The organism is Hoeflea sp. EC-HK425, assembly GCF_902498795.1.
Classification (GTDB): domain Bacteria; phylum Pseudomonadota; class Alphaproteobacteria; order Rhizobiales; family Rhizobiaceae; genus Hoeflea; species Hoeflea alexandrii.
The window spans coordinates 2,985,434-3,439,299 of the sequence record NZ_LR701572.1 but is presented as its reverse complement, the minus strand read 5'-3'; the positions used below and the strand labels follow the sequence as shown (position 1 = coordinate 3,439,299).

Here is a 453,866-nt window from a genome sequence, read left to right as displayed (position 1 = left end):
GGACATTACCGTAACGCAGTCCGTAGAGTTGGGTCAGGCCGCAGGGTTCAAACCGCGACGGGACAAGAATCACATCGCCGCCGGCCTGCATGAGATGCGACAGCGGTTCGTTGTAGCCAATGACGAGCCCTATGTCGCCTGGATGCCGTTCTGCCGCTGCCTGTAAGGCGGTTTCCAGAGCCTTGTCGCCGGATCCAAGCACCGCCAACCTGCCGCCCATTGCGACGATGTCGTCGGCGAGTTCGGTGAGCACGTCGATGCCCTTTTGCCAGGTCAGCCGGCTGACAACGGTGAAGACCGGTTTGTTGGTATCCCCGAACCCGAAATAGTCGGCGAGAGCCTTTCGGTTGGCCTGGCGCTTCTTCGGTTTGGCGAGGCTGTAGTTTGCCGCGATCATCGTATCCGTCGCGGGGTCCCAGACCTCGGCATCAATACCGTTGACGATGCCGTGCAAATTATCGGCGCGGGCGTTGATAAGGCCATCCAGCCCCATGCCGAATTCCGGCGTGCGGATTTCCTGGGCATAGGTCGGGCTGACCGTGGTGATGGCGGTGGCCATCTGCAGGCCGCCTTTGAGGAAACTGACATCGCCGTAATACTCGACCCCATCCATCGAAAACACCGATTGCGGCAGATCGAGCTCGGGGAAAATATCCGGTCCAAACTGTCCCTGAAACGCAATGTTGTGAATGGTCATCACCGTCGGGGTATGTGCTGCCTTGCCCTGTCTCATGTAGACAGGGGTGAGGCCTGCCTGCCAGTCATGCGCATGAACGATGTCGGGCGTCCAGTCCGCCAGTGCGCCCTCGGCGATGTTGGCGGCCGCGCGGCAGAGTGCGGCAAAGCGCAGCCAGTTGTCGGGATGATCGGCATTGGCGGCGTCGGTGTAGGGACCACCTTCTCGGTCAAACAGATCGGGCGCGTCCAGAACGAGATACTCCACGCCGTCAATCGTGCTTGTAAGTATGGTTGCGCTCACACCCAGGAGATCCTCGAAGCGGACCAGCGCCACCGGATCGCGAAGTTTGCCCATGACCTGCTGATAGCCCGGAAGCAGAACCTGCATGTCGACACCATGGGCCGACAGGGCCGCGGGCAGGGCACCTGCGACATCGGCCAGACCGCCGGTCTTGATCAGTGGGTAGACTTCAGAGGCGACAGAAAGAACCTTCATTCGTAGATCAACCCCGCCTGATCGAGCATGTCCTGGGTGATCAGGCAGATGCCTGACGCGGTTCGCCGGAACCGGCTTGCATCGAGTTCGGGGTCTTCACCAACCACCAGTCCGGCCGGAATCTTGACGCCCCGGTCGATCACCACCTTGGACAGGTTGGCGTGACGGCCGATCACGCATTCGGGCAGCACGACGGCCTCGTTCAGCCTGGAATAGGACCGGCACAGAACGCCCGAGAACAGCAGCGATCGATGCAGTTCGGAACCCGAGATGATGCAGTCTCCCGATACCAGCGAGGACAAGGCCATGCCGCGCCGGCCCTCTTCATTGTGGACGAACTTTGCCGGCGGCCTGATCTCGGCATAGGTCCAGATCGGCCATGAGCGGTCGTAAAGGTCGAGTTCTGGCAAGATGTCGGTGAGATCGATATTGGCCTGCCAATAGGCGTCTACCGTTCCCACATCGCGCCAATAGGCTTCCTTCTCGGGCGTCTCGCGAACGCAGGAGTCCGCAAACCGGTGCGCCACGGCTTTGCCGTTTTCGACGATATAGGGGATGATGTCCTTGCCGAAATCACGGCTTGAACCGGGAGCCTCCGCGTCGCGTCGCAACTCGTCCATCAGGAAGTCCGTGTTGAAGACGTAGATCCCCATTGACGCCAGGGCCATGTCGGGCTTGTCCGGCATGGCTGGAGGGTCAGCGGGCTTTTCAACGAAGTCTATGATCTCGTCCTTGTCGTTGATGTGCATGACACCGAAACCTGTGGCTTCCATGCGCGGCACCTCAAGGCAGCCGACGGTGACATCGGCGCCTGAATTGACGTGCTGCTGCAACATCAACTCGTAGTCCATCTTGTAGATGTGATCACCGGCCAGAATGACCATGAACTCGGGACCGTAGTCCTCGATGATATCGATGTTCTGGAACACCGCATCGGCGGTGCCGGCGTACCATTGGGTCTCCGAAACACGCTGGCTGGCCGGCAGAATGTCAAAACTCTCGTTTCGTTCCGGTCTCAGAAAGTTCCAACCGCGCTGCAGGTGCCGGATCAGCGAATGGGCCTTGTACTGGGTGGCAACGCCGATGCGCCTGATCCCCGAATTCAAGGCATTGGAGAGGGCAAAGTCGATGATGCGTGTCTTGCCGCCAAAATAGACTGCAGGCTTGGCACGGCGATCGGTGAGTTCCATCAGGCGGCTGCCGCGACCACCGGCCAGGACATAGGCCATCGCATCACGTGCCAGCGGCTGAACCCGTTTCTGCTCCATAGTAACCTCCCCTTTTGATCCCGGCCCGGTTCAGCCGGGCTTGAACATGATTGTCGCCAGCGGCGGCAGTGTCAGCTCGGCAATGTGACGGCCACCCTCAAGCCGTGTCATGACCTCACCAAGGTTGCCCTTCCCGGAGCCTCCGTAAATGGTGGAGTCCGAATTGAAAATCTCAAGCCAGACGCCATCCTGCGGCAATGGTATCTGATAACCGGTCAGCACATTGGGCGTGAAATTCGATATGATGACGACCGGTTTCTCGCCGGGTGAACGCCGGATCCAGGCGAAGACCGAATTTGCATGGTCGTCGGCGATGAGCCACTCGAACCCTTCCGGCTCGCAATCACGCGCATGCAAGGCAGGTGTCTTTGCATAGAGCCGGTTGAGGTCACGCACCAGGTCCTGCATGCCGTGATGGCGCGGATCATCGAGATGGTCCCAGTCAAGAGACCGCGCCTCGCTCCATTCGCCGCGCTGGGCGAATTCCTGGCCCATGAACAACAGCTTCTTGCCAGGATAACCCCACATGAAGCCGTAATAGGCTCTCAGTGAAGCAAATTTCTGCCACTCGTCACCGGCCATCTTGTTGAGCATCGAGCCCTTGCCGTGCACCACCTCATCGTGGGAAATCGGCAGAACGAAATTTTCCGAGAACGCGTAAAGCAGGCCGAAGGTCATGTCGCCATGGTGGTGTTTGCGGTAGATCGGATCGCGCTGCATGTAGGACAGGGTGTCATGCATGAACCCCATGTTCCACTTGAAGCCGAAGCCGAGTCCGCCCTCGTGCACCGGGGCGGAGACCCTTGGCCAGGACGTGGATTCCTCGGCAATGGTGACGATACCGGGATGGCTGCCATAGACAGCCTTGTTCATGCTCTTGAGGAACTCGACCGCGTCGAGGTTTTCCCGTCCGCCATCCTTGTTGGGAATCCACTCGCCTTCCTTGCGCGAGTAATCGAGGTAGAGCATCGAGGCGACGGCATCCACCCGGAGGCCGTCGACGTGGTAGGTTTCGGCCCAGAACAACGCGTTGTTGACGAGGAACGAGGACACTTCCCGGCGGCCGAAATTGTAGATCGCCGTGTTCCAGTCGGGGTGAAAACCCTGGCGCGGATCGGCGTGTTCATACAATGCGGTCCCGTCAAAACGGGAAAGCCCGTGTTCGTCGGTCGGAAAATGCGCAGGCACCCAGTCGAGGATGACGCCGAGACCGACCTGGTGAGCGCCGTCGACAAAGCGGGCAAAACCTTCGGGTTCGCCGAATCTTGCCGAGGGGGCGTAGAGCCCCGTGGTCTGGTAGCCCCAGGAGGGGTCATAGGGGTGTTCGGAAACCGGCAGGAACTCGATGTGGGTGAAGCCCATTTCGACGCAGTAGGGGATCAGTTCGTCGGCCAATTGGTCCCATGACAGGAACGAGCCGTCGGGTTGTCTGCGCCAGGAACCCGGATGCACCTCGTAGACTGAAATCGGCTGGCGGCGCGCGTCGACCTGGGCCCAGTGGGCGCGGTGGGCGCTGTCGCCCCAGTCATGGTCGAGACTGGACGCCACGATCGAGGCTGTCGCCGGTCTGAGTTCGGCTCGGCGGGCATAGGGATCGGCCTTGAGCGGCAGTCTTTCGCCGTTCGGACCTATGATCTCATATTTGTAGGCGGCACCGGGCTTCAAGCCGGGGGCAAAAGTTTCCCACACCCCGACATCCGCCCTCAGGCGCATGACATGACGTCGGCCATCCCAGTCATTGAAATCGCCGACGACCGAAACTCTGCGCGCATTGGGCGCCCAGACAGCAAAATGCACGCCGTTCGTGCCTTCGTGGCTGATGGGATGGGCCCCCATCTTGTCGAACAGGCGCAGATGCGAGCCTTCGGCGATGAAGTAGTCATCCATCGGGCCCAGCACGGGCCCGTAGGAATAGGGGTCGTCGACTTCCCAGGCGCCGGTCGAACTGGTTGCGGCATAGCGCAAGGGCTGGCGCATCGTGATTGAGAGGCGGCCCTCGAACAGGCCGCTGACTGCGCCTGGCTGGAGCTGGCCGACATGTGCTCCATCAAGCGTCAGTGCCTGAACATCCTTGGCGCCGGGGATGAAGGCGCGGGCGAGAAATCCCTCAGGGATTTCCTGGACGCCGAGAATGGAAAAAGGGTTTCCATGCGTTCCGGAAGCGATTGCTTCTGCTTCTTCCGCCGACAGGTGAGGCACCTTGTGATCGGCGTCTGGCACGGTTCCCTTTTGGGTCATGGGCCGGCTTTCCAAATTTCCTTTGCATACTGGCGGATGGTGCGGTCCGAAGAGAACCATCCCACACGCGCGGTATTGAGGATAGTACGGCGATACCAGGCCTCCTCGTCAACCCACAAACTGTCGACCTGGCGCTGCGCCTGGGCATAGGCGTCAAAATCGGCAGCGACCATGAACCAGTCATGATCGTACAGTCCGGCAATCAGATCGCCATAGCGGTTGCGGTCATCGGGGCTGAAGACACCCGAGGCGATGGCGGTGAGCGCCTGTGACAGTTCCGGCGAGCTTTCAATGATGCCTCGTGGGTCGTGGCCGGTTGCGCGGCGCTCGGCGACTTCGGCCGCGGTGAGGCCAAAGATGATGATGTTGTCGTCACCAACACATTCCTTGATCTCGACATTTGCGCCATCAAGCGTGCCAATTGTCAGCGCGCCGTTGAGCGCAAACTTCATGTTGCCGGTTCCCGACGCTTCCATGCCGGCGGTTGATATCTGCTCGGAGAGGTCAGCGGCCGGCACCATGATTTCAGCCAGCGAGACGTTGTAATTGGGAATAAACGCGATCTTCAGCAGGCCACGCACAGATGGATCATTGTTGATGACCCGGGCAATATCATTGGCCAGCTTGATGATCAGCTTGGCGTTGTGATAACTCGGTGCCGCCTTGCCGGCGAAGAATTTCACCCTTGGCGTCCAGTCGAGTTCGGGGTGCGAACGTATCTGGTCGTACAGCGCCACTGCCTCGATGATATTGAGCAATTGCCGCTTGTATTCGTGAATCCGCTTGATCTGGATGTCGAACAGGGCCGAGGGATCAACCCTGATGCCCATGCGGCGGGCCACCAGATTTGACAGCTTGATCTTGTTTTCGCGTTTGACGGCGGCGAACCGGGTTCGGAATTCGGTATCGTCGGCAAATTTGCCGAGAGCCGACAACGCCTCCGCGTCATCCATGAAGTCGTCGCCGATCGCTTCCCGGATCAATTTGAACAGCTCTGGATTGCATTGCATCAACCAGCGGCGCGGGGTGATGCCATTGGTCTTGTTGTTGATCCGATCCGGGTAGAGGCCGTGCAGGTCGGAAAACACGGTCTGCTTCATCAGGTCGGTGTGGAGCGCCGAGACACCGTTGATCGAGTGGGAGCCGATGAAGGCAAGATTGCCCATGCGGACGCGGCGCTCGCCACCTTCGTCGATCAGCGAAACCGAACGGATCTGGCCCTCGTCATAGCCACGTTCCTTGCGGGCCTGGCGCAGGACCTTGGCGTTGATCGCATAGACCAACTGCATGTGGCGCGGCAGAAGCCGCTCGAACAATGGCACCGGCCAGCTTTCCAGCGCTTCAGGCAGAAGCGTGTGGTTGGTGTAGCTGAAGGTCTTGCGGGTGATGTCCCAGGCCGGATCGAACTCCATGCGATGCACGTCGATCAACAGCCGCATCAGCTCTGCCACCGACACCGCAGGGTGGGTGTCGTTGAGCTGGATAGCCACCTTGTCGGGCAAGGTGCGCAGATCGCCATACTGCTGCAGATGACGGCGCAGGATGTCCTGCAGCGAGGCGGAGGAGAAGAAGTACTCCTGGCGCAGGCGCAGTTCCTGGCCGGCAGGAGTCTGGTCGGCGGGATAGAGCACGCGGGCAAGAGCCTCCGCCTTGTTGCTTTCGCGAAGCGCGCCGATGTGGTCGCCGGCATTGAAGGCATCAAGCAGGATCGGGTCGATCGGCTGGGCAGTCCAGAGCCGGAGCGTGTTGACCCGTTTGGCGCGCCATCCGACCACGGGCGTGTCATAGGCCACGGCAATCATCCGCTCCTGCGGCTTCCAGATACAGCGCTGGGTTTCGTCCGAACCGTTGCCGATGGTGTCTACCGATCCGCCAAAGCCGATTTCGTAGGCGCTTTCGCGGCGGGGGAACTCCCAGGGGTTTCCATGACTGAGCCAGGTTTCAGGCAGTTCAACCTGCCAGCCGTCGCTCATCTGCTGCTTGAACAGGCCGTGGACGTAACGGATGCCGTATCCATAGGCAGGAATATCGACTGTCGCCATCGATTCCATGAAGCAGGCCGCAAGGCGGCCAAGCCCGCCATTGCCCAGCGCCGCGTCCGGCTCCAGCGCCGCAACCGCATCGAAATCGACGCCGAGCGATTGCAGGGCCTCGCGAACCTCGTCGAGCATCTCGAGATTGGACACGGCATCGCGTGTCAGCCGTCCGATCAGGAATTCGAGCGACAGGTAGTAGACCCGCTTGGAGCCGTCCTCGTAAGTCTTGCGGGTGGATGCCATCCAGCGATCGATGACACGGTCGCGGATCACCAGAATGGTGGCGGTCATCCAGTCATGCGGCTTGGCGACCTTGGCGTCCTTGCCTATCGAATAGGTCAGACGTTCGATGATGTCGGCAGCGAGTGTGGCGGAGTCACCGGAACGCGGTGCGGGAGCAGGAAGATCGGCAATGGCGGATTTGGATATCATCGGATGTCCCATTCAGCTTGGGCGTTGGACGCCGCATGATTCCTCCCAGTGGAGGGCATCATGAGGGTACTTGGCGCTCCAAGCAATGAATGATTTCGGCGTGAATATCCAGAATTTAAATCCATTAGATCGTCGATTTGCAGGAGATAACCCTCGTTCAGGCCCGGACAATCAATCCTTTCGGAGCCCTGCCAGCCCTCAATCGTGACGGGGCAACACCAGGTCTTCCGACAGTGGCAGCCGTTCCTGTCTCAATCGACGGTCAAGTGACCCGAGGCTATGCGCTTTTGCAGATGACGATCGACTGCCGCGCGGTCGGCGCAAAAATGCAGACGGCCGTCGCACCTGTCGCGAAGCGCCGCGAGGTCAGCGAACATAGGCGATGTTGCCAGTCCTACCGACTCAAGGAGGGACACGCCGAGATAGCCGATGTCGAGGCTGGCGAACTCGAATGGCTTCATGTCGACCTCCGCGCCCATCGGATGGATGGTGAAATAGGTCCGATAGGCCGATGATGTCAGCTTGTCGACGGCGAAGTCCGGATAGAGATGATTGACCAGCTCACGCGTTGCAAAGGACTGGTGGTCACCGAACTCCAGAACGATGGAAGGGTGATTGGCGCTTTCCGCTTTGGCCTGGGCCAGATACCAATCGAAATCTCTCTGGGATTGCGCTACTCTGCGGACATATTCATCAAGTTCTGAATTGCCGCTTTGTGCGAAAGCGTCTTGGTCGCTATCCGCCAGATGATTGCCATAGGGCGAATGGGCGAACATGGTTTGAACCTGCAGAAACAGGGGTCTGCCATCTGTTCTGCGATGGTCTTCGATGAAGGTGCGGGCGGCTTCGAAGTAAAACCGGTCGGGATGGGCATATTCACTGGCGCCGATGCGATCGTAGTCAAGGACTTCGTCGAAACCGATTGATTCGAGAAACGGTCCCTCGTTGACGAACCCGTGATCCATGGGCATCAGCACCGCGGTTCGATAGCCGCAGCGGGACAGTTCTGTCGCCAGTGACTGCTGAACCTTGCCCTCCATGGCCGTGGTCAGGTAAGGCGCCCGCCAACCGAAATCGAGGCTGGAAAGGCCGGTCATCAGCGAGAAATTGGAGATCCAGGTGCCGCCGCCGAAGGTTTCGACACGAAGCTCGCGTCGCTTGCCGTCCGCGGATCTGAACCGCCCTCCGAATTGCTCTGCGAGGCCATGCTGATTGAACTGGCCGAGATCGGTCTGGCTTTCACTGAGCACGATGAAGATGTCCGGCCTCGATCCTGCCGTATCGCACGGACCGGCGGCGGCGAAAGGTTTGACATCGGGCATGCCAGCGAAGCGGTCGGCAAAGCCTCTGCCGATTGCCGCATCCCGCAGATCGAGAAATGATACGAAGAACGCAGAGGCATTGAAGCCGCCGAGATAATGAAAATATCGGGGCTCATCGGCCTTGAGTGGGTAGCTGACCGGAATCAGCAAAAAGGTTGCGGCCACCAGCGCGCTTCGCTTGATGGCGGAGAGTTCGCGCTTTCCATCCCAGGCGAAAACGAGGGAGAGCGCGATTGCACAGCAGATCAGCAGGACTGCGACCGGAGCGATGTAGATAGCGAAACCGTCAATCAGAAAGGCGAAGGCCTTGGTGTCCGTTCCGGTAAACACGAAATCGTAGACATGGAGATCAAATCCCTTTGTCCTGTATTTCATTACGGAAATGACGGAGATCAGCGCCGTCGCCGCGAGCGCTGCATAAAGCGAGAAGTAGAGGCGGCAGCTGACCAGGAACAGCACCGCAGCAATGCCGAGGACCGAAAGCATGACGAACGGCATGTGTTCCACCGCCCGTTCGAGCGCGTAGAGAAACGTGGCGCAAAGCAGAATGGCTGCGACGGCAGTCAGCGGGTGCAGGACAAATGCCTGCAGCCGTTGTAACAGCCTGTCGCTGATTATCCGCGCCATGTAGTCTTCTCCGGTCAATACTCCCGGAGAGAAAGCGCATTCATTCCCCCAATAGGCAAATGCAATGATCGGTTAACCTTAACGGGGTGGCCTCGGTTTCGGCAGCTGTCGCTTCGCTTAAGCCGCCCGCCGTATCAGAAGCCCGCACCTGGCGCGATGCTTGCGATGTTTTTAAGCGAGGCTGTGAGGTTTTGCTTTCCGCCCTTGTAGCCGAAGACGTAGTTGGCAGTGCCTGAGAGCGAGAACAGCGGAAGCCTGCTAGCGCATACCTCGCCACTCGGATGGGCCCACATACTTCTGACCGGCGAATACAGGTGGCCCAAAACGTGATCAGGCGGTCTTAACGTAGGATCCTGCCCCCTCCGGCATCAGACCCCTCAAGGCGTTCGGCGCCGGTGTCAACGAATGGCAGGCCTGCCAGTGGCTGACCGAGCGTGGCGATTTCGACCTGTTCCTGCTTGCCGGCCGTTACACGCTCCTGGAGCAGCAGGCGCTTGAAACATTCCTGCCGCTGGCTTCCGAGCTGGGCATCGGCATCATCATCGGCGGCCCCTACAATTCGGGAATTCTGGCAACCGGCCCGAAGCCGGGGGCCTTCTACAATTACGATGCTGCGCCGCAGCCGATTCTGGATCGTGTTGCCCGCATCGAGGCCGTCTGCAAGCACCATACCACGCGTATGGTCGATGCGGCGTTCCAGTTTCCGTTGCGCCATCCGGCCGTCGTCTCGGTGATTCCGGGCGGGCAGGGGGTGGCTGAAATGGAGGCCAACGCGGTTGCCGCCGGCGCGGAAATACCGCCCGCGCTCTGGGCCGATCTGAAGACCGAAGGGCTGATGCGCGAGGACGCCCCGGTCAATGCCTGAGAAGATTGGCCGCCATACCTTGTGTATGGCGGACTATCCGTTGGTGAACATCTCCGGCCGTTCCGCGACCAGCGGTTCGAGCAGCAGGATCAATTGGCGCAGGTGATGCCGGGTTGCCTGGCGGGCGGCTTCCGGATCCCGCGCTTCGAGTGCTGCGACGATGGCCTTGTGCTCGGCGAGCGTGGCCTGCATCCGACCCGGCATCGGCAGGTTGAGATGACGCGCCCGGTTGACGTGGATCCAGGCGGTTTCCGCGAGCGATGCCAGCCGCCGGTAACCGGTGAACGACAGGATCAGCTCGTGCAGCTCTGCGTCCATTTGGTGGAAGCCTGCCGTGTCGCCATCCTGCATCAGCACTTCCTGAATCCGCAGATTGCGCTTGAGCAGGACCAGTTGCTCCTCGGTGATCGTGGTGGCAACCCGCTCGACGGCGGCGAGTTCCAGCGCCTCGCGCAGGAATGCGCCCTCGCGGATTTCCGCCATTGAAAACCGCGTCACATAGGTTCCCGCCTGCGGCACGATATCGGCCAGGCCTTCGCTGGCGAGCCGCGCCATGGCTTCGGTCACCGGCGAGCGCGAAACGCCGAGCTCTTTGCAGATCTGAGATTTCTGCATCAGCTCGCCCGGGCGGAAGGCCAGCGACAGGATTGCCTGCTTGAGCGACATGTAGACTTTCTGGGAGAGCGAGCCGGGAAAATCATTCAGGGGCTGAAGCGCGGGCAGGAATTTTTTCGCGTCTCGCAGTGGACTATCCTCGCTGACTGGCATACTAACATGTTAGATAGAGTTATCCTCCTGTCAAGCCACGATCCGGTCCGAGATCCGGTTCCGATCCGGCTTTGCAACCACGAAGCGCTCTGACCGATGACAAGAGATCTCCCCCAGACAATCCGTCTCAACGCAGACGACAATGTAATCATTGCCCTCAAGGATCTGGCCGGGGGCGCGATCGTGCCCGGGCTCGATGTCCCGCTCGCCGAAGCGGTGGCGCGCGGACACAAGATTGCGGTACGACCGATTGCCGAAGGCGAGAAGGTGCTCCGCTATGGCCAGACCATCGGCATCGCGACCCGTGCAATTGCGCCCGGCGAACATGTCCATGTCCACAATCTCGGCATGGGCGGCCACGCCGAGGCGCAGGAATTCTCGACCGAGGTCCGGCCGCTTGCCGCGCCTTCGGAAAAGCGTCACTTCATGGGCTATCACCGGGCGGATGGCTCTGTCGGCACCCGCAACTATCTCGGTATTCTCACTTCGGTGAACTGCTCTGGCTCTGTCGCCCGCTTCATCGCCGAGGCGGTGGAGAAGCAGGGCTGGCTCGACGAATTTGAAAATGTCGATGGCGTCGTGCCGATCGTGCATGGCACTGGCTGCGGCATGTCGGGCAATGACGAGGGCTACGACACCCTGTTCCGCACCCTGCAGGGCTATGCCCGCAATCCGAACTTCGCCGGCATCCTGCTGCTGGGCCTCGGCTGCGAGGTTATGCAGGTGCCTGATCTGGTTGGCCGGGGCAGGATGCGCAAGGACGGCAATTTCCGCTACATGACCATCCAGCAGTCCGGCGGCACCCGCAAGACCATCGAGCGCGGCGTCGCTGAGCTCAGGGAAATGGCAGCCGAGGCCAACAAGATTGCGCGCGCGCCGGCAGGGCTCGAACATCTGGTGATCGGCATGCAGTGCGGCGGCTCCGACGGCTATTCCGGCATCACCGCCAATCCGGCGCTCGGTGCGGCGTCGGATCTGCTGGTCGCCCATGGCGGCACCACCATCCTGTCGGAGACCTCGGAAATCTACGGCGCCGAGCACCTGTTGACCCGCCGCGCGGTCACCCCCGAGGTCGGCGCCAAGATCGTCGAGCGCATTCACTGGTGGGAGGATTACGCCGCGCGCAATGGCGGCGAGATGGACAACAATCCCTCGCCCGGCAACAAGAAGGGCGGCCTGACCACCATCCTTGAAAAATCGCTCGGCGCCGTGGCCAAGGGCGGCACCGCGCCGCTGACCCAGGTCTACAAGTTCGCCGAGCCGATCACCGAGCGCGGCTTCGTGTTTATGGACTCACCCGGTTACGATCCCTGTTCGGTTACCGGGCAGATCGCCTCCGGCGCCAACCTGATCGCGTTCACCACCGGCCGCGGATCGGTGTCGGGCTACAAGCCGACGCCCTGCATCAAGCTTGCCACCAATTCGGAAATGTATGGCCGCATGTCCGAGGACATGGATGTGAATTGCGGTGACATCATCACCGATGCCGTCAGCCTCGAGGACAAGGGCCGCGAGATTTTCGAGCTGTTCCTGCGTGTGGCTTCCGGCGAGGAAACCAGGAGCGAGCAACTGGGCTTTGGCGGCGCCGAGTTCGTGCCCTGGCAAATGGGCGCGGTGATGTGATCCTCGCCACGTCGCGCGCGATCTGATGCGAAACGCCGGATGGGCTTGGTCCATCCGGTAAAAAATCCCCTCAGTTCTTGTCCACAAATCATCCGATTGACTCTCGCCTCGAGTCCGGTGTTTATTAGAACATAACAGGAACAAATTGGATCAAGCATGAGTCTCTCGAGGCTGCAGACCGCGACCGATATCTTGAAGGCGCGCACCCGCGCCTATGAGGCCCAGGCGTATCAGGCGCACCGGGGGATGGCGCTTGGCGATAGAAGCGAGGCTCAACCATTGCCGCTCGGCGCGAGCGCTGTCGATCACTGTCTCGATGGCGGACTGGCCTGCGGCGGACTGCATGAGGTGCGCAGCCCGCTGGCGCGGGACATCGGTGCTGCCACCGGATTTGCGCTCGGCCTCGCCGCCCGTGCCATTCACACCGATAGGATGGGGCGCAGCGGCGTTGTCTGGGTCACGGATCCGGCCACCCGTGTCGATGGCGGCGGGCTTTTCCCCGCGGGCCTCGCCCAGTACGGGCTCGACCCGTCATCGATGACGATTGTCGAGCCGGGCGATCTGCAGGGCGCCATGTGGGCGGCCGACGAGGCGGCGGGATGCAACGGGCTGGCGGCGGTGATCTTCCAGATCAAGGGCAATCCGGCGCGCTTCGACATCACCGCCACGCGGCGGTTGATGCTGCGCGCTCGGCAAAGCGGTGTGCTGGCGCTGACTTTGCGCCAGAGTGGCGAGGAGGAGGCCAGTGCTGCGGCAACGCGCTGGCGGGTGAACACGAAACCATCGGGGGCGGACGACATTCTTGAACGTGGCGTGGGGGCAATGCGGCTGTTGCTCACGCTGGAACGCAACCGCGCCGGACGGACCGGCCAATGGCTTTTAGCCTGGAACCCCAGAGACAGAAGTTTCCACCATGCCGCACCCCATCCAGCCTCACGCACCAAGCCGTCAGCGCATCCTCTCGATCGCCTTCCCGCATCTGCCGACCGACCGGGTGCACCGGGCCAGATGGGGCAAGTCCTGGATCGCCGGCAGGATTTTGGACGCGCATCCTGAAACGCCGCCTGTCGTCGTCACCGATACGGTCAAGAACGCCATCCGCATCGTGGCGCTCGATCAGCGCGCCCGCGCCCGCGGCATCAGGCCGAACCAGACGCTCAGCGACGCCCGCGCCTTGGTGCCCGATCTCGATTGCCATCCTGCCGACGACGAGGCAAGCCGGGCGCTGCTCGTGAAGATCGCCGGCTGGTGCGAGCGCTATACGCCGCTTGTTGCGCTGGATACCGCCCCGGAGGTGGCGCGAGATCACGGCCTGTTCATGGACATCACCGGCTGCGCCCATTTGCTTGGCGGCGAGGCGGCGCTGATCGCCGACCTGGAGGCAAGGCTGCGCGCGCAGGGCTTTCACGTCCGGCTCTGCCTCGCCGATACCCCGGGCGCCGCCTGGGCGATGGCGCGCTACGGCCAGGAGCGGATTCTTGCCGAGGGAGCCCATGCTGAGTCGGTCATGCCCTTGACGCTCAGCGGTCTGCGCCTGCCGGTGGAAATGGTTGCCTCGCTCGGCCGGGTCGGGCTCAAGACCATCGGCTGCATCGCCGGTCTGCCGCGCGCGCCGCTGGCCGCCCGCTTCGGCGCACGGCTGATGCAGCGGCTCGATCAGGCATTGGGTCGCGAGGCCGAGGCGATCTCGCCGATCATGCCGGTGGCGGAGCTTTCCACTGAACGCCGCTTCGCCGAGCCTGTCACTCATGAGGACGAGATCAGCCATGTGATCGCGGCCCTCGCCGAAGGCATCATCGAACCGCTGGAGCGCCGCGGCCTCGGCCTGCGCAGCTGCCGGCTCAAGCTGTTCCGGGTCGACGGCCATGTGAGCCAACTCGATGTGCAGACCGCAAGGCCGCTGCGTGATGCCCGCATGATCGCCCGCCTCTTCGCCGAACGCATCGCCGGCCTGCATGATGATCTCGACGCCGGCTTCGGTTTCGACCTGATCCGGCTCGATGTGGTCCATGCCGATCCGTTCGAAGGCGGGCAAACGGAGATGATGGCGCATCACGCCGCCGGGGAGGGCCATGATGCCCTGGTCGACCGGTTGGGCGCGCGGCTGGGGCTGGATCGGGTCCAGCGCTTCGTGCTCGCCGATACCCATATTCCCGAGCGCAGTTTCGGCCGCCAGCCGGTGGCTCATCTTGGAGCTCCCGGTCCTGGTGCCCGGAGACAATCCACGGGCAATGCCGCGCTGGCTCTTTCACCCGATCCGGAAGCTCCCTGCGAGATCATCACCCGGCCGCTGATCCTGTTCGACCGGCCGGAACTGATGCAGACCATCGCCGAGGTGCCCGATGGTCCGCCGCTCAGGTTTCGCTGGCGCAATGTCTCCTACGAGGTCGCCCGCTCCGAGGGGCCCGAGCGCATCGCCTGCGAATGGTGGCGCGACGGACGCGGTGCCCGCACCCGCGACTATTTCCGCGTCGAGGACCGGCAGGGCTACCGCTTCTGGATGTTCCGTCACGGGCTTTACGGCCGCGAAACCAGCGAGCCCGCCTGGTACATGCACGGGCTGTTTGCATGAATGAGATCTCTCCACCACATGTGGGCTCGCCCCGCATCGGGCCGGCCTATGTCGAACTGGCCACTGCGAGCAATTTCTCCTTCCTGCGCGGCGCGTCGCATGCCGAGGAACTGGTGGTGCAAGCGTCCCGGCTCGGCCTCGGCGGCATTGCGATAACCGACCGCAATTCATTGGCCGGCGTCGTTCGCGGCCACATGGCGGCGAAGGAGGCCGGGCTTGCCTTTGCCACCGGCTGCCGGCTGGTGTTCATGGATAGCACTCCCGATATCCTGGTCTGGCCCCAGGACCGCGCGGCCTATGCGCATCTCTGCGAACTGCTGACCACGGGAAAACGCCGCGCGCCGAAGGGCGAATGCCATCTGACGCTCGACGATCTGCTCACCCATGGCCAGGGCCTGCTGATGGCCGTCGTCGCACCTGCCGCAGCCGCCCGGACGGGTCTCGCCTCAGTGCTGGAGCCATTGCGCGAAGCCTTTCCCGATCATCTGCATCTGGCAGTGTCGCGTGCCCATGGCAGCGCTGACCAGCGCCATATGGCAAGCCTTGCCCGGCTGGCGCGTGAGCATGATTTGCCATTGGTGGCGATCGGCGACGTGCTCTACCACGCGCCCGAACGCCGGCCGCTGCAGGATGTGCTGACCTGCATCCGCGAGGGCAGGACGCTGGCGACCATCGGCACAAGGCTTGAGATCAATGCCGAGCGTCATCTCAAATCGCATGCCGAGATGCTGCATCTGTTCAGGGGCTACGAGGCGGCGGTGGCGCAAGCCGCCACGCTGTTCGGGCGGATACGATTCTCGCTCGATGAGTTGCGCTATCAGTATCCCGATGCGCCGATGTTCGCCGAACTCGGGCCAGAGCCTCTGTCTGCGCAAGCGGCGCTGGAACAGCTCACCGCCATCGGCCTGAAGAAGCGCTATCCCGGCGGCGCGCCGGAAAAGGTGCTCAAGGCCATTGCCCATGAGACGCAGCTGATCAGGAAGCTCGATTACGCCCCCTATTTCCTCACTGTCTATGACATCGTCCGCTTCGCCCGCTCACAAGACATCCTCTGCCAGGGCCGCGGTTCGGCCGCCAATTCCGCCGTCTGCTATTGCCTCGAGATCACCGAGGTCGATCCCGGCAAGGTCGATCTCCTGTTCGAGCGCTTCATCTCCGAGGAGCGCAACGAGCCGCCCGACATCGACGTCGATTTCGAGCACGAGCGGCGCGAGGAGGTGATCCAGTACATATACGCGAAGTATGGGCGCGACAGGGCAGGGCTCGCCGCCACCGTCATCACCTACCGCGCCCGCTCGGCGATCCGCGAGGTCGGCAAGGTGTTCGGGCTTTCCGACGATGCGATTTCTGCCATATCCGGCACCAAGTGGGGCGGCTGGTCGCGCGAGGTCGACGCCGAGGACGCCCGCCGGGCAGGTCTCGATCCGGCCGACAAGCACCTGGCGCAGATGCTCGATCTTGCCTCTCAGATCGTTGGCTTTCCGCGTCATCTGTCGCAGCATGTCGGCGGTTTCGTGATTACCCGCGACAAGCTGTCCTCGCTGATCCCGATCGAGAACGCGGCGATGGAGGACCGAACCATCGTCGAGTGGGACAAGGACGATCTCGAAAGTCTCGGCATGCTCAAGATCGACGTGCTGGCGCTCGGCATGCTGACCTGCATCCGCAAGGCCTTCGCGTTGCTGGAAACGCATTACGGCCGCGCCGAAACGCTCGCCTCGCTGCCCGATGGCGATAAACCCACCTATGACATGATCTGCCGGGCCGACACCATCGGCGTGTTCCAGATCGAAAGCCGGGCGCAGATGTCGATGCTGCCGCGCCTCAAGCCGCGCTGCTATTATGATCTGGTCATCGAGGTGGCGATCGTCCGGCCCGGCCCGATCCAGGGCGACATGGTCCATCCCTACCTGCGCCGCCGTCAGGGCAAGGAGCAGGTTTCCTTTCCGAAGGAGGAATTGCGCAATGTGCTCGGCAAGACGCTGGGCGTGCCGCTGTTCCAGGAGCAGGCGATGAACATCGCCATCGTCGCCGGCGGCTTCTCGCCCGGCGAGGCCGACAAGCTGCGCCGCGCCATGGCCACCTTCCGCCGGGTCGGCACCATCGGTTCGTTCCAGCAGAAGATGGTTGAAGGCATGGTCAGGAACGGTTACGAGCGCGATTTCGCCGAACACTGCTTCCGCCAGATCGAGGGCTTTGGCGAATATGGCTTCCCCGAAAGCCATGCAGCGAGCTTCGCGCTGCTGGTCTATGTCTCCTGCTGGCTCAAGTGCCATTACCCGGACGTCTTCTGCGCCGCCATCCTCAACTCCCAGCCGATGGGGTTTTATGCCCCGGCCCAGCTTGTCCGCGACGCCCGCGAGCACGGCGTCGAGATCCGAGCCGTTGACATCAACTGCTCGGACTGGAACGCGACACTGGAGCCCGATCCGGCGCCGCCGCCGTTCTCACCCCGGCATCGCGAGATGAAAGACGTGATGAAGCACGCCCACGCGGTGCGGCTGGGACTGCAACACGTCAAGGGGTTCGGGCAAGCCGAGGCCCTGCAGCTCATGCAGAACCGCGGCCGTGGCTACGACAGTGTCCGCGATCTGTGGATGCGCTCCGGCCTGCCGCGCCGTTCGATCGAACAGCTGGCCGAGGCCGATTGCTTCCGCTCGATCGGGCTCGATCGCCGTGATGCGCTGTGGGCGGTCAAGGCGCTCGACCCGCTCTCGAGTGCCGAGCGGCTGCCGCTGTTCGCCCTTGCCGACAGCCATGATCTGCAGAAGGAACCCGATGTCCACCTGCCGCCGATGCCATTGGGCGAGCAGGTGATCAATGACTACCAGGCGCTGTCGTTTTCCTTGAAGGCGCACCCGATGTCCTTCCTGCGCGAGCGGCTGGCGGGCAAGGGCTGCCGGCCCAACTCCGATCTGCAGGACATCCGTTCAGGCAGGCAGGTCAAGGTTGCAGGCCTCGTGCTGGTCAGGCAGCGTCCGGGCTCGGCCAAGGGGGTGGTGTTCGAGACCATCGAGGACGAGACCGGTGTCGCCAACATCATCGTCTGGCCCAAGGTGTTCGAGAAGTTCCGCGCCATCGTGCTCGGCAGCCGCTGCGTCGGTGTGCGGGGCAGGCTGCAGAACGAGGACGGGGTTATCCATGTCGTGGCCGAGTATCTCGAGGACCTGACCCCGATGATGGCGCAGATTTCTGACATGGCAGCCGAGATGGGCGGGCTCGCCAATGCCGACGAGGTGCGTCGCCCGATCGAGGACATGCGCCCGCGCACCAAGCCCGCCGCCCGCATCATCAGGCTGATCCGCGAGGCACCGGAACTGCGCCGGGACTATGAGGAACTGGCGACAGCCAGAAATGCAGGCCGTGCTCTGCCTAAAGGCAGGAACTTCCACTAATGCGAAGGCCAGGCAGGGCGGGCAGCGCTAGCGGAAATGGCTATGTCGCCGGATCGGGCGTTGGCGGCCCCAGCGTTCCGCGTTCGACAATTGCCGTCGGGATCTCGATCCGCCGTTCCACCGGTTGCTTGCTGATCAGCTTGATCAGCATCTCGGCTGCGGCCTCGCCCATGCGGTTGTGCGGCACCCGCACGGTGGTCAGTTTCGGATCGACCACCCCGGCCAGATCGATGTCGTCGAACCCGGTGATCGATACGTCCTCGGGCACCCGCAGGCCGAGTTCGCGCGCCTTTTGCATGGCGCCCACCGCAAGCACGTCATTGCCGCACAGAACCGCCGTCGGACGTGGCGCAAGCGCCATCAGGTCCCCGAAGGCCCTTGCGCCCTCGTCAAACGTGTAGGCCGCCTCGATCACCGGCAGCTCATCCGCAGGAATGCCGGCGCGTTCCGCAGCGGCCCGCACGCCTTCCATCCTGTCGGCGGCGCGGTCGTTCATCTCGGTGATGCCGGCAATCATGGCGAGCCGGCGATGCCCCCTTGCCAGGACTTTCTCGGTCAGTCCGGCCGCGGCGGCGCGATTGTCGAAGCCGACGAAATAGCCGTCCTCACCGCCAAGGTTCCAGGCGCCGAGAAACGGAATGCCGCGGCGGCGCAGGAATTCGACGCTCGCCTCGGGCCGCGCAGAGCCGATCAGCAAAAGGCCGTCAACGCCGCGGCTTGCCATCACTTCCATCTGTTCGCGTTCGCGCGCCGGCGAATAGCCCGAGCTCGCCACCAGCAGCGTCTTGCCGAAACGCGACAGGGCCTCCTGGAACGACTGCAATCCCCGCGCAAAAATGGCGTTGTCCATGGTCGGAATGATCGCGCCAACCGTGTTGGTCCGGCGGGAGGCCAGCGCCCGCCCGCCAAAATCCGGCGTGTAGCCGAGCGTCTCGATCGCCTGCATCACCCGCTCCCGTGTCGTAGCGATCACCCGGTCCGGCGCGTTAAGGCAACGTGAAACCGTCGCCGTCGACACTCCTGCCGCGCGCGCCACGTCATCCAGCGTTGGTTTTGCGAATTCGTTCATTGCCCCTCTTTGTTTCACTATACCCGCAAATTTCAAGATGCACGATGTAAGCGCTTGCATGATTTGATGTAAGCGCTTACACTCGATTTTGTTGGAACCTTGGGAGGGGTCATGACGCAAGCTCGAAAATCCGCATTCTGGATCGCAGCCCTGTTTATGGCGCTGTTCACTGCTGATGTTCTTGCCGGTGCATTTTTTCGCGCGGCCTTCATGTCCGATGTAGCCGAAGCACTGGTGCTTGCAATCTCCTGCTGTTTCTTTGTCGTCGGTATTCTCAGTCTTGAGGGACAGCGAAGCGACGACAAATCCATGACAATTCAAAGGGAGGAGGAAACCCGATGACTGACAAGAAAATCCAGGATGAAGTGGCTTCGATCGAGAGGCGCAATTTTCTTAAGCTGACTGGCGCAGGCGCATTTACCGTTGCCATGGTGGCCGGCGCTGCGGGCACATTGTGGTCGGATCAGGCCGTGGCGCAGACAGCCAAGGAAGAGAGTGAGCGCGAGGCTGCGGCCGAGCACGTCATGACCATTGCCACTGCCTATATTCTCGGCGCGTCACGCAGCTATCCGATCATGCAGCTTGACCTGAAGGAAAACATCCAGAACGCCACAAACGGCAAGGTCTACGTCCGGCTTGCACCTGGCGGCCAGCTGGGGGCCGGTGGTGCTCTTGTACAGAAGGTTCAGGGTGGTACCATTCAGGCGGCGCAGCATTCGCTGTCCAACTTCGCGCCTTTCGCGCCCGCTGCCGACCTGATCAATCTTCCCTATTTCTGCGGCGCCAACCAGAAATTCGTCAATCTGGTCAACTCCGACACTTGGAAGTCGGAAGTCCATCCGAAGATCGAGGCGGCCGGTTTCAAGCCTCTGTTCTACATCGTGATCGACCCACGTGTTGTCGCAGTCCGCAAGGGCGGCAACGTGGTCATGTCGCCGGCTGATATGGCAGGCGTCAAGTTCCGCGTTCCCGGCTCGGCGATGTTGCAGCAATACTACCGTATGGTGGGCGCGAACCCGACACCGGTGGCATGGGGCGAAACCCCGTCTGCCATCAAGCAGGGTGTTGCCGATGCACTCGATCCGTCAGTCGGAGCGCTCTTTGTCTTTGGCTTCAAGGACATTCTGAGCCATGTGACCTTTACCCAGGCCGTCCCTGACAGCCAGGTCTTCTCGATGAACCTGGAATGGTTCAACGGCCTGCCTGCTGACGTGCAGGAAGGCATCGAGTTCGCCGGCGAGATCACCGCACAGCAGAACCTCGCCAAGGTTCCCGCAGCCCGCAACTACGCCATGTCCGAGTTGCGCAAGTCCGGTGTCGAATTCCATTCGCTGACCGATGATCAGCTCGCGGAATGGGAAGACGTTGGCGGCTACCAGAAGTCCGATTGGGACTCCTTCAAGGTGGAGTTGGCCGGATCGATGGATGTCTTCAACAAGCTTGATGAAGCCGCAAGCACGATGGGCCGTTACTACGTCCACGACGCGTAATGCCTGATCCAGGCCGGCGCCTCACCGGGCGCCGGCCCCACTTAAAAGTCTTTCATGTCAGCTTGCACCACGGGGAGTGTTTCCTGCGGTCGCGCAGGAGGGGATAGACGTGCCGGGATTTCTCAAAGCATTGGACAGGAATGCGGAACGGTGGGCCCTGCTGGTCTTCTACGTTCTGCTTGTGGTGACGATGGCCGTTGAAGTTCTGCGGCGCGAAGCCTTTTCCTACTCGTCAATCTGGGGAGAGGAGGTGGTCCGCTATTCCTTCATCTATCTCGCCTGGATCGGGGCGGCCTCCGCGGTGCGCGAGCGCGCGCATATCCGCATTGATGTCATCATGCATTACCTCGGCCCGCGCATGAAAGCGCTGCTCTACATGTTGGGCGACCTGGTCATGTTTTCGGTGGCCCTGGTTGCGCTCTACTGGTCTTTTGAAACTGTCACGGTGTCCTGGAAATTCGGGTCCGTCAGCCACGGCCTGCGCGTGTCCATGGTCTGGTTCCTGATGGCGGTGCCGATTGGTTTCACACTTCTCATCGCGCGGCTGATCCAGTCCTTCATCCACGATTTCAATTCGCTTCGAACCGGCCGGCCGGTGTTCGAAGGCAACCAGCTCTTTGATTGAGGATCAGCCATGTTGTGGAATCAGCAATTAAACACGGTTGTCCTGGGTTGGGATTTCTATGCGCCGGTGATCCTGTTTGTCGTCCTGTGCGCGCTTGCCATCCCTGTCTGGGCGGCAATAGGCTCGGCCGCGATCATGATGTTGATCATGTCCGGTGCGCTGCCGCTCTCTCTGGTCGGCGAATCCCTGTTTGACGGGATTGATCACTTCGCGCTCACCGCGATCCCGCTCTTTATCCTGACCGGCGACGTGCTTGTTCGCACCGGTCTAAGCCGCAAGTTTCTCGATGTGGCCGAGGCGCTGACGTGCTGGACCAAGGGCGGATTTGGCTCCGCCACGGTTCTGGTCTGCGGCATGTTTGCAGCCATCTCGGGCTCCGATGCCGCCGGTGCGGCTGCGGTGGGCCGGATGACCATCGGCCGCCTGGTGGAAAGCGGCTATCCGCGGCCCTATGCCTGTGCCTTGGTTGCAGCAGGTGCCTGTACCGGCATCCTGATCCCGCCATCGATCGCCTACATCATCATCGGTCTGGTGCTTGGCATCTCCGCTTCCACGCTGTTCCTGGCGGCGCTCATTCCCGGGATCTGTATCCTGATCTCGATCCTGATCACCAACATCGTCGTCAACCGGATCTACAAGTACGAAGGCGGCGAACCGATGACGTTCGCCGAGTGGTTCAGCAATCTGCGCACGACACTGAAGTCTGGCTGGTACGCGTTCCTGGTGCCCGGAATCATCTTCTACGGCATCTTCTCCGGGCGTTTGACACCCACCGAGGCTGGCGCCACCGCCGTCATCGTCACCATCATCATGGGCTTCTTCCTCAAGACGCTGAAACTGTCGGACTTTCCCGCCATGCTGCTCGGATCCGCCAAGGTGGTCGGCGTGATCCTGCCGATCATCGCCTTCTCGCTGCCGCTGGCCCAGGCGCTTGCGATCATGGGCGTGCCGCAAGGCTTCGTCGCTGCGGTGACCTCTATCAGCGAGGATCCCTACATTCTCATCCTGCTGATGATCTTCATCCTGATCGCTGCCGGCTGCGTCATGGAAACGACCCCCAACATTGTGATCCTGGCGCCCATTCTAAAACCGCTGGCCGACAACATCGGCATGAACGAGATCCAGTTCTGCATCATGATGATCACATCGCTCGGCGTTGGCTTCATCACACCACCGCTCGGTCTCAACCTGTTTGTCGTGTCTGGCATCACCGGTGAGTCGATTCTGAAAATAGCCTGGCAGGCAATCCCGTTTGTATTCTTCATGCTGCTCGTCGTGCTGATCATTGCCTATGTCCCTGCACTCTCAACAACCCTGCTGCCGGAAATCTACCAGTAGTCCGAAATCATCAATAAGGAGGACCGGAGACATGTCCCGTACCTATCTCAAGAAAGCCGTCAAAACCTCCACCTCCGATTCCGAGTCGGTCCGCGACACGGTCCAGTCGATTCTCGACGAGATCGAAGCTGGTGGCGAGGCGGCGGCACGCAGCTATGCCGAGAAGTTCGACCGCTACACCGGCAACATCAAGGTCACCCGCGAGGAGATCGAGGCGGCTGCAGCAAGCCTGCCACAGAAGCTCAAGGACGATATCCGCTTCGCCCACGACAATGTGCGCAAGTTCGCCGAGGCCCAGAAGAAGACCCTCACCGACATCGAGGTCGAAATCGTGCCGGGCCTGACGGCGGGGCAGAAGACCATCCCGATCGAGGCCGCCGGCTGCTACGTGCCCGGTGGCCGCTACAGCCATGTGGCGTCCGCTATCATGACGGTGACCACGGCCAAGGTGGCCGGCTGCAAGCACATCACGGTCTGTTCGCCGCCGCGCCCGGATGTCGGGGTTCATCCGGCAATCCTCTACACCGCCGACATCTGCGGTGCCGACACGATCCTCGCCATGGGCGGTGTCCAGGGTGTGGCCTCGATGGCCTTCGGGCTGTTTGACGTGCCGCCATCGGGTATTCTCGTCGGACCGGGCAACCAGTTCGTCGCCGAAGCCAAGCGCATCCTGTTTGGCCGTGTCGGCATTGACATGTTTGCCGGTCCCACCGACAGCCTGATCCTGGCCGATAAGGACGCCGATCCGGAAATCGTCGCCGCCGATCTCGTCGGTCAGGCAGAGCATGGCTACAACTCTCCGGTCTGGCTGGTCACGGATGATCGCGCGCTGGCCGAGGCGGTTATGGCGCTCGTCCCCAAGCACATCGCCACCTTGCCCGAGGTCAACCGCGACAACGCCGAGGCCGCCTGGCGCGATTTCGCCGAGGTCATTCTGTGCGACAGCCGCGAGGAAATGGCCGCAACTTCCGACGACTACGCACCGGAACATCTCACTGTGCAGGCCGCCGATACCGATTGGTGGCTGGGTCGGCTGGGCTGCTACGGCTCGCTGTTCCTGGGCGAGGAAACCACGGTAGCCTTCGGCGACAAGGCGTCAGGCACCAACCACGTGCTGCCCACCTCGGGTGCTGCGCGCTATACCGGCGGGCTGTCGGTTCACAAGTTCATGAAGATCGTCACCTGGCAGCGTGCCACCCGTGAAGGCTCGAAGTCCATCGCCGAGGCGACGGCCCGGATCTCGCGATTGGAAGGCATGGAAGGTCATGCCCGCACCGCCGACATCAGGCTGCGGAAGTATTTCCCCGGCGAGAACTTCGATCTCTCGGGAACCGGCCAGGATATCTGACATGAGCAGTGAGGCTTTGTTCGGCCTGAAGGGCCGGGTCGCGCTCGTCACCGGTGCAAGCTCGGGGCTTGGCCGGGCTGCGGCGACTTTTCTCGCCCTGGCGGGTGTCCGCGTCGTTGGTCTCGCCCGGCGTGCGGAGTCTCTCGAGCAATGGCGTGCGGAGACGGATGGTCAAACCGCAAGCCTTGCCGCTGACCTGGCTGCAGGCGCCGACATCGCCGCGATTGCGGCCAGGGCCTCCGAGCCCTTCGGTCCGCCGGATATCGTGGTCAATGCCGCAGGGCTCAATCTGCGCCAGCCGGCTGATCAGGTCACGCCCGAAGGCTGGGAGCGGACCATCGCGCTCAATCTCACGGTGCCGTTCTTTCTTGCCCAGGCGCTTGTTCCGGGCATGCGGCGCAAACGCTGGGGCCGGATCATCAATTTCGCCTCGCTGCAATCGCGCCGCGCCTTCACCAACGGCATTGCCTATGGCGCCTCCAAGGGCGGGGTCGAGCAGATGACCCGCGCCATGGCGGAGGCCTGGTCCCGCGACGGCATCAATGCCAACGCGCTTGCACCCGGGTTTTTTCCCACCGAACTGACCGGGCCCGTGTTTGCCGACCCGTCAGTCTCGGCCATGCATGCGGGATCGACCTGCATCGGCCGAAATGGCGAGATGGCAGACATCGAAGGTCCGCTGCTGTTCCTTGCCTCCGAGGCTTCTGTCTATGTAACCGGCCAGGTCCTCTTCGTTGACGGGGGATACACCGCCAGATGAAAGCGCTTGTCTACACAGCACCCGAAAGCCTGGTTTGGCGCGATGAACCCGCCCCCTCTTTGCCGTCCGGCGAGTGCCTTGTCCGGGTCGAGGCGGTGGGTATCTGCGGCTCTGACATGCATGCCTATCTCGGCCATGACGAGCGTCGCCCTGCACCCTTGATCCTTGGCCACGAGGCTTCGGGCATCGTCGTTGATGGCCCCGGTGCCGGGCGGCGGGTTACGGTCAACCCCCTTGCCACCTGCGGCAAGTGCCGGGCCTGCAAGACCGGGCGCAACAACCTCTGTGCAAAGCGACAGATCCTGTCCATGGCGCCGCGTCAGGGCGCTTTTGCCGAGTACATCGCCATCCCGGCGGAAAATCTTGTCGACATGCCCGATCATGTGTCTTTCGAAAAGGCATGTCTCGCCGAACCGCTGGCCTGTGGCTGGCACGCCGTGCGGCTGGGAGCGCGCGCTGGTGATGTTCCCCTGCAGGCAGCGCGGTGCCTGGTCATCGGTGGTGGCGCAATCGGTCTCGGTGCGGCTCTGGCGCTCAGGGCAATTGGTGCGGCAGACATCACCATCAGTGAAGCCAACCAGCGCCGCTTGCCGGCGTTGAAGTCTGCCGGAGATTTCATTGTTGCCACACCCGATGAGATCACGGCCGAGGACCCGGGAGGCTATGACCTTGTGATTGACGGTGTCGGGTTTGCGGCAACCAGGGCGGCGGCCAGCCGCGCCGCCCGGCCGGGCGGCGTCATTGTCCACATTGGGCTGGGCGACGCGTCTTCGGGCCTCGATATCCGGCGGCTGACCCTGCAGGAGATCACCTTCATCGGCGCCTACACCTACAGCCCCCAGGATTTCCGCGATACCGCCGCGGCGATCTTCGATGGCCGCCTCGGCAGTCTGGACTGGGCCGAGCAGCGGCCTCTTGCAGACGGGGCCAGGGCCTTCGCCGATATTCTTGCGGGACGGGCGGCCGCGCCCAAGATTGTCCTGAGGCCGTGAGCGCGGGATGGGGCCGGGCTCCATCCTCCGGTTTTGCGTGAGCCATGAAGTTGCCCCGGAATTGCAGGGCGGTTCGAGTTGCCCGCTGACGGACCGCTGCGGATTGGATCGAAGCGGACAGCCTGGTGTCATGTCCGTGCTGCATGTCATGCCGGGTATTGATTTTTCGAAGTGTTGATCTGCAAAGTTGGATAGATGACCTCCATGTTGAATTTTCCCCTGCGGGCGAAAACCCGGTTTCCGGGCCTGCTTCTTGCTCTCACGATAGCTGCGGCGGCGAAGTTTCTGTCCGAGCATTACGTTGCGCCGGTGATGCTGTTCGCTTTGCTCATTGGCATGGCCTTCAACTTCATGGCCGATCAGGAGCGCACGTCAGAAGGCGTGGTCTTTGCCTCCAAGACCCTGCTCAGGCTTGGCATCGTGCTGCTCGGCGCCCGCATCACGCTTGGCGACATCGCTGGCATCGGAACTTCCGGGCTGGTAACCGTGGCAAGCCTGATGGCGCTGACGATCGGCTTCGGTTTCATCTGCGCCAAGCTGTTCTCGCGCGGTTGGCGCTTTGCCATCCTGACCGGTGGCTCGGTCGCCATCTGCGGTGCTTCCGCGGCGCTGGCGCTGGCAGCGGTGATCCCTGCCAATGACAAGACTGAACGCAATGTGCTGTTCACGGTCGTGGCCGTGACCACGCTGTCCACCATTGCCATGATCATCTACCCGGTGCTGTTCGGCCTTGCCGGCTTGAGCGATCAGCAAAGCGGGTTTCTGATCGGGGCGACCGTCCATGACGTGGCTCAGGTGGTCGGTGCTGGCTACTCGATTTCGACTGAGGCCGGCGACACCGCAACCATCGTCAAGCTGCTGCGCGTCACACTTCTGCCGGTGGTTCTGATCATTGTCGCACTGGCGACCGCCCGCCGCGAATCAGGCTTCTCCCAGGTGCGGCTGCCGCTGTTCGTGGTCGGCTTCGGTGTGGTCACAATCGCCAACAGTGTCGGCCTGATCCCTGCTGCTGTTGCGGTACTGCTTGTCGATGCATCTTCTTGGTTTCTGGTCATCGCGATCTCGGCGCTCGGGGTACGCACGAACATGAAGGCCATGATGGACCTGGGCTGGCGTCACGTTGCCGTCATCGTGCTGGAGACGGTGTTCCTGCTTGGCCTGGCCTGGACTGCAGTATCCTTCGGACTTGCCGCCAGCTGACGTAGTTTGGAACTGCGTCGGGCGTATATATATAATAGAAACAATAAGATACATTGCTCTCGAGATTTTCCGGCAGGATTTTTCGTGTTTCCCGCGTGTTCCCGTCGGGGCTGATGGTGACCAGCGGCCTCCGGCTGCCAGCGGCGCGCTTGACAGTCTCTCCGGCCTGTGACCTCAATGGAGCATCCGCAGGGTGACAAGGCAAAATGCTGGCCCCCGCAAGGATTTGTTCGGGAACACGTTTAGCTGGGAGTTTTGCCGTGAAACACGTTCAGAAATTTATGGCTGTGGCGCTGATGTGCACGGCTGCTGCCTTCGCTCCAGTCACTGCGCAGGCTGAAACACCGCCTGATACACTGATCCAGGCCTGGGCGATCGACGACGTCATTTCGCTCGATCCGGCCGAGGTCTTCGAGTTCACCGCCTCCGAGGTTCTCGGCAACTCCTATCAGGGATTGATCGGCTACAACGTCAAGGATGTCTCCGAGATCTTCGGCGTCGTTGCCGAGAAATGGGAGGTCTCCGACGACGGCAAGACCTTCACCTTCACCATCCGCCCCGGCATGAAATTCGCGTCGGGCAATCCGATCACCGCCGAAGATGCGGTCTACTCGCTGCAGCGCGCCATCAAGCTCGACAAGTCGCCGGCCTTCATCCTGACCCAGTTCGGCTTTTCCGCCGACAATGTCGACGCCATGATTCGCAAGACCGGCGACATGACCTTCGAATTCGAGATGGACAAGCCCTATGCGCCGACACTGGTACTTTACTGCCTGACGGCAACCGTGGGCTTCATCGTTGACAGCGAACTGGTCAAGAGCAACGAGGTCGATGGCGATTTCGGCTACGACTGGCTCAAGACCAACTACGCCGGCTCCGGTGCCTTCACCATCCGTGATTGGCGCGCCAACGAAGCCATTGTGCTTGAACGCAACGATAACTATTCCGGCGACGCTGCCCCGATGGCCCGGGCCATCTATCGCCATATTCCCGAAACCGCCACCCAGCGCCTGTTGCTCGAGCAGGGTGATATCGATATCGCCCGCAATGTCGGCGCCGAGGAAATCACCGCCCTCTCTGAAAATCCGGATATTGTCGTAGAAAGCGGCGTCAAGGGATCGATCTACTACCTCGGTCTCAACCAGAAAAACGAGAACCTTGCCAAGCCGCAGGTTCGTCAGGCGATGAAATATCTGGTCGACTACGCCACGATTTCCGACACCATCATGAAGGGCAAGGTTATCCCGCACCAGGCCTTCCTGCCGCGCGGCTTTTTGGGCGCTCTTGAGGAGACACCGTTCTCGCTCAATGTCGAAAAGGCCAAGGAACTGCTTGCCGAAGCAGGTTTGCCGGACGGCTTCACCGTCACCATGGACACCCGCAACACGCCTGAAATCACCGCGATGGGGCAGGCAATCCAGCAGACGATGGCGATGGCCGGCATCAAGATGGAGCTGATCCCGGGCGATGGCCAGCAAACGCTGACCAAGTACCGCGCCCGCAACCACGACATCTATATCGGCCGCTGGGGCCCGGATTACCAGGATCCGCACACCAATGCCGATACCTTTGCCCGCAATCCCGACAATTCCGATGACGCCGCCTCCAAGCCGCTGGCCTGGCGCAATGCCTGGGACATCCCGGAAATGACGCTCAAGGCCGATGCCGCGATCCTCGAGGGAGACGCCAAGAAGCGGGCGCAGATGTACATCGATCTCCAGACCGAGCATCAGCAGACCTCGCCGTTTGTCATCATGTTCCAGGAGATCGAGGTTCTCGCCCGCCGCAAGAACGTCGAGGGCTTTGTCGTCGGCCCATCCTTCAACGACAACTCGTTCAAGGCCGTGACCAAGTAAGTGTCTGCGACGTCAGCTCCTGCGGAAGGGCGCTCACGCGCCCTTCCGGCTTTCCTCGGCAAGGCCATCCGGCTGCTTGCCACCATTGCGGTTACCATTTTCGGGCTGCTTGTCGTCACCTTCCTCATCGGCCGGGTGGTGCCGGTTGACCCGGTGCTTGCCGTGGTCGGTGACCGCGCCTCGCAATCGACCTACGACAAGGCCTTTGTCGAACTTGGCCTTGATCGACCGCTCTACGTGCAATTCGGCCTCTATGTCGAAAAGGCTGTCACCGGCGATTTTGGTGAAAGCCTGCTGACCAAGAAGCCGATCATCAACGACATTGCCCGGGCTTTCCCGGCAACGCTTGAACTGGCGACGGTGGCGATCCTGATCGGCACGCTGTTTGGCATCCCGGTCGGCGTCTGGGCCGCGGTCAGGCAGGGCAGGCTCGTCGACCAGGTGGTGCGCATCGTCGGCCTGATGGGCTATTCCGCGCCGATCTTCTGGCTCGGCCTGCTTGGCCTTCTGGTTTTCTACGCCAAATGGGGCATCGTCGCAGGTCCCGGCCGCATCGACATTTCCTACGAGTATGCCTTCACGCCGACCACCGGGCTGTTTCTGATCGATACCGCGATGCAGGGCCAATGGGGTGCGTTCCGCAACGTCGTCTCGCACATCGCACTTCCCGCCTCGCTGCTAGGATACTTCTCGATGGCCTATATCGCCCGAATGACCCGCAGTTTCATGCTCAACGAACTGGCGCAGGAATACATTGTCACTGCGCGGGTCAAGGGCGTCGCCGAATGGCGCATCATCTGGGTGCATGCGCTCAGGAATGCTGCGGTACCGCTGGTCACCGTTGTCACCCTGTCCTATGCCAGCCTGCTTGAAGGCTCGGTGCTGACCGAGACCGTCTTCGCCTGGCCGGGACTTGGCCAGTACCTGACAAATTCGCTGCAGAACGCCGACATGAATGCCGTGCTCGGCGGAACCTTGCTGATCGGCATCATCTTCGTCGGCCTCAACCTGCTTTCGGATTTCCTCTACACCGTTCTCGACCCCCGGGTCAGGAGGCGCGCATGAGCATCGATGCCTCCCGCCGGAGCCTGAGCGAATGGCTGCAGAGCGAGCAGCCGGCCTCACGCCGCCAGGCGCGCCTTGGCCAGGCCTGGCGCACCTGGCTCCTGTTCACCGGCAACCGGCTCGGCATGATCGGCCTGGCCATCGTCGTCCTGCTGGTCCTGGTCGCCATTTTTGCCAATGTGATTGCGCCGTATGATCCTGTGCTCGGCGGCGACCTGCGCACAGAGCGGCTGCTGCCGCCGTCGCTTGATCATCTGATGGGCACCGACGATCTTGCCCGAGATATCTTCAGCCGTGTGATCCACGGCGCGCGGCTGACCTTGATGGTGGTGGCGCTGGTTGCCATCATCGCCACGCCGATCGGCCTGCTGGTCGGCACCGTCTCGGGTTATTTCGGCGGCTGGGTCGACACCGTGCTGATGCGGATAACCGACATCTTCCTGGCCTTCCCGCGGCTCATCCTGGCGCTGGCCTTTGTCGCGGCCCTGGGCCCCGGCATCGAGAACGCCATCATCGCCATCGCCATTACCTCCTGGCCCCCTTATGCACGGCTGGCGCGCGCCGAAACGCTGACCATTCGCAATGCCGAGCACATCGACGCCATCCGCCTGCAGGGCGCGTCCTCCGGGCGCATCATCTGGGGCCACGTAGTGCCGCTGTGCCTGTCCTCGGTCATCATCCGCGTCACGCTCGACATGGCCGGCATCATCCTCACTGCCGCGGGCTTGGGCTTCCTGGGTCTCGGTGCGCAGCCGCCCCAACCCGAATGGGGCGCGATGATTGCCGGCGGGCGCCGCTTCATCATCGATTACTGGTGGGTCGCGACCATGCCCGGCATCGCCATCTTCACCGTCTCGCTCGGCTTCAATCTGCTCGGCGACGGCCTGCGCGACGTGCTTGACCCGAAGGCCGAGAAATGAGCTCGCTGCTGTCCGTCGAGAACCTGCGCATCGCCTTCCCCTCGCGACAGGGACCGGTCGAGGTGGTGCGCGGTGTCAGTTTCAGCCTGGGGCGTGAGCGGCTTGGTATTGTCGGCGAGAGTGGATCGGGCAAGTCACAAACTGGCCGCGCCCTGTTGGGCCTGACCCCTGTTTCGGGAACAGCGACCGCGGACCGGCTGGAATTTGATGGCATCGATCTGCGCCACGCGAGCACCAGGCAATGGCGCAAGCTGCGCGGCGCGCGCATGTCGATGGTCATGCAGGATCCTAAATTCTCATTGAACCCGGTGATGACCATCGGCCGGCAGCTGATGGAGGCGGTCAAGCTGCATGGCGGCAAGTCCGAGGCGCACGACAAGTCGATCGCCATGCTGGAAGCCGTGCAGATCCGCGATCCCGAGCGGGTGATGGCGGCCTATCCGCATGAACTCTCCGGCGGCATGGGCCAGCGCGCCATGATTGCCATGATGCTGGTCACCGAACCGGATCTGCTGATTGCCGACGAGCCGACATCGGCGCTTGATGTGACGGTGCAGATCGAGGTGCTGCGTATTCTTGACCGGCTGGTCAGCGAGCGTGGCATGGGGTTGATCTTCATCAGCCATGACCTCAGGCTGGTGTCCACCTTCTGCGACAGGGTGCTGGTCATGTATGCCGGCCGGGTGGTCGAGGAGCTCGACGCCCGGCGGATGAGCGAAGCCGCCCATCCCTACACCAGGGGGCTGCTCAACTGCCTGCCGACCATCACCGGCGACAGCCGCCCGCTGCCCGTTCTGGCGCGTGACGCTGCCTGGCTCGAGTAGGAAATCCGGATGACTTTCATCGATATCGAGGACCTCGAAGTCACCTTTGAAGGCAGCGGTCGGCAGGTGCGTGCGCTCAAGGGCGTGTCGCTTGCCGTTGAGGAGGAGGAGAGTTTCGGCATCGTCGGCGAGAGCGGGTCCGGCAAGTCCACCGTGCTGCGCGCGCTGTGCGGTCTGGCGCCGGTAACCGGCGGCCGGATCAGCATTGCCGGTGATCCGGTGCAGATGCCGCGTGACCAGGCCTTCTACCGCCGCGTCCAGATGGTGTTCCAGGATCCCTACGCCTCGCTGCATCCCCGCCACACCGTCGACCGGGTCTTGTCCGAACCACTCGCCATCCATGGTTTCGATCACGCCGAAGACCGGGTTGAACAGGCGCTCGAGGATGTCGGCCTCGGAACTGGCTTCCGCTTCCGCTATCCGCACCAGCTTTCCGGCGGCCAGCGCCAGCGAGTCGCCATTGCCCGCGCCCTGATCCTCGAGCCGAAGGTGATCCTGCTCGACGAGCCGACATCGGCGCTCGATGCCTCGATCCAGGCCGAGGTGCTCAACCTGCTTGACCGGCTGCGGGCCGAGCGCGGCCTGACCTATGTGCTGGTCAGTCACGACCTGGCCGTCGTCTCGCATATGTGTGACCGCCTGATGGTGATGCAGGGCGGCGAGGTGGTCGAAGAGTTGACCCGCGAGGCGCTGCAGGCCCATGCTACGGCGAAGGACTACACCCGCAACCTGCTGACGGCGAGCGAGGGCTTCACCCGCGATCCCGCCCTTCGGCGCTGATGGAGCCAGCCATGGCGACACTGCCATTTTTCGACGGCCACAATGATTTCCTGCTGCGCCTGCTGCGCGAACCGGAGCGTCGCGAGACGCTGTGGCTAGAGCGGGGGCTGGAAGGCCATCTCGACCTGCCGCGCATGCGAGAGGCGGGCTTCGCGGGTGGTTTTTTCGCCATCTACATCCCGTCACCGGAAGAGGACGGCGCTCCCGACTATCAGGCGATGATGGACGCGCCGCCCTATGATCTGCCCTTGCCCGAATTGATGACGGCGGCCGAGACCCAGGCGACCGGCCTGGCAATGGCCGGCCACCTGATGTGGATGGAGCGGGCTTCCGCAGGCGCGCTGAAGATCTGCCGCAGCTCCGCCGATCTGCGCGCCTGCATAAAAACCGGAACCATCGCCGCGATCATGCACATGGAAGGTGCGGAAGCCATCGGGCCTGATCTGGATGCGCTCTACGCCTTCCACGCCATGGGCCTGCGCTCGCTCGGCCCGGTTTGGAGCCGCCCAACCGTCTTCGGCCACGGTGTCCCGTTCCGCTTTCCCGGCGACCCCGACACCGGCCCGGGCCTGACCGAAGCCGGCAAGGACCTGGTCAGGGCCTGCAACGAGCTCAGGATCATGATCGACCTGTCGCACCTCAACGAGAAGGGCTTTGACGATGTCGCCAGCCTGTCGGATGCGCCGCTGGTCGCTACCCATTCCAACGCCCACGCGGTCACGCCCTCGACCCGCAACCTGACCGACCGGCAACTGGCCATGATCCGCGAGAGCGGAGGCATGGTCGGCCTCAACTACGCCACCGTGTTCCTGCGCGACGACGGCCGCAAGTCAACCGATTGCGGCTGGGACCCGGTGATGCGCCACCTCGATCATCTCGTCGAAAAGCTCGGCGAAGACCATGTCGGCTTCGGTTCCGATTTCGACGGCGCCGAACTCCCCGACGTCATCGGCGACGTCACCGGCGTTCAGGCGCTGATCGATCAGATGCGCGAACGCCAATATGGCGAGGCGCTGATCGAAAAGATCGCCCGGAAGAACTGGGTATCGCTGCTGGAGCGGACCTGGGGAGGCTGAGCCGACCGCCGTGCCGCCACTCCCTTCTCCCCTCGTGGGAGAAGGTGGATGCGACGGTTCCGTGAACCGGCGCAGACGGATGAAGGGGCTTGTCAACTTTGATGAGGCGCTGGATGAGCAAGGATATCGAACGGCTGCGTGGTTTCGCACGTGATATGCGCCGAGCTCCGACCGAGGCGGAACAGCGGTTATGGGGCGTTCTGCGCAACCGTCGGCTCGACAAGCTGAAGTTCCGTCGCCAGGTGCCGATAGGTGGCTTTATTGCCGATTTCGTCTGCATGGAAGCGAAGCTGATTGTCGAGCTGGATGGCAGTCAGCACGTAGACAGCCCACGGGACAAGGCCCGCGATTCAAATCTTGAAGAGCGTGGCTTCCGTGTTCTGCGGCTGTGGAATGACGATGTGATCAGCGATCTGGAAAGCGCTTGCGCGACGATCCTGGCCTTTGCGCGGGACCCGTCGCTTAAGCAGGACTGGCGATAGGCCACTGAGAATACCCCTCATCCGTCTCCGGTCGTTCACGGAACGCCCGGATCCACCTTCTCCCACGAGGGGAGAAGGAAGAGGTGTCTACCGCCGGCCGCCGCAAATTCCTCCCCTCTCCCGTGGTGGAGAAGGCGTCAGCAACGCTGACGGATGAGGGGGCTCACATATTCCGCTTCAGCCCCGAAATCCGCGCCAGCACGGCATTTGCCGCATCGAGCACATTCGAGCCGGGCCCAAAAATCTCGGCCACGCCCTTTTCGCGCAGGAAGGCGTAGTCCTGTTCGGGGATGACGCCGCCGACGACGACCTGGATGTCGGCGCGGCCCTTGTCCTTCAGCCGGGTGATGAGTTCGGGCACCAGCGATTTGTGGCCAGCGGCGAGCGACGAGACTCCGACCACGTCGACGTTGAGTGCAATCGCCTTGTCGGTGACTTCGGCCGGCGTTTCGAACATGTCGGTGAGATCCACCTTGAAGCCCATGTCGGCAAACGCCGTGGCGATCACCTTGGCGCCGCGGTCGTGGCCGTCCTGGCCCATCTTGGCCACCAGCACATGCGGCGCGCGGCCCTTGTCAGTGGTGTAGTCAGCGATGCGGTCCCGGATTGCCTGGTATTCCGGATCATCGTGATAGACGTCCTCGTAGACTCCGCCGATAACCTTCGTAATGGCATGGTGGCGGCCGCCGAAGCCGCGCTCCATGGCGTCGGAGATTTCGCCCAGCGAGGCCCGCGCCCGCGCTGCCTCGACGGCGGCGGCAAGCAAATTGCCCTTGCCGGATTTCGCCACCTGTTCGAGCTCTGCGATCGCGGCTTCGTGCGCCTTGGGATCGCGGCTGTCGCGCATTTTCTTCAGCCGGGCCACCTGGCCGGCGCGCACCTTGTCGGTGTCGATGTCGAGAATGTCGACCTGCGGCTCGTCGTTGAGCCGGAACCGGTTGACCCCGACGATGACGTCCTCGCCGCGGTCGATCCGCGCCTGACGCCTTGCAGCCGCCTCCTCGATCCGCATCTTCGGCAGGCCCTGTTCCACCGCCTTGGTCATGCCGCCCAGCGCCTCGACCTCGGCGATCAGCTCCCAGGCCTTCTCGGCCAGATCGGCGGTCAGCTTTTCGACATAGTAGGAGCCGCCGAGCGGATCGACCACATTGGTGATGCCGGTCTCATGCGCCAGGATCAGCTGGGTGTTGCGGGCGATGCGGGCGGAGAATTCCGTCGGCAGCGCGATCGCCTCGTCGAACGAATTGGTGTGCAGCGACTGGGTGCCGCCGAGCACCGCCGCCATGGCCTCGAACGCCGTGCGGACCACGTTGTTGTACGGGTCCTGTTCGGTCAGCGACACGCCCGATGTCTGGCAATGGGTCCTGAGCATCTTCGAGCGTTCGGATTTGGCGCCGAAATCGGTCATGATCTTCGACCACATGGCCCGCGCCGCGCGCAGTTTCGCCGCTTCCATGAACACGTTCATGCCGATGCAGAAGAAGAACGACAGCCGGCCGGCGAAGGCGTCGACATCGAGCCCCTTGGCTTGTGCTGCGCGGACATATTCCATGCCGTCGGCCAGCGTGTAGGCCAGTTCCTGCGCCAGCGTCGCCCCGGCCTCCTGCATGTGATAGCCGGAGATCGAGATCGAGTTGAACTTCGGCATATCGGCCGCGGTGAACTCGATGATGTCGGCAACGATCCGCATCGAGGGCTCTGGCGGATAGATGTAGGTGTTGCGGACCATGAACTCCTTGAGGATGTCGTTCTGCACCGTCCCAGTCAGCGCCTTGCGCTCGACGCCCTGTTCCTCACCAGCGACGATGAACATCGCCAAGACCGGGATGATAGCGCCGTTCATGGTCATCGACACGCTCATCTCGCCCAGCGGAATGCCGTCGAACAGGATCTTCATGTCCTCGACCGAATCGATCGCCACGCCGGCCTTGCCGACATCGCCGGTCACCCGCGGGTGGTCGGAATCATAGCCCCGGTGGGTGGCAAGGTCGAAGGCAACGGACAGGCCCTTCTGGCCCGCCGCCAGGTTCTTGCGGTAGAACGCGTTGGAATCCTCCGCCGTCGAGAAGCCGGCATATTGCCGGATCGTCCAGGGCTGTCCCGCATACATGGTCGAGCGCACCCCGCGGGTGAACGGCGCGAAGCCCGGCAGTTCGGAGGCGGCGGATTCGGGCAGGTCATCCGCGGTGTAGAGCGGCTTCAGCGTAATGCCTTCCGGCGTTTCGGTGTTCAGGCTCTCGATCGGCTTGCCCTTGAGATCCTTGGTGGCAAGCTCGAGCCAGTCGCGCGTGGTCTTGCTCATTTCGCGAACTCCATGATGATCTCGTCGACGGCGAGGCTGTCGCCGGCCTTCACCGGGATGCGTGAGACCACGCCCTTGCGCTCGGCCTTGAGCACATTCTCCATCTTCATGGCCTCGACCACCGCCAGCGTCTGGCCTTCCTGCACCTCGTCGCCCTCGTTGACGGCAATCGAGACGATCAGGCCGGGCATCGGGCAGAGCAGCAGGCTCGACGTATCGGGCGCCACCTTCTCCTTCATCAGCCGGGCCAGTTCGGCGATGCGGGGGCTGAACACCTGCACCCGCACATCGACGCCAAGCTGCCGCAGCCGCCATCCGGCGTCGGCGGGCTCGACCTTGATGGCATTGGTCACCCCATCGATATCGAATACTGCCAGCTTTGCGCCTGGCGTCCAGTCTGTCGTCACCGACAGCGGCTCGCGTCCCGGCAGCCGCACCAGGTAGACATCGTCGGTGTCGTCGATATGGCCGGTGATCTCCTGGCCTGCGATCCGAACCACCTTGTCCTCATGCGCGCGCTTTTCCGCCTGGCTGAATCTCGCGCCGGAGATCTGCGCGTTGCGCTCCCCCGAGATGTGGCTGAGCAGCAGCGCCGCAATGGCAAAGCGCTTGATGGTGTCATCATTGGGCGGCACCGGGGCAAAGCCCTCCGGATACTCCTCGGCGATGAAGCCGGTCGACAGCCGGCCCTCGCGCCAGCGCGGATGCTGCATCAGCGCCGACAGGAACGGCAGATTGTGGCCGATGCCCTCGACCTCGAACCGGTCCAGCGCGTCGGCCATGGCGTCGACAGCCTCGAGCCGGGTCGGCGCGTGGGTGCAGAGCTTGGCCACCATCGGATCGTAGAACATCGAGATCTCCGAGCCTTCGGTGACCCCGGTGTCGTTGCGGATGGTGATGCCGTCGCTGGTGCCTTCCTGCGGCGGCCGGTAGCGCGTCAGCCGGCCGATCGAGGGCAGGAAGTTGCGGTAGGGGTCCTCGGCGTAGAGCCGGCTTTCCACCGCCCAGCCATTGAGCTTCACATCGGCTTGCGTGAACGGGAGCTTCTCGCCCGCTGCAACCCGGATCATCTGCTCGACCAGATCGACACCGGTGATCAGCTCGGTCACCGGATGCTCGACCTGCAGCCGCGTGTTCATCTCGAGGAAATAGAAGTTGCGGTGCTTGTCGACAATGAATTCCACCGTGCCGGCCGACTGGTAGTCCACGGCGTTCGCCAGCGCCACCGACTGCTCGCCCATGGCCTTGCGGGTTTCCGCGTCGAGAAAGGGCGAGGGGGCCTCCTCAACCACCTTCTGGTTCCGCCGCTGGATCGAGCATTCGCGCTCGCCGAGATAGACCGCATTGCCGTGGCTGTCGGCGATCAGCTGGATCTCGATGTGGCGCGGCTCCTCGATGAATTTTTCGATGAAGATCCGGTCATCGCCAAACGAACTTGCCGCTTCCGATTTCGAGCGGGAAAAGCCCTCGCGCGCCTCGGCGTCGTTCCAGGCAATCCGCATGCCCTTGCCGCCGCCGCCGGCGGATGCCTTGATCATCACCGGATAGCCGATCTCGGCGGCGATCTTGGCCGCATGCGCCTCGTCATCGATAAGCCCCATGTGGCCGGGCACGGTGGAGACACCGGCTTCGGCGGCGATCTTCTTAGAGGTGATCTTGTCGCCCATCGCCTCGATGGCCTTCACCTTCGGGCCGATGAAGGCGATGCCCTCTTTCTCCAGCGCCTCGCAGAACGAGGCCCGCTCGGACAGGAAGCCGTAACCCGGATGCACGGCCTCTGCGCCGGTTTCCTTGCACGCGGCAATGATCTTGTCCGCCATCAGGTAGGACTGGTTGGCCGGCGGCGGGCCGATATGCACGGCCTCGTCAGCCATTTCCACATGCACGGCATTGCGGTCAGCGTCGGAATAAACCGCAACCGTCTTGATGCCCATCGCCCGCGCGGTCTTGATGACCCGGCAGGCAATTTCACCACGGTTGGCGATGAGGATCTTGGAAAACATGCACTTCTACCCCCGCTGATGGGCCTGTGGCCCATGACTTCCAGTCGTTTCTCCCGGTTCCGTACCCGGAGTACTTCAGGCATCCGGCCATCCGGATGCCTGTTGGCGGATCTCCCCATTGAGGAGAGAGCCATGGTCTTCAGACCTCAAGCACATCCTCGAACGCGGCGGGATAGCTCGCCCGCCCCACGCGTTCGTCGATCCTGAGCAGCGCCTGATAGGATTTCGGATCGAACGGCTCTTCGGCGGGCACGATCTCACGCCCGAAAAGCCAGCTGATCCGGCCCGCATCAAGGTTGCCGCGCTCGAACGGCTCGTCACCGTAAAGATGCCACAGCGCATGCAGGAAGGCCGCATCGGCGAGCTTTTCCGTCGATGTCCGGTCCGCCATCCGGCGGCGGTAGATGATCGGCGAAACCCCGCGCGGATTCGCCCGGCGGATGGTGAACTGGAACCCCGTGCCGGGCAGGCCGGACGGGATCCCACGGTGTTTGGTCATTTCAGGCAGTTTTGCCATCAGGCCTTGCCTTCCTTCTGGGCGTCGAGCTTGTCCTGGGTGCGCAGCTCGAAATCGCTGGCGTCATGGCGCTCGTGCAGCTGCTCGGACGGATCGCCGAAGGCGCGGTTGACCATGCGCCCGCGCTTCACCGCCGGACGGGCGGCGATCTGGTCGGTCCAGCGCTTCAGGTTGGTGTAGATGCCGGTATCGAGATATGTGGCCGCGTCATTGTAGACATTGCCCTGCATCAGCGTGCCGTACCAGGGCCAGATCGCCATGTCGGCAATCGAATACTCAGCTCCTGCCATGAACTCGTTCTTGGCCAGGTTCTTGTCGAGCACGTCGAGCTGGCGCTTGACCTCCATGGCAAAGCGGTCGATCGCGTATTCGATCTTCATCGGCGCATAGGCATAGAAATGGCCGAAACCGCCGCCGAGGAACGGGCCGGAGCCCATCTGCCAGAACAGCCAGTTCAGCGCCTCGGTACGGGCGTGGTGTTCCTTCGGCAGGAACGCGCCGAACTTCTCGGCGAGATACAGAAGGATCGAGCCGCTTTCGAACAGCCGTGTCGGTTCCGGCGTCGAATGGTCGACCATTGCCGGGATCTTCGAGTTCGGATTGACGTCGACAAAGCCCGAGCCGAACTGGTTGCCCTCGCCGATATTGACGAGCCAGGCATCGTACTCAGCGCCCTTGTGCCCGGCGGCGAGCAGTTCTTCCAGCATCACCGTCACCTTGACGCCGTTCGGCGTGGCCAGCGAATAGAGCTGCAACGGGTGCTTGCCGACCTGCAGGTCCTTGTCATGGGTCGGGCCGGAGATCGGCCGGTTGATGTTGGCGAAGCGGCCGCCATTGCCCTGTTTCCATTCCCACAGCTTTGCAGGCTGGTAGCCGGCGGGAAAATTGTTTTCAGGCGGGAAGCTGGTGTCATCAGTCATGAAATTGGATCCTTGTTGGTGAGAAACGTCTCACCGAACCATATAGGCCGAAGGTCGAACAATTGCAGCCGCCGGCAACCGCGTGGTGCCCGTCAAAATCCCGTGAGCGCCCGCAAGGCGCCGCATCATCCGAGATAGTCCGCATCTTCCACCTTCTCGAGCCACGTTACCGCCACCCCGTCGAGCGCTTCCTGGATGGCGATGTGCGTCATCGCCACCTCGGGCGATGCACCGTGCCAGTGCTTCTCGCCCGGTTCGAACCAGACCACGTCGCCGGGCCGGATCTCCTCGATCGCCCCGCCTTCGCGCTGCGCCCGGCCGAGCCCCGCCGTCACGATGATCGTCTGCCCCAGCGGGTGCGTGTGCCACGCCGTCCGCGCGCCCGGCTCGAACGTCACCGCCGCGCCCTGAACCCGCCCCGGCGCCTCCGCCGCAAACAGCCTGTCGAGCCGCACCGTTCCGGTGAAGTAATCTTCCGGCCCCTTCGCCGAGGGCGTCGAGCCTACGCGGGTGATCTTCATGGTCTGGTCCTCTGTGCGCTGCGGTCGCTCACAACGGAATGTTGTCGTGCTTGCGCAGCGGCTGCGTCACCTTCTTGGTCTTCAGCATCTCGAAGGCGCGGACCACCCGGCGCCGCGTCGAGTGCGGCATGATCACCTCGTCGATGAAGCCGCGCTGGGCGGCGACGAACGGATTGGCGAAGCGGTCTTCGTAATCCTTGGTGCGGCTGGCGATCTTGTCCGGGTCGCCAAGCTCGGAACGGTAAAGGATCTCGGTCGCGCCCTTGGCCCCCATCACGGCGATCTGCGCGGTGGGCCAGGCGTAGTTGACGTCGGCGCGGATGTGCTTGGACGCCATCACGTCATAGGCGCCGCCATAGGCCTTGCGGGTGATCACGGTGACCTTCGGCACGGTGGCCTCGGCATAGGCAAACAGCAGCTTGGCGCCATGCTTGATGATGCCGTTGTATTCCTGGCCGACGCCCGGCAGGAAGCCCGGCACGTCGACCAGCGTCAGGATCGGGATGTTGAACGCGTCGCAGAAGCGCACGAAGCGGGCGGCCTTCTTCGACGAGTCGATGTCGAGACAGCCGGCCAGCACCATCGGCTGGTTGGCGACGACACCGACGGTCGAGCCGTTGAGCCGGATGAAGCCGCAGAGGATGTTCCTGGCGTGGTTGGCCTGGATCTCGAAGAAATCGCCCTCGTCGCCGACCCGGGCAATGACCTCACGCATGTCGTAGGGCTTGTTCGGATTGTCCGGGATCAGCGTGTCGAGCGCGTTCTCGATCCTGTCGGGTGCGTCCGCGGTCGGAATGACCGGCGGGTTTTCGCGGCTCGACAATGGCAGGAAATCGAACATCCGGCGGATCTCGATCAGCGCCTCGACGTCGTTGTCGTAGGCTCCGTCGGCGACCGAAGACTTCTTGGTATGGGTCGAAGCGCCGCCGAGTTCTTCCGCCGTGACGATCTCGTTGGTCACGGTCTTGACCACGTCCGGGCCGGTCACGAACATGTAGCTGGTGTCCTTGACCATGAAGATGAAGTCGGTCATAGCCGGCGAGTAGACGGCCCCGCCCGCGCAGGGACCCATGATCACCGAGATCTGCGGGATCACGCCCGAGGCCTGCACGTTGCGCCAGAACACTTCCGCATAGCCGCCGAGCGAGGCCACGCCTTCCTGGATTCGTGCGCCGCCGGAATCATTGAGCCCGATCAGCGGTGCGCCGTTCTGCACGGCGAGATCCATCACCTTGCAGATCTTCTCGGCATGTGTCTCCGAAAGAGAGCCGCCGAACACGGTGAAATCCTGGGAAAACACGTAGACCGGGCGGCCGTTGATCGTGCCCCAGCCGGTGATCACGCCATCGCCGGGAAACACCTGGGTCTCCATGCCGAAATCGGTGCAGCGATGGGTCTTGTACATGTCGTATTCCTCGAACGATCCCTCGTCGAGAAGCACTTCCAGCCGTTCGCGCGCGGTCAGCTTGCCCTTGGCGTGCTGCGCGTCTATCCGCTTCTGCCCGCCGCCAAGCCGGGCCTGTTCGCGCCGCTGCTCAACCTCTTCGATAATCTCCCGCATCACAGGCCTCCCTTTTTCGCAATCATAGCCCATGTTGCCGGAAACACTGCCGCTGCCAAGGCTGCTTTGGTCGCATCCCCCAGGATGAACGGCGTCAGCCCCCAGGCGAGGATCGGCTGATCCCAGCCAAAAAGCGCGCCGAGCCACAAAACGCCGGGCACATAGATGATGGCGCTGGCGGCAAGCGCGGCAAGGAACGCGGTCAGCGGCGAGCGGTCCATGCCGCGTTCCGCTAAGCTGCCGGCGGCAAACGCGGCCAGCAAGTAGCCAAGCAGATAGCCCCCGGTCGGACCCATCATGTAGGCAAGGCCGATGCCCTTCTCCGGCGTGCCGGCAAACACCGGCAGGCCGAGCGCACCCTGGACAAGATACAGCGCCACCGCAGCAGAGCCGAGCCGGGACCCTAGCGCCAGCCCCAGCCCGATGACGACAAACGTCGTCATGGTCAGCGGCACCGGGTAGAAGGGGATCGAGAGCTTGGCTGACAGCGTCAGCAGAATCGAGCCGGCAATGGCCACGAGGCTGGCGATGGCCAGTTTTTCGGGCCGGGAGGCGGTCAGGGCGGCATAAAGGGTCAAGGCGGGCACTCCGTGAAACCGGGAAATGATTGTCCGGTGGTAGCGCGAATGAACGTGCCGCAACAGGGTTGAAAAGGTAAGCATGTTGCACTAGCAATGTTTGCGACTGCAATTTTGCAAAGTTGCGAACATTCATGCGGGCACGCAAGCTCTTCATCGGCGGCAAGGTCCGCGCCATCCGCGGCGAGCACGGCCTGACCCAGGCCGGCTTTGCCCAGAAGCTTGGCATCTCCACCAGCTATCTCAACCAGATCGAGAACAACCAACGCCATGTCAGTGCCTCGGTGCTGCTGGCGCTGGCCGAAGCCTTCTCCGTCGACATCACCACCCTGTCCGACCAGGACAGCGACCGGCTGCTCGCCGATGTCTCCGAGGCGCTCGCCGATCCGGTCTCGGGCGGGGCACAACCGTCGCTGACCGATGTCAAGCTGGTTGTGCAGAACGCCCCGTCTTTTGCCCGCGCCTTCCTGTCTCTGCACCAGGCCATGCGCCGCTCCGGCGACCAGCTCGCCGAACTCGACGAGACGCTGGAGCGGTCCGGCGCACTGAGCGAGCCGACGCCTTACGAGGAAGTTCGTGACTTCTTCCACTATGTCGACAACTACATTCACGAGCTGGATATCGCTGGAGAGTCGCTGAGCCGGGACCTGGCCAAGAGTCGCGGCGTCAGCCTCAAGGCGCTGGCCGACCATATCGAACGGCGCCACCGGGTGCGGGTGGTGATCGGCGCCGGCAGCGAGCCGGGGGCGGGGCAGGGCGATGCGAATGGCGGCGGGCTGCGCCGTTTCGATCCGGTCAGCCGCGTGCTCTGGCTCAATCCGCGCACGCCGGCCTCGACCCAGGCCTTCCAGATTGCCTGCCAGATTGCGCTGATCGAGCATGACGCGGCGATGACCCGGATCATCTCCGAGGCGCGCTTCCGCTCGGCTGATGCCGCCGGTATCTGCCGCATCGGTCTTGCCAACTACTTTGCCGGCGCCGCCATCCTGCCCTATGGCGCTTTCAGCGCCGCTGCACGCGAGTTGCGCCACGACCTTGTGCTTTTGGCCGACCGGTTCGCAACCAGTCTCGAGCAGGTGGCGCACCGGCTTTCGACCCTGCAGCGGCCGGGACAGAAGGGCGTGCCGTTCTTCTTCGCCCGGGTCGACAAGGCCGGCAACATCACCAAGCGTCATTCCGCCACCAAGTTGCAATTCGCCCGTTTCGGCTCTGCCTGTCCCTTGTGGAACGCGCATTCCGCCTTCGAGACCCCGAACCGGATCATCCGGCAGCTGGCCGAAACGCCGGACGGCGTGCGTTATCTCTGCCTTGCCACTGCGGTCTCCAAACCCTCCGGCGGCTGGCGCGATCCGGTGCAGTCCTATGCCTTAGCGCTCGGCTGCGAGGTGGCTCACGCCGGCGAGTTGGTCTACGCCGACGATCTCGACATCGCCCGCGCCGAGGCCTTCGAACCGATCGGCGTCTCCTGCCGGATCTGCGAGCGCCGCAACTGCCATCAGCGCGCAGTCCCCCCACTCAAGCGCCGTCTGGTGGTCGATCCCAACACCCGCAAAACAGTGCCCTACGGATTGGAATGATCGCCGGCAAGGCTTGCGGCATGTCGTGCGCTCGGGCTAGGAATTTGCATCGCCCCGTTTCGGGGCATCAGCGAAAGGCAGACCCGGTGACCGGCACGATCTATGTCCTCAACGGACCGAACCTCAATCTTCTGGGCAAGCGCCAGCCGGAGATCTATGGCCACGAAACCCTGGCCGATGTTGAGGCTGCAGCCTTGAGCCAGGCCGAAAGCTATGGCCTTGCCGTCCGGTTCCTGCAATCCAATGCCGAGCACCAGCTGATCGACTGGATCCACGAGGCCCGTGAAGATGCAGTAGCCGTGATCATCAACCCCGGCGCCTACACCCACACCTCCATCGCGATCCTCGATGCGCTCAACACTTTTGAAGGCCCGGTGATGGAAGTCCACATTTCCAACGTGCACAAGCGCGAGGAATTCCGTCGCCATTCCTACGTGTCGCTGCGCGCCGACGGCGTCATCGCAGGATGCGGCACGCAGGGCTATCTGCTGGCGATCGACCGGGTTGCCAAATTGGTGAGCGCCACCAACTGAGGCGGGCGACCGACCTCAGAAGTCGAGCGGCGCGTTGTCGGTGACTTCTTTCATCACGAAAAAGCTTCGGATCTGGCGCACGCCGGGAAAGGCGATGAGCTGCTCGCCGTGCAGCTTGTTGAAATCGGCCATGTCCTGCACCCGCACTTTCAGGAAATAGTCGAAGTCACCGGCGACCAGATGACAGTCGAGCACGAAGCTCAACTTGCGGATCGCCGTCTCGAAGGCTGCGAAACTCTCGGGTGTTGAGCGATCGAGCACCACGCCGACCATGACCAGCGCGCCGCGCGAAACTGCGTGCGGATTGATCAGCGCCCTGAACCCCTTGATGAAGCCCTCGTCGACCAGCCGCTGGGTGCGGCGATGGCAGGTTGCAGGGCTGACGGAGACCTTCTGGGCGAGATCGGCATTGCTCAGCCGTCCGTCCGCCTGGAGCAGCTTGAGCATCTTGCGGTCGATTTTATCAAGATCAGCAGGCATGAAAGAAGCTTCCGTAAATTGATATTACGATGGAAGAACCCATCGAAATTCTGTTTCGAATTTGCTGCATGATAAATTCCACGCGACGAGTTTGAAAGCACCTTTCATGCGATCCGGGTTAGGTTTCTCTCCTGAATGAGCCACCTCGCGCCGACCAGGCCCTAACCCACGGACAGACACCCATGAACCTCGCCAAATTCGACCGTTACCCGCTCACCTTCGCAGGCCCGACCCCGATCGAGCATCTTCCGCGTCTGAGCGCAGCCATTGGTGCCGATGTGGAGATCTATGCCAAGCGGGATGACTGCAATTCGGGCCTGGCGCTGGGCGGCAACAAGTTGCGCAAGCTCGAATACATCGTGCCTGATGCGATCGCCGCTGGCGCTGATACCCTGGTCTCGATCGGCGGCGTCCAGTCCAACCACACCCGCATGGTCGCGGCCACCGCCGCCAAGATCGGCATGAAGTGCGTCGTGGTCCAGGAAAGCTGGGTGCCGCATGATGACGCGGTCTATGACCGGGTTGGCAATATCCTGCTCACCCGCCTGATGGGCGCCGACAGCAGGTTGGTCGACGAGGGCTTCGACATCGGCATCCGCCAGAGCTGGGAGGACGCCATGCAGTCGGTGCGCGACCGCGGCGGCGTACCCTATCCGATCCCGGCCGGTGCTTCGGTGCACAAATACGGCGGCCTCGGCTATGTCGGTTTTGCCGAGGAGGTGCGCGCCCAGGAAGCCGAAATGGGGATCACCTTCGACTACATCATTGTCTGCGTCGTCACCGGCTCGACACAGGCCGGCATGATTGTGGGCTTTGCTGCCGACGACCGGGCGAACCGGGTCATCGGCATTGATGGCTCTGGAACCCCCGAGCAGCTGCGTGCACAGGTCCGCGGCATCGTGGACAACACAGCGGATCTTGTTGAGCTTGGCCGCAAGGTGCGCGACGACGAGATCGTCATCAACTCCGATTATGCCTATCCGGCCTATGGCGTCCCAAGCCACGAGACCAATGAGGCGATCCGCCTTGCCGCACGGACGGAAGCAATGATCACCGATCCGGTCTACGAAGGAAAGTCGATGCAGGGCATGATCGATCTTGCGCAAAAGGGCTTTTTCCCCAAAGGCTCGAATATTCTTTACGCCCACCTCGGAGGAGCTCCGGCACTTAACGGCTACAGCTACACCTATCGCAACGGTTGAGGCAAACCGGCGGGTTTTGAGGCGTCGTCCCATTTACCGATGCCAGCGACGCCGCCCTGCGCCATTTTGTTTGTCATGGTTTGACACTGGTCAAGGCTGGATGTGCGTCTTGCGGCTATACTACCCCTTTGTTTGAGCGGGGCATGAAATGGAAGACACAAAAAGCGAACTCGAAACAACGGTCGACGACGTGGCGGCCGCAATCTCCGAGACGGTGCTCGAAACATCGGACAAGGAAACGGTTGAGGCCAAGCCACCGCGGTTGACCACAGCAGACATCCGCAAGGACGAAGCTGCGATCGCGCAATTGTTCGAGCAGGGGGTCTATCCCTACAAGACCAGGATGCGCCGCGTCGCCTATGAAAAGGAAAAGGCCAGACTGCAGGTCGAGTTGCTCAAGGCCCAGCGCTGGATCGAGGACACCGGCCAAAAGGTGGTGATGCTGTTTGAAGGCCGGGATGCGGCCGGCAAGGGTGGCACCATCAAGCGCTTTACGGAGCATCTCAACCCGCGTACGGCCCGTGTTGTGGCACTCAACAAGCCAACCGACCGGGAACGCTCGCAATGGTACTTCCAGCGCTACATCGAGCATCTGCCGGCATCGGGCGAAATGGTGTTGTTCGACCGCTCCTGGTACAATCGCGCAGGTGTTGAGCGTGTCATGGGGTTTTCTTCGCCGACTGAATATCTCGAATTCATGCGCGAGGCACCCGAGATCGAGCGCATGCTCACCCGTTCCGGCATCCTTTTATTCAAGTACTGGTTCTCGGTGACGCAGGGCGAACAGCTCAGGCGGTTTGGCCAGCGCGAGAGGGATCCGCTCAAGCAATGGAAACTGTCGCCCATCGACAAGGCCTCGCTCGACAAGTGGGACGACTACACCGAGGCCAAGGAGGCGATGTTCTTCTACACAGACACAGCCGACGCGCCCTGGACCATCGTCAAGTCCGACTGCAAGAAACGCGCACGACTCAATTGCATGAAGCACTTCCTGTCTAGCCTGCCCTATCCCAACAAGGATCATCTGGTTGTCCATCACCCGGACCGGCTGATTGTCGGTTCAAGCAGTCATGTCATCGGGACAGATGACCATATCCTGGGCAAGACCCTGCATCCGGACATCCGCAAGCCGAAGATGGCTGCCGGCTAGGCCGAAGCAGCAGTTGAGCCTGCTATTGGAAGCGTCGCCAGTGCGGCGCTTCTTTTTTGTGAGCTTACCTCACACGAAGATATATTTAACCTCTTGAATATGGAATATCGCTTATATATATCTGGATCGGGCGCAACGACGCCCTGCCTTCAAACGGCACAATCCAAAGAGGGAAGACACAAGCATGGAAACAGAATTCACGCCATGGATGTCACTGACCGGCGGCATTCTCATCGGCCTTTCGGCAATCTTGTTGATGGCGTTCAATGGCCGCATTGCCGGCATGACCGGTATTCTCACGGGCATTATTCCGCCGATATCGACTGACTGGGCCTGGCGCATTGCCTTTCTTGCCGGCGCTGTGATCGGTCCGATGGTTTTTCTGGCTGCCGGTGGTGCGATTCCCTACGCCGTTCCCGTCTCGCTGCCGCTGCTGGCTTTGGGCGGCCTGATCGTCGGCGTTGGCGTCTACTACGGTGCCGGCTGCACCTCGGGCCACGGTGTCTGCGGCATGGCGCGGCTGTCGCCGCGTTCGATCGCGGCAACGATCACCTTCATGATTTTCACCGGACTGACCGTCTATGTCGTCCGTCACATTGCGGGGATCTGATCCATGCAGAAGCTTCTCCTGTCCGGCCTCACCGGAATGATCTTCGGTCTTGGCATTGCCATCTCCGGCATGGCCAACCCGGCCAAGGTGCTCAATTTCTTCGACGTTGCCGGCAGCTGGGATCCCAGCCTGATCTTCGTGATGGGCGGCGCACTGATAACGACTGCGATTGGTTACGTGCTGGTGTTTGGCGCCCGCAAGAAGCCCGTCTTCGACGCGGAATTCCATCTTCCGATCAACCGGACCATCGATGCGAGGCTGATCGGGGGCTCGGCCGTCTTCGGAATTGGCTGGGGCATTGCCGGCTTTTGTCCCGGCGGCGCTATCCCTGCGCTCGGTTTCGGCGGCCTTGATGTCATCGCCTTCGTTGGCGCCATGATCATCGGCATCGTGCTGGCACGGTCGCTCGACGGCCTGCGCCACAAGCCTGCCAAGGCATTCTGAGCAAAGCGCCGGGTTGCCTCCGGGTGACCCGGCATCTTGAACATGGCGCCGCAACCTTCGGCAGCGCAAAATCCGACCTGACGAAAAGAGGAGATGATACAATGTCGAACTATCCAGTGGACATGTCTGTCACACCAGAGGTCAAGGCTTTCTTCGACCCCGACACCAACACCATCAGTTATGTGGTCAGGGACCCTGCCTCCAAGTCCTGCGCTGTCGTCGATTCCGTCATGGACATCGACTATGCCGCCGGCCGGATCACCTACGGCCACGCCGACCGGATGATTGAATACATTCAGGAGAATGGCCTCACGCTGGAATGGATCATCGAGACCCATGTTCACGCCGACCATCTTTCCGCCGCGCCCTACATCCAGGACAAGCTGGGCGGCAAGATTGGCATTGGCGACAAGATCATGGTCGTGCAGGACACCTTCGGCAAGATCTTCAACGAAGGCACCGAGTTCCAGCGCGACGGCTCGCAGTTCGACGCCCTGTTCAAAGATGGCGATACCTACCAGATCGGCACGATGCAGGCCGTCGCCATGTACACGCCGGGCCACACCCCCGCCTGCATGGTCCATGTCATGGGCAATGCCGCCTTTGTCGGCGACACCCTCTTCATGCCCGATGGCGGATCGGCCCGCGCCGATTTCCCTGGCGGCGATGCAGCCACGCTCTACGACTCGATCCAGAAAGTGCTGTCGCTGCCCGACGAGATGCGCCTGTTCATGTGTCATGACTACGGTCCGAATGGTCGCGATATCCAGTGGGAAACCACGGTCGGCGACGAGAAGGCTCACAACATCCATGTCGGTGGCGGCAAGAGCCGCGAGGATTTCATCAAGTTCCGCACCGAGCGCGATGCCCAGCTGGCGATGCCGCGGCTGATCATCCCGTCGCTGCAGGTCAACATGCGCGCCGGTGACATTCCGACCGATAAGGACGGGCGTGCAATGCTGAAGGTTCCCGTCAACGGACTTTGACGGGCTCCTTCGACCATAAAGCGACACCGGACAGGCCGTAACCACGGATTGGATGAAAGCAGTCATGGACATCAGGAAGATCAACCGCGGGCTCTCGGTGAGCCCGCAAATCGCCCCGGCCGACGTGGCCGAGTTGAAGATGGCAGGTTTTCGTTCGATCATCTGCAATCGCCCCGACGGCGAGGGCAATGACCAGCCGACATTCGCGGAAGTCGAAAAGGCTGCGCGGGCGGCTGGTCTTGAGGCCCACTACATGCCCATCGTCGCAGGCCGCGTGGCCGACGAGGACGCCGGCAGGTTCGATGCCGCGATCTCTGATCTTCCCGGTCCCGTGCTCGCCTATTGCCGCACCGGCACCCGGTCGACCACGCTCTGGGCCTTGGCCGAAGGTGCGCGCGGCACGCCTCTGCCCACCATTCTGGCCGCCACCAAGGCGGCCGGATACGACATGTCGGGCGTCGTAAGGCGCATTGCCAATGGCGGCAAGACACCCACGGATGTTGCCGATTTCTCCCATGACATCGTCATCATCGGCGGGGGGTCGGCGGGCGTTTCCGTCGCTGCCAGCCTGCTTGCCCGGGTGTCCGACCTCGACATCGCCATCATCGACCCGCAGGACGTTCATTATTATCAGCCCGGATGGACGATGGTAGGCGGCGGCATCTTCGAACCCGAAGTCACCGCCCGCACCATGGGATCGCTGATCCCGCGCGGTGTATCCTGGATCAAGGCCGCCGTTTCAGCCTTCGAGCCCGCCAACAACGCGGTGATACTCGATGGCTGCCGGGTGGTCCGCTACAATCGCCTGATTGTCGCCCCCGGCCTCAAGCTCGATTGGGACGCCATCGAAGGGCTGCCCGAAACCCTCGGACGAAATGGTGTGACGTCGAACTACCGTTATGATCTGGCGCCCTATACGTGGAAGCTGGTCAAGGGCATGAAGTCTGGCAAGGCGATCTTTACCCAGCCACCGATGCCGATCAAATGTGCCGGAGCACCGCAGAAGGCGCTCTATCTTTCCGGCGATCACTGGTTCAAGTCCGGCGATCTGGCAAACATCGAGATCGAGTTCTGCAACGCCGGCGGCGTGCTCTTCGGGGTCAAGGACTATGTGCCCGCGCTTGAAGAGTACATCGCCAGGTACAATGCCCAACTGAGCTTCATGCACAATCTGGTCAGGATTGATGGCCCGGCCAGGAAGGCCTGGTTCTCGGTCACCGATGCCGGCGGCAACAAGGAGATAGTCGAAAAGTCTTTCGACATGATCCATGTCGTGCCGCCGCAGACAGCACCCGATTTCATTCGCGTCAGCCCGCTTGCCGATGCGGCAGGCTGGGTCGATGTCGATCAGACCACCCTGCGCCACAAGACTTTCGAGAACATCTGGTCGCTGGGCGATGTGATGAACGCGCCCAACGCCAAGACGGCTGCCGCCGCCCGCAAGCAGGCCCCGGTGGTCGCCAACAACGTCCTGGCCGACATGGGCCGGGTCAAGGGCATCGCCCATTACGACGGCTACGGTTCCTGCCCGCTGACGGTCGAGCGCGGCAAGATCGTTCTCGCCGAGTTCGGCTATGGCGGAAAGCTGCTGCCGAGTTTTCCCGGCTTTCTCGTCGACGGCACCAGGCCGAGCCGGGTGTCGTGGCTGCTCAAGGAGCGCATTCTGCCGCCGATCTACTGGAAGGCCATGCTCAAGGGCAAGGAATGGATGGCCAGGCCGGAAGTCGTCGGCTGAACTGACGGAACCACCGTGACAATCCTGGCCCGGCGCTCCGGAAAGGGCGCCGGCATCCCGATCTGTTGCTAAACGCTGGCGCTGGATGCGCTGCAAGGACATCGACATGCAAAAAGATCACGCAATCATCAATCGCCTTGCCCGCGTCATGCCGGTCTTCGACTGGGGCCGCCGCTATGATCGCGACGCGCTGGGCAATGACCTTGTGGCAGCCGTGATTGTCACCATCATGCTGATCCCGCAGTCGCTGGCCTACGCGTTGCTGGCCGGCCTGCCTGCCGAGACCGGGATCTACGCCTCGATCGCGCCGATCGTGCTCTACGCCATCTTCGGCACCAGCCGGGCGCTGGCCGTCGGGCCGGTGGCGGTGGTCTCGCTGATGACTGCGGCCGCGATCGGCAACATCGCCGAACCGGGCTCGCCCGAACTGCTGCTTGCCGCCGTCACCCTGGCCTTCCTGTCGGGTGCCTTCCTTATCCTGCTCGGGGTCTTCCGGCTGGGCTTTCTCGCCAACTTCCTCTCGCATCCGGTCATCGCCGGCTTCATCACCGCCTCGGGCATTCTCATCGCCATGAGCCAGCTGCGCCATATCCTTGGCATTTCTGCCGGAGGCGCCAACCTGCCGGAGTTGCTGCAGTCCCTGTTCGAGCATCTGGGTGAGATCAACTGGATCACGTTGGCAATCGGAGTGAGCGCCACGGCCTTCCTGTTCTGGGTGCGCAAGGGGCTGATGCCGCTGTTGCTGTCGACAGGCATGAAGCCCAAGCTGGCCGGAGTGCTGGCCAAGGCCGGGCCGGTTGCCGCGGTCTTTGTCACCACCTTCATCGCCTGGGTCTTCAATCTCAGTGAAGCCGCAGGCGTTCGCGTGGTCGGCGACGTGCCTCAGGGCCTTCCGCCGCTGACCATGCCGTCGTTCTCGCCCGATCTGCTGGGCCAGCTGATTGGCCCCGCAGTGCTGATCTCGATCATCGGCTTTGTCGAATCCGTCTCGGTTGCCCAGACCCTGGCCGCCCGCAAGCGCCAGCGCATCGTTCCCGATCAGGAACTGATCGGCCTGGGCGCCGCCAATGTCGGGGCGGCGTTTACCGGCGGTTACCCGGTCACCGGCGGTTTCGCCCGTTCGGTGGTTAATTTCGACGCCGGCGCGGAAACCCCCGCCGCCGGCGCCTACACCGCGGTCGGATTGTTGCTCGCGGCCATGCTGCTGACGCCACTGATCTACAATCTTCCTCAGGCAACGCTTGCTGCCACCATCATCGTTGCGGTCCTTTCGCTCGTGGATTTTTCGATCCTGAAAAAGACCTGGGCCTATTCGCGCGCCGATTTCGCCGCCGTCACAGCCACCATCGCCCTGACGCTGCTCTTCGGCGTCGAGGTCGGCGTCACCGCCGGTGTGCTGCTGTCGATCCTGATCCATCTCTACAAGTCGTCGCGGCCGCACATGGCCGTTGTCGGCCGGGTTCCGGGCACCGAGCATTTCCGCAACGTCAAGCGCCACAAGGTGGAGATCGACGAGACCGTGCTGACGCTCAGGGTCGACGAAAGCCTGTATTTCGCCAATGCGCGCTATCTGGAAGACAGCCTTTATGACATGGTGGCGGCGCGTCCGCAGCTCAAGCATGTGGTGCTGATGTGCCCGGCGGTCAACGAGATCGACATGAGCGCGCTGGAATCGCTGGAGGCGATCAACGAGCGTCTGCACGCGCTCGGCGTCACCTTCCATCTCAGTGAGGTCAAGGGACCGGTGATGGACCGGCTGCGGCGCGGCGATTTTCTGCAGCATCTCAGCGGCAAGGTCTTCCTCAGCCAGCATCAGGCGGCGCTCGAGCTTGCCGCCGGACCTTCACAAACCAGGATCACAACCTCCCAACCAAACTAAGGAGATTTTCATGACCATACGGATTGGCGACACTGCCCCCAATTTCAAGGCCGACACCACCAACGGCCCGATCGATTTCCACGAGTGGATCGGCTCGTCCTGGGCCTTCTTCTTCAGCCATCCAGCTGATTTCACCCCGGTCTGCACCACCGAGATGGGCCGCACCTCGCAGCTCTCCGACCAGTTCGCAGCCCGCAACGTCAAGCCGATCGGCCTGTCGACGGACGGCGTCGAGGAGCACATGGCCTGGATCAGCGACGTCAACGACACGCAAGACACCACCCTGACCTTCCCGATCGTGGCCGACAAAGACCACAAGGTCGCCGAGCTTTATGACATGATCCACCCCAATGCGAGCACCACCGCCGCCGTGCGTTCGGTGTTCATCATCGATCCGGACAAGAAGATCCGCCTGACGATGACCTATCCGATGAATGTCGGCCGCAACTTCGATGAGATTATCCGTGTCATCGACGCCCTGCAGCTGGCCGACGCCAAGACGGTCGCCACCCCCGCTGACTGGCGTCCGGGCGGCAAGGTCATCATCCCGACCTCCGTCAGCAATGAGGACGCCAAGAGCATTTTCCCGCAGGGCTGGGAGGAGATCCGCCCTTATCTCCGCGTCACCGAAGTCGGCTGAGGCTGTCGCAACAGAAAACGCCCGCTGTGAAGCGGGCGTTTTTGTTCAGTCAAACGGCGATGAGGCAGCCATTTCCCAAGGGCAGGAGATCAGCTCAGCGGACGGATCCGCACCGCCAGCAGATCGATGCTTTTTCCGCCGCCGGAAATGTCGCTGTTGATCACCAGGTACCCGCCTTCATTCGGGGCCAGCGCCCGGTCAAAGTCGAGACTGAACAGCACGTCGGTCGTGTCGTAGGTCACGTCAAAGCGGCGGCGGCCGCAATCGCCCAGTACCGAGAATTCGCATTTGACATAGATCTGCGTTGTCTCCGGCGAAGCAGAGCGGACCGTCAGCGCCAGCACCGATTGCCGCCCTGCAAGCGCCTGCATGACTTCAGATCCGAGCGGTACCAGCACCTCTCCACTTGTATCGCCGCTGCCCGACGAAATTCGAAGCGCGGTGCTTTCCTCTTCCTCGATCACCTCTGCGCGGGCATTGCCGCGAACCTCCGGCGTGCCGTCGCGACCGGGCGTGAACACATTGGCCCATTCTCCTGAAAATCCGGAGCCGGGATTGAGCTGTTGCGGACCCCCGGCAAAATCATCCCGGCTGAGCGAAGGCGGAGGATTGGGGACGCCGGTGTCCCGTTCGGCTGCACTCTTGAGCGCGCCGCTTTCGATCAGCCACCAGACGCCGATCCCCAGAAACGACAGCATGACCGCGGCAGAGAAGATTGATGCAAACACCGGGCGCCGGCGCTTTTCCTTGCGCGGTTTTGGGGTCTTGACCTTCTTGGCCGGTTTTCCGGAATCGGAAGCCGGGGCCTTGATATGCGCGGGCCGTTCCCCGGCGGTAACGGAAACCGGAGCGCCTGCGCCTTCATGATCGCGCGCGTCGGGAGCAAAATCGAGATTGGCACCGGCAGCCGGCGCGCTTGGCCGCCGCGACACCGAACCCACGGTCGGTGCGGCTTGCTGCGGTGCGTCCACTCCGGCATCGGTGTCGTCCCGGGAGACATGGGTGACCTCCGGCTGTTCATGTTCGGGGCCGAGGACCGCCTGCACATCGTAGACCGGCCGGGAAGTGGCAGGCGCCTCGGCTTTCGCCGGACCGGTGTCTGCGGGAAGTTCCACGGAAGGGGCAGCAACTGCGGGTGCCGGCTCTTCGGCAGCGGGAGGGGTCCATTCGGCCTCGATCTCAGCAATCAGCAGTTCCAGCCTGTGCCGGTGATCATCCACCCGTTCCGGATCGGTGATGCCCTGCCGCTCGAGGCTGCGGTCGAGCGCCGCCCTGGCGGAATCGTAAATACGGCGGCGGGCCTGCGCACCGGGTATTCCCGCCTTGTCCAAAGCCCCGCGAATTGCCGCTTCCATGCCGGTCAATGGTCTGTCTCCGTGCCACGCGGTCCGGCCACAGCCGGTCCGCAAAAATCAGTTCTGGCACCCCCGGGTCACCAGGGCCCGGTTCAGACAGGATGCCGTGGTCAAATCGCCATCTGGCCGCCCGTGCCTTCCTGCTGTGCGTATCCGCTAACCCGGTAAAACTCAAGCTTGCTCGAAAAACGGGGCCGATCGGCCTGTGGAGTTGGGCTGGCCAAGTCAAGTCTTTTCAGTGCCGGTGGGCTCTGCTATGGAAATTGACGTTTGCGTAAACGTCATTGTGATTTGCGAGGCCATATGACCCTTCCCGCCGTTCTCCAGACCAATTTCCGGCTTCCAGTCGTTGCCGCACCCCTGTTCATCATTTCCCATCCGCCGCTGGTCATGGCCCAGTGCAAGGCGGGTATCATGGGGTCGTTTCCCGCGCTCAACGCCCGCCCGGAAGCCCAGCTTGACGAATGGCTCGCCGAAATCACCGAGGGTCTTGCCGACCACACCGCAAAGAACCCGGACCGCCCGGCCGCTCCTTTTGCTGTCAACCAGATCGTTCACCGCTCCAACAAGCGGCTGGAGCATGATCTGACCATGTGCGTCAAATACAAGGTGCCGGTGGTGATTTCGTCGCTTGGCGCAGTGCCCGAGGTCAACGCCGCGATCCATTCCTATGGCGGTATCGTGCTGCATGACATCATCAACAATCGCCATGCCCATTCGGCCATCAACAAGGGCGCTGATGGACTGATCGCGGTCGCCGCCGGCGCCGGTGGCCACGCCGGCCCGCTCTCGCCCTTTGCGCTGGTCCAGGAAATCCGCGAATGGTTTGACGGACCGCTGCTGCTTTCGGGCTCGATTGCCAACGGCGGAGCAATTCTCGCAGCCCAGGCCATGGGGGCCGATATGGCCTATATCGGCTCGCCCTTCATTGCCACCGACGAGGCCCGCGCAACCGATGATTACAAGCAGATGATCGTCGACAGCGAAGCCAAGGACATCGTCTACTCAAACTTCTTTACCGGGATTCCGGGCAACTACCTCAAGCCTTCGATCACCGCATCCGGCCTTGATCCGGACAACCTACCTGAGGCCGATCCGACCAAGATGGACTTCGACAAGTCGACATCCGGACCGAAGGCCTGGAAGGAAATCTGGGGCTCCGGGCAGGGTATCGGAGCGGTCAAGAAGATCGGCCCGGTGTCCGAACTCGTCGACCGGCTGGAGACCGAATACAAGGCCGCCCGCACGCGCCTGGCGCTTTAGGTCACTCTTCCCGGCGCCGCCGGAACTCCGGATGCAGTCCCGATGGGATCGCATCCGGTCATCTTTGTTGACTGTTTTACACTGCGAATGACTGGACAGCCGCACCACTTTGCTCTCAAATCCCGGGCGTCGGGATAGTCGAAGGAGCGCTGTCATGGATTTCCAAACCGCTGTCAGGACCTGTTTCCAGAAATATGCCACCATATCCGGCCGCGCCCGGCGTTCCGAATACTGGTGGTTCGCGCTCTTCCTGCTGATCGGCAATGGCGTGCTGAGCCTGGTCGACACCATCCTGTTCGGGGATGCCAACGTGTTATCCGCCATCTTCAGCCTGGCAACCGTCGTCCCCTCGATCTGCGCAGGCGGGCGCCGGCTTCATGACACGGGCCGCTCGGCCTGGTGGTTGCTCCTGGGGCTGATCCCGCTGATCGGCTTTCTCGTGCTGCTGTGGTGGTTCGTCCAGAAGGGCACTGATGGCAGCAACGAGTACGGCCCCGATCCGCTGGCCGGCGACCAGACCGGACTGTAGGCGGGCAAAAGCTGCGGAAGTCGGCTCCCTGTCCGGGCGAAAGCCTGCGGTGGCTGGCATGCCCAAAAACTGCAACGCTATCTACATGCTGACTTGAATTTGCACCGCAATCACGGTATTTGCGCTCCATCATGCGGGCGCGGAGCCAAAACCCCGAACCCGCCCATGAACTGGCCTGCCGCTTTAGCTCAGTTGGTAGAGCACGTCATTCGTAATGACGGGGTCACGTGTTCGAGTCACGTAAGCGGCACCATTTCCCGATCTTGTAAAAGTGCCTTTCTCCGCAGCATGTGTGTGCATCAGCCGGCGATCTGGCGCGCCTGTCTCTTCCCGCCGCGGATATTGATCCAGTTGGCCAGGATGATGATGCCTCCGCCGAGCAGGATGAAGACGTCGGCCCTTTCACCGAACAGTATGGCGCCGATGATGACGATCAGCGGCAGCCGGGCAAAGTCGATCGGCATGACGAAACTTGCCGGCGCCAGCGAAAGCGCGGTGGTCAGGCAGTAATGCGCCAGCAATCCGGCGGCGCCGATCACCAGCAGCCATGGCAGCGTTGCAAGTGTCGGCCAGCTGACCGAGGGCTGCAGCACCAGCGCGACAAAACCGAAGCCCAGCTGAAACAAGGTCAGCCAGAACAGGATCGAAACAATGCTTTCGTGACGGGTCAGTGCCTTGGTCATGATGATGGTGGCTGCGAAGAAGATCGCTGACATGGCCGCGGTGATCAAACCGGGCTCCAGCGAGCCGAAATCCGGCCGCGCGACAACGAGAATGCCCAGAAAGCCCAGGCCTGCGGCAATGATCTTGGAGCCGGTCAGCCGTTCACCCAGAAACGCGAAGCTCAACAGGATGACCCAGACGGGTGTCGTGAACTCGAGCGCGAACACCTGCGCCAGCGGGATTGACGCGAGAGCAAAAAACCAGAGGTTCTGTCCGGTGAAGTGGAACAGGTTCCGGAAGAAATGCTGCTTCAGCCGGTCGCGCCGGACCTCGCCAAGCCGGCGGCTTGCGCCGGCAAGACCCAGAACGATGATGAGGCCGACCAGAGAACGGAACGCCATGATCTCGAAGGTCGAGTGGACAGCCGAGACGTAGCGGCCCGCCACGGCCATTGCGGAGAAGGAACTGATCGATCCGCACATCCAGAGTGCAGCCTGGACCGGCCGGTAGGTTTGGGGCATGCGCGGGGCTCTCCGTGTTTCCGGCAGGAGAACCCTGTGCCGAAGACTCAATTGCAGGCAGACCGGTTTAAGCCAACCAGACGGCGGCGACAATCACTCTGGTGTCGGATCAAGGCAATTCGGGCTGTCGATAGTTTTCCCGGACATCGTTACAGCGTTCGCAATTGCGCTCCGCAGCTTCTCGCCTTACCGTCCCGACTGGATTGGGGAACGGGAGGGCGGCACAATGCATCTACTGGTGATCGGAGCTGCCGGGATGATCGGCCGCAAGTTTCTGAATGCCGTTGTGGCCTCCGGCAGGTTGGGTGATCGCGACGTGTCCAGGCTGACACTCGCGGACGTGGTCAAGCCGGAAATTCCGGCAGGGTTTTCAGGCGAGGCCGCAGGCCTTGCGCTCGATATCTCCGATCCCCGAGCCGCACGCCAGCTGGTCGCCGGCCGGCCCGAAGTGATCATTCATCTGGCGGCCATTGTCTCGGGAGAGGCGGAACTGGATTTCGACAAGGGCTACCGGATCAATCTCGATGGGACCCGCCACCTCTTTGATGCGATCCGTCATCTCTCCGAAATGGACGGCTATTGCCCGCGCGTGGTGTTTTCGTCTTCCGTCGCGGCCTTTGGCGCTCCCGTGCCCGACGAGATCGACGACACCTTCCTGACCGCGCCGCTGACCAGCTACGGCACGCAGAAGGTGATTGGCGAATTGTTGCTGCAGGATTACACCCGCCGCGGCTTTTTTGACGGGATGGCTATCCGCCTGCCGACGATCTGCATCCGCCCCGGGCTGCCCAACGCGGCTGCATCGGGATTCTTCTCGGGCATCTTGCGCGAACCGCTGGCGGGCAAGCCGGCCGTCCTCCCGGTTCCCGATACGGTCCGGCACTGGCACGCAAGCCCGCGCGCCGCTGTCGGCTTCCTGATCCATGCCGCGACGATGGACACGGGCCCGGTCGGACATCGCCGAGCGCTCAACATGCCCGGAGTATCGGCCACGGTGGCAGAACAGATCGAGGCGCTGCGGCGCATTGCGGGAGACAAGGCAGTGGCGCTCATCCGCCGTGAGCCTGCGCCCGAGATCATGCGCATCGTCTCGGCCTGGCCGCGCGGCTTTGCCCCCGACAGGGCGCTGGCGCTGGGGTTCAGCGCTGAATCCTCCTTCGATGAGATCATCCGCATTCACATCGAGGACGAGATGGCGGGCGAGATCCGGGTCTGACCCGGTCGGCGGTTACTCGACCTGCGCGGTCACCTCGATCTCGATCAGCATTTCCGGTCGGATCAATTGGCAGACGATCATTGTCGCTGCAGGATCGATGCCGCTCAGATGTTCCGCCAGGACCGGCGCAACAAGATCAAAATGTTCGGGTTTGGTGACATAATACCTTACCCGCACCACGTCGCTCATGCTGGCTTCGAGAGCCGCCAGCGAGGCGGCAATCGTGGTCAAGCAGTTGCGCGCCTGGTCAGCAACGCTGGCCGGCATCTCCATGGCTTCATAGTCATAGCCGGTGGTGCCCGAGACGTGCACGAACGGCCCCTGACGCACGGCACGGGAATAGGCCGCGGCCTTTTCGAACGGAGATCCGGTGGAATATCTGCGTCTTTCGCTCATCTCGGTCGATCCTGTCTCTCGCCCCGACGTCTCAGCCGTGCGCCCAGTCCATGTAGAGTTCGCGGGTCTTGCGGCCTGTCGGCCCGGCCTGCAGTTCCCGGTCCTCAATCTTGATCACCGGAACCACCTTCGAGTGGTTACCGGTCGAGAAGATCTCGTCGGCATCCATGAAATCGGCAACGGAGAGCGATTTCTCCACCACTTCGGTGCCGGAATCACGCAGCAGACTGATGGCACGGGACCGGGTGATACCGGTCAGGAAAGTTCCGTTCGGAGCTGGCGTGAACACCACCCCGTCCTTGACCATGAAGATGTTGGATGTCCCGGTTTCGGCGACATTGCCGAGCATGTCGAGCACCAGCGCGTTGTCGAAGCCGCGGGACTTGGCTTCCATCACCGCCCGGCCGTTGTTGGGATAGAGGCAGCCTGCCTTGGCGTTGGTCGGCGCGGTTTCATAGGTCGGGCGGCGGAACGGCGAGACGGTTACCGAAAAACCGGAGGAGGCAATCATCGGGCTTTCAAACAGGCACAGGCAGAACCGCGTGGAGTCCGGGTCTGCCGGCACCGACATGTATCCGCCATGCTCGGCCCAGTACATAGGCTTGATGTAGACGGCGGTCTTGCCGTCGAACTTCTTCAGCCCTTCGCGTGCCAACGCCTCAATCTCGCCGGCTTCCATGGTGGCCCGCATTCCCAGCGCATCGGCCGAGCGATTGACCCGCGCACAATGCAGATCGAGATCTGGAGCCACCCCGTCAAACCAGCGCGCCCCGTCAAACACCGTCGAGCCGAGCCACATGGCATGGCTGACCGGTCCGATCAGCGGTGGATTGCCTTCGAGCCACTCGCCATCGACATAGGTCCAGGTCTTGGTGCGGGCTTGGGTGTTGACGGCCATGGTGTCCTCCTGCCGGTAAGTACTCTGTCACCCGACATTCGACCGCCGCTGGCCCTGCCGTCAAGTCATCCCGCCGCGACAAACCGCTGGCGCTTAGCCAATCGCACGATCCTTGCGTCCGGCCGCCCGGTCGGGAAACAATTGGACGTGTCCCGCACGGCCGGTGTGTGGTGGATGGCGCTTGACTGTTGCACTGCAACACGGGCATCGTGCGCCCAGTACGAGAGGAATTGTAAAATGGCCTACGCCGCTTATGTCTTTGACGCCTATGGAACCCTGTTTGATGTTCATTCCGCCGTGCGCCGTCACGCGGATGCCGTTGGACCGGATGGGCAGCTGCTGTCGGAGATCTGGCGGGCCAAGCAGCTGGAATACTCCTGGACCCGGGCGCTCATGGGCCAGTGGCGCGACTTCTGGGCGTTGACGGAAGAGGCACTCGACCATGCCTTCGAGCGCGTGCCAAGCGCAGACAAGAGCCTCAGGCTGCAATTGCTCGAGGCCTATTTCAGGCTCGACTGCTATCCGGAAGTTCCAGCCGTGCTCAAGGCACTGAAAGCCACCGGCGCAAGGGTGGCGATCCTGTCCAACGGATCGGTGAAGATGCTCGATTCGGCCGTCAGCAACGCCGCTCTCGACACGGTTATCGATGATGTCTTTTCGGTCGACGAACTCAAAACCTTCAAGACTGATCCGGCGGTCTATGACATGGTCACGACGGCCTACAGGCTCTATCCTGGCGCGGTGTCTTTCCAGTCGTCAAACCGCTGGGATGTTGCCGGTGCAACCAAGTTCGGCTTTCGTACGGTCTGGATCAACCGGGCCAGGATGCCCGACGAGTATCGCGACCTTTCGCCCTCGCTGATCCTGCCCGATCTCAACGGCGTCGAGTAGAACCCGGCGCGGGCGCACGGCCCCATTCACCAGCCCTTCACGCAAATGTCAGCGGGGATCCGGAGCCTGTGGCAAGTTCGCCACAAGCCAGACGTGGGAAAGTCACAATCGGAACTCAAATGTGCCCCAGCGCGTTGAGTCGGGCCGGGGAAATCTCCGGACGGACGTCGGCGACGATTTCCATTTCTTGAGACCTGAGGATTTCCGCGGCATGACCGGATTGAATGACGAACGACAGAACTTGACCGGTGTGTCAGCAAGCGCAAGTGCAACATCGCACCTGACCAGGCGGAGCTTTCTGGCGCTCGGAACGGCGGCAACCGCCACTCTGGCCGGGTGCGCTGGCCCCCAGACCACGCAGCAATTTGTGGCTGACACCTCGCCCACCTATCGTGTGCCCGACAATCGGGGATCCGGGCTGGTCGGCCGCTCGTCCTACTATGACAGCATGTACGGCCCCAAGCTTGATGAGCCTTTCCCGCTGCCGGCCATTCCCTATCAGGAAATCGATCCGGCGTTTCTGCGCCAGGAAGTGGCCGACCCCACCGGTGAACGCCCCGGGACAATCGTCGTTGACACGTCCCAGCGCTTCCTGTTCCTGGTGCGCGAGAACGGCCGTGCCATGCGCTATGGCGTGGGCATCGGACGGGACGGCTTCGCCTGGTCGGGCCGTGCCGTCGTGCAGTGGAAGCAGAAATGGCCGAAATGGACGCCGCCTGCTGAAATGATCGCGCGTCAGCCCGAGCTCGAACCCTATTCGGCTGCAAACGGAGGTATGGCACCCGGCCTCGACAACCCGCTCGGGGCCCGTGCGCTCTATATCTTCCAGAACGGCGAAGACACGCTCTACCGCCTCCATGGCAGTCCCGAATACAAGTCGATCGGCAAGGCCGTGTCGTCAGGCTGCGTGCGGTTGCTCAATCAGGATATCTGCGACCTCTACGACCGGGTGCCGACCCGGACTCCGATCCTGGTGATCTGAAGCCTTCCCCGCCCGATGTGGCTCCGGAAGCCACATCGGGCACCTCTTTTCATGCCTTGAGCTTCCTCTGTGTCGGACGTTCCCGGATTGCAACGTCCTGACTATTGAGCAGATTTGCCCGCTCGTGCTATCTCGAACCCAGATAGGTCTTGCAGCCGGGCGTGATACCGGCATCGACTTCCGGGATACGGGAATGCCTCAGACGCCTCGCATGCTTGCCGCGACCGCGGCCTTGTCCAGTCTTCTCCTGTCCGCGGGGTGCGTGCCCCAGGAGTCCGGCTGGGCGACGTCATACCTGCCTGACCACAATGCAAAGATCCCGGTAATCATGCCGCAGAGTGCGCCGTCGATTTCGCAGCAGTTCTACCGGGATCCGGATGGGTCTGGTCATCTGGGAATCGATATCGTCGACAGGATCGGCACCCCGGTGCTCGCTGCCGCGGGTGGTCAGGTGACAGGCTCCTATTTTGAGCCCGCCTATGGCAACCGGGTGACCATAGATCACGGACCCGGCCCTGACGGGTTGAGAGACATCACGGTATACAAGCATCTCAACAGCCGGAAAGTGTCAAAGGGCGACAGGGTCGAGCGGGGCGAGATGATAGCCACCCTTGGAAACACCGGCGCACTCGCTGGCGGCATTCCGCACCTGCACTTCGAGGTGCATCGCGAAGTCCGGCCGAACGTCACCAGGGCGATAGATCCGCAAAGGATCTGGGTGGGTGGCGTCGGGCAGGTCAGTTGCTTTGATCCTGCCGCGACGACAGAGCCGGACGGGTTCCGGACCACCTATCCCGTCCCTTGCCGTTCCGGCGCCAACAGGTCGCCGGATGCGGCCCAGGATAACCGGAAAGGCTTGGCGAGCCTGGTCAAAAGCCCTTCTTGAGGGACCCCAGGATGCCCCGCACCAAGGCGCGGCCAAGCGATGTCGCGGCCGATCGCGCAACCGACTTGATCACCGTTTCGGTCACGGTCTGGCGCTGGTAGCCCGGACGCGAGCGGCTCGACCTCTTGCGCCGGGAGGACTTGCTCCGGCCGCGATCGTCCTCATCATCCTCGTCGCCATAGCCGGGCAGCGTCCAGCGCCGGCTTTCGGGCCGTTCCTGATCCTTCTCCTCCTCGCGGCGGCGCTCCTCTTCCTCGGCCTTCGCGGCCTCCTCTGCGCGGCGCGCCAGCATCTCGAAGGCGCTGTCGCGGTCAAGATCGGTATCATATTGTCCGGCAACCGGGCTGACGGCCATCACCTTCTGGCGTTCCGGTTCGGTGATCGGACCGAGTCGCGACGCAGGCGGCCGGATGAGTGTCCGTTCGACCATTGAGGGTACGCCCTTGGCACCCAGTGTCGAAACCAGCGCTTCACCGACACCCAGTTGCGTGATCGCCTCGAAGCAGTCGAAGGCGGGATTGGGCCGGAACGTCTCGGCCGCAACCTTCACCGCTTTCTGCTCGCGCGGCGTATAGGCGCGAAGCGCATGCTGGACCCGGTTTCCGAGCTGGGAAAGTACGGTTTCGGGGACATCAAGCGGGTTCTGGGTGACGAAATAGACCCCGACACCCTTGGAGCGGATCAGCCGCACCACCTGCTCGACCCGGTCAATAAGGATCTTCGGCGCCTCGTCAAACAGCAGATGCGCCTCGTCGAAGAAGAATACCAGCCGTGGCCTGTCGGGATCACCGACTTCCGGAAGCTCCTCGAACAGTTCCGACAGCAGCCACAACAGGAAGGTGCCGTAGAGCCGTGGATTCATCATCAGCTTGTCGGCTGCCAGCACCGAGATTGCGCCGCGTCCGTCATTGGTGGTGCGCATGATGTCGGAGATCTTGAGCGCCGGCTCGCCGAAGAAGTGCTCGGCGCCCTGCTGCTCGAGCACCAGCAGCCCGCGCTGGATCGTGGCCAGTGACTGCTTGGTGATGTTGCCATACATGGCCGAAAGGCTTTCGGTCTCGCCCGCCATGTAGTTGAGCAGCGCGCGCAGGTCCTTCAGGTCGAGCAGGGGCAGCCCGTTCTCGTCGGCCAGCTTGAAGGCGATGTTGAGCACGCCTTCCTGGGCGTCGGACATATCCATCAGCCGCGCCAGGAGCAGCGGCCCCATTTCCGAGATCGTGGTGCGGACGCGGTGGCCCTTCTCGCCGAACAGGTCCCAGAAGATGACCGGAAATTCCTGGAACTCGTAGGGATCGAGTCCGATCGTCTTGGCCCGCTTTTCAAGAAAGTCCTTGTACTCGCCAATTGCGGCAATGCCCGAAAGGTCACCCTTGACGTCTGCGCAGAACACCGGAACGCCGGCATTGGAAAAGCTCTCGGCCAGAATCTGCAGCGTCACGGTCTTGCCGGTGCCGGTCGCGCCGGTGACGAGGCCGTGGCGGTTGGCGTATTTCAGATCGAGATATTCGCCCTTGTTGATGCTGTCGTCGGGGTTGCGGCTGGTGCCGACGTAAAGCTTGCCTTCTTCGAGCATGTCGTCCTCGTGCTGCGCCGCGAGCGGCGGTTGGGCTTTCGCATGCGCCGCGCGCAAGCATCTCGACCACTTATAGGCAAGCCCGCACTGATGAACAATGCTTCTCGCCCCGGTTGATCAGCGAAGCTGAATGAACCGGCATCTTCCGAATGTTCGGGATCCGCGCCAGCCTCGGGAAAGCTTGTCTCTCTAGGTTCGGGTAGCTGATTGTCAGGGGAACGACGGGCACCATGAACCATGGGGCGACAACGAGGCCTGTATCCATCTGCCGGCCCGGCGGGCCAGCGGATGGCTTGCGTCATTGCAGCTCCGATCCGGGAGCGGTTTCATGAAGGTTGTCATTCTGGCCGGAGGTCTGGGCTCGCGGCTCTCGGAAGAAACCCATCTGCGGCCCAAGCCCATGGTGGAGATCGGTGGCAGGCCGATTCTCTGGCACATCATGAAGCTTTACCACACCCACGGTCTGCGCGATTTCATCATCTGCTGTGGCTTCCGCGGCTATGTGATCAAGGAATACTTCGCCAACTACGCGCTGCACATGTCGGACATGTCCTTCGACATGTCCGACAACACCGTCCATTTTCACCGGCAGAGCGCCGAGGACTGGCGGGTGACACTGGTCGATACCGGCGAAAACACCCTCACTGGCGGACGCCTGAAACGGGTGGCCCCCTATCTCGAAGGCGAGGACAGTTTCTGCTTCACCTATGGCGACGGGCTTTCGGATGTCGACATATCCGCCACCATCAGGTTTCACAAATCCCATGGACGGCTTGCCACGGTAACAGCGGTGCGCCCGCCCGCCCGCTTCGGCGCGCTCAAGCTCGACGGTGACAAGGTCCAGGGCTTCATCGAAAAGCCGGAAGGCGAAGGCGGCTTCATCAATGGCGGCTTCTTTGTTCTTTCCAACCCGGTACTTGAGCGTATCGAGGGTGACCGCACCAGCTTCGAGGGCGAGCCGTTGTCCGCTTTGGCGGACGAGAACGAATTGCGGGCCTTCTTCCACCGCGGCTTCTGGCAGCCGATGGATACGCTGCGCGACAAGACCATGCTCGAGGCGCTCTGGACCGAAGGGAGCGCGCCTTGGAGAAGCTGGTGATCGAGGGACTTCCCAGCCGTGACTTCTGGCGCGGGCGCAAGGTGCTTCTTACCGGTCACACCGGGTTCAAGGGTGCCTGGCTGCTGTTCTGGCTGGAAGCCATGGGCGCGCGGGTAACCGGCTGCTCGCTGGCGCCGGAGCAGCCACGATCATTGTTCGCTGAGTTGCATGCGCCCGAACGGCTGGCAAGCGAGACCATCGATATCCGCAATGCAGATGATCTTGAGGGTCTTGTCAGGCGGGCGCGGCCCGAGATCGTCTTCCATCTTGCCGCCCAGTCCCTTGTGCGGCGCGGGTACAGCGATCCGCACGGAACCTTCGCCACCAATGTCGAAGGGACCAACAATCTGCTGCAGGCCCTGGCGCAGGTGAAGACTGTCCGGGCGGTTGTCGTGACCACGACCGACAAGGTCTACCGCAACGTCAATGACGGACGCGCCTTCGTCGAAACCGATCCTCTTGGCGGACATGATCCCTATTCCGCCAGCAAGGCGGCCTGTGAAATGGTGGTCGAAGGCTGGCGCAGCCGGCTCGCCGACGAGGGATGCAGCATCGCCACCGCCCGGGCCGGCAACGTGATCGGCGGCGGAGACTGGGCCGGGGATCGGCTGATCCCCGATGCCGTCCGGGCCTGGTCATCGGGCGAAACGCTCAAGGTCCGGCGACCCGAGGCGACGCGGCCCTGGCAGCATGTGCTCGAACCACTGCGCGGCTATCTGGTGCTTGCCGAAAGCCTGGCGTCGGTAGATGCGTCGGCTCCGGCTTACAATTTTGGCCCCCGCGCGGAGAGCGCTTCGGTCCGCACCGTACTGTCGCTGGCGGCACGCGAATTTGGTGAGGTGCGAACCGATTTCGCAGACACCCCTGAAGGGCCGGCGGAAGCACACAAGCTCGATCTCGATCCTACCTTGGCAGAAACCGGCCTTGGTATTCGTGGTCTCTGGGACCTCGACAGGACCGTAACCCGGACCGCCGGCTGGTACCGGGATTTCCTGTCCGGCCGCCCGGCGCGCGAACTGTGCGAGGCCGATTGCTGCGCCTATCTCGAGGACGTCCGGCGCGCGGCGATGGCGTGCATCCGGTGAGTGCGTCCCCGTTCACGCTGACCCCCTTGATGCCCGATTGCGAGAGCGGGCCGGTGCTGGTGCAGCGCAAACCCTTTGTCGACGAGCGTGGCGCCTTTGCCCGCATCTTCTGCGCTGAGGCTCTTGCGGAAATCGGCTGGCCCGGCCCTGTGGCGCAGATCAACCACAGCCGCACCTCCAGGGCCGGAACATTGCGCGGGATGCACTACCAGCGACCGCCGCATGCCGAGGCCAAGCTGGTCGTCTGCATTCGCGGCGCCGTCCACGATGTCGCCGTCGACATCCGCCGGGACAGCCCCTCCCGTCACGCGCATGTTGGCGTCGAGCTTTCAGCGGACGCCGGCACCGCCATCCTGATCCCGGAAGGCTTCGCCCACGGGTTCCAGGCGCTGACCGATGATGTGGAGCTGATCTATATCCATTCTGTCGCCTACAACCAGCAACACGAAACCGGCCTGCGTCATGACGACCCTGCGCTCGGCATTGCCTGGCCGCTGGCGGTTACAGGTCTTTCGGCGCGTGATGCCGCCCATCCGGTGATCGCCGCAGCGGGGCAATTCTCATGATGCGTTGCAGGCATTGCGGTGACACCGATTTCATTCCGTTTCTCGATCTTGGCGAAGCACCGCCCTCCAACTCCTATCTCGATGAGGCAGGCGTGTCCCGGCCGGAGAAGCGGTATCCGCTTGTCATCCGTACCTGCACGGAATGCTGGCTGACCCAGACCGAGGATTTCGCCGACCGGGAGGAGTTCTTCTCCGGGGACTACGCCTATTTCTCCTCTTTCTCCAAAACCTGGCTCGAGCACGCCAGGACCTATGTCGCCTCGATGCGCGACCGTTTCGCTCTTGGCCCCGGCAGTCTCGTCGCCGAGGTCGCCGCCAATGACGGCTACCTGCTGCAATATGCGCGCGAATTCGGCATTCCCTGCTATGGCATCGAGCCGACCCGCAGCACCGCCGAAGCCGCGCGCGCCAGGGGCATCGAGATCGTCGAGGAATTCTTCGGACGGGAACTGGCGGACAGCCTTGCAGCCGAGGGGCGGCAGGCCGATCTCATCGCCGCCAACAACGTGCTTGCCCACGTACCCGATATCAACGATTTCGTCGGCGGCTTCGCAACGCTTCTCAAGGCTGAGGGTGTCGCGACCTTCGAGTTCCCGCATCTCTACGAGATGGTCCGCGGCAACCAGTTCGACACGGCCTATCACGAGCACTACTCCTACCTGTCGCTGCTCGCCGTGTCCCGCATCTTCAAGGCCAACGGCCTGACGGTCTTCGATGTCGAAACCACCCCGCACCACGGTGGCAGTCTCCGGGTCTTTGCCTGTCGCAGCGATCACGCCGCCCATCAGGTGACGCCGGCGGTCGAAGCCATGCTCGACACCGAACGCCGCGCCGGAATGGACAGCCGCGATTTCTATTCCGGCTTCCAGGCAACGGCGGAAGCGGCGCGGGACGGTTTCCGCGGTTTTCTCGCCGAAGCCCGCGCAGCCGGTTTGAAAGTTGCCGCTTACGGTGCTGCCGCCAAGGGTAACACGCTTCTCAATTTCGCCGGTGTCGATCCCGGCGACATCGTCTTCGTCGTCGACCGGAATCCGGCCAAGCAGGGGCGCTTCATGCCCGGCTCGCACATTCCGATTGTCGGGGAAGATCGGCTCATCTCCGACCAACCAGACAGGGTGGTAATTCTGCCATGGAACATAGAGACAGAAATCAGGACCCAGCTTACCTTTATCAGCGACTGGGGTGGACAGTTCGTGACCGCGATTCCGAAGCTGGCGATAAGAAGCTAGCGGCCAAGGTCGAGGTTGAGCTGACCGAGAAAAAGGTCAAGGTTGCGACAGCGCTTACACGCAAGTCCGGCGGCTGACTGGACCAGACACCTGGTCAGGAATGATGCCAAAGGCGTATCTCATCACGCCTTGAGCGCACCCTTGATCACGTCGGCAACGCGCGCCTGTGCCGCTTCATCCATGTCGTGATAGCTCGGCAGGTTGATGGCGCGGGCGGCAATGTCGCGGGCATTCGTGCTGCCGGGCCTGGCTTCGAACATCGGCAGTTCGGACAGCGGCCAGAAGAACACCCGCGCATCGATATCGGCCTGCTTGAAGGCCTCGATCAGCTGCTCGCGGCTGACCCCGGTATCGCGATCAAACACCACCGTCGGCATCCAGTAGCCATTGGTGACCCCGGCGGGTTCCACATTCAGAGAAATGCCGTTCACCCCTGCCAACTGCTCGCGGTAGTGCGCCATGATCCGCCGCTTGCCGTCGATCAGCTCGTCGATACGTTCCACCTGGGCGCAACCAATGGCCGCGGCAATGTTTGACATCTTGAACTTGTATCCGGTCATCAGCGGGAAGAACTGGCGCGGCTCACTTGCGTCGCGGCCATGGTTGGAAAGCGTATTCACTTTCTCGAAAAGCGCCGTGTCGTTGGTGACGAACATGCCGCCTTCGCCGGTGGTCATCGTCTTGGTTCCGTGAAACGAGAACGTGCCGAAGGCGCCCATCGACCCGGCGCGCTTTTCGCCCCAGGCCGAGCCGATTGCCTCGGCTGCGTCCTCGACAATGGCGATGCCGTGGCGCTCTCCGATATCTAGAAGCCGGTTCATGTCGCACATCGAGCCGTAGAGATGGACCGCCATGATCGCCTTGGTCCTGGGTGTGATCGCCGCTTCCACTTGCGCCGGGTCGACGCACCATGTGTCTGCAAGAATGTCGACGAAGACAGGCGTCGCGCCGAGATGGACGACGGGCGCCACCGAGGCGATCCAGTTGGTGTCCGCCATGATCACCTCGTCGCCGGGCCCGATGCCCAGCGCCGCCAGTCCGAGATGCAGGGCCCCGGTGCAGCTTGACGTCGCGATCGCGTGCCTGACGCCAAGATGGGCCGCGAAGTCGCGTTCCAGCCGGTTGAGATAGTCGTAGCACTGTGCGCCCCAGCCGTTTCGGGCGGCGTCTGTGGCGTAGCTGACTTCCAGCTCCGTGATGGATGGTTTGGTATAGGCAATGCGTGCTGTCATGGAAGCTTTTCCAGCGGTCGGTCCGCCTCTGTCTAGCGCTCCGACCCTGCGTGGAGATTGCGCCGCGCGCCAAAATAGCTGTTGGCGGCGCCAGCCAAATTTGGCATGAGGTGGAAGCGAGCAACAAGGGGACCGCCATGCGCACCGTCTATGTCAATGGAAGCTATGTGCCGGAAAACGAAGCCAAGATCTCGGTCTTCGACCGGGGCTTCCTGTTCGGCGATGGTATCTACGAAGTCGCTTCGGTGCTGGGCGGCAAGCTGATCGATTTTCCGGCCCACATCGCGCGGCTGCACCGTTCCGCCGGCGAACTCGGCATGCGCTTTAGCGTAAATGACGATGAGTTGTTGGCAATCCACCGCGAACTGGTCAGCCGCAACCAGGTCGAGGAAGGCGTGGTCTATCTGCAGATGACCCGAGGCGCCATCGACCGGGATTTCCTCTTCGACACCGAAAAGCTCACGCCAACGCTGGTGCTGTTTACCCAGAGCCGTCCGCTGATCGACACGGCGGTGGCAAAGAACGGCATGAAGGTCGTCTCGATACCGGACCTGCGCTGGGGCCGCTGCGACATCAAGACGGTGCAGTTGCTCTACCCCTCGCTTGGCAAGATGGAAGCCAAGGCGCGCGGCGCCGATGATGCCTGGATGGTGCGCGATGGCGTGGTCACCGAAGGCACTTCCAACAATGCCTTCATCGTCACCAAGGACGGCACCATCGTTACGAGGCCGTTGTCGCACTCGATCCTGCCCGGCATTACCCGCGCAGCCCTGATGGTCTATTCGGAAGCCAATGGCACCAAGGTCGAGGAGCGCGAATTCACCATCGAGGAAGCGAAGAACGCCGCGGAAGCCTTCATCACCTCTGCCTCCGTCTTTGTCGGACCGGTGATCTCGATCGACGGCGTAGAGCTGTCGGGCGGTAAGCCCGGTCCGGTCACGCTCGGCCTGCGCAAGACCTATATCGAGGAAAGCCTCAAGCGCGCTCTGTAATGTCGAGCCGGGCCGCAGGGACCCGGCTCGCATTTAATCTCAGACAGATTTGATCGCGCCGCCGTCGCAGCGGATCATCGATCCGTTGACGTAGCTCGCCCGCGCGCTGACGATGAATGCGGCCGTATTGGCGAATTCTTCGACCTCGCCGTAACGGCCGACCGGAATCTGGCCTTGGGCCGCCTTGGCAACCTCAGCCACATCCTTGCCCGACCGCTTGGCGTTGGCGGCATCGAGCTCCTTCAGCCGTTCGGTATCGATCCGGCCAGGAAGCAGCATGTTGAAGGTGATGCCGTCAGCCGCGGTTTCGTTGGCCATTGATTTCGACCAGCCGACGAGCGTCGAGCGCAGCGCGTTGGACAGTCCCAGATTGGGAATCGGCTGAATGACGCCCGAGGAGGCCACGGTCAACACCCGGCCCCAGCCCTGCGCCCGCATTCCGGGCAGGAAGCGTGCGGTAATGTCCATCACGCTCATCACCATGATCTCGAACTGGCGGTGGACAACCGACAGGTCGGCCTCGCTCATCAGGCCGGGAGGCGGGCCGCCGGTGTTGTTGACCAGGATATCCAGGCCGCCAAACTCGCGCTTGACGGTTTCCTCAAGCAGCGCCGGCGTGGCCTTGTCGGTAAGGTCACTCACCACGAACCGTGCGGTGCCCGCGCCGCGCGCATTGATCGCCTCGACCGCCGCTTGCAGACGCGCGCCATCGCGTCCGGTGATCAGCACATCAGCGCCCTCGGCGGCAATGGCTTCCGCGATGCCAAGGCCCAGTCCGCGCGATGACGCCAGCACAAGAGCACGTTTTCCTGTCAATCCCAGATCCATGAAGTCTTTCCCTGTTTGCCTGTTGCCTGCTAAAGGCATGCCTATCAGTTGCCGCCCGAGGCCGAAAAGGTCAACCCCGGCAGAGCCGGGCAGATAGGGCAAGCTAATCCAGGGAGAACCCCAGCGTGGTCGAGATTACCATTCCGAAGCCTGATGACTGGCACCTGCACTTGCGCGACGGCGCCATGCTCGAAGGCATTCTGCCCTTCAGCGCCCGGCATTTCGCCCGCGCCATCATCATGCCCAACCTTGTGCCCCCGGTGGTCACCAGTGCGGATGCAGAAGCCTATCGCGACCGCATCATGGCGGCCTTGCCCTCAGGACTCGATTTCACGCCCTTGATGACGCTTTATCTGACCGAAGGCACCGATCCGGCGGATGTCGCAAGCGCCCATGCCTCGGGGCTGGTGACGGCGGTGAAGCTTTATCCCGCGGGTGCCACCACCAATTCCCACTCCGGTGTCCGCGACCTTGCCAAGGTCATGCCCGTGCTCGAGAAGATGGCCGAGATCGGCATGCCGCTGTGCATTCACGGCGAGGTCACCGATCCTGCGGTCGATATCTTCGACCGGGAAGCTGTCTTCATCGAAACCGTGCTCGATCCGCTGCGCCGAAACCTGCCCGGGCTCAAGATCACGCTTGAGCACATCACCACATCCAACGGCATCGACTATGTCATGGGTTCGGACGCCAACCTCGCTGGCAGCATCACCACGCATCACCTGATGATCAACCGCAACGCCATCCTCGCAGGCGGTATCAAGCCGCATTACTATTGCCTGCCTGTCGCCAAGCGCGAGAGCCACCGGCTGGCGCTTCGCAAGGCTGCGACTTCCGGTGACAGGCGTTTCTTTCTCGGCACCGATTCCGCACCCCATGTCGATCCCTTGAAGGAATGCGCCTGCGGTTGCGCCGGGATCTTCACCTCGATCAACACCCTGTCGTGCCTCGCCCACGTTTTCGAGGAAGACAAGGCGCTCGACAGGCTGGCCGGATTCGCGAGCCTTAACGGCCCGGCGTGGTACGGACTGCCGGTCAACAGCGAGACCGTGACACTGGTCCGGCGCGACCAGCCGGTGAATTGGCCCGACAGGATCGAGACCGGTGACGGGCCGGTGACGGTGTTCGACCCGCTTGTGCCCATCCACTGGGAAGTTGCCTGAGCGCACTTTAACCGCGTGGTCCGAACTGGTATTCGGATCCCCGAAACCCTCGCCGGACCTGGTGTCCGGGCCCGACCCTGGAGGCAACGCCGATGTTTTCCAACACGTTTCCCGACAAGGCGAAGATCGCCGAACTTGTTGCCAGCCAGCTTCTGGAAATCAAGGCGGTGCATTTCAACGCCACCGAGCCCTACAAGTTTGCCTCGGGGCTGATGAGCCCGGTCTACATCGATTGCCGCAAGCTCATTTCCTATCCGCGCATCCGCTCCGCCGTGATGGACTTCGCCGCCGCCACGATCCTGTCGGAAGCCGGCTTCGAGCAGTTTGACTGTGTGGCCGGCGGTGAGACCGCAGGCATCCCCTTCGCCGCCTTTCTCGCCGAACGGCTCGGCCTGCCGATGATTTATGTACGCAAGAAGCCCAAGGGCCATGGCCGCAACGCCCAGATCGAGGGCGAACTGCTCGAAGGGTCGCGGGTGCTGGTGATCGAGGATCTGACCACGGCCGGCGGATCGATGTTCACCTTTATCGACGCCATTCGCGCGGCGGGTTGCACTGTCGATCACGGCATAGCGCTGTTTTACTATGGCATTTTCAGTGATGCCGAGAAGCGCTTCGCCAACGGCAAGGTCGAGCTGCATTATCTTGCCACCTGGCGCGACGTGCTGGCTGCAGCGACAAGGCAGAAAGCCTTCGATCCGGCAACGCTCGCCTCTGTCGAGGCCTTCCTCGATGCGCCGCTTGAATGGTCGGCGCAGCATGGCGGCGTCTCCGAACTTCCGGCATAAGGCAAGGCAACCCTGTCCGCTCGGGCACCATGTGGAGGAGACACGATGATCATCTGTTGTGGCGAAGCGCTGATCGACATGCTGCCGCGGACATCGACCCAAGGCGAGGACGCCTTTGCGCCCTATGCCGGCGGCGCGGTGTTCAATACGGCTCTGGCGCTTGGTCGCCTCGGTGTCGACACCAGTTTCTTCACGGGTCTCTCAAGCGACATGTTCGGCGACATTCTGCGCGAAGCGCTGACCGCCAGCGGCGTTGACCACAGCCCGTGCGCAACGCTTGATCTGAACACCACGCTGGCATTCGTCCGGCTGGTCGATGGCCACGCCAGCTACGCCTTCTTTGATGAGAACACCGCCGGGCGGATGATCACCGAAGCACATCTGCCGGACCTCGACCAAACCGTCGAAGCCTTGCACTTCGGCGCGATCAGCCTGATCTCCGAACCCTGCGGCTCGACCTATGAAAGCCTGATGCGGCGCGAGCATGGATCGCGCGTCATGTCGCTCGATCCCAACATCCGGCCCGGCTTCATCACCGATACGGAAAAGCACCGCGCCCGCATCGACCGGATGATCGCCATGAGCGATATCCTGAAGATGTCGGACGAGGACCTCGAATGGTTTGGCCAGCCCGACATGGAAACCGCGGCAAGGCTCTGGCTCGGGCAGGGGCCCAGCCTGGTGGTTTTCACCCGCGGAGCTAGGGGCGCCATCGGCTTTACCCGCGAACACACGGTCGAGGTTGACGGTGTCGCTGTCACGGTTGCTGATACGGTCGGCGCTGGCGACACCTTCAACGCCGGCATTCTCGCTTCGCTGAAACGCGACAATCTGCTGACCAAGCAGGCGATGAAGACCCTCTCCGCTGATGCCATCCGCAATGCGCTCAGCCTCGGCGCCCGGGCCGCCGCCGTCACGGTCTCGCGGCCAGGCGCCAATCCGCCCTGGGCCCGGGAAATCGGCTTCTGACCGTTTTCTGATCAGGCCCTCAGGCGTCGCCGCGCATCTGACGAATGGTTTCTGCCAGCATCAGGGTCGAGCTGTCATGACCTTCGCCGCTGTTCTCGCCCTTGACCACCGGCAGCAGCGCGGTGGCGAGCTCCTTGCCAAGTTCGACACCCCACTGGTCAAACGCGTTGATCCCGAAGATCTGGGCTTCGACAAACACCCGGTGCTCGTAGAGTGCGATCAGCCGCCCAAGCGCAAAAGGTGTCAGCATCTCGTAGACAAAGGTGATTGACGGCCGGTTGCCCGGAAACGTCTTGTGTGGCGCAAGCCGGTCGGCCTCGCTCTCCGAAGTGCCGCCGGCCTTCAGCTGCGCCCGTGCTTCCTCCGTGGTGCGGCCGCGCATCAGCGCTTCCGATTGCGCCAGGCAATTGGCGATCAGCAACTGGTGCTGATGCGCAAGCTGCGGCTCGTGGCCTCTGGCGGCGATCATGAATTCGACCGGGATCACGTCGGTGCCCTGGTGCAGCAGCTGGAAGAACGCGTGCTGGCCGTTGGTTCCGGGCTCGCCCCAGACGATCGGTCCCGATGCGGTCTCCACCGGCTCGCCGTCGAGGCCGACAGACTTGCCGTTCGATTCCATGTCGAGCTGCTGCAGATAGGCCGGGAACCGCGACAGGCGCTGGTCATAGGGAATGATTGCCCGGCTCGGATAGCCGCAGACCAGCCGGTGCCAGGCGCCCAGAAGTCCAAGCAGCATTGGCAGGTTGCGCTCGACCGGAGCAGACTTGAAATGCTCGTCCATGGCCCGCGCTCCGGCCAGGAAATCTGCGAACCCGGTTTTGCCGATGGCAATCATCAGCGGCAAGCCGATAGCCGACCACAGCGAGTAGCGACCGCCGACCCAGTCCCAGAAACCGAAAACGCGGTCTTGCTTGAGGCCGAACCTGGCCACCTTGTCGAGCGCGGTGGAGAGCGCTGCGAAATGCAGGGCTACCGCGGCTTCGCCCAGGCTCGAGACGATGAATTCCCGCGCCGTTGCGGCGTTGGTCATGGTCTCGATCGTTGTGAAGGTCTTCGAGGCGACGATGATCAGCGTGGTTTCCGGATCGAGGCCGGACAAGGTGTCGGCAATATGCGCGCCATCGACATTGGAGACGAAATGCAGCCGCGGGCCGTCATGGTAGGGCGCCAGCGCCAGCGTCGCCATTACCGGGCCGAGATCCGACCCGCCGATGCCGATATTGACCACATCGGTGAACGGCTTGCCGGTCGCGCCGAGGATCGAGCCGTTGCGCACCCCGTCAGAGAACCTTCCCATGGCGTCAAGCACCGCGTGCACTTGCGGCACCACGTTCTCGCCCCCGACACGGATGTCGGCGCCGGTTTCAGCTCGCAGGGCGGTGTGCAGAACCGCGCGGTCTTCCGTCGTGTTGATCGCCTCGCCCGCAAACATCCGGTCCCGCTGCGCCTCGACACCGGCTGCCTTGGCCAGTCCGGCAAGCAGCTCCAGGGTTTCGTCATTCACCGCGCATTTGGAGAAATCCATCCGCAGATCGTCAAGCCCGATTGTATAACGGCGAGCACGGCCGGAATCCGCCGCGAACGCTGCCCGGAGGTCACGGGGCGCATCGCTTGCAAGGTGGGATTTGAGAGCGGACAAAGCCTGATGGGTGATCTTCGACAAGGCGGGAACTCCATGTTTGGGATGCCCACCTATGCGGCGAGGCCCGCGGGAAATCAAGTTTCCCGCGGGCCTCGTATGTCCTGAATCGGGTTTTCGCTCAGGCGTCGCGCAATTCGCGGCGCAGGATCTTGCCGACATTGGTCTTCGGCAATTCATCCTTGAACACCACGATCTTCGGGCGCTTGTAGTTGGTCAGCCCGGTGGCGCAATGCTCCTTCACATCGGCCTCGGTCAGGTTCGGATCCTTGCGCACCACAAACAGCTTGACCGCTTCGCCCGAATGCTCGTCGGGCACCGCAACGGCTGCCGCTTCGGCCACGCCCGGATGCGATACCGCAACTTCCTCGATCTCGTTCGGATAGACATTGAAGCCCGAGACCAGGATCATGTCCTTCTTGCGGTCAACGATCTTGGTGTAGCCGCTCTCGTCCATGAAACCCATGTCGCCGGAGCGGAAGTACCCGTCATCGGTCATGACCTTGGCGGTCTCGTCCGCTCGGTTCCAGTAACCCGCCATCACCTGCGGACCCTTGATGCAGATCTCGCCGACTTCGCCCAGCGGCATCGACTTGCCATCCTCGTCACGGATGTCGATATAGGTCGAAGGCAGTGGCAAGCCGATCGTCCCGGAGAAATCATCGGCGTCAAACCGGTTGGCCGTGGCCACCGGAGCGGTTTCCGACAACCCGTAGCCTTCCGAGATCACGCAGCCGGTCAGTTGCTTCCAGCGATCCGCAACCGGTCGCTGTACCGCCATGCCGCCGCCAAGCGACAGCAGCAGCGGCTTGAAGTTCAGCTTCTGGAAGTCTTCGTTGTTGAGCAGCGCGTTGAACAGGGTGTTCAGTCCCGGAAAGACGTGGAACTCGTACTTGCCCAGTTCCTTGACGAAGCCCGGGATGTCGCGGGGGTTTGGAATCAGCAGGTTGTGTGCACCCTGCGACATGCCCATCAGCGCATTCACCGTCAACGCGAAGATATGGTAGAGCGGCAGCGCACAGACATAGAGCAGCACATCGGGTTTCTGCTTCTTGATGAAGGCTGCGGGAAGCCACAGGTCGTTCTGCGCCACGTTCGAAAGCACGTTGGCATTGGTCAGCGTTGCGCCCTTGGACACACCGGTGGTGCCGCCGGTGTATTGCAGGAAGGCTACGTCATCGGGCTTCGAGTTTCCGGGCTTGAGTGTCTTTCCCTGGCCGGCGGCAAGCGCCGCCTTGAAGCTGACATGGCCGGGCAGAGACCAGTCCGGGACCATCTTCTTGACCTTGCGGACAACGAAATTGACCAGGTGGCCCTTCAGGCCCAGCAGGTCGCCCATGGTCGCCACGCAGACATGCTTGACGTCGGTTCTGGAAATCACCTGTTGCAGCGTCACTGCGAAGTTCTCGAGAATGAGAATGGCCTTGGCGCCCGAATCCTTGAGCTGGTGTTCAAGTTCACGCGGCGTGTAGAGCGGGTTGACATTGACCACCGTGTAGCCGGCGCGCAGTACAGCCGCCATTGCCACCGGCATCTGCAGGATGTTCGGCATCATCACCGCAACCCTGTCGCCCTTCTCAAGGCCAAGCGATTGCAGCCAGGCGCCGATCGCCGAGGACATGCTTTCCATTTCCGAATAGGTGATGGTCTTGCCCATGCAGGTATAGGCCGGCCGGCTGGCAAACCGCTTGAACGAATCCTCGATCAGGCCTGCTATCGACGAATAGTGCAGCGCTCCGATGTCGGAAGCGGTGTTTGGCGGATAGGACGCCAGCCAGATGCGATCCTTGGCAGCAGTCGTGTTCATGATGTCTCACTCCCTCTTTATGTCCGGATGCGGGCGCATGCCTTGGTGTGGCTGCTGCTCCTCTTCCCTCACGCCGGTTCCTTCAAGATTTAGAATGCCACGATCCCCGTTGCAATGCCTTCCCTTGACGTAAGCGTCAAAATTTCGTGCATTATTGGTCACAGCCTCTGGCTGAAAGCGCCCAGATGGCTTGAGAAGTCATCAAATGGGCCGTCTTGAGTTCACCTGCCCACCGCATCGGCGCCCATTCCGACGATTGCCTCGTCAATCTCGCCGATGGCGCCCTTGTCCTTGCCGGTGTAGGGCAGTTCCTTCAGGATCGTGCGAATGACATTGATCCGGGCACGCCGCTTGTCATTGGCCTTCACCACGGTCCATGGCGCATGGTCGCTATGGGTTTGCTTGAGCATCAGGTTGCGCATTTCCGTGTAGTCATCCCACTTGTTCAGGCTGGCGATGTCCATTGGTGACAGTTTCCAGGACTTGAGCTTGCTGTGGCGGCGGTCGTGGAAGCGCTTGAGCTGCATTTCGCGTCCGATGTTGAGCCAGAACTTGAACAGGTGGATGCCAGCATTCACCGGCATGCGTTCGAAGTGTGGGGTTTCCTCAAGAAAATGCGCGTGCTGCTCGGGTGTGCAGAACCCCATCACCGGCTCCACCCCGGCCCGGTTGTACCAGGAGCGGTCGAACATCACGAATTCGCCGGATGTTGGAAAATGATCGACATAGCGCTGGTAGTACCATTGCCCGCGCTCGGTCTCGGTGGGTTTGGGCAGGGCCACGATGCGGGCGGACCGCGGGTTCATGTAGGCCCGGGTCGCGCCGATCGATCCGCCCTTGCCGGCCGCATCGCGGCCTTCGAACACCGAAATCACCCGCTTGCCGGTCTCGCCGAGCCAGGTCTGCACCTTGACCAGTTCAACCTGCAGCGCTTCGAGCGTGTCGTCGTACTCGTCACGATCAAGTTTCTTCTTGTAGGGATAGTTGTCCGACGTGAAGGCATGGTCATCCACCCAGTCCGGCAGCTTCGGATCGTCGATGTCGAAGCTCCTCGGCTTGCCATCGACCTCGATCTCGACTGCCCGGCTGGTTGTATCGCTGCCCATTCTCTCTTCCTTTCGCTACGCGCTTCACCCTGAGAACGGACCGACGTCACGATGCTTCAACCGGGACGGGTCATCTCTTCGGGACGGACAATACGGTCGTAATCGGCCGCTGTCACGAGGCCGCTTTTGAGAGCCTCCTCGCGCAAGGTGGTGCCGTTCGCATGCGCCTTCTTGGCAATCGCCGCCGCGTTGTCATAGCCAATCGTTGGCGCCAGCGCGGTGACAAGCATCAGCGAGCGTTCCAGCGCCGCCTTGATATTGTCCTCGCGGGCCTCGATGCCGACAACGCAATTGTCGGTAAAAGAGACAGCGGCATCGGCGAGCAGTTGCACCGACTGCAGGAAATTGTAGGCCATCACCGGATTGTAGACATTGAGCTCGAAATGCCCCTGGCTGCCGGCGAAGCTCAAGGCTGCATTGTTGCCGAACACCTGCACGCAGACCTGGGTCATCGCCTCGCACTGGGTCGGGTTGACCTTGCCGGGCATGATCGACGAGCCCGGCTCGTTCTCCGGCAGGGCCAGTTCGCCCAGACCCGAGCGCGGGCCTGAGCCCAGAAAGCGGATGTCGTTGGCGATCTTGAACAGCGCCGCCGCCGCGGCATTGATGGCGCCGTGCGAAAACACCATGGCGTCATGGGCGGCCAGCGCCTCGAACTTGTTGGGAGCGGTGACAAACGGCAACCCAGTTATGGCCGCGACACGCTCGGCCACTTTCTCGGCGAAGCCGACCGGCGCATTCAGTCCGGTGCCGACCGCCGTGCCGCCCTGGGCCAGCTCGTAAAGGCCGGGCAAGGTCGTTTCGATCCGGCGGATCGAGGAGGCGACCTGTGCTGCGTATCCGCCGAACTCTTGCCCGAGCGTCAGCGGCGTTGCGTCCTGCGTGTGGGTCCGGCCGATCTTGATGATCCCGGCAAAGGATTTCGCCTTGTCATCAAGGGCCCCATGCAGCTGTTTCAGCGCCGGCAGCAGGTGATGGACCAGCTGCTCGGCGCAGGCAATGTGCATGGCTGTCGGATAGGTGTCGTTGGAAGACTGGCTCATGTTGACATGGTCGTTGGGATGGACCGGTTTCTTCGATCCCATCTCGCCCCCCATCATCTCGATGGCGCGGTTGGAAATCACCTCGTTGGCGTTCATGTTGGACTGGGTGCCCGATCCTGTCTGCCAGACCACAAGCGGGAAATGCCCATCGAGCTTGCCGTCGATCACCTCCTGCGCCGCCGCCACGATGGCTTTGCCGGTCTCCGAATCAAGGCGGCCCAACTCCATGTTGGTTTCCGCCGCGGCCCGCTTGACGGTTCCCAGTGCACGCACGATCGAAAGCGGCTGGGTTTCCCATCCGATCTTGAAATTGCCGAGCGAGCGTTGTGCCTGCGCCCCCCAATACTTGTCTGCTTCCACCTCGATCGGGCCAAAGCTGTCGGTTTCGGTTCTGTAACTGGACATTCCGGGTATCCTGTTCACCTGTTCTTTTGCCGGACCGGCCGGTTTCCCACTTGAAAGGCCACATCGTCATTGTGATTTCAAGTTGTGGAGTTAAACAAGTAGAGCATCAGGCAAGCGGACAAGTCCGGACGGGGAAATCAATGGTCGAAAACACACAGGATCTGCCGGAAGGCGAAGAGGCCCGGACTGGCCTTGCCGCACGGCTCAGGTCCCACGTGCTCCCGCTTGTTCTGGCTGGTGTGGCCGCGATTGCCACGGTTCCTGCGGGTCTGGAGCCGTGGCAGGCTCTGATCGGCTACGGCGCCTTCGCGGCAGGTCTGCTGTTCTGGCGCACGGGCAAGGCCGGCGCCCGGTCTCGCGCGAGGAAAAAGGCTGCGAAACTGAACCCGCCGGATTTTGCCATTATCGAGGCGCTCGACATGCCTACGATCGTGTTCGACCGGGACACCCAGATCGTGCGCCAGAACGCTGCCGCGAGATCCCTTGTCGGCGCCTATCCTGAGCGCGCGGTGCTGTCGGCACGGATAAGATCGCCGGCCATACTCGATCTTGTCGCGCGGGTGGTCGCTCGCGGCATTCCCGAGAGCGTAGAGCATACAGAGCGGGTGCCATCGGAGCGCTGGCACGAGGTCCGGGTTGCACCGGTTTCCACTGCTGCCGATCCGGGCAAGCGATTGTTTGTCATCACGTTCCGCGATCTCACGGAAGCAAGGCGCATGGACCGGATGCGGACCGACTTTGTTGCCAATGCCAGCCACGAACTCAGAACGCCGCTGGCTTCGCTGATGGGATTCATCGAGACCATGCAGGGGCCGGCACGCAACGACGAAGCCGCTCGCAGCCGGTTTTTCGGCATCATGCTGGAACAGGCGCAACGCATGGCGCGCCTGATCGACGATCTGCTGTCGCTGTCGCGGCTCGAGATGCGCGCCCATGTCGCCCCTGAGGGGGAAGTCGATCTAGGACGGACAGTCGCGCACGTGGTTGATACGCTGAAGCCGATGGCAAGCGACCTCGGCGTCGAGATCGAACTGGAACTGCCCGAACAGGCAGCCGTCGTCACCGGCGATGTCGATGAGCTTATCCAGGTCTTTTCCAACCTGATCGAGAATGCCTGCAAATACGGCCAGACCGGCAAGCGCGTTCAGATCACCGTTGCCGACACCGAGGGGGAAGGCGCGCATGTCACGGTAAGGGACTTTGGCCCGGGTATCGCAAAGGAGCATGTTCCCCGCCTCACCGAACGGTTCTATCGCGTCGATGTGGAGACCAGCAGGGCGAAAAAGGGGACCGGTCTTGGCCTGGCGATCGTCAAACACATCCTTGCCCGCCATCGAGCCCGGCTGGTTGTACGCTCCACGCCGGGGGAGGGATCGGCCTTCACTGTCAAATTCGGCCCCTCCGTCTCCGGCAAGATCTCAACAAAAAATCAATTATACAATTAATATCAATGACTTAAAATGTCATAAAACAGTGATCTAATTGTCATAAAACGGAATCTCGAAAGGCCTAGAAAAGGCCAGCCTTAGATGGCTGACACCATGGTCCTGCAAAAGGGCCTTGCCACCCTGACCCATGACGGGAGATTCCCATGAACGCAATTAAACTCGCCGCAGCCGCCATCCTGGCTTCCTCGGCACTCACCGGTGCTGCTGTCGCCCGTGACCAGGTCCAGATCGCTGGTTCCTCCACTGTTCTTCCCTACGCCTCGATTGTTGCCGAAGCCTTCGGTGAAAACTTCGAGTTTCCGACCCCGGTTGTTGAATCCGGCGGTTCGGGCGCAGGCCGCAAGAAGCTTTGCGAAGGTGTTGGCGAAAACACCATCGACATTGCCAACTCTTCGTCGCGCATCAAGCAGTCCGACATCGACCTTTGCGCCTCCAACGGCGTGACCGAGATCCAGGAGGTCCGCATTGGTTACGATGGCATCGTGTTCGCCTCGGACATCAATGGTCCTGAGTACGCGTTCACCCCTTCGGACTGGCACAATGCACTTGCTGCCAAGGTCCTGAAGGACGGCCAGCTGGTCGACAACCCTTACAAGTCCTGGAACGAAATCCGCGCCGATCTTCCGGCTCAGGAAATCCTGGCATTCGTTCCCGGCACCAAGCACGGCACCCGCGAAGTCTTCGACGAGAAGGTCATCATCGCTGGTTGCGAAGAAAACGGCGCTGCTGAGGCCCACAAGGCCGCTGGTGCCGAAGACGTGGACGACGCCTGCATGGCTCTCCGCACCGATGGCGTCTCGATCGACATCGACGGCGACTACACCGAGACGCTGGCTCGTGTTGACGCCAACAAGAACGGCATCGGCGTTTTCGGCCTGTCCTTCTATCAGAACAACACCGACAAGATCCGCGTCGGCACCATGGGTGGCGTTGTTCCTTCGGTCGAGTCGATCGCTTCGGGTGAATATCCGGTTTCGCGTCCGCTCTACTTCTACGTCAAGAACGCACATCTGGACGTGATCCCTGGTCTCCAGGAATATGTCGAGTTCTTCGTCTCTGACGAAATCGCTGGCCCCGACGGCCCGCTCGCTGCCTACGGTCTGGTTTCCGATCCGGAGCTCGCCAAGACGCAGGAAATGGTGAAGAGCCGTACCCCGATGGGCGCGCTGAACTGATCCGTTTGACGCCAAGAGGGCGGCGCCTGGTGCGCCGCCCTTCCTCGCGAACAGGGCGACTTCGAAATGACTCCAGGCACCATCGCAATCATCGTGCTCATACTCGCCGCGATCGGGTATGTTCTGGGTAGGCGGCGCGCTTTGCAGGCCGCAAAGCGGGAGGGGGTGAAGCTCCATTCTCTTCCAGGTTATTACGGAGAATCGGTCGCACTTTTTACTGCCGTGCCCGCGCTTTTCTTGATGGCCGCATGGCTGTTTCTGCAGCCCATCGTCATCGAGAGCAGCATCAGCGCCAAAATCCCTGACTCGGTGGTTCCGGAAGGCGGTGCCAAGAGCCTGGTGATGGTCGATGTACGTCGGATTTCCGATGGTTTGGGATTGATCCTCGCTCAAGGAGATGTTTCTGAAAGCGAGCTGGTGGACATGCGGGCCGACCTGACCAATGTCCGCTCTCGGCTTGCCGAAGTCGGTGTGGCGCTTGGCTCCGACGTGGCCCCTGCCGTTTTTGAAGCGGCCAAGTCCTACCGCGAGTTCGACAGCATCGCCTCTTCGGTTCGAAACGTCGCCGTGATCGTCGTCGCTCTGGCTTTCGCTTTCTGGGCCTGGTCACGTATCACGCCCAAAATGCGCGCCCGCAACATCACAGAGACCTTTATCAAGGCGCTTCTGATGGGCTCCTCTTTGGTGGCTATCCTGACCACTGTCGGGATCGTGGCATCGCTGCTGTTTGAATCATTGCAGTTCTTCCAGCTCTACCCGGCGAGCGAATTCTACTTCTCGACTGTCTGGAATCCGCAGTTTCGCGGTGGCTCCGATTTCGGGTTTCTGCCTTTGCTCTGGGGTACGCTCTACGTATCCTTCGTCGCCCTCCTCGTGGCCGTCCCGATAGGCCTGATGATCGCGATCTATCTTGCCGAATATTCCGGACGTGCGTTGCGCAGCTTCGCCAAGCCCGCCATCGAGGTGCTCGCCGGTATCCCAACGATCGTCTATGGTTTGTTTGCGCTCATAACAGTCGGCCCGTTTCTTCGCGACTGGATAGCCCAGCCGCTGGGCCTTGGAACGTCGTCAGCATCGGTGATGACCGCCGGCCTTGTGATGGGCATCATGCTGATCCCGTTCATCTCGTCATTGTCCGATGATATTATCAATGCTGTGCCGCAAGCGATGCGCGATGGTTCCTATGGCCTCGGCGCTACCCAGTCGGAAACCATCAAGCAGGTTATCCTCCCTGCCGCTCTTCCGGGAATTGTCGGGGCTTTCCTGCTGGCTGCCAGCCGCGCCATCGGCGAAACCATGATCGTCGTCATGGGGGCAGGGGCTGCGGCTCGCCTTGACCTCAATCCCTTTGAGGCAATGACAACCGTCACCGTGAAAATCGTGAGCCAGTTGACCGGAGACACCGAGTTTGCCAGCCCCGAGACCCTTGTGGCCTTCGCGCTTGGCCTGACCCTGTTCGTCTTCACGCTCGGCCTGAATGTTCTGGCGCTCTACATTGTGCGCAAATACCGGGAGCAATACGAATGACCGAAATCACCGCCGATCATTCCGCCGGGGCTGGCACCACCGGACGCTCGCTTTTGAATGTTGGAGAGCGTACCCGCAAACGCAATGCGGCGGAGAAGCGCTTCCGGATGATGGGCCTTGCGGCCGTTGCAATTGGTATTTTCGCGCTTGTAGGACTGATGGCATCGATCCTGTCGAACGGTCTGTCGTCCTTCAACCAGACCTATATCGCCCTGGACGTTTATCTTGATCCTGCAAAGCTGGACAAGAATGGCAACCGCGCGCCAGAGGATCTGCAGAAGATCACGACTTTCACGATCCAGCCTCTGATCAAGACTGCTGTGCAGGACATGCTAGACAAACGCGGATTTGCGGCCGAAGGCGTCAACCCGAATGAAGCGGCTGCGCTCATTTCGGGGGAAGCCCCGGCTGAACTGCGCCGCTTCATTCTGGCCAACCCCGACCAGATAGGCGAAACGATTTCCTTCGATCTCCTCGCGTCCGGTCGTATCGACGGCTACTTCAAGGGCAGGGTGACCATGGAAAGCGCGGCACTCGACCGCAACATTTCGCCCGAGCAGCTGGTTCTTGCCGACAGGCTGAAGGAAGCCGGAATTCTGGACCTTCGCTTCAACTGGGCTTTCTTCACCGCGCCTGACGCCTCTGACACCCGGCCGGAAGCAGCTGGCCTCGGCGTTGCCATTCTCGGATCTGCCTACATGATGATGATAGTGTTGGCCTTGTCGCTGCCAATCGGTGTCGCAGCCTCGATCTATCTTGAAGAGTTTGCGCCGCAGAATCGGTGGACTGACCTTATTGAAGTCAACATTGCAAACCTCGCTGCTGTGCCTTCTATCGTGTTCGGTATTCTGGGTCTGGCACTGTTTATCAATTTCGTCGGCCTGCCGCAGTCCGCTCCGATTGTCGGTGCTCTGGTGCTGACGTTGATGACGCTGCCCACCATCATCATTGCCACGCGCGCCGCACTCAAGGCAGTCCCACCATCGATCCGTGACGCGGCGCTCGGAATTGGCGCTTCGAAAATGCAGGCCATTTTCCACCATGTGCTGCCGCTCGCGGCTCCCGGCATCCTGACCGGAGCAATCATCGGTCTGGCCCAGGCACTGGGTGAAACGGCACCATTGCTGTTGATCGGCATGGTGGCATTCGTGCGTGAGTATCCTGCTGCGCCGCCCGAAGGCTTTTTCGACCCGGCTGCCGCACTGCCGGTCCAGGTTTACAATTGGACCCAGCGGGGCGACCCGGCCTTTATCGAGCGGGCATCGGGCGCGATCATTGTCCTGCTGATCTTCCTGCTCGTCATGAACGCCATCGCCATCCTGTTGCGCCGACGCTTTGAGCGCCGCTGGTAGGACCCGGCTGTCACCTTTGAATCAACCAAGCCCTGAGTATACTGAAACTGTTGAAGGGAAGACGGAGATGAACATCATGTCTGAAGCGGCGACTGAAAAAGCGGTTGATGCTGCCATCGAGGAATCCGCGATCAAGATGCGCGGCACCGACGTCAGCGTCTTCTACGGCGAAAAGCAGGCGCTTTTTGATGTCAATCTCGATGTCCGCAAGAACAGCGTGACGGCGCTCATCGGACCCTCTGGCTGCGGCAAGTCGACTTTTCTGCGCTGTCTTAACCGGATGAATGACACGATCGATATCTGCCGGGTCAACGGCGAAGTCACGCTGGACGGCGAAAACATCTACGCCCCGATGATCGATGTCGTGGAATTGCGGGCACGCGTCGGCATGGTCTTTCAGAAGCCCAACCCGTTTCCCAAGTCCATTTACGAAAACATCGTTTACGGACCGCGCATTCACGGCCAGGTTTCGACCCGCGTGGAGATGGACGAAGTTGTCGAGCGCAGCCTGATCAAGGCCGGCCTTTTCAACGAGGTCAAGGATCGTCTGCAGGAGCCGGGCACCGGTCTGTCGGGCGGCCAGCAGCAGCGGCTTTGCATCGCACGCGCCATCGCCGTAAGCCCTGAAGTCATTCTGATGGACGAGCCGTGCTCGGCGCTCGACCCGATCGCCACCGCAAAGGTCGAGGAACTGATCGACGAGCTTCGCGTCAATTACACCATCGTGATCGTGACCCACTCGATGCAGCAGGCTGCCCGTGTATCGCAACGCACGGCGATGTTCCATCTGGGCTATCTTGTCGAGGAAGGTGATACCGACAAGATGTTCACCAATCCCGACAACAAGCTGACCCAGGACTACATCACCGGCCGCTTCGGCTAATGCGACTGCCTTTTGCGTCACGATTACAGGATTGAAGGATCAAACCATGCCCGAAGCACACACAGTCACTTCTTATGATGATGACCTTCGTTTCCTGACGCGCCGGCTGTCGGAAATGGGCGGCATTGCCGAGCGCATGGTTGCCGACGCCGTCGCGGCCCTGGTCAATGCCGATACCGGCTCAGCCCAGCGCGTCATCTCCGAAGATCTGCTGCTCGACAATGGCGAGCGTGAAATCTACGACAAGGCAGTTCTGGTAATTGCCAAGCGCCAGCCGATGGCCTCGGATCTGCGTGAGATCATCGGCTCGATCCGGATCGCCTCCGATCTTGAGCGGGTCGGCGATCTGGGCAAGAACATCGCCAAGCGGGTGATCGCCGTTCACACCATGGCCCAGCCGCGCAAGCTGGTCCGCGGCCTCGAGCATCTGGCCGAACTGGCTCTGACTCAGCTCAAGGAAGTGCTGGACGCCTTTGCAACCCGTTCGCCCGATCTCGCCAATTCGATCCGCGAGCGTGACGAGGAGATCGACGCGATCTACACTTCGCTGTTCCGCGAACTTCTGACCTACATGATGGAAGATCCGCGCAACATCACTGCCTGCACCCACCTGCTTTTCTGCGCCAAGAACATTGAGCGGATCGGCGATCACGCCACCAATATCGCCGAGACGGTCTATTACGTGGCCACCGGCGAGCAGCTGGCAGCCGAACGGCCGAAGGACGATGATACCGCCACCATGGTCGCGCCCGCACCGGGTTCGGACTGAGAGCGCTACGGAGTGCATGACCCATGGCGATGAGTCCACGTATTACTGTGGTTGAGGACGAAGAGGCACTTTCGGTGCTGCTTCGCTACAATCTGGAAGCTGAAGGCTACGAGGTCGACACCGTGCTGCGCGGTGACGAGGCTGAAATTGCACTTCAGGAGCGGGTTCCGGATCTGCTGATCCTCGACTGGATGCTGCCGGGCATCTCCGGCATCGAGTTGTGCCGCCGTCTGCGCGCCCGGCCCGAAACCGAACGGTTGCCGATCATCATGCTCACCGCACGTGGCGAGGAGAGCGAGAGGGTTCGTGGCCTGGCCACGGGTGCGGACGATTTCGTCGTCAAGCCGTTCTCGACGCCCGAACTGCTGGCCCGTGTCAGGGCCATGCTGCGCCGCGCCCGTCCGGAAGTCATTTCCAGCCTGCTCAAGGTCGGCGATATCGAACTCGATCGCGAAACCCACCGGGTCAAGCGCCGTGGCCGGGACATCAAGCTGGGGCCGACCGAGTTCAGGCTTCTCGAATACCTGATGAGTTCACCCGGCCGGGTTTATTCCCGCGCCCAGCTTCTCGATGGTGTCTGGGGTCATGATGTCTATGTCGACGAGCGCACGGTCGACGTGCATGTCGGCCGGTTGCGCAAGGCGGTCAATCTCTCCGGCATGCGCGACACCATCCGCACCGTTCGCGGCGCGGGCTACTCGATCGAGGGCTGACGCGGGATTTACCGCCATCTCAGACAAGAGCTCCAACGAAAAAGCCCGGCTTCAACCCGGGCTTTTTCGTAATCCAAACCTTTTGCCTGTGAGAGGCATATCAATTCAGCGGGCGCGCTTGCGCTCGCTCGACGGCTGGAAGGCCATCTTGGCGTGATAGCCGCAATAGGGCGAGGAATCGCCGGAATCATTGCCGCAGAAGTGAAAACCTTCCTGCAGCGGATCACCGACCGGCCATTTGCAGGTGCGCTCGGAAAGCTCCACCAGCGAGAGCCGGCGCGAAATCGGCACCACCACATCCTCCATCGGACGGGTGTCGATCTCTTCCGATGCAACGACATCCAGATCCTGCTTCAGGGCTGCGCCGCCACTCGATCGGCTGACGGTTCTGGTTGTCGTCTGGCTTGCTGTCCGCCCGGCATAATTCGGTGCGCGCGGCGCCGCGGTCGTGCGCTTGGTGCGCACCGATGCCTGCCCGCCGCTCTTGGCGCGACCGGGCAGGTTGAGCCTGTGCACCTTGCCGATCACCGCGTTGCGGCTGACGCCGCCCAGCTGAGCCGCGATTTGGCTGGCACTGAGCCCGTCCGCCCAGAGTTTCTTGAGTCTTTCAACCCGTTCATCAGTCCAGTTCATGCAATACTCTCCCCGTATCCCGTATCCCGGGATGGCAGAATCCCTCACCGTCGCCCCGGAAGACCGGAACTCGAACGCTCGGTTACAGTGAGGTGAATAGTGTCCGCCGCGAACGTCTATTTCATGCCTTCAACTTAGTGGTCGGCGGACTCCGTGACAAGAGTCAGCCGAATCATGCTGATTCCTTTTTGCGGTTTTCCCCAACTTAGGAGGTGGGTATCAATTCTCACCATTCAGCGTTGACTTGGGGGTGATATCCCCGGCTGCTTGGGCGAATGACCGGAGCGATCGCCGTGGCCCGAGCCGCGCCTGCTGTCTCATTGACAGGCATGCCCTAATTGTAAATAGTGCCCACGCCGCCCCGGAAAGGGCGGCATTTTGGTTTTCCGGCATGCCCTGCCTTGTCTCGCCGTAGCGGTCGCAAGGCAAGGGCGGTGCCGTATTGTCCGTTCTCGAAGGGGGAGAGAAGCGCCATGGCTGAAGCCAAGCCGCTTTATGACACTTACAACCGCGTTCCGATCGTGTTCGAGCGCGGACATGGCGTCTGGCTGGAAACACCCGAGGGCGAGCGGTATCTCGATTTTGCCGCCGGCATAGCGGTCAATTCCCTTGGCCACACCCATCCGCATCTTGTTGGGGCGCTCAAGGCCCAGGCCGATCGTCTCTGGCACCTATCCAATGTGCACGAGATCCCCGATCAGTCCCGCCTCGCCCAACGGCTGACCGAAGTGACCTTTGCCGACAAGGTCTTCTTCACCAATTCCGGTGCCGAGGCGCTGGAGTGTGCCATCAAGACCGCGCGGCGTCATTTCTTCGTCAATGGCCAGCCCGAGCGCTATCGCATAGTCACCATCGAGGGCGCCTTTCACGGCCGGACCCTGGCGACGATTGCCGCCGGAGGCCAGCCAAAGTACCTCGAAGGCTTCGGGCCGAAGGTTGAAGGCTTTGATCAGGTTCCATTTGGCGATCATGAGGCGCTGAAGGCGGCGATTACCAGTGAAACAGCCGCCATTCTGGTCGAGCCGGTGCAGGGCGAGGGCGGTATCCGTCCGCTGCCCAATGAATGCATGCGCGGCCTGCGCGAGCTGTGCGATGAACATGGCATCCTGCTGATCCTTGATGAGGTTCAGTCGGGTGTGGGCCGGACCGGCAAGTTGTTCGCCCATGAATGGGCCGGCATTGAGCCGGACATCATGGCAGTGGCAAAAGGCATCGGCGGCGGTTTTCCCTTTGGCGCCTGCCTGGCCACGGCCAGTGCGGCAGACGGCATGACGCTCGGTACCCACGGCACCACCTATGGCGGCAACCCGCTTGCCATGGCGGTCGGCAATGCCGTGCTGGATATCATTCTCGACGATGGATTTCTTCCGCACGTCAATGATGTTGCTCTGGTGCTCAGGCAGGGACTGGCTTCACTCAAGGATCGCTATCCGGATTTGATTGCGGACGTCCGCGGCTCCGGCCTGATGCTCGGTATCAAGTGTGCCAAATCCAATGCGGATCTGGTTGCGGCGATGCGCAGTGAGCATCTTCTGGCAGTCCCGGCCGGCGACAATGTCGTCCGTTTGCTGCCGCCTTTGATCGTGACCGCCGAAGAAGCCCGCGAAGCGCTCGCAAAGACAGAGGCCGCGCTCGAAATGCTGTCCCGCAACGGTGCAGCCAACTAAACGGACCGGATTTTATGACCAAGACCCCATCCGCCAGCACCCGGCATTTTCTCGATCTCTCCGCCGTCAGCGCCGGAGAGTTGCGTGCCATGCTCGACGCGGCGCGATCCGCCAAGACGGCGACCGAAGCGGACAAGCCACTCGCTGGCAAGATGCTGGCCATGATCTTCGAGAAGCCCTCGACACGCACTCGTGTCTCCTTCGATGTCGGCATGCGGCAGCTCGGTGGCGAGACGCTGTTCCTGTCGGGAACGGAGATGCAACTCGGTCGGGCCGAAACCATTGCCGATACGGCAAAGGTTCTCTCGCGCTATGTCGACATCATCATGATCCGGACGCTGGATCATTCCCGTATGCTCGAACTCGCCGAACATGCCACGGTGCCTGTCATCAATGCCCTGACCGACGACACGCATCCCTGCCAGATCATGGCCGACATTCTGACGTTCGAGGAACATCGCGGCCCGATCAAGGGCAAGACGCTGGCCTGGACGGGCGATGGCAACAATGTGCTCCATTCGCTCATCGAGGGGGCTGCGCAGTTCGGGTACCGCATGCAGATCGCAACGCCTGAAGGGTCGGAACCCGAGGCGAAATTCGTCGAGTGGGCCCGCAAGCAGGGCGCGGAAATCGACATGAGTGCCGATCCTGATCGCGCGGTAAACGGTGCCGATTGCGTTATCACCGACACCTGGGTGTCGATGAACCAGGAACACAAGGCGCGCGGCCACAATATCTTCGTGCCTTACCAGGTCAATGAAACACTGATGCAGAAGGCCAATCCGGATGCTCTCTTCATGCACTGCCTCCCGGCTCATCGCGGCGAGGAAGTCACCGACGGTGTGATGGACGGGCCGCAGTCGGTGGTGTTTGACGAGGCGGAGAACCGCTTGCATGCGCAAAAGGCGATCATGCGCTGGTGCATGGGCGTTCTGTAGCGCCTCTGGCGCTTTCAGCGATCAGTACCTATATGGCCGGTTGAAAAGTGGGACCGGCCAGCCCTGACCGGCCAACCCTGAATGGTCAATGTGTGCCCTGTGACACGATAGACAATCGGAATTGATGATGGAAACCGAAATCCAGACCCCTGGCGAACAGGACTTCGCCGGAGACGACCGCGTCCTGCCGTTCGAGGTGGACGGCCTCGATGTGCGTGGCCGGACGGTTCAGCTTGGCCCCATGATCGACGCGATTCTCGGCCGGCATGCTTATCCCGAGCCGGTTGCGCGTCTGCTCGCCGAAGCCATCGCGCTTACAGTGCTGCTCGGCACCTCGCTCAAGTTCGAAGGCAAGCTGATCGTCCAGACAAAGGGTGATGGACCTGTGGACCTGCTGGTCGCGGACTTCTCGACGCCCGGTAATCTGCGCGCCTATGCCCGCTTTGATGCAGAGCGCCTGGCTGCTGCGGAGGCTGCCGGGACGACGAAGCCCGCCGAACTGCTCGGCAATGGAATTCTCGCCTTTACCATTGATCAGGGCGCCTACATGCAGCGCTACCAGGGTATCGTCGAGATGAAGGGCGATACGCTGGAAGCCATGGCTGAAACCTATTTTCGCCAGTCCGAGCAGATTCCCACCATTGTCCGGCTGGCTGTCGCCGAGCTCATCGACCGCGATGAAGACGGCAAGCCGCGTCACAGCTGGCGGGCCGGAGGCATCGTCGTCCAGTTCCTGCCGCAGGCACCTGATCGCATGCGCACCCCCGACCTTCCGGGCGGTGACCTGCCGGAAGGCATGGAAGCCATCATGCATGATGAAGACGACAGCTGGGCGGAAGCCAAGGCGCTGGTCACAACCGTGGATCCGGGCGAACTGACCGATCCCGAGGTTGGCGCCGAGCGCCTCCTCTACCGGCTCTTCCATGAGCGCGGTGCCAAGGTCTATCCGCCGGTTCCGGTCTTCGACAAGTGCAGCTGCTCGCGCGAACGGCTGGGTGAGGTGCTCGATGGGTTTTCGGAAGAAGAGCTTGAGCACAGTATCGAGAACGGCGTGATCACCGTGCAATGCGAGTTCTGCTCGACGGCCTACAAGTTCGATCCGGCCGAGTTCCGGCGCTGAGGACTTGCGCCCGTAAAGATGACGAAACTTTAATTTGCCATGTGTCCGCATTACGTTACCTGTTGGGTTGCAACGGAGTGAAGTGATGCTCGACAAGGCGGACAAGCCTCTGGACGTGCCTTTGGAACCCTCGCGCGCCCGATCGCCGTCGGCACGCCTCGGATTTTTGCGGCCATTGGTTCAGTTTGCCCTGATGGCGCTGGTGCTCGCCGGTGCCTGGCTGGCGATGCAAAGCCTCGCCGCCTCCAAGCGTGAGCGTACGCCCAGACCGTTTACGCCGCTGGTCTACACCGTTGAGACAGCAGCTGCGGAGCGCGCAGACAATCGTCCGGACATCCGCCTGTACGGGCAGGTCGAGACTGGCCGTAATGTCGACCTGCGCACCACCGTGAGCGGTGACGTCGTCGAGATCCATCCCGATATGGTCGCCGGGCGCCGCGTCGCCGAGGGGACTGTTCTTTTGCGTATCGACCCTTTTGCCTATGAAGGGGCTCTGGTCGAGGCTCGCGCCAATCTGGCCTCTACCCGCGCCGCAATTGCAGAGATCGATGCGCGTCTCGCCTCCGAGCGCGAACAACTTGAAGCTTCGGAAGCACAACTCGAACTTGGTCGCGCCGATCTGGAAAGGGCTCTTTCGCTCGCGGATTCAGGCGCTTTGACCGACAAGGAGGTTGATGCACGACGCCTGATCGTGTCCCAGCGCGAGCAGGCCTCGAGCCAGCGGCGCAACAACATCCTGATTGCGGAAGCACAGCGCACCCAGCAGGAGGCCAATGCCGAGCGGCTTGAATGGAAAATCCGCGAAGCTCAGCGAAGGCTCGAGGAGACCGCGCTGATTGCTCCTTTTGACGGCATCATTTCCGATGAAACCGTTGAGACCGGCCGGTCGGTGAACGCCAATGAAGTTGTTGCGTCGATCTATGACGATACGGCGCTCGATGTGAAATTCACCCTCACCAACGCGCAATATGGCCGCATGGCCACCGATACTGACCCGCTTGTCGGCCGCCAGGTCGAACTGGGCTGGAGCGTTGGCGGTACACGGTACACTTGGCCGGCAGTCATCGACAGGATCGGCGCCCGCGTGACCGCCGAACGCGGTGGGGTGGAAGTCTTTGCCCGCATCGGCGAGGCCGACAACCCGGTGCAACTGCGCCCCGGCGCCTTCGTGTCGCTGACCGTGCCAGACCGTATCTGGCCTGAGACATTCCGGCTTCCCGAGACCGCCGTGCGCAATTCCGATCATGTCTTCGTGGTGGTCGACGGCAAGCTCGAGCGGCGCGCCGTCCGGCTGATCGCCTGGGACGGCGAGGATGCGATTGTCGATGGCAGCCTTGAGGATGGCGACACCGTGTTGGTCACCCGCCTGACAGAAGCCACAGAAGGCGTGCGCGTGCGCGAGCCTTCCGTTGGCGGCGCTGCATCGGATCCGCAACAGCCTTCTGCTCCAGCCGTGGACGCCGGGGAATGAGCGGCAGCGACCTGCCGGGCCGGGGATTGTTGGCCGGACGCGGTCTGGTAAGCACCTTCATCCGCCACCCCAACGCCGCCAATCTGCTGATGGTGCTGATGATCCTGTTCGGCGCTTTCTCGATTGCCCGCATAAACACCCAGTTCTTCCCCACCATCGACCGCCCGACAATCAGCATCGGTGTGGCCTGGTCGGGTGCCAGCGCCGAGGACGTCGAAACCAATGTGCTGGCTCTGGTTGAACCGGAGGTGCGCTACATCTCCGGCGTCGACCGGATGACGTCCACGGCAGCGGAAGGCTCGGCCACGGTCCGGCTCGAGTTTGCCGACGGCACCGACATGACTCAGGCGATGACCGATGTGGAGACCGCGGTCAAGGCGGTCGGCAATTTGCCCGAGGATGCGGAGGATCCCACGATCACCAGGTCGGTGTTCTTTGACACCGTTGCCAAGCTCGCGGTCTTCGGCAGCGCCGACGAAGTGGTCAAGCGGGCCTGGGCCAAGCGTATCCGCGACGAACTGATCGATCGCGGTATCGACAAGATCAACTTTACCGGCCTTCGTGGCGCGGAGATCCGCGTCGAGGTGCCGGAGATCGAACTGCGGCGTCTGGACATGAAGATATCCGACGTGTCCTCCGCCATTGCCGCCAACAGCCGCGATCTGCCTTCGGGTACGGTCGAGGGCGCGGTCGACCGACAGCTTCGCACGCTGGCTGACGCCCAGGGCGCAAGGGAACTGGCGGGCGTTGAAGTCAAGTCCTTTACCGGCGGCGAGAAGGTCCTGCTGGGTGACATCGCCACCATCACCGACGGGTTTGACGCCGACGACACGAGGGGCCTGGCCAGCGGATCACCTGCCATAGAACTCGACATCCGGCGCGCCCCGACGGCCGATACGCTCAAGACGGCTGCGATCCTGTCTGCCTATATCGACGAGATCGGGCCCAGGCTTCCGCCCGGTGTCGAGATAGCTACCTACGAGGTCGCCTCCGATGCGCTGTCGGCGCGGATCTGGCTCCTGGTCAAGAACGGGCTGGGCGGCCTGCTCGTCGTCGTGGCAATCCTGTTCCTGTTTCTCAATGCCCGCATCGCCTTTTGGGTGGCCGCGGGCATCCCGGTGGCGATGCTGGCCACAATCGGCTTCATGTACGCGTCCGGCCAGACGATCAACATGATGTCGCTGTTCTCGCTGATCATGATGCTCGGCATCATTGTTGACGATGCCATTGTCGTTGGCGAGCACACTGCCACGCGGCTGCAGATGGGTGATGATCCGCAAACGGCTGCCGAAAACGGTGTCGGCATGATGTTCACCCCGGTGATCGCGGCGATGTCGACCACGCTGGCGGCCTTCGCCCCCATCCTGCTGATCGGCGATACAATCGGCCAGATGATGGCGGTGCTGCCGATGGTGGTGATCGCGGTGCTGGTCTCCAGCCTGCTCGAATGTTTTCTCATCCTTCCCGGACACCTGGCCAATTCGCTGGCCGGCCGCAAGCCGCCCGGCTGGTCCTGGTGGCGCCAGTTCCTGGTGGCTCTCATAGTCATGGTATTCCTCACCGGGCTGTCGGGGCGGCTTGCGGTGGACCTCGCGCTGGGTGCCGAGGACAGCGGCGTGCGCGCCGCCGCGCGCGGGTTTGCTGACCTTCCGCAATTGGCCAGGATGGCAATTGTGGTGGCGGTGTCGCTGGCTTTGGCAACACTGATGGAGTGGGGGCTGCTGGTTTTGCGCCGGCGCAACAGCCGCGCGGGCGTGCGTATGGAGGATGCCGGCGAGAGCCGCTTCCGGCGCGCATTCGACCGGGGCTTCGACTGGTTTCGTGATGTCCCCTTCGCCCGCCTGGTGCAAATGGCCTGGAACTGGCGTTACGTGACCCTGTCGATCGCGCTTGCCATGGTCATGGTTTTGGCCATCGGCCTGGCTCGCTCCGGACGCGTCGAGTTTGTCTTCTTCCCCTCGCCGGAAGCCGAGAACATCTCCGGCACCATCATTTTCAACGCAGGTCTGCCGGAAGACATCGCACTGAAAGCGATCGCCGCCCACGAGGAAGCCCTGCGCGAAGCCGACAGGGCCTTGTCAGGCAGCGGTCCCTCTTCGATCAAGGCGGTTTTCACCACTTTTGGAGCCTCAAGCCGTAGCGGCAGCGCCACCGCCCGCATCCGGGTGCAGCTGACCACATCCGAGGAGCGGGACATCCGCACTCCCGACATCGTCAATGCCTGGCGCAAGGCCGTTCCGGATATCGCAGGGGTGACCCGCTTCACTGTCGCCCAGTCACGCGGCGGTCCTCCGGGCAGGGACATCGAGGTCCGTCTGCAGGGTGAACGGGTAGCGGCGCTGAAAACCGCTGCTGCCGATGTGGTCGCGCTGCTGTCGGGCATCAACGGCATCACCGGACTGGATGACAACCTTCCCTGGGGCAAGCCCGAGCTGATCATGGAACTGACGCCGCATGGCGCCGCACTCGGCTTTTCCATCGAGGAGGTCGGCCGCCAGATCCGCAACGCCTTTGATGGATCCGTACCGTTCCGGTTTCCCCGCGGCGATGACGAGGTGACCGTTCGCCTGGTCCAGAAGCCTGCTTCGCCAGGCTCCCAGGCCTTGCGGGATTTTGAGCTGCGGAGCCCAGGCGGAACCTTTGTGCCGCTGTCGGAAGTGGTCGACATGACCGAGCGCCAGGGCTTTTCAGCGATCCAGCGCCGAGACGGCCAGAGCACCATCTCGGTGACCGGCGACATCGACACCGCGGTGACAACAACGGGCGGGGTTGTAGAGCAACTTACCAGCAGCGGTGAACTCGACCTGATCGCCGGCCGTCATGGCGTGAGTTACACTTTCGGTGGGCGCTCCGAGGAGCAGGAAAACGCCTTTGCCGACCTTCAGCTTGGGGTCGCCGTGGCGCTGAGCGTGATCTACATCATTCTTGCCTGGGTCTTCGCCAGTTACTGGCGGCCCATTGCGGTGCTGCTGATCATCCCGTTCGGCGTCGTCGGGGCGATTTTCGGCCACTGGGTGCTCGGCTATCAGCTGACAATCCTGTCCTTCATCGGGCTGCTTGGCCTGGCCGGCATCCTGGTCAATGATTCCATCATCCTGGTGGCTCGCCTGGAAGAGCGACGCGCCGAGGGAGACAGTCTTGCAGAGGCAGCCATCGGCGCCAGCCGGGATCGCCTGCGGGCCGTGTTGCTAACCTCGCTGACCACCATCGGCGGGCTGCTGCCGCTGCTCTACGAAACAAGCCTTCAGGCCCAGTTCCTGCTGCCCATGGCGATCACCATCGTCTTTGGACTGGCGATGACCACGCTGCTGGTTCTGTTTCTGGTTCCGGCACTGGTCGGCATCGGTGATGATATTGCCAGGAGTTTTTCCTACATCTATGGCAGGCGAACGGTCGGACAGCGCGCCTGAACCGGGTTACGACCGCCAGAACCGCGGCAGGAACAGCACCAGCACGGTGAACAGCTCAAGCCGTCCAAGCAACATCCCGGCCGCAAGCAGCCATTTCTGGAGGTCGCTCAGCGACTGGAAGTTTCCGGACGGGCCGATGATCTCGCCCAGGCCCGGCCCGACATTCGAAAGCGCCGTGCCTGCACCCGACAGGGCCGTGACGGTGTCGAGCCCGCTCAACCGCAGCAGGATGGCCAGCACCACGAACGAGGTCATGAACAGGAAGAAGAAGCTCATCACCGAGGCGATGACCCGGTCCTGGATCGGCTTTCCGTTGAAGCGTGCGCGAAACACGCCATGCGGATACATCACCTGGGAGACGTGCTGCCGGACAGCTTCGATCAGCACCTGAAACCGGAAGATCTTGATGCCGCAGGAGGTGGAGCCGGCGCAACCGCCGACAAACATGATGATGAAGAAGAACGTCACCGCGTGGGGGCCCCAGAGGCCGTAGTCTGTGGAGGCGTATCCGGTGCCGGTGGCGATTGAGACCACGTTGAAGGCGGAATGCCGCAAGCCCTCGAGGCCGATATGGTTCTCGCTGAAATGCGCCATCATCCAGCCTGCAAGAATCGCGACGGCGAGAAAGCCGGCAAAGGCCTTCACCTGGTCATCGGCCAGAAACGGACGGAAACGTCCCTGCAGCATCTGCACATAAAGAATGAACGGAATCGAGCCGAGCACCATGAACACCACCGCGATCCATTCGACGGCGGCATTGTTGAAATATCCGATGGATGCATCCTTGGTCGAGAACCCCCCGGTCGCCACCGTGGTCATCGCATGGATCACCGCGTCATCGGCTGCCATGCCCACGGCCATGTAGGCCACGGCGCAAAGCCCGGTCATGGCGATGAACACAAGCGTGATCGAGGTCGAGATCTGGGTGGCGCGGGGCAGGATCTTTTCCGCCGTGTCGAAGGCCTCGGCCTTGAACAGCTGCATGCCGCCGATCTGCAGCATCGGCAGCACGGCAATCGCCATGACGATGATCCCCAGACCGCCGAGCCATTGCAGCAGCCCGCGCCAGAACAGGATGCCGGGCGGAGCGCCATCCAGGCCGGTGATGACCGTGGCGCCGGTGGTGGTCAGCCCCGACATCGATTCGAAGAACGCGTCGGTGTAGCTCGGCACGACCCCCGACCAGTGAAATGGCAGTGCGCCGAACGCCACCAGTGCGACCCAGGAGACAACGGTCATCAGCATCGCCTGGCGAGTCGACAGACCCTTCGGAATGCCGCGATTGGCGGCAAACAGGCCGAGCCCGACGAGCATCGTCATCGTGCCAGAACTGGCAAAGATCATCCAGTCCTTGTTGTCGGCCGCCAGGTCGACAAGAGCGGGCAGCAGCATGGCCACGCCCAGTGTCGCCACCAGCAGGCCGGTCACCAGCATGACTGGGCGGAATTCGGAAAAAGCGGTCAATTCAGCGTTCTTGCCATTCCCGGCAGGTCCAGCGAGAAGGCCGGGATCTCGACGTCGAACAGCTCGCCCGCAGCCGATTGCATCTGGTAGGTGCCGACCATGACACCCGATGGCGTGTCCAGTGGACAGCCCGACGAATACTCATAGGTGTCACCGGGGCCGAGAACCGGTTGCTCGCCCACAACGCCGGGGCCGCGCACCTCGTCGACAATGCCGTTCTCGTCGGTGATCTTCCAGTAGCGGCTTTGCAGTTGCACGATCTGGTCGGAGTGATTGATGATGACAATACGGTAGCCCCAGACATAGCGTCCGTCCTCGGGGTCCGACTGGTCCTCGAGATAATAGGGTTCCACCGTTACTTCGATTTCGCGTGTTAGCGCACGGTACATATGCCACTCCTTGCGACACTCATTCTACACAGAGGTGCTTGCGTCAAGCATGCAGATGCCCACAAACCGGCTGGTTTCACGCTTTGCGTTGACTTGATTGTGATGAAGCGGTGCGGACGCGGCAGGTGACGGGCCGCAGCCGCAGCGCTATCACTCGGAGCCGAACGGGGAGATCAACTCATGATGGACGGAAGCGCACGCAAGATCATCCAACCCGGCCTCGACCGGGCAGGCGTGTGGCTGGCGCAGCGTGGTGTGAAAGCCGACCACGTGACGATTTTCGCGTGCGTCATCGGCCTTGCCGCAGCGGTATTGATCGCTCTGGATTACATGATTGCCGCGCTGGCGCTGATCATTGTCAGCCGGATGTGTGACGGCCTGGACGGATCGGTGGCGCGCGCCTCCCGGACGACCGATTTCGGCGGCTATCTCGACATCACGCTGGATTTCGTTTTCTACGGAGCCGTTCCCCTGGCTTTTGTCGTCCTCGATCCCGGCGCGAACGCACTGGCCGGTGCGGCGCTGATCTTCTCGTTTTACGTTAACGGCGCCAGCTTTCTTGCCTATGCGATCGTTGCGGAAAAACGCGGGCTCAGCACCGAGGCACGGGGCGTCAAATCGATCTACTTCACCACCGGTCTCGCCGAAGCCAGCGAGACCTATATCGTGTTTGCAGTCTTCTGCCTCTGGCCGGCCTGGTTTGCGCCGGTGGCCTGGGTCTTTGCGGCAATCTGCCTCTACACAGCGCTGTCGCGGATCATGCAGGCACGCGCCGAGTTTCCCGACCCGGCCTCAAAGGCCTGAGAGCGCGCGATCGAAGTCCTCGATCAGGTCTTGGGCATCCTCGATCCCGGCCGACAGTCTCAGCACCCCGGGGCCAATTCCCAGCTCGTCGCGGGCCTCTTCCGAGAGGTTCTTGTGCGTCGTCGTCGCCGGATGCGTGATCAGGCTCTTGGTGTCGCCGAGATTGTTGGACAGCTTCACCACCTCGAGCCGGTTCTGCATCGAGAATGCCGCCTCTTTGCCGCCCTTCAGCTCGAGCGCCACCAGTGTTGACCCGCCCTTCATCTGCCGGGCACAGATCTCGGCCTGCGGATGGTCGGCGCGACCGGGATAGATCACTCGCGCGATCGCCGGATGGTCTGCCAGGAAATCGGCCACCCGTGCCGCGTTCTCTGTCTGCTGCCGCACTCTCAGAGGCAGGGTTTCAAGCCCCTTGAGCAGGGTCCAGGCGTTGAACGGCGACAGCGACGGGCCGGTGTGACGGAAATAGTCGTGAAGATGCTCGTCAATCCAGTCCTTGTCCGACAGCACAACGCCGCCCAGACAGCGCCCCTGGCCGTCGATATGCTTGGTTGCGGAATAGGCCACCACATGCGCGCCCAGTTCGAGCGGTTTCTGCATCAGCGGTGTTGCAAACACATTGTCGACCACCAGCTTGGCGCCGATCTGGTTGGCGAGCTTGGCGACGCCTGCAATGTCGACCACTTCCAGTGTCGGATTGGTCGGGCTTTCAAGAAAGAACACCTTGGTGTTGGGCCGGATCGCGGTTTCGAAATTGGCAAGGTCACGTCCGTCGACGAGGGTGGACTCGATGCCGTATCTGGGCAGCAATGTTTCCACCACCCAGCGGCAGGAACCGAACAGGGCGCGCGCGGAAACCACATGGTCTCCGGCCCTCAGCTGGCACAACAGCGCCGCCGAAATTGCCGCCATTCCAGACGCCGTTGCCCGTGCGTCCTCTGCGCCCTCCATCAGGCACATGCGCTTTTCGAACATGTCGTTGGTCGGGTTTGCGTAGCGTGAATAGACGAAACCGGGATCCTCGCCCTTGAAGCGGGCTTCCGCTGCCTCGGCGCTGTCATAGACAAAGCCCTGCGTCAGGAAGATTGCTTCGGATGTTTCTCCAAACCCGGAGCGGCTGGTGCCGCCATGCACGAGCTGGGTGGCGGGGCGGAATTGTCGGTTGCTTGTCATGATCTTTGTCCAACACACAAAAAAACCGGCTTGCGAAGTCGCGAGCCGGTTTTTCAACCCGACCTTTTTAGCGACTTGTTTTACGTGGCTGCAAGCCGGTCGGCCAAATCACCACGGGATAACCTCGCTTTTAGGGGCTTCCCGCGCTTGCGTCAATCGCTTCCCCTTGCCATCAAGACATCTTGGAAAACGGAGCGCACGGACCGTGGCAGCGGGCATTCTCTCAGATCGCGCAATCAAGGCGCTCTTTGATGCCGGCAAGCTTGCCTCCGGTCGACCGCTCGATGCCGACCAGATCCAGCCTGCCAGCCTTGACCTGAGGCTCGGCGCCCGCGCCTACCGGGTTCGCGCCAGCTTTTTGCCAGGCCCCTCGGCAAGGGTCGAGGACAAGCTCGCCCGTCTCAGCATGCACGAGATCGACCTGACCGCAGGCGCTGTGCTTGAGACCGGCTGCGTCTATATCGTGCCGTTGCTTGAAAGCCTGGACCTGCCGCAGGAGATATCCGCCTCCGCCAATCCGAAAAGCTCGACCGGGCGTCTCGATATTTTCACCCGGGTGATGACCGATCACGGCCAGGAGTTCGACAAGATCGCTCCCGGCTACACTGGCCCGCTGTGGCTTGAGGTCAGCCCGCGCACCTTCCCGATTGTCGCCCGTAGCGGCTCGCGCCTGTCGCAGATCCGTTTTCGACAGGGGCACGCGGTGCTGGACGAGGATGAACTTTCGGCTCTTCACCGCTCCGAAACTCTGGTTGCCTCCGAAACGCCGAATGTCTCGGGCGGCGGCATCGCACTGTCGATCGATCTGATGGGGCAGGGCGAGGATGGCCTGATCGGCTATCGCGGCAAGCACCACACCGCGGTTATCGATGTCGACAAGCGCGGCGCCCAGGAGGTCTTCGATTTCTGGGAGCCCTTGTACAATCGCGGTTCCGCCGACCTGATCCTCGATCCGGATGAATTCTACATTCTGGTCAGCCGTGAATCCGTACACGTTCCTCCGCTCTATGCCGCCGAGATGACACCGTTCGATCCGCTGGTCGGCGAGTTCCGGGTTCATTATGCCGGTTTCTTCGATCCGGGGTTCGGACACAGCGAGGCCGGTGGTGCAGGAAGCCGTGCCGTACTCGAAGTACGCAGCCACGAGGTCCCTTTCATTCTTGAGCATGGCCAGATCGTCGGCCGGCTGATCTACGAGCGGATGCTGGAGAGGCCCGCGGCTCTGTACGGCACCGGGGCCGGATCGAACTACCAGGCTCAAGGCCTCAAACTGTCGAAACATTTTCGCAGCTGAGTTCCGGTGAGGGCAGCTTCTGGCCAGCCGTCAGCTTATCCCTTGGCCGCCAGCCTGTGCGGCGCGCATCTCGGCAAGCTCTTTCCGGATTGCCTTGAGTTCTTCCAGCATGGCGCTCTGGTCGGATGCCATGGCTTCCCGGTCTGCGGTCGCCTCGGCTTCGTGCTCCTCCTGCATGGCGGACACGATGATGCCGATGAACAGGTTGAGTACCGTGAACGTGGTGCAGGCGATGAACGGTATGAAGAACGTCCAGGCCATCGGATGCACTTCCATCACCGGACGGACAATCCCCATCGACCAGCTTTCCAGCGTCATCACCTGAAACAGTGAATAGGCTGAAGCCGGAATCGAGCCGAACCAGTCCGGAAACGTGTCGCCGTAGAGTTTCGTCGCCATCACCGAGAACACGTAGAACACCAGCGTCAAGAGCAGCATGATCGATCCCATGCCCGGCAACGCGCTGACCAGTCCGCCCACAACCCGCTTGAGCGACGGCACCATGCTGATGATCCTCAGTACGCGCAGGATGCGAAGCGCGCGAAGCACCGAAAGGTTGCCGGTCGCAGGGATCAGCGCCACCCCGACCACCAGGAGGTCGAAGATCCGCCAGGGGTCGCGGAAGAAGTCGAGCCGCCAGGCGAGAAGTCGGGCCGACACCTCCACCACGAAAACACCGAGAATGACCCGGTCGAGCACAGTCAGCACCACACCGAAGCGTTGCATGACTTCGGGTACGGTCTCGAGTCCCAGCGTGATCGCGTTGATAACGATCAGCGCGGTGATGAAGGCCTCGAAGCGGCGCGACGACAAAAAGGTTTTCAACTGGTCCATGAAGCAATTCTGGGGTTTGAAGAAGCGCCACTGATATGAGGTGGCGCCCGCGGCGCGTCAAGCCGCCTTGCGGATTGATCCTGCTTGACACGGCTGCTCAACACCGCCAAGGATCACCGGCGAAGGCGGGTGTAGCTCAATGGTAGAGCAGAAGCTTCCCAAGCTTAAGACGAGGGTTCGATTCCCTTCACCCGCTCCATTCCCGGATTTTTCGCAAGGTTGTTCGCAGCTTCCGCCATGGCCGCCCATTCCGGCGCCGCGGGATGAGGGGTCTTTTCCCAAAGATGCGTATTGGAAACGAGTTGTCCCAGTGCCCGCCACCCGGCAACCGACATCAGCAGCCAGTAGAGCGGTGTCAGCAGCACCCATCGGCGCTTCAGCCGGGTTCGTTCGTGCCGCGTGAAACCTCTCCATCCCATGCTGGCAAACACCAGGTAGCTGCCGGCGATGTTGATAAGGTCGATCCACATCAGGATGCGGTGCAGGTCCGAGACTGGAGAAGCCATGCCGCTTGCCAGCCAGGCCAGCGTCAATCCGATGAAGGCGAACATAAGCGGGTGCGCCAGCGCGGAGACGAGCATGCCGGCGATCATCAGCTGGAAAACCGCAAATCCGGCTGGTCCAAGCACCCTGACGGTGTGCATCGGCCGGCGCATGGCCACCAGCCAGGTCTGGGCCCAGCCCTTGAGCCAGCGTGTTCGCTGGCGTGTCCAAACCTCGAGTGTGGAGGGGGCGATTTCGACGGTTGCGCTGTTCAGCGTCCCTGTACGGTAGCCATGGGCATAGAGACGGAGGCCGAGATCCGCGTCCTCCGTCACATTGTGCGGATCCCATCCGCCGGCAGCCTCGAGGGCAACCCTCCTGAAATGATTTGATGTCCCGCCAAGCGGGATCGGCATCCGCACCCGTGCCAGAAAGGGAATGAGCACACGAAACAGGCCGCTGTATTCGAGTGCGAACAGTCCGGAAATCCAGTTTGTACCAAGGTTTGCAATTGCCAATGGTGCCTGTACGCACCCAAGCCGGTCGTCACCCTCGGCAAAGGCCGCACAGGCTTCAAGCAACTGTCCCGGTGCTGGTTTGTCTTCCGCGTCGTAGACCGCGACCAGCGACCCGCGTGCTCCCTGCAACGCATATTGCAGGGCCTTGGGCTTGGTGCGCGGGCCGAAATCGGGAGTGAGAACGATTTCGCATTCCGGCCCGAGCTGTTGCGCCTGCAGCGCCGATATCGTTGCCGTGTCATCGATTTCGCAAACATATTTCACGTCCAGCAGGCTCTTGGGCCAGCGCAGCGCCGAGATCCGTGAGACGATGGCTGGGATCATCTCGGCTTCGTCATGCAGGGCAATGAGCACTGTATAGACCGGAAGCCGGGTCCCGGACGGCGGCTCGCAGGCGTGTGTGCGGTTCCGCCTGAAAGCGGACATCAGGAGAGCGCAAAGCCTAAGCAAGATACCACCGGAGAAGAACAGCGTCAGGACGATATGCAGCACGGTAAAGGCCGCGAAAGGCCACAGCACAAGACAGGTGGCGGAAAGATAGACCGCCAGCCCCAGAAGAAACCCCTGTGAGCCGGTCATGACCCGACGGGCACTTGCGTCACGCCGGTCCTGGTCGAGTTCGAAGGTGATCCGCCTCACCCGTTCGGCTGCATCGGCCTGCCAGACAGCTTTGCGGATGGTGGCAGGTGAGGCGATGGCAAGGCTGTCGCGCAGCCCTGGCATGTCGCGCAGGCGGCTCCGGTAGTCGTCCAGCTGCCGTGCTTCGGGCACGATTGCCGTGACTTGTCCGCCGGCGCGCAAAAGCCTCAGCGGTCCGTCCCGGTGCAAAAGCACGTCCATTGACGGCAGCCGGACAACTTCTTCCGGATCTATCTCATCGAGATGCGGGAGACCGAGTTCACACGCCAGCCAGCGATAGTAGAGATCGGGGTCGATCAGGCCCTCGGCCATCAGTTCCTTTTCTATGGTGGTTGCGTTGGCACGCGCGGCTTCAGTGGCGGCTCTGACGTGAGGTTTGCCAATGCCGCATTGCAGAAAGAAGCGGGCTTCGGGGCTCGTCTCGCTCAGGGTAGGATGCAACCGGACAGGCTGTACCGGATCGTATCCGTTGCCGATCACCCCATCGGCGGTCATGTCCTCGCCGACTTTGCCGGAAACCGGATGATCTGAGCTTTTGCTTGCTGCCATGACTCTGATACATACAAGGCTGTTGGAGTGGGATACTAAATCTATGGTAGTGAAAACGCGCATTAATGCACCCCTAATATTGCGGGGTATTTCCCGCATAATGTGCGCTTTGGTTGTTTTTCTTGCCGCGGTTTTCCCGGCCGCGAGCGCTGACGGCCTGATCGTTCCCAATTACATGGACCCGCGGGAGCGCGTTCCGCTTCCGGATCTGGCCCCCTACAGCCGTATCCGTTTCGTCACCACGGTTGATTTTCCGCCCTTCAGCTTTCTCGATCAGACCGGCCATCTTGCCGGGTTTCACATCGATCTGGCGCGCGCAATATGTGAGGAGCTGGATGTGCTGCCGCGCTGCCAGATCCAGGCCTTGCCCTGGGGCGAGCTTGAGGGTGCATTGGAAAAGGGGCAGGCCGAAGCGCTGATTTCGGGCCTGGCGATCACTGCGGAAAGCCGGTCGAAATACCGCTTCACGCGCGCTTACCTCGCCTTGCCGGCCCGATTCGTGCTCGCAGGCGAGGCGAGTTCTGGCGAGGACAGCGCAGTGGCGCTTCGCGGCAAGCGCGTCGGCGTGCTGGAATCCACCGCACACGAGGTGATGCTGCGCGACTGGTTCTCAGAAACGAGGCCGGTCACCTTCACCCGGACGGAATGGATGTTCGATGCGCTCAAGGCCGGCAACATAGATGCCGTCTTCGGTGACGGCCTGCAATTGTCATTCTGGCTGTCCAGCCGCTCGGCGGAGAATTGCTGCCGGTTCTTCGGCGGCCCCTATTTTTCCCAGGCCCACCTTGGAGAAGGGCTGGCGATCGCGGTCCGACCGCGCAACACGTCTCTTGCCAAGGCTTTCGACCATGCACTTGCGGCCCTGAACAGAAACGGGCGTTTCACCGAACTCTACCTGCGCTGGTTCCCCAACGGGCTTTACTGACCGGTGCGGCGATCCGGCCTTGGCTTGGGTGGAAACCGGAACGGCAGGGCCAGCGCCCAGCCAAGACCGGCGGTGCGGCTGTCGCGCCACTCCGACAGCCCGATCTCGATACCGGTGTCGCCGCGCCGTGGCGTTTGCGTGTAGGTTGAAAACAGCCGGTCCCAGATCGCCAGGTTGAACCCGTAGTTCGAATCCGTTTCGCGCGGATCGGTCGAATGGTGAATCCGGTGCATGTCCGGCGTCACGATCAGCAGCCGCAGCACGGCGTCGACAGGTTTGGGCAGCCGGATATTGGCGTGATTGAACATCGCCGCGCCATTGAGAATGATCTCGAAAACCAGAACCGCAACGGGCGGCGCACCGAGCGCTATGATGACAGCCGCCTTCCAGAACATCGACAACACGATTTCAAGGGGATGAAATCGCAACGCGGTGGTCAAATCGAACCCGGTATCGGCATGGTGCATGCGGTGGATGCGCCACAGCCATGGCCACTTGTGGCTGACCACATGCTCGAGCCAGACTGCGAAATCGAGCAGGACGAAGGCGATGATTCCCGCCACCCAGAGCGGCACACCGAGAAGCGGAAACAGGCCGAAGCCATTGGATTGCGCCCAAAGCGCAGTGCCGACTGCGGCCAGCGGAAACACGACCCTGAGTGTCACCGAGGACAGCACCACCATGGCAAGGTTGGTCATCCAGCGGCGGGATTTAAGCGCCCCGCGCATCTCTTTGCGTTCAAGCCGCGGTGCCAGCAGTTCAATGGCGGCAAGCGCGATGAAAATCGTGGAAAATGCCAGAATCCGGATCACCGGCTCGGACAGGCCGAACAGCATCATTCTGCGCCTCCGTATCGTGTAACGGTCTTCTCATGCCACAGCCTTCGGCTTCTGGCGAAACACGATCCGGTGAAAGCCTGCGACACGTCGGCGCGGGGGCCACGGCAGGGGCCGCACTCAGGCGCTGCGAAAGCGGGCGATCGCGCCTCGTTCGATGGCGGCGCAGGTCAGCTTGTCGAGACCAAGCCGGTCGCGGACCATCTGCAACAGCCGGATTTCCTCCTGCTGGATATTGTAGTCGGCGGAGGCAACCTCGACGGCCAGCGCATAGGCGGTGTCGTAAAGTTTCGGAGGCACCGCATCGCGGACGACCTCGAGCACGATGTCGAGGCCTTCAGGACCCTTGAGCAGTTCGGCTGCGGCCCGCGTGACGCCGACGAGGCGCTCCGCATCAAAGCCGTCAAACACCGGAAGGAACGTCACCAGCCGGCCGATCCGTGCCAGTTCCGCATCGTTCATGGCCTTGTCGACGGCTGACATGGTAACCATCAGATAGATCAGCGCATCATGGGTGGTAACACGTTCGGACATTGGCAGTTCGTCTCCTGAATTTCCACGATAGATAAGAGCCGCAGCCGTTTCACACAAGCCGAAAGGCGACAAAACCGCAAAAGGCCGCACCTGCCGCTCATCTGTGTCCCGGCAGCCTTGTTCCGGAACGCTGCATGGTTCCGACGGGTGATGAAGCGCTTACTGGCTTGCCCAGATGATGCGGGCGATCCAGTCGATCTCGCTGACATCGAAGCTGCGATTGGGATGGTCGGGGTTGAGTGAGATCAGTTCAACAGATTTTGGTGTCTGCCGGTTGAGCACCTTGGCCATCACCTCGCCCTCGCGCGAGCGAACCACCACCCGGTCGCCGCGGCGGATCTGTGCACCCGGCTCGACGATCAGGATGTCGCCGTCCCGGTAAAGCGGCAACATGCTGTCACCCTGCACCTCCAGCGCATAGACGCCGGGCCTTTCGGCCGGCTGCGCCGGGAAGTCCACCACATCCCATCCCTGCCCGGCCGGGAAGCCGCCATCATCGAAAAAGCCGCCGGAGCCGGCCTGCGCGAAACCCAGAAGCGGGATCGAACCGGCCTGCGGCGGAAATGCACCATCGGGAAAACTGCTTTCGGGCGTGGTCTGCCCACCCCGCACCAGGATCATGAAATCGTCTAGCGAGGATCCGGTGGCATCAAGAACCTTGGCGAGCGATTCAGTCGAGGGCCAGCGGTCGCGGCCGTCAGCCCCGCATCGCTTGGATTTGTTGAATGCGGTCGGGTCCAGTCCGGCGCGCCGGGCCAGTCCCGAGGCCGTCAGACCGTGGCGTTCGGCCAGCGCATCGAGCGCCGACCAGATGCGTTCATGCGAGAGCATTGTCCAAGGTTCCCGCTGTTCAGAACAAGAGCCGGACCCGCTGAAACAGACCCGTACAGGACCTTTCTACATGATCGGTAGCCGAGGAGTAAACCCGGTTAGGAAAAATATCCTCTCTCCTGATCGCGGTCCGGTCAGCTTGTCTGAACCTTCAGTGAGGCCGGATCGGGCTGCGCCCGGTGGTCAGCGCCTGATCGAGAAGTTCAATCCGGTCCTGACCCCAGAACGGTTCGCCATTGAGGACGTAGGTGGGCACGCCGACGGCGTCGGCGGCGATTGCGTCGCGCGAATTACGCTCGCGAATAATGGCAATTTCGTCGGTCTTGGCATCCATGATCGCTGGCTTGGCATCCAGACCGACCTGCGACAGGTAAGAAGTCAGCACGGCTTCATCGGCGATATTGTCGTCATTGGCCCAGCAGCCGGAAAGAACCTTGCCCATGAAATAGCGCGGGTCATGGCCGGCTTCCACCAGCGCAATGATGATCTTGTCGGCAAGTGCCGCGTCGACCGGCCAGTGCAACGGCGTGGTCTTGATCGGAAGGCCGCGCCATTCGGCAAGCCGCTGCAGCTCGATCAGCCGCAGCCGTTGCCGGACCGGCGGCCGTTGGCCGGGAGGCACTGCGCCTGATACATCCCACAGGGCGGCGAGGTTCACCGGCTTGTAGTTCAGCGTGGCCTTGTGCCGCTCCGCCACCTCGCAGATCAGGTTGTGGCCGAGATAGGTAAACGGCGAGGCGCAGTAGAAATAGTAATCGATCACCGGCATTGGACAGACCTCCCTTTTTGCCGACAGTGCCGAAAGCGCGGTGTTCCGGCAAGGCTCCCTTGGCAAACTTCATTCCGCATCATGCTTTTGCCCCGGTTAATATTCTGGCTATCTTGAAGGCGCGCGTTGCATCGGGGATGCGGTTGACGGGACTGATGCTGCGCTGCAGGTATCAGCACGAGTTTAGAGCAGGAGGTTTCGCGGATGACGAGAGGCACGGATGAGTTTACCCAAGCCAACAGGTTGGCCTGGAATGCATCGGCGCCGCGCCACAGGCAGAGCGAGGAATGGCAGCGGCAGCTCTCGGGCTTCGCCGACCCATCCTTCTCCACGCTTGATTCCACTGTTTCGGCCGTGCTCGCCTCCAACAGAGTTGATGGTGCCAGCGTCGTGCAGATCGGCTGCAACAATGGCCGCGAAACCCTGTCGATGCTGGCTCTCGGCGCAACCCATGCCACCGGCATTGACCAGTCCGATGCCTTCATTTCCCAGGCCGAAGAGCTGCGGGCGGTGTCACCGTATGGTGCCCGGGCCGGCTTTGTCTGTGCCGATGTCTATGCCTTGCCCGAGGGCTTGGAAGGACGGTTCGACCTGGCCCTGATCACCATAGGCCTGCTTAACTGGATGCCGGATCTTCCGCGCTTCCTGAAAGTAGCAGCCTCGCTTCTGGTTCCCGGCGGGCGTTTGGTCATTTACGAAACCCATCCCGTACTGGACATGTTCGAGCCCTATGCAGCCGATCCCCACACGCTGCGCTATTCCTACTTCCGCACCGAACCGTTCATCACCGAGGAAGAAATCGTCTACGACGGATCGGCAACAGGCAAGGCACCGCCCTCCTATTGGCATTTCCACACCATGGGCGACATCGTCACCGGGTGCGTCAAGGCGGGACTGCAGATCGTGGAGCTCAAGGAGTATCCGCATTCCAATCGGGAGGTTGCCTATGACATCTATCTCGGCAACGAGGCGCAACTGCCGCTGTGCTACACGCTGGTGGCAGCAAAATCCTGAAAATGAAAAACGGGCCCGAAGGCCCGTTTGAGTAATCCTTGCAGAATTGTAGCGATTACGCTGCTGCCTTGTCCTCGCGGTAGGGGTTGAACCGGCCGTAGAAGGTTTCGCCCTTCTCGGCCATTTCCACCAGCAGCTTCGGTGCCTTGAACTGCTTGCCGTATTTCCGCGCCAGCACCTTGCACATGTCGACAAAGGCCTTTGCACCCATGGTGTCGATGTAGCTCAGCGCACCGCCCGTGTAGGGCGCGAAGCCGAAGCCGAGGATGGTGCCGAGATCGGCTTCCCGCGGATCGGTGACGATGCCTTCTTCCACGGTCCGTGCTGCTTCCAGCGCGATTGCCGCCAGGTAGCGGTTCTGCAGTTCCTTGACGTCGACCTTGGCCGGGTCCTGCTGCGGGTAGAGCGTCTTCAGCCCCGGCCACAGATGCTTCTTGGCGGGCTTTGCCGGATAATCGTAAAAGCCCTTGCCGTTCTTGCGTCCCAGCCGGCCTTCCTTCTCGACCATGGTTTCGACCAGCTCCAGATGGCGCGGATCGACGGCCTTTTCGCCGAGATCGGCGATGGTGGCGCGGACGATCTTCAGTGAAAGATCGATGGCGACCTCGTCATTGAGCGCCAGCGGCCCGACCGGCATGCCGGCCATCTTCGCGGCGTTCTCGATCATCGCCGGCGGCACGCCTTCGGCAAGCATGTTGTAGCTCTCGTTCATGTAGCGCAGCACGCAGCGGTTGACGAAGAAGCCGCGTGTGTCGTTGACCACGATCGGGGTCTTCTTGATCGCGGCGACATAGTCGAGGGCCACGGCAAGCGCCTTGTCCGAAGTCTTGCGTCCGAGAATGATCTCGACCAGCATCATCTTGTCGACCGGCGAGAAGAAGTGGATGCCGATGAAGTTCTTCGGACGCTTCGAGTTCTTGGCAAGGCCGGTGATCGGCAGTGTCGAGGTGTTCGATGCATAGACCGTGGTCGGACGGATCTGCGCCTCGATCGATTCCGTCACCGCCTTCTTGACGTCGCGGTCCTCGAAAACGGCCTCGATTACCAGGTCCGCGTCGGCGAGGTCTGCGTGATCGGTCGAGGTCGAGATCAGCGACAGCAGCTTCTCGCCCTCTTCCTTTGTGGTCTTGCCCTTCTGCACGCCCTTCTTGACCAGGTCCTCGGAGTAGCCCTTGCCCTTCTGCGCAGCGGCCTCGTCGCGGTCGATCAGCACCACAGGGATGCCGGCCTTGGCCGTCACATAGGCAATGCCTGCGCCCATGAAGCCGGCGCCTACGACACCGATCTTGCGGAACTTGGTCGGCTTGATGCCCTCGGGACGGCGTGCGCCCTTGTTGATCTCCTGCAGCGAGACGAACAGTGACCGGATCATCGACTGCGCTTCGGAGGTCTGCAGGATATGGCTGAAATAGCGCTGTTCGATCTTCAGTCCGGTGTCGATGGGAACCTGCAGGCCTTCGAACACGCACTGCAGGATCGCCTTTGCCGCCGGGTAGTTGTCCTGCGTCTCGCGCCGCAGGATGGCAGAGGCCGCGGGCCACAGCTGTGCGCCCTGCGCCGACCAGACCTGGCCGCCCGGGAGCTTGAAGCCCTTGACGTCCCACGGGGCGACCGGGGAGAGGCCATTCTTGATCATCGCCTTGGCGGCGGAGATCAGCTTCTTCGGTTCAACCACCTCGTGAACCAGGCCCATCGCCTTGGCCCGCGCCGGCGTCAGCGACTGTCCGGTGGTCATCATCTGCAGCGCGTCCTGCGCATTGGTCAGGCGTGGAACACGCTGGGTTCCGCCGGCGCCCGGAAAGATGCCGACCTTGACTTCAGGCAGGGCCATTTTCATCGAAGGCGAATCCGCCACCACGCGGCCATGACAGGCCAGCGACAATTCGAACGCGCCGCCCATGCACACACCGTTGATCGCCGAGACCCACGGCTTGCCGCAGGTTTCGATCTTCCGGTAGAGCCAGCTCATCTTGCCGACCTGGTCGAACAGCATCTGCTGGGCTTTTTCCGGGTTGTTGCGCTTCTCTTCCGCCATGCCGGCCAGCATGGTCTTCATCATGGTCAGGTCGGCGCCGCCCGAGAAGGTCGACTTGCCCGAGGTGAACACGACGCCCTTGACCGCATCATCGGCGACGAAACGGTCGACCAGCGCATCGAGCTGCTCAAGCGCTGCCTGGGTGAACACGTTCATCGAACGGTCGGCCATGTCCCAGGTGACGAGCGCGATGCCGTCGCCGTCGACGTCTACGGTGTAAATTTCATTGCTCATTGGTCTTCTCCGGGTATCAGACGCGTTCGATGATCGTGGCGGTGCCCATGCCGGCGCCGATGCACAGCGTGACAAGGGCGGTGTTGAGATCGCGGCGCTCGAGTTCGTCGAGCACGGTGCCGAGGATCATCGCGCCGGTTGCGCCCAGCGGGTGACCCATGGCAATCGCACCGCCATTGACGTTGATCTTGTCGGACGGAATGTCGAAGGCCTGCTGGAAGCGCAGCACCACCGAGGCGAAAGCCTCGTTGAGCTCGAACAGGTCGATATCCTCGATCTTCATCTTGGCGCGCTTGAGCAGCTTCTCGGTGACATCGACCGGACCGGTCAGCATCAGCGCCGGATCCGAACCGATATTGGCGAAGGCCTTTATCCGGGCACGCGGCTCGAGACCCATGGTCTTGCCGCCGCGCTTCGAGCCGAGCAGCACAAGGCCAGCGCCGTCGACGATGCCCGACGAGTTGCCGGCATGGTGGACATGGTTGATGTTTTCGATTTCAGGATGCGCCTGAATGGCGACAGAGCCGAAGCCGCCCATCTCCGCCATCATGCCGAAGGAGGCATTGAGGCTGGCCAGCGCCTGCATGTCGGTGCCCGGGCGCATGTGTTCGTCGCGATCGAGAATGGTCAGGCCGTTGATGTCCTTGACCGGAACCACGGACTTCTTGAAGTAGCCCTTCTCCCAGGCATTCGCCGCACGCTTCTGGCTTTCCATCGCATAGGCGTCGACGTCATCGCGGGTGAAGCCGTACTTGGTGGCGATCAGATCGGCGGAAATGCCCTGTGGCATGAAGTAGGCCGGGATGTTGACCGACGGATCCATGAACCAGGCGCCGCCCTGCGCGCCGATGCCGATGCGTGACATCGATTCCACGCCACCGGCGATGACGATGTCGTCCGCGCCCTGGGCGATCTTGGCGGTGCCGAAATTGATGGCATCCAGGCCCGATGCGCAGAAACGGTTGATCTGGATCCCGGGCGCCTCGGTGGCGTACCCGGCTTCGAAGGTTGCCGCGCGGGCGATGTCGCCGCCGGCTTCGCCGATCGCGTCGACGCAACCCATGACGATGTCGTCGACCTTCTTGGTGTCGAGACCATTGCGGTCGCGCAGCGCTTCGAGCATGCGCGAGGCAAGCCGTACCGACGGCACTTCGTGCAGGCTTCCGTCCTTCTTGCCGCGGCCCCGCGGGGTGCGGACGTGATCATAGACAAATACATCAACCATTGCGGTGATCTCCAGGGTTTGGTGTTCGTTTCAGGCGGTAGCCGTGGCGGGGTCCTTCCCGCTCGGCATCAGGTCTTCGGGTCTCTTGTAGCCGGGCAGGGCGGCGATCCGGTCCAGCCAGGCGGCAATGTTGGGATAAGCGGTCAGGTCCATGCCGATCTGGTCGGGCCAGAACAGGTAGCCGCAGATCGAGAGATCCGCGATCGTCGGATGGCCCGAAACGACGAAATCGCGTCCTGCGAGATGCGCATCGAGCACCTTCCAGGCACCTACGGCCCGGGCATGGAAGAACTGGGTCACCGGATCGTCGGATTTTTTCTGAAACAGGCTCATGAACCGGTAGGTCGCCACATAGCTGGTCAGCTTGTGGTTGTCCCACAACAGCCAGCGCAGGATTTCCCGGCGTTCGTCCTCGTTCGCGGGTCCGAAACGGTCGATCTCGCGCGACAGGTAGTCGAGGATGGCACCGGACTGGCTCAGAACCACGTCGCCGTGAGGCGTGTGATGGGTGAGAACCGGCACTTCGCCCATGACGTTCATGCTGCGGAATTCAGGCGACCGTGTCTGCCCGGAGAAAAACGCTACCCGCCGCGGCGCCCAGTCGGCACCGCTGAGTTCGAGCATCAGCGCCACCTTGTAGGCGTTGCCGCTTTCCAGGAAGCAATCAAGCGTGAATTCGGTCATTGGCTCACAGGCTCCTTGCGATCAGCAGTTTCATGATCTCGTTGGTGCCGCCATAGATCCGCTGCACCCGCGCGTCGCGGAACATCCGGGCCACCGGATACTCGTTCATGTAGCCGTAGCCGCCATGCAGCTGAACGCACTCGTCCGCCACCTTGCACTGCAGGTCCGTGGTCAGGTATTTCGCCATCGAGGCGGTGGTCGAGCTGAGCTGCCCCTTGAGGTGCTCGCCGACGCAGTGATTGACGAACACCCGCGCCATGGTGGCTTCGGATTTCAGCTCCGCCAGCTTGAACTGGGTGTTCTGGAACTCGATCACCGCCTTGCCGAAGGCCTTGCGTTCCTTGACATAGTCTATGGTGATTGCCAGCGCCCGTTCGATCATCGAGATCGCCTGGTTGGCGATCAGCAGCCGTTCCTGCGGCAGTTCCGTCATCAGCTGGGCAAAGCCCTGGCCTTCCTCGGTTCCGAGCATGTTGGCGGTGGGAATGCGGACATCGTCGAAGAACAGCTCCGACGTGTCATTGCTCTTGAGCCCCACCTTGTCGAGATTGCGGCCGCGCCGGAACCCCTCGACCTCGTCGGTCTCGACCACCATCAGAGAGGTGCCTTTGGCGCCCTTGGTCGGATCGGTCTTGGACACGACGATGATCAAATTGGCATGCTGGCCATTGGTGATGAAGGTCTTCGAGCCGTTGATGACGTAGTGATTGCCATCCTTCTTGGCTGTCGTCTTGATGCCCTGCAGGTCCGAGCCGGCACCAGGTTCGGTCATGGCGATGGCGCCGATCATCTCGCCGGACGCCATCTTCGGCAGCCATTTCTGTTTTTGCTCTTCCGAGCCGAAATGCAGGATGTAGGGCGCGACGATGGCATTGTGCAGCGCTATGCCGAAGCCGTCGGTTCCTGTGCGCCCCAGCGCTTCGATGATTGCAGCTTCGTGGGCGTAGGTGCCGCCCGAGCCGCCGTACTCTTCCGGCATGGAGGCGCAGAGCAGGCCGGCCGCGCCTGCGCCTTCCCAGGCGCTGCGATCAACCATTTCCTGTTTCTCATAACGGTCGTAATGCGGAACCACTTCCGCTTCCAGCCAGCGGCCGGCCATGTCCTCGAGCATGGCAACGTCGTCTTCCATCCAGTCCGGACGGGGTACGCCAAGCACTTCCGATGGCAATGTCGCCATGTCTTCCTCCCAGAATTCCCGGCGGGCGGAGGGCGCCCGCCATTTTCTCGACCAGACGGTGCGCGGTGCTCAGAAAGCGTCCGCGGCCAGTTCCATCATGGTGTCCGCTCCGGTTTCGATGCGGGCCTTGCGCATCGAAGTCTCGGGCATGATCCGTTCCATGTAGAACTTGCCGACGAGCAGCTTGGAGGCGAGGAACTCGTCCTTGCCGTCCGCACCGGACGCGCGTTTGTCAACGGCAGCCTTGGCCATCAGCGCCCACATGTAACCAAGCGCCACAAGCCCGAAGAGGTGCATGTAGTCGGTCGAGGCGGCACCGGCATTGTCAGGCTTCGCCATCGCGTTCTGCATCAGCCACATGGTCGAGGCCTGCAGGTCGTTGAGACCCTTCTTCAGGCCCTTGGTGTAGAGCGCCAGCTCTTCGTTGTTGCGGTTCTCCTCGCAGAAATCGCCGACTTCCTTGAAGAACGCCATCACAGCGCGACCACCGTTCTGGCCAAGTTTGCGGCCGACCAGATCAAGCGCCTGAATACCGTTGGCGCCTTCATAGATCATGGCGATGCGGGCATCGCGGACATACTGGCTCATGCCCCATTCTTCGATGTAGCCATGGCCGCCAAACATCTGCTGCGCCATCACAGCGTGGTCGAAACCCTTGTCGGTGAGAACGCCCTTGACCACCGGCGTGACCAGGGTCAGCAGGTCGTCGGCCTGTTGCCGGTCGGCTTCGACTTCGGATTTGTGCGCGACATCTGATTTCAGCGCGGTCCACAGCATGAAGGCGCGGCCGGCCTCGTTGAAGGCGCGGATCGTCATCAGCGTGCGCCGCACGTCCGGATGCACGATGATCGGATCGGCCTTCTTCTCAGGCTCCTTGGCGCCCGACAGAGAGCGGCCCTGCAGCCTTTCGCGGGCGTAGGCAACCGCATTCTGATAGGCGATTTCGCCCATCGCCTGGCCCTGCAGGCCAACGCCGAGGCGAGCTTCGTTCATCATCACGAACATGGCCTTGAGGCCGGCATTCTCGGTGCCGATCAGGTAGCCGGTTGCCTCGTCGTAATTCATTACGCAGGTGGCATTGCCGTGAATGCCCATCTTCTCTTCCAGCGAGCCGCACGAGACCGGGTTGCGGTCGCCCAGCGCGCCGTCGTCACCGACCATGAACTTCGGCACGATGAACAGCGAGATGCCCTTCACCCCTTCCGGCGCGCCCTCGATACGGGCAAGCACCAGGTGGATGATGTTTTCGGACATGTCGTGTTCGCCGGCCGAGATGAAGATCTTCTGGCCGGAAATCTTGTAGCTGCCGTCAGCCTGCGGCACCGCCTTGGTGCGCAGCAGTCCCAGATCGGTGCCGCAATGCGGCTCGGTCAGGTTCATGGTGCCGGTCCAGATACCCTCGATCATCTTCGGCAGGTACTTGGCCTTCTGCTCGTCCGAGCCGTGCTCGTGGATCGCGGCAACCGCGCCCTGGGTCAGGCCGGGATACATCATGAACGACAGGTTCGCCGAGGACATGTACTCGCCGACCGCGACATGCAAAGCATAAGGCAGACCCTGGCCGCCGAATTCAACCGGTGCCGCCAGTCCGAGCCAGCCACCCTCGCGATACTGCTTGTAGGCTTCCTTGAAGCCCTTTGGCGTGGTCACCGTGGCGTCGTCGTGCCGGGTGCAGCCTTCCTGATCGCCGACCTGGTTGAGCGGCAGCATCACCTCTTCGGAAATGCGCGCGCCCTCCTGAAGGATGGCCTCGACAATGTCCGGGCTTGCATCGGCGAACCCCGGCAGGTTCATGTAGCGCTCATATCCGAGCACGTCGTTGAGAATGAAAAGCGTGTCGTCGACCGGTGCCTTGAAGACTGGCATGGATCCTCATCCCTTGTAGTTGCGTCGCCGCAGGCACGATAGCCCGGCGATCCCCGTCCAGCTGCTTACTAAACTTTGACGTTTGCGTAAACGTAAAAAATGGAGCTGATTACGTCCTCGATCTCATCTTGATCCCAAAACTATGCAAAAACCAGTGTTTTTTGACCGGAGAGACGATAAAAAAGTCGAAATTCAGTTGGCTGTCGGATCAGAATCTAGTCATCATCTGTGGCTGCAACAAGGCCTGCAGCGCCGCGGCGAACCGGTATGCCGGGCGGCGCCCAACAAAAAACCCGCCTTTTGAGCGGGTTACATGAAAAAGGCTGATGTTTGCGAGTTTAGGGGCCATCTGATTCGGCCAGCATTTCCCGAACCACGGAAATGGTGCGCTCGAGTTCCTCGATGGCCGTGTTGATGGTCGCGCGCTGTTCTTCCAGCACCCGCATTTGCGCTTCCCCCTTCGACAGGGCAACCTTGAGCTGGGTGACATTCTTGCCGCGCGGGTCATAAAGGTCGATCATACGCTTGACTTCGGTCAGCGAGAAGCCGACCCGCTTGCCCAGGAGAATGAGCTTCAGGCGAGCCCGGTCGCGTTTGGAAAAAAGCCGTGTGACTCCGACCCGTGTCGGCTTGAGCAGGCCCTTGTCTTCGTAAAATCGCAGGGTACGCAGCGTGACGCCGAATTCCTCGGCCAGATCGCCAATCCTGTAGACCGCTTCATCGTGGTCCGCGCTGGTGTCTGTCATGGTGTTCATCGTTGGCCTGGGCCGCCATTTCTCTGTTTTCCGAAAAGCTCGATCGCGGTGTGACATTATACCTTACGCCACGTCAAGTCGCCCGGATTTCAGCTTCGTTCGCGAAAGAAAAGTAACCTTGGTTAACGGGTTGTTTACCACGTTTCGCAGAATGTGTGGGCGAAGAGCAGTAAGCCCGGATTCATTGTATCTTGTTTTTGCCGGTTTGAAGTCTGGCTTTTCGGCGTCGGCGATGTTCGCGGGTTGGCCGAAGAGCGAAATGGATGTGCTGCGGACGGGGGTGGAGCGGCAAGCTCCGGTCAACAACGCGAAGCGGAAGCAAAAATGAACGGATCGCGATCTCATTCAAACAGGCAAGGCACGGGCGGCTCCTCGCTGGATTCGCTCAACCGTACGATCGAGAGCCTGGAAGCGCGAATTGAATCGATGATGGGCCGCAGCGCAACTGCCGCGCCTGGCCGCTATGCGGCCGCGACACAGCAACAAGCCCCGGCGGCGAGGATCAAGCCCTCCGGTCTTGGCGATGGATTGCTGGACGATATCCGCGCCCGCCAGCGCGCCCTTGAGCAGGCGCAGCACGGAAAGTCCGCGCAGGGCGTCAAAGCAAACGCCAGCCGCGGCAATCAGGGACGTCAATCCACCAGAAAGACCGCAATGGTGGACCAGGTTTCAGCCGTGCCCCAGGCTGCGCAACCGGATCTCGGCGAGCAGCTTATCACTGAAATGGCAGCGCTTCGCCGCGAGATGGGCGAACTGCGCAGGGAAGCCCGCGAGCAGTCGCTGCCCAAGGAATTGCGCCGCGACCTGGCCGGTATCTCGGCCTCGATAGACGCGCTCGGCGCGCAGGATGGCGGCGCCGATGCCCTCCGGCTCGAGCTCGATTCCATGCGCGAGATGGTCGATCGTCTCGCCCGGGAGGAGAGTGTTCGCGCGCTCGAAAACCGTTGGCAGTCCATGGAAGAGCAGGTCGCCGGTCTCGACATGGCCGCACTGCGCGAAGAGCTGGTCAATCTTGCCTACCGTGTTGACGAGATCCGTGAATTCCTTGCAACCATGCCCGAATCCGGTCAGGGGCAGGTGATCGAGAACAAGATCGCCGAACTGTCACAGACGATCGAGGCGATGTCACGCCAGTCGGTTGCCGCGGGACCGGATTTCCCGGAGCAGTTCGAGCTGCTCGGCGCCCGTCTTGATGAGATCACCCGTGCAATTGCGGCACTGCCTGCACCCGGTTCGGCTGCCGCCAGCAATGCTCCCTTCGAACGCCTCGAGGCCCGGCTGGCTTCTGTTGCCCAGAAGATCGACGAACTCGAGCCCTCCGCCGTCGAAAACCAGATCGGCAGCCGCATCGAACATCTTTCATCCCGGATCGCCCAGCTGGCCGACGAGGAAGCCATTGCCCGGCTCGATGCCAGGATCGAACATCTGCAGTCCTATCTCGAAAACGGCGCCCGCCAGGACCGTATGCCCGAGCTTGAGGATTATCTCAGTGACATCACCGGCAAGATCGAAGCCCTCGACGCGCGCGGCGTGGATGACGCGCTGATTGCCCGGCTCGACCACCTGGCTCACCAGATTGAAGGCCTGTCGGTACCACAGCCGCAGACCGGCACCGTTCCCGAAGCCGTTATCGGCCGGCTTGAAGCCCTCATCGGTCGGGCCGAGGCCACGGTTTCCCGCAGCGTCGACCCGCTGCCCGGTCTTGAAACCCTCGAAGCTCAGCTGGCCGAGATTTCGGCCCGGCTCGACAGGCCCTATGTCGATCAGGCACCGATGATGATGCCCGGGATGGAGAGCCTGGAAGCCAGGCTTGCCGACATTGCCGATCGGCTCGACATGTCGAGCACCGGTCAGGCCGGCCCCAGCGATGAGGCCATGCGCGGTCTTGAGGACCAGATTGCCAATCTCTCGCGGTTGATCAGTTCCGCACCTTCGGCAGCCGGAACCGAGGCCTTCGACGAGCGTCTGGCCTCGATCGAGGAGCATCTGGCAACCAGCGACGAGTTTGTCGTCGAAGCTGCCCGCCAGGCCGCCGAAGCTGCCCTGTCTGCCTATTCAGGGCAGATGGGCAGCGCGCCTTCGCCGCAGTCGATTGCCAACATGGAGGTTATTACGGCGCTCGCCGACGACCTCAAGGCTCTCGAAGGGCTCAGCCGCAAGACCGAGGACAGGACCACCCGCGCGTTCGAGGCGGTCCAGGAAACCATGATGAAGATCGCCGAACGTCTGGAGCGCCTCGGTGCGCCAGCGCCGGGGCTCCATCAGGCCGCCTCGCATGACGAGCCTGCCAGCCGCGCAGCGTTCGGTACCGCTATGCCGCAGGCCTCTGCCCAGTCCCTCGAGGATGTGATGGAGCTGGCTGGCGAGCATGAGGATGCGTTGTCCGAGATGGACCGTTCCGAGGCAGAGATGAAACCGCATGCGGCCCGCTCGCCATCCGAAGCGGCTGCCCTGGCGGCGGCCTATGCAAAGAGCCAGGAGGCCGAAACCGGCGACGACGAAATGCCCGAAACGGGCAAGACCGGTGACAAGTCGTTCCTCTCAGGATTGGCGGCCCGTATCCGGCCAGGCCGGGATGCGTCGAAGGCACAGGCCGAACCCCAGTTCACCGAAGACGATACTCCGCCGCTCGATCCGTCAATGGAAATGGATGCAGAAACCGCCAACATGCCGCTTGAGCCGGGATCTGGTGCACCCGACATCAACCGCATCCTGCAGAAGGTGCGTGAGGCCCAGGCCGCGGAACGTCAGCGTGGCGGTGGCCCCGCCGACACTGGTTCGGAAAAGACCGAATTTCTCGCATCCGCTCGTCGCGCCGCCATGGCGGCGGCTGCGGAGGTCGAAACCATCGGCAAGGGCCGCAAGAGCGGTGGCGGCGGAATGCTTGAGGTGCTCAAGTCGAAACGCCGGCCGATCCTGATGGCGGCCGGCGCGATCCTGCTGGCCATCATGACCGTTCCGCTGGTCTCGGGGCTGCTCTCGGGCGGCAACGAGGAAACAGCCAATGTCGAGCCAGCAATTGTCGAGCCCGCAGAAACGACCGATCAGACTGCCTTGAGTGGTGATGTTTCCGACATGGTGGCGGGTGCCGAGGCCGAACAGCCGTTGGTCGAAACCCGCTTGCCAGAGGTCCGGGTGATCGAGCCCGGTACCGATACACCCTCGCAGATGACCGAGATGGCGCCGCAATCGACATCGCCCGAGGCCACGGCGGCAATTACACCGGTCGAGCAGGCAGCGCCGGCGGACGACGAGGTTCTGACCGCGGCATTGGATGGCCTGCCCCAGGATGCGGCAACAGGAGCGCTCAAGGCTGCTGCGGCTGCGGGCAATCCGCTGGCTTTCTATGAAATCGGCGCACGCTTCACCGAAGGACGCGGTGTTCCTGTCGACCTGAAGTCGGCGGCAAGCTGGTATCAGCGCGCGGCCGATCTCGGTCATGCCCCGTCGCAGTACCGGATTGCCAATTTCTACGAGAAAGGCAGCGGCCTGGAGCGTGACCTCGACGCTGCCAAGAAGTGGTACCAGCTGGCCGCCGAGCAGGGCAATGCCAGCGCCATGCACAATCTCGCGGTTCTCTACGCCACAGCCGGTCAGGTTCCGGACTACGAGAATGCCGCCGCGTGGTTCGAGCGCGCTGCCGAAGTCGGCGTGCGCGACAGCCAGGTAAACCTCGCCATCCTCTACGCCCGTGGCGACGGTGTGACCCGTGACCTTGAGAAATCCTACAAATGGTTCGCGATCGCGGCCAATGACGGAGACAAGGACGCCGCGGTCAAGCGCGACGAGGTGTTCAACGCACTTCGGCCGGAACAGGTCGAGGCGGCTCGCGCCGCAGTCGCCAACTGGACGGCCGAGCCGATCAATGCGGATGCCAATGAAGTCGAGGTTCCCGCCTCGTGGCAGGGTGCTTCCACCGAGACCGCTTCGGTGGACATGAGCAAGGCGATCCGCAACATTCAGGCGATCCTCAACAACAACGGGTTCGATGCCGGACCACCCGATGGCGTGATGGGCAAGAAGACCGTTTCCGCGATCAAGGAATTCCAGGCCTCGATCGGCATGGCCGCCACCGGTGAAATCGACGACCGGCTGGTTCAGGAGCTGCTCGCGCGCAACGGTTGATCCCGCTGCTCCGCGAGCAACGTCTGTGGCGGCCCTGTGGCTGCATTGGCGGACAAGACAGCCGGCTGTCAGAAGCCGTTGTTCAAGGGCTTGTCGTCACATTTGGGACCTTGTTTTGGGGACGCGCAGACCGGTTGCCGCAGACGATGTAAAATATTCAGGTAACTGCGGTAAAACCTTGCCGCGATGACCTTATCCGATTTGACTCGCACCGTCGAAACGCGCAAAACCGTATTGTCGGGGCTACCCGGTCGCAACCTTTTTTCCCGTCATTGACGCCCGGGGGCGCAAGGTGACTATCTACCTGCCGATCGCAGAATTGTCGGTCAATATCTTCGTCATCCTCGGGATGGGCGCGGCAGTGGGTTTCCTGTCCGGTATGTTTGGCGTGGGCGGCGGCTTTCTGATCACGCCGCTTCTGATCTTCTACAACATCCCGCCCGCGGTTGCGGTCGCCACCGGCGCGAACCAGGTTGTCGCTTCTTCGGTTTCGGGCGCGCTGGCGCATTTCCGCCGCGGCACGCTTGATATCAAGCTCGGACTTGTGCTGCTTGTCGGCGGTCTCGCCGGCGCCACGGTCGGTATTCAGATCTTCTCCATGCTGCGTCGCCTGGGTCAGCTCGATCTGATCATCTCGCTGCTGTATGTCGTGTTTCTGGGGTCGGTTGGCGGATTGATGCTGTGGGAGAGCGTCAACTCGCTGCGCCGCGCCGCCAACAACAAGCCTGTGTCGCTGCGCAAGCCCGGCCAGCACAATTGGGTGCATCGGCTGCCCTTCAAGATGCGGTTCAAGCGTTCGAAGCTCTATCTCAGCGTTATCCCGGTCATTCTGCTCGGTTTCGCCATCGGCATCCTGACCTCGGTGATGGGCGTCGGCGGCGGCTTCATCATGGTTCCGGCCATGATCTATCTGCTGCGCATCCCCACCAGCGTGGTCATTGGAACATCGCTGTTCCAGATCATCTTCGTCACCGCCTTCACAACGGTGGTTCAGGCGACGACCAACTATTCGGTCGACATCGTTCTCGCCTGGTTGTTGATGGTCGCTGGCGTTATCGGCGCGCAGTATGGTGTCCGCGTCGGTCAGAAGATGCGTGGCGAGCAGCTGCGCGCAGGCCTTGCACTGCTCGTCCTCGCGGTTGGCATCCGGCTTGGTTTCGGCCTGGTGTTGCCACCCGACGAAATCTACTCCGTGGTCAGCGGGAGTTTCGGGTTCTGATGCGGTACGCAGCCTTCCTCTTCGGTGTGTTCCTGCTGGCGGCTTTCCCTGCCGCGGCCCAGCTTGTTGATCCCACCGTCACCATCAACGACAAGTTCTCGGAACGGATCGATATCGGGATCTCCACCAACGAGATCGCCATCACTTCGGATTTCTCCGGTGCAGACATCACCGTGTTCGGGGCCATCGACGGCGCCGACGAACTGCTGCTGGCCACATTCGCCTATGATGTGGTTGTGGCGCTGGAAGGTCCGCGCAAACCCACCACCGTCAGGCGCAAGGAGCGGGTTGCCGGGATCTGGATCAACCGTCACTCGATCCAGTTCGGGCCAATCCCTGCCTCCTATTCGATGTCGAGCACCCGGCCACTGGCCGATATCGCCAACCTGATGGAGCTTGCCTCCCGCGACATCGGCATCAACAACATCCGCCTCGTTCCCACCGGCAGCATCGGCGACGGATCCCGCCTGACCGAGTTTCGCGACGCGCTGCGCCGCATAAAGCAGGTCGGGGGGCTGTACCAGCGTGATCCGACCGGCGTGCAGTTCATCTCCAAGGCCCTGTTCCGGGCCACCGTCCGGCTTCCGGCAAACATCCCTGTCGGCCAGCACACGGTTCGTGCGGTTCTCTACAAGAACAGCCAGTTCGTCATGGAAAAAGAGATCCCGCTCCGCGTGGTCAAGACTGGCCTCGAGCAGTTCATCTACAATTTTGCCCATGTCTATTCACTGGCCTACGGCATCGTCGCGGTGCTTCTCGCAACGCTGACCGGATGGCTGGGCAGCGTCATCTTCCGCAAGGACTGATCATCAGCATATCGGAGCAGGGACCGGCATGAGCGCACACCGGAATCAATCCAGCATGATTGCTACCGCCTGGTTTCTGGCGGGACTGGGAGCAATTCCGTTTCTGGCTATGGCGGTTGCCGCGGTCATTTCGCCCGCATTCGCCGCCGCGCATCTGGGCGGTGAAACGGCCTTTCTGGGCTACGGCGCCGTTATCCTGTCGTTCATGGGCGGAGTTCGCTGGGGGCGTGCCCTGACGCTTGACCAACCGGCCCGCGCCGCCGAGCAGATGATTCTGAGTGTCGCGCCCTCGCTGGCCGCCTGGCTGGCCCTGCTGATCGATCGCCCCTGGTCGCTGCTGCTCTTGGCCGCCGGCTTTGCACTGCAGGCGGCATGGGATTTCAAGAGCGCCGGCACTGGCCTGCTGCCGGCCTGGTTCGGGCGGTTGCGCCTGACCATCAGCGCCATCGTGATCGCCTCGATCGGCCTCGTCCTGCTTGCGTGAATGCCGGGCCGGCCGGTGCGATAGCAGGGCTTTGCGGGTTCAGCCATTCATACGGTTGTAAGCAACGGAATAGATCCGCTCGCGGCCGATAAGGTGCGCCACCAGTTGCGTGCGATCAAACAAGCCGCGCATGGCCGGATGTCGCAGTTCCAGCCCGCCCGTGGTTGCACCGAATGCCGGCATCAGCAACCGCTTTCCGTCGCTGGCAAAACACGGCCGGCGCACGCCCTTGCCGCGTCTGATGACGCGCGCTGTGGGGTGAAGGTGACCGGCGATTTCCCCGTCCGCCGCACCCGATTTCGGCTCGTGCCGGAACACCAGGCTTTCCACATGCAACTCGCTGAAGAAACTGCCCTCCAGCCCCACTGGACGATCAGGGTCGTGATTACCCTCGATCCAGACCCAGTCGCGCCCGCGTTGCAGGCCTTGCAACTGTTCCCGGTAACACTCGGGCAAGTGCGCCGAACCGATCCGGTCGTGGAAGCTATCGCCCAGGCTGATCACAAGGCGCGGCGCATAGCTGGCGATCGCCGCGCCTAGTCGCGAAAGTGTGGCGGCAGTGTCATAGGGGGGCAACATCATGCCGCGCCTGGCGAAGGCAGCACCCTTTTCCAGATGCAGGTCTGAGACCACCAGCGTGGCGCTGCCAGGCAGCCAGAGCACTCCCATGCGGTCGCACACCACCGCAGTGCTGTTGACGGAAAGCTCGGCCGTCAATGGGCCGGTTGCCGGAGTGTCGCTTTCAAGCGCTGCATTCGCGCCATGCATGGGTGTTCCATTCAGATCTGGTTCTGGGCCTCGGCAAGCAGGTCCTCTGCCGCCTCGGCCAATATGCTCTCATGCGCCTCACCGGCAACCGTCTCGCGGCCGATTTCCAGCATGATCGGTACGGCCAGCGGCGAGATGCGCTCAAGCGCTCGGTGCTGGATGTGCCCCTTGATTCGCTTGAGCATAGCGCCGAGCCGCTGAATGTCCAAAAGCCCCTGTGCGGCATCGGCGCGCGTCGCCTGCAGCAGGATGTGGTCGGGTTCGTGGGTGCGCAGCACATCGTAGATCAGGTCGGCTGAAACCGTTACCTGGCGCCCGGATTTCTCCTGGCCGGGGTGCCGTTTCTCGATCAGCCCGGAGATCACCGCACAGGCCCGGAAGGTCCGCTTGAGCATCCAGGATTCGTTGAGCCAGGCATCGAGGTCATCGCCCAGCATGTCCTCGTCAAACAGCTCGGCGAGATCAAGCCGGCCATCGGAAATCATCGCCCCCATGTCCTCGAGCCCCCAGACCGCCAGCGAGTAGTCCGTGGCGACGAAGCCGAGCGGCTGCGCCCGCATGCGCTCCAGCCTGCGGGTGAGCAGCATACCCAGAGTCTGGTGCGCGATCCGGCCTTCGAAGGGGTAGAGCACCATGAAGAACCGTTCGGCCCGAGGAAACGTCTCGATCAGCAGGCTGTCGCTTGAGGGTAGCTGGGAGACCTGCTGCTGCATCCTGAGCCAGTCCGACACCTGGTCGGGCAGGGCGCCCCATTTCGTCGGATCGGCGATCATTGCCCGCACGCTGTCTGCGAGATAGGTCGAAAGCGGAAACTTGCCGCCGGCATAGGCCGGCACCTTCGGATCCTGGTCCCAGGCCTTGGAGACCAGGCATTCGTTCTCGCGGATGCCCTCGAACCTGAGGATCTTGCCGGAAAACAGAAACGTGTCGCCGGGCGCCAGCGTTTCGAGGAAATACTCCTCCACCTTGCCCAGCGGCGGTCCGCCGCGGCCCGACAATGTGCCGTTCTTGCGGCTGGTCATCCGCACATTGAGCATCGGCGCCTCGATGATGGTGCCGATATTGAGCCTGTACTGTTGCGCCACCTGCGGATTGGAGATCCGCCACAGACCGTCGGCGCGCTTGCGGATCCGCGCATAACGCTCGTAGCTCTTGAGTGCGTAGCCGCCGGTGGCGACGAAATCGATCACCTTGTCGAAAGTCTCCCGGTCGAGGTCTGAATACGGCGAGGCGCTGGTCACTTCCGCATAAAGATCCTCCGCATCGAAGGGAGCCGCCGCCGCCATGCCGAGCACGTGCTGGGCCAGCACGTCGAGCCCGCCGTCGCCACCTGATGGCGTATCCTGCGCGCCCACGTAATTTGCGTCGATCGCGGCCTGGCATTCCAGCACCTCGAAGCGGTTCGCCGGCGTCAGGATGGCCCGGCTCGGCTCGTCCATGCGGTGGTTTGCCCGCCCGATGCGCTGCGCCAGCCGGCTTGCACCTTTTGGCGCGCCAACATGCACCACGAGGTCGACGTCGCCCCAGTCGATCCCGAGGTCCAGCGTCGAGGTGGCGACCACGGCGCGGAGCTCGTTGCGCCCCATCGCCGCCTCCACCCGCCGCCGCTGCGCCGCATCCAGCGAGCCGTGATGCAGGGCGATCGGCAGGCTGTCGTCATTGATCCGCCACAGCTCCTGAAACAGCAGTTCCGCCTGGCTGCGGGTGTTGACGAAGATCAGCGTGGTGCGGTGATCCTTGATGGTCTGGTAGACGTCGGGGATGGCGTAGCGCGCCGAGTGCCCGGACCACGGAATCCGCTCCTCGCTCTCAAGAATGGTGATGATCGGGCTTGCTCCGCCGGCCACCGTGATCCTCCCGGCGCGCTCATCGGTCAGGCGCGATTGCGGCACCAGCCAGCGCTGCAGTTCCTCCGGATCCGCCACCGTCGCCGACAGGCCGATGGTCTGCAGGCCCGGCGCCAGTTTCCGCAGCCGCGCCAGGGCCAGCGACAGCAGATGGCCGCGTTTGGAGGCAATCAGCGAATGCAGTTCGTCGAAGATCACATAGCGCAGGCCGGAAAACAGCCGCTCGGCGTGGGTGTTGGCGATCAGCAGCGACACCTGTTCCGGCGTGGTCAGAAGAATATCGGGCGGATCGGTGCGTTGCCGGGCCCGCTTGGATTGCGGCGTGTCGCCGGTCCGTGTCTCTATCCGCACCGGCAGGCCCATTTCCTCGACCGGTCGCGCCAGGTTGCGCTCTATGTCGACGGCCAGCGCCTTGAGCGGCGAGATATACAGTGTATGCAGCGATCGCGCACCGGCGGAGCCGGGCTTGGGTTTGCCGCGGGCGGCGAGCTCGGTCAGGCTCGGCAGGAAGCCGGCCAGCGTCTTGCCGGCGCCGGTCGGCGCGATCAGCAGCATCGAGCGCCCGGCTGCGGTTTCGGAAAGAAGTTCCAGCTGATGCGCGCGCGGCTGCCAGCCGCGGCTGGCGAACCAGCCAAGGAACGGCTCGGGCAATGCAAATCCCGGATTGTCGGTGGCAGGCGCAGATTCGGCTTTCACGGCTGTCAATCTAGTGCAGCGCCGCGGCCAGTCCAAGACGGGTCGTGACGATAGGCCAGGGAGCATGGGCCTGCATCAAACCCGGGCACGGTCCGCCTGTTCCATCGCGCCTGCCGGGCCATTGCCACTGGCTTCGTTCTGGCCTGACCGTGGCAGCTTCAGTGTCCGGAGCTTTCAGTTGAGCGCAACACGAGGCGGGTCGGAGAGCAAGTCGGCCGTTTGCTGTTTTGTCGCCACAACGCCCGGGCGCTTGCGCGCGATCACCAGCAGACCCGAAATCACCTCGGTGCCGTCCCGCCGGATCGGCTCCCGCGACAGTCGAAGGATGTCGAGGCCATGCTGCTCGAGCAGGCCACGCAGATAGGGTTCGCCGTGGCAGTAGCGCAGCGAAGCTTGCAACAGCCAGTCGCAATCCTCCGGGCCGGCTTCCAGCGAAAAGGCCATCAGTCCTCCGGCTGCGACGAGGTTCGCCGCCACCTGGATGACTGGCGCGAGGTCGCCGAAATAGGCAAACACGTCCGCTGCGGCGACAAGCTCGGCCGGTTCCGCGCCCGGAAGCCGCGCAGCGGCGATCCCCTTCAGGATGTCGGCCTGCCCGAGCCGGTCGTACAGACCCTTCTCTCCGGCCTTAGCCAGCATGCCCTGCGACAGATCATAGCCTTCGAGCCAGGAGGTCATGCGCCGGATCCGCTCCCCGAACAGGCCGGTACCGCAGCCCAGGTCAATCACCCTGGCAAACTGGGTCTCCTTGCCGGCCGCCTCGCCGAGCAGAGCCGTCAGACGTTCCGGCACGCAATAGCCGAGGTCTTCCAGAAGGGCTGTATCGAAACGGTCGGAATAGCCGTCGAACAGCGCTTCGACATATTCTGAGGGCGGGGTCGACGGAGTTTCGGCCTGGCCGGTCAGCGACAGCTTCAGGCTTGCGCCGAAAATGTCCGTTGGCGAAAGCGTGAGCACCTTGCGCCATGCATCGGCAGCCCCCGCGTGATCGCCGGACTTTTCGAGGTAGCCGCCAAGCTGGTGCCAGCCCGCGGCCCAGAGCGGCGCAAGTTCAAGCGCCTGTGACTGCAGATCGGCTGCAGCAGCCAGATCGCCGGATTCCGCGTACAGACGGGCGTAGTGAGCGCGGCGATCGGCAGTCAGATCGCCAGAGGAAAGCTGGTAGGATGTCATGTGTGTGGACCAAACAGGAACCGTTGATGGAGCCTATGCGTTGGCCGCGCAGAATACGCAAGCCCTTTTGCAAGTCACGCAGCCGCCCTAATTGATTGGCATGAAAATGAAACCTGAAGATCTGCTGATCCCCCGCCGCGAAGGGCTCTATTGCCCGCCGGGGGATTTCTTCATTGATCCGGTGCGCGGCGTCGATCGGGCGCTGATCACTCATGGCCATGCCGACCATGCCCGCGCCGGTCACGGCCATGTGCTGGCGACGGCGGAAACGCTCGACATCATGGCGATCCGCTATGGTGCCGACCACGCTGGCGCCACCCAGCCGGCGGGCCTGGGCGAGGTGATCCGGATCGGGGACGTGACCGTGACATTTCATCCCGCCGGCCATGTCCTGGGATCGGCCCAGATCGCCGTCGAGATGAACGGCATGCGCATTGTCGCTTCGGGGGACTACAAGCCAAGACCGGATCCCACCTGCGCCACGTTCGAGCCGGTCGCCTGTGATGTCTTCATCACTGAAGCGACCTTTGCGCTGCCGGTATTCCGGCACCCGATCGCGGCTGACGAAATCGGCCGGCTGCTGCGTTCGGTCTCGCGCAATCCCGAGCGCGCCCATCTGGTCGGCGTCTATTCGCTGGGCAAGGCGCAACGCGTCATCCGCCTCATCCGTGACGCAGGCTATCACCAGCCGCTCTATATCCACGGCGCGCTTCAAAAACTATGCGACTATTACGAAAGCCAGGGCATCGGGCTCGGCGATTTGCGTCCGGCGACCGTCGCCGCCGGTGCCAAGGGCGATTTCGCCGGTGCCATCGTTCTCGGCCCGCCCTCGGCTTTTGGCGAAAAGTGGGCGCGCCGCTTCCCCGATCCCCTGGTCAGCTTCGCTTCCGGCTGGATGCAGGTCAGGGCGCGTGCCCGCCAGCGCGGCGTCGAACTGCCGTTGGTGATCTCCGATCATGCCGACTGGGACGAGCTTGCCGAAACTATCAAGACCGTGGCGCCGGGGGAGGTCTGGGTCACCCACGGCCGCGAGGAGGCGCTGGTGCGCTGGTGTGCCATGCAGGGTATACCCGCCAGGCCGCTGCATCTGGTCGGCTATGAAGATGAGGGGGATTGAGCCGTGAACCGCTTCGCCGATCTTCTCGACATGCTGGCGTTTACGCCCTCGCGCAATGCCAAACTCTCGCTACTGAAAGACTATTTCCGCACCGTTGCCGATCCCGAGCGCGGCTATGCGCTCGCCGCCATCGCCCGCGATCTGGACATCCCGGCGGTCAAGCCGGCGCAACTGCGTGAACTGATCTCGTCGCGCATGGATCCTGAACTCTTCGGCTATTCCTACGATTATGTCGGCGACCTGGCCGAAACCATCGCCCTGGCCTGGCCTGAAAAGGCGGTCTCTCGTCCGGGCCGCAATGACGCACCGGGACTGGCCGAGGTGGTCGAGACCCTGCAGGCCTCCTCGCGCCGCGAAGGCCCCGGCCTCGTCGAGGCTTGGCTCGACCGGCTCGATCCGCCGGGCCGCTATGCGCTTCTCAAACTGGTCACCGGCGGGTTCCGCATGGGACTTTCGAGCCGTCTGATCAAGCAGGCACTGGCCGGTTTCGGCAAGGTCGAGGTCAACGAGATCGAGGAATTGTGGCACGGTCTGAGCGCGCCCTATGCCGATCTGTTTGCCTGGCTCGAGGGATCAGGTCCGAAACCGATCAATGCCGGCGCCGCGCCGTTCCGCCCGGTGATGCTCTCGCACGCCATTGAGGACAGGGATTTCGAGAAACTCGATCCGGCGGATTTCACCGCGGAATGGAAATGGGATGGTATCCGCGTCCAGGCGGCCTCCGAACGCGGCATCAGCCGGCTCTACACCCGCACCGGCGACGATATCTCGGCGGCATTTCCCGATCTTGTTGATGCCATCGCCTTCGACGGCGCACTCGATGGCGAACTGCTGGTGGCGCGTTCCGCCGGCGGTCACATCGAGACCGGCAGCTTCTCCGATCTGCAGCAGCGCCTCAACCGCAAGACTGTAACAGCACGGCAGCTGCGCGATCATCCGGCCTTCTTCCGCGCCTATGACCTGCTGCAGGATGGCGAAGAGGATCTTCGCTCGAAACCTTTTATCGAGCGCCGCACCCGCCTCGAAAGCTTTGTTGCCGGATTGAACCCGGAACGTTTCGACTGCTCCGCGATGCTGGCATTCGACAGCTGGGATGACCTTGCCGCTCTCCGGGCCGATCCGCCTTTCCCGGTAATCGAAGGGGTGATGATCAAGCGCAAGTCGGCGCCTTATCTGCCCGGCAGGCCGAAGGGCGAGTGGTTCAAGTGGAAACGCGACCCCTTCCTGATCGACGCGGTGCTGATGTACGCCCAGCGCGGCCACGGCAAACGTTCGGGCTTCTACTCCGACTACACCTTCGGTGTGTGGCGCGAGCCGGGCGAGCTTGTGCCCGTCGGCAAGGCTTATTTCGGCTTCACGGACGAGGAACTCCTCGAGATCGACAAATATGTCCGCAACAACACCATCGAGCGTTTCGGTCCGGTCCGCTCGGTGCGCGCCGCGGCAGACAAGGGGCTCGTCTTCGAGGTTGCGTTCGAGGGGATTGCCCGCTCGTCCCGTCACAAGTCCGGCGTCGCCATGCGGTTTCCGCGCATCAACCGCCTGCGCTGGGACAAGCCTCCGGGCGAGGCCGACAGGCTGGAAACGCTCGAGCGCATGATCGACGGCATCGAATGACGGTCTTGCCCGAGGCCTCTACCGTGCTTATGTGAAGGCCGACGAAACACGGGAATCGCCGGCATGAGCAATGGTCTGACACGCTTTCTGGGTGATACGCCCGGTCGTACGGCACTCAAGCTGCTGGTCGCCTCTTTCGTGGTCGGCGTCGTCATGGCGGCCTTCAACTGGTACCCGGTCGATATCCTCTACATCGTTCGCGATTTCCTGGTGAACCTGTGGGAAACCGGCTTTGCCGCGCTCGGCCGTTTCGGCGGCTATCTCGTGCTTGGCGCCGGTGTCGTGATCCCGGTCTTCATCATCATGCGGCTGCTCAGCCTGCGCAGATAGCGCCCGCTCTCAGACGAATTCGGAAGCAGCCTCGAAGGTCATGAGATGCCGCCGGGCGACGGCGTCGACGTCGCGGCTGTAGCCGCCGCCAAGAACCGACGCCACCGGGATGCCTCGTTGCCTGAAAAACGAGAAAACCCGCCGGTCGCGGTGCTTCAGCCCCCGGTCTGTCAGTGACAGCCGCCCGAGCCGGTCGTGCTCATGCGGATCGACGCTTGCATTGTAGAACACCAGGTCGGGCGAGAAGTTGTCGATGCTGCGCGGCAGCAGCCAGTCAAGCGTTTCAAGATAGGCCTCGTCGCGTACCCCGTCCGGCAGCGCGACATCGACCGACGAGGTCTGCTTGCGCACCGGGTAGTTCTTCTCGCTGTGCATCGATACGGTGCGGATGGCGTCGATGCCGGCGCAGATCTCCGCTGTGCCGTCGCCCTGGTGTACATCGAGATCGACGACCAGGACACGGCCCACCTCGCCATCGGCGAGCAGCAGAAGCGCGGCCACCGCCACATCGTTGAAGGTGCAGAAGCCGGCCCCTTGCGCCCGCCGCGCATGATGGCTGCCGCCAGCCGTATTGCAGGCAATGCCGCCATGGAGAGCCAGCCGTGCCGCCATCACCGTGCCGGCGGTGGCGAGCCGCGCGCGCAGGCTCACCCGTTCATTGACCGGAAACCCGATCTCGCGCTCGATCGGCAACGGGACCCTGCAGGCCAGCACCTGATCCACATAGCCGCGTTCATGGGCAAGCGACAGCCATGCCGCAGACGCCGGCGCCGGTGCGTGAAAGACAGAACGTGATCCCGTGTCGCTGTCCCGGATCAGCTCCATCAGCCGTGTGTACTTGCCCATCGGAAACCGATGGCCAGGGTCGAAATTGGCATCATAGTCTGGGGCGTGGACAATCGGCAGCAGAGGCATGGCTTCTTATGCCCGGGGCCGCGCCAATCGTCCATCGGGAGCGTCGCGGCATTTCGCCCCCTTCCGATTCATCAAAAGCATTGATGCCGTGTGATGCGTGCGGCCCTTTACAGCAGGATCGAACTCGAACAGGAAAGAGACATCTATTCCCGCTGGGTTTGCACCGCTTGTCAGATATGCTTCTCAAAACCGATGTCCTGCCGCCGGAAGGTCGTGCCTTCGAGGTGACCAACCGCATGGTGTTTGCCATCGCGGTGCCGATGACGCTGGCCTTTCTGACCACCCCGCTTCTGGGACTGGTGGATACCGCCGTGGTTGGACGGTTGGGCGATGCGGCGTTGCTGGGTGGTCTGGCGATCGCGGCGATCCTGTTTGATCTGGTGTTCACCACCTTCAACTTCCTGCGCTCGGCCACCACCGGCCTGGTCGCCCAGGCCATGGGGCGGGGTGATCCGACGGAAGAACAGGCCGTTTTCTGGCGGTCGCTGATGATCTCCGTCGTCGCCGGTTTGCTGATCATTGCGGCCACGCCGCTGCTTCTGGCTGCAGGGCTGGCTTTCATGGGCGCCCAGGGCGAGGTGGCGGCGGCCGCCTCGACCTATCTGGTCATACGCGCTCTCTCGGCTCCCGCGGCTCTGGCCAACTACGCCATCCTTGGCTATGTGCTCGGCCGCGGCATGGGCGGAACCGGCCTGCTGCTGCAATCGGTCATCAACGGCACCAACATCATCCTGTCGATATGGTTCGGGCTGGGGCTGGGCTACGGCCTTGAAGGCGTTGCTCTGGCCACGGTGATCGCCGAGTTCACCGGTTGCGCCATGGGTTTCCTGGTCATTCGGCGGAGGTTTGACCGCGCCCACAGCCCATCGTGGAAGCAGATCATCGACCGGCCGGCGGTCATGCGGCTGATGGCGCTCAACGGCGACATCATGATCCGCTCCTTTGCGCTCATCGCGGCCTTTGCCTGGTTCACCCGGCAGGGCACCGGTTTTGGCGAAACCACCCTGGCCGCCAATGCCATCCTGATGAATTTCTTCATGGTCGCGGGCTATTATCTCGACGGTTTTGCCACCGCCGCCGAGCAGCTCGCCGGCCGGGCCATCGGCGCCCGCCACCGTCCGGCTTTCGACAAGGCCGTTCGCCTGACGGTGTTCTGGGGCTTCGCGCTTGCCGGGTTCACGACAGTGTTTTTCCTGATATTCGGAAATGCCGTCATCGGCCTGATGACGACCCTCGAACCGGTTCGGCTGGAGGCAGGCGCCTATCTGTTCTGGGCGGCGCTGACGGCGCTTTCGGGCGTGCTCGCCTTCGAGATGGACGGCGTCTTCATTGGCGCCACATGGTCGCGCGACATGCGCAACATGATGCTTTTGTCCCTTGCCCTGTTTATCGGCCTGTCGATCGTCTTCACCCAGGTCTGGGGCAATCTGGGTCTCTGGATCTCGCTCAACATCTTCCTGATGGCGCGGGGCTTCACCCTGATGGCGCTGCTGCCGCGACGCAGCAACACGGCTTTCGGCCCCGCCTGATCCTATTCCGGAATGGCCATTCCGGCGTAGTGGCCGGTTCTGCTGTCACGCAGGTCCGAGATGCATTTGAGGTTTTCATGGTCGCAGAGGCGGGAGAGGCCGCGCAAGATCCGCCCCGGCAGCATCGGACCGCCATAGATGAAGCCGGTGTAGAGTTGAACCAGGTCAGCGCCGGCGCGTATCTTTTCCGCGGCCGTCTCGGCACTGTCGATCCCGCCAACGCCGATCAGCGGCATGTCGATCCCGAGCTTCAGCCGCATCTTGGCAAGCACGATGGTCGAGCGCGCAAACATCGGGCGTCCCGACAATCCACCCGATTCGTCACGCTTCGGGTCCGCGGACAGGCCGTTGCGCGACAGCGTCGTGTTCGAGATGATCACGCCGTCGAGCCGGTGCGTCAGGCATTCGGCCGCGATGTCGTCGAGATCGGGCTCGGTCAGATCCGGCGCGATCTTGAGGAACACCGGAATCCGCCTTGCCTTCCGGTCGCGTTCGGCCAGCACCCGGCCCATGAGTTCGGAAAGGGCCTCTCGGGTCTGCAGGTTGCGCAGCCCCGGTGTGTTTGGTGAGGAGATGTTGACGGTGAAATAGTCGGCGACATCTGCGAACAGGTCGATGCCGGCGACATAATCCCCGGCGCGGTCGTCACTGTCCTTGTTGGCGCCTATGTTGATACCGAGAATGCCGTCACGCGGGCGTGCCGTTATCCGCGCATGTGCTGTCGCGTGTCCCTGGTTGTTGAAGCCCAGCCGGTTGATCACGGCATGGTCATTGACCAGCCGGAAGATCCGCGGTCTCGGATTTCCCTGTTGCGGCTTCGGTGTCAGCGTTCCGATCTCGGCATATCCGAACCCGAGGCGCATGAGCTCATTGGGCACCTCCGCGTTCTTGTCAAATCCGGCGGCCATGCCCAGCGGGTTGGGGAAGGCCAGTCCTGCGACGTTGACCGAAAGCCGCGGGTCAAGGTTGGCCCGGCAGCCCGGCACCAGCCCGCTCTTGAGCGCCGTGATCGAAAGTCCGTGCGCGGTTTCCGGATCGAGCGTGAAAAGCGCACTCCGGGCAATTCCATCAATCAGGCTCATCACGACTCCATGTCCGGAAACTCGTGGGCGCCGTCAGGTCCGAGCGGCAGCGGCTTGACCCATTTGACCGCCGACAACGGCATGTCGGCGTACAGGTGCGGGAAAAGCGCCCCGCCGCGGGATGTCTCGAACACCAGCTTTTCGCCCAATGCGCTGGCATCGACAGCAACCAGCAGCAGGTTTTCCTGACCGCTGAAGTGTTTTTGTGCGGTTTCGATCGCCTGGTCTCGCGTGGAAAAGTGAATGAAACCGTCCGCCAGATCGACGGGTGCGCCTGTGAACCGGCCTTCGGCTTCCGCAGCGCGCCAAAGCGTTTCGGGCGTGATCTTGTAGATGGTCGCATGCATTGTGGTGCGTCTCGCTTTCCCGCTGTTGCGCCTGGAAACCCGTTTTGGGCGGGCCCTCCGGGTACACTTCTCGATTTCGTCTTTATTGCGTGTCATCACATACAGAAACAGGAGTGTGCCGTCATGACCCGTTTTGCAATTCTCACCGCTTCCGTTCTCGCCCTGCCGATCGCAGCAGCGGCTTATGCCCAGGAACCGGGTTCAAGCCGTTATACACTCGAAAGGACCGAGAACGGATTTGTCCGGCTCGACACCCGGACCGGTGAGATGTCGATCTGCACCGAAAAGACCGGCCAGCTTGTCTGCCGGCTGGCCGCCGATGAGCGCCGGGCGTTCGAGGAAAGCCTCTCGGACCTGTCTGCGCGTGTGGAAGCACTTGAGAAGCGGCTCGAACTGGTGGCGCCCACGGAGCAAGATCCTGGCATTCCCGACGAGGCTGAACTCGACCGTGCCTTGAATGCGATGGAAAAGATGATGCGCCGGTTCTTCGGAATGGTCGAAGAACTTGAGAAGGAATTCGAGGACAAGCCGAAGATACCCCTGGAACCGATCCCGGATCGGACCTGAGCGCCGATACACCTTGGAGTCTGCCTGCGTTTGGAGCATCATCTCGCCCGTGCTATTGCGCGAGGGCTTAGCGCGCCGCTAGAGTGATTTGCCCAAGCCGGCTTCATGCCGGTTTGCAGCGGCAGCGCGATCGGGAGGGGGAGAGTGCATGGCGCAGATGACATTCATTATTGCGGACGATCATCCGTTGTTCCGGGGTGCCATGCGGCAGGCCCTGGAGGGGATTGATGCAAACATTGAAATTCTCGAGGCCGGGGATCTGGAAAGCGCACGCAAGAAAGCCGGCGACCACCCGGAAGCCGATCTCATTCTTCTTGACCTGACCATGCCAGGCGTCTCGGGCCTGTCCGGCCTGATTGCCTTTCGCGCCGAGTTTTCAAGCCTTCCGGTGGTGGTCGTCTCTGCCACCGATGATGTCTCCACAATGCGCAGGGCACTCGAACTCGGCGCATCCGGTTTCATCTCCAAATCCGCCAGCATCGATGAAATCCGGGAAGGCGTGCGCACCGTTCTCGGTGGCGGGATCTGGACGCCGCCGGACGTTGATCTGGGATCCGAGCACGATCAGGAGATCGCCAGCCTGATCGCCCGCATCCAGACCCTGACACCGCAGCAGGGACGGGTCCTTGGCATGCTCGCCGAAGGCCTGCTCAACAAGCAGATTGCCTATGAGCTCGGCGTCTCCGAAGCCACGATCAAGGCCCATGTGTCCGCCGTTCTGCAGAAGCTCGGCGTCGACAGCCGCACCCAGGCTGTGATCCAGCTTTCGAAGATCGGCGCCGAGGTTCTCAGTCAGGGCGACTGAGCGCACCGGCTACTCCGCGGCAGTGCGCCGCATGACCGTCACCTGATTGAGAAACGCCCTCAGCGCGGCGGGTTTGATCGGCTTGTTCTGAACAGCGATCCGCTCGGCTTCTGCCATGCCGCGCACTTCCGGGGTCCGGTCGGCTGTTACCAGCAGAGCGGGGATGTCCATCCTCCAAAGCTTGCGCAGTGCGATGATTGTCTCGATGCCGGTGCCGTCATCAAGGTGGAAATCCGCGAAAATCGCATCTGGCGCGTCTTCGGTTTCCGCGATCCTCAGGCTGTCCTTCAACGAATCCGACGCCAGCACGGTGCATCCCCATCCGCTCAGCAGCAGCGTCATGCCTTCGAGGATCTTCGGTTCATTGTCGATGCACAGGACGCGCAGGCCCTTGAGGTTGCTGTTTGCGGCGCTGCTCCCGGCACGGCGCGGCTGTGCCTTGGTCTGCACGATGTTGGTTTCGACCGGCAGCTCCACCCGGAACTCGGTCCCCTTGCCCGATTGTGACGCAATATCGACCGAATGCTTGAGCACGCGTGCAATGCGGTCGACGATCGACAGGCCGAGCCCCAGCCCGGACGCCGTCCGGGCGCCTTCTTCAAGCCGGGCAAACTCCCTGAAAACCGTCCGGAACTTGGTGGTCGGAATGCCGATACCTGTATCGATGACCTGGATGATGACCTTGTCGCCGCGCCGGCGGACGCCGACCAGGACCCGGCCTTCGCGCGTGTATTTGATGGCGTTTGACACCAGATTCTGGATCAGGCGCCGCAACAGGTTGGGGTCGGAGCGCACGTGAACGCTTGTGGGCATCACGGTGAATCTGAGGTTCTTCTCGCGCGCCACCGGCGCAAAGTCGGTGACCACCCGCTGCAACAGGTCATTGAGCGGAAAGCTCGCCAGTTGCGGCTTCATCGCGCCGGTGTCGAGCCGCGAGATATCGAGAACCGCGCCCAGGATGGCCTCCACCGATTCAAGCGACGAATCGATGTTTTGCACCAGCTTCTGGTCTGGCGAATTGCCCAGCCGCTCCACCAGTGTCGAGGAATAGAGGCGGGCGGCGTTGAGCGGCTGCAGGATGTCGTGGCCGGCTGCGGCAAGGAACCGCGTCTTGCCGATATTGGCTTCTTCGGCGGTCAGTTGCGCCTTTTCCAGCTCGCGGTTGACGCGGGTCAGTTCTGCGGTTCGCTGGGTAACACGCTGTTCAAGCGTCTCGTTGGCCTGCTTGAGTGCCATGTCGGCCGCAACCCGCTCGGTGATGTCGGCATAGGTGGTGACGATGCCGCTGTCAGGCATCGGGTTCGAGCGGATTTCGATGATCCGCCTTTCCGGGCCGATGGTCAGCGAGAACGGCTTGTCCATGATCAGAAAGCGGTCCAGGGCTTCCTGCTCCTCGCCCGCAATCAGGTCGCCGCGCTCGACCAGGATGGAGATGATGTTCTCCAGCGGGAATCCGACCTGGCCGACCTGCTCGGGCAATTCCAGAAGCGAGCGGAAGCGCTTGTTCCAGACCGTCAGCCGGTTGGTGTTGTCAAACACCGTGATGCCCTGGTCCATCTGTCCGAGTGCCGTCTGCAAGAGATCGCGGTTGTATTGCAGTGCTTCGGATGCCTCGTCGAGCAGCCGCGCCGTGTCGCCGGGAATGTCATCGGCGCGCTCGAACAGCAGCGACAGCACCAGCCGCGCCGAGGCCGAACCGATGGCGCTGCCGAGCAGTTGCTCGGCAAACCGCAACATGCCCATGTCGGCCGGATCATGTTCGTTGATCCACCGGCCTATGGCGCGCTCGTGCGAATGAAACGACCGCTCGGTCCGCTCCTGACCGAGATAGCGGCTGATGGTCTGCTTCAGGTCGCCGACCGTCACCTTGGTTTTCCAGCTGCGCCCCGAAGTGGTCATCCGCTGGCTTTCCGGAATGAATACGGCCGACTGTATGCGCTCGATAGACTTTGGCCGCCGCGACAGCGATCCGACCACAAAGCACAGGCAGTTGACCAGCAGGCTCAGGACCACCGCATTGAACAGCGGGTCTGCCCCCGGTCCGGAAAACTGCGCACCGGGAATGATGAAATCGAGGATGGAGGCCGCGACGTGGCTGTTGTCGGGTCCGCCCAGGCTCGGAACCATCAGGATGTAGGCCCAGATCGCAATGCCGCTGGAAAGGCCGGCAATGGCGCCGCGCGCATTTGCCTGGCGCCAGAAAAGCCCGCCGAAGAAGGCCGGGGCGAGCTGGGCGATGGCCGCGAAGGACAAGAGCCCGATCGAGGCAAGGCCGGCATTGGTGTCGGCAGCGCGATAATAGGCAAATCCGAGCAGCAGGATCGCGACGATGGCTGTCCGCCTGATGGTCAGGATCAGGTTAGCGAAATCGCCGCTCTGGCCGCGGCGGGTGCGGCGCCTGAGCACCACCGGCACGATGATGTCGTTGGAGATCATGATGGCGACGGCCACCGAGGCCACGATCACCATGGCCGTCGCTGCCGAAAAACCGCCGATGAAGGTGATCAGCGTGACCATCGGCATGTCGTTGGCCATCGGCAGCGCAAGCACGAAAAGATCGCTTCCGCCGCCGGAGCCGAATTGCAGGACACCGGCAATCGCCACCGGCAGAACGAAGATGTTGATGGCAATGAGATAAAGCGGCAGCAGCCACCCCGCCAGTCGCAACTCGCCCGGCGTCCGGTTCTCCACCACCGTGACATGGAACTGGCGCGGCAACAGGATGATGGCGAATGCCGAAAGCACGGTGAGCAGGACCCAGCGCAACAGCGGGGTTTCGTGCGTCAGCGCGGTCATCACCTCGGCATTGGCGGTCGCAGCCTGCAACAGGTCCCAGGGACCGTCGAAAAGCATGAACACCACTGTCAGTCCGATCAGCGTGAATGCCAAAAGCTTGACCAGCGATTCCATCGCGATGGCGAGGATCAGGCCGTCCTGGTGTTCGGTGGCGTCGGTGTGGCGCGTGCCGAAGATCGCCGCGAAGGCAGCAAGCACCAGGGTGACGAAGAAGGCGATGTCGGAGAGGAAGAAGGTCTGCGTTACCCGGTTCAATTGCTCGACATCTACCATCACCGCTACCGAAGACGAGACCGCCTTGAGCTGCAGTGCGATATAGGGAATTGTGCCGATGACCGCGATCAGGGCCACGAGCGCGGCCACCAGCGGGCTCTTGCCGTAGCGCGCCGCCATGAAGTCGGCGATGGATGTGAGCTTTTCCGCCTTGGCCAGGGTCACGATCCGCCTGAGGATCGGCATCCCCAGCGTAAACATCAGGATCGGACCGATGTAGATCGCGGTGAATTCCAGTCCTCGCGAGGCGGCGAGGCCAACACCGCCGAAATAGGTCCAGGAGGTGCAGTAGATGGCCAGGCTGAGCGAATAGATGATCGGGCGGCCGGCTGTCCGCCTGCGCCGCTGGCGCGCCGAGCGGTCGCCATAGGTTGCGATGGCAAACAGCATCAGCAGATAAAAAAGGGCTGATCCGAAAACCAGCCAGCCGGGCATCATGATCTCACTCCTCCCCTCGCCTCCGGGATGCACCATAAACCCTATACCCCGCCAAACAAGGCAGCCTTTGGTCGATCAGACCGAAGCTGCCTCTTGCGGTGGGAGACGCAGAATTCGGGTTTTTGACGCACGTAAGTGTGTTAGACAACTCAAAACCGATTTAGCGGGCGCGCGGGCCCTGCGGTTTGAAGAAGAGGGACATCCGCGACAAACGGAGAGAATGGACATGTTGAACGAGTTCAAGGCGTTTATCGCCAGGGGCAATGTAATGGACCTTGCTGTCGGTGTGATCATCGGCGGTGCATTTGGTCTTATCGTTTCATCGCTGGTCGATGATATCATCATGCCGGTCGTCGGCGCGATCTTTGGCGGAATTGATTTCTCCAATTTCTTCATCCCGCTCGCGGGTGGTGTGACGGCCACCACGCTGGATGCCGCAAGGGAGCAGGGTGCGGTCCTCGCCTATGGCAATTTTCTCACCGTGGTGATCAATTTCCTGATCCTGGCCTGGATCATCTTCCTGATGGTCAGAGCGGTCAACTCGCTGCGCAAGGAGGAAGAGGTCGCTCCGGCAAAGCCCGCCGCGCCTCCGGCCGACATCGCGCTGCTGACAGAGATCCGTGATCTCTTGAAGAAGTAGCCTTCCCGCTGCCGCGCCAGCGGTCAGGCGGACAGGTCGAAGTCAGACCCCGGCACCCGTGCCGGGGTCGTTGCCCCTGCGCTGCTTGCATCAGAAAAATCGATGGATCGATCATGCCAGAACAGATGCGGTCGATCCCTGGAACGGGTAAGAGAGGCAAACGGAGTTTGCCATGAACCAGTTCGAAAGCCTGAGCCGCCGCGCCATAGAGGCCCCCGAAAGCGGCATTGTTGCCGTGGTCAATCACGGTCGTCTCAAGCCGGGGCTGATCCCGCTCTGGGCAGGCGAGGGGGACGAGAAAACTCCCGATTTCATCGCGCGGCCCGCCGCCGACGCCATGCTTGCCGGCGAAACCTTCTACACCTGGCAACGCGGCATTCCCGAACTCAGACAGGCGCTGGCCGAGTACCATGCCCGCCTGTTTGGCCGGCAATTGCCGCTTGATGCCTTCTGCGTCACCGGTTCGGGCATGCAGGCGATCAAGATCGCGGTCGAGGCGGTAGTTGATCCCGGCGACGAAGTCATCCAGATCTCGCCGGCCTGGCCCAACTTCGCAGCAGCGCTTGGCATGTCCGGCGGTGTTTCGGTACCGGTGCCGCTCGATTATGCCAATGGTCGCTGGAGCATCGATCCTCAGCGCATGGCGGACGCGATCACGCCCAGGACCCGCGCGCTCTTCATCAATACGCCTTCCAATCCGACCGGCTGGACCGCGACGCGTGAAGATCTGGTGGCCATTCTTGCGTTGGCGCGCAAGCATGGCCTGTGGATCATCGCCGACGAGATCTACACCCGCTTCTTCTATGCTGGCGGCCGCGCGCCTTCGTTCATGGATATCATGGATGATGATGACCGCATCATCTTCGTCAACACCTTCTCCAAGAACTGGTCGATGACCGGCTGGCGTGTCGGCTGGATCGTGGCCCCGCCCGCGATCATCCAGGTGCTGGAAAACAGCGTTCAGTACCAGACCTCGGGGGTGGCCCAGTTCATGCAGAAAGGAGCACTCGCGGCTCTTGAGCACGGTGAAGCCTATGTCGAGGCCCAGATTGCCAAGGCTGCAACCGCGCGCGATCTGTTCTGCGATGCGCTGACCAGCACCAACCGTGTTGTTACCCAGAAACCCGACGGCGCCTTCTACGCGTTCTTCCGGATCGACGGCGTCAGCGACACCAGGGCCGCGGCCATCGACATTGTCGACCGGGCCGGCGTCGGCCTGGCACCGGGGACCGCCTTCGACAAGGGAGGAGCCTCCTTCCTGCGCGCCTGCTTCCTGCGTCGCCTCGACCATGTCGAGGAAGCCGCCGGCCGGTTGGCGGACTACATCTCATCACTGTGATGCCGGTCCGGTGTGCCCCACACAGGCACACCGGGGATTCATGGTTTCTTGAAACTTGAGGTTCATCCTGCGGTGGTGGAAGCACCATCGAGGGATTGGCATGACGGTTCTGGTGACCGGCGGAGCAGGATATATCGGAAGCCACATGGTCTGGGCGCTGCTGGATGCGGGCGAGCGGGTCGTCGTCGTCGACCGCCTGTCCACGGGCTTCGAATGGGCGGTGGCGCCCGAGGCAGAACTCATCCACGCCGACGTGTCCGACACCGCGGCCATCGCCGAAATCATCCGCGCGCATGGCATCGAGGCGATCATTCATTTCGCCGGCTCGATTTCGGTGCCGGAATCCCTCGCCGATCCGCTGGGCTACTATCAGAACAACACTGCCAATTCCCTGGCGTTGATCCGGACTGCTATTGCCACCGGAGTGAAGCAGTTCGTGTTTTCCTCCACCGCCGCCGTCTACGGGACGCCCCGGAGCGATGGGGCGATCGCCGAGAACACGCCGACAGTCCCGGAATCGCCCTATGGCGCCTCCAAGCTGATGACCGAGACGATGCTGGCCGATGCCGCGGCCGCGCATGAGTTCCGCTATGCGGCGCTGCGCTATTTCAACGTCTCGGGCGCCGATCCCCTGGGGCGCACCGGGCAATCCACCCGCGGAGCCGCCAACCTGATCAAGGTGGCGACCGAAGCCGCCATGGGCAAGCGTGACGGGATCGAGGTCTTCGGCAGCGATTATCCGACCCGCGACGGCACCTGCATCCGTGATTTCATCCACGTGACCGACCTGGTCGCAGCCCATCTTGACGCGCTGACCTATCTGAGGGCGGGTGGCGACAGCCTCGTCGCCAATTGCGGCTACGGACGCGGCTACACGGTGCGCGAGGTGCTCGATTCGGTCCGCCGGCTCAGCGGCCGCGATTTCGAGGTCCGCCTCGGTCCCCGTCGCGAGGGCGACATCGTCACCTCGGTTGCCGATTCAACCCGGGCCCGCACGGTGCTGGGCTGGACGCCGCGCCACGATGACCTCGACAAGATCGTTGGCAGTGCGCTTGCCTGGGAAGCGGCGCTTGCGCGCAGCAACCACACAATTGACGAGCCTGCGGAGCAATCTTCAAGGCGCATCGTGCTGGACTGGACGCCGCCCCACGACGACATGGAGGAGATTGTCGGCAACGCGCTGGCCTTCGCCCCCGTTCTGGCACGCCGCAGACACAGCCGATAAGATCGGCTGCCGGTCATGTGCCGTTACCTGGATACCGGCTTAAGACCATCAAACACCGGCGGCCGCTTCTCACCCTTGGCCACATAGGCTTCCCGGATGTCATCGGGACGCAGCATCGCCGCGTTCCACACCGAAATGTAGTCGAGCGTGTCGGCAGTCGAGTGATCGCGGGAATAGTTCGCCAACGCCTTGCAGCCGGCAACTGCCAGCGGCGAGTGCGCGGCGATCTTGCGTGCGATCGCCATGACGCCGTCGAGCAGGTCCTCGTGACTGTCGAACACCTCGTTTACCAGCCCGATCTGCAAGGCCTTAGCGGCCGGAAGCCGCTCTGCCGTATAGGCCATCTGCCGCGCCCAGCCTTCCGGGATGAGCTTGACCAGCCTTGGGAAGGTGCCGACATCGGCGGTCATGCCGATCGCAGTTTCCTGCACGGCAAAGAAGGCATCCGCCGAGGCGTAGCGGCAGTCGCACGCGGTTGCGAGGTCAACACCGGCGCCGATTGCACCGCCCTGAATGGCCGCAAGCACCGGCTGGCGGGCGCGCTCAAGTGCCGAGAAGGTCTCCTGCAGCGCCTTGATCTTGTAGCGGAAGGCTTCCGCCGAGACATGCGCATTGGCGCTGTCGCCATCGAGACTGCCGCTCATGAACACCGAAATGTCCATGCCCGCGGTAAAATGCTTGCCCTGAGATGAAATCACGATCACCCGGGCCTCGGCATCATTGGAAATCCTGTCGACCGCTTCGGGCAGCTCCTTCCAGAATTCCGGGGTCATCGAATTGGCCTTGTCCGGCCGGTTGAAACGGATATGGGCGATATGGTCGGCAATCTCGATCGTGAAGCAAGCATAGGTCATGGCGGTCTCCCTTTTCCTCCTTGTAGCTTCCGATCGGACATTGAGAAACCGGCGGGATGCGTGATTTTGCAGCGCTCCGGGGCAGGCCGGCGCCGCGCGTCAATTTGGCCCTGGCAGACTTATTGAGGCCTCATGTCTTCAATGTTTCTGGAAACCGGCCTATAGCGGTCTTGAGGCCTGCTCTTGAGCGGTCATTGCGAAAGAGGAGTTTGAGGACATGAACATGACGGCGTCACCCGTGGACCCGGAAGGTCTGATGGAATTCTCGGTGGTCTTTACCGATCGTTCGCTCAATCACATGTCCAAGGCGTTCCAGGGGGTCATGACCGATCTCTACGCCATGCTCTGCGAAGTCTATCACGCCGACGCTGCGGTCATCGTTCCCGGTGGCGGAACCTTCGGCATGGAGGCGGTCGCCCGCCAGTTTGCCACGGACAACAAGGTGATGGTCATCCGCAACGGCTGGTTCTCATACCGCTGGACGCAGATCTTCGAGATGGGCGACATCCCTTCCGAAACAACGGTGATCAAGGCCTCGCAAGTGGGCAATGAAACCACCTCCGCCTTTGCCCCTGAAGCCATCGAGGCGATTGTCGCCAGCATTCGCGAAGAACGGCCGGGCGTCGTTTTCGCCCCACATGTGGAAACCTCCGCGGGCGTCATTCTGCCCGATGACTATCTCAAGGCGATTGCCCAGACTGCCCACGATGTCGGTGCCCTGTTCGTGCTCGATTGCATTGCCTCGGGTTGCATCTGGGTCGACATGGAAGCCACCGGCGTCGATGTGCTGATCTCCGCCCCGCAGAAGGGCTGGAGCGCGTCGCCCGCCGCCGGGCTGGTCATGCTTGGCGCCCGGGCGCTTGAGCGGCTGGGAGAGACCAGCAGTTCGAGCTTTGCGGTGGATCTGCGTAAATGGCACGACATCATGCAGGCCTATGTCAGCGGCGGCCATGCCTATCATTCCACCATGCCGACCGATGCGCTTGTGGTGCTGCGCGACCGCATGATCGAGACCCGCGATTTCGGCTTCAAGCTTGCTTGCGAGCGGCAATGGGAACTCGGCCGCAAGGTCCGCGTCCTGCTTGCCGCGAACGGCTTCAAGTCGGTTGCCGCTCCCGGCTTCGAGGCGCCGGGCGTTGTCGTCAGCTACACCAGGGACCCGGAGTTCCAGAACGGCAGGAAATTCATGGCCGAGGGCATGCAGATCGCCGCCGGCGTGCCGCTGATGTGCGATGAACCCGCTGATTTCCGTACCTTCCGCATCGGTCTGTTCGGCCTCGACAAGCTTGGCGATGTCGACGGCACGGTGGCCAAGCTTGAAGCCGTGCTCGACAAGCTTGCTGAAGGCTGAGGCCAGACGGCGGACGAGTTTCTCCGGTTGAAAACATCATTTTGGGGCGAGGGGCGGCATGTCTGAAAAAGTGGCTTTGGTAACGGGTGCTGCCCGGGGCATCGGCCTTGCAACCACACACCTGTTCATCGAGCAGGGCTGGCGCGTGGCCATGGTGGATCGCGATGGCGACGAATTGCACAAGGCTTCGGCCGGTCTCAACCAGGCCAGCGCCTTCGTCCATGATGTCTCGATTCCCGATCAGGTCGATGACATGGTGCGGTCCGTGGTCACCAGCTTCGGCCGTATCGATGCGGTGGTCAACAATGCCGGCGTTGCCGATTTCGGCCAGATCGAGGACACCGATTTTTCGCGCTGGCGCACGGTGATGGCGACCAATCTCGACGGCGTCTTCCTCGTCTCCCAGGCAACCATCCCGGCGCTGCGGCAAACCCGAGGCGCGCTTGTCAACATCGCCTCGATCTCCGGGCTGCGCGCTTCGACCCTACGGGTTGCCTACGGCACATCAAAGGCCGCCGTCATTCACCTGACCAAGCAGCAGGCCGCCGAACTCGGCGAGTACGGCATCCGCGCCAATTGCGTCTGCCCCGGCCCGGTGCGCACCAAGCTCGCCATGGCGGTCCACACGCCCGAGATCATCGCCGCCTACCACGATGCGATCCCGCTCAACCGCTACGGCTCCGAACGCGAGATCGCCGAGGTGATCACCTTCCTGTGCTCGGACAAGGCCAGCTACGTCACCGGCCAGGTCATCGCATCGGACGGCGGCTTCGAAAGCACCGGCGTCGGCCTGCCGGCGCTCAGGACATAAGAGCCCGGCAGACTCCCGCGCCTTCGCTCTGCAACCGAATCACGGCAAAGCCGAGCCAAATCGCACAAGCGTCTCTGTCTGTTTTGGGGTGCAAAACTGGTGCTGCCGGAGAGATTCGAACTCTCGACCTCTCCCTTACCAAGGGAGTGCTCTACCCCTGAGCTACGGCAGCCCTTTGCTTCGGTTCTGATCAGTGGCCGGACGGGAGAATGTCTCGGTCAGCCGCTGTCCATGTCGCTCTTCCGTTCGGATCGAAAGGCTCAAAACGACTGAAGCGGCCCGCTATTGCCACAGCTTGGACAGGAGTGCAAGCGCAAACGGGCGATTGGCGTGACAAGTTTCAAAAACCCCGGAAATGGTCGGTCCGGCCGCTTGGGACTGCTGCCAGATCTGTCCGGCGGTTGGGCAGGTTGTTGCCGTGGAGTCTGCTCCAGCCCGAATCCCGCGGGCGCGGTTTCCGGCTCGCCGGTCGGCGGCGGCGGGTGGTGACGGATCGGCTGTCCGGGCCTGGCTTGAGTGTCTTCACCTGCGCAAGGTTTTGCGCTATCGCTGGCCCGTCATGAACGAAAAGACACCATCAGATACGGATGCAAGCCAGCGCAAGGCTGAGGTTGAACGTCAGGCGGCGAAACGGGCCCAGCGCAGTGCCGAGCAGCTGCGCGCCAACCTGCAGCGTCGCAAGGCGCAGGTCCGCGCCCGGCGCGAGGGCCATGCCGACGAGACCGACGGGCTGCCCGCTTCCGGCAGTCCGGCCGCCGCTGAGGACGCATCCGACGCGGATTAACCGCGACGCCGTCCTCGTGTTGCCGCATTCCCGTTGATGGTCTAAACAGCCCACCAGATATTTTTCAGGACTTGCCGCCGGGGGACCGGCGCAGTCCGAAACTCCAAGAGGACAGCATGGATCGCATCAGGATCGTTGGCGGAAATCCGCTCAATGGCGTCATTCCGATTTCCGGCGCGAAGAATGCGGCTCTGCCGCTGATGATCGCCTCGCTTCTGACCGACGACACGCTGACGCTGGAAAACCTGCCGCATCTCGCCGATGTCGAGCAGTTGCAGCGCATCCTCGGCAATCACGGCGTCGATATTGCCGTGGTTGGCCGCCGCGAGCGCCAGGACAGCGCCTATGCCCGCACCGTGCACTTTACCGCCCGCACCATTGTCGACACCACCGCACCTTACGAATTGGTCTCCAAGATGCGTGCCAGCTTCTGGGTCATCGGACCGCTTCTGGCCCGCATGGGCGAGGCCAAGGTCTCGCTGCCCGGCGGTTGCGCCATCGGCACCAGGCCGGTTGATCTGTTCATCGAGGGGTTGCAGCATCTCGGTGCCGAGATCACCATCGAGAACGGCTATGTCGATGCCCGCGCCCCCAAGGGCCTGATCGGCGGACGTTACGTGTTCCCGAAGGTCTCCGTCGGTGCCACCCATGTCATGCTGATGGCGGCGACGCTGGCCAAGGGGCAGACGGTGATCGACAATGCGGCGCGCGAGCCCGAAGTCGTCGATCTTGCCAATTGCCTTATCGCCATGGGCGCCAAGATTTCCGGTGCAGGCACCTCGACCATCACCATTGATGGCGTTGCCTCGCTGTCGGGGGCCCGTCACCGGGTGCTGCCCGACCGCATCGAGACCGGCACCTATGCCATGGCGGTGGCCATGACCGGCGGCGACGTGCTGCTGGAAAACACCTCCGACACACTTCTCGAAAGTGCTCTTCTGGCGCTCAGCCGAACCGGCGCGGAGATCATCCCGGAGCAAGGCGGCATTCGTGTCCGCCGCAATGGCGGCGACATTCTGCCCGTCGACATCACCACCGATCCGTTTCCCGGCTTCCCCACCGATCTGCAGGCGCAGTTCATGGGGTTGATGACGCGCGCCAACGGCATCTCGCACATCACCGAAACGATCTTCGAGAACCGCTTCATGCATGTTCAGGAACTGGCGCGCCTGGGTGCGAAGATCTCGCTTTCAGGCCAGACCGCAACGGTTACCGGTGTGCCGGTGCTGCGCGGAGCCCCGGTGATGGCGACCGATCTGCGCGCCTCGGTGTCGCTGGTCATCGCCGGCCTTGCCGCCGAAGGCGAGACGGTGGTCAACCGGGTCTACCATCTCGATCGCGGCTTCGAGCGGCTGGAAGAGAAGCTGACCAATTGCGGCGCCGTGGTCGAGCGCATCAGCGGCTAGCCATCCCCGCGCTGTCCGGCTATGGCCTCTGCCACAATCCGCAAGCGCCACCTTGTGCGCATTGCGCTTTGCCCTCGGGGTGCCTACCTTGCAGTGCAGCACTCGCCCTGAGACGGGCAAGCCCTGAATAAAGAAGATCCGAGGATTTTATGGACAGTCTGAAACTGATCGCCCTTGATGAAGCGGATCTGGCCGTGATTTCCGCCTGCCTGCAGGACGCCGTGTTCAAGACCGGCGACACCCGGTTTCTCGGCAAGGACAGTGTTTTCACGCTTGAGGCCAACCGCTTCGTCTGGGAAGAGGGGCGCGACAAGAAGACTTTCGAGCGCCGCCGCGCACTGCTGGTGATCAAGCAAGTCCATTCGGTCAGGTCGCTGGGTGCAAAACCCAAGGATTCCGAAACTGTGCATTCGCTGCTCGCCTTGCGGTATCTGCCCGGCGAGGAAGCACCCGCGGGCACCATCGAGCTGGTCTTGTCGGGCGGCGCGGTGATCCAACTGGACGTCGCCTGCATAGAAGTACAACTGGCCGATGTCGGCGGCGGCTGGGAAACCAAGTTCAGGCCGCGTCACCCTCTGGGCGGTTAGCGCGATCTGCGCGGCCGGTTTGAAGCGGCTGCGCGCGGCGCGATGATGATGATTTGAAATAGGGGCAGCACATTGGTACTGAGGCTCAATTCCCGGCAGCCGGATTTCGAAACCCGCTTTGCCGCGTTCCTGACCACGAAGCGAGAAGTTTCGGTGGATGTCGAGACCGACGTCCGCGCGATCATCGCCGAAATCCGCGAGCGCGGCGATGAGGCGCTGCATGATTTCAGCCAGCGCTTCGACCATATCGATACCCGCGCTCTCGGCCTTGCCGTCACCGCCGAAGAGATCGAGGCGGCTTTTAAGGCCACCGACCCGCAGATCATCACGGCCCTCGAGCTCGCCCGCGACCGCATCGAAAGCCACCACAAGCGGCAGATGCCCAAAGACGATCACTACGTTGACGCGCTCGGGGTTGAGCTCGGCTCGCGCTGGACGGCGATCGAGGCCGTCGGGCTTTACGTGCCGGGCGGCACGGCGAGCTATCCGAGTTCGGTGCTGATGAACGCGGTTCCCGCCAAGGTGGCCGGTGTCGAGCGGATCGTCATGGTGGTGCCGGCGCGCGACGGCGCGCTCAACCCGGTGGTTCTTGCCGCGGCCCGCATTGCCGGTGTCACCGAGATCTACCGGATAGGCGGCGCCCAGGCGATCGCGGCGCTGGCCTATGGCACCGAGACCATCCGCCCCGTCGCCAAGATCGTCGGTCCTGGCAATGCCTGGGTGGCCGCCGCCAAGCGCCAGGTCTTCGGCACTGTCGGCATCGACATGATCGCCGGACCGTCGGAGGTGCTGGTGATGGCCGACCCCGACAACAATCCCGACTGGATCGCCGCCGACCTCCTGGCCCAGGCCGAACATGACGCCGGCGCGCAGTCGATCCTGATGACCCGCGACGAGGCCTTCGGCGAGGCGGTGATCGAGGCCGTCGAGCGGCAACTCTCGACGCTGGGCCGTGCTGACACCGCGCGCAGGAGCTGGGCCGATTTTGGCGCCGTCATCGTCGTGCCGGACTGGGAGACAGCGCTGCCGCTCGCCAACCGTATCGCCGCCGAGCATCTGGAAATCGCCACCGAAGACGCCGAGGCGTTGGCCGCGCGGATCCGCAATGCCGGCGCCATCTTCATCGGCCGCCACACGCCGGAAGTGATCGGCGACTATGTTGGCGGCTCCAACCACGTGCTGCCGACGGCGCGCTCGGCGCGGTTTTCCTCGGGCCTCTCCGTGCTCGACTATGTCAAGCGCACCTCTGTTCTCAAGCTCGGTGCTGAGCAGTTGCAGTCGCTCGGCCCTGCTGCCATAACACTGGCGCAGGCCGAGGGGCTTGATGCCCATGCGCGCTCGGTCTCGATCAGGATGAATCAGCGTGGCCTGGGGCTGGACGGGGACCTTTAGAAAGAATGACGGCGGCGGACACTCAACGGCTCTCGGATGTTGTGCTCGATGAAACCATCGGTCGCGCAACGCCTGATGTCGAGCACGAGCGCGCTGTCGCCATCTTCGATCTGATCGAGGAGAACTGCTTCGAGCCTGTCGGCCATGACAAGGGCCCCTACAAGCTCAAGCTCTCGCTGATTGATTCCAAGCTGGTGTTCTCGATCACCACTGTGGCCGACGAACCCGTTGCCACCCATATCCTGTCGCTGACCCCGTTCCGCCGCATCGTCAAAGACTATTTCATGATCTGCGAGAGCTACTACGAGGCCATCCGCTCCTCGACGCCGAGCCAGATCGAGGCGATCGACATGGGCCGGCGCGGCATTCACAACGAAGGCTCGCAAACCCTCATGGACCGGCTCGACGGCAAGATCAGCATGGATTTCGACACTGCCCGGCGGCTGTTCACCCTGGTCTGTGTGCTGCACTGGCGCGGTTAGAGACCGCCATGGCGGACGACATCACCCCGGTTCCCGCCAAGACCACGCCCGGCGCGGTGCTGTTTGTCTGCGGCATGAACGCCATCCGCTCGCCGATGGCCGAGGTGATCGCCCGTTCGATCCTGCCGCCGGGCACCTATATAGCTTCTGCCGGGGTGCGGCCGGGTGAACGCGATCCCTTCGTTGATGTGGTTCTGGACGAGATCGGGCTCGATCTCGGCAACCGGCAGCCGCAAACACTTGATGAGCTCGAGGACGATTATTTCGATGTCATCGTCACCCTGGCCCCCGAGGGGCATCACCGGGCACTGGAACTTACCCGCGGCAACGCCGTTGAAGTGATATACTGGCCCACACCCGACCCGACGGTCGCCACCGGCACCCGCGAGCGCATTCTTGATGCCTACCGCGAGGTGCGCGATATGCTCAAACAGCGGATCGCTTCAGGCAAGGGCTGGTCGCGGGGGCCTGCGTAGCCGTGAATCAATTTGGTTCACAAAGCGCTCGTCTTTGTGTAGGTTCCGCCCAAATTTCAGGCCCGCGCGTTTTGCGCCGCCTTTTCTAAAAGAAAGACAGACACTGAATGGCGAAAGAAGAAGTTCTTGAATTTCCGGGCGTGGTCACCGAACTGCTGCCGAATGCAACTTTCCGGGTGAAGCTCGAAAACGAGCATGAGATCATCGCGCACACCGCGGGCCGCATGCGCAAGAACCGTATCCGCGTGCTTGCCGGCGACAAGGTGCTGGTCGAGATGACCCCCTACGATCTGACGAAAGGCCGCATCACCTACCGCTTCAAATAGGCGCTAGGTGTGACGCCGCCCCATGGCACGATCGCAAAAACTGATCCTCGCATCCGGTTCGCCACGCAGGCTCGAGCTGCTCGACCAGGCAGGCATTGCCCCTGACCGGCTGATGCCGATGGATCTCGACGAGACCCCGCAGCGCTCCGAACATCCCCGCTCGCTCGCCCGCCGGCTGTCGCGCGAGAAGGCCGAAGCCGCCCTTGCCCAGACCCGGACCGATCCGGCCTGGAAGGATGCCCATATCCTTGCCGCCGACACGGTTGTTGCCGTCGGCCGCCGCATCCTGCCCAAGGCGGAACAGATCGACGAGGCCTCGAACGCGCTGTATCTGCTGTCGGGCCGCAATCACCGCGTCTTTACCGGCATCTGCCTGGTAACCCCCGACCACACCATCCGCCAGAAGATCGTCGAGACGCGCGTGCGTTTCAAGCGGCTTTCAAGGGTCGAGATCGAAAGCTATCTCGCCTCGGGCGAGTGGCGCGGCAAGGCCGGTGGCTACGCCATCCAGGGCCGGGCCGGAAGCTTCGTGGTCAAGCTGGTGGGGTCCTACAGCAATGTTGTCGGCCTGCCGCTTTACGAGACCGTGGCCCTGCTGACCGGTGAAGGCTATGACGTTCACTACAAGTGGCTCGAGGGCTGAAGCGATGACTGACGGCAAGGTAACACCGTTGCGCAAGGCACAGCCGTGCCCGGAATGTGGCCGCCCGTCGACCCGCGACAGCTATCCCTTCTGTTCCGAGCGTTGCCGCGGCGTTGACCTCAACCGCTGGCTGAACGGCGGCTATGCCATTCCGGTGACCGAAGTCGAGGACAACCAGGACGACGATTTCGACGACCGCGGCTGACGATCCGCGTGGCGTGTTTCAACATTGCGCCGGTAGGCGCGCAAAGCCGCGCTGTCTCCCGGCCCCGCCTGCTACAGGAGAGGGGAGACAGGCCGCTTCGAAACCCGCCCCGCTCGGCCCCGCAAGACTGTGCGCCCGCTGGCGCCTTCACCATACCCCTGGCATGGTAGCGCGCGGAATCAGGCGTTGCGACAGCCATCGGGCATGCCGGCTGGCGAATTCTTGCTGCCCGCGCAAAAAACCGCAAAAAGGGTGCTGGACAGTGTCTTCCAAGATGGTATAACGCGCTCGCTTTCGGCATTGGAAATCTCCTTTGCCGGCAAGCTTCTGGTCCAGCCTTTAAGGCTCTTGGACCGGATGCCCGGATAGCTCAGTTGGTAGAGCAGCGGATTGAAAATCCGCGTGTCGGTGGTTCAAATCCGCCTCCGGGCACCACTTCTAGTCTTTCTTGTTTGATTTCAAGCTGACGTATGCGGCCGAAGTCGCATATGGCCTCCTGGAGCCGTTATTTGGCTCCATGAAAGAACAAAGACGCGCCGTTTTTACTCAGCGATCAAAACTTCGACGCCACGGCGCTCGAATTCCTTGGCGTCGGCGTCAGAGATGCCGTCATCGGTTATGAAGGAATGCACCAGCTCCAGTGCTCCCAGGCGGGTGAAGGAGGTGCGGTTGATCTTGGTCGAATCCGCCACGAGGTAGACATGGCTTGCCGCCTTGATCATGGCTTCCTTGAGCTGGAGATCGGCAAAACTCGGATAGGTCAGGCCCGAGTCGAGCCCCACGCCGGCAGTCGCCAGGAACAGTTTTCCGGCAAAGATATTGCGGAAATACTCGACCGACTTGTCCCCGGAAAGCGACAGGGTCGGCGCCTTGAACTGGCCACCCGGCATGTGCACGGCGAACCCCGGAACGGTGCCGAGAACCACTGCGATGTTGAGCGCGTTGGTGATGACCGTGAGGTTCTTGCGGCCGGTCAGCCGGGTGGCGATTTCGGTTGTTGTCGTCCCGGCATCCAGGATCAGGGTTTCGCCGTCAGAGACGAGGTTCGCCCCATAGGCCCCGATCTTGCGCTTCCGGTCCATGTTGACCTGGTGATGCAGGACAAACCCCTGCACCTGTCCGCGCATCGCATTGAGAAAGGCGCCACCGTGTTCGCGGGTGATGTGCCCTTCCTTTTCAAGCCGTTCAAGGTCCTGCCGAATGGTGGCTTCAGAGACCTGGAAGGCCGACGACAGATCGCGGACGCGGGCCGAGCCCTCTTCCTCGATCCATTCCAGGATACGGCGGCGGCGGGGTTCGGACAACAGACCAGCCATGCTTCCGTTGCGCTCGGTATCCGGTTGGTCCTGCAAGCCGTTACTCCCTGATTTCGGTCACCTGCCGCCACTGACCGTATGCATACCTGACTTAGTTTCAAACCCCTTCGAGAGCAACACCTCCGGCAGACTTCACACTTTCCGGGGCCTACCGGTTGAGCGCCACTTCCTGGGCCAGCGCGACCCTCGCCTGCAGCCGGCTTTGAGCCTGGTCGATGACCACGGCGGCGATGATCACCAGCCCCTTGATCACCATCTGCCAGAACGAGGAAACCCCCATCATCACAAGACCGTCGGAGAGGATGCCGATGACGAAGGCGCCAACAATGGTTCCCGCGATCCGGCCACGCCCGCCGGACATGGAGGTGCCGCCGAGAACTGCCGCAGCGATGGCATTGAGCTCGAAGAATTCACCGGTCGCCGGATGCGCGGCCTTGAGCTGCGAGGCGATGATCAGGCCGACCAGCGCCGCCATCAGGCCCGAGAACATGTAGACGAACATCTTGACCCGGTTGACCCGCACACCGGACAGCGCGGCGCCGCGCTCATTGCCTCCGGTCGCATAGATTTGCCGACCGAGCGGTGTCCGGCTGGCGATGTAGCCGGCCGCCAGCGAAACCGCGACCAGCATCCACACCATCACCGGAAGGCCGAGAAAGCTCCCGGTTCCGATCAGGTAGAAACTATCGGAGCCATACTCCGGATTGCCGTTGAGGTTGGGAAAGGTCTGTCCGTCGGAGAACAGCAGCGCCGCGCCACGGGCCACATAGAGCATGCCCAGGGTGGCGATGAAGGGTGCCACGTTCAACCGCGTTATCAATATCCCGTTGATGCAGCCGACCAGCGCCCCGGCCAGGCAGACGATGGCGACGATCTCCAGCGTGTTGAACTGCAAAGAGTAGCCGACGCCCAGATCGATGCCGTTGAGCACCAGATAGCCGGCAATCATGCTGGTCAGCCCGACGACGGAACCAACGGAAAGATCGATGCCGCCGGTGATGATGACAAATGTCATGCCGATGGCGAGGAACGCGTTGATGGCCACATGCTTGGAAATGAGAATGGCGTTGGCTGCGCTGAGAAAGTTCGGCGCCATCACCGAGAAGAACGCAAACACCAGCAAAAGCGCCACAAGGGTGCGCGCCTTGAGCAGCAACAAAAGCCAGTTGTGCCCCGATCCAGAATTCGCCGCAGCGCCGTTACTCATCACTGTCATGATACAAGGTCCTTGTTTCTGCTTCTGGCGCTTGCCGGCGTTGCCGCTGCGATCACGTCCGCTGCATCCGCTCCCCTGCCGAACTCGCCGCTGATGCGGCCATCGGCGAGAACGATGATCCGGTCGGAGAGCGCCAGCACTTCCTCGAGATCGGAGGTGACGAAAATGATCCCGATGCCTTCCGCCGCCAGATTGCGCATCTTGTGGTAGATTTCCGCTTTCGCGCCGATGTCGATGCCGCGCGACGGCTCGTCCATCAGCAGCACCTTGGGCCCGGTCATCAGCGCCTTGCCGATCACCACCTTCTGCTGGTTGCCGCCCGACAGCGACGACACAGGGTTCTCCTGGCTGGCGACCTTGACCGTCATCCGCTTGATGAACTCCGCGGCCCTCTCCGCTTCCTTGCGCAGGTTCAGATGAAAGCCGGCGGTGAACTGGGCGAGTGAGGAGAGGGTCATGTTCTCGCGAACGGACATGATCTGGATCAGCCCGTCGCGCTTGCGGTCCTCGGGCACCAGGGCGATGCCGCGCGCAATGCGTCCGGCGACATGGGGCTCGCGCATCTCCTCGCCATCAACGAAGAAATGGCCCCGCGCCTCGGGATGCTGCGCCATGATACATTCGAGGAATTCGGACCGGCCGGCGCCCATCAGCCCGTAGAGCCCGAGAATTTCTCCGGCGCGGACCGTCAGCGAGACATGATCGACCATGTAGCCGCCGCCCATCTTGGGCAGCGCAATGTTCTCGGCGCGGAACACCTCGCGGCCGAATTCATGGCCGAGCGATTGCGAGAAATCCTTGGATTTCTCGCCGATCATGGCCTGGACGATCCAGGGAATATCGACGCCCTGCATCGGCCTTGAGCCGGTGATCTCCCCGTCCCTGAGAACGGTGATGTAGTCGCCCACCCGGATCAGTTCCTCAAGCCGGTGCGAAATGTAGACGATGCCGACGCCCTGGGCCTTGAGCTCACTGATGATGCGGAACAGGACCTCCACTTCCGCCGCCGAGAGCGCCGAGGTCGGCTCGTCGAGGATCAGGATCCTGGCATCCTGGGCCAGCGCTTTGGCGATTTCGACGATCTGTTGCTGGCCGATCCGCAGGTGGCCGAGCGTGGTGTTGGGATCAATGTCCTGCTCGAGCCGTTGCAGCAGCACGCGGGTGCGCTCCTCCACCGAGTCATGATCGATATCGAAGCCGAAGCGGACCGGCTCCCGTGCCATGAACACGTTGTCGCAAACGCTCATGTCCGGAAACAGGTTGAGTTCCTGGAAGACGATGCCGATGCCGCTGGCCACGGCGTCATCCTTGGTGCGAAACACCACCGGGCGACCATCGACGGTGATCTCGCCGTTGGTCAGCGTCTCGACGCCGGCGATCACCTTCATCAGGGTTGATTTGCCGGCGCCGTTCTCACCGACAAGCACATTGACCGCGCCCATGCGGATGTCGAAATCGACACCCTTGAGCGCCACGGTGCCGGGATAGACCTTGGTGGCTCCGCGAATGGTCAGTCCGACCGGATGTGGCTCGTGGATCTCGGCCGTCTGGTTCATGGCAACACGTCCACGCTGATCGGTGTGACGAGAACCGCCTCGTCCGCTTTTTTCAGCGGCGTGACCCCGGTAAAGGCCATCCTGCGGCCGACCAGATCGCCTTCGGGCAATTGCACCATGGCAGAGACCTGGTCGTTGAGCGCCCGGCCGAGCTTGGCAAACTCGATCTGGTCGCGGAAATCATCGAAATTGTAAAATGGCGCGATGTCGCGCAGCGCGTTGCCGCGAATGACCGGGCCAAGCTGCACGGTCACGTCGGCGGAACCGTCGCCATCGATATCCAGCTCCGCCACCCGGGCACGGGTATCGAGCTTGGCAGAGACGATCCTGCCGCTGTCGGTGATGGCGAAGTTCCAGGCAGCGCCCTGGCCGGAGCCGCGGTTTCCGTGGGACTGACCGGCCTCGTCGAGCCCCTGGGCAAGGGCCGTACGGAAGGCCTGGTAGCTCAGCGCCCTGTCGCGCACATAGGGCAGGAGCCGGGTTTCAAACGTATCGGAAATGCGCTGCCCGGTACGGACCTCGTCGCCGCTCGCGCCCGCTGAAACGGCCTTTTCGTCCTCGGGCACATTCTTGACCAGCTTGCAGCCCGACAGGCTGAAAACGGCCACTGCGCACAGGGTCAGGATGGTTCCGCGGGGCAGGATTGTCTTGCTGATCATGATGCTCTCTGGCGTAGCGATTTGAAATGCACCACGGAGACGGCCTCGCCGCGTCCTGCCATTTCATACCCGTCCCGTCGGCCGGCGTTCACATAGACGAAAACCGGAGCGCGGATGTACCGCGCCCCGGCCGAACATGTTCAAACTTACTCGGACAGAGCAAAAGTCTCGAGCTTGGCCGCGTTGTCGCCGTTGATCAGCACGCAATCCATCAGCTGCTTTTCATCGAGGCCGGTGGAGCCGGTTTTGATGTACTTGTCCGCCTGTTCGACAGCCAGCTGCGCCTGCTGGTAGGCGGGCTGGAGGACGGTGGCCTTGATGCCACCGGCCATGATCGAGTCCCGCACATCGTTGGAGCCGTCGAAGCCCACGACGATCACATCGGTGCGCCCCGCCGCCTCAAGCGCGGCCCAGGCGCCCATCGCCATGGTGTCGTTGCCCGAGATCACGCCCTTGATGCCGGGATTGGCCTGCAGCATCGATTCCATGACCGTGAAAGCCTCGGTCTGCGACCAGTTGGCGGTCTGGCGGGCCACCGACTTGAGATCGGGATACTGCGAGATGACGTCGGCATAGCCCTGGCTGCGGATGCCGGCGTTGGTGTCGGATTCCTTGCCGACGAGTTCGGCATACTCACCGGCTTCGCCCATCAGCTTGACGAATTCTTCGGCGCCGAGCTGGGCGCCCTGGTAGTTGTTGGACACGATCTGCGAAACGGCAACGCCGGTGGCGGTGATTTCACGGTCGATCAAGAATGACGGAATGCCCGCATCCTTGGCTTTCTGCACGGCGGCGACGGATGCGTCGGCACCGGCATTGTCGAGAATGATGGCCGCGACACCTGCCGCAATCACCGTGTCGAACAGTTCAGACTGCTTGTTGGCGTCATCATCGTGCACCAGCACCATGGTGTCGTAGCCCAGCTCCTTGGCCTTTGCGGCAGCACCGTCGGCCTCGGCCTTGAAGAACGGGTTGTCGTGGCTCGGGGTGATGATGGCGATGGTGGCGGCCGATGCGGCGAAGCCGGTGGTGGCTCCGAAAACTCCCAAAGCCATGGCGGTAATAAGCAGACGTCTCTTGATATTCATGATGGATCCTCCCTTGAAAATCGCACCCCCTCCGGGTGCAACTTCTGGACGGGAATTCGGCATCAATTTTTGTTTGTTGTCAATAAATATTTCGTTTGCTGCGTTTTTTCGCTCCAAAACCACAGCATTCGACATACATTCGAAATCACTCAGAAACATGATTGTGGCGTGGATTCAATGAATTGTCCGAAACACAAGCCGACTTGTGAACAAAAATGTCATCCGTAGCGAATATCTAGGAGCATGCATGCTTGCATCAAAACTCTCTATTCGATAACATTCGAAAGCATCCGAAAGGCGACGTCACATGTTTCGACGGGACCCGACGGGGGCGATGGTATCGGGAGGACCAGATGATACGGACTGTGAACCGCAGAATTTCACTCGGCGTCGTGATCGGAAGCCGCGCCTTTTTCAGTCCGGCTCCGTGTATTGATGCACGCACGCAGGTTGTGGCGCAACTCGAAAAGCTGGGCATCGATGCCGTGATCCTTCCGGTGGATGCGACCGACAATGGTGCCGTGCAATCGATCCCCGACGCCAAGCTGTATGCCGAGCACTTCAAGACGCATCGCGACAGGATTGACGGCCTGGTCATCTGCCTGCCCAATTTCGGTGACGAGATCGCCATCGCCGAATTGATCAACCGCGCCAGGCTCAACGTGCCGATTCTGCTGCAGGCCTCCAATGACGAACTCGACAAGGTCGATGTGCACTCGCGCCGCGATGCCTATTGCGGCAAGCTCTCGGTCGCCAACAATTTCTGGCAGTACGGCGTTGCGTTCACGGAGACGACCAACCACACCTGTGATATCGAAAGCGATGAATTCCTGGGCGACCTCGACCGATTTTCCCGTGTCTGCCGAACGGTCTACGGCCTGAGGAGCGCCCGCATCGGCGCGATCGGCGCCCGGACCTCACCGTTCCAGACAATGCGGTTTTCCGAAAAGCTGCTGCAGCAGTCCGGCATCACGGTGGTGACCGCCGATCTGTCGGAACTGATCGGCGCGGCGGACGCCATCAAGGACGAGGACGGGGATCTTGTTGCAGGTCTCGAGCGGATCCGGAATTACGGCCGCATCCCCGCGCATATCCGCGAGACGCAGGTGCTCAAGCAGGCGAAATGGACGCTGGCCGTCAATCGCTGGATCGCGGAAAACGAATGCGACGCCTCGGCGATCCAGTGCTGGCGCTCGCTTCAGGACAATTTCGGCTGCGCCACCTGCCTCACCATGTCGATGATGGGCGAGGATCTGGCGCCGTCGGCCTGCGAAGTCGATGTCATGGGCGCGGTGTCGATGTATGCGCTGACGCTTGCTTCCAGTGCACCGGCCGCGATCCTCGACTGGAACAACAATTACGCCGACCATGTCGACAAATGCGTCTGCACCCATTGCGGAAACTTCCCCAAGAGCTTCCTCGGCACCACGCCGGAGATCGGCGAACTCGACGTGCTGGGCGAAGTCATTGGCCGCGAAAAATGCTTTGGCGCAGTCAAGGGCAAGGTGCAGCCCGGAAACATGACCTATTTCCGGCTGTCATCCGATGACCGCAACGGCGTCCTCAAGGCCTATGTGGGCGAGGGGGAGTTCACCGACGATCCATTCGGCATGGACGGCGGCATCGCCGTCACAAAAGTCGAGCGGCTGCGCGAACTGATGCGGTTCGTCACCCAGAACGGGTTCGAGCACCACGTCGCCATGGTGCGCGGCCATTACGGCGACGTCGTCAACGAGGCCATTACCCGCTATCTCGGCTGGCCGGCCTATCACCACAACTGCACGCCCGAGCCGCAGCTTTTCTTTCCAAACCGCAAGTGAGACAGGCGGATGCCCCACGCTTTGAAAACCGACAATTCCGACGCCGTCATCCGCGCCAAGGCGCTGTGGATGCGGCAGCAGGCCATGAAGATGGTCTATGCCAAGCAGCTGGGCCATCTGGGCGGAGACTTCTCCGCGATCGACGTGTTGGCGACGCTCTATTTCGGTGTGCTTCGCTACGACCCCGCGCGGCCCGACCGGGCCGACCGGGACCGCTTCGTCATGTCCAAGGGCCACGCGACCGGCGCGCTCTACACGGCGCTGTGTGCCGCGGGCTACTTCCCGCAAGACTGGCTCGACACCTATATGGGCCACCACTCTAAGCTCAACGGTCACCCGAACCGCCAGTACCTGCCGGGGGTGGAGACCAATACCGGACCACTCGGCCATGGTTTTCCGGTGGCGCTTGGCATCGCCATAGCCGGACAGATCAGCAAAGCGGACTACCGCACCTACGTGCTGACCGGCGACGGCGAGCAGCAGGAGGGCTCGAACTGGGAAGCGGCCATGACCGCGGGCCACCGCAAGGTCAAGAACCTGACGCTGATTATCGACCGCAACCGGCTGCAGCAGGGTGCCCGGACCGAGGACACGGCCGGGCTGGACCCGCTTGACGACAAATACCGCGCCTTCGGATGGCACGTTGTCGAGATCGACGGCCATGACTACGGGCAACTGCTGGAGACCCTTGGCGCACCGGTGGGTACTCGCGACAAGCCGCTGTGCGTGATTGCCAACACGGTCAAGGGCAAGGGCGTATCGTTCATGGAAAACCAGGCGAAATGGCACCATGGCGTGCCGAACGCGGAGCAATTCGCGCAAGCAATGAAGGAACTGGTCTGATGGCTGTCGCTGCAGCAACCGCCGCCCCGGGTTTTGATTGCCGGAAGGCCTGGGCCGAGACACTGGAATCACTCGCCGCTGCTGACGAGCGCATCGTCGTCGTGGTCAATGATTCGGTCGGCTCGTCCAATCTCGGCGGCTTCCAGGAGAAGTTTCCCGGCCGCACCGTCAATGTCGGCATTGCCGAGCAGACCATGGTGGGGGTCGCCGCGGGCCTCGCCAATGGCGGCAGGATTCCGTTCGTCTCCGCGGCCTCCTGTTTCCTGACCGCACGGGCGCTCGAGCAGATCAAGGCGGACGTCGCCTATGCAGGGTTCAACGTCAAGCTGGTGGGCCAGTCATCCGGTATCGCCTACGGCGAACTCGGGGCCACCCATCACTCGATCGAGGATTTCGCCTGGCTCAGGGCGCTTGGCCCGATCACCGTGATCGCGCCCTGTGATGCCTGGGAAACCGCCGAAGCGGTGAAATGGGCGGCGGCCCACGAGGGGCCGGTCTATCTGAGGCTTTCGCGGATGAAGGTGCCGACCCTCGACCTGCCGGACCGTGTTTTCACGCCCGGCAAGGCGGAACTGCAGAGAGCGGGGAGCGATGTCACCATCGTCGCCAACGGCACCACGGTTCACCTGGCCATCGAAGCGGCGGAGACCCTGGCCGCGGAAGGGATTTCGGCCCGTGTTCTCAACATGCACACGATTACCCCGCTCGATACCGACGCAGTGATCTCGGCGGCCAGGGAAACCGGAGCCATCGTCACCGTCGAGGAAGCGCTCGATCGCGGCGGCCTCGGCGGCGCGGTGGCGGAATGCACCTCCGCAACCCATCCGGTGCCGGTGCAACGGGTCGGCTTTCCCGGCTTCATGCCGACCGGCTCCATCGCCAGCCTGTTCGAGGAATTCGGCCTGAGCCGCGAGGGCATTGCGAGTGCTGCCCGCATTGCGATCCGCCGCAAGGGAGCCTGATCGATGCTTGTTCTGGCGATCGACCAGGGAACGACCAACACCAAGGCACTGGTGGTCGACGAGAGCGGCCATATCCATGCCCAAGCCTCCGCACCGTCAACCACGGACTATCCGCATCCCGGCTGGGCGGAACAATCGTCCATTGCGATATGGGACAACACCCGGTCGGTGATCGATGCCGTTGCTGCGCAGCTGAAGGGCCGCAGCATCGACGCCATCGCCATCTCCAACCAGCGCGAAACCATCGTGGCGTGGGACGCGGAAACCGGCAAACCGGCTGGCCCGGCAATCCTGTGGCAATGCAGCCGGACCGCGCCCGAATGCGCGGCACTGATTGCTGCCGGACACAACGCAGCCGTTGAAGCGGCAACGGGGCTCGGGATCAACCCGATGTTTCCCGCCTCGAAACTGGCGTGGATGCTGAAGCACCGGCCGGAGGCCCTGCGCCTGCTCGACCAGGGGCGTCTGCGGACCGGCACCGTCGACAGCTGGCTGTTGTGGAACCTGACGTCCGGAGCGACGTTTGCGACCGACCATTCCAATGCCTCGCGGACGCAATTGTTCGATACCGAACTACTTCATTGGAGCGACGAACTGGCGGAGATTTTTGGAACGCCGACATCCTGCCTGCCCACTCCGCGGCCTTCGGACAGCCGCTTCGGAGAGACTGCTCGGGACGCAACCAGCCTTCCCCCCGGCATTCCCATCATGGCCATGATGGGAGACAGCCATGCGGCGCTCTATGGCCACGGCGTTCACAAACCCGGCACCGTCAAGGCGACCTATGGCACCGGCTCATCGCTGATGACGCTGACCCCGCAGCGCGTCACCTCCAGCCACGGACTGTCAGGCACCATCGCCTGGACAGACAAGTCCGGCACGGCCTATGCGCTTGAGGGCAACATTCTTGTTTCGGCGCAGGCGGCCGCCTTCATTGCGGGGCTTCTGGGGATCGGCGATGCCGGCAAGCTTTCCGCGCTGGCGCAAACCGTGGAGACGGCAGGCGGGGTCACCTTCGTGCCCGCACTGTCCGGGCTCGGTGCGCCGCACTGGAACGATCATGCCACGGGCACGGTTTCCGGCATGACCCATGGCACCAAGCCGGCGCATGTCGCCCGGGCCACTTTCGAAGCCATTGCCCTGCAGATCAGCGACGTGTTCGAGGCGATGCAGTCCGATGTCGGCGAGCGGCTTGCCGGGCTCAGGACCGATGGCGGCGCTTCGTCCAACGCGTTCCTGATGCAACTGCAATCCGACCTGCTGCAACGTCCTGTGGAAAGCGCCGTGGTGGAGGAGGTCAGCGCACTGGGGGCAGCGGCGATGGCGTTCCGTGCGCTCGGACAGGAATGGCTGCCCGACATGCGCAGCAAGCGCTATGAGCCGCGGATGGTCCCGGACTCAGCCAAGACTATTCGCGCCGTTTGGCGTGACGCCGTTCGGCGCGCCTGCAGCTAATTCTGGATGTTTGATATCGGCGTTGTCGCGGAAGTCGCAATCATGCGGGGGCGCCGCTGCCTTGATGCCGGACAGCTCAGATGCCTTCATGACTTCACCCATTGAAGAGGGGTTTGGCTTCAACAAGCGGCATCTGATGAGCGGGCGTCAGCGTGTCCTGATTTGACCGCGGTGGTCCCCGGCGGGTTTACGCCGCTGTTGTAGAGAGTCCGTCAAAAAGCGTTGTTTCGGACAAGGCCCTTCGATAAGCATCGACGAGATGGGTCGCATGAACATCAATGAGTTTTTCCGCTTCCTTCACATCTTTGGATCGGCAAGCCTCAAGTACTGCCAGGTGCTCACCCATCGACCTGTCCAAGGTCTCGTTCATGATTGTGAAGAGATGGGTTCGTAATGCCATAAGCGGGCCGATCGTCCGCTTGTACGATGATGCGATCGAATGGTTCCCGCCGCTGATGATAATCGAGTTGTGAAAGTCGATATCACCCTTGGTGTATTTGAGGGCGTCCTCCAGCCGAGATGCCTCTGTCATTTTTCCGCAAGCATCTGCGAGACGCTTGAGCAGCGCTGGGTGATTGTTGGCGATGGCTTTGCGAATGGACGCTTTTTCCAGAATACAACGATGCTCGCTGATCTCGTCGACGGCCTTCAGGTCGGGGGTGAAGACGAACGAGCCGCGCTTGGGGGAAATCGTGACAAGGCCTTCGACCTGAAGAGCGGCAAGCGCATCGCGTACCGGCGAACGGCTGATGCCGAGCATGTCGGCGAGCCGCTGCTCTGACAATTTGCACCCCAGGGGCAAGTCTCCGGAGATGATCGCGTCGCGGATACGGTCAACCGTGACCTCCATCAGGGAGACCGGCTGCTCGATAGGTTTCAGGCTGTTGCTCATGGGTCTTGCTAACATGATACATGGTGGTTGACAATCGCATCTACCATGTACCATGTTAGTTTTGGATGGAGTGGGGCGGGCCTTCGAAGGCTGGCGGGAGTGGGACTTGAGTGAAGCTGTCAGACCATTGAAGGACGCATCTGCGGCGTTGATCGACGAGCTCTGTGCTATCGTCGGTGAGAAGCACGTCCTGATCGATGCCGCCGATATGGCCGGCTATCTGATTGACTGGACGCGGCAGTTTTCCGGAGATGCGATCGCCGTTGTACGTCCCTCGAGGACGGATGAGGTATCGCGGATCGTCAAGCTGTGCGGATCGGCCGGAGTTTGCATCGTCCCGCAGGGTGGAAACACCGGCCTTGCCGGAGGCGGTATTCCTTCATCAGTCACTCCCTCCATTGTCCTGTCGCTGTCGCGCATGAACACCATTCGCCACTTCGACGAGGCGGGCCGTACGGTGGTTGCCGAGGCTGGCGTGGTTCTTGAGGCCCTCCAGGCCTATGTGGACGAACGCGAGCTGTTCTTTCCGCTGATGTTCGGGGCCAAGGGCAGTTGCAGCATCGGCGGAACCCTGGCGACCAATGCCGGTGGGTCCAATGTGGTACGCTACGGAAACACCCGGGAGTTGTGTCTGGGGCTCGAGGCCGTCCTGCCGGATGGCTCGGTTTTCAACGGGCTGACCGGTTTGCGCAAGGACAACACGGGGTATGATCTCAAGGACCTGCTGATCGGTTCCGAAGGCACGCTCGGCATCATTACGGCTGCAGTGTTCAGGCTTTTCCCGAAGCCATTGACGCGCGTTACGGCATTCCTGTCGATGACCTCGGTCGATGCTGCAGTTCAGGCGCTCAACCGGATCCAGGACCGCACCGGTCAGTCGGTCGAGGCATTCGAATATGTTCCGGCACCGGTTCTCGGCGCGGTGGAAAAGGCCTTTCCAGAGCTGAGGTCGCCGCTCGAGGGACCGGTGGAGACAGGCGTGCTGCTGGAAGTCGGGTCAAGCCGGGTGTCAGACGCCAAGGCCGACGACACCGGTTCCACTCACCTTGCCACGGAGCTGCTTCTGGTTCTCGAGGAAATGATGGAATCAGGTGACCTGCTCGACGCGGCGATCGCGACGTCGGAGCAGCAACGTTCGGATCTTTGGCGCATGCGCGAATCCGTGCTTGAGGCCATCCTGGAATATGGAGCCTCCTATCACTTCGATATCTCGCTGCCGCTGGCGAACATTTCCTGGTTTCTCCAGGAGATGGACGAGATGGCTGCCGCGCTCGGATTCGAGACCCTTACCATCGGTCATCTCGGAGACGGCAATCTTCATTATGCGCTGGTCTGTTCCGACCGCGAGCGTTGGCAGACCCTTCCGCTCGGGCGGGCAAAGGAAAAGGCGTTCGAGTTGCTCAGGCGCTTGAACGGCTCCTTCAGCGCCGAGCACGGAATCGGACAAAGCAAGCTGGATGTGATGCGCGCGCTCAAGGAGCCGGCGCAACTTGACGCCATGCGCGCCATCAAGCGGGCCCTCGATCCTGAAGGGATCATGAATCCGGGCAGGCTGGTTCCGTTGGCGGAATGACCATCAGGCCGATCAGGGGCGCGGGTAAAGAGGCGCCATACATGCAAAGGGAGGATGAGCAGATGAAAGCAGGCAAGGTTTGGACTGGCATAAAGGCGGCCTCCGGCGCCGCCCTGATCGCCGGCATGATGGTGATGTCCGCAACGCCTGATGCCTCGGCGCAATCGCTTTTCGACGGCTGCCCGTCAGGCGCGATCCTTGAACGTTTCGTGGAGTTCGGGCGTACCGGAAAGATGCCGCCGGACCTGGGCAAGTGGCTCAACGACGCCGAGGCGCAAAAGGTCGAGCCCTGGAAGCCCTTCGACAATGTCGACTATGTCGGGGTCTGCTGGGTGTCGTCCTGGCTGGTTCAGACCGACGACGGATATGTGCTGATCGATACGCTGTATGGCCCGTTCATCGGCCAGCTTATCGAGAACCTCAAGTCGACCGGCGTTGACTTCGCCGACATCAGGTACGTGCTGATGACCCATGGCCATTTCGACCATGTCGGTGGTGCCGCAGCGCTCAAGCCATTGCTGCCCAATGCCCGGTTCGTGATGACGCAGGGCGGCTGGGACGAGGCTGTCGAATCCGCTCGGAAATCGGAATCCACGCCGCGCGCCTGGAAGATGATCGAGCCTGATATGGTGGTCAAGGACGGCGACACGATCGAACTCGGCAGCAACAGCTTCAGAGTGGTGGAAACGCCCGGACACACCTGGGGAACCGCTTCCTATCTCTTTGACGCAAGGGATGGCGATGACACGTATCGTGCAATCACCATTGGAGGGCTGGGTCTCAATGCAATCGACGGCCCAACCCAGGTTGAGGCCTACATCGAAAGCGTCGACCGGGTGCGCGCCCTGGTCGAGACCGGTGACGAGAAGGTCGAAGTCCACCTGACCACCCACGGGTTTTCCAACAATCTCGACGAGAACCGACAGAAACATCTGGCCCGCAAGCCCGGGGACCCGAATGTCTTTGTCGATCCCCAGGCATTGCTCAGCCAGGTGGAAACCTTGCGCGCCGGAGCGGTCGAGCGGCTTGAGGTCGAGAAGAAAAAGTAGCGGGGAGCATGCCGGTTCTGGACTGACCAGCCGCCGCGTGAGTGCGATCGGACGGATGTCCGCTACGGGACCGGGCACGCCGCGACCCGTCGGTGTCGATATAAGCGACACAAGAATAATTGTTCATTGACATAACAATTATTCTTGTTCACAAATTGCGCGAGGAGAAGGAGCGACAGGTTTCCCGACGCACTGGCGGTGATTGCCGACCCTTGAGGGATGGTTTGATGCCGAGACCCCCGCCGGGCGTGCCGCACACCGGTCCTGGTGAGAGGCCAGGCCGGCAAAGCGGGGTCCTTGCTGATTTGCGAGGCCAGGTGACCGGCAGCTGTTGGCGCGGAAAATTCCGGACGGCGCAGACCTAGCCTGAAGCGGGGAATAGACCCCGTTTCTCATTGAACGGATCCCGGGATCCGAAGGAGGAGAAAGAAAATGACATCATTCAGAATCTCACGCCGCCAGGTGCTGGGCGGGATGGCCGCGGCGATTGCTGCCCCGGCTTTCATCCGGGACGCCAGGGCCGCCGAAGTTACCTTGCGCCTGCACCATTTCCTGCCACCCGTGGCGCCAATGCACTCGAAGTTCTTCGAGCCATGGGCAAAGGAGATCATGGATGCATCCAACGGCGCCATCGAGGTTCAGATCTTTCCGGCTATGCAGCTCGGCGGCAAGCCGCCGCAGCTGGCTGACCAGGTCAAGAACGGCATCGTCGACATTGCGTGGGCGCTGCCCACCTACACGCCCGGTCGCTACCCCGTTGCCGAGACCATGGGTCTGCCGTTCATGGTGACAAATGCCGAGAAAACCTCCGTTGCGCTTCACACGCTGATGGATGAATTCGGTGGCGACGAATATGCCGGCATGAAGAACCTCGCCTACTGGAGCCATGATGGCGGCAAGCTGCACATGCGCGACAAAGCGATCCGCACTGCGGCCGATCTTGAAGGCATGAAGATCCGCAGCCCCAACTCGGCAATGGGCGAGCTGCTCCAATCGATGGGCGCGGAGCCGGTGTTCTTCCCGGTCACCGAAATGGTTGTCGGACTGAGCAATGGCGTCATCGACGGCTGCTGCCTGCCTTATGAAGTGGTGCCGCCGTTCAAGCTGCAGGAGCTCACCAAGTTCTCCTGCGAAGCCGCTCCGGGTGCGCGTGGTCTTTACGCCAACACCAACACGCTGCTGATGAACCAGGCCTCCTACGAAGGGTTGTCGGACGATCTGCGCGGTGTCATCGACGCCAACAGCGGCATTGCCCTGTCGCAGCGCATCGGCCAGACTTTCGACCAGTTCGAAGCGGTTGGCCGCGGCATTGTCGAGAAGAACGGCAACGAGATCGTGGAAATCGCGGCTGATGAAATCGCCCGCTGGCAGGAAGCCTCCAAGGCGGTTTACGCGAACTGGGAGAAGACCCTCAACGACGCAGGCCATGACGGCGCGGCGATCATCGCGCGCGCCAATGAGCTGCTGGACAGCTAGGCATGTCGAGTTGGTCCAGTCTCTGGCCGGCGCAGCAGGGGGGACACTCCCCCCTGCACACCTGGCTGCTGCGGCTCGCGACGCTTTCGGGCGCTGCAGGTGGCGCCGTCATTCTGACGGTGGCCCTGATCGTCACCGTGTCGGTCATCATGCGCAATGTCGGATTGCGCGGCGTTACCGGTGATTTCGAGCTGGTGCAGATGTCCTGCGTCTACGCGGCAGGCCTGTTCCTGCCGCTGTGCCAGCTGAACAAGGGCCACGTCATGGTCGACCTTTTCACAAACTGGCTGCCTGAAAAGATCGTTGCCCGCATCGACCGGTTCTGGACCTTCGCCTTCGCGCTGGCCTGGGCCTGCCTGTTCCTGCTCATGTTCAGGGGCATGGAGGAAATCCGTGCCTATGACGACCGCTCGATGCTCTTGAAGATACCGATGTGGTGGGCGTTCATCCCCGCCATCATCGGAACCGGACTGTCCAGCCTGATCGCGCTGGCGCAAACATTTCTCTGGCGTGACGACATCGCCGGGCCGACTGGACACTGACCATGGATCCCACATTTCTTTCCATCATCATGGTCGTTGTCCTGCTTGGCGCAATCCTGCTTCGGGCGCCGATCGGTCTTGCCATGGGCCTGGTTGGTGCTGCCGGTTACGCGGCTCTTTCCAGCGTGGCGGGCCTCCAGGCCTACATCGCCTCTGCCTGGCCCGACCGTTTCCTGTCCTATGAGCTTGCCATCGTGCCGCTGTTCATCCTGATGGGAAACCTTGCGACCCGAACCGGGATTTCCGCCGCTCTGTTTTCCGCATCCAATGCCTGGATCGGCCATTTCCGCGGCGGGCTTGCCATGGCTTCGGTCGCCGGGTGCGCCATGTTCGGCGCAATCTCCGGATCTTCCATCGCGACCGCTTCTACCATGGCGCGGGTGGCATTGCCTGAAATGCGCAAGCACAAATATTCCGACGCGCTGGCGTCGGGGTGCCTCGCTGCCGGCGGCACGCTGGGAATCCTCATTCCTCCCTCGATCGTGCTCATCATCTATGCGCTGCTCACCGAGCAGAATATCGTCAAGCTGTTCCTGGCCGCGACCTTGCCGGGACTTCTGGCAATTGTCGGTTTCATGATCACCATCGCGATCTATGTCCGGCTCTATCCAGAGGAAGGCCCGTCACAGCAGCCTGCCAGCCTCAGGACGCGGTTCAGAAGTCTCGGCCAGGTCTGGCACATCGTTGCCATCTTCGTGATCGTGCTCGGAGGCATTTATGGAGGCTTCTTCACGCCGGCAGAGGGGGCCTCGGTTGGCGTGGTGCTGACGGCGCTTGCCGGATTGCTGACCCGCGAACTGACGCTTGAGGCCGTCATCACCAGTCTGATCGACACCGCCGCGGCCAGCGCCATGATCTTCGTCATCATCTTTGGTGCCGACCTGTTCAATGTGGCCATGGCGCTGTCACGGATGCCGACGGCGCTCGCCGACTGGTTCATGGCGGCCGAAGTCGCGCCGATGGTGGTGCTGCTGTGTATCGTGGTCTTCTACCTGGTGATGGGTTGCGTCATGGACAGCCTGTCGATGATCCTGCTGACGGTTCCGGTGTTCTTCCCGACGGTGATGAGCCTCGATTTCGGACTGCTGCCGGAACAGCAGGCGATCTGGTTCGGCATCTTGACGCTGGTTGTTGTCGAAGTCGGCATGATCACGCCGCCGGTCGGCATGAACCTGTTCATCATTTCCGCCATCGCCAAGGACATCCCGACACGGGAAATCTTCAGGGGAACCATTCCCTTCATCCTGTCGGAGCTGACGCGGATTGTGCTGCTGATCGCGTTTCCGGCGCTGAGCTACTGGCTGGTGACGTTCTGGATCTGACGCTTCGAATTGCAAAGCCGAAAATATTCTGGATTGCCATGTGCAAGGGAGGAGACATCCGATGACCTACTCACTCATCATTGATGGAAAAGCGGTTGATGCGCGGGAGAGTTTCGACGTCATCAATCCTGCGACCGGCGAGGTGCTGGCAGCTTGCCCGCAGGGATCGGTCGCGGATCTCGACAATGCGGTAGCTGCTGCCAAACGGGCATTCCCGGGCTGGGCTGCGAAACGGGATGCAGAGCGTCAGGAAGCACTTGGCAAGATCGCCGATCTTATCGAGGCGCATCAGGCAGAGCTTGCCGCGCTGATCACTGCCGAGCAGGGAAAGCCTCAGGCCGGGCCGGGAGCGCCGTTCGAGGTTGGTGGCTGTGTCGCCTGGACCCGGGTGACGCAGGGGCTGTCGGTGGAGCCGGAAGTTCTCATCGATACCGATGAGGAACGTGTGGAGCTGATCCGGGAACCGGTCGGTGTCGTGGCCTCTATAACGCCCTGGAACTGGCCGCTGATGATCGCGGTCTGGCATGTCATGCCAGCACTCAGGGCGGGTTGCACCGTGGTGATGAAGCCGTCACCCTACACGCCCTTGAGCACATTGAGGCTGGTACAAATGATCACCGAGGCCGGTATCCTTCCTGCGGGGGTGCTCAATGTCGTTACGGGCGACGCAGAGGTCGGTGACCGGATCTCAGGCCATCCCGACATCGACAAGATCGCCTTCACCGGCTCGATCGCGACGGGGCGGCGCATCATGGAGCGGGCAGGCTCGACGCTCAAGCGCCTGACGCTCGAGCTTGGCGGAAACGATGCAGGCATCGTTTTGCCCGGCACCGACATGAGCAAGCGGATGGAAGACCTGTTCTGGGGATCCTTCATCAATGCAGGCCAGACCTGCTCGTGCCTGAAGCGGCTCTATGTGCATGATGATGATTATGATGCCGTGTGTGAAGGGCTCGCGAACTTCGTTGGCGGCATCAAGGTCGGCAATGGCGCCGAACCGGATACGCTGATCGGGCCGCTGTCCAACAAGATGCAGTTCGACAAGATTGTCGAGCTGGTTGAAGACGCCCGGACCAAGGGTGCGCGCATCCTGACCGGCGGCGAAAAACCGAACGGCAAGGGCTATATTTACCCGCTGACAATCATCGCAGACGCCACAGAAGAGATGCGGGTAGTCAACGAGGAACAATTTGGCCCCGTTCTGCCGGTGATCCGGTACGGTGATCTCGACGATGCGATCGCCAGGGCCAATGCGCTCGAAGTCGGGCTTGGGGCTTCGGCCTGGGGCAATGACCCGGAAGAGGCGGCAAAGGTCGCGCGCAAGCTCGTTGCCGGGACGCGCTGGGTCAACCGGCACGGCGTGCTCAATCCGACGGTTCCGATGGGCGGGGTCAAGCAATCCGGCATCGGCGTCGAATTTGGCGAAGAAGGCTTGCGCGAATACACCACCGTCCAGATTCTCAGCATTGCAAAGTAGGATGATCCCATGCCCCGCATGACCACCGGCGAAATAATGGCCAAGTCGCTGATTGCCAACGGCGTGGATACCGTCTTCGGCATTCCCGGCGCGCACATGTATGATTTCAACGATGCGATCGCGCGCGAAGCCGAGAGCATCCGCTTTATCCATACCCGCCACGAGCAGGGCGCGGGGTACATGGCCTATGGCTATGCCAAGTCCACCGGGCGGGTGGGGGCCTATACGGTGGTGCCGGGGCCTGGTCTTCTGAACTCCGGCGCAGCGCTGTGCACCGCCTATGGCGCCAATGCGCCGGTGATCTGCCTGACCGGCAACATCATGTCGCACCTGATCGGTCAGGGCCGGGGGCAGTTGCATGAGCTGCCAGACCATCTCGGAACCTTGAAGGGGCTGACCAAGTGGGCCGAGCGGATCAATCACCCGACGGAAGCCGGCGCGGTGATGGATGAGGGTTTCAGGCAGATGCTGTCGGGCCGTCAGCGGCCGGTTGGCATTGAAGCCCCTTGGGATGTGTTCGGCATGGCGGCCGAGGTCGACTTGCCGAAAGCCGTGCAGCCTGTTGCCGCGCCGCGTCCCGACCCAGAGGCCGTGGAAAAAGCCGCGGCGTTGATCCGCGCGGCGAAGAACCCGATGATCATGCTCGGATCCGGCGCCATCGGTGCCGAAGCCGAAGTCGCCGAACTGGCCCGCTTGCTGCAGGCGCCGGTGACCGCGCATCGCTCGGGCAAGGGCATATTGCCCGATGATGATCCGCTCGCGCTCTTGCCGCCGGCGGCCTGGCACTATTGGCAGAATTGCGATCTGCTGATCGGCATCGGCTCGCGGCTTGAACTGCAGTATTTCCGCTGGCGCTGGATGCCCGAGGGGTTGAAGGTCGTGCGGTTGGACATTGATCCGACCGAGATGGTGCGGCTCAAGCCCGATGTCGGTCTGGTGACGGATTCGGCTGCCGGTGTTCGCGCCCTGATTGACGAGTTGAAGGGCCTGCCGGTGCGATCGTCGCGGCAGACCGAGTTCGAAAAGCTGAAGGCGGATGCCGCCGAAGCGCTGACCAGTGTTCAGCCGCAGGAGGGCTATCTGCGCGTGATCCGCGACGTGCTGCCGCGCGACGGCTTCTTTGTCGAAGAGGTCTCCCAGGTCGGCTTCACCGCGCGGATGTGCTTTCCGGTCTATGCCGCCCGGCACTATGTCACCTGCGGCTACCAGGACAACCTCGGCTTCGGCTTCAACACCGCGCTGGGTGTGAAGGTTGCCAATCCCGACAAGGCGGTTGTCTCGGTTTCCGGCGACGGCGGTTTCATGTTCGGGGTTCAGGAACTGGCGACAGCTAAACAGTTCGGCATCGCGGTGGTGGCGATCGTCTTCAACAATCAGGCTTACGGCAATGTGCGCCGCGACCAGCAGACGGTCTATGGCAACCGGCTGCTTGGCGCCGACCTCGAGAACCCCGACTTCGTGGCCCTGGCCAAGTCATTCGGCGTGATGGCGATGAAAGCCGACAGCCCGGAAGAGCTTCGCGGCAAGCTCGCCGAAGCTCTCGACGCCAATGAACCGGTAGTGATCGAGGTGAGCATACCGCGCGGTTCGGACAGTTCGCCCTGGCCCTTCATCCATCCGGCGCCGTTGAGCTAATTACCGCCTTTAAAGCCTCATAGTGACGTCCAGTCATGTTGTTGCCTCTGACCCGGCGTCAGCGAGCCTCGACAGGAAACATGGAATATTTGCTATTCAAAGTAACTTGACGACCCGTTCCGATGTGTCTCGGATGTGGTCTTCAATGAGTTTAACTGCTTTGTCGGTGTCGCGGGCCAGAGTGGCCTCCATTATCAGGCGGTGCTCTTCAAATTTCCTTTTTCCCAGTCCATCGGGATTCATCTTCGTGAGGAAACGATACCGGTCAAGCTGATCAAACATCAAGGTTCTCAACCTGAGCAGCCATGCGCCTTGACAGGCAGCGATGAGAGACCGGTGAAAATCACGATGACGTTCCACCCAAGTCGAATGGAACCCCATCCTCTCAGCCCAGGGCAGTTTTTCAATCTTGCTGAGACGATGATGAGCAGCAACGATTTGGCTTTCCCAATCGTCATCACCGTGCGCAATGGCATCGGTAAGGGCCCGTTTCTCAAGCTCGATGAAATGCTCGGTAATCTCGATCAGTTCCTCGCGTGAAACCGGGGCGACGCGGAAGCCCTTGCCGGCTTCAAGCGTGACGAACCCTTCCGAAACCAGCTGTGACAATCCCTCGCGCAGGGTGCCGATTCCGACATCGTAGCGTTTGGTCATGTCAGCGAATTTCAACCGTGTCTCAGGTTCATAGACGCTGCTGACGATGTCCGAACGCAGGCGCTCGAGAATATCGCGTCCGCCGGACGGCTCGGGCTTGGAGGGGTCGTGCCGTCCGGGCTTGGTGAGATCGATGGTCAGGGTGGGCTCCCTTCAGCCTTTGAAAAATCCGCCATTCATTGATAGCCGATTTTTGGCAATGTTCAATCGGCGGCACATATTCGAAAATATGGGATGGGTACAGGGGCTTTGACCGCGCCCATTCCCGGCGACCGGCAATCCATCCTCCGATGCCAGGAACGGTGGGTAAGCGCACAAGCGCCTTTACGAATTTGTTTTCAACGATACTATGATTTTCGAAAATAGCTGGAGAGTTGAATGAAGTTCCTGTCTTTCCGGAAGTCAGGCGCCCCATCATGGGGCCTGCTGCGTGACGATGGTATTGTGGATCTGGGAGGCGAGGCTGAGGATCTGCGTGCTTTCATCGCTGCGGGGTGTCCGGATGCGGATACATTGGCAGGGCGACCCGTCGATCATGTGCTGGCCGATGTCGTTCTGGATCCGGTCATCCCAAATCCGTCCAAGATCGTGATGGCGGCGATCAACTATTTCGAACCTGGAAGCGATCCTTTGAAGGCGCCGGAGTATCCGGTCCTGTTCCTGCGTCTGCCGGCTTCCCAGATCGGCCACGGCGCCTCATTGCTGCGGCCTCGTTCGTCTGCAAAGCTAGATTTCGAGGGCGAATTGGCCGTCATTATCGGACAGGGTGGCCGTCATATTTCCCGCGACCGGGCGCTCGACCATGTTGCCGGCTACTCGATCTACAATGATGGAAGTGTTCGGGATTGGCAAAAACACAGCCATCAATTCACGCCGGGGAAGAATTTTGTCGGGACAGGGGCCTTCGGTCCCTGGATGGTGACGGCGGATGATATGCCGCAATGGCCGCTATCGCTGGTTACCCGCGTCAACGGGATTGAAAAGCAGCGCACCGACACCTCGCGGATGATTTTCGATATTCCCTATCTGATCAATTACATCTCCACCTTCACGCCGCTTGAGCCGGGAGATGTCATCGTCACCGGCACCTGCAGCGGTTTCGGCTCAACCCGCAAACCTCCGGAGTTTCTCAATTCCGGTGATGTGGTCGAGATCGAGATCGAGGGAATTGGCACCTTGTCCAATCCTGTTGCCGATGAGGAATGAGGGCCAGGAGTGTGGCGAAAGGGTTTCACGGTCAGCAACCAATGGATCCGAAAGAAACCGTATTATTCGACTATGCGAGAATATTCGAAAATAATTGAGGTGTCCGAATATGTGTGCTAGGTCGAATTTGGAGAACGACAGACTCGGCAGGAGGGGTGAATGAGCTATCTGGTCAACGCGATCGGACACGTGCAGTTGAATGTGGTCGACGTTGAAGCTCTGGTCAGGGAATCCACGGATATCCTGGGGCTGCATGTTACAAATCGGGATGCGAACACCGTCTGGTTGTCCTGCAGTGGCCGGAAGGCGGAGTTGGTTCTGCACAAGGCTGACGAGAATTCCGTTCGCTCGATCGGTTTCGACGCCTTGTCGGCCGATGCGGTGCGCGAAGCCGCTAGCCGGGTCGAAGCTGCCGGATGCAAGCTGGTGTCCGAAAAACCATCATTGGGCTGTTGCGAGGCGGGGGTCAGCTTTCTCACGCCGCAGGGCCATGTCATCGAGGTTCACACGCCGATCGAGGATGACACATACGGACGCCGGAATTTCACACTCGGTGTAGGCGCGTTGCGCCTTGACCATGTCAACCTGACGTCTCCGGAACCGACGGAAACCCGGGCCCAGTTCGAACAGATCATGGGGCTGAAACTGTCCGAGCGGATGGTCGATGACGGCCTGAGCTGGATGCGGGGCGCCAATCTGCTGCACCATTGTGTCGGCATCGTGCGCAGCCCGACGGGCTTGCATCACTACTCCTTTGAGATTGCCGAATTCGGCGACTACTGCCAGCTCGGTGATCGCCTCGACACCATCGGCAAGGAGATCGTCTGGGGTCCCGGTCGTCACCGGCCCGGCGACAATACCTACGCCTATTACATAGATGCCTGCGGCGCGATGGTGGAGCTGGCCGGCGGCATGGCGATGATCCACGATGATGCGCGCTACGAGCCAAATGTGATTACCGCGCTCAAGCGCCCGGAAAATGTCCGCGTCATGAATGTGTGGGGCACACCTGCGCCGCAGCCCTGGCTGCAGCACAAGTTCCCCTGGGGTGCGCCCCCGGCCTGAAGCCGCGATCCTGAAACAACAAGAAAACCAGTGAGTCCCACATGACCAAGATCGGAATTCTCGAAGGCTCTTTGCGCAAGGCGTCCCTGTCGCGTGCGGTCGCACGCAGTGCATCCGCCCTGGCGCCAAGTGGGATGGATGTAACCATTCTGCCGAGCACCGAGAGCCTGCCGCATTTCAATCAGGACATTCTGGACGAGGGTATTCCTGCGTCGGTGACCGAACTGGCGGCGGCAATCTCCGCTGTCGATGCGCTTTTGATCGTAACGCCGGAGTACAACTGGTCGATCCCTGGTGCGCTGAAAAATGCCATCGACTGGCTTTCGCGGCTTGATCCGCTCCCGCTGTCAGCCAAGCCGGTTGCTATCTGGACGGTTTCGCCCGGGCTTCTGGGCGGCGCCCGGGTGCACGAGAGCCTGCGTCAGACCCTGCATTCCCAGGACATGCGGATCATGGCGAAGCCGGAGATCCAGATTGGCGGTGCCAAGGGCAAGGTCGATGTCGAGGCGGGAATCGTTACCCACGAGGACACGGCAGCATTCCTTGGCAAGCATCTCGTGGCGTTCGATGCCTTTTGTAAATCTTGGACAGGCCGTTCCTGATGCCGGGCATCGGTTCAGCACTATCCATGCGGAGATAAGAGACTATGGAGCATCCACTTTCATTCATGTCCGACGGCCTGAAACTGTCAGGCGTGCTGCACGTGCCCGAAGGCCGAGCGCCTGGACAGAAACTGCCGACCTTCATCGTGCTGCACGGCTTTGTTGGCACCAAGGACAAGTCTCATGTAGAGCTGCTGGCGCGTATGATCGAGGGCATGGGATACTGCGTCTTCCGCATCGATTTCCGCGGCTGCGGTGAGAGCGAAGGCGCCCGCGGCGAGGTTCGCTGCTTCGACCAGGTTGCTGATACCAAGAACGCCGTCACTTTCATCTCCGGGCGTGAGGAGGTTGATCCGGCCCGTATCGGCGTGACCGGCCACAGCTTTGGCGCGGCCGTTGCGATCTTCGCCGGCGGCATCGACGAGCGCATCGCGGCCGTGATGTCGTTCTGCGGCTGGGGCGACGGCGAACGCAAGTTCCGTGGCCAGCATCCGACGCCTGAAGCCTGGGAAAAATTCACCGGCATTCTCGAAGCCGGTCGCAAGCACAAGGCCGAAACCGGCGAAAGCATGTGGGTATCGCGCTTCGATGTCGTGCCGATCCCCGAGGAGCTTCGCTACAACCTCTCGCCCAAGGCGCAGTTCGAGGTTCCTGTCGAAACCGCTATCAGCATGTACAATTTCCGAGCTGACGACGTGGTTGCCGACATCGCGCCGCGTCCGCTGCTGCTGTTTCACACCGCCGGTGACGTCATCACCCCGATGGAGCAGTCGATCCGCCTGTTCGAGAAGGCCGGCGCCAACGCCGAGTTGATGATCCCCACCGGCATGTCGCACTTCCCGTTGTCCGACGAAGACGAGCCTCACACCAGGACCCTTGTTCAGGCATGGCTCGACAAGTTCTTTCCAACTCCGCTGCGACAGACGTCATGACGCTCTATCGCGCAGAGGATCTCCAGACTTATGCGGCAGCGCTTCTGACCGGTGGCGGCTTTGCGCCGGTGCACGCCGAGCAGACCGCCCGCGTGCTGGTCTGGGCCAATGCGCGCGGGGCAGATTCGCACGGCGTACTGCGCATTCCGCGCTATGTCGAGATGGTCGAGCAGGGCAAGATCAATCCTGTCGCGACCCCCGAAGTCAAAAGCAGCAACGGCGCCGTCTCCATTCTCGAGGCGGACGGCGCGCCGGGCGCTTCGTCCATGCTGGGGGCCATGGATGAAGCGGTGGATATCGCCGGCCGGCTAGGCATCGGTTGGTGTTCGGCACGCAACATCACCCACGCGGGTGCCATAGGCTATTACACCATGCAGGCCGCAAGGCGCGGGTATGTTGGCATCGTCATGACCGCCTCCGGCCCCTTGATGGCCTATCATGGCGCGCGTGTCTCGGGGGTTTCGACCAACCCGGTTTCCATCGCGGTGCCGGCGGCAGGCAATCCGCTGCTGCTTGACATGTCCACATCCAACGTGGCCCTCGGCAAGATCATGGCCGCCAAGGACGCGGGGACGATGGTGCCGGAAGGCTGGGGTATCGACAAGGATGGCGCTGCTTCGACCGATCCGCAGAAGATCGTCACCCTTACGCCGCTTGGCGGTCCCAAGGGCTCCGGCCTGTCTCTGATGATCGAGATCCTGGCAAGCGTGCTTGTCTCCAATCCGGTGATCTCCGAGGCTCTCTCCGGGCGCAGCGCCACCATGAACGGGCTGGCGCTGGCGCTCAACATTCAGGCATTTACCAATGCCGATGTCTTCGCCCGGCAGATTGCCGAGCTTGTGGCCTCGATCAGGGGCTTGCCCGCAGCAAGCGGCACAGAGGCTGTCCTGATGCCCGGAGAACGTGGGTTTGCCATGGCGGATCAGCGCACCCGTGACGGCATTCCTATCGCCAAGGGCACATTGAAACGATTGTCGGAACTGGCGCAAAGGCTCGGCGTTTCCGAGCCAACGCCGCTGCAGGCTGCCTACGAAACAAGACCGGCAGCACCGTAACCGGGCGCTGGCGAGGGAGGAGACTTAAGTGGTGAATACGCTGGAGGGCGAAAAACCGGGAGGCGACAGGAATGTCTGGCGACAGGCGATCAGCGGCACGGTGCTGGTTGGCTTTGGCCTCGCCATTCTGATGATTTCCTGGAACTATTCTGCCGGCAGCCTCACCCAGATGGGGCCGGGCTTCATGCCGCGAGTGATCGCCGTGGCGCTCGTGGCCATGGGGCTGGGTATTCTTGTGTCCGACCTGCGCGGTACAGCCCAGAGCTATGACGAGCCCATCCACTGGCGTGCCCTGATCTTCGTCAGCGCCGCTGTCCTTATCTTCGTCACGCTCGTCGAGCCTGCAGGCCTGGTGCCGGCAATGTTCTGTGCTGTTGCGGTCTCCAAGCTCGCCAACAGTCGCGCCGGACTGCTCAGCATCGTGATTTACTCCGCCGCTGTTACGCTGGCCGGATACTTCCTGTTCATCGTGGCCCTGGGTTTGCCACTGACCGTGTTCGGGAGATGAGGCGATGATCGATCAGTTCATCCTCGGCCTTTCAGTGGTCCTGCAGCCCGAAGTCCTGATGTACGCCTTTTTCGGGGTGTTTCTCGGCCAGGTGATCGGTGTGCTTCCCGGTGTTGGCGCCATCACGGCGATTTCGTTGCTATTGCCGGTGACTTTCTACCTGGATCCGACCAGCTCGGTCATCCTGCTGGCCGGGATCTATTATGGCTCGCAGTATGGCGGGGCAATCGCCTCGATCCTGCTCAATCTCCCCGGAACACCCTCCTCGGTGGTGACCTGTCTTGAAGGCTATCCGCTGGCCCGTGACGGACGCGCGGGTTTTGCCTTGCTGGTAACTGCGCTCTCCTCGTTCGTCGGCAGCATGATCGGGGTTGCGGTGGTGGTTATGGCAGCCATTCCGATGGCGACCTTTGCACTGAAATTCGGCGCGCCGGAATACACGATGCTGGTAGCGATCGGCCTTGTCGCGGCATCGCTGATCAGTTCCGGCTCGCACCTGCGTGCGTTCTCGATGGCGCTGGTTGGCATTGCGCTTGGTATGGTCGGCTCCGACGCCAGCACCGGTCAGTACCGCTTTGTGGCAACTGATGCACTCGCGGACGGTATCAGCCTGGTCTCGCTGGCCATGGGACTGTTCGGTCTCAGCGAAATCATCCGCAACGCCGCCAGTCACGAGCCCCGCAAGACCCAGATCAAGCTGACCCTGAGAGATATCTTCCCCAACCGCGCCGAACTGCGCTCGATGGTCAAGCCGGTCGGGCGCGGTGCAACAATTGGTGCTTTCTTCGGCGCCTTGCCCGGAACCGGTGCGGCGATTGCGTCATTCATGGCCTATGCCTTCGAGCGCAGGATTTCCCGCACGCCCGAAAAATTCGGCAAGGGCCATCTGCCCGGGCTCTGCGCCCCCGAAGCGTCGAACAATTCGGCCGCGCAGACGAGCTTCATTCCCACGCTCACCCTCGGAGTGCCGGGTGACGCGGTGATGGCGCTGATCATCGGTGCGCTGATCCTCAACGGCATCGTTCCCGGACCACGGCTGATTATCGACGAGCCGGAACTGTTCTGGGGTGTCATCGCCAGCTTCTTTGTCGGCAACATCATCCTGCTGGTCATCAATATCCCGCTCATCGGGGTTTGGGTTCGACTGCTCAGCATTCCTTATTACCGGCTTTATCCCGCCATCGTGCTGCTGATCTGCGTCGGTGTCTATTCGCATCGCAGCAGCATCACCGACGTCGTGCTCACACTGGTCTTCGGGATCGTCGGGTATGTCATGAGGCGCTATCGCTTCGAACCCGCGCCACTCTTGCTGGGTTTCGTGCTGGGGCCGATGCTCGAGGAAAACTTCCGCCGCACCATGCTGCTCTATGGCGGTGATTTCTCGGTGTTCGTCACCCGTCCCATCAGTGCAACGCTGGTTTTCTGCGGGGCCGCATTGTTGGCTTTCACCATCGGTTCCGCAATCGTTTCACATCGCAAAGCCTTGAAGGACAAGAACACGCAAGGCGGGCCTTACTCGGTCTGAGGCCTTCAAACTCAAGCTAGACCGTCAACTATCGGGAGGTAAATTATGTTGAAGAAACTCATGCTGGCACTGCCAGTTGTAGCCATGATGTCAGGCACCGCGTTTGCCGCGGACGCTTATCCTGAACGATCCATCCGCTTTATCATCGGCTTTGGCGCCGGCGGCAACGCCGACACCGTGGCCCGGTTGCTGGCAGAACCCATGAGCAAGGACCTGGGCCAGCCCGTCGTGGTCGAATCCAAGCCGGGCGCCGGTGGCAATGTCGCCTCCGATTTCGTCTCGAAATCCGATCCCGACGGCTACACCATTCAGCTGATGGTCGGCGGTCACGCCGTCTCGGCAGCACTCTACAATTCGCAGCCGTTTGATCCCCTGGCCGATTTCACCTTTCTCTCGACCATCGGCCAGTTCCCGTTCTTTGTCGCAGCCCAGGCTGGTGCCTACGAGAACATCGAGGATCTGATCGCCAAGGCGAAAGCCGCGCCCGGAACCATCAAGATCGGCCACTCGGGCGTTGGGTCGACCCAGAACCTGACAGGCGAACTGCTGGACCTCGAAACCGGGGCTGACTTCATCCACGTTCCTTACAAGGGCGGTGCAGCCGCAGCCACGGCATTGCTTGGTGGTGAAGTTGACGTTGTCATCGACACCGGCACCATCATGACGCCGCAGCAGGACGCCGGGAAGTTCGACATCCTGGCTGTCTCCTCCAAGGAACGCTGGCCCGACAAGCCCGACGTTCCGACACTGGCTGAAACCGTTGCTCCCGGGTTCGACGTTGTTTCTTGGACCGGCGTGGGCATGCCGGCCGGTGTCGACAGCGCCATTGCCGACAAGGTGCGCGCATCTGTGCACGCTGCAATCGCCGATCCGGACGTCGCTGCACGTATTGAAAAGCTGGGCGCAAAGCCGTCACCGATGTCCGGCGAGGAAATGCGCACCATGGTCGAGCAGCAGATCGAAACCTGGAAGAAGGTTGTCGAGTCAGCCGGTATTGAAAAGCGCTGAGCACACTTGAAGAGGTTCGCCGGCTCGACCGGCGGACCTCGCCGACTGGACCACTGCCGCCGCCGCATGCACAGGGACTGACGCCCATGACCGACAAGACGCCTGATCAGCTCACCGCCAATATGCTGCGCAAGGAATTCTACGTGGTGACCACCACGCCGGCGAGATCTCCAGAGATCGCAAAGCTACTGCCCGAACATCTCGACTATCAGGTCAGGCTGGAGCGTGAAGGCAAGTTGTTCGGGGCAGGGCCCTTCTACGAGGAAGGCGATGATGTCCCTTCGGGTGGCATGATCATCCTGCGGGCCCAATCCGCCGCCGAAGCGCGCGAAATCGCCGACGCCGACCCGTTTCACAAGGCCGGCCTGCGTACCTATACCTTGCGCAAATGGATGATGAACGAGGGGGCGATAACCCTGACCATCCGTTTTTCCGATCAGAGCGTTGTCATCGCGGACTGATCCGCTGGCCCCCTGGTCGGTTGGTGCATGACCACCGGCCTGCCGTTCCCCTGATGGCCGGCGACCTCAAAGCAAAAGCTGTTTCAGTCCCCCCAGTGAAGGAAATCCGATGATCTACGAGATGCGTGTCTACCGTTGTGTTCCCGGCAAATTGCCGGTCCTGCTCAGGCGCTTCGAGGATACCACGCTCAACATCTGGGATCGGCTTGGCATTCGTACGGCGGGTTTCTTTACCACCGTGGTCGGGGAATCGAACCATGACCTGACCTATTTCCTGGCCTGGGAGTCACTCGAGGAACGCGAGCGCAAATGGGGTGCTTTCGCAACCGACCCTGAATGGGTTGCCGCGAGGGCAGCTCACCAGGAGGCGCATGGCGAGGTCGTCGCCAATATCTCCAACAGCTTCCTGGCGCCCACGGCGTTTTCTTCGAGGGGTGTGCCGCACCCGGCCTGACCGGCTTTGGGACAAAACCCTTCTGCAGTGCTCTTGTGAAAGCGGCGAACACCGCGGATTGCAGAGCTTGGGTAAGCAGGCTGCATGGTTCGAAGATCGAGCGCTCCCCCGGCTTGGACGGCTATGTGAAAGACAACCTTTCCGCTCTTGGCGGCGCTTCGATTGTCTGTCAGGCAATGGTGCCAAGACTACCTGGCTGTTTCGCCAAAAGCTTGGTTCGTGCCGGGCCATCGACAACCTGTTTGCCTGTTTCGACAAACATCTTTCGCGATCAGGCCGCTTGGCAAAGGGCGGCCGGATCGTTGAAGCAACAATCATCCAGGCTCCCAGGCAGCACAGTGGCGAGGAGGAGAAGCCAGCGATCAATGCTGGCGAGATCCGGGAAGGCTGGAAGGACAATCCCGCGTAGCTTGCGCAGAAGGACCGCAACGCGCGTTGGACGGTCAAGTAGTCTTTCGGCCCGCTGCCAGCGGGGAAATCACGGCCATAGGCGACTGCGATCGGATCACCTTCCTCGTCAGTGCCTGGCGTCAACCTGCCTTTGGTGAAGGCCGTGTCCAAAATTTACATGAGGCATTGTCTTGTACAAACGTCTTCACTCCGCCACCGGGTTGCCGCTATTTCTCAAGCAATGTTGACGTGATGCGGTGTTTGCCGGGAGACGAGAGAAAATCCAGCAGCGGCAACCGGCTTCACCGCAAAACCTCTACGCGATCAGCTGTCCGCCGTTGATCTCGATGACCTGGCCGGTGATATAGCCTGAGAGCTGATGGCTGGCCAGGAACAGGAAGGACGGCACGCAATCATCAGGCGTGCCAAGCCGCTGAAGCGGGATGGATTTTCGGGTGTTCTCCAGTTTCTCGGGCGAGGAGTAGCGCTCGTGGAACGCCGTTTCGATCGTGCCGGGCGACACCGCGTTGGCGCGAACTCCCTCCGGAGCGAGTTCCCGGGCGATCGCCTTGGTGTAGGTCGCCACGAAAGCCTTGGTCGCGCTGTAGATCGAGGATCCGGGACTTCCGCCGGTCCGCGCCGATATCGAAACCGTGTTCACGATCGACGGGTTCTCAGCCGTCCGCAATCGCGGCAGCAGTCCGCGGCAGATCATCACCACGCTGGTCTGGTTGAGCATCACCAGGCTGTCGTACTGTTCGTCGGTCAGCTCGCCCGCCGGGAATCTGCCGTGCATCGTCCCGGCATTGTTGATGAGAACGTCTATTGTTTCCGTCCTCGCAAGGACGGCATCGACGAAGCCATTGACGCCGTCACGATCCAGGAAATCGGCCTCGATGGGCTCTATCGGGCTTTCGGCAAATGCCTTGGCGCTGCCGGACCGCCCGCTATGGGCAATCACCCGGGCGCCATGCTCGGCAAAGGCCTGCGCCACGGAAAGGCCGATGCCGCGGCCAGCGCCGGTCACAACCACCGTCTTGCCCTTGAAAAGGTCCGTTGAATACCCTGACTGCGTCATGTCGGCTCCTCGCCTGAAATCGGTGGCGGCGGCGGGCGGGCTGCCCGAATCCGCGGCACTTTCAGTGATCATTGGCACCAAGGCAAGACGTAAACGAAGATTGAACCGACCTTCGAATGCGTCACCGGCATCCGTCTTTGGACATTGGACGTCAATGCAGGGCCCAATAAGCCGGATCCAAGGAGTTCGGGCCGCGCATGGTTGCGGACGCAGCCATGCTCTCGGACCCCGCCGAACATGAGTGTCTTCGGCGAATTTCGTTTGACATTCGTATTATTTTCGTTTTTTCTGTGATGGTGTTTCGCTTTGGAGGCGGCGAGACGTGTTCCGGGAGGGTCGAATTGTCCAGGGTTTATGACATCTTCGTTGTTGGCGGAGGTATAAACGGGTGTGGCATCGCACGCGATGCTGCCGGCCGTGGCTACGCTGTCGGACTGGCGGAGATGAACGACCTCGGCTCCGGGACCTCCTCCTGGTCAACGAAGCTGATCCACGGCGGATTGCGCTATCTCGAGCACTATGAGTTCCGCCTTGTGCGGGAAGCGCTGATCGAGCGCGAAGTGCTTCTGAAGATGGCGCCGCATATCATCTGGCCGATGAGGTTTGTGCTGCCGCACCACAAGGGCATGCGGCCAGCATGGCTGTTGCGCCTTGGCCTGTTTCTCTATGACCACCTCGGCGGCCGCAAGATCCTGCCGGGCACCAGGGTTCTGGATCTGAAGACCGACCCGGCCGGCCGCCCGCTCAAGAATGAGTTCGCCAAGGCCTTCGAGTATTCCGATTGCTGGGTCAATGATGCGCGTCTGGTTGTGCTCAATGCCATGGACGCGAAGGCAAGGGGCGCCGACATCTTCACCCGCACCAAGCTGGTCTCGGCGAGACGCTCGGGCGACGGCTGGGATATCGAGCTTCAGGCCGATGGAAGCAAGGCGACACGGCAGGTGCGGGCAAAGCTCATTGTCAATGCCGGCGGTCCCTGGGTCGATGACATCCTCAGGGAATCGATCGGCCAGAACAAGGCCGGCAATGTGCGTCTCGTCCAGGGAAGCCATATCGTCGTCCGCCGGAAATTCGAGCATCCGAAGGCTTATTTCTTCCAGAACTCGGACGAGCGGATTTTCTTCGCCATCCCCTACGAGCAGGATTACACCCTGATCGGCACCACCGACCAGGATTTCGAAGGCGATCCGTCCGACGTGAACATCTCCGATGCGGAGATCGCCTATCTGTGCGATGGCGCCAGCCAGTATTTCAGCGAGCCGGTGACCAGGGACGACATCGTCTGGACCTTCTCGGGTGTGCGCCCGCTCTATGATGATGGTGCGTCCAAGGCCCAGGAAGCCACACGTGACTATGTCCTTCGCGCCGACGGCGGCGCAGAGGCCAAGGTTATCAATGTCTTTGGCGGCAAGATCACCACCTACCGGCGCCTGGCGGAATCGGTTCTCAGGAAGGTGGAAGACGCGATCGGTGCCAAGGGCAGGGCCTGGACACGGGAAAGCGTGCTGCCTGGCGGCGAATTCGGCGTCGAGGGCTTTGCTCCCCTGCTTGCCGAAATCCGCTCGCGGTATCCGTTTTTGCAGCCCGGCCAAAGTGAGCGGCTTGTCCGGGGCTACGGGTTCAAATGCCGCGAGATCCTAGGCAGCGCGCGCTCAGTCGAGGATCTCGGCGAGGACTTCGGCCACGGACTGACCGAAGCGGAAGTCCGCTACCAGATGAAATACGAGTTTGCCCGGGCCGCCGAAGATGTGGTGTGGCGCAGGAGCAAGCTCGGGATTCGCTTCTCGCGCGAGCAGCTCGATCGCCTCAAAGCCTTCATGGACGAGAACAGACAACTGCAGAACCTTGCAGCGGAATAGGGATTTCAGATGCTGGAACTGAAAAACGTCAGCAAGAAAGTCGGTCGGGATCTGCACATCGATGATGTGACGATGACGCTCGAGAAAGGCTCGGTGAACATTCTGCTCGGGCCGACCCTGTCCGGCAAGACCTCGCTTATGCGGCTGATGGCCGGGCTTGACCGTCCGACCTCCGGAGAGATCGTGATGAACGGCACCAACGTCGTGGGCATGCCGGTGCAGAAGCGCAATGTCGCCATGGTCTACCAGCAGTTCATCAATTACCCGGCCATGACCGTCTACGAGAACATTGCTTCGCCGATGCGCGTTGCCGGCGTTGACGGCGCCACCATCGACCGTCGGGTGCGCGAAGCCGCGGACCTGATGAAGCTGTCGCCCTATCTCGACCGCACGCCTCTCAATCTTTCCGGCGGCCAGCAGCAGCGCACCGCCCTGGCCCGGGCGCTCGTCAAGGACGCCGAACTGGTGCTGCTCGACGAGCCGCTGGCCAACCTCGACTACAAGCTGCGCGAGGAACTGCGGGTGGAGCTGCCCAAGATCTTCGCCGAGACCGGCGCTATCTTCGTCTATGCCACCACCGAACCTCAGGAGGCCCTGCTCCTGGGTGGCCGTACGGCTACGTTGAGCCAGGGGCGGGTGACGCAATTCGACCGGACCATCGACGTGTACAACAGCCCGTCGGACCTTCTCACGGCGCAGACCTTTTCCGATCCGCCGATGAACATCCTGCCGGTGACCAAAACGGGCGCGGATTTCGTCTTCGATGCCAGCCGCATCGAGGTGCCGTCCGCGATCGCCGGGCTTGGCGACGGCGACTACAAGATCGGCGTCCGGCCGCACCACATGTCGCTGCATCAGCCGCAGGGCAAATCGATGAAGCTCGATTGCACCATTTCGACGACAGAAATCACCGGCTCGGAGAGCTTCATCCATCTTCAAAGCAGGGGCGTCCATATGGTTGCACTGATGCATGGCGTGCATCGCGTCGAAATCGGAGATGCGATCTCCGCCTATCTCGACCAGGAAAACCTGTTTGTCTTCGATCGCAACGAAAACCTGGTCTTCGCACCGGGTTTGAACGGTCAGGGGTGAGGATCGGTCATGGCAAGCATCACACTCGACAAGCTGGCGCATTCCTACCTGCCCAACCCGCAGACCGACGCGGATTTTGCATTGAAGGAACTCGACTACAAATGGGAGGACGGTGGCGCCTATGCGCTGCTCGGCCCGTCCGGTTGCGGCAAGACCACCCTGCTCAACATCATTTCCGGTCTGCTCGTTCCTTCCAAGGGTCATATCCGGTTCGACGGCCAGGACGTCACCCATCTCCAGCCTGAAGAGCGCAATATCGCCCAGGTCTTCCAGTTTCCGGTCATCTACGACACCATGACCGTGCGCCAGAACCTGGCTTTTCCGCTGCTCAACCGGCACGTCCCCCAGGACGAGATCACAAGGCGGGTCAACGACATGATCGAAGTGCTGGATCTGGCCGACAAGGCCGATCGCAGGGCCCGCGGACTGACCGCCGACGAGAAGCAGAAGATTTCCCTCGGCCGCGGGCTGGTGCGCTACGACGTCAACGCGATCCTGTTCGACGAACCGTTGACGGTGATCGATCCGCACATGAAATGGCAGCTGCGGACCAAGCTGAAGGACCTTCACCGCCAGCTTGGCCACACCATGATCTACGTGACCCACGACCAGACCGAGGCGCTGACTTTCGCCGACAAGGTGGTGGTGATGTATGAAGGTGAAGTGGTCCAGATCGGAACGCCCGAAGAGCTGTTCAACGAACCGGCCCATACCTTTGTCGGCTACTTCATCGGCTCGCCCGGCATGAATGTGATCCCCTGCGAGATCAGCGGCAAGACCGCAAGGGTCGGGGACATCCAGATCGGGCTTTCGGGCGGCTACGCAGTCACCGGGGCAAAGACCGAGCTCGGCATTCGCCCGGAATTCGTCTCCCTGTCCTCTGACAGCAGTGGCCATCCGGTGCAGATCGAAGCCGTTGAAAACATAGGACGCTTCAAGATCGTGCGGGCCAGTCTCCAGGGACATGCGATCAATGCGCTGCTCAAGGAGAACGAGGAAGTACCAGCCGATCCGACGCTGAGTTTCGAAGCCGGCAGGATCAATGTGTATGAAAATTCCCACTTGGTCAGACCGGGAGCCTGAGTATGGATAAGCCCTACAACAACAAGGCCTGGTTCCTCGTCATTCCGGTGTTTTTGCTGGTTGCGCTGAGCGCCATCATTCCGATCATGACGGTGATCAATTATTCGTTCCAGGACACTTTCGGGAACAACCAGTTCTTCTGGGCCGGGACCGAGTGGTTCCAGGATGTGCTGCATTCGGATCGGTTCTGGAATGCGCTGGGCCGCAACCTGGTCTTTTCCATGATCATCCTTTCGATCGAGATCCCGCTCGGGATCGCGATTGCACTGACCATGCCCAAGAAAGGGATCTGGGTCCCGGTCTGCCTGGTCTTGATGGCGCTGCCGCTGCTCATTCCATGGAATGTGGTTGGCACCATCTGGCAGATCTTCGGCCGCGCCGACATCGGACTGCTTGGGCACACGATCGAGCAACTGGGGTTTGAGTACAACTATGCCAGCAACGTGTTTGATGCCTGGGTAACCATCATCCTGATGGATGTCTGGCACTGGACCAGCCTGGTTGTGCTGTTGTGCTACGCCGGACTGGTGTCGATCCCGGAGGCCTACTACCAGGCGGCCAAGATCGACGGGGCGTCCCGCTGGTCCGTGTTCCGCTACATCCAGCTGCCGAAGATCCGCGGCGTGCTGATCATCGCCTTCCTGCTGCGTTTCATGGATTCCTTCATGATCTACACCGAGCCCTTCGTGCTGACCGGCGGCGGGCCGGGCAACTCGACAACTTTCATGTCGATCGACCTCGTCAAGCAGGCCATCGGCCAGTTCGACCTGGGGCCGGCTGCAGCCATGTCGCTTGTCTATCAGCTGATCGTGCTGACCATCTGCTACGTCTTCTTCACGGTGATGAGCAATGTCGGCGTCGATAAACCGGACGCAAGGGTGGAAGACTGATGAACCAGACATCTCACACTCAGCCAAATGCGGGTTCCATGAACAAGCCGGCCAATCTGATTGATACCAGCAATGTGCGAGCCAGCAACCGCTTCGCCAAGAAGAGCATCACGCGCTGGTTGGTGCCCGGTCTCTACATCCTGTTCCTGATGCTGCCGATCTACTGGCTCATCAATATGAGCTTCAAGACCAACCAGGAAATCCTGTCGAGCTTCACGCTCTTTCCTGCCGAGCCGACACTGCACAATTACACCGTGATCTTCACCGATCCGTCCTGGTATACGGGCTACATCAACTCGCTGATCTATGTCGGCCTCAACACGGTGATCTCGATCTGTGCCGCGTTGCCGGCGGCCTATGCCTTCTCGCGTTACCGCTTTCTCGGCGACAAGCACATGTTTTTCTGGCTGCTGTCCAACCGGATGGCACCCGCCGCGGTGTTCGTGCTGCCCTTCTTTCAGCTCTACTCCGCCTTCGGCCTGATCGACACGCACATTGCCGTCGCGCTCGCCCACTGCCTGTTCAACGTGCCGCTGGCGGTCTGGATTCTTGAGGGCTTCATGTCCGGCGTGCCCAAGGAGATCGACGAGACCGCCTATATCGACGGCTATTCGTTCCCGAAGTTCTTCGTCAAGATCTTCATGCCGCTGATCGCATCGGGCATCGGTGTCGCCGCCTTCTTCTGCTTCATGTTCTCATGGGTGGAACTGCTGATCGCACGGACGCTGACCACCACCGACGCCAAGCCGATCTCGGCGATCATGACCCGAACTGTTGGAGCGTCCGGCGTTGACTGGGGTGTGCTCGCCGCAGCCGGGGTGCTGACCATCATTCCAGGCGCGCTGGTGATCTATTTTGTTCGCAACTACATCGCCAAGGGCTTTGCCCTCGGCCGGGTATAGGGAGGAAGATCATGGACCTGTCATGGATGGCCTGGACCCTGCCCACCAGCCTTTTCTGGGTGTGTCTCGCCGGCCTTCTGATCGGAATGGGCATCTGGGAATACTTTTCGCCGGGCGGCAACCCCCGGGTCGGAATCCTCCGCTTCGAGACGACCCGGGGCGACCGTCTTTTCATATCGCTGCTTGGCAGCGCCTTCATCCATCTCGCATGGCTGGGTCTGGTCGGACCCAACCTGTGGTGGGCACTTGGGCTTTCACTGATCTACGCCATCGGCGTTTTCCGAACGGTGTGAGACCAAATCAAATGGAGATTCGGGTCTTCCGCATCTCTTGAACTCGCATGATCTTTAAAGGGAGGATAATATGCGAAATCTACTACTGAACACGACGGCATGTGCCGCAATCATGTTGGCGACGGGCTCTGCCCATGCTGACATGGCTGCCGCTGAAAAGTTCCTGGCAGAAGAAATCGGTGGTCTCTCGGTGCTCTCTGAAGCTGAGCAGAAGGCCGAGATGGAGTTCTTCATCAATGCCGCCAAGCCGTTCGCCGGCATGGATATCAAGGTGGTTTCTGAAACCATCGCAACCCATGAATATGAGTCGAAGGTTCTCGCACCTGCGTTCACTGCAATCACCGGCATCAAGGTCACGCATGACCTGATCGGCGAAGGTGATGTGGTCGAAAAGCTTCAGACCCAGATGCAGTCGGGCGAGAATATCTACGACGGCTACGTCAACGACTCCGACCTGATCGGCACCCACTGGCGCTACCAGCAGGTCCGCAACCTGACCGACTGGATGGCAGGCGAAGGCGCTGACGTGACCAGCCCGACGCTCGATGTCGCCGATTTCATCGGCACCTCGTTCACCACCGGTCCGGACGGCAAGCTCTATCAGCTGCCGACCCAGCAGTTCGCGAACCTCTACTGGTTCCGCTATGACTGGTTCAACGACGAGAAGAACAAGGCCGACTTCAAGGCCGAATATGGCTACGATCTCGGCGTTCCGGTCAACTGGTCGGCTTACGAAGACATTGCTGCGTTCTTCACCGGCCGCGATCTGTCGCATCTTGGCGTCGACGGCGCTGTCTACGGCAACATGGACTACGGCAAGAAGGACCCCTCGCTCGGCTGGCGTTACACCGATGCGTGGATGTCGATGGCAGGCATGGGTGACGTGGGCGAGCCCAACGGCCTTCCCGTCGATGAGTGGGGCATTCGCGTGAACGAAAACTCACAGCCTGTCGGCTCCTGCGTGACCCGTGGCGGTGCCACCAACTCTCCTGCGGCGGTTTACGCTGTTGAGAAGGCCATCGACTGGCTGAAGAACTACTCCCCGCCGGAAGCAGCAGGCATGACCTTCGGTGAAGCCGGCCCGATCCCTGCCCAGGGCAACGTTGCCCAGCAGATGTTCTGGTATACCGCCTTTACCGCGGCAACCGTCGAGCCGGGCCTTCCGGTCATGAACGAAGATGGCACGCCGAAGTGGCGCATGGCACCTTCGCCGCATGGCGTTTACTGGAAGGAAGGCCAGAAGGTCGGCTATCAGGACGCAGGTTCGTGGACGCTGATGAAGTCGACCCCGGTCGATCGTGCCAAGGCCGCCTGGCTCTACGCACAGTTCGTCACCTCCAAGACCGTCGACCTGAAGAAGTCCGATGTCGGTCTCACCTTCATCCGTGAGTCCACCATCAACTCGGATCACTTCACCGAGCGTGCCGACAAGCTTGGCGGCCTGATCGAGTTCTACCGTTCGCCTGCGCGCGTCCAGTGGTCCCCGACCGGCACCAACGTCCCTGACTATCCGAAGCTGGCTCAGCTGTGGTGGCAGAACATCGGTGATGCGATGTCCGGTGCAAAGACCGCTCAGGAAGCGCTCGACAGCCTCTGCGAAGCGCAGGAAAAGGTCATGGAACGCCTGGAACGCGCAGGCGTTCAGGGCGACATCGGTCCGAAGATGAACGAGCCGCAGGACGCGTCCTACTGGCTGGAACAGCCGGGTGCACCTTATCCGAAGCTCGAAAACGAGGATGAGACACCCCAGACCGTCTCTTACGACGAGCTGATCAAGAGCTGGCAGTAAGCTCTCCAGGCGCCTTCAGGCGCCCGGAACAGACAGGAAGGAAAGGGCCGGGGCTGTCAGCCCCGGCCCTTTCTGCAGCGGCCGCCCGCTGCCAATACTGGAACCTGCACATCGGTAGCTTAAGCGTTTGCCGTGAGTGCGCGCTCATCCCGAGCAGGATGCGGCAAAGGCGATGCGGTTGCATATTGCGCAAGTGCTTGCGCATCCATCGGCCTGGCAAGCAGGTAACCCTGTCCGAAATCGCTCCCCAATGCGGAGACGAAGTCAAGCTGGCCCTGGGTTTCGATGCCTTCGGTAATCACCTCGAGTTTCATCGAACGCCCAAGTCCGATGAGGGCCTGGACGATGGCCGTGTTGCTGCCGTTCTGTCCGAGACCTGAGACGAACGACTTGTCGATCTTGATGCAGTTGATCGGGTAATCCCGCAGATGGCTCAGTGATGCATAGCCGGTTCCGAAGTCGTCGAGTGCGATCCGCACACCCTCCGCCGAAAGCCGCTCAAGTACGGCGCGGACATCGTTGCTTTCACTGCCGAGAAATACGCTTTCGACGACCTCGATCTTCAGTTCGCTCGGGTCTAATCCATATTCATCAAGCTTGCTCAGCACCCGGTCGGCATAGCTGCTGGAGCGAATGCAGGAGGTCGAGGCATTGACACTGACAAATTCGATACCCAGTCCGCACAGCTTCCACAGTGAAAAATCCCGCAATGCAAGCTCGAGCATCACTTCATCGATTTCGCGGCTGCACTGAGGTTCCCCCAACGCTGGCCAGAAATCCGCAGGTCCCGACAAGGTGCCATCCGTGTTGCGGACCCGGACCAGGGCTTCAACACCACGCAGTTTCTGTGACTTCAGGTCGATGATCGGCTGGTAGTGAGGTTCGAGCCGCCCGTCCGAGATCGCGCTCTTGATCATCAGGACAGCGCGTTTCTTGGCTTCAAAGGCGACAGTGATGTCCGGTGTGTATGTCACAGCGGCGCCACGCCCATTCTGCTTGACGTGATAAAGCGCGAGATCTGACCTGACGAAAAGATCGTCCTCGCTGCCCGAGGTGGAGACGGCAATCCCGATCGAAGCACCGACGCGAATGTCGTGCCTGTCAAACCTGATTGGCCGGTTGATCTCTTCAAGCAGCTTGGCGCCGATTTCGTCTGCGGCACCGCGTCCGGGTGTGCTGCTGAGCACGACCGCAAACTCGTCACCCCCCAACCGCGCGCAAAAGGCATTGTGTGAGATCGTTTCGGAGATCCGCTCGGCGACTGTGCGCAGCACCACATCGCCGGCAACATGGCCCAGACTGTCATTGATGTCCTTGAAATCATCAAGATCGATCATCAGCAGAGCCAGTTCAGTGCTGTCACACTTGCGGGCTCTGATCCGCTCCTGCATTTCGGCATGGAAGGAGTGACGGTTGGCAATGCCGGTGAGGCTGTCGAGATGCGCCGCGCGCCACAGTTTCTCCTCCTGCTGCGATTGCTCGGTAATGTCCTTGACGATGCCGATCAGAAACTTGGTGCCGTCCTCGCCATGTTCGATCTCCCCGCTTGAGCGCACACGGCGCTGGTTGCCCTTCGCGGTGATGAAATCGCACTCGATTTCATAGGGAACGCCATACTCGATGCACATGTTGATCTTCTGCGTCAGTCGTCCCCGTTCGTGCTCGGGATAAAAACTGATGGCCTGCTCAAGACTGGGCGGCTCGGTTCCGTCATATTCGTGAATGACATAAACCTGCGGCGACCATTCGGTGACCAGCCTTTGCGTATCAAGTGACCAGGCGCCGATTTTTGACATACGCTCGACCTGGGAGAGCAGCTTGCGCCGCTGGCGTGCATTGCGCTCGGAGCTTTTTGCTTCGTTGGCGATCGCATGCGCTTGGATCAGGCCCGCCACGATGTTGCGCAACTCGATCAGCATTCTCTGCTGTTCATCCGAGAATGTTCTGGGTTTGGTATCGATGACGCACAGGGTTGCCACATGCGTTTCACCATCCGACGAAACCGGAATTCCGGCATAGAAGCGGATGTGGGGAGCGGCGGTCACCAGGTCATTGTTGCAGAACCTTTGGTCCTTGGTCGCATCTTCCACCACCAACACGCCCTCTTGCATGATCGTGTGGCTGCAAAACGCGTCACTGCGCTTGGTCGAGGCAAGTTCGATCCCCTGTTTTGCCTTGAACCATTGCGCATTCCGGTCGACGAAAGAGATCAATGCTATCGGAGCGTCGAACATGGCGATGGCCATGTTGACGACTGCATCGAATTCCGGAGTGCATTCCGTGTTGAGTATTTTTAACCGGTGGAGCGCTGCCAACCTCTGATGCTCGTTCGGGGGGATCGGAAATGCCATCATTGTGCCTGCTGCTAATCCGCGCGAAGGAGATGAGATCGAGCATCGGCATCGCTGACCTCTCCGGATCCGGCCTTTCCCGAAGACCGGCCGACGGCTACTGCATGAACAATCGGTAATTAAGAGATATCTTCTATTGGAATAACAAACGGCTAATTTTTCTAAGAGATTTTTGGGGGAATGGCGGTAGTCGGCACACGCGCTCAGGCCCGTTCACCGGTCCCCAAGCGGCTATCGGCACGGCACGGTTGTGCAGCCTGACGACAATACACTGGCGCTTCAAGTCTGGTGAATGTAGCGTCCCGGCGCCGCGTCAAGCGGCGGATAGCCCTGCTCGGGCGTGCCAATTGATGGCGGAGCCACCTTGCCGCTGCTGTTCGCAATCAGCCATTCGGTCCACGCGGGCCACCAGGACCCGTCGGTTGGTTCGGTTTGGGCAAACCAGCTGTCCGGATCGACATAAAGTGCGCCTTGTGCCCTGTGACCGATCCTGTAGTGACGGTTCGGGTGTCCCGGTTCCGAAAGTATACCGCCATTGTGGCCTGACTTGGTCAGCACGAAGGTCAGATCGGCATCGGTAAACAGCCGCGTCTTGTAGACCGATTTCCATGGCGCGATGTGGTCCGTTTCGGTTCCCACCACGAACATTGGTGCGGCGATATCCTTGAGAGCGATCACCCGCCCCTCGACCGCGAACCGTCCTGCAGAGAGCCGGTTTTCCAGAAACAGGCCCCTGAGGTACTCCGAATGCATTCTTGCAGGCATCCGGGTCGTGTCGGTGTTCCAGACCCCGATATCGGTTGGCAGGTCATCCTTCCCAAGAAAGTAGCGCTGCACCGCGCGGGTGTAGATCAGGTCTTCAGCCCTGATCGAGGCAAAAGCGCGCGCCATCTGCGGCCGGTCCAGATAGCCCTGGGTCCACATCATGTCCTCGAGAAAGGCAACCTGGCTCTCGTCCAGAAACAACAGCAGTTCGCCGGCCTCGGAGAAATCCACCTGCGCCGCCATCAGGGTGACGCTCGCCAGCCGGTCATCGCCGTCCCGGGCCATGGTCGCGGCCGCGATCGCCAGCATCGTTCCGCCTAGGCAATAGCCGTTGGCGTGGATCTTCCGGCCCGGCACGATTGCCGTGATCGCGTCGAGCGCAGCCATTACCCCTCGCTTTCTGTAGTCCTCGAGCGACAGCTCGCGCTGATCGGCGGTCGGGTTGCACCAGGAAATGGCAAAGACGGTGAAACCCTGGCCCGCCAGGTAATTGATCAGCGAATTGTGCGGAGAGAGATCGAGAATGTAGTATTTCATGATCCAGGCAGGCACGATCAGCACCGGCTCAGCCTGCACCTTGCTGGTTTGCGGGGTGTATTGCAGCAGTTCGAAAATGTCGTTCCGGTAAACCACCTGACCCGGTGTGCAGGCAATGTCCTTGCCGATCTTGTAGCCTTCGGGTGGTGGGGTATGCGCCTGGCTCAACGTATGCAGCCAGTCATCGGTGGCGTGCACCATGCCCTCTGTCAGGTTGCGGCCGCTTGTCCTGGCCGTTTCGGCCAGGATCTCTGGATTGAGCCAGGGAAAATTTGACGGCGACACCGTGTCGAGCAATTGCCGCACCAGGAACCGTGTCCGGTCCGAATCCTGCTTGCGCAGGCCGCGCATGTCGTCGGTGGCATGATCCCACCAGTCCTGGGAAGCCAGGAAGGCCTGTTGCCAGAGGCTGAAGGGCAACCCCTGCCAGCCCGGGTCCGCAAACCGGTGATCATAGACCTTGGGAGAAAAAGGCGCCTTCCGGGCCGTCTCCGGGAGCGACTTTGCGGCAAACTCTGCCAGTTTCAGTGTATTGTCCCTGGCATGCTCGGCCAGTTCCAGTTGCCGTCCCGGTGCCCGCGCCAGATGCAGGGCCCAGTCGGTCCAGGTCTCCACAAGCGCGAAGGGGGATACGCCGCCCGTCATCCGCGCAACGGCACCACGCAACGCCTGGTCGAGGCCGGCATAGGGGTGTTCGGCGTGGGCGTTTGCGGCACTGGGAAGCTTTGCCCGGGCAGCTGTTTTGAGCTCTCCGCGAGCCGGCTGCTTTGCAATGGCGTGAACGTGGTTTTTTCCCATGAGGTCAGGTCATCCTCTCGACTGCAGGCTAGGCCCTGATCGAGCGGAATGCCTTGACCGATATCAAGGGTGTTGCGTGCGGGCACGTTCCTTTGCTGCTTTCCCGGTGGAGCGATTGCCGGAAGGTGAATTTGGGGCTTGGCACAAGTCGGGCTTTTCTGGTGCAATCGCGGCGGGCCGGTCACACGGCCATGCGCTGCTTGGCGCGGTGGCGAGCGATGACCGCTTCGGGGGAGGCAAGGTATGAATCCAGCAGAATGGCTTGTCCGCACGGCCAGAAGGCAGCCTGATGCACCGGCACTGTTTTCGGGTGAGGATCTGGTCGCAACCTATGCCGGATTTGCAGCCAGTGCCGCGCGCGTCGGCGCTTTCCTGCGCACCCGGCACCAGATCGAGCCCGGCGACCGCGTTGCCGTCTTCATGAAGAACAGCCCGGTCTATCTCGAGGTGCTCTATGGCATCTGGTTCTGCGGTGCCGCAGCCGTGCCCATCAATGCCAAGCTGCATCCGCGCGAAGCAGCCTTCATTGCCGAGGATTCCGGAGCCAAGGTGCTGTTTGTCTCCGGCAATGATGAGCTGTCTGGCTTGCTGCCTGCCAGATGCGCGATCCACGATCTGGCGTCCGACCCGGCTTCAGACGCCGAGATTGCCGCGCTTGCCGAACCGGAGCCCCGCGCGGCCGATGACCTGGCCTGGCTGTTCTACACGTCCGGGACGACCGGAAAGCCCAAGGGCGTGATGCTGACCAACGCCAATCTGCATGCCATGACTTACGCCTATTTTGTCGATGTCGATGGCGTCTTGCCGGAAGACGCGGCGGTCTATGCCGCGCCGCTGTCGCATGGCGCGGGGCTTTACAATTTCATGCACGTGCTGCGTGGCAGCCGCCATGTCATCCCGGCGTCAGGCGGGTTCGATGCCCACGAACTCTCGGCGCTGGCGCCAAGGCTCGGCAACGTCACCATGTTTGCGGCCCCGACGATGATCAGCCGCTGGCTCGCGGCGGCCCGGCAATCCGGGTATGCGGGGGAGGGGGTGCGCACCATCGTCTATGGCGGCGGCCCGATGTATCTCGCCGACATCGAGGCGGCGACGGCACAGTTCGGCGCCCGTTTTGTCCAGATCTACGGTCAGGGCGAATGCCCGATGACCCTGACCTCGCTGTCACGCGCCGATATCATGGACCGTGAACATCCGCGATGGCGCGAACGGCTGGCGTCGGTCGGCACCGCGCAATCCTGCGTCTCGGTCCGGGTGGTCGGCGAGGATGGCGAGGACGTGCCTGTGGGCGAGATCGGCGAGATCGTCGCCGCCGGTGCGCCGGTGATGAAAGGATACTGGAAAAACCCCGAGGCCACCGCCCAGAGCATCAGGAACGGCTGGCTGTGGACCGGCGACATGGGTTCGCTCGACGCGGATGGCTATCTCACCCTGCGAGACCGCTCCAAGGATGTCATCATTTCGGGCGGCACCAACATCTACCCGCGCGAGGTCGAGGAAGCCTTGCTGACCCATCCCGGCGTGGCGGAGGTTTCCGTGGTCGGCCGGCCCAGCTCCGAATGGGGCGAGGAGGTCGTCGCATTCATCGTGGCCTCCGGTGACGAGACGCCTGCCGCCGCTGAACTCGACGCCCATTGCCGTTCGCTCATCGCCGGTTTCAAGCGCCCCAGGGCCTATGTCTTCGAAACGGCCTTGCCGAAGAACAATTATGGCAAGGTGCTCAAGACCGAACTGCGAAGCAGACTTGCCTGACCCGTGCCGCGACGGACTTCGGGCCGGTCAGGCTTTGCTGTTCGCCCCAAAGCCCGGCGCGCTGTCGGGCTAGGCGAAGCGCTTTTGCCTCTGTGCGGGCTGACACACCCGCAACCACATGTCGTCGATTCTGGACAGCGCCGATGCGTCAAACTGCTCGGCGTGGTGCCAGTACTCCCCGTCTTCGACCATGTAGCCAAGCCGGGTTTCTTCAAGCAGCGCGGCCTCCATTGCCGCGGCGTCGGTCTGTACCGGTTCTGCCAGCTTGTCCAGTTCATCAAACCGGATCCGCGGGAACAGCAGCCGGCTGACCGGCTCACTGGAGAGGTTGACGCAGGCGCATCCCTGCCGGCCGGCAAGGGCCATAAGCCGGGCTGACTTGGCTTCCAGCGATTGCAACGTGACGTCGGCGCGCAGCGGATCCGCGGTGCCTTGTCCGTAGAAATGCGTCACCTTGCCGGAATAGGTCATGTCGCAGGCGAAATAGGCAAGAATGTCAGGCCGGAGCGTGTCCAGCGCCCAGTACCCGGCGGTAAACGCCATTGTGCCGCCGCCATAGACGAAGCCGCCAAACCGGTTCTGGGCAGGAACATAGCTCTCGTGGCTGTGCACCGATTGTCCGGGCATCAACCGGTCCGGCCTGCGGGCGACCGGGAAATCACCGGCATGCACCAGGCAATCCCAATCCGGTCGCGCCTGCCAGGCATTGTTGATGGCAACGATCTTCATGTTGGACGGTTTCGGCCAGTGCCGGGTCGATGGGGCGCTGGGGCCGCTGCCGATGATAAGGGCTATCGAAGGGCGTCTGGGTTCAGCCATGTCTCGTGTCCTCGGCGCCCCGTCCTGCGTACAGTCGCATGCGGCGTTGAGGTGAACCTAGGCGCGGATCTGCGATCGGCAATGCGCGACCGGAATTTTACGCTGGCTGGGAAGGGCTTGGCCGGATGCGTGCGCCGTGACGGTGCTTCGATATCGGAGAGCCATGCATCCGCTAACAGTTTGGATTCATTCTAAACTATACTGTTTGACTCTACTTTCATTATACATTACCGAAACACTCATATTTAGATCCGTGAGGATGACATGGCGTCGATGGAACACGAAGATTTGGCAGAGTGCCCAGCCGCAGCCTATCTGCGCCAGCAACCGGAAAACCTTGTGGTCAATGGCTACCGCAACTGGGTGGCAGGGCTTGCCCATTCCGATCAGCGCTACTGGGACGCCGCCTGGGCCGCTCATGCGCGTGCGCTCGGCCCAATCGATGGCCAGGTTGCGCTTGATGCAATGGCGGAACTGATCAGGCAGCTGGGCGCCTGCGCCACCTGCCCGTTGCGTTTCTACAAGCCGGGCGCCGGGCATCTGTGCCGCGACGAATGCCTTGTTCTGGGCATGGTGTCGGGCGCGCAGCATGGTGATGAGGATCTGCTGGTCCAGTCAGCCAGGCTGCTCACCTGTTCGGATACATGTATCGAGGTCATCGAACGCGCGAGTGCCTATGCGGGGATCCTGTTCGGTCACAGCCAGAGGCTTGCGCCGATCCCGTTGAGTGCGATCGCCGATATCGACATGAGATCCGTGTTTTCCGGATCTCCGGCGAGCGGATCGCTTCACTGACGAAAGCAGAGACGGACATGACCATGATACGCATAGCCCACCTCCTTGTTCTTGGCCTTGCCGCGTCGACCAGCCTCAGTCCTGTTGCGGCTGCCGATGTCAGCCCCGAGGCGGTCATCGCCCATTATGTCGATGTCGCCGAAGCCAAGTTCGATGATGCTCTGGCCGGCGCGAAGGCGCTTGATGCTGCCATCGAGGCGTTTCTCGCAAAACCGGCGGAGGATACGCTTGAGTCCGCCCGCGCCGCCTGGCGTGCGGCCCGCGTCCCCTACCAGCAGACCGAGGTTTACCGTTTCGGCAACCCGATTGTTGATGACTGGGAAGGGCGGGTCAACGCCTGGCCGCTCGATGAGGGGCTGATCGACTATGTCGATGTGAGCTACGGTTCGGAGAGCGACGAGAACTCGCTCTTCACAGCGAATGTGGTCGCCAATCCTTCCATCGAGATCAATGGCCGGACTGTCGATGCGGGCGTGATCACTCCCGCGCTTATCGCCGAGACACTGCAGGAAGCGGGCGGCATCGAGGCCAATGTCGCTTCCGGCTACCATGCGATCGAATTCATGCTCTGGGGGCAGGACCTCAATGGCAATGGTCCGGGTGCCGGCACCCGTCCTGCCAGCGACTACAGCCTCGAAAACTGCACCAATGGCAATTGCGACCGCCGCCGGGATTACCTCGGTGCTGCAAGCGATCTGCTGGTCGCCGATCTTGAAGAGATGGCAGCCAACTGGAAAGCCGGCGGCCCTGCGCGCATCGCTGTCACGGAGCGGGGCGTGGCTGGCGGCCTGTCGACAATCCTCACCGGCATGGGGTCGCTGTCCTACGGCGAGTTGGCTGGTGAACGCATGAAGCTCGGTCTCCTGCTCGGGGATCCCGAGGAGGAGCACGATTGTTTCTCCGACAACACCCACAATTCGCATCTCTATGATGCGGTCGGCATTCGCTCGGCCTACACCGGAAACTACACCAGGCCGGACGGCTCCGTCATCAGCGGCCCTTCGCTCGCCGATCTGCTGGTTGAAAAGGATCCCGCCATCGCTCGGGAACTCTCGGCCGATCTCGATGCCACCGTTGCCGCGATGCAAGCCATGGCGGCGCGTGCCGAAGCCGTCGAGGCCTATGACCAGATGATTGCCGTCGGAAATGATGAGGGCAACGCCGCAGTCCAGGCCGCTATCGACGGCCTGATCACCCAGACCCGATCGATCGAGCGCGCTATTGCCGCGCTGGATCTCGGCGCTGTCGAACTGGAGGGGTCTGACAGCCTCGACAGTCCCGATGCCGTATTTCAGTGAGTGAGGCGCCATGATCGTTTGCAGTTGCAACATCGTTACCCGGAAGGACATCGAGCAGGTCATCATTGAGTTTCTCGACCAGGATGAGTGGCAATTGATCACCCCCGGAAAGGTGTTCCAGGCCGTCAGCGCACGTGGCAAGTGCTGTGGTTGCTTTCCCGGTGTGATTGATATTATTGTCGAGACAACCGAACGCTACCATTCGTTGATGAACAGCCCTGCGCCAAAGGTGGTGGATCTGCTCGCACGCATCGCCGACCAGCGTGTCCGCATGGAGAATGCAAAAAGAAGAGTGGCTTCCAAAAGACCGTCGCCACAATTGACCTGATGGTGCAAAATGCGAGGCGTTTTAACCACAAGGACATGGACTGTTGATGAAAAAGAGCAAAAAAGTCGTTGAGTGCCTGAACGAGGCCCTGTTCCTCGAACTCGGTGCGGTCAACCAGTACTGGTTGCACTACCGGCTGCTGGAAGACTGGGGCTACGCCAAGCTTGCCGCCAAGGAACGTGCGGAAAGCATCGAGGAAATGCAGCATGCCGACAAGCTTGTCGAGCGGATCATCTTTCTCGATGGGTTCCCCAACCTGCAGACCGTGGCGCCGCTGAGGATCGGACAGACCATCAGGGAAGTGCTCGAATGTGATCTGGCCGGCGAGCAGGACGCCTGGAAGGCCTACACCAAGTCACGCGACATCTGCGAGCAGGAAGGCGACTATGTCAGCAAGAACCTGTTCGAGGAACTGATTGCCGATGAAGAGGGTCACATAGATTTCCTCGAGACCCAACTCGAGCTTCTTTCGCGCCTCGGAGAGGAAAAATACGGTCTGCTGAATGCCGCATCTGCGGATGCGGAGTAGCTATTAGCAATACACAAGGGCCCTTATGGGGGCTCTGCGCGGGATTGATTATGATCGCCGACTTCAGAATTTATGTGCCTGCAAGACCATATCTGCGTGGCGCTGTATGACCGAGCACTTTTCATTACGTAAAATCATCAAGTCCGGGGCCCGCGCATTCTCTCTCGCAGTGCCGGGTACTGCGGTCGCGGCCATTGTACTTGCCGGTCTGTTACCGGCCTATGCCGACCGTCTCACGGATCTGCCCCACAACCGCGACGACCTCACCCAAACCGATCGCAAACGGGTCGAGCGCGTCGTCAAGCCTGCCACCAGCTTCGTTGCCGCGGAAAAGTTCGAGCGTATGCAGGGCGGTGCCGGTACGTCCACCAAGCTGGTCAATCGTGATGCCCTGTCGCATTTCAACGCCAACCTGAGTTTCAAGCAGGAAGAAACATTCAAGCTCGGCAATGCGCTGTTCCGCAAGCTCTGGGTGTCGTCTCCTTCCTCGACCCTCGCTTCGGACGGCTTGGGGCCGCTCTTCAATGCCCGGGCCTGCCAGAGCTGCCACATCAAGGATGGCCGCGGCCATCCGCCCGAAGCGGCTGCGGACGCAACATCCATGTTCCTGCGGCTTGCCCGGCCGGCCCGGAACGATGAGGAGCGGCAGGCTCTTGAGACATACGTGACCGCGTCGTTGCCTGATCCGGTCTATGGAGGGCAGCTTCAGGACCTTGCGGTGCCTGGCCTCAAGGCCGAGGGCCGGATGGTGATCGAGTACCGGGAGCAGCCGTTCGAACTCGGCGACGGCACCCTGATCTCGCTTCGCAAGCCAAGCTACAGCGTTGCCGATCTTGGCTTCGGACCGCTGGATCCGGAAACGACGCTTTCGCCGCGGATGACTCCGCCGATGACCGGCATGGGCCTGATCGAGGCCATTCACCCGGCTGACATTCTCGCCAACGCCGACCCGGATGACAATGATGGCGACGGCATTTCCGGCCGCGTCGCGCTGGCCCGCGACCCGGCCAGCGGCAAGCTCGCCATTGGACGCTTCGGCTGGAAGGCCCAGAATGCCACGGTGCGCCAGCAGACCGCCGGCGCTTTTTCGGGCGACATAGGCATTTCCACTCCCGATGTCCCATCGGGTCATGGCGACTGCACGGCAGGCCAGGCCGAATGCCTTGCATTGCCTATCGGTGTCCAGGCTGATCTTGGAGACACCGAAGCTCCTGATCCGGTGCTGGATCTGGTCACGTTCTATTCGCAAAATCTCGCCGTGCCGGCACGCCGCCTGGTTGACGATGCCGGTGTATTGGCGGGCAAACAGTTGTTCTACGATCTTGGCTGCACCTCCTGTCACGTCCCCAAATACGTCACCTCCCGCGCCGCTGAGACCGAGGTGCATCGGTTCCAGCTGATCTGGCCCTATTCCGATTTCCTGCTGCATGACATGGGTGAAGGCCTTGCCGACGGCCAGCAGGTTGGCGTGGCCAATGGCCGTGAATGGCGCACACCGCCACTCTGGGGTGCCGGATTGACCAGGGTTGTAAACGGCCATACCTTCTTCCTGCACGATGGCCGCGCGCGCAACCTGACCGAGGCCATTCTCTGGCACGGCGGTGAGGCCGAGACCGCCCGCGATGGCTTCGCCGCACTGGAACGGTCCGAACGCGACAATCTCCTCGAGTTCCTTGAAAGCCTGTGATGAACCGTATCCTGATCTGTCTGGTGGCGCTGATCGTCGCCACTTCCGCCGCCAGGTCGGAGCAGGGCCCTGTCCATCCCCCGATCGCGCCTGTACTGGAACGGATGCTGGTCAGCTACATCCGGCCCGGTTACGGCGAAGTCAAAATCGCTGCCTCTGACCTGGAAACGTCCATCGCGGAACTGTGCGCCACCCCGTCAGGCGAGCACCTGGAGGCGGCGCGTTCGGGCTTTCGTGCCACGGTTGATCGCTGGTCCCGGATGGAATGGCTCAGAATCGGCCCGGTGATGTCCGAAAACCGGCTTGAGCGCATCCTGTTTTTCCCGGACCGCAAGGGCACCGGGCGCAAACAGGTCCAGGCAGCCATCGCGTCCCGGAACGAAAGCGTTATTAAGGTAGAGACACTCTCCTCTCAGAGCGTCGCCATGCAGGGATTGGGCGCTCTCGAATTCATTCTTTTTGGCAGCGGCAGCGACCAACTGGCCGGTGCGGAAGCATCGCACCGCTGTGCCTTTGCCCGTGCTGCCGCCGGCAATCTGGTCAATCTGTCCCGGGAGCTCATCGACGGATGGCGGGATGGAGGCGAGTTGACAGCGGCGTTTCTTGCACCTGCGGCGTCAAATCCCCTGTTCAGAACCGATGCTGAAGCTCTCAACCTGCTGCTCGGCCAGATGATTCACGGGCTTGAAGCCATCCGTGACACCCGCATCAATGCTTTCCTAGAGCGCGAAGACGCCAACCGGGACAGGCCCAAATCGGCGCTTTTCTGGCGGTCCGGAATGACGATGGCGTCAATCCGCGCCAACCTCGATGGTCTAGAGGCGATGTTCAATCTAAGCGGCATTGAAATCGTCTCACAGCAGAGCGCGCCAAGGCTTGCGGACACGATACGCTTTGAGTTCGACCAGGCCGTTCGCACAGCGAGCAGCCTTGATGCTCCCGTCGCGGCACTGCTTGGAGAGCCGCAGACCCGCGACAAGCTGGTTTATCTCGATTACGCCATCAGGATCATCATCGATCGCCTTGATCAGGAATTCGCCCAGGCGGGTGGTCTTGCTGTCGGTTTTTCCTTCGGAGACGGCGATTGAAACCTCTTCTTCTGGAAAGACGTGCGTTTCTCGCGGGCGCGGGGCTCGCCTGGCTGGGCGGTCTCACGCCCGCAAACGCGGAAAAACTGAGCGCAGCCGAGGTCCTGTTCGCCGCCGCCTACAAGGATCGCCAGGGCGGCTACGGAATTTCGATCCTGGACGGCGACGATGCGATTGTCTCAAGCCATCCATTGCCCGGCCGCGGGCATGGTTTTGCAGCCCGCCCGAATGCCAGGTGGCTGGTGGCTTTCGCCCGGCGTCCGGGCAATTTCGCACTTGCGCTTGACCGACGGAAGGCCGCCGAACCTCAGCTGTTTCATACCCCGCACAACCGGCACTTCTATGGCCATGGTGTTTTTTCCGCTGACGGCCGTCTGCTCTATGCGGCCGAGAACGCCTATGAAACAGGTGATGGTGTCATTGGCATCTACGACGGCACCGATGGCTTCAAGCGGCTCGGTGAATTCGCCACCGGCGGCATCGGTCCGCACGAGATCGTTCTGATGCCTGACGGGAAGACCCTGTGTGTTGCCAATGGCGGTATCCGCACCCACCCGGACCAGGGGCGTCAGAAGCTCAACCTTCCGACCATGGCGCCGTCGGTCGTGCTGATCGACATTGCAACCGGCTCGCTGCTTTCGTTCCACGTCCTGGCATCGCGGCTCCACCGCCTGTCGCTTCGGCATATGGCGGTGGACGCCCGCAGCCAGGTCTGGATCGGCGGCCAGTACGAAGGCGACCTCCTCGACGATGTTCCTGTTCTCGCCTGCCTGGATCAGGACAAGGGGCTTTCGACGGTCGAACTCGATGGTGCCGCCGCCGCAGCCCTTGGCAAGTATGCAGGCTCCGTCGCCATTGGCAATGATGGCGCCACACTCGCGGTCACATCCCCAAAGGCGGGCGTGGTTGTCACCCTCGACACGCAGACGGTCGGTACATTGAACATAGTGGTGCAGCCGGGCAGCTGTGGTGTTCATGCCCGCGGGGATGGCTTTGTCAGTTCCAGCGAAACAGGACGTTTCGGAGCCGCCAGCCATGATCGGGCCTGGGACAATCACATCATCGGCCTGTAGAAGGCCGGGCACCACTTGATTCTGACGGTACCGGTGGGGCTGCCGATGTCGGAAACAGTGGCAGACACAGCAGTCAGACGGCGACAGCGGTCCGCATTGACTGCAAGATCTTGCAGTCAATGATTAAATAGTTAGCTCTTGAGCATGTTGTCAGCGGACAGGCTCACACACGCACAGTCGCGCCACCGTTTTGGTGTTTCCGGGTCAGAAAATACGTTCGACCCGACGACGTGTTTCTGTCGTGCGAAGAAGAAGTGAAAAGCTTGCGAGAGTGATCAGCGCGATTGCGGCGGCGCCTATTCCTAGAACAATCATTGCTCGTTCCCAACTGACATCATTGTCATCGACAGGACAGTAACTATCCGCTGCAACTTGCCCGAAGCTTGCAACAGGTCAACAAGTGTGGCCTCCGGCGGACCCGAGTTCGTCAAGTCCGAAACGGAATTGGAGCAAAACATGATTAACACTGGTAAACGGCGTTAACCTTCGGGCAAGGATTAATACGTAAAAAACAATCTAACCTACGGATTGTGGTTGGTGCGATGGCACCGCTTCCCACAAAGGCATGAAGCCGCTCGAAGGTTCCGGTCAGATCCGGATTTCCAGTTTCTCATGGGCCAAGCGGCGCACGGTATCCAAGACACCGGCTGTGTACTGTCACGAGTGTGACAGGGACAGCGGCGTCTGTGACACCGGAAACGCAGCAAAAAAAGGCCCGATTTGATGTTTTCGGCGGCATGCCGGATTTTGGGGTTAAACGCGTGGGGCAGGTTCAAGCAAGGGTGAGGGATGCAGCGGCTGCTGACGGCCTGCGCGCGCGAATTGCGCTGACCCGGCTTGATCAGCAGAGCGGTGATCGCCTGCGCGAAATCCGGCCGATGATCGAGGCAGAGGCCCGCGTCGCCCTTTCCGCATTCTTTGAACGGCTCCAGAACACACCTGAAATCGCTTCGCTTTTCTCATCCCCCCGCCAGATCGACCGGCTCGAGGAACTCGAAGTGGCCCACTGGTCGATCCTCGCCGATGGCCGTTTCGATGGTTTGTATGCGGACAGGTCGGTTATCCTGGGCGAGGTGCGCCAGCGCATCGGCCTGGATGCAGGCTGGTCGATCGGCGGCCACGCCCTGGTCCTGGAACGGGTGATCCGCCGGCTTGTCGATGAAAGCCGTACCGGCCTGTTCAAGAGCTTTTCGCGCCAGTCCGAGCGCAACCTGCTGGCCGATCGTCTCGTTGATGTCGTCAAGGCAGCCCTCATCGATATCGATGTGCAGGTAACCCACCGGCTTGGCGAGCAGGCGCGGTCATCAGCCCGGCAGCGCGAGACGGACATCGCAAACGAGCGCAGCCTTGTGGAATCCACCCTCGGAGCAGCACTTGCACGCCTCGCCGAAGGCGATCTTTCGGTGCGCGTCGCCCCTCTGGAGATAGAACAGCACCAGCAGGCTGCCGACAATTTCAATCGCGCCGTCAGCCGGCTTGAGGATCTTGTGACCGGATCCGCCGCGAGCCTCGCCGAAGCAGAGCAGCTTGCCGTAAGGTTGAGCGACGACATCGAGGCTGTTCGTCTCGAGATCGAACGCCAGGGTGCCTCGGTCAGCGAAGAGCACGACACCCTCTCCGAGATCGCCGGACGAATTAAACAAACCGCCGAGATCGCCCTGAAAGCCGAAACCCTGATTTCCCAGGCCCGCAAGAGTGCAGAAGCCGGCGACCGTGTGGTTGCTGATGCTATCGACGCCATGGCGGGTGTCGAGAATTCCGCCGAACAGATCGGCAAGATCATCTCGGTGATCGAGGAAATCGCTTTTCAGACCAACTTGCTGGCGCTCAATGCCGGCATCGAGGCGGCACGGGCCGGTGATGCCGGCCGAGGCTTTGCCGTGGTTGCCTCCGAAGTACGTGCACTCGCGCAGAGATCTGCCGGTGCTGCCAATGAAATCAAGGAACTGGTGTCCGACGCAAAATCCCATGTCGGCCGTGGCGTCGAACTGGTTGACCAGACCCGTTCTGCCATTTCCGGACTGGTTGAGCAGGTCGGCGGCATTTCGGAAGCTGTTGCAGGCGTTGGCACCCAGGCACAGGCGGAGGCCGGTCACATTGGCGGTTCGGCCGCTTCTCTCGGCGAGATCACCGGTCTGATCGGGTCCGGCAATGCGCGTTTTGTCGGCGCGGCCGAGAAGGGCGCCGACCTCAAACTTGTCATTTCCGAACTTGGAGAGCAGATCCGGCGGCACCGCCAGGAGCGTCATGCCGGTTTCCAGAGCATCGATCTGTCCGCCCAGCGGACAGCCGGCCCGGCCGAGAATGACCAGCCGTCACAGCGGAGGCTCGCGCGATGAGCCTGATTCATGAACAGATCGCGTCCAACAGCGCACGCCCATTCACCAGCGAGGATAGTCGACATGTCGTCTGACGGTACATCACCGAAAGTTTTGAAACTGCCTGAGGTCCTCGACCTCAACGCAGCCAGCCGGCTGCACGAACAGGTGCTCGCACACAAGGGTGAGGACATCGATATCGACGCGTCCGACGTCAACCGCGTCGGCGCCCAGTGCATCCAGGTGCTGCTTGCAGCGGCAAAGAGCTGGCGTGCCGAAGACCAGCACTTCAAGGTCGAACCGGCCTCGGAAGTCTTCGTCAAGACGCTGCAATTACTAGGAATTTCGGATGAAGCCCTGCTTCCAAAGGAGATGCTGAAATGAAAAAGAAGGTTCTCACGGTCGACGACTCGCGAACCATCCGCAACATGTTGCTGGTGACCCTGAACAATGCAGGCTTTGACATTGTGCAGGCGGAAGATGGTGTTGAAGGTCTCGAGGTACTCGAGGAATCCAACCCGGATGTCATCGTCACCGACATCAACATGCCGCGTCTTGATGGTTTCGGTTTTATCGAAGGCGTACGGCAGAACGACCGTTATCGGGCAATTCCGATCTTGGTCTTGACCACCGAAAGCGACGCGGAAAAGAAGAACCGCGCTCGTGAAGCAGGAGCAACCGGTTGGATTGTCAAGCCTTTTGACCCATCCAAGCTGATCGCAGCCATTGAGCGTGTAACCGCCTGACAGGATCTTCCCCATGGATATGAATGAAATCAAGGAGATCTTTTTCCAGGAATGCGAGGAACAGCTCGCTGAACTGGAATCCGGTCTGCTCCGACTCAATGATGGCGACACCGATCCGGAAACGGTCAACGCGGTTTTCCGCGCCGTGCATTCGATCAAGGGTGGCGCAGGAGCCTTTGGTCTCGATGACCTTGTCTCTTTCGCTCACGTGTTTGAGACAACACTTGATTGCGTTCGATCCAACAAGCTTGAAGCTTCGCAGGACCTGCTCAAGGTCATGCTTCGCTCCGCCGATGTTCTGGCTGACCTGACGGCGGCCTCACGCGATGGCGGCACTGTCGAAAGTTCCCGTACCTCGGGTCTGGTTGCCGAGCTCGAAGCCTATGCCAAGGGCCAGCCTCTGCCGAGCGCGTCAGCTGCACCGGCACCGGCCCCCGCTGCTGCGGCCCCCGAGCCCGCGCAGGCCGAAACGCCGGCTCCGGCTGCCGAAGCACCCGAACCCACAGATGACAGCGGCTTTCAGCCGGTGCCTTTCAGCTTTGACGCTCTCGATGGCGACGACGATTTGGCCATCGAGGATGGCCGCTCGGTGTTCACCGTCCGCTTCAAGCCGCGGTCCGATCTCTATGCGAAGGGCAATGAATCGGTTCTGATCCTGCGCGAGCTTGCCAAGCTCGGTGATCTTCAGGTTCGTTGCGAGGCAGACGACCTTCCATCGATCGATATGCTTGATCCGGAAGGTGCGTACTTCTCCTGGCTGATCCGTGTTGAAACCGATCAGGACGAGGAAGCCGTTCGTCACGTCTTCGAATTCGTCGAATGGGACTCGACCGTCGAAATCACCGCCGGCGCCGACGAGGAGGCTTTTGCCGCTCCGGATGCGCAGGGTGGAGACCAGCCGATGGCGGCCGTGCCGTTTGATCTTTCTCTGCTGGAGGATGTCCCCGCGGTTTCCGCAGAGGCTGCTGCTCCCGAAGCGCCCGCTCCCGCTCCCGCTGCTGCGGCTCCCGCGGCCGCTGGCGACGAATCCATGGCGCCACCGAATCTGCCCTTGGCCGCCAAGGCGATTGCGGCCGAAGCCGAGAAGAAGGAAACCGTGGTTCCCGCCGTTCCTGCCGCTCCGCAGACCATCCGCGTTGACCTTGATCGCGTTGATCGCCTCATCAACCTTGTTGGCGAGCTGGTGATCAACCAGGCCATGCTGGCGCAGAGCGTCGTCGAGAATGAAAGTGGCGGTTCGTCCGCCGTCAATCTCGGCCTTGAAGAGCTGCAGCAGCTGACCCGGGAAATCCAGGACAGCGTCATGGCCATCCGCGCTCAGCCGGTCAAGCCGGTGTTCCAGCGTATGGGACGTATCGTCCGCGAAATCGCCGACATGACCGCCAAGCAGGTCCGCCTGGTCACCGAAGGGGAAAACACAGAGGTCGACAAGACGGTTATCGACAAGATCGCCGAGCCGCTGACCCACATGATCCGGAACGCCGTCGACCACGGCCTGGAAACGCCAGAGAAGCGCACCGAGGCCGGCAAGAATGCCGAAGGCGTCCTGCGTCTCAGCGCGAAACACCGGTCCGGCCGTATCGTCATCGAAATCGCCGACGACGGTGCAGGCATCAACCGTGAACGCGTCAAGGCCAAGGCCATCGAGAACGGCTTGATCACGGCGGATGCAAACCTTAGCGATGAGGATATCGACAACCTGATCTTCCATCCCGGTTTCTCGACCGCCGACAAGATCTCCGATATCTCCGGTCGTGGCGTCGGCATGGATGTGGTCAAACGCTCGATCCAGGCACTCGGAGGCCGGATTTCGATCACCTCCAAGCCTGGCAAGGGCTCGGTCTTCACCATGAGCCTTCCGTTGACGCTCGCGGTTCTTGACGGAATGGTCGTCACAGTTGCCAATCAGACACTGGTGGTGCCGCTCACGGCGATCGTCGAGACGCTTCAGCCTGAGAAGTCGGACATCCATTCCTTTGGCCCAAGCCAGCGGCTTATCGCCATCCGCGATACCTTCTGTCCGCTGGTCGACGTCGGCAACATCCTCAACTTCCGCTCGGATCTCGCAAACCCGGTCGATGGTGTGGCCTTGCTGGTCGAATCCGAAGGCGGCGGTCAGCGAGCCCTCATGGTCGACGCCATCCAGGGACAGCGCCAGGTCGTCATCAAAAGCCTCGAGGCCAACTACACCAACGTTCCGGGCATCGCCGCGGCGACCATTCTCGGCGATGGCAGGGTGGCACTCATCCTTGATGTCGATGCAGTCGTCACGGCTTCACGCGGCCAGCCGCTGAGCCCTGACATGATGCTTGCGGCGACCGGTTAGGAGGACAGGCCAAATGCGGATTTCGGATAATGATATGTTGGAGTTGATCGCTTTCACGCTTGGTGATCAGGAGTTTTGCGTCGAAGTCATATCCGTGCGGGAAATCCGCAGCTGGACACCTGCGACGATCCTGCCGCATTCGCCGGACCATGTGCGTGGCGTGATCAATCTTCGCGGCGTGGTGATGCCGATAATGGACCTGTCGCTGCGCCTCGGGATGGCTGCGTCCGAACCGACGCAGGAACATGTCATTATCGTCACCCGGATCGGTGAGCAGACAATCGGTCTGCTGGTGGATTCAGTTTCCGACATCTTCACTGTCGCCACTGCCTCCATACAACCGGCGCCGGACGTCAGCCGGTCGGTGGATCGTGAGCTGATCCGCGGGATGATCCCGATGGATGACCGCATGATCTGCTTTGTCGAACTCCACGCCCTTTTTGAGACCCTTGAAAGTGAGGCCGCATGAGCGCCGCTGCAATTCTTCAATCCGGACGGCCTGACGACACCCTTGTGAAGGGAGAGTATCCGCTCACCCGCAAGGATCTCGCCGAGATTGCCGGAATGATCTATTCCGATGCAGGTATCGCTCTCAACGAAACCAAGGCGTCGCTGGTCTATTCGCGGCTGTCCAAGAGGCTGCGCCAGATCGGGCTCAACAGCTTCAGGGACTACTGTGACCTTGTGGGCTCTGCCGCCGGTGCGGACGAGCGCCGCGAGATGCTGAGCTTTCTGACCACCAACTTCACCCGGTTTTTCCGGGAAAACCATCATTTCGATCATCTCCGCACGGTCGTTCTTCCCGATCTTCTCACGCGGGCCAGGGCCGGCGGTCGGGTCCGGATCTGGTCGGCGGGCTGCTCCGATGGCCAGGAACCCTACTCGATTGCCCTGACGCTGCTCGCTATGGCGCCGAACGTTGCGACAATGGATATCAAGATCCTTGCCACGGATATTGATCCGAAGATCATCGCCCAGGCCAAGGCGGGTATCTATGATGGCCAGTCCATTGAGACCGTCGATGCGGCCATGCGCAGCAAATGGTTCACCCAGACGCCGGAAAAGCGCTGGCAGGTTGGCGATCAGGTCAAGCAGCTGATCAGCTTCAAGGAACTCAACCTGATGGCACAATGGCCGTTCCGCGGTCCGTTCGATGTCATTTTCTGCCGCAACGTGGTGATTTATTTCGATGAACCGACCCAGGCGAAGATCTGGGTTCGCTATGCCGACCTGCTGCCGGTGGGAGGGCATCTCTATATCGGCCACTCGGAGCGTCTGTCCGGCGAGGGCAAGGACCGCTTTGAAAACACGGCCATCACCACTTACCGGCACAAGGGGAGGATCTGACAACCATGACAGCACGCACCCGTGTACTTGTTGTAGACGACTCTCCGACGATGCGGAGCTTGATCAGGGCGGTTCTGCGTTCCGATCCGGGCATCGAGGTTGTGGGCGAGGCCGCCGACGCGCTTGAAGCGCGGTCGGCGATAAAGCAGCTCAACCCCGATGTGATCACTCTCGACGTCGAGATGCCGAACATGAACGGCATCGAGTTTCTCGACAAGATCATGAAGCTCCGGCCGATGCCGGTGATCATGGTGTCCACGCTGACGCAGCGCGGCGCCGAGGCCACCCTGGCCGCGCTTGAGATCGGCGCTTTCGACTGCATCGGCAAGCCCTTGCCCGGCGACCCGCAGCCATTCGCGGGACTGGCCGAGACCGTCAAGGCTGCCGCGCGTTCGCAGCGCCACTTGCCTGAGCCGGTGGTCGGTGGGCAGCCGGTTGCTGCCGCTCCGGCCTACTCGGCGCCCAGCGACTACCAGCCGGCCCGCAAGATCATTGCCATCGGGGCATCGACCGGTGGTGTCGAGGCATTGATCGCAGTGCTGACCAAGTTTCCGGCCAATTGCCCTCCGACGGTCATTACCCAGCACATGCCCGCCACATTTACCAAGAGCTTCGCCGAAAGGCTCAACCGGCTGTGCGCTCCGCAGGTCAAGGAGGCCGAAGATGGCGACCGTCTCGAGATCGGCCGCATCTACCTGGCGCCGGGCGGTGACCGTCACATGGAGATATCCAACCCGACAGCGCCGCGCTGCATGCTGGTCGAAGGTGGACCCGTGAACGGCCACCGGCCTTCCGTCGATGTCATGTTCCAGTCGGTCGCCCGGCTCGCAGGGCGCAAGGCGGTCGGGATCATCCTGACGGGTATGGGCCGTGATGGTGCGGCCGGACTGCTCGAAATGCACAAGGCTGGCGCCACCACCATCGGCCAGAACGAAAAAACCTGTGTCGTCTACGGCATGCCGCGCGTCGCGCACGAAATCGGTGCCGTCGATTTCCAGTTGCCTCTTAATCAGATTGGGGAAGAAGTCCTCAAGTCAACAACTACAACCTCTCGCAAAGATAGGGTCGCGTGATGTCCATTGCACAGAAAATCAAGGTTCTTATTGTTGATGATCAGGTGACCAGCCGGCTCTTGCTCGGCGACGCGCTCCAGCAGCTCGGTTTCACCCAGATTACGGTGGCCGGTGATGGAGAGCAGGGTGCCAAGATCATGGCCCAGCAACCACACCATCTGGTGATTTCGGATTTCAACATGCCGAAAATGGATGGTCTGGGCTTTCTCCAGGCGGTCCGGTCCAATCCGGCAACCAAGAAAGCGGCCTTTATCATGCTGACGGCCCAGGGTGACCGGGCATTGGTTCAGAAGGCGGCGGCACTTGGCGCCAACAACGTTCTGGCCAAGCCGTTCACCATTGAAAAGATGAAAGCGGCGATCGAGGCCGTGTTTGGATCTCTGAAATGACAGCAGACGTCCAGTTCCGAAGGATCCATGTGATCCAGGGTGAGTATAAAGTATCGGACGATCCGGACGTCGTGTTGTCGACCATTCTGGGCTCTTGCGTGGCTGCATGCATGCGTGACCCCGTCGCCGGGGTCGGTGGCATGAATCATTTTCTTCTGCCCGGCCAGGCCAATGGCTCGGGCGGGGAAGCAACCCGCTATGGCGTGCACTTGATGGAATTGCTGATCAACGGCCTGCTCAAGAAGGGTGCCCGCCGCGAACGTCTGGAAGCCAAGATTATCGGTGGCGCAAAGACAATCGCGGGCTTCTCCAATGTCGGAGAGAAGAACGCTGAGTTTGCCCAGCAGTTTCTGAGCGATGAGGGCATCCGTATTATTGGCAGCAACACCGGCGGCGATGTCGGGCGCAAGCTCGAGTATTTCCCCGTAAGCGGCCGTGCGCGCCAGTATCCGCTATCGGGTGCGGAAATGCAGAAGACTGTGGCACTCGAAACAGCGCCGCCAAAAATCATTGCACCGAAGCCGGTGGACACATCGATCGAGTTTTTCTGAGGAGTTCCACCATCATGACGCAATTGCCCTATGACCACGGCGGCGACGCAAGTGAGCCGTTGCGTGAAGTGATGGCCCGTATCCGGTCGGAACTCGTTGATGTTGCACAGCTGATCGAAAGGCTCGAGCCGCTGCTGTCGAATGGCCGGTCGACCGAGTTCCTGGCCTCTCCCGACCATATGCGGGTGATGCAGGGGATCGATCTGGCGGTTCAGAAGACCCACGGCCTGGCGGATTTCCTGGACGGTATCAGTGAAAGGCTGGAGCCTGAGCACCTCATCGACATCACCACAGCCCTCAATGTGATCACGCTGGAAGACATGAAGCGGCGCCTCATGGCCTCGATCCATGCACCCTCATCAGCCGAGACCTACCAGAAGGCATCGGGAGACCTGGAGTTTTTCTGACCGAGGGGTAAAGCGGACCCGCAGACCATCTTCGCGCAAGTTTCGCCCTCTAGGGTGAACATACCGGTCAATGTGGCCGGCATCTTTTATTGAGCGCGGATACAGAATGAGTCTGTTGAACCAGCTGTCACAAATTACTAAGAATCTGGCCGGCCTCGGTCAGACGAAGTTGTTTGCTCTTGTCGGGGTTGGCGCCCTGTCGATTTTTCTGATTATCGGTTCCGCGATATTTCTCAACAAGCCGACGCGTGAGACCCTTTATATCGGGCTGTCCGGCGAAGACATCAATCAGATCAGTCTGGTTCTTGCAGAAGCCAATATCGATTTCGCAACCGGTACGGACGGAAGTTCTGTCACAGTGCCTGCGGGCATGACAAGCCGTGCACGGATGCTGCTGGCCGAGCGCGGCCTGCCGTCCTCCAACACCGCGGGCTACGAACTGTTCGATCAGGTCGGCTCTCTCGGACTGACCAGCTTCATGCAGGAAGTGACGCGGGTGCGCGCACTTGAGGGCGAAATCGCCCGGACCATCCAGTCCATCAACGGCATCTCCGCCTCGCGCGTTCACATCGTCATGCCGGATCGCGGCAATTTCCGGCGTGGAGACCAGAAGCCTTCGGCATCGGTCATGGTCCGCGGCGGCAACAACATCGCCGGCCGGACCGCCGATTCGATCCGGCATCTGGTTGCGTCTTCGGTTCCCGGCCTAACCATTGATGAAGTCACTGTGCTCGACGCGACCGGCAAGCTGCTTGCCGCCGGCGACGACTTCTCGAACTCGAACCTCAACCGTTCGCTCTCGATCGTGCAGCTTGTTCAGGGCGAAGTCGAAACCAACATCGAAAAAGCCCTGTCGCCGTTTCTCGGCATCGAGAACTTCCGGGCCAGCGTCAACGCCAAGGTCAACACCGACAGTCAGCAGATTCAGGAAACCGTTTACGATCCCGAATCCCGGGTTGAACGGTCCATCCGCATAACCCGGGAAAACCAGACATCCAGCGAATCCAATGCGGCGACGCCTGCGACCGTCGAGCAGAACATTCCCGACCAGGGGCCTGACGCCACCGGCGCCGCTGGCCCGAAATCCAGCGAACTGGCCGAGCGGAAGGAAGAGCAAACCAATTTCGAGATCAACTCGAAGACGGTTTCCACTGTCCGCAACAGCTACAATATCGAGGGCCTGTCGATCGCGGTCGTGGTCAACAAGGCCCGCATCGACGCCATGCTGGGTGGAGAGCCGACACCTGAGCAGACCGCTGCCTATCTTGCCGAACTTGAGCAGGTGGTTGCCTCTGCCTCCGGCATTGATGCTGAGCGCGGCGATCGCGCCACTGTCACCGTCATGGAATTCCTTGCCAGCGAGATCCTGACCGCCGATGCAGCGCAACCGGGCTTCATGGATACGCTGAAGACACAGCTTGGCACCATCATCAATGCCCTGGCGTTCATCACGGTTGCTGTCCTGCTGATCATGTTCGGCTTCCGTCCGCTGCTTCGCGGGACTGCCGGCGCTTCCAGCCAGGATGAACTTGGCATGGATGATGAACTGGAATTGCCGGACTTCTCGCCGGCGGCCATGGGCGGTGGCTCGATGCCAATGGAAGGCTTCGGTGCAGACTTTGGCTTCGGCGAGGAAAGCGAATCCGAACTCGAGCTCGAGGACAGTGGCACCTTCAACCGTCGCGTCAAGGAAGGTCCGGAGCGGCGCCTTGCCCGCATGGTCGAGATCAACGAGGAACGCGCTGCGAAAATCCTCAGGAGCTGGGCTTCGAGCGAAGCAGCTTGAGCATGGCATGACAAGCGAGGCCGGTTCGAACTGCACCGGCCCAGGCGGCTTGCCCCCTGACGGATCAAGTTCTGGCGGCAGGCTCGACGCCCGCGCCAATGGCCTCACCCGGCGGCACATCGTCCATGGTCATCACCAAGCCGCTTGCGCGCTTGAGCTATTCTTCCCACGAACAGGAACTGAGACCATGCTTCGCGCTCCGTACAATCGGGGCGCGGTTGTGAGAACGCGACTGTCAGCGCAGTTGCGGCCGAATGGCCGGGCTCGTGACCAATTCATCATGCGCTCGCGCGAAGGTCGTGACGCCGCCCGCTCGCACATCGTGAGTGATTCGACGCCATAGCTGGCAAATCACCGGGATCAGGCTGAAATTCGCTCAGAGATAAAGCAATATGTCCAGTCCCAGAAAATGGTCATGTTTTCTCGGGGTAATTTTCGGCACACTATGGCCGTGGCTGGATTGATTCGTTGATTCGCCTTTTGCCGGGAATCACAAGTGGCGGCTTGGCCCGGCGGGCACATCACGAACTCTCGCGCAGATCGTCTGTGCTTCTGCGGGGCCGATCCACGATCGTGGTTGTAGATGCGTCGCTTGGTGATGGCGCGTACGGGGAAAGGGCAGTCGATGATCGCGCGCGGGGCGTTTATCCATGAATTGGAAGCTCAGCGGACTCGTGGGCAACTGGCCGGCGGGATGGACCTGATTTGCACTTACGCCGGTGCGCGATCCTATCTGCTTGCCCGTACCGATCTTTATTCGGACCGGAACCACGATTTCATCGTGACGTCGGACTGGCCGTTCAACCTTGTTCGTCAGTACGGGGCGACGCTCGTTGATTCAGAGGCCCGTACAAGCGAGGTACGGCGCTGCCTGCAGGCCTTCGAGCCGATGTTTCAGGAGATTGACGCTTCGGTGGACCTGTCACCCGAATATGCGCGGCGGATGTGCCTGATACCCTACAATGCCGGTCAGGCTCGCATGTTGCTGGCTCTTCTGTTCGACAAGGACGCCTCGGTTTCCCATGACCGATTGCGCGACGTGGCACTGGCAACCGCCTATCACACGGCGCAATTTCCCGAGATCGTATCGAACAATTACGCATTGTCCGACCTCACGGTTCGGGAAGTTGAATGTCTGTCCTGGATAGGCGAGGGCAAGACCAGCGATGAAATTGCATTGATAATCGGGATCTCGCGCAACACGGTCAACAACTACATCACCAGCATAATGAACAAGACTGGTGCAAAAACCCGCTCCGAAGCAGTTGCATTTGCTGTTCGCCAGCGCATTATATAGCCAGAGGAACGCCCCTTATGGAATTCGGAGCCTATCAAGATGCGCAAGCCCCGGAGCGCTCGGAACGCTCCCCGGGTGCTGGCGTGGCGGGAAATGCAGGTTCGATTGCGGATCTGTTTCCCAAGCTCGTGTCCATGCAGCGTCTGTGTGGCAGCACGGCGTTCGCACTGCTGACTGTCCAGGCCCACACACTGCTGAAGCCGGGACAGATCGAATGCGTGGTTCAGAGTCCGGGTTCGCAGGATCAGGTGAACAGTTTCATCCGCGACAGATCCGAATTCCTGCTCGGTCACCTGTATTCGTCCCCCTGTCCGCTGATTCTGGCGCCGCGGGACGCTGTTGTCTTCGAACACTCCCCGGCAACCATTGTCCGCACCGATGACGGGACGGCTCTGCACCTGGCATTTCCGGTGCAGCTGGGAACGATGGGCAACGGGTTTGTGGTGTTCTTCGATGCCCGTGCCATACTCAACAATGATCTGCTGATGGACATGCACCGGAAGTCCGTAACGGTGATGCGCGAAAAGTTGCGGCTCGCGTTCGGGATGTCTGTCGGTACCGAAAATCTCAACGATCGGGAAATCGAGTGCCTGCAGCTTGTTGGCAATGGCATGAAGAGCGAAGCGATCGGCGAACAGCTCAATCTGTCCGTTCACACCGTCAACGCCTATCTGGGCTCGGCAACCACAAAGCTCAACGCTGTCAATCGAATCCAGGCAATCGCCAAGGCAATCAGGCTCGGTGTCATCGCCTGACTGGCGTCGGTGCGTGCAGCCGAAAGCGGTTGCTCATCCCCAACCGGGCGCTGAAGCAGGGGACAGGCTATCGTAATGTCTTGTGAAGCTTGCTCGGTCGTGAGTGTCTCAGGCTGAGCGGCGCGAAACATGCACCGCCGAGACGAAGGGACGGAAGGCCGCGGCGCGCAGGCTTTCGGCAAGAACGACCGTGTTGTCGTCGGGATCGTCCAGCGGTTCTTCGAAATCGATATGGTTGATTTCGATTCCGCCACAATCCTGCTCAAGCACCAGCCGTGCATAGATCGTCACCTTCTTGGGACGGATCTCGAGATCCAGCACCACCCGCGGCTGACCGCCCCAGTCGAGATAATAGTCCCCGCCGATGCCGAGCTTCACCGTACCGGGCAGAAAATACATCTCTGCCGCCGATGCCACCAGATCGGCAAGGTCGCCATGCCGTTCGAAGCGAAGCATGGAGATGAGGTCAGCCACGTCGATCAGACGCAGCTCGCTCGCAACAGTACAGATCGCGTCTGCGATGATTTTTTCCTGCTCGGCGGTAAAGGGATGCTGTTTCATGAGCGCGCGCCTGGAATAGTGGAATTTGGTTTGGCCGAATAGATCCGGTGCACCAACTCGGCCACAGCCTTGTAGAACACCGGCGGGATGAAGTTATCGACCGAGACTTGCGCAAAAATGGAGCGCGCAAGCGGAGGATCTTCGAAAACTGGAATTCCGTGCGCTTCGGCAACTTCACGGATCTTCAGCGCGATAAGGTCCTGGCCCTTGGCTATGACAATCGGGGCGCCACCCTCTTCGCGCACATAGCGCAGGGCGACCGCGAAATGGGTCGGGTTTGCGATCACCAGGGTGGCGCGCGGCACATCTGCGATCATCCGGCGCCGTGCACGGTCGCGGGCAAGAGAGCGCTGACGCGCCTTGATGATCGGATCGCCATCCGACTGCTTCAATTCGTCCTTGATCTCCTGCTTGCTCATCTTCAGGTCCTGGTGCCAGCTGTAGCGGGTCCAGAGAATGTCAACGATGGCCAGGGTCGCCGTGCAGATCAGCACCACCACGACAACCTTGCCGGCCATGCGGGCCATGTCGGGGGCGACCAGGATCGGGTCCATGAACATGAAATCGAGCGAGCGATAGAATTCCGTCCGCATCACCACTGCCACGACAGTCGAGACCACCACGATCTTGAAGATGTTCTTGGCGAATTCCACCAGGCCCTTGGGGCCGTAGATCCGACCCATACCCTTGATGATGGAAATCCGCTCCAGCTTCGGCTGAACCCGGTCGAGAACGGGGCTGGGCATGTTCTGCAGCACCGATGCGGCGATACCGAATCCCATCAGCAGTGCGAATGCAGGAAGCAGAATGCCGCCGGCCTCGAAGAACAGCAGCTGGAACAGCGCCATTGCGTCGCCGCCGGTGGTCAGCCGCCAGCCATCCGATTGCTCGAACAGGTCGCGCAGTGTTTCGGTGAACCTGGCCGCACTGCTGGGCAGGAAGAATACAAGAAACACCAGCATGCCGAGCGTCGAGGCAAAGACCGGGACCTCGCGACTGAAGGGCACATTGCCCTTGTCCACCGCGTCGCGGATTTTTTTCTCTGTTGGTTCTTCTGTTTTGCTGTCTTTGTCTTCGCCTTCAGCCATCTCAGCTCAGGCTCAAGCGGCTTCGGCGTCTGCGGATGGATTCTCACGCAGCGTCAGCTGGTCAAGTCCGGCAAGCCTGATCGCTTCCTGGGCGATGCTGCGCCGGGCAACCGCGATTTCCCGGGTGCTGACGCCGGCGGTTCCGGCGGCCAGATCCGATTCGATCATCCGGCGTTGGCGTGCACCGATGGCCGACAGAATCGAGTCGGTCAGGGCCTGGTCGGCGCCGCGCAAGGCGGTGGTGATGATATCGCCCGAGATGTCGTTGAACAGCGTCACGCGGCTCTTCTGCGGCATCAGGAGGATATCGTCGAACAGGAAGATACGCGGCCGCACTTTTTCCACGGCGGTCTTCGAAACGGTTTCAAGCGCGCCGAGCAGTGATTCGACGTCCGGCTTGGACAGCTCGTTCATGATCTCGGCCACTTTGACCGAACCGGTGCTCGACCGTTCCGCCTCGATGGTGGCGACCAGATCCCGGACCCGGGCCTCGATGATTTCGGCAGCGCGCGGGTTGACGTTCTTCAGGTCGACCGCACGGCGCACGATGTCCACCCGCACCTTTTCCGGCAGCTTCATCAGCGTCCGGCCGGCAAAGGCTGTCGGCAGCATCGACACGATATAGGCAGCGGTCTGCGGATGTTCGCTCTGCAGAAACTTGCCGACGCGGTCCGGATCGGAATCCTGAAGCCGGTCCCAGATAGATGTCTCATAGCTCTGGAACTGGGTGCGCCGTCCGAGAAGCCCATCGACCTCGTCGGGTGTCAGGCCTTCTTCCAGGATGCCTTCCATCGCCTTGGCGTTGTCCATCAGGCCTGTGCCTTCACTGAACAGGTCCTCGAACTCGTTGACCAGTTCGACAAGCTCTTGCGGCTTGATGGTGCGCAGGTTCTGGGCTTTCTGGATGATTTCCTGCAGTTCCTCGTGTTCGAAGAACTTGAGCAGCTTGCCGGCAACCGGTTTTCCCATGGCGAGCAGAACCGCCGCGGCCTTTTCCGATGGGGTCAGCGCCGTGCTGACTTCGGTGCTCTCGGGGCTGAACTCATCATAGCTTGTCATATCAGTTCGACTTCTTCTGCGGTTCGCCGATGACTTCGATGATCTTGACGGCGAACTTGGTGTCGTCGGTTTCGAGAACTGTAATCTCTCCGCGGCCGATAAGCTTGCCGTTCACCATGATATCCACAGGTTCTCCGATCTTCCGGTCCAGCGCGATGGTCGCGCCTTCAGACAGGTTCATCAGTGTGGAGACCGCCATCCGGCTCGAACCGAGAATGATCTGCACATCTATGGGAATACCGAGAACCAGGTCGACGCGGTTGGTGGAACCGCTGGCGCCGATCTTGACGCCGGGATTGGAAGACTGTGCCGAACCGAAATCCTGAACCAGCGCATTGCCGGCTGCTGCGGCTGCAGGTCCGTCCAGATCCGGGACGCCGAAGTCTCCGCCGAAATCCGCCCCGCCTGCGAAATCGCCGCCATCCAGGCCAGGCGTGTCGAGGCCCGCGCCGAAATCGGAAGTGTCTGCTGCCGAATCACCGATGTTGAACGGGTCGTCGGCTGTGGCGTCATCCTCGAAGTCTGCGCCAAAATCGGAACCAAAGGCTGCTGCGCCACCCATACCATCCACGCTTTCTTCAGTGAGACCGGGCTCTGAGCCGGCATCTTTCTTCAATACGCCGCGAAGATCACCCACGGCTTCATCTATCGCGCTGTCGTCCTGCGCCATCAGATCATCAATGCCATCGAGTGCTTTTTCACCAGCCATATGTCTTTATCCCGCCTGAAGCTTGCCCGGAGCCTGCCATGGGGCTTCCTGGCCATCATCTCACTTGAAATCGGTTTTCCAGTTTTCGTCCGGCCCTGCCTGGCCTTCGACCTTAACCATATAACGTGTGCCCGCGCGCCCCAGCGCACAGGTATAAAGGGGTTGTCCGTTTGCGCTCAGAGTGACCTCGATGTCGCCATTATGGGCAAACGCAATCAGGTCGCCGGGCTGCAAACGGCTTATCTCGCCAAGTTCCAGGGATTCCAGTGCCACTGCCGCCTGAAGGCTGATCTGCGACTTCGAAACCCGGTCGCTCAGCCGCTCGGCCCATTCGCCCTTGTTCCCGTCGGCCTTTTTGTTGAGCTTGGACGAGTTGACCTTGGTCTTGAGCAGCACGGATTGCGGCAGGATAAGTGTCAAGGGTGCTGCGACCGCGCCGAATTCGATATCCAGCGTCAAGGCGACTGCATGGAAATCCGCGATCGAATCGTCTTCCGCCTCGGGATGTTCCGGCTGAGGGTTTTTTGCTCTCGCCTTCGCGTCAGGCTTTGCCGCGACCAGGTTGCGCAGGCTGTCATTGAGCTGCTCGAAAACCACCAGGGACATATCCAGTTCGATGCCCGACAGGGGCCGGGCAGCAATGTCGAGCTGGTCTGGGTCGGAACCACCGAGAAGGCATTCCACCATGCCGATGATCAGTTTCGTGCCGCACAGGCTGCAGATGTCGTTGGACCAGTTGGCAATGGTCGCTTCGCAGTAGACGGTGTCGCCGCTCAACTCAGAGAGCAACTCGCGGCGGCGGCCCAGATGGATATCGCCGGGACGGGCGTCGATCGTCACCCCGGTGGCCGTCAGAAAAGCAGACGAGAGCACCGGACCAAGCGCATTGAGCAGGGTCTGGCTTCGGGACTCGATGTCCGCGCCATTGCCCTTGACGCCGATCATGCGATCCAGCAGGTCGGGGTCGAAGGCCAGCTGCTCTGCCGATTGCTCTTTTTGTGGTGCAGCGCTCATCGGGTCAAGCCGCCTTTGCGTCGCCACCGCCGCCAGGATTCATCATTTCCTGCTCGACTGCGTCAATGGATGGGCGCTCATAGGACGAGATGGTCTTGCGGCCGTGCTCAAGGGCAACCTGCGGAACCGAGCCGTTCATGTAGGCCAGCAGCGTCTGCTTGACGATGGTGTAGAGCCGGTTCTGCTTGGTCCGGACGATCTTCACGTTGGTCGCAATCGGGCTGAACACACAGTAGGAAAGGAAAATTCCAAGCATCGTACCCACCAGCGCCGCGCCGATCAGGCCGCCGAGAACGGCGGGAGATTCGTTGATCGCGCCCATGGCTTTGATCACGCCCAGAACGGCGGCGATGATGCCGATGGCCGGGCAGGCATCCGACATGGTGCTCAGCGCATGGTAGGATTTCAGCCGATCCTGCGCGATGGTCTGGATCTCTTCGTCCATCAGCGCTTCGATTTCATGCGGACGGGCATTGCCGATAATGATCAGGCGAACGTAATCGCAGATGAACGAGGTCAGTTCCTTGTTCTTCAGGATCGTCGGGGCCGACTGGAACAGCTCGGATTCTTCCGGATTGTCGATGTGCGCTTCGATCTCGTTGCGGCTCTTGGTGCGCAGGTCACGCATCAGCGAGTAGAGGATGCTCAGGGTGTCCAGATACTCGCGTTCCTTGGGAACCTTGTTCTTGAAGGCTTCACCCAGGGCCGAGATCGTGTCCTTGATGGTCTTGACCGGGTTGGTCATGATGAAGCCGCCAATCGCGGCGCCGCCGATGATGACCAGCTCGAACGGCTGGTTGAGCACCTCGATGTGTCCGCCCATCGCCATGAATCCACCAAGCACGCAGCCAATGGTGATGACAAACCCGATAATGATATTCATGACGCCTCGCCGCAATGATTTACATGCATACCAATCACTACGGCTTGAGCCTTGTGTGAAGCTGAATCTGGCTGCTTGATGAATGGCTTCCTGACAATCTTCAGCTTCGCACAAGCAAGATGGCCTAATCCGGGACATGCTTGCAGCGGTTGCGCCGGATTTGCATCCGCGCGACGCGCCCTGAGGCACAACGGGGGTGAATCCGGTGACGTCAACATACACCAGCTACAATCTGATCGCGCGGGACCTGCCGCGTTCGATCGAGCGGATCGCCAGCCAGCCCCAGGTTGCCCGGGAAAGCGAATATTATCTCAAGCGGATTTCCGAGATCAAATCCATCGACGAATTCATGGCCGATACGCGGGTCTTCAACTATGCCATGAAGGCGCACGGTCTCGAAGACATGAATTATGCCAAGGCTTTCATGCGCAAGGTGCTGACCGAAGGCGTCGACAAGGATGACGCCTTCGCCAACCAGCTTGCCGACTCCAAGTACAAGGAATTCGCCGAAACCTACAATTTTGCCCGCAACGGCGAAACCGCGACCATCTTCACCAAGGCGCAGCAGGGAACGGTCGACAAATACCACCGGCTGACCCTCGAGGAGGAAGCCGGCGTCGATAACACTGGTGTGCGGTTGGCGCTTTACTTCGAACGGACCGCGCCGGAACTGGATTCGGTTTACGGCATTCTTGCCGACACGGCGCTTTACGAAGTGGTCCGCACGGCTCTCGGCATTCCGGCTGAAATCGCGGCGTCAGATATCGACAAGCAGGCCGACATGCTCAGATCGCGCCTCGACATCAAGGATTTCAAGGATCCTGAGAAACTCAACACCTTCATGCAGCGGTTCACGGCTCTCTGGGAGCTGGACAACCCGTCCTTCGGTTCGGCTGGTTCGAGCCTGCTGCTGAGTTCGTCCACCGGTTTCGGCATTACGCCGGAGCTGATGCTCTCCATCAACAATCTCAAACTCGGGGGCCGCTGATGCAGGGTTCGCTTTACGTTTCATTGTCATCCCAGATTGCGCTTGAGCGCCGTCTGACCACTCTGGCCGACAACGTCGCCAACGCCAATACCACAGGGTTCCGGGCAACCGAGGTTAAGTTCAACGAGGTCCTGGCCAACACCGGATCGACCGACGTGTCCTTCGTCGATGAGGGTCAGGACTACCTTTCCACCGCGAATGGCGGCCTGAAGACGACCGGCAGTGCGCTCGACTTCGCTATTCGTGGCGACGCCTGGTTCATGATCGAAACGCCGACCGGCAAGATGCTGACCCGCGACGGCCGCTTCACGCTCACCAATACCGGCGCGCTGGTCAACATCGATGGCTACCCGGTGCTCGACCCGGGTGAAGCGCCGATCCAGCTCGATCCCGACGGAGAGGCGCCCAAGGCCGGCCGTGACGGCGGTTTGACCCAGGATGGCTTCCGCCGCGGTGCGATCGGCCTGTTCACGGCCGATTTCAGCGCCGGATTTACCCGCAAGGCGCCGCTGGGCATTGTCCCCACCCTTCAGCCCGAACCGGTGCTCGATGAGGAAAGCGCCGGTCTGTTGCAGGGCTACATCGAGAACTCCAACGTCAATGCCATGTCCGAGATGAGCAAGCTGATCATCATCTCGCGTGCATTCGAGAACATTTCGGCGATGACCAACTCCACCGAGGCTGTGTTCAAGGAAGCCATCCGAACCCTTGGCAGCGGGCGATGAGCCGAATGCCTTCTTTTCTGGCGCCTAGGCACGCCTTGCCGGAGATCTTCAAACCATGAGCGGCCGGCCGGCTCTTGCCAGGCTTGCCGAGACCGTGCGCACCTTCTCAACTCCCGAAGGTGCCTACGACATCTCTGGCACGGTCATCGCCGTGGCCCCCGGCCACTGCGTCGTTGCCGGCCTGTCGCGGCATGTCCGCATCGGCGATTTCCTCACCTTTCGCCATGGCGGCACCAGCAAGCTGGCCGAGGTGGTCAGTCTTGGACCGGATGAATTGATCGCCTGTCCGGTAGATGGTGCATCACAGGCCAATATCGGCGAACGGGTCTGGCGCCGCGGGCCGTTCAGGCTGTCGCCGGATCAAAGCTGGTGCGGTCGCACCATCAACGCGCTTGGCGAGCCCGTCGACGGATTCGGCCCGCTCACGCAGGGCCCGGCTTCTCGCCCGGTCACCGGTGCCGCGCCGGCATCGATGCTGCGGCAAAGGGTCGACAAGCCGCTCAAGACCGGCATTCGCGTCGTCGATGTCTTCACGCCGATGTGCCAGGGACAGCGGCTGGGGGTTTTTGCCGGTTCCGGTGTCGGAAAGTCGACCCTGCTGTCGATGTTTGCCAAGGCGGCCGACTTCGATCGCGCGGTGGTGGCGCTTGTTGGCGAGCGCGGCCGCGAGGTCCGGGAATTCATCGAGGACACGCTCGGCCCGAACATGGCCAAGACCGTCGCTGTGGTTGCCACCAGCGATGAAAGTCCGATGCAGCGCAAGCTGGCGCCGCTGACGGCAATGGCCATTGCCGAGCACTTCCGCGATACTGGCGAGAATGTCCTGCTGATTGTCGACAGCCTGACCCGGTTTGCCCATGCGCTGCGTGAGATCGGTATGGCTGCGGGTGAACCGCCGGTCGCTCGCGGCTATCCCGCATCTGTGTTCACCGCCTTGCCAGGCTTGCTCGAACGTGCCGGTCCGGGACCGGAAGGGGCGGGCGCGATCACCGCGATTGTCTCGATCCTGGTCGATGGCGACAACCACAACGACCCGGTGGCCGATTCCGCGCGCGGTATTCTCGACGGGCATCTGGTGCTTGATCGCGCACTCGCCGACGAAGGCCGCTATCCACCGGTCAATCCGCTGACCTCGATCTCGCGTCTGGCGCGAAAGGCCTGGCGTGGTGACGAGGAGAAACTGGTGATGCGGCTCAAGGCCCTCATTCACCGTTTCGAGGAAACCCGCGACCTGAGGTTGATTGGCGGCTATCGCGCGGGCTCAGATGCCGAACTGGAAATGGCGATCAAGCAGACCCCGGTCATCTATGAGACCCTGCGCCAGACACCTGAACAGCCGCCAAGCGAAGATGCCTTTGCCGAACTCGCGGATGCAATGAAGGCTGCGGCGGGCTTGCCCGTGGCGCCGGCCTCCAAGGAAAGGACGAAACCGTGACCGAAGCTTCCAAGATCGCGACCGATGCGATCGAGACCCAAGATCAGGCTCCGATGCCCGCACCCAAGGCCAAGCGCTCGGGTGATCGGATCGTGGCGGTCACCGGCTTTCTGCTGGCAACCGCTGCGGCATTCTTCCCATGGTACGTCTTCTTCAACCAGGAAAGCTTCGGCATCGCACCCATGGGATACAGTGAAACCCGTGACCTTCCCGAATCCGGCGGCCGTTCCGTCGTCAATGTCTCGCCGCTGGCCATACCGGATGAAAATGACGGAAGCGCCGAGCCCTCAGCTTTCGATCCGATCACCACCGCTACGGTTTCCAATCTTGGCGAAGAGGGCAGCGGTGGACCGCCGTCGGCGACCATTGTTGACCCCGACAGGACCTTTCCCGGCAAGCCGCTCTACAAATTGTTGCATGTCGCCAATGGCCGTGCGCTGATCGAGGACAAGTCGGGCATGTACATTGTGCGCATCGGTTCGGTGTTGCCGGACAATTCTCGCCTTGCCACTCTCGAGAAGCGCGATGGGCAGTGGGTGATCATCACGTCCAACGGCGAGGTCATCCAGCGTTGAGGTCAGGTGAAGCTGACCGGAGCCAAGTCGCTCCCTTCCTGACCTAACAGGGCCTTCAAAGCCGCCGGATGCGCTTCCGGCGGCTTTTTCACGCCGCGTGCACACCCCGGATATGTGGGCAACTCCGGTCGCGTCGGACGCCTTCATGCACACCCGTCGCATCCGGCCGGTCGATCCCGTGCGGGGGCAGGGACCGGTGGTCCGTTCCATCGGTATGGAGCAGGGCGGCGTCTGCTTTCTTCCGTAAGGCACACGCAAGATTAACGGCCTAGTCTCTGGGCTTGTTAAGGACAGGGAAACGCCATGCAGCCGATTCAGCTTTTCGAACTGGCATCCAAGCAATCTCACTGGCTCACAGTGCGCCAGAGCGTGGTTGCCGGTAACATCGCGAATGCAAACACACCCGGTTATGCGACGCGCGAAGTGGCGGCATTCGAGGCCGTGCTCGACAAGACCCAGCCGCAGGTTCGCATGGCGGCAACCCATCCCGGACATATCCAGGAAGACCTGATGCGCGGATCGGTCCGCAGCGGAAGCTTTGGTGACGTGGATGTCCAGCCTTCCGGAAACTCGGTCAGCCTGCCGCAGGAATTGAGCAAGACCGGAGAAATCAAACGCATGTACGAAATGAACACGGGACTGGTGAAAGCCTTTCACCGCATGATGCTTCTGACCGTGAGGCGCTGATTATGCCTGTTGATCCGCTTACTCTCGCCTCCCGCATCGCCTCTTCCGGCCTGAATGTTCAGGAAACCCGGATGCGGGTGCTCTCCGAAAACCTCGCAAACGCCCAGTCGACCGGGAACACGCCGGGAGCGGACGCCTATCGCCGCAAGACGATCAGTTTCTCCTGGGAACTCGACCGCACCTTCGGCGCTTCGCGTGCCGAAGTGTCCAAGATCGATGTCGATCCGGCCGAGTTCACCATGGAATACGACCCCGGAAATCCGGCGGCTGACAGAAATGGCATGGTCAAGTTGCCCAATATCAACGTCTTGGTTGAACTGGCAGACATGCGCGAGGCCAATCGGTCTTACGAAGCCAATCTCCAGACCGTCAAACAAACCAGGGAACTGGTATCCATGACCATCGATCTGCTGAGGGCCGGCCAATGATTGACAAGATTTCAGGACTTTCCGGCATTTCCGGCCTTTCGGGCCTGGCTGGTGCGCGCGATACCGACATGGCCGGTGCAGCCGGCATGCCGAACATGGCTGCCGCGATAGCGGGCCCTTCCGCGAGCTCTTTCGCCGATACCATGAAAAACCTCGGTCAAGGTGTGGTGAGCAACCTCAAGGTCGCGGAAGGCCAGTCCTTCGCCTCCATCCGCGGCGAGGTGCCGACCCGTGATGTCGTCGACGCCATCATGACGGCCGAACAGTCGCTGCAGACCGCAGTCGCCATCCGCGACAAGATGGTCACTGCTTATCTCGAAATCGCACGTATGCAAATCTGAGGAACACGCCATGAAGGCTTTGGCCATCGCAGCTACCGGTATGAATGCCCAGCAGCTCAATCTTGAGGTGATCGCCAACAACGTGGCGAACATCAACACGACGGGCTTCAAGCGGGCTCGCGCCGAGTTTTCCGATCTGCTCTACCAGGTCGAGCGCAACTCAGGCGTTCCCAATGCCTCCAACCAGGCTATCGTTCCCGAAGGCGCGCATATCGGTCTCGGTGTGCAGACCTCGGCCGTGCGCAACCTGCATATCCAGGGCAGCCTGGTCGGTACCTCGAACAAGCTCGACCTGGCGCTCGTTGGTCGCGGTTGGTTCCAGATCGAGACCCCGGACGGTGAAACCCAGTACACCCGCGCCGGCGCCTTCAACACCAACGCCGACGGCCAATTGGTTACCATCGACGGTTACGTGGTCGTCCCCGGCATCACTTTCCCCGATGAGACCAGCGAAGTGCAGATTTCCCGCACCGGACAGATTCTGGCCCGTATCGGCGATGATGTCGAATTGCAGGATCTCGGCCAGCTGACCCTGGCCAATTTCGTCAACGAGGCCGGCCTCGAACCGCTCGGCGACAATCTTTTCCGTGAAACCGTAGCCTCCGGTCCGGCGATCGTCGGTGTTCCCGCGGATCCGGGGTTTGCCCACATCCAGCAGGGCTATCTCGAAGCCTCCAATGTTGATCCTGTCAAGGAAATCACCGACCTGATCTCCGCCCAGCGGGCCTACGAGATGAATTCGAAGATCATTCAGGCGGCGGATGAAATGGCGTCCGTCGTTTCCAAGAACCTTAGGTAACAACAAGGGACAAGGCAGACATGATGTTTCGCCCCACAAAGCCTCTGCAAGGCCTGTTTCGCGCGGCAGTTGTCCTGGCCGGGCTGATCTGCGCCGTTCCCGCGGCGCAGGCCGGCCGCGGCACCGCGGTGGTTCCCGAACGGACCATCTATCCCGGCGAGGAACTGCTGGCCGACATGGTTCGCGAAGTCGATGTCACCAATCCGAACCTGCGCGGCGGCTATGCCGAGATAACCAGCGAAGTGCTTGGCAAGGTGACCACCCGCACGTTGTTGCCGGGCCGGACCATCCCGGTCGCGGCATTGCGCGATTCCTGGGCGGTCGAGCGTGGCAAGACGGTTCAACTGGTCTTCAGCGGCAATGGCCTGACAATCACCGCAGCCGGCACGCCGCTTGAGAATGCGGCGATCGGCGATTTCATCCGTGTCCGCAACATCGAATCCGGACTGATCGTGTCCGGCACGGTTATGGACAACGGCAGCATACGGGTGGCCGCGAAATGATCCGCAGGATTGCCAAGATATTCAGCATCTGGATTGCCATGATTTGCCTCGCCGGATCCGGGCCCGGGCCTGCAATGGATGCGGCTAACGGCTCACGGTCCGTCGAGGACTTTGCCTCCGGGTCGGGGCTGAGCTTCATCCGGCCGGCGGGCGCGTCCTCGCGCATCAAGGACATTGCCTCGCTGCAGGCAGGACGCGACAACCAGCTCATTGGCTACGGCCTCGTCGTCGGTTTGCAGGGAACCGGTGACGGTCTCCGCAATTCGCCGTTCACCGAACAGTCGCTCCGTGCAATGCTGCAAAATCTTGGCATTTCCACCGAAGGCGGCGCGTCGCGGGTCAACAATGTTGCGGCCGTGATCGTCACCGCCAATCTGCCGCCCTTCGCCAGCCTGGGTTCGCGGATCGATGTCACGGTCTCCTCTCTGGGGGACGCCACCTCGCTGCGTGGCGGGACACTGGTCATGACATCGCTGTCGGGGCCGGACGGCCAGATCTATGCGGTTGCACAGGGCTCCGTCATCGTGTCCGCGGTCAATGCGCAAGGCGACGCGGCCATCCTCCAGCAGGGCACCGCGACCGCGGGCCGCCTGCCCGGCGGCGCAATCATCGAACGCGAGATTCCGGCGACCTTCAAACAGACCGAGGGGCTGGTCTACCAGCTCCGCAATCCCGATTTCACAACGGCCGTGGGCATGGCCGACGTCATCAATGCATTCTCCGAAGCGCGCTACGGCACGCCGATCGCCGAAGCCCGCGATTCCACCACTGTGGCGGTTCGCAAGCCGCCCCGCGCCGACCTCGCTCGCCTGACCGCGGAACTCGAGGGTCTTGTCGTCGAGACCGATTCACCCGCGCGTGTCGTGGTCAACGAGCGCACCGGCACCATCGTCATCGGCAATGATGTCCGTATCTCCAAGGTTGCCGTCAGCCATGGAACGCTGGTTGTCCAGATCAACGAAACGCCCACCGTGGTCCAGCCATTGCCGTTCTCTGACGGCGTGACAGCCGTGGAACCGCTCACCGACATCACCGCCGGCGTCGACGGTGGCCAGGTCGCCATCATCGACGGGCCGGATCTCAGAACGCTGGTCGCCGGCCTGAACTCGATCGGCGTCAAGCCCGACGGCATCATCGCCATTCTCCAGGGCATCAAGTCAGCCGGTGCGCTGCATGCCGAACTGGTGCTGCAATGAACAGCGCGCGGCAGTCACCCTCCCGCAGATGGTTCCGTGGCGGAGCCGCGGTTGTCCTTCTGGGCCTGGTCGCTCCCGGCGCATTTGCCCAGCAGGCGCCGGCGCCAACTCTTGAAGAGGAGATCCGCGCCTTCTGCGGCAACATCGCCGATGCAGCGCGTGACCAGCGCTATCTTCTGCAGAAGAAGGAGCTCGAAGAGCTTCAGGCGGAAGTCGACGAACGGATCGGCCTGCTCGAGGAGCGGTCCGAAAAGTACCGCGAATGGTTGAAAAAGCGGGAAGACTTCATGCAGGTGGCCGACTCGCAGCTGGTTGAAATCTACAAGAACATGGCTCCCGATTCCGCTGCCGCGCAGCTGGAAATCGTCAAGCCGGGCATTGCGGCTGCCATCGTCATGAAACTCAGCCCGCGACTCGCAAGCTCGATACTCAACGAGATGGATACCAAGAAGGCGGCTGCCCTCACGACCATCATTGCCGCAGCCGCGGCACCCGAACAACCCGAGGATCCGTCATGATTAGGGCTTCAGCCATTACCGTTCTTGCTCTCATCCTGGCCGGGTGCAACTCGCAGACCTTGAGCGAGGTTGGTCAGGCGCCGTCGATGAGCCCGGTGGGGTCCGGTCTTGCCTATGGGGAAACGCCGCAAATGGCGGCATATCCCAAGCAGCCGCCACCGCGCTCAAGCAGCTTCTCGCTTTGGGACGATCGCCGTTCCAAGCTGTTTCAGGATGCCCGCGCGGTCAGCGTCGGCGATATTCTCACCGTCGATCTTGCCATCAACGACAAGGCCAGCTTTGACAATGCCACCGACCGCAGCCGCAAGAATGCGAGCGGCATGAATCTCGGCATGAACATTCCGGTCATCTCCGCCGTTGGCGCCGGTGACCTTGAATATGGCTCCAACACCTCGACCAAGGGGCAGGGCACGACTGAACGGTCCGAGAAACTGCAGTTGCGTGTGGCCGCGGTCGTCACCGGCATCCTGCAGAACGGCAATCTCGTCATCAGCGGCAGCCAGGAAGTCCGGGTCAACCAGGAACTCCGCATTCTCAACGTGGCGGGCATTGTCCGGCCGCTCGATGTCGACCACAACAACACCGTGGCCTACGACAAGATTGCGGAAGCCCGGGTTTCCTACGGTGGTCGCGGTCGGTTGACCGAAGTGCAGCAACCGCCGATCGGTCAGCAGCTTGTCGATATCCTTTCTCCGATCTGACGGCGTGACCCATGGCTGACTTTGAAAGCGCAGAAGACGATGGCGGCAAGAAGAAGTCCGGTCTGATCGTCACCATTGCGGTCGTGCTGGTGCTCAGCCTGGTCGCGGCTGGAGGCGGCTGGATGGTCGGCGGCATTATCGCGCCGCAGGTGGATCAGCCGGAAACGGCTGCATCTGCAGGTTCTGAAGGCAAGGACGAGAAAAAAGAAGAAGAGGCTGAGGACAAACCGCGGGAAAACGTTCTTGCGCTTGAGCCGATCACCACAAACCTGTCATATCCTTCCGACAACTGGATTCGAATCGAAGTGTCTCTCGTGTTCATCGATGAACCCGATCAGGCGATGGCGGATCGGATCCACCAGGACATGCTTGCCTATCTGCGCACCGTATCGCTTCAGCAGATAGAAGGGCCGCGCGGCTTTCAGTATCTGCGCGAGGATCTGCGTGAACGCGTGAAGTTGCGGTCGGAAGGCCGCGTCAACGACCTCCTTTTGAGGACATTTGTGATCGAATGATTCGATTTCTATCAGCCTTTGCAGCCATGATGGCGATTGCAACGGCGGCGCACGGCCAGGTTCTGGATCCCAATCTGCTCCAGGCCCCGGTTGACGGATCCGTTGCAAGCTGGATCATCCGTACCTTCGGACTGCTGACCGTTCTGTCAGTGGCGCCCGGCATCCTCATCATGGTGACCAGCTTTCCGCGGTTCATCATCGCCTTCGCCATTCTGCGCGCCGGCATGGGGCTGGCCACGACGCCGGCCAACATGATTCTGGTCAGCCTGTCCCTGTTCATGACCTTCTATGTCATGGCCCCGACATTTGATCGCGCCTGGGAGCGGGGCGTGAGCCCGCTTCTCGAGAACCAGGTCAGCGAAGAGGAGGCCATCCAGCTCATCGCCGACCCGTTTCGCGAGTTCATGCTCGTCAACACCCGTCCCAAGGATCTCAACCTATTCATCGACATTGCCACCGAGCGCGGCCAGACGACCGAAACGGAAGGCAAGATCGACATGCGCGTTCTGGTCCCCGCCTTCATGATCTCTGAGATCAGGCGCGGCTTCGAGATCGGATTTCTTGTCGTCCTGCCGTTTCTCGTGATCGATCTGGTGGTCGCCACCATCACCATGTCCATGGGCATGATGATGCTGCCGCCGACGGCGATCTCGCTGCCGTTCAAGATCCTTTTCTTCATCCTCATCGACGGCTGGAACCTGCTTGTCGGAAGCCTCGTTCGCTCCTTTGTGTAAACAGGTTTACGCCTGAGCAGCCGTGCGCGGACCTGATTCCGGCGCCCGCTTGATGCTGCTCTCCGGCCCGGTGTGGCGGTATCTCAAGCATTGTTATGGTTAACTTAAGTGACGGTTAACTATATTGAATTTACTCGCTTATTTGGCTTTCGATTAATCAATTCGAAAGCGCCAACTGGGATTATGGTGCCAACATGACGGGGAGGAACACTCTTGCGAAGTCAAGGGGTTCCGACAGGCATGATGCCGAACCGCATGACCGGTAAAAACATAAGCCCGGTATGTCCCTCCTCAGTATTGCGTTATTTTTTAAAGGGACAATCCCATGACTAGCATCATGACCAACTCCGCAGCTATGTCTGCGCTCGCCACCCTGCGTTCGATCAACAACGACATGGAAAGCACGCAGAACCGCGTGTCGTCCGGTTACCGGGTTGAGACAGCTGCAGACAACGCCGCTTACTGGTCGATCGCAACCACCATGCGTTCGGACAACAAGGCTCTCTCCACCGTTCAGGACGCTCTCGGCCTCGGCGCTGCGAAGGTTGACGTTGCCTACACCGGCATGAACTCGGCCATCGACGTCGTCTCCGAAATCAAGGCGAAGCTGGTTGCTGCCCGCGAGCCTGGCGTCGACAAGACCAAGATCGACAAGGAACTGACAGAACTGAAGAACCAGCTGGTTTCGATCTCCGAATCCGCTTCGTTCTCCGGTGAGAACTGGCTCAACAACACCACTTCGGCTGCTGCCGGCACCAAGAACATCGTTGCCGGTTTCAACCGTGACGCCGCTGGCCTGGTCACGCTGACCACGCTCGACGTCGACGTGACCTCGACCACCCTGATCGGTGCCGCCGGCGAAAGCCTCGGCATCCTGACCAAGGACATCGATGCCAACGCGCTGGATCCGAACGCAACCGGCACCGCAACCCGCGACTACTTCCTGATCGACACCGGTTCGACCACCGGTACGCAGGCTTCCGGTACCGCGATTGCCCTGACTGCAGCCACCACCGACGCCCAGGTTGACGACATGATCCGTGTTGTCGACTCGATGCTGACGCAGATGACCGATGCCGCTTCGAACCTCGGTGCCGTCAACAAGCGCGTCTCCATGCAGGACGACTTCGTCTCCAACCTGATGGACTCGATCACCAAGGGTGTCGGCCGTCTCGTCGACGCGGACATGAACGAGGAATCGACCCGCCTGAAGGCTCTGCAGACCCAGCAGCAGCTTGGTATTCAGGCTCTGTCGATCGCCAACTCCAGCTCGCAGAACGTCCTGTCGCTGTTCCGTTAAGGATTGCTTAAGACTAAGTTTCGAGTTTGAGCATGTAAAGAACGCCGGGGAGCAATCCCCGGCGTTTTTCCATTCCGAAACAATCCCGTCGAATAAATAATTCCCGATTAAACCTTCAGTAACCACACTCCGTCATTTTGATCGTCAAGAAATGGTGGGTCGTGGATCGGAGGAAACCGGAAGCGACGGGCATGATGCCTGGCCACTGTTGCCGGTAACCGAGTCCGGTATGTCCCGCGTATTTTTTTGTCAAAAGGGACACTTCCATGACAAGCATCATGACTAACTCCGCAGCAATGTCTGCACTCGCCACTCTCCGTTCGATCAACTCCGACATGGAAATGACGCAGAACCGCGTTTCTTCCGGTTACCGGGTTGAGACGGCTGCAGACAACGCCGCGTATTGGTCGATCGCAACAACCATGCGTTCGGACAACAAGGCCATGTCGACCGTCAAGGACGCTCTCGGCCTTGGCGCCGCGAAAGTCGACGTTGCCTACACCGGCATGAACTCGGCCATCGACGTCGTCTCCGAGATCAAGGCAAAGCTGGTTGCGGCCCGCGAGCCTGGCGTCGACAAGACCAAGATCGACAAGGAACTGACAGAGCTGAAGAACCAGCTGGTTTCGATCTCCGAATCCGCTTCGTTCTCCGGTGAGAACTGGCTCAACAACACCGGCACTGCTGCTGCCGGCACCAAGGAAATCGTCGGCGGCTTCAACCGCGACGTGAACGGCCTGGTCTCGATCACCACCCTGGCAGTCAACACCACCTCGACCACCCTCATCGGTGCTGCCAACGAAAGCCTCGGCATCCTGACCAAGGATATCGATGCCAACGCGCTGGATCCGAACGCAACCGGCACCGCAACCCGCGACTACTTCCTGATCGACACCGGTTCGACCACCGGTACGCAGGCTTCCGGTACCGCGATCGCTCTGACTGCAGCCACCACCGACGCCCAGGTTGACGACATGATCCGTGTTGTCGACTCGATGCTGACGCAGATGACCGATGCCGCTTCGAACCTCGGTGCCGTCAACAAGCGCGTCTCCATGCAGGAAGACTTCGTCGCCAACCTGATGGACTCGATCACAACCGGTATCGGCCGCCTGGTCGACGCCGACATGAACGAGGAATCGACCCGCCTGAAGGCCCTGCAGACACAGCAGCAGCTCGGCATCCAGTCGCTGTCGATCGCCAACTCCAACTCGCAGAACATCCTGTCGCTGTTCCGTTAAGGAGCGCTTCAGACCCGATCATAGGGTTGGGCCCAACAACAACGCCGGGGAGAAATCCCCGGCGTTTTTTTGTTCACGCACCGGTAAGAAAGTCACCACGGTTAAGTGTTCAGTAACCATAATCCGACATTTTGGTTGTCAAGAAATGGTGGGTCGCGGATCGGAGGAAACCGGATGCGATGGGTATGATGCCTGGCCACCGTTGCCGGTAACCGAGTCCGGTATGTCCCGCGTAAGATCGTCAATAGGGACACCTCAATGACAAGCATCATGACCAACTCCGCAGCAATGGCTGCGCTCGCCACCCTCCGTTCCATCAACTCCGACATGGAGATGACGCAGAACCGCGTCTCCTCCGGCTACCGTGTCGAAACTGCTGCGGACAATGCCGCATACTGGTCGATCGCAACCACGATGCGTTCGGACAACAAGGCGCTTTCCACCGTTCAGGATGCACTCGGACTCGGTGCCGCGAAGGTCGACGTTGCCTACACCGGCATGAACTCGGCCATCGACGTTATTTCCGAAATCAAGGCAAAGCTGGTTGCCGCCCGCGAGCCTGGCGTCGACAAGACCAAGATCGACAAGGAACTGACAGAGCTGAAGAACCAGCTGGTTTCGATCTCCGAATCCGCCTCGTTCTCCGGTGAGAACTGGCTCAACAATGTCGGCACCGTGGCTGCCGGTACCAAGGAAATCGTCGGCGGCTTCAACCGCGACGTGAACGGCCTCGTATCGATCACCACTCTTTCGGTCAACGTGACCTCGACCACCCTGATCAGCGCAGGCAACGAAGCCCTCGGCATCCTGACCAAGGACATCAATGCCGATGCGCTGGACCCCAATGCCACCGGTACCGCCCGCAACTACTATCTGATCGATGCCGATGGTACAGCGGCAACCGCCGGCTCCGGTACGGCCATCACACTGGCTGCGACAACCACCGACGCACAGGTCGATGACATGATCCGCGCGGTTGACTCGATGCTGACGCAGATGACCGATGCGGCTTCGAACCTCGGTGCCGTCAACAAGCGCGTGTCCATGCAGGAAGACTTCGTCGCCAACCTGATGGACTCCATCGACAGCGGTATCGGCCGTCTGGTTGACGCGGACATGAACGAGGAATCGACCCGCCTGAAGGCCCTGCAGACACAGCAGCAGCTCGGCATCCAGTCATTGTCGATCGCCAACACCAATTCGGAAAACATCCTGCAGCTCTTCCGTTAAGACCGGACGTGAGTGGGCCGCTTTCGGGCGGCCACGGCAACAGGAAACAAGGGCCGCATCGGGGACGATGCGGCCCTTTCGCGTTGCTCGCTGGTCCAACCCTGGTTGCGACTGGCATCGAACTTTGTGCGGCGCGGTAACGCGTTGTAAAAACTTCGTTACAGCTTCGCTAAAACAGCAAGAAGTAAACAGCAACAGGTTTTCATTAGTAGATTTAGGGGTTGAATTAACCCCTCGTTAACCATAAACGTTTACCGATTAGTTACCAACGATGAACCGGCAAGCAAGGCAAGTGCCAAACCGGTTGCATGACGCAAGATCATCGTAGCCGGAATTGAGGCCGGTATGTCCCTGGGCAATTATAGGGGGCATTTAAATATGACCAGCATCATGACCAACGCAGCCGCAATGGCTGCCCTTCAGACACTTCGCACAATCAATTCAGAAATGCAGATGACGCAGGCGCGCGTTTCTTCGGGCTACCGCGTCGAAACCGCCGGTGACAACGCGGCCTACTGGTCGATCGCAACGACCATGCGGTCCGACAACAAGGCATTGTCCACCGTCAAGGATGCATTGGGACTGGGTGCGGCAAAGGTGGACATCGCCTACACCGCGATGAACAGCTCCATCGACGTGGTTTCCGAAATCAAGGCAAAGCTGGTTGCGGCCCGCGAGCCTGGCGTCGACAAGACCAAGATCGACAAGGAACTGACAGAGCTGAAGAACCAGCTTCAGTCGATTGCCGTTTCGGCATCGTTCTCCGGCGAGAACTGGCTCAACAACACCTCGACCGCAGCGGCCGGAACCAAGTCGGTCGTCGGCGGCTTCAACCGCGACGTCAACGGCCTGGTCTCGATCACCACGCTCGACATCAACGTCACCAGCCTGACCATGATCGGCGCTGCCAACGAAAGCCTCGGCATCCTGACCAAGGATATCGACGCCAACGCCCTTGATCCCAACGCAACCGGTACCGCAACTCGCGATTACTTCCTGATTGATACGGGCTCGACCACCGGCACCCAGGCATCCGGTACGGCCATCACCCTGGCCGCGACCACCACCGATGCCCAGGTTGACGATATGATCAGGGTGGTGGATTCCATTCTCACCACGATGACCGATGCCGCATCCAATCTCGGTGCCGTCAACAAGCGCGTCTCCATGCAGGAAGACTTCGTCGCCAATTTGATGGACTCCATCGACAAGGGTATCGGCCGTCTGGTCGACGCCGACATGAACGAGGAATCGACACGCCTCAAGGCCCTGCAGACGCAGCAGCAGCTCGGCATCCAGTCACTGTCGATTGCCAACACCAACTCGGAAAACATCCTTCAGCTCTTCCGGCAGTAAGCCGGACCGGCCCTGAACGGGCGGGCTGAATGATCGAATTCTACCGTGCCGCCGGTCAACGGACATGGTGGATCAGCTGATCCGCACCAAAATTGCCCTTGGTGCGGATCAGCGCAAATCTTGGTGAGGACGGGCATTTTTCATCGGGTCGGGCAGCCCGAGGTCATTCTCACACAAGTTTAACTCCCTAGGTTTCTCACGCGCATGAAGGCGCAGCCGGATCCTGCAGTCCCCGCCTTCAATTCTCGAAGGGAAAAGACAGTGAACCGGCTATCGTCAGCAATTGCCACCAAACGGAGAGGCTCATGACGGCCAGTTTCGCCAGGTATCTGCCGGATTTCGAATTCACCGATATGAGCGGTTTCCATGCTGACCGGCATGTGGAAGAAGAAGACAAGCCCGCAGCGCTGCCCAACATCAATATCGAAAGCATCCGCGCCGAGGCCCGGGCGGAGGGCGAAGCGATTGCGCGGGCTGAATTGACCCGCAAGTTCGAAGAAGAACATCTCGCCATCGAAAATCTTCACGCCGCCGAGCTCGCGGCCCTGCGTGAAGAGCTTGAAGCCAGTGCCGCGACACAAATTCCCGACGCTATTGCCGCAAGAAGCGCAGGAATCGCTGACATGATCGCCGGTGATGTTGAGGCCGTCCTCAAGCCGCTGATCGATGAGGCGCTTCGCGTCCGCATTCTCGCCGGCCTCTCCGACGAGATCCGCAAGATCCTGGCGCTGGAAAACGCCGGTCAGATCCGCGTCTCCGGACCTGACGCTCTGGTCGAAGCGCTGCAGGCCAATATCGGTGCCGATGCCGACAGGTTCGAAGTCCACCGCAACGACCAGTTCGACATTGAGGTCGAGATCAACAAGACCAAGTTTGCCAGCCGCCTCGAGGAATGGTCCAAAGCTCTGGCTGAGGTTTTCTGATGGCTGAAGGCGACTCAACCCACCAGGGCAAGAACGAGATCATCATCGTCAAGCGGCGCGGGAACAACGCCGATGACGGTGCCCATGGCGGCGTCTGGAAGATCGCCTACGCCGACTTCATGACTGCAATGATGGCTTTCTTTCTGGTGATGTGGCTGGTCAATGCCGCCAACGAGGAAAGCAAGGCCTCTGTCGCGAGTTACTTCAACCCGATCAAGCTGATGGACGACAAGCCGACCGATCGCGGCATCAAGCAGGTTGGCAACACCCAGGACGGTGAGGCCAAGGCACCGAAATCCAAGTCGGACGGTCAGGGGACCACCGACGGCAAGGCGGCCGAGGTCGGCAACCAGGAAAACAGCACCGCCGGAGAAAAGCAGGACTATTCCGAATCCGACTATTTCGAGAATCCGTTCTCGGTACTGGCTGAAATCGCCCAGGAAACGGGAACCCAGACCAACATCTCCGAAAAAGGCGATGGCGGTGCTTCGCAATCCGGACCTGCAACCGGCGCATCCGGCGGTGATGCCTACCGCGATCCTTTCGATCCGGATTTCTGGTCGAAACAGATCGAGCAGGAGCGCAAGTCGCTTGAGGATAGCCAGGCCATGGTGGAAGCCGACGGCTACCCGCAGAACAATGCGCCCCCCGACGCGATTGACGATCTGGGATTGCTTGAGGATCCCTATGCGCAGGCCGGAAACTTTGGTGGCAATCCCGAGGATGGACCGACCGGCAACCAGTCCGCCGATGTTGCCGGCGAAGGTGGAAACGGGTCGGAAACCACCGAAGAAGAAGCCAAGATCGCCAAGGCGGAGGCCGAGGCCGAGGAGCTCCAGAAGGAGATCGCCCGGGCACTCGGCGGTACCGTCGGCAAGCTGGCCGAAGGCTTGACCGTCACCCCGACCGAGGGCGGCTTGCTCGTCTCGCTCACCGACCAGCTTGATTTCGGCATGTTCAATGTCGGATCTGCCGTGCCGGGCCGTGACCTTGTTGTTGCCATGGAGAAAATCGGCGAGCTTTTGTCAAAACGGCCCGGCGCCATCGCGATTCGCGGTCACACCGATGCAAGGCCCTATACATCCGGCAATGATGACAACTGGCGGCTCTCGACCGCCCGGGCACACTCCGCCCTTTTCATGCTCGTCCGCGGCGGCGTACCAGAGGACAGGATCATCCAGGTCTCGGGCTTTGCTGACCGCCGGCTCAAGGATCCGGAAAATCCCTATTCCGAGGTCAACCGCCGCATCGAGATCCTTGTCGAGGCCGAAGGGAGCTGATGGTGCGGCGCGCCTTCTATCCCGCGCCTGTGAGCTTCGCCGCTGCCGCGGCGATGTTTGCGTTTGGTGCGCTGGCTCAGGAGCCGGCGAAACCATTGCCGTTTGAGCTGTTTCACGGCGCCAAATCCGGGACCGGCGGGCAGGACGCTGCCTCGGCTCCGGAGCATGGCGAGACATCTGCGGAATCACACGGCGCAGCCAATCCGCACCAGCCGGCAGCCGGCATGGTGGACGGAGCTGGCGACGACGCAGCTGCTGATCCCCAGAGTGCCGAGACCGAAGGTGTCAAGGCACCGTTTTCCGAACCGGCCGAAGTGGCAGGGCTGGAAATCGGCGAGCAGATGGAAAGCCTCGAACCCTACAAGTTGGTCCGCTCTCTGCAGTTCGTTCAGGACGCGGTCGTCCAGGGCGATCACTCCGCCATGGAGATGCAGCGCTTTCTCATTGGCGTGATCGACAGCCGGCTGCGTCAGGCAGACCAGAAGGTCTTCGACGATCCCCGCAATGTCGATGCCGCCCTGATCTATGCCATGAGTGGCGGCAATCCCGCCACGCTCGACATTCTTGCGATCAAGGACAAGTTCGGCAATTTCGACAACGAGGTGACCACGGTCCTGCGGGCCTATCTGAACGGCCGCGCTGCCAAGACGCAGACGGAACTCACCGAGGTGGTCGAGATCTACCGTGATACCGAGATCGGTCCCTACATCACGCTGGTGGCGGCCAACGTCACCGCTGCGCTCAACGATTCCGGAGCGCTCGAATTGTTTGACTGGGCCCGGTTGACGGCGCCGGGGACGCTGGTCGAGGAAGCCGCGTTGCGCCGCTCGCTGTTCATCGCGGCACAGAAGAACATGGTGGAGGAGGCACTGCATTACGCGCAACTCTATGCGCGCCGTTTCATCAATTCGCCCTATGCCGGTCAGTATGCCGATCTCGTGGTCGACCTCGTGCTTCTGAATTACGAAACCATCGGTGATGACGGCCTGAGCGAGATCCTGTCCTTCATGGACCGGCCGAGAAAACGCGAGATCTATCTGCGTATCGCCCGCAAGGCGGCCATTTCGGGTCTGCGCGATCTTGCGGTCTTTGCTTCGGACAGGGCCGAGGCGTTGCTCGGAATCAATGACACGGCACCACAGGCCATGGCCGAGCTCTACTCCGGCATGGCCAAGATCCCGACCGACGGCGTCGACGGTGTTCTTCAAAGCATCAATGCACTGTCGGGCGCCCGTTTGTCGCGCCGTGACCGTGCTTTGCGCAAGGCAGCAGAGATTGTCGCAAGTGAAGTCGTGAAGAAACCACTGCCCGACAGCTTCACGCAAGCAATGCCGGCCATGATACAGCAACCGGACATGACACAGGCCGGTGATCCCTTGAAGACTGCTGCCGATGGCGAAAAGAAAGCCGGGAGTCCCATTTTCAGACGCGCCAAGACCCCTGATGAGGAGTTGCGTGCCGCGGAAGACGAAACCTTCAAGGGTTATGTGTCGGACCGCAAACAGGCACTCGAGCGCATAGACAAGCTGCTTGAGTGAAGTGGAGAGGAAAGCCTCGTGAGCGCATTGGACATGGTGATGCAGCGGCAGGTGCCTGCTCGGCCCGCAGCCAAGGCCGGCGATGGCAACGGAGCGGTCGGGGACGGTCGCGATGACGCATTCTCCGCCGCCCTTTCACAGGAAAAACGCGGCACCACCGCTGATCGCGACCGGGTCAACAAGGCTGATGAAGCCTCGGCCGTGCGCGACGAAGCAGACGATGCGAACGAGCAGGCTGCGCAGTCAGACGAGATCCTGAACCTGCTCACGGGCCTGATGTCGAGTGCATCCTACTCGGATGATGCTGCACTGGGACAGCCTGCGCCAGGCGAAGAACTCCCGACTGAACAGGCAAACGGAATGCCGGCCGATCCCGAGGCCGGCAATGACGAGATGGCAGCCATTATCGCTGCTGCTGCAGGGAAGACGGCAGCTGCCGATGCCAATCAAGCCCGGGTGGCGGCGGTCGCAAAGCCTGCAAATGTCGCTGAACCGAAGGCCGATGGTGATGCCGCACAGGCTCAGGCTGCCGCACAATCATCCGACAAGGCCAAGGCAGCCAGCCTCCAGGCAAACACCGTTCAATCCGACCAGCGTGCCAGCGCGCCGGCCGCAGCCGCACAGGCAGCCACCGGCGGTGTAGCCGCAGTCGCGGCCCAGGCAGCTGTCCAAGCCGGGCCGAAGGCCCCCGCGGCGGACACAGGGGCGGAGCGCCAGAAAGATCAGACATCGGTCCGGGAAGTCATGCGTGCGCTTGGCATGGAAGGCTCAGCCCAGCCAACCGATGCGGAAGCTGGAAAGCGCGATCTCCGCAGTGGCAATGGCGGACGCCAGCGTGATGTCGCCGACCGTCGCCTCGACGATGCAATGGGCGCCAAGGGCGGCAAGGTCGAAGTGGTCGAATCCCGCAAGTTCATGCCTGCCCAGAACATGTCGGCCAATGGACAGTTGCTGACCCGCACACTGGCCGAAGCCGGAAGTACGGCGATCGCGGCGCAGAAGGCCGCTCCGGCGCAGCAGCTCACGCAGACGGGCCTCTCGCAGCCGGGGCAGACCCTGCATACGCTTAAGCTTCAGCTCAATCCGGTGTCGCTGGGCAGCGTCACCGCGGTGCTCAAGCTTACCGGTGATGATCTGTCGGTCGAGATAAAGGTTCAGACCGCCGAAGCCTATCGTCAGATCAAGGAAGACAACCAGTCGATGCTCAAGGCGCTGCGCGCCCAGGGCTTTGGTGTGGAACAGATTTCCGTCCAACACGTGCCCGGTCCGGACCGGGCATCCAGCCAGACTCCGCAACAGGGCTTCCAGGCCAGTCAGCAGGGGACAGGGTCCAATGATGCCCAGTCATCCGGCAGGGAGAGCGGACGCAACAATGCCGGACAGCAGGGTACAGGCAATCAGGGGGGGCAAGCGCATGAACAAGGTTCGTATACTGGCCCTGGTACTGGTCGCACTGACGGCGTCTATCTATGATGGTCTGACGCCGCGCTCGGCCGAGGCCGCGACCGGTGTGTGCGAAGCAGAGATACTCGCTGCAGCCCGCGCCTATGGAGTGCCCCCGGGCATCCTGCATTCCGTCGGCTTGACAGAGACCGGAAGGAAGGGATCGCTTCATCCCTACGCGCTCAATATCGAGGGCCGCACGGTTTTCGCCAACAGTCGCAGCGAGGCCTTGCGTGAGTTTGAACAGGCCCGGGCCGAGGGCAAGACCCTGATTGATCTTGGCTGCATGCAGATCAATCACCGCTATCATGGCGCCGAGTTCAAGTCCGTGAGCGCCATGCTCGACCCCCATGCCAATGTGGTTTACGCCGCCCGGTTCCTTGCGCGGCTGCATGCCAGGCATGAAACCTGGACAATGGCGGTGGCGCGTTATCACGCTGGCCCGAACAACGATCCGGCACAGAAGAGATATGTCTGCCGGGTGATCGCCAACCTCATCGCCACCGGCCACGGAGCGTGGACAAAACAGGCTAGATCGTTTTGCAGTTGATACAACCGGTACGAGTGTTTGCCAAATTTCTGCCGGATTTGACACAATTTGTTAAGAATTAGGCATTTCTAAACGGTGCAAGAAAAAAATTAACCATTTGTTAACTTTTCCAGACAATTTTGTGTGTGTATTTTGTGAGACATACCATATCTAGGCAAATCAGCGGCAATCATGGTTAATCAATTATTAATTGTCACCATATCGAATTGATAGTTTACCAAGATTCAGCGGATTCGTACTTCTTTGGTAACGAGGCACCACACTGATTCGGAGGCGAACGAATGATCGTAGTGGTTGATGATCGGCAATTGGTAAAAGACGGATACACATCTCTTTTCGGGCGGGAAGGAGTACCATCGGCGAGCTTTGATTCAACAGAGTTCGGCGAGTGGGTCGGCACTGCCGCGGATTCCGATCTGGAGGCTGTCGAAGCCTTCCTGATCGGGCAGGGCAAGCTGATGATGGATCTGCCCCGGGCAATCCGCGACCGTTCGCAGGCTCCTGTTATTGCCGTAAGCGATACCCCGTCTCTGGAATCCACCCTGGCATTCTATGATAGCGGCGTTGACGATGTTGTGCGCAAGCCGGTTCATCCGCGCGAAATCCTTGCCCGAGCGGCAGCGATACGCCGCCGGCTCAAGGCCCTGTCGACGCATATCGAGATCGGACCGATCCGGGTGTTTTCCGACGGACGCGATCCCGAAATCGAAGATCGTACATTTGCGCTTCCAAGGCGCGAGCGCCGCATCCTCGAATATCTTGTCGCCAACCGTGGCCGCCGCGTCACCAAGCAGCAGATCTTCAATGCGATCTACGGCATCTTCGACGAGGACGTCGAAGAGAACGTGGTTGAAAGCCACATCTCCAAGCTGCGCAAGAAACTGCGCAAGCGCCTGGGCTTCGATCCGATCGATTCCAAGCGCTTCCTCGGCTACCTGATCGACTGGAAGTAAGTGACCCGGCCATCCGGAAAATCCGGTTGGTCGAAGCCAGGTGCATCACCGGCAATCAGGTTCACGCAAGGCCCGCAAGCTAATCTGGATTTCAGTAGTAAACGAGGGATTACGCGATGAGCCTTTACGGAATGATGCAAACCGGTGCGTCCGGGATGAACGCGCAAGCCAACCGCTTGAGCACTGTGGCCGACAACATTGCGAACTCCAGCACGCCTGGCTACAAGCGTGCCACCACCGCCTTTTCATCGCTTATCCTGCCCAGCAGCGCCGGTTCCTACAATTCCGGTGCGGTTCAGACGAGCGTCCGCTATGCCATTACCGATGCCGGTCCGCTGGAGTTCACGACGTCCAACACCGACCTCGCGATTGATGGTGACGGCTTCTTCATTGTCAACGACAGCAAGGGCAGCCCCTTCCTGACGCGGGCCGGCTCCTTCGTGAAGGACGGTGACGGCAATCTCGTCAACGCAGCCGGCTTCACCCTGATGGGATATGATTACACCGGCGGCACGCCTGCGCCGGTCGTAAACGGATTTGACGGCCTGGTTCCGGTCAATGTCGAATCCGCGGGCCTGACCGCGACGCCATCCACCACCGGCCTGTTCTACGCAAACCTTGATGACAGTGCGGCTGTTGTCGCGGCCGCAAACCTGCCGTCCGCCAATGCCGCGACTGCCGAATACTCCCACAAGAGCTCGCTCGTGGTCTATGACACGGTCGGCAAGGAAGTTCTTCTCGACTTCTATTACACCAAGACCGCCAACGACACTTGGGAAGTTGCGGTGTTTGACCGCTCGACGGCCACGCCGACCACCGGCTTCCCTTACGGTGCGGGCCCTCTCGCCACCCAGACCCTGACCTTTGACCCTGCGCTCAACGGCGCCCTGGCAGCGGCCAGTGCGACCGATATCACGCTGGCTGTTCCCGGCGGCGCGGCTCTGACGGTCGATCTCGCCAAGATGACACAGCTCAACTACCCGTTCACGGTCGATGATGCCGACGTCAATGGCAATGCGCCCTCTGCTGTGACCGATGTCGAGATTTCCGCCGACGGAACCGTTTATGCGAAATATGAAAACGGTGACCTGAAGCCGCTCTACCAGATCGCCCTTGCCAACGTCGCCAGTCCCGACAATCTCATCCCGCTGCCGGGTAATGTCTATTCTCAGGGCATCGACTCTGGCGTCATCACGACGGGTTTCGGCGGCTCCGGCGGCTTCGGAAACCTGATCTCCGGTGCCCAGGAAGGCTCGAACGTCGATCTGGCCAGCGAGCTGACCGACATGATCGCCTCCCAGCGCAGCTACACTGCCAACTCAAAGGTTTTCCAGACAGGCTCCGACCTGTTGGACGTCCTCGTGAATCTCAAGCGATAGTCTCGTTAGGGAACTAGAAAGAACCGTCAATGTCTCTGACATCAGCACTTAATACCGCGCAAACGTCTCTGTCGAACTACGCGACGCAGACCAATACCATTTCGCGCAACATATCCAACGCCACTGATCCGAACTATGCGCGGCGCGATGCTGTTCTGACAAACTCCCTGATTGGTGCTCAGGCAGTGAGCATCCAGCGTGCCCAGGATATGGCGCTTTTTGTGCGGACCGTCACGGACACATCGACCTCGAGTGCACAGGATACACTGCTCAATGGGCTGAGCAATCTGAAGAACATCCTGGGCGGCAACGACTACGAAACCTCGCCTTCGGCCTTGATCGCAACCATGCGTGACACCTTGGCCACCTATGCCGCCAAGCCGGGTGAAGCGACGCTGGCGCAGACCGCGATCGCCGACGCAGTCACCGTGGCAAACGGGTTGCAGACCGCTTCCAAGGCCGTGCAGACGGTGAGATTCGAAGCCGACAAGGAAATTGGCCGTCAGGTGGCGCAGCTTAACGAGTTGCTTGCTCGCTTTGAGGTCAACAACAACAAGGTCTTCAGCGGCACCCAGACCGGCAAGGATGTCAGTGCTGAACTCGACGAGCGCGAATCGTTGATCAAGCAGATTTCCTCGATTGTCGGGGTCACCCAGGTCACCCGGTCGGGCAACGACATGGCACTGTACACTAGCGACGGGGTGACACTGTTCGAGGCGGTCGCGCGGCCCGTCGAATTCGATACATCGTCGGGTTACTCGGCTGCACTGACCGGCAATCAGATCTATATTGATGGTGTCCCGCTGGCTGCCGGCCAGGGCGCCACCACCACCGGTCGCGGGTCGCTGCAGTCGCTGTTGCAGATCCGTGACGAATACGCCCCGTCGATGCAGGATCATCTTGACGAGATTGCGCGCGTCCTGGTGGTTTCGTTTGCCGAGACCGATCAGACCGCGTCGGCGCTTCCTGACCTGCCAGGCCTGTTCACCTGGGCGGGAGGTACCATTCCGGCAGGCGCCACCATTATACCGGGCATGTCTTCGACGATAACGGTCAATCCGGCGCTCATCCAGTCGCTCGGCGGCAATCCGCAATTGCTCCGGGACGGCGGTATCAACGGTGCTGCCTACAATTCCAACCCGTCGGGTGCATCGGGCTATTCCGCACTGCTCGATTCCTACGTTCAGAAGCTTGACGAGCCGGTCGCATTCGATGTCGCCGCAGGTCTTTCGACGACAACCAGCCTCATGGGCTTTGCCGCCGACTCGATCGGCTGGCTCGAACTCAACCGCAGCGACGCGGAGACTTCGGCCGAATCGCGTGAAGCCTCCCGGTTCCGCTCGGCAGAAGCCCTGTCAAACATCACCGGCGTTTCACTGGACGAGGAGATGTCTTTGCTGCTCGAACTCGAGCAATCCTACAAGGCATCGGCACGACTGATCACCGCGGTCGACGAAATGCTCCAGGCTCTTCTGGCAGCGGCGAGGTAGGTAGATGAAGACGAGTTTCGTTTCAAATCTGGCAATGCAGAATGCCATGCGGCTGACCATCGGCCGCGGACAGAATGAGATCCAGAAGCTGAACACCGAGGTGGTTACCGGGCGCTACGCGGACATCGGCCTTGCGCTCGGCGCCAAGGCGTCCAACAGCGTCACCCTCAACAGCGACGTATCCCGGCTCAAGGGCATCCTCGATTCCAACGCGCTCGTGACCCAGCGGCTTTCCGCTGCGCAGGCCTCGATGGACGTCATGTCGGATGCCGCCCAGCAGATGCTCGAAGCCTTCATCTCGGTCAATGGCTCGGACGATGCAAACCGGTTGCTCATCGCTCAGCGTGATGTCGAGACCGCTCTCGATGCCTTCACCACCGCAGCCAACACCTCGTCCAATGGTGAGTACCTCTTCGCAGGCATCAACACCAACACCCAGCCGCTTGAGGATTTTCTTGCACCCGGATCGCCGCCCAAGGTCGCCTTCGATGCGACCTTCCTCGGCCATTTCGGCTTTACCCAGGATGATCCCGCCGCGGCCAACATCACCGTTGCCCAGATGAACAACTTCATCACCACGGTGCTTGAGCCTGCCTTTACCGGAGCAGCCTGGACCACCGACTGGTCGAGCGCTTCAGACACCAATGTCTCAAGCCGGATCCTGAAGAACGAGATCGTCGATTCAAGTACCAACGCCAATGTTGAAGGCATGCGCAATTTCGCACTGGCGGCGGTCATGGGGGTCGAACTGATCAACTCTCCGATTTCGGCAGAGGTGCGCGCCTCGCTCAACAAAACTGCGATCGAATATGCCGGCGCTGCCGTCACGGGCATCGACAACGAGCGCAGCATGCTGGGCGTTTCGGAAAACCGCATCACCAAGGCCAACACTGCGTTGGAGTCGCAAATCCGCATCCTCACCCTGCATCTGGGGGATGTTGAAGGTGTCGACCCCTACGAGGCGTCCACCCGAATGAATTCTTTGCTTGCCCAGGTCGAGGCGTCCTACACGCTCACCGCCCGAATCCAGCAAATGAGCTTGATGAATTACTTGTAACTGCATGGCCCGGAGTTTTCGGGCGTAAATGGACAAACATGAAGGGCGTCTGAATGTACCAATTTTCCTACGCGGATGTTCAGGAGGATGGTGTCGCCGAAGCACGCGAACGCGAGCGGGAAGCGATCAATCATTCGATCTCGCTGCTGAACGCAGCCAAGGCCAACGGTCTTGAATCCCGCGACGCGATCGAAGCTGTCTATTTTGTCAGCCGCCTCTGGGTCCGGTTTGTCGAGGACCTCGCTTCGCCCGACAATCAGCTTGCGGAGGAGCTCCGGGCCAACCTGATCTCCATAGGCATCTGGATCATCAAGGAATCCGAGCGGATCCGGAAGCGCGAATCGGACAATTTCCAGGGCATCATCGATATCTCGATCATCATCAGGGACGGGTTGAAATGAAAAGCTCATTGCGCATTTCCCTCAAGGCAGGCGAACGGATCTTCATCAACGGAGCTGTGCTTCGGGTGGATCGCAAGGTTGCGCTTGAGTTTCTCAACGACGTCACGTTTCTGCTTGAGAACCATGTGTTGCAGCCCGAGCAGGCCACGACGCCGCTGCGCCAGCTCTACTTCATCGTCCAGATGATGCTGATCAACCCGGAAGGCGCCGAACAGGCGATGGGCATGTTCCGCAAATCGGTCGTCATGCTGCTGACCTGCTTCAAGAATGAAGAAGTTCTTACCGAGCTCAAGCATATTGATGGTATGGTCACGCAGGGCAGGGCGTTCGAAGCGCTCAAGGCGATTCGCGCACTCTACCCGATCGAGGAGCAGATTCTCGACACGGCCGGCATGTCGGCTGGAACCATTGAACAGATTCGCAAGGAGTTGGCGCCATGGACGTAAGTGCAGTCAGCAGCGCATCAGCCACCGCCGGTTCGGCCGCGGACAACGCATCCAAGAAGGCAACGCTCGATTACGATACGTTCCTGACCCTGCTGGTTCAGCAGATGAAGAACCAGGATCCGACCGAGCCGATGGATGCGACCGAGCAGATCGCCCAGCTTGCGACCTTCAGTCAGGTCGAGCAGACCATCCAGACCAACAAGAACCTGGAAAGCCTGCTCCAGTCCTCCACGCTCAATCAGGCCGGATCCATCATCGGCCGCACCATCACCAGCGCCGACGCAACCGTGTCTGGCGTCATCAAGGAAGTTCAGGTCTATTCCGACGGACTGGTTGCCGTGCTTGAAAACGGCAAGAAGGTTCTGGTCGGTGCCGGCGTGACCATCAGTTAACATGAACGAAGCCGACGCCCTCGATATTGTCCAAACCGCGATCTGGACCGTGCTGGTCTGCTCGGGGCCGGCGGTTTTTGTCGCCATGTTTGTCGGTGTCGGCATCGCCTTCATCCAGGCGCTCACCCAGGTTCAGGAAATCACCCTGACCTTCGTTCCCAAGATCGTGGCCATCCTGGTCACCGTTGCCGTTTCGGCCCCTTTTGTCGGCGCCCAGATCTCCACCTTTACAGACGTCGTCTTCCAGCGCATTCAGTCCGGATTCTAATGCAAGTCGCGTTCAATTGGATTCAATTGAGCGATCACGTGCATGCATTCTTTCAAAACGTTACAGCGTCCTTTGCGCGTCCGGTTGGAGGCGCGGCGCTGTAGCGACGGGTTCCGTGGCGCCATTGGCGTCATTGCCCGCGCGGCCCGTTGCCCTGAAGGCATGATCCATTCCGTTCGTCTGTCGCAATGACGAGCGCTCCTGCCATCTTCTCGCTGCCCGCCACGTTCGGACCGCCACGTTCGGCCCGCCACGTCCGGCCCGTCACTATCCCCCGCCGTCTGCAACCTGCAACTTGCCACCTTCGCGCAAGCTTCGGCCTGTAGGGTCACGATGACCTGTTGCGTGGACATGACGTCCGCGCTGTGTTCCGGAGCTCCTCAAACATGGCCAACCCGCAAGCGCTGGCGATTCAGAAAACAGGCTTCCAGGGCAAGGACATGGGCTTTGCCTTCGGCATTGTCGTCATTCTGTCCATCCTGTTCCTGCCGATCCCCGCCTTCCTTATCGATATCGGACTGGCATTCTCCATAGCCTTTTCGGTGCTGATCCTGATGGTGGCGCTGTGGATCCGCCGGCCGCTCGATTTCTCCTCCTTCCCGACCATTCTGCTGATCGCCACGATGATGCGCCTGTCGCTCAACATAGCGACCACGCGGATCATCCTGTCGGAAGGGCATCTCGGACCGGATGCCGCCGGTCACGTTATCGGCGGCTTTTCCCAGATGGTCATGTCCGGTGATTTTGTCATCGGCCTCATCGTCTTTCTGATCCTGGTCACGGTCAATTTCATTGTCATCACCAAAGGCGCCACCCGTATCGCGGAAGTTGGCGCCCGTTTTACCCTCGATGCCATTCCCGGCAAGCAGATGGCGATTGATGCCGACCTGTCAGCCGGGATGATCGATGACAAGCAGGCCCATGAGCGCCGCCGCGAGCTTGAGCAGGAAAGCTCCTTCTTCGGCTCCATGGACGGTGCCTCGAAGTTCGTTCGCGGCGATGCTATCGCTGGCCTGCTGATCACCGGCATCAACATGTTCGGCGGCGTGATCATCGGCTACGCCCGTCACGACATGCAGATCGGCGAAGCCGCCGACGTGTTCGTGCGGCTGTCGGTCGGCGACGGTCTGGTCAGCCAGATCCCGGCGCTGATCGTGTCGCTGGCGGCCGGCCTGCTGGTCTCCCGCGGCGGTCAGCTCGGCTCCACCGACGAGGCCGTCATTGACCAGCTGGGCGGCTATCCGCGTGCACTCTTCGCAGCTTCCGGCCTGCTCTTCCTCCTGGCCCTGATGCCTGGCCTGCCGTTCCTCCCCTTCGTGATTCTTGCATCGGGCATGGCGTTCGGAAGCTGGATAATCCCGCGCCAGCGGGACCAGAAGGCCCGCGCCGAGGCACAGGAAGTTCATCGCACCGAGCAGGAAGCGAAGGACAAGGAGAAGGATTCGGTCAAGTCCATCCTCAAGACTGCGGAAATCGAACTGGTGCTTGGCAAGCAGGTTGCCACCAAGCTGCTCGGAAGCCACGAGGAACTGGCCTTCCGCGTCGCCAAGATGCGCAAGAAATTCGCCACCCAGTATGGATTTGTGGTGCCCGAGATCAAGGTCACGGATGACATCTCGATCAAGGACAAGAGCTATCATATCCGTATTCACGGAACCACGGTTGCCGCCAATGACCTCCGGGTCGGCGAACTGCTCGTTGTGCTTGCCGGTACCCACCGTCCTTCAATTCCGGGGGACGAGATCCGCGAACCGGCCTTCGGCCTGCCTGCGCTTTCCGTACCCGAAAGCTTCGGTGAGGACCTCAAGCGTGAAGGCTTCCAGCCGATCGACAATGTCTCGGTGGTGCTGACCCATCTCTCGGAGGTGATCCGCAACAACCTGCCGCAATTGCTTTCCTACAAGGACATGAAAATCCTCATCGACCGGCTTGATCCCGAATACCGCAAGCTGGCCGACGAGATCTGCACCTCGCACATGTCCTATTCCGGCTTCCAGGCCGTGCTCAAGCTGCTGCTGGCCGAGCGTGTCTCGATCCGCAACCTGCATCTCATCCTTGAGGCGGTCGCCGAGCTCGCGCCGCATGTACGCAAGACCGAGCAGATCGTCGAGCATGTGCGCATCCGCATGGCCCAGCAGCTCTGTGGCGATATTGCCCGCAACGGGCAGCTCAACGTGCTCAGGCTTGGCAATCGCTGGGATCTCGCCTTCCACCAGGCGCTCAAGCGCGATCCGAAGGGCGAGGTCATCGAATTCGACATCGATCCGCGCATGCTTGAGGAGTTTTCCGAGGAAGCAACCAAGGTTATCCGTGAACACATGGACAAGGGCGTGCCGTTTGTGCTGGTAACTTCGCCCGACTCACGGCCATATGTGCGCATGATAGTCGAACGGATCTTTGCAACACTGCCTGTGCTTTCGCACGTCGAGATCGCGAAAGGCATTGAGATCAAGCTTCTCGGCTCGATCTCGTGATCGAGGATCCCGAGGGCACCGTGCTGGCGCTGTTCCTGGCGTTCTGCCGGATTGGCGGCTGCTTCATGGTGCTTCCGGGGTTTTCGAGCTTTCGCGTTCCGGTCCAGATCCGGCTTTTCCTTGCTGTGGCCGTCTCTATGGCGCTGCTGCCGATTCTCTGGGATACAATCTATCCCTACGTCCGGGAGAGCCAGCGGGTCTATATTCTGCTTGTTGCCGCCGAGATGCTCATCGGCGTGACCATGGGCCTCGTCGCCCGCTACATCGTCGTGGCACTTCAGTTTGCCGGCACCGCCATCTCGATGGCGATCGGCTTCAACTCCGCGCCCGGAAGCGGCATTGTCGAGTTGGAACCGGAAGGCCAGTTGACCGCCTTGCTCTCTTTCACCGCCCTGTTCATCCTGTTCCTGACCGATTTCCACCACATGATCATCGCCTCGCTGGTCAGTTCATACGGTTTCATGCCGATGAACGAGGGCTTCGATGCCCGGCTGGTGCTGATGACGCTGACCGACACGCTTGCCGGTGCCTTCATGCTGGTGCTCCGGCTGGCGAGCCCGTTTCTCGCCTATGGCCTGATTTTCAACCTCGCGATCGGCATGGTCAACAAGCTGGCGCCGCAGATCCCGGTCTACTTCATCTCGATCCCCTTCATCCTGACCGGCGGTCTGATTCTGCTCTATTTCGGCTCGAACACCTTCTTCACCCTGTTCATCGACGGTTTCGAGACATTGTTCATGGGGTTGATCTGACATGGCGGAATCGCGCTCTGAAAAACTTGCCCGCCTTGTCAGGGTTCAACGCCAGATCGAGCGGATGGCCGAGTTCGAACTCTCCCATACCCTGCGCCAGCAGGCCGAGACCGAAGCCACCCAGGACGCGCTGGTCGCAGCCGTCGGATCCTTCAACCCGATCCATGCCGCCATGTCGCATCAATACGCGCAGCGGTTTCAGCGGCTTTCGGCGAGATCGCAATTGCTCCAGGGCGCCAAGGCGGTTCAGGAACGCCGCATGCTCACCGAGAAGACCAAGGCGGACCGCTTGTCGGAGCATGCGGAGAAGGCGGTCGAGGCGGAAGAGCGTTTGTCCACCGACGAGACCCTGCTTGATCTCCTCGACGCTTCCCTGCAGCGCCGCGGTTCCGACTGAGGCAGTCTGCCGGCGCGGCCGCGCAAGGCCAGCGTAAGCTTCGTAGGACAAAGTGTCAGCGATCATTTCCGGTCAGTTTCTGAGAGGGAAGCTCTTTGTCGATACAAACAGCAACCGATATCATTCTCGATGTCGTGCGCGCGGCCGATCCTGCCGTCGCACAGAGGGCGGAAGCCATGCTCGAGGCGGCGTCGGCCCGCAAGTCCGAGCAGGCAGCGTCCACGCCCGCCTTCCAGCACCAACTGCTCGCCTCCGCAGACACGTCCGCCCTTTCCGTCACCTCTGCCAGGGACATAGCGCCCGACAAGTCTCTTGAGGTCTACCAGAAGTTCGAGGCGATGATCCTCCAGAGCTTCATCGGCGACATGCTGCCCACCGACAGCGAGCAGCTCTATGGCAAGGGAACTGCCGGCGAAATCTGGAAGGGCATGATGGCTGAACAGCTCGGAGCGGTTCTGGCCAAGGGCGGTGGCATCGGCATCGCCGCCCGCATGATGGGCGATCGTTTTGATGCGGCCGTTGCGCCCGAATCAGCCGATGCCATCGGTTCCAACGTCACCAATCGGGCCGCCAGCCTGATCAACGAAATCCAGAAGCAGATCCTCGCCGATGTGGCCGGATCTGAAGACGCCGCAGACGCGACAGCGCGCACCAGCCAGGGACAAACAACAGCATGAGCGACCTGAACACCCAAGATCATCGTATCGTTGGCGTATTGTCTCGGCTTGAGGCAGTCGTCGACGCCGAGAACGCCGCCATCGGACAGGATCCTGACTTCGACGTCAGCCGTTCGAATTCGATCAAGAGCCGGTGCCTGTATGAAATGACAATGCTCTTCAACGGCATCCGTCCGGATGATCTCGAGCCCGAGCACAAGCAGCATCTCGAAACGGTGCGCGAGAAACTGAAGATCAACAACATCAAGGTCAAGGCTCACATGGAGGCTGTCCGCGACATCGCCGAGATGATCAAGGAAACCGTTGCCGCCTGGGAAGCTGACGGAACCTATTCCGAAGACCAGTTCAGGGCTTCCCGTCTGTCATGATAAAACTGCTCGCCACCGGCGTCTGGATCTGCGCTGTGGCGCTGGCGTCGGTCTATTTCTCTGTCCAGCTCACCAACAAGGAGGAGCCTGTTCAGGAGGACCCGGCGATGTTCGGGGGCCTGGAAACGGTCCGTGGCGAGGTCACCTCGATCCCGGTGATCAGCAGCGGAGCCGTGCAGGGATACTTCCTCACGCGCCTGTCCTACACCGTCGATCCCGCCAAGATCCAGAAGCTCAGCGTCCCGGTCAACGAACTGATCACGGACGCCCTGTACACGGCGCTGGTCGGCGAGCCGCTCATTGACTTCCCCGATATGGAGCGCTTCGATCTCGAAGCCTTCAAGACCCATATCCGCGACACGCTCAACGAGCGCGTTGGTGAGGAACTGTTCCATGATGTCATCGTCGAGCAGATCGACTTCCTGTCGAAGGAAGATATCCGCTCCAACGTGCAGCAGGGCCGCTCCCTGAAGAACAACCCGACGATCGATCGTACGCCGGCTCCGGCGGCGCCGTCGAACTGAACCGGCTGAGAACCGCGGCAAGGGGCACAAGTGCCCGGCATGGAGATTGCCGCAATGGCCCGTCAGTTGTTTTCGGGATTGCGGTACTGCTCGTTGACCAGCCCGAACTCTGCCATCAGCCGTCCGACCGCGACTTGAATGTGGTAAAGGCCTATCACCGCCGAACCTGTCTGAAATCCAAGCCTCAGGCCGCGCAGCGGGGACGCTGCCAGCAGGGCGAGTGATTTGGCCAGCGTCCGCAAACGTCCGGGCACACCCGGCCACTGGCGTTTTTCCAGGATGGCTGAAATCGCGCCGTTTCTCAGCGACCGTGCATTGAGCCACGAGAACTCCGCCCGCCGCGACGGCAGGGTTTCCATCACCGCCGCTTCCGCGCTCCAGCCGAACGAGAAGCCGCGTGCCCTGGCGCGGCGGTAGAAATCGCTGTCGCCGCCACCGATGAAATTGAAGGCGGGGTCGAGGAACGGCCGTGGCATCATGTCCAGCACCGGCCGTGAGATCAGCACATTGCCGGACGAATAGAGGATCGGCACCAGTCCGGTCTCATGATAGTGCGGAGTGAACACCGGATGCCGACGCCAGCCATCCAGTGTCTTGTCGGCAAACACCGGAATCTGCGGCCCGCCCACCAGGTCCGCGCCGGTCTTCTGCGCGGTTTTCATCAGCCCCGAGAGCCACTCGGGCCCGGCAATCTCGTCATCGTCGATGACGGCGATATGGGTGAGGCGTGGAAACGCTGCCAGGGCGGTTTCCCAGCCGGCATTGTAGGCATGGCAATTGCCGCGCTGATGCGCGACGATGATGACGCCCTTCAGTCTCGAGCCCCGCAACCAATCGGCTGCGGCGTTTGCGCCCTGAAGCCCGTCGGCGTCATTGTCCATGACCACCACTGCCGTCTCGTCACCGAATGCCTGTGCCTCCAGCGAATCCAGCGTCATCACCAGATGGTCCGGCCGGCGGAAGGTTGGCAATGTGACCACGACCCGAATCCGGTCCGGATTGAGGTTGGCCGAGCGGGCATGCTCTGAAACGGTACGTGGGTCTGGCGTCATGGCTCGAATCCGGTTGGCTCGATTTCATCCAACCACAGCTTTCTGAACAATGCCTGAAGCCGGCATGTGGCATTTGAAACAGGCGTTTAACCGGCCTTTCAAATCGCTGCGTTATGGTCATGGGCACTATCGGATCGGAAACCGCATGCATCTTGTCTTCATTTCCTCGCTGGTTCCGGTTGCGGCTCCCGCATCCGGCTACGACATTGCCAACCGCGTGATCGCCGATGCGGCTCGCCGGCTCGGCCACAAGGTGTCCGTGCTTGGCTTCCTGCAGCCCGGGCATCAGCCCGCGCATCCGGACGAGACGCGGCTTCTGGGCACTCTCGAAGTCACCAATGCCCGGGTCGGAAAGCTGCAAAAGGCGCTCTGGCTCAAGGATGCCTTTGTCCATGGCGAACCTGTGTCGGTGGCCAAGATGCATGCCGTCACATCGTCCGGGATCCGGTCTGCGTTGGTCGAACTCGAACCCGTAGATGGTCTGATCCTCAATTCTGTTCAACTGCCCGGCGCATTCCGCGAGATCTTCGAGGCCTACCGATCGGTGTTCGTGGCCCACAATGTCGAGGCACGCAGCGCCGCCGACAATGCCGCCAATGCAGAAGGATGGGTGACCCGCTTCCTCTTCCGGCGCGATTCGCGCCTTCTCGCCGAACTGGAAACCAGCCTTTGCACCATTGCGGATCATGTCTTTACGCTTGCCGAGGCTGACCGTGCGGCCCTCGGGGTCGCCGGGGACGACCGTTCCACCGTCCTGCCGCTGGTGACCTCGGTCCTGCCGCCCGAGCCTCAGGCTGCGCGTGCGCCGGTGTATGATGCGGGCATGATTGGCTCCTGGACGTGGGCTGCCAACCGCGCCGGCCTCGACTGGTTCCTTGAACAGATCGTGCCGCGGTTGCCGGCTGATTTCCGGATTGCGATTGCCGGCGATACCGGAGGGGAACCGCCGGCAGCCCCCGACACGGTATCTTTCCTCGGCCGGGTGCCTGACGCCCGCGACTTCGTGCGCTCCTGCCGGGTGGTGCCGCTGATTTCGCAGACCGGGACCGGTGTTCAGCTCAAGACCATCGAGACCTTCGAAATGGGACTGCCGTCTGTGGCGACACGCAGCGCCCTGCGCGGAATCTCTGTCCAGCCGGACAATTGCGTTCTCGCCGATGATGCTGATGACTTCGCCCGTGCGCTCGTCGATATGGTTGGCCGTTCGCGTGACGGGCAAGAGCTCGACCGCGATGGCCGCGCCTTTCACGCACTGCAGCTCGAAGGCCTGATGGATGCCCTCAAACAGGGGCTGCAGTGGTGACAAGAACAGCGTTAACAAGGAGTTAATTTCGGCCTTAACCCCATTATGCAATTGCGACTGCCAACAAGTTAAGAAAGTGCTAACACGTTGGCTGAGGGGTCTGATCAACGGACCCAGGCCCCGACCGAGTGTGTGGCCAGACCGAGTGTGCGGAGTGACAATGCCAGCATTGGAAGAGGTTCAGCATCGCGACATAATGGGCATCCGGGTTGCTGCGCTTGGATGGGCGCAGGCGCTTGACGAGCTGAAGTGCGCGATCTACGGCAATGGTCCGCAGCGCATCTTCAATTTCCTCAACGCCAACAACGCCAATCTTGCCATGCGCAATACGCGTTACCGGCAGGGTCTGACAAAGTCCGAGGTGCTGCCCGATGGCGTTGGCGTCGACATCGCCTCCCGCGCGCTTCACGGGTCTGCGTTCCCGGCCAATCTCAACGGTACCGATTTCATTCCGGCGTTGCTGGTGCATTCGGAGAAGCCGCTCAAGGTGGCCCTGATCGGCGCCCGTTCGGACATTCTCGAGCGCGCCGTGGTCAGTTTTTCCGCGGCCACTCCATGGCACGAGTTCATCGCGGTCGCCGACGGATATTTTGACAAGACTGACAGCCTGAAGGTGCTTGCAGATCTCTCGGCGATCAACCCCGACATCACCCTGGTGGCGATGGGAAGTCCCTCCCAGGAAATCTGGATCGACAGCAATATTGGTCAGGGTCACGGCCGCGTTGTCTTCGGTGTCGGCGCGCTGTTCGATTTCGTTTCCGGCGCGGTCCCGCGCGCGCCCGAGACGATCCGCAATCTCAGGCTCGAGTGGGTCTGGCGGCTGTTTCTCGAACCCTCGCGTCTGTGGCGCCGCTACATTCTCGGCAATCCGGTTTTCCTCTTCCACCTCTTGCGCTACAAGCTTTCCGGTGCGGGCCGGCAGGCCGGGCTTTCAGCCTGACGCCGCCTGTTAAAAGGGCTTGAGCAACCGACCGGAACTGTGATGAAGACAGCCGTAATGACCGCGTCCTGGTCTGCCGACCTGGAACGCTGCACCCTGATGTGTGAAAGCCTCGACCGGTTTCTTTCGGGCGATTGGCATCATTACCTGCTGGTCGAACCCCGCGACGAGGCCGCGTTCAAGCCGCTCGAGGGGCCGCGCCGCACGGTTGTCAGCGAAGCCGACCTGTTCCCTGGCTGGCTCCGGTCCTTCCCCGATCCTGCAAGTCTTGGCCGCCGCCGCATCTGGCTGAGCCCTTTCTCCATGCCCTTGCGCGGCTGGCATGCGCAACAGATCCGCCGCCTGGCCCTGGCTCGCCATGTCGAAGCCGACATGCTGCTCTCGGTCGATTCCGATGTCGTCATGGTCCGTCCCTATGATCCCGAAGAAATGTGGGCCGACGGCCGGATGCGGCTGTTCCGCGTCGATGCCGGGGTCAGCGAGACAATGACCGAACATCATGACTGGCTTGCCCATGCGGGCACTCTGCTCGGATTGCCTGAAACGATTGCTCCCGCGCCCGACTACATCAACACCTTCATTGGTTGGCGTGTCGATACCGCCCGCGCCCTGCTCGATCACATCGAAAGGACCACCGGCCGAAACTGGGTTCGTGCGCTCATTTCCTCGCGCGCCATTTCCGAATGCACGATCTATGGCCGTTTCGCCGATGAGGTGCTTGGCGGGGAGGGACACATCGCCTCCGACAGGCCGCTGTGCCACATGCTCTGGTTCCGCGAGACCTACCCGGAAACCCTTGAAGGGCTGGAGATGTTCATGCGCGAACTGGGGGACGATCAGGTCGCCGTCGGCGTGCAGTCCTTCGTCCACCACCCGATGGCGGAAATCCGCAAACTGGCGTTTTCGGTCACGCCGTGATCACGGCCTCAGATCGGTCGCTTGCTGATCGAGCGCAATGCCCTGTAGGTCATCAGCGCCGATTGCAGGTAAAGCACAAGGAACGCCAGGTTGAGGAGTTCGACCCAGATCACAACATCGGTGGTCAGTCCCAGCACATAGGCAAGCAGCAGGGCCTTCATCGCTCCGAGCGAGGCCAGGATCAGCATGCGCACCACCGTCCGGCCGGTCGCATACAGCAGTTCCGAGTGGTACTCGATCAGGTTGCGGAACGCAGGCACCAGGACGACCAGGATCAGCAGCGGCGCCGCCACGGCGACATTGGTCCCCAGCGCATTGGGAAACAGCCACAGGAAACCGGCCATGCCGAGCAGGCCCGCGGTCGAGACCGCGGCCACCACGCCCTCCAGCAACAGCCGGTTCCTCAGGCTGTTGAGCATGGCTGAGGTCCGCATCAGCTTCTGCGTCAGCACCGTCAGGAAGGCGCGGACGGGCAGCGCGGTCAGGTCGACCAGCCGCATGATGATGGCGTAGATCCCGGCGGTTTCGGGTCCGCCAAGTGAAAGCACCAGCACCTTGTCGAGTTCCGACTGGATGTAAAACAGCATTTCCGCACCGGCCACAGATACGGCATCGACCCAGCGCCTGGTGTAAAGCGCCGGTTTCCAGCGCAGCCGCACCCGTGGATAGAAGAACAGGATCGCGATAAGCGCTGCCAAACCGTTGGCGGCGAGGTAATACCAGCCCCAGGTCGCAAGCGATCCATCTGCAAGCCATGCGAAAAGCACCGCCGCAATGGTCTTGAGCGCGGTGGCCACCACCACCAGCACCGACCCCGAGCCGAAGCGGTTGGTGCCGTAACTGACAATGACCGCGATCTCCATGATCCGCCAGCACAGCACTTCCGCCACGATGATCTTTGCAAAGGTCGCAAGCGCCATCTGGTCGGTGAAGATAAGTGCATGGGTCAGCCAGGCCGCCAGGGCGATGACCGGTGCCGACAACACCACGCCGCCCAGGAAGCCGGCCGTGTAGACCCCGAGCAGGCGGGTCTTGACGGTGGCGATCCGGTAGAGCGGTGAGACGAAACCGAAGGCCAGCAGCCTTGAAAGCATGATGCCACAAGCCGACGCGGTGGCGAACAGGCCGAATTCGCTGATCGACAACGTGTTTGCGATCGCGATGAAATAGACCAGTGAAATCACCAGACGACCGGCCGAACCGCCCACCATGGATAGGTAGGCGCGGATCAGTTCGCCATTGGCGCTGGCAAGATGTTTCAGGCGAACAATCATCATGTACCGTTTCGGGATGACGATTGCAGCTGCCGCCCCCGTCGTTTCATCCGTCAAATCATATGGGGAATATGTTAATTCGGGGTTTGGACCGGTGGAAATTGTCCGGTTTTGCAGGTGCCGGTCCAGGACCTCGCGATATATGCAATTTGTGGAACAACTGACGATTTTCCAATCGTTTCGGTGGAAATTAACCTTTTGTTACCCATGAATTTATAGCTTGTCTTAACGAAGTCGACAAACTTGCCATTTGGGGCGGCCATAGCCGGACATGAGCGATTCACCCGAAGACAGAAGACATCGCGGCCGCCGAGGATCGCTGCTCGATCACGCTCGGGACGCGCAGTCGTCCGAGCCGGCTTCTGCGCGCCAGGGTGCCAATGAGACCGCGCGTCCCGGGCAGCCTTCCGCCGCCGCGTCCCCGTCCCTGCTGACCGCGCCCAACCGCTCGGCCCGGGTGTCCACGTCCCGCTATGCGGATCATCGCTCCGAGGCACCGGCCCGGCCCGCGCAATCCCTGCTGTCCTCGGCCCCGGCCAGCAGCGCCGCACCGCCGGAACCCGTTGCGTCTGCCCCCGCCGCTTCTGTCGAAGCTCGGCAACCAGCCTCCCTCCGGAAGACCAATGCGGACCGGGAGAGATTCGGCGACCGGATCTCGAGGCTGATCGGCACCATCGCGCCCGAATCCAAACCTGCTGAACCCCGCCTGGCCGATGCCGGCGAGACAGCCGAACCGCCGGAGCCGGCCCGCCCGGAAGAACACCGGCGGCAGGAGGCCAGCTCACAGCGCCGCCCGCAGCCCGAAAACTGGCCCGAATACGGGGCCGATGCCTCGGCGCAACCCGCCTATCGCCCGCGAGAGGGCCATTCCAATGGCGATGATCATTATCACTGGCACGCGGCTTCGGCTGGTGGACAGTTCGAGGACGGCAACCGGCCGCTGCTCGACGCATCGATTCTGATATCCGCAGTCTGGCGTTTCCGCCGTCTTATTGTTGCAGCAACGCTGGCCGGAGCCGTCATTGGCGTGCTGATGGCGCTGTCGACACCGCACAGATATTACGCCGAAAGCCGTCTGTTCGTTGATCCGCGCGAGATCCGGGTCACCGAAGACGATATCCGCAACCAGCAGCTCTCAACCGAGGCCATGCTGGCGATCACCGACAGCCAGCTGCAGATTCTCTCATCGACCAGCGTTCTGGAGAAGGTGATCGAGGATCTTGGTCTCGACCGGGATCCGGAGTTCAACGGATCCATGGCGCCTGGCGGAATAAGCGGCGGCATTTCGCTGATCAGGGAACTGTTCACCGGCAAGAATCCCGCGACTGAAGGCGAACAGAAGGCGCTCAACAATCTCCGCGACGCGCTGTCGGTCGGCCGTGATGCCAGGACCTTTGTCATCATCGTTGGCGTCGACACGCGTGATCCGGAAAAATCGGCGCTGATTGCCAACCAGATTGTCGAGACCTACCTCGATTCCGAAGGCCAGGCGCAATCCAATCTGCTCGAGCGGACGTCCGAATCCATCGACACCCGGATCAATTCCCTGCGTGCCGACCTCGATGCCGCCGAGCGCGAGGTCGAGCGCTTCAAGGCCGAGAACGGCCTTGTCGGCGTTGGCGGCCAGTACATTGACGACAAGGAAATCCTGGCGCTGAGCGATCAGCTCGCCAATGCCCGGGCCATGAAGGTCGGCATCCGGGTCAAGGCCGACAACCTGGCCCGGGTGAAGATCGACGACGTTCTGTCTGGCGCCTTTCCCGAAGAGCTTCTGTCGTCCAATCTGAGCGAATTGCGCAAGCAGTATGCCCAGACCAAATCAAACGCGGAATCGCTGGCCACCCGGCTCGGACCGCGTCATCCGCAATACATCTCCGCAATGCAGTCACTCGAGACCATCACCAACGAGATCAGCGCCGAACTGCGCCGCATTGTCGCCAGCTCGCAGACCGAGCTGCAGCGTGCGGTCGAGACCGAGCAGGAACTGGCAAGCCAGATGGCGGTGGCAAAGAGCCGCGCCATCGATCAGTCGGTCGAGCTCGTCACCCTGCGCGAGCTCGAGCGCAAGGCCAACGCCACCCGCGGCATCTACGAGGCCTTCCTCACCCGCTCGCGCGAGACCAGCGAGCGCTCCAATCTGTCGACCCGCAATGTCCGGGTCATTTCACCCGCCGAGGCACCGCTCCAGCCGATGGGCCCGTCGCGCAAGTTCATCGCCATTGGCGGCATGATGGCAGGCTTTCTGGCCGGCTTCGGCCTGGCGCTGCTCGCCGGTGCGGTCGAGAGCATCCGCGCCTACAACAGCGCGCTGCATCAGGCCCGCTATCCCGGCCCGTCCGCCGGCGGGCATCCACAGCCGCCTGCGCCCGGACCACGGACGCCGCCAACAGGTCCCGGCCAGCGGTTCCGGCCACGCGGTGAGAGCGACATGGCCGGCCGTGACACCGGCCCGGCCCGAACCCCGGAACCAGCCTTTTACGGTGCACGCGCCCACCACGATGCCGAAACGCCGGTGGCCCGACAGGCCACGATGGAGGAGGCAGGGCCTGGATTCCGTGACGTGTTTCGCATCGGCCTGCTGCGCCCCAGGCCGATCCGGGGCAAGGCCCCCGTTTCCGCCAGCAGCGGCGGATATCACGAGCACGGTGAAATCGCCGTGCCGCAGCATGGGAACGGACGCAATGCCCAGGCGTTCTTCGCAAGCCATGGCCAGCCGCACGACCCGGCAAGGCCTGAAGCCCTTCAGGGTAGCGGCCATGGTGGCGGCCAAGGGGACGAACAGGGGCAGCATCACAATGCACAGGGCACTCACCCGGTCCGGGCGCCCCGGCCGGCACAGCCCCAGCCCTACATGCAGCCGCAGATGCCTGCACCCTATCCGGCCCAGCACTACTCTCCCCCCCCGCATCAGGCCCATGCTCAGTACTCAGGCTCGCCGCAATATCAGCCGCAGATCCCGCAGCCTGCGCTGCCGACGCACGCCCACCACCCGGCACCCTACCATCCGGCTCAGGCCTATCCGCCTGCCTATGCGGCCCCGCAGCCCGGTTACGCCGCCGCCCCGGCGGGCCATCCCTATCAGGCGCAACCGCTGCAGGGCATGCCGGCCCAGCCGCCTCAGTTTTATCCGCAGCAGCAGCCCGCGCCCATGCCCTGGCCGTCGCCGCAGTTTCATCAGCCTCAGTCGCACTTCGTGCCCCTGCAGGCCCCCGCCTGGGAGCAGCCCGCTGCCCCGGTTGCCAGCGCGCCGCACCAGCCGACCGAACCCGCCGCGCCTGCCCGCAACCCCGAACGGCCGGCACCCGACAATACCTCGGTCGACCGGATTCGCCGCGAGATGGACGAACTCCGCTCCCGGATCGATGGTTACGGCTCGGACCGCCGCCGCGCCTGACGGGGTCACAGCGCTTGAATTTTGACACCGGAGGACGCAAAGAGGCTATCGGCCGCCGCCCTCGGTTTCGTAGGGTCCGCTCAGCGATGCGGGCCCCGTTGCGGGCCTGGCGCGGCATCTGAGACTGCAAGGCATGAGATCGAAAGGGACGGGATATGGCGAAGGTGATTGACGGCAAGGCGGTCGCCGCAGAGGTGATCGAACAGGTAACCGCCGCAAGCAACGCGCTCGAGGCTCAGACCGGATCCCGCCCCGGCCTCGCCGTGGTCATCGTTGGCGATGACCCGGCTTCCCATGTCTATGTCTCATCGAAAAGCCGCATGGCCAAGCAGTGTGGCTTCAAGTCGGTGCAGCACACTCTGCCGCTCGAAACCACGCAAGCCGAACTTGAGGCGCTGGTTGCCCAGCTCAACGAAGATCCCCAAATCCACGGCATCCTGGTGCAGCTGCCCTTGCCGGATCATCTCGCTGCCGACCCGGTGATCCAGTCGATCCGGCCCGAAAAGGATGTCGACGGCCTGCACATCGTCAATGCCGGCAAGCTGATGACCGGCGATCTTGAGGGCGGGCTGATTTCCTGCACGCCCGCTGGCGCCATGCTGTTCGTGCGCCAGACCCACGGAGAGGATCTTTCCGGTCTCAACGCGGTCGTCATCGGCCGCTCCAACCTGTTCGGCAAGCCGATGTCGGCGCTGCTGCTCGCCGCCAACGCCACCGTGACGACGGCGCACTCGCGCACGAAGGATCTCCCGGGCGTCTGCCGCAACGCCGATATCCTGGTCGCCGCCGTCGGACGTCCCCGCATGGTAAAGCCCGACTGGGTCAAGCCCGGCGCCACCGTCATCGATGTCGGCATCAACCGCATCGACGCGCCCGAGCGGGGCGAAGGCAAGACCCGCCTGGTCGGCGACGTCGCCTTCGACGAATGTGCAGAGGTCGCCGCAGTGATCACCCCGGTCCCCGGCGGCGTCGGCCCGATGACCATCGCCATGCTGATGGCCAACACCGTGACAGCGGCCATGCGCGCCCACGGGATAAAGCCGCCCGCGTTTTGAGGCGGTGGCTCGGGAGCGGAATGGGCGGCAACGGCGGTGGATGATTGGCGCCTTCGCCCCCGAGCGGAGGTCGTTGACTTAGCCCATAACAAGCCAATATGAGGCCTCATGACCGATCTTTCGACCAAACCGCTGGATGAACTCAGCGTCGATGAGGCTGCGCGACCCAAGGCCCCGCCGGTGCCAGAGGCAACAGACCTACACCGTCGCCAAGGCCGGCAACTCGCTGCAATCCACAGTCATTATCTCAGAGAAATGGCTCAAATCGGCGCGGTCCTCGTCAGGATCGAAGCGCGGGACGCTCCGCCGGAACACCTGAAGCAGCTTGTGCTTTCACTCGATATGGCTGAGAATTTTCGGGCGTTCGGATCGCTCTGCGGCCGTGAATGCCAAGTGCTCAAGTTTCACCACGATATCGAAAGCGCCGACATGTTCCCCCGGATTGAGGCAGCGGGTGGCGGCAGGTTTCGCGAGGTTGTGGCGAAGCTAAAGGCGGAGCACGAGGTCGTCCATGAATTGATCATCCGCCTCAGTCGCGCGGCAGATGCATTGGCGGAGTCCCCCTCGGAGGCAAACTTCGTTCAGGCCGGCAACACATTCCGAAAGCTCGAAGAGGTCGTACGCTCTCATTTCGGCTATGAGGAAACCGAGTTGGCGGAGGCCATCGGCTATTACCTCGGATCGATCTGACGCCGCACGTCCGCGTACCGGTGTTCGGTCGGCCGGGGCAGGGCTGGTCGAGGCGCGCGCAATCGACTCTACCGGCCGGATTTCCTGCACCGGCTCCGGCCACCATGGCTAGGTTGGCCGCTGCTACTGCACAATTTTTGCGACGAACGCATTGTGAAACCAGGGCCTTGGCGGAGCGCGCCGCAAGGGGCGTCTCGGTCCCGCTCTTTATCGCCTAATCCGATCCCAGGGCAGTCACGGTCCGGTAAGTAATCTCCTTGCCCGTGTTCATGTCTATGAGGACGGGCAAGATGGGCTCGCCGGTTTCGCGCGAGACCAGGGTGACGGAGGGTGCTCCCGTTGGCGGAACATGCGCGTTCGCCCACTCGATCACCGAAACCAGGACCGGGTAGAGCGCCTTGCCGCGCTCGGTGAGCCGGTATTCGTGGCGAGGCGGTCGTTCCTGGTAGCGCTCGCGGCGCAACACGCCGTTAGCCTCAAGCTTGCGCAGCCGGTCCGCCAGTACGTGGCGGGTGATGCCGAGCCGCTCCTGCATTTGTTCGAACCTGCGAACACCCAGGAAACAGTCGCGCAGCACCAGCATGGTCCAGCGGTCGCCAATCACCGAGAGGCCGCGGGCGACGGGGCAGGCTTCGGTTTGAAGGTCGTTCCATTTCATGGGCGCACCATAGCAGCAATTGACAGGTTCTGAAAAGGAACTTACTACTGTGCGTTCCAAAAAGGAATGGACTTGTTGAAAGCCATCTTGACCGGTGGCGAAACAGGTCAGGCATTGAGGTGGGACAATGAATGCTTCGGTAGTCACAGGAATGCTGGGCCGACGCCTCAACTCCCGTCGGGAAACAAGCTGATGGCTCTTGCGAGCCCCGCTCCCGCCGCGCCCGCTGCTGCCGATGCCGCGGCACACGCGCGGGCTTCCCGCACCCGGCTTCTGATAGAGGCCCCCATCGCCCCAACCCTGGCGAAGCTGGCGGCACCCAACGTGCTCGCGATGTTCGTCCAGGCCGCGCAAGGCATCGCGGAGGCCTATTTCGCCAGCCTGCTTGGCGTCACGGCCCTCGCAGGTCTGGCATTGGTGTTTCCACTGGTGATGCTGACGCAGATGCTTTCGGCCGGTGCGATCGGCGGGGCAATCTCGGCCTCCGTCGCCCGGGCGCTCGGGGCCTCCGACGTTGCGCGAGCCGCAACCTTGACCGTGGCCGCCTGGATTATTGCGGCAGCTCTCGCCCTTGTGATGGCGGTACTGGTTGGGCTGTTGGGGGCGCTCTTTTTCGAGTGGCTCGGCGGCGGCGAGGAGACGGTCGCGGCCGCGACGAACTACGCGCTGGTGTTCTTTCCCGGATGCGTGGCAATCTGGCTCTGCAACGCCTCGCTCAGCGTGATCCGCGGCACTGGCGAAATGCAGATGCCCGCTCTCGTACTGCTCCTTGTCTCTGTGGCGTCGATCCTTCTGTCGGGCGGATTTGCCCTTGGGTGGGGGCCGTTGCCTGCGCTCGGCATGGCCGGTCTCGCGCTTGGGCCTGTCTTGGCCTTCGCCTTCGGGGGCGTTGCCGCGATAGGCTACATCGTTTTCGGCCGGGCCGGCCTCGCCTTTCGGGGTGCGATGCAACGCCTCAGTGCCGGGATGTTCCGCGATATCCTGACTGTGGGGGCGCTCGCATCGATCAACACCGTGCTTACGACCGTTACGATCATCATGATGACGGGTCTTGTCGCGGGCTTCGGTGAAGCGGCACTGGCCGGCTACGGGCTGGGCGCGCGGCTGGAGTTCCTGATGATCCCGGTGATCTTCGGCATAGGTGCCGCGATGACGGCGATGGTCGGCGCGAATATCGGCGCAGGCCGGATCGACCGCGCGCTGCGCGTGGCCTGGACCGGCTCCTGCGCGGCCGCCGCTGTCGTCGGCGGTGTCGGCATGCTGCTGGCAGTCTTTCCGGACCTCTGGCTGGGCCTGTTCCTGGAACCCTCGAACACCGCCGCGCTCGACGCGGGGCGCAGCTACTTCCGTATTGTTGCGCCCTTCTATGCCTTTTTCGGGCTAGGCCTCGCACTTTACTTCGCCTCACAGGGGGCAGGGCGGATGCTGTGGCCGGTGATCAGCAGCCTCGGGCGCATGGCCGTTGCCCTTGTCGGCGCGCTGATCCTCACGACATACACGGACCTGGGGCTAAATGGCATCTTCGCGGCGATCGGGGCAGCCATGCTGGTTTACGGTTTTATCATAGCCCTTGCGGTTCGATTCGGCGGTTGGAGCAAGGCACGGCCATGACCGCTTTGTATCTTGAAGACTTTGCAGCGGGGCAGACCTTCGGCTCGGGCAGCCTGATGGTCAGCGATCGCGAGATCATGCGGTTTGGAGCGGAATTCGACCCGCAACCCTTCCACCTTGATCCGGAGGCTGCCAGGGACACATTCTTCGGCGGCCTCGCGGCTAGCGGCTGGCACACTGCGGCGCTGACGATGCGGCTGCTTGTTGATGGCGAGATGACCCCTGCCAACGGTATTGTCGGAGCGGGATTCGAGTCGTTGAACTGGCCCCGTCCGGTCCGTCCCGGCGACACGCTCCGCGTCGTCTCCGAGATTCTGGAAGTGCGGCCCTCCAGATCCCGCCCGACGCAGGGCATGATCAAGGTGCGAAGCAGGACTTTCAATCAGGACGGCGAAGTGGTCCAGGAATCAGTTGGCAATCTGGTTGTCATGGCCCGCCAGTCAGGCTCTGCCTGACGTCAGGAGCTCTTCCCGGGCGAGCCGAAAGCCTGTGTCCCGGGCATCCTGGCGGCAGCCATCTGGCGGATAGACCGGTCCAGGCCTAATCCGCAGGCTCGGCGGCACGCCCGCGCGCCCGTTTCCCCTCCGTCGGCACGGGCCCGGTCGAGGCGCGGACGATCAGTTCCACCGGCCAGATCTCCTGCACCGGCTCGCTCTCCACGCCCGTGATGATGTCGACAAGGCGTTCGCAGATCCGTGCGCCCGCCGCCCGGATCGAGGAACGGGTGGTGGTCAGCGGCACAGAGAAGCTCTCGGGCTTCAGGAACGGAAACACGTCGTCATGAGTGATCACCGACACGTCGTCGGGCATCTTCAGTCCGAGATGGTTAAGCGCGCGGACGATCCCCAGCGTGGTGAACATCGAGGCGCTCAGCACGCCGGTCGGGCGGGTGGCCGGGTCGCTGTCGCGAAACATCACCATCGCCAGCCGGTAGCCGTTCTCTTCGTTCATCGCCGCCGAATGATGCCGCAGGCTTTCAGCCGCCAGGCCGTATTCGCTCATTGCCCGGGTCACGCCGTTGAGCCGGTGCACCGCGAAGGCATAATCGGTGTCGCCGTTGAGATAGGCGAGCCGCTTGTGTCCCAGTTGCAGGAGCAGCCGCGTCGCGGCATGAAAGGCGCCCTCGTTGTCGATATCGACACAGGCATAGCCATCGGCTGGCGCGAGCGCCCGGCCATGCGCCAGGAACGGCAGCCCAAGCCCCCGCACCAGCGCGATGCGCTGCTCGTCATTGCGCATCGACGACAGGTAGACTCCGTCGACCGACCGGCTCGCGGCGATCCGGCGATAGGCCTCGCTTTCCTTTTCATAGGGCGCGGGCGTCAGCGACAGGTCGACCTCGCGGCTGAGCGCATGCTCGCCCATGCCGGACAGGAATTCCACGAAATGCGGATCGAGATCGACATTGCGGCCCACCGGCAGCACATAGCCGATCGATCCCGCCCGGCCGGTCGCCAGCTTGCGGGCGTTGGAGTTGGGCTTGTAGCCATGCTTGCGCGCCGCCTCGACCACCTTGAACCGGGTGCGTTCGCTGACTTCCGGATATCCGTTGAGCGCGCGCGAGATCGTCGTCTGCGACAGGTCCAATAGCTCTGACAGCTGCTTAAGGTTCAAGGCGCTGTTGTCCTGTGGTCTCAAAGCGGTTTGGAAAACCCTGAAAATGGGTGGTATCGGGCGGTCCAAGTCCACCATCTAAGCCCAGCAGGGCGCGCAAAAAAAGCAAAAAAGCCGATCATGCGCTGCAAAATGATTTTGCGTTGCAGCACAAGGTGAGGCGGTGCACCGCAGTCTGCCGGAGAGGGCGTAATTGAAGCCGTGGGACAACTTTAGCCCTTGACTCAGGCAGGCACACGTAATCCTCTAAAAGCATGCCAAAGCGCTTTGGGATTGCAGGGCGCCGGCTCGGAGAAACTGCTAAGCTTCACTGAGAAGGCCAATCATCGGCCGGGAGGAAAATTTGATGAAAAAACTGTTCTTGATGAGCGCGGCGGCGGCAGCCCTGACATTGGGCTCGGCCCATGCCGCGGATCTGAAGTTCACCCCGGGAGAGGGGGATTTCAACTGGGAAAGCTACGAGGCGCTCAAGGCCACCCAGCTCGACGGCGAGGAGGTCACGGTGTTCGGTCCCTGGCTCGGGCCGGACCAGGAGAACGTCGAGGCGGTGCTCGCCTATTTCGCCGAGGCCACCGGCGCCGACGTCAAATATGTCGGCTCCGACAGCTTCGAGCAGCAGATCGTCATTGATGCCGAGGCCGGCTCGGCTCCCAACATCGCGGTTTTCCCGCAGCCCGGTCTCGCCTCGGACATGGCCAGCCGCGGCTTCCTCTCGCCGTTGCCCGAAGGCACCGCCGAATGGGTCAGGGACAACTACGCCGCCGGCCAGTCCTGGGTTGATCTCGGCACCTATGCCGGCAAGGACGGCAGCGAAAACCTCTATGGCTTCTTCTACAAGGTCGATGTGAAGTCGCTGGTCTGGTACATCCCGGAGAACTTCGAGGATGCCGGCTACGAGATCCCTCAGACCATGGAAGAGCTCAAGGCCCTGACCGAGCAGATCGTTGCCGATGGCGGCACGCCCTGGTGCATCGGCCTGGGATCGGGCGGCGCCACCGGCTGGCCCGCAACCGACTGGGTCGAGGACATGATGCTGCGCACGCAGCCGCCGTCGGTCTATGACCAGTGGGTCGCAAACGAGATCGAGTTCACCGATCCCGCCGTCATCGGCGCCATCGAGGAATTCGGCTGGTTTGCCCGCAACGACCAGTTCGTCGCCGGCGGCTCCGGCGCTGTCGCCACCACCGATTTCCGCGACAGCCCAAAGGGTCTCTTCTCCTCGCCGCCGCAGTGCTACATGCACCACCAGGCCTCCTTCATCCCGGCTTTCTTCCCTGAAGGCACCGAGGTCGGTGTCGACGCGGATTTCTTCTACATGCCCGCCTATGCCGACAAGGATCTCGGCAAGCCGGTTCTCGGTGCCGGCACCCTCTGGGCGATCACCAAGGACAGCCCCGGTGCGCAGGCGCTGATCAAGTTCCTGGAATCGCCGATCGCCCATGAGGTCTGGATGGCCCAGAAGGGCTTCCTGACCCCCTACAAGGCGGTCAACACCGATGTCTTCGCCGATCCGACGCTCAAGAAGATGAACGACATTCTTCTTGGCGCCACCACCTTCCGTTTCGATGCCTCCGACCTGATGCCCGGCGGTGTTGGCGCCGGCTCCTTCTGGACCGGCATGGTCGACTACGCCGGTGGCAAGCCGGCCGAGGAGGTGGCCTCGGAAATCCAGAAGTCCTGGGATTCGCTGAAGTAATCCGGCGTCCTTTGCAAACAGGGCAATCCCGGCAGGCCGCCGGGATTGCCATCCGCACTGCCTTTTGGGGAGGGAAGGGATGCATCCGGCACTGCAGGGCTTGATCACCATCATCGTCGGCGTCGGCGGATGCGTAGGTTACTTCTATTTTTCCAACCAGTTTCTCGACCGGGTTCTGTTCCCGGCCAGGGGCGAGAATGCCGGTCGCAACATCAACCGGGCCAACCAGATAAGGCCCTGGCTGTTCATGTTTCCCGCGCTGTTCGCGCTCGGCCTTTACCTTGCCTATCCGGTGTTCGCCACGTTCTGGCTGTCCTTGACCGACCGCGATGCCGGCGGCGCCTTTGTCGGTCTCGCCAACTACATCCAGATGGCCGGCGAGCCGAAATTCTGGGAAGCCATGAGCAACAACATGCTCTGGCTGGTGATTGTGCCGGCTTTCTCCACCGCTTTCGGGCTGCTCGCCGCCCAGCTCACCGACCGCATTTCATGGGGCGGCATCGCCAAGTCGCTGATCTTCATGCCGATGGCGATCTCCTTTGTCGGCGCCGCGGTGATCTGGAAACTGGTCTATGACACAAGGCCCGCCGGCCAGGACCAAATCGGTATCCTTAACGCCGTCTGGCTGGCTTTCGACGGCGGATCGTTCTCGGTGCTGTTTCTCAAGATCGTTCCGCTGCTGCTGATCGCGGGTTTTGCGGTGCTGATGGGGCTCGCCATTTACCAGACCCTGCGTCCGGTCCTCGGCCGGGAGAAGGGCCATGGCAAATCGCACTGGTGGGCTCATGTCCTGCGCGGCGTCATCACCATCGCTGCTCTGTGGATGATCTGGCTGTCGCTCGGTGCGATCGTCTCGCTTTTCTCCGCCACGCTGCCCTATGGCGAGCCGCAGACCTGGCTGACCATCCCGTTCTGGAACTCGATCTTCCTTATGGTGGTGCTGGTCTGGATCCAGACCGGCTTCGCCATGGTGATCCTCTCGGCCGCGCTGCGCGGCATTCCCGAGGAAACCATCGAGGCTGCCGTCATCGACGGCGCCAACCCGTTCCAGATCTTCTTCAAGATCAAGGTGCCCCAGATCATGAGCACCATCGTCGTGGTCTGGACCACCATCACCATCGTCGTGCTCAAGGTCTTCGACATCGTCTTCGCCATGACCAACGGGCAATGGGAGACCCAGGTTCTCGCCAACTACATGTACGACAAGCTGTTCCGCGCCAATGACTGGGGCGTCGGCTCCGCCAGCGCCATGGTGATCATGCTGCTGGTCACGCCGATCCTGGTCTGGAATGTCTACAACGCCCGCAAAGAAACGCGCTGAGGGAGAAGGTGATGCACGCAACATCGAAAAAATCGCCTCTCGTCTGGGTCGTTCACATCTCGGTCGTGGCCCTTGTCGCGCTCTGGCTGTTCCCGACCGTCGGTCTGTTCGTGTCCTCCTTCCGCACCGCCGACCAGATCGCCAATTCGGGCTGGTGGGCGTCGCTTTTCACCCAGGAACGCCAGGCCCCGGCGATCCGGATCGAGGGCGCGGAAGAGCAGGTCGACGGCGAATTCGTCATCGCGGGCAATCTCTTCGAGGCCGGCAATGTCACTATCAGCCGCTGGGGCACCAGTTCGCGCGAACCCGAGGCCTATGAGCCCGATCAGGTGGTTGATTTGGGCGACGGCGAACGCCTGACCGTGGCCGAGAACGGCGCCTTCCGCCTGTCCGCGCCTCAGAGTTTCGGCAACAGCCGTCTGCCGCGGGTCTTCACCACGGCCACGCGTCCGCCCGAGTTCACGCTCGAGAACTACCGCTTCGTGCTGTTTGATCCCAACAACCGTGAGGGCATGGCCAAGGCCTTTTTCAACACGCTGACGGTCACCATACCGGCAACAATCATTCCCATCGTGATTGCCGCCTTCGCCGCCTATGCGCTGGCCTGGATGCGGTTTCCCGGGAGATCTCTGCTCATCGCTGCGGTCGTCGGCCTGCTTGTCGTGCCGTTGCAACTGGCGCTGATTCCGCTCCTGAAGCTGCACAACGACATCGGCATCGGCAAGGGCTATCTCGGTGTCTGGCTGGCCCATACCGGTTTCGGCCTGCCGCTGGCGATCTACCTGTTGCGCAACTACATGGTCGGCCTGCCGCGTGACATCATCGAAAACGCCCGCGTCGACGGCGCCACCGATTTCCAGATTTTCGTCAAGATCATCCTGCCGCTGTCGTTTCCGGCGTTGGCCTCCTTTGCCATCTTCCAGTTTCTCTGGACCTGGAATGATCTGCTTGTCGCACTAGTCTTTCTCATTGATTCGACCGGCGAAACCACCGTCATGACCAAGCAGATCGTCGAACTGCTCGGCACCCGCGGCGGCAACTGGGAGATCCTGGCAACCTCCGCCTTCGTCTCGATCGCGGTGCCGCTGGTGGTCTTCTTCGCCATGCAGAAATATCTCGTGCGCGGTCTTCTGGCCGGGTCCGTGAAATAAAGAGGCTTTTATGAAAACCATGACACTTGCCGGCAAGCGACAGCAAACTGGCGCCGAGATGACAGCTGATGCCGAATGGTGGCGTGGTGGTGTCATCTATCAGGTCTACCCGCGCTCCTACCAGGACACCAGCGGTGACGGCGTTGGCGATCTGATCGGCATCGCCGAGCGGATCGAATACATCGCCTCGCTTGGCGTCGATGCAATCTGGGTTTCCCCCTTCTTCACCTCGCCGATGAAGGATTTCGGCTATGATGTGTCGGACTACACCAATGTCGAGCCGATGTTCGGCACGCTTGGCGATTTCGATCATCTGGTCAAGGTGGCGCATGACCACGGCATTCGCATCATTATCGACCTGGTGCTCTCCCACTCGTCGGACCAGCATCCCTGGTTCATCGAAAGCCGCCTGGACCGCACCAATCCCAAGGCCGACTGGTATGTCTGGGCCGAGCCCAAGCCCGATGGCACCCCGCCCAACAACTGGTTGTCGATCTTCGGCGGTTCCGCCTGGCAGTGGGACGGCAAGCGCGAGCAGTATTACCTGCACAATTTCCTCACCTCGCAGCCCGACCTGAACTTCCACAACGAGGAAGTTCGCCAGGCTCTGCTGGACGTGGTGCGTTTCTGGCTCGACCGGGGCGTTGATGGCTTCCGGCTCGACACCATCAACTTCTATTTCCACGACAAGGAACTGCGCGACAATCCACCTCTCGCAAAGGAACTGCGCAACGATTCCATTGCGCCGGCGGTCAACCCCTACAACCATCAGCTCCATGTCTATGACAAGAACCGTCCGGAAAACCTCGAGTTCCTCAAGCGCTTCCGGGCCCTGCTCGACGAGTATCCCGGCACCACGGCCGTAGGCGAGGTGGGCGATGCCCAGATCGGGCTGCAGATCGTTGCCGACTACACCTCCGGCAATGACAAGATGCACATGTGCTATGCCTTCGAGTTCCTCTCCAACACGCGGCTGACAGTCGACCGTGTGCGAACCGTCATGACCGATTTCATGACGGCGGCGCCGGAAGGATGGGCCTGCTGGGCCTTCTCCAACCATGATGTCGTCCGCCACGCCACCCGTTGGGGCGACCATGTCAATGACAGGGAGCGGTACATGCGGCTGCTCGCAGGACTGATCATGTCGCTGCGGGGCTCGGTCTGTCTGTACCAGGGCGAGGAACTCGGCCTGACCGAAGCCGACCTGGCCTTCGAGGACCTGCAGGATCCCTACGGCATCCAGTTCTGGCCCGATTTCAAGGGGCGCGACGGTTGCCGCACGCCGATGGTCTGGTCCGAGCACGAGCAGTGCGCCGGCTTTACCAGCGGCGAACCCTGGCTGCCGGTTCCGCCCGAGCATCGGCAGCTGGCGGTTGACGCGCAGGATCATGTCCAGGCTTCGATGCTCAACCACTACCGGCGCCTGGTTGCGTTCCGCAAGGCGCACCCGGCGCTGGTCAAGGGCAGCCTCGAATTCGTCGAAACCGGGGATGCCGTGCTTTCGATGGTCCGGCGCGATGGCAACGAGGCAATCTTATGCGCCTTCAACCTGAGCGAAGAGATGCAAGTGATCGAGCGTCCCGAAGGCGCGCTCGAGCCGCTCGACGGGCACGGTTTTTCGGGATTCCTGCGACCGGATACGATAGAAATATCACCTTATGATGCTTTTTTCGCCAGGCTCGGGTGAAGCCAGTTCAGGCGTGAGGGGGAGGAGATTTGCATGGCCGGCTTGAAACTTGAGGGCTTGAAGAAGTCCTACGGCGCCGTTGACGTGATCCACGGGGTCGACCTGGAAATCCGGCAGGGCGAGTTCATCGTCTTTGTCGGCCCTTCCGGCTGCGGCAAGTCAACGCTTTTGCGGATGATCGCGGGGCTGGAGGAGATCACCGCCGGCACGCTGGAAATCGACGGCATGGTGGTCAACGACGTGCCGCCGTCCAAGCGCGGCATTGCCATGGTGTTCCAGTCCTATGCCCTCTATCCGCACATGACGGTCTACGACAACATGGCCTTCGGTCTGCGCATTGCCGGCCAGAGCAATGACGAGATCGACCGCCGGGTGCGTTCCGCTGCCTCGATCCTGCAGCTTGAGGATTACCTCGACCGGCTGCCAAAGGCACTCTCTGGCGGCCAGCGCCAGCGCGTCGCCATCGGGCGCGCCATCTGCCGTGATCCCAAGGTCTTCCTGTTCGACGAGCCGCTGTCCAACCTCGACGCCGCCCTGCGCGTGGCGACCCGCATCGAGATCGCCAAGCTCAACGAATCCATGCCCGAAACCACCATGATCTACGTCACCCACGACCAGGTCGAGGCAATGACCCTGGCCGACCGCATCGTGGTTCTGTCGAAAGGCGTGATCGAGCAGGTCGGTCCGCCGATGGAGCTCTACGACCGGCCGCAGAACCTGTTCGTGGCCCAGTTCATCGGCTCGCCTGCAATGAACATCATTCCCGGCACGATCAAAAGCACCGGAGACAACGCCACCATCGCCTTTGCCAATGGCAAGTCGGTTGAAACCGGCATTGCCGTTGCCGACGCCGACAAGGGCAAGACGGCTTCCTTCGGCGTCAGGCCGGAAGACCTTGTGGCGACCACCGGCGACGACTTCCTGTTCGAGGGCACGGTGTCGATCGTCGAGGCTCTGGGCGAGGTCACGCTGCTTTATGTCGAGGATCTGACCGAGGACGAGCCGATCATCGCCAAGATGCCTGGCCATCAGCAGGTCAGGCGCGGCGACAAGCTGCGCTTCACCGCCGACAAGGCCAAGCTGCATCTGTTCGATACCGCCGGAAACACCTACCGCCGCTGAAAGAACACGACCTCAACGAAAAAGCCCCGGCCTTGCGGTCGGGGCTTTTTACAGGGCGCGGGGGCGAGCGCCCTGGCGAAGGACAATCCGGTTGGGAGGAGCCCGGCCTGTCCGTCGGTTTCGTGCTTAGCGGTTGAACTGCAGTGCGGTGTAGCCGTTCGCCGGATTGTCGGTCGAGGGAATGCGGACAGTCGAGGCGGTCGCGGTGTAGTCGACGCCGCCCATGGCGCTCTTTGCGGCATGTTCGATAGCGGCCGGGCCGTAAACCGGTGCGTTCAGTTCGACATAGTCGTTGGGCGACTGGGCGAAGGCGCCGGTGGAAGCTGCGAGGGTCAGGCCGAGGGCGATGAGGATCTTGTTCATGGTCTTGTTTCCTTTGTGTATCTGGTTAAGCGGTGTGAGCACGGTTGCGGGAAGGGAGAGGCCCGATGGTGAATGCCCGGGCCCCTTTTCCCTCAGGCCGGCTTAGCGGTTGAACTGCAGTGCGGTGTAACCGTTGGCAGGGTTGTCGGTCGAAGGGATGCGGACGGTCGAGGCGGTTGCGGTGTAGTCGACGCCGCCCATGGCGCTCTTTGCGGCATAGGCTTCTGCGGCCGGGCCGTGGACCGGAGCGTTCAGTTCGACATAATCGTTGGGTGACTGGGCGAAGGCGCCGGTGGAGGCTGCAAGCGTCAGGCCGAGGGCGATGATGATCTTGTTCATGGTCTTGTTCCTTTGTGTGTCTGGTTCAATTGTTTGGTCTGAAGGGTGCGATCCGTGTCCGGGGCGCTCCGTTTTCATGACCCGTGTTCGAAGGTCATATGAGCAGTACGGGTGGGCTTGGAAAAAAGTTTCACGTCTCTTTTGTCTGTCCCTGCGGCGGGGGATGAAGCCGGCTGGAGGTGCCCGGCTTCATCCCCTCGTGGCCGGCCTTAGCGGTTAAACTGCAGCTCGGTGTAACCCTTCTTGGTTTCCGGAGCGCGGTCGAACGAGGCGGTCGCCGTGTAGTCGATGCCGCCCTGGGCGCTCTGTGCGGCATGGGCTTCGGCAGCCGGGCCGTGGACCGGTGCGTTCAGTTCAACCCAGTCGTTGGGGGACTGTGCGAATGCGCCGGTGGAGGCTGCGAGGGTCAGGCCGAGGGCGATGATGATCTTGTTCATTGTGGTCTTCCTTGTGTTTCGGTTTGTGTGTCTGTTTCGACAGTTCATGTTCAACTTGGTCTGGAGCGGTGACCCGGGGATCGTCTGCCGATCTGCTGTCCGGGCCGCGCCGTTCCGATGACCAAGAGATAGGCTGGGCCCGGATGACTTACGAACCACATGGCCGTGATCGCCAGGGGATGAAAACGTGATCCAGCGCGACTGATCCGATCGAAGAGGCAAGTTTTAATTAATAAATACAATGAGTTAGGTTGAGATTTCGATACGTGGTGCGCGACCGGCGTCAAGCGTGGCACACCCTCACCGTTCACAATCCGGCGCTTGCTGCGCTCTCGAAACCCCGGAAATCCGGGCTTCCCTGCGGGCGTCGATTTTGCAGAAATTTTCCACCTTTTCGCCCGCCTTGAGGCCCGCGCCAGGCGCTCTCACGGCCGTTCACGCAACGCGTGATCGGCCTCGACCGGAAGTGATGAAAATACGATCTATTCCTGCCTGACCGCACCCGTTTTCAGGTCGCAAGCCGCCTTCGCCGCCTCGCTTGTTCGGCCCGGATGAAGCGCCAGGCGCCAGCCGAAATGGCCGGAGCCGCACAAAAATAACCGGGATCGGGCGGCGGCTGTGCGCGCCGTTGACTGTCCATTGCCGGACACAAGCTTGGGTCAGTAGAAAGGAAGAGTGGGGGACATGGCAGTTCTGAACGCCAGCCCAGGGCCGGCGCCGGTCTGTGCGATTTGGGGGCGCTCTGGGCGTCCGCGGGCTCGCGGTCATGCAACGCGCCAAGTGAGCCGGCATTTGCCGCGCTTTGCTGTGCGGCCGGTCATCAGAAGCCGGCTTGGGCAGCGCCGATCATGTCAGCGGCGAAGCGGGGAGCCCGCAAACGAAAAATGCCCCGGTCGTCGACCGGGGCATCTTGCAAGGAACGTTCGGAAGGGGGTCCGAACGGGCTGATGCCGGTGGGAGGAACCCGGCGACAGCCATTCGTGCGTCCTTAGCGGTTGAACTGCAGCGCGGTGTAGCCGTTCTGTTCCGGGTTGTCGGTCGAAGGCGTACGGACGGTGGAAGCGGTCGCGGTGTAGTCGACGCCGCCCATGTCGCTCTTTGCGGCATGTTCCATGGCGGCCGGGCCGTGCACCGGTGCGTTCAGTTCGACCCAGTCGTTGGGCGACTGTGCGAAGGCGCCGGTGGAAGCTGCGAGGGTCAGGCCGAGGGCAATAAGAATCTTGTTCATCGTGGTAGTCCTTTCATGCTGGGGTGAAGACCAGTGGTCTTCGGTTTGCGGTCCTCAGGCGGACGAAGCCGGTTGGGAGGAGCCCGGCTTCATCCGCGGGATGCCGCTGTTAGCGGTTGAACTGCAGCGCGGTGTAGCCGTTCTGTTCCGGGTTGTCGGTCGAAGGCGTACGGACGGTGGAAGCGGTCGCGGTGTAGTCGACGCCGCCCATGTCGCTCTTTGCGGCATGTTCCATGGCGGCCGGGCCGTGGACCGGTGCGTTCAGCTCGACCCAGTCGTTGGGCGACTGTGCGAAGGCACCGGTGGAGGCTGCGAGGGTCAGGCCGAGGGCGATAAGAATCTTGTTCATTTGGGTAGTCCTTTCGTGATTGGGTGAAGACCGGGGTCTTCGGTTTGCGGTCCGGCGGCGGATGAAGCCGGTTGGGAGAGGCCCGGCTTCATCCGCGGGATGCCGCTGTTAGCGGTTGAACTGCAGCGCGGTGTAGCCGTTCTGTTCCGGATTGTCGGTCGAAGGCGTACGGACGGTTGAAGCGGTTGCGGTATAATCGACGCCGCCCATGTCGCTCTTTGCGGCATGTTCCATGGCGGCCGGGCCGTGGACCGGCGCGTTCAGTTCAACCCAGTCGTTGGGCGACTGTGCGAAGGCGCCGGTGGAGGCTGCAAGGGTCAGGCCGAGTGCGATGATGATCTTGTTCATTGTGTTGGTCCTTTTGGTCTTAGTTCGATGTCTTGGTCGCGAGCGGGGAACCGGCGAACTGCTTGTTGAAGCTGTGTCCGGCCTGCGCCATCTCGATGATCTTTTTTAAAGGCCATGGTCTGCAGAACGTTGGGGCTGGCGAAAAAGTTTCAGTGCCCTTTCGATTGCCACCGCGGCGGGGGATGAAGCCGGCTGGAGGTGCCCGCCTTCATCCCGTATGGCGATTAGCGGTTGAACTGCAGCTCGGTGTAACCCTTCTTGGTTTCCTGAGCGCGGTCGAACGAAGCGGTTGCGGTGTAGTCGATGCCGCCCTGTGCGCTCTGCGCTGCATGGGCTTCGGCTGCCGGGCCGTGCACCGGTGCGTTGAGTTCAACCCAGTCGTTGGGCGACTGTGCGAAAGCGCCGGTGGAGGCAGCGAGGGTCAGGCCGAGGGCCATAATCATCTTGTTCATCGTGTTCATCCTTGTGTGTCGGTTAGGACTGTTGGTCGTTGATCTGGTCTGAAACGGTGGCCCGTTGATCATTGTCCGATCGGCTGAGCGGGCCGCGCCGTTTCGATGAACCAGAGATGGGCCTGCGGCAGATGACTTGCGAAACACATGGATGTGATCGGCATGCGATCATGGCGTGACAAAGCCATGGGGCATTTTGTCAGGGAACTATTTTTATCGTTATATATCAGATGGATAGATTCGGGTGCCGGCTGTGATGACCGGATTTCGCGTCAACCCGGACTGTCATGCACCGTTCACAATTCCGCACTGTCAGGAAACTTGAAAGCCCGGATTTCGGCGGTTTCCCACATCGAGGAAAATGCGCCATTTTTCTCGGCTTGGGTTGGCCCGTGATCCCGGGAAAGGCCATTCTCACGGCTTCTCACGAACGCGTGATCGGTCTTTACGGCATGTGATTAAAATACGTCTTGTTTCCAGCCGGTTTTGAAGTCTCTCGCGGGGCCGGATCAGAGCCTTTGAGCGAGGTTCTCAACCGGATCGCTCGCCCTTTGCAATCCTTGCGGTCAGTTTATGCCTGCGTCTTGACCGATGCGCAGAAGCGCGAAATGCAGCAGGAATCGTTCTTTAGATCTGCCTTAAATGATTAAAATCAGATACTTAGACCGCCTCGCGATCATGATCCGTTAATCTTCCAGTGCTATCGTGGGTTCCATTGAAAACACATGGCCACCGGGGATGGGGCCAGGAACAAGGGGAACGTTACATGGCTGCGGGGACAAACTATCTGCAGAGAGAAGAATCCTTCATGTACGACCGCGAGGTCAGGTACAAGATGGAAGAAACAATGAATGAAGCCCGGATCGAATACACCGAGAAGGGCGTCATGCACATGGCGTCGCGCCGCTGCCAGCTGATCGGCATTTCGCCGGCCAGCGCCGTTCTCGGTATCCTGACCCAGTTCAAGCTGCCGCAGGAATTCAATCTCGATGTTCCCGAGGCGCGGATCTCCAGCGTCGGCTGCGTGCTGACCCGCACCTACACCAACAACACGGTCGAAGTGCGCTTCCTGCGGTTGCTCAACGACAAGGAACTGCACCGGATCTACGTCTTCAGCGCTCACCCCAACCATCGCGACCACGTCATGGACGTGCGCTCCTGGTAGGCAGATTGGCGGATCCGGCCGGCGCGGCCGTCGGGCCGCGCGGCACTCCGTCCTTTAGTAGAGAACGCTGGCGCCCTCATCGGCGGTGCCGGCGTTGTCTCTGAGCCGCGCGAACAGCTCCCGGCCCAGGCCCCATTCATTCTGGCTGAGGTCGGCGGTCGCCGGTTCCCGCGCTGCAAATTCCTCTGCCGGCACCAGAACCTCCAGCGATCCCGTCACCGCGTCGAGACGGATCATGTCGCCATCCCGTATCCGGGCGATCGGCCCGCCGTCCTTGGCCTCCGGTGTGACGTGAATGGCCGCGGGCACCTTGCCTGAGGCGCCGGACATCCGCCCGTCTGTCACCAGCGCCACGGCCTGTCCCCTGTCCTGCAGCACGCCCAGCGGCGGGGTCAGCTTGTGCAGTTCCGGCATGCCGTTGGCCTTCGGGCCCTGGAACCGCACCACGGCAATGAAGTCGCCCGCGAGTTCGCCGGCCTTGAAGGCGTCCTGCAGCCCGTTCTGCGTGTCAAACACCCGCGCCGGGGCCTCGACCACGTAGCGCTCCGGCTTCACCGCGGAAATCTTGATCACGCCCTTGCCGAGATTGCCGGTGAGCATCTTCAACCCGCCATTGGGCTGGAACGGCTTGTCCGCCGTTGTCACCACCTTCGCATCACCGCTGACTTTTGCGATCGGCTCGCGCACCACCGCGCCGTTCTCGCCGAGCCGGGCTTCCACCGCGTAGGATGACAGTCCCTTGCCCCACACGGTGCGAACATCCTCGTGCAAGAGCCCGACCGAGAGCAGCTGGTCGATCATGAAGCCAAGTCCGCCCGCCGCATTGAAATGGTTCACGTCCGCCGGCCCGTTCGGATAGACCCGGGCGAGCAGTGGAACCGCGTCCGACAGCTCTGAAATGTCTTCCCAGGTCAGCCGGATCCCGGCCGCCCGCGCCATGGCGACGAGATGCATCGTGTGGTTGGTCGACCCGCCGGTGGCATGCAGCCCGACAACGCCATTGACCACCGAGCGCTCGTCGATCATCTCGCCCACCGGGGTGAATTCGTTGCCGAGCGCGGTGATCGCAAGCGCCCGCTTGGTCGCCTCCGCTGTCAGCGCATCCCTGAGCGGCGTCCCCGGATTGATGAAGGACGCTCCGGGCATGTGCAACCCCATGATCTCCATCAGCATCTGGTTGGAGTTGGCGGTGCCGTAGAAGGTGCAGGTGCCCGGCCCGTGATAGGATTTGGATTCGGCCTCCAGCAGTTCCGCCCGCCCGACCTTGCCTTCGGCATAGAGCTGGCGGATCCGCACCTTCTCGTCGTTGGAGAGCCCGCTGGTCATCGGGCCTGCGGGAATGAACACCGCCGGCAGATGGCCGAAGCTCAGCGCCGCGATCGTGAGCCCCGGCACGATCTTGTCACAGACCCCGAGATAGACCGCCGCGTCGAACATGTTGTGCGACAGGCCGACGGCTGCCGCCATGGCGATCACGTCGCGGGAGAACAGCGACAGCTCCATGCCGGGTTGGCCCTGGGTGACGCCGTCGCACATCGCCGGCACGCCGCCCGCCACCTGCGCCACGCCGCCTGCCTCGCGTGCAGCCTTGCGGATCAGCTCCGGATAGGTCTCGAACGGCTGATGCGCCGACAGCATGTCATTGTAGGAAGTGATGATGCCGAGATTGGGCACCACGTCTTGGGCCAGATTGGCCTTGTCGTTCGGCCCGCAGGCGGCAAATCCGTGCGCCAGGTTGCCGCAGGAAAGCGTCGAGCGGAACGGGCCTTTCGTCGCCATCTCGCGCAGATGCGACAGATAGGTTTCGCGGCTTGGCTTCGAGCGTTCGACGATACGGGCGGTGACGGCTGCAATGCGGGGATCGACAGTCATGGCTGGTATCCTTCTGTTCGGTTTGGGTGAGGGCCCCCAAGACTCCATGGGCCCTCTCGCCGCCCGGCCGCTGCCGGGCGCAGACTCGGACGCTCAGGGCGCCCAGTAGATCTCGACCGGCGTCTTCGCGTGCCGCAGCACCGCGCGCACTGGCATTTCGGCTTCAGGCCCGGCGCCAAGCGCCTTGGCCAGCACGGCCTTCTTCTGCTCCCCTTCTATATGGAGCACCAGAAGGCCCGCTTCCACGATCCGCGGCAGCGTCAGCGTCAGTCTCGGCTCTCCCGCGCCGGGCGCCTCGATCGCCATCACGCTTTGCGCGCAGGCGGGATCGGTAACATCCTCAAGCGTGGAACCGCCGGGAAAGAACGAGGCAGTGTGCCCGTCGGTTCCCATTCCCAGCACCACCACGTCGAACGGCAGCGCCAGCGCGTCGATCTTCTCCGAGGCGGCCTGCGCAACGGCAGCGGTTTCACCGGCAATGTTATAGAGAGGGACGAACCCGGCTTCCGCCGCCCGGTTCTGCAACAGGAACAGGCTCGCCAGCCGGTGGTTCGACCGCTCGTGCGCCGGCGGCACCATCCGCTCGTCCACCAGCGTCACCGTCACCTTGTCCCAGGCGATTGTCCGCTTCGACAGCGCCGCGAAGAAGGCTTTCGGCGTGGTCCCGCCCGACACGGCAAGCGTCGCGGTCCCGCGTTCACCGATCGCCATCGCCAATGCGCCCGCCACCCTGTAGGCCAGCGCCTCGGCCAGTTCCGCGCCATCGGCGAAACTCGAGTGCCTTATATTGGCCTGCGCAATCTCAGTCGCTTTCATGCCAAGTCCTGCCGTCGCGTTCGATCAGCGCAATCGCCTGGCTCGGCCCCCAGGTGCCCGCCGTATAGGGCTGCACCGTCTGCCCGGTCTCGGCCCAGGCGGTCAGGATCGGGTCGACCCATTTCCACGCGGCTTCCACCTCGTCGCGGCGCATGAACAGGGTCTGGTTGCAGCGGATGACGTCGAGCAGCAGCCGCTCATAGGCGTCCGGATTGCGCTCCTCGAACCGGTCGGCGAAGCTCATGTCGAGCGAGACGTGCCTCAGCCGCATGCCGCCCGGACCCGGATCCTTGATCATGATCCACTGCTTGACGCCCTCGTCGGGCTGCAGCCGCATCACCAGCTTGTTGGCGGTGATCCGCCCGGCACTCGGCCCGAAGATCGAATGCGGGATCGGCTTGAACGCCACCACGATTTCCGAAATCCGCTCGCTCATCCGCTTGCCGGTCCGGAGGTAGAACGGCACCCCGGCCCAGCGCCAGTTGTTGATTTCCGCCTTGATGGCGACAAAGGTCTCGGTATTGGAGACCCCGCCCTCGAGTTCTTCGAGATAGCCCTTCACCGCGCCGCCCGCCGAGGCGCCGGCCTTGTACTGCCCGCGCACGGTCAGAGTGTCGGCATTGGCTTCGGTAATCGGCCTGAGCGAGCGCAGAACCTTGAGCTTCTCGTCGCGCACCGCTTCGGCGTCCATTGAGGCCGGCGGCTCCATCGCCACCAGGCACAGAAGCTGCACCAGGTGGTTCTGCACCATGTCGCGGAGCGCGCCCGCCTTGTCGTAATAGCCGGCGCGGCCTTCAAGCCCCACCGATTCCGCCACGGTGATCTGCACATGGTCGATATGCGCCGAGTTCCACAGCGGCTCGTAAAGCGCATTGGCGAACCTCAGCGCCATCAGGTTCTGCACCGTTTCCTTGCCGAGATAATGGTCGATGCGGTAGATCTGCTCTTCCGTAAACACCTCGCCGATGGTCCGGTTCAGCGCCCGCGCCGATTCGAGGTCCCGCCCGATCGGCTTTTCCACCACGATCCGGGTCTCGCCGGTCACCAGACCGTTGGAGCGGATCTTTTCGGAAATGTCGCCGAACAGCGCCGGCCCGACAGCGAGATAGAACGCCCGGACCCGGTCCTGGCCCTCGTCAAGCAGCGCTTTCAGTTCCGGCCACCCCTTCTCGGACCTGGCGTCGACGGCAACGTAGAACAGCCGCTTGAGGAACGTCTCGACCTCGTCGTCGTGATATTCGCCCTTCTTCAGGTGCTCCTTCAGCGCATCTCGCGCGAAGCCGCGATACTCGTCATGGCTCATCTCCGAGCGCGACGCGCCGATGATCCGGGTCGGATCGGTCAGCTGGCCAGCCATCTGCCGGTGATACAGCGCCGGCAACAGCTTGCGCTCGGCAAGGTCCCCGGTGCCGCCGAAGACGACATAGTCAAACGGGTCGACCGGAATGATGATCTGGCTCATTGCATGGCATCCTGTCCGTGAACGGTGGCTTTCTCATAATCTAATCGATTAGATAAAGCTAGGGCTGAGAAGGGCGGCCATCTGGTTTTGTTGTCCCTCGGCTGCCCACGTGATCGGGATTTCACCTCAAGATCCCAGTCAGGGAACTAGCAGATAGGCTGCTGAGCCGGCGCATTGTTCAGAGCGATGAAACGTGTGTCGCCCGCGCTACCCATCGAAGCATATTAAAGCATCATGCCTATTGGCTAAAATTACCAATATGGGCCGACGTGTTATCATGACCATTGTGGATTCTGTGCATAACTCCTACATTGTTGCATAGAATGACGTTCCTAAAGCAGGACCATGCGGGTTGTTTCGTTAGCAAAAACTGCGGTGGCAATGGTGCCCATTGGCATCATGAGAAAAATCAGATCGATCTAATTGGCATGTTGTTTCTGAGGTTGAGAACCGCAATACGGCGGTGAAAGTGAGGTGAGAAGCATGTATTCTGTTTTGCAGGTGGCTGATGCTATTCTCAAAATCGCCAAGAATGATAGTAAGCGGCTAACTCCGCTCCAGCTTATGAAGCTGGTTTACATAGCGCATGGGTTCTATTTGGCGATGCGCCACGGAAGCGATCTCTTTCAGGAAGAAATTGAAGCGTGGAAGTATGGGCCAGTTATTCCAGAGCTTTATCAGGCAACTAAGAAATTTGGTCGTGAACCGATTCCTTTAGATATGATTGGTGATGAGCCTTCTGGTATCAGTGACGCTGATATGGATTTCTTGCGTGACGTGTATACTAAATATGGGCATCTTAGCGGAATCGCGCTTTCTAGCTTAACGCACAAGCCAGGAACGCCATGGCAACAAGTATATGATGGATTCTTTGGTACCGAGATTCCTGATAAAATTATTCGAGAGCACTACGAAAAGATTGTAAATGGACAAAGTACCTCCACCGCCTCCGGGAATTGAGAGCCCGCCCAAATGGGCGGATGACGGCAAGGCGAACAAAGAAGAGGAAAACTGGCCTAATGAAAGTGCCTTGAAAGGCCAAAAGGCCAAGAACAGCATGTGGGCTTTGAAGGCTGTTGGCGTTGTCACAGTCCTGTTAATATTCTTTTTTGTGATTGTTTTTGTTTGTTCTTTGTCGTTCTGGCTATTTCACCAAATGGCGCCAACGTACTGGCATTGGTTGAATGAAGCACAGCTATCGAAGATTCAATCGGTTATTTTTAGTGGAGCGATCGGTGCAATCGTCTCCGGTTATGTGCAAAAGCATATTTCAGGATAACTTTCAGAAAACTCCAAGATTGTTTTGGAGCAAGGTAAGGAGGCAATTACGATTTTTTGGTTCTTGTTCAAGTGCACTATTCCACGCTGCCGCTAACAGATCCGATATGTTCCATCGCTTACCCCACCCGTTCTAGAACCGGTCCCTAAGCGAAAACCACGTCAGCGCCAGAAACAAGAGCGGCTTTCGGAAGCGGTCGCCGCCGGGGAAGGGGCCGACCTTGAGGTTGCGCATCACCTCGAGATCCTCCGAACCACCCAGCACATGGTCGGCATAGAGCTTGCCGCAATAGTTCGACAGCATCACCCCGTGGCCTGAAAACCCGCCGATCGAGGTGACGTTTTTCATCACTTCGCGCACGAACGGCCGCCGCGACAGCGTGATCCCGACCGAGCCGCCCCAGGCATGGGTGATCTCGATGTCCTTCAGCGCCGGGTAGAGCTCGGCGATCTGCCGCCTGATGTGGCTCGAGATGTCGGTCGGATTGTCCGAGGTATAGGCCTCGCGCCCGCCAAACAGCAGCCGCCCGTCGGCACTCTTGCGGAAGTAACGCACCACGAAGCGCGAATCGTCGACCGATTCTCCGCCGGGGATCACCGGGCTGTCATCGCCCAGCGGCACCGTGGCGCCGATGAACGAGCGGATCGGCATCACATGCGCCGAGGTCACCGGCTCCAGCCCGTCGATGAAGGCGTTGCAGGCAATCAGCGCGCGTCCGGCGACGATGTCGCCGGCATCGGTCTTCACCGTCACCTTGCCGCCGGCACTGGCAATGCCTCGTGCCCGCGTATTCTCGTGCAGCCGCGCCCCGGCTTGAGAGGCAGCCCGCGCCAGCCCGACCACGTATTTCAGCGGATTGATGTGGCCCGTCCCCGCGTCATGGGTGCCGCCGTGGTAGCGCGTCGAACCGAGTGCCGCGGCAAGCTGCTCGCGGTCAAGAAACCGCAGGCCCTCGTAGCCGTACTCCTCGGTCATGATTTTCACATGGTCGCGGTAATCCTTGACGTAACCTGGCTTGTGCGCCGCCGAGATCTGGCCCGGGCGGAAATCGGCGTCGATGTTGTGGGTTGCGGAAAAGCTGAGCAGATGCATCTTCGCCCGCTCGGCCACGGCAAACTGCGCCTTGGCGTTGTCGCGGCCGAAATCCGCCTCGCTCTCCTCCACCCAGGCCCGCTGTCCGGTGCCAAGCTGCCCGCCATTGCGGCCCGAGGCGCCGTCGCCGAAGCGCGCGCCCTCGATCAGCACCACGTCCTTGCCGCTTGCGGCCAGGTGATAGGCCGCCTGCAGCCCGGTGAAACCGCCGCCGACGATGACGACGTCGGCAGTTGTGGCTCCGGGCAGGGAGGCGTAGGGGGGACGCTCGCCGAGCGTGGCCTCATAGAACGAGACGCCCGGTGCAATGGGGCTTTGGTAGGTCATGGCTTGCATTTCTCAGACGTTGAGCAGCAGGAACTCGCGTTCCCACGGGCTGATCACCTGCATGAAGGTTTCGAATTCGCCGCGCTTGACGCCGGCATAGGTGTTGATGAACTCCTGCCCGAATACTTGGGCAAAGCCGGACTCACTTTCAAGCAGCGACACCGCTTCTAGCAGTCCGCGCGGCAGGTCGACCGAGCCTTCGTTGACGGTCTGGTAGGCCGGGTCGCTCGGCACCAGCCCGTTGACCATGCCGAGATAGCCGCAGGCCAGCGACGCCGCCAGCGCCAGGTAGGAATTGGCGTCCGACGATGGCAGCCGGTTCTCTACCCGCCGCGCCACCGGTTCGGAATGCGGCACCCGGAAGGCGGTCGTCCGGTTGTCGTAGCCCCAGGCATTGTTGACCGGGCAGGCCATGTCCGGCGTCAGCCGCCGGTAGGAATTGACATAGGGCGCCATCATCACCAGCGCCTTGGGCACGTAGTGCTGCATCCCACCGATGAAGTTAAAGAAGGCTTCGCTCGGCTCGCCGTCGGCTTTCGAGAAGACGTTCTTGCCGGTCTTGGCATCCACCACCGACTGGTGGATATGCATCGCCGATCCGGCATATTGCTGCATCGGCTTGGCCATGAAGGTGGCGTACATGCCGTGCTTGATCGCCGCCTCCCGGATCGTGCGCTTGAACAGGAACACCTGGTCGGCAAGCTCCACCGGGTCGCCGTGGCGCAAGTTGATCTCGAGCTGCGCCGGGCCCTCCTCGTGGATCAGCGTGTCGATCTCCAGCCCCTGCTTGTCGGAGAAGTCGTAGATGTCGTCGACCAGCTCGTCGAACTCGTTGACGCCGGCGATCGAGTAGGACTGCCCGCCGGTGATCGTCCGGCCCGAGCGGCCCCTGGGCGGCTTCAGCGGGTAATCCGGGTCGTCCGACTGCGCCACCAGGTAGAATTCGATTTCAGGCGCCACCACCGGCTTCCAGCCGCGCTCGGTGTAGAGCTCGACCACCTTCTTGAGCACGTTGCGCGGCGTGTAGCTGACCGGGTCGCCCTTGGTGGTCACCATGTCGCAGATCACCTGCGCCGTCGGGTCGGTTTCCCACGGCACCACCGACAGTGTCGACAGGTCCGGCATCAGCTTCAGGTCGCCGTCGAGCGGATCATAGCGGAAATCGCCGGTCTCCTCGGGGTATTCGCCAGAGATCGTGTGCCGGAACACCGCCGAAGGCAGCGACAGCGAGGTGTTGGAGGTGAATTTCGACGACGGCATCATCTTGCCGCGCGCCACGCCGGCGAAATCCGGCGTGATGCACTCGATGTCCTCGATACCGCGAACCCTGAGCCACTCGCTGGCCTGGGTCCAGTTTTCGACGCCGCGCTTGATGTCGAGAAATTTGGGCGCGGCGGGTTGCGCCGGTTTTGCTGAAGCGGGTTTGCCGGACTTGCGGGAGGCCATAAATCACCATGGGTTTGTCAGTAATGCCGCGATCATAGAGGTTTTTCCGGCTGGCGCCAGCGTCCCGCCCGCGACCTGTTTGCAGTGCGGCAGCCCCAGCCGACCTCACATTGCGCGACGCTGGTCCGAGAAACCTGCGATCCACCTCCGGATTTCGCAGATGTACGTTCAGGTTGCTTTAACCCTGTTCTGCCAGCATCTGACGAAAGGGCATTCCGTCCGCCGGTGCCCGTCCCGACGGCTTGCATGATGCAGCTCCTCGCCCGGACGGCGATGTCCGTGTATTTTTATCGTGCAGGTATTTTCATGATCATCGACCGTTTGCTCGCCCGCTTTTCCATCCAGACCAAGGTGGTCGTCTTCATCATTCCCCTGATTGCGGGAATGGCGGGACTTGCCGCGATCAACCTGTACACCGGCAATCTGCTCGGCGCCCGTCTCACCGGCACCAATGCCAGCATCGAGACCCTGAGCGGTTTCAAGGAAGCCTATGCCGGCATGACCAATTTCCTCCATGACCAGAGCGAGGAGAAGCGCGCAGCCGTGATGCAGAGCCTCGACGCCCAGTTGCAGCGGGTCGAAAAAGTCCTGGAGCTGGCCGAGACCGAGACCGAATCCGCGGCCCTGACCCGATCCCGCACCGTGGCTGAAGCCCTGCGCGCCGATGTCGATGCGCTCTGGAGTCTGCACACCGAAGTCACCGGCATCTACGGCGCCTTTGACGAGACGCTCAGTGAGCTCGACAACGTCCGCGGCCGCCTCAACGCCACCATTGACACCGTCGGCCAGGAACTGGCCCAGGCCGAGGACGAGACCAAGACCCTGTTGCGCGCCGCCGACCAGCTCGGCAACGGCGCCCAGGCCATCGTCGCGATCTCCAGCGCCATCTCGTCTGCCGCCACGCCGGAAGAGGCCTTTGCTGCCGCCGACGAGCTCAAGCGCGACATCCGCAAGATGAGCCGCGATCTTCCCAAGGTCATTCCCGAGACCAAGCCGGCGCTCAAGAGCCTGCTGAGCGACAATCTCGATGGCCTTCTCGCCGTCGAGAAGGCCGGTGTCGTCTCCGAGGCCGGCATGATCGAGCTGCAGAAATACGCCAACGCGCTGCGTCCCTCGGGCATCATGCTGCAGGGCCTCGCCTCCCAGGTCGCCCGCGAGGCCACCCTCAGGTTCGGCCAGCTCGATGCCGACATCCTCATGGGCCAGCAGATCGTCAGCGACAGCCGCGATTTTCTCGCCCATCTCTCCGTGCTCGAGCTGTCGATCGTCCATTTCCTCGGCCAGCCCGACGAAACCCGTGGCGAGGATGTCGCCGCCAAGCTCAGCCGTGTCGATCAGAGCATCCAGCTGATTGCCTTCTCCAATGGCGGTGAGACCGTCATGGAAGCCATCGGCGAGGTCTGGAGCGCCAAGTCGGTCACGATTCCGGCGCTGATGGCAGAACTGATCGAGAAGACGCAGGCCGAGACCAGCCTGTTTATGGCCGCCTCCGAGCGCATCGACGAGGCCTGGAGCAGCGTTCTGGCTTTCACCTCAAGCCAGCAGCAGGGCGCCGAAGCGGTCAAGGACCGCGCCGAGGGCATCACCCTTTCGGCCGCTCTCGTCGGCGGCGCCTTTGGCCTTGTTGCCGCCTTCATGCTGATCGCCGCGCTCAAGGGCCCGATCCGCCGCCTGGTCCGCGCCATGGGCGATGTCGCCTCCGGCGATCTCGATGTCGCCGTCACCGACTCGGCCCGCGCCGACGAGATCGGCGAGATGGCCCGCGCCCTCGACGTCTTCAAGATGAACGCCATCGACAAGATCCGCATCGAGGGCGAAAGCGAGAAGGAACGCGAGATGGCCGCCCGGGCGCGCCAGCAGTCCGACACCGAGAAGGCTCAGGCCGACGCCCAGGTCCGCTTTGCCGTCGAGCAGCTCGGTGCTGCGCTGCGCGATCTCTCCCAGGGCAACCTGGTCTCCACCATCGACACCCCCTTTGCCGGTGAACTCGACAGCCTGCGGCTCGATTTCAACGGCTCCATCGAGCAAATGCGCGACGCGCTCAGCCAGATCCGCGACAATGCCGCCTCGATCAGCTCCAGCAGCGGCCAGATGCGCTCCGCCGCCGATGATCTCGCCCGCCGCACCGAGCAGCAGGCAGCCTCGCTTGAGGAGACCGCTGCTGCCGTCGACGAGATCTCGGCCACCGTGCGCACCGCCTCGAGCCGCGCGTCGGACACCGACAAGCTGGCCGGCGACACCGCCAATGACGCCCGCGCCTCGGGCCAGATCGTCGCCCGTGCCGTCGACGCCATGAGCCGCATCGAGGAGGCCTCGGGCAAGATCGACAGGATCATCGGCGTCATCGACGAGATCGCCTTCCAGACCAACCTGCTGGCGCTCAATGCCGGTGTCGAGGCGGCGCGTGCGGGCGAAGCCGGCAAGGGCTTCGCCGTCGTCGCCCAGGAGGTCCGCGAACTGGCCGGCCGCTCGGCCAACGCCGCCAAGGAGATCAAGGAACTGATCGCAGCCTCCGGCGAGGAGGTCCGCTCCGGCGTGTCCCTGGTCGGCGAGACCGGCGAGGCCATAACCCGCATCATCGCCCGCATCGAGGAAATCTCCGAGCATGTCGGCGCCATGGCCACCGCCAGCCGCGAACAGTCGACCGGCCTTGCCGAGGTCAACACGGCGGTGGGCCAAATGGACCAGATGACCCAGCAGAACGCCGCCATGGTCGAACAGACCAACGCCTCGAGCCACACGCTCGCCCAGGAAGCCGCCGAACTCACCGCGCTCGTCGCCAAGTTCCGCCTCGACCTGGAAGAAGGGCGCACCGCCGGACAGAACCGGGCTGCGTAACGGCGCAGGCCGCCGAGCCCACCTGATCTCCCCCCTTGCGAGGGAGATGTCGGCATCGCCGACAGAGGGGGGTATCGCTCCGGATCCGATGTCTGCGGCCTCACCCCCCATCTGCCCTGTCGTGCATTCCCAGCCAAAACTGTAAACCACCTATCCGGTCTGCTGTGTAAATGACCTATCAGCTGGACGAATCTATGACTTAGCTGACGCCAAGCTCATGATTTCGCATTCTCCCCCACCAGGGGGGAGAAGGTGTCCGCCGCGAGATTCCCACGCCAAAATCCCCCCTATTTCTTCCACACCCTCCACCCCCATGCAACACTCATCCCGCTCCCGCCGCCGGATGGATCGCAAACGTTTCGGTCCAGGCGGGAGGAAGGCCTTCCGAAGCTGTCGTAACGTGCGGCAGGTGGAGGGAGGAGGCAGTGCACCGGCATTGCTCCGCTGGCAGATCTCTCGTCCCTCCCGGGCGGGCGCCTGACCAGCCACCGGAGAAATCCTTGCCCTCTGTGCCGGCCCGCGCCGGCCGGCAGCCGGGGCGGGGGTGGAAACGGGCCTGTGGCGGGCCGTCTTGCGGATGCGGGGAGGGGCGTGGCGTTCAAGCGCCGCCGCCCTGGCGCCCCCGCATCGCGAACGCAAGGCCAAGCCCGTGTCGGAGAATGCCGCACGCCGTTTACGGCGGCCCGTGTCCGGGCAGCCAAAAAGCGGCACGCCCTGCCTGTCGGACGTGGACACCGTCCGGCGAGACTCGGGTCTGCGCGCGTGTTGCGCCACCCCGTGCATGCGCCTCGCATGCACACCCATACCAACCATCTTCAGAGGCGTCAGCCCGCGCGCGGCCCTCCGGACCCGATCTTTCTTTCCAAACCCCGGCGGCATCCCGCGCGGGATCGCCGGCGGCCGCCAGTCCGTAAGCCGTGGCCTACACAATTCCTCTTGACCGGACACCGCACCCCGTCGATTGCCCCCCCCGTTTGCAAGCCCGGCGCAATCGCCGGTAGACTTCGGCCAGGGCAATGCCGGCAATTGCCGGGTGAGGAGGCTCTGACATGACAAACATCACCGGCGGCTGCCTCTGCGGCAGGGTCCGCATCACCGCATCGGGCGAACCTGACCGGGTCGGCCTCTGCCATTGTTTCGATTGCCGCAAGCACCACGGCGCCCTGTTTCACGCCTCCGCCATCTTCCGCGAAACGGCGGTCGTGGTCGAAGGCGAGACGCGCCACTACCAGGGTCGGCATTTCTGCCCCGAATGCGGCTCCTCGGTCTTCAGTCGCTCGGGCGACGAGATCGAAGTCCATCTCGGCGCGCTTGATCAGCCCCACCGGTTCACACCCACTTACGAGCTCTGGACCCTGCGCCGCGAATCCTGGCTGCCGCCGTTCCCGCTCGCGCAGCATTACGCGCGCGACCGCGACGAGGAAAGCCGGGACGAGGCGTAGCTTCCGGGCAACACGCTACGTCAAAACCACCGCGAGGTTGGCACGGACATGCTTTGCAGCACATCAAAACGCGGCTAGGTTTCCTCAAGCCCCAATCGCGGGAGTACTTGTCGTGACCAGTTTTCCATTGATCCGGTAGCTCCGGCGGAATTTCAGGCTCTGGCCAGGCGGAGGGTGTTAGCCTTCTGTCCCGGGTCATTTGCCGAATTCCGCCTGCACTCCGCCAGAATTTTGACAGCCCCCCGGCGGTCAAGCGACTGACCCGGCGATGGTGGCCGCTGTCCTGTGACCCCTATCATGGGATGGAAGCCGCCGCGCCGGACCCCAACCGGCTGATGACGTTTTCTGTCAGCACAATTCGATAACAGGGCGACGCATCCCGATGGTTTGCGCAGGCGCCGTCCTCCGTTTTCTTGAAGAGGTTTTTCGAATGTCTCCCTTCGTTCGCTCCGCGGTCGTGCTCGGTCTGTTGTGCGCCACCGGCCCGCTCGCCATCGACATGTTCCTGCCCGCGCTTCCCACCATTGCCGGCAGTCTGAACAGCACCATTGCTGCAGCACAGCTCACCATCATCGCCTATTTCATCGCCTATGGCCTGGCCCAGATGGTCTATGGCCCGGTGGCCGACATGGTCGGCCGCAAGCCGCCGCTGATCGCCGGCCTCGTGCTGTTTGCAGCCGGCTCCATCGGCTGCGCGCTGGCGCCGGACATGAATTCGCTGGTCGCAGCTCGCGTGGTCCAGGCGCTCGGCGGGGCCGCGGCCATGGTGATCCCGCGCGCCATCATCCGCGACATGCACACCGGACCCCAGGCCACACGGCTGATGGCGCTGGTCATGTTGATCATCTCGGTTTCGCCGATGCTGGCGCCGCTCGCCGGTTCCGGCATCATCGCGCTGTCGGGCTGGCGGGCGATCTTCGCCACGTTGGCAGTGGCAGCCGCGCTCAGCATTGCCGTCACCCTGCTGCTGCAGCCTGAAACGCTCAAGCCGGAGCACCGCGTGCCGGTGCGTCTCTCCGCGCTGCTCTCGGGCGTTTCGAAGCTGCTGCGCGATCCGGTGTTCATGGGGCTGACCTTCGTCGGCGGCTTCGGCATGGCGAGCTTCTTCGTCTTCCTCGCCTCCGCCTCATTCGTCTACACCGGCCATTACGGGCTCACGCCCACCGGCTTCAGCCTGGCTTTCGCCGCAAACGCCGCGGGCTTCTTCACCGCCACCCAGCTCGCCGCCACGCTCGGTGAGAAGTTCGGAGCCGACCGGGTGGTCAACCGGGCGGTGACCGGCTTCATGGGGTTCACGCTGCTGCTGGTCGGTCTGGTCTGGTTCGGCATTGACCAGTTCGCCCTGCTGGTCGGCCTCTTGATCTGCGCCAATGCCTGCCTCGGCCTGGTCATTCCCACCGCGATGGTGATGGCGCTCGATGACCATGGCGATATCGCCGGCCTTGCCTCTTCGCTCGGCGGCATGCTGCAGATGCTGGCGGGCGGCGTGATGACCATGCTCGCCGGGCCCTATTTCAACGGTACCCCGCTGCCCATGGTGGTGGCCATCGCCATTGCCGCGGTGCTCGCCTTCGCGGCCATGCGCTTCACCGCGAGCGCCCGCACGCGCCGTCCGGTGGCGCCCGCCTGATTGCAGCAGGCATCATCATCAACCAACAAAAAACCCGCCGGGGTGAAGCCGCGGCGGGAATTTGGTTGCCTGTGAAGGCAAATCCGGAAAACAGGGACTTCCGGAACCGGGAGCAGGGTCTTCAGGCTCGAACGCGCGGCCTGGAGTTCCCCGTTGAGCAATTCCAGCGAAACTGGGAACCGGTTTCGCGTCCGGAATTGCTTGAAACTTTATCTTCAACGGCCCTGGGTCACGATCACCGGGATCAGCAGGTCACCCCAGTTGCCCTCGCCGCCATGGTGGCGGGCCGAGCGGACGAGTTCCACCGAAACGCCGGCATCGACGGCCTTCATGACCGAGTGGTTGAGACGGTGCAGGTCGTTGGCGAGCATGCGGATTGCTGCCTGCTGGTCGGAATCCATTGCCGAAGATTGCTCTTCTGCTCTTTCCTTGACGCGGGTCTGGGGTGCCATTTGTATTTCTCCTCTAGCGGGGTTTGTGATCGGATCGTCTGTCGTGTCGGGGTTCTCACCCGCCCGTCAGATCCGGGCGGGTGAGGCAGTGCCTGTGTTATTCAGCGGCCGGCTTGAACTGGGCCGATTCCGTGGATTCGCCCATCGCGGTGGTCGAGGACTTGCCGCCGGTGATCGCCATCGAGACGGCGTCGAAGTAACCGGTGCCGACTTCGCGCTGGTGCTTGGTCGCGGTGTAGCCGTTGACCTCGGACGCGAATTCCGCTTCCTGCAGCTCCGAATAGGCCGACATCTGCCGGTCCTTGTAGCCGCGCGCCAGTTCGAACATGCCGTAGTTGAGCTGGTGGAAACCGGCCAGCGTGATGAACTGGAACTTGTAGCCCATGGCGCCGAGCTCTCGCTGGAACTTGGCGATGGTCGCGTCGTCCAGGTTCTTCTTCCAGTTGAACGAAGGCGAGCAGTTGTAGGCCAGCAGCTTGCCCGGATGCTCCTTGTGCACGCCCTCGGCGAACTTGCGGGCCTGCTCGAGATCCGGCTTAGAGGTTTCGCACCAGATCAGGTCGCAATGCGGCGCATAGGCGTTGGCGCGGGCGATGCAGGCATCGAGGCCGTTCTTGATGTTGTAGAAGCCTTCGACCGTGCGGCCGGCGTCGTAGTCGACGAACGGACGGTCGCGCTCGTCAATGTCCGAGGTCAGAAGCTTGGCGGCTTCCGCGTCGGTGCGGGCGATGACCAGCGTCGGAGTGCCCATGACGTCGGCAGCCAGGCGGGCGGCGTTGAGGTTGCGGATGTGGGCTGCGGTCGGGATCAGGACCTTGCCGCCCAGGTGGCCGCACTTCTTTTCCGATGCCAGCTGGTCTTCGTAGTGAACGCCCGCGGCGCCGGCTTCGATGAAGGCCTTCATGATTTCGAACGCGTTCAGCGGTCCGCCGAAACCGGCTTCCGCGTCGGCGACGATCGGTGCGAACCAGGTGTCGACCGAAAGCCCGTTGCCTTCGGCGTTCTCGATCTGATCGGCGCGCTGCAGCGTCTTGTTGATGCGCTTGGCAAGCTCGGGAGCTGCATTGGCGGGATAGAGCGACTGGTCGGGATACATCGACGAGGCGGTGTTGGAATCAGCGGCAACCTGCCAGCCCGAGAGGTAGATCGCCTTGAGGCCGGCGCGAACCTGCTGCATGGCCTGGTTGCCGGTCATGGCGCCCAGCGCGTTGACGAAGTCTTCCTCGTGGATCAGCTTCCAGAGCCGGTTGGCGCCCATCTCGGCGAGGCTGTACTTGATGTTGACCGAACCGCGAAGCTTCTGCACGTCTGCCGGGCTGTAGGGACGTTCGATGCCGTCATAGCGGCCTTCGGGTGCGGTTGGAACGAGGTTGTAAAAATCAGTCATGACGTCTCTCCGGTCAAGGTATGTTGCTGTCCAGCGAACCAGCTTGGGAGCCCTTTGTCCGCTTTCGATGTGACTGAATTTACATTGCGCTGCACATGAAGCCGAGAAAATTCAACAATTCCAGCCGATAATTGAGGTCAACCTGTCTTGTGTTTGACAAAACCCACGTGTAAATTTGTCACAATTGTAAAAGAGAAACCTCTGCGGACTGCGACGAAAGTCTGTAAAAACCTGTAAAGATCGTGCGATGGCTGAACAGAAGATATTTGCCGGTCCGCGCATTCGCCGGATCCGCAACGCCAAGGGCCTGACCCAGACGGCGATGGCCGAGGCGCTCGGGATTTCGCCGTCCTATCTCAATCTGATCGAGCGCAACCAGCGTCCGCTGACTGTTCAGCTGATCCTCAAGCTCTCTTCGGTCTACAAGGTCGATGCCGAGGAACTGCAGGGCGAGGGCGGCGGCACCACGCTCGCAAGCCTCAAGGAGGTCTTCGCCGATCCGCTCCTGACCGGGGAGCTGCCGGGCGACCAGGAAGTCATCGAGATCGCCGAGGCCGCGCCCAATGCCAGCGCCGCCATCTTGAAGCTTCACCGCGCCTACCGCGAGCAGGCCGAGCGTCTGTCGGACCTCTCCGCCATGTTGGCGCGCGAGGGCCACAGTCCTGCCTTGTCGGGTGCACAACTGCCCATGGACGAGGTCCGCGAGGTTCTCGAGAACCGCCCCAATCATCACCCGGCGCTGGAGGAGGAGGCGGAGGCCTTTCACAGCCTGCTCAAGCCCGGCGATGACCTGATGGGCGCGCTCAAGGCCTGGCTCAGGACCGAGCACGGCGTTGTCGTCCGTTCGCTGCCGGTCGCCACCATGCCCAACTGGCGCCGCCGCTATGACCGCCATTCGCAGCGCCTGTTCCTGTCCGAACGGCTGTCGCCGTTCGACCAGCTGCGCGAGGTCGCCATGGAAGCCTCGCTGATCCGCATGAATGTCGCCATCGCGGCCGGGATCAACGATCTCAAGCTGTCGAGCGACGAGGCCCGCCGCATCGCCCGTTTTGAGCTCGCCCGTTATGCGGCCCACGCGCTGATGATGCCTTATCAGGCCTTTCATGCCGCGGCCCAGCGCGCCCGCTACGATATCGATGTGCTCAAATCCCGCTTCGGCGTGTCCTTCGAGCAGGCCGCCAACCGCGTCACCACACTGTGCCGGCCGAGCCTTTCGGGCGTTCCGTTCTTCATGCTCGAGGTCGATGTCGCCGGCCATCGCTTCCGCCGTGCCGGGGCGCAGGGCTTTCCGCAACAGCGCTTTGGCGGCAATTGTCCGAAACTGTCGATCCACGCGGCCTTCTCGCAGCCCGCGCAAGTGCTGGTCGAAGCTGTTGAAATGCCCGGCGGCGCCGAGTTCCTCACCATCTCGCGCACGCTTGAAGGTCCGCAGGGCGCCTTCTCCGAACGGCCGCGGCGTACCGCCATCCTGCTGGGCTGCGACATCGGTTTCCGCGACGAGATCGTCTATGGCGGCGCGCTGGCGATGACCGGCGGCAAGACATCGCAACCGGTCACTATTGCCGTCGGCCCGGCCTGCCGCCTTTGCGAGCGCGCCGGTTGCCTCGCCCGGGCCGAACCGCCGATCACCCGGCCGCTCGGGCTTGACGAGATGGTGACCGGGTTGTCCGCCTTTGATTTTCAGTGACATCGGCATCGCTCCACGCTGCCCCGGCAGCCGCGGGGCGAAGCGCCCCCAAGGGAACAAGTGCGTCGCAGCAATTTGTCGCCGGCCTGCCCGGAAATGCCTTGATCACCTCTTGTGCAACCTGAGATTCCGCCTAAAGTTGGGTCATCCGCCGCACCCGGCCATCAAAGGCCGGGACGTGGAAGCCCCCGCTACGGCCTGGCCGTTTGAGGAGTGGCAAGATCACAAAACGAGAGGAACAGGAATGACCCTGAAAACCCGCCTAATCTCAGCAGCCGTCATGCTCGCCGCATCGACCGTGCTCGCCACCGCCCAGGAGCGCGTGGTCAACGTCTACAACTGGTCCGACTATATTGATGAGTCCATTCTCGAGGAATTCACCAAGGAAACCGGCATCAAGGTTGTCTACGACGTGTTCGATTCCAACGAGGTGCTGGAAACCAAGCTGCTTGCCGGCTCGACCGGCTACGACATCGTGGTTCCGACCGGAACCTTCCTCGCCCGGCAGATCCAGGCCGGCGTGTTCCAGGAACTCGACAAGTCAAAGCTGCCCAACCTCGCCAACATGGATCCGGCGATCATGTCGCGGCTGGAAAAATACGATCCCGGCAACGAGCACGCCATCAACTACATGTGGGGCACCACCGGCCTCGGCATCAATGTCGACAAGGTCAAGGAACGGTTGGGCGACATGCCGCTGAATTCCTGGTCGATCGTGTTTGATCCGGAAAACATCTCCAAGCTTGCCGATTGCGGTGTCTACATGCTCGACACGGCCGATGAGATCGTCCCGGCAGCGCTGAACTATCTTGGCCTCGATCCCGATTCAAACTCCCCCGATGACATCGCCAAGGCCGAGGAGCTGCTGCTCACGGTGCGTCCGAGCGTCAAGAAGTTCCACTCGTCGGAATACATCAACGCTCTGGCCAACGGTGATATCTGTCTCGCCGTCGGCTGGTCGGGTGATATCCTTCAGGCCCGCGACCGCGCTGCGGAAGCCGATCAGGGCGTCACCATCGAGTATGTCATCCCCAAGGAAGGCGCTCTGATGTGGTTCGACAACATGGCGATCCCCGGCGATGCCAACCATGTCGAGGAAGCCCATGAATTCCTCAACTACATCATGAAGCCCGAGGTCATGGCCAAGGCGTCCAACTACGTCTACTACGCCAACGGCAATCAGGCATCCAAGGAGTTCCTCAACGAGGACGTGATTGGCGATCCGGCCATCTATCCCGACGAGGAAACCATCGGCCGCCTTTACTCGACCTCGCCCAAGGATCAGCGCACGCAGCGCGTGCTGACAAGAACCTGGACCAAGGTCGTCACCGGTCAGTGACCCGATCTGAAACCCCCGGTCCGGTGAATGGGCCGGGGGTTTTCACTTCAGCACCGCGCGCCAGACATCGAGCGCAAGGCAAGCTGGAGCGTTTGTGAGAATGCATGCGCGGTATCGCCGGAATGAATAAGGTTGAACGCGACATGCACCGGTATTGATCATGGGGACAGTTGATCATGAAATCATTGGGCAGCATCCGGCGAAGCTTCGAACCGTGGAATGATCCGAACCAGCGCCCCTACATCGCGTTCGAAAACATCACCAAGAAATTCGGCGATTTTGTCGCCGTCAAGGATCTGACCCTACACATCTTCCAGCGCGAGTTCTTCGCGCTGCTGGGCGGTTCGGGATGCGGCAAGTCAACGCTTCTGCGCATGCTGGCAGGCTTTGAAAACCCCACCGAAGGCCAGATCCTGCTCGACGGCGAGAACATGTCCGGCGTGCCGCCCTACAAGCGCCCGGTCAACATGATGTTTCAGTCCTACGCGCTGTTTCCTCACATGAGCGTCGAGAAGAACATCGCCTTCGGCCTCAAGCAGGACGGCATGGCGAAATCCGAGATCGACGACCGCGTCAACAACATGCTCAAGCTGGTCAAGCTCGACCAGTTCGGCAAGCGCAAGCCGCATCAGCTTTCGGGCGGTCAGCGGCAGCGCGTCGCCCTTGCCCGCTCGATTGCCAAGCGCCCCAAGGTGCTGCTGCTCGACGAGCCGCTCGGCGCGCTCGACAAGAAGCTGCGCGAGGAAACCCAGTTCGAACTCATGGACCTTCAGCAGGATCTCGGCCTGACCTTCGTCGTCGTCACCCATGACCAGGAAGAGGCCATGACCATGGCCGACCGGATCGCGGTGATGGATGTCGGACGCATCATCCAGATCGGCACCCCGGCGGAAATCTATGAAGCGCCGAAATCCGAATTCGTCGCCAGCTTCATCGGTGATATCAACATTTTCCGCGGCGAGGTCACGGCGGTCAATGGCGGCGTCGTCGACATCGAGACGCCCGACGGCATGGTCATTCGTTCCGAAACCCCGCATGCCCACGCAACCGGCGAGAAGGCCAGTTTCGCCATCAGGCCGGAAAAGCTGCGGGTCTCCCGGACCAGGCCCGAGGGAGGCATCAATGCCGCTTCCGGCGAGGTCTGGGATATCGGCTATCTCGGCGACATGACCGTGTTTCACATCAAGCTCAAGAGCGGAGATGTGGTCAAGGCGTCGCTGCTCAACGCGGTCCGCACCGTCGAGGATCCGTTCAGCTACGACGAGGAGATCTGGGTCTCCTTCGCCCCGGACAGCGGCGTCGTGCTGAGCAATTGAGGGATGTTCATGCAGAGCACCGAGCCGTCAGACCAAGCTGCCCAGAAAAGGGCCTTCAGAACCAATCGCATCGCCGCGATCGTCATGACCCTGGCCATTGCTGCGGGCCTGCTTGTGCAGCGTCCCGAAGTCGCCCCGGTCTATCTCGGCTATGTCATTATCTCGGTCTATTTCCTCGCTCTCGCCAAAACCTACGGGGTTCTCGTCAAGTCATCTCCGCCCGGCGAGCAGAACTTTGCGGCCTATGTCTCGGTTGCCACCCTGGGTTTTTCCGCGGTCCTGATCGGCGCGCCGCACTTGATCGATCTTTACGGCACCATGGTGCTGGCCGTTCTCTCAATGCTCATGGCGATCTTTCTCGCCCGTGCCATCATCAAGTCGCTATGAGGGTCTCCCGGTGAAACTCATCTCAGCCATCACCCGCCGCCTGGTCATCATTGTTCCCTATGCCTGGCTGCTGATCTTCTTTCTGGTGCCGTTCCTGATCGTTCTCAAGATCTCGTTTTCGGAACCGGTGATGTCGATGCCGCCCTATGCGCCAACCATCGACCTGGCTGACGGCATTTCCGGCATATTTGACGCCTTCCGGCAGTTCAGCTTTTCGAACTATCTCTGGCTGACCGAGGATTCGCTCTACATCAACGCCTATATCTCCTCGATCAAGATCGCCTTCATTTCGACGATGCTCACCCTGCTGATCGGCTTTCCGCTGGCCTACGGCATGGCCCGCGCGCCGTCATCGCTGCGGCCGACGCTTCTGATGCTGGTGATCCTGCCGTTCTGGACCTCGTTCCTGATCCGCGTCTATGCCTGGATCGGCATTCTGAAGCCCGAAGGCCTGCTCAACCAGGCGCTGATGGCCATCGGCCTGATCGACGATCCGCTGATCATCCTCAACACCGACACCGCGGTTTATATCGGCATTGTCTATTCCTACCTGCCGTTCATGGTGCTGCCGCTCTACGCGGCGCTCGAGAAGATGGACTACGCGCTGATCGAGGCGGCGCAGGATCTCGGCTGCACGCCGATCAGCGCGTTCTGGAAGATCACCTTTCCGCTCGCCATTCCCGGCATTGTCGCGGGCTGCCTGCTGGTCTTCATTCCCGCCGTCGGCGAATTCGTCATTCCCGATCTGCTCGGCGGTTCCCGCACGCTGATGATCGGCAAGACATTGTGGAGCGAGTTCTTCAACAACCGGGACTGGCCGGTCTCGTCTGCGGTCGCGGTGCTGCTCTTGCTGATCCTGGTGGTTCCGATCATGTTCTTCCAGCAGATGCAGGCGAAATCCCAGGAAAGCGGACGGTGAGATAGAGCCATGAACACTAGCTGGACCCGCTTCAACATCGCCTCGGTCGTCTTCGGCTTTGCCTTTCTGTACCTGCCGATCCTGCTCCTGGTGATCTATTCCTTCAACGAATCCCGGCTTGTCACGGTCTGGGCCGGCTTTTCCACGAAATGGTATCGCGAGCTTTTCAACAATCAGGGCCTGATGGATGCTGCCTGGGTCACCGTCCGGGTGGGGCTGGTGTCGGCCACCTTCGCCACGGTGCTGGGCACGCTCGCAGCTCTCGCGCTGACCCGCTACACGCGGTTCAACGGGCGCATCCTGTTCTCCGGCATGGTCTTCGCGCCGCTGGTGATGCCCGAGGTGATCACCGGACTGTCACTGCTCTTGCTGTTCGTGGCCGTCGATTTCGGCCGCGGCTTCTGGACCGTGACGCTGGCCCATATCACCTTCACCATGTGCTTTGTCGCCGTGGTGGTGCAATCAAGGCTGATGAGCTTTGACCGCTCGCTCGAGGAGGCGGCGATGGATCTGGGCGCGGGGCCCGTCACCACTTTTCTGCAGATCACGCTGCCGGTGATCCTGCCGGCGGTGATTGCCGGCTGGATGCTGGCCTTCACCCTGTCGCTCGATGATCTGGTGATCGCGAGCTTCACCTCCGGCCCGGGTGCGACCACGCTGCCGATGAAGATCTATTCCCAGGTGCGCCTCGGCGTAACCCCGGAGATCAATGCTGTCTGTACATTGCTGATCGGCGCCGTGGCAATCGGCGTCATCATCGCCTCGGTTCTCAACAAGAGCCGGGAAGTCCGGCGCCTGCGCGACGAACAGGCGGCCTTCGCCAATCACTGACTGTAAGAGGTCAGTTCCGCGGTGGCCGCAGCAGATAGGTGACGAACCAGATCGGCACGATTACCAGCGATCCGAGCACGATGTTGGGGATGGCCCAGGCCGCCCCTTCCTGTAGGGCCGCGAAGACGCGGTCCGGCGTCAGCCCGATCTCCGCCAGCAGTTCGGCTGCCGACAGGTTGAGCGCCGACAATATCGCGCCGGTGATCAGCGACGCCAAACCGATTTTGACAAGTGCCGAAAGCAGCCGCAGCATTATCTGAGCGTTCTCCCTCTCCGTTCGCTGAATGCCAGGTATCTCTCCGACATCACGCGAACCCGATTGTCGCCAAATATGCATGATTTCGCAAGCGTGGCTTGCCCTTGCCGGATTTCACTCGATCACCGGCGAAATCACCGGCTGTGGCCATGATCCGCCGATGAAGAACCGGAGTGCCTCGGCGCCCGGTTGCGTGGCTGCCGTCTGGCCTTCCGCGACCGGCACCGGCGACAGAACGCCTGCAATGGCAAGGCTCGAGCGCGAATAGGGAATGACGCCCGAAAGCGAGAACATCTGCTGCGGACCGATCAGCTCGGCCGTTTCCAAATTGGCCTCGCCATCGGCGATGGTGGCCTCAAAGCGGGCGGAGTTGAAGGCGAAGCCGGTGCCTTCTCCCAGTTGGCCAAGATCGAAGAACCGTTCGGTTCCGGCCAGTTCGCGGAATTTCGCGACATCGAGCCCCGGCACCATGCCCGCCTCCACCGCAAGGTCGATCTTGCCGGTCAGGTCCGACAGGGCCGTGGCCCAGGTCGGGTAGGGCGAGGTGACCTCGAGATCGAGGGACCCGGTGCCCCGCGGCAGCGGACCGGTCAGGCCGACGGCATCGAACAGTCCGCTGAAATTTGTCTTGCGCGCCGAAAGCTGCACCTTGAACCCGCCATCGACGCCTTTCTCCGAAAGCGCAACGCGGCCGATCAGGCTGCCGCCATAGGCGGTCGCGTCGCCGACATCGAAATTGGCGCGACCCCGGTCGACGCGGGCCGCCGCGGCCAGGTTCGAGAGCGCCACCGGCCCGAAACTCGCCGATTGCGCCGACAGCCGCAGGTCGAGCCCGATCTCGCGAAGAAAGCGCGTGTCGATGGTCGAGGCGATGTCCGTGCCGGCCTTGGGCAGCGGAGTGAACGCCTGCAGGAAGGAGGCGATGTCAAGCGAGTTGAACGCCAGAGTACCGGCAATCAGCGGCGGCGCATCTTCGCGCAACTCCATGTCGAGAACGCCGATACCCCGGTTCCGGTCGATGATGATGATCAGGTCGTCGAGCTTGGCCTTGGTCCGCTCGGCCGTGACCTTTGCCGTCAGTTCGAGTGCGCCCAGCGCCTCGCCGGGGCGGATGTCGGTGCCCGACCACTCCAGTGCGCGCCGCACCGAAACGCTCGAAAGCGTAAGCGCGCCCGACAGGAAGTAATTTTGTCCGAGGCTGACCGATCCGCCAAACTCAATGTTGAGCGGCGCCGACGAGATCTTGGCCTCCACCGGCGCGGTGCGGCCGCCGAGCAGCAGCAGTGGCGCCGCGGTCGATCCGGCAAACGTCACCTGCTCGCCGCGGAAGATCGCGGTGATGTTCGCCCGCGCCACCGCCGTAGGCGCCGTCCAGGCCACGGTCCCGTTGATCGCGGTGAGCTTTTCGGCCGCCGCACCTGGATCCCGCACCCATTTGATGGTGCCGTCCACGATGGTGACGGTACCGAGTGCGGCAGACGCGGGAATGATCGCGGTGGCGGGAACCTCTTCGCCCGTTTGCGCCGCAAGGTCCCGCGCCACTGCAGCATCGATCCCGCGCGCCAGCTCGCCGGAAGCCGATGTCCAGTTCGAGGTCGCATCGGGATAGAGCTCGACATTGAAGGTCGGCCGGATCAGCCTGAACTCCGAGAAACTCGGTGCGCCGAGCACCGCCGAGAAAAGATTGAAATTGGCGACGATGCTTTCGGCGCGCATGATCGCATCGCTGGCGGCGAAGGCCGATGGCAGGATTTCGACATTGTCGAGCTGGATCGTCGGGGTTGGCCAGAAGTCCAGAGAGGGCGCACCGCCGAGTGACACTGGATGGCCCGCCCAGGTGCTGATGTCACGCTCGAGGCGGTCGCGCACCACCCCGCTCGACACCGCCAGTGGCAGGCTTGCAAACACGGCCAGGACCGAGACGAGCACGAAAAGCGCACCCGAAATCGCCGCACGTCGCAAGGACCACTGTGCGATGATGAATCCCAACCCTGATACCCCTCCAGATTCCGCCCCGAATGGCGCTGACGGTTCTGGTTAAAGCTTGGTGAACGCGAATGCAATTGGTGACTGATGCTCATGGTTATTGTGCCGGGCTTCGGCATCAAGTTCTGTTTGCATCCGGCACCGCCAATGCTACACCCTGACCCGCATTATCTGGCAGGAGCACATCATGACCGACACCCCGCTGTGGAGCCCCAATGAGCAGGATCTGAAGCAGAGCCCCTGGATGGCGTTTGCGGACTTCGCCGGTGCGCGTGCAGGGCGTTCGCTTGAAGATCCGCTGGCGCTGCACGAGTGGTCGGTCGCCGACCGCGAGGGTTTCTGGTCGGCGCTGTGGGATTTCTGCGGCGTCCGCGGTACCAAGGGCGATCGCAGTCTTGAGAACGGCGACGCCATGCCCGGCGCGCGGTTTTTCCCCGACGCGAAACTGAATTTCGCCGAGAACCTGCTGAGCCGCACCGGGGATGAGCCGGCGATGATTTTCCGGGCCGAGGACAAGGCCGCGCGGCAGGTGAGCTGGGACGAACTGCATGCGCTGGTCTCGCGTCTGCAACAGGCCTTCCACGCCCACGGCGTCGACAAGGGCGACCGCATCGCCGCGATGCTGCCGAACATGCCCGAAACCATTGCCTGCATGCTGGCCTGCGCCTCGATCGGCGCGATCTGGTCTTCCTGCTCGCCAGATTTCGGCGTCAAGGGCGTGCTCGACCGCTTCGGCCAGATCGAGCCGAAACTGTTCATCTCCTGCGACGGCTACTGGTACAATGGCAAGCGCCAGGAGGTGACCGCCAAGCTGGTCGAGATTGCCGCAGCGCTCAAGCCCGGTGCCACCGTGATCGTGCCGACGCTGGATGACGGTGCGGCTGTCGCCGGCGCCGTGGAAGGTGCCGCCACGCTTGCGGACTTCATCGCCGACTACCCTGCCAAGCCTGTATCATTCGAGCCGCTGCCGTTTGCGCACCCGCTCTACATCCTGTTTTCCTCGGGTACCACCGGCATCCCGAAATGCATCGTTCATTCCGCCGGCGGCACGTTGCTGCAGCATCTCAAGGAGCATCGCCTGCATTGCGGGCTCGAGCCGGGCGAGCGGCTGTTCTACTTCACCACCTGCGGCTGGATGATGTGGAACTGGCTGGCCTCGGGGCTGGCGGTCGGGGCAACCCTCTGCCTCTATGACGGTTCACCCTTCCATCCCGACGGCAACGTCATTTTCGACTATGCGGCGGACGAACGCTTCGCCGTCCTCGGCACCTCGGCCAAGTTCATCGATGCCGTCCGCAAGGCCGGGCTCGAACCCCTCAAGACCCACGATCTGTCATCGCTCAGGCTCTTGACCTCGACCGGTTCGCCGCTGTCGCCGGAAGGCTTTTCCTTTGTCTATGAGGGTATCAAGCCCGACGTGCACCTGGCCTCGATTTCCGGCGGCACCGACATTGTCTCCTGCTTCGTGCTCGGCAATCCGGCGCTGCCGGTCTGGCGCGGCGAGATCCAGGGACCGGGCCTCGGCATGGCCGTCGATGTCTGGGACGACAGCGGCAAGTCGGTCACCGGCGAAAAGGGCGAACTGGTCTGCACCAAGCCGTTCCCGGCCATGCCGATCGGTTTCTGGAACGATCCGGGCGACGAGAAATACCACGCCGCCTATTTCTCCCGTTTCGACAACATCTGGACCCATGGCGACTTCGCCGAATGGACCGGCCATCACGGCATCGTTATCCACGGCCGCTCGGATGCGACGCTCAATCCCGGCGGCGTGCGTATCGGCACCGCCGAGATCTACAACCAGGTCGAGCAGATGGACGAGGTAGTCGAGGCCATCTGCATCGGCCAGGACTGGGACGACGATGTCCGCGTCATCCTCTTCGTCCGCCTTGCAGACGGCGTGAGCCTGGATGATGACCTCAAGGCGAGAATTCGTGCCAAGATCCGCTCCGGCGCCTCACCCCGCCACGTGCCCGCAAAGATCCTGGCCGTCACCGACATTCCGCGCACCAAGTCCGGCAAGATTGTAGAACTCGCCGTCCGCGACGTGGTTCACGGCCGCCCGGTCAAGAACCAGGAGGCGCTCGCCAATCCGGAAGCGCTGGGCCTGTTTGCCGGGCTGGAAGAGCTGAAGGGATAGGTCGCGCCGCGCACTGCTCTTCGCCTCTCGCGTCAGAGGCGCTCTCCAAGCAGCTCCGATGCGGCCCGTTCACCCGACAAGAGTGCACCTTCGATGAGGCCGGGGCTGATCTCCGAGACCTCGGAGACCGCGAAACGAAGCCGTCCGCCGAGATGTGGCTGCCTCAGGACCGCGGGAGCCAGATCCGGGTGCTGCGCGGCTTCGGAGAGGTCCATTCCGGTGGCGATACGGGAATTGGTCGCCCAGTCCTGCACCACCAGCTCAAGGGGGTGGCCGGCGGCCTTGCCGAAGCTGGCCGAAAGCTGGTCGAGGATTGCCTGCCGTAGGCCTTCCGGGTCCTTTTTGCGCTGTTCCGGTGACCAGCTCACAAAGCCGAATATTGCCGCGGTCGTGTTGTCGGCGCTGCAATGATCATGCGCCTCGAACAGTGGGCCGTTGCGGCTGACGATCCTGCCCGACAGTCCGGCATCTCGCCAGAACGGCCGCTCGTAGAGAGCAACAGCCTTGGCCTGGCTGCTCATCCAGGTTGGCGTCCCGCTGAGGGCATCAAGCAGGCTTGCCGGAGCCCAGGGCAAACGCATGCTGACGGCTGCCACGCGAAGCGGAACAGAAACGATCACCTTTCCCGCTGTGAGGGTCTCGCCCGAACCGAGGTGGATTTGCAGCTTGTCGGGGCCGTCTTCGGTAATCCCGGTCACGGCAGCGGATGTGCGGATCCGGGCGGTACCCACAATGCCGGCAAGGGCATCAATGAAGGCTGACGGACCGCCGGCGATGCGAACCATTCCATCCTGGCCCGGGACAGGCTGGCGGAACGGCGCAGGCCCGTATCCGGTTATGACGGCGTCCCCGTCGTTGAACTGCTCGAAGGTGGTGATGCCGAGCCTGTCGAGCCACCGTGCCGCTCCGGGTTGATATTTCGGCCAGACCCAGGTCGGCCCCAGATCGGCCAGCGCGCGGTTGCTGACCGGGTCACGCACCGCACGAATACGGCCCCCGATATGGCGGTCGGCTTCAACAATCTCAACGCTGGCTCCGGCCTGACCCAATATGGCGGCTGCAGTGAGGCCTGCCAGACCTGCGCCGATAACGACTACGTCCAAGATATGTTTCCTCGTCGATTGTGCGGTGCGGCTGGCTTGACCGGCTTTCTTGTCACCTCTTCAGCGACTGTGGTCAGTAGCTTTCCGAAGACCGTGCTCTGCCTTATTTCCTAACAAAACCTTACCGCGGAATTTAACCAAGCCTTTTGAAGCAGGCTATTTCAGTAAAATCTTAAATAATCCGGCAAGGACCGGGCAAGGATTTGCGCGCATTACTGTGGGCAACCTTGGGGTTTCAATTTTACCTTCCAGGTGTTGGTTAGCACTGATGCAATTACACAACGGGGACCCGATCAGGTCCCCGTCTTTTTTGCTCAACCGGCTGAAAACATTCTCACATCAATCGGCCAGCACCCGCTGCGGCGGGAACGAGATCGACACCAGCGTGCCTTCGCCCGGTGCCGAGACAATCTCGAACTGGGCGCGGTTGGCCTCGACCATCGCCTTGGTCAGCGGCAGTCCGAGACCGGTTCCGTCGCCGCGCTGCCGCGGTCCGGGGCCGACCTGGCCGAACGGCTTCATTGCCTGCTCCAGTTCCTTGCGGTTCATGCCGATGCCGGTGTCGCGGATACGGATCATCACATTGCCGGACGGCTCATAGGAGGTCGACACCACGATCTGCCCGCCTGACGGCGTGTAGCGGATGGCGTTGGACAGCAGGTTGAGTGCGATCTGCTTGATCGAGCGCTGGTCGGCGACGACGTCCGGCACGCTGGCCGACAGGCTGGTGCGGATGATCACCCGTTGGCTGTTGGCCATCGGCTGCAACAGCGATACGCTTTCGGCTAGATGGTCGTTGAGCGAGACTGACACGAACTCCATGCTCACCTGGCCGGCTTCGATCTTGGAAATGTCGAGCAGGTCGTTGACGATGTCGAGCACATGCTTGCCCGAATTGCCGATGTCGTGGGCGTATTCGAGATAACGCGGGCTGCCGATCGGTCCGAACCGCTCCTCGACCATCATTTCGGAAAAGCCGATGATGGCGTTGAGCGGGGTGCGGATCTCGTGGCTGACCCGGGCAAGGAAATCGGACTTGTGCGAGTTGGCGGTTTCGGCCGCGCGCTTGGCATTGCGCAGCTCTTCCTCGGTGCGTTTCCACTGGGTGATGTCACGCAGCACCGCGCAATAGCCGTTCGAGCCCGACAGCCGGCCGATGGTCATGAACAGCGGCAGGAAGCCGCCCGAAGCCTCGCGTCCGATCACTTCGCGGCCGTCATTGAGCACGCTCGAGACGCCGTGATCGGTAAGCCCGCCGACATAATCCATCACCGCGCGCTGGCTCTCATGGGCAAACAGCATGGCGAAGGGCTGGTCGCGGGTCTCGGCCTCGTCGTAGTTGAACAGCGCGCAGGCCGAACCGTTCATCGAGCGGATGCTGCCGTCATTGTTGAGGATGACGACGCCGTCGGTGGCAGTCTCCAGGATCGAGCGCAGTTCCTGCGCCTCGATCGCCAGTGTGCTGGTTTCGGGAAACGCGTCCTCATCCCGCTCCGGCTCTTCGGCAGCGTCGTCTTGCGCGCCGACCAGCTCCAGAGGAGCGGTGACCGGGGGCAAGGTTTCGCGTGGCGACAGCGCCAGCAGCAGAGCCTGGCCGTCGCCCCAATTGACCGAGCGCAGCCGGGCGGTGACTTCCCGCCTGCCGCCATCGCCACGGCGCACGAACAGCCCGCCATCACTGGAAGCCTCGTTCTCGCCCGGGCGTTCGAGCAGATGATCAAGACCGCCGCGTTCGGCCAGTTCCGCAAGTGACCCGTAACCGGTCAGCTCGAGGAATTCGGCATTGCCGTGGATCAGCTCGTCGCCGGAATGCACCAGCAGTGCTGCCGGGATCGCGTCGATGATGCCCGCATCCATGCCCGAAGCCATGCCCTGGCGCGCCGGCAACGCGAACGCCGATGGCAGCGGTGCGGGCGAGGCGGTCCCGGTGACTGAGGACTCTTCGACGGAGGGCTTTTCGGCGGAAGGCTCGTCGGTCATTGCCGGGGCGGATGCTTCGCTCTCGCCTGCATGAGCGGTTGCGGCCACATCATCCGCGACGCTCAAACCCGTCGCTTCGGTTGCGTCCGCACCGGTCTCCGCCTGGTCCCCCGGGCTTTCGGCCTGGTCCGTACCAGCTTCCTTGTCTTCAATGCCGGACTGGTCATCCGCGCGCGGTGGCTCTGCCCGCTTGCCGAACGGTTGAGGCGTGTCCGGCTGTTCCGGGACAGGAGACTCGGACTTTGCCTCCGGAGTCTCCGCGGATGCGTCTGCCGGTGGTGTCGATGTCTCGCTCAGCCGCGCGCCGATTTCGCGGAAGGCTGCCTGCTCGCCCGGCGACAGGCTTTCGCGGGCCAGGCGCGGCCGGTGTGCTTCCAGGCTGATAACCTTGTCGCTCTCGCGCCGCATCGGTGTTTCCACCAGGCGGATCGCCGGACGCTCGCCGCGGAACGGATCATTGTCGTCGATCTTGTCCTGGCTGTTGCCCGCATCGTCGGTCAGATCTCCAGCGTCTGCTTCCTCCTCGTCAAGGATGTCCGAACCGGCGTCCACACCGTCCATCTGGGCCAGGTCCTCGATGTCCTTCTCGAGATCGCGCAATTCGAGATCCGCATCATCATCCACGCCCGCGATCTCTAAAGCGGCGTCACCGGTCGTTTCCTCGGTGACGAACGGCTTTTCGCCCTCGGAGGCGGTTTCATCAGCGAGAGGCGACATGCGTCCTGGCACAAGGGCGAGGCCAAGCGCTTCCGGGTCCGAACGGGCCTCGCCGATCCGGACAATGCCGAAGCCGCGGAAACCGTCGAAGCGGCGGTCGCGGGTGTAGGTCGGCAGCGCCGCCAGGTCGACCGGGGTGACCAGGTCGGTGCCCTGGATCGGCCAGAACACGGTTTTGCCCGACCAGGTGTCGCGACGGTTGAGCAGGTCGGAAATGACATGATCGGGATCGAGGTTGAACACCCGCGCCAGGTCCGGGAACTTGCGGCCGATGATATCGGCCGAGTGCGGACCGACGGCGGCGGCGAATTCCGGCGAGACTTCGCTGAACTCGCCATCCCGGTTGATCTTCCAGACGAACCGCGCCGGCTTTGCGTCGGGATCGAACTGGAACTCCGGCATGGCAGCGGCAGCCGTTACGTCCGGTATGAGGTCCCGTTCGACGTCTGCTTCGGCTTCCGTCTCCGGCTGATCGTCTTCCACGCCAGCCTCTTCCGGGCGCACGTTCTCGCCATCCCCAACGACTCCATCGGCGGAGACTTCGTTGTCCACTTCCTCGCCTGAGACGTCGTCCTCTGCGGAGGTTTCATCCGCAAGCTCGGGCGCATCATCTTGAGCGGATGCATCGTTTTCCGTGGCGATGGATTCCGGGTCGGCCGGTTCGTCGTCTTGGGCCACCAGCTCCTCGCCGGAAGCCGCAATTTCGCCCGGTTCGCGGGAACTCAGTTCCGTGCTGGTGTCGTCTTCGGAAACGGCGCTCCCGGTTTCGATGCTTGCCGCATCATTGTCTGTATCATCCGGCTCCTGGGGCACTTCGAGGCCGCGCGCGTCCTCAAAGGCGGTTGGGATTTCGGTGTCCCGTTCCGCCGCCTTGGCCAGCCGTGCATTGAGTTCGTCGCGGATCCGCCTGGTATCGAAGAAGGTCTGGCGCCGCGGCTGCTCCTCCGCCGCGGGTTGATCCGTGCTTTCCGCATCACCGCGGGCAGGGTCCTCGACCGGCGTTTCGTCCGGCGTCTCGCTGTTTGCGCCAACATCGCCCGTGGGCTCATTGTCCGCGGGGTGTTCGGCCGTTTCAACGGGCGCCGTTTCTGCCTCGTCGGTGGTTTCGGTCTGCTCCTGCAGGACCGGGTCCTGGTGCGCTTCGCCCGATGCGTCATCGTCGATCCTGGCGCCGGTGTCCGCCGAGGCAACGACGGTGTCGTCGACAGGTGCCTGTTCGACGGCAAACAGCAGGTTGAGTGCCGGATCGTCAGCCAGCCTTCCGATCGCCGTCGGCATCGCCCCGTTTGGCGCGTCCGTCATCCGTTTGACCAGCCGGTCGCGCGCGTCGGCCACATCCACCACCATCCGCTCGATATCGGCCTTGGCGAGACCGATCTCGTTGAATGTGCTCGAGGCTGCCAGAACCTGGCCGCGTTCGTCGAGAACCGCGACATGGGTTCCCGTGCCCTCGAACCCGGCAATGATCTGCCGCGCCCGGGCGCCGGGCGCCAGCAGCTGCCCGGCCTGGCTGCTGGTCAGGAGCAGAGCCTGTGCGCCGTCCGGGAGCACAATTTCCTCAAGATTTGCGGGCGCCATCACCCGCGAGAAGCCGCTTGCGGAGCGGACCATGAAATTTTGCGGCCTGCCGGTGCGCGACAGCCCGCTGACCGCGCTCTCGATTTGCCGTCGCATCGACGACTGCCGGCCCAGCCCCTCGTCCAGAACATCATAGATGTTGGAGAAGCCGAAAAGCTGTGCCGCGGCGCCGTTGGCCCACAGTACCTCACCGAGATCGCGGCTCAGCACTGCCACGGCATCGCCCTTGGCAAAGTGATCGCGGACGGAAGCATGGACCGCAAGATCGATGAACGGATAATGATGTGCCGGCATGGGTGGAATTCCAGTTTGGGCCTGTGTGTCCCCTTCCTCGGGGGAATTAAGGGTTTATTAATAGCTTTGCCGCCGCCAGCGGTCCAGCAAACCGGCGCTCAACCGCGCTCATTTGTCTCGAAACGGTTAATGGATGGCGCGTTGCACAATAAATGTTGCACTGCACAATAAGCTGTGCTATACAATTCTTGAAATTGAAACGGGGCCACGAACGGTCCCACTGATGCTTCAAGGAGAAGTGACATGGCGACCAAGAAAACCACCACATCCGCAGAAATGTTCGAATTCCCGACCTTCGACGTCAGCAAGATGACCGACAGCTACCGCGAAATGGCTGACAAGTCGGTCAACCAGACCAAGGAAGCCTACGCCAAGGCCAAGACTGTTGCCGAAGACGCCACCAAGGCCATCGAGTCGACGCTCGAAACTGCCCAGGCTGGCACGGTCGATCTGAGCCTCAAGGCAATCGACGCGGCCCGCGGCAATGTCGAGCACTCGCTCTCGCACATGGAAGCCCTGCTCGGCGTCAAGTCGGTCGCCCAGATGATCGAACTGCAGACCGGCTACTTCCGCAAGCAGGCTGAAATGATGGCCGATCAGGCCAAGACCATGCAGGAAGCCGCTCGCAAGCTCGCCGAAGACGTTTCCAAGCCGGCCAAGACCGTTGCCGAAAAGGCCATGAGTGAAATCAAGGCTGCCTGAAGTCTTCAGGCACCGACCTGAATTCTTCCTGCATTGAAATGAGAAAAGGCCGGACCCTGTGTCCGGCCTTTTTCGTTTGTGCACGGTTTGCAGGACCCGCCGCCTCGACGCCTTCAGGTGGATTTTTCAGCGGGTGAATTTCAGAAAACCGGCCTGAAACCTCTTGCAAAAACCACCTGCTGCCAGTATGTGAGCGGCAACAAAGCGGCACGGACATTGTCCCTGTCAGCTGGCGTGCGGTTGTAGCTCAGTTGGTTAGAGCGCCGGATTGTGGATCCGGAGGTCGGTGGTTCGAGCCCACCCAATCGTACCACTCTTTTTTCCGGTCATGACCAGTTTTCGCGCCTTCTGGACCTCGTGACCGAGGGACAAACTCCCCCGGCCTGCTCAGAACGCCTTGAAGGTCAGGATCGTGTGGGTCCGCTCGACGCCCGGAACGGTGTGAAGATTGTCGGCGACGAACCGGCCGATGTCGACATCGTCCTCGATGTAGAATTTCGCCATCAGGTCGAACTGTCCGCTGACCGAATAGATTTCGGACGCGATCTCGCGATTGGCGATTTCATCGGCCACCGCGTAGGCCTGGCCAAGTTTGCATTGAAACTCCACGAAAAAACACTGCATCGCCGATCTCCTCTTGCCTTGCCGGATGACAACCGTTTTCCCCTTGGAACCATGCCCGGCGCCCGGGTGCAAGGGACAATCACGCTGCACCCTTATTTATTTTAAGCTTAAAAAAAGTACTGGAATTCTTCAAATCGGCTGATAAGGTCGCAGTCAATGGCGATGATCGGAGCGTCAGACGGCGTCTTCTGGCGTTGAAAGCCGCTCCGGCATTCGAAACAACGCATGCATGTGCTGGCTGGCGGGATTTGCCCGGCATCACATGCAATCGTCGCCTGAAGGGGATAAAATGGCTTCGACCGGACCGCAACAAGGCCGGCGCTGCACAAAACACAGAGAGGAAAAATCAATGAAGAAGACAGTCATGAGTCTGGCGGCTGCCGCGTCGCTGCTCGCCGGTGTATCGATGGCCGCTGCAGAGCCGGTCAAGGTCGGCATGATCACCACACTTTCGGGTGGCGGCGCCTCGCTCGGCATCGACGTGCGCGACGGCTTCGAGCTGGCGCTGAAGCAGTCCGGCCGCACCGACATCGAACTGATCGTCGAGGACGACGCCCAGAAACCCGACCTCGCCGTGCAGCTTGCCGACAAGCTGATCCAGTCAGACAAGGTCGACATCATGACCGGCATCATCTGGTCCAACCTGGCGATGGCCGTTGTTCCGGGCGCGGTTGCCCAGGGCAAGATATACCTCTCCCCGAATGCCGGCCCGTCGGCGCTTGCAGGCGCAGGCTGCAACGAGAACTATTTCAATGTCGCCTGGCAGAACGACAACCTGCATGAAGGCATGGGCGCCTACGCCACCACCGCAGGCTTCAAGAAGAGCTTCATCCTGGCCCCGAACTACCCGGCCGGCAAGGATGCGCTGACCGGTTTCAAGCGCTTCTTCAAGGGCGAGGTGGTCAAGGAGATCTACACCCAGCTCGGCCAGACCGACTATGCCGCCGAAATCGCCGAGATCCGCGCTTCCGGCGCTGACAGCGTCTTCTTCTTCCTGCCCGGCGGCATGGGCATTGCCTTCATGAAGCAGTATGCCGGCGCCGGCGTTGACGTGCCGTTGCTCGGCCCCGCCTTCTCCTTCGACCAGAACATTCTGCAGGCCGTCGGCGATGCAGCGCTCGGCGTCAAGAACACCTCGCAGTGGTCCAAGGACATCGACAACGAAACCAACAAGGCGTTCGTTGAATCCTATCAGGCAGCCTACGGCCGTCTGCCCTCGCTCTATTCCAGCCAGGGCTTCGACACCGCCAACCTGCTGATCTCGGCCATGGATGCGGCCCCGATCTCTGACAAGGATGCGTTCCGCGCAGCCCTGAAGGCCGCCAACTTCAAGTCGACCCGCGGTGATTTCAAGTTCGGTTCGAACAATCACCCGGTCCAGGACATCTATGTCCGCGAAGTGGTCAAGGAGGGTGATGTCTTCACCAACAAGCTGATCGGCGTTGCCCTTGAAGATCACGCTGACGCCTACGCGGCTGATTGCAAGATGTGATCGTCAATCGTCCTTGCCGGGCGGACCTCCCATGGTCCGCCCGGTTTGTTTCCGACAGCGCCGCGCATCCGGTCGGATGCGCAAAGTCCGCTGTTGCCTGTTGAACCAATGCATGTGCGCTATCGCTCGAATGGAGCCATTTGAACGCGACATGCATTCTCACTGGTGCGAGCCCGGTAGACGATGACCGTTGCCCTTTTTCTCGAGCAGATCCTCAACGGCCTGCAACTCGGCGTCATGCTGTTCCTGATGGCGGCCGGCCTGACCCTGATCTTCGGGGTCATGGGACTGATCAATCTTGCCCATGGCTCGCTGTTCATGGTCGGCGGCTTCGTCTGCGCGGCGGTCGCTGCCTGGACCGGTTCCTTCTGGATCGGGCTGGTCGCCAGCCTTGCCGCTGCCGCCGCCCTGGGCGCGCTGGTCGAAATCATTGTCATCCGCAGGCTATATGACCGCGATCACCTCGATCAGGTGCTTGCCACATTCGCACTGGTGCTGATGTTTTCGGAAGGTGTCCGCTTCGTCTTCGGATCCTTCCCGCTCTATCTCGACCCGCCCGCCTTCCTGTCCGGCCCGGTGACGCTGCCCGGCGGCATGCTTTATCCCGCCTACCGGCTGGCGATCATCATCGCAGGCCTTGCGGTCGCTGCCGGGCTTGGACTGCTGATCAGCCGCACAAGGCTGGGCATGCAGATCCGAGCCGGCGAGGCCGACCGCGAAATGATCGCGGCGCTTGGGGTCGACATTCGCTTTCTCTACACCGTCGTCTTCGCCCTCGGCGCAGCCCTTGCGGGCTTTGCCGGCGCGCTGATCGGCGCCATCCAGTCGGTGCAGATCGGCATGGGCGAGCCGGTGCTCATTCTCGCCTTCGTCGTCATCGTCATTGGCGGCATCGGCTCGATCCGCGGCGCGCTTGTGGCGGCCCTTATCGTCGGTCTCGTCGATACGCTGGGGCGCTTCCTGCTGCCCACCTTGCTGGCCAATGTGATGGAAGCCTCCGCCGCCCGCGGCGTCGGCTCTGCGATCGCCTCGATGCTGATCTATCTGCTGATGGCCGTCGTTCTGGTGTTCAAGCCAAAGGGGTTGTTTCCTGCCAATGCCTGAGTTTGTCACCGAACATCGTCTCAACATCCTGCTGGCGCTGATCCTTCTCGGTGGGCCGCTTGTCGCCCATTTTGCCGATGAGCCGTTCCTCGTCACGCTCGCCACCCGTGCCACCATCCTGGCGCTCGCCGGCGTCGGTCTCAACATCGCACTGGGGCTTGGCGGTCTCGTCTCCTTCGGCCACGCGGCATTTTTTGGTGTTGGCGGTTATGCCGTGGGCATTCTCGCCAGCCACCATCAGACCTACGAGCCGCTGATGACATCGCCGTTCGTCATCAACGGCACCAACCAGATGCTGGTGCTGTGGCTGGTCGCGGTTCTGGTCAGCGGCCTGGCGGCGCTGGTGATAGGGGCGCTGAGCCTGCGCACGTCCGGCGTCTACTTCATCATGATCACGCTGGCCTTCGCGCAGATGATCTACTATTTCGCCATTTCCTGGCCGGCCTATGGCGGCGAGGATGGCCTGTCGATCTATGTCCGCAATGCCTTCCCGGGTCTCAACACGCTTCGTCCGCTCGATTTCTTCCTGCTCTGCTACGCGGTGCTGATCGTGGTGCTGCTGGCACAGTGGAAAATGACCGGTGCGCGCTTCGGCATGGCACTGCAGGCCGTCCGCCAGAACGAGGGTCGCGTCGCCGCACTCGGCCTGTCGCCCTACCGGATCAAGCTCGCGGCCTTCGTGATATCCGGCATGGTCACCGGCCTCGCCGGCGCGCTCTATGCCGATCTCAACCGTTTCGTCAGTCCGACGATGATGTCCTGGCATCTTTCCGGCGAGATCATGGTGTTCATCATTCTGGGCGGCGTTGCACGGCTGTTCGGCCCGGTGGTCGGGGCCTGCCTGTTCGTGCTGTTCGAACATGCCTTCGGCAGTATCACCGAGCACTGGCAGTTCTTCTTGGGCGCGGCGCTGCTGGCCGTCGTTCTGTTCGCTCGGGGTGGCTTCATTGGCCTGGTCGCGGGGAGGGTGCGCCATGACTGAACCGGTACTGGAGCTCTCCGGGCTGAGCAAATCCTTCGGCGCCCTCAAGGTCACCGATGCCGTCGACCTCGATCTGAGGCCCGGCGAGATCCATGCCCTGATCGGCCCCAACGGCGCCGGCAAGTCGAGCCTGATCAAGCTGGTTGCCGGCGAGCTCGCCGCCGATGCCGGCTCGATCCGATTTGATGGCCACGAGATCAGCGATCTCGACCAGATCGAACGCGCACGGCTGGGGCTTACCCGCACCTTCCAGGTTTCCTCGCTGATCCCGGATTTCTCGGCGCGCGGCAATGTCATGTTCGCGGCCCAGGCCCGGCACAAATCGATCTTCGGTTTCTTCCGCCAGGTTTCCCGCGACAGGGAACTGATCGACGAGGCGATGGAGGCGCTGGATCGTGTCGGTTTGAGCGACCGTGCGGCTGTCCGCGTCAGCGAACTCTCGCATGGCGAGAAGCGGCTCCTGGAAATCGCCATGGCGCTGGCCATGCGCCCGCGCATCTTCCTGATGGACGAGCCGATGGCCGGTCTCGGCCAGGAGGGCTCAGCCAAGCTGATCGGCTTTCTCGACAAGCTGCGCACGCAAGCACCGATCCTGCTCATCGAGCACGACATGGATGCCGTCTTCCAGCTGGCCGACCGCATCTCGGTCCTGGTCTCGGGCAAGATCATCGCCCGTGGCACCGCCGACGAGATCCGCAATCATCCCGAAGTGCGCACTGCCTATCTCGGGGAGGATGCGGCATGAGCCTGCTTCAGGTAAAAAAACTCGAGGCATTCTATGGCGCATCGCAGGCGCTGTTCGGCGTCGAACTGGAAATCGCCGAGGGCGAGCTGGTGGCGCTGATGGGCCGCAACGGCATGGGCAAGACCACCACCGTGCGCGCCATCACGCGTATGCTGCGCACCACCCGCGGCGAGATCCGCTTTGACGGCCGCGATGTTACCGCGCTGCCCTCATTCCGGGCTGCACGGCTGGGCATCGGCCTAGCGCCCGAAGGGCGTCGCTGCTTTGCCAATCTCTCGGTTTCCGAAAACCTCATGGCCTCGGCCCGATCCGGCCCCTGGGACATCGACAAGGCCACGGAACTTTTCCCGCGTCTGGGCGAGCGGTTGACGCAGAGTGCGGCGACGCTGTCGGGCGGCGAACAGCAGATGCTGGCGATTGCCCGCGCCTTGCTGACCAATCCGCGACTGCTCATTCTCGATGAGGCGACGGAGGGGCTGGCGCCGGTGGTGCGCCACGAAATCTGGGCGGCGATCGCCAGGCTCAAGCAGGGTGGTCAGTCGATTCTGGTGATCGACAAAGGCTTCTCGGAGCTCCGCGCCGTGGCCGACCGGTGCGTCATTCTCGCCCGCGGCGAGACCGTCTGGACCGGCCCGCCGGCAAGTCTCACCCGCGAGGTGGAAACCGAATTCCTGGGAGTCTGAAATCCGGACAAGAAAAAACCGGCGCTGTTGTCAGCGCCGGTTTGTGATCATTCCGCTGCCTGCTGGCTGATCACCAGCTTCGGGGGCGAACGTTCGGACTGGCCTTCGAGCCGCGCCAGCCGCTCGCGCAGCTCGGCGATCTCTTCACTGTTCTCACCGATCGCAACGGTCATCGCTTCTGGCTCGAGAACCTCGATCTCGTCTTCCTTCGGGCCGACAAAGCGGCTGAAGATCCGGCTCAGCAGTCGCGACAGGTCGTCCATGATCAGGAAGAACGACGGCACCACCACCAGGCTGAGAACGGTGGAGACCATGATCCCGCCAATGACTGCGATCGCCATCGGCGCGCGGAACGAGCCGCCTTCACCGACGCCGAGCGCGCTTGGCAGCATGCCCGCCGACATGGCGATCGAGGTCATCACGATCGGCCTGGCCCGCTTCTGGCCGGCCTCGATCATCGCTTCGACGCGATCCCGCCCCGAGCGGATCAGTTCGACCGCGAAATCGACCAGCAGGATGGCGTTCTTGGTGACGATCCCCATCAGCATCAGGATGCCGATCAGCACCGGCATCGACAGCGCATTGTTGGTCAGGATCAGGCCCGCGGCGACACCGCCGATGGCGAGCGGCAGCGAAAACAGGATGGTGAACGGCTGGATCACGTCCTTGAACAAGAGGATCAGCACGGTCAGCACCAGCAACAGCCCCATCAGCATGGCGTTGAGGAAGCTGTCCATCAGCTCGTTCTGGACTTCCGCATCGCCAGATTCGAGTACCTGAACGCCGGCCGGCAGTTCGGTCGACTGGACGATCTCGTTGAACCGGCTCTTGGCCGTATCGAGCGCCACGCCGATCGGCAGGCTGGCACCGATCGTTGCCTGCCGCTCGCGGTTGAAGCGCTTGATGGTCGAGGGGCCCTGGGTGATGACGATATCCGCCACGGTCTTGAGCGGAACCGACACGCCCCTGGAAGTCTGGATGCGCAGATTGCCGATCCGGTCGATATCGGTCCGGTAGGCCGGGTCGAGCTGCACCCGGATCGGGATCTGCCGGTTGTCGAGCGAGATCTTGGCGAGTGCCGCGTCAATGTCACCAATGGTGGCGACCCGAACGGTTTCGGCGATCTGTGCCGTGGTCACGCCCAGCCGCGCGGCTTCTTCAAGACGCGGACGGATCTGCACTTCCGGACGGGGCAGCGAGCCCTGCACGCTGACGCTCGACAGCACGCTTTCGGCTTTCAGTCTGGGTTCGAGAATGGCGACGGCACGGTCGATCGCCGCGTCGTCGTTTGAAATCACGTTGTAGCTCAGATCGCGTTCGCCACGATCGTTGAGCTTGTAGGCGCGAATATCGGGAATGACGGCCAGCTTGTCGAAGATCTCGGTTTCGATCTCGGCCTGGGAACGGGTCCGGCCCAGAACTTCCATGCGCGGCAGGGAGTCGGACACGAAAGGAACCGCGCCGACGAGGCCGTTGACCACCTTCTTGACGATCGAATGCTCGATCTTTTCAAGCTGCACCGATACGGAAGCCCGCCGGATGTCGAGTTCGCCACGCGGCGAGGTGCCGCCGAGAATGAAGACGCTTTCGACACCTTCGACGTCCTTGATGATATCGAACATCGCGCTGGTGGTGTCGTCGGTGTCGTCGAGCGTCGCGCCGGGTGGCAGCTCGACGCTGATCGACACCCGCGACACGTCTTCCGGCGGCAGGAACGAGCCCGGCACCTGGGCCATGAAATAGACCGCGACAAACAAGGATCCGATGGCTGCAAGCAGCGTGGTGTACCGCCAGCGCAGGGTCTTGGAAATAAACCAGGTATAGCCGCGCATCACCGGACCGCCGCCCTCGGCCTCTTCGTGGGCGTCGCTGTCGCGCATCAGATAGGCGGCCATCATCGGCGTGATCAGCCGCGCCACCAGCAGCGAGAACATCACCGCCACGGCCACCGTCATGCCGAACTGTATGAAGTACTGTCCCGGGATGCCGGGCATGAACGACACCGGCACGAACACCGCGATGATGGTGAAGGTGGTGGCGATCACCGCCAGCCCGATCTCGTCGGCAGCCTCGACCGCGGCCCGGTAAGGCGTCTTGCCCATGCGGATATGCCGCGAGATGTTTTCCACCTCGACGATCGCGTCGTCGACAAGAATACCCGTCGCCAGGGTGATGGCCAGAAGGCTAACGAGGTTGAGCGAGAAGCCGAGCAGCTCCATGACATAGAATGTCGGGATCGCCGACAGCGGCAACGCCACGGCTGCAATCAGCGTTGCCCGCCAGTTCCTCAGGAACAAGAGCACCACCAGAACCGCAAGCAGCGCGCCTTCGACCAGCGTGTGCAGAGCAGATTCGTAGTTGCCATAGGTGTAGAAAACCGTGTCGTCGACAGGGGTCAGCTGCACATTCGGATAGTCGGCGCGGATCTCATCAAGCGTCTCCGTCACCACTTCGGACACGGAAATCTCGCTGGCGCCCTTGGAGCGGAACACGGCGAAGGAGACCACCTGGTCGCCGTTGAAACGGCCGAAGGATCTGAGTTCCTCGTAAGTGTCATGGACGGTGCCGAGCTCGCTGAGCCTGACATAACGGCCGTTCGGCAGGGCAATCGTGGTGTTGGCCAGGGCCTGGGTGTCCTGGGCGTCGCCCAGTGTCCGGATCGCCTGTTCGCGGGCGCCGATTTCGCCGCGGCCGCCGCCCAGATTGGCATTGGTCGCCCTGAGCTGCCGGTTCACATCGGCTGCGGTGATGCCATAGGAATCAAGCCTGGCTGGATCGAGTTCGATGCGGATTTCCCGGTCGGCACCGCCATAGCGATCCACCTTGCCGACGCCGCGCTGGCCCTGCAGCGCCCGTTTGATGGTGTCATCGACAAACCACGACGCTTCCTCCAGCGTCATGTCGGGCGCATTGACAGCAAACGTCATGATCGCCTGGCCCTCGACATCGACGCGGGTGACGATCGGTTCTTCCACCGAGGCGGGCAGGTCGCCACGCACCCGGTCGATGGCATCCTTGACGTCCTGAACCGCCTGGTCGGTCGGCACCTCCATGCGGAAGATCACATTGGTCGTGGAAATGCCGTCGGATACCGTCGACATGATATCGTCGACGCCGGTGATGCCGGCGACCGCGTCCTCGATTTCCTTGGTGACCTGGGCTTCGATCTCCGAAGGAGCGGCGCCGGACTGGACGACCGTGATTGCCACCAGTGGTACGTCGATGTTCGGAAACCGTGTGATTGGCAGTGTGAAGAAGGACTGGATGCCGACAATCGTCAGAAGCACGAATCCCAGGATCGGTGCGATCGGATTGCGGATGGCCCAGGCGGAAAAGTTCATCTCGGCAGCCTCACTCGGTGATTGCGGCTACAGTGCCGCTGTCGGTTTCTTCCACCGGAGTGATCCGGTCGCCATCACGCACGAAGGCGCCTGCCTTGGCGACGATCAGGTCCCCTTCGGCAAGTCCCTCGACAATTTCCACCCGGCCGCCTTCGCGGATGCCCGTAGTCACCGGGGTCAGGCTCGCAACACCGTCCTCGATCCTGAGCACATCTGCGCTGCCGTTACCCATGTTGACCGATGTCACCGGCACGGTGATCGCCTCGCGTTCGGCGACAATGATCTGCGCATCGGCAAACATGCCGGCGCGCAGGCCCTCGCCATCCGCGATGCTGATCCGCGCCATGCCCAGCCGGGTTGTGGTGTTCAGTGTCGGCTCGATCAGCCGCACTATGCCCCTGGCGGGTGTTCCTGCACCGATGAGATGCACCACCACGCTCTGGCCCTCGGCAATCCGGTGCATGTCGGCTTCGGCGATGTCGGCGCGCAGTTCCAGTTCTCCATCCCGGATGATGGTGAACAGCGGACCGGCGCCGGCGCTGGCAATCGACCCGATCCGGGCACCGCGAGCCGAAATGATGCCGGACACCGGTGCCTTGACCTCGGTTCGCGCCAGCCGCAGATCGACGTCCTTCATCTGTGCGTCGATCACCGCGATATCGGCCTGGGCCACCTTGATGGATTCCTCGACCGAGCGGACCTGGGCAAGCGAGGCGGTGGCCTGGGCTTCGGCCTGCTCCGCCTGGACCGTCGAATAGGTTCCCTGGTCGGCCAGCTGCCGTGCCCGGTTGCTCGCCTTCACCGCTTCAGCGGAATTTGACTCGACTTCCGCAAGCCGGGCTTCGAGCTGCGCGATTGCAGCAAGCGCCTTGGCGCGATTGGCCTCGAGCTGGCTGCGCTGCAGGATCAGCTGGTCCTTGGACAGCGTTGCCAGGACCGAACCCGCCTGCACACGGTCGCCAATGTCGGCTTCGAGGCTCTCGATCGCCAGGCCTTCGACCTGGGGTGCGACCAGCACTTCCTCGACCGCCATTATCATGCCGTTGGAAAGCACCCGGTCGGTGATCGGCGCTTCGTTCGCCCTGACGGCAATAATGGCCGGGGGCAGCGCGCCCGTGGCAGGCGGGGCCTCGGCGTCGACCGCGCCTGAAGGCAAGGCCAGGGCAGAGAGAAGCGGAAGGGCGAGCAGAAGGGCGAGAACAGGGCGCATGGAAGATCCGGTCATTCGGCGGGAGTGGCTGGGGGAGCGAAAATGGTGTCGTGCAGTGTCGAGAGCACGAGCTCGCCGAGCGCTGCGGATTGTTCGTCCAGGATGGCTTCGCGGGCACAGAATTTGCGTTGGGCAAAGCCATGGATAAGCAGCATCATCAGATGTGCGCGTGTCTCGAAGGTCTTGACTGCATTGGCGCTGCCGTCACCGTGGATGCGAACCAGGGCCTTGACCACGTTGTCACGCACGGTCTCGTCCATTGTGCGCATCAGTGTCGCGATCTCCGGCGACCGGAAGGAGGCCGCCTGGACCTCGCTCCACAGGGCCGCGTCCTCGACCGGCAGCGTCTCGATCCGCTCCCTCAGGATGGTCATGAACATCGCACCGGGATCGGAGGCGTTCTGAACCGCTTCGAACACCGCTTCGATCTCCTCGAGATCGCGCTTGACAAGCGCAGTGATGATGGCGTCCTTGGAGGGGAAGTACCGGTAGAAATTGCCGACGCTCATCTGCGTCGCCTGCGCCAGATCCTGCATCGAGGTACCGTCGAAGCCGTTGAGTGCAAACACCGACTTGACCTGGTCCAGGATGTCCAGGGCGCGCTTGCTGGCAATGCTGTGCGTGGCGGTGTCCATGCGGCGGTCCTTGGTGGGGTATGCAAGTTGCGCTAAACTGCGTCTCTCAGTTTCTACGCAATCTGCAGGCAAACGGATTTTCTGACTTGGTCTGTACAGTAAGAATAGTGAATGAATATTCATTCATCAAGCCTTCCGGCAAAAAATGTGGCCAAAGGCTGACGCTTCCACGTCAAGACTGGTTGGATTCGTAGCTCGAAGCAGTGTCAGAGATTGTCAGGAGCGCGGCTGTAGACGGGGAGTTGTGGCCGGCCCTGTCCCGGTTCAAGGGTTTGTTTACCCTAAACCAAACATGGCAGGATCATTGACGCGTTTCGATGAAGCCAGCTGAAAATGATCCGCGACGACATCGTTGCGCGGCTGAGCCTGCTCGACAGCAAAGAGGCGGCCCGAAAGCCGCCTCCTGATCTCGTTCGTGCGTGTTACTCCGCAGCTTCCGCGTAGTCCGACATCGGCGGACAGGAGCAGACCAGGTGGCGGTCTCCATAGACATTGTCGACCCGGTTGACCGGTGCGAAATACTTGGCATTGCGCATCGCGCCGGCGGGGAAGATCGCCGCCTCGCGGTCGTAGGGTCGATCCCACGGACCGACCAGATCCTCGATCGTGTGCGGTGCGTTCTTGAGCGGGTTGTTCTCCCGGTCGAGCCGTCCGTCCTCGATTGCCCAGGCCTCGTCGCGGATCGCCAGCATAGCGGCACAGAACCGGTCGAGCTCGGCCTTGACCTCCGATTCCGTCGGTTCGATCATCAGTGTCCCGGCCACCGGCCAGCTCATGGTCGGCGCGTGGAAGCCGCAATCGATCAGCCGCTTGGCCACATCGTCGACAGTGACGCCGGCGCTTTGCACCAGCGGCCGCGTGTCAAGAATGCACTCATGCGCCACCCGTCCCGACGCCGAGGTGTAGAGCACGTCGTAGGCGCCCTTCAGCCGTGCGGCGATGTAGTTGGCGTTCAGGATCGCGATCTTCGTCGCCTGGGTCAGACCCTCGCCGCCCATCATCAGGCAATAGGCCCAGGAGATCGGCAGGATTGATGCCGAGCCGAAGGGTGCGGCCGAGACCGCGCCCGGCTTGCCGTCGGTGACGCAATGGCCCGGCAAATGCGGCGTCAGATGTGATTTCACACCGATCGGCCCCATACCGGGACCGCCGCCGCCATGCGGAATGCAGAAGGTCTTGTGCAAATTGAGGTGGCTGACATCGGCGCCGATGTCGCCGGGCCGCGCCAGCCCGACCAGTGCATTGAGGTTGGCGCCGTCGAGATAGACCTGGCCGCCGTGTTTGTGGGTGATCGCGCAGACTTCCGCCGCCGTCTCCTCGAACACCCCGTGGGTGGAGGGGTAGGTGATCATGCAGGCGGCGAGATTGTCGGCGTGCTGCTCGGCCTTTGCGCGGAAATCATCGAGATCGATGTCGCCGTTCTCGCGGGTGCCGACCGCCACGACTGTCATGCCGGCCATCTGCGCCGAGGCCGGGTTTGTGCCATGCGCCGACGTCGGGATCAGGCAGATATGGCGATGGCCTTCGCCATTGCCGCGGTGAAAGCCGCGGATCGACATCAGCCCGGCATACTCGCCCTGCGCGCCAGAATTGGGCTGCATCGAGATCGCGTCGTAGCCGGTGATCTGGCACAGCTTGTCCGACAGGTCGTCGATCATCTGCTTGTAGCCGAGCGCCTGGTCGGCGGGCGCGAACGGGTGGATGTCGGCAAATTCCGGCCAGGTGATCGACAGCATTTCCGCCGTCGCATTGAGCTTCATCGTGCACGAGCCGAGCGGGATCATGGTCCGGTCAAGCGCCAGGTCCTTGTCCGACAGCCGGCGGATGTAGCGCGTCATCTCGCTTTCGGCCCGGTTCATGTGGAAGATCGGGTGTTCGAGATAGCGTGACTGCCGGACCAGCGGATCGGCGATGATCGGCTCGGCCAGCATGTCCTTGAACTTGAGAGTGCCGCCGAAGGCCCGCCACACCGCTTCCACGGTCTCGGGCCGCGACACCTCATCGAGCGCGATGCCGATGCGGTCATCACCGACCTTGCGCAGATTGATGCCTTCAGCCCGCGCGGCTTCCAGGATCTCGGCCTGGCGGCCTTCGGCGAACACCGTGACGGTGTCGAAGAAGATCGCCGGGTCGATGATGAAATCGAGTTGCTTGAGGCCGGCCGCCAGCGTCGCCGCCTTGATGTGAACGCGGCCGGCGATGGCGCGCAAGCCCACCGGGCCGTGGAAGACGGCATACATCGAGGCAATCACGGCGAGCAGCACCTGCGCGGTGCAGATGTTGGACGTCGCCTTCTCGCGGCGGATATGCTGCTCCCGGGTCTGCAGCGCCAGCCGGTAGGCCTGGTTGCCGCGCGCATCAACGGTGACGCCGACCAGGCGTCCGGGCATCGAGCGCTTGTAGGCGTCCTTGACCGCCATGTAGGCCGCGTGCGGCCCGCCGTAGCCGACGGGCACGCCGAAGCGCTGCATCGAACCGACGGCGATGTCGGCGCCCATTTCACCCGGTGACTTGAGCAGCGTCAGCGACAGCGGATCGGCGGCAACAACCGCAATCGCCTTGTGCGCATGCAATGTCGCGATCACATCGGTGAAATCATGCACATGGCCGTATGTGCCGGGATACTGGAAGATGGCGCCAAAGACCGCGTCGGGGTCGAGCTCGGTGAACGGGTCGCCGACGATCACCTGCCAACCGAGCGGCTCAGCGCGGGTGCGGATCACGTCGATGGTCTGCGGATGGCAGTGATGATCGACGAAGAAAGCGGTACGCTTGGATTTCGAGGCCCGCTCGGCCATCGCCATGGCTTCCGCCGCCGCCGTCGCCTCGTCAAGCAGCGAGGCATTGGCGATGTCGAGCCCGGTCAGGTCGGCGACCATGGTCTGGAAATTCAGAAGCGCTTCCAGCCGGCCCTGGCTGATTTCCGGCTGGTAGGGCGTATAGGCCGTGTACCAGGCCGGGTTTTCGAGGATGCAGCGCTGGATCACCGGCGGCATGATGGTGCCGTGATAGCCCTGACCGATCAGCGACAGCATCACCTTGTTCTTCTTCGCCGTCGCCCGCAGGTGATCGAGCACTTCGCGTTCGCTCATCGGATCGCCGAACGCCAAGGGCGCCTTCTGGCGGATCGAGCCCGGCACGGTCTCGTCGATCAGCGCGTCCAGCGACGCAGCGCCGACAACCTCGAGCATATCGGAAATCTCCGCCGGCGACGGGCCGATATGGCGACGGTTGGCGAAGTCGTAAGGATTGTAGTCAGTCAGCTTGATGGTCATGGTCTGTCTCAGCCGATCATGGATTTGTAGGCGGCTTCATCCATCAGCTCGTCGACCGAGCCGGCGTCATCGAGCTTGAGCTTGAAGAACCAGCCGGCGCCGGTCGGATCGGAATTGACCAGCGACGGATCGTCGGCAATCGCCTGGTTGACCTCTGTAATCTCGCCGGCGAGCGGGCAATAGACGTCCGATGCCGCCTTGACCGATTCCACGGTCGAGGCCTCGCCACCCTTGTCGAGCTTCGCGCCGACCTCGGGCAGTTCGACGAACACCAGGTCGCCCAGCTGCTCGGCGGCATGCTCGGTGATGCCGACGGTTGCGACATCGCCCTCGATCTTGAGCCATTCGTGGTCTTCGGTGAATTTGAGCATGGTGCTGTTCCTGTTGTGATTTAGCGTTTGTAGGTGGAGGGGACGAAGGGCAGGGAAGCGACGGCCAGTTCGAGCCGCTTGCCACGCACTTCCGCAAAGATCGTGGTTCCCGGAGCGGCCTGCGCGGCAGGCACATAGCCCATGGCGACCGGCCCTCCGGCGCTGGGGCCGAAGCCGCCCGATGTCACCGTGCCGATGGCCTCGCCGCCGGTCTCCTGCGCAAACAGCACGGCGCCGGCGCGCACCGGCGCCTTGCCCGCAGGCTGCAGACCGACCCTGAGGCGGGAAGCGCCGTTGTCGAACTGGGAGAGGATGATGTCAGCGCCCGGGAAGCCGCCTTCGCGTGCACCGCCGCTGCGTCGCACCTTCTGGATCGCCCATTTCAGGTTGGCTTCCACCGGCGTGGTGGCCTCGTCAATATCGTTGCCGTAGAGGCAGAGACCGGCTTCCAGCCGGAGTGAATCGCGCGCCCCGAGCCCGATCGGCGCGACATGGTCGTCCGACAAGAGCAGCCGGGCGATGCGGTCGGTCTCTTCCGCCGGGATCGAGATCTCGTAGCCGTCCTCGCCGGTATAGCCCGAGCGCGACACCACCACCGGTACACCGGCGATTTCAAGCTCGGTGACGTCCATGAACAGCATGTCTTCTGCTTTCGGCGCGTAGGACGACAGCACCCCTTCCGCCGCCGGTCCCTGCAGCGCGATCAGCCCGCGGTCGAACTGCGCCTCGATCTCGCAAGTGTCGGACAGTGCCGCCCCGATGCGCGCGAGGTCGTCCTGCTTGCAGGCCGCGTTGACCACCAGGTAGAGATGGTCACCTCTGTTGGCCACCATGAAATCATCTTCGAGCCCGCCCTTGTCGTTGGTGAAAAGCCCGTAGCGCTGGCGGCCGGGTTTGAGATCGGCGACGTCGACCGGGGTGATGGTCTCGAGCGCCAGCGCCGCATCGCGGACGTCGCCTGATTTGGCGCGGATCAGGATCTGCCCCATGTGCGAAACGTCGAACAGGCCGGCATTGGCGCGGGTGTGCAGGTGCTCCTGCATGACGCCCATCTTGTACTGGATCGGCATGTCGTAGCCGGCAAATCCGGCCATGCGCGCGCCAAGCTCGAGGTGCAGGGAATGTAGGGGCGTTTTCAGAAGGTCAGCTGTGGTGTCCACGCTGCAGTCTCCATCTCGGGTGCCGGGTTCAACCGTGCACGGGCCAATCGTCAAGCGTCGAACGCTTTCAAACAGCCCCCTCTGTCCTTTTGCCTGAGATTGTTATCCCTTCGGCAGACGCGGAAAGCGCCATTCTCCAGAGTCCTAGTGGTCCGTTGGTCCTTTTGCCTGAGAGTTTCCGGGGCGGTTGCTCCTTCGGCACCGGATTGAACCGGCTTCTCCCAACGGGATGGTCGTATCTAGGCCGAATCGCGGGAGGAAGGCAAGGGGGAGGGTGGCAACTTGCCTCGCTGCGCCTAAATGGACCATATGGACTTGAAAAGCGGTTCAAATGAAACTATTGTTGTTGGTTGTTACATAAGGAATGCCCTGATGGAAAACCTTGCCCTGGAACGCGTTGCGCCGGACCGGCAGGCGGTGGGGCTGAAAGCTTTCGCGCGGATTGCCGATGCCTGGTCGCTGACGCTGCGCGAGGCAGCCGCACTGGTCGACATGTCGGAATCCACCTGGAAACGGGCGAAGAAACCCGGTTTCGCCGGTGACCTGACCCATGACCAGATGCTGCGGCTAAGTGCGCTCATCGGGCTCTACAAGTCGCTGGAGCTTTACTTCAACGAACCCATCGCCGGCGAGTGGGTCAAGCTGCCCAACCGGGGGCCTGAATTCGATGGCGCGCGGCCGGTGGATGCGATGATCGCCGGCGGCTTGCCGAAGATCCTGCGCGTGCGCAACTATGTCGATGCGCTCCGGGGCGGTGTGTGAGGATCACCCCGGTCAATGACCGCGCCCTTGTCCGCCTGATCCCCGAGACGCATCACAAGCCGCCGGTCCTGCGCGGGCTTGTCGATACCGACGAGGAGGCCGCGGTCCTCGCCGAGCTCGAGGGCGAGACCAGCGCGCGGCTGATCGCCGAACGCGAGGGCAGCCCGGCGCTCGACCGCCGCGAACTGGCCTTCGCCCGGCGCGCGCAGGACCTCAAGCTCTATGGCGAAAGCCACATCAATGCCGCTTTCACCTACACGCGGCCGGCCGGCAATCGCTTCAACAGCGGCGACCGCGGTGCTTGGTATTGCGCCTGGGACATGCTGACCAGCGCACAGGAGGTGGGCTTCCACAGGACCCGCGAACTGGGGTTCATAAACCGCTACGAGGACGAGGCGCGCTATGTCGAACTGCTGGCCGATTTCATCGGCGATTTCCCTGATCTGTATTCCGATCTCCATGGGACCGATCAGGCTGGAGCGTCTCACCCGGCGCTCGATCCGGACACCGATAAGGGCTATCCGGCGGGACAGGCCCTGGCCGCATCTTTGAGGAGCCAGGGGCATCGCGGGCTGATCTACCCCTCGGTGCGCCATGAAGGCGGTCGTTGCTTCGTCGCCTTCGACCCCGGTATCATCCAGAATGTCCGTCCGGGCGCGACCTGGAACCTCAAGTGGACCGGCGCGCCCGAGTTTTCGATCGAGGGGCTCTGAACCCTCTTGGAAAACCTGGCTTTAGCCTCGCGCCACCCGCCGCATCCGCATGTCCCGCAGCTGGCTCACCACCAGCGCCACCACGAACAGCCCGGTCATCATCAGCACCATGGTCGGCGCCGGTTCGCTGTCGATGTGGTAGCTGGCGAAGATGCCGATCAGTGCCGACAGCATCACCGATCCAACGGCCACCGTCAGCATGCCGGCAAAGGTGCGGGCGACGAGGAAGGCGATGGCACCCGGTGCCACCAGGAGCGCGATCGACAGGATGATGCCGACGGCCTTGAGGCTGGCGACGATCATCAGCGCGATGGCCGTCAGCAGCCCGTAATGCAGCCATCCGGTCTTGAGCCCGATGGCGCGGGCGTGCAGGCCGTCGAAGGCCTGGGCGACGAGATCGCGCCACTTGACCAGCAGGAACCCGCCGCACAGGGCAGCCAGGATGGCGGTCGCGCCGATGTCCGACCAAGCAACGCCGAGCATGTCGCCGAACAGGATGTGGTCGAGATGCAGGCTGGAGCGGACGCTCACATGCAGCACGATGCCTAAGCCGAACATGCCGGAAAACACGATGCCCATCACCGTGTCTTCCTTGACGCGGCTGTTGGCGTTGAGCCAGCCGGTGGCGACCGCGCAGAAAAGGCCGGCGGCAAAGGCGCCGATCACCAGCGGCAGGCCGGCGATATAGGCCATGACGATGCCCGGCAGCACCGCGTGGCTCATCGCGTCGCCCAAGAGCGACCAGCCCTTGAGCACCATCAGCGAGCTCATCGCCGCCATCGGCAGCGCGATCAGGAAGGTGATCAGGAACGCCTTCTGCATGTAGGCGAAGCGGAACGGATCGATGAAGAAGTCGAGCACGCTATCCATCAGGCCGCTCCCGTCCCGGCGCTCGCCCCGCGCGCCCTGGCCCGCTGCGCCAGGATCCCGTGCCGGGGCGCAAACAGGAAGGCCAGGAGGAACAGCCCGGTCTGCAGCATGATCACCACGCCGCCGGTGGCGCCGTCGAGGAAATAGCTCAGGTACACCCCGACAAACGAGGTGATCGAGCCGATCGCCACGGCAATGACGATCAGCCGCGGAAACCGGTCGGTGAGAAGGTAGGCGGTGGCGCCCGGCGTCACCACCAGCGCGATCACCAGGAAGGCGCCGACGGTCTGCATCGCCGCCACGGTGGAAGCCGCCAGCAGCGTGAAGAACACCCCTTTGAGGAGGTCGGCGCGGATGCCGATCGTGCGGGCGTGGCTCTCGTCGAAGAACACCAGCATCAGGTCCTTCCAGATCAGGGTGAGCACGGTCAGCGTGACGGCGCCGATGATGATCAGCTGCAGCGAATCCAACGGCGTGATTGCCAGCACATTGCCGAGCACGATGGTTTGCACGTTGATCGGCGTCGGCGAGATCGAGACCATGAACAGCCCGAGCGCGAAGAACGAGACAAAGATCATGCCGATGATTGCGTCCTCGCGCAGACGTGTCCGCGAGCGGATGGCGAGCATGGCGGCCGCCGCCAGTCCTCCCGCGAGAAAGGCGCCCGCCGCAAACGGCAGTCCGAGCATGTAGGCGCCGGCCACGCCCGGCACGATCGAGTGCGACAGCGCGTCGCCGATCAGCGACCAGCCCTTGAGCATCAGGTAGCACGACAGAAACGCGCAGATCGCCCCGGTCAGCGCCGACACCCACATGGCATTGACCATGTAGCCGTAGCTGAAAGGCTCGAGCAGCCAGCTCATCAGGGTGTCTCCCCGCTGCCCTTGGGTTTGCCCTTGCGGGCCTTGCGTTCGGCCTCGCCATAGATGACGAAGGGCCGCTCGTCGTCGGTCAGGACCGTGACCTGGCGCCGGTCGTCATCATCGTGCAGATCCTGTCCGCCGAGAACGAAATGCCTGAGCACGCCGCCAAAGGCCTTCTGCAGGTTCTTCTGGGTGAAGACCTCACCGGTCGGTCCCTCGGCCAGGACGGAGCGGTTGATCAGCACCGCCCGGTCGCAGAATTCGGGCACGCTGCCGAGATTGTGGGTCGAGACCAGCATCACCCGGCCTTCCGCGCGCAGATCCTTGAGCAGCTCGATGATCTGGTTCTCGGTGGTCACGTCAACGCCGGTGAAGGGCTCGTCGAGCAGGATGACCTGGCCCTCCTGGGCCAGCGCCCGGGCCAGGAAGACACGCTTCTTCTGCCCGCCGGAGAGTTCACCGATCTGGCGCTTGCGGAAGGCCTGCATGCCGACGCGCTCGAGCGCCTCGTTGACCGCTGTGCGGTCGGCGGGCCGCGTCATGCGCAGGAAATTCATGTGGCCGTAGCGGCCCATCATCACAACGTCTTCGACCAGGACGGGAAACGACCAGTCGATCTCCTCGGCCTGCGGCACGTAGGCCACGAGATTGCGGCCGAGCGCCTGCTTCACCGAAAGCCCCATGATGCTGATCTCGCCGCCGGCAATCGGCACGAACCCCATCAGCGACTTGAACAGCGTCGACTTGCCGCTGCCATTGATGCCGACCAGCGCCGTGATCGAGCCTTTCGGAACCGAAAACGAGGCGCCGTCGAGCGCCTTGTTGCCGTTGCGGTAGATCACCGAGACATCGTGCACGTCGAGGCCGGTCATCGGGGCAGTCTGCATGCCAACGGGGGCGGGCGGATTCATGGTTTGGCCGTCAGTCCGGTGACGATTGTTTCCGATGTCACCCTGAGCAGGTCGAGATAGGTTGGAACCGGCCCGTCGGGCGTCGACAGCGAATCCACGTAGAGCACGCCGCCATAGGCCGCCCCGGTTTCCCGTGCTACCTGCTCGGCCGGTTTTGGCGAGACCGTGCTTTCTGAAAAGATCACCGGGATCTGGTTCTCGCGCATCAGGTCGATGATGCGCCGCACCTGCTGCGGCGAGCCCTGGCTGTCGGCGTTGATCGCCCAGATCGAGGCCTCCTTCAGGCCGAAATCCCGCGCCAGGTAGGAGAACGCCGCTTCTGAGGAGACCAGCCAGCGCCGCTCCTCCGGAAGGGCTTCAATGGAAGCGCGGATCGGTTCGAAGGTCGCGGTGATCTCTGCTTTGTAGGCTTCGCCGTTCGCCCTGTAGGCAGCGGCGTTGTCCGGATCGGTTTCCGACAGTGCGCGGACGATGTTGTCGACATAGATCATGGCATTGCCTGGAGACATCCAGGCATGCGGGTTGGCCCGGCCTTCATAGGGGCCGTCCCCGATGCTGATCGGTTCGATGCCATCGGACAGGACATAGGCCTTCACGTCGCCGAGATTTTCCAGATAGCGTTCGAACCAGGTTTCCAGTCCCAGCCCGTTCCACAGCACCACATCGGCGCCAAGCCCGCGCTTGATGTCGCCCGGCGTGGGGCGGAACATGTGGATCTCGGCGCCCTCGCGGGTGATCGAGACCACTTCGGCATGTTCTCCGGCGACATTGCGGGCCATGTCGGCGAAGACGGTAAACGAGGTCAGAACCTTGATTTGCGCCAGCGCCGATGTTGCCGGTCCAAGGCTGAACGCCATGAGAAGTCCCAGAATTGCGAAGATACGCATAGATCCCTTCCTGCGAATGGTTTGCAAGAGGCAATCTATGCGCATTGCTGCCATTGTCAATGCTTTTGCAAATCATTCGCAAAAAGCCATCTCCGCTCCTCGCCACGGGTTTGCTGCGCTGCGGCGGAATGTCATCTTATCTGCGTCCGGGAGCGCCCCAGATTCGTGGCAACCGAAAGGAAACCGCCATGGACACCCTTCTGCTGTCCCGTATCCAGTTTGCCGCCAACATCTCGTTTCACATCCTGTTCCCGACCATCACCATCGCGCTGGGCTGGTTGCTGCTTTGGTTCCGCCTCCGCTTCAACCGGACCGGTGACCAGGTCTACATGGACGCCTATTTTTTCTGGGTGAAGGTCTTCGCGCTGTCCTTTGCCATGGGCGTTGTCTCCGGCATCACCATGAGCTTCCAGTTCGGCACCAACTGGCCGGGCTTCATGGAAAGCGTTGGCAACATCGCCGGGCCGTTGCTGGCCTACGAGGTGCTGACCGCCTTCTTTCTCGAAGCGGTCTTCCTCGGCATCATGCTGTTCGGCTTCCGCCGCGTGTCCGGCCGTGTCCACACGCTGGCAACCTTCCTGGTCGCCTTCGGCACCACAATGTCGGCCTTCTGGATCCTGGTGCTGAACTCGTGGATGCACACCCCGCAGGGCTACGAGATCCGCGACGGGGTCGCCTATGCAACGGACTGGCTGGCCATCGTGTTCAACCCGTCCATGCCCTACCGCCTCGTTCACGTGCTGCTGGCTTCGGGCCTGACGGTGGCCTTCCTGGTCGCGGGCCTCTCCGCCCTGCGCTGGCTCTTTGGCGATCGGGGCCGCGCCAACATGCTGGCGCTGCGCTCCGGCCTGACGCTCGGCGCGGTCCTCATTCCGCTGCAGATTCTTGCCGGCGACCTGCATGGTCTCAACACGCTCGAGCACCAGCCCCAGAAGGTTGCCGCCATGGAGGGCAACTGGGAAACCGGACCGCGCGTGCCGCTGATCCTGTTCGCCATCCCCGATGAAGAGGCGCGCGAGAACCGGTTCGAGATCGGCATCCCCGGCGGTGCCAGCCTGATCCTCAAGCACGACATTGACGGCGTGGTGCCGGGCCTCAATGATTTTGTCGCCGAGGACGGCACGGTGCTGCACCCTCCGGTGACACCGCTTTTCTTCGCCTTCCGCATCATGGTCGGTGTCGGCTTCGCCATGCTCTTTGTCGCCTGGATAGGCAGCTGGATGATCTGGCGCCGGGGCGACATCAACCGGCCGCTGGCCTATGTGCTGGTGCCGATGGCCCTGTCGGGCTGGGTCGCCACCCTTGCCGGCTGGTACACCACCGAGATCGGCCGCCAGCCCTGGCTGGTCAGCGGCGTGCTGAAGACCGCCGACGCCGTCACCACAGTTCCCGCGACCTCCGTCGGCATAACGCTTGCGGCCTATCTCCTGGTCTACGCCGGTCTGATCGCCGCCTATCTTTCGGTCATCGTGGCGCTTGCGCTCAAGGCCGCCAAGGCGCCGCAGCAGCCGCCTAGCGTGAAGGATCCCGGCATTGATCCGGATCCGGCAATGGCGCTCGGGATGGGAAGGTAGCACCATGGCCGGTATCGACTGGGCGCTTGCGCTCCCCTACATCTTTGCCGCCCTGATGGGCGTGGCGATCCTTGTCTACGTGATCCTCGATGGCTTTGACCTGGGGATCGGCATTCTCTCGCCCTTCGCCGACGACGCCCAGAAGGACAGTATGGTCGCCTCCATCGGCCCGTTCTGGGATGCCAACGAGACCTGGCTGGTGCTCGCAGTCGGGCTCTTGCTGGTGGCGTTCCCCGTCGCTCACGGCGTTATCCTGACAACGCTCTACTTCCCTGTCGCGGTGCTGCTGATCGGGCTGATCCTGCGCGGTGTTGCCTTCGAGTTCCGGGCCAAGGTCAGCCTCAGCGCCAAGCCGTCCTGGAACAGGATGTTTTTCGCAGGCTCGCTGATGTCGGCGCTGTCGCAGGGTTACATGCTGGGACTCTATGTGCTGGGGCTTGATACCGGTTGGGCCGCCGCCGGGTTCGCCTTGTTGGTTGCCGTCTGCCTGGCGGCGGCCTACGCGGCGATCGGCGCGGCCTGGCTGATCCACAAGACCGAAGGCGAACTGCAGAAACGGGCCGTGACGTGGCTGCGCGCCTCGCTCGGCTTCGTCGCACTCGGAATGGCAGCAATCTCGCTTGCCACGCCGCTTGCCAGCGAGCGGATCTGGGAACGCTGGCTCGGTTTTCCCGAAACCCTCTACCTCGCGCCGTTGCCGGTGCTCACGCTGGCTCTGTTTGTCTGGCTCTGGCGCCTGTCGGGAAGGATGCCGCTTGAGGGCGACCGGATGAACCTGGCGCCGTTCATCAGCCTGGCGGGTATCTTCTGCCTCGGCTTCGCCGGGCTGGCCTGGTCGTTCTACCCCTATGTCGTGCCGGGCCGGATCACCATTGTCGAGGCTGCGAGCGCCACGGAAAGTCTGGCCATTATTCTGGTGGGAACCTTGTTCGTGCTGCCGGTGATCACGGGCTACTCTATCTGGGCCTACAGGATCTTCGGCGGAAAGGCTGTCGACCTGCGCTACGATTGATCTTGAAGGCTGCGCTCAGGCGGAGCCGAGCCGGGCATTGCGGTCGATCAGGTACTTGTCGAACAAAGGCAGGCTGGCCGCACCCAGCGCCCGGGCGAGATGCCCCACGGTTCCGGGCAGGATGGTGGGTACATCGAGGCCGCGGACATCGTAGTTCTGCACTTCCGCGCGGGTCGCCGCCACCAGCTTCTCCCGGACATCGGCCGGAATGCCGCCATCGATGATCACATGTTCGAAGTCGATGATCGAGGCGGCCGAGACGATCGCCTGGGCCAGGCCGCGGGCGACGATGCCGACCCATTCGTCGGCGAGTGCCTCGAACCCGCTCCAGTGATCGGGGCTGTTCCAGAGCGGTGACGGATCCTGGCCCGCAGCCCTGAGCATGCGTTCGAGCAGCATGATCGAGGCGCGGTCGATCAGCTGCACCGGCTCGCCGTCCGGGCCGGTGACCGGCAGCGGCCCCAGCGCGCCAGCATTGCCGGTGCGGCCGGAATAGACGCTGCCGTTGAGCACCACGCCTCCGCCGACAAAGGTGCCGATGTAGAAATACAAATAGTCTGTCAGGCCCGAATGCTGGCCGAACACCAGCTCGGCAGCACAGGCAGCAGTGGCGTCGTTTTGCAGGTAGACCGGCATGTTGCTGAAACTTGCCAGCTCCGCCCTGAGGTCGCAGTTACGCCAAAGATCCATTTCCTCGCGCGGCGCGCCAGCCTGCTCGGTCCAGTCCCACAGCTGGAAGGGCGTGGCGATTCCCAGGCCCGCCACCCGGTTGCGCAAGCCTGCCGGCAGGCCCTGAATGATCTGTTCGATGCCTTCGCGGACAAATTCGATAATCTGGGGTGGAGTGGGCCAGGGATAGCTCTTGCGCAGCGTGGTTTTCGGTTCTCCGAGAAAATTGATCAGGATAAGTTCGGCGCTGCGCCGCCCGACCTTCAGCCCGATGAAGAAGGCGCCGTCGGGATTGATCGACAGTGGCACCGAGGGCTGGCCAACCCTGCCGCGGATCGGTTCGCCCTTGACGATCAGGTCCTCGGCTTCCAGTTCCCTCATGATGACGGAGCCGGTCTGGGCCGACAGGCCGGTCATCCGGGCAATGTCGGTCTTGGCCAGATTGCCGTGCGTATAGACAAGGCTCAGCACCAGGCGCTGGTTGTAGGCCCGCAGCCCGCTCTGGTTCGACCCTCGCATCGACTGGCTCGCAGGGGTGGCGCGGTCGTCGCTGGTTTTCGCGTCTTGCTGCACCTGTCAGTGTCCTCCCGGATTCGCCGCCGCGACTCTGTTGCACAAGCAACGGTCCTCGGTCGCGGTTGTTCCTTAGCAAAACAATGCGGCAAAGACGATCCCCAGTCAATTACTAAATAAGAGTGAATTATTAATTGACAAGCGCGGGTATTCTGTGTTGTTTTAGTGGTGACGCGAAGAACGGAAGTGAGGATTTCCGGTTCGGAGCGCATGCAGACTGACCTGCAAAGCCAATCCCGGGAGGATAACATGAAAACCACTACCGCACTGAAGACCGCGTTGTTCGCCGCTGCCGCATTCGGCGCACTCGCCGCAGCGCCTGCCCAGGCAGCCAGCCACAGCGTAGGCGCCTGCCTGATCACCAAGACTGACACAAATCCATTCTTCGTCAAGATGAAGGAAGGGGCTGAAGCCAAGGCCGCCGAACTCGGCGTGTCGCTGAAGTCCTATGCGGGCAAGATCGACGGCGACCATGAGACCCAGGTTGCCGCCATCGAGACCTGCATCGCCGATGGTGCCAAGGGCATCCTGCTGACAGCCTCCGACACCTCGTCCATCGTCTCTGCGGTCCAGCAGGCCCGCGATGCCGGTCTGCTGGTGATCGCGCTCGACACGCCGCTTGACCCGATCGATGCCGCCGACGCGACCTTTGCGACCGACAACTTCCTGGCCGGCGAACTGATCGGCAAATGGGCGGCAGCCACCCTCGGCGACGAGGCAGCCAACGCAAAGATCGGCATGTTGGACCTGGCTGTCAGCCAGCCGACCGTCGGCGTGCTGCGCGACCAGGGCTTCCTCACCGGGTTCGGCATCGACGTGAAGGATCCCTCCAAATGGGGCGATGAGGAAGATCCGCGCATCGTCGGCAACGACGTCACCGCCGGCAACGAGGAAGGCGGCCGCAGGGCCATGGAAAACCTCCTTGCCAAGGACCCGATGATCAATGTTGTCTACACCATCAACGAGCCGGCCGCAGCCGGCGCCTATGAGGCGCTCAAGGCAATCGGCCGCGAGGGCGAAGTGCTGATCGTCTCCGTCGATGGCGGCTGCCCGGGCGTGGCCAACGTCAAGGATGGCGTGATTGGTGCGACCTCCCAGCAGTATCCGCTGCTGATGGCCTCCAAGGGCATCGAAGCCATCGCGGCATGGGCCAAGGACGGCACCAAGCCGGCCCCGACCGAAGGCAAGAACTTCTTTGATACCGGCGTGGCACTTGTCACCGACAAGCCGGCCGAAGGCGTCGAGTCGATCTCGGTTGCCGAAGGCATGGACAAGTGCTGGGGTTGATAACCGTCTCTGACAGGTAAACACTGATGGGGCGGCCTTCGGGCCGCCTCATTGCAAAGCGCCGCCGTGCTTCGGGTGCGGAAGAACAGTCATGCCTTGTGACGTTGGGGAGGAACCATGTCCGATACGCAGGAATACGAAAAGGCCGCGGCCACGAGCCCGACCACCGTTGCCGCTTTCGCGACCCATGACAGAAGTATGGTCAAGAGCATCCAGCACGGGCTTCACCAGACCCCCTGGATGGTCCCGGCCATTGTGCTGGTCGGCTCCATTCTCGTCTTCGGACTGGTTCTGGGGCAGAAGTTCTTTTCGCCTTTTGCACTCACTCTGATCCTGCAGCAGGTCCAAATCGTCGGCATTCTCGGCGCCGCCCAGTCGCTGGTCATCCTGACCGCCGGCATCGACCTTTCGGTCGGCGCCATCATGGTGCTGTCCTCGGTCGTCATGGGCCTGTTCTCGTTTCGCTACGGCCTGCCAGTCGAGATCGCGGTGGCCGCCGGCATCGCCTGCGGCACTTTCTGCGGCTTCATCAACGGCTTTCTCGTCGCGGTGATGAAGCTTCCGCCCTTCATCGTCACGCTCGGCATGTGGCAGATCGTGCTGGCCACCAATTTCCTCTATTCCGCCAACGAGACCATTCGCGCCCAGGACATTGCCGACCAGGCCCCCCTGTTGCAGTTCTTCGGCAACAAGATTGCCTTTGGCGGCGCCGTCTTCACCTATGGCGCGATCTTCATGGTGCTTTTGGTGCTTTTTCTGGCCTACGTGCTCAAGCAGACCGCCTGGGGACGCCATGTCTATGCGGTGGGTGACGATCCTGAAGCCGCCGAACTTTCGGGCGTCCAGGTCAAGCGCACGCTGATCTCGGTCTACATGCTGTCCGGTCTGATCTGCGCTTTTGCCGGCTGGGCCCTGATCGGCCGCATCGGCTCGGTCTCGCCGACCTCCGGCCAACTGGGCAACATCGAATCTATCACCGCCGTGGTTATCGGCGGTATCTCGCTGTTTGGCGGCCGCGGCTCGATCATGGGCATGCTCTTCGGCGCACTCATTGTCGGCGTCTTCTCGCTCGGCCTGAGGCTGCTCGGCGCCGACGCGCAATGGACCTACCTGCTCATCGGCGTCCTCATCATCGCCGCCGTCACCGTCGACCAATGGATCAGAAAGGTGTCAGTCTGATGGAACCCATTCTCAAGGGACGCAATCTCGTCAAGCGCTATGGCCGCGTGGTCGCTCTCGACAATTGCGACTTCGATTTGCACCACGGTGAAATCCTCGCGGTCATCGGCGACAACGGCGCCGGCAAGTCGACGCTGATCAAGGCCGTGTCCGGTGCCGTCACTCCGGATGAGGGCAAGATCTGGCTCGAAGGCAAGGAAGTGAAGTTCCATTCGCCTCTGGATGGCCGCCACGCCGGCATCGAAACCGTCTACCAGACGCTGGCCATGTCGCCGGCCCTGTCGATTACCGACAACATGTTCATGGGCCGCGAGTTGCGAAAGCCCGGCTTCCGCGGCTCGGTGCTGCGCCAGCTCGACCACAAGGCGATGGATGCCTTCGCCCGCGACAAGCTCAATGAACTCGGCCTGATGACCATCCAGAACATCAACCAGGCGGTAGAGACGCTCTCCGGCGGGCAGCGCCAGGGCGTCGCCGTTGCGCGCGCCGCGGCCTTCGGCTCCAAGGTCATTATTCTCGACGAGCCGACCGCCGCGCTTGGCGTCAAGGAAAGCCGGCGGGTGCTGGAACTTATCCTCGACGTTCGCTCCCGCGGCATTCCGATCATCCTGATCTCGCACAACATGCCGCATGTCTTCGAAGTCGCCGACCGCATCCATGTCCACCGGCTCGGCAAGCGGCTCTGCGTCATCAATCCGAAAGACTACACCATGTCGGATGCGGTTGCCTTCATGACCGGGGCCAAGGAACCGCCGCAAGAAGCGGCCGCGGCCTGAAGCGCCCGGGATGCAGCAGGTCGAGCGCACCGCCGCCGAACTGGCCGAAGCCGCAATCCTGCGTGCGGCTGACGAGCAACGGTTCATCATCGCCCTGAGCGGCCCGCCCGGTGCCGGCAAGTCGACGTTATCGGAGATGCTCGTGGCGGAGTTCAGCCGCCGCGGGCAGACGGCGGCGATTGTCCCGATGGATGGCTTTCACCTCGACAACGCGGTGCTTGAAGCCCGCGGAACGCTTGCCCGCAAGGGCGCGCCCTTTACCTTTGATGCCGATGGCTACGCGGTGCTGCTCCAGCGCCTGCGAAAGACGCCGGCCGCCGAGGTGGCCGTTCCTGTCTTCGACAGGGTTCTCGACCTGGCGCGGGCCGGCGGCCGCATCATCGCGCCCGAGCACCGGTTCCTGATCGCGGAAGGCAACTACCTGCTGCTGGACGAGGACCCCTGGAAGCGACTGGCGGATATGTTCGATCTGACCGTGATGTTGAAGGCTGACCCCGGCGAATTGCGCCGCAGGCTGGTTGATCGCTGGCTTGCGCACGGGCTGGACCCGGAGCAGGCCCTGGCCAGGGCGCTGTCCAACGACATTCCCAACGCAGAACTTGTGGTTCGGAACTCCCGCAAGGCGGATCTTGAAATCCGCGACTGAACCCGACCCGGAGCCTGCATACCGGCGGGCAAAAGAAAAACCCCGGCGCTTGCGCACCGGGGTTCTTGTCATTCGGATGGAGCCGAAGACTATTCGATTTCGGCGTACTTGCCGTCCGACCAGCGGTAGAAGACGTAGCCCGGAAGCGAAACGTCACCCTTGTCATCGAACGCAAGGTCGCCGAGCACGGTCTTGAAGTCACCTGCGTTGAGGGCTTCGCGAACCGCATCATAGTCGGTCGAACCGGCGGCGGTGACAGCCTGTGCATAGGCCTGGATGGCCGCATAGGTGTACATCACGTAGCCTTCGGTGGTCTTGCCTGCGTCCTGCAGAGCCTTGACCACTTCAGCCGCAGCCGGGCTCTTGGTGGGATCGGGCGAGAAGGTCATCAGGGTGCCTTCGCCGGCATCGCCGGTGATCGCCCAGTACTCGTCGGTGACCAGCGCGTCGCCGGAAACCAGAACAGTGGACATGCCCTGTTCCTTCATCTGGCGGGCCATCAGGCCGGCTTCGGTGTGGTAGCCGCCGACGTAAAGCACGTCGATGCCTTCCTGCTTCATCTTCGAAACCAGAGCCGAGTAGTCCTTTTCACCCGCGGTGTAGGCTTCGTACATGGCAGGCGTGCCGCCGCCAGCTTCGTACGAACCCATGGTCGCATCCGCGAGACCCTTGCCGTAGGCGGTCTTGTCGTGAACGAAGGCGATCTTCTTGTCTGCAAAGTTCTTCAGCAGGTAAGCAGCAGCGGTTTCGCCCTGCTGGTCGTCACGGCCGCAAACCCGGTAGGTGCCGCCATCAGCGCCGCCGGGACGCTCGTCGGTGAACTTCGGGTTGGTCGAGGCAGGCGAAATCTGGATGATGCCTTCATCCGAGTACACTGCCGATGCCGGGATCGAGGAGCCCGAGCAGAAATGGCCTGCAACGAACACCACGCCGCTGCCGGCGAACTGGTTGGCTACAGCAACAGCCTGCTTCGGATCGCAGGCATCGTCACCGATTTCGAGCTTGAGCATTTCGCCGTTGACGCCGCCGGCGGCGTTGATGTCGGCGACAGCCTGCTCGGCGCCGGTTTTCATCTGTTCCCCGAAGGATGCGTATTGGCCTGTCATAGGACCTGCGGTCGCAATGACGATTTCAGCCGAAGCTGAAGACATCGCGAAGCCAAGGGCGGCTCCAGCCAAAAGGATCTTCTTCATGTTAACTCCCAGCAACACCTGTTCGTTTTCCTTCCACCGGGACCGCAGGCGCTGATTAGGTTCGGTCCCGGTGTGGGGGGCGTTATGCCCCGTATGCAACCATCTAAACCCATATTTTCAGAGAAATACAGTTGTTTTTAGAAGGCTGTTCAATCCGCATCCCGCTGCGCTCAGTGTTCCTTCTGACGCCAGCCGAAAGGCCCTGAACGGGCGAACGCGAAACTGTACTGTCTTGCGATCTGCCCGGCGCGGGTAAACCGCATGCCGAGAAACGCAAACACCAGAATGACCAGGAAATCGACCACGAAATAGTAGCCGGACAACAGCGTGCCGTTAAACAGCGCGAAGTGGATGAACCGAACCGCAAGGCTCAGGATCACCATGTACCAGGCAAGCTGCAGCGGCGTCCGCCAGGTCTGCGCCACCGCCCGTCCGGTCATCCAGGCCGTGCCGCCGCCAAGGATCATCGTGACGAAGATGAACTCGGCAATCGAGACTTCCCACAAGAGGCCGTTTTCCATGTTCTGCTCCTCCTAGTGAGCTCCGCCTTCCAGATAGGCGGCGCGAACTTCGTCGCGTTTGAGCAATTCCGCTCCGGTGCCGGACATGGTGATGTTGCCATTGACCATGACATAGCCGCGGTGGGCGAGCTTGAGCGCGTGGAACGCGTTCTGTTCGACAAGGAACACCGTCAGCCCCTCGTTGGAGTTGAGTTCCTTGATGATCTCGAAGATCTGCTTGACGATCAGTGGCGCCAGGCCGAGCGATGGCTCATCGAGCAGAAGCAGCTTCGGCCGGCTCATCAGCGCCCGGGCGATCGCCAGCATCTGCTGTTCGCCGCCGGACAGCGTACCGCCGCGCTGGTTTGCCCGCTCCTTGAGACGCGGAAACAGGTCGAAGACACGCTTCAGGTCGTCATCGAAGTGCTTGTCGTCGACCAGTTGCGCGCCCATCTGCAGGTTTTCCATCACCGACATGCGCGGAAAGATGCGGCGTCCTTCCGGGGACTGGGCGATGCCCATCCGGATGATCTCGTGCGTCGGTGTGCGGGAAATGTCCTGGCCGTCAAAGACGATCTCGCCGGTGCGGGCGCGCGGACTGCCGCAGATGGTCATCATCAGCGTCGACTTGCCCGCGCCGTTGGCGCCGATCAGCGTGACGATCTCGCCTTTCTTGACATCGACATCGACACCGCGCAGGGCGACGATCTTGCCGTAATAGGTCTCGACGCCGCGGATGGTCAGAAGGTTCTGCTCAGTGCTCATGACCGGCCTCCTTCACCGTTCTCCGCGGGGTCGGTCTTGCCGTGGATGACCGGCATGTCGAGGGCTTCCTCGACTTCGGCGACTTCGTCCTCGTCGACGCCGAGATAGGCTGAAATCACCTTGGGATCGTTCTTTACATGGTCCGGATCACCATCCGAGATCTTCTCTCCGTAGTCGAGCACGACCACGTGGTCCGAGATCTCCATGACGACGCCCATGTCGTGCTCGATGAGCAGGATCGAGGTGCCGTGATCCTTGCGGATATATTGCAGCAGCTGGTTGAGCTCGGTCGATTCCCGTGGATTGAGGCCCGCTGCCGGCTCATCGAGGCAGAGCAGCTGCGGCCGCGTACACATAGCCCGGGCGATCTCGAGCCGACGCTGGTCGCCATAGGGCAGGTCGGCGGCCGGGTCGTCGGCGCGGTGGATCAGGCCGGTCTTCTCCAGCCAGTAGGCAGCGAAGTCGATTGCTTCGGCCCGGGCCTTGCGATAGCTCGGCAGGTTCAAGATCCCGCCGATGGTCATGGAAGAGGCCAGCATCAGCGGATTGTGCTGGGCCACCAGAAGGTTTTCCAGCGCGGTCATGCCGCCGAACAGGCGGATGTTCTGGAACGTCCGGGCCACCTTGGCGCGCTTCGAGATCTCGAAATCCGGCATCCGCTCGAGCAGGAACACACGGTCGTCGCCATCATCGTTGAACTGCCGTCCGGTGCGGGTCAGCGCCTCTATCTTTTCCGACTGCAGCCCGGTGCCGTGGCGCATCACGATGCGGCCCTCGGTCGGCTTGTAGAACCCGGTGACGCAGTTGAACACGGTGGTCTTGCCGGCGCCGTTGGGTCCGATCAGGGCGGTGATGTCGCCGCGGCCGACATTGAAGCTCAGGTCGTTGACGGCAACCAGGCCGCCAAAGCGCATGGTCAGGTGCTCGACCGACAAGACGGCGTTGTCGTCCCAGGTGTGGGCGGGGGGCGTTTTCATTGCGGTTTCCATCAGTGGCCCTCACCTTGAGCGACCATGTCCGAGCCGATCTTCTTGCGTTCCTTGTAGACCGCGGAAGGGTTCCTGCTGGAAATGATGCCGCGCGGTTTCCACACCATGATAAGCACCATGGCCAGGCCGAAGATCAGCATGCGATACTGGGTGGGTTCGAAATCGGGTCCGAAGATCTCCTTCAGGAAGCCCAGGTTACGCAGGATCTCGATGCCGCCGATCATCACCACCGAGGCGATGACCACGCCGATCTGCGAGCCGAGGCCGCCCAGCACCACGATCGCCAGGATGATTGCCGATTCGAGGAAGGTGAAGCTCTCAGGCGAGATGAAGCCCTGCCTGGTGGCGAAAAACGAGCCCGCGAAACCGCCGAACATGGCGCCGATCGAAAACGCGGTCAGCTTGGTGTTGGTGGTGTTGATGCCGAGCGAGCGGCAGGCGATCTCGTCCTCACGCAGCGCTTCCCAGGCCCGTCCGATCGGCAGCTTGCGCAGCCTCAGCGTGACGAAGTTGGTGATCAGCGCGAGCACCAGGATGATGTAATAGAGATAGATGAAGCGGTGGATCGAATCGTAGTCGAGACCGAAGAAATCCGCGAAACCGCCTGTCCTAGAGAAGTCCAGGCCGAAGAAGCTCGGCTTCGGAATGCCGGAGATGCCGTCAGGGCCGCCGGTGAACTCGTACCAGTTGAGCAGCACCACGCGGATGATTTCGCCGAAGGCCAGGGTGACGATGGCGAGGTAGTCGCCTCTCAGCCTCAGCACCGGATAGCCCAGGATGATCCCCCACATCGCCGCCAGCAGGCCTGCAAGCGGCAGCGCCATCCAGAAGCCGATGTCGAAATACTGCGCCAGCAGCGCGAACGAATAGGCGCCGACCGCATAGAATGCCACGTAACCGAGGTCGAGCAGGCCGGCCAGGCCGACCACGATGTTCAGGCCCCAGCCGAGCATGACATAGGTCATGATCAGGATCGCGAGGTCGATGAACTGCCGGTCGCGCTCCGGGTACACGGCCATCACGATGAAGGGCAGGGTAAGCGCGATCATCAGGAGAACCGGGCCGATGACACGGCCGACGGTGGTCGTCAGCGCCGGCGGAACCGAGACGCTGACACCGCTTGTGATCGGCTTCTTCGCCTTGAAGATGAACAGGTTCAACAGCAACCGGACGCCGAAGACGATGGCGATTGCGATGAACCACAGACCCCACCGGTAGGTGAGGTCGAGGCCGCCGGTGCCGATATCGGTGCGCAGCGCGAAGAAGAAGAAACCCAGCACGGCGGCAAGAAGTGCGGCTACCGCCGCATCCTTGACGGATTCGGCCATCAGGCCGGAATTCGGAGCGGCGTTCATCAGACTTTCTCGACTTCGGGTTTGCCCAGCAATCCGGACGGCATGAAGATCAGCACGATGACCAGGATCGAAAACGCGGCGACATCCTTGTATTCGACCGAGAAATAGCCCGACCAGAACACTTCGATCAGGCCGATCAGCAGCCCGCCGAGCATGGCGCCGGGAAGCGAACCGATACCGCCGAGCACGGCCGCGGTGAAGGCCTTAACGCCTGCAAGAAAGCCGATGTAGAAATCGATGACGCCATAAAGCAGCAGGAACATGAAGCCCGCAACCGCAGCCAGCGCTGCGCCCATGACGAAGGTCAGCGAGATCGTGCGGTCGACATTGACGCCGAGCAGGGCGGCCATCTTCTGGTCCTGTTCGCAGGCGCGCTGCGACCGGCCAAGCGAGGTCTTGGAGATCAGCAGCGAGAAGCCGATCATCAGCGCCAGTGTTGTCGCGATGATGATCATCTGCATGTAGGACAGCTGCACGGCGATGGTGCCGTTCTCGGTCACGCCTTCCATCAGCGTCACGCCGCCCTGAATCTGCGGCGGCAGCGGCTTGACCCGAGCGCCCTGGGTGATCTGAACAAAATTCTGCAGCACGATCGACATGCCGATCGCGGTGATCAGCGGCGCAAGCCGGAACGATCCGCGCAGCGGCCTGTAGGCCAGCCGCTCCACTGTCCATCCCCAGGCGGAAGTGAACAGCATCGACACAAGCAGTGTGATGAAAAGGATCAGCGGCAAGGCTGAAATGCCAAGGGCGACCAGGGCCAGGAACGTCGCGAGCGCGATGAACGAGCCGACCATGAAGATGTCACCATGGGCAAAGTTGATCATGCCGATGATGCCATAGACCATAGTGTAGCCGATGGCGATGAGCCCGTAAATGGAGCCCAACGTGAGCCCATTGATAAGCTGCTGAAGAAAATACTCCATGAGGCCGTTGTCCCTCTCGTCTTTTTATGGGGGGCGCTTTCATGCGCCCTCTGTCCCCTTTTGCCTCTATAGCGTGTTTTTAAACAGCCGGAACAGGAAAAGTTGGACTGCCGGAGGTTTTCAGTTTTTCAATCGATTTAAAGATTGTTCACCTAGTGATAGTCACGGTCTGACGCGATTTCTGGTCAGAAAACCGGAATTTTCGCGCTTTTGGTCTGGTTGCCTGGGCCTGAATCAGCCGATGCGCTTGAGGAATCCGTCCGGTGCCACCGTGATCAGCAGCTTCTTGTCGATGCGGCTGTCGATCTCGAAGTCCGGATTGTTCTTGAGATAGGCATGAACCGCCGATTTCGGACTGTTTCCCGGACCCCAGGGACGCTCACCGCCAAGCCATGCCGGGGTGTCTTCGATCAATGTGTCAAAAACGATGCAGTAGCTTTCGGGCGTGACCATCGGCGCATAGGCCTCAAGCTCGGCCAGAACATGGTCATGGGTGTGATTGGAATCGAGGCATACCAGAATTCGTTTGTAGCCCGACGCCATCTCGCGAACCTTCGTGATCGTCTCTTCGGCAATGCTTGAGCCCTCGATCATCTCGATACGCGGGAAGAGCGGATGCGCCTCGATGGCATCGCGATTGTGCTGGCGGATGTCGATATCGATGCCGAGCACCTTGCGCTTCGGCTTGCGCGGGTCGAGCATTTCGCCCTTTTCGGTGGCATCGCACAGGTCCAGCAGCGCCAGCAGCGACGCCGAGTAGATCAGCGATCCGCCATGGGCAATGCCGGTCTCGATGATCAGGTCCGGCCTGACTTTCCAGACCAGCTCCTGCAACGCCCAGGCGTCATTTGGAAGCTGGATCGCCGGCCGCCCGAACCAGGAGAAGTTATAAGACCATTTGTAGGGTGTGGCTTCCCGGATCCAGACCCGCGAGAGGGCCTGCAGATCGGTGTCTTCCATGAGACCATCGATGTTGGCCTCGACTTCAGCGCGGAATGCATCATTGGGGTTCATTCACAAACTCCTTCCAGTCCCGTGTCTGGGACGCGATTTTTGTCAGTCCGCCTCGGCCGCAATGAGCCACCAGATCCAGAGCCGACACAAAGGGAGTGAAGGCGCCATGTGATTGCGGGTAGGGCGTGCATTGGTAATCCATGTACGAGACGCTGATACCCTCGGCCTCAAACATCCGGTGATCGAGATAGTTCTTCGCCCCGTGCCCGGTGATGTAGTCCGTACCACCGACAGCCTTGACCAGTTCCAGTACCCGGACGCTTCCGGACCCGCCTATTCCGAAGTCACCGGCATCTGCAAACCGCGTAGTCTTGTCCAGATCGAAATAGCTGCAAAGAGACAGCATGCTGTCGCGCGCCAGATCGGCCAGCGTGGCGTGATTGCCGTCAATCACTCGGCTGGCAAGTTCCAGAGCATCTGCGGCATGAGGTGCTCCCGCGAAGCTTTGCTCCAGCATGGCGAGATGCCGGGCACGCCAGGGACCGGTTGGTTGCAGTTGGACCTCCTCGATCGTCTGTCCCATATGGTGATCGTGAAGCGGTACCGTCATCCAGGATGGTCCGTTTGGCAACTTGACCTGAACCCTGTTGCTGAAGCTGCCCTTTGAAAACTGGACGTCATCGTAGTGGATCAGCGTATCGGCAAGGCTGATCTGCTCGAGCATGCCCACCCAGGGGAAATACATGGACTGGCTGATGACAACACGCCGCCCCGTCATGTCGGGGGTCCGGACGGTGTTGCATCGCGCGCAAGCCGGCGCCGGAGAAACGCGTCAGGCATCGTTCAGGCGGCTTTCCAGTAGGCGCACCGGGAAAAGCATGCCGTTCAGGAGGTTATAGAACTCCGCAGCCGTCTGCGCGTTTCCGATGCCCATGTCGAAATTGAGATGAGCTTCGGCGTGGCCCATGAATTTCGGTACATCGGGGCGGTGCTTGAAGGCCGGGTTGAACAGCTTGAGCGCCTGGGTGCCGCGCCATTGCTTGATCGCGGCCGCATAGCCCGCCTTTTTCTCCTCGAACCTTGCCCGGTCGGTCTGGCTTTCGCAGTCCCCGGCGCAGGCCTTGATGAAGCCTTCTTCCCAGCCGTTCAGTTCGATGCCGTAGCGCTGCTTGAACCATTCCACCGCATGCGCCACCGAAGACGTGATGCCGAGCTCGATCGGAAACGGAAAGTCGGCTGCTTCCAGTTGGGACTGGTTTTCCTCGCGAACGGTGCGAATGCGTTCCAGCCCGACGGCGGTGTCGCGCAGGCCGGCGGTATTGGATGCCGCGCACGCGCCGAACACGGAAAGCGGCCGTTCCCAGTAGATGCACATGTCGGCCATCATCACCGTCTTGCAGATACTGTCGTAGTCGGCATTGGGATGTTCGAAATAGCGATTGGAGAAGGCGCTCCTGATCCTCTCCAGGAGGTCTTTCTTGAGCGCGCCATGATAGATCCCGAACGGGCAGGCCGGACGGTCCTTGGCATCTTCCCAGAAGAACATCTTGCGCATGAGATCCTTCTTCTCCATGTGCATCAGATGGCTTCCGGTGGGGATCCGGGTGATCTCGCGATGCGATCGCGCTTCGGGCCAGACGAAATAGGACCGGCCCCAGGTAAGTGCATCGGCGTTGGGCACGCGCTGGGTGGTCAGCCGCAACACCTCGCACAGGTCCGGGTCGAGGTAGTCGTCATCGCCGATGATGCTGATCCATTCGCCGCGTGCATGCTGTGGCATCCGTTCCCAGTTGTCCTGCATCGCCAGCGGCTTTTCTTCCGGAGGCAGCAAGCGCAGCCGGCTGTCGTTCATCTCGGCGACAAAGCTTGCCAGCGGAGCGGCGTCATCGGAATTGTCTCCGATCAGGATCTCGAAGTCGTCCCGCTTCGAGGCCAGCATGTGACGCGCGGCATCCATGGCGTAGTGCTGGCGGTTGCGGGTAGGGATGCAGATGGTCAGCCGGGTCATCGTGCGAACACCCGGGCACCGGAGGTCACGTTCTCGACCGGCATGATCATCGCTTCACCGAAATGATAGAAGTCGGCCGGTGTTTCCGAGGGCGGCACATCTTCGCGGATGTAGAGATAGTCCTTGAGAACCCCGCAAAGTTCGTTGTGCGAGCGGTTGCCCCAGAATGGCTGCGGCTTGAAATGCTCCCGCCATTTCCCGCCTTCCCAGGCATCAAACCCGCGTTCGAAGAACGCCTTCTTGAGATTGTAATCTTCCTCGACAACCGTCCCGCCCAGTTCATCCATCGCAGCGCGGGCGAAGTTCTCTGGAAAGCCGGTGAGGTCGATCCCATAAGCCCGGCAGAACCAGTAGGTGGTGGAGGCGACGGATGAGCAGATCGAGGCACCGGGATCGCTGATCGGGAACGGGAAAACCGGGTCGTCCATGTCGACCTTGCCCCTGGTTTCCGCCTTGAACGTGTCGACCCGCTTCATCATGGTTTCACGGGACTTCGTGCCCGCGGAGTTGGATGCATTGCAGGCCCCGAGCACGGAGAACGGTCGTTGGCAGTGCACCAGCACCTTGGCTTCCCGGATGATCTTGCAGCTGCTTTCGTAATCGACCACCGGATGCTCGAAAAAGCGCCCGCCATATTTCCGCTTGATCCGTTCCATCACCGACTTGCGTACCGCGGCATGGTAGATGCCGAAACCCACTGCCGGGCGTTTCGAGCCTTCGCTCCAGCGGTAAAGCCGGTCTTGGACGATCGATTTCACCGCCACATAGGTATCATGGGCGACCGGGACCACCGAAAGCGCCGGTTCCGGACGATTGTCCGGCCAGTTGAAGCTCATCCGCGCCCAGCTGACCGCCTCGACCTCCGGATAGGTGCGCTCGTAGTATTTGAGCAACTGCACAAGCCTCGGGTCGATATGGTCGTCGTCACCGATGACCGAAAGCCAGCGCCCCTTTGCCTCTCCGACCAGCCGTTCCCAGTTGTCGACCATGGCAAGAACCGTCTCTTCCGGGCCTATGAGGCGGAAACGGGAATCCCTGAGCTCGTTTGTGAAGTAATCGGACAGGATCGAGCCATCGTCGGAGTTGTCGCCGACGATGACTTCGAAATTGGTTGCATCGCTCGCGGCGAGACCGCGGATCGTTTCAATGCAGTATTTCTGCCTGTTGCGTGTGGGCAGACAGATGGAAAGTTGAATCATGTAGCTTCTTCACGTGAGGCCCTGGCTGATCCAACCCTGTCAGGTCAAGCTTGCCCGATCCTTGTCCTCGCGCCGTATGCCGGTTTGAGCGGCAAAATGGCCGGGAATGAATTCGAATGGGCTGGATTTTGCTGCCGATACCTGATCGATTGCGCCGGGTCGTTTTTGAAGTCGATTTGAGATTGCGGAGCACGTCATGAAGATCAAGGATGTCCAGACTTTTGTGGTGGCCAACCCGCCGCCGCAGACCGGCGGGCGCTACTTCCTGTTCGTCAAGCTGGTCACCGACGGCGGCGTCGTCGGATATGGTGAAGCCTATGACGCGGCCTTTGATCCGCATCTGACCGCCAGGCTGATGGAGGATGTCGCCGCACGTTATCTGGTCGGCCGCGATCCGCATGACATCGAGAATTTCTTTAGGCTCTGCTATTCCTCCGGCTTCTCGCAGCGCCCCGACATGACCATGATGGCCTGCTGCTCGGCGCTGGAAATGGCCTGCTGGGACATCATCGGCAAGGAAGCGGGCCAGCCGGTGCACAAGCTGCTTGGCGGACGGGTGCATGAGGGACTTCGCTCCTACACCTATCTCTATCCTGCCACCGGCAGCGCCGACCCGCTGTCCACCGACAGCCCGAAGAACGTCTACAATGATCCGGATCTTGCCGCCGCGGCGGCTATCGAGGCCGTGCGCCAGGGCTTCACGGCGGTGAAGTTCGATCCGGCCGGGCCCTATCGGGTCCAGGGCGGGCATCAGCCGCTTCTGACCGACATCGATCGCTCTGCCCGCATGGTCAAGGCAGTGCGCGAGGCGGTGGGCACCCGCGCCGATATCCTGTTCGGAACCCACGGTCAGTTCACCGCCGCCGGTGCCATCCGCATGGCCCGCGCCATCGAGGCCGCCGATCCGCTGTGGTTCGAAGAGCCGGTGCCCCCTGATCAGATCGCGGCCATGGCCGAAGTTGCGCGGGCAACGTCCATCCCGGTGGCGACCGGAGAGCGGCTGGTCACCAAGCACGAGTTCGCCCGCGTCATCGAAACCCGCGCCGCGGCGATACTGCAGCCCAACCTTGGCCGCTCAGGCGGGCTTCTCGAGACCAAGAAGATCGCCGGCATGGCCGAGGCCTTCGGCATCCAGATCGCGCCGCATTGCTATTGCGGCCCGCTGGTCGCTGCCGCCAACATTCAGCTTGCCGCCACCCTGCCCAACTTCCTCGTGCTGGAGTCGATCAAGACCTGGGACGGCTTCTACGCCGAGGTGCTCAGGAAAAAGATCGAGTGGCAGGACGGCTACGTGATCCCGTCGGATGAGCCCGGCCTGGGTGTCGAACTCGACGAGGCGGTTTGCGAAGCCAATCCGTGGAGTGGCGACATGCTGCATCTGGAGATGACCCGCGAGCCGATCCGGTTCTGATCCGGTTTCTACCTATCGCAGGGCAGGGCAGTGTCAGCCGATGCTGCCCCCGACATTGCCCTTGTCCCACTCCGGATCGTCGAAGCTCTGGATTTCGACGCGGTAGCCGTCGGGCGAATGAAACAGCGACGAGTAGACGCCGAATTCCTCGCTGTGCTCAGGCCCGCTGACATAGGTGACGCCCTTGGCTTCGAGGAAATCGCGCCAGCCGTCCACATCGGGCGACACGATGGTCAGCGTCACCCCCGCCGTACCCTGCGGACGGTCGGGCAGATTGCAAATGCCGATATAGCTCAGCGGCGTCAGCCGGTAGATGTGGCAGGCGCCCTGATCGACCACGAAATCCAGTTCCATCACCTCGCGCAGAAACCGCGAGCCGCGCTCGAGATCGCTCGTGTAGATGAAGACGATGGAATGGCTGATCGGTGGTCTGGACATCGTGGGCTCCGGTTGCTTGCCGCGGAAGCCTGCCCCGTGCCGCATGATTCGGGCAAGAGGTCGCAGGGCTTTGCACAGGCATGATCCAAAGCCGTCTTGACCTTGGCGCGTCTGATCGGGCAAACCGCATTCCAACGGGCCGGGGCCATCAGGCACGGCCGCTCCCAATCCGAGGTAAGCGCCCATGTCCACAGTGTCCAAGCCCATCCTGATCGCCCCGTCCATCCTGTCGGCGGATTTCTCCCGCCTCGGAGATGATATCGAAGGCGTCATGCGCGCCGGCGCCGACTGGATCCATCTCGATGTGATGGACGGCCACTTCGTCCCCAACATCACTTTCGGCCCCGGCATCATCAAGGCCGTGCGGCCGCGCACCACGGCGGTGTTCGACTGCCACCTGATGATCGAGCCCTGCGATCCCTATCTCGAGGCCTTCGCCGATGCGGGTTGCGACATCATCACGGTTCATGCCGAAGCGACCACCCATCTCGACCGTTCGCTGCAGGCAATCCGCGCGCTCGGCAAGAAGGCTGGCGTGTCGCTCAACCCATCGACGCCCGAAAACGTCATCGAATATGTGCTCGACCGGCTTGACCTGATCCTGCTGATGACCGTCAACCCCGGCTTCGGCGGCCAGGCCTTCATCCCGTCGGTGGTCGACAAGGTGGCGCGGGTGAAAAAGATGATCGGCGCCCGTCCGATCCATATCGAGATCGACGGCGGCGTCACCCCGGCGACCGCCCCGCTGGTCTCCGCTGCCGGTGCTGACGTGTTGGTCGCAGGTTCCGCGGTGTTCAACGGTGCGGGCGAGGAAGATTGGGCGAGCAATATTTCGGCCATTCGCCTGGCAGCGCAAAGCGCCGCCTGAGATCGTCAACCGGACCTCGCCGGCCCGGATACCGACACCAAAGAGGCCGGAGCATGGCTTGATGCTCCGGCCTCTCTTGTTTCTTACCCCCGGCCGAAACCGGGGGCTTGTTTGCGATCAGGGTTTCTGCCGGTCTCAGTCGTCGAGATCTTCGGGCAGAACCAGGTTGAGCACGATCGCGATCAGGGCTGCGGGCAGCAGGCCGCTGGTCAGCAGGATCTGGGCGGTCTTGCCCAGGTGCTGCAGAGCTTCCGGCACCAGCTGCAGGCCGAGGCTGATCGACAGAGCGGTGGCGAAGATCACCATGTTGCGGCGGTTCCACTTGACCTCCGAGAGCATGTTGACGCCCGCGGCGCAGACCATGCCGAACATCACGATGACGCCGCCGCCAAGCACGTTGATCGGCACGGTGTTGATGACAGCACCGACCTTCGGGATGAAGCCGGCGGCGATAAGGAACAGCGCCCCGATGGTCACCACGTGACGGCTCATCACGCCGGTCATGGCGACCAGGCCGACATTCTGCGAGAACGACGTGTTGGGCAGGCCGCCGAAGACGCCGGCGACCGCGGTGCCAAGACCGTCGGCGAAGGTCGCGCCTTCGATCTCCTTGTCGGTGGCTTCACGCCCGGCCCCGCCCTTGGTGATGCCTGAGGTGTCGCCCACGGTTTCGATCGCCGAGACCACGGCCATGAAGCACATGCCCAGCACGATGGCGAAGTTGAACTCGAAGCCCCATTTGAACGGCATCGGAGGTGCGAAATAGCTGGCCCGCGCCAGGTTTCCAAAGTTCACCTGGCCCATCATCAGCGCCACGATGTAACCGGCGACGATGCCGATCAGCACGGCCGCCACGGCCGCAAAACCACGCGTGAAGAACTTGATCGCAAGCGTGACGACGATCACCACCAAGGCCGGAATCCACATCGCCAGGCTGCCGAATTCGGGCTTGCCCATCAGCGGCACGCCGCCGGCGGCATATTGAACACCGACCTTGACCAGCGCCAGACCGATCATCAGCACGATCAGTCCGGTCACCAGCGGCGGTAGGGCATAGCGGATGCGGCCGACAAAAAAGCCGAGGCAGAAGTGAAACACGCCGCCGATCATCACACCGGTCATAAGGCCGGCGAGACCGGCGGTGCCAAGGCCCGCGACCGCCGGGATCATCACCGGAACGAAGGCGAAGCTGGTGCCCTGCACGATTGGCAGCCGCGCCCCGACCGGGCCCATGCCGATGGTCTGCAGCAGGGTTGCGATACCGGCGAACAGCATCGACATCTGGATCATGTAGGTCATGTCGGGGAAGCCGAGCGCGCCCTGATCCGAGCCGAAACCGATACCGGCGGCACCGGCAACGATGATGGCCGGCGTGACGTTTGAAACGAACATGGCCAGCACATGCTGGATGCCCAGCGGTACGGCCTTGATAAGCGGCGGCGTGTAGTTCGGATCCCGCAGCTGTTCTGCGGTTCCAATTGATGAGTCTGCCATTGGGTTGGTCCTTTTTCCCTCAGGGGCGCTTGTCCCACCGGTTCGCTGCCCCCCATGCTGCGAACCGGCTGAATTGCCAGTCTCTGTCGACCTTCCAAAAATGTGGGCAGAACGATCTGTGTTCCGCTTATCGATGTCCCGGTTGCTGCCTCCACAAAGAAATGTGCATGCTGTTATCCTGCCGTCATCGCGCTCAGGCGAGACGTCCTGTCAATTTCAGGCGGCTGACCCCACCGTCCGGGAAGATGTTGAGTCGCACGTGAGTGACGGGCCCGATGTCGCGAATATGGGCGGAAAGATCATGGACATGATCCGCCGAGAGCTTCTGCTGGGTAATCAGTTCCGGCCAGAACATCGACGCGGTGATGATGGCATCGCCCGCATCGGTGCCGAATTCGCTCATGTCCGCAGCCTGGATCGAGCACATGTCGGGAAAATTACCCTTGAAGTAGGCGGTGTCGACGATCGCGCCGGAGAGCACGCCCCGCGCCCCGAGCGCGATCACGATCCATTCATTGCCCGGAACCCGCCTGCGGCTTGTCTCCCAGCCGTCGCCCATGTTCTCGCCGCGCCCCGGCGCCAGCAGCCGGTGGTAGGACCCGTAATGGGCATCGGAGAATCCGACGATGCGTCCGCCATTGAGCGCCGACGACAGTTCGATGTCTCCGTTACCGACCCTCGACCGGTCGAGGAACGGCTGGCCGAAGACCCTGAGCCGCGCCACACCACCATCGGGATAGATGTGCAGCCTGACATGGGTGAAGATCTCCGAAGAGTTGGACCAGAGATAATGGTGGGCGCTCGGTCCCAGCGGCGAGGTCGGCAGGACTTCGGTCCACTCGGTGCTCTCGTCCGGATCGCCCGCCACATTGCAGGCCTCGATGCGGGCAGCCGGCGGATAGTTGCCGGTAAAGTGCGAGGTGTCGACATCGAAGCCGTCGATGCGCCCGGCGACCGCCAGCCGGATGATAGCGAAATCATGGCCCAGCACCCGCTTGCGGCGGCTTTCCCAGCCATCCATCCACTTGCCGTGGTCGTCGTACTTGTCTTCGATGAATACGGCCGGCTGATCCTGCAGCATGCGTTCAAGCGGAGCGAAGAACTCGTCGGTGACATGGATGCCCTTCGCGCCAAGGCCCGCCGATGCGAGATTGACCGAATTTCGCGCGAAACCCGGAAGCTGCGACGGCATGTGCTCACTCATCATCTGTCTCCTGGACGACTGCATCCGGTTGGCTGTATCCGGATTTCAAAACCCATAGTATGCAAAGAAAATGCAGTTCGGTTTCAAATTTTTCCAGAAGATGTTGAAGCCGCGGCCCGGTCTATCTCGGCACGGATTCCCTTGATGACGTGATCGATGAACAGCTTGACCTTCGGGTCCTGCAGCCGCTTGTGCGGGTAGAGGCAGGAGAAGGGTTGCGGCGTCTGCGGTGTGGATTTGGCCACCTGCACCAGGCGGCCGGCGTCAAGATCTGCGGCGACGTCATAGCGGGTCTTGCTGGCGATGCCGCAATCGGCCAGCGCCCAGGCCGTCAGCACGTCGCCGTCATCGCTTTCCAGCGATCCTTCGGGATGGTAGGCGCGCACTTCACCGTCGACCAGCAGGTTCCAGTAGAACTCGGTTGCGCCGGGATAGCGGAGCAGCAGGCACTTGTGCTTGCTGGCCATGATCTCGTCGCCGCTGTCGGGCATGCCGTGCGTTTCGACATAGCCAGGCGAGGCAACCAGCAGGCGTTCGAACTCGTGGATCGCCCGCACCCTGAGATCCGAATCGGGCAACGGCCCGAGCACGAAGGCGGCGTCGAGGCCCTCCTGGGCAATATCCACCTTGCGGTCGGACAATCGGAGCCGGACATTGATGTCGGGATACTCCGCCTTGAAGGCCGGAATCAGTGGCGCCACGAGCTTCTTGCCGAGCGCCAGCGGTGCCGAGATGAAAAGTGTCCCTTTTGGCTGGGCGGTGATTTCTGCAATGCCGCCTTCGACCTCGCGGATCGTGTCGAGGATCTTGATCGCACCCTTGTAGAACAGTTCGCCATGCGCCGTGGCGCGAAGGCTGCGGGTGGTGCGGTTGAACAGCCGTACGCCAAGGCTTTTCTCAAGGTCTGAAATCCGGCTCGAGGAGACCGCAGCCGAAACCCGCAGATCGCGCGCGGCAGCCGACATGCTGCCCAGCTCGTAAACGCGCACAAATGTCTTGAGCATGTCCACATAGGCCATGAAATCTATCCCCGGTAAGCTGTTCGCATCAATTGAGCCCGCGCGGAGAAGATTGTCCAGAAGAAATGGAAAGCCGGACCGATTGTCTTGTCTGGGGCGAAAATGTCTTTGGTGAAAATGTCTGGGGCGAAAATGGCAGGGCCCGGACGCGCGCTCAGCCGTGCCGCTTCAACCGCACCAGGGCCAGATCGAGCGCCGAGAGAAAACGCGACCGGTCCTGCCTGGAAAACGGCGCCGGCCCGCCCACCTGTGCGCCGCCGGCTCTCAGGTCCGCCATGATCGATCGTGTCGCCACGGCCATGCCGATGGAATCATGGGTGAATGGCTTGCCGGTGTGGCTCATCACCGCCGCCGCCTCGGCCTTCAGACAGCGCTCCGCCAGCAGGATGTCTGCGGTCACCACCACGGCTCGCTTCGTCACATGCTCGACGATGCGGTCGTCAGCCGCGTCGAAATTGCCCGGCACGATCTCGCGCTCCACCAGCGGATCGGTCTCGATCCGGAAATAGCTGTTGGACACGAAGGTCACCTTGATATCGTGGCGCAGCGCCACCCGAACGCATTCCTCGCGCACCGGGCAGGCATCGGCATCGACAAGCAGGCGGATCGGCGGGGTTTCGGGGTCAGGATTGGTCATGACCGTCCATACCCCGTGTCACCGCTTTCGCCAAGGCAGGTGCCGCAACCTGCTCCAGCCTTGCCTGTCAGGCTGCATCGCCGGCGCGGTGCAACATGCCGAACAGGTCGCGCGGATCGTCCGGGTCGGCGATCATGTCGAGCTGCTGGAAGTGGCCGGTCTTCAGGGCCCGTTGGTAGACATATTTCAGCGCCGAGAAATCCTCGATGGCAAAGCCGACGCCGTCAAACAGCGTGATCTGCGAAGCCGATTTCCGGCCTTGAACCTCTCCGTTGATCACCTGCCACAGCTCGGTTACCGGGTAATCCTCGGGCATTTGCTGGATCTCGCCCTCGATCCGTGTCTGGGGTGGATATTCGACAAAGATGTCGGAGCGCAGCAGGATGTCCCTGTGCAACTCGGTCTTGCCCGGGCAATCGCCGCCAATCGCGTTGATATGGATGCCGTCGCCGATCATGTTGTCGGTCAAGATGGTGGCGTACTGCTTGTCGGCGGTGCAGGTGGTGACGATCTGCGCGCCTTCCATCGCCTCCTGGGAGGACTGGCAGCGGGTCACCTTCAGCCCGGATCCTGCGAGGTTGCGGGCGCATTTGGCGGTCGCCGCCGCGTCGATGTCGTAAAGTCGGACTTCCTCGATGCCGACCACCGCCTTGAAAGCCAGTGCCTGGAATTCCGACTGGGCGCCATTGCCGATCACCGCCATCACCTTGGCACCCTTCGGCGCCAGGTGCCGCGCCGCCATTGCCGATGTCGCGGCCGTCCTGAGCGCCGTCAGAACGGTCATCTCCGAAAGCAGCACCGGGTAGCCCGAGGAGACCTGCGCCAGCAGACCGAAAGCGGTCACCGTCTGCAGCCCCTGCTTGGTGTTGGACGGGTGGCCATTGACATATTTGAAGCCGTAGAGATCGCCGTCCGAGGTCGGCATCAGTTCGATTACGCCCACTTCGGAATGGCTGCCGACCCGCGGCGTCTTGTCGAACAGCGGCCAGCGGGTGAAGTCGTGCTCGATAGCGTCCGCCAGTTCTCTCAGCATTGTCTCGATGCCGATCGAGTGAATGAGCCGCATCATGTTCTCGACGCTGATGAAGGGCACATAGGCCAGGTGCGAAGGAGGGGTCATTGTCGTCTCCGGTATTGGAAAGAGGGATGGGTGCCGAACTCAGAGGCTTCGGTTGACGCGGTCGAAAACGGTCCGCCCCATCAGGCTGGCGGTGAGATCGACCATCAGCCGCGCGGTGCGGCCGCGCTCGTCGAGGAACGGATTGAGCTCAACCAGGTCGAGTGAACTGACGAGGCCCGATTCGTGCAGCATCTCCATGACCAGATGTGCTTCGCGGAAGGTCGCCCCTCCGGGCACGGTGGTGCCCACGGCCGGCGCGATCGACGGATCGAGGAAATCGACATCGAGCGAGACGTGCAAAAGCCCGTCGGCAGCCCGCACCTGGTCAAGGAACGCGCTCAGCGGCGCGACAAAGCCGCGCTCGTCGAGCTCGCGCATGTCGACCGGCGTGATTCCGTGACGGCGCAACGCCGTGCGCTCGTCGGGATCGACCGAGCGGATTCCGAACAGGCAGATCCGGTCGGCCGGGACCGGGTCCGGGAACAGCGGAAAGTCCTCGAAGTCTGCAAGTCCGGCGAGATAGGCAACCGGCGTGCCGTGCAGGTTGCCCGAGCGGGTGGTCATCGGCGTGTGGAAATCGCTGTGAGCATCGAGCCACAACACGAACAATGGCCTTGCGTGCTTTCTGGCGTGGGCCGCCACCCCGGCGACTGTGCCAAGCGAAAGGCTGTGGTCGCCGCCCAGAAAGATCGGGAACCCTGCCGCCATCGCCTGCTCTGCCGCATCAGCCAGGGCCTGCGTCCAGGAAATCGTCTCGCCCAGGTGATGCACCGCTGCATTGGTACAGGTCCCTGCTTCAGACACTCGTGGTGCGACATCGCCGCGGTCCTCGACGCTGCAACCGAGTTCGGAAAGCGTTCCGGCAAGGCCCGCCACGCGGTAGGACGCCGGACCCATCAGGCAGCCTGGATTGGATTGACCGCTGTCGACGGGCGCGCCGACCAAAATACAATGCTGGTTCATCGGATGTCCTCTGTTCGGATGATCCGTCGCAGAGGCGGCTGGCGTTTGAAATGGAAAGTTTGCCCGTTCCGGGCACCAAAACACTGTTTGTGTCAATCAGGTTTGCCATTTTGGTAAGGATCGCGAGGCGAAATCGGGCGTGATACCGCCTTGGTAACGAAATGTTTCCCTCTTTGCCAAGAACGAGGCATCAGGTATTCTCAAAACGAAAACATCATTGATCAGATCGGCAGGTGAACATGTCAACACTGGATGATATCGACATTCGCCTGATTGCGGCGCTCAGGCGCGATGGGCGGGCGTCGATTTCGGATCTCGCGGCGAAGCTGAAACTGGCCCGCGCCACGGTTCGCAGCCGCATCGAACGGCTGGTTGCCAGCGGCGAGATCGCAGGCTTCACCGTGCTCACCCGCGCCGACGTGACCGCGGCGCCGGTCAGGGGGCTGACCATGATCGGGATTGAGGGCAGGGGAACGGAACGGATCATTGCCCATTTGCAGGGCATGCCGGCGGTTCAGGCGGTGCATTCGACCAATGGCCGCTGGGACCTGATTGTCGAACTGGCGGCCGACACGCTTCAGGAGCTCGATGACACGCTGGTCCGCATCCGCAGATTCGAGGGCATCACCTCAAGCGAGACCAATCTGCTGCTGTCGACCCGCCGGGCCCTGAAACGGGCATGACCGATCTGCCCGTCAGCGGACCAGGATCGTATCCACCCTGCCGTTGATCTGGGCGCCGATCGGCAAGCCGCGGGCAAGAAACGGCTCATAACCGCGTGCCTGCATGACCGAGATCGTCCGGTCGATATCGTACTCCACGCGGTGCAGGCTCAGTGTTCGCTCATGCCAGATCGCATAGGCGGCACGCGGGTCACCGTCGCGCGGCTGGCCGACGGAGCCTGGATTGCAGAATAGCTTTTCTCCGAAGCGGTGGGAAAACTGGACATGGGTATGCCCGGCAAGCATCACGTTCACCCCATCGGGAAACATCGTTGCATCGATCTCCCGGATGTACTGGTCGAGCGGATCGTCCGGTCCGCCGTGGACCATCAGGATGTCTCCGTTGCGTATGTAAGACGATGAACGGGCGAGCCAGGCGATGCTTTCGGGAGAAAGCCGGCTGCGGTGATCATCGATGATCGAGGCCACCACCTGGGACCGCGTGCAGTTTTCGCCGGTGGTGATGTAGCTGTCATGATTGCCCAGAATGTTGGGAATCCCGTTTTGCATCAGCAGCTGACAGCACTCCTCGGGCTCCGCATTGTAGCCGATGACGTCGCCAAGGCAGATGAAGTCATCGCAGCCGCGCGCCCGCGCATCCTCAAGCACCGCTTCGAGGGCTGCCAGATTGGCGTGGATATCAGAGAGTATCGCCAACATGTGCGATGAAATCCTCGTTGTAGCGAAGTGCGGTTCCGCGGCGAATGTGCGGGACACCCGGACGTCTGCCTTCCAGCAGATCGTCGATGCACATTTCTGCCTCGACAAAGCCGAAGGCGGCACGGAGCGAGCAACTGCTTGAAAACCGGGGATTGATTTCGAGCAGGTACGGTATGTCGTCCTGAACCCGGAACTGCAGATTTGTCGGCCCGACGGGTTTGAAATGGCGAGCGATCCTGCCGGTCAGCTCGGCGATGGCCGGGTGATCCATGACCTCCGTTTCGCCGGTGTGCCCCGAGCGCGTCAGCCGCCGGCGCATGATGATCGGTCCGGCGTAGGTGCCATCGCCCAGCCCGTAGAGCCCCACGGTGTATTCGTCGGCATCTGTCCCGATGATTGTCTGCAGCAGCCAGTTGTCGCCGTTGCGCCGGGTCCAGTACGCGAAGTCCACTTCATCGTGAAGCTTTACAATACCGGACGATCCTTCGCCGCGACGCGGTTTGAGCAGCAGCGGAGCCGGTCCGAGTTCCGACACCGCGCTTTCCCAGCTATCCGGCCTTGCCGATGGAATGGCCGGAAAGCCGGCCGCTCGGTAGGTGGTGTAGAAATCGAACTTGTCGGCGCACAGCTCGATCAGTTCCGCCCGGTTCAGGGCAACCGGCACGCCCATCTCGTCAAAGGCTGCACGATGTGTGTTGAAGAATTCCATGTCGACGCTGAGCCCGGGCAGGATCAGGTCGACGGAGTGAGTGCGTACCAGGTTTCGCCAGAAATCGAGATAGGCTTCGGAAGCCTCGTCTGCCTCGGGCTTCTGTAAGCAGATGTCACAGAAGCTCTGCGAGAAAGGCGTGATGCGTCGGTCAATGCCGACGATCCGGGCCCGGCCTGCCGGACGCAGCGACCGGGCGATGCCCTGGCCGATCAGCGCGCCGACACCGGTCACCGCGATGGTATGGCGATCCGGCGAATGCTCAGCCACCTGTGGCCTCAAGCTCAAACAGCAACGCCACGCAGAGATCGGGAAAATCGACGCCGACCTTCAGCATCGCCTGCAGATTGGCGTCCATGTCGTCGAGCGTTTTCAGGACCCCCAATGGCAGCGGCTTGAGATAGATGCCCTCTTCAAGGGTCGTGCGATAGCCCGCTGCCTCGACATCGGTACGCAAGCTGTCGCGGCAGTAGTTGCGCTTGTGGCCCAACTGGTGATCGGTGGCGTTGAGATCGTAGATGTTGTCGATCATGCCCATCTCCAGCCCGAGCCTGCGGTTGAGCGATTTGGCGTTGGGCACGGCGACATAGATCTTGCCACCGGGGGCGAGAAACGACCGGTAGCGTTCAAGCAGCAGTTTCGGATCATCGACATGTTCGAGCACGAAACCCATGACGATCACATCGAACAGGCGGTCGGGCGTGTAGGTCTCGAAATAGTCCTGGACGAGCCGGCCCTGGTACCAGGCATTCTTGGCGCGGAAATGATCGATGACCCTTTGTGACCCTTCGACAACCTCGTGATGGTCGGCCATCTTGACGAAATAGGGAACCGTGTAGCCATGTCCCAGCCCAAGTTCCAGAACAGAGCCGACATGGCCTGTGCGGTTGGCGATCCGTTCCGGATACCAGTTCATGATCAGATCGTTCTCGATCTCCACGGCTGGCTCGGCGAGATATTTGTCCGCGACGGCGTCCAGATTTTCCATTGGCGTCAACTCCGGAAGCAAGGCCTCAATTCAGAAAGAAGCAGGGAACATCGCGCGACTTGAGGCTCTCCACGGAGGAGATGATCCGTCGCGCATTGAGCGGGTTCAGGCCGACGAAAACCGCGGCGACATCGTCTGGAACATCGGCCGGGTGAACGATCCGGACCCCGTTCAGCTCCTTGCCTTGCAGAAACCGGTTCTGATCCAGAAAACAGGCAACCCGGCCCGGGTTGGCAAGACACGAAAGAATGAAATTGCCATAGATGCCGGCGCCATAGATCGCAAACCTCGCATCGGGCGCCACTCCGCCCTCCTGCTCGCTGATCCGTTGCCTCGCGGTTGACCAGAACGTGGCCAGTTCCTCGACAGCCTGGCTCGATGCCGGTGCGTCTGAAATCGCCTCGGGAGCTGTCTCTGTTCTGCGGCACGTGACCACGAAGGCTGACGCGTGGGAGCTGTCATCGATTTCTATGTCGCCGAAGCCTGCCCTTGCCAGCATCATGGCAAGGGAGCCGGGGCTGAAATGGTTGACGTGATCGGCCACGATGAAGTCGGCCCAGTTGGCGTAGAGGTTGGGCACGATGAAGTAGAACAGGCCGCCCGGGCGCAGCAGCGCCCTGATGTCCCTAAGGACGGCGCCGAGATGGGGAATGTGTTCCAGCGCGTAGAACGAGAGCACCACGTCCAGCGTGCCCGACCATGCCGGATCGGGAGTGTGCGAGGCCCATTGCGCCGGCCTTGGGAAGTCGCGCCAATAGCGCTGATACTTGTCGGTGACGTCGAACAGGTAAGGCTCGACCGACTGGTTGGCCTCGACAACCCGCCTCAGGGTTGCCCCCTTCGCGCAGCCATAATCGAGAACCTTGGGATTGTTGTGCAGGTCGATCTTGGACAGCAGAACTGCTGCCTGATGCTCGGAGCGGTAGATCTCCCTGCCGTCTCTTATCTCGTATAGCTGGTCGTCATCCACGCCATCTTCATTGATGGAATACTCCTCGGCATAATAGCGCTCGAGATCCGGCAGTTCCTCGGTCTGGACGTGATCGCAGGTCCGGCAATGGAATATTCGCGTCTGCCCCGACACCACCTTGTTCATGGTGGTGATCGAGGTGTTTGCGCCCCCGCGGTAAACCGGATCCGCCAGTTCGGTGTGACAGACGTTGCAAAGCATCATGGCTGCTCGCTGCTGACAAAATTTTCCGGGAAAAGCTTTTCCACCTCGGTGCCGGTGGTGATCGAGGCTTTCCAGCCAAGCTTCATGCCGACCGGATCCCGGTAGTTGAAGAATCGGCTCTGAATCGACCATCTTGAACGTTTCGAGCGGTTTTCGCCCGACCCGTGTATGGTCAGGAAATCCATCAGCAGCAGGTCGCCCGGTTCAGTCAGCGGCGCGATATGCTCATAGCGGGAGACCACCGCATCCTCGTCGTGAATGCCGATCTGATAGGCGCCCTGCTTGTTCGCATATGTGGTGGCCTTGCTGTAGGTACAAAGGCCGTCCTTGTGCGACTTGGGAAGAATGATCACTGGTCCCATGTCGGCGCGTACCGGTGTGAGCGGCGTCCAGAAGACGATGCCATCAATGCTTTGCGGCTGGAACAGGAATTCCTGATGCCAGTGCGAGCGGAACTTGTCTTCGTTCGGATTGTCGATCCGGATGCCGTAGGAAGCGGCACCAATCCCTGCATGTTCAGTCTGGCGCAGTTCGCGGAACAGGGCTTCCGAGCGTTCGTTCGAGATCAGGCGAAGGAATGACGGGATCTGCTTGGTGAGATCGTAGACCTCGCTGGCATAGCGGCGGTCTTCGGCCAGCAGGGTGTAATAGTCCTCATCGAAACTTTCGGGGGTGAACGCACGCTCCGGCAGCTTGATCCCGTGCCGTTGCGCGACAAGGCCGATGATCTCGTGAATGTCACGCTGGATGGGCATGATTTCAGAACTGTGATCATGAAACCCCTTGATCAGCAGATACCCTTCGCTTTTGAAAAAATCATGGTCATCGGGACTGAGTATCATGTCGACTCGCTGTTTGTCTGAGGGACCCAAACGGCAATGCGTCAGCTTGACTACATGTCTGGCATTGCTCTGCTGCGGAGCCATAAGAGGTTCAGAGCGCAGCAGGGTTCGATCCCGAATCATAACGTCTTTTCGAAATGATTACCGCGCAAGACTTGCGCGTAGCAATCGGAAGCGGTCTGCGCCGTGCCTTGGGTCAAGTGTGTAAAATCGGTCGGAACCATGCGGATGCTGCCGCGTTGGCCCGACAGGCGGAGAAATCCGTCAATCATAAGATCCACTGTCAGTGAAAGGATCAGTGCCATGCCCCATCAGGACGTCAAGGCGGATATCAGGACCATTCTCGAAGATCCGGATTTGGGAAATGCCGAAAAGATCGACCGGCTTGAGCGTATGCGCGAAGCGGCCCGGGCCGAAATGCGTGCTGCAACCGAGAGTGCGATGGTCGGTGACGATGATGTTGGAGACGATCTCAAACATCTTGATGAAGCGCTCGCACGGTTGTCTGCGGATCCGGTGTCGCCGGAGGATGGCGGCGGGGCAACTCTTTAGTATGCCCTACCGTTGATCGGGATCAGGATGCAGCGGCTACTGTGCGACCGGTCAGCTTGTCTGCCGGTCCCTGAACGAGACCGGCATGATCTCAAAAGCCGATATCGAAACGGCGAACGACGCCGAAGGAGGCACTGTACTGGTTTTTCGAGCCCTGAGCGGTGATCGGTGACCTTGCCGCGTCGCCGGTCAGCCGCGACCAGCCTGCACTTGCTTCCACGGCCCAGTAGTCATCAACCTGGAAACGAACACCCGCTTCCAGACCGGCGCTGTAGAGACCGCCCGATGCTGTCGTGGCCGGGTAGAGCGCCGAGGCTTCCGCGGGGGTGACGCCGAAATAGGTGTTGGTGAACTTTGAGTTGCCGAAGTTCAGGCGTGGACCGCCATGGAACGTCCACTGATCATCGGGCTTGACGATAACGTCGGCGCCGAGTTCCGCGCGCACACCCTTGTGTCCGCCCAGCCCCTGCCGGACGGCGCCCAGCACCCGGAAATTGCCCATCTGGTACTTGGCAGCGACTCCCAGTTCGACCGCGGTGTTGATCGTGTTGAGCCCGGTCAGTTCCGGCGAATCTTTGGTCGAACGCTTGCCGATCACGTCGATTGACGGGCTCAGCGAGAAACCTTCGTCGGAACCGCCGCCGATGGCAAACCCGTTGGGAAACTCCAGACGCTTGAGACGGAACAGCGGAACCGGTGAAAGCACCAGCTTGCTGGCGCCGAAATAGCGCGGCGTCAGTTTGCCTGCCGCTCCCAGTTCGAAGGAAATGCCCGGTCCGCTGGCATCCTGCGCCTGTGCCTGGGGTGCAATGACTGCAAGTGCGACAAGCGGGGCAGCGGCGAAGCGAAGTTTTCTGATCATTGGTCGATTCCCGACGAGTTACTTTTTCGATAGTCAGTCAGCATAGTCGGCGAGAGTTAACAACCCCGCATTCCGGCATAGATACCGTCCCGTTTCGCGGTCGCCGACGCCTGCCGCCGTATTCTATTCCGACCTACGCCAAAAGGTTCCACCCGGATCAGTCGTAGCGCTTCAATGCCAGCCTCTTGTCAGCCTAATCCATATGTGAATATATTATTCAAATAGGAATTTGGGAGGAGTCATGGGATCTTCGTTCGAGCCCACGGTGGGCATTGCCAGCACGCAGCCGCGCAACATGCCCCAGGAGCATGCGGAGCTGCCGGTCTGGAACGCCGAGAACTGGTTTTACGAGGACTGGCAGCCTGGCCACCGGATCCGGTCGCTGCGTCGGACCATCGCCGAGGGCGAAAGCCACATGTTCAACACCCTCGTGGTCGACATCCATCCTTACGTGCAGGACCAGATGTTTGCCGAGAGCGAAGGCCTGTTCGGTCGCCGCCTGGTTGCCGGCGCCTTCGTGTTTTCCGCCGGGCTCGGCCTGGTCGCGACCAATTGCGTCAACGCGTTTTCCTATGGCTATGACAAGCTGCGCTTCATCAAGCCGGTGTTCATCGGCGAGACCATCTACACCGTGCGCAGCAACCTCGACAAGAAACCGCGCTACCCGGACATGGGGCTGATCCGCGCCAGCTACGAAGTGTTCAAGGGTGAGGGCGAACTGGTTCTCTACTGCGAGCATCTCCAGACCGTGAAGTACAAAAACCCGGCGGATTTCGCCGGCAGCACCGAAAAGACATCATGACAACAGATACCGACCTGCCCCTGGATGGCCTCGTCATTCTCGACATGAGCCAGTTCCTGTCCGGCCCCTATGCAACATTGCGGCTTCAGGACCTCGGCGCCCGCGTCATCAAGATCGAACGCCCGGAAGCCGGCGACCTCTCGCGTTCGCTCTATCTCAGCGACACCGAGATCGGCGGCGATTCGACGATCTTTCACGCCATCAACCGCGGCAAGGAGAGCCTTGCCATCGACCTCAAGAACGAGGCCGATCTTGAGGTGCTGCGCGCGCTGATCGGCAAGGTCGATGTGCTTGTCCAGAATTTCCGCCCCGGTGTGATCGAACGCCTCGGGCTCGATTACGAGACCGTTCGCGCCATAAACCCGAAACTGGTCTACGCGTCGATCAGCGGCTATGGCGAGGAGGGGCCCTGGGTCAAACGGCCGGGGCAGGATCTTCTCGCCCAGGCCCGCTCTGGCGTGATGTGGCTGAGCGGCAATGATGGTGACGGTCCGGTGCCGATGGGGCTCGCGGTCGGCGACATGCTGGCCGGCGCCGCCACGGCGCAGGGCATTCTCGCAGCCCTGGTCAAGCGCGGCATTTCAGGCCGCGGCAGCCATGTCGAAACCAGCCTGCTCGAAGTGCTGGTCGATTTCCAGTTCGAGGTTCTCACCACCTATCTCAACGACGGGCGGCGCATGCCCAAACGCTCCGGCTTTCGCAGCGCCCACGCCTATCTCTCCGCACCCTACGGTGTCTACGAAGCCAGTGACGGCTTTCTGGCTATCGCCATGACGCCGATCCCGCGGCTTCAGGAGTTGCTGCAACTCGATGCACTGGCGCCCTATGCCACCGATCCGAAATCCTGGTTCACCGCCCGCGACGAGATTAAGCGCCTGATTGCCGACAGGATCAGGACGAAAACGGTCGATGAATGGCTGGCGATCCTTGAGCCCGCCGACATCTGGTGCTCGCGCGTGCTTGACTGGGACGACCTGATGCAAAGCGAGGGTTTCGAGGTGCTCCACATGCTGCAGCGGGTCGAGCGCGACGACAATGTCTCCATCCTGACCACCCGCTCGCCGATCCGCGTCAACGGCCAGCGGCCGAAATCAACCCGCGCGGCGCCCCGTGTCGGCGAGCACAGCGCCGCGATCAGGGCTGAATTCGGGCTTTAGAGGTTAGCCCTTAAAGGCTCCAGATCCGCCGGGCGTTGCTGGAGAGCAGCTTCTGCTTCTCCTCCGCGCTGGCGCCGTCGATCAGCGCATGCGTTGCCGCGACCCAGGCCAGAAGCCCGCCGCCGAGCGTGCAGACCGGCCAGTCGCTGCCCCAGACCACCCGGTCCCAACCGAAGCTCGAAATCGTGTGCTCGACCCAGGGCCGCAACGTGTCGGCGATCCAGGTGTCGGGATCGGCATAGGCGACAACGCCGGAGATCTTGGCCACCACGTTGGGGCGTCTGGCAAGCTCGGTGATGTTGTCCTGCCACGGCTGACGGGCGTCGCCCTTGATGTCGGGAACGCCGCAATGGTCGAGGATGAAGGTGACGTCGGGCGCCAGATCCGCCAGCGCCATTGCGTTGGGCAACTGGTGCGGCAGCATGCACAGATCGAAGGTCAGGCCGGAGCCGGACATGCGCTTGATGTTGTCCCTGAACAACGGCTGTTCGGACACTTCATCCGGCATCACGTGCAGCACCCGTCGGAAGCCCTTGACCAGCGGGTTGCGGCGCTGGCGGTCGAGATAGGCCGCGAACTCCGGCTCTTCCGGCCGGCAGGAGGCGATCGCGCCGGCGATCAGGCTGTCGGGACGGTGCGCAAGCGTGTCGATATAATTGGTTTCGTCCTCGATCCGCTCCGGCGCGACATCGACCTCCATGTGCAGTGTGCGCGAGATGCCGGCGCGGCGGGCCTCCAGCTCATAGGCCGCATAGGGCCAGGCCTGGTTCAGCGCCGGCACTGTCGCCAGCCAGGGATAGTCGAGCGTCCAGGGGTCGACGACGTGCAGATGGGTGTCGATGATCATCCGGTTTCCTCCTCGAATGCGTTGGCTTGCCCTGTCCGGCCAGAAAAGACATGCTCCCATAGGGAAATAGATTATTCAAATAAGAATTAGCTTGGCAGTTCGAAATCTGCTCCGGCCAGTTTTGACAGCTGCCGTGAGGTCCTCGTCAGCATTGCCTCGGTTTCGGCCATCTCGGGAGCCTGGGGCACGTTGACCAGGCTGATATAGGGGATAGTCAACGCCGCAATGGCACGCCCATCGGGGCCGAGTACCGGAGCCGACAGGTTGAACACGCCGGCGGTCTGGGCGCTCGGCATGATCTCGTAGCCGCGCTCCCGGATCTGGTCGAGACGTTCGAAGAACTCGTTTTCCAACGTCGGATGCTCGCCGCTGGCGGAGTACTCGTTGATCATCATCAGCCGCTCGTCCTGGGAACGGAAGGCGAGCAGAACATGGCCCGAGCCGGTGTCGTAAAGGCTGATGTGGGACCCGACACGGATAGAGATGCCCCAGTAGCCGGGCGCCTCCTGCTGCGCCACCACCACGACGGAGCCGCGGTCGAAGACGGCGAGCTGGTTGGCCTGCCGGGTTTCCTCGGCAAGCTCGCGCATGAACGGGGTGGCATAGGACACGAGCCGGCGCACCGGGACATGCAGCTGCGCCAGGCCGAAGAGTTTCAGCGTCAGCGAATACCGGTCGCCGTCAAGCCGCGTGACATAGCCGCGGCGCACCAGCCTGTCGAGCATGCGGTAGAACTCGTTCGGGCTTCGGCCCAGCCGCTTGGCGATCTCCGCCTGGGTCAATCCGCCGTCGATTTCGGCCAGCAGCTCGAGAATGTCGAGCCCCTTGTCGAGCGCCGGCGCCCTGTAGCGGTCATCTTCCGTATCCATTTGTTTCTCCATGAATTGTTCAATTCATATACGCAGAATTGTTTCAGATAACAACGAAACAATGCCTTGACCGCTGGTGAAGATGATGTTTGTATATGAATGAACCTCTCATCAGTGAGGGGTCGAGGGGGAAGCCCCAAAGTTTAAACGTCTCGGGAGGAGGCTCATGAACAAGCTATTGACCGGCGTATCGGCCGGCGCTGTCCTATTGATGGTCGGCGGAACTGCACTTGCCCAGGAATTGCCCGGCAAGTTCGAAGGCGTGACCATCGATGCCAAGCTTATCGGCGGTCAGCAGTATGAGAACCTCTATTCGCGCATCAGCGAATGGGAGAACGCCACCGGCGCGACCGTCAATGTCATTTCGAAGAAGAACCACTTCGAGCTCGACAAGGAAATCAAGTCCGACATCGCAGTTGGCGCGATCAGCTGGTGTGTGGGGTCGAACCATTCGTCCTTCGCGCCGCAGTATCCCGGCATCTACACCGATCTCAACGCACTTCTGCCCGCTGCGGAAATCGATGCCTTCGTCGATGCCAACATTGCGGCCTCCACCCTTGACGGCAAGCTGGTCATGCTGCCGCGCGCCCAGTTCGACGTCTCGGCGATGTATTATCAGAAGAGCCTTTACGCCGACGAAGACAACAAGGCGAAGTTCAAGGAAAAATATGGCTATGACCTGAGCCCGCCGGACACCTGGGAACAGGTCACCGACCAGGCCGAATTCTTTGCCAATCCGCCGGATTTCTACGGCACCCAGTATGCAGGCAAGGAAGAAGCAATCAACGGCCGCTTCTACGAAATGCTGCGCGCCGAAGGTGGCGAGTATCTCGACGCCGACGGCAAGCCTGCAATCAATTCCGAGGCCGGGGTGCGGGCTCTGAACTGGTTTGTCGAGCTCTACAAGGCCAAGGCGGTTCCTGCCGGAACCACCAACTATCTCTGGGACGATCTCGGCCAGGGCTTCGCTTCGGGCACCGTCGCACTCAACCTTGACTGGCCGGGCTGGGCCGGGTTCTTCAACGATCCGGGCGCATCCAAGGTGGCGGGCAATGTCGGCGTCGTGGCGCCGCCCAAGGGCTCGTCGGGCGCACGTACCGGCTGGTCGGGTCATCACGGTTTCTCCGTCACCGAAAGCTGCGAGAACAAGGAAGCCGCGGCATCCCTGGTCTGGTTCCTCACCAACGAGGACAGCCAGAAGCTTGAAGCCGGAGCCGGCCCGCTGCCCACGCGCGATGCGGTCTGGACCTGGGTGATCGAAGAGGCCAAGGACGATGCCTATCGCAAGGAAGTGCTCGAAGCCTTCCAGGAAGCGGCCAATGGCGCCTATCCGGTCCCCCAGTCGCCGTCCTGGATCGAGATCTCCAACGCGGTCTATCCTGAATTGCAGGCCGCCATTCTTGGCGACAAGACAAGCCAGGAAGCCCTCGATGCCGCCGCCGACAAGGCCACGGCCATTCTCGAGGATGCCGGAGAGCTGTAACAGCCTCCTCCCGGAAAGGGCGCGGCCGGTCCGCGCCCTTTTCCGCCACCAGGATCGTGTCGGCCTGCCGGACGCGTGATACCTTACACAAATCGAAGTGATGCGAGGATACGATGAGAGGCTGGAAGCCTGCGCCGCATGTTCTGCTGCTTTTGCCGGCCTTTGTCGTGCTTGCGGCTGTTGTGGTGGTGCCGCTGTTGCTGTCACTCTATTCGAGTTTCACGCCGTTCCGGCTGACCCGGCCGGAGACGATTTACACCTTCATCGGGTTCCGCAACTACCAGCGGCTGTTTGCCGACATGGAGTTCTGGGCGGCATTCGGACGCACGGTGCTGCTGCTGACCATCGCGCTCAATCTCGAAATGGTGCTGGGGCTTTTTCTGGCGCTGCTGGTCGAAAAGGCCACGCGCGGCCAGCGCCTGCTGCGCACCATCATGATGTTTCCGATGATGTTCTCGCCGATCCTGGTCGGCTTCCAGTTCAAGTTCATGTTCAATGACAATATCGGCCTGGTCAACAACGCCCTGCAATCGCTGGGTCTTACCGATCAGGCGATCCCCTGGCTGATTGACGGCAAGCTTGCCTTCACCTCGATCCTGATCGCCGAGGTCTGGTCCTCCACTTCCGTGTTCGCGATCTTCATTCTGGCTGGCCTGATGGCGATGCCGAAGGAGCCGCTGGAAGCAGCCAAGGTCGATGGCTGCACGCCGCTGCAGAGCTTCCGCTATGTCACCTGGCCTTTCATCATGCCGTTCGCCTTCATCGCCATGACCATCCGCTCGCTCGACATTGCCCGGGCCTATGACATCGTCAAGATCATGACCGACGGCGGCCCGGCCAAACGCACCGAGATCCTCTGGACGCTGATTTCGCGCACCGCCTATTCGGACGCGCGGATGGGGCTCGCCAACGCCATGGCCTACGTCGCGATCTTCCTGTCTATCCTATTCACGGTGATGTTCTTCCGGCAGCTCGCCAAGGCCCGCCAGCAGATCGGCGCGGAGTGGTAGTCATGAACGAGAACCAGACCAACCGTCTCAAGCAGCAGGCGCTCAAGATCGGTCATCTTGTCGGCCTGTTCATCGCCATGGCGATCATCTGCCTGCCGGGCTTGTGGATAGTGCTGTCCTCGCTCCGGCCCACCGTCGAGATCATGGCCAAGCCGCCGGTCTGGATCCCTGAGAGCCTGTCGTTTGATGCCTATATTGCGATGTTCTCGGGCGTCGGCCAGGGTGGCATCCCGGTGCTGGACTATTTCCGCAATTCGATCATCATCTCGGTGACCTCGACCGTGATCGCGCTCGCCATCGGGATGGCCGGTGGCTATGCGTTTGCGCGCTATCAGTTTCGCGGCAAGACCGCGATCTTCCTGGGCTTCATGCTGACCCGGACGGTGCCAGGCATCGCCCTGTCGCTGCCGCTGTTCTTCGTCTATGCCAAGCTCGGCATCATCGACACCCATTTCGGGCTGATCATCGCCTATGTCGCGCTCAACGTGCCGTTCACGGTCTGGCTCATCGACGGCTTCTTCCGCCAGGTGCCGCGCGATCTCGCCGAGGCCGCCCAGATCGATGGCTGCACCCGCTGGCAGGCGTTCTGGCAGGTCGAGTTTCCGCTGGCCCGGTCAGGCATCGCTTCAGCCGGCATCTTCGCCTTCCTGATCTCCTGGAACGAGTTCGCGCTGGCCTCGCAGCTGACGCGCTCGACCAACTCCAAGACCTTGCCGGTCGGCCTGCTCGACTACACCTCCGAGTTCACCATCGACTGGCGCGGCATGTGCGCGCTTGCCGTGGTGATGATCATTCCGGCGCTGACCCTCACCTTCATCGTCCAGAAACACCTCGTGTCCGGCCTGACGTCCGGCGCCGTCAAGGGATAGTCATGGCCACCGTTTCGCTCAAGAACCTCGTCAAGAAATACGGCAGCCTCGAAGTCGTGCATTCGATCAATCTCGATGTCGAAGACCGCGAGTTCGTCGCCCTCGTCGGGCCGTCCGGCTGTGGAAAATCGACGACACTCAGGATGATCGCGGGGCTCGAAGCCATCAGCGGCGGCCACATCCATATCGGTGACCGCGAGGTCAACAATTTGCCGCCGCGCCAGCGCAACATCTCGATGGTGTTCCAGTCCTACGCGCTTTATCCGCACATGACGGTGGCCGAGAACATGGGCTTCTCATTGAAGATCGCCGGCCGGTCGCAGGACGAGATCGCCAGCGCGGTCGCCGACGCGGCAAAGACGCTTGGGCTCGAAGAGCTGCTTGAACGCCGCCCGTCGCAGCTTTCCGGCGGCCAGCGCCAGCGCGTCGCCATGGGCCGCGCCATCGTTCGGCACCCGGATGTGTTCCTGTTTGATGAGCCGCTTTCCAATCTTGACGCCAAGCTCAGGATGCAGATGCGCACCGAGATCAAGAAGCTGCACGCCAAGGTCCAGTCGACCGTCATCTACGTCACCCACGACCAGGTCGAGGCGATGACGCTGGCCGACCGCATCGTCATCATGCGCGACGGCCATATCGAGCAGGTCGGACCGCCGGAAGAGGTATTCCGCCGGCCCGCCACACGCTTTGTCGCCGGTTTCATCGGCTCGCCGACCATGAACCTGCATGACGCGGTTGTCGGCGATGGCAAGCTGATCTTTGGCAATGGCGACACCCTGCCTCTGCCCGCGCAGTTCCGCGACCGCGTGACCGCCGGCCAGAAGGTAATCTTCGGCCTCAGGCCCGATGACCTCTATCCGACCGGCCACGGCATTCATTCAGGCGAGGCGGCGGAAGTCCACGCCGTCGAAGTGCCGGTGTCGCTGACCGAACCGCTCGGCAACGAGACGCTGGTCTTTGCCGAGTTCGCCGGCCAGGACTGGATTTCGCGTATGCTCAATCCGAAGACGCTGAGGTCGGGCGACAAGGTGGAACTGAGCTTCGATCTCAGCCAGTCGCATTTGTTTGATGCGCAATCCGAAAAAAGTCTGAGGGGCTAGGTTGATGGCCCGTATCGAAAAAGTCGAACTGCGGATGGTCGACCTGGTGCCCAAGGTCAAGCGCACCGATGCGATCCAGAGCTTCGTCAGCCAGGAAACCCCGATCGTCACCATCACCGATTCAGACGGCGCCACCGGCACCGGTTACAGTTACACCATCGGCACCGGTGGCTCGTCGGTGATGCGCCTTATCGCCGACCATCTGGCGCCGCGGCTGATCGGCCGCGATGCCGACATGATCGAGGCGATCTGGCACGATCTCGAATTCGCCACCCACGCCACAACCATCGGCGCCATCACCGCGATTGCACTTGCCGCCATCGACACCGCTCTTTGGGATCTGCGGGCCCGCAAGCAGGGCTTGCCGCTTTGGAAACTGGCGGGAGGCGCCAAGGAAAAATGTCCGCTCTACACCACCGAGGGAGGCTGGCTGCACATCGAGACGGAAGCCTTGGTCGAGGACGCCGTTCAGGCCAAGGCGAAAGGCTTCCTTGGCTCCAAGGTCAAGATCGGACGCCCGCACGGATCTGAAGACCATGCCCGGCTTTCCGCTGTCCGCGCCGCCGTCGGCGATGGCTACGAGATCATGACCGATTGCAACCAGGGTTTTGCCATCGATGAGGCAATCCGCCGGGCCGACCGCCTGCGCGAGCTGGATCTGGCCTGGTTCGAGGAACCGCTGCCTGCCGATGACATCGATGGCCATGTCCGGCTGTCGCGTTCGACCTCGACGCCCATCGCAGTCGGGGAATCGCTCTATTCGATCCGCCATTTCCGCGAATACATGCAGAAGGGCGCCTGCTCGATCGTCCAGGTCGATGTCGGCCGCATCGGCGGCATCACGCCATGGCTGAAAGTGGCCCATGCAGCGGAAGCCTTCGACATTCCGGTCTGCCCGCATTTCCTCATGGAACTGCATGTCAGCCTTACCTGCGCGGTGCCGAACGGCAAATATGTCGAATACATTCCGCAGCTCGACGAGCTCACCTCAAGCCGCATGCGGATCGAGAACGGCCACGCCTATGCGCCATCCGAACCGGGCATCGGCATCGACTGGGACTGGGACGCGGTGCGCGGCAAGAGCATCGCCGAATTCACCACCGTGATCACGCAAAGCGGGGACTGAGCCATGCAGCGAATGGGAATGGTCATCGGCCTGAAGCCGGAGAAGGTCGCCGAGTACAAGCGCCTGCACGCGGCCGTCTGGCCGGACATCCTCGACATGATCTCGAAGTGCAACATCCGCAACTACTCGATCTTCCTCAGGGAGCCGGAAAATCTGCTGTTCGGCTACTGGGAATATCACGGCACGGATTTCGAGGCCGATGCGGCGAAGATGGCGGCCGACCCGAGAACGCAGGAATGGTGGGACGTCTGCATGCCCTGCCAGACGCCGTTGGAGACACGCAAGGACGGGGAATGGTGGGCGATGATGGAGGAGGTGTTCCATCATGACTGAGATTTTGTCGAGGGGTGGGAATTCCCCCTCACCAAGCGCGCCCAGGCATTCGACTGCGTCTCATGCGGGCTTGCTATCCTCTCCCACGAGGGGAGAGGATACTCAAATCGCGATCTCGCTGGAGCTCTGCCTCTCCCCTCGTGGGAAAGGATACGAAGGCCGGGCGAGCAAGGCGAGCCCTTGGCCGAAGTTGGTGAGGGGGCGTTGTAGGAGCAGTTCAGCCGTGGAGTTCCGTCATGTCTGACAGCTTCGACCCCGCCACCCTGCAGCAATCCTGGCCGATGCCTTCCGATCCGAGCCCGATCGTCACCTTCGGCGCGGGCTCCATCGTCGGCGACGCGCATTTTCCGGCCTACCGCAAGGCGGGTTTTCCGGTTGCGGGCCTCTATGATCCCGATACGGAAAAGGCGCAGAAGCTCGCGGCCGAGTGGGGCATCACGGCCTATGCTTCGGCCGAAGAAGCGGCTGCGGTTCCTGGCGCGGTGTTCGATCTCGCAACGCCGCCCAACGTTCATGTCGGTGTCCTGCGCATGCTGCCCGATGGCGCCGCCGTGCTGATCCAGAAACCGATGGGCAGCGACCTCGCGGCTGCGACCGAGATCCTTCGGATCTGCCGCGAGAAGAAGCTCAGGGCCGCAGTCAATTTCCAGCTGCGCTTTGCCCCGATGATGCTGGCGCTCAAAGACGCCATCGCCAAAGGTTGGCTCGGCGAGGTCGTCGATTTCGACGCCTGGCTGGCACTGGCGACGCCCTGGCAATTATGGCCTTTCCTCAAGGGCCTGCCGCGCATCGAGATCGCCATGCACTCGATCCACTATCTCGATCTGATCCGGCAATTGCTCGGCGACCCGGATGGCGTTCACGCCAAATCCATCGGCCACCCCAGCCACGATGTCGCCCAGACCCGCACCAGCGCCATTCTCGATTACGGTGACCGGATGCGCTGCGCGCTCTCGATCAATCATGACCATGATTTTGGCCGCAGGCACCAGGCCTGCGAATTCCGGATTTGCGGCACCAAGGGCGCGGCCTATCTGCAATTGGGCGTCAATCTCGACTATCCCCGCGGAGAGCCCGACATACTCGAAGTCCGGCCCGAAGGCGCCGACGATTGGATAGCGGTGCCGCTGCAGGGGTCCTGGTTCCCCGATGCCTTTGTCGGCCGCATGGCCAATCTGCAGCGCTTTGCCGCCGGTGAGGACGCGGAACTTGTCAGCTCCGTCGAGGATGCCTGGAACACTATGGCGCTGGTCGAGGCGGCCTACCGGTCATCGGCCGCACCCGCGACCCCGCTGCAAGAGAGGCCCTGAGTATGGAACAGACCACCTATTTCGAGGACTATGAAATCGGCAGCCAGCGCACGACTTACGGGCGCACCATCACCGAGACCGATTTCGTCGTCCATGCCGGCCACACCGGTGATTTCTTCCCGCACCACATGGACGCCGAGTTCATGAAGACGCAACCTTTCGGCCAGCGCATCGCCCACGGTACCATGGTGTTTTCCATCGGCGTCGGGCTGACGGCGAGTGTGATCAACCCGGTGGCGTTTTCCTATGGCTATGACCGGCTGCGCTTTGTGAAGCCTGTCTTCATCGGCGACACCATCCACACCCGCACCACCATTGCCGCCAAGGAGGACGACCCGAAGCGAAAGGATATGGGCCGCGTGTTCGAGCGCACCGAGGTCGTCAACCAGCATGGCGATGTGGTGCTGGTCGCCGATCACATCTATATCGTGGAACGCAATAACAAGCCCGCCTGAGCGGCAACCTAGGGAGACAACATGGCAGATTGGGTCAAGGACAAGACGGTACTGGTGACAGCCGCAGGCCAGGGCATCGGCCGCGCGACGGCAATCGCTTTCGCGGCAGCCGGTGCGCGTGTCATCGCGACCGACATCAATGAAACCACGCTGGCCGAAATGGGCGGCATGACCGGCATAGAGACCCGCCGCCTCGACGTGCTGGACAATGCCGACATTGTCGCCACGGTTGCCGCCATCGGTCCGGTCGATGTGCTCTTCAACGGCGCGGGCTTCGTTCACGCAGGATCTATCCTGGAGATGCCCGACGCGGATTTCGACTTCGCGGTTGATCTCAATGTCCGCTCGATGATCCGCACCATCCGCGCGGTACTGCCGGCGATGATCGAGCGCGGCGGCGGCGCGATCGTCAACATGTCCTCGGTGGCAAGCTCGATCAAGGGCGTGCCCAACCGCTTTGCCTATTCAACCACCAAGGCCGCCGTTATCGGGCTTACCAAGTCGGTGGCCGCTGATTATGTCGGCCAGGGCATCCGCTGCAACGCGATCTGCCCCGGCACGGTCGAAAGCCCGTCGCTGCAGGAGCGCATGCGCGCGCAGGGCGACTACGAGACCGCGCGCGCAGCTTTCATCGCCCGCCAGCCGATGGGCCGGCTCGGAACGCCGGAGGAAATCGCCGACCTCGCGGTCTACCTGGCAAACGCCACCTACACCTCGGGTCAGGCCTACGCCATCGATGGCGGCTGGACCATCTGAGAGCAGAACCGGGACAGATCACGTGACCACAATCACCGGCCTAGAGACCCACGATCTCAGATTCCCGACATCGCTGAGCCTCGACGGTTCCGATGCGATGAATCCGGACCCGGACTATTCGGCAGCCTATGTGGTGCTCAAGACCGATACTCCGGGTCTGGAAGGTCACGGCCTGACCTTCACCATCGGCCGCGGCAACGACATCTGCTGCGCCGCGATCGGGGCCATGCGCCATCTCGTCGTCGGCCTGGATCTCGACTGGATCAGCGAAAACCCCGGCCGGTTCTGGCGGCGTGTCACCTCCGACAGCCAGTTGCGCTGGATCGGGCCGGACAAGGGCGCCATCCATCTGGCGACCGGCGCCGTGGTCAACGCGGTCTGGGATCTGCTCGCCAAGCAGGCGGGCAAGCCGGTCTGGCGGCTCGTCGCCGACATGAGCCCCGAGGAGATCGTTTCCATCATTGATTTCCGCTATCTCACCGACGCGATCACCCGCGACGAGGCGCTCGACATCCTCCGCCGCGCAGAGCCCGGCAAGGCGGAGCGGATCGCGAGCCTCGAAGCGACCGGGTACCCCAGCTACACCACTTCGGCGGGATGGCTCGGCTACCCCGACGACAAGCTTCGGCGGCTGTGCCGAGAAGCGGTCGAGGCTGGCTACGATCACGTCAAGCTCAAGGTTGGCCGCGATCTTGAGGACGACATCCGCCGGCTCAGGATCGCGCGCGAGGAACTCGGTCCCGACCGCTTCCTGATGATCGACGCTAACCAGGTCTGGGAGGTGGGCGAGGCCATCGACTGGATGAAACAGCTCGCCTTTGCAAAACCGTTCTTCATCGAGGAACCGACCAGCCCGGACGATATCGCCGGCCACAAGGCCATCCGCGAGGCGATTACGCCGGTCAAGGTGGCGACCGGCGAGATGTGCCAGAACCGCATCATCTTCAAGCAGATGATCGTCGGCGGCGCCATCGATGTGGTGCAGATCGACGCCTGCCGTATGGGTGGGCTCAACGAGGTGCTGGCGGTGTTGCTGATGGCGGCGAAGTACGAACTTCCAGTATGGCCGCATGCCGGCGGCGTTGGCCTTTGTGAATATGTCCAGCATCTCTCGATGATTGATTTTGTCGCCATATCCGGCACAATGGAGGGGCGGGTAATCGAATATGTCGACCATCTGCACGAACATTTCCTGCACCCGTGCGTCATTCGCGATGCAGCTTACATGCCGCCTGTATCGCCCGGCTTCTCGATCGAGATGAAAGCCAGATCCATAACCCAGTACACCTTCACGCCGTCACAGGCTGCGGTCGCCTGACCGCTTTCAACAGACACAAGGAACGAACATCATGAAACTGCTTCGCGTTGGCGCCCCCGGACAGGAAAAGCCCGCCATTCTCGATGCCGATGGCAAGGCCCGCGATCTCTCTTCCGTCGTGGGTGATATTGCCGGTGACGCGCTGCTGCCCGATAGCCTGGCGAAGATCGCCGCAATCGACCTGTCGACACTTCCGGTGCTGGACGATGGCCGCATCGGTCCCTGTGTCGGTCAGGTCGGCAAGTTCATCTGCATCGGGTTGAACTATTCCGACCACGCCGCCGAAACCGGCGCCGAGGTGCCCAAGGAGCCGGTCATCTTCATGAAGGCCACCAGCGCCATCTGCGGCCCCAACGATACGGTCCTGATCCCGCGCAAATCGGTCAAGACCGACTGGGAAGTCGAACTTGGCGTCATCATTGGCAAGGGCGGCGTCTATATCGATGAGGCCGACGCGCTTGATCATGTCGCCGGCTACTGCGTCGTTAATGACGTCTCCGAGCGCGAATTCCAGATCGAGCGCAGCGGAACCTGGGACAAGGGCAAGGGCTGCGACACCTTCGGACCGATCGGCCCCTGGCTCGTCACAAGCGACGAGGTTGCCGATCCGCAGGACCTCAAAATGTGGCTCGAAGTCGACGGCCACCGCTACCAGGACGGCTCCACCAGGACCATGGTCTTCGGCGTCCAGCATCTGGTCAGCTACGTCAGCCAGTTCATGAGCCTGCAGCCCGGCGACGTCATCTCCACCGGAACGCCTCCCGGGGTCGGCATGGGCCAGAAGCCGCAGACCTATCTCAAGGGCGGCGAGATCATCGAGCTCGGTATTGAGGGACTGGGCCAGCAGCGCCAGAAGGTCGGCAAGGCCTGAGGCACAGCTAAAACGTCTGAAAGTGCGGCGCCGGGATATCTCCGGCGCCATTTTCGTCGGCACAGGCTTGCGGCTCGAGCCAAACTGCCCGAAACATCACCGCTGCTTTCTGCATCTGGGGGGATTACCGAAATGACCGACTTCAACCTGCCTGACGATGGCGTTTTCATCGGCCGCATCTGGTCGCCGGAGGTCCAGGGGCCGTCGGTGGTTACGCTTCGCGCCGGCAAGATCGTCGACATCACCTCGAAACAGGCCCCGAGCGTGCGCGACATCTGCGAAATGGACGATCCCGCAGCCTATGTGCGTGAGGCGCGGGGCAAGAGCGTTGGCGATCTGGCTTCGCTGGCCGCCAATCCTGCCGGCGATCTGGCAAGACCGCATTTCCTGGCGCCGTGCGATCTGCAGGCGGTCAAGGCCTGCGGGGTGACCTTCGCCTCGTCCATGGTCGAGCGGGTGATCGAGGAGAAAGCCGCGGGCGATCCGAAGAAGGCGCAAGCTATCCGCGCCCGCGTCGGCGACATCATCGGCGGCTCGCTGCGCAACATCAAGGCCGGTTCCGACGAAGCCGCCCAGGTCAAGGCGGCGCTGATCGCCGAGGGGCTGTGGAGCCAGTATCTCGAGGTCGGCATCGGTCCGGACGCCGAAGTGTTTACCAAGGCGCAGGTGCTGTCCTCGGTTGGCCCCGGCGCGGAGGTCGGCCTCCATCCGGTTTCGAAATGGAACAATCCGGAGCCGGAGATCGTTCTGGCGGTGTCGTCGAAAGGACGCATCGTCGGCGCGTCGCTTGGCAACGATGTCAATTTGCGCGATGTTGAGGGTCGTTCGGCACTGCTTCTGGGCAAGGCCAAGGACAACAATGCGAGCTGCGCCATCGGCCCGATGATCCGTCTGTTCGATGACGCTTTCACCCTTGATGACGTCCGCGAGGCCGAACTCGACCTGACGGTGACCGGCGAGGACGGCTACGTGCTCAAGGGCCATTCCTTCATGAACCAGATCAGCCGCGACCCGGCCGATCTGGTTGCCCAGACTTTGGGCCGCCATCATCAGTATCCCGACGGGCTTGTGCTGTTCCTCGGCACGCTGTTCGCACCGACTCAGGATCGTGATACGCCGGGCGAGGGATTTACCCACAAGATCGGCGATGTCGTCACCATTTCGTCGCCTCGGCTTGGCAATCTGACCAACACGGTCCGGCTGTCGACAGAGTGCCCGGAATGGACATTCGGGGTCGCCTCTTTTATGCGGAACCTCGCCGCGCGAAATCTTATTTGACTGGAGACTGACATGCTGACTGGAAAACATCTGATTGCCGGAAACTGGGTTGCTGGTGAGACAACGTTCAAGAGTGAACCGGCGCATGGCGATGTCCATGAATTCTCGGTCGGCACGCCTGCCCACGTCGATGCGGCGGTGAAGGCTGCGGAAGAAGCTTTCTGGAGCTTCGGTTACTCCAGCCGCGCCGAGCGCGCAGCGCTGCTCAATGCCATTGCCGACGAAATCGAGGCGCGTGGTGAAGAGATCACCGCCATCGGCACATCGGAATCGGGTCTGCCCGAAGCCCGCCTCCAGGGCGAGCGGGGCCGCACCACCGGCCAGTTGCGTCTGTTTGCCAGCCACATCGAAAAGGGCGACTATCTCGACCGCCGCCACGACGAGGCTCTGCCTGACCGCGCGCCCTTGCCGCGCCCCGACCTGCGCATGATCCAGCGCCCGATCGGCCCGGTGGCCGTCTTCGGCGCGTCGAACTTCCCGCTCGCCTTCTCCACCGCCGGTGGCGACACCGCTGCCGCACTGGCCGCAGGCTGCCCTGTCGTGGTCAAGGGCCATTCGGCCCATCCCGGCACCGGCGAAATCGTCGCCCAGGCCATCGACGCGGCGCTCAAAAAGCTCGACATGCATCCGGGCATCTTCTCGCTGATTCAGGGCGGCAAGCGCGACGTCGGGCAGAGCCTGGTCCAGCATCCGCTGATCAAGGCCGTCGGCTTCACCGGCTCGCTCGCCGGCGGCCGCGCCCTGTTCGACCTCTGCGCCCAGCGCCCCGAGCCGATCCCGTTCTTTGGCGAACTGGGTTCGGTCAACCCGATGTTCCTGCTGCCCGAGGCGGTCAAGGCACGGGGAGAGGCGATCGCCAAGGGCTGGGCCGGATCGCTGACCATGGGCGCGGGCCAGTTCTGCACCAATCCCGGAATTGCCGTCATCATTGACAGCCCCGAGGCCGACGCCTTTGTCGAAGCGTCGACGGCGGCACTCTCGCCGGTCGGCGCCCAGACCATGCTGACCGACGGCATCGCCCAGGCCTATCGCGCCGGTCGTGACCGGGTTGCCGGCGTCACCGGCATCCAGGAACTGCTGACCTCGACCTGCGATCTGCGCAACGCCACGCCGTATCTGTTCGCCACCACCGGCAAGGAATGGCTCGACAACGAGATCCTCGGTGAGGAAGTGTTCGGACCGCTCGGCCTGATCGTCCGGGTCTCCGGCTTCGACGAGATGATGCAGGTCGCGAAAAGCCTCCACGGCCAGCTCACCTGCACCCTGCACCTTGATGCAGGCGACACGGAAAACGGCCGCGCGCTGATGCCGGTGCTCGAGCGCAAGGCGGGCCGGCTGCTGGCCAACGGCTTCCCGACCGGCGTCGAAGTTGCCAATTCCATGGTGCACGGCGGCCCCTATCCGGCCTCGACCAATTTCGGCGCGACCTCGGTCGGCACGCTGTCGATCCGCCGCTTCCTGCGTCCGGTCTGCTACCAGAACATGCCTGCCGAATTGCTGCCCGACGACTTCAACTGATCGTCACGTCTCAGCGTTGTTGAAAACAGGCCGGCCTCGTCCTCACGGACGGGGCCGCTTTTTCATTCTGTAGATCCCGGTTCAGATCTTGAGCCGTTCCGCCAGTTCCGCGCGAAGATTGATCGTGCCGGAATGGGTGTAGATGCATTCGCCGTGATCCATTAGGGCCGCCTGATCCGCCACCGCCTCGACCAGGCTCAAATTCTGCTCAATGATCAGGAAGCCGCGACCCGCATCTTTCGCCCGGTTGATCGCTTCGGCCATCAGCGCGATGTTTTCCGGCTGCACGCCTTCGGTCGGCTCGTCCAGGATCACCAGCTTCGTGTCCTCCGCCAGCGCCCGGCAGAAGGACAGGATCTTTTTTTCGCCGCCCGAAAGGGTTCCGGCGCGCTGGCCGAGCCGGTCCGGCAGCCGCGGGAACATGGCGAAAAGCTCCTTGTAGCGTTCCAGCGAGCGGTCGCGGTGATGCAGCGTCAGGTTCTCGGCAACGCTCAACGTATCGAACACCACGCCTTCCTGCGGCGCATAGCCCATGCCGTGCCTGGCGCGGCCATGCGCCGGTGCGAAGGTGAGATCCTCTCCCAAAAATACCACCTGGCCTGATGCCGGCATGAGCGACCCGGTGACAAGCCGCGCGAGCGTCGATTTGCCGACGCCGTTGCGGCCTGTCACGCACAGCGCCTGGCCTTGCGACAAGCCGAGCGAGAGGTCGGTGACGATGACGATCTCGCCATATCCGCCGGTGAGTTTTTCGATCGAGAGGAGAGGTGCGGCGCTCATTTGCTGCCTCCCGAATAGACGCGTGCGACATCGGCGTTGGCGCGGATCTCGGTCATGGTTCCGTTGGCAAGCAGGGCGCCCTGGTGCATGACGAGAACGTGGTCGGACAGGCGCTTCACCACCTGCATGTCGTGCTCGATGATGATGAAGGTGGCCTTTGTCTCCCCGGCGATCGCGGCGATTGCCTCGATCATCTGCCGGGTCTCGTCGGCGGACAATCCGGCGCAGGGCTCGTCGAGCAGCACCAGGTCCGGTTCGGCCAGAACTGTCATCGAGAAATCCAGCATCTGCCGCTGGCCCACCGACAGCGAGCCCGCCGTTTTGTCGCTTTGCATGAGGAAGGGAAAGCGGGTCTTGAGTTCGCCAAGCATCTGCGTCGTCCAGCCATAGGGCCGCATCGAGAACATTTCCGTCGTGCCGATTCGGTTCGCCCAGAGCGCGATCTCGATGTTCTGGCGGACGCTGAGTTCCGGAAAGATCGACGGAACCTGGAACTTGCGGCCGATGCCGTTGCGCGCGGCAATGAAGGGCCGGGTGTTGCCGAGCGACACGCCGCGCCAGCTGATCTCGCCGGCCCCGAGCGGAAGCCGGCCGGTGAGCACGTTGAGCGCCGAGGTCTTGCCCGCGCCGTTCGGGCCAATGATGCAGTGGATCCCGGTGCGGGATATGGAAAAGCTCAAACCGTTGAGGATCCGCACCGGGCCCATGCTGACGCCGACACCATCGAACCGCAGGTCCGGCACAGCGCGATGCTCTTTCCCGGCCAGCATCACAGGCGCGGTGCCTGATCCTCGCGACGGCCTCTCGCCGCCAATCCGGGATATCGCGGCTGAAAACAGCCCGCTGATACCGCCCGGCATCTTCAGCACGACGATGATGAACACCAGTGCAACGGCCACTTCCCAATAGCGGAACGAGTCCCGCAGGCCTGCTGCCATGAAACCGATCAGCACCGCGCCGGCGACCGGGCCGATGAGGCCGAAGCGGCCGCCGACGGCCGTCCAGATCAAGAGCTCCGCCGACAGCACGAAGCCCACCGCCTGTGGCGTGACAATGCCCTGGTGCGGCGCGTAGAGCACGCCTGCGAGACCGGCGATGCCGCCGCTGATGGCGAAGGCCGCGGCCTTGAGCATCGATGTGCGGAAACCGAAGAACTGCAGCCGCTCCTCGTTTTCGCGGATGGCGATCAGCAGTTGCCCGAACGGCGCCCGCATCAAATGTGCCAGCACCAGTGTTGATGCAATCAGCACGCCGACAATGACGAAATAGAGCGTCTCGTAGGTATCGACGCCGGGCAGTCCGGGAATTGCGGTCATGCCGTTGAAGCCGCCGGTAATCCCGCTCAGGGAATTGGCAAGCTGGAACCCGAGCATCGACAGCGCCAGCGTGATCAGCGAGAAATAGGGACCCGAGCCGGTCTGCCGGTTGAACACCAGCGCACCGACAAGCCCGGCCAGAAGTGCGGGCACCAGGCAGGCGACGGCGAAGGCCGGAATGAGCAGCGCCCAGCCCAGATCCGCCTTCAGCGCAGCACCCGAGAGATAGGCGCCGATGCCGAAGAACAGCGCCTGCCCGAGCGGCAGGAAGCCGGCGCGCCCCCAACAGAGCGCTATGCCCTGCGCCACCATGCCGTAGAGCAGGTAGAGCCCGAGCTGGTAGGCGGTGAAGCTGTCCGAGAGCAACGGAAACGCCAGAAGCAGGGCTGCGAGCGTGAGTTTAGCGGCGCGAGAAAATGCCATCGGGCCTCAACCATAAAAACAGGATGGAGATCGCAAGCACGCCGAGATAGCCGGCGGTCTTGTCGAAAATGGCGGAGATGACGACATCGGCGCCGCCGATGATGCTCGAGCCAATGATGAGGCCCTCAAGCGTACCCAGCCCGCCCACCACCAGGATGAAGAAGGAGGAAAGCAGGTAATCGAGCCCCATATAGGGTTCGACCCGCACCAGCGGCGCCAGCAGCACGCCCGCCAGCCCTGCGATGGCGACGCCGGTGACGAAGGTCGCGCGCGACAGCCGCGCCGTATTGATGCCGACGGCTGCGGCAAGGTCGGGGTTCTGCACCATCGCCTTGATCCGGGCGCCGGTGTTGGAGCGCTGGTACCAGACGAACAGTAAGGCAAACATCGTGACGATCACCGCCATCAGCACCAGCCGGTAGGCGGGATAATCGATGCCCATCAGGCTGACCGTGCCGGGCAGCGACTGGTCGACGCTCTGGTATTCGCGACCGAAGGTCACCTCGACGCCCTTGCGCATAAGGATAGCGATCCCCCAGGTGGCCAGGAACGTGTCGAACGGGCGCCGGTAGAGATGACGGATCACCGACCAATCCATCAGCCAGCCGATCGCGCCGCAGACGATCACCGCAAGTGGGATGGCCAGCACGAACGGCAACCCGGCCTGCTGCACCATCAGCGCGCTGTAAGCGCCGAGCATGACGAACTCGCCATGCGCCATGTTCATGACGCCGAGCAGGCCGAACACCACCGCAAGCCCCAGGACGATCAGTCCCAGGGTTGCGGTGGAATAGGCGAAATTAAGCCCGTAGGTGACAACGAGATCCATCGCCCTTGCCGATCCTCAGCCGCAATTGTTGCCGGGATCGACATCGGCGAAGGTCTGCACCACCTTGAAAGCGGTGCCGTCCGCCTCGGCCAGGTAGATGTCCTTGGCGACATGGCGGTTCGACATCGTCGCCGCGCCACGCGGCCCCTCATAGGTCGCGCCTTCCGCGATCGCGTCGATATCGCTGGCTGAGAGCGATTGCGCCTTGCCGGCCAGCGCGCTCAGAAGCAGCACGCCCTCGTAGCAGGATTGACCCAGCGAATTGAGCGCTGCCGCATCAGTGCCGAATTTCGCGGCATAGGCTTCCGCGAAGGCCTTGGCGGCCGGCGTGTCGATGGAGGCGAAGTAACCGGCCGAGGAGTAGAGCCCTTTCGAGTTTTCCGCGCCGATGCCGGCCAGGGTGTTCTCCTCGATCAGCGTACCAAGACGGATGGCGCTGTCGGAGAGGCCGAAGCTGGCAAACGCCCGGTTGAAGCCGACCGACGCGCCGCCGACCAGCGTGATCAGCACCGCATTGGCGCCGGTGTCCTTGATCTTGGCGAGGTTGGAATCGAAATTATCAGCCGTAAAAGGCAGGTATTCCTCGCCGACGACTTCGCCGCCCGAGGCTTCGATATAGCCCTTTGCGGCTGCATTGGTGTCGCGCGGCCAGTTGTAGTCATTGCCGATCAGGTACCACTTGCTGGCGCCTTTTTCGGCCGCAAGCCACGGAATCACCGGCGCCAGCTGCTGGTCCGGCGTCTCGCCGATGACATAGGTGCCGGCTGCGCACTCGCCGCCTTCATAGACAGGGGTGTAGATATAGGGCACCTGGCCCTTGAACAGGTTGGTCAGCGCGCCGCGCACGGCACTGTCATGCATGCCGATGAAGGCTTCGGCCTTTTCGCCCTTCCACAGTTTCAGCGCCGCCTGGGTGGCGTCCGCCGGAGGTCCGCCGACATCGGCGAACACCGGTTCGATCTGGCGGCCGAGAATGCCGCCGGCAGCGTTGATCTCGTCAACGGCCATCTGGGCGCAGTTCTGCGAGGAAGGGCCGAACAGACCTGCCGGGCCCGACAGCGGGATCAGGATGCCGACCTTGATCGGGCCTGCGGCGAAGGCCGAGGTGAGGGCAGTGCCCGAGAGCGCGCCGGCAACGGCCACGGTGAGCGATGATTTGATGAAGTCGCGTCTTTTCATGTTTGTTCCCCGGTTGTTAGGTTTCAACGGACTGGTGGTTTCGCATCAAAGGCAAAGACGGTTTCAATGGCGGCGGCAATGGCGAGCAGCCGGTCGTCCGACAGCGCCGGGCCGTCGAGCTCCATGCCCAGCGGCAAGCCGTCAGGGCTGAGACCCGAGGGCAGGCTGATGCCGGGGATCGCGGCATTGCTGCCCGGATCGGTGTTGCGGATGAAGGTCGGGAAGGTCGGAACCCGTTCGCCGTTCAACTCCACGGTCTCGTCGTCGCCGATAGGCCGGGCCGGAAGGGCCGCGGTCGGGAAGATCACCGCCTCGACGTCATGGGATTTGAAATAGTCCGCATAGGCCGCCAGCAGCTTCGGGCGGTCCTCGTCGAGCGCTTTGCGGTAGACCGCCTCCGGCATGGCCTCCGTGCCAAGCTGCGAGGCGACCAGCCCCTTGACGTCCGGGCTGCCGATGCCCTCGAGAATGTCCTGCATCGTCAGGTTCAGTCCTTGGTCGCGAAGATAGGCCGGCAGGTCCTGCATGAATTCGTAGAGCACCACCGGGAAGCTGACCGCCGCATCGAGAGGGCCGATATCGGGAATATCCGCCTCGATGAGCACGACGCCGGCTTTCCGCAGCGCGTCGAGTGCGGCTTCCGCGTTGGCGGCCACGGCCGGGTCGAGGGTCTCGTAGAAATAGGTGCGCGGCACACCGAGCCGCAGTCCCTTCAGTGTTGCTGGAGCTGTCGCGGGCACGCCGCCCGCCATCACGCGGTCGAGCAGCTGCGCGTCCGCGACCGAACGGGTGATCGGGCCCGCGGTGTCGCGGGTGTGGCTGATCGGAACGATGCCTTCGCCCGGATAGCGCCCGACGGTGGGGCGGAAGCCGACGAGACCGCAGAGCGATGCCGGAAGCCGGACCGATGCACCGGTATCCGTGCCGATGCCGCCGGGCATCATCCGCGCCGCGACGGCAGCTGCAACCCCGCCGCTCGATCCACCGGGGATCATGGCCGGGTTCCAGGGATTGTGGACCGCGCCGGTGACGCCGTTGTTGGAGCTGATGCCGAACGCCAGCTCATGCATGTTGCCGCTGGCGCCGAGCAGCGCGCCTGCATCGAACAGCGCCTTTGCCACCGGCGCGGGCGCCTTGGCGACATGGCTTGCCAGCGCCCCGGTGGCGGCGCCCGCAGGCAAGATGCCTGTGTTGATGTTGTCTTTGATGCACAGCGGGATGCCGCCGAGCTTCTGCCCGGCCTTGCCGGAAGCATCCACCTTGCCGGCGGCTTCCAGCAGCTTGTCCCAGTCGTGCGAGACCAGAGCGTTGAGCGATTTCTGCTCTTCCGAGCGCGCGATCAGTGCCTCGGCGTATTCGCGGGCGGAGAAGCGCCGTGCCGTAAGCCCTTCGAGCGCCTGCGTGATCGTGAGGTCGAAAAGGTCGAGATCGTGATGTGGCATTTTCCCTCCGCCTGTGGTGTCGGACCGAGGGACATGATGCGTATGGCGGAGCCGCGATTTCTATCCTCAGTAATGAGGATATTTCACCTCAGTGCGTGATCACCCTGGAGAGAAGCTGGGTGCGCCCGCTGATCCCGAGCTTGCCATAGATGTGCTTGAGGTGGGACCGGACCGTCGTGAAGGAGATCCCGTATCTTGCGGCAATCTGCTGATCTGACAGGCCCGCCAGCACCGCGGCGCAGATTTCCTTCTCGCGTGCGGTGAGCATCGCGCCGGTGGCGGCCTGCTCGAGCGCGGAGACAAGGTCGACCTTGCCCTGCGCCGTCGTCTCCCGCGCCAGGGCGCTGCGCATCGCATTGGTGAAACCCGGGCCGATGGCGTCGAGGATCTCAAGTTCGCGGTGGCTGAAATCCTCCTTGTTCTTGCCGCGCCAGATCCTGAGGTCGCCGATATTGGTTCCGCCGGAATAGGCGTAGAAGTTGACGCCGAAGTGGAGACCGTCATTGGCAAGGAAATCGTTGAAGAACTCGGTGCGCTCGAACCGGCTGCGCGGCATGATCTCGCTGACGCTAGTGGCCTTGCGCCGCCGCTGAAGCACCGGCGTGATAGGATCGCAATACTGGAAGTACTGCTCATAGGCGCCCAGATTGTCATCGCTCATGTTGATCGACACGCGATCGCAAAACGCGTTCTGGGCATTGTTCCAGACATAGGAGGCGAAATACTGCGCGCCAAGCAGGTCCAGCAGCTTGAGGCCCACCCGGCGGCGCAACTCGTTCGAGCCGTACCCGTAGGAAAGGTCAGCCATGATGCTGAAGACGAGATCGGTTTCCTTTGTCGTCAGGTTCAAGGACGGGCCCGCCGGTTGGTGCGCAATCGAGGCTTGACGATACACACAAGGCCGGTTTCTTTCAATCCGGCTCGATGACGGATAAGAAACTGAGCCATTACGGCGCTTTGCCGACAGTTCCTGTCGCCGGCGCAATCTCCGGGATCGGGCCGCCGCGACAGAGCCGCCCGCAAGCAGCCAGCCCCTTCGGCATCCGCCAGCCGGAAACGCGGATTGAAGTTTACTGGAAGAACGGCTAGTCGAAATCCATGTTGAATTCCGTGCTTATAGTCGCGGCCGGCCGCGGCCATCGCCTCGGCGGCGAGATCCCGAAACAGTTCCTCCCCGTCGGCGGCATCTGTTCGCTCCGCCGGGCGGTCGACGCGTTCCTGGCGCTCGATGCGATCGATCTTTTGCGCGTGGTCATTCATCCCGACGACCAGGCCCTGTGCGAAGCGGCCCTGGCCGGGATCGATGACAGGCGGCTGCTTGCCCCGGTGCATGGCGGCGCGACGCGGGCGCAGTCTGTGCGCCTGGGTCTCGAATCCTTCCGCGACACAGGCACCGGCAAGATCCTCATCCATGATGCGGCGCGCCCGTTCATCCCCGCGGGCGTGATCGAGGCAGTGCTTTCCGCGCTCGATCAGGCCGAAGGCGCGTTTGCCGCGCTTCCTGTGGTTGACGCGTTGTGGAATGCCGACGGCGACCACGCCCTTGCGCCTGTTTCCCGCGACGGTCTGTGGCGGGCGCAGACGCCGCAGGGATTTGACTTCGATGCCATTTTAGCCGCCCATCGGGGGCACGATGGCGAGGCCCATGACGATGTCGCCGTTGCCCGCGCAGCCGGCATGGATGTCAGGATCGTTCAAGGCGCGGAAGCCAATTTCAAGATCACCACCGCTGCCGATCTGGAACGGGCCCAGGCCGAACTGATGCGTCTTGAGAATGACCGCCGGGCGGACTGACGAGGCCCGGCGCCGCCGCCCTTACCCCATGTTGACCGCGCGCCGCCGCGCGATCTCGATATGGCGGCGCATCGCCGCGGCAGCGGCATCGGGATCGCGCGCCTCGAGCGCCTCGATAATGCGCAAATGGTCGCCGATCACCGAGGGGATCATCGGGACATAGAGCCGGGTCTCGGCCAGGCGGATCAGCCTGATCTTGATCCAGTTGACCCGGTAGGCCTGGGCAATGATGTCATTGCCGAGCCCGTCGATGATCGCCTCGTGCAGTTCAAGATCGACGGCTTCGGCGTCCTGCATCAGACCGTCTTCCTCGCCCCGTTCGAACCGTTCGATGATCTCCTCATGATGGGCGCGCAGCCTGGCGATCAGTCCGGCATCGGCATTGGTGGCAAACAGCCTGACGGCCGCCACCTCGATGAATTCACGGAACTGGTAGGCGTTGCGCACCAGGTTGAGATCGACCTGCGGAACCTGCATGCCGCGCTGCGGCACGGTGCGGATCAGTCCTTCGGCCTCGAGCCGCGGCACCAGCTCCCGGATCGCGCCGAGCGGATATCCGGTGATCTCCACCAGTTGCCGCTGGGTGATGAACTGCCCCGGCCTGATCTCCTGTGACAACAAGCTGCGTGTGTATTCCTCGTAAGCCTGCTCGCGCAGCTTGAGCGGTTCACCATCCTTGTTGTGGGGCGTCTGGGGCGCGATCATCGGTTCTCCTCAGGCAGTGGCCATGATGGCGTCAAAGGATTGGACCAGTTTCGATTTCCGCTCCGGGCTCAGTTCCGTGAGCGGCGCCCGCACGGCATCGAAGCCGGCATCGCGCGCCAGATGCCCGACCAGCACCTTGACCGCGGGCATCACCGGATTGGCGACGATCAGGTCGACGATGTCGCTCACCAGCCGCCCGTCACCGCCGGAATGGATCACCGACGCCAAGAGCTCCGGCGTGATGTTGGCCACCCCGCAGATCGACCCCTCGGCGCCCCTGGCCATGGCGCGCGGCAGCAGCCGCTCGTCGCCGACCAGCACCGAGATGTCGCCGTGGCTGGCGAGATAGCGCTCCGCCGTCTCCCAGTCGCCCGAGGAATCCTTGATGCCGGTGATCACCCCGGGCCAGGCCTTGCGCAGCCGGGCGATCAGCTCCGGTGACAGCGCCACCGCGGTCTGTCCGGGAATATGATACATGATGACGCCGCGCAGTCCCCCGCCGATGCGTTCGAACACCTGGTTGAACCAGTTGAAAACCCCTTCGTCATCCACGCCCTTGAGATAGAACGGGGGCGCCATCAGCAGCCCGCTCGCGCCGGCGTCGAGCGCCGCCCTTGACTGCGCGACCGCGTCATCAATCGCAGAAGCCATGATGCCGATCTGGATGCGTGCATTCGCGGGCAGGCTCTGCGCCACCGCGTGATGCATGGCCTTGCGCTCCTCCAGCGACAGACCGTAGCCCTCGCCGGTGGTGCCGCACAGGGTTACACTGTCGCAGCCGCGCGCCAGCATCGCGCTGGCATGTCGCGAAAGCTTGGGAAGATCGACCGCGCCTGACGCGGTGTAGGGAGTCACCAGGGCGGCCGAAAGGCCGAAGATCGGTTTGGACATCAAGGATAAGCCAGTCTGTTAGAGCTAACATGTTAGTGCGATGTCAGTACAGGATCTGCCCCGGGCGGTAAAGCCCGGATCGCGTGTGTCAGCCAGTTGCGGCGTCAATGATTGTCGCGGGGAACCGACTTCTGGGCGACGCGCTGGAATTCGTCGGCCCCGCGCAGCACCATGCCTTCCGAGAACGGCTCCGCCAGCTCGCGGAAGTATTTCTGCCAGGGGGTCTGGCTTGGCGGGATCTGGTAGCCGCCAGAGGCGGCGAGATCCCGGGCGCGCTGCTCCCATTCCTCTTGCGGCACGAGAGCGTCGACCCGGCTCTTGCCGAGGTCGATGCGGATCCTGTCGCCGTTGCGTAGCAGCGCCAGTCCGCCGCCGGCTGCAGCCTCCGGAGAGGCATTGAGGATCGAGGGCGATGCCGAGGTCCCCGACTGGCGGCCGTCGCCGATGCAGGGCAGGGCTGTGATGCCCTTCTTGAGCAGGTAGCTCGGTGGCCGCATGTTGACCACTTCCGCTCCGCCCGGATAGCACAGCGGCCCCGCGCCGCGCATCACCAGGATCGAGTTTTCATCGATCGCGAGATCCGGATCGTCGATCATCCGGTTGTAGTGCTCGGGTCCGTCGAACACCACCGCGACACCTTCGAACGCGTCCTTGTCGTCGGGATTGGAGAGGTACCGGTCCCGGAATTCCTGCGAGATCACGGAGGTCTTCATGATGGCGCTGTCAAACAGCGATCCCTTGAGATTGAGGAAGCCCGCCTCCTGCATCAGCGCATTTGCAATCGGCCGGATCACGTCCGGGTTCTCGCTCTCCCGATTGGCGCAGTTTTCTCCGATGCTGCGGCCGTTGACGGTCAGCGCGTCCGGGTGCGGCAGCAGATTGGCCTTCAACAGTTCGGCCACGACGGCGGGAACGCCGCCGGCCCGGTGAAAGTCCTCGCCCAGATAGGTCCCTGCGGGTTGCAGATTGGTCAGGAGCGGCACATGGTGCCCCAGTGTCTGCCAGTCGTCATTGGTAAGCTCGACGCCGATGTGCCTGGCAATCGCCACCACATGGATCGGCGCGTTGGTCGACCCGCCGAGCGCCGAGTTGGTGACGATGGCATTCTCGAAGGCCTGCCGTGTCATTATGTCGGATGGCTTGAGGTCCTCGCGCACCATGTCGACGATGCGCTTGCCGGTGGCGTAGGCCATCTGCCCGCGCTCGCGGTAGGGCGCCGGGATGGCGGCCGATCCCGGCAACTGCATTCCAAGCGCTTCTGCCAGCGAATTCATCGTCGAGGCCGTACCCATGGTATTGCAGTAGCCCACCGACGGCGCCGACGACGTCACCAGTTCGGCAAACTGCTCGTCGTCGATCTTGCCTTCCGCATGGAGTTCCCGCGCCTTCCAGATCACCGTGCCCGAGCCGGTACGCTCGCCGCGGAAATAGCCGTTGAGCATCGGACCGACCGAGAACGCGATCGCCGGAATGTTGACGGTGGCGGCCGCCATCAAGAGCGCCGGCGTGGTCTTGTCGCAACCGATCGTCAGCACCACGCCGTCAAGCGGGTAGCCGAACAGCGATTCCACCAGCCCCAGATAGGCAAGGTTGCGGTCGAGCATCGCGGTGGGCCGTTTGCCGGTTTCCTGGATCGGATGCACCGGCACTTCGAGCGGCACCCCGCCATTGGCGATGATGCCGTCGCGGATGCGCTTGGCGAGTTCGATGTGATGGCGGTTGCACGGAGACAGGTCCGATCCCGTTTGCGCAATCGCGATGATCGGCTTTCCGGATTGCAACTCGTCGCGCGTCAGCCCGTAATTGACGTAGCGTTCGATATAGAGCGCCGTCATTTCCCGGTTCTCAGGATTGTCAAACCAGAGCTGTGACCGCAGCGGCGTCTTTTTCGTCTCGTCTGACATCTTGGTCTCCAATCCCGTTTCGCTTGCGCGTCAAAATGAATGATGGTGCGAAAGGTGGCGGTCAGTTGCCGGCCATCATAGCCATTCGATGGGCAGTTTTAGCAGCCCCTGCACCTGACATAAATCGGTTTGCACAATGTCCGCACATAAATCATCAGCTCATTCCGGGCTGAGCCTGCGGAGGCGGGTGTAGCCTGCTCGTGGATCGCAGCCTTTTGCGACCGCTGCTGATCGCCTCGCTTTCGACCGCTTGGATCGGAAGCGTCCGTTCCATGATCACCCCGTGTTCTGATGCGAAGCAAACGACTTGAATATCGGTTGCATAAAAACCGTCCAGACGGTATGTTTACCCATGATGACGAAACCTCAACGCAAGAACAATCCGGACGCCGTGCGGGCCAGACTGCTTGAATGCGCAGCACGGCTGATCGTCGATCATGGTCTGCCGGCTCTGACCCTGGAAAATGTGGCGCGTGAGGCAGGCGTCAGCAAGGGCGGATTGCTGCACCACTACCCCGGCAAGACAGCGCTGATCGACGGGTTGTTTGAAGAGGTTGTCGACTGGTTCGACGCCCGGGTGGAAGATGTGCTTGAAAGCGATGACAACCGGCAGGCACGGTTCTCTAGAGCCTATCTGCGGGTCGTCGCCGCAATCGACATGTCCGTGCCCGAGGAAAAGCGTCTGGCTGTGTTGATGCTCATGCTCAGCTCCGACCCGCATTATTGCGCCCGCTGGAACCAATGGGTGGAGATGCGTCTGCATAGGCACGCTGAAACCGACCTGACACCGATGGCCCGAACCGTTCGTCTGGCGGCCGATGGCCTCTGGTTGTCCGACCTTGGCGGTGGACCGGATTCACATGCGCCGGTGCGCCTGGAGATCCTGGCCTTTCTTGAAAAACTTGATGCAACCGGGGCGAGGACGTCCTCTCGTCCCCACGAAGGAGGGCAGTGACATGCCATGGCTGTTTCTCGGCATCGCGATCACCGGCGAGGTCATCGCCACCACGGCGCTCAAAGCCTCCGAAGGGTTTACCAGGTGGGGATATGGCGGCATCTCCGTGGTCGGTTACGCCATTTCGTTCTATTTCCTGGCGATCGTTCTCAAGACCATTCCGGTCGGCATTGCCTATGCCGTTTGGGCCGGCGCCGGAGTGGCGATGGTCACGCTCATCGGCATCGTGCTGTTTGGCCAGAAACTGGACCTGTTCGCCTATCTCGGCATTGCGCTGATCGTTGCCGGTGTGCTTGTGCTCAACCTGCTTTCAGCTTCGGCCCCACATTGAAACCGCCCGGAGGCTGGTGCACATCCGGGCGGGGTTTTCGTGTGAAGGGAGGACCCCGCTCCGGTCAGGCGACCTTGACCAGCGTTTTGCCGAAATTCTTGCCCCCGAGCATGCGGATGAAGGCCGCTGGTGCGTTCTCCAGCCCTTCGGAGACATCTTCGCGATAGACGATCTTGCCGCTGCCAACGAGTGGTCCGACCTCGGCGAGGAAGTCGCCGAAGCGGTCGAAATGATCCGAGATGATGAAACCGCCCACGGTCAGCCGGTTGACGAGGATCGTCCGCCAGGCCTTCGGCAGCCGGTCCGGCCCCGCCGTTTCTCCGGCGCCAAGGGCGCCTGCATTGTACCAGGCGATCATGCCGCAAAGCGGGATCCGACCGCCGACATTCATCATCGGCAGCACCGCCTCCAGTGTCATCCCGGCGACGTTCTCGAAATAGATGTCGATGCCATCAGGACAGGCCTCTGAAAGCGACTTGCGCAGACCCTTGGCGTCGCTCGCCGCGCGGTGGTCGATGCAGGCGTCGAATCCCAGCTCTTCCACCGCATAGGCGCATTTGTCCGCCCCGCCGGCAACGCCGATGGCGCGCAGGCCCTTCTGTTTCGCCAGTTGTCCGACCATTGAGCCGACCGGGCCGGTGGCGGCACCGACGACCAGCGTTTCGCCCGCCTTGGGTTGGCCGATCACGTTGAAACCGTACCAGCCGGTAAATCCCGGCATGCCGAGCACCCCGAGCGATGTCGAGACAGGTGCAACATCGGGATCGATCTTGCGCAGTTCCCTGGCCTTGACGATGCCGTGTGTCCCCCAGCCGAACATGCCCATGGCGATGTCGCCGGGTTTGAAGTGCGGAGAGCGGCTTTCGATGACCTCGCCAACCGCGCCGCCGCCCATCTGTTCGTCGATTGCCACCGGCGTGGAGTAGGACTTCGCATCGTCCATGCGCCCGCGCATGTAGGGATCGAGCGACATGTAGAGCACCCTGAGCAGCACCTCGCCGTCACCCGGCGATGGAACAGCCACTGTTTCCAGACGGAAATTGTCCGGTCCTGGCTGGCCTTCCGGGCGCTTGGCCAGGACAATCCTCTGCATTTGGTCAGACATGGTATTTCTCCATTTTGATGGGCCTTGCTGCAGCACGCCGGGTCAATGATGACCAGCTGCGGCGATACCGTGAATGTGTGATTGATGGTGTGGTCCGGATCGAAACAAACAGATCACCGTGGCCTCAATCAGGCGATGGTCACGCCGCCATCGGCGACGATGACCTGCCCGGTGATGAAGCTTGCGGCGGGCGAGGCGAGAAAGGCTGCCACCGGGCCGATTTCCTCGGGCAGGCCGATCCGCCTGAGCGGCGTGGTTCTGGTACGCTTCTTGAGCATCTCTTCGTCCTCCCATAGGGCGCGGGCAAAATCGGTCTTCACCAGGCCGGGGGCGATGCAATTGACGCGAACATTGTCGCCGCCGTGCTCGACGGCAAGATTGCGCGCCAGCGCAAAGTCCGCGGCCTTGGATATTCCGTAGCCGCCGATCACCGCGTTGCCCTGCATCCCTGCGATCGAGGAGATGATGACGATGGCGCCGCCGCCCTTTGCCTTCATCGCCGGGATCACGCGGTTGCAGAGCCACAAATTGCTCTTGACGTTCGAGCCCATGATCTTGTCGAAGGCCTCGTCCGAAAGGTCCGCAAGCGGCCCGTAGGCCGGGTTCACCGCGGCGTTGCAGACCAGGATGTCCGGCGCGCCATAGAGTTTCTCCGTGCCGGCTATCAGGCCTTCGACCTCGTCCTTTCGCGAAATGTTGCAGGCGATCACCGCCGCTTCGCCGCCTTCGGCGCGGATGGCTTCGGCCACCGGTTCGCAGGCATCTGCCGTCCGGCTGGAGATCACCACCTTTGCACCGAGCCGGGCCATGGTTTCGGCCGTGGCGCGACCGATGCCGCGGCTCGATCCGGTGATGACGGCAACCTTGCCGTCAAGCGAGTAGGGCAGTGCAGGGGTCATGGCGCGGTCCTCTCCAAGGGGTCAGGCATCTTCGCGGATCAGGCCATCCATCTGGGCGAGGCGCTTGAGGTGATGGTTGGCGTCCCCGAACAGGATGTCGATCATCGTGGTCCGCTTGAAGTAGTGGCCGATCGCATATTCCATCGTCATGCCGACACCGCCATGCAGCTGGATCGCCTCGCGGCCGATGATCTTGGCGGATTCGCCGATCTGCACCTTGGCCGCCGAAACCGCCCTGGCCCGTTCCACCGCGTCGTCGCCGGTCGCCAGCATGCTGGCATACATGGTCATTGAGCGTGACTGCTCGAGTTCGACGAACATGTCGACCGCGCGGTGCTGCAACGCCTGGAAAGAGCCGATGGTGGTGCCGAACTGGCTGCGGGTCTTCAGGTACTCGAGCGTCAGCTCGTGCATCTTCTCGAAGCATCCCACGGCCTCGGCGCAGAGTGCTGCAACGGCTTCGTCGGCGACACGCGAAATTACCGGCCAGGCGCTGCCCTCGCTGCCGATCAGGGCGTCTGGCCCAACCTTGACCGATTGCAGCGCGATTTCGGCCGCGCGCAGCCCGTCCTGGGTCGGATAGCCATGGCGCGAGACCCCGTCGGCACCCGCATCGACGATGAACAGCGAGATCCCGTCCTCATCGCGTGACCCGCCCGACGTCCGTGCCGAGACGATGAGCTTGCCGGCACTGTCGCCATGCAGCACCAGCGCCTTCTTGCCGTCGATCACCCAGCCGTCGCCATCTTTCTTCGCAGATGTTTCGACGTCGAACAAATCATAGCGTCCCTGTGGTTCTGCGCAGGCCAGCGCCATCGTGAGGCTGCCGTCGGCAATGCCCGGGATGTGCGCGGACTTCTGCTCGCTGCTCCCGGCATGGCGCAGCACGCCGCCGGCCAGGATCACGCTGGCAAAGAACGGCTCCAGGATCAGCGCCTTTCCGAACGCCTCCATGACGATCATGGTTTCGGTGGCGCCGCCGCCGATGCCACCGTCTTCCTCGGCGAACGGCAGCGCCAGCAGCCCCAGTTCGGCATACTGGTTCCACATCTTCTCGCTGAAGCCGGTGTCACCGGCGCGATACTTGCCGCGCGCCTCGAAACCGTACTGGTCCTTGAGCAGTCGCTCCACGCTGTCCTTCAGCATGGTCTGTTCTTCGGAAAGGTCAAAATCCATCTTGGTGTTCTCCCGACAGGCCGGTCGCGCCGGCGCCGAATTGCGGGCCCGTTTCCAGGCCCTGAATGCTGTCCCGTGCTAGAGGCCGAGAATGGCCTTGGCGATGATGTTCTTCTGGATCTCGTTCGAACCGCCGTAGATCGAAACCTTGCGCGTGTTGAAATAGGCGGGCGCGATGGTCGAGGCCCAGTCCGGCCCGATCGATGGCTCGTTGCGGCCGTCGATTTCGTCTTCCGGAATGTAGGGCATGGCGTAGGGGCCAACGACGTCCATCAGCAACTCCGTCGTTGCCTGCTGGATCTCCGATCCCTTGATCTTCAGGATCGAACTGGCCGGATCCTGCGTACCTTTCTCGCGCTTTGCCTCGCCGGCAAGCACCCGAAGCTGGGTCATCTCCAGCGCCTTCAGCCGCACTTCAACCGCGGCCACCTTCTCACGGAACTCCGCCTGGTCGATCATACGTTCGCCGCCGACCCGCTGTTGGGCGGCGAGTTCCTTGATCCTGCGGATCCGTTCCTTGGAGACGCCGACGCGGGCGATGTTGACGCGCTCGTTGCCGAGCAGGAACTTGGCGTAGTTCCAGCCCTTGTTTTCTTCCCCGACGAGATTTTCGATCGGAACCCGGACATCGTCGAAGAACACCTCGTTGACCTCAACGCCGCCATCGATCGTCTGGATCGGCCGCACGGTGATGCCCGGGCTCTTCATGTCGATCAGCAGGAACGAGATTCCGGACTGCTTGCGCGCATCCGGATCGGTCCGCACCAGGCAGAAGATCCAGTCGGCATACTGGGCGAGCGTCGTCCACGTCTTCTGGCCGTTGACGACATATTCGTCACCGTCACGCACGGCGCGTGTCTTCAGCGAGGCCAGGTCCGAGCCCGAGCCCGGCTCGGAGAAGCCCTGACACCACCAGTCCTCAAGTGATGCGATCCTGGGCAGGAAGCGGCTCTTCTGCGCCTCGTTGCCGAAGGTGTAGATCACCGGGCCCACCATGTTGACGCCGAAGGCGAGCGGCGCCGGCGCCGGTGTCTGGCTCATTTCCTCAAGATAGATGTACTGCTTGATCGGACTCCAGCCGGTGCCGCCATGCTCGACCGGCCAATGCGGCACGGCCCAGCCCTTGTCGTGCAGGATCCGCGTCCAGGTGACCAGTTCTTCCTTGCTGGTGTGGTGACCCGCGACGATGTTTTCGCGGATGCTTGGCGGCAGGGCTTCCCGGAAAAATGTCCTAACCTCGTCGCGGAAAGCCAGCTCGTCTTCTGTGAATCTCAGATCCATGGTTCAACGTCCTCAAAAGATTTCGAAAAGGCCGGCAGCACCCATGCCGCCGCCAACGCACATTGTCACAACACCGTATTTGGCACCCCGGCGCTTGCCTTCAATCAGCACGTGGCCGGAAAGCCGGGCACCGGTCATGCCGTAGGGATGACCCACCGCAATGCTGCCGCCGTTGACGTTGAGCTTGTCGGGATCGATGCCGAGCTTGTCGCGGCAGTAGATCACCTGGACGGCAAAGGCCTCGTTGAGTTCCCAGATGCCGATGTCGTCGATCTTGAGGCCCGCGCGCTCAAGCAGGCGCGGGATGGCGAAGACCGGGCCGATGCCCATCTCGTCGGGCTCGGTGCCGGCGACGGCGAAACCGCGAAGTGCGCCAAGCGGTTGCAGCCCGCGTTTTTCGGCGAGCTTGGCGTTCATCACAACGCAGGCCGAAGCCCCGTCCGACAGCTGGCTGGCGTTGCCGGCGGTGATCAGCGCGCCTTCGCCGCGCACCGGCGTAAGGCCGGCCAGTCCTTCAAGTGTCGTCTGCGGTCGCGGTCCTTCATCGGCGGCGATCGTCACTTCCTTGTAGGAGACTTCCTTGGTCTCCTTGTTCATCACGCCCATCGTCGTGGTGATCGGCACGATCTCCGCGTCGAACCGGCCCGCCTCCATTGCCGCCGCCGTCCGCCTCTGGCTTTCGAGCGCATAGATATCCTGTGCCTCACGGCTGATGCCGTAGCGCTTGCCGACGGTCTCGGCGGTATCGATCATCGGCATGTAGATGTCGGGCTTGTGTTGCATCAGCCAGCGGTCCTGGCGATGGAAATTGTTCATGTGCTCGTTCTGCACCAAGCTGACCGATTCAAGCCCGCCGCCAATGGCGACCGGCACGCCGTCGAGCTGGATCGAGCGCGAGGCCACTGCAATGGCCTGCAGCCCCGACGAACACTGCCGGTCGATCGTTGATCCCGAGACCGTGACGGGCAGGCCGGCACGCACCAGCGCCTGGCGGGCGACATTGCCGCCGGTCGCACCCTGCTGCAGGGCGCAGCCCATGATCACGTCTTCGACCTCGCCGGGCTCGATGCCCGCACGCTCGACGGCATGCTTGATCGCGTGTGCGCCGAGTGTGGCGCCGTCGGTGTCGTTCAGTCCGCCGCGATAGGCCTTGCCGATCGGTGTGCGGGCGGTTGATACGATGACTGCATCCTGCATTGCGGTTTCCTTCACTTTGGAGTGTCTGATGATTTGGCTGCCTGGCCGGGTGTGGCTTTTTCTCTTTCGAGGTCGCGCAGTTCCTTGCGCGACAGCTTGCCGACCGATGTCTTGGGAAGTTCGTCCCGGAATTCCAGCGCCGCGGGCAGTTCGTGACGTCCGAGGCGGTCCTGCAGAAACGTGACCAGCTCTTCGAGCGAGAACGGCTCGGCACCCGGTTTGAGCGTTACGAAAGCCTTCGCAGCCTCGCCGCGATACTCGTCCGCAATGCCCAGCACGATGCATTCGCCCACCGCTGGGTGCTCGTAGATCGCCTGTTCGATCATCTGCGGATAGACGTTGAAGCCGCCCGAGATGATCATGTCTTTCTTGCGGTCGACGATATAGAAATAGCCGTCTGGCGCCATGTAGCCGACATCGCCGGTAAGGAAGAAACCGTCGGCAAACGCGACCTTGTTTTCTTCCGGCTTGTTCCAGTAGCCCGCCGTCACGTTCTTGCCGCGCACCCGGAGTTCGCCGACTTCGCCGACGGCCAAGATCCGGTGCGGATCGTCGAGATCGACCACTTGCAATTCGACGCCGGGCAAGGGCATGCCGATTGATCCGGGCTTGGCTTCGCCGAACGGCAGCAGGTTGGTGCCTGCCGGCGAGGTTTCGGTCATGCCCCATCCGCCGGCGAGCCGCTGGCCGGTCAGGCCTTCGAACCGCTGACCGACTTCCACCGGCAGCGGCGCGCCACCGGAAGAGCAGCGCACAAGCGAGGAGAGGTCGGTCTTCATCAGGTCCGGGTGATTGGCCAGCGCGATCCACATCGTCGGCACGCCGGGGAACGTGGTGATCTTCTTGGCCTGGATGTCGTTGAGCACCTGGGTCGCATCGAACCGCATGTGCAGCACGATCTCGGCCCGTCGCCTGATCCCCAGAAGCAGGATCGTGGTCAGCGCGTAGATATGAAACAGCGGCAGGACGCAGAGAACCTTCTCGCCCTCTTCCGGATCGCCGTAGAGTGCTTCGAACCAGATGTCATAGCTCGAGACAGCCGCGGTCAGGTTGGCATGGGTCAGCATCGCCCCCTTTGCCGGTCCGGTCGTCCCGCCCGTGTACTGTAGCAAGGCGATATCGTCTTCGCGGATTGCCGGCCATGCGCCGGGCGCTGCTCCGCTCGCGCAGAATGCGTCGAACCGGATCACGTCATCGCGCGCGGGGATCTCTTCCCGCGCCGGATTGTCGCCCCCGAATCGGCTGTCGTCTCCAACGATGACCCGGTCGGCGAGACCCGCCTCCATCAACTTGATCGCGCCGGCGAGCATGCCCCCGATATTGGTCGTCACGATGGTGCGCGCGCCCGAATCGGTCAATTTGTGCGCCAGTTCGCGCGGCGCATCCAGCGGCGAGAGATGCGCCAGCCGCGCGCCGGATTTCAACGTTCCGAAAAAGGCAACCGGATGCCAGGGCGTGTTCGGCAGGAACAGCGCCACGGTCTGGTCCTTGGCAAGGCCCGCCGCCAGCAGCGCTGCGGCGAAGGCTTCCGCTTCATCGCGCAGTTGCCTGTAGCTCATTGACCAGCCACGGAACTCGAGCAGGTTCCGCTCGGGACATTCCGCGACCGCCGCGTCAAGCAGGGCCGGAAGGCTGCCTGTCACGATCGGAGTGTCCCACCGCATGTTGTCCGGGTAGGACGCTTCCCAGGCATGCCGCCCGGCGGTCATGCGACATCGTCCTTGCCGGCCATCGCGGATGCCAGCGAACTGCCTTCCTTCGCCGCCTTGCGCAACAGTGCCGCAGGTTCGAACACCGGATTGCCGGTCTTGCCATGCCAGAATTCAAGCCGCTCGACGATGTGCTCAAGGCCAGCCTGCTCCGCCCAGAACATCGGCCCGCCCTTGCCGATCGGGAAGGCGTAGCCGTTGATCCAGACGATGTCGATGTCGGACGGCCGGAGCGCGATACCTTCTTCGAGGATCCTGGCGCCCTCGTTGATCATCGGGTAGATCGTCCGCTCAACGATCTCGTCTGCGCTGATGCTGCGCCGGTTCACGCCAAGTTCCCCGGCCTTTTCCGCAATCAGCGCGTCGACCCACGGATCGGGCTTCGCGTCGCGCGGCCCGTCCTCGTAGCTGTAAAAGCCCTTGCCGGTCTTCTGGCCGAAGCGTCCCGCCTCGCAGAGCGCGTCGCCGATCGCAGCGGTCTGGCCAAGCGACTTGCGGGTCCGCCAGCCGATATCGAGACCGGCGAGATCGCCCATCGCGAAGGGTCCCATGGAGAAACCGAAATCCAGAAACGCCTTGTCGACATCGGCCGGCGAGGCGCCTTCCAGCAGCAGCGATTCGTTCTCCGCCGAGCGCGACGACAGCATGCGGTTGCCGACAAAGCCGTGGCAAACGCCGACGACCACCGGCACCTTGCCGATCTGCTTGCCAAGCGCCAGCGCGGTGGCGATCACGTCCGGGGCTGTTTCCTTGCCGCGGACGATCTCCAGCAGCTTCATCACGTTGGCAGGCGAGAAGAAATGCATCCCCAGCACGTCCGCCGGACGCTTGGTCATCTGGGCGATAGCGTCGACATCGAGATAGGAGGTGTTTGACGCGAGGATGGCGCCGGGCTTCATCACCTCGTCAAGCTTGCCGAACACCACCTTCTTGACCGACATCTCTTCGAACACCGCCTCGATAACGAGGTCGGCGTCTGCAATGTCGTCATAGCTGGTCGTCGTGCTCAGCCGTCCCAGCCGCTTGTCGCGCTCCTCGGCGGATATCGAACCGCGCTTGACCGAGGTGTCGTAGTTGCGCTGGATCACCGCCATGCCGCGGTCGATCGCTTCCTGATTCATTTCCAGGATGGTCACCGGGACGCCGCCATTGGCAAGCGCCATGGCGATGCCGCCGCCCATCGTGCCGGCGCCTATCACCGCGGCCTTGCTGACCTTGCGCGGCCGCACGTCGCGGTCGATGCCCGGGATCTTGTTGGCCTCCCGCTCTGCAAAGAACAGGTGCCGCTGCGCCTTCGACTGGTCGCCGTTCATCAGCTCGATGAAGATTTCGCGTTCCTTGGCCAGCGCCTCGTCGAACGGCGTGTCGAGCGCCATGCGCACGGCGCGGACACAGGCCAGCGGAGCTTCGAGCCCGCGGGCTTTCTTGGTCAGGGTCGCGGCGTGAGCATCAAGCGCCGAAGGGTCGCGGCGCGCGGCTTCAAGCTTGTCTTCGCGGTCGCGCAGCGCCGAGGGTTTTTCGTCCGCTGCCGCAAGTTCGAGCGCAAAGGCCTTGGCATCGGCCAGAAGGTCTTCGCCCGCGACGCGGTCGAGAATGCCGACCTCAAGCGCCTTCCTGGCGCCAACCGGGTTGCCCGGAACAATCACGTCAAGTGCTGCTTCGGGCCCGATCAGCCGCGGCAGCCGCTGGGTCCCGCCGGCGCCGGGGATCAGGCCGAGCTTGACTTCGGGAAGCGCCAGCTTGGCGTCCGCGGTGGCGATCCGGCCATGGCAGGACAAGGAGACCTCAAGCCCGCCGCCGAAGGCAAAGCCGTGGATCGCCGCGACCACCGGCTTGCTCATGGTTTCGCAGCGCGTGTTCACATCGGGCAGCGACGGTTCGCGCGGCGTCTTGCCGAACTCGGTGATGTCGGCGCCGCCGCTGAAGGTCCGGCCGCCGCCGGTCAGCACGACGCAGGTGACGTCCGGATCGGCCTCGGCCCGGTTCATGGCCTCGATCACGCCGTGCCTGACATCAAATCCGAAGGCATTGACCGGTGGATTGTTGATCGTGACCACCGCGACAGCCCCGTCCACCGAGTAAGTTACATCACCAGCCATGTTTTCCTCCCAGAAATGAATTCATTTGTCCGCCCGTTGTGCAAACGAGCGGAGGCAATCTGTCAATGCCGCATTGAACGCGTCTGCGGCTTCGTACTGAACCCAGTGACCGGCATCGTCAACAAGCTTGAACGATGCTTCCGGATCGCGCGCCAGAAGCCATGCGCGACGTTCTTCGAAATAGGGCGCGGCGAGCTGGTCGTGTTCGCCCCAGATGGTCGCCAGCGGGACCCGGCTTGCATCGAGATTTGCGGTCAGCGGCTTGGTCCGGGCTGTCGGGCGGGTGTCGTGACGCGAACGCTCGGCATTGGATTGCTGGATCAGGATGGCCGTATCATCGATCCGCGCCGGGTCGGCGATCATGATTGCCAGCAAATTGTCCCTGTGGATGGCGCGGCGCTGCCCGGCATCCGGAATGTGACGCCAGCTCGACAGCGTCACATCATGCCGCCGCGCCTCGAAGCCGACACCGCCGACGATCACGAAGCCGCCAATCCTCGGCCCGACCAGGCGCGACACGAAGCTGCCGATGATGCCGCCATAGGAGAACCCGACCTGGTAAAACCGCTCGGCCCCGATCAGCCGATCGATCCCGGCGACAAGAATGCGGGCCATCCGGTGCGGATCGGCGTCGCGGTTGCAATCGGCCGAATCGCCAAAACCCGGAAGGTCTGGCACAATCACCCGGTAATCCTGTGCAAGGAAGCGGATCTGACGGAAGAAATGGCTCCACGATCCGGCGCCGCCATGCAGCATCACCAGCGCCGGGCCCGAGCCCCATTCGCGCCAGACCGCAAAGCCTTCGTCGGTTGCGACCTCTGTCCGGCGTGCAGCGCGGTCCAGCTCGGCCACCGGCCTGAAGGCGGCATGGCTCGACCACTCGGGCAGGGCCGTTTCAGGGCTCCCGCCGGTCGTTTCATGTACGGATCTGGCCTCCTCCATCGTCCGCAAACAACCTCCCAGTTTCGCAGTGCGAAATTCAATTTTATTATTTGACCTCTCTGCTAGAATGTGATGGATTGTTTGTCAACAAAGGGAGGAGCGGCTGCATGACAGCCAATGCACGTGGCAACGCTGACGGCGTTGTCGCTGAAAAATCGAGCCTTGGCCACGACGGCAACCGCAAGTTCGTGACCGCGCTTGCGCGGGGGCTTGAAGTGCTGCGCTGCTTCCATCCACGCGACGGATTTCTGAGCAATCAGGAGATTGCGGAGCGCACCGGACTGCCCAAGCCGACCGTGACCCGCCTCACTTATACGCTGTGCGAACTCGGCTATCTGATGCAGATCCCGAGGCTCGGCAAATACCAGCTTGCTCCCGGCACCATCACGCTGGGTTATGCGGCGCTCGCCAATCTCGGCATTCGTCACGTCGCCCGCGACTTCATGGACCAGGCCGCGGAAGTGCTTGCGGCGCCGGTTGCGCTTGGTGTGCTCGATCGCAACAAGGCACTTTACGTCGGAATTTCTCGCGGCTCCGCGACATTTACCGTGCAGCTCGAAATCGGTTCGCGCATCCCGCTGGTCGAAACCGCCATGGGCCGCGCGCTGCTCGTCACCTTGCCCGAAGCGGAACGCGAGGAGCATGTGCTCGCCGCCGTCGAGAAGCATCCCGAAAAGGGCATGCTGATGCGCAAGACCATGGACAAGGCCATGGCTGATTACGAGCAGTTCGGCTTTGTCGTTTCCACCGGTGAGTGGCGGCCCGACATCTACGCCGCAGGCGCGCCCCTGGTCGCTGCCGACGGATCGGGAACCTACGCCTTCAATTGCGGTGCGCCACCCCATCATTTCCCGCCTGAACGCCTCTACAACGAGGTCGGTCCGGTGATGGCGTCACTCGTCCGCGTTGTCGATGATGCCCTGAACGGAAAACGGCCGCTTCGGCCGGATCACAACTGGATGCCCGCGGCACGAACTGCTGGCATGCATGAAAACAGACCGGAGCATGGAGGTCCCTGATGCAAGCTCAACCCGTCAGTTCGCCACCCCAACTTGCCGTGCGCGACGTCGTCGTGCGATTTGGCGGAATCGTGGCGCTGGACGGCATCGCCTTCGAGCTGCACAAGGGGCAGATTCTGGGTCTGATCGGCCCCAATGGAGCGGGCAAGACCACGCTGTTCAACTGCCTCAGCCGGCTTTACACCCCGGCATCGGGTGACATTCTCTATGATGGCAAATCGGTCTTGGCAAAGAAAGCGCACGAGATGCCAGCGGTCGGCATCGGCCGCTCGTTCCAGAATGTGGCGCTGTTCCAGCGCATGTCCGTGCGTGACAATATCCGCGTCGGCGCCCATGCCAACAGCCGCAGCGATTTCTTCTCCGATGCGCTGCGCCTGCCTTGGGTTCGCCGCCAGGAGGCCGAGGTCGACGCCACTGTCAGCGAACTGATCGAGTATCTCGAACTGGGCAGCGTCGCAGATCTTCCGGTGGACGGCTTGCCGTTCGGAACCCGCAAGCGGGTTGAGATTGCCCGCGCGCTTGCCGCCCGTCCCGGCGTGCTGTTGCTCGACGAACCGGCCGGCGGTCTCAATCATGACGAGGTGGGCGAGCTTGGCCGCCTCATCCAGCACATCCGCGATGATCGCGGTGTCACCGTCCTGCTGGTCGAACATCACATGGGCCTGGTGATGTCGATATCGGACAAGGTCGTTGTCCTCAGCTTCGGCCGCAAGATTGCCGAGGGCACGCCGGCCGAGGTTCAGCAAAATCCTGACGTGATTGCCGCATATCTGGGAGGCCAGTCCGAATGAGCAAGTTACTCGAAGTCACCGGCCTTCACGCCTCCTATGGCGATTTCCGGGTCTTGCACGGTCTTGATTTCTCCGTCGAGAAGGGCGGTATCTCGACGCTTCTGGGTGCCAATGGCGCCGGCAAGACCACGACGCTCCGTGCCCTGTGTGGCATGATCAAGCGATCCGGCACCATCCGCTATGACGGCAATGATATCGGCAGCAAGGCGACCGAGGAAATCGTCCGCATGGGTGTGGCGCATGTTCCCGAGGGCCGCGGCACCTTTACCGGCCTGACCACCGAAGAAAACCTCGAATGCGGGGCCATGACGCGCAGCTCCCGGGCCGAGATCGCGCGTGACATGGAGCAGGTCTATCACTGGTTTCCGCGGCTTCGCGAACGCCGCGCCCAGCAGGCAGGCACCCTGTCAGGCGGCGAGCAGCAGATGCTGGCTATCGCCCGGGCGCTGATGCTCCGGCCGCGCCTGATGCTTCTGGACGAGCCCTCCTTTGGTCTGGCCCCGATGATCGTCCAGGAAATGTTCTCGATCCTGCGCAAGGTCAACGAGGAGGAGGATGTCGCCATGCTGATCGTCGAGCAGAACGCCGGTGTGGTTCTCGAACTGGCCGACACCGCCTTCGTCCTTGAAACCGGCGGCATCGTGATGTCGGGTACCGCCGCGGAAATCCGCGACAACGAAACAATCCGCGCCGCCTATCTCGGCTATTGAGGGGGAAACGATGGAGCTTCTCGCACAGCAACTGATCACCGGCATCGCCACCGGCGGAATCTATGCCTGCATGGCACTCGCCGTGGTAATGATCTATCAGGCCATTCACCACCTCAATTTTGCCCAGGGCGAAATGGCGATGTTCTCCACCTTCATCGCCTGGCAGATGCTGGCCTGGGGCGTGCCCTACTGGCTGGTGATTCCGCTGACAGTGGTCGTTTCCTTTGCTGGCGGCGTCGCCATCGAGCGGCTCGTGATCCGGCCTCTCGGAGACGCCCCGGTGCTCAGCCACATCGTCGTCTTCATCGGCCTCTTTGCCATCATCAACAGCCTTGCCGGGTTCATCTGGGACTTCACCATCAAGCCGTTCCCGAGCCCCTTCGGCGAAGGCTCGCAGTTCGGCGGCCTGATCAGCAATCACCAGATCGGCATGATCGCGGTCACCATGACAGTGCTTGTGATGCTGTTCCTGTTTTTCCAGTACACACGGGTCGGCCTCGCCATGCGCGCCGCCGCCGAAAATCCCGCATCGGCCCGCCTGGTCGGTATCCGGGTCGGCTGGATGATCGCGCTCGGCTGGGGCATGGCGGCGGCGATTGGCGCTGTCGCCGGCATTCTGATAGCGCCCATCGTCTTTCTTGAACCCAACATGATGCTGTCGATCCTGCTCTACGGCTTTGCAGGCGCGGTGCTTGGCGGGTTGACCAGCCCGACCGGTGCTGTTTTTGGCGGCTTCATGGTCGGTATCATCGAGAACCTCGCCGGCACCTACATCCCGGAGATCGGTGGCGAACTGAAATTGCCGATCGCGCTGTTCCTGATCGTCACCGTTCTGGTGTTCAAGCCCACAGGCCTGTTTGGCCGCACCGTCGTACAGAGGGTCTGATAGATGTCCGCAAACACCACGACCACCGCCGACGGCCAGGCTCCGGCCAAGCAGGGTGTGAGCCTGCCTCAACCCGCCGCGGCCACAAGCAACGCGAAGATCATGCGGACGGCCGGCGTCATCCTGCTCGCGATCGGAATTGCCGCGCCCTTCCTGTCCGGAAACTTCCTGATCTTCCAGCTGACGATGATGATGATCTACGCGATCGCGATCCTCGGGCTCAATATCCTCACCGGCATCAACGGCCAGTTCTCGCTGGGCCATGGCGCATTCTATGCCGTCGGGGCCTATACTGCCGCCATCATGATGGACCAGTTCGGTATCGGCTACCTGTGGACCCTGCCGGTGGCCGGCATCATCTGCTTCGTTGTCGGCTTCCTGTTCGGGCTGCCTGCGTTGCGTCTGGAAGGTGTCTATCTGGCGCTGGCGACATTTGCGCTTGCCGTCGTCACCCCGCAACTCTTCAAGCTGTCGCCTTTCGAGCACTGGACAAGCGGTGTCATGGGGATCGTGATCTCCAAGCCTGACGCGCCGTTCGGGTTGCCCCTTAACCCCGATCAGTGGCTTTACTTCCTGACTTTCGCCATCGGTCTGCTGGCCTATGTCTGCGCCAGAAACCTCGTCGGCAGTCGGACCGGCCGCGCCTTGATGGCGATCCGCGACAATCCGATTGCGGCAGGATCGATGGGCGTGAACACGCCGCTTTTCAAATCTCTGGCCTTCGGTGTCAGCGCGCTTTACACCGGTGTCGCCGGTGCGCTCGGCGCCATCGTTGTCCAGTACATCTCGCCCGATTCATTTACATTCACGCTCTCCGTGGCCCTTGTCGTTGGGCTTGTGGTCGGCGGCGTCGGCTGGCTGCCCGGCGCGCTGTTCGGCGGGGCCTTCATCATGTTCGTGCCCAATATCGCCGAGGAACTGTCCAAGGGCCTGTCAGGCGCCGTCTACGGCCTCATCATGATCCTCATGATGTACGCAATACCAACCGGGCTGGGAGGCCTGTTGAAGGCGGCGCTGACAGCGTTGTCCAAGCGGAGTATGAATAGGTAGTGCAACCTTAAAGGGAGGAAACCATGCACAAACGACGTAACATGCTCAAATTTGTGGGCGCGGGGCTTGTCTTGAGCGCCGGGCTGTCACTTCCGGCACTCAGCCAGGCGGCAGACATGCCTGGCGTGACCGATACGGAAATCACGATCGGTAACATTGCGCCCTACAGCGGGCCGGCCTCGGCCTACTCGACCATTGCCAAGACGATTTCCGCCTATTTCGACAAGGTCAATGAAGAAGGCGGCATCAACGGACGCACGGTCAATTTCCTGTCCTATGATGATGGCTACTCGCCGCCCAAGGCGGTGGAGCAGGCACGCAAGCTCGTCGAGAGCGACGAGGTTCTGCTGATCTTCCAGTCGCTCGGAACGCCGTCGAACTCGGCGATCGAGAAGTACATGAACATGAAGAAGGTGCCTCAGCTTCTCGTTGCCACCGGAGCCACCAAGTTCGGCAATCCGGGAGAAGCCCCGTGGACGATGGGCTGGCAGCCCAACTACCAGAGCGAGGGCATCATCTATGGTCGCTGGATCGCTTCCGAAATGCCCGATGCGAAGATCGCCGTGATGTTCCAGAACGACGATTTCGGCAAGGACTTGCTCAATGGTCTGAAGACCGGGCTTGGTGACAAGGCCGACATGGTCGTCGCCGAAGCTTCCTACGAAGTTGCCGAGCCGGTCGTGGACTCGCAGGTTGTCAAGTTGAAGGCTTCCGGCGCCAATGTCTTTGTCAGTTTCGCGACGCCGAAATTCGCCGCTCAGGGCATCAAGAAGGCCCACGAGATCGGCTGGGATGCAACCCAGATCGTCGCCAACGTTTCCAACTCGGTGGGCGCGGTTCTCACGCCTGCCGGACTGGAAGCTTCCACCGGTCTCATCTCCACCGCCTATCTCAAGGACATGCAGGATCCCCAGTGGGCGGACGACCAGGGCGCCAAGGACTGGAACGCCTTCATGGACAAGTACTATCCGGACGGTGACAAGCTCTCGAGCTTCACCACCTACGGATATTCGGTGGCGCAGACCATGGTGCACATCCTTGATCAGGCGGGTGATGACCTGACGCGCGAGAACGTGCTCAAGCAGGCTGCCAGCATGAAGGACGTCACCCTGCCGCTGTTCCTGCCCGGCATGACGATGAACACGACCGAGACCGACTACTTCCCGATCGAGCAGATGCAGTTGATGAAGTTCAACGGCGAGCGCTGGGAAACCTTCGGTGACATCATCTCCGGCGAAGTCGGCGGCTGATACAAGGCTCTTCTGAGCAAGATCGAAACGCCGGGCACCCTGTGGTGTCCGGCGTTTCCATTTCTGGGTTTCGCCCTCGGAACCGCACCATTTATACATTTGCCATCAATGTTGACATTTGTCTATTATCGCGACATTGTCGCCATGAATGAGGGAGGCAGATGTGCGCAACAAACGTTCGACCGAAGACGTAGCCATGGGAATTCGCAGACGGGTGTTCGAGCACTCGATGCGCAACAATGGCGGCTATCTCAGCCAGGCCTGCTCGGCCGCCGAGCAACTGGCGTTCCTCTATAACGAGGCCCTGGATCTGGGCGAGCCGGTGTTGCCGGCAGTGCCCAGGCCTTTCGCCGGCGTCCCCTCCGCCGACAATCCGGATTATGTCACCGGCGCCGGTTACAATGGCCCGTTCGAGCCCCAGTATGACCGGCTGTTCATTGCGCCCGCGCATTACGCGCTGGTGGCCTATGCGACACTGATCGAGACCGGCCGGATGGATGCCGAAGGCCTCGAGATGTTCAACAAGGATGGCTCGTCGGTCGAGATGATCGGCGCCGAGCATTCGCCCGGCATGGAAGTCCACAACGGCACGCTGGGCATCGGCCTGTCGACCGGCGCGGGCCTCGCCTTCGGTCGCAAGCGCCGTGGCGAAAGCGGTGGGGTCTGCGTCTTCATGTCCGATGGCGAGGTCCAGGAGGGCCAGACCTGGGAAGCGGTGCAGGCAGCCGCCCACCACGGCATCGACAATCTCTGGGCGCTGATGGATGTCAATGACCAGCAGTGCGACGGAGCCATGGATTCGGTGATGGAAGTCCGCGACATCGCCGCCAAGTTCCGCGCCTTTGGTGCCGTCTGTGTCGAGATCGATGCGCATGATCTGGGCGCCATGCGCCAGGCCAGGAACGAGCCGCACGAAGGCCAGCCGCTGATCATCCTGGCCCGCTCCTCGCCCACACAGGGCATGAGCTTCCTGCAGAAGCGCTTCCCGCGGCTGCATTATGTGCGGTTCAAGTCCGAGGAGGAGCGCGCCGAAATGAATGCTTCCATCGCCGCCGAGCTTGGTATCGACCCGATTGAACTGGAGACGCACTGATGGTTGAGATGGTCAATCGCCCCTATGCGTCGGCCTTCGAGGCCTACGCCGTCAAGCATCCCGATGTGCTGTGCCTGTCCGCCGACCTGACCTCGTCCTGCGAGATCGACGGTTTTCGCGACCGCCACCCGGACCAGTTCCTGTCGCTCGGCATGGCCGAGCAGAACATGATGAGCTTTGCCGGTGGCCTCGGGCTTGCCGGTTACCGCCCGTTCCTGCATTCGTTCGGCGTCTTTCTCTATCGCCGGCCTTACGACCAGCTCATGGCATCGGTCGCCTATCCGCGCCGCAAGGTGCGCCTGATGGGCTTCCTGCCCGGCATCACCACGCCCGGCGGCATGACCCACCAGGCGATCGAGGATGTCGCCGTCATGCGGTCGATCCCCAACATGTCGATCCTCGAAACCGGCGACGCCACCGAGGTCGAGAGCATCTGCGAGGCAGCCGATTCCATCGACGGTCCGGTCTATTGCCGCGTCCTGCGCGGCTCGGTTCCGCGCCTGTTCGACAGCCCGATCAAGGTCGGCGAAATGCGCGAACTTTCCTTGGGAGCCGATGTTCTGGTGGTCACCTCCGGCATTGCCACGGAAGAAGCACTCCGTGCCCGCGACGCGCTGTCCAGGGCCGGTGTCTCGATCCGGCATCTGCACATCCACACCATCAAGCCGTTCAACGAGCAGGCGCTGCTCGATCATATCGGCTCGGTCTCCAAGGGCGTCGTGGTGCTCGAAAACCACGTCATCACCGGCGGGGTCGGCTCGCTGGTCGCCGAGATCATGGCCGACAACGGCGTCGGCAAGCCGCTGGTGCGGCTTGGTCTCAACGACACCTATGCCCATGGCGGTTCGAAGCCCTACCTGATGAAGCATTACGGTCTTGATGCCGGTGCACTGGTGCGCGGCATCGAGCGCATCATCGGCGCCTCGACCGGCATCGACGAGGAAGCGCTTGCCAGCGCCCGGGTCGAGGCGGTTCATTCCGCCGTCAAGGCGGAGGCGCTGTAGGGATGGCGGACGACACCCGGTTCCGCGTCCGCTACCGGCTGCTGGCGGACAGCCCGCAGGACGCCGACCAGCGGGCGCTTGGCATCGCGCTCGAACAGACGGTGGAAATCCCCGGCGACATCGTGCCAGCGGGCTACATAAGCGACGAGATCGTCGGCCAGATTGAAAGCGTCAGGCATCTTCGCGGCAATACCTATGAGGCGGAGATCTCCTACAGTCCCGACAGCGCCGGCGACGAGATCATCCAGCTGATCAACGTGATCTTCGGCAATTCCTCGATCCAGCAAAATATTCGCGTGACGGGCTTCGAGCCCGGCCGGGTGATCCGCGAGCGTTTCGCCGGCCCGCGCTTTGGCATCGAAGGTGTTCGCGCGCGCTCGGGGCGAAGCCGTGGTGGACTCATCTCGCCCGTGATCAAGCCGCAGGGCTCGAGCGTGAAGCAGCTCGCCGACATTGCCTATCGCTGCACGCTTGGCGGTGCCGATATCATCAAGGACGATCACGGTCTCGCCAACCAGAAGATGGCGCCGTTCGGCGAACGTGTGAAGGCGGTCAGCGACGCTGTCGCCGAAGCCAACGCCAGGTCCGGCGGCTCGGCACTCTATTTCGTCAACGTGACCGGCCACACCGGTTCGCCTGTGGACGAGGCGTTCCAGGCCAGGGAGGCGGGCGCCGGTGGCCTGCTGCTGATGCCCGGCCTGATGGGCTTTGGCGTGGTGCAGGCGCTGTCGCGCGATCCGTCCTTCGATCTGCCGATCATGACCCATCCGAGTTTCACCGGCCCCTTTGTGCTGACGCCTGAAACCGGTGTTTCCCACGCCATCATGTACGGCGTGTTCCAGCGTCTGGCCGGATCCGACATTTCGGTGTTCCCCAATGTCGGCGGCCGCTTCGGCTTCAGCGTCGAGGAATGCCTGTCGATTGCAGAGGCCTGCCGCGCGTCCGACGGCATCGGCCGGCCGATGATGCCGAGCCCCGGCGGCGGCATGAGCGTGGAGCGCGCAGGCGACATGGTCTCGATGTATGGCGAGGACGTGGTCTTCCTGCTCGGCGGCAGCCTGCTGCGCGCCGGCGAGGCGATCGGGGAGGCGGTGCGCGCCATGCGCGACGCCGTCGACAGCATAGCGGCCTGATTGAAACAACCGGGGTCTGTCCTGGAAACTGTGGGGCGCGGTTGAAAGACCGGCCCCATTTTTTTGCCGCAAGGAGAGCCTGCTGAAATGGCTTTGGCCTTGCCGAAAGCCGCTGACCTGTGTGGTTTGGCGAGGGCTTGAAGAAGCGATGTGAGCGCAGAAAAAAGGCCGCATCCGGAGATGCGGCCTTTCCATCCTGGGAGGGATGTTGGATCAGCGTGCCGGCAGCGGCATCCAGTCGGTCATCGCGACATCGGCATGGGCAAATTGCGGCATCTTGGCCGAGAGTTCTTCCATGTTCTTGATGTCGTTCTCGATGAGGAAGTCCTGCGTGATCAGGGTTGGCGGCACCACCACCTGGGCACCGGGTTCGCCGCCGGTCAGCATGATGGCGAGAGCCCGTACCGAGACTTCGCCGACAACTGCCGGGTTGGTCGCAACGGTTGCCGCCCAGGCGCTGTCAGGCTCGCGCATCGCCGAGATGTCGGCGGTCGAGACGTCGGCGGAATAGATCTTGATGTCCTGCGACATGCCGGCTTCGTCCACCGCGATCTTCACGCCCTTGGCGAATTCGTCATAGGGAGCGAAGAACACCGAGATGTCCGGGTTTGCCTGCAGCACCGAGCGTGCCTGGTTGGCGTTCGAGTTGGCGATCGGGTTGTCGAGCGTGCCGATCTGGGCGGCTTCCACGATACCCGGATTGGCGGCCTTGACCTCTTCCCATGCGACGTGACGGCGGTCGAGCGGAGCGATGCCGGGCACGTAGACATAGCCGGCCTTCCATTCGGTGCCGTTGTCCTTGATCGCCTGTTCCAGCGCCAGCTTGCCGAGCAGGTAATCCGACTGCTCGATCTGCGGGATCGCGTCGTTTTCGACATTGACGTCGAAGGCCACGACCTTGATGCCGGCGTCCACCGCGCGCTGGGCGGCTTCCTTCATCGATTCCGTCAGGCCGTGCTGGATGATGATCCCGTCGACGCCCAATGCAATTGCCTGGTCGACCATGTCGGCCTGAAGGGCCGCGTCCTGACGGCTGTCGAGGACCCGGAGATCGACGCCAAGTGCTTCGGCCTGCTTTTCCACGCCCGACAGATAGGCCTGAAAGAAGTCACCGGTGGAGAGATAGCGCACCAGCGCGATCTTCACATCGCCGGGGTTGTCGAGCGGCGCCGGCATGTCTGCAGCCGTTGCAAGGCTCGCGGGCAGGGTGACGGCTGCAGCGGCGAGGCCCGCAAAGAGGGCCAGGGCTTTTCTGCGTATGATTTTCATGCTGTTTTCCTCCGTTAAATGATTGGTCTTGCTTAGTGGCCGCCGGCCTTCCGGGCCGAAAGCGAGAAGGTGAAGACAAGGGCGATGACCAGCACCAGGCCCTTGATGAAATCCTGCGTGTAGTAGGGCGCGTTCATCATCGTCAGGCCCTGCAGCAGGATGCCCACAAACAGCGCGCCCATGGCGGTGCCGAAGGCATTGGGCTTGGCAGCACCCAGCACCGCAAAGCCGATCAGGGCTGCGGCAACCGCATCGAGCAGCAGATTGGTGCCCGAGGCGATGTCGCCACGCCCGAGACGGGCTGCAAGCAGCATGCCGCCGATCGATGCCAGAACGCCCGAGATCATGTAGGCAAGGATCTTGTAGTTGTTGACATTGGTGCCCGTCAGGCTGGCCGCCCGCTCGTTCGATCCGATGGCATACATCAGCCGGCCGTGCCGGGTGAGCTCGAGGAACACCCAGACCAGAATGCCGATGACCACCAGGAAGATCACCGGAGCCGGCAAAAGGTTTTCCAGCATGAAGTCGAACCGGTGCCGGCCAAGCTGCAGGAACAGCGGCGAGAAGGTGCCTTCCGCCGTCGACCCGTCGGGCAGTGTCATGCCCATGGCAATCGAGCGGCCTTCGGTCGGAATGCGCTGCAGGCCGACCAGCAGGAACATCATGCCGAGCGTCGCCAACAGGTCGGGCACCTTTGTCTTGACGATCAGCAGGCCGTTGATCAGGCCGATGAAGGCACCCATCGCCAGGCAGGCGATGATGGCGACAAAAGCGGGCTGTTCAAGCACCACCATCATGTAGGCCGCCAGCATCATCGACGAGGTGGCGACCGAGCCGATCGACAGGTCGAAGCCGCCGACCACCAGCGTGCAGGTGACGCCGAGCGCCAGGATGCCGGTGATCGCCACCGACTGAAAGATGAACACCGCGCTGCGCGGTCCGGCGAAACCGTTGGCGAAGACCGAAAAGAAGATCACCAGGCCGACGAGGAGCGCCAGGAAGCCGTACCGGATGGCGATGTCGATCAGCCCGTTGGAGCCGGGCTGCGGTTTTGGCGCGCGCGAACCCGCGCTGGAGGTTTCGGTCTGGTTCATGCTCATGCGTGTGCTGTCCTTGCGGCGCTGCCGGCATCTGCCGGCATGGCCCCGGTTACTGCGGTGAGAATCTCGTTGAGATCCACGTTCTCGTTTCTGAATTCCGCCGCGACCGAATGCTCGGTCATGACGATGATGCGGTCGGCGACTTCCAGCGCCTCGTCGAGTTCCGAGACAAACACCAGGGTCGCCCGGTTCTTCGCGGTTTCGCGGATCTTGCGGCCGATATCGCGGCGGGCGCGAATGTCGACACCCTGGAAAGGCTCGTCGAGCAGCAGCAGCCGGCATTGCTCGGCAAGCCACCTGGCCAGCATCACCTTCTGCTGGTTGCCGCCCGACAGCGTGCCGATCGAATCGGTCTCGCCCTGGCAAACGATCGACAGCGCCTCGATCATCTCGTTGGCGGTGCTACGCTCGTCCGAGCGCTTGATGAAGGACAGGTTCGAGTAGCGCGCCAGGAAGGGCAAGGTGATGTTGCGGGTGATGTCGAAATCGGCAACCACGGCATTGTTGGCCCGGTCCTTGGCTGACATGAACACACCCCGCGCTATCGCAGCCTTGGGATTCGCCGGCGCATAATCCTTGCCGTCAATCCGGATCTGTCCACCGGCAGGGCGGCCCAGTCCGAACAGGCTCTGGGCGAAGGCGCTCTTGCCGCTGCCGAGCAGGCCGGTAACGGCAACCACCTCGTTTTCGCTCAGGTTGAAATCGAACGGCTTGCTGCCGGAGAGCAGCCGGAGATCGGTGATTTCCAGCACCCGTCTGCCGGGGGCGCCGATGCTGATGTCGGCATCGGTCATGCGGTGGCCGAGCATGGCGTTGACCGCGCCTTCATAGTCGAGCTCTTCGCCCTCGAAGACCCCGGAAATCTCGCCGTCGCGCATCGACACGATGCGGTCGGCGATGCGGCGGATGTCCGACATCCGGTGCGAAATGTAGAGAACGGCAACGCCCTTGGCCGAAAGACGTTCGATGAGAAGGAACAGCCGTTCGGCTTCGGAGGCTGAGAGCGATGATGTCGGCTCGTCGAGAATGAGCAGCTGCGGATCATGCGCCATGGCCCGCGCAATGGCGATCAGTTGCCGGTCGGCGACGCCCAGTTCTGCCACCGACTGGCGCACATTGAGCGCAAGCCCCATCTGGCTGGCTATGCGTTCGGCATCGGTATAATTCTGCCGGCGCTTGAGAAAGAAGCCGTAGCCCGGCTCGGCGAGCCGGTCGATCAGCAGGTTGGAGGCGACATCGAGATCAGGAATTACCCCGTCATTGATGTTCTGGTGCACGGTAACGACGCCGGCGCGGATGGCTTCTGAAGGTGTTGACGGGCGGAAATCCTTGCCCAGCAGCGTGATCGAGCCGGCATCGAGCGCGTGTACGCCGCTCAGGATCTTGACCAGGGTGGACTTGCCCGCGCCGTTCGCGCCCATCAGCACGGTGACCGATCCGGCGGGCAGCGACAGGTTAAGCTGCTTGAGGACACGGTTGTCCCCGAACGACTTGTCCACGCCCCGCAGATCGCAAAGAGTTCCGTTCATGCTGTCCTCCCGCTATGATGAAAACAGCAGCGATGACAAAAGTCAATACGTATTGACAAATGATTGAAATGGGCACTAGGCTTGCACGATACGCAGCCTTGACTGTCATTTGGGAGGATGGTTTTGAGCAACGACTACAAACCTTTATCGCCGGAAACCCTTGGCCAGCGCCTGGGCGGACTCGACGTCATGAAGCAGGCCGTGGGCGGCAATGCCGATGCCTGGACAGTGCGGGAAGTCGGTGACGGCAACCTCAATCTCGTCTTCATCGTGGAAGGTGACGCTGGCAGTGTCATCGTCAAGCAGGCGCTTCCCTATGTGCGCCTGGTAGGTGACAGCTGGCCGCTGCCGCTCAAGCGCGCGTTCTTCGAGTATCATGCATTGATCCGCCAGGAGGCGCGGGACCCGGGCAGCGTGCCCCAGGTCCTGCATTTTGATGAAAGCCAGGCGCTCATCGTCATGGAACGGCTGCAGCCGCATATTATTTTGCGCCAGCAGACCATGGAAGGGCGCAAGGTTGCGGGGTTGGGCCAGACCTTGGGATTGTTTGCTGCGCGCACCGCCTTTCGCGGGTCGGATTTGTCAATGACGGCGGGCGACAAGAAAGCCGACGCGGCTCTCTTCGCCGGAAATGTCGAGCTGTGCGACATTACCGAGTCGTTGGTCTTCACCGATCCCTATTACGATGCTGAGATGAACCGGCACACCACACCGCAGCTTGACGGCATTGTCGCCGACCTGCGCCGGGACGAGGCGCTGAAGGTCGAGGTTCAGCACATGAAGCGCGCGTTCACCTCGCGCGGTGAAACCATGTGCCATGGCGATCTTCATGCCGGCTCGATCATGGTCACCGGCGAGCAGTCGCGGATCATCGATCCCGAGTTTGCCTTCTACGGGCCGTTCGGCTTCGACATCGGCATGCTGATCGGCAACTACCTCATGGCCTATCACGCCATGCCGGCCCATATCTCCGACGCCGATGCCTGCCGCGGTTTCCAGGACTGGATCCTCTCGGTCATTGACGAGACCTGGTCGGTCTACCGCCAGGAATTCCTGCGCCTGTGGCGTACGGAACGGACCGGCATCCTCTACCCGAAGGCGCTCTATGAGGATCAGGGACATCATTTCGCCTCGGAGAGCGCTGCCGAGCAGCTGCTGGGCGAGATCTTCCGTGATTTGGTCGGCTTCGCCGGCATCGAGATGCACCGCCGTATCTTGGGCCTCGCCCATGTGGCCGAACTCGACACCATCGAGGACGAGGATCTGAAGGCCCGCTGCGAGGCCAAGTGTCTCAAGCTGGGGCAATTCCTGGTCATCAACAGAAACCGCCTGACCGGCATGGATGCCGTGCTGGCAGCGGCGCGGCGCGCTGAAACGGGAGCATAGGAATGAAGGTTGGCGATACGCATTACCGGTCGATCTGGTTCGATGGAGAAAAGTCCAGGGTCATGATCATCGATCAGCGCTGGCTGCCGCACGAGTTCCGGGTGGTCGCACTCGACACGCTTGATGAATTCGCCACCGCGATCCGGGACATGTGGGTGCGCGGCGCGCCGCTGATCGGCGCCACCGCCGCCTACGGCGTCGCCATCGAGATGCAGCGTAACGCTTCAGATGAAGCACTCGACAATGCCTGGGAGCGGCTGCACGAGACCCGGCCGACGGCGGTCAACCTGCGCTGGGCGCTCGATGAAATGCGCGGTGTTCTTTCGTCTCTTCCCGAAAGCGAGCGCGCCGCGGTGGCCTTCCGCAAAGCCGAAGAGATCTGCAACGCCGATGTCGAGACCAACCGCATGATCGGCGTGCACGGCCTGGAGATCGTCCGGAAGATCGCCGCCACCAAGAAACCCGGCATGCCGGTCAATATCCTCACCCACTGCAATGCCGGATGGCTGGCGACGGTGGACTGGGGCACGGCCACCTCGCCGATGTATCACGCGGCAACCGCAGGCATTCCGATCCATGTCTGGGTCGACGAGACCCGTCCGCGCAACCAGGGCGCCCAGCTCACCAGCTGGGAAATGAACAGCCACGGCATTCCGCATCATCTCATCGTCGACAATGCCGGCGGGCATCTGATGCAGCATGGCCAGGTCGACATGGTCATCGTCGGCACCGACCGGACGACGGCCTCAGGCGATGTCTGCAACAAGATCGGCACCTATCTCAAGGCGCTGGCCGCCCACGACAACAATGTGCCGTTCTATGTGGCGCTTCCCTCGAGCACGATCGACTGGACGGTGGATGACGGCGTTCGCGAAATCCCGATCGAGGAGCGTGATGACCGCGAGGTCACCCATGTCTTTGGCCGTCTGGAAGATGGCAGCGTCACTTCGGTGCAGATTTCCCCGGATGGCACGCCCGGCGGCAATCCGGCCTTTGATGTCACGCCGGCACGCCTGGTCACTGGCCTGATCACCGAGCGCGGTGTCACGGAGGCCAGCCGCGAGGGACTGCTGGGTCTGTTTCCCGAACGCCGCAGCGCCGCCTGATTGGGGATCGCCTGAGCGGCATCCGTCTCAGGCGAGTTCCATCATCGCAGCGGCGCAGCTCTGGTTGGTGACCACGTGGGTGGCATATCCGCCCCTGATGGCGGCAACGGCCGCCGGCACCCGCTCTTCGCCGACCGACACCAGGATTCCCATGTCACGGTGCCGAAGCTCCTCGAGCTCGATCCCCATCATCCGGTCATCGAGCGGGCCGGAGACCGGATCACCCTTGGCATCGATAAAGCGGCCGCAGAGCACGCCGACCGCGCCGTTGGCGATATAGTCTTCCAGCTCTTTCTGGGTGGCGACGCCGCTCGACGCAACATGGCTGTCGGGTTTGCAGGATCCCACGGCGAACAGTGTCTTGTTGCAGTCGCTGATCGCGTCGAGCTGCTTTGAGATGAGCGATTCCGCCCGGAGGGTGGCGGCAATTTCAGCGGTGCTCAGGATTGCGGGCACATGCAGGTTGATGCATTTGGCGGAGAATTTGCGCGCCACGTTGGAGGAGCAGACATCGGCGGAAAAGCCATAAGGCGTGGCCATCGAGCCGACCAGCTGCAGCACTGTCAGGTCGGCGATGGTGGTCTGCTCAAGGCGTTCGGCGACATCGTAGATGGTCTTGCCCCAGGCGACGCCGAGCCGGTCGCCCGGTTCCAGCAGGCTTGGCAGCCAGTCCGCAGCACCCCGGATGATGCGGCTCGCGTGGTCATCCTGGCCGCCGGTGCCGTCGGGCAGGATATAGGCGGCCTTGAGACCGAACCGGTCGCGCAATTCCAGCGCGGCGCGATGGGTGTTGAAAGCCTCGGGCGCGAGCTTGGTGTGGATGTAACCGCGCTCGCGGGCTTCCTGCAGATAGTTGACCACCGTGGCGCGCGACACCAAGAGCCGGTTGGCTATTTCGCTCTGGTTGAGTCCGTCATGATAGTAAAGCCATGCGGTTTCAACGACGATATCCTCGCCGCTGATCTGTTTGGTTGAGCGCCTGGTTGAGTTCTGAGGCATTTCGATCCATCACCAATATATACATTTGACAATAGCGAATGACTTTTGTCAAATGCGACACATTCACATGGGCAGGAGACGGTAATGAGGCAAAACAGGTGGAATGACAAGGAAGCCCAGGCGCGGGTCGATGCGGCGGGCGCCGATCCGGCTGACCGCACGCTGGCGCTCAGGGTCTATTCCTCCCGCATCATAGGCGCCGATCCCGATCTTGTCATGCATGGCGGTGGCAACACCTCGGTCAAGACCGAGCGCCGGGACCTGTTCGGCGCGATGCAGAAAGTCCTGCACGTCAAGGGCAGCGGTTGGGATCTCGACACGCTCGAGGCGCCCGGCCTGCCCGGGGTCCGGCTCGAGCCGCTGCTTGAAATGCGCAAGCTTGATGCCCTGTCCGATGAGGACATGGTCAACATGCAGCGCTCTAACCTGCTTGACTCGGCTGCGCCCAACCCGTCGGTCGAGACCCTGCTGCATGCCTTTCTGCCGCATACCTTCGTCGATCACACCCATGCCACGGCCTTTCTGGCGCTGGCAAACCTGCCGGATGCCGAAGCGGCGATCCGCGAGATTTTCGGCGACCGGCTGGCCGTCGTGCCCTACATCATGCCCGGCTTTGCCCTCGCGAAGAAGGCGGCCGAAGTCTTCGACGCCCATCCTGATTGCGAAGGGCTGATCCTGCTCAAGCACGGCCATTTCACCTTTGGTGCTTCGGCGAAGGAGAGCTACGACAAGGTGATCGAGCACACCAACATGGTCGAGGAGTGGCTTGCGGCGAGGAACGGGGGCCGGAAGTTCGATTGCACCGTCAAGCGGGATCGTTCGCTTGCCAGCGAGGCGTCAGCGGCCGAAGTGCTTCCGGTGCTGCGCGGCGCGATTGCGGCTTTGCGTGGCGAGCATCACAATGCATCCCCCCGGCCTGTGGTGATGGACATTCGGGGTGGGGAGGCAATCAATGCATTTCTGCACCGCACCGATCTTGGGGATCTGGCGCAGCGCGGCGTCGCCTCGCCTGATCACGTGATCCGCACCAAGGGCAACATGCTTGTCCTCGGCAAGGATGATCTTGCCAACGGACGTGAAGGCATCGAGGCGAAGGTGGCGGACTATGCCGCCGCTTACAGCGCCATGTTTGAGGCCCAGTTCAAACGAGTTGGCGGCGGCAAGGTCATGCTCGAGCCGCACCCATGCGTGGCATGGATCGAAGGCGTCGGCATTGCCGGCATCGGCAAGGATGCGTCTGCAGCGTTGGCCGCCGCCGATATCGCCGAGCAGACCGTCGAGGTGATGAGCCAGGGCGAGGCCGCCGGCGGCTTCCGGCCGATCGGGATGGATGATCTTTTCGACATGGAGTACTGGTCGCTCGAACAGGCCAAGCTGTCAAAGGCCGCGGCCAAGCCCTTCGCCGGACAGATCGTTGCGGTGACCGGCGGGGCAGGCGCCATAGGTCTCGCCACCGCGAAAGCCTTCGCCCGCGAGGGGGCTGCGATTGCCCTGATCGATTTCAACCCGGAAGCCTGCAAGGTCGCCGCGGCCTCCATCGGTTCGAACTGTCTTGCTGTGGTTGCGGACCTGACACAGAAAGGCGCAGCCGAGCGGGCAATCAGCGAGATCGTGCGGCGTTTCGGCGGCCTCGACGTGCTCGTCTCCAACGCCGGCGCCGCCATTCAGGGCATGCTTCTCGACCTTGATGACGAAACACTTCGCTCGAGTTTCGAGCTCAATTTCTTCTCCCACCTGGCCATGGCAAAGGCTGCTGCGAGTGTGTTCGCCGCGCAGGGGCATGGCGGGCAGATGCTGTTCAACGTCTCCAAGCAGGCGGTCAATCCGGGCAAGGGTTTTGGCGCCTACGGGCTCCCCAAGGCCGCGACCTTCTTCCTGGTCCGGCAACTGGCGCTGGAGCTCGGTGGATCCGGTGTCAGGGTCAACGGCGTCAATGCCGACAGGATCCGCTCCGGCCTGCTGACCGATGATTTCATCAGGTCCCGCGCCGAGGCGAGGGGCGTTTCCGCCTCCGACTACATGGCGGGCAACCTGCTGAAGGCCGAGGTCGAGGCGCATCATGTCGCCGATGCATTTGTGGCGCTCGCGAAGTCCGAGCGGACAACGGCTCATGTCGTCACCGTGGACGGCGGCAACATCGAAGCGGCGCTGCGCTGAGTTCGGCCCCGGTGCGCCTGGTTGGCGTGGAGCGTTCGGCGCTGATCGGGTAACCGCCCAGGCCAACCAAGCGGGACGAACACGCTTGCAAATTGAAATATGAATCAGTATTCATGTTTTATGGCAACGAACCCGTATCCCAGAACCAAGAGAGGTGCCGAGCGGCGCGAGCAGATCCTGCGCGCTGCCGAGGTGATGATCGGCACGCAGGGCTTCTCTGCGGCCTCGATCGCCGACATCACCCGTCATGCGAAAACGGCGCTCGGCACCTTCTATATCTACTTTTCCAGCAAGGAAGACGTCTTCCGCGAACTGGTTCTGGAAATGGGGCAGCTGACGCGCGCCATGGTCACCGAGGCGGTGGCCGATGCGCCCAACAGGCTTGAAGCCGAGCGCGCCGGCCTGAAGGCCTTTTTACGCTTTGTCGCCGAACGCCCCTCGCTGTACCGGATCGTCGAGGAAGCCCGCTTCATCGATGTCGAGGCCTACAAGGCCTATTTCACCAATTTCGCCAAGGCCTATGCAGCCCAACTGCGTGAAGCCGAGGCATCGGGCGAATTGCGGCCCGGCGACGCCGAGGTCCGGGCGTGGGCGCTGATGGGAATCGCCAAGACACTTGGCGAGCGCTACGTGCTCTGGGATGAGACCGCCGACATCGACCATGTCGTTGACGAGGCTTATTCGATGATCAGGGACGGCATTGCGCCATGACGGCGAAAGTCGCCTTCGATACGGTCGACCTGCCGGGCGGCGCTGCCTGTGTGCGGCTGACACTTTCCGGTGGCCGCGCCAATGCGCTGGAGCCGGGACTGCTCGGCGATCTCATCTCGGCGCTGGACCGGGCGGAGGCGCAGGACGCCAGGATCATCCTGCTGTGCGGCGGGCGGAACTTCTCAAGCGGGGGCGATGTTCGCGGCTTTCATGCCGCTACGCTTGACGGCAGGGGCCAGGACTATGCCCGCACGGTTGTCCCACTACTGCAGACGATCGTCGCCCGGCTGATCGCGATGCCGCGTCTGGTGGTTGTGGCAGCGCGCGGCGCCATAACCGGCGGCTCGGCCGGGCTGCTGTTTGCCGCCGATCTGGCCGTGCTTGCTCCTGACGCTTTCGTGCAGCCCTACTATCCACAAGTCGGCTTTGCCCCGGACGGCGGCTGGACGGCGCTGCTGCCCGAACGCATCGGCGCAGGCCGGGCGGCGGAATGGCTGCAATCGGACCGGCGTCTGTCAGCCCAGGCGCTGTGCGATGCGGGGCTGGCTACGGCGGTTTCCGACATTCCGGAAGAGCGAGCACTCGAGCTTGCGGCAAGCGGCGAGATCGGCACCCGTCTGGCGACCAAGGCGCTGATCTGGGACAGCGCCCGCCGCCGCCATATCGAGACCCGGCTGCAAGCCGAAACGACGGCGTTTCTTGACCGTATAAGTCAGCCCGACACGCTGCGCGGCATGTCGCGGTTTCTCGAACGCGTGGGAGGCACGGCAGATGTTTGACACCATTCCCGACATGGCCGCCAAACGGGCCGAGATCTCGCCGCACGCGATTGCCTTCATCGATGCGGACAGCGGACGGCAATGGCGGTTTGCCGAAATCAATGATGCCGCGAACGCGGTTGCCGCCGGCCTTGGCCGGGCGGGCATTACCCAAGGCGACCGTCTGGCGATCCTCTGCCTCAACCGGGTCGAGTTCTTCATCACGCTGTTTGCCTGCCAGAAGACCGGCGTGATCCTCTGCCCGCTCAACTGGCGGCAGCCGGCGCCCGAACTTGTCGAAACGCTCGAACCGGTCGACGCCAAGGCGATCATCCACGACCATGCGCAGGCCGGGCTGGCGGAAGCGGTGGCAACGACTTGCGGCATTCCGCAACTGGCGATCGAGACCGATCTTGCAGCCTGGATCGAGGCTGGCGCGGAGCAACGCTCAGAGGCGGTCGACGCCAACCAGCCCTGGTACCTGCTGTTCACCTCGGGAACGACGGGGCGGCCGAAGGCGGTGATCCAGACCGCGCGGATGGCCTGGGCCAATGCCGTCAACATTTCCCAGGCGTCGCGGATGACGGCGGAAGACCGCTCCGTCAATTTCCTGCCGCTGTTTCACACCGCCGGCATCAATCTCTACACCCTGCCGCTGTTCCTGATGGGCGGCTCATCGACGGTTCTGCCAAAATTCGAACCGGACCAGATATTCGATCTGCTCAAACAGAGCAGGGTGAACCAGTTCTTCGGCGTCCCGGCGATCTACCAGGCCTTCAGCCTGCTGCCAGATGTCGGCGATATCGACTGGTGCTCGGTCCGTTGCGGCTGTGGCGGTGCGCCGTTGCCCGAACCGCTGATCCGCTTCTTTGCCGGGCTCGGCGCCAAGGTGCTCAACGGGATGGGCATGACCGAAACCGGACCGACGGTGTTCCTGATGGATCCGGAAAACGCCGAGCGGAAAATCGGCTCCGTCGGTCGCGCGCAGATGCTCACCGAAATGCGGCTGGACGGCGTCGACGCCGGGCAGGCGGGGGCCGGCGAGATCCAGCTCAGGGGCCCCAACATCACGCCGGGATACTACCTCAACGAAAAGGCCACGCGCGACGCCTTCACCGAGGACGGCTGGCTCAGGACCGGCGATGTCGGGCGGCGCGACGAAGACGGCTACATCTTCATCGTCGACCGGATCAAGGACATGTATATTTCCGGCGGCGAAAACGTCTATCCGGCCGAAGTCGAGCGGGTGCTCAATGAACATGCCGATGTGCTCGAATCCGCGGTGATCAGCATGCCCGACGCCAGATGGGGCGAGGTGGGCGCCGCCTTCATCATCCCCAGGCCGGGTGCCAGTCTCGATCCTGACGAGCTCAGGAGCTGGAGCCGGCAAAGGCTGGCGGCCTACAAGGTGCCGGTCCGGATCACGCTTGTGGAGGATTTTCCGCGCACGGCGGCCGGCAAGGTTCGCAAGCCGGAATTGAGGTCGATGTTGCCATGAAGATCGAGCTGTCTGCCACATGGACCCCGTCACAGCAGGAGTTCGACCTGTTCGCCCGGATTTCCGGCGACGACAACCCGATCCACGTCGATCCGGATTTTTCCGCCCGGACCGCCTTCGGCCGCACGGTCAGCCACGGCATGCTGATCTACACCAAGCTGTGGGGACTGTTGATCGCCTCGCACCCGGAAATCAGGCAAATGGGCCAGACGATGATGTTTCCAAATCCCTGCTACACCGGCGAGCCTGTCGAGCTGACGGTCAGCGGTGAATGTCCGGGAACGCTTTCGGTTCGCGCGGCGAGAACCGCGGATGGCGCGGAACTGCTGGTCGGCGAAACGGAGGTGGCGTGATGCAGGTTGGTCAGTCAGCAAGTGTCAGCCGCAGCTACAGCCGTACAGATCTGGAAGACTTTGCCGCTCTCGGCGGCACGGCTGCTCCCGAGAGCATCCCCGAGCCGCTCATCGCCGCGCTTTTTTCCTATCTGCTGGGCGTCAAGCTGCCGGGCCCGGGGACCAATTACCTCAAGCAGGAACTCAGGTTTCTCGCGCCGGCTTCGCCGGACACCGAACTGACGGCGAAGGTCGAAATCACGCGGCTGCGCCCCGAAAAGCACCTGGTCGACCTCTGGGCCACCTGCATCGACGCTAATGGCGTGCTGGTCTGCGAAGGCCGCTCACTGGTCAAGGCCAAGGATGCAAAAGCATAAATAAATATGCTTGTCCTATGCGACGGATGGCTGGAGGCTGGTGGCGAAATCCACGAGCCTGGCGGCAAAGGCGTCGGGCTCCTCAAGGTGCGGCGAATGGCCGGAGGCCGAAAATGAGTGCATCTCGCCACGCGGGGCGGTCTCGGCCAGCCATGCGGCAGAGGATGCCGGATAGACCCGGCTGAGCGCGCCGGCGCTGGCAAGCAGCGGGCAGGGCAGGGTCTTGATCACCTGCCGCTGGTCCATCAGCGCCAGGGCCTTCCACATTGCGATCATTTTGGCGGGATCGTTGCTCAGGATCTGGGCCAGCGCGTCGCCCCGGCTGTAGCCCGGGGCTCCCTCGCGATGCCCGAACATGGTGGTCGCAATCGCCTCGGCCATGCCCGGCCAGTCGGCAATCATCCGCCTGGTGGTTGTTTCAAGATCTTCAGCGCTCTGGCCGATCAGCCCGTGCGGCCAGTCCGGCCCGCAGGCAAGCTTCGGGCTCATGTCCACGCTCATCAGGCCTGCAATCCGGTCCGCCCCGAAGTCTTCAACATATCGCCAGGCAACCGCGGCCCCCATCGACCAGCCGACCAGAACGACATCGGTCAGATCACGCTCTTCGAGCAAGGCGGACAGCGTCCGCGCCGCTGCCGAGAGTGATGGCTCGGCGGCTGCCAGTTCACCATGACCCGGAAGGTCCGGCGCATGGCAATCGAGCTCCGCAGGCAGCCTGGCAATCAGATCGTTGAATATCGCGCCACGCATCGTCCAGCCATGCAGCAGCACGACGGGCCGTGGCCGGAGTCCATCCGCCACCAGGCTCAATCCTCCGACCTTAGCCGCCCGACAATGCCGGTGGGAAAGAAATAGACGCTGAGGATGAACAGCACGCCAAGCCACAACAGCCACCGGTCGGGGTCAAGTAGCTGTGGAATGAGCGGCAGGCCTTCGGTGGCCCCTGACGCGACGCCCATCAGGTTCTGCAGGTAGTTCTGCGCCAGCACGAAGATTGTTGCGCCGATCACCGCGCCATACATCGTGCCCATGCCGCCGATCACCACCATCAGCAGAATGTCGAGCATGATCTCGAAGGACAGCGTGGTGTCGGGCCCGACGTAGCGCAGCCAGATCGCAAACAGGCTGCCGGCGATTGCCGCGACCGCCGCGGACAGGCAGGTCGCGAGCGTCCGGTAGAACACCACCCGGTAGCCGATCGCCTCTGCGCGGAAATCATTCTCGCGAATCGCCTGCAGCACCCGTCCGAAGGGTGAATTGACGATCCTGAGCAAGAGCAGAAACAGCGCCAGCGAGGCAAAGAACACCAGATAGTAGTTCAGAAGCTTGCCAGTGATGCTGACACCGAACAGGCTGCCCAGCTTGAAGGCAGGCGTGAGTTCGCGCGGAATGGAATAGTTGAGCCCGTCCTCGCCCCCGGTCAGCCCCGAGAGCTGGCTGACAAGTACCGCAACGGCAGAGGCGACCGCGAGTGTGATCATGGCAAAGAAGATCGCCCGGACCCTGAGCGAGAACAGCCCGATCAGAAGTGCCAGCAGGGCCGAGGCGACGGCGCCGGACACCGTGCCGACGATCAGCGCATCATAGCCGCGGCCCATGTGAACCGAAGCCAGTGCCACGCCATAGGCGCCAAGGCCGAAGAACATCGTGTGAGCGAAACTGACGATGCCGGAATAGCCCAGCAGCAGATCGTAGCTCGCCACCAGCACGATGAAGATGCAGATCCGTGCCGCGGTTTCGAGCGACCGCACGCCGGGGAAGAGGAACGGCGCCAGCGCCAGGCAGAAGAGAATGCCCAGCAGCAGGCCGGTCAGGATCAGGGATCGGGGACGGTCGTCGGAAATGAGGTTTGTCAGCATGTTACTTCGCCTTCACAACGGGCATCATGCCCTGCGGCCGCCACATCAGGATCGCCGTCATCAGGGCAATGTTGGAAATCAGCGCCAGCTTGGGCTCGAGAAAGGCGATGTAGTTCTGCAAAAGGCCGACCAGCAGTGCGCCGATGAAGGCGCCCTCGACCGACCCCAGCCCGCCGATGATGACGACGATGAAGACCAGGATCATCATCTCCTCGCCCATGCCAGCGGTGATGACTTCCTGGTAGAGCCCCCACATCACGCCGCCCAGCCCGGCAAGCGCCGAACCGGCGATGAAGACGCCGATGAAGACCAGCCGCAGGTGATAGCCCAGCGCCTCGACCATCTCGCCGTTCTGCACGCCGGCGCGGACGATCAGCCCGATCTTGGTGCGCTTGAGCACCAGCCGCATGGCCACGAACAGAGCCAGGCCGAACACCACGGCGAGCAAACGGTACTTTTCGATCGCCGCACCTGCAAAGGTCACTGCGCCCTTCAGCGTTTCCGGCCGGGTGAGATAGATCTCGTCAGGGCCCCACAGCACATGGATCATCTGCTCGATGACGATAAGGCCGCCGACGGTGACCAGGATCTGCTTGAGATGCGCACCGTAGACCGGCCGCACGATCACCCGCTCGAAGCCCCAGCCGAGCGCTCCGGTGACGCACATGGCGGCAATCACCGCGGCCAAAACCGCGGCCACGTTGAGCAGCAGCGACGGCACGCCGGTCCAGCTCTCGAGCGCCAGCAGCGCCGAGATGCCGACATAGGCGCCCACCGAAATGAAGGCGCCATGGCCGAAGTTGATCACATCCATCAGCCCGAACACCAGCGTCAGGCCCGAAGCCATGATGAAGATCATCATCCCCATGGCCAGGCCGGAAACGGTCAGCGTCAGCCAGCTCGATGTCGAGCCGATCGACAGGAAGCCGAAAACCACCAGCAAGGGCACAAGCAGCAAGGGCATCGCCTTGCCGATCCTGTCGGGCAGCGACAGTTGCGCATATTTCGGTGCATGGTCGGGTGCGGCGCTGGTCATCAGTGTGCCTCCATGGTCAGGCCCATCAGCCGTTCCTGCAACGCGGCGTCACCGGCCAGTTCGGCCATCTGGCCGGCCCAGACGATCCGCCCGTCATCCATCACCGCAGCCGTGTCGCCAAGCGCCTTGGCGACAGAGAAGTTCTGTTCGACCAGAAGGATCGATGCGCCCTTCTTCTTCAGATCGCGCAGCGCTCCCGCCATGGTCGAGATGATCGCCGGCGCCAGCCCCTTGGTCGGTTCGTCGATCAGGTAGAGTTGGCGTTCCTCGGCCATGGCACGCGCGATGGACAGCATCTGCTTTTGCCCGCCTGAGAGATTGCCGGCTTCCGAGCGCCAGAATGTTCTGAGCGGCGGAAACGCCGCGAAGATCCAGTCCAGCCGGGCCGGATCGAGCGGACCGGAAGCGGCGGCGAGGATCATGTTTTCCTCGACCGTCAGGTCGGAGAAGATGCCCATGTCCTCAGGCACGAAGCCGATGCCGGCGCGGGCGCGGGCGGGGGTGGGCAGCGAGGTGATGTCGGCGCCATCGAAACGGAGGCTGCCGGATTTCGCCTGCCAGTGACCGATGATGGTGCGCAGCGTCGTGGTCTTGCCAACGCCGTTGCGACCGAGAAGCATGGTCACGCCGCCACGCGGCACAACCAGATCGACGCCCTGCAGGATGTGATACTGGGCGATGTCGGTGTGGACACCGGAAAGTTCGAGGATCGGATCAGACATCGGCGAGGTCCCGTCCCATATAGGCTTCCTGCACCACGTCCGAGGCCATCACCGTTGCCGGATCGCCGTCTGCGGCAAGCGCGCCGTTGTGCAACACGATGATCCGGTCGGCGAGCGAGCGGATGACATCCATCTTGTGTTCGACCAGCAGGATGGTGCGGTCCTTCTCGGCCTTGAGTTCGGCGATCAGGTCGAGCACCACCGGGGCCTCGTCGACGCTCATGCCGGCGGTCGGCTCGTCGAACATGTAGACCACCGGATCGAGTGCGATCAGGATGGCGACCTCGAGCTTGCGCTGGTTGCCGTGGCTGAGCCCGCCGACCTTCTGCTCGGCGAGCGGATGCAGCCGGACCCGTTCCAGAATGGCCATCGCCGCAACCGTCAATTCTCGGTGGGATGTCGCCATGCTCAAAAGGTTGAAACCCATCCTGCGCCTTGCCTGGATCACCAGCCGGACATTTTCGAGAACGGTGAGATTGGGAAACAGGTTGGTCAGCTGGAAAGCGCGCCCCAGCCCCTTGCGGCAACGGCTAGCCACCGGATCGCGGGTCACGTCCTCGCCCATCAGCCGGACAGTGCCTTCTGAAGCCGCAATCTGTCCCGAGATGAGATTGAAATAAGTGGTCTTGCCGGCGCCATTGGGTCCGACGATGGCGGTGAGTTCACCGGCGCGGAAGCCGCAGCTGACGGCGTCGACCGCCACATGGCCGCCAAAGCGGACGGTCAGGCCTTCCGTTTCCAGAAGCATCTGTGTCATGGCGCACCCATGGAAGAAAAGAAAGGATGCCGCGGACGCCACAAGGCAAGCGTCCGCGGCTCAGAGGCTTAGTTGCGGACAGGAATGTCCATGTCGTCAATGCCGATCTCGCGGACCAGAACCGGGACGCCATAGTCCTTGCCGTCCTGGATTTCTGTGCGGAAGTGATACATCGACTGCAGCGCCTGATGGTCTTCCTTGCGGAAGCGCATAGTGCCCTTGGGCGTTTCCCACTCCATGCCTTCCATGGCGGTGATCAGCGCTTCGGTGTCGGTGGAGCCTGCCTTCTTGATGGCTTCGACCACGGCAATGCCGGCTGCCATGCCGCCCGCGGTGAAGAAGTCCGGGGGTGAGCCGAAGCGGTCCATGTGCTCCTTGACCAGCCAGTCATTGACCGGATTCTGTGGGATTTCGTAGTAGTAGTAGGTCGCACCCTCCATCCCCGGCAATTCCTTGTAGGCGGTCAGTGCCGCCAGGATGTTGCCGCCTGTGGCGATCTCAATGCCGAAGCGCGAGGGATCCATGGCGTTGATCTTACCCATCGGATTGCCGCCACCGGCCCAGATGATGAACAGCTTCTTCTTGCCTTCCACGCCTTCCATGGCGTTGAAGATGCGTTCGGCCGCCGCGGTGAAGTCGGTGGTATCGGTCGGCACATATTCCTCATGCGCAATCTTGGCGCCCGAGGCATTGAGCGCCTCGCGGAAGGCCGCCACGCCATCGCGTCCGAAGGCGTAATCCTGCGCCAGCGTGGCGATCGTCACGCCTTCGCCGCCGAGCGCGACCGCGTTGGAAATGGCGTCCTGCGACGAGTTGCGGCCGGTGCGGAAGATGTAGCGGTTCCAGTTTTCGCCGGTGATCGAGTCGGCGACGGCAGGCTCGACGATCAGGATCTTCTCGTATTCCTGCGCGACCGGAAGCATCGCCAGCGCGACGCCGGAGCTGACCGGGCCGACCGCGATGTCGGCCTCGTCGTCGCCATAGGCTTCGGCCAGAAGGGCCTTGCCGATATCCGGCTTGAGCTGCGTGTCCTTCTCGATGACCACGAGCTTTTCGCCATTGACCTCCATGGTGCCGCCGGTGGCGTATTCGAGGCCAAGCATAAGGCCGTTGTGCGACTGAGCCGCATAGGCCTCAAGCGCGCCGGTCTTGCCGTAAACATGTGCAATCTTGATGTCGGCGAGTGCAGGTACGCTCAGCATTGCGGCTGCCACGCCGGTTGCCAGTATCGTCTTCATCTTCATCTTCATTTCGGGTCTCCTCCCCTAAGCGAACAACGGTGAGAACATGAAACATGAATCAATATTCATGTCAATGATCCTGCCACGGGAGACATCCCGCAATCCCGGACGGAAATGGTGACAAATCCGCCCGGGCCGAGAGCCCGGGCATCGAGCCGCGGCAGAGCGGTTTTCAGGCCAGGCTTGAAAATCAGGATCGGGGAGCGTTTGGCCCGAAATTTGGCATGGGCGTTGCATGGCAACCATCTGGCCCGCTGGAATGGGCAACAAACAGGCAGAACGGATGGGGCAGTGCATGAACACCTGGATCAAGAACCCGCTGGCGATCCTGGCGGAGAATGCCGGCGGCGGCATCGTTGTCTCCGGCAGCCGTATCGTCGAACTCGTAGCCGCAGGCGCGACACCGCGGGCCGAGGTGGATGAAACCGTCGACGCATCCCGGCATGTCATCATTCCCGGACTGATCAACACCCATCATCATTTTTTCCAGACCCTGTGCCGCGCTCACCCGGCGGCGCGTGACAAGGAGCTGTTTCCCTGGCTGCAGGCGCTCTATCCGATCTGGAGCAGGCTCGACCGCGACATGTTCCGTGTCGGCGCCCGGCTGGCCTATGCCGAACTGCTGCTGTCGGGCTGCACCACGGCGATGGACCACAATTACATGTCCTATGACGGGCTCGAGGATGCGACCGATATCGAGGTTCAGGAAGCTCAGACACTGGGCATCCGCGCAACGGTGACGCGCGGTTCGCTGTCGCTGTCGAAAAAGGATGGCGCGATCCCCGACGACCACATCGTCCAGGATGACGACACCATCCTTGCCGACAGCGAGCGCGTGCTCAAGCGCTATCACGACACCTCAGATGGCGCGATGATCCAGATCGCGCTCGCCCCATGCGCCCCTTTCAACGTGTCGAGACATGTCATGCGCGAAAGCGCTGTCCTCGCCGAGACCCATGACTGCCGGCTGCACACGCATCTGGCGGAGACCGTGGACGAAGAGGCTTTCTGCATCGAGGCCTTCGGCTACCGGCCGATCGACTGGCTCGAGGATTGCAACTGGCTTCAGCCCCGGGTCTGGCTGGCCCACGGAATTCACTTCACCTGCGAGGATTGCGAAAAGCTCGGCAGGCACGGTGTCGGCGTCTGCCATTGTCCGACATCGAATGCGGTGCTGGCTTCAGGTTTCTGCAAGACGCTGGATCTCGAGGCGGCCGGCAGCCCGGTCGGTCTCGGTGTCGACGGGTCTGCCTCCAACGACAGCTCCAACCTGATGGAGGAGGTGCGCCATGCGCTGATGGTCAACCGGCTGGGCTACAAGTCGGCCGAACGGATCACCCACCGCGACGCCTTGCGCTGGGCGACCACCGGCTCGGCGCGGTGTCTCGGCCGCAGTGACATTGGCGAGATTGCGGTCGGAAAACAGGCCGATCTGGCCATGTTCACGCTCGATGAAATGCGCTTTTCCGGAAATCACGACCCGATCGCGGCTCTCGTCCATTGCGGCGCCAACCGCGCCGACCGGGTGATGGTTGCTGGCAAATGGCGGGTTATGGACGGCCACATAATCGGGCTTGATGTCGCGAGACTGATCGCCGAGCATTCTGCCGCCGCCAGGCGATTCAGTTGAGGAAACCCCATGTCTGAACAGAATATTCCAGTCATCGACATCAAGAGCCTCTACGGGATGGATCGGCAAGAGATTGCCAGGACCGCATCCCTGATCGGCGACGCCTGTCGCGGCATCGGCTTTTTCTACATCAAGGGTCACGGCCTTTCGCTCGACGACATTGAAGCCCTGTTTGCAACGTCTCGCGATTTCTTCGCGCTTGCCGAAGACGTCAAGAAACAGGTCGAGATCTCTCCCTCCACCGGCAACCGCGGCTATGTGCCGATGCGCGGCGAGGCGCTGGATCCGTCCAAGCCGGCGGACCTCAAGGAGGCTTTCAACATCGGCCTTGAGCTTGCGGCAGACGATCCCGAACTTGTCGCCGGAGCCCGGTTCCGGGCTCTCAATCTCTGGCCGGACCAGCCGGGGTTCCGCGAGGCCATGCTCGATTACTTTGAAACCGCACTGGATATCGGCCGTCGCCTGCATATGGCTTTCGCCACCGAACTCGGGCTGGATGCGGACCATTTCGAGGACAAGCTCGACCGGCCGCTGGCCACGCTGCGGCTGTTGCATTATCCGCCGCAGCCCGGCGTCGTTGAAGACGGCCAGATGGGGGCGGGTGCGCATACGGACTATGGCTGCGTGACGCTGCTTCTGACCGATGAAGTCGGCGGTCTCGAGGTACGCACGCGAACCGGCGACTGGATCAAGGCGCCCTACATTCCCGGCGCCTTTGTCTGCAACATCGGCGATTGCCTGATGCGATGGACCAACGACACCTATGTCTCGACGCCCCACCGGGTTGTCAGCCCGGCCGGCCGCGAGCGTTACTCGATCGCCTTCTTCCTTGACCCGAACCCCGACGCGATCGTCGAATGTCTGCCGACATGCAGCGGGCCCGGCAACCCGGCGCGCTATGACCCCATTCGGGGTGATGACTACCTGGAGAGCAGGTTGAATCCGACCTACAAGGTGAGCGGTCTCGCCTGAGAGGGAGGCGTGGATTCCAGACGCGGACCGCCTTCAGGGCGCTAATGTATGCAATGGAAGAAATTATGCTCAAAAAATGAGCGCTATTTATATTTTGTTCATAATTTCGCCTTCCGCTGCCCTGATTTCGTCCTTCCGGATTCCGTCCTCTCGAGGTGGTTTTCCCTATCTATTTGTAAAATATAACAAAAACTAATCCGTTCGAACTGGCATGCGTCTTGCAAAACCACTGGCAACCGGGTGTCTCCCAGATCCGGCCATAGCAGGGGTTCGCAAAGCCAGCAAAGGAACTGGACATGGCTACAAAACAGATTTCACGGCGTTCGATCTTGAAGACCGGCGCTGCCGGCATCGCGGCAATGGCGCTGCCGATGCCTTTCATCAAGGCTGCATCAGCCGCCGACGGCGTAGTGCTCGGGGCAGTGTATGTTGGTCCGCGCGATGATTTCGGCTGGAACCAGGCGCACGCGGTCGCGATGGAGATTCTCAAGTCGACCGACAATGTCACCGTTATCGAAGAGGAAAACGTTCCAGAGACCGATTCTGTCTCCAAGTCGATGGAATCGATGATCAACCTCGACGGAGCAAACCTGATCCTCGGAACTTCGTTCGGCTATTTCGAGCCGTTCATGATCGATCTCGCCAACAAGTATCCCGACGTCCAGTTCCGTCACGCGGCGCCGTTGTGGAGCGAGGACAAGCACCCGGCCAATCTGGGCAGCTACTTCTGCTACCTCAACCAGGCTCATTATGTGGATGGCGTGGCCGCAGGCCTGAGCACGACAACCAACAAGATCGGCTTTGTCGCGGCCAAGCCGATCCCGACAGTGCTCTCCAACATCAACTCGGTGCTGCTGGGCGCACGCTCGGTCAATCCGAATGTTGAGGTGCAGGTCATCTTCACCGGTGACTGGTCTTTGCCGGTGCGCGAGGCCGAAGCTGCCAACGCTCTCGTGGATGCGGGCTGCGACGTGCTCACCTGCCATGTCGACGGTCCCAAGGTGGTCATCGAGACCGCCGAAGGCCGCGGCGTGAAGAGCTGCGGTCACAATGCCTCGCAGGCGGCACTGGCGCCCAAGGGCTTCATCACCGGCGCGGAGTACAAGTGGGAAACCATCTACTCGATGTATGCCGATATGCTCGCCAAGGGTGAAACCCTGCCGAACGTGGTCGTCGGCGGCTACCACAATGACATGGTCAAGAACACCGCCTACGGTGCCGGCGCCACGCCGGAAGCCATCGCCGCAGCCGATGCGGCAATCGCCGGCCTCAAGGAAGGCAAGCCGATCTATGTCGGCCCGCTCAAGGACAACCAGGGCAATCTGGTGCTCGACAAGACCTTCGACAACTACGATCCGGTTCTCGATGGCATGAACTACCTGCTTGAGGGCGTTATCGGCTCGATCACCTGACCGACCTGTCGCCGGGCTGCGCGGAAAAACCTGCGCAGCCCGATTTGTTTGCCTTCGGAAATGATCGTGATCAGGCATGGCACAAGCAGAGACGTCGTTCGCCACACCTCCCGCCTATGATACTGCCCGCATCCGCGCTTCGATCGAGGCGGTAGCCATACCGCTTGGAGCCCTGGTTGCTTCGGCCATCATTTTTTCGGTGTTCCTGACGCTGTTGGGCAAGAGCCCGCTACAGTTTTTCGAGCTGGTCTGGCGCGGTGGCTTCGGCTCCTCGTTCTCGCTCCAGAACACGTTGCAGCGTGCCACGCCGCTGATCCTGACCGGACTTGCCTTTGCCATCCCGGCGCGCATCGGCCTGGTCATGATCGGTGCCGAGGGCGCGCTGGTGATCGGTGGCTTTGCCGCGGCCGCGCTCGCCATTCCGCTCGTCTCGGCCGAGGCGCCGGTCTATCTGACGATGCTGCTGATGGTGCTCATTGCCATGGCCGCCGGCGGCGCCTGGAATGCCATTGCCGGCTGGCTCAAGCACTCGCGCGGCGTCAACGAGACCATCTCGACCCTGCTGCTGACTTACATCGCCATCGCCATCATGAACTTCTTCGTCGAGGGCGCCCTGCGCGACCCGGCGTCCCAGAACAAGCCCTCCACCATGCCGATCGGCAAGGACTACATGGTCGGCAACATTCCAGGCACCGATGTGCACTGGGGCCTTGTCTTCGGCCTGGTCCTGGCCGTGGCCCTGCAGGTCCTGATGTCGCGGACCACTTTCGGATTTGCCGCCCGTGTCACCGGTGGCAATCCCCGCGCGGCACTCGCCCAGGGGCTGCCCGTCGGCACTCTTATTGTTGTCTGCTCGGCCATTGCCGGCGCCTGCGCCGGTCTCGCAGGCTATTTCGAAGTCGCCGCCATTCATGGCCAGGCCAATGCCTCGCTGGTCGCCGGCTACGGCTTCACCGGAATTCTGGTAGCGTTCCTGGCCCGGCACAATCCGCTGATGATCGTGCCTGTGGCGATCATGTTCGGCGCCATTGAGGCCTCGGGCGGTCTCATCCAGCGCCGGATGGATATGCCCGACGCAACGGCACTGGTGCTGCAGGGCATCATCTTCGTGGTGCTGCTGGCCAGCGACAGCCTCTACGGCCGCTTCGCGATCTTCCAGCCCAAAATCAGCACGGAGCGGACATGACGGCCGAAGCCCTTACCACCATTCTGATCGCCATGCTCGGCGGGGCCATACGGGTCTCGACCCCGTTCATTTTCGTGGCGCTGGGTGAAACGCTCACCGAAAAATCCGGCCGCATCAATCTCGGGCTCGAGGGCAACCTGGTGCTCGGCGCCATGGTTGCCTACGCCATCTCCTTTCACACCGGCTCACCCTGGCTCGGCGTTCTTGCAGCCGGCTTTTCCGGCGTCTTCCTCGGCCTGATGCATGGCAGCATCTGCAGCCTCAAGAAGGTCAATGACATTGCCGTCGGTATTGCCATGATGTCGTTCGGCATCGGAGTCGCCTTCTTCTTCGGCAAGCCCTACATCCAGCCCTCTGCGCCGCGGCTCGAAAGCCTGCCGCTTGGCGGCTGGGCGTCGAACCCGGCACTTCAGCAGGCGCTTGAAATCAACCCGCTCTTCATCGTCGGCATTCTCATCGCGATCGTCATGTGGTGGGCATTGGCCAACACCCGCGTCGGCCTGGTCGTCCGCATGACCGGTGATTCCGAGCCCGCCGCCCGTGCCATGGGCATCAACCCGATCAAGGTGCGGATCCTGGCGACCGCGGCTGGCGGCTTTCTCGCCGGAATCGGCGGGGCGTTTCTCTCGCTGTCCTATCCTGGGAGCTGGAACGAGGGTCTGTCCTCGGGCCAGGGCCTGATGGCGGTAGCCCTCGTGATCTTCGCGCGCTGGAACCCGCTGCGTTGTATCCTCGCAGCCCTTTTGTTCGGCGCCGCCGGCGCGCTTGGCCCGGCACTGCAGTCCGTCGGCATCAGCCAGGGCTACTACTTCTTCAATGCGGCGCCCTACATCCTGACACTTTTCATCATGGTTGCCGCAACCGGAAGCAACTCGGCCCGCGCGGCGCCGGGCGAACTATCCATCGCGAAATAGGAGACGAAAGCATGAGCGCACTTGGCGGATTGAACAAGACTCCCAACGGCGTCGTCATCGGCGTTGTCCAATTGCAGCTGCCGCTGATCAAGACCCGGCATGATCTTGCCCGGCAGACCGAGAAGATCGTTGCCATGGTCGGCAAGGCGCGGCGCAACATGGCGACGATGGATCTCGTGGTGTTTCCTGAATATGCGCTGCACGGCCTGTCGATGGACACCAATCCGGAGATCATGGTGTCGATGGACGGACCGGAGATCGCAGCCTTCAAGCAGGCCTGCATCGACAATTCGATTTGGGGTTGTTTCTCGATCATGGAATACAATCCGGGCGGCAATCCCTACAATACCGGCATCGTCATCGACGATCAGGGCGAGGTGCAGCTCTACTACCGCAAGCTCCACCCCTGGGTTCCGGTCGAGCCCTGGGAGCCGGGCGATCTCGGCATTCCGGTGATCGACGGTCCGAAGGGTTGCAAGCTGGCGCTGATCATCTGCCATGACGGCATGTTCCCGGAGATGGCGCGGGAATGCGCCTACAAGGGCGCGGAGATCATGCTCAGGACCGCAGGTTACACCGCGCCGATCCGCGACAGCTGGCGCTTCACCAACCTTTCCAACTCGTTCAGCAATCTGATGGTCACCGCCAATGTCTGCATGTGCGGATCGGACGGTACCTTTGATTCCATGGGCGAGGGCATGATCGTCAATTTCGATGGCACCGTGCTCGCCCACGGCACATCCGGCCGTGTCGACGAGATCATTACCGCTGAGGTGCGCCCCGACCTGGTGCGCGAGGCACGCAAGCACTGGTCGGTCGAAAACAACATCTACCAGCTCGGCCATCGCGGTTACACCGCAGTTCTCGGCGGCGCGCAGGATTGTCCCTATACCTTCATGAAGGACATGGTGGCGGGCACCTACCGGCTGCCCTGGGAAGACGAGGTGGTTCACACCGACGGCACCTCCTGCGGCTTCGAGCGTCCGACCCGGCGCTATGGCGAAACCAAGCTCGGGGAGGCGGCTGAATGAATGCTGTGCCCGCAGCCGTCGTGGCCGAAGGTCCGGTGCAGGCGGATCCGTATTCATGGCCTTATGACGGCAACCTCACCGCTGCCAACACGGCGTTGATCATCATCGACATGCAAACCGACTTCTGCGGGCCAGGCGGCTATGTCGACAAGATGGGCTATGACCTGTCTCTCACCCGCGCCCCGATCGGGCCGATCAAGGCGTTGCTCTCCGCCGCGCGCGCCAAGGGCATGACGGTCATTCACACCCGCGAAGGCCACCGCCCCGATCTGTCGGACCTGCCGGCCAACAAGCGCTGGCGCTCGCAGCGCATTGGCGCCGGCATCGGCGATCCCGGCCCATGCGGACGTATTCTTGTGCGGGGTGAGCCGGGCTGGGAGATCATCGATGAACTGGCTCCGATTTCGGGCGAGCCTATCATCGACAAGCCGGGCAAGGGCTCGTTCTGCGCCACGGATCTTGAAATGCTGCTGCACGTCAAGGGTATCCGAAACATCATACTGACCGGTATCACCACCGATGTCTGCGTCCACACCACCATGCGCGAGGCCAACGATCGCGGCTTCGAATGCCTGATGGTTGAGGATGGCTGTGGTGCCACCAAGCTGGAAAACCATCTCGCCGCCATCGACATGATCAAGATGCAGGGCGGTGTGTTCGGCGCGGTTGCCACCAGCGCCATCGTGCTCGATGCGCTGGAGCAGATGGCATGAGCGCGTTGACACTCCCGGAAGATCTGGCGGGACAGCCGGCTGGCGGAGGAAAGACCGGCGCGTTCTCGCTCGAAACCGTTTCCATGACCAAGGTCTTCGGCTCGCTGGTCGCCCTTGATGATGTCTCGATCAAGGTCGGTGCGGGGGAATTCCACGCGCTTCTGGGCGAAAACGGCGCCGGCAAGTCGATGCTGGTCAAATGCATCATGGGCTTCTACCAGCCGACCCGCGGGCAACTGCTGGTCGACAATCGCGAAGTCCTCATCAAGGCGCCCGCGGATGCGCAGGCCGCCGGCATAGGTATGGTCTATCAGCATTTCACGCTTGTGCCCTGTCTGACCGCCGCGGAAAACATGGTGATATCGCGCGCCGATGCGCCCGCCGTGATCAACTGGGCGAGGGAAAAGGAAGAGCTGCAGGCCTTCATGGAACGCATGCCGTTCCGGGTTCCGCTCAATACGGTCGCGGCCGATTTGTCGGCGGGCGAGAAGCAGAAGCTCGAAATCCTCAAGCAGCTCTATCTCAACCAGCGCTTCCTGATCCTTGATGAGCCGACATCGGTGCTCACGCCGGGTGAAGCCGACGAGATCCTTGGCTTGTTGCACGACATGGCGCGCGCCGGCGACATCACCGTGCTGATGATCACCCACAAGTTCCGCGAAGTGAACGCCTTTGCCGACCGGGTCACGGTCCTGCGGCGCGGCAAACTGGCAGGCAGTGGATCGGTAAACGACCTGAGCACCGACGACATGTCGAAAATGATGATCGGCGAGGCGCAGATGCGCGAAAAGGCGCCGCGACTGGCGAGGGTCGAACCCAAGAGCACGATTGAGATTGCTGGCCTCAGCGTCGATGACAATGAAGGCATGCGGGCGGTCGATACCGTCAATCTCAAGATCCGCGGGGGCGAGATCGTCGGCATCGCCGGCGTGTCAGGCAACGGCCAGTCGGAACTGGTGGAGGCATTGGCCGGTCAGCGCGGCCTTGCCGGTGGTGCCGTGATTGTAAACGGCCGGCGCTTTGACGCGACCCGGAAGGATTTTACCGATCTGAAGGTCTTCGGCCTGCCCGAGGAGCCGCTGAAAAATGCGGCCGTCAAACGCATGAGCGTGTCGGAAAACATCGCCTTCCGGAGTTTCGACAAGGCTCCGATGGCCAGCATCGGCTGGTGGCTCAAGCCGGCTGCCATGCGGGACAATGCCGTAAGGCTTATCGACAAGTACCACGTCAAGACGCCATCGGCGGAGACGCCGATCGAGAACCTCTCCGGCGGCAATGTGCAGAGAACCATCCTGGCGCGGGAACTTTCGGGCGACGTCAATGTCCTGATCGTCGCCAATCCCTGTTTCGGGCTGGACTTTGCTTCCGTGGCCGAAATCCGAGCGCAGCTCATCGATCAGCGCAACAAGGGGGCGGCGATCCTGCTGGTGTCGGAGGACCTCGATGAAATCCTCGAGCTTTCAGACCGGGTGGCGGTAATGTCGGGCGGGCAGATCACCTATCAGGCGCCGATCGACGAGACCGACCGCAACACCATCGGTAAATACATGGCGGGACACTGAAACCATGCAGAGCGTCAAGGCGGAGCCGTACGACTACCAACTCCCGGAAGCCGGGACAGCGCTGGTGGTCATCGACATGCAGCGTGATTTCATCGAGCCGGGCGGCTTCGGCGATGCCCTTGGCAACGATGTCTCGCGTCTTGTCGCCATCATCCCGACAGTGGCTGATCTGATCGCGCTGTTCCGGGGGCGCGGGCTCACGGTGATCCACACGCGCGAGGCGCATATGCCGGACTTGTCCGATTGCCCGCCGAGCAAGGTGGCACGGGGCAATGCCTCTGTGCGGATCGGGGAAGAGGGGCCGATGGGGCGATTGCTGGTGCGCGGTGAAGCCGGCAACCAGATCGTCGATGCTCTGGCGCCGGTCGAGGGCGAATGGGTCATCGACAAGCCCGGCAAGGGCATGTTCTGGAACACCGGGCTGCACGAAAGACTTCAGGCTGAAGGCATCACCCATCTGGTCTTTGCCGGCGTGACCACGGAAGTCTGCGTGCAGACGTCGATGCGCGAAGCCAATGACCGCGGTTATGAATGCCTGCTGGTCACCGATGCTACCGAAAGCTATTTTGAACACTTCAAGACGGCCACGATCGAGATGATCACCGCGCAAGGCGGGATCGTTGGCTGGGCCGCCCCGCTGGCCAATCTGGCTGTGGCGTTCGAGGCACTGGAGGCTCCTGCATGAGCAAAGACGAATTCGACGCAGACGCGATTGCCGAGAGCATGCTCGCCTATCTCGGTCTGCCTGATGAGCCGGCTTACCGTCCCGGCATTGTTGCCCACCTCGTGGCCGCGCGCGGTATCGCCGCCGGGCTTCTTGCGCTGCCGCTGGAAGACGAGGCGGAGCCGGCTCCGGTGTTCAAGCCATGACCGACTGGACAATCGCGACGGCAGTTGAAATCGCGGAAGCCCTGCGCAGCGGATCGGTTTCGGCAAGCGCCGTGGTCGAGGCATGCCTTGCCAGGATTGACACCCACGACAAGGCCATCGGTGCCTTCACCCATGTTGCCCACGATCGGGCGCGGGCGGGGGCAGCCGACATCGATGCCCGGATCAAGCGCGGGGAAGATCCCGGACCTCTTGCGGGTGTACCCTTTGCGGTCAAGAACCTCTTCGACGTAGAAGGGATTGCCACCCTGGCGGGGTCGAAGATCAACCGGGATCTCGCGCCGGCCTCCAGGGATGCGGTCCTGATCGAGCGGCTCGAGGCAAGCGGGGCGGTGCTGGTTGGCGCACTCAACATGGGCGAATACGCCTATGATTTTACCGGCGAGAACTATCATGACGGGCCGTCGCGCAACCCGCACGCGCCAGACCACATGACCGGCGGCTCGTCGGGCGGATCGGGTGCGGCGGCGGCGGCCGGGTTCGTGCCGCTGACGCTCGGGTCGGACACCAACGGTTCCATCCGCGTACCCTCGTCTCTGTGCGGTCTGTTCGGGTTGAAGCCGACCTATGGTCGGCTGTCGCGCAGCGGCTCGTTTCCCTTCGTCGCAAGCCTAGATCACCTTGGCCCTCTGGCCCGGTCGGTTGCCGACCTGGCGCTCTCCTACAATGCGATGACCGGTGTGGACCCGACCGACCCGGTCTGCACCGACCGCATTGACCCGCCTGTGACGTTGACGGCCAGCACGGCTATCGACGGCCTGCGGATCGCCAAGGCAGGAGGTTTCTTCGAGGAAGGCGGTCATCAGGAAGCCTTTGACGCCGTGGCAAAGATCTGCACGGCGCTGGGCGTGAGCCAGACTCTGCCCATCGAGAATGCAGCCCTGGCCCGGGCCAGCGCCTATCTGATCACCATGGCCGAAGGGGCATCGCTGCATCTTGATCGGCTCAGGACACGGCATGCCGATTATGACCCGGATGTGCGCGACCGGCTTCTGGCCGGAGCGATGATTCCGGGCGCCTGGGTGACCAAGGCGCAGAAGTTCCGCAGCCTGTTTCGCGCGCAGATGCAGGCGCTGTTCGAAGAGGTCGATGTGCTGATCGCACCCGCCACCCCTTGTGTCGCGCCACGTATCGGCCAGAAGACCTTCATGCTTGGCGGCAAGGAGCTGCCGGTCCGGCCCAATCTGGGTATCTTTACCCAGCCGATATCCTTCATTGGCCTGCCGGTGGTTTCGGTGCCGGTTTGGCTTGAGGGAAGCCCGCTGCCGATCGGGGTTCAGATCATAGCGGCACCGTGGCGGGAGGACATCGCGTTGCGGGTTGCGGCGTGGCTCGAGGAAAATGGCCATGTCTCCGCACCCGTAGCAACGCTGAAGGAGAAAGCAGTATGAGCAAGCAGGGCAAATGGTCCGGCCGCGACGAGAACAAGGATGCGGTGCGCGGCGAGGTCTGGGATCAGCTGGAAAACGGCGGTCACGCGATGGGGCCGACCTGGAGCCATATCCCCAACTTCATCGGCGCTGACCAGGCCGCCTGGCATCTGGCCCAGACGGAGGAATGGAAGCGTGCGAAAACGGTCAAGTGCAATCCCGATCCGCCGCAGATCCCGCTGCGGCTCAGGGCGCTCTACGAGGGCAAGATGCTCTATGCACCGGTGCCCTATCTGACCCGGGAGTTTCCCTATCTCCGCATCGACCCCAAGGTCCTGATCGAAAGGGGCGTCTCCTTCGAGCTCGCCGCCACCTCGGAAGGCTACATGATGCATGGCGAGCGGATCGGTTTTGAAGAGGTCGAGCCGCTGGATTTCTGCATTGTCGGTTCCGTCGCGGTCAGCCGTCAGGGCGGACGCACCGGCAAGGGCGCGGGCTTTGCCGATCTGGAGACCGGGATATTCCGCGAGCTTGGTATCATCGGGCCGGACACGCCGATGGCGACCACGGTCCATTCCTCGCAGCTGGTGCCCGACAGCAAGGTTTTCATGATGGCCCACGATTCCCCGCTCGATTTCGTCGCCACCGAACAGGAGTTGATCGTCACCGGCAACACCTCCCCGCGGCCAAGGGGCGTGGCCTGGGATTTCGTTCAGGACGACCAGTTCGAAACCATTCCGTTCCTTCGCGATCTGCGCGACCGGATGACAGCCGGATGATCATCAATGACCCAAAGGTGCATGCCGAGGTGATGGCTGTCTTTGCCCGCTACGAGAAGGCTTTGACCAGCAATGACGTGGTGGTGCTCGACGAGTTGTTCTGGCAAAGCGAGCACACGATCCGCTACGGCGGTGGCGAGAACCTCTACGGGGCGGCCGAGATCCTCGCCTTCAGGAATGCACGACCTTCGTCCGGACTTGAGCGGACGCTCTCCCGCACGGTGATAACCACCTACGGAAGTGATTTCGCCACCGCCTCTACGCTGTTCGAGCGCGAGACAGCTCCGGGCAAGAGCGGACGCCAGATGCAGACATGGGTGAGGATGGCCGATGGCTGGCGGGTTGTAGCAGCACATGTGAGTGTTATAGACACGCCCTGACCGAATGTCCCCACGGGAACAACCGCTCCATGCCAACCAGTTCCGAGACCATACGACATGCGCTTGCGCAGCGCATCGTGAGCGGCGATCTGGAGCCGGGAACGGCGCTTGACGAAACCCGTCTGGCGGCAGAATTCAACGTCTCGCGTACACCGGTGCGGGAGGCCCTGCGCAAGCTTGGCGTGACCGGGCTGGTGCAGCAGTCTTCGCACCGGCGGACAATTGTCGCCAAACCAAGTGACAAGGAGCTCGCCAATATCTTCTTCGTCATGGCGCAGCTGGAAACCATGTGCGCCGGACAGAGCGCGCTCAATATGACCACGCGGCAGCGCCATTTCCTCCAGGCCATGCATGAAGAAATGGCGATCCTGGTTCGCAGTGGCAGTGGCAAGGACTACACGCTTGCCAACGAAGCGTTTCATTCGGCGATCTACGAGGGCACCGGCAATTCCTACCTGATGGAGCTGACCGCCAACACCCGGCTGAGGCTGCAACCGTTCCGGCGCGCCCAGTTCGAAACGCCGGGCCGGCTAGCCGCCTCGCATGCCGAGCATTCCGCCGTGGTCGAAGCCATCCTGCGCGCCGATCGGGATACGGCCGAGCAGGCCATGCGCGCCCATATCGGTTATGTCGAGGGCGCCTGGAAGCGGTTCTCCAACCGGGTTCAGGAACGGCTGGCGATATAGCGCCGCCAGGATCCGAAGCTCGAGATGTCGGTCGCGTCTTCAATGGCGATGCCTTCGGCGATAAAACCGTTGACCTGGGTTCCGTCCTCAAGCCGGACCGTGCCGATGCCAAGCGGAGCCGGCACCCCATCAACGAAACTGCCGAAACCGGCCGCATCCAGTGCCCAGACCTCCACTTCAATCGACACGCCGTTGCCGGGCTTGACCCGCGCCAGGCCGGGCTTTGGCGG

419 protein-coding genes, 5 tRNA genes, 1 pseudogene and 2 riboswitches (2 of these 427 running past the window's edge) are annotated in these 453,866 nt (G+C 62.0%); of the genes and pseudogenes, 269 read left to right on the top strand and 156 right to left on the bottom strand.

What is annotated here, in order from left to right; translation table 11 throughout:
• The 5 genes from glgA to SPHINGO391_RS19225 all read right to left on the bottom strand — a co-directional run.
• Positions 1–1,174, bottom strand: the 5' portion of a protein-coding gene (gene glgA, locus SPHINGO391_RS19245; RefSeq protein WP_152010353.1) for a glycogen synthase GlgA. The gene continues 275 nt to the left of window position 1, outside the view; 1,174 of the gene's 1,449 nt are visible here — the first part of the coding sequence; it begins with the start codon at positions 1,172–1,174; the stop codon falls past the left edge of the window.
• Positions 1,171–2,442, bottom strand: a complete 1,272-nt coding sequence (glgC, locus tag SPHINGO391_RS19240; RefSeq protein ID WP_152010352.1) for a glucose-1-phosphate adenylyltransferase — start codon at positions 2,440–2,442, stop codon at positions 1,171–1,173. The genes glgA and glgC overlap by 4 nt, the downstream gene beginning before the upstream one ends.
• Positions 2,443–2,472: 30 nt before the next feature.
• Positions 2,473–4,680 carry a 1,4-alpha-glucan branching protein GlgB gene (gene glgB / locus SPHINGO391_RS19235; RefSeq protein WP_152010351.1) on the bottom strand — a complete coding sequence of 736 codons (2,208 nt, stop codon included), beginning with the start codon at positions 4,678–4,680 and terminating at the stop codon, positions 2,473–2,475.
• Entirely contained in the window at positions 4,677–7,160 is a 2,484-nt protein-coding gene (locus tag SPHINGO391_RS19230; RefSeq protein WP_152010350.1) for a glycogen/starch/alpha-glucan phosphorylase, read from the bottom strand. The genes glgB and SPHINGO391_RS19230 overlap by 4 nt, the downstream gene beginning before the upstream one ends.
• Before the next feature lie 239 nt (positions 7,161–7,399).
• On the bottom strand, positions 7,400–9,097 hold the full coding sequence (locus SPHINGO391_RS19225) for a sulfatase-like hydrolase/transferase (RefSeq protein ID WP_152010349.1): 1,698 nt from the start codon (positions 9,095–9,097) through the stop codon (positions 7,400–7,402).
• 376 nt (positions 9,098–9,473) lie between these two features.
• On the opposite strand from SPHINGO391_RS19225, the pseudogene SPHINGO391_RS19220 reads away from it, so the two are divergent.
• Positions 9,474–9,962, top strand: a pseudogene (locus SPHINGO391_RS19220) (aldo/keto reductase); the annotation flags it as partial.
• A 33-nt stretch (positions 9,963–9,995) separates the two neighbouring features.
• Here the strand turns inward: SPHINGO391_RS19220 and SPHINGO391_RS19215 are convergent.
• Positions 9,996–10,730, bottom strand: a complete 735-nt coding sequence (locus SPHINGO391_RS19215) for a GntR family transcriptional regulator (protein ID WP_152010348.1) — start codon at positions 10,728–10,730, stop codon at positions 9,996–9,998.
• A gap of 96 nt (positions 10,731–10,826) precedes the next feature.
• On the opposite strand from SPHINGO391_RS19215, the gene SPHINGO391_RS19210 reads away from it, so the two are divergent.
• From SPHINGO391_RS19210 to SPHINGO391_RS19200, 4 genes are all read left to right on the top strand, one after another.
• On the top strand, positions 10,827–12,353 hold the full coding sequence (locus tag SPHINGO391_RS19210) for an altronate dehydratase family protein (RefSeq protein ID WP_152010347.1): 1,527 nt from the start codon (positions 10,827–10,829) through the stop codon (positions 12,351–12,353).
• A 156-nt stretch (positions 12,354–12,509) separates the two neighbouring features.
• Complete coding sequence (locus tag SPHINGO391_RS25285) at positions 12,510–13,409, top strand: hypothetical protein (protein ID WP_244615255.1); 900 nt, start codon at positions 12,510–12,512, stop codon at positions 13,407–13,409.
• The gene (locus SPHINGO391_RS19205; RefSeq protein ID WP_244615451.1) at positions 13,348–14,925 is read left to right on the top strand and encodes a DNA polymerase Y family protein; all 1,578 of its coding nucleotides are present in this window, start codon (positions 13,348–13,350) and stop codon (positions 14,923–14,925) included. Before SPHINGO391_RS25285 ends, SPHINGO391_RS19205 begins: the two co-directional genes overlap by 62 nt.
• Positions 14,922–18,320: an error-prone DNA polymerase gene (locus SPHINGO391_RS19200; RefSeq protein WP_152010345.1), complete on the top strand. Its 3,399-nt coding sequence runs from the start codon at positions 14,922–14,924 to the stop codon at positions 18,318–18,320. The genes SPHINGO391_RS19205 and SPHINGO391_RS19200 overlap by 4 nt, the downstream gene beginning before the upstream one ends.
• A gap of 40 nt (positions 18,321–18,360) precedes the next feature.
• Here SPHINGO391_RS19200 and SPHINGO391_RS19195 read toward each other — a convergent pair whose 3' ends face one another.
• On the bottom strand, positions 18,361–19,389 hold the full coding sequence (locus SPHINGO391_RS19195) for a LacI family DNA-binding transcriptional regulator (RefSeq protein ID WP_152010344.1): 1,029 nt from the start codon (positions 19,387–19,389) through the stop codon (positions 18,361–18,363).
• A gap of 111 nt (positions 19,390–19,500) precedes the next feature.
• Here SPHINGO391_RS19195 and SPHINGO391_RS19190 point away from each other — a divergent pair, with 111 nt between their 5' ends.
• The 15 genes from SPHINGO391_RS19190 to SPHINGO391_RS19120 all read left to right on the top strand — a co-directional run bounded on the left by SPHINGO391_RS19190 (position 19,501) and on the right by SPHINGO391_RS19120 (position 34,145).
• On the top strand, positions 19,501–19,731 hold the full coding sequence (locus tag SPHINGO391_RS19190) for a hypothetical protein (protein ID WP_152010343.1): 231 nt from the start codon (positions 19,501–19,503) through the stop codon (positions 19,729–19,731).
• Positions 19,728–20,879, top strand: coding sequence for a TRAP transporter substrate-binding protein DctP (gene dctP, locus SPHINGO391_RS19185; RefSeq protein ID WP_152010342.1), 1,152 nt, complete (start codon positions 19,728–19,730; stop codon positions 20,877–20,879). The genes SPHINGO391_RS19190 and dctP overlap by 4 nt, the downstream gene beginning before the upstream one ends.
• A 109-nt stretch (positions 20,880–20,988) precedes the next feature.
• A complete protein-coding gene (locus SPHINGO391_RS19180; protein ID WP_210385795.1) occupies positions 20,989–21,504 on the top strand; it encodes a TRAP transporter small permease in 516 nt (171 codons plus the stop codon).
• A gap of 9 nt (positions 21,505–21,513) precedes the next feature.
• The gene (locus SPHINGO391_RS19175; RefSeq protein ID WP_152010341.1) at positions 21,514–22,842 is read left to right on the top strand and encodes a TRAP transporter large permease; all 1,329 of its coding nucleotides are present in this window, start codon (positions 21,514–21,516) and stop codon (positions 22,840–22,842) included.
• 31 nt (positions 22,843–22,873) lie between these two features.
• Positions 22,874–24,190: a histidinol dehydrogenase gene (gene hisD / locus SPHINGO391_RS19170; protein ID WP_152010340.1), complete on the top strand. Its 1,317-nt coding sequence runs from the start codon at positions 22,874–22,876 to the stop codon at positions 24,188–24,190.
• A gap of 1 nt (position 24,191) precedes the next feature.
• On the top strand, positions 24,192–24,950 hold the full coding sequence (locus SPHINGO391_RS19165) for an SDR family oxidoreductase (RefSeq protein WP_152010339.1): 759 nt from the start codon (positions 24,192–24,194) through the stop codon (positions 24,948–24,950).
• The gene (locus SPHINGO391_RS19160) at positions 24,947–25,942 is read left to right on the top strand and encodes an alcohol dehydrogenase catalytic domain-containing protein (protein WP_152010338.1); all 996 of its coding nucleotides are present in this window, start codon (positions 24,947–24,949) and stop codon (positions 25,940–25,942) included. Before SPHINGO391_RS19165 ends, SPHINGO391_RS19160 begins: the two co-directional genes overlap by 4 nt.
• A 204-nt stretch (positions 25,943–26,146) precedes the next feature.
• A complete protein-coding gene (locus tag SPHINGO391_RS19155; protein WP_244615253.1) occupies positions 26,147–27,142 on the top strand; it encodes a putative sulfate exporter family transporter in 996 nt (331 codons plus the stop codon).
• Positions 27,143–27,402: 260 nt separating this feature from the next.
• A complete protein-coding gene (locus SPHINGO391_RS19150; RefSeq protein ID WP_244615252.1) occupies positions 27,403–28,998 on the top strand; it encodes an ABC transporter substrate-binding protein in 1,596 nt (531 codons plus the stop codon).
• Between the two features lie 66 nt (positions 28,999–29,064).
• Entirely contained in the window at positions 29,065–30,063 is a 999-nt protein-coding gene (locus tag SPHINGO391_RS19145; protein ID WP_244615449.1) for an ABC transporter permease, read from the top strand.
• Positions 30,060–30,983, top strand: coding sequence for an ABC transporter permease (locus tag SPHINGO391_RS19140; RefSeq protein WP_152010335.1), 924 nt, complete (start codon positions 30,060–30,062; stop codon positions 30,981–30,983). Before SPHINGO391_RS19145 ends, SPHINGO391_RS19140 begins: the two co-directional genes overlap by 4 nt.
• Positions 30,980–31,807: an ABC transporter ATP-binding protein gene (locus tag SPHINGO391_RS19135; RefSeq protein ID WP_152010334.1), complete on the top strand. Its 828-nt coding sequence runs from the start codon at positions 30,980–30,982 to the stop codon at positions 31,805–31,807. Before SPHINGO391_RS19140 ends, SPHINGO391_RS19135 begins: the two co-directional genes overlap by 4 nt.
• 9 nt (positions 31,808–31,816) lie before the next feature.
• Positions 31,817–32,587: an ABC transporter ATP-binding protein gene (locus tag SPHINGO391_RS19130; RefSeq protein WP_152010333.1), complete on the top strand. Its 771-nt coding sequence runs from the start codon at positions 31,817–31,819 to the stop codon at positions 32,585–32,587.
• 11 nt (positions 32,588–32,598) lie between these two features.
• A complete protein-coding gene (locus tag SPHINGO391_RS19125) occupies positions 32,599–33,663 on the top strand; it encodes a dipeptidase (protein WP_152010332.1) in 1,065 nt (354 codons plus the stop codon).
• A 113-nt stretch (positions 33,664–33,776) separates the two neighbouring features.
• Positions 33,777–34,145: a DUF559 domain-containing protein gene (locus SPHINGO391_RS19120; protein ID WP_152010331.1), complete on the top strand. Its 369-nt coding sequence runs from the start codon at positions 33,777–33,779 to the stop codon at positions 34,143–34,145.
• A 163-nt stretch (positions 34,146–34,308) separates the two neighbouring features.
• Here the strand turns inward: SPHINGO391_RS19120 and scpA are convergent, their stop codons facing one another.
• From scpA to SPHINGO391_RS19085, 7 genes are all read right to left on the bottom strand, one after another.
• On the bottom strand, positions 34,309–36,447 hold the full coding sequence (gene scpA / locus SPHINGO391_RS19115; protein WP_152010330.1) for a methylmalonyl-CoA mutase: 2,139 nt from the start codon (positions 36,445–36,447) through the stop codon (positions 34,309–34,311).
• Positions 36,444–38,450, bottom strand: coding sequence for an acetyl/propionyl/methylcrotonyl-CoA carboxylase subunit alpha (locus SPHINGO391_RS19110; RefSeq protein WP_152010329.1), 2,007 nt, complete (start codon positions 38,448–38,450; stop codon positions 36,444–36,446). The genes scpA and SPHINGO391_RS19110 overlap by 4 nt, the downstream gene beginning before the upstream one ends.
• Positions 38,451–38,589: 139 nt before the next feature.
• On the bottom strand, positions 38,590–38,967 hold the full coding sequence (locus SPHINGO391_RS19105; RefSeq protein WP_152010328.1) for a hypothetical protein: 378 nt from the start codon (positions 38,965–38,967) through the stop codon (positions 38,590–38,592).
• Positions 38,967–39,887 carry a glutathione-dependent disulfide-bond oxidoreductase gene (gene yghU / locus SPHINGO391_RS19100; RefSeq protein WP_152010327.1) on the bottom strand — a complete coding sequence of 307 codons (921 nt, stop codon included), beginning with the start codon at positions 39,885–39,887 and terminating at the stop codon, positions 38,967–38,969. Before yghU ends, SPHINGO391_RS19105 begins: the two co-directional genes overlap by 1 nt.
• Before the next feature lie 125 nt (positions 39,888–40,012).
• On the bottom strand, positions 40,013–40,408 hold the full coding sequence (locus tag SPHINGO391_RS19095) for a cupin domain-containing protein (RefSeq protein WP_152010326.1): 396 nt from the start codon (positions 40,406–40,408) through the stop codon (positions 40,013–40,015).
• 28 nt (positions 40,409–40,436) lie between these two features.
• The gene (locus SPHINGO391_RS19090) at positions 40,437–41,969 is read right to left on the bottom strand and encodes an acyl-CoA carboxylase subunit beta (protein ID WP_152010325.1); all 1,533 of its coding nucleotides are present in this window, start codon (positions 41,967–41,969) and stop codon (positions 40,437–40,439) included.
• Positions 41,969–42,547 (bottom strand): biotin transporter BioY, encoded by a 579-nt coding sequence (locus SPHINGO391_RS19085; protein ID WP_152010324.1) that lies wholly within the window; start codon positions 42,545–42,547, stop codon positions 41,969–41,971. The genes SPHINGO391_RS19090 and SPHINGO391_RS19085 overlap by 1 nt, the downstream gene beginning before the upstream one ends.
• A gap of 134 nt (positions 42,548–42,681) precedes the next feature.
• On the opposite strand from SPHINGO391_RS19085, the gene SPHINGO391_RS19080 reads away from it, so the two are divergent.
• A complete protein-coding gene (locus SPHINGO391_RS19080) occupies positions 42,682–44,124 on the top strand; it encodes a short-chain fatty acyl-CoA regulator family protein (RefSeq protein ID WP_152010323.1) in 1,443 nt (480 codons plus the stop codon).
• 86 nt (positions 44,125–44,210) lie between these two features.
• Positions 44,211–44,657, top strand: a complete 447-nt coding sequence (aroQ, locus tag SPHINGO391_RS19075) for a type II 3-dehydroquinate dehydratase (protein ID WP_152010322.1) — start codon at positions 44,211–44,213, stop codon at positions 44,655–44,657.
• A gap of 15 nt (positions 44,658–44,672) precedes the next feature.
• Here the strand turns inward: aroQ and SPHINGO391_RS19070 are convergent, their stop codons facing one another.
• Positions 44,673–45,137: an Lrp/AsnC ligand binding domain-containing protein gene (locus SPHINGO391_RS19070; protein ID WP_152010321.1), complete on the bottom strand. Its 465-nt coding sequence runs from the start codon at positions 45,135–45,137 to the stop codon at positions 44,673–44,675.
• Positions 45,138–45,319: 182 nt separating this feature from the next.
• Between SPHINGO391_RS19070 and SPHINGO391_RS19065 the strand changes: the two genes are divergently transcribed.
• The 8 genes from SPHINGO391_RS19065 (at position 45,320) to SPHINGO391_RS19030 (ending at position 53,783) form a co-directional block, all read left to right on the top strand.
• Entirely contained in the window at positions 45,320–46,339 is a 1,020-nt protein-coding gene (locus tag SPHINGO391_RS19065; protein ID WP_152010320.1) for a 1-aminocyclopropane-1-carboxylate deaminase, read from the top strand.
• 148 nt (positions 46,340–46,487) lie between these two features.
• On the top strand, positions 46,488–47,489 hold the full coding sequence (gene ppk2 / locus SPHINGO391_RS19060) for a polyphosphate kinase 2 (protein WP_152010319.1): 1,002 nt from the start codon (positions 46,488–46,490) through the stop codon (positions 47,487–47,489).
• Between the two features lie 121 nt (positions 47,490–47,610).
• Positions 47,611–48,099 carry a YeeE/YedE family protein gene (locus tag SPHINGO391_RS19055; RefSeq protein WP_152010318.1) on the top strand — a complete coding sequence of 163 codons (489 nt, stop codon included), beginning with the start codon at positions 47,611–47,613 and terminating at the stop codon, positions 48,097–48,099.
• Between the two features lie 3 nt (positions 48,100–48,102).
• On the top strand, positions 48,103–48,543 hold the full coding sequence (locus SPHINGO391_RS19050) for a DUF6691 family protein (protein WP_152010317.1): 441 nt from the start codon (positions 48,103–48,105) through the stop codon (positions 48,541–48,543).
• A 101-nt stretch (positions 48,544–48,644) separates the two neighbouring features.
• Entirely contained in the window at positions 48,645–49,529 is an 885-nt protein-coding gene (locus SPHINGO391_RS19045) for an MBL fold metallo-hydrolase (protein WP_152010316.1), read from the top strand.
• Positions 49,530–49,593: 64 nt separating this feature from the next.
• Positions 49,594–51,264, top strand: a complete 1,671-nt coding sequence (locus tag SPHINGO391_RS19040; RefSeq protein WP_152010315.1) for a bifunctional protein tyrosine phosphatase family protein/NAD(P)/FAD-dependent oxidoreductase — start codon at positions 49,594–49,596, stop codon at positions 51,262–51,264.
• A 106-nt stretch (positions 51,265–51,370) separates the two neighbouring features.
• On the top strand, positions 51,371–53,143 hold the full coding sequence (gene sulP / locus SPHINGO391_RS19035; RefSeq protein ID WP_152010314.1) for a sulfate permease: 1,773 nt from the start codon (positions 51,371–51,373) through the stop codon (positions 53,141–53,143).
• Between the two features lie 10 nt (positions 53,144–53,153).
• Positions 53,154–53,783, top strand: a complete 630-nt coding sequence (locus tag SPHINGO391_RS19030; protein WP_152010313.1) for a peroxiredoxin — start codon at positions 53,154–53,156, stop codon at positions 53,781–53,783.
• An 89-nt stretch (positions 53,784–53,872) separates the two neighbouring features.
• Here the strand turns inward: SPHINGO391_RS19030 and SPHINGO391_RS19025 are convergent, their stop codons facing one another.
• Complete coding sequence (locus SPHINGO391_RS19025; RefSeq protein ID WP_152010312.1) at positions 53,873–55,147, bottom strand: hypothetical protein; 1,275 nt, start codon at positions 55,145–55,147, stop codon at positions 53,873–53,875.
• A gap of 294 nt (positions 55,148–55,441) precedes the next feature.
• Between SPHINGO391_RS19025 and SPHINGO391_RS19020 the strand changes: the two genes are divergently transcribed.
• The 3 genes from SPHINGO391_RS19020 (at position 55,442) to SPHINGO391_RS19010 (ending at position 57,183) form a co-directional block, all read left to right on the top strand.
• Positions 55,442–56,401, top strand: coding sequence for a nitronate monooxygenase family protein (locus SPHINGO391_RS19020; protein ID WP_152010311.1), 960 nt, complete (start codon positions 55,442–55,444; stop codon positions 56,399–56,401).
• 154 nt (positions 56,402–56,555) lie between these two features.
• Complete coding sequence (locus SPHINGO391_RS19015) at positions 56,556–56,930, top strand: DUF805 domain-containing protein (protein WP_152010310.1); 375 nt, start codon at positions 56,556–56,558, stop codon at positions 56,928–56,930.
• Positions 56,931–57,107: 177 nt separating this feature from the next.
• Positions 57,108–57,183, top strand: a tRNA-Thr gene (locus tag SPHINGO391_RS19010).
• Between the two features lie 46 nt (positions 57,184–57,229).
• Here SPHINGO391_RS19010 and SPHINGO391_RS19005 read toward each other — a convergent pair.
• Positions 57,230–58,114, bottom strand: coding sequence for a DMT family transporter (locus SPHINGO391_RS19005; RefSeq protein WP_244615250.1), 885 nt, complete (start codon positions 58,112–58,114; stop codon positions 57,230–57,232).
• A 226-nt stretch (positions 58,115–58,340) separates the two neighbouring features.
• On the opposite strand from SPHINGO391_RS19005, the gene denD reads away from it, so the two are divergent.
• Positions 58,341–59,330 (top strand): D-erythronate dehydrogenase, encoded by a 990-nt coding sequence (gene denD, locus SPHINGO391_RS19000; protein WP_152010309.1) that lies wholly within the window; start codon positions 58,341–58,343, stop codon positions 59,328–59,330.
• 12 nt (positions 59,331–59,342) lie between these two features.
• Here the strand turns inward: denD and SPHINGO391_RS18995 are convergent, their stop codons facing one another.
• Both SPHINGO391_RS18995 and SPHINGO391_RS18990 read right to left on the bottom strand, forming a co-directional pair.
• On the bottom strand, positions 59,343–59,726 hold the full coding sequence (locus SPHINGO391_RS18995; protein ID WP_152010308.1) for a RidA family protein: 384 nt from the start codon (positions 59,724–59,726) through the stop codon (positions 59,343–59,345).
• Between the two features lie 31 nt (positions 59,727–59,757).
• The gene (locus SPHINGO391_RS18990; RefSeq protein WP_152010307.1) at positions 59,758–60,624 is read right to left on the bottom strand and encodes a branched-chain amino acid aminotransferase; all 867 of its coding nucleotides are present in this window, start codon (positions 60,622–60,624) and stop codon (positions 59,758–59,760) included.
• A gap of 237 nt (positions 60,625–60,861) precedes the next feature.
• Here SPHINGO391_RS18990 and SPHINGO391_RS18985 point away from each other — a divergent pair, with 237 nt between their 5' ends.
• From SPHINGO391_RS18985 to SPHINGO391_RS18975, 3 genes are all read left to right on the top strand, one after another.
• Positions 60,862–61,515 carry a haloacid dehalogenase type II gene (locus tag SPHINGO391_RS18985; protein ID WP_152010306.1) on the top strand — a complete coding sequence of 218 codons (654 nt, stop codon included), beginning with the start codon at positions 60,862–60,864 and terminating at the stop codon, positions 61,513–61,515.
• Between the two features lie 211 nt (positions 61,516–61,726).
• Entirely contained in the window at positions 61,727–62,497 is a 771-nt protein-coding gene (locus SPHINGO391_RS18980; protein ID WP_152010305.1) for a L,D-transpeptidase, read from the top strand.
• 193 nt (positions 62,498–62,690) lie between these two features.
• The gene (locus SPHINGO391_RS18975) at positions 62,691–63,383 is read left to right on the top strand and encodes a M23 family metallopeptidase (RefSeq protein ID WP_152010304.1); all 693 of its coding nucleotides are present in this window, start codon (positions 62,691–62,693) and stop codon (positions 63,381–63,383) included.
• On the opposite strand, the gene SPHINGO391_RS18970 is transcribed toward SPHINGO391_RS18975, so the two are convergent.
• The gene (locus SPHINGO391_RS18970) at positions 63,367–64,956 is read right to left on the bottom strand and encodes a helicase HerA-like C-terminal domain-containing protein (protein ID WP_152011635.1); all 1,590 of its coding nucleotides are present in this window, start codon (positions 64,954–64,956) and stop codon (positions 63,367–63,369) included. The two genes, SPHINGO391_RS18975 and SPHINGO391_RS18970, sit on opposite strands and share 17 nt — an antisense overlap.
• A gap of 328 nt (positions 64,957–65,284) precedes the next feature.
• Between SPHINGO391_RS18970 and rfbF the strand changes: the two genes are divergently transcribed.
• Genes rfbF through SPHINGO391_RS18950 form a run of 4 tightly spaced genes read left to right on the top strand, consistent with a single transcriptional unit; the run spans position 65,285 to position 68,935 of the window.
• On the top strand, positions 65,285–66,055 hold the full coding sequence (gene rfbF / locus SPHINGO391_RS18965) for a glucose-1-phosphate cytidylyltransferase (RefSeq protein ID WP_152010303.1): 771 nt from the start codon (positions 65,285–65,287) through the stop codon (positions 66,053–66,055).
• Positions 66,040–67,140 carry a CDP-glucose 4,6-dehydratase gene (rfbG, locus tag SPHINGO391_RS18960; RefSeq protein ID WP_152010302.1) on the top strand — a complete coding sequence of 367 codons (1,101 nt, stop codon included), beginning with the start codon at positions 66,040–66,042 and terminating at the stop codon, positions 67,138–67,140. Before rfbF ends, rfbG begins: the two co-directional genes overlap by 16 nt.
• Positions 67,137–67,706 carry a dTDP-4-dehydrorhamnose 3,5-epimerase gene (gene rfbC / locus SPHINGO391_RS18955; RefSeq protein ID WP_343200330.1) on the top strand — a complete coding sequence of 190 codons (570 nt, stop codon included), beginning with the start codon at positions 67,137–67,139 and terminating at the stop codon, positions 67,704–67,706. Before rfbG ends, rfbC begins: the two co-directional genes overlap by 4 nt.
• Positions 67,706–68,935, top strand: coding sequence for a class I SAM-dependent methyltransferase (locus SPHINGO391_RS18950; RefSeq protein WP_152011633.1), 1,230 nt, complete (start codon positions 67,706–67,708; stop codon positions 68,933–68,935). The genes rfbC and SPHINGO391_RS18950 overlap by 1 nt, the downstream gene beginning before the upstream one ends.
• 122 nt (positions 68,936–69,057) lie before the next feature.
• Here the strand turns inward: SPHINGO391_RS18950 and SPHINGO391_RS18945 are convergent, their stop codons facing one another.
• Positions 69,058–70,167 (bottom strand): DegT/DnrJ/EryC1/StrS family aminotransferase, encoded by a 1,110-nt coding sequence (locus tag SPHINGO391_RS18945; RefSeq protein ID WP_152010301.1) that lies wholly within the window; start codon positions 70,165–70,167, stop codon positions 69,058–69,060.
• Between the two features lie 137 nt (positions 70,168–70,304).
• Between SPHINGO391_RS18945 and SPHINGO391_RS18940 the strand changes: the two genes are divergently transcribed.
• A complete protein-coding gene (locus tag SPHINGO391_RS18940; protein WP_152010300.1) occupies positions 70,305–71,159 on the top strand; it encodes a D-amino-acid transaminase in 855 nt (284 codons plus the stop codon).
• A gap of 39 nt (positions 71,160–71,198) precedes the next feature.
• Here the strand turns inward: SPHINGO391_RS18940 and SPHINGO391_RS18935 are convergent, their stop codons facing one another.
• Complete coding sequence (locus SPHINGO391_RS18935; protein WP_152010299.1) at positions 71,199–71,987, bottom strand: SDR family oxidoreductase; 789 nt, start codon at positions 71,985–71,987, stop codon at positions 71,199–71,201.
• Positions 71,988–72,112: 125 nt separating this feature from the next.
• Here SPHINGO391_RS18935 and pyrC point away from each other — a divergent pair, with 125 nt between their 5' ends.
• The 3 genes from pyrC to SPHINGO391_RS18920 all read left to right on the top strand — a co-directional run bounded on the left by pyrC (position 72,113) and on the right by SPHINGO391_RS18920 (position 74,907).
• On the top strand, positions 72,113–73,150 hold the full coding sequence (gene pyrC, locus SPHINGO391_RS18930; protein ID WP_152010298.1) for a dihydroorotase: 1,038 nt from the start codon (positions 72,113–72,115) through the stop codon (positions 73,148–73,150).
• Between the two features lie 92 nt (positions 73,151–73,242).
• Positions 73,243–73,938 carry an orotate phosphoribosyltransferase gene (locus SPHINGO391_RS18925; RefSeq protein WP_152010297.1) on the top strand — a complete coding sequence of 232 codons (696 nt, stop codon included), beginning with the start codon at positions 73,243–73,245 and terminating at the stop codon, positions 73,936–73,938.
• Between the two features lie 45 nt (positions 73,939–73,983).
• Positions 73,984–74,907 (top strand): carbohydrate kinase, encoded by a 924-nt coding sequence (locus tag SPHINGO391_RS18920; protein WP_152010296.1) that lies wholly within the window; start codon positions 73,984–73,986, stop codon positions 74,905–74,907.
• A gap of 19 nt (positions 74,908–74,926) precedes the next feature.
• On the opposite strand, the gene pgi is transcribed toward SPHINGO391_RS18920, so the two are convergent.
• The 4 genes from pgi to fumC all read right to left on the bottom strand — a co-directional run bounded on the left by pgi (position 74,927) and on the right by fumC (position 80,907).
• On the bottom strand, positions 74,927–76,561 hold the full coding sequence (gene pgi, locus SPHINGO391_RS18915; RefSeq protein ID WP_244615448.1) for a glucose-6-phosphate isomerase: 1,635 nt from the start codon (positions 76,559–76,561) through the stop codon (positions 74,927–74,929).
• Between the two features lie 106 nt (positions 76,562–76,667).
• Positions 76,668–78,353: a long-chain fatty acid--CoA ligase gene (locus tag SPHINGO391_RS18910; RefSeq protein ID WP_152010294.1), complete on the bottom strand. Its 1,686-nt coding sequence runs from the start codon at positions 78,351–78,353 to the stop codon at positions 76,668–76,670.
• A 221-nt stretch (positions 78,354–78,574) separates the two neighbouring features.
• Positions 78,575–79,459 (bottom strand): polyphosphate kinase 2, encoded by an 885-nt coding sequence (gene ppk2 / locus SPHINGO391_RS18905; RefSeq protein WP_152010293.1) that lies wholly within the window; start codon positions 79,457–79,459, stop codon positions 78,575–78,577.
• 56 nt (positions 79,460–79,515) lie between these two features.
• Positions 79,516–80,907 carry a class II fumarate hydratase gene (gene fumC, locus SPHINGO391_RS18900; RefSeq protein WP_152010292.1) on the bottom strand — a complete coding sequence of 464 codons (1,392 nt, stop codon included), beginning with the start codon at positions 80,905–80,907 and terminating at the stop codon, positions 79,516–79,518.
• A gap of 140 nt (positions 80,908–81,047) precedes the next feature.
• Between fumC and phoR the strand changes: the two genes are divergently transcribed.
• From phoR to phoB, 7 genes are all read left to right on the top strand, one after another.
• Positions 81,048–82,352 carry a phosphate regulon sensor histidine kinase PhoR gene (gene phoR / locus SPHINGO391_RS18895; RefSeq protein WP_152010291.1) on the top strand — a complete coding sequence of 435 codons (1,305 nt, stop codon included), beginning with the start codon at positions 81,048–81,050 and terminating at the stop codon, positions 82,350–82,352.
• Between the two features lie 146 nt (positions 82,353–82,498).
• Positions 82,499–83,530 (top strand): substrate-binding domain-containing protein, encoded by a 1,032-nt coding sequence (locus SPHINGO391_RS18890; RefSeq protein WP_152010290.1) that lies wholly within the window; start codon positions 82,499–82,501, stop codon positions 83,528–83,530.
• Between the two features lie 66 nt (positions 83,531–83,596).
• Positions 83,597–85,057 carry a phosphate ABC transporter permease subunit PstC gene (gene pstC / locus SPHINGO391_RS18885; RefSeq protein WP_152010289.1) on the top strand — a complete coding sequence of 487 codons (1,461 nt, stop codon included), beginning with the start codon at positions 83,597–83,599 and terminating at the stop codon, positions 85,055–85,057.
• Entirely contained in the window at positions 85,054–86,409 is a 1,356-nt protein-coding gene (gene pstA / locus SPHINGO391_RS18880; protein WP_152010288.1) for a phosphate ABC transporter permease PstA, read from the top strand. The genes pstC and pstA overlap by 4 nt, the downstream gene beginning before the upstream one ends.
• A 67-nt stretch (positions 86,410–86,476) precedes the next feature.
• Positions 86,477–87,292 (top strand): phosphate ABC transporter ATP-binding protein PstB, encoded by an 816-nt coding sequence (pstB, locus tag SPHINGO391_RS18875; protein WP_152010287.1) that lies wholly within the window; start codon positions 86,477–86,479, stop codon positions 87,290–87,292.
• A 46-nt stretch (positions 87,293–87,338) separates the two neighbouring features.
• Positions 87,339–88,061, top strand: a complete 723-nt coding sequence (gene phoU, locus SPHINGO391_RS18870; protein ID WP_152010286.1) for a phosphate signaling complex protein PhoU — start codon at positions 87,339–87,341, stop codon at positions 88,059–88,061.
• Positions 88,062–88,090: 29 nt separating this feature from the next.
• Complete coding sequence (phoB, locus tag SPHINGO391_RS18865; RefSeq protein WP_152011632.1) at positions 88,091–88,774, top strand: phosphate regulon transcriptional regulator PhoB; 684 nt, start codon at positions 88,091–88,093, stop codon at positions 88,772–88,774.
• Positions 88,775–88,879: 105 nt separating this feature from the next.
• On the opposite strand, the gene SPHINGO391_RS18860 is transcribed toward phoB, so the two are convergent.
• Positions 88,880–89,407 carry a GcrA family cell cycle regulator gene (locus SPHINGO391_RS18860; protein ID WP_152010285.1) on the bottom strand — a complete coding sequence of 176 codons (528 nt, stop codon included), beginning with the start codon at positions 89,405–89,407 and terminating at the stop codon, positions 88,880–88,882.
• A gap of 473 nt (positions 89,408–89,880) precedes the next feature.
• On the opposite strand from SPHINGO391_RS18860, the gene SPHINGO391_RS18855 reads away from it, so the two are divergent.
• The 5 genes from SPHINGO391_RS18855 (at position 89,881) to SPHINGO391_RS18835 (ending at position 98,013) form a co-directional block, all read left to right on the top strand.
• Positions 89,881–91,074, top strand: coding sequence for an aspartate aminotransferase family protein (locus SPHINGO391_RS18855; protein WP_152010284.1), 1,194 nt, complete (start codon positions 89,881–89,883; stop codon positions 91,072–91,074).
• A gap of 14 nt (positions 91,075–91,088) precedes the next feature.
• A complete protein-coding gene (gene argF / locus SPHINGO391_RS18850) occupies positions 91,089–92,012 on the top strand; it encodes an ornithine carbamoyltransferase (RefSeq protein ID WP_152010283.1) in 924 nt (307 codons plus the stop codon).
• Between the two features lie 127 nt (positions 92,013–92,139).
• The gene (locus tag SPHINGO391_RS18845) at positions 92,140–93,132 is read left to right on the top strand and encodes an Hsp33 family molecular chaperone (RefSeq protein ID WP_152010282.1); all 993 of its coding nucleotides are present in this window, start codon (positions 92,140–92,142) and stop codon (positions 93,130–93,132) included.
• An 85-nt stretch (positions 93,133–93,217) separates the two neighbouring features.
• A complete protein-coding gene (locus SPHINGO391_RS18840; RefSeq protein WP_152010281.1) occupies positions 93,218–94,603 on the top strand; it encodes an efflux RND transporter periplasmic adaptor subunit in 1,386 nt (461 codons plus the stop codon).
• Entirely contained in the window at positions 94,600–98,013 is a 3,414-nt protein-coding gene (locus tag SPHINGO391_RS18835; protein WP_152010280.1) for an efflux RND transporter permease subunit, read from the top strand. The genes SPHINGO391_RS18840 and SPHINGO391_RS18835 overlap by 4 nt, the downstream gene beginning before the upstream one ends.
• Positions 98,014–98,019: 6 nt before the next feature.
• On the opposite strand, the gene SPHINGO391_RS18830 is transcribed toward SPHINGO391_RS18835, so the two are convergent.
• Positions 98,020–99,477, bottom strand: a complete 1,458-nt coding sequence (locus tag SPHINGO391_RS18830; RefSeq protein WP_244615249.1) for a TrkH family potassium uptake protein — start codon at positions 99,475–99,477, stop codon at positions 98,020–98,022.
• Positions 99,474–99,866 carry a Co2+/Mg2+ efflux protein ApaG gene (gene apaG, locus SPHINGO391_RS18825; protein ID WP_152010279.1) on the bottom strand — a complete coding sequence of 131 codons (393 nt, stop codon included), beginning with the start codon at positions 99,864–99,866 and terminating at the stop codon, positions 99,474–99,476. Before apaG ends, SPHINGO391_RS18830 begins: the two co-directional genes overlap by 4 nt.
• A gap of 180 nt (positions 99,867–100,046) precedes the next feature.
• Between apaG and SPHINGO391_RS18820 the strand changes: the two genes are divergently transcribed.
• On the top strand, positions 100,047–100,670 hold the full coding sequence (locus tag SPHINGO391_RS18820; RefSeq protein WP_152010278.1) for a CDP-alcohol phosphatidyltransferase family protein: 624 nt from the start codon (positions 100,047–100,049) through the stop codon (positions 100,668–100,670).
• Here the strand turns inward: SPHINGO391_RS18820 and SPHINGO391_RS18815 are convergent.
• On the bottom strand, positions 100,659–101,843 hold the full coding sequence (locus tag SPHINGO391_RS18815; RefSeq protein ID WP_152010277.1) for an O-succinylhomoserine sulfhydrylase: 1,185 nt from the start codon (positions 101,841–101,843) through the stop codon (positions 100,659–100,661). The genes SPHINGO391_RS18820 and SPHINGO391_RS18815 overlap by 12 nt on opposite strands.
• A 46-nt stretch (positions 101,844–101,889) precedes the next feature.
• Positions 101,890–101,968, bottom strand: a riboswitch (SAM riboswitch).
• 80 nt (positions 101,969–102,048) lie between these two features.
• Between SPHINGO391_RS18815 and SPHINGO391_RS18810 the strand changes: the two genes are divergently transcribed.
• The gene (locus SPHINGO391_RS18810) at positions 102,049–103,137 is read left to right on the top strand and encodes a 2'-deoxycytidine 5'-triphosphate deaminase (RefSeq protein WP_152010276.1); all 1,089 of its coding nucleotides are present in this window, start codon (positions 102,049–102,051) and stop codon (positions 103,135–103,137) included.
• A gap of 30 nt (positions 103,138–103,167) precedes the next feature.
• Here the strand turns inward: SPHINGO391_RS18810 and SPHINGO391_RS18805 are convergent, their stop codons facing one another.
• Complete coding sequence (locus SPHINGO391_RS18805; protein ID WP_152010275.1) at positions 103,168–103,971, bottom strand: ion transporter; 804 nt, start codon at positions 103,969–103,971, stop codon at positions 103,168–103,170.
• A 125-nt stretch (positions 103,972–104,096) separates the two neighbouring features.
• Between SPHINGO391_RS18805 and SPHINGO391_RS18800 the strand changes: the two genes are divergently transcribed.
• Positions 104,097–104,170: transfer RNA gene (locus SPHINGO391_RS18800), tRNA-Gly, on the top strand.
• Here SPHINGO391_RS18800 and SPHINGO391_RS18795 read toward each other — a convergent pair.
• Positions 104,136–106,160 carry a glycosyltransferase family 2 protein gene (locus SPHINGO391_RS18795; protein WP_193217346.1) on the bottom strand — a complete coding sequence of 675 codons (2,025 nt, stop codon included), beginning with the start codon at positions 106,158–106,160 and terminating at the stop codon, positions 104,136–104,138. The two genes, SPHINGO391_RS18800 and SPHINGO391_RS18795, sit on opposite strands and share 35 nt — an antisense overlap.
• 100 nt (positions 106,161–106,260) lie before the next feature.
• On the opposite strand from SPHINGO391_RS18795, the gene SPHINGO391_RS18790 reads away from it, so the two are divergent.
• Positions 106,261–107,085 (top strand): transporter substrate-binding domain-containing protein, encoded by an 825-nt coding sequence (locus tag SPHINGO391_RS18790; protein ID WP_152010273.1) that lies wholly within the window; start codon positions 106,261–106,263, stop codon positions 107,083–107,085.
• Here the strand turns inward: SPHINGO391_RS18790 and SPHINGO391_RS18785 are convergent.
• The 4 genes from SPHINGO391_RS18785 to SPHINGO391_RS18770 form a co-directional block, all read right to left on the bottom strand.
• Positions 107,079–107,924 carry a sterol desaturase family protein gene (locus SPHINGO391_RS18785; protein WP_152010272.1) on the bottom strand — a complete coding sequence of 282 codons (846 nt, stop codon included), beginning with the start codon at positions 107,922–107,924 and terminating at the stop codon, positions 107,079–107,081. The genes SPHINGO391_RS18790 and SPHINGO391_RS18785 overlap by 7 nt on opposite strands.
• Positions 107,925–108,041: 117 nt before the next feature.
• Positions 108,042–108,455, bottom strand: a complete 414-nt coding sequence (locus tag SPHINGO391_RS18780; protein ID WP_152010271.1) for a tellurite resistance TerB family protein — start codon at positions 108,453–108,455, stop codon at positions 108,042–108,044.
• A 159-nt stretch (positions 108,456–108,614) separates the two neighbouring features.
• Positions 108,615–109,286 carry a helix-turn-helix transcriptional regulator gene (locus SPHINGO391_RS18775; protein ID WP_152010270.1) on the bottom strand — a complete coding sequence of 224 codons (672 nt, stop codon included), beginning with the start codon at positions 109,284–109,286 and terminating at the stop codon, positions 108,615–108,617.
• 151 nt (positions 109,287–109,437) lie between these two features.
• Positions 109,438–110,055: a 2-hydroxychromene-2-carboxylate isomerase gene (locus SPHINGO391_RS18770; RefSeq protein WP_152010269.1), complete on the bottom strand. Its 618-nt coding sequence runs from the start codon at positions 110,053–110,055 to the stop codon at positions 109,438–109,440.
• A 204-nt stretch (positions 110,056–110,259) separates the two neighbouring features.
• Here SPHINGO391_RS18770 and SPHINGO391_RS18765 point away from each other — a divergent pair, with 204 nt between their 5' ends.
• Entirely contained in the window at positions 110,260–111,069 is an 810-nt protein-coding gene (locus SPHINGO391_RS18765) for a class I SAM-dependent methyltransferase (protein WP_152010268.1), read from the top strand.
• A 55-nt stretch (positions 111,070–111,124) separates the two neighbouring features.
• Here SPHINGO391_RS18765 and SPHINGO391_RS18760 read toward each other — a convergent pair whose 3' ends face one another.
• The 6 genes from SPHINGO391_RS18760 to SPHINGO391_RS18735 all read right to left on the bottom strand — a co-directional run bounded on the left by SPHINGO391_RS18760 (position 111,125) and on the right by SPHINGO391_RS18735 (position 119,036).
• Positions 111,125–113,338 (bottom strand): 3-hydroxyacyl-CoA dehydrogenase NAD-binding domain-containing protein, encoded by a 2,214-nt coding sequence (locus tag SPHINGO391_RS18760; protein ID WP_152010267.1) that lies wholly within the window; start codon positions 113,336–113,338, stop codon positions 111,125–111,127.
• A 16-nt stretch (positions 113,339–113,354) separates the two neighbouring features.
• Positions 113,355–114,563 carry an acetyl-CoA C-acetyltransferase gene (locus SPHINGO391_RS18755; protein ID WP_152010266.1) on the bottom strand — a complete coding sequence of 403 codons (1,209 nt, stop codon included), beginning with the start codon at positions 114,561–114,563 and terminating at the stop codon, positions 113,355–113,357.
• A 30-nt stretch (positions 114,564–114,593) separates the two neighbouring features.
• Positions 114,594–115,247: a glutathione S-transferase family protein gene (locus SPHINGO391_RS18750; protein WP_152010265.1), complete on the bottom strand. Its 654-nt coding sequence runs from the start codon at positions 115,245–115,247 to the stop codon at positions 114,594–114,596.
• Positions 115,248–115,251: 4 nt separating this feature from the next.
• Entirely contained in the window at positions 115,252–116,424 is a 1,173-nt protein-coding gene (locus SPHINGO391_RS18745) for an acyl-CoA dehydrogenase family protein (protein WP_152010264.1), read from the bottom strand.
• 69 nt (positions 116,425–116,493) lie between these two features.
• Entirely contained in the window at positions 116,494–118,290 is a 1,797-nt protein-coding gene (locus SPHINGO391_RS18740; protein ID WP_152010263.1) for an acyl-CoA dehydrogenase C-terminal domain-containing protein, read from the bottom strand.
• 338 nt (positions 118,291–118,628) lie between these two features.
• Positions 118,629–119,036 carry a MerR family DNA-binding transcriptional regulator gene (locus SPHINGO391_RS18735; RefSeq protein ID WP_152010262.1) on the bottom strand — a complete coding sequence of 136 codons (408 nt, stop codon included), beginning with the start codon at positions 119,034–119,036 and terminating at the stop codon, positions 118,629–118,631.
• Here SPHINGO391_RS18735 and SPHINGO391_RS18730 point away from each other — a divergent pair.
• From SPHINGO391_RS18730 to SPHINGO391_RS18710, 5 genes are all read left to right on the top strand, one after another.
• The gene (locus tag SPHINGO391_RS18730) at positions 119,035–119,373 is read left to right on the top strand and encodes a hypothetical protein (RefSeq protein ID WP_152010261.1); all 339 of its coding nucleotides are present in this window, start codon (positions 119,035–119,037) and stop codon (positions 119,371–119,373) included. The genes SPHINGO391_RS18735 and SPHINGO391_RS18730 overlap by 2 nt on opposite strands.
• Positions 119,370–123,170, top strand: coding sequence for a peptidoglycan-binding protein (locus SPHINGO391_RS18725; protein ID WP_152010260.1), 3,801 nt, complete (start codon positions 119,370–119,372; stop codon positions 123,168–123,170). The genes SPHINGO391_RS18730 and SPHINGO391_RS18725 overlap by 4 nt, the downstream gene beginning before the upstream one ends.
• 292 nt (positions 123,171–123,462) lie before the next feature.
• Positions 123,463–124,389, top strand: a complete 927-nt coding sequence (locus tag SPHINGO391_RS18720) for a sulfite exporter TauE/SafE family protein (protein ID WP_152010259.1) — start codon at positions 123,463–123,465, stop codon at positions 124,387–124,389.
• The gene (locus SPHINGO391_RS18715) at positions 124,389–125,195 is read left to right on the top strand and encodes a TIGR02186 family protein (RefSeq protein ID WP_152010258.1); all 807 of its coding nucleotides are present in this window, start codon (positions 124,389–124,391) and stop codon (positions 125,193–125,195) included. The genes SPHINGO391_RS18720 and SPHINGO391_RS18715 overlap by 1 nt, the downstream gene beginning before the upstream one ends.
• A gap of 55 nt (positions 125,196–125,250) precedes the next feature.
• Positions 125,251–125,679 carry a DUF3429 domain-containing protein gene (locus SPHINGO391_RS18710; RefSeq protein ID WP_193217345.1) on the top strand — a complete coding sequence of 143 codons (429 nt, stop codon included), beginning with the start codon at positions 125,251–125,253 and terminating at the stop codon, positions 125,677–125,679.
• Between the two features lie 39 nt (positions 125,680–125,718).
• On the opposite strand, the gene pdeM is transcribed toward SPHINGO391_RS18710, so the two are convergent.
• The 3 genes from pdeM to SPHINGO391_RS18695 all read right to left on the bottom strand — a co-directional run bounded on the left by pdeM (position 125,719) and on the right by SPHINGO391_RS18695 (position 130,163).
• Positions 125,719–126,447, bottom strand: coding sequence for a ligase-associated DNA damage response endonuclease PdeM (pdeM, locus tag SPHINGO391_RS18705; RefSeq protein ID WP_152010256.1), 729 nt, complete (start codon positions 126,445–126,447; stop codon positions 125,719–125,721).
• A gap of 11 nt (positions 126,448–126,458) precedes the next feature.
• Positions 126,459–128,999, bottom strand: a complete 2,541-nt coding sequence (locus tag SPHINGO391_RS18700) for a ligase-associated DNA damage response DEXH box helicase (RefSeq protein ID WP_244615247.1) — start codon at positions 128,997–128,999, stop codon at positions 126,459–126,461.
• 165 nt (positions 129,000–129,164) lie between these two features.
• Positions 129,165–130,163: a methyltransferase domain-containing protein gene (locus SPHINGO391_RS18695; RefSeq protein ID WP_244615246.1), complete on the bottom strand. Its 999-nt coding sequence runs from the start codon at positions 130,161–130,163 to the stop codon at positions 129,165–129,167.
• Positions 130,164–130,269: 106 nt separating this feature from the next.
• Between SPHINGO391_RS18695 and SPHINGO391_RS18690 the strand changes: the two genes are divergently transcribed.
• From SPHINGO391_RS18690 to SPHINGO391_RS18680, 3 genes are all read left to right on the top strand, one after another.
• The gene (locus tag SPHINGO391_RS18690; RefSeq protein WP_152010254.1) at positions 130,270–131,280 is read left to right on the top strand and encodes a ligase-associated DNA damage response exonuclease; all 1,011 of its coding nucleotides are present in this window, start codon (positions 130,270–130,272) and stop codon (positions 131,278–131,280) included.
• Positions 131,281–131,283: 3 nt separating this feature from the next.
• Positions 131,284–132,897: a cisplatin damage response ATP-dependent DNA ligase gene (locus tag SPHINGO391_RS18685; protein ID WP_152010253.1), complete on the top strand. Its 1,614-nt coding sequence runs from the start codon at positions 131,284–131,286 to the stop codon at positions 132,895–132,897.
• A 63-nt stretch (positions 132,898–132,960) separates the two neighbouring features.
• Complete coding sequence (locus SPHINGO391_RS18680; protein WP_152010252.1) at positions 132,961–133,227, top strand: DUF6460 domain-containing protein; 267 nt, start codon at positions 132,961–132,963, stop codon at positions 133,225–133,227.
• Between the two features lie 9 nt (positions 133,228–133,236).
• On the opposite strand, the gene SPHINGO391_RS18675 is transcribed toward SPHINGO391_RS18680, so the two are convergent.
• Entirely contained in the window at positions 133,237–134,142 is a 906-nt protein-coding gene (locus SPHINGO391_RS18675) for a histone deacetylase (RefSeq protein ID WP_152010251.1), read from the bottom strand.
• Between the two features lie 176 nt (positions 134,143–134,318).
• Between SPHINGO391_RS18675 and SPHINGO391_RS18670 the strand changes: the two genes are divergently transcribed.
• Positions 134,319–135,671: an MATE family efflux transporter gene (locus tag SPHINGO391_RS18670; RefSeq protein WP_152011630.1), complete on the top strand. Its 1,353-nt coding sequence runs from the start codon at positions 134,319–134,321 to the stop codon at positions 135,669–135,671.
• 2 nt (positions 135,672–135,673) lie between these two features.
• On the opposite strand, the gene SPHINGO391_RS18665 is transcribed toward SPHINGO391_RS18670, so the two are convergent.
• Both SPHINGO391_RS18665 and SPHINGO391_RS18660 read right to left on the bottom strand, forming a co-directional pair.
• Positions 135,674–136,756, bottom strand: coding sequence for a quinone-dependent dihydroorotate dehydrogenase (locus tag SPHINGO391_RS18665; protein WP_152010250.1), 1,083 nt, complete (start codon positions 136,754–136,756; stop codon positions 135,674–135,676).
• Positions 136,753–137,100 (bottom strand): DUF952 domain-containing protein, encoded by a 348-nt coding sequence (locus SPHINGO391_RS18660; protein WP_152010249.1) that lies wholly within the window; start codon positions 137,098–137,100, stop codon positions 136,753–136,755. Before SPHINGO391_RS18660 ends, SPHINGO391_RS18665 begins: the two co-directional genes overlap by 4 nt.
• Positions 137,101–137,223: 123 nt before the next feature.
• Between SPHINGO391_RS18660 and SPHINGO391_RS18655 the strand changes: the two genes are divergently transcribed.
• The gene (locus SPHINGO391_RS18655) at positions 137,224–137,667 is read left to right on the top strand and encodes a hypothetical protein (RefSeq protein WP_152010248.1); all 444 of its coding nucleotides are present in this window, start codon (positions 137,224–137,226) and stop codon (positions 137,665–137,667) included.
• A 148-nt stretch (positions 137,668–137,815) separates the two neighbouring features.
• The gene (locus SPHINGO391_RS18650) at positions 137,816–138,472 is read left to right on the top strand and encodes a response regulator transcription factor (RefSeq protein ID WP_152010247.1); all 657 of its coding nucleotides are present in this window, start codon (positions 137,816–137,818) and stop codon (positions 138,470–138,472) included.
• Positions 138,473–138,481: 9 nt separating this feature from the next.
• Here the strand turns inward: SPHINGO391_RS18650 and SPHINGO391_RS18645 are convergent, their stop codons facing one another.
• Positions 138,482–141,979 carry a PAS domain-containing hybrid sensor histidine kinase/response regulator gene (locus SPHINGO391_RS18645; RefSeq protein ID WP_152010246.1) on the bottom strand — a complete coding sequence of 1,166 codons (3,498 nt, stop codon included), beginning with the start codon at positions 141,977–141,979 and terminating at the stop codon, positions 138,482–138,484.
• 226 nt (positions 141,980–142,205) lie between these two features.
• On the opposite strand from SPHINGO391_RS18645, the gene mscL reads away from it, so the two are divergent.
• The 3 genes from mscL (at position 142,206) to galE (ending at position 145,183) form a co-directional block, all read left to right on the top strand.
• Complete coding sequence (gene mscL / locus SPHINGO391_RS18640; protein WP_152010245.1) at positions 142,206–142,619, top strand: large conductance mechanosensitive channel protein MscL; 414 nt, start codon at positions 142,206–142,208, stop codon at positions 142,617–142,619.
• A 172-nt stretch (positions 142,620–142,791) separates the two neighbouring features.
• Positions 142,792–143,958, top strand: a complete 1,167-nt coding sequence (locus SPHINGO391_RS18635; RefSeq protein ID WP_152010244.1) for a pyridoxal phosphate-dependent aminotransferase — start codon at positions 142,792–142,794, stop codon at positions 143,956–143,958.
• 100 nt (positions 143,959–144,058) lie between these two features.
• Positions 144,059–145,183, top strand: a complete 1,125-nt coding sequence (galE, locus tag SPHINGO391_RS18630) for a UDP-glucose 4-epimerase GalE (RefSeq protein ID WP_152010243.1) — start codon at positions 144,059–144,061, stop codon at positions 145,181–145,183.
• Positions 145,184–145,206: 23 nt separating this feature from the next.
• On the opposite strand, the gene SPHINGO391_RS18625 is transcribed toward galE, so the two are convergent.
• A complete protein-coding gene (locus tag SPHINGO391_RS18625) occupies positions 145,207–146,037 on the bottom strand; it encodes a crotonase/enoyl-CoA hydratase family protein (RefSeq protein WP_152010242.1) in 831 nt (276 codons plus the stop codon).
• Positions 146,038–146,260: 223 nt separating this feature from the next.
• Between SPHINGO391_RS18625 and SPHINGO391_RS18620 the strand changes: the two genes are divergently transcribed.
• Both SPHINGO391_RS18620 and SPHINGO391_RS18615 read left to right on the top strand, forming a co-directional pair.
• Entirely contained in the window at positions 146,261–147,388 is a 1,128-nt protein-coding gene (locus tag SPHINGO391_RS18620; protein WP_244615245.1) for an aminotransferase class V-fold PLP-dependent enzyme, read from the top strand.
• Positions 147,389–147,446: 58 nt separating this feature from the next.
• On the top strand, positions 147,447–148,199 hold the full coding sequence (locus SPHINGO391_RS18615; RefSeq protein ID WP_152010240.1) for an SDR family NAD(P)-dependent oxidoreductase: 753 nt from the start codon (positions 147,447–147,449) through the stop codon (positions 148,197–148,199).
• A gap of 97 nt (positions 148,200–148,296) precedes the next feature.
• Here the strand turns inward: SPHINGO391_RS18615 and SPHINGO391_RS18610 are convergent.
• Positions 148,297–148,371 (bottom strand) — tRNA-Thr (locus SPHINGO391_RS18610).
• Between the two features lie 387 nt (positions 148,372–148,758).
• Between SPHINGO391_RS18610 and SPHINGO391_RS18605 the strand changes: the two genes are divergently transcribed.
• The 10 genes from SPHINGO391_RS18605 to SPHINGO391_RS18560 all read left to right on the top strand — a co-directional run bounded on the left by SPHINGO391_RS18605 (position 148,759) and on the right by SPHINGO391_RS18560 (position 154,935).
• Complete coding sequence (locus tag SPHINGO391_RS18605) at positions 148,759–148,983, top strand: hypothetical protein (RefSeq protein WP_152011629.1); 225 nt, start codon at positions 148,759–148,761, stop codon at positions 148,981–148,983.
• Positions 148,984–149,099: 116 nt separating this feature from the next.
• Positions 149,100–150,389 carry a UDP-N-acetylglucosamine 1-carboxyvinyltransferase gene (murA, locus tag SPHINGO391_RS18600; protein WP_152010239.1) on the top strand — a complete coding sequence of 430 codons (1,290 nt, stop codon included), beginning with the start codon at positions 149,100–149,102 and terminating at the stop codon, positions 150,387–150,389.
• 149 nt (positions 150,390–150,538) lie between these two features.
• Positions 150,539–150,976 carry a DUF2948 family protein gene (locus SPHINGO391_RS18595; RefSeq protein WP_152010238.1) on the top strand — a complete coding sequence of 146 codons (438 nt, stop codon included), beginning with the start codon at positions 150,539–150,541 and terminating at the stop codon, positions 150,974–150,976.
• Positions 150,977–151,048: 72 nt separating this feature from the next.
• Positions 151,049–152,368, top strand: a complete 1,320-nt coding sequence (gene hisD, locus SPHINGO391_RS18590; RefSeq protein WP_152010237.1) for a histidinol dehydrogenase — start codon at positions 151,049–151,051, stop codon at positions 152,366–152,368.
• 5 nt (positions 152,369–152,373) lie between these two features.
• Positions 152,374–152,850: a UPF0262 family protein gene (locus SPHINGO391_RS18585; protein WP_152010236.1), complete on the top strand. Its 477-nt coding sequence runs from the start codon at positions 152,374–152,376 to the stop codon at positions 152,848–152,850.
• An 8-nt stretch (positions 152,851–152,858) separates the two neighbouring features.
• On the top strand, positions 152,859–153,326 hold the full coding sequence (locus tag SPHINGO391_RS18580) for a low molecular weight phosphatase family protein (RefSeq protein WP_152010235.1): 468 nt from the start codon (positions 152,859–152,861) through the stop codon (positions 153,324–153,326).
• A 107-nt stretch (positions 153,327–153,433) separates the two neighbouring features.
• A complete protein-coding gene (gene infA, locus SPHINGO391_RS18575) occupies positions 153,434–153,652 on the top strand; it encodes a translation initiation factor IF-1 (RefSeq protein ID WP_004435948.1) in 219 nt (72 codons plus the stop codon).
• 22 nt (positions 153,653–153,674) lie between these two features.
• Complete coding sequence (locus tag SPHINGO391_RS18570; protein WP_152010234.1) at positions 153,675–154,295, top strand: Maf-like protein; 621 nt, start codon at positions 153,675–153,677, stop codon at positions 154,293–154,295.
• Positions 154,296–154,299: 4 nt separating this feature from the next.
• Positions 154,300–154,500 carry a DNA gyrase inhibitor YacG gene (gene yacG / locus SPHINGO391_RS18565; protein ID WP_152010233.1) on the top strand — a complete coding sequence of 67 codons (201 nt, stop codon included), beginning with the start codon at positions 154,300–154,302 and terminating at the stop codon, positions 154,498–154,500.
• A 359-nt stretch (positions 154,501–154,859) separates the two neighbouring features.
• Positions 154,860–154,935, top strand: a tRNA-Phe gene (locus SPHINGO391_RS18560).
• A 107-nt stretch (positions 154,936–155,042) separates the two neighbouring features.
• Here SPHINGO391_RS18560 and SPHINGO391_RS18555 read toward each other — a convergent pair.
• The 5 genes from SPHINGO391_RS18555 to SPHINGO391_RS18535 form a co-directional block, all read right to left on the bottom strand.
• On the bottom strand, positions 155,043–155,852 hold the full coding sequence (locus tag SPHINGO391_RS18555) for a DeoR/GlpR family DNA-binding transcription regulator (RefSeq protein WP_244615244.1): 810 nt from the start codon (positions 155,850–155,852) through the stop codon (positions 155,043–155,045).
• A 112-nt stretch (positions 155,853–155,964) separates the two neighbouring features.
• Positions 155,965–157,032, bottom strand: coding sequence for an ABC transporter permease (locus SPHINGO391_RS18550; protein ID WP_152010232.1), 1,068 nt, complete (start codon positions 157,030–157,032; stop codon positions 155,965–155,967).
• Complete coding sequence (locus SPHINGO391_RS18545; protein ID WP_152010231.1) at positions 157,029–158,588, bottom strand: sugar ABC transporter ATP-binding protein; 1,560 nt, start codon at positions 158,586–158,588, stop codon at positions 157,029–157,031. The genes SPHINGO391_RS18550 and SPHINGO391_RS18545 overlap by 4 nt, the downstream gene beginning before the upstream one ends.
• Positions 158,585–159,247 carry a DUF2291 domain-containing protein gene (locus SPHINGO391_RS18540; RefSeq protein ID WP_152010230.1) on the bottom strand — a complete coding sequence of 221 codons (663 nt, stop codon included), beginning with the start codon at positions 159,245–159,247 and terminating at the stop codon, positions 158,585–158,587. The genes SPHINGO391_RS18545 and SPHINGO391_RS18540 overlap by 4 nt, the downstream gene beginning before the upstream one ends.
• Positions 159,248–159,393: 146 nt before the next feature.
• A complete protein-coding gene (locus SPHINGO391_RS18535) occupies positions 159,394–160,335 on the bottom strand; it encodes a D-ribose ABC transporter substrate-binding protein (RefSeq protein ID WP_152010229.1) in 942 nt (313 codons plus the stop codon).
• Between the two features lie 353 nt (positions 160,336–160,688).
• On the opposite strand from SPHINGO391_RS18535, the gene SPHINGO391_RS18530 reads away from it, so the two are divergent.
• Genes SPHINGO391_RS18530 through SPHINGO391_RS18515 form a run of 4 tightly spaced genes read left to right on the top strand, consistent with a single transcriptional unit; the run spans position 160,689 to position 165,415 of the window.
• Entirely contained in the window at positions 160,689–162,155 is a 1,467-nt protein-coding gene (locus SPHINGO391_RS18530; protein WP_152010228.1) for a fucose isomerase, read from the top strand.
• Positions 162,156–162,164: 9 nt separating this feature from the next.
• Positions 162,165–162,998, top strand: a complete 834-nt coding sequence (locus tag SPHINGO391_RS18525) for a transketolase (protein ID WP_152010227.1) — start codon at positions 162,165–162,167, stop codon at positions 162,996–162,998.
• The gene (locus tag SPHINGO391_RS18520) at positions 162,998–163,960 is read left to right on the top strand and encodes a transketolase C-terminal domain-containing protein (protein ID WP_152010226.1); all 963 of its coding nucleotides are present in this window, start codon (positions 162,998–163,000) and stop codon (positions 163,958–163,960) included. The genes SPHINGO391_RS18525 and SPHINGO391_RS18520 overlap by 1 nt, the downstream gene beginning before the upstream one ends.
• A 3-nt stretch (positions 163,961–163,963) precedes the next feature.
• Positions 163,964–165,415, top strand: coding sequence for an FGGY-family carbohydrate kinase (locus SPHINGO391_RS18515; RefSeq protein ID WP_152010225.1), 1,452 nt, complete (start codon positions 163,964–163,966; stop codon positions 165,413–165,415).
• A gap of 187 nt (positions 165,416–165,602) precedes the next feature.
• Here the strand turns inward: SPHINGO391_RS18515 and SPHINGO391_RS18510 are convergent, their stop codons facing one another.
• A complete protein-coding gene (locus SPHINGO391_RS18510; protein WP_193217344.1) occupies positions 165,603–166,307 on the bottom strand; it encodes a GntR family transcriptional regulator in 705 nt (234 codons plus the stop codon).
• 106 nt (positions 166,308–166,413) lie between these two features.
• Here SPHINGO391_RS18510 and SPHINGO391_RS18505 point away from each other — a divergent pair, with 106 nt between their 5' ends.
• The 7 genes from SPHINGO391_RS18505 (at position 166,414) to SPHINGO391_RS18475 (ending at position 175,381) form a co-directional block, all read left to right on the top strand.
• Complete coding sequence (locus SPHINGO391_RS18505) at positions 166,414–167,880, top strand: FAD-binding oxidoreductase (RefSeq protein ID WP_193217343.1); 1,467 nt, start codon at positions 166,414–166,416, stop codon at positions 167,878–167,880.
• 62 nt (positions 167,881–167,942) lie between these two features.
• Positions 167,943–168,929 carry an MBL fold metallo-hydrolase gene (locus SPHINGO391_RS18500; RefSeq protein ID WP_244615243.1) on the top strand — a complete coding sequence of 329 codons (987 nt, stop codon included), beginning with the start codon at positions 167,943–167,945 and terminating at the stop codon, positions 168,927–168,929.
• A 432-nt stretch (positions 168,930–169,361) separates the two neighbouring features.
• On the top strand, positions 169,362–170,405 hold the full coding sequence (locus tag SPHINGO391_RS18495; RefSeq protein ID WP_152010222.1) for a TRAP transporter substrate-binding protein: 1,044 nt from the start codon (positions 169,362–169,364) through the stop codon (positions 170,403–170,405).
• Positions 170,406–170,407: 2 nt separating this feature from the next.
• Positions 170,408–170,947 (top strand): TRAP transporter small permease, encoded by a 540-nt coding sequence (locus SPHINGO391_RS18490; RefSeq protein WP_152010221.1) that lies wholly within the window; start codon positions 170,408–170,410, stop codon positions 170,945–170,947.
• Between the two features lie 2 nt (positions 170,948–170,949).
• Positions 170,950–172,269, top strand: a complete 1,320-nt coding sequence (locus SPHINGO391_RS18485) for a TRAP transporter large permease (protein WP_152010220.1) — start codon at positions 170,950–170,952, stop codon at positions 172,267–172,269.
• 61 nt (positions 172,270–172,330) lie between these two features.
• A complete protein-coding gene (locus SPHINGO391_RS18480; protein WP_152010219.1) occupies positions 172,331–173,746 on the top strand; it encodes an aldehyde dehydrogenase family protein in 1,416 nt (471 codons plus the stop codon).
• A 9-nt stretch (positions 173,747–173,755) separates the two neighbouring features.
• Positions 173,756–175,381 carry a thiamine pyrophosphate-dependent enzyme gene (locus SPHINGO391_RS18475; protein ID WP_152010218.1) on the top strand — a complete coding sequence of 542 codons (1,626 nt, stop codon included), beginning with the start codon at positions 173,756–173,758 and terminating at the stop codon, positions 175,379–175,381.
• A gap of 96 nt (positions 175,382–175,477) precedes the next feature.
• On the opposite strand, the gene SPHINGO391_RS18470 is transcribed toward SPHINGO391_RS18475, so the two are convergent.
• Positions 175,478–176,107, bottom strand: a complete 630-nt coding sequence (locus tag SPHINGO391_RS18470) for an FCD domain-containing protein (protein WP_280177941.1) — start codon at positions 176,105–176,107, stop codon at positions 175,478–175,480.
• 306 nt (positions 176,108–176,413) lie between these two features.
• Between SPHINGO391_RS18470 and SPHINGO391_RS18465 the strand changes: the two genes are divergently transcribed.
• From SPHINGO391_RS18465 to SPHINGO391_RS25125, 11 genes are all read left to right on the top strand, one after another.
• Positions 176,414–177,241: a fumarylacetoacetate hydrolase family protein gene (locus SPHINGO391_RS18465; protein WP_152010217.1), complete on the top strand. Its 828-nt coding sequence runs from the start codon at positions 176,414–176,416 to the stop codon at positions 177,239–177,241.
• Positions 177,242–177,400: 159 nt separating this feature from the next.
• Complete coding sequence (locus SPHINGO391_RS18460; protein ID WP_152010216.1) at positions 177,401–178,306, top strand: VOC family protein; 906 nt, start codon at positions 177,401–177,403, stop codon at positions 178,304–178,306.
• 41 nt (positions 178,307–178,347) lie between these two features.
• The gene (locus tag SPHINGO391_RS18455) at positions 178,348–178,908 is read left to right on the top strand and encodes an NADPH-dependent FMN reductase (protein WP_152010215.1); all 561 of its coding nucleotides are present in this window, start codon (positions 178,348–178,350) and stop codon (positions 178,906–178,908) included.
• A gap of 44 nt (positions 178,909–178,952) precedes the next feature.
• Complete coding sequence (locus SPHINGO391_RS18450; RefSeq protein WP_152010214.1) at positions 178,953–179,840, top strand: alpha/beta fold hydrolase; 888 nt, start codon at positions 178,953–178,955, stop codon at positions 179,838–179,840.
• Positions 179,795–180,895, top strand: a complete 1,101-nt coding sequence (locus tag SPHINGO391_RS18445; RefSeq protein ID WP_244615240.1) for an Ldh family oxidoreductase — start codon at positions 179,795–179,797, stop codon at positions 180,893–180,895. The genes SPHINGO391_RS18450 and SPHINGO391_RS18445 overlap by 46 nt, the downstream gene beginning before the upstream one ends.
• Before the next feature lie 28 nt (positions 180,896–180,923).
• Positions 180,924–181,403 carry a tripartite tricarboxylate transporter TctB family protein gene (locus SPHINGO391_RS18440; RefSeq protein WP_152010213.1) on the top strand — a complete coding sequence of 160 codons (480 nt, stop codon included), beginning with the start codon at positions 180,924–180,926 and terminating at the stop codon, positions 181,401–181,403.
• A gap of 4 nt (positions 181,404–181,407) precedes the next feature.
• Entirely contained in the window at positions 181,408–182,928 is a 1,521-nt protein-coding gene (locus tag SPHINGO391_RS18435; protein ID WP_152010212.1) for a tripartite tricarboxylate transporter permease, read from the top strand.
• 45 nt (positions 182,929–182,973) lie between these two features.
• Positions 182,974–183,936 carry a tripartite tricarboxylate transporter substrate-binding protein gene (locus SPHINGO391_RS18430; RefSeq protein WP_152010211.1) on the top strand — a complete coding sequence of 321 codons (963 nt, stop codon included), beginning with the start codon at positions 182,974–182,976 and terminating at the stop codon, positions 183,934–183,936.
• Positions 183,937–184,022: 86 nt separating this feature from the next.
• A complete protein-coding gene (locus SPHINGO391_RS18425; protein WP_152010210.1) occupies positions 184,023–184,397 on the top strand; it encodes a YciI family protein in 375 nt (124 codons plus the stop codon).
• Positions 184,398–184,506: 109 nt separating this feature from the next.
• Positions 184,507–184,851 (top strand): NIPSNAP family protein, encoded by a 345-nt coding sequence (locus SPHINGO391_RS18420; protein WP_152010209.1) that lies wholly within the window; start codon positions 184,507–184,509, stop codon positions 184,849–184,851.
• A 67-nt stretch (positions 184,852–184,918) separates the two neighbouring features.
• Positions 184,919–185,260 (top strand): hypothetical protein, encoded by a 342-nt coding sequence (locus SPHINGO391_RS25125; protein WP_210385793.1) that lies wholly within the window; start codon positions 184,919–184,921, stop codon positions 185,258–185,260.
• A 297-nt stretch (positions 185,261–185,557) separates the two neighbouring features.
• On the opposite strand, the gene SPHINGO391_RS18415 is transcribed toward SPHINGO391_RS25125, so the two are convergent.
• Positions 185,558–186,319 carry an SDR family oxidoreductase gene (locus SPHINGO391_RS18415; protein ID WP_244615238.1) on the bottom strand — a complete coding sequence of 254 codons (762 nt, stop codon included), beginning with the start codon at positions 186,317–186,319 and terminating at the stop codon, positions 185,558–185,560.
• Positions 186,320–186,612: 293 nt separating this feature from the next.
• On the opposite strand from SPHINGO391_RS18415, the gene glpD reads away from it, so the two are divergent.
• From glpD to SPHINGO391_RS18380, 7 genes are all read left to right on the top strand, one after another.
• Positions 186,613–188,178, top strand: a complete 1,566-nt coding sequence (gene glpD, locus SPHINGO391_RS18410; RefSeq protein WP_152011624.1) for a glycerol-3-phosphate dehydrogenase — start codon at positions 186,613–186,615, stop codon at positions 188,176–188,178.
• A gap of 9 nt (positions 188,179–188,187) precedes the next feature.
• Positions 188,188–189,270, top strand: a complete 1,083-nt coding sequence (locus SPHINGO391_RS18405) for an ABC transporter ATP-binding protein (RefSeq protein ID WP_152010207.1) — start codon at positions 188,188–188,190, stop codon at positions 189,268–189,270.
• A 9-nt stretch (positions 189,271–189,279) separates the two neighbouring features.
• Entirely contained in the window at positions 189,280–190,353 is a 1,074-nt protein-coding gene (locus SPHINGO391_RS18400; protein ID WP_152010206.1) for an ABC transporter ATP-binding protein, read from the top strand.
• Between the two features lie 2 nt (positions 190,354–190,355).
• Entirely contained in the window at positions 190,356–191,243 is an 888-nt protein-coding gene (locus SPHINGO391_RS18395; RefSeq protein ID WP_152010205.1) for a sugar ABC transporter permease, read from the top strand.
• A 38-nt stretch (positions 191,244–191,281) separates the two neighbouring features.
• On the top strand, positions 191,282–192,145 hold the full coding sequence (locus SPHINGO391_RS18390) for a carbohydrate ABC transporter permease (protein WP_244615447.1): 864 nt from the start codon (positions 191,282–191,284) through the stop codon (positions 192,143–192,145).
• Between the two features lie 11 nt (positions 192,146–192,156).
• A complete protein-coding gene (locus SPHINGO391_RS18385; RefSeq protein WP_152010204.1) occupies positions 192,157–192,438 on the top strand; it encodes a DUF2160 domain-containing protein in 282 nt (93 codons plus the stop codon).
• Positions 192,439–192,508: 70 nt separating this feature from the next.
• Positions 192,509–194,227: an ABC transporter substrate-binding protein gene (locus SPHINGO391_RS18380; RefSeq protein ID WP_152010203.1), complete on the top strand. Its 1,719-nt coding sequence runs from the start codon at positions 192,509–192,511 to the stop codon at positions 194,225–194,227.
• Between the two features lie 119 nt (positions 194,228–194,346).
• Here SPHINGO391_RS18380 and SPHINGO391_RS18375 read toward each other — a convergent pair whose 3' ends face one another.
• Complete coding sequence (locus SPHINGO391_RS18375) at positions 194,347–196,578, bottom strand: EAL domain-containing protein (protein ID WP_193217342.1); 2,232 nt, start codon at positions 196,576–196,578, stop codon at positions 194,347–194,349.
• Positions 196,579–196,857: 279 nt separating this feature from the next.
• Entirely contained in the window at positions 196,858–198,678 is a 1,821-nt protein-coding gene (locus tag SPHINGO391_RS18370) for an alpha/beta fold hydrolase (RefSeq protein ID WP_152010201.1), read from the bottom strand.
• 243 nt (positions 198,679–198,921) lie between these two features.
• On the opposite strand from SPHINGO391_RS18370, the gene SPHINGO391_RS18365 reads away from it, so the two are divergent.
• Positions 198,922–200,430, top strand: coding sequence for an AMP-binding protein (locus tag SPHINGO391_RS18365; protein WP_152010200.1), 1,509 nt, complete (start codon positions 198,922–198,924; stop codon positions 200,428–200,430).
• A 69-nt stretch (positions 200,431–200,499) separates the two neighbouring features.
• On the opposite strand, the gene SPHINGO391_RS18360 is transcribed toward SPHINGO391_RS18365, so the two are convergent.
• Positions 200,500–201,249, bottom strand: a complete 750-nt coding sequence (locus SPHINGO391_RS18360; protein ID WP_152010199.1) for a hypothetical protein — start codon at positions 201,247–201,249, stop codon at positions 200,500–200,502.
• Between the two features lie 273 nt (positions 201,250–201,522).
• Between SPHINGO391_RS18360 and SPHINGO391_RS18355 the strand changes: the two genes are divergently transcribed.
• The 20 genes from SPHINGO391_RS18355 to SPHINGO391_RS18260 all read left to right on the top strand — a co-directional run bounded on the left by SPHINGO391_RS18355 (position 201,523) and on the right by SPHINGO391_RS18260 (position 221,042).
• Positions 201,523–202,044 (top strand): hypothetical protein, encoded by a 522-nt coding sequence (locus SPHINGO391_RS18355; RefSeq protein ID WP_152010198.1) that lies wholly within the window; start codon positions 201,523–201,525, stop codon positions 202,042–202,044.
• A 23-nt stretch (positions 202,045–202,067) separates the two neighbouring features.
• Positions 202,068–203,342 (top strand): imelysin family protein, encoded by a 1,275-nt coding sequence (locus SPHINGO391_RS18350; protein ID WP_152011622.1) that lies wholly within the window; start codon positions 202,068–202,070, stop codon positions 203,340–203,342.
• A 10-nt stretch (positions 203,343–203,352) separates the two neighbouring features.
• Positions 203,353–203,670 (top strand): (2Fe-2S)-binding protein, encoded by a 318-nt coding sequence (locus SPHINGO391_RS18345; protein WP_152010197.1) that lies wholly within the window; start codon positions 203,353–203,355, stop codon positions 203,668–203,670.
• A 46-nt stretch (positions 203,671–203,716) separates the two neighbouring features.
• Complete coding sequence (bfr, locus tag SPHINGO391_RS18340) at positions 203,717–204,199, top strand: bacterioferritin (protein WP_152010196.1); 483 nt, start codon at positions 203,717–203,719, stop codon at positions 204,197–204,199.
• Positions 204,200–204,305: 106 nt separating this feature from the next.
• Positions 204,306–205,886: a di-heme oxidoredictase family protein gene (locus tag SPHINGO391_RS18335; protein ID WP_152010195.1), complete on the top strand. Its 1,581-nt coding sequence runs from the start codon at positions 204,306–204,308 to the stop codon at positions 205,884–205,886.
• On the top strand, positions 205,886–206,974 hold the full coding sequence (locus SPHINGO391_RS18330; protein ID WP_152010194.1) for an imelysin family protein: 1,089 nt from the start codon (positions 205,886–205,888) through the stop codon (positions 206,972–206,974). The genes SPHINGO391_RS18335 and SPHINGO391_RS18330 overlap by 1 nt, the downstream gene beginning before the upstream one ends.
• Positions 206,971–208,047 (top strand): DUF1513 domain-containing protein, encoded by a 1,077-nt coding sequence (locus SPHINGO391_RS18325; RefSeq protein ID WP_193217341.1) that lies wholly within the window; start codon positions 206,971–206,973, stop codon positions 208,045–208,047. Before SPHINGO391_RS18330 ends, SPHINGO391_RS18325 begins: the two co-directional genes overlap by 4 nt.
• A gap of 761 nt (positions 208,048–208,808) precedes the next feature.
• Positions 208,809–210,386: a globin-coupled sensor protein gene (locus tag SPHINGO391_RS18320; protein WP_280177931.1), complete on the top strand. Its 1,578-nt coding sequence runs from the start codon at positions 208,809–208,811 to the stop codon at positions 210,384–210,386.
• A 63-nt stretch (positions 210,387–210,449) separates the two neighbouring features.
• On the top strand, positions 210,450–210,749 hold the full coding sequence (locus tag SPHINGO391_RS18315) for an STAS domain-containing protein (protein ID WP_152010191.1): 300 nt from the start codon (positions 210,450–210,452) through the stop codon (positions 210,747–210,749).
• Positions 210,746–211,111 carry a response regulator gene (locus SPHINGO391_RS18310; protein WP_152010190.1) on the top strand — a complete coding sequence of 122 codons (366 nt, stop codon included), beginning with the start codon at positions 210,746–210,748 and terminating at the stop codon, positions 211,109–211,111. Before SPHINGO391_RS18315 ends, SPHINGO391_RS18310 begins: the two co-directional genes overlap by 4 nt.
• Positions 211,112–211,124: 13 nt before the next feature.
• The gene (locus tag SPHINGO391_RS18305) at positions 211,125–213,437 is read left to right on the top strand and encodes a chemotaxis protein CheA (protein ID WP_152010189.1); all 2,313 of its coding nucleotides are present in this window, start codon (positions 211,125–211,127) and stop codon (positions 213,435–213,437) included.
• A gap of 34 nt (positions 213,438–213,471) precedes the next feature.
• Positions 213,472–213,906 carry a chemotaxis protein CheW gene (locus SPHINGO391_RS18300; RefSeq protein ID WP_244615237.1) on the top strand — a complete coding sequence of 145 codons (435 nt, stop codon included), beginning with the start codon at positions 213,472–213,474 and terminating at the stop codon, positions 213,904–213,906.
• Entirely contained in the window at positions 213,903–214,784 is an 882-nt protein-coding gene (locus SPHINGO391_RS18295) for a protein-glutamate O-methyltransferase (protein ID WP_152010187.1), read from the top strand. Before SPHINGO391_RS18300 ends, SPHINGO391_RS18295 begins: the two co-directional genes overlap by 4 nt.
• A 5-nt stretch (positions 214,785–214,789) precedes the next feature.
• Complete coding sequence (locus tag SPHINGO391_RS18290) at positions 214,790–215,857, top strand: chemotaxis response regulator protein-glutamate methylesterase (RefSeq protein ID WP_152010186.1); 1,068 nt, start codon at positions 214,790–214,792, stop codon at positions 215,855–215,857.
• A complete protein-coding gene (locus tag SPHINGO391_RS18285; protein WP_097108711.1) occupies positions 215,857–216,246 on the top strand; it encodes a response regulator in 390 nt (129 codons plus the stop codon). Before SPHINGO391_RS18290 ends, SPHINGO391_RS18285 begins: the two co-directional genes overlap by 1 nt.
• Complete coding sequence (cheD, locus tag SPHINGO391_RS18280) at positions 216,243–216,797, top strand: chemoreceptor glutamine deamidase CheD (RefSeq protein WP_152010185.1); 555 nt, start codon at positions 216,243–216,245, stop codon at positions 216,795–216,797. The genes SPHINGO391_RS18285 and cheD overlap by 4 nt, the downstream gene beginning before the upstream one ends.
• A gap of 14 nt (positions 216,798–216,811) precedes the next feature.
• Complete coding sequence (locus SPHINGO391_RS18275) at positions 216,812–217,204, top strand: hypothetical protein (RefSeq protein ID WP_152010184.1); 393 nt, start codon at positions 216,812–216,814, stop codon at positions 217,202–217,204.
• 106 nt (positions 217,205–217,310) lie between these two features.
• Positions 217,311–218,990: a flagellar basal-body MS-ring/collar protein FliF gene (fliF, locus tag SPHINGO391_RS18270; protein WP_152010183.1), complete on the top strand. Its 1,680-nt coding sequence runs from the start codon at positions 217,311–217,313 to the stop codon at positions 218,988–218,990.
• A gap of 625 nt (positions 218,991–219,615) precedes the next feature.
• Positions 219,616–220,287, top strand: coding sequence for a LuxR C-terminal-related transcriptional regulator (locus tag SPHINGO391_RS18265; protein ID WP_193217340.1), 672 nt, complete (start codon positions 219,616–219,618; stop codon positions 220,285–220,287).
• Between the two features lie 17 nt (positions 220,288–220,304).
• Positions 220,305–221,042 carry a helix-turn-helix transcriptional regulator gene (locus SPHINGO391_RS18260; protein WP_152010181.1) on the top strand — a complete coding sequence of 246 codons (738 nt, stop codon included), beginning with the start codon at positions 220,305–220,307 and terminating at the stop codon, positions 221,040–221,042.
• A 108-nt stretch (positions 221,043–221,150) separates the two neighbouring features.
• Here SPHINGO391_RS18260 and SPHINGO391_RS18255 read toward each other — a convergent pair whose 3' ends face one another.
• The 6 genes from SPHINGO391_RS18255 to motA are packed head-to-tail and all read right to left on the bottom strand — an operon-like array spanning position 221,151 to position 226,356.
• Positions 221,151–221,603 (bottom strand): hypothetical protein, encoded by a 453-nt coding sequence (locus tag SPHINGO391_RS18255; protein WP_152010180.1) that lies wholly within the window; start codon positions 221,601–221,603, stop codon positions 221,151–221,153.
• Positions 221,600–222,691, bottom strand: a complete 1,092-nt coding sequence (flhB, locus tag SPHINGO391_RS18250) for a flagellar biosynthesis protein FlhB (protein WP_152010179.1) — start codon at positions 222,689–222,691, stop codon at positions 221,600–221,602. The genes SPHINGO391_RS18255 and flhB overlap by 4 nt, the downstream gene beginning before the upstream one ends.
• A 12-nt stretch (positions 222,692–222,703) precedes the next feature.
• The gene (locus SPHINGO391_RS18245; RefSeq protein ID WP_152010178.1) at positions 222,704–223,750 is read right to left on the bottom strand and encodes a flagellar motor switch protein FliG; all 1,047 of its coding nucleotides are present in this window, start codon (positions 223,748–223,750) and stop codon (positions 222,704–222,706) included.
• Position 223,751: 1 nt separating this feature from the next.
• Complete coding sequence (gene fliN / locus SPHINGO391_RS18240; protein WP_152010177.1) at positions 223,752–224,459, bottom strand: flagellar motor switch protein FliN; 708 nt, start codon at positions 224,457–224,459, stop codon at positions 223,752–223,754.
• A 60-nt stretch (positions 224,460–224,519) separates the two neighbouring features.
• A complete protein-coding gene (locus SPHINGO391_RS18235) occupies positions 224,520–225,473 on the bottom strand; it encodes a FliM/FliN family flagellar motor switch protein (protein WP_152010176.1) in 954 nt (317 codons plus the stop codon).
• A gap of 4 nt (positions 225,474–225,477) precedes the next feature.
• Entirely contained in the window at positions 225,478–226,356 is an 879-nt protein-coding gene (motA, locus tag SPHINGO391_RS18230) for a flagellar motor stator protein MotA (RefSeq protein WP_152010175.1), read from the bottom strand.
• Positions 226,357–226,561: 205 nt separating this feature from the next.
• Between motA and SPHINGO391_RS18225 the strand changes: the two genes are divergently transcribed.
• The 37 genes from SPHINGO391_RS18225 to SPHINGO391_RS18045 all read left to right on the top strand — a co-directional run bounded on the left by SPHINGO391_RS18225 (position 226,562) and on the right by SPHINGO391_RS18045 (position 258,940).
• Positions 226,562–227,344, top strand: a complete 783-nt coding sequence (locus tag SPHINGO391_RS18225; RefSeq protein WP_152010174.1) for a DUF1217 domain-containing protein — start codon at positions 226,562–226,564, stop codon at positions 227,342–227,344.
• Positions 227,344–228,069 carry a flagellar basal-body rod protein FlgF gene (flgF, locus tag SPHINGO391_RS18220; RefSeq protein WP_152010173.1) on the top strand — a complete coding sequence of 242 codons (726 nt, stop codon included), beginning with the start codon at positions 227,344–227,346 and terminating at the stop codon, positions 228,067–228,069. Before SPHINGO391_RS18225 ends, flgF begins: the two co-directional genes overlap by 1 nt.
• A 55-nt stretch (positions 228,070–228,124) precedes the next feature.
• Entirely contained in the window at positions 228,125–229,504 is a 1,380-nt protein-coding gene (fliI, locus tag SPHINGO391_RS18215) for a flagellar protein export ATPase FliI (protein WP_152010172.1), read from the top strand.
• A gap of 53 nt (positions 229,505–229,557) precedes the next feature.
• Positions 229,558–230,079 (top strand): flagellar protein, encoded by a 522-nt coding sequence (locus tag SPHINGO391_RS18210; protein WP_152011621.1) that lies wholly within the window; start codon positions 229,558–229,560, stop codon positions 230,077–230,079.
• Positions 230,080–230,382: 303 nt separating this feature from the next.
• Positions 230,383–230,766 (top strand): flagellar basal body rod protein FlgB, encoded by a 384-nt coding sequence (flgB, locus tag SPHINGO391_RS18205; RefSeq protein WP_152010171.1) that lies wholly within the window; start codon positions 230,383–230,385, stop codon positions 230,764–230,766.
• Between the two features lie 2 nt (positions 230,767–230,768).
• Positions 230,769–231,194, top strand: coding sequence for a flagellar basal body rod protein FlgC (flgC, locus tag SPHINGO391_RS18200; protein ID WP_152010170.1), 426 nt, complete (start codon positions 230,769–230,771; stop codon positions 231,192–231,194).
• Positions 231,191–231,535 (top strand): flagellar hook-basal body complex protein FliE, encoded by a 345-nt coding sequence (locus SPHINGO391_RS18195; RefSeq protein WP_244615235.1) that lies wholly within the window; start codon positions 231,191–231,193, stop codon positions 231,533–231,535. The genes flgC and SPHINGO391_RS18195 overlap by 4 nt, the downstream gene beginning before the upstream one ends.
• 10 nt (positions 231,536–231,545) lie before the next feature.
• Positions 231,546–232,334: a flagellar basal-body rod protein FlgG gene (gene flgG, locus SPHINGO391_RS18190; RefSeq protein ID WP_152010169.1), complete on the top strand. Its 789-nt coding sequence runs from the start codon at positions 231,546–231,548 to the stop codon at positions 232,332–232,334.
• Positions 232,335–232,354: 20 nt separating this feature from the next.
• The gene (gene flgA, locus SPHINGO391_RS18185) at positions 232,355–232,837 is read left to right on the top strand and encodes a flagellar basal body P-ring formation chaperone FlgA (protein ID WP_152010168.1); all 483 of its coding nucleotides are present in this window, start codon (positions 232,355–232,357) and stop codon (positions 232,835–232,837) included.
• 74 nt (positions 232,838–232,911) lie between these two features.
• The gene (locus SPHINGO391_RS18180) at positions 232,912–234,033 is read left to right on the top strand and encodes a flagellar basal body P-ring protein FlgI (protein ID WP_152011619.1); all 1,122 of its coding nucleotides are present in this window, start codon (positions 232,912–232,914) and stop codon (positions 234,031–234,033) included.
• On the top strand, positions 234,030–234,551 hold the full coding sequence (locus tag SPHINGO391_RS18175) for a MotE family protein (protein WP_152010167.1): 522 nt from the start codon (positions 234,030–234,032) through the stop codon (positions 234,549–234,551). Before SPHINGO391_RS18180 ends, SPHINGO391_RS18175 begins: the two co-directional genes overlap by 4 nt.
• Positions 234,548–235,252: a flagellar basal body L-ring protein FlgH gene (gene flgH / locus SPHINGO391_RS18170; protein WP_152010166.1), complete on the top strand. Its 705-nt coding sequence runs from the start codon at positions 234,548–234,550 to the stop codon at positions 235,250–235,252. The genes SPHINGO391_RS18175 and flgH overlap by 4 nt, the downstream gene beginning before the upstream one ends.
• Before the next feature lie 11 nt (positions 235,253–235,263).
• Entirely contained in the window at positions 235,264–235,767 is a 504-nt protein-coding gene (locus tag SPHINGO391_RS18165; protein ID WP_152010165.1) for a flagellar basal body-associated FliL family protein, read from the top strand.
• Entirely contained in the window at positions 235,764–236,501 is a 738-nt protein-coding gene (gene fliP, locus SPHINGO391_RS18160; protein WP_152010164.1) for a flagellar type III secretion system pore protein FliP, read from the top strand. The genes SPHINGO391_RS18165 and fliP overlap by 4 nt, the downstream gene beginning before the upstream one ends.
• Positions 236,502–236,826: 325 nt before the next feature.
• The gene (locus SPHINGO391_RS18155) at positions 236,827–237,801 is read left to right on the top strand and encodes a flagellin (protein WP_152010163.1); all 975 of its coding nucleotides are present in this window, start codon (positions 236,827–236,829) and stop codon (positions 237,799–237,801) included.
• A 266-nt stretch (positions 237,802–238,067) separates the two neighbouring features.
• Entirely contained in the window at positions 238,068–239,042 is a 975-nt protein-coding gene (locus SPHINGO391_RS18150) for a flagellin (protein ID WP_152010162.1), read from the top strand.
• A 258-nt stretch (positions 239,043–239,300) separates the two neighbouring features.
• Positions 239,301–240,272, top strand: coding sequence for a flagellin (locus tag SPHINGO391_RS18145; protein ID WP_152010161.1), 972 nt, complete (start codon positions 239,301–239,303; stop codon positions 240,270–240,272).
• Positions 240,273–240,650: 378 nt separating this feature from the next.
• Positions 240,651–241,628, top strand: a complete 978-nt coding sequence (locus SPHINGO391_RS18140; protein WP_152010160.1) for a flagellin — start codon at positions 240,651–240,653, stop codon at positions 241,626–241,628.
• A 305-nt stretch (positions 241,629–241,933) separates the two neighbouring features.
• A complete protein-coding gene (locus SPHINGO391_RS18135) occupies positions 241,934–242,551 on the top strand; it encodes a hypothetical protein (RefSeq protein ID WP_152010159.1) in 618 nt (205 codons plus the stop codon).
• Entirely contained in the window at positions 242,551–243,831 is a 1,281-nt protein-coding gene (locus SPHINGO391_RS18130) for a MotB family protein (protein ID WP_152010158.1), read from the top strand. The genes SPHINGO391_RS18135 and SPHINGO391_RS18130 overlap by 1 nt, the downstream gene beginning before the upstream one ends.
• A complete protein-coding gene (locus SPHINGO391_RS18125) occupies positions 243,831–245,369 on the top strand; it encodes a chemotaxis protein (RefSeq protein WP_152010157.1) in 1,539 nt (512 codons plus the stop codon). Before SPHINGO391_RS18130 ends, SPHINGO391_RS18125 begins: the two co-directional genes overlap by 1 nt.
• A gap of 18 nt (positions 245,370–245,387) precedes the next feature.
• Positions 245,388–246,842 (top strand): flagellar hook-length control protein FliK, encoded by a 1,455-nt coding sequence (locus SPHINGO391_RS18120; protein ID WP_152010156.1) that lies wholly within the window; start codon positions 245,388–245,390, stop codon positions 246,840–246,842.
• The gene (locus SPHINGO391_RS18115; RefSeq protein WP_152010155.1) at positions 246,784–247,362 is read left to right on the top strand and encodes a transglycosylase SLT domain-containing protein; all 579 of its coding nucleotides are present in this window, start codon (positions 246,784–246,786) and stop codon (positions 247,360–247,362) included. Before SPHINGO391_RS18120 ends, SPHINGO391_RS18115 begins: the two co-directional genes overlap by 59 nt.
• A 281-nt stretch (positions 247,363–247,643) precedes the next feature.
• Positions 247,644–248,315, top strand: a complete 672-nt coding sequence (locus tag SPHINGO391_RS18110; RefSeq protein ID WP_152010154.1) for a response regulator transcription factor — start codon at positions 247,644–247,646, stop codon at positions 248,313–248,315.
• Between the two features lie 116 nt (positions 248,316–248,431).
• Positions 248,432–249,694 carry a flagellar hook protein FlgE gene (locus tag SPHINGO391_RS18105; protein ID WP_152010153.1) on the top strand — a complete coding sequence of 421 codons (1,263 nt, stop codon included), beginning with the start codon at positions 248,432–248,434 and terminating at the stop codon, positions 249,692–249,694.
• Between the two features lie 29 nt (positions 249,695–249,723).
• Positions 249,724–251,184 carry a flagellar hook-associated protein FlgK gene (gene flgK / locus SPHINGO391_RS18100; RefSeq protein ID WP_152010152.1) on the top strand — a complete coding sequence of 487 codons (1,461 nt, stop codon included), beginning with the start codon at positions 249,724–249,726 and terminating at the stop codon, positions 251,182–251,184.
• A gap of 4 nt (positions 251,185–251,188) precedes the next feature.
• Positions 251,189–252,241 carry a flagellar hook-associated family protein gene (locus SPHINGO391_RS18095; protein ID WP_152010151.1) on the top strand — a complete coding sequence of 351 codons (1,053 nt, stop codon included), beginning with the start codon at positions 251,189–251,191 and terminating at the stop codon, positions 252,239–252,241.
• 53 nt (positions 252,242–252,294) lie between these two features.
• Positions 252,295–252,642, top strand: coding sequence for a flagellar biosynthesis regulator FlaF (gene flaF / locus SPHINGO391_RS18090; protein ID WP_152010150.1), 348 nt, complete (start codon positions 252,295–252,297; stop codon positions 252,640–252,642).
• Complete coding sequence (flbT, locus tag SPHINGO391_RS18085; protein ID WP_152010149.1) at positions 252,639–253,088, top strand: flagellar biosynthesis repressor FlbT; 450 nt, start codon at positions 252,639–252,641, stop codon at positions 253,086–253,088. Before flaF ends, flbT begins: the two co-directional genes overlap by 4 nt.
• The gene (gene flgD, locus SPHINGO391_RS18080) at positions 253,079–253,480 is read left to right on the top strand and encodes a flagellar hook assembly protein FlgD (RefSeq protein ID WP_152010148.1); all 402 of its coding nucleotides are present in this window, start codon (positions 253,079–253,081) and stop codon (positions 253,478–253,480) included. The genes flbT and flgD overlap by 10 nt, the downstream gene beginning before the upstream one ends.
• Before the next feature lies 1 nt (position 253,481).
• Positions 253,482–253,748, top strand: coding sequence for a flagellar biosynthesis protein FliQ (gene fliQ / locus SPHINGO391_RS18075; RefSeq protein ID WP_152010147.1), 267 nt, complete (start codon positions 253,482–253,484; stop codon positions 253,746–253,748).
• A gap of 386 nt (positions 253,749–254,134) precedes the next feature.
• On the top strand, positions 254,135–256,222 hold the full coding sequence (gene flhA, locus SPHINGO391_RS18070; protein WP_152010146.1) for a flagellar biosynthesis protein FlhA: 2,088 nt from the start codon (positions 254,135–254,137) through the stop codon (positions 256,220–256,222).
• Positions 256,219–256,974, top strand: coding sequence for a flagellar biosynthetic protein FliR (gene fliR / locus SPHINGO391_RS18065; protein WP_152010145.1), 756 nt, complete (start codon positions 256,219–256,221; stop codon positions 256,972–256,974). The genes flhA and fliR overlap by 4 nt, the downstream gene beginning before the upstream one ends.
• Position 256,975: 1 nt before the next feature.
• Complete coding sequence (locus SPHINGO391_RS18060; RefSeq protein WP_152010144.1) at positions 256,976–257,371, top strand: hypothetical protein; 396 nt, start codon at positions 256,976–256,978, stop codon at positions 257,369–257,371.
• Positions 257,372–257,466: 95 nt separating this feature from the next.
• On the top strand, positions 257,467–258,048 hold the full coding sequence (locus tag SPHINGO391_RS18055) for a rod-binding protein (protein WP_152010143.1): 582 nt from the start codon (positions 257,467–257,469) through the stop codon (positions 258,046–258,048).
• On the top strand, positions 258,045–258,416 hold the full coding sequence (locus tag SPHINGO391_RS18050) for a hypothetical protein (protein WP_152010142.1): 372 nt from the start codon (positions 258,045–258,047) through the stop codon (positions 258,414–258,416). The genes SPHINGO391_RS18055 and SPHINGO391_RS18050 overlap by 4 nt, the downstream gene beginning before the upstream one ends.
• Positions 258,413–258,940 (top strand): hypothetical protein, encoded by a 528-nt coding sequence (locus SPHINGO391_RS18045; protein WP_152010141.1) that lies wholly within the window; start codon positions 258,413–258,415, stop codon positions 258,938–258,940. The genes SPHINGO391_RS18050 and SPHINGO391_RS18045 overlap by 4 nt, the downstream gene beginning before the upstream one ends.
• 62 nt (positions 258,941–259,002) lie before the next feature.
• Here SPHINGO391_RS18045 and SPHINGO391_RS18040 read toward each other — a convergent pair whose 3' ends face one another.
• Entirely contained in the window at positions 259,003–259,992 is a 990-nt protein-coding gene (locus tag SPHINGO391_RS18040; protein WP_152010140.1) for a glycosyltransferase, read from the bottom strand.
• 145 nt (positions 259,993–260,137) lie between these two features.
• On the opposite strand from SPHINGO391_RS18040, the gene SPHINGO391_RS18035 reads away from it, so the two are divergent.
• The 3 genes from SPHINGO391_RS18035 to SPHINGO391_RS18025 all read left to right on the top strand — a co-directional run bounded on the left by SPHINGO391_RS18035 (position 260,138) and on the right by SPHINGO391_RS18025 (position 263,153).
• Entirely contained in the window at positions 260,138–261,295 is a 1,158-nt protein-coding gene (locus tag SPHINGO391_RS18035; protein ID WP_152010139.1) for a glycosyltransferase family 4 protein, read from the top strand.
• A 160-nt stretch (positions 261,296–261,455) separates the two neighbouring features.
• On the top strand, positions 261,456–262,235 hold the full coding sequence (locus SPHINGO391_RS18030) for a WecB/TagA/CpsF family glycosyltransferase (protein ID WP_152010138.1): 780 nt from the start codon (positions 261,456–261,458) through the stop codon (positions 262,233–262,235).
• Positions 262,236–262,277: 42 nt separating this feature from the next.
• Positions 262,278–263,153: a DUF6492 family protein gene (locus tag SPHINGO391_RS18025; protein ID WP_152010137.1), complete on the top strand. Its 876-nt coding sequence runs from the start codon at positions 262,278–262,280 to the stop codon at positions 263,151–263,153.
• Between the two features lie 8 nt (positions 263,154–263,161).
• On the opposite strand, the gene SPHINGO391_RS18020 is transcribed toward SPHINGO391_RS18025, so the two are convergent.
• Positions 263,162–264,430: a lipopolysaccharide biosynthesis protein gene (locus SPHINGO391_RS18020; protein WP_152010136.1), complete on the bottom strand. Its 1,269-nt coding sequence runs from the start codon at positions 264,428–264,430 to the stop codon at positions 263,162–263,164.
• Positions 264,431–264,698: 268 nt separating this feature from the next.
• Here SPHINGO391_RS18020 and SPHINGO391_RS18015 point away from each other — a divergent pair, with 268 nt between their 5' ends.
• The 3 genes from SPHINGO391_RS18015 (at position 264,699) to SPHINGO391_RS18005 (ending at position 269,566) form a co-directional block, all read left to right on the top strand.
• On the top strand, positions 264,699–267,821 hold the full coding sequence (locus tag SPHINGO391_RS18015; RefSeq protein ID WP_152010135.1) for a GumC family protein: 3,123 nt from the start codon (positions 264,699–264,701) through the stop codon (positions 267,819–267,821).
• A gap of 155 nt (positions 267,822–267,976) precedes the next feature.
• Positions 267,977–268,876 (top strand): bifunctional methylenetetrahydrofolate dehydrogenase/methenyltetrahydrofolate cyclohydrolase FolD, encoded by a 900-nt coding sequence (folD, locus tag SPHINGO391_RS18010; RefSeq protein WP_152010134.1) that lies wholly within the window; start codon positions 267,977–267,979, stop codon positions 268,874–268,876.
• Positions 268,877–268,984: 108 nt separating this feature from the next.
• A complete protein-coding gene (locus SPHINGO391_RS18005) occupies positions 268,985–269,566 on the top strand; it encodes a hemerythrin domain-containing protein (RefSeq protein WP_152010133.1) in 582 nt (193 codons plus the stop codon).
• A gap of 214 nt (positions 269,567–269,780) precedes the next feature.
• Here SPHINGO391_RS18005 and SPHINGO391_RS18000 read toward each other — a convergent pair whose 3' ends face one another.
• Complete coding sequence (locus SPHINGO391_RS18000) at positions 269,781–270,224, bottom strand: helix-turn-helix domain-containing protein (protein WP_152010132.1); 444 nt, start codon at positions 270,222–270,224, stop codon at positions 269,781–269,783.
• 192 nt (positions 270,225–270,416) lie between these two features.
• On the opposite strand from SPHINGO391_RS18000, the gene SPHINGO391_RS17995 reads away from it, so the two are divergent.
• Both SPHINGO391_RS17995 and SPHINGO391_RS17990 read left to right on the top strand, forming a co-directional pair.
• Positions 270,417–271,835 carry an MATE family efflux transporter gene (locus SPHINGO391_RS17995; RefSeq protein ID WP_152010131.1) on the top strand — a complete coding sequence of 473 codons (1,419 nt, stop codon included), beginning with the start codon at positions 270,417–270,419 and terminating at the stop codon, positions 271,833–271,835.
• Positions 271,832–272,290, top strand: coding sequence for a MaoC family dehydratase (locus SPHINGO391_RS17990; protein WP_152010130.1), 459 nt, complete (start codon positions 271,832–271,834; stop codon positions 272,288–272,290). Before SPHINGO391_RS17995 ends, SPHINGO391_RS17990 begins: the two co-directional genes overlap by 4 nt.
• A gap of 85 nt (positions 272,291–272,375) precedes the next feature.
• On the opposite strand, the gene SPHINGO391_RS17985 is transcribed toward SPHINGO391_RS17990, so the two are convergent.
• Entirely contained in the window at positions 272,376–273,449 is a 1,074-nt protein-coding gene (locus SPHINGO391_RS17985) for a substrate-binding domain-containing protein (RefSeq protein ID WP_152010129.1), read from the bottom strand.
• Positions 273,450–273,795: 346 nt separating this feature from the next.
• Here SPHINGO391_RS17985 and SPHINGO391_RS17980 point away from each other — a divergent pair, with 346 nt between their 5' ends.
• From SPHINGO391_RS17980 to ugpC (SPHINGO391_RS17960), 5 genes are all read left to right on the top strand, one after another.
• Positions 273,796–275,145, top strand: a complete 1,350-nt coding sequence (locus tag SPHINGO391_RS17980; protein ID WP_152010128.1) for an ABC transporter substrate-binding protein — start codon at positions 273,796–273,798, stop codon at positions 275,143–275,145.
• A gap of 79 nt (positions 275,146–275,224) precedes the next feature.
• A complete protein-coding gene (locus tag SPHINGO391_RS17975; protein WP_152010127.1) occupies positions 275,225–276,466 on the top strand; it encodes a sugar ABC transporter permease in 1,242 nt (413 codons plus the stop codon).
• A gap of 11 nt (positions 276,467–276,477) precedes the next feature.
• The gene (locus tag SPHINGO391_RS17970; RefSeq protein WP_152010126.1) at positions 276,478–277,617 is read left to right on the top strand and encodes a carbohydrate ABC transporter permease; all 1,140 of its coding nucleotides are present in this window, start codon (positions 276,478–276,480) and stop codon (positions 277,615–277,617) included.
• A gap of 19 nt (positions 277,618–277,636) precedes the next feature.
• Positions 277,637–279,304, top strand: coding sequence for an alpha-glucosidase (locus SPHINGO391_RS17965; RefSeq protein WP_193217438.1), 1,668 nt, complete (start codon positions 277,637–277,639; stop codon positions 279,302–279,304).
• 33 nt (positions 279,305–279,337) lie between these two features.
• Positions 279,338–280,426: a sn-glycerol-3-phosphate ABC transporter ATP-binding protein UgpC gene (ugpC, locus tag SPHINGO391_RS17960; RefSeq protein WP_152010124.1), complete on the top strand. Its 1,089-nt coding sequence runs from the start codon at positions 279,338–279,340 to the stop codon at positions 280,424–280,426.
• A 126-nt stretch (positions 280,427–280,552) separates the two neighbouring features.
• On the opposite strand, the gene SPHINGO391_RS17955 is transcribed toward ugpC (SPHINGO391_RS17960), so the two are convergent.
• The 7 genes from SPHINGO391_RS17955 to SPHINGO391_RS17925 form a co-directional block, all read right to left on the bottom strand.
• On the bottom strand, positions 280,553–280,789 hold the full coding sequence (locus tag SPHINGO391_RS17955) for a hypothetical protein (protein ID WP_152010123.1): 237 nt from the start codon (positions 280,787–280,789) through the stop codon (positions 280,553–280,555).
• 102 nt (positions 280,790–280,891) lie between these two features.
• Positions 280,892–281,128 carry a hypothetical protein gene (locus SPHINGO391_RS17950; protein WP_152010122.1) on the bottom strand — a complete coding sequence of 79 codons (237 nt, stop codon included), beginning with the start codon at positions 281,126–281,128 and terminating at the stop codon, positions 280,892–280,894.
• Between the two features lie 209 nt (positions 281,129–281,337).
• Positions 281,338–281,565, bottom strand: a complete 228-nt coding sequence (locus tag SPHINGO391_RS17945; RefSeq protein ID WP_152010121.1) for a hypothetical protein — start codon at positions 281,563–281,565, stop codon at positions 281,338–281,340.
• A gap of 988 nt (positions 281,566–282,553) precedes the next feature.
• The gene (locus SPHINGO391_RS17940) at positions 282,554–282,793 is read right to left on the bottom strand and encodes a hypothetical protein (protein ID WP_152010120.1); all 240 of its coding nucleotides are present in this window, start codon (positions 282,791–282,793) and stop codon (positions 282,554–282,556) included.
• A gap of 109 nt (positions 282,794–282,902) precedes the next feature.
• Positions 282,903–283,142, bottom strand: coding sequence for a hypothetical protein (locus SPHINGO391_RS17935; protein WP_152010120.1), 240 nt, complete (start codon positions 283,140–283,142; stop codon positions 282,903–282,905).
• Positions 283,143–283,250: 108 nt separating this feature from the next.
• On the bottom strand, positions 283,251–283,490 hold the full coding sequence (locus SPHINGO391_RS17930; protein ID WP_152010119.1) for a hypothetical protein: 240 nt from the start codon (positions 283,488–283,490) through the stop codon (positions 283,251–283,253).
• Positions 283,491–283,714: 224 nt separating this feature from the next.
• Complete coding sequence (locus SPHINGO391_RS17925; protein WP_152010118.1) at positions 283,715–283,942, bottom strand: hypothetical protein; 228 nt, start codon at positions 283,940–283,942, stop codon at positions 283,715–283,717.
• 766 nt (positions 283,943–284,708) lie between these two features.
• On the opposite strand from SPHINGO391_RS17925, the gene SPHINGO391_RS17920 reads away from it, so the two are divergent.
• A complete protein-coding gene (locus tag SPHINGO391_RS17920) occupies positions 284,709–285,107 on the top strand; it encodes a hypothetical protein (protein ID WP_193217339.1) in 399 nt (132 codons plus the stop codon).
• A 54-nt stretch (positions 285,108–285,161) separates the two neighbouring features.
• On the opposite strand, the gene edd is transcribed toward SPHINGO391_RS17920, so the two are convergent.
• The 3 genes from edd to zwf form a co-directional block, all read right to left on the bottom strand.
• Positions 285,162–286,979, bottom strand: coding sequence for a phosphogluconate dehydratase (edd, locus tag SPHINGO391_RS17915; protein WP_152010117.1), 1,818 nt, complete (start codon positions 286,977–286,979; stop codon positions 285,162–285,164).
• Between the two features lie 93 nt (positions 286,980–287,072).
• Positions 287,073–287,795, bottom strand: coding sequence for a 6-phosphogluconolactonase (gene pgl, locus SPHINGO391_RS17910; RefSeq protein WP_152010116.1), 723 nt, complete (start codon positions 287,793–287,795; stop codon positions 287,073–287,075).
• Entirely contained in the window at positions 287,782–289,257 is a 1,476-nt protein-coding gene (gene zwf / locus SPHINGO391_RS17905; protein WP_152010115.1) for a glucose-6-phosphate dehydrogenase, read from the bottom strand. The genes pgl and zwf overlap by 14 nt, the downstream gene beginning before the upstream one ends.
• A gap of 483 nt (positions 289,258–289,740) precedes the next feature.
• Here zwf and SPHINGO391_RS17900 point away from each other — a divergent pair, with 483 nt between their 5' ends.
• Positions 289,741–290,217, top strand: a complete 477-nt coding sequence (locus tag SPHINGO391_RS17900) for a type II toxin-antitoxin system antitoxin SocA domain-containing protein (protein ID WP_152010114.1) — start codon at positions 289,741–289,743, stop codon at positions 290,215–290,217.
• Positions 290,183–290,536: a hypothetical protein gene (locus tag SPHINGO391_RS17895; RefSeq protein WP_152010113.1), complete on the top strand. Its 354-nt coding sequence runs from the start codon at positions 290,183–290,185 to the stop codon at positions 290,534–290,536. Before SPHINGO391_RS17900 ends, SPHINGO391_RS17895 begins: the two co-directional genes overlap by 35 nt.
• 132 nt (positions 290,537–290,668) lie before the next feature.
• Here SPHINGO391_RS17895 and SPHINGO391_RS17890 read toward each other — a convergent pair whose 3' ends face one another.
• Both SPHINGO391_RS17890 and SPHINGO391_RS17885 read right to left on the bottom strand, forming a co-directional pair.
• Positions 290,669–291,955: an FAD-binding oxidoreductase gene (locus SPHINGO391_RS17890; RefSeq protein WP_152010112.1), complete on the bottom strand. Its 1,287-nt coding sequence runs from the start codon at positions 291,953–291,955 to the stop codon at positions 290,669–290,671.
• A gap of 12 nt (positions 291,956–291,967) precedes the next feature.
• The gene (locus tag SPHINGO391_RS17885) at positions 291,968–293,401 is read right to left on the bottom strand and encodes a glutamine synthetase family protein (RefSeq protein ID WP_152010111.1); all 1,434 of its coding nucleotides are present in this window, start codon (positions 293,399–293,401) and stop codon (positions 291,968–291,970) included.
• Positions 293,402–293,707: 306 nt separating this feature from the next.
• Here SPHINGO391_RS17885 and SPHINGO391_RS17880 point away from each other — a divergent pair, with 306 nt between their 5' ends.
• From SPHINGO391_RS17880 to SPHINGO391_RS17870, 3 genes are all read left to right on the top strand, one after another.
• On the top strand, positions 293,708–296,239 hold the full coding sequence (locus SPHINGO391_RS17880; RefSeq protein WP_193217338.1) for a methyl-accepting chemotaxis protein: 2,532 nt from the start codon (positions 293,708–293,710) through the stop codon (positions 296,237–296,239).
• 1,049 nt (positions 296,240–297,288) lie between these two features.
• On the top strand, positions 297,289–297,681 hold the full coding sequence (locus SPHINGO391_RS17875) for a GFA family protein (RefSeq protein ID WP_152010109.1): 393 nt from the start codon (positions 297,289–297,291) through the stop codon (positions 297,679–297,681).
• A gap of 430 nt (positions 297,682–298,111) precedes the next feature.
• Positions 298,112–299,311, top strand: a complete 1,200-nt coding sequence (locus SPHINGO391_RS17870; protein ID WP_152010108.1) for a multidrug effflux MFS transporter — start codon at positions 298,112–298,114, stop codon at positions 299,309–299,311.
• Positions 299,312–299,526: 215 nt separating this feature from the next.
• Here the strand turns inward: SPHINGO391_RS17870 and SPHINGO391_RS17865 are convergent, their stop codons facing one another.
• Together SPHINGO391_RS17865 and aceA are read right to left on the bottom strand one after the other, a co-directional pair.
• Positions 299,527–299,763, bottom strand: coding sequence for a hypothetical protein (locus SPHINGO391_RS17865; RefSeq protein WP_152010107.1), 237 nt, complete (start codon positions 299,761–299,763; stop codon positions 299,527–299,529).
• 97 nt (positions 299,764–299,860) lie between these two features.
• Complete coding sequence (aceA, locus tag SPHINGO391_RS17860; RefSeq protein ID WP_152010106.1) at positions 299,861–301,150, bottom strand: isocitrate lyase; 1,290 nt, start codon at positions 301,148–301,150, stop codon at positions 299,861–299,863.
• 247 nt (positions 301,151–301,397) lie between these two features.
• On the opposite strand from aceA, the gene SPHINGO391_RS17855 reads away from it, so the two are divergent.
• From SPHINGO391_RS17855 to SPHINGO391_RS17830, 6 genes are all read left to right on the top strand, one after another.
• Positions 301,398–302,837: an XRE family transcriptional regulator gene (locus SPHINGO391_RS17855; protein WP_152010105.1), complete on the top strand. Its 1,440-nt coding sequence runs from the start codon at positions 301,398–301,400 to the stop codon at positions 302,835–302,837.
• Positions 302,838–303,081: 244 nt separating this feature from the next.
• Positions 303,082–304,176 (top strand): polyamine ABC transporter substrate-binding protein, encoded by a 1,095-nt coding sequence (locus SPHINGO391_RS17850; protein WP_244615233.1) that lies wholly within the window; start codon positions 303,082–303,084, stop codon positions 304,174–304,176.
• A gap of 176 nt (positions 304,177–304,352) precedes the next feature.
• Positions 304,353–305,492, top strand: a complete 1,140-nt coding sequence (locus SPHINGO391_RS17845; RefSeq protein WP_152010104.1) for an ABC transporter ATP-binding protein — start codon at positions 304,353–304,355, stop codon at positions 305,490–305,492.
• A gap of 9 nt (positions 305,493–305,501) precedes the next feature.
• The gene (locus tag SPHINGO391_RS17840) at positions 305,502–305,879 is read left to right on the top strand and encodes a hypothetical protein (protein WP_152010103.1); all 378 of its coding nucleotides are present in this window, start codon (positions 305,502–305,504) and stop codon (positions 305,877–305,879) included.
• A 10-nt stretch (positions 305,880–305,889) separates the two neighbouring features.
• Positions 305,890–306,798 (top strand): ABC transporter permease subunit, encoded by a 909-nt coding sequence (locus SPHINGO391_RS17835; RefSeq protein WP_152010102.1) that lies wholly within the window; start codon positions 305,890–305,892, stop codon positions 306,796–306,798.
• Between the two features lie 9 nt (positions 306,799–306,807).
• A complete protein-coding gene (locus SPHINGO391_RS17830) occupies positions 306,808–307,629 on the top strand; it encodes an ABC transporter permease (RefSeq protein WP_152010101.1) in 822 nt (273 codons plus the stop codon).
• Between the two features lie 10 nt (positions 307,630–307,639).
• Here SPHINGO391_RS17830 and SPHINGO391_RS17825 read toward each other — a convergent pair whose 3' ends face one another.
• The gene (locus SPHINGO391_RS17825) at positions 307,640–307,882 is read right to left on the bottom strand and encodes a DUF6460 domain-containing protein (protein WP_152010100.1); all 243 of its coding nucleotides are present in this window, start codon (positions 307,880–307,882) and stop codon (positions 307,640–307,642) included.
• Between the two features lie 117 nt (positions 307,883–307,999).
• Positions 308,000–309,874, bottom strand: a complete 1,875-nt coding sequence (locus tag SPHINGO391_RS17820) for an AsmA-like C-terminal region-containing protein (RefSeq protein WP_152010099.1) — start codon at positions 309,872–309,874, stop codon at positions 308,000–308,002.
• Between the two features lie 181 nt (positions 309,875–310,055).
• Here SPHINGO391_RS17820 and SPHINGO391_RS17815 point away from each other — a divergent pair, with 181 nt between their 5' ends.
• On the top strand, positions 310,056–312,011 hold the full coding sequence (locus tag SPHINGO391_RS17815) for an acetoacetate--CoA ligase (protein WP_152011616.1): 1,956 nt from the start codon (positions 310,056–310,058) through the stop codon (positions 312,009–312,011).
• A 32-nt stretch (positions 312,012–312,043) separates the two neighbouring features.
• Here SPHINGO391_RS17815 and SPHINGO391_RS17810 read toward each other — a convergent pair whose 3' ends face one another.
• On the bottom strand, positions 312,044–313,114 hold the full coding sequence (locus tag SPHINGO391_RS17810) for an FAD-dependent oxidoreductase (RefSeq protein WP_152010098.1): 1,071 nt from the start codon (positions 313,112–313,114) through the stop codon (positions 312,044–312,046).
• Positions 313,115–313,453: 339 nt separating this feature from the next.
• Positions 313,454–317,683 carry an ATP-binding protein gene (locus tag SPHINGO391_RS17805; RefSeq protein WP_152010097.1) on the bottom strand — a complete coding sequence of 1,410 codons (4,230 nt, stop codon included), beginning with the start codon at positions 317,681–317,683 and terminating at the stop codon, positions 313,454–313,456.
• Positions 317,684–317,926: 243 nt separating this feature from the next.
• Here SPHINGO391_RS17805 and SPHINGO391_RS17800 point away from each other — a divergent pair, with 243 nt between their 5' ends.
• Together SPHINGO391_RS17800 and SPHINGO391_RS17795 are read left to right on the top strand one after the other, a co-directional pair.
• Positions 317,927–318,385 (top strand): phasin family protein, encoded by a 459-nt coding sequence (locus tag SPHINGO391_RS17800; RefSeq protein WP_152010096.1) that lies wholly within the window; start codon positions 317,927–317,929, stop codon positions 318,383–318,385.
• Positions 318,386–318,621: 236 nt separating this feature from the next.
• A tRNA-His gene (locus SPHINGO391_RS17795) sits at positions 318,622–318,698 on the top strand.
• Between the two features lie 74 nt (positions 318,699–318,772).
• Here the strand turns inward: SPHINGO391_RS17795 and SPHINGO391_RS17790 are convergent.
• Positions 318,773–319,009 (bottom strand): Lrp/AsnC ligand binding domain-containing protein, encoded by a 237-nt coding sequence (locus SPHINGO391_RS17790; RefSeq protein WP_152010095.1) that lies wholly within the window; start codon positions 319,007–319,009, stop codon positions 318,773–318,775.
• 349 nt (positions 319,010–319,358) lie between these two features.
• On the opposite strand from SPHINGO391_RS17790, the gene SPHINGO391_RS17785 reads away from it, so the two are divergent.
• The 5 genes from SPHINGO391_RS17785 (at position 319,359) to SPHINGO391_RS17765 (ending at position 324,015) form a co-directional block, all read left to right on the top strand.
• Positions 319,359–320,501: an ABC transporter substrate-binding protein gene (locus tag SPHINGO391_RS17785; RefSeq protein WP_152010094.1), complete on the top strand. Its 1,143-nt coding sequence runs from the start codon at positions 319,359–319,361 to the stop codon at positions 320,499–320,501.
• Between the two features lie 183 nt (positions 320,502–320,684).
• A complete protein-coding gene (locus tag SPHINGO391_RS17780; protein WP_152010093.1) occupies positions 320,685–321,605 on the top strand; it encodes a branched-chain amino acid ABC transporter permease in 921 nt (306 codons plus the stop codon).
• Complete coding sequence (locus SPHINGO391_RS17775) at positions 321,598–322,587, top strand: branched-chain amino acid ABC transporter permease (RefSeq protein ID WP_152010092.1); 990 nt, start codon at positions 321,598–321,600, stop codon at positions 322,585–322,587. Before SPHINGO391_RS17780 ends, SPHINGO391_RS17775 begins: the two co-directional genes overlap by 8 nt.
• Positions 322,580–323,332 carry an ABC transporter ATP-binding protein gene (locus SPHINGO391_RS17770; protein WP_152010091.1) on the top strand — a complete coding sequence of 251 codons (753 nt, stop codon included), beginning with the start codon at positions 322,580–322,582 and terminating at the stop codon, positions 323,330–323,332. Before SPHINGO391_RS17775 ends, SPHINGO391_RS17770 begins: the two co-directional genes overlap by 8 nt.
• Entirely contained in the window at positions 323,329–324,015 is a 687-nt protein-coding gene (locus tag SPHINGO391_RS17765) for an ABC transporter ATP-binding protein (RefSeq protein WP_152010090.1), read from the top strand. Before SPHINGO391_RS17770 ends, SPHINGO391_RS17765 begins: the two co-directional genes overlap by 4 nt.
• A gap of 47 nt (positions 324,016–324,062) precedes the next feature.
• On the opposite strand, the gene SPHINGO391_RS17760 is transcribed toward SPHINGO391_RS17765, so the two are convergent.
• The 6 genes from SPHINGO391_RS17760 to gcvT form a co-directional block, all read right to left on the bottom strand.
• Positions 324,063–327,356, bottom strand: a complete 3,294-nt coding sequence (locus SPHINGO391_RS17760) for an efflux RND transporter permease subunit (protein ID WP_152010089.1) — start codon at positions 327,354–327,356, stop codon at positions 324,063–324,065.
• 10 nt (positions 327,357–327,366) lie between these two features.
• Entirely contained in the window at positions 327,367–328,566 is a 1,200-nt protein-coding gene (locus SPHINGO391_RS17755) for an efflux RND transporter periplasmic adaptor subunit (protein ID WP_152010088.1), read from the bottom strand.
• Positions 328,567–328,577: 11 nt separating this feature from the next.
• Complete coding sequence (locus SPHINGO391_RS17750; protein WP_193217337.1) at positions 328,578–329,201, bottom strand: TetR/AcrR family transcriptional regulator; 624 nt, start codon at positions 329,199–329,201, stop codon at positions 328,578–328,580.
• 422 nt (positions 329,202–329,623) lie between these two features.
• Positions 329,624–332,476, bottom strand: coding sequence for an aminomethyl-transferring glycine dehydrogenase (gcvP, locus tag SPHINGO391_RS17745; protein WP_152010086.1), 2,853 nt, complete (start codon positions 332,474–332,476; stop codon positions 329,624–329,626).
• An 8-nt stretch (positions 332,477–332,484) separates the two neighbouring features.
• The gene (gene gcvH, locus SPHINGO391_RS17740) at positions 332,485–332,847 is read right to left on the bottom strand and encodes a glycine cleavage system protein GcvH (protein ID WP_152010085.1); all 363 of its coding nucleotides are present in this window, start codon (positions 332,845–332,847) and stop codon (positions 332,485–332,487) included.
• A gap of 20 nt (positions 332,848–332,867) precedes the next feature.
• On the bottom strand, positions 332,868–334,007 hold the full coding sequence (gcvT, locus tag SPHINGO391_RS17735; RefSeq protein ID WP_152010084.1) for a glycine cleavage system aminomethyltransferase GcvT: 1,140 nt from the start codon (positions 334,005–334,007) through the stop codon (positions 332,868–332,870).
• A gap of 146 nt (positions 334,008–334,153) precedes the next feature.
• Positions 334,154–334,241: riboswitch (glycine riboswitch) on the bottom strand.
• Positions 334,242–334,379: 138 nt separating this feature from the next.
• Between gcvT and SPHINGO391_RS17730 the strand changes: the two genes are divergently transcribed.
• Together SPHINGO391_RS17730 and SPHINGO391_RS17725 are read left to right on the top strand one after the other, a co-directional pair.
• Entirely contained in the window at positions 334,380–334,769 is a 390-nt protein-coding gene (locus SPHINGO391_RS17730) for an antitoxin Xre-like helix-turn-helix domain-containing protein (RefSeq protein WP_152010083.1), read from the top strand.
• Positions 334,766–335,482: an RES family NAD+ phosphorylase gene (locus tag SPHINGO391_RS17725; RefSeq protein ID WP_152010082.1), complete on the top strand. Its 717-nt coding sequence runs from the start codon at positions 334,766–334,768 to the stop codon at positions 335,480–335,482. Before SPHINGO391_RS17730 ends, SPHINGO391_RS17725 begins: the two co-directional genes overlap by 4 nt.
• 21 nt (positions 335,483–335,503) lie before the next feature.
• Here SPHINGO391_RS17725 and SPHINGO391_RS17720 read toward each other — a convergent pair whose 3' ends face one another.
• Genes SPHINGO391_RS17720 through SPHINGO391_RS17705 form a run of 4 tightly spaced genes read right to left on the bottom strand, consistent with a single transcriptional unit; the run spans position 335,504 to position 338,983 of the window.
• The gene (locus tag SPHINGO391_RS17720; RefSeq protein WP_152010081.1) at positions 335,504–336,352 is read right to left on the bottom strand and encodes a metal ABC transporter permease; all 849 of its coding nucleotides are present in this window, start codon (positions 336,350–336,352) and stop codon (positions 335,504–335,506) included.
• On the bottom strand, positions 336,352–337,218 hold the full coding sequence (locus SPHINGO391_RS17715) for a metal ABC transporter permease (RefSeq protein ID WP_280177940.1): 867 nt from the start codon (positions 337,216–337,218) through the stop codon (positions 336,352–336,354). The genes SPHINGO391_RS17720 and SPHINGO391_RS17715 overlap by 1 nt, the downstream gene beginning before the upstream one ends.
• Entirely contained in the window at positions 337,215–338,126 is a 912-nt protein-coding gene (locus SPHINGO391_RS17710; RefSeq protein WP_280177930.1) for a manganese/iron ABC transporter ATP-binding protein, read from the bottom strand. The genes SPHINGO391_RS17715 and SPHINGO391_RS17710 overlap by 4 nt, the downstream gene beginning before the upstream one ends.
• Entirely contained in the window at positions 338,123–338,983 is an 861-nt protein-coding gene (locus SPHINGO391_RS17705; RefSeq protein WP_280177939.1) for a metal ABC transporter substrate-binding protein, read from the bottom strand. Before SPHINGO391_RS17705 ends, SPHINGO391_RS17710 begins: the two co-directional genes overlap by 4 nt.
• A 218-nt stretch (positions 338,984–339,201) precedes the next feature.
• Here SPHINGO391_RS17705 and SPHINGO391_RS17700 point away from each other — a divergent pair, with 218 nt between their 5' ends.
• Together SPHINGO391_RS17700 and SPHINGO391_RS17695 are read left to right on the top strand one after the other, a co-directional pair.
• On the top strand, positions 339,202–340,587 hold the full coding sequence (locus tag SPHINGO391_RS17700) for a cytochrome ubiquinol oxidase subunit I (protein ID WP_152010078.1): 1,386 nt from the start codon (positions 339,202–339,204) through the stop codon (positions 340,585–340,587).
• Between the two features lie 4 nt (positions 340,588–340,591).
• Complete coding sequence (locus SPHINGO391_RS17695) at positions 340,592–341,599, top strand: cytochrome d ubiquinol oxidase subunit II (RefSeq protein ID WP_152010077.1); 1,008 nt, start codon at positions 340,592–340,594, stop codon at positions 341,597–341,599.
• Between the two features lie 15 nt (positions 341,600–341,614).
• On the opposite strand, the gene SPHINGO391_RS17690 is transcribed toward SPHINGO391_RS17695, so the two are convergent.
• Entirely contained in the window at positions 341,615–342,841 is a 1,227-nt protein-coding gene (locus tag SPHINGO391_RS17690; protein ID WP_244615232.1) for an ROK family transcriptional regulator, read from the bottom strand.
• A 249-nt stretch (positions 342,842–343,090) separates the two neighbouring features.
• Here SPHINGO391_RS17690 and SPHINGO391_RS17685 point away from each other — a divergent pair, with 249 nt between their 5' ends.
• The 4 genes from SPHINGO391_RS17685 to SPHINGO391_RS17670 all read left to right on the top strand — a co-directional run bounded on the left by SPHINGO391_RS17685 (position 343,091) and on the right by SPHINGO391_RS17670 (position 346,729).
• Entirely contained in the window at positions 343,091–344,128 is a 1,038-nt protein-coding gene (locus SPHINGO391_RS17685; RefSeq protein ID WP_152010076.1) for a sugar ABC transporter substrate-binding protein, read from the top strand.
• A gap of 117 nt (positions 344,129–344,245) precedes the next feature.
• Positions 344,246–345,307, top strand: coding sequence for an ABC transporter permease (locus tag SPHINGO391_RS17680; RefSeq protein WP_152010075.1), 1,062 nt, complete (start codon positions 344,246–344,248; stop codon positions 345,305–345,307).
• On the top strand, positions 345,307–346,083 hold the full coding sequence (locus SPHINGO391_RS17675) for an ATP-binding cassette domain-containing protein (RefSeq protein ID WP_244615230.1): 777 nt from the start codon (positions 345,307–345,309) through the stop codon (positions 346,081–346,083). The genes SPHINGO391_RS17680 and SPHINGO391_RS17675 overlap by 1 nt, the downstream gene beginning before the upstream one ends.
• 10 nt (positions 346,084–346,093) lie before the next feature.
• Positions 346,094–346,729, top strand: a complete 636-nt coding sequence (locus tag SPHINGO391_RS17670) for a nucleoside triphosphate hydrolase (protein ID WP_152010073.1) — start codon at positions 346,094–346,096, stop codon at positions 346,727–346,729.
• Between the two features lie 89 nt (positions 346,730–346,818).
• Here SPHINGO391_RS17670 and SPHINGO391_RS17665 read toward each other — a convergent pair whose 3' ends face one another.
• The 10 genes from SPHINGO391_RS17665 to SPHINGO391_RS17620 form a co-directional block, all read right to left on the bottom strand.
• On the bottom strand, positions 346,819–347,922 hold the full coding sequence (locus SPHINGO391_RS17665) for a branched-chain amino acid ABC transporter substrate-binding protein (protein ID WP_152010072.1): 1,104 nt from the start codon (positions 347,920–347,922) through the stop codon (positions 346,819–346,821).
• A gap of 170 nt (positions 347,923–348,092) precedes the next feature.
• Entirely contained in the window at positions 348,093–348,443 is a 351-nt protein-coding gene (locus SPHINGO391_RS17660; protein WP_152010071.1) for a DUF6867 family protein, read from the bottom strand.
• Positions 348,444–348,455: 12 nt separating this feature from the next.
• On the bottom strand, positions 348,456–349,187 hold the full coding sequence (locus SPHINGO391_RS17655) for an ABC transporter ATP-binding protein (RefSeq protein ID WP_152010070.1): 732 nt from the start codon (positions 349,185–349,187) through the stop codon (positions 348,456–348,458).
• Positions 349,184–350,164 carry an ABC transporter ATP-binding protein gene (locus SPHINGO391_RS17650; RefSeq protein ID WP_152010069.1) on the bottom strand — a complete coding sequence of 327 codons (981 nt, stop codon included), beginning with the start codon at positions 350,162–350,164 and terminating at the stop codon, positions 349,184–349,186. The genes SPHINGO391_RS17655 and SPHINGO391_RS17650 overlap by 4 nt, the downstream gene beginning before the upstream one ends.
• An 11-nt stretch (positions 350,165–350,175) precedes the next feature.
• Positions 350,176–351,531 (bottom strand): high-affinity branched-chain amino acid ABC transporter permease LivM, encoded by a 1,356-nt coding sequence (livM, locus tag SPHINGO391_RS17645; protein WP_152010068.1) that lies wholly within the window; start codon positions 351,529–351,531, stop codon positions 350,176–350,178.
• Positions 351,531–352,457 (bottom strand): branched-chain amino acid ABC transporter permease LivH, encoded by a 927-nt coding sequence (locus tag SPHINGO391_RS17640; RefSeq protein ID WP_152010067.1) that lies wholly within the window; start codon positions 352,455–352,457, stop codon positions 351,531–351,533. The genes livM and SPHINGO391_RS17640 overlap by 1 nt, the downstream gene beginning before the upstream one ends.
• A 234-nt stretch (positions 352,458–352,691) precedes the next feature.
• Positions 352,692–353,471 carry a cephalosporin hydroxylase family protein gene (locus tag SPHINGO391_RS17635; RefSeq protein WP_152010066.1) on the bottom strand — a complete coding sequence of 260 codons (780 nt, stop codon included), beginning with the start codon at positions 353,469–353,471 and terminating at the stop codon, positions 352,692–352,694.
• Positions 353,458–354,189, bottom strand: a complete 732-nt coding sequence (locus SPHINGO391_RS17630; RefSeq protein WP_152010065.1) for a WbqC family protein — start codon at positions 354,187–354,189, stop codon at positions 353,458–353,460. The genes SPHINGO391_RS17635 and SPHINGO391_RS17630 overlap by 14 nt, the downstream gene beginning before the upstream one ends.
• A gap of 54 nt (positions 354,190–354,243) precedes the next feature.
• Entirely contained in the window at positions 354,244–355,419 is a 1,176-nt protein-coding gene (locus SPHINGO391_RS17625) for a glycosyltransferase family 2 protein (RefSeq protein ID WP_152010064.1), read from the bottom strand.
• Positions 355,416–356,618 (bottom strand): glycosyltransferase family A protein, encoded by a 1,203-nt coding sequence (locus tag SPHINGO391_RS17620; RefSeq protein WP_152010063.1) that lies wholly within the window; start codon positions 356,616–356,618, stop codon positions 355,416–355,418. The genes SPHINGO391_RS17625 and SPHINGO391_RS17620 overlap by 4 nt, the downstream gene beginning before the upstream one ends.
• A 196-nt stretch (positions 356,619–356,814) precedes the next feature.
• Between SPHINGO391_RS17620 and SPHINGO391_RS17615 the strand changes: the two genes are divergently transcribed.
• The gene (locus tag SPHINGO391_RS17615; RefSeq protein WP_152010062.1) at positions 356,815–358,029 is read left to right on the top strand and encodes a mandelate racemase/muconate lactonizing enzyme family protein; all 1,215 of its coding nucleotides are present in this window, start codon (positions 356,815–356,817) and stop codon (positions 358,027–358,029) included.
• A gap of 33 nt (positions 358,030–358,062) precedes the next feature.
• Here the strand turns inward: SPHINGO391_RS17615 and SPHINGO391_RS17610 are convergent, their stop codons facing one another.
• Complete coding sequence (locus tag SPHINGO391_RS17610) at positions 358,063–358,467, bottom strand: VOC family protein (protein ID WP_244615229.1); 405 nt, start codon at positions 358,465–358,467, stop codon at positions 358,063–358,065.
• A gap of 193 nt (positions 358,468–358,660) precedes the next feature.
• Here SPHINGO391_RS17610 and rpe point away from each other — a divergent pair, with 193 nt between their 5' ends.
• A complete protein-coding gene (gene rpe, locus SPHINGO391_RS17605; RefSeq protein ID WP_152011613.1) occupies positions 358,661–359,335 on the top strand; it encodes a ribulose-phosphate 3-epimerase in 675 nt (224 codons plus the stop codon).
• A gap of 135 nt (positions 359,336–359,470) precedes the next feature.
• Here the strand turns inward: rpe and SPHINGO391_RS17600 are convergent, their stop codons facing one another.
• The 6 genes from SPHINGO391_RS17600 to rocF form a co-directional block, all read right to left on the bottom strand.
• Complete coding sequence (locus SPHINGO391_RS17600) at positions 359,471–360,829, bottom strand: nucleobase:cation symporter-2 family protein (RefSeq protein ID WP_152010060.1); 1,359 nt, start codon at positions 360,827–360,829, stop codon at positions 359,471–359,473.
• Positions 360,830–361,022: 193 nt separating this feature from the next.
• On the bottom strand, positions 361,023–362,033 hold the full coding sequence (gene alc, locus SPHINGO391_RS17595) for an allantoicase (RefSeq protein ID WP_210385792.1): 1,011 nt from the start codon (positions 362,031–362,033) through the stop codon (positions 361,023–361,025).
• A gap of 83 nt (positions 362,034–362,116) precedes the next feature.
• Positions 362,117–363,052, bottom strand: coding sequence for a LysR family transcriptional regulator (locus SPHINGO391_RS17590; RefSeq protein ID WP_152010058.1), 936 nt, complete (start codon positions 363,050–363,052; stop codon positions 362,117–362,119).
• 154 nt (positions 363,053–363,206) lie between these two features.
• Positions 363,207–363,689, bottom strand: a complete 483-nt coding sequence (locus tag SPHINGO391_RS17585) for a YaiI/YqxD family protein (protein WP_152010057.1) — start codon at positions 363,687–363,689, stop codon at positions 363,207–363,209.
• Positions 363,690–363,756: 67 nt separating this feature from the next.
• Positions 363,757–364,809, bottom strand: a complete 1,053-nt coding sequence (locus SPHINGO391_RS17580) for an ornithine cyclodeaminase (protein ID WP_152010056.1) — start codon at positions 364,807–364,809, stop codon at positions 363,757–363,759.
• 39 nt (positions 364,810–364,848) lie between these two features.
• The gene (gene rocF, locus SPHINGO391_RS17575) at positions 364,849–365,772 is read right to left on the bottom strand and encodes an arginase (RefSeq protein WP_152010055.1); all 924 of its coding nucleotides are present in this window, start codon (positions 365,770–365,772) and stop codon (positions 364,849–364,851) included.
• A 248-nt stretch (positions 365,773–366,020) separates the two neighbouring features.
• Here rocF and SPHINGO391_RS17570 point away from each other — a divergent pair, with 248 nt between their 5' ends.
• Positions 366,021–366,455 (top strand): Lrp/AsnC family transcriptional regulator, encoded by a 435-nt coding sequence (locus SPHINGO391_RS17570; RefSeq protein WP_152011612.1) that lies wholly within the window; start codon positions 366,021–366,023, stop codon positions 366,453–366,455.
• A gap of 12 nt (positions 366,456–366,467) precedes the next feature.
• Here SPHINGO391_RS17570 and SPHINGO391_RS17565 read toward each other — a convergent pair whose 3' ends face one another.
• The 6 genes from SPHINGO391_RS17565 to SPHINGO391_RS17540 all read right to left on the bottom strand — a co-directional run bounded on the left by SPHINGO391_RS17565 (position 366,468) and on the right by SPHINGO391_RS17540 (position 371,172).
• On the bottom strand, positions 366,468–367,154 hold the full coding sequence (locus SPHINGO391_RS17565) for a metallophosphoesterase family protein (protein ID WP_152010054.1): 687 nt from the start codon (positions 367,152–367,154) through the stop codon (positions 366,468–366,470).
• Positions 367,135–368,133: an ATP-grasp domain-containing protein gene (locus SPHINGO391_RS17560; RefSeq protein ID WP_193217336.1), complete on the bottom strand. Its 999-nt coding sequence runs from the start codon at positions 368,131–368,133 to the stop codon at positions 367,135–367,137. Before SPHINGO391_RS17560 ends, SPHINGO391_RS17565 begins: the two co-directional genes overlap by 20 nt.
• Positions 368,126–368,851, bottom strand: a complete 726-nt coding sequence (locus SPHINGO391_RS17555) for a class I SAM-dependent methyltransferase (RefSeq protein ID WP_152010052.1) — start codon at positions 368,849–368,851, stop codon at positions 368,126–368,128. The genes SPHINGO391_RS17560 and SPHINGO391_RS17555 overlap by 8 nt, the downstream gene beginning before the upstream one ends.
• A 25-nt stretch (positions 368,852–368,876) precedes the next feature.
• Positions 368,877–370,025, bottom strand: a complete 1,149-nt coding sequence (locus SPHINGO391_RS17550) for a class I SAM-dependent methyltransferase (RefSeq protein ID WP_193217335.1) — start codon at positions 370,023–370,025, stop codon at positions 368,877–368,879.
• On the bottom strand, positions 370,022–370,867 hold the full coding sequence (locus SPHINGO391_RS17545) for a phytanoyl-CoA dioxygenase family protein (RefSeq protein WP_193217334.1): 846 nt from the start codon (positions 370,865–370,867) through the stop codon (positions 370,022–370,024). The genes SPHINGO391_RS17550 and SPHINGO391_RS17545 overlap by 4 nt, the downstream gene beginning before the upstream one ends.
• Before the next feature lie 119 nt (positions 370,868–370,986).
• Positions 370,987–371,172, bottom strand: a complete 186-nt coding sequence (locus SPHINGO391_RS17540; protein WP_152010049.1) for a hypothetical protein — start codon at positions 371,170–371,172, stop codon at positions 370,987–370,989.
• Here SPHINGO391_RS17540 and SPHINGO391_RS17535 point away from each other — a divergent pair.
• Positions 371,171–371,419, top strand: coding sequence for a hypothetical protein (locus SPHINGO391_RS17535; protein ID WP_152010048.1), 249 nt, complete (start codon positions 371,171–371,173; stop codon positions 371,417–371,419). The two genes, SPHINGO391_RS17540 and SPHINGO391_RS17535, sit on opposite strands and share 2 nt — an antisense overlap.
• Positions 371,420–371,510: 91 nt before the next feature.
• On the opposite strand, the gene SPHINGO391_RS17530 is transcribed toward SPHINGO391_RS17535, so the two are convergent.
• Entirely contained in the window at positions 371,511–372,281 is a 771-nt protein-coding gene (locus tag SPHINGO391_RS17530) for a MipA/OmpV family protein (protein ID WP_152010047.1), read from the bottom strand.
• A 241-nt stretch (positions 372,282–372,522) separates the two neighbouring features.
• On the opposite strand from SPHINGO391_RS17530, the gene SPHINGO391_RS17525 reads away from it, so the two are divergent.
• Both SPHINGO391_RS17525 and SPHINGO391_RS17520 read left to right on the top strand, forming a co-directional pair.
• The gene (locus SPHINGO391_RS17525) at positions 372,523–373,083 is read left to right on the top strand and encodes a MaoC family dehydratase (RefSeq protein ID WP_152010046.1); all 561 of its coding nucleotides are present in this window, start codon (positions 372,523–372,525) and stop codon (positions 373,081–373,083) included.
• The gene (locus SPHINGO391_RS17520) at positions 373,080–374,240 is read left to right on the top strand and encodes a CaiB/BaiF CoA-transferase family protein (RefSeq protein WP_152010045.1); all 1,161 of its coding nucleotides are present in this window, start codon (positions 373,080–373,082) and stop codon (positions 374,238–374,240) included. Before SPHINGO391_RS17525 ends, SPHINGO391_RS17520 begins: the two co-directional genes overlap by 4 nt.
• A 10-nt stretch (positions 374,241–374,250) precedes the next feature.
• Here the strand turns inward: SPHINGO391_RS17520 and SPHINGO391_RS17515 are convergent, their stop codons facing one another.
• Together SPHINGO391_RS17515 and SPHINGO391_RS17510 are read right to left on the bottom strand one after the other, a co-directional pair.
• Positions 374,251–375,087, bottom strand: coding sequence for an amidohydrolase (locus tag SPHINGO391_RS17515; protein ID WP_152010044.1), 837 nt, complete (start codon positions 375,085–375,087; stop codon positions 374,251–374,253).
• A gap of 86 nt (positions 375,088–375,173) precedes the next feature.
• The gene (locus tag SPHINGO391_RS17510; protein WP_152010043.1) at positions 375,174–375,956 is read right to left on the bottom strand and encodes an IclR family transcriptional regulator; all 783 of its coding nucleotides are present in this window, start codon (positions 375,954–375,956) and stop codon (positions 375,174–375,176) included.
• Positions 375,957–376,122: 166 nt separating this feature from the next.
• On the opposite strand from SPHINGO391_RS17510, the gene SPHINGO391_RS17505 reads away from it, so the two are divergent.
• The 13 genes from SPHINGO391_RS17505 to SPHINGO391_RS17445 all read left to right on the top strand — a co-directional run bounded on the left by SPHINGO391_RS17505 (position 376,123) and on the right by SPHINGO391_RS17445 (position 389,383).
• Positions 376,123–377,439, top strand: coding sequence for a sugar ABC transporter substrate-binding protein (locus tag SPHINGO391_RS17505; protein WP_152010042.1), 1,317 nt, complete (start codon positions 376,123–376,125; stop codon positions 377,437–377,439).
• Between the two features lie 113 nt (positions 377,440–377,552).
• A complete protein-coding gene (locus SPHINGO391_RS17500; RefSeq protein ID WP_152010041.1) occupies positions 377,553–378,449 on the top strand; it encodes a sugar ABC transporter permease in 897 nt (298 codons plus the stop codon).
• A gap of 2 nt (positions 378,450–378,451) precedes the next feature.
• Entirely contained in the window at positions 378,452–379,318 is an 867-nt protein-coding gene (locus SPHINGO391_RS17495; protein WP_152010040.1) for a carbohydrate ABC transporter permease, read from the top strand.
• Positions 379,319–379,320: 2 nt separating this feature from the next.
• Positions 379,321–380,418: a sn-glycerol-3-phosphate ABC transporter ATP-binding protein UgpC gene (gene ugpC, locus SPHINGO391_RS17490; protein WP_152010039.1), complete on the top strand. Its 1,098-nt coding sequence runs from the start codon at positions 379,321–379,323 to the stop codon at positions 380,416–380,418.
• Positions 380,419–380,422: 4 nt separating this feature from the next.
• Entirely contained in the window at positions 380,423–381,544 is a 1,122-nt protein-coding gene (locus SPHINGO391_RS17485; protein WP_152010038.1) for a mandelate racemase/muconate lactonizing enzyme family protein, read from the top strand.
• 3 nt (positions 381,545–381,547) lie between these two features.
• Positions 381,548–381,877 (top strand): L-rhamnose mutarotase, encoded by a 330-nt coding sequence (locus SPHINGO391_RS17480; RefSeq protein WP_152010037.1) that lies wholly within the window; start codon positions 381,548–381,550, stop codon positions 381,875–381,877.
• A 236-nt stretch (positions 381,878–382,113) separates the two neighbouring features.
• Positions 382,114–383,187, top strand: coding sequence for a Gfo/Idh/MocA family oxidoreductase (locus SPHINGO391_RS17475; protein ID WP_152010036.1), 1,074 nt, complete (start codon positions 382,114–382,116; stop codon positions 383,185–383,187).
• A gap of 2 nt (positions 383,188–383,189) precedes the next feature.
• Entirely contained in the window at positions 383,190–383,642 is a 453-nt protein-coding gene (locus tag SPHINGO391_RS17470) for a MaoC/PaaZ C-terminal domain-containing protein (protein WP_152010035.1), read from the top strand.
• A gap of 21 nt (positions 383,643–383,663) precedes the next feature.
• Positions 383,664–384,398 carry an SDR family oxidoreductase gene (locus tag SPHINGO391_RS17465; protein ID WP_152010034.1) on the top strand — a complete coding sequence of 245 codons (735 nt, stop codon included), beginning with the start codon at positions 383,664–383,666 and terminating at the stop codon, positions 384,396–384,398.
• Between the two features lie 22 nt (positions 384,399–384,420).
• A complete protein-coding gene (locus tag SPHINGO391_RS17460) occupies positions 384,421–385,716 on the top strand; it encodes an L-fuconate dehydratase (RefSeq protein WP_152010033.1) in 1,296 nt (431 codons plus the stop codon).
• 31 nt (positions 385,717–385,747) lie between these two features.
• On the top strand, positions 385,748–386,587 hold the full coding sequence (locus SPHINGO391_RS17455) for a fumarylacetoacetate hydrolase family protein (protein ID WP_152010032.1): 840 nt from the start codon (positions 385,748–385,750) through the stop codon (positions 386,585–386,587).
• A 132-nt stretch (positions 386,588–386,719) separates the two neighbouring features.
• Complete coding sequence (locus tag SPHINGO391_RS17450) at positions 386,720–387,865, top strand: fumarylacetoacetate hydrolase family protein (protein WP_152010031.1); 1,146 nt, start codon at positions 386,720–386,722, stop codon at positions 387,863–387,865.
• Between the two features lie 12 nt (positions 387,866–387,877).
• Complete coding sequence (locus SPHINGO391_RS17445) at positions 387,878–389,383, top strand: aldehyde dehydrogenase (NADP(+)) (protein WP_152010030.1); 1,506 nt, start codon at positions 387,878–387,880, stop codon at positions 389,381–389,383.
• An 81-nt stretch (positions 389,384–389,464) separates the two neighbouring features.
• On the opposite strand, the gene SPHINGO391_RS17440 is transcribed toward SPHINGO391_RS17445, so the two are convergent.
• From SPHINGO391_RS17440 to SPHINGO391_RS17415, 6 genes are all read right to left on the bottom strand, one after another.
• Positions 389,465–390,163, bottom strand: coding sequence for an ATP-binding cassette domain-containing protein (locus tag SPHINGO391_RS17440; RefSeq protein ID WP_152010029.1), 699 nt, complete (start codon positions 390,161–390,163; stop codon positions 389,465–389,467).
• Complete coding sequence (locus tag SPHINGO391_RS17435; protein WP_152010028.1) at positions 390,160–391,902, bottom strand: ATP-binding cassette domain-containing protein; 1,743 nt, start codon at positions 391,900–391,902, stop codon at positions 390,160–390,162. The genes SPHINGO391_RS17440 and SPHINGO391_RS17435 overlap by 4 nt, the downstream gene beginning before the upstream one ends.
• Positions 391,880–392,731: a branched-chain amino acid ABC transporter permease gene (locus SPHINGO391_RS17430; RefSeq protein ID WP_152010027.1), complete on the bottom strand. Its 852-nt coding sequence runs from the start codon at positions 392,729–392,731 to the stop codon at positions 391,880–391,882. The genes SPHINGO391_RS17435 and SPHINGO391_RS17430 overlap by 23 nt, the downstream gene beginning before the upstream one ends.
• A 15-nt stretch (positions 392,732–392,746) precedes the next feature.
• Positions 392,747–393,910, bottom strand: a complete 1,164-nt coding sequence (locus SPHINGO391_RS17425; RefSeq protein WP_152010026.1) for a substrate-binding domain-containing protein — start codon at positions 393,908–393,910, stop codon at positions 392,747–392,749.
• 23 nt (positions 393,911–393,933) lie between these two features.
• Complete coding sequence (gene iaaH / locus SPHINGO391_RS17420; RefSeq protein WP_152010025.1) at positions 393,934–395,352, bottom strand: indoleacetamide hydrolase; 1,419 nt, start codon at positions 395,350–395,352, stop codon at positions 393,934–393,936.
• An 88-nt stretch (positions 395,353–395,440) separates the two neighbouring features.
• Positions 395,441–396,202 carry a LuxR C-terminal-related transcriptional regulator gene (locus tag SPHINGO391_RS17415; protein WP_210385791.1) on the bottom strand — a complete coding sequence of 254 codons (762 nt, stop codon included), beginning with the start codon at positions 396,200–396,202 and terminating at the stop codon, positions 395,441–395,443.
• 260 nt (positions 396,203–396,462) lie between these two features.
• Here SPHINGO391_RS17415 and ispD point away from each other — a divergent pair, with 260 nt between their 5' ends.
• The gene (gene ispD, locus SPHINGO391_RS17410) at positions 396,463–397,146 is read left to right on the top strand and encodes a 2-C-methyl-D-erythritol 4-phosphate cytidylyltransferase (protein ID WP_193217333.1); all 684 of its coding nucleotides are present in this window, start codon (positions 396,463–396,465) and stop codon (positions 397,144–397,146) included.
• A 21-nt stretch (positions 397,147–397,167) separates the two neighbouring features.
• Here ispD and SPHINGO391_RS17405 read toward each other — a convergent pair whose 3' ends face one another.
• From SPHINGO391_RS17405 to SPHINGO391_RS17395, 3 genes are all read right to left on the bottom strand, one after another.
• Positions 397,168–397,851, bottom strand: a complete 684-nt coding sequence (locus SPHINGO391_RS17405) for a GntR family transcriptional regulator (RefSeq protein ID WP_152010023.1) — start codon at positions 397,849–397,851, stop codon at positions 397,168–397,170.
• 9 nt (positions 397,852–397,860) lie between these two features.
• Positions 397,861–398,742 carry a dihydrodipicolinate synthase family protein gene (locus SPHINGO391_RS17400; protein ID WP_152010022.1) on the bottom strand — a complete coding sequence of 294 codons (882 nt, stop codon included), beginning with the start codon at positions 398,740–398,742 and terminating at the stop codon, positions 397,861–397,863.
• Positions 398,743–398,846: 104 nt separating this feature from the next.
• Positions 398,847–400,646, bottom strand: coding sequence for an IlvD/Edd family dehydratase (locus SPHINGO391_RS17395; RefSeq protein ID WP_152010021.1), 1,800 nt, complete (start codon positions 400,644–400,646; stop codon positions 398,847–398,849).
• Positions 400,647–400,998: 352 nt separating this feature from the next.
• Here SPHINGO391_RS17395 and SPHINGO391_RS17390 point away from each other — a divergent pair, with 352 nt between their 5' ends.
• Together SPHINGO391_RS17390 and SPHINGO391_RS17385 are read left to right on the top strand one after the other, a co-directional pair.
• The gene (locus SPHINGO391_RS17390; protein WP_152010020.1) at positions 400,999–401,601 is read left to right on the top strand and encodes a TetR/AcrR family transcriptional regulator; all 603 of its coding nucleotides are present in this window, start codon (positions 400,999–401,001) and stop codon (positions 401,599–401,601) included.
• Position 401,602: 1 nt separating this feature from the next.
• Positions 401,603–401,932 (top strand): multidrug efflux SMR transporter, encoded by a 330-nt coding sequence (locus tag SPHINGO391_RS17385; RefSeq protein ID WP_152010019.1) that lies wholly within the window; start codon positions 401,603–401,605, stop codon positions 401,930–401,932.
• 64 nt (positions 401,933–401,996) lie between these two features.
• Here SPHINGO391_RS17385 and SPHINGO391_RS17380 read toward each other — a convergent pair whose 3' ends face one another.
• The 8 genes from SPHINGO391_RS17380 to SPHINGO391_RS17345 form a co-directional block, all read right to left on the bottom strand.
• Positions 401,997–403,037 carry an NADP-dependent oxidoreductase gene (locus SPHINGO391_RS17380; RefSeq protein WP_152010018.1) on the bottom strand — a complete coding sequence of 347 codons (1,041 nt, stop codon included), beginning with the start codon at positions 403,035–403,037 and terminating at the stop codon, positions 401,997–401,999.
• A 128-nt stretch (positions 403,038–403,165) separates the two neighbouring features.
• Complete coding sequence (locus SPHINGO391_RS17375) at positions 403,166–403,936, bottom strand: SDR family oxidoreductase (protein ID WP_152010017.1); 771 nt, start codon at positions 403,934–403,936, stop codon at positions 403,166–403,168.
• A 21-nt stretch (positions 403,937–403,957) separates the two neighbouring features.
• A complete protein-coding gene (locus tag SPHINGO391_RS17370; RefSeq protein ID WP_152010016.1) occupies positions 403,958–405,112 on the bottom strand; it encodes an acyl-CoA dehydrogenase family protein in 1,155 nt (384 codons plus the stop codon).
• Between the two features lie 78 nt (positions 405,113–405,190).
• Complete coding sequence (gene pimC / locus SPHINGO391_RS17365; RefSeq protein ID WP_152010015.1) at positions 405,191–406,393, bottom strand: pimeloyl-CoA dehydrogenase large subunit; 1,203 nt, start codon at positions 406,391–406,393, stop codon at positions 405,191–405,193.
• A 12-nt stretch (positions 406,394–406,405) separates the two neighbouring features.
• Positions 406,406–407,590, bottom strand: a complete 1,185-nt coding sequence (locus SPHINGO391_RS17360; RefSeq protein ID WP_152010014.1) for an acetyl-CoA C-acyltransferase — start codon at positions 407,588–407,590, stop codon at positions 406,406–406,408.
• A gap of 11 nt (positions 407,591–407,601) precedes the next feature.
• The gene (gene pimA, locus SPHINGO391_RS17355) at positions 407,602–409,299 is read right to left on the bottom strand and encodes a dicarboxylate--CoA ligase PimA (protein ID WP_152010013.1); all 1,698 of its coding nucleotides are present in this window, start codon (positions 409,297–409,299) and stop codon (positions 407,602–407,604) included.
• The gene (locus SPHINGO391_RS17350; RefSeq protein WP_152010012.1) at positions 409,296–411,398 is read right to left on the bottom strand and encodes a 3-hydroxyacyl-CoA dehydrogenase NAD-binding domain-containing protein; all 2,103 of its coding nucleotides are present in this window, start codon (positions 411,396–411,398) and stop codon (positions 409,296–409,298) included. The genes pimA and SPHINGO391_RS17350 overlap by 4 nt, the downstream gene beginning before the upstream one ends.
• A 21-nt stretch (positions 411,399–411,419) precedes the next feature.
• On the bottom strand, positions 411,420–412,340 hold the full coding sequence (locus SPHINGO391_RS17345) for an alpha/beta hydrolase (protein ID WP_152010011.1): 921 nt from the start codon (positions 412,338–412,340) through the stop codon (positions 411,420–411,422).
• Positions 412,341–412,447: 107 nt separating this feature from the next.
• Here SPHINGO391_RS17345 and SPHINGO391_RS17340 point away from each other — a divergent pair, with 107 nt between their 5' ends.
• The 9 genes from SPHINGO391_RS17340 to SPHINGO391_RS17300 all read left to right on the top strand — a co-directional run bounded on the left by SPHINGO391_RS17340 (position 412,448) and on the right by SPHINGO391_RS17300 (position 421,276).
• Positions 412,448–413,359 carry an IclR family transcriptional regulator gene (locus SPHINGO391_RS17340; RefSeq protein ID WP_152010010.1) on the top strand — a complete coding sequence of 304 codons (912 nt, stop codon included), beginning with the start codon at positions 412,448–412,450 and terminating at the stop codon, positions 413,357–413,359.
• Complete coding sequence (locus tag SPHINGO391_RS17335; RefSeq protein WP_152010009.1) at positions 413,359–414,150, top strand: ABC transporter ATP-binding protein; 792 nt, start codon at positions 413,359–413,361, stop codon at positions 414,148–414,150. The genes SPHINGO391_RS17340 and SPHINGO391_RS17335 overlap by 1 nt, the downstream gene beginning before the upstream one ends.
• Complete coding sequence (locus tag SPHINGO391_RS17330) at positions 414,147–414,860, top strand: ABC transporter ATP-binding protein (RefSeq protein ID WP_152010008.1); 714 nt, start codon at positions 414,147–414,149, stop codon at positions 414,858–414,860. The genes SPHINGO391_RS17335 and SPHINGO391_RS17330 overlap by 4 nt, the downstream gene beginning before the upstream one ends.
• 10 nt (positions 414,861–414,870) lie before the next feature.
• Positions 414,871–415,746, top strand: a complete 876-nt coding sequence (locus SPHINGO391_RS17325; RefSeq protein WP_152010007.1) for a branched-chain amino acid ABC transporter permease — start codon at positions 414,871–414,873, stop codon at positions 415,744–415,746.
• Between the two features lie 3 nt (positions 415,747–415,749).
• On the top strand, positions 415,750–416,796 hold the full coding sequence (locus SPHINGO391_RS17320) for a branched-chain amino acid ABC transporter permease (RefSeq protein ID WP_152010006.1): 1,047 nt from the start codon (positions 415,750–415,752) through the stop codon (positions 416,794–416,796).
• A 116-nt stretch (positions 416,797–416,912) separates the two neighbouring features.
• Positions 416,913–418,046: an ABC transporter substrate-binding protein gene (locus SPHINGO391_RS17315; RefSeq protein WP_244615445.1), complete on the top strand. Its 1,134-nt coding sequence runs from the start codon at positions 416,913–416,915 to the stop codon at positions 418,044–418,046.
• A gap of 163 nt (positions 418,047–418,209) precedes the next feature.
• A complete protein-coding gene (locus tag SPHINGO391_RS17310; protein ID WP_152010005.1) occupies positions 418,210–419,139 on the top strand; it encodes a transketolase in 930 nt (309 codons plus the stop codon).
• Complete coding sequence (locus tag SPHINGO391_RS17305) at positions 419,139–420,143, top strand: transketolase C-terminal domain-containing protein (protein ID WP_152010004.1); 1,005 nt, start codon at positions 419,139–419,141, stop codon at positions 420,141–420,143. The genes SPHINGO391_RS17310 and SPHINGO391_RS17305 overlap by 1 nt, the downstream gene beginning before the upstream one ends.
• A 2-nt stretch (positions 420,144–420,145) precedes the next feature.
• Positions 420,146–421,276: a RuBisCO large subunit C-terminal-like domain-containing protein gene (locus SPHINGO391_RS17300; RefSeq protein WP_152010003.1), complete on the top strand. Its 1,131-nt coding sequence runs from the start codon at positions 420,146–420,148 to the stop codon at positions 421,274–421,276.
• A gap of 213 nt (positions 421,277–421,489) precedes the next feature.
• On the opposite strand, the gene SPHINGO391_RS17295 is transcribed toward SPHINGO391_RS17300, so the two are convergent.
• The 3 genes from SPHINGO391_RS17295 to SPHINGO391_RS17285 are packed head-to-tail and all read right to left on the bottom strand — an operon-like array spanning position 421,490 to position 425,174.
• On the bottom strand, positions 421,490–422,545 hold the full coding sequence (locus tag SPHINGO391_RS17295) for a substrate-binding domain-containing protein (RefSeq protein WP_152010002.1): 1,056 nt from the start codon (positions 422,543–422,545) through the stop codon (positions 421,490–421,492).
• Between the two features lie 32 nt (positions 422,546–422,577).
• Complete coding sequence (locus SPHINGO391_RS17290) at positions 422,578–423,645, bottom strand: ABC transporter permease (protein WP_244615228.1); 1,068 nt, start codon at positions 423,643–423,645, stop codon at positions 422,578–422,580.
• Positions 423,642–425,174 carry a sugar ABC transporter ATP-binding protein gene (locus SPHINGO391_RS17285; protein WP_152010001.1) on the bottom strand — a complete coding sequence of 511 codons (1,533 nt, stop codon included), beginning with the start codon at positions 425,172–425,174 and terminating at the stop codon, positions 423,642–423,644. Before SPHINGO391_RS17285 ends, SPHINGO391_RS17290 begins: the two co-directional genes overlap by 4 nt.
• Before the next feature lie 117 nt (positions 425,175–425,291).
• Here SPHINGO391_RS17285 and mtnK point away from each other — a divergent pair, with 117 nt between their 5' ends.
• Positions 425,292–426,560, top strand: coding sequence for an S-methyl-5-thioribose kinase (gene mtnK / locus SPHINGO391_RS17280; protein ID WP_193217331.1), 1,269 nt, complete (start codon positions 425,292–425,294; stop codon positions 426,558–426,560).
• A 2-nt stretch (positions 426,561–426,562) separates the two neighbouring features.
• Positions 426,563–427,666: an S-methyl-5-thioribose-1-phosphate isomerase gene (mtnA, locus tag SPHINGO391_RS17275; RefSeq protein WP_152009999.1), complete on the top strand. Its 1,104-nt coding sequence runs from the start codon at positions 426,563–426,565 to the stop codon at positions 427,664–427,666.
• Positions 427,667–427,693: 27 nt separating this feature from the next.
• Here the strand turns inward: mtnA and SPHINGO391_RS17270 are convergent, their stop codons facing one another.
• Complete coding sequence (locus tag SPHINGO391_RS17270; RefSeq protein WP_152009998.1) at positions 427,694–428,665, bottom strand: sugar-binding transcriptional regulator; 972 nt, start codon at positions 428,663–428,665, stop codon at positions 427,694–427,696.
• A gap of 84 nt (positions 428,666–428,749) precedes the next feature.
• Between SPHINGO391_RS17270 and SPHINGO391_RS17265 the strand changes: the two genes are divergently transcribed.
• From SPHINGO391_RS17265 to SPHINGO391_RS17240, 6 genes are all read left to right on the top strand, one after another.
• Entirely contained in the window at positions 428,750–430,822 is a 2,073-nt protein-coding gene (locus SPHINGO391_RS17265) for a bifunctional aldolase/short-chain dehydrogenase (protein ID WP_152009997.1), read from the top strand.
• Positions 430,823–430,942: 120 nt separating this feature from the next.
• A complete protein-coding gene (locus tag SPHINGO391_RS17260) occupies positions 430,943–431,533 on the top strand; it encodes a TetR/AcrR family transcriptional regulator (protein ID WP_152009996.1) in 591 nt (196 codons plus the stop codon).
• Entirely contained in the window at positions 431,530–432,312 is a 783-nt protein-coding gene (locus SPHINGO391_RS17255; protein WP_152009995.1) for an enoyl-CoA hydratase/isomerase family protein, read from the top strand. The genes SPHINGO391_RS17260 and SPHINGO391_RS17255 overlap by 4 nt, the downstream gene beginning before the upstream one ends.
• Positions 432,305–433,789 (top strand): AMP-binding protein, encoded by a 1,485-nt coding sequence (locus tag SPHINGO391_RS17250; protein ID WP_152009994.1) that lies wholly within the window; start codon positions 432,305–432,307, stop codon positions 433,787–433,789. Before SPHINGO391_RS17255 ends, SPHINGO391_RS17250 begins: the two co-directional genes overlap by 8 nt.
• A complete protein-coding gene (locus SPHINGO391_RS17245) occupies positions 433,786–434,142 on the top strand; it encodes a MaoC/PaaZ C-terminal domain-containing protein (RefSeq protein ID WP_152009993.1) in 357 nt (118 codons plus the stop codon). Before SPHINGO391_RS17250 ends, SPHINGO391_RS17245 begins: the two co-directional genes overlap by 4 nt.
• Positions 434,142–434,498 carry a phosphate acetyltransferase gene (locus tag SPHINGO391_RS17240; RefSeq protein ID WP_244615227.1) on the top strand — a complete coding sequence of 119 codons (357 nt, stop codon included), beginning with the start codon at positions 434,142–434,144 and terminating at the stop codon, positions 434,496–434,498. Before SPHINGO391_RS17245 ends, SPHINGO391_RS17240 begins: the two co-directional genes overlap by 1 nt.
• A 15-nt stretch (positions 434,499–434,513) precedes the next feature.
• Here SPHINGO391_RS17240 and SPHINGO391_RS17235 read toward each other — a convergent pair whose 3' ends face one another.
• The 6 genes from SPHINGO391_RS17235 to SPHINGO391_RS17210 all read right to left on the bottom strand — a co-directional run bounded on the left by SPHINGO391_RS17235 (position 434,514) and on the right by SPHINGO391_RS17210 (position 440,116).
• Positions 434,514–435,299 carry an alpha/beta hydrolase gene (locus SPHINGO391_RS17235; RefSeq protein WP_152009991.1) on the bottom strand — a complete coding sequence of 262 codons (786 nt, stop codon included), beginning with the start codon at positions 435,297–435,299 and terminating at the stop codon, positions 434,514–434,516.
• Positions 435,300–435,304: 5 nt separating this feature from the next.
• Positions 435,305–436,357, bottom strand: coding sequence for a branched-chain amino acid ABC transporter permease (locus SPHINGO391_RS17230; RefSeq protein ID WP_152009990.1), 1,053 nt, complete (start codon positions 436,355–436,357; stop codon positions 435,305–435,307).
• Position 436,358: 1 nt separating this feature from the next.
• Entirely contained in the window at positions 436,359–437,393 is a 1,035-nt protein-coding gene (locus SPHINGO391_RS17225) for a branched-chain amino acid ABC transporter permease (protein WP_152009989.1), read from the bottom strand.
• Entirely contained in the window at positions 437,393–438,115 is a 723-nt protein-coding gene (locus SPHINGO391_RS17220; protein WP_152009988.1) for an ABC transporter ATP-binding protein, read from the bottom strand. The genes SPHINGO391_RS17225 and SPHINGO391_RS17220 overlap by 1 nt, the downstream gene beginning before the upstream one ends.
• Complete coding sequence (locus SPHINGO391_RS17215; protein WP_152009987.1) at positions 438,108–438,872, bottom strand: ABC transporter ATP-binding protein; 765 nt, start codon at positions 438,870–438,872, stop codon at positions 438,108–438,110. The genes SPHINGO391_RS17220 and SPHINGO391_RS17215 overlap by 8 nt, the downstream gene beginning before the upstream one ends.
• 68 nt (positions 438,873–438,940) lie before the next feature.
• A complete protein-coding gene (locus tag SPHINGO391_RS17210) occupies positions 438,941–440,116 on the bottom strand; it encodes a substrate-binding domain-containing protein (protein WP_210385849.1) in 1,176 nt (391 codons plus the stop codon).
• 292 nt (positions 440,117–440,408) lie between these two features.
• On the opposite strand from SPHINGO391_RS17210, the gene SPHINGO391_RS17205 reads away from it, so the two are divergent.
• The 14 genes from SPHINGO391_RS17205 (at position 440,409) to SPHINGO391_RS17140 (ending at position 453,636) form a co-directional block, all read left to right on the top strand.
• Entirely contained in the window at positions 440,409–441,743 is a 1,335-nt protein-coding gene (locus SPHINGO391_RS17205; RefSeq protein WP_152009986.1) for an 8-oxoguanine deaminase, read from the top strand.
• Positions 441,744–441,752: 9 nt separating this feature from the next.
• Positions 441,753–442,715 (top strand): 2-oxoglutarate and iron-dependent oxygenase domain-containing protein, encoded by a 963-nt coding sequence (locus tag SPHINGO391_RS17200; RefSeq protein ID WP_152009985.1) that lies wholly within the window; start codon positions 441,753–441,755, stop codon positions 442,713–442,715.
• A gap of 296 nt (positions 442,716–443,011) precedes the next feature.
• Positions 443,012–444,127: a BMP family ABC transporter substrate-binding protein gene (locus SPHINGO391_RS17195; protein ID WP_152009984.1), complete on the top strand. Its 1,116-nt coding sequence runs from the start codon at positions 443,012–443,014 to the stop codon at positions 444,125–444,127.
• Between the two features lie 76 nt (positions 444,128–444,203).
• On the top strand, positions 444,204–445,313 hold the full coding sequence (locus SPHINGO391_RS17190) for an ABC transporter permease (protein ID WP_152009983.1): 1,110 nt from the start codon (positions 444,204–444,206) through the stop codon (positions 445,311–445,313).
• Positions 445,310–446,227: an ABC transporter permease gene (locus SPHINGO391_RS17185; RefSeq protein ID WP_152009982.1), complete on the top strand. Its 918-nt coding sequence runs from the start codon at positions 445,310–445,312 to the stop codon at positions 446,225–446,227. The genes SPHINGO391_RS17190 and SPHINGO391_RS17185 overlap by 4 nt, the downstream gene beginning before the upstream one ends.
• 11 nt (positions 446,228–446,238) lie before the next feature.
• The gene (locus tag SPHINGO391_RS17180) at positions 446,239–447,258 is read left to right on the top strand and encodes a formamidase (RefSeq protein WP_152009981.1); all 1,020 of its coding nucleotides are present in this window, start codon (positions 446,239–446,241) and stop codon (positions 447,256–447,258) included.
• Positions 447,255–447,971 carry an isochorismatase family cysteine hydrolase gene (locus SPHINGO391_RS17175; protein ID WP_152009980.1) on the top strand — a complete coding sequence of 239 codons (717 nt, stop codon included), beginning with the start codon at positions 447,255–447,257 and terminating at the stop codon, positions 447,969–447,971. The genes SPHINGO391_RS17180 and SPHINGO391_RS17175 overlap by 4 nt, the downstream gene beginning before the upstream one ends.
• Positions 447,972–448,054: 83 nt before the next feature.
• Positions 448,055–449,533 (top strand): ABC transporter ATP-binding protein, encoded by a 1,479-nt coding sequence (locus tag SPHINGO391_RS17170; protein ID WP_152011607.1) that lies wholly within the window; start codon positions 448,055–448,057, stop codon positions 449,531–449,533.
• 4 nt (positions 449,534–449,537) lie between these two features.
• Entirely contained in the window at positions 449,538–450,218 is a 681-nt protein-coding gene (locus SPHINGO391_RS17165) for an isochorismatase family cysteine hydrolase (RefSeq protein WP_152009979.1), read from the top strand.
• The gene (locus SPHINGO391_RS17160) at positions 450,215–450,403 is read left to right on the top strand and encodes a DUF4089 domain-containing protein (RefSeq protein ID WP_152009978.1); all 189 of its coding nucleotides are present in this window, start codon (positions 450,215–450,217) and stop codon (positions 450,401–450,403) included. The genes SPHINGO391_RS17165 and SPHINGO391_RS17160 overlap by 4 nt, the downstream gene beginning before the upstream one ends.
• Positions 450,400–451,812 (top strand): AtzE family amidohydrolase, encoded by a 1,413-nt coding sequence (locus tag SPHINGO391_RS17155; RefSeq protein ID WP_152009977.1) that lies wholly within the window; start codon positions 450,400–450,402, stop codon positions 451,810–451,812. The genes SPHINGO391_RS17160 and SPHINGO391_RS17155 overlap by 4 nt, the downstream gene beginning before the upstream one ends.
• A complete protein-coding gene (locus SPHINGO391_RS17150) occupies positions 451,809–452,570 on the top strand; it encodes a 5-formyltetrahydrofolate cyclo-ligase (protein ID WP_152009976.1) in 762 nt (253 codons plus the stop codon). The genes SPHINGO391_RS17155 and SPHINGO391_RS17150 overlap by 4 nt, the downstream gene beginning before the upstream one ends.
• Entirely contained in the window at positions 452,567–452,950 is a 384-nt protein-coding gene (gene hpxZ / locus SPHINGO391_RS17145) for an oxalurate catabolism protein HpxZ (RefSeq protein WP_152009975.1), read from the top strand. Before SPHINGO391_RS17150 ends, hpxZ begins: the two co-directional genes overlap by 4 nt.
• 29 nt (positions 452,951–452,979) lie before the next feature.
• The gene (locus SPHINGO391_RS17140) at positions 452,980–453,636 is read left to right on the top strand and encodes a GntR family transcriptional regulator (RefSeq protein ID WP_152009974.1); all 657 of its coding nucleotides are present in this window, start codon (positions 452,980–452,982) and stop codon (positions 453,634–453,636) included.
• Here SPHINGO391_RS17140 and atzF read toward each other — a convergent pair.
• On the bottom strand, positions 453,615–453,866 hold the 3' end of the coding sequence (gene atzF, locus SPHINGO391_RS17135; protein ID WP_152009973.1) for an allophanate hydrolase. Its footprint extends 1,500 nt past the window's final position; the window shows 252 of its 1,752 coding nt (coding positions 1,501–1,752); its start codon lies beyond the right edge, outside the window; its stop codon occupies positions 453,615–453,617. The two genes, SPHINGO391_RS17140 and atzF, sit on opposite strands and share 22 nt — an antisense overlap.

What these genes read in the sequence shown, in the direction of transcription:
- glgC (WP_152010352.1), bottom strand. Translation starts at nt 2,442, where the DNA reads ATGGAGCAGAAACGGGTTCAGCCGCTGGCACGTGATGCGATGGCCTAT.
- glgB (WP_152010351.1), bottom strand. Translation starts at nt 4,680, where the DNA reads ATGACCCAAAAGGGAACCGTGCCAGACGCCGATCACAAGGTGCCTCAC.
- SPHINGO391_RS19230 (WP_152010350.1), bottom strand. Translation starts at nt 7,160, where the DNA reads ATGGGACATCCGATGATATCCAAATCCGCCATTGCCGATCTTCCTGCT.
- SPHINGO391_RS19225 (WP_152010349.1), bottom strand. Translation starts at nt 9,097, where the DNA reads ATGGCGCGGATAATCAGCGACAGGCTGTTACAACGGCTGCAGGCATTT.
- SPHINGO391_RS19215 (WP_152010348.1), bottom strand. Translation starts at nt 10,730, where the DNA reads ATGCCAGTCAGCGAGGATAGTCCACTGCGAGACGCGAAAAAATTCCTG.
- SPHINGO391_RS19210 (WP_152010347.1), top strand. Translation starts at nt 10,827, where the DNA reads ATGACAAGAGATCTCCCCCAGACAATCCGTCTCAACGCAGACGACAAT.
- SPHINGO391_RS25285 (WP_244615255.1), top strand. Translation starts at nt 12,510, where the DNA reads ATGAGTCTCTCGAGGCTGCAGACCGCGACCGATATCTTGAAGGCGCGC.
- SPHINGO391_RS19200 (WP_152010345.1), top strand. Translation starts at nt 14,922, where the DNA reads ATGAATGAGATCTCTCCACCACATGTGGGCTCGCCCCGCATCGGGCCG.
- SPHINGO391_RS19195 (WP_152010344.1), bottom strand. Translation starts at nt 19,389, where the DNA reads ATGAACGAATTCGCAAAACCAACGCTGGATGACGTGGCGCGCGCGGCA.
- SPHINGO391_RS19190 (WP_152010343.1), top strand. Translation starts at nt 19,501, where the DNA reads ATGACGCAAGCTCGAAAATCCGCATTCTGGATCGCAGCCCTGTTTATG.
- dctP (WP_152010342.1), top strand. Translation starts at nt 19,728, where the DNA reads ATGACTGACAAGAAAATCCAGGATGAAGTGGCTTCGATCGAGAGGCGC.
- SPHINGO391_RS19175 (WP_152010341.1), top strand. Translation starts at nt 21,514, where the DNA reads ATGTTGTGGAATCAGCAATTAAACACGGTTGTCCTGGGTTGGGATTTC.
- hisD (WP_152010340.1), top strand. Translation starts at nt 22,874, where the DNA reads ATGTCCCGTACCTATCTCAAGAAAGCCGTCAAAACCTCCACCTCCGAT.
- SPHINGO391_RS19165 (WP_152010339.1), top strand. Translation starts at nt 24,192, where the DNA reads ATGAGCAGTGAGGCTTTGTTCGGCCTGAAGGGCCGGGTCGCGCTCGTC.
- SPHINGO391_RS19160 (WP_152010338.1), top strand. Translation starts at nt 24,947, where the DNA reads ATGAAAGCGCTTGTCTACACAGCACCCGAAAGCCTGGTTTGGCGCGAT.
- SPHINGO391_RS19155 (WP_244615253.1), top strand. Translation starts at nt 26,147, where the DNA reads ATGTTGAATTTTCCCCTGCGGGCGAAAACCCGGTTTCCGGGCCTGCTT.
- SPHINGO391_RS19140 (WP_152010335.1), top strand. Translation starts at nt 30,060, where the DNA reads ATGAGCATCGATGCCTCCCGCCGGAGCCTGAGCGAATGGCTGCAGAGC.
- SPHINGO391_RS19135 (WP_152010334.1), top strand. Translation starts at nt 30,980, where the DNA reads ATGAGCTCGCTGCTGTCCGTCGAGAACCTGCGCATCGCCTTCCCCTCG.
- SPHINGO391_RS19130 (WP_152010333.1), top strand. Translation starts at nt 31,817, where the DNA reads ATGACTTTCATCGATATCGAGGACCTCGAAGTCACCTTTGAAGGCAGC.
- SPHINGO391_RS19125 (WP_152010332.1), top strand. Translation starts at nt 32,599, where the DNA reads ATGGCGACACTGCCATTTTTCGACGGCCACAATGATTTCCTGCTGCGC.
- SPHINGO391_RS19120 (WP_152010331.1), top strand. Translation starts at nt 33,777, where the DNA reads ATGAGCAAGGATATCGAACGGCTGCGTGGTTTCGCACGTGATATGCGC.
- scpA (WP_152010330.1), bottom strand. Translation starts at nt 36,447, where the DNA reads ATGAGCAAGACCACGCGCGACTGGCTCGAGCTTGCCACCAAGGATCTC.
- SPHINGO391_RS19110 (WP_152010329.1), bottom strand. Translation starts at nt 38,450, where the DNA reads ATGTTTTCCAAGATCCTCATCGCCAACCGTGGTGAAATTGCCTGCCGG.
- SPHINGO391_RS19105 (WP_152010328.1), bottom strand. Translation starts at nt 38,967, where the DNA reads ATGGCAAAACTGCCTGAAATGACCAAACACCGTGGGATCCCGTCCGGC.
- yghU (WP_152010327.1), bottom strand. Translation starts at nt 39,887, where the DNA reads ATGACTGATGACACCAGCTTCCCGCCTGAAAACAATTTTCCCGCCGGC.
- SPHINGO391_RS19095 (WP_152010326.1), bottom strand. Translation starts at nt 40,408, where the DNA reads ATGAAGATCACCCGCGTAGGCTCGACGCCCTCGGCGAAGGGGCCGGAA.
- SPHINGO391_RS19090 (WP_152010325.1), bottom strand. Translation starts at nt 41,969, where the DNA reads ATGCGGGAGATTATCGAAGAGGTTGAGCAGCGGCGCGAACAGGCCCGG.
- SPHINGO391_RS19080 (WP_152010323.1), top strand. Translation starts at nt 42,682, where the DNA reads ATGCGGGCACGCAAGCTCTTCATCGGCGGCAAGGTCCGCGCCATCCGC.
- SPHINGO391_RS19070 (WP_152010321.1), bottom strand. Translation starts at nt 45,137, where the DNA reads ATGCCTGCTGATCTTGATAAAATCGACCGCAAGATGCTCAAGCTGCTC.
- SPHINGO391_RS19065 (WP_152010320.1), top strand. Translation starts at nt 45,320, where the DNA reads ATGAACCTCGCCAAATTCGACCGTTACCCGCTCACCTTCGCAGGCCCG.
- ppk2 (WP_152010319.1), top strand. Translation starts at nt 46,488, where the DNA reads ATGGAAGACACAAAAAGCGAACTCGAAACAACGGTCGACGACGTGGCG.
- SPHINGO391_RS19050 (WP_152010317.1), top strand. Translation starts at nt 48,103, where the DNA reads ATGCAGAAGCTTCTCCTGTCCGGCCTCACCGGAATGATCTTCGGTCTT.
- SPHINGO391_RS19045 (WP_152010316.1), top strand. Translation starts at nt 48,645, where the DNA reads ATGTCGAACTATCCAGTGGACATGTCTGTCACACCAGAGGTCAAGGCT.
- SPHINGO391_RS19040 (WP_152010315.1), top strand. Translation starts at nt 49,594, where the DNA reads ATGGACATCAGGAAGATCAACCGCGGGCTCTCGGTGAGCCCGCAAATC.
- sulP (WP_152010314.1), top strand. Translation starts at nt 51,371, where the DNA reads ATGCAAAAAGATCACGCAATCATCAATCGCCTTGCCCGCGTCATGCCG.
- SPHINGO391_RS19030 (WP_152010313.1), top strand. Translation starts at nt 53,154, where the DNA reads ATGACCATACGGATTGGCGACACTGCCCCCAATTTCAAGGCCGACACC.
- SPHINGO391_RS19020 (WP_152010311.1), top strand. Translation starts at nt 55,442, where the DNA reads ATGACCCTTCCCGCCGTTCTCCAGACCAATTTCCGGCTTCCAGTCGTT.
- SPHINGO391_RS19015 (WP_152010310.1), top strand. Translation starts at nt 56,556, where the DNA reads ATGGATTTCCAAACCGCTGTCAGGACCTGTTTCCAGAAATATGCCACC.
- SPHINGO391_RS19005 (WP_244615250.1), bottom strand. Translation starts at nt 58,114, where the DNA reads ATGCCCCAAACCTACCGGCCGGTCCAGGCTGCACTCTGGATGTGCGGA.
- denD (WP_152010309.1), top strand. Translation starts at nt 58,341, where the DNA reads ATGCATCTACTGGTGATCGGAGCTGCCGGGATGATCGGCCGCAAGTTT.
- SPHINGO391_RS18995 (WP_152010308.1), bottom strand. Translation starts at nt 59,726, where the DNA reads ATGAGCGAAAGACGCAGATATTCCACCGGATCTCCGTTCGAAAAGGCC.
- SPHINGO391_RS18990 (WP_152010307.1), bottom strand. Translation starts at nt 60,624, where the DNA reads ATGGCCGTCAACACCCAAGCCCGCACCAAGACCTGGACCTATGTCGAT.
- SPHINGO391_RS18985 (WP_152010306.1), top strand. Translation starts at nt 60,862, where the DNA reads ATGGCCTACGCCGCTTATGTCTTTGACGCCTATGGAACCCTGTTTGAT.
- SPHINGO391_RS18980 (WP_152010305.1), top strand. Translation starts at nt 61,727, where the DNA reads ATGACCGGATTGAATGACGAACGACAGAACTTGACCGGTGTGTCAGCA.
- SPHINGO391_RS18975 (WP_152010304.1), top strand. Translation starts at nt 62,691, where the DNA reads ATGCCTCAGACGCCTCGCATGCTTGCCGCGACCGCGGCCTTGTCCAGT.
- SPHINGO391_RS18970 (WP_152011635.1), bottom strand. Translation starts at nt 64,956, where the DNA reads ATGCTCGAAGAAGGCAAGCTTTACGTCGGCACCAGCCGCAACCCCGAC.
- rfbF (WP_152010303.1), top strand. Translation starts at nt 65,285, where the DNA reads ATGAAGGTTGTCATTCTGGCCGGAGGTCTGGGCTCGCGGCTCTCGGAA.
- SPHINGO391_RS18950 (WP_152011633.1), top strand. Translation starts at nt 67,706, where the DNA reads ATGCGTTGCAGGCATTGCGGTGACACCGATTTCATTCCGTTTCTCGAT.
- SPHINGO391_RS18945 (WP_152010301.1), bottom strand. Translation starts at nt 70,167, where the DNA reads ATGACAGCACGCATTGCCTATACCAAACCATCCATCACGGAGCTGGAA.
- SPHINGO391_RS18940 (WP_152010300.1), top strand. Translation starts at nt 70,305, where the DNA reads ATGCGCACCGTCTATGTCAATGGAAGCTATGTGCCGGAAAACGAAGCC.
- SPHINGO391_RS18935 (WP_152010299.1), bottom strand. Translation starts at nt 71,987, where the DNA reads ATGGATCTGGGATTGACAGGAAAACGTGCTCTTGTGCTGGCGTCATCG.
- SPHINGO391_RS18925 (WP_152010297.1), top strand. Translation starts at nt 73,243, where the DNA reads ATGTTTTCCAACACGTTTCCCGACAAGGCGAAGATCGCCGAACTTGTT.
- SPHINGO391_RS18920 (WP_152010296.1), top strand. Translation starts at nt 73,984, where the DNA reads ATGATCATCTGTTGTGGCGAAGCGCTGATCGACATGCTGCCGCGGACA.
- SPHINGO391_RS18910 (WP_152010294.1), bottom strand. Translation starts at nt 78,353, where the DNA reads ATGAACACGACTGCTGCCAAGGATCGCATCTGGCTGGCGTCCTATCCG.
- ppk2 (WP_152010293.1), bottom strand. Translation starts at nt 79,459, where the DNA reads ATGGGCAGCGATACAACCAGCCGGGCAGTCGAGATCGAGGTCGATGGC.
- fumC (WP_152010292.1), bottom strand. Translation starts at nt 80,907, where the DNA reads ATGTCCAGTTACAGAACCGAAACCGACAGCTTTGGCCCGATCGAGGTG.
- phoR (WP_152010291.1), top strand. Translation starts at nt 81,048, where the DNA reads ATGGTCGAAAACACACAGGATCTGCCGGAAGGCGAAGAGGCCCGGACT.
- SPHINGO391_RS18890 (WP_152010290.1), top strand. Translation starts at nt 82,499, where the DNA reads ATGAACGCAATTAAACTCGCCGCAGCCGCCATCCTGGCTTCCTCGGCA.
- pstC (WP_152010289.1), top strand. Translation starts at nt 83,597, where the DNA reads ATGACTCCAGGCACCATCGCAATCATCGTGCTCATACTCGCCGCGATC.
- pstA (WP_152010288.1), top strand. Translation starts at nt 85,054, where the DNA reads ATGACCGAAATCACCGCCGATCATTCCGCCGGGGCTGGCACCACCGGA.
- pstB (WP_152010287.1), top strand. Translation starts at nt 86,477, where the DNA reads ATGAACATCATGTCTGAAGCGGCGACTGAAAAAGCGGTTGATGCTGCC.
- phoU (WP_152010286.1), top strand. Translation starts at nt 87,339, where the DNA reads ATGCCCGAAGCACACACAGTCACTTCTTATGATGATGACCTTCGTTTC.
- phoB (WP_152011632.1), top strand. Translation starts at nt 88,091, where the DNA reads ATGAGTCCACGTATTACTGTGGTTGAGGACGAAGAGGCACTTTCGGTG.
- SPHINGO391_RS18860 (WP_152010285.1), bottom strand. Translation starts at nt 89,407, where the DNA reads ATGAACTGGACTGATGAACGGGTTGAAAGACTCAAGAAACTCTGGGCG.
- SPHINGO391_RS18855 (WP_152010284.1), top strand. Translation starts at nt 89,881, where the DNA reads ATGGCTGAAGCCAAGCCGCTTTATGACACTTACAACCGCGTTCCGATC.
- argF (WP_152010283.1), top strand. Translation starts at nt 91,089, where the DNA reads ATGACCAAGACCCCATCCGCCAGCACCCGGCATTTTCTCGATCTCTCC.
- SPHINGO391_RS18845 (WP_152010282.1), top strand. Translation starts at nt 92,140, where the DNA reads ATGGAAACCGAAATCCAGACCCCTGGCGAACAGGACTTCGCCGGAGAC.
- SPHINGO391_RS18840 (WP_152010281.1), top strand. Translation starts at nt 93,218, where the DNA reads ATGCTCGACAAGGCGGACAAGCCTCTGGACGTGCCTTTGGAACCCTCG.
- SPHINGO391_RS18835 (WP_152010280.1), top strand. Translation starts at nt 94,600, where the DNA reads ATGAGCGGCAGCGACCTGCCGGGCCGGGGATTGTTGGCCGGACGCGGT.
- apaG (WP_152010279.1), bottom strand. Translation starts at nt 99,866, where the DNA reads ATGTACCGTGCGCTAACACGCGAAATCGAAGTAACGGTGGAACCCTAT.
- SPHINGO391_RS18820 (WP_152010278.1), top strand. Translation starts at nt 100,047, where the DNA reads ATGATGGACGGAAGCGCACGCAAGATCATCCAACCCGGCCTCGACCGG.
- SPHINGO391_RS18815 (WP_152010277.1), bottom strand. Translation starts at nt 101,843, where the DNA reads ATGACAAGCAACCGACAATTCCGCCCCGCCACCCAGCTCGTGCATGGC.
- SPHINGO391_RS18805 (WP_152010275.1), bottom strand. Translation starts at nt 103,971, where the DNA reads ATGGACCAGTTGAAAACCTTTTTGTCGTCGCGCCGCTTCGAGGCCTTC.
- SPHINGO391_RS18795 (WP_193217346.1), bottom strand. Translation starts at nt 106,160, where the DNA reads ATGGCAGCAAGCAAAAGCTCAGATCATCCGGTTTCCGGCAAAGTCGGC.
- SPHINGO391_RS18790 (WP_152010273.1), top strand. Translation starts at nt 106,261, where the DNA reads ATGTGCGCTTTGGTTGTTTTTCTTGCCGCGGTTTTCCCGGCCGCGAGC.
- SPHINGO391_RS18785 (WP_152010272.1), bottom strand. Translation starts at nt 107,924, where the DNA reads ATGATGCTGTTCGGCCTGTCCGAGCCGGTGATCCGGATTCTGGCATTT.
- SPHINGO391_RS18780 (WP_152010271.1), bottom strand. Translation starts at nt 108,455, where the DNA reads ATGTCCGAACGTGTTACCACCCATGATGCGCTGATCTATCTGATGGTT.
- SPHINGO391_RS18775 (WP_152010270.1), bottom strand. Translation starts at nt 109,286, where the DNA reads ATGCTCTCGCATGAACGCATCTGGTCGGCGCTCGATGCGCTGGCCGAA.
- SPHINGO391_RS18770 (WP_152010269.1), bottom strand. Translation starts at nt 110,055, where the DNA reads ATGCCGGTGATCGATTACTATTTCTACTGCGCCTCGCCGTTTACCTAT.
- SPHINGO391_RS18765 (WP_152010268.1), top strand. Translation starts at nt 110,260, where the DNA reads ATGACGAGAGGCACGGATGAGTTTACCCAAGCCAACAGGTTGGCCTGG.
- SPHINGO391_RS18760 (WP_152010267.1), bottom strand. Translation starts at nt 113,338, where the DNA reads ATGAGCAATGAAATTTACACCGTAGACGTCGACGGCGACGGCATCGCG.
- SPHINGO391_RS18755 (WP_152010266.1), bottom strand. Translation starts at nt 114,563, where the DNA reads ATGGTTGATGTATTTGTCTATGATCACGTCCGCACCCCGCGGGGCCGC.
- SPHINGO391_RS18750 (WP_152010265.1), bottom strand. Translation starts at nt 115,247, where the DNA reads ATGACCGAATTCACGCTTGATTGCTTCCTGGAAAGCGGCAACGCCTAC.
- SPHINGO391_RS18745 (WP_152010264.1), bottom strand. Translation starts at nt 116,424, where the DNA reads ATGGCGACATTGCCATCGGAAGTGCTTGGCGTACCCCGTCCGGACTGG.
- SPHINGO391_RS18740 (WP_152010263.1), bottom strand. Translation starts at nt 118,290, where the DNA reads ATGCCAGTCTTCAAGGCACCGGTCGACGACACGCTTTTCATTCTCAAC.
- SPHINGO391_RS18730 (WP_152010261.1), top strand. Translation starts at nt 119,035, where the DNA reads ATGGTGTTCATCGTTGGCCTGGGCCGCCATTTCTCTGTTTTCCGAAAA.
- SPHINGO391_RS18735 (WP_152010262.1), bottom strand. Translation starts at nt 119,036, where the DNA reads ATGACAGACACCAGCGCGGACCACGATGAAGCGGTCTACAGGATTGGC.
- SPHINGO391_RS18725 (WP_152010260.1), top strand. Translation starts at nt 119,370, where the DNA reads ATGAACGGATCGCGATCTCATTCAAACAGGCAAGGCACGGGCGGCTCC.
- SPHINGO391_RS18715 (WP_152010258.1), top strand. Translation starts at nt 124,389, where the DNA reads ATGCGGTACGCAGCCTTCCTCTTCGGTGTGTTCCTGCTGGCGGCTTTC.
- SPHINGO391_RS18710 (WP_193217345.1), top strand. Translation starts at nt 125,251, where the DNA reads ATGATTGCTACCGCCTGGTTTCTGGCGGGACTGGGAGCAATTCCGTTT.
- pdeM (WP_152010256.1), bottom strand. Translation starts at nt 126,447, where the DNA reads ATGCATGGCGCGAATGCAGCGCTTGAAAGCGACACTCCGGCAACCGGC.
- SPHINGO391_RS18695 (WP_244615246.1), bottom strand. Translation starts at nt 130,163, where the DNA reads ATGACATCCTACCAGCTTTCCTCTGGCGATCTGACTGCCGATCGCCGC.
- SPHINGO391_RS18690 (WP_152010254.1), top strand. Translation starts at nt 130,270, where the DNA reads ATGAAACCTGAAGATCTGCTGATCCCCCGCCGCGAAGGGCTCTATTGC.
- SPHINGO391_RS18680 (WP_152010252.1), top strand. Translation starts at nt 132,961, where the DNA reads ATGAGCAATGGTCTGACACGCTTTCTGGGTGATACGCCCGGTCGTACG.
- SPHINGO391_RS18675 (WP_152010251.1), bottom strand. Translation starts at nt 134,142, where the DNA reads ATGCCTCTGCTGCCGATTGTCCACGCCCCAGACTATGATGCCAATTTC.
- SPHINGO391_RS18670 (WP_152011630.1), top strand. Translation starts at nt 134,319, where the DNA reads ATGCTTCTCAAAACCGATGTCCTGCCGCCGGAAGGTCGTGCCTTCGAG.
- SPHINGO391_RS18660 (WP_152010249.1), bottom strand. Translation starts at nt 137,100, where the DNA reads ATGCATGCGACCATCTACAAGATCACGCCCGAAACGCTTTGGCGCGCT.
- SPHINGO391_RS18655 (WP_152010248.1), top strand. Translation starts at nt 137,224, where the DNA reads ATGACCCGTTTTGCAATTCTCACCGCTTCCGTTCTCGCCCTGCCGATC.
- SPHINGO391_RS18650 (WP_152010247.1), top strand. Translation starts at nt 137,816, where the DNA reads ATGGCGCAGATGACATTCATTATTGCGGACGATCATCCGTTGTTCCGG.
- SPHINGO391_RS18645 (WP_152010246.1), bottom strand. Translation starts at nt 141,979, where the DNA reads ATGATGCCCGGCTGGCTGGTTTTCGGATCAGCCCTTTTTTATCTGCTG.
- mscL (WP_152010245.1), top strand. Translation starts at nt 142,206, where the DNA reads ATGTTGAACGAGTTCAAGGCGTTTATCGCCAGGGGCAATGTAATGGAC.
- SPHINGO391_RS18635 (WP_152010244.1), top strand. Translation starts at nt 142,792, where the DNA reads ATGAACCAGTTCGAAAGCCTGAGCCGCCGCGCCATAGAGGCCCCCGAA.
- galE (WP_152010243.1), top strand. Translation starts at nt 144,059, where the DNA reads ATGACGGTTCTGGTGACCGGCGGAGCAGGATATATCGGAAGCCACATG.
- SPHINGO391_RS18625 (WP_152010242.1), bottom strand. Translation starts at nt 146,037, where the DNA reads ATGACCTATGCTTGCTTCACGATCGAGATTGCCGACCATATCGCCCAT.
- SPHINGO391_RS18620 (WP_244615245.1), top strand. Translation starts at nt 146,261, where the DNA reads ATGACGGCGTCACCCGTGGACCCGGAAGGTCTGATGGAATTCTCGGTG.
- SPHINGO391_RS18615 (WP_152010240.1), top strand. Translation starts at nt 147,447, where the DNA reads ATGTCTGAAAAAGTGGCTTTGGTAACGGGTGCTGCCCGGGGCATCGGC.
- SPHINGO391_RS18605 (WP_152011629.1), top strand. Translation starts at nt 148,759, where the DNA reads ATGAACGAAAAGACACCATCAGATACGGATGCAAGCCAGCGCAAGGCT.
- murA (WP_152010239.1), top strand. Translation starts at nt 149,100, where the DNA reads ATGGATCGCATCAGGATCGTTGGCGGAAATCCGCTCAATGGCGTCATT.
- SPHINGO391_RS18595 (WP_152010238.1), top strand. Translation starts at nt 150,539, where the DNA reads ATGGACAGTCTGAAACTGATCGCCCTTGATGAAGCGGATCTGGCCGTG.
- SPHINGO391_RS18585 (WP_152010236.1), top strand. Translation starts at nt 152,374, where the DNA reads ATGACGGCGGCGGACACTCAACGGCTCTCGGATGTTGTGCTCGATGAA.
- SPHINGO391_RS18580 (WP_152010235.1), top strand. Translation starts at nt 152,859, where the DNA reads ATGGCGGACGACATCACCCCGGTTCCCGCCAAGACCACGCCCGGCGCG.
- infA (WP_004435948.1), top strand. Translation starts at nt 153,434, where the DNA reads ATGGCGAAAGAAGAAGTTCTTGAATTTCCGGGCGTGGTCACCGAACTG.
- SPHINGO391_RS18570 (WP_152010234.1), top strand. Translation starts at nt 153,675, where the DNA reads ATGGCACGATCGCAAAAACTGATCCTCGCATCCGGTTCGCCACGCAGG.
- yacG (WP_152010233.1), top strand. Translation starts at nt 154,300, where the DNA reads ATGACTGACGGCAAGGTAACACCGTTGCGCAAGGCACAGCCGTGCCCG.
- SPHINGO391_RS18550 (WP_152010232.1), bottom strand. Translation starts at nt 157,032, where the DNA reads ATGACAGTGATGAGTAACGGCGCTGCGGCGAATTCTGGATCGGGGCAC.
- SPHINGO391_RS18545 (WP_152010231.1), bottom strand. Translation starts at nt 158,588, where the DNA reads ATGAACCAGACGGCCGAGATCCACGAGCCACATCCGGTCGGACTGACC.
- SPHINGO391_RS18540 (WP_152010230.1), bottom strand. Translation starts at nt 159,247, where the DNA reads ATGATCAGCAAGACAATCCTGCCCCGCGGAACCATCCTGACCCTGTGC.
- SPHINGO391_RS18535 (WP_152010229.1), bottom strand. Translation starts at nt 160,335, where the DNA reads ATGAATATCAAGAGACGTCTGCTTATTACCGCCATGGCTTTGGGAGTT.
- SPHINGO391_RS18530 (WP_152010228.1), top strand. Translation starts at nt 160,689, where the DNA reads ATGATACGGACTGTGAACCGCAGAATTTCACTCGGCGTCGTGATCGGA.
- SPHINGO391_RS18525 (WP_152010227.1), top strand. Translation starts at nt 162,165, where the DNA reads ATGCCCCACGCTTTGAAAACCGACAATTCCGACGCCGTCATCCGCGCC.
- SPHINGO391_RS18520 (WP_152010226.1), top strand. Translation starts at nt 162,998, where the DNA reads ATGGCTGTCGCTGCAGCAACCGCCGCCCCGGGTTTTGATTGCCGGAAG.
- SPHINGO391_RS18515 (WP_152010225.1), top strand. Translation starts at nt 163,964, where the DNA reads ATGCTTGTTCTGGCGATCGACCAGGGAACGACCAACACCAAGGCACTG.
- SPHINGO391_RS18510 (WP_193217344.1), bottom strand. Translation starts at nt 166,307, where the DNA reads ATGAGCAACAGCCTGAAACCTATCGAGCAGCCGGTCTCCCTGATGGAG.
- SPHINGO391_RS18500 (WP_244615243.1), top strand. Translation starts at nt 167,943, where the DNA reads ATGAAAGCAGGCAAGGTTTGGACTGGCATAAAGGCGGCCTCCGGCGCC.
- SPHINGO391_RS18495 (WP_152010222.1), top strand. Translation starts at nt 169,362, where the DNA reads ATGACATCATTCAGAATCTCACGCCGCCAGGTGCTGGGCGGGATGGCC.
- SPHINGO391_RS18490 (WP_152010221.1), top strand. Translation starts at nt 170,408, where the DNA reads ATGTCGAGTTGGTCCAGTCTCTGGCCGGCGCAGCAGGGGGGACACTCC.
- SPHINGO391_RS18485 (WP_152010220.1), top strand. Translation starts at nt 170,950, where the DNA reads ATGGATCCCACATTTCTTTCCATCATCATGGTCGTTGTCCTGCTTGGC.
- SPHINGO391_RS18480 (WP_152010219.1), top strand. Translation starts at nt 172,331, where the DNA reads ATGACCTACTCACTCATCATTGATGGAAAAGCGGTTGATGCGCGGGAG.
- SPHINGO391_RS18475 (WP_152010218.1), top strand. Translation starts at nt 173,756, where the DNA reads ATGCCCCGCATGACCACCGGCGAAATAATGGCCAAGTCGCTGATTGCC.
- SPHINGO391_RS18465 (WP_152010217.1), top strand. Translation starts at nt 176,414, where the DNA reads ATGAAGTTCCTGTCTTTCCGGAAGTCAGGCGCCCCATCATGGGGCCTG.
- SPHINGO391_RS18460 (WP_152010216.1), top strand. Translation starts at nt 177,401, where the DNA reads ATGAGCTATCTGGTCAACGCGATCGGACACGTGCAGTTGAATGTGGTC.
- SPHINGO391_RS18455 (WP_152010215.1), top strand. Translation starts at nt 178,348, where the DNA reads ATGACCAAGATCGGAATTCTCGAAGGCTCTTTGCGCAAGGCGTCCCTG.
- SPHINGO391_RS18450 (WP_152010214.1), top strand. Translation starts at nt 178,953, where the DNA reads ATGGAGCATCCACTTTCATTCATGTCCGACGGCCTGAAACTGTCAGGC.
- SPHINGO391_RS18445 (WP_244615240.1), top strand. Translation starts at nt 179,795, where the DNA reads ATGGCTCGACAAGTTCTTTCCAACTCCGCTGCGACAGACGTCATGACG.
- SPHINGO391_RS18435 (WP_152010212.1), top strand. Translation starts at nt 181,408, where the DNA reads ATGATCGATCAGTTCATCCTCGGCCTTTCAGTGGTCCTGCAGCCCGAA.
- SPHINGO391_RS18430 (WP_152010211.1), top strand. Translation starts at nt 182,974, where the DNA reads ATGTTGAAGAAACTCATGCTGGCACTGCCAGTTGTAGCCATGATGTCA.
- SPHINGO391_RS18425 (WP_152010210.1), top strand. Translation starts at nt 184,023, where the DNA reads ATGACCGACAAGACGCCTGATCAGCTCACCGCCAATATGCTGCGCAAG.
- SPHINGO391_RS18420 (WP_152010209.1), top strand. Translation starts at nt 184,507, where the DNA reads ATGATCTACGAGATGCGTGTCTACCGTTGTGTTCCCGGCAAATTGCCG.
- SPHINGO391_RS18415 (WP_244615238.1), bottom strand. Translation starts at nt 186,319, where the DNA reads ATGACGCAGTCAGGGTATTCAACGGACCTTTTCAAGGGCAAGACGGTG.
- glpD (WP_152011624.1), top strand. Translation starts at nt 186,613, where the DNA reads ATGGTGTTTCGCTTTGGAGGCGGCGAGACGTGTTCCGGGAGGGTCGAA.
- SPHINGO391_RS18405 (WP_152010207.1), top strand. Translation starts at nt 188,188, where the DNA reads ATGCTGGAACTGAAAAACGTCAGCAAGAAAGTCGGTCGGGATCTGCAC.
- SPHINGO391_RS18400 (WP_152010206.1), top strand. Translation starts at nt 189,280, where the DNA reads ATGGCAAGCATCACACTCGACAAGCTGGCGCATTCCTACCTGCCCAAC.
- SPHINGO391_RS18395 (WP_152010205.1), top strand. Translation starts at nt 190,356, where the DNA reads ATGGATAAGCCCTACAACAACAAGGCCTGGTTCCTCGTCATTCCGGTG.
- SPHINGO391_RS18390 (WP_244615447.1), top strand. Translation starts at nt 191,282, where the DNA reads ATGAACAAGCCGGCCAATCTGATTGATACCAGCAATGTGCGAGCCAGC.
- SPHINGO391_RS18385 (WP_152010204.1), top strand. Translation starts at nt 192,157, where the DNA reads ATGGACCTGTCATGGATGGCCTGGACCCTGCCCACCAGCCTTTTCTGG.
- SPHINGO391_RS18380 (WP_152010203.1), top strand. Translation starts at nt 192,509, where the DNA reads ATGCGAAATCTACTACTGAACACGACGGCATGTGCCGCAATCATGTTG.
- SPHINGO391_RS18375 (WP_193217342.1), bottom strand. Translation starts at nt 196,578, where the DNA reads ATGGCATTTCCGATCCCCCCGAACGAGCATCAGAGGTTGGCAGCGCTC.
- SPHINGO391_RS18370 (WP_152010201.1), bottom strand. Translation starts at nt 198,678, where the DNA reads ATGGGAAAAAACCACGTTCACGCCATTGCAAAGCAGCCGGCTCGCGGA.
- SPHINGO391_RS18365 (WP_152010200.1), top strand. Translation starts at nt 198,922, where the DNA reads ATGAATCCAGCAGAATGGCTTGTCCGCACGGCCAGAAGGCAGCCTGAT.
- SPHINGO391_RS18360 (WP_152010199.1), bottom strand. Translation starts at nt 201,249, where the DNA reads ATGGCTGAACCCAGACGCCCTTCGATAGCCCTTATCATCGGCAGCGGC.
- SPHINGO391_RS18355 (WP_152010198.1), top strand. Translation starts at nt 201,523, where the DNA reads ATGGAACACGAAGATTTGGCAGAGTGCCCAGCCGCAGCCTATCTGCGC.
- SPHINGO391_RS18350 (WP_152011622.1), top strand. Translation starts at nt 202,068, where the DNA reads ATGATACGCATAGCCCACCTCCTTGTTCTTGGCCTTGCCGCGTCGACC.
- SPHINGO391_RS18345 (WP_152010197.1), top strand. Translation starts at nt 203,353, where the DNA reads ATGATCGTTTGCAGTTGCAACATCGTTACCCGGAAGGACATCGAGCAG.
- bfr (WP_152010196.1), top strand. Translation starts at nt 203,717, where the DNA reads ATGAAAAAGAGCAAAAAAGTCGTTGAGTGCCTGAACGAGGCCCTGTTC.
- SPHINGO391_RS18335 (WP_152010195.1), top strand. Translation starts at nt 204,306, where the DNA reads ATGACCGAGCACTTTTCATTACGTAAAATCATCAAGTCCGGGGCCCGC.
- SPHINGO391_RS18330 (WP_152010194.1), top strand. Translation starts at nt 205,886, where the DNA reads ATGAACCGTATCCTGATCTGTCTGGTGGCGCTGATCGTCGCCACTTCC.
- SPHINGO391_RS18315 (WP_152010191.1), top strand. Translation starts at nt 210,450, where the DNA reads ATGTCGTCTGACGGTACATCACCGAAAGTTTTGAAACTGCCTGAGGTC.
- SPHINGO391_RS18310 (WP_152010190.1), top strand. Translation starts at nt 210,746, where the DNA reads ATGAAAAAGAAGGTTCTCACGGTCGACGACTCGCGAACCATCCGCAAC.
- SPHINGO391_RS18305 (WP_152010189.1), top strand. Translation starts at nt 211,125, where the DNA reads ATGGATATGAATGAAATCAAGGAGATCTTTTTCCAGGAATGCGAGGAA.
- SPHINGO391_RS18300 (WP_244615237.1), top strand. Translation starts at nt 213,472, where the DNA reads ATGTTGGAGTTGATCGCTTTCACGCTTGGTGATCAGGAGTTTTGCGTC.
- SPHINGO391_RS18295 (WP_152010187.1), top strand. Translation starts at nt 213,903, where the DNA reads ATGAGCGCCGCTGCAATTCTTCAATCCGGACGGCCTGACGACACCCTT.
- SPHINGO391_RS18290 (WP_152010186.1), top strand. Translation starts at nt 214,790, where the DNA reads ATGACAGCACGCACCCGTGTACTTGTTGTAGACGACTCTCCGACGATG.
- SPHINGO391_RS18285 (WP_097108711.1), top strand. Translation starts at nt 215,857, where the DNA reads ATGTCCATTGCACAGAAAATCAAGGTTCTTATTGTTGATGATCAGGTG.
- cheD (WP_152010185.1), top strand. Translation starts at nt 216,243, where the DNA reads ATGACAGCAGACGTCCAGTTCCGAAGGATCCATGTGATCCAGGGTGAG.
- SPHINGO391_RS18275 (WP_152010184.1), top strand. Translation starts at nt 216,812, where the DNA reads ATGACGCAATTGCCCTATGACCACGGCGGCGACGCAAGTGAGCCGTTG.
- fliF (WP_152010183.1), top strand. Translation starts at nt 217,311, where the DNA reads ATGAGTCTGTTGAACCAGCTGTCACAAATTACTAAGAATCTGGCCGGC.
- SPHINGO391_RS18265 (WP_193217340.1), top strand. Translation starts at nt 219,616, where the DNA reads ATGATCGCGCGCGGGGCGTTTATCCATGAATTGGAAGCTCAGCGGACT.
- SPHINGO391_RS18260 (WP_152010181.1), top strand. Translation starts at nt 220,305, where the DNA reads ATGGAATTCGGAGCCTATCAAGATGCGCAAGCCCCGGAGCGCTCGGAA.
- SPHINGO391_RS18255 (WP_152010180.1), bottom strand. Translation starts at nt 221,603, where the DNA reads ATGAAACAGCATCCCTTTACCGCCGAGCAGGAAAAAATCATCGCAGAC.
- flhB (WP_152010179.1), bottom strand. Translation starts at nt 222,691, where the DNA reads ATGGCTGAAGGCGAAGACAAAGACAGCAAAACAGAAGAACCAACAGAG.
- SPHINGO391_RS18245 (WP_152010178.1), bottom strand. Translation starts at nt 223,750, where the DNA reads ATGACAAGCTATGATGAGTTCAGCCCCGAGAGCACCGAAGTCAGCACG.
- fliN (WP_152010177.1), bottom strand. Translation starts at nt 224,459, where the DNA reads ATGGCTGGTGAAAAAGCACTCGATGGCATTGATGATCTGATGGCGCAG.
- SPHINGO391_RS18235 (WP_152010176.1), bottom strand. Translation starts at nt 225,473, where the DNA reads ATGAGCGCTGCACCACAAAAAGAGCAATCGGCAGAGCAGCTGGCCTTC.
- motA (WP_152010175.1), bottom strand. Translation starts at nt 226,356, where the DNA reads ATGAATATCATTATCGGGTTTGTCATCACCATTGGCTGCGTGCTTGGT.
- flgF (WP_152010173.1), top strand. Translation starts at nt 227,344, where the DNA reads ATGCAGGGTTCGCTTTACGTTTCATTGTCATCCCAGATTGCGCTTGAG.
- fliI (WP_152010172.1), top strand. Translation starts at nt 228,125, where the DNA reads ATGAGCGGCCGGCCGGCTCTTGCCAGGCTTGCCGAGACCGTGCGCACC.
- SPHINGO391_RS18210 (WP_152011621.1), top strand. Translation starts at nt 229,558, where the DNA reads ATGCCCGCACCCAAGGCCAAGCGCTCGGGTGATCGGATCGTGGCGGTC.
- flgB (WP_152010171.1), top strand. Translation starts at nt 230,383, where the DNA reads ATGCAGCCGATTCAGCTTTTCGAACTGGCATCCAAGCAATCTCACTGG.
- flgC (WP_152010170.1), top strand. Translation starts at nt 230,769, where the DNA reads ATGCCTGTTGATCCGCTTACTCTCGCCTCCCGCATCGCCTCTTCCGGC.
- SPHINGO391_RS18195 (WP_244615235.1), top strand. Translation starts at nt 231,191, where the DNA reads ATGATTGACAAGATTTCAGGACTTTCCGGCATTTCCGGCCTTTCGGGC.
- flgG (WP_152010169.1), top strand. Translation starts at nt 231,546, where the DNA reads ATGAAGGCTTTGGCCATCGCAGCTACCGGTATGAATGCCCAGCAGCTC.
- flgA (WP_152010168.1), top strand. Translation starts at nt 232,355, where the DNA reads ATGATGTTTCGCCCCACAAAGCCTCTGCAAGGCCTGTTTCGCGCGGCA.
- SPHINGO391_RS18180 (WP_152011619.1), top strand. Translation starts at nt 232,912, where the DNA reads ATGGATGCGGCTAACGGCTCACGGTCCGTCGAGGACTTTGCCTCCGGG.
- SPHINGO391_RS18175 (WP_152010167.1), top strand. Translation starts at nt 234,030, where the DNA reads ATGAACAGCGCGCGGCAGTCACCCTCCCGCAGATGGTTCCGTGGCGGA.
- flgH (WP_152010166.1), top strand. Translation starts at nt 234,548, where the DNA reads ATGATTAGGGCTTCAGCCATTACCGTTCTTGCTCTCATCCTGGCCGGG.
- SPHINGO391_RS18165 (WP_152010165.1), top strand. Translation starts at nt 235,264, where the DNA reads ATGGCTGACTTTGAAAGCGCAGAAGACGATGGCGGCAAGAAGAAGTCC.
- fliP (WP_152010164.1), top strand. Translation starts at nt 235,764, where the DNA reads ATGATTCGATTTCTATCAGCCTTTGCAGCCATGATGGCGATTGCAACG.
- SPHINGO391_RS18155 (WP_152010163.1), top strand. Translation starts at nt 236,827, where the DNA reads ATGACTAGCATCATGACCAACTCCGCAGCTATGTCTGCGCTCGCCACC.
- SPHINGO391_RS18150 (WP_152010162.1), top strand. Translation starts at nt 238,068, where the DNA reads ATGACAAGCATCATGACTAACTCCGCAGCAATGTCTGCACTCGCCACT.
- SPHINGO391_RS18145 (WP_152010161.1), top strand. Translation starts at nt 239,301, where the DNA reads ATGACAAGCATCATGACCAACTCCGCAGCAATGGCTGCGCTCGCCACC.
- SPHINGO391_RS18140 (WP_152010160.1), top strand. Translation starts at nt 240,651, where the DNA reads ATGACCAGCATCATGACCAACGCAGCCGCAATGGCTGCCCTTCAGACA.
- SPHINGO391_RS18135 (WP_152010159.1), top strand. Translation starts at nt 241,934, where the DNA reads ATGACGGCCAGTTTCGCCAGGTATCTGCCGGATTTCGAATTCACCGAT.
- SPHINGO391_RS18130 (WP_152010158.1), top strand. Translation starts at nt 242,551, where the DNA reads ATGGCTGAAGGCGACTCAACCCACCAGGGCAAGAACGAGATCATCATC.
- SPHINGO391_RS18125 (WP_152010157.1), top strand. Translation starts at nt 243,831, where the DNA reads ATGGTGCGGCGCGCCTTCTATCCCGCGCCTGTGAGCTTCGCCGCTGCC.
- SPHINGO391_RS18115 (WP_152010155.1), top strand. Translation starts at nt 246,784, where the DNA reads ATGAACAAGGTTCGTATACTGGCCCTGGTACTGGTCGCACTGACGGCG.
- SPHINGO391_RS18110 (WP_152010154.1), top strand. Translation starts at nt 247,644, where the DNA reads ATGATCGTAGTGGTTGATGATCGGCAATTGGTAAAAGACGGATACACA.
- SPHINGO391_RS18105 (WP_152010153.1), top strand. Translation starts at nt 248,432, where the DNA reads ATGAGCCTTTACGGAATGATGCAAACCGGTGCGTCCGGGATGAACGCG.
- flgK (WP_152010152.1), top strand. Translation starts at nt 249,724, where the DNA reads ATGTCTCTGACATCAGCACTTAATACCGCGCAAACGTCTCTGTCGAAC.
- SPHINGO391_RS18095 (WP_152010151.1), top strand. Translation starts at nt 251,189, where the DNA reads ATGAAGACGAGTTTCGTTTCAAATCTGGCAATGCAGAATGCCATGCGG.
- flaF (WP_152010150.1), top strand. Translation starts at nt 252,295, where the DNA reads ATGTACCAATTTTCCTACGCGGATGTTCAGGAGGATGGTGTCGCCGAA.
- flbT (WP_152010149.1), top strand. Translation starts at nt 252,639, where the DNA reads ATGAAAAGCTCATTGCGCATTTCCCTCAAGGCAGGCGAACGGATCTTC.
- flgD (WP_152010148.1), top strand. Translation starts at nt 253,079, where the DNA reads ATGGACGTAAGTGCAGTCAGCAGCGCATCAGCCACCGCCGGTTCGGCC.
- fliQ (WP_152010147.1), top strand. Translation starts at nt 253,482, where the DNA reads ATGAACGAAGCCGACGCCCTCGATATTGTCCAAACCGCGATCTGGACC.
- flhA (WP_152010146.1), top strand. Translation starts at nt 254,135, where the DNA reads ATGGCCAACCCGCAAGCGCTGGCGATTCAGAAAACAGGCTTCCAGGGC.
- SPHINGO391_RS18060 (WP_152010144.1), top strand. Translation starts at nt 256,976, where the DNA reads ATGGCGGAATCGCGCTCTGAAAAACTTGCCCGCCTTGTCAGGGTTCAA.
- SPHINGO391_RS18050 (WP_152010142.1), top strand. Translation starts at nt 258,045, where the DNA reads ATGAGCGACCTGAACACCCAAGATCATCGTATCGTTGGCGTATTGTCT.
- SPHINGO391_RS18045 (WP_152010141.1), top strand. Translation starts at nt 258,413, where the DNA reads ATGATAAAACTGCTCGCCACCGGCGTCTGGATCTGCGCTGTGGCGCTG.
- SPHINGO391_RS18040 (WP_152010140.1), bottom strand. Translation starts at nt 259,992, where the DNA reads ATGACGCCAGACCCACGTACCGTTTCAGAGCATGCCCGCTCGGCCAAC.
- SPHINGO391_RS18035 (WP_152010139.1), top strand. Translation starts at nt 260,138, where the DNA reads ATGCATCTTGTCTTCATTTCCTCGCTGGTTCCGGTTGCGGCTCCCGCA.
- SPHINGO391_RS18030 (WP_152010138.1), top strand. Translation starts at nt 261,456, where the DNA reads ATGCCAGCATTGGAAGAGGTTCAGCATCGCGACATAATGGGCATCCGG.
- SPHINGO391_RS18025 (WP_152010137.1), top strand. Translation starts at nt 262,278, where the DNA reads ATGAAGACAGCCGTAATGACCGCGTCCTGGTCTGCCGACCTGGAACGC.
- SPHINGO391_RS18020 (WP_152010136.1), bottom strand. Translation starts at nt 264,430, where the DNA reads ATGATGATTGTTCGCCTGAAACATCTTGCCAGCGCCAATGGCGAACTG.
- SPHINGO391_RS18015 (WP_152010135.1), top strand. Translation starts at nt 264,699, where the DNA reads ATGAGCGATTCACCCGAAGACAGAAGACATCGCGGCCGCCGAGGATCG.
- folD (WP_152010134.1), top strand. Translation starts at nt 267,977, where the DNA reads ATGGCGAAGGTGATTGACGGCAAGGCGGTCGCCGCAGAGGTGATCGAA.
- SPHINGO391_RS18005 (WP_152010133.1), top strand. Translation starts at nt 268,985, where the DNA reads ATGACCGATCTTTCGACCAAACCGCTGGATGAACTCAGCGTCGATGAG.
- SPHINGO391_RS18000 (WP_152010132.1), bottom strand. Translation starts at nt 270,224, where the DNA reads ATGAAATGGAACGACCTTCAAACCGAAGCCTGCCCCGTCGCCCGCGGC.
- SPHINGO391_RS17995 (WP_152010131.1), top strand. Translation starts at nt 270,417, where the DNA reads ATGGCTCTTGCGAGCCCCGCTCCCGCCGCGCCCGCTGCTGCCGATGCC.
- SPHINGO391_RS17990 (WP_152010130.1), top strand. Translation starts at nt 271,832, where the DNA reads ATGACCGCTTTGTATCTTGAAGACTTTGCAGCGGGGCAGACCTTCGGC.
- SPHINGO391_RS17980 (WP_152010128.1), top strand. Translation starts at nt 273,796, where the DNA reads ATGAAAAAACTGTTCTTGATGAGCGCGGCGGCGGCAGCCCTGACATTG.
- SPHINGO391_RS17975 (WP_152010127.1), top strand. Translation starts at nt 275,225, where the DNA reads ATGCATCCGGCACTGCAGGGCTTGATCACCATCATCGTCGGCGTCGGC.
- SPHINGO391_RS17970 (WP_152010126.1), top strand. Translation starts at nt 276,478, where the DNA reads ATGCACGCAACATCGAAAAAATCGCCTCTCGTCTGGGTCGTTCACATC.
- SPHINGO391_RS17965 (WP_193217438.1), top strand. Translation starts at nt 277,637, where the DNA reads ATGACACTTGCCGGCAAGCGACAGCAAACTGGCGCCGAGATGACAGCT.
- ugpC (WP_152010124.1), top strand. Translation starts at nt 279,338, where the DNA reads ATGGCCGGCTTGAAACTTGAGGGCTTGAAGAAGTCCTACGGCGCCGTT.
- SPHINGO391_RS17955 (WP_152010123.1), bottom strand. Translation starts at nt 280,789, where the DNA reads ATGAACAAGATCCTCATCGCCCTCGGCCTGACCCTCGCAGCTTCCACC.
- SPHINGO391_RS17950 (WP_152010122.1), bottom strand. Translation starts at nt 281,128, where the DNA reads ATGAACAAGATCATCATCGCCCTCGGCCTGACGCTTGCAGCCTCCACC.
- SPHINGO391_RS17945 (WP_152010121.1), bottom strand. Translation starts at nt 281,565, where the DNA reads ATGAACAAGATCATCATCGCCCTCGGCCTGACCCTCGCAGCCTCCACC.
- SPHINGO391_RS17940 (WP_152010120.1), bottom strand. Translation starts at nt 282,793, where the DNA reads ATGAACAAGATTCTTATTGCCCTCGGCCTGACCCTCGCAGCTTCCACC.
- SPHINGO391_RS17935 (WP_152010120.1), bottom strand. Translation starts at nt 283,142, where the DNA reads ATGAACAAGATTCTTATCGCCCTCGGCCTGACCCTCGCAGCCTCCACC.
- SPHINGO391_RS17930 (WP_152010119.1), bottom strand. Translation starts at nt 283,490, where the DNA reads ATGAACAAGATCATCATCGCACTCGGCCTGACCCTTGCAGCCTCCACC.
- SPHINGO391_RS17925 (WP_152010118.1), bottom strand. Translation starts at nt 283,942, where the DNA reads ATGAACAAGATGATTATGGCCCTCGGCCTGACCCTCGCTGCCTCCACC.
- SPHINGO391_RS17920 (WP_193217339.1), top strand. Translation starts at nt 284,709, where the DNA reads ATGGCTGCGGGGACAAACTATCTGCAGAGAGAAGAATCCTTCATGTAC.
- edd (WP_152010117.1), bottom strand. Translation starts at nt 286,979, where the DNA reads ATGACTGTCGATCCCCGCATTGCAGCCGTCACCGCCCGTATCGTCGAA.
- pgl (WP_152010116.1), bottom strand. Translation starts at nt 287,795, where the DNA reads ATGAAAGCGACTGAGATTGCGCAGGCCAATATAAGGCACTCGAGTTTC.
- zwf (WP_152010115.1), bottom strand. Translation starts at nt 289,257, where the DNA reads ATGAGCCAGATCATCATTCCGGTCGACCCGTTTGACTATGTCGTCTTC.
- SPHINGO391_RS17900 (WP_152010114.1), top strand. Translation starts at nt 289,741, where the DNA reads ATGTATTCTGTTTTGCAGGTGGCTGATGCTATTCTCAAAATCGCCAAG.
- SPHINGO391_RS17895 (WP_152010113.1), top strand. Translation starts at nt 290,183, where the DNA reads ATGGACAAAGTACCTCCACCGCCTCCGGGAATTGAGAGCCCGCCCAAA.
- SPHINGO391_RS17890 (WP_152010112.1), bottom strand. Translation starts at nt 291,955, where the DNA reads ATGACCTACCAAAGCCCCATTGCACCGGGCGTCTCGTTCTATGAGGCC.
- SPHINGO391_RS17885 (WP_152010111.1), bottom strand. Translation starts at nt 293,401, where the DNA reads ATGGCCTCCCGCAAGTCCGGCAAACCCGCTTCAGCAAAACCGGCGCAA.
- SPHINGO391_RS17880 (WP_193217338.1), top strand. Translation starts at nt 293,708, where the DNA reads ATGATCATCGACCGTTTGCTCGCCCGCTTTTCCATCCAGACCAAGGTG.
- SPHINGO391_RS17875 (WP_152010109.1), top strand. Translation starts at nt 297,289, where the DNA reads ATGACAAACATCACCGGCGGCTGCCTCTGCGGCAGGGTCCGCATCACC.
- SPHINGO391_RS17870 (WP_152010108.1), top strand. Translation starts at nt 298,112, where the DNA reads ATGTCTCCCTTCGTTCGCTCCGCGGTCGTGCTCGGTCTGTTGTGCGCC.
- SPHINGO391_RS17865 (WP_152010107.1), bottom strand. Translation starts at nt 299,763, where the DNA reads ATGGCACCCCAGACCCGCGTCAAGGAAAGAGCAGAAGAGCAATCTTCG.
- aceA (WP_152010106.1), bottom strand. Translation starts at nt 301,150, where the DNA reads ATGACTGATTTTTACAACCTCGTTCCAACCGCACCCGAAGGCCGCTAT.
- SPHINGO391_RS17855 (WP_152010105.1), top strand. Translation starts at nt 301,398, where the DNA reads ATGGCTGAACAGAAGATATTTGCCGGTCCGCGCATTCGCCGGATCCGC.
- SPHINGO391_RS17850 (WP_244615233.1), top strand. Translation starts at nt 303,082, where the DNA reads ATGACCCTGAAAACCCGCCTAATCTCAGCAGCCGTCATGCTCGCCGCA.
- SPHINGO391_RS17845 (WP_152010104.1), top strand. Translation starts at nt 304,353, where the DNA reads ATGAAATCATTGGGCAGCATCCGGCGAAGCTTCGAACCGTGGAATGAT.
- SPHINGO391_RS17840 (WP_152010103.1), top strand. Translation starts at nt 305,502, where the DNA reads ATGCAGAGCACCGAGCCGTCAGACCAAGCTGCCCAGAAAAGGGCCTTC.
- SPHINGO391_RS17830 (WP_152010101.1), top strand. Translation starts at nt 306,808, where the DNA reads ATGAACACTAGCTGGACCCGCTTCAACATCGCCTCGGTCGTCTTCGGC.
- SPHINGO391_RS17825 (WP_152010100.1), bottom strand. Translation starts at nt 307,882, where the DNA reads ATGCTGCGGCTGCTTTCGGCACTTGTCAAAATCGGTTTGGCGTCGCTG.
- SPHINGO391_RS17805 (WP_152010097.1), bottom strand. Translation starts at nt 317,683, where the DNA reads ATGCCGGCACATCATTATCCGTTCATCGATCTTGCGGTCCATGCTTCC.
- SPHINGO391_RS17800 (WP_152010096.1), top strand. Translation starts at nt 317,927, where the DNA reads ATGGCGACCAAGAAAACCACCACATCCGCAGAAATGTTCGAATTCCCG.
- SPHINGO391_RS17790 (WP_152010095.1), bottom strand. Translation starts at nt 319,009, where the DNA reads ATGCAGTGTTTTTTCGTGGAGTTTCAATGCAAACTTGGCCAGGCCTAC.
- SPHINGO391_RS17785 (WP_152010094.1), top strand. Translation starts at nt 319,359, where the DNA reads ATGAAGAAGACAGTCATGAGTCTGGCGGCTGCCGCGTCGCTGCTCGCC.
- SPHINGO391_RS17780 (WP_152010093.1), top strand. Translation starts at nt 320,685, where the DNA reads ATGACCGTTGCCCTTTTTCTCGAGCAGATCCTCAACGGCCTGCAACTC.
- SPHINGO391_RS17775 (WP_152010092.1), top strand. Translation starts at nt 321,598, where the DNA reads ATGCCTGAGTTTGTCACCGAACATCGTCTCAACATCCTGCTGGCGCTG.
- SPHINGO391_RS17770 (WP_152010091.1), top strand. Translation starts at nt 322,580, where the DNA reads ATGACTGAACCGGTACTGGAGCTCTCCGGGCTGAGCAAATCCTTCGGC.
- SPHINGO391_RS17765 (WP_152010090.1), top strand. Translation starts at nt 323,329, where the DNA reads ATGAGCCTGCTTCAGGTAAAAAAACTCGAGGCATTCTATGGCGCATCG.
- SPHINGO391_RS17760 (WP_152010089.1), bottom strand. Translation starts at nt 327,356, where the DNA reads ATGAACTTTTCCGCCTGGGCCATCCGCAATCCGATCGCACCGATCCTG.
- SPHINGO391_RS17755 (WP_152010088.1), bottom strand. Translation starts at nt 328,566, where the DNA reads ATGCGCCCTGTTCTCGCCCTTCTGCTCGCCCTTCCGCTTCTCTCTGCC.
- SPHINGO391_RS17750 (WP_193217337.1), bottom strand. Translation starts at nt 329,201, where the DNA reads ATGGACACCGCCACGCACAGCATTGCCAGCAAGCGCGCCCTGGACATC.
- gcvP (WP_152010086.1), bottom strand. Translation starts at nt 332,476, where the DNA reads ATGACCATCAAGCTGACTGACTACAATCCTTACGACTTCGCCAACCGT.
- gcvH (WP_152010085.1), bottom strand. Translation starts at nt 332,847, where the DNA reads ATGCTCAAATTCACCGAAGACCACGAATGGCTCAAGATCGAGGGCGAT.
- SPHINGO391_RS17730 (WP_152010083.1), top strand. Translation starts at nt 334,380, where the DNA reads ATGGAAAACCTTGCCCTGGAACGCGTTGCGCCGGACCGGCAGGCGGTG.
- SPHINGO391_RS17720 (WP_152010081.1), bottom strand. Translation starts at nt 336,352, where the DNA reads ATGGATAGCGTGCTCGACTTCTTCATCGATCCGTTCCGCTTCGCCTAC.
- SPHINGO391_RS17710 (WP_280177930.1), bottom strand. Translation starts at nt 338,126, where the DNA reads ATGAATCCGCCCGCCCCCGTTGGCATGCAGACTGCCCCGATGACCGGC.
- SPHINGO391_RS17705 (WP_280177939.1), bottom strand. Translation starts at nt 338,983, where the DNA reads ATGGCGTTCAGCCTTGGACCGGCAACATCGGCGCTGGCGCAAATCAAG.
- SPHINGO391_RS17700 (WP_152010078.1), top strand. Translation starts at nt 339,202, where the DNA reads ATGGACACCCTTCTGCTGTCCCGTATCCAGTTTGCCGCCAACATCTCG.
- SPHINGO391_RS17695 (WP_152010077.1), top strand. Translation starts at nt 340,592, where the DNA reads ATGGCCGGTATCGACTGGGCGCTTGCGCTCCCCTACATCTTTGCCGCC.
- SPHINGO391_RS17685 (WP_152010076.1), top strand. Translation starts at nt 343,091, where the DNA reads ATGAAAACCACTACCGCACTGAAGACCGCGTTGTTCGCCGCTGCCGCA.
- SPHINGO391_RS17680 (WP_152010075.1), top strand. Translation starts at nt 344,246, where the DNA reads ATGTCCGATACGCAGGAATACGAAAAGGCCGCGGCCACGAGCCCGACC.
- SPHINGO391_RS17675 (WP_244615230.1), top strand. Translation starts at nt 345,307, where the DNA reads ATGGAACCCATTCTCAAGGGACGCAATCTCGTCAAGCGCTATGGCCGC.
- SPHINGO391_RS17670 (WP_152010073.1), top strand. Translation starts at nt 346,094, where the DNA reads ATGCAGCAGGTCGAGCGCACCGCCGCCGAACTGGCCGAAGCCGCAATC.
- SPHINGO391_RS17665 (WP_152010072.1), bottom strand. Translation starts at nt 347,922, where the DNA reads ATGAAGAAGATCCTTTTGGCTGGAGCCGCCCTTGGCTTCGCGATGTCT.
- SPHINGO391_RS17660 (WP_152010071.1), bottom strand. Translation starts at nt 348,443, where the DNA reads ATGGAAAACGGCCTCTTGTGGGAAGTCTCGATTGCCGAGTTCATCTTC.
- SPHINGO391_RS17655 (WP_152010070.1), bottom strand. Translation starts at nt 349,187, where the DNA reads ATGAGCACTGAGCAGAACCTTCTGACCATCCGCGGCGTCGAGACCTAT.
- SPHINGO391_RS17650 (WP_152010069.1), bottom strand. Translation starts at nt 350,164, where the DNA reads ATGAAAACGCCCCCCGCCCACACCTGGGACGACAACGCCGTCTTGTCG.
- livM (WP_152010068.1), bottom strand. Translation starts at nt 351,531, where the DNA reads ATGAACGCCGCTCCGAATTCCGGCCTGATGGCCGAATCCGTCAAGGAT.
- SPHINGO391_RS17640 (WP_152010067.1), bottom strand. Translation starts at nt 352,457, where the DNA reads ATGGAGTATTTTCTTCAGCAGCTTATCAATGGGCTCACGTTGGGCTCC.
- SPHINGO391_RS17635 (WP_152010066.1), bottom strand. Translation starts at nt 353,471, where the DNA reads ATGAACCCCAATGATGCATTCCGCGCTGAAGTCGAGGCCAACATCGAT.
- SPHINGO391_RS17630 (WP_152010065.1), bottom strand. Translation starts at nt 354,189, where the DNA reads ATGACGGGGCGGCGTGTTGTCATCAGCCAGTCCATGTATTTCCCCTGG.
- SPHINGO391_RS17625 (WP_152010064.1), bottom strand. Translation starts at nt 355,419, where the DNA reads ATGACCCGGCTGACCATCTGCATCCCTACCCGCAACCGCCAGCACTAC.
- SPHINGO391_RS17620 (WP_152010063.1), bottom strand. Translation starts at nt 356,618, where the DNA reads ATGATTCAACTTTCCATCTGTCTGCCCACACGCAACAGGCAGAAATAC.
- SPHINGO391_RS17615 (WP_152010062.1), top strand. Translation starts at nt 356,815, where the DNA reads ATGAAGATCAAGGATGTCCAGACTTTTGTGGTGGCCAACCCGCCGCCG.
- SPHINGO391_RS17610 (WP_244615229.1), bottom strand. Translation starts at nt 358,467, where the DNA reads ATGTCCAGACCACCGATCAGCCATTCCATCGTCTTCATCTACACGAGC.
- SPHINGO391_RS17600 (WP_152010060.1), bottom strand. Translation starts at nt 360,829, where the DNA reads ATGGCAGACTCATCAATTGGAACCGCAGAACAGCTGCGGGATCCGAAC.
- alc (WP_210385792.1), bottom strand. Translation starts at nt 362,033, where the DNA reads ATGAGTGAGCACATGCCGTCGCAGCTTCCGGGTTTCGCGCGAAATTCG.
- SPHINGO391_RS17590 (WP_152010058.1), bottom strand. Translation starts at nt 363,052, where the DNA reads ATGGCCTATGTGGACATGCTCAAGACATTTGTGCGCGTTTACGAGCTG.
- SPHINGO391_RS17585 (WP_152010057.1), bottom strand. Translation starts at nt 363,689, where the DNA reads ATGACCAATCCTGACCCCGAAACCCCGCCGATCCGCCTGCTTGTCGAT.
- SPHINGO391_RS17580 (WP_152010056.1), bottom strand. Translation starts at nt 364,809, where the DNA reads ATGACCCCTCCTTCGCACCTGGCCTATGTGCCCTTCATCAGCGTCGAG.
- rocF (WP_152010055.1), bottom strand. Translation starts at nt 365,772, where the DNA reads ATGAACCAGCATTGTATTTTGGTCGGCGCGCCCGTCGACAGCGGTCAA.
- SPHINGO391_RS17565 (WP_152010054.1), bottom strand. Translation starts at nt 367,154, where the DNA reads ATGTTGGCGATACTCTCTGATATCCACGCCAATCTGGCAGCCCTCGAA.
- SPHINGO391_RS17555 (WP_152010052.1), bottom strand. Translation starts at nt 368,851, where the DNA reads ATGGAAAATCTGGACGCCGTCGCGGACAAATATCTCGCCGAGCCAGCC.
- SPHINGO391_RS17550 (WP_193217335.1), bottom strand. Translation starts at nt 370,025, where the DNA reads ATGATGCTTTGCAACGTCTGTCACACCGAACTGGCGGATCCGGTTTAC.
- SPHINGO391_RS17545 (WP_193217334.1), bottom strand. Translation starts at nt 370,867, where the DNA reads ATGATACTCAGTCCCGATGACCATGATTTTTTCAAAAGCGAAGGGTAT.
- SPHINGO391_RS17535 (WP_152010048.1), top strand. Translation starts at nt 371,171, where the DNA reads ATGCCCCATCAGGACGTCAAGGCGGATATCAGGACCATTCTCGAAGAT.
- SPHINGO391_RS17540 (WP_152010049.1), bottom strand. Translation starts at nt 371,172, where the DNA reads ATGGCACTGATCCTTTCACTGACAGTGGATCTTATGATTGACGGATTT.
- SPHINGO391_RS17530 (WP_152010047.1), bottom strand. Translation starts at nt 372,281, where the DNA reads ATGATCAGAAAACTTCGCTTCGCCGCTGCCCCGCTTGTCGCACTTGCA.
- SPHINGO391_RS17525 (WP_152010046.1), top strand. Translation starts at nt 372,523, where the DNA reads ATGGGATCTTCGTTCGAGCCCACGGTGGGCATTGCCAGCACGCAGCCG.
- SPHINGO391_RS17520 (WP_152010045.1), top strand. Translation starts at nt 373,080, where the DNA reads ATGACAACAGATACCGACCTGCCCCTGGATGGCCTCGTCATTCTCGAC.
- SPHINGO391_RS17515 (WP_152010044.1), bottom strand. Translation starts at nt 375,087, where the DNA reads ATGATCATCGACACCCATCTGCACGTCGTCGACCCCTGGACGCTCGAC.
- SPHINGO391_RS17510 (WP_152010043.1), bottom strand. Translation starts at nt 375,956, where the DNA reads ATGGATACGGAAGATGACCGCTACAGGGCGCCGGCGCTCGACAAGGGG.
- SPHINGO391_RS17505 (WP_152010042.1), top strand. Translation starts at nt 376,123, where the DNA reads ATGAACAAGCTATTGACCGGCGTATCGGCCGGCGCTGTCCTATTGATG.
- SPHINGO391_RS17500 (WP_152010041.1), top strand. Translation starts at nt 377,553, where the DNA reads ATGAGAGGCTGGAAGCCTGCGCCGCATGTTCTGCTGCTTTTGCCGGCC.
- SPHINGO391_RS17495 (WP_152010040.1), top strand. Translation starts at nt 378,452, where the DNA reads ATGAACGAGAACCAGACCAACCGTCTCAAGCAGCAGGCGCTCAAGATC.
- ugpC (WP_152010039.1), top strand. Translation starts at nt 379,321, where the DNA reads ATGGCCACCGTTTCGCTCAAGAACCTCGTCAAGAAATACGGCAGCCTC.
- SPHINGO391_RS17485 (WP_152010038.1), top strand. Translation starts at nt 380,423, where the DNA reads ATGGCCCGTATCGAAAAAGTCGAACTGCGGATGGTCGACCTGGTGCCC.
- SPHINGO391_RS17480 (WP_152010037.1), top strand. Translation starts at nt 381,548, where the DNA reads ATGCAGCGAATGGGAATGGTCATCGGCCTGAAGCCGGAGAAGGTCGCC.
- SPHINGO391_RS17475 (WP_152010036.1), top strand. Translation starts at nt 382,114, where the DNA reads ATGTCTGACAGCTTCGACCCCGCCACCCTGCAGCAATCCTGGCCGATG.
- SPHINGO391_RS17470 (WP_152010035.1), top strand. Translation starts at nt 383,190, where the DNA reads ATGGAACAGACCACCTATTTCGAGGACTATGAAATCGGCAGCCAGCGC.
- SPHINGO391_RS17465 (WP_152010034.1), top strand. Translation starts at nt 383,664, where the DNA reads ATGGCAGATTGGGTCAAGGACAAGACGGTACTGGTGACAGCCGCAGGC.
- SPHINGO391_RS17455 (WP_152010032.1), top strand. Translation starts at nt 385,748, where the DNA reads ATGAAACTGCTTCGCGTTGGCGCCCCCGGACAGGAAAAGCCCGCCATT.
- SPHINGO391_RS17450 (WP_152010031.1), top strand. Translation starts at nt 386,720, where the DNA reads ATGACCGACTTCAACCTGCCTGACGATGGCGTTTTCATCGGCCGCATC.
- SPHINGO391_RS17445 (WP_152010030.1), top strand. Translation starts at nt 387,878, where the DNA reads ATGCTGACTGGAAAACATCTGATTGCCGGAAACTGGGTTGCTGGTGAG.
- SPHINGO391_RS17440 (WP_152010029.1), bottom strand. Translation starts at nt 390,163, where the DNA reads ATGAGCGCCGCACCTCTCCTCTCGATCGAAAAACTCACCGGCGGATAT.
- SPHINGO391_RS17435 (WP_152010028.1), bottom strand. Translation starts at nt 391,902, where the DNA reads ATGGCATTTTCTCGCGCCGCTAAACTCACGCTCGCAGCCCTGCTTCTG.
- SPHINGO391_RS17430 (WP_152010027.1), bottom strand. Translation starts at nt 392,731, where the DNA reads ATGGATCTCGTTGTCACCTACGGGCTTAATTTCGCCTATTCCACCGCA.
- SPHINGO391_RS17425 (WP_152010026.1), bottom strand. Translation starts at nt 393,910, where the DNA reads ATGAAAAGACGCGACTTCATCAAATCATCGCTCACCGTGGCCGTTGCC.
- iaaH (WP_152010025.1), bottom strand. Translation starts at nt 395,352, where the DNA reads ATGCCACATCACGATCTCGACCTTTTCGACCTCACGATCACGCAGGCG.
- SPHINGO391_RS17405 (WP_152010023.1), bottom strand. Translation starts at nt 397,851, where the DNA reads ATGATCGCGCCCCAGACGCCCCACAACAAGGATGGTGAACCGCTCAAG.
- SPHINGO391_RS17400 (WP_152010022.1), bottom strand. Translation starts at nt 398,742, where the DNA reads ATGTCCAAACCGATCTTCGGCCTTTCGGCCGCCCTGGTGACTCCCTAC.
- SPHINGO391_RS17395 (WP_152010021.1), bottom strand. Translation starts at nt 400,646, where the DNA reads ATGTCAGACGAGACGAAAAAGACGCCGCTGCGGTCACAGCTCTGGTTT.
- SPHINGO391_RS17390 (WP_152010020.1), top strand. Translation starts at nt 400,999, where the DNA reads ATGATGACGAAACCTCAACGCAAGAACAATCCGGACGCCGTGCGGGCC.
- SPHINGO391_RS17385 (WP_152010019.1), top strand. Translation starts at nt 401,603, where the DNA reads ATGCCATGGCTGTTTCTCGGCATCGCGATCACCGGCGAGGTCATCGCC.
- SPHINGO391_RS17380 (WP_152010018.1), bottom strand. Translation starts at nt 403,037, where the DNA reads ATGTCTGACCAAATGCAGAGGATTGTCCTGGCCAAGCGCCCGGAAGGC.
- SPHINGO391_RS17375 (WP_152010017.1), bottom strand. Translation starts at nt 403,936, where the DNA reads ATGACCCCTGCACTGCCCTACTCGCTTGACGGCAAGGTTGCCGTCATC.
- SPHINGO391_RS17370 (WP_152010016.1), bottom strand. Translation starts at nt 405,112, where the DNA reads ATGGATTTTGACCTTTCCGAAGAACAGACCATGCTGAAGGACAGCGTG.
- pimC (WP_152010015.1), bottom strand. Translation starts at nt 406,393, where the DNA reads ATGGATCTGAGATTCACAGAAGACGAGCTGGCTTTCCGCGACGAGGTT.
- SPHINGO391_RS17360 (WP_152010014.1), bottom strand. Translation starts at nt 407,590, where the DNA reads ATGCAGGATGCAGTCATCGTATCAACCGCCCGCACACCGATCGGCAAG.
- pimA (WP_152010013.1), bottom strand. Translation starts at nt 409,299, where the DNA reads ATGACCGCCGGGCGGCATGCCTGGGAAGCGTCCTACCCGGACAACATG.
- SPHINGO391_RS17350 (WP_152010012.1), bottom strand. Translation starts at nt 411,398, where the DNA reads ATGGCTGGTGATGTAACTTACTCGGTGGACGGGGCTGTCGCGGTGGTC.
- SPHINGO391_RS17345 (WP_152010011.1), bottom strand. Translation starts at nt 412,340, where the DNA reads ATGGAGGAGGCCAGATCCGTACATGAAACGACCGGCGGGAGCCCTGAA.
- SPHINGO391_RS17340 (WP_152010010.1), top strand. Translation starts at nt 412,448, where the DNA reads ATGACAGCCAATGCACGTGGCAACGCTGACGGCGTTGTCGCTGAAAAA.
- SPHINGO391_RS17335 (WP_152010009.1), top strand. Translation starts at nt 413,359, where the DNA reads ATGCAAGCTCAACCCGTCAGTTCGCCACCCCAACTTGCCGTGCGCGAC.
- SPHINGO391_RS17330 (WP_152010008.1), top strand. Translation starts at nt 414,147, where the DNA reads ATGAGCAAGTTACTCGAAGTCACCGGCCTTCACGCCTCCTATGGCGAT.
- SPHINGO391_RS17325 (WP_152010007.1), top strand. Translation starts at nt 414,871, where the DNA reads ATGGAGCTTCTCGCACAGCAACTGATCACCGGCATCGCCACCGGCGGA.
- SPHINGO391_RS17320 (WP_152010006.1), top strand. Translation starts at nt 415,750, where the DNA reads ATGTCCGCAAACACCACGACCACCGCCGACGGCCAGGCTCCGGCCAAG.
- SPHINGO391_RS17315 (WP_244615445.1), top strand. Translation starts at nt 416,913, where the DNA reads ATGCCTGGCGTGACCGATACGGAAATCACGATCGGTAACATTGCGCCC.
- SPHINGO391_RS17305 (WP_152010004.1), top strand. Translation starts at nt 419,139, where the DNA reads ATGGTTGAGATGGTCAATCGCCCCTATGCGTCGGCCTTCGAGGCCTAC.
- SPHINGO391_RS17300 (WP_152010003.1), top strand. Translation starts at nt 420,146, where the DNA reads ATGGCGGACGACACCCGGTTCCGCGTCCGCTACCGGCTGCTGGCGGAC.
- SPHINGO391_RS17295 (WP_152010002.1), bottom strand. Translation starts at nt 422,545, where the DNA reads ATGAAAATCATACGCAGAAAAGCCCTGGCCCTCTTTGCGGGCCTCGCC.
- SPHINGO391_RS17290 (WP_244615228.1), bottom strand. Translation starts at nt 423,645, where the DNA reads ATGAGCATGAACCAGACCGAAACCTCCAGCGCGGGTTCGCGCGCGCCA.
- SPHINGO391_RS17285 (WP_152010001.1), bottom strand. Translation starts at nt 425,174, where the DNA reads ATGAACGGAACTCTTTGCGATCTGCGGGGCGTGGACAAGTCGTTCGGG.
- mtnK (WP_193217331.1), top strand. Translation starts at nt 425,292, where the DNA reads ATGGTTTTGAGCAACGACTACAAACCTTTATCGCCGGAAACCCTTGGC.
- mtnA (WP_152009999.1), top strand. Translation starts at nt 426,563, where the DNA reads ATGAAGGTTGGCGATACGCATTACCGGTCGATCTGGTTCGATGGAGAA.
- SPHINGO391_RS17270 (WP_152009998.1), bottom strand. Translation starts at nt 428,665, where the DNA reads ATGCCTCAGAACTCAACCAGGCGCTCAACCAAACAGATCAGCGGCGAG.
- SPHINGO391_RS17265 (WP_152009997.1), top strand. Translation starts at nt 428,750, where the DNA reads ATGAGGCAAAACAGGTGGAATGACAAGGAAGCCCAGGCGCGGGTCGAT.
- SPHINGO391_RS17260 (WP_152009996.1), top strand. Translation starts at nt 430,943, where the DNA reads ATGGCAACGAACCCGTATCCCAGAACCAAGAGAGGTGCCGAGCGGCGC.
- SPHINGO391_RS17255 (WP_152009995.1), top strand. Translation starts at nt 431,530, where the DNA reads ATGACGGCGAAAGTCGCCTTCGATACGGTCGACCTGCCGGGCGGCGCT.
- SPHINGO391_RS17250 (WP_152009994.1), top strand. Translation starts at nt 432,305, where the DNA reads ATGTTTGACACCATTCCCGACATGGCCGCCAAACGGGCCGAGATCTCG.
- SPHINGO391_RS17245 (WP_152009993.1), top strand. Translation starts at nt 433,786, where the DNA reads ATGAAGATCGAGCTGTCTGCCACATGGACCCCGTCACAGCAGGAGTTC.
- SPHINGO391_RS17240 (WP_244615227.1), top strand. Translation starts at nt 434,142, where the DNA reads ATGCAGGTTGGTCAGTCAGCAAGTGTCAGCCGCAGCTACAGCCGTACA.
- SPHINGO391_RS17230 (WP_152009990.1), bottom strand. Translation starts at nt 436,357, where the DNA reads ATGCTGACAAACCTCATTTCCGACGACCGTCCCCGATCCCTGATCCTG.
- SPHINGO391_RS17225 (WP_152009989.1), bottom strand. Translation starts at nt 437,393, where the DNA reads ATGACCAGCGCCGCACCCGACCATGCACCGAAATATGCGCAACTGTCG.
- SPHINGO391_RS17220 (WP_152009988.1), bottom strand. Translation starts at nt 438,115, where the DNA reads ATGTCTGATCCGATCCTCGAACTTTCCGGTGTCCACACCGACATCGCC.
- SPHINGO391_RS17215 (WP_152009987.1), bottom strand. Translation starts at nt 438,872, where the DNA reads ATGACACAGATGCTTCTGGAAACGGAAGGCCTGACCGTCCGCTTTGGC.
- SPHINGO391_RS17210 (WP_210385849.1), bottom strand. Translation starts at nt 440,116, where the DNA reads ATGAAGATGAAGACGATACTGGCAACCGGCGTGGCAGCCGCAATGCTG.
- SPHINGO391_RS17205 (WP_152009986.1), top strand. Translation starts at nt 440,409, where the DNA reads ATGAACACCTGGATCAAGAACCCGCTGGCGATCCTGGCGGAGAATGCC.
- SPHINGO391_RS17200 (WP_152009985.1), top strand. Translation starts at nt 441,753, where the DNA reads ATGTCTGAACAGAATATTCCAGTCATCGACATCAAGAGCCTCTACGGG.
- SPHINGO391_RS17195 (WP_152009984.1), top strand. Translation starts at nt 443,012, where the DNA reads ATGGCTACAAAACAGATTTCACGGCGTTCGATCTTGAAGACCGGCGCT.
- SPHINGO391_RS17190 (WP_152009983.1), top strand. Translation starts at nt 444,204, where the DNA reads ATGGCACAAGCAGAGACGTCGTTCGCCACACCTCCCGCCTATGATACT.
- SPHINGO391_RS17185 (WP_152009982.1), top strand. Translation starts at nt 445,310, where the DNA reads ATGACGGCCGAAGCCCTTACCACCATTCTGATCGCCATGCTCGGCGGG.
- SPHINGO391_RS17180 (WP_152009981.1), top strand. Translation starts at nt 446,239, where the DNA reads ATGAGCGCACTTGGCGGATTGAACAAGACTCCCAACGGCGTCGTCATC.
- SPHINGO391_RS17175 (WP_152009980.1), top strand. Translation starts at nt 447,255, where the DNA reads ATGAATGCTGTGCCCGCAGCCGTCGTGGCCGAAGGTCCGGTGCAGGCG.
- SPHINGO391_RS17170 (WP_152011607.1), top strand. Translation starts at nt 448,055, where the DNA reads ATGACCAAGGTCTTCGGCTCGCTGGTCGCCCTTGATGATGTCTCGATC.
- SPHINGO391_RS17165 (WP_152009979.1), top strand. Translation starts at nt 449,538, where the DNA reads ATGCAGAGCGTCAAGGCGGAGCCGTACGACTACCAACTCCCGGAAGCC.
- SPHINGO391_RS17160 (WP_152009978.1), top strand. Translation starts at nt 450,215, where the DNA reads ATGAGCAAAGACGAATTCGACGCAGACGCGATTGCCGAGAGCATGCTC.
- SPHINGO391_RS17155 (WP_152009977.1), top strand. Translation starts at nt 450,400, where the DNA reads ATGACCGACTGGACAATCGCGACGGCAGTTGAAATCGCGGAAGCCCTG.
- SPHINGO391_RS17150 (WP_152009976.1), top strand. Translation starts at nt 451,809, where the DNA reads ATGAGCAAGCAGGGCAAATGGTCCGGCCGCGACGAGAACAAGGATGCG.
- hpxZ (WP_152009975.1), top strand. Translation starts at nt 452,567, where the DNA reads ATGATCATCAATGACCCAAAGGTGCATGCCGAGGTGATGGCTGTCTTT.
- SPHINGO391_RS17140 (WP_152009974.1), top strand. Translation starts at nt 452,980, where the DNA reads ATGCCAACCAGTTCCGAGACCATACGACATGCGCTTGCGCAGCGCATC.